General features: G+C 36.7%; 471 protein-coding genes, 1 other RNA gene, 6 pseudogenes, 3 riboswitches and 3 other annotated features (2 of these 484 cut by a window edge). Of the genes and pseudogenes, 251 read left to right on the top strand and 227 right to left on the bottom strand.

Features of this window, described 5'->3' with window-relative positions:
- Both lysA and MKX96_RS11775 read left to right on the top strand, forming a co-directional pair.
- Positions 1–494, top strand: partial view of a diaminopimelate decarboxylase gene (gene lysA, locus MKX96_RS11780; protein ID WP_340883730.1) — the end only. Its footprint begins 829 nt before the window's first position; the window shows 494 of its 1323 coding nt (coding positions 830–1323); its start codon lies beyond the left edge, outside the window; the stop codon is at positions 492–494.
- Positions 495–658: 164 nt separating this feature from the next.
- Positions 659–1018, top strand: a complete 360-nt coding sequence (locus MKX96_RS11775; RefSeq protein ID WP_169361312.1) for a GNAT family N-acetyltransferase — start codon at positions 659–661, stop codon at positions 1016–1018.
- Positions 1019–1020: 2 nt separating this feature from the next.
- Here the strand turns inward: MKX96_RS11775 and MKX96_RS11770 are convergent, their stop codons facing one another.
- The gene (locus MKX96_RS11770; protein ID WP_169361311.1) at positions 1021–1524 is read right to left on the bottom strand and encodes a DUF309 domain-containing protein; all 504 of its coding nucleotides are present in this window, start codon (positions 1522–1524) and stop codon (positions 1021–1023) included.
- 54 nt (positions 1525–1578) lie between these two features.
- Between MKX96_RS11770 and MKX96_RS11765 the strand changes: the two genes are divergently transcribed.
- The 13 genes and pseudogenes from MKX96_RS11765 to MKX96_RS11705 all read left to right on the top strand — a co-directional run bounded on the left by MKX96_RS11765 (position 1579) and on the right by MKX96_RS11705 (position 14290).
- On the top strand, positions 1579–2349 hold the full coding sequence (locus MKX96_RS11765; protein WP_169361310.1) for a segregation/condensation protein A: 771 nt from the start codon (positions 1579–1581) through the stop codon (positions 2347–2349).
- On the top strand, positions 2330–2908 hold the full coding sequence (gene scpB / locus MKX96_RS11760; protein WP_169361309.1) for an SMC-Scp complex subunit ScpB: 579 nt from the start codon (positions 2330–2332) through the stop codon (positions 2906–2908). The genes MKX96_RS11765 and scpB overlap by 20 nt, the downstream gene beginning before the upstream one ends.
- A 53-nt stretch (positions 2909–2961) precedes the next feature.
- Positions 2962–3924, top strand: a complete 963-nt coding sequence (locus tag MKX96_RS11755) for a D-alanyl-D-alanine carboxypeptidase family protein (RefSeq protein ID WP_340883727.1) — start codon at positions 2962–2964, stop codon at positions 3922–3924.
- 99 nt (positions 3925–4023) lie between these two features.
- Positions 4024–4758, top strand: a complete 735-nt coding sequence (locus tag MKX96_RS11750; protein WP_169361307.1) for a pseudouridine synthase — start codon at positions 4024–4026, stop codon at positions 4756–4758.
- 98 nt (positions 4759–4856) lie between these two features.
- The gene (gene resA, locus MKX96_RS11745; protein WP_169361306.1) at positions 4857–5393 is read left to right on the top strand and encodes a thiol-disulfide oxidoreductase ResA; all 537 of its coding nucleotides are present in this window, start codon (positions 4857–4859) and stop codon (positions 5391–5393) included.
- A 13-nt stretch (positions 5394–5406) separates the two neighbouring features.
- Complete coding sequence (locus MKX96_RS11740; RefSeq protein ID WP_340883726.1) at positions 5407–7068, top strand: cytochrome c biogenesis protein ResB; 1662 nt, start codon at positions 5407–5409, stop codon at positions 7066–7068.
- A 1-nt stretch (position 7069) separates the two neighbouring features.
- On the top strand, positions 7070–8254 hold the full coding sequence (gene ccsB / locus MKX96_RS11735) for a c-type cytochrome biogenesis protein CcsB (RefSeq protein WP_169361304.1): 1185 nt from the start codon (positions 7070–7072) through the stop codon (positions 8252–8254).
- 115 nt (positions 8255–8369) lie between these two features.
- The gene (locus MKX96_RS11730) at positions 8370–9086 is read left to right on the top strand and encodes a response regulator transcription factor (protein ID WP_169361303.1); all 717 of its coding nucleotides are present in this window, start codon (positions 8370–8372) and stop codon (positions 9084–9086) included.
- Positions 9079–10857: an ATP-binding protein gene (locus MKX96_RS11725; RefSeq protein ID WP_340883723.1), complete on the top strand. Its 1779-nt coding sequence runs from the start codon at positions 9079–9081 to the stop codon at positions 10855–10857. The genes MKX96_RS11730 and MKX96_RS11725 overlap by 8 nt, the downstream gene beginning before the upstream one ends.
- A 49-nt stretch (positions 10858–10906) precedes the next feature.
- Positions 10907–11449 (top strand): annotated as a pseudogene (sigX, locus tag MKX96_RS11720) (RNA polymerase sigma factor SigX); the annotation flags it as partial.
- On the top strand, positions 11442–12698 hold the full coding sequence (locus MKX96_RS11715; protein WP_340883722.1) for a hypothetical protein: 1257 nt from the start codon (positions 11442–11444) through the stop codon (positions 12696–12698). The pseudogene sigX and the gene MKX96_RS11715, both read left to right, overlap by 8 nt.
- Before the next feature lie 350 nt (positions 12699–13048).
- On the top strand, positions 13049–13282 hold the full coding sequence (locus MKX96_RS11710) for a hypothetical protein (RefSeq protein ID WP_340883720.1): 234 nt from the start codon (positions 13049–13051) through the stop codon (positions 13280–13282).
- A gap of 123 nt (positions 13283–13405) precedes the next feature.
- A riboswitch (FMN riboswitch) is annotated at positions 13406–13540 on the top strand.
- Positions 13541–13696: 156 nt separating this feature from the next.
- The gene (locus MKX96_RS11705; protein ID WP_251555945.1) at positions 13697–14290 is read left to right on the top strand and encodes an ECF transporter S component; all 594 of its coding nucleotides are present in this window, start codon (positions 13697–13699) and stop codon (positions 14288–14290) included.
- Positions 14291–14384: 94 nt separating this feature from the next.
- Here the strand turns inward: MKX96_RS11705 and MKX96_RS11700 are convergent, their stop codons facing one another.
- Positions 14385–14633, bottom strand: coding sequence for a ferredoxin (locus MKX96_RS11700; protein WP_169359599.1), 249 nt, complete (start codon positions 14631–14633; stop codon positions 14385–14387).
- A gap of 171 nt (positions 14634–14804) precedes the next feature.
- Here MKX96_RS11700 and MKX96_RS11695 point away from each other — a divergent pair, with 171 nt between their 5' ends.
- From MKX96_RS11695 to MKX96_RS11670, 6 genes are all read left to right on the top strand, one after another.
- Positions 14805–15773 carry a helix-turn-helix domain-containing protein gene (locus MKX96_RS11695; RefSeq protein WP_298471213.1) on the top strand — a complete coding sequence of 323 codons (969 nt, stop codon included), beginning with the start codon at positions 14805–14807 and terminating at the stop codon, positions 15771–15773.
- Positions 15774–15775: 2 nt separating this feature from the next.
- Complete coding sequence (locus MKX96_RS11690; RefSeq protein WP_340883717.1) at positions 15776–17182, top strand: RecQ family ATP-dependent DNA helicase; 1407 nt, start codon at positions 15776–15778, stop codon at positions 17180–17182.
- 74 nt (positions 17183–17256) lie between these two features.
- Positions 17257–17883, top strand: a complete 627-nt coding sequence (locus MKX96_RS11685) for a LysM peptidoglycan-binding domain-containing protein (protein ID WP_298471209.1) — start codon at positions 17257–17259, stop codon at positions 17881–17883.
- Between the two features lie 73 nt (positions 17884–17956).
- Positions 17957–18589 (top strand): CBS domain-containing protein, encoded by a 633-nt coding sequence (locus tag MKX96_RS11680; RefSeq protein ID WP_169359595.1) that lies wholly within the window; start codon positions 17957–17959, stop codon positions 18587–18589.
- Positions 18590–18789: 200 nt separating this feature from the next.
- Complete coding sequence (locus MKX96_RS11675; RefSeq protein WP_298471207.1) at positions 18790–19557, top strand: metallophosphoesterase; 768 nt, start codon at positions 18790–18792, stop codon at positions 19555–19557.
- Between the two features lie 28 nt (positions 19558–19585).
- On the top strand, positions 19586–20560 hold the full coding sequence (locus MKX96_RS11670; RefSeq protein WP_251555930.1) for a YpdA family putative bacillithiol disulfide reductase: 975 nt from the start codon (positions 19586–19588) through the stop codon (positions 20558–20560).
- Positions 20561–20763: 203 nt separating this feature from the next.
- Here MKX96_RS11670 and MKX96_RS11665 read toward each other — a convergent pair whose 3' ends face one another.
- Positions 20764–21735: an asparaginase gene (locus MKX96_RS11665; protein ID WP_251555927.1), complete on the bottom strand. Its 972-nt coding sequence runs from the start codon at positions 21733–21735 to the stop codon at positions 20764–20766.
- Positions 21736–21814: 79 nt separating this feature from the next.
- On the opposite strand from MKX96_RS11665, the gene prsW reads away from it, so the two are divergent.
- From prsW to ndk, 19 genes are all read left to right on the top strand, one after another.
- Entirely contained in the window at positions 21815–22510 is a 696-nt protein-coding gene (prsW, locus tag MKX96_RS11660; protein ID WP_340883716.1) for a glutamic-type intramembrane protease PrsW, read from the top strand.
- A gap of 535 nt (positions 22511–23045) precedes the next feature.
- Complete coding sequence (sleB, locus tag MKX96_RS11655) at positions 23046–23780, top strand: spore cortex-lytic enzyme (RefSeq protein WP_240949706.1); 735 nt, start codon at positions 23046–23048, stop codon at positions 23778–23780.
- 9 nt (positions 23781–23789) lie between these two features.
- Positions 23790–25073 (top strand): PepSY1/2 domain-containing protein, encoded by a 1284-nt coding sequence (locus MKX96_RS11650; RefSeq protein WP_169359589.1) that lies wholly within the window; start codon positions 23790–23792, stop codon positions 25071–25073.
- 71 nt (positions 25074–25144) lie between these two features.
- Positions 25145–25792 carry a flagellar brake protein gene (locus MKX96_RS11645; protein WP_340883714.1) on the top strand — a complete coding sequence of 216 codons (648 nt, stop codon included), beginning with the start codon at positions 25145–25147 and terminating at the stop codon, positions 25790–25792.
- A gap of 74 nt (positions 25793–25866) precedes the next feature.
- Positions 25867–26541, top strand: coding sequence for a (d)CMP kinase (gene cmk / locus MKX96_RS11640; protein WP_205964054.1), 675 nt, complete (start codon positions 25867–25869; stop codon positions 26539–26541).
- Positions 26542–27129: a lysophospholipid acyltransferase family protein gene (locus MKX96_RS11635; RefSeq protein ID WP_169359587.1), complete on the top strand. Its 588-nt coding sequence runs from the start codon at positions 26542–26544 to the stop codon at positions 27127–27129.
- 276 nt (positions 27130–27405) lie between these two features.
- A complete protein-coding gene (rpsA, locus tag MKX96_RS11630) occupies positions 27406–28548 on the top strand; it encodes a 30S ribosomal protein S1 (RefSeq protein WP_169359586.1) in 1143 nt (380 codons plus the stop codon).
- Positions 28549–28668: 120 nt separating this feature from the next.
- Complete coding sequence (gene der / locus MKX96_RS11625) at positions 28669–29979, top strand: ribosome biogenesis GTPase Der (RefSeq protein ID WP_169359585.1); 1311 nt, start codon at positions 28669–28671, stop codon at positions 29977–29979.
- Between the two features lie 20 nt (positions 29980–29999).
- On the top strand, positions 30000–31019 hold the full coding sequence (locus MKX96_RS11620) for an NAD(P)H-dependent glycerol-3-phosphate dehydrogenase (protein ID WP_340883713.1): 1020 nt from the start codon (positions 30000–30002) through the stop codon (positions 31017–31019).
- Positions 31020–31119: 100 nt separating this feature from the next.
- On the top strand, positions 31120–31308 hold the full coding sequence (locus tag MKX96_RS11615; RefSeq protein WP_169359605.1) for a DUF2768 family protein: 189 nt from the start codon (positions 31120–31122) through the stop codon (positions 31306–31308).
- Positions 31309–31321: 13 nt separating this feature from the next.
- Entirely contained in the window at positions 31322–32029 is a 708-nt protein-coding gene (locus MKX96_RS11610) for a hypothetical protein (RefSeq protein WP_169359583.1), read from the top strand.
- An 80-nt stretch (positions 32030–32109) separates the two neighbouring features.
- Positions 32110–33588, top strand: a complete 1479-nt coding sequence (spoIVA, locus tag MKX96_RS11605) for a stage IV sporulation protein A (RefSeq protein WP_169359582.1) — start codon at positions 32110–32112, stop codon at positions 33586–33588.
- Positions 33589–33762: 174 nt separating this feature from the next.
- Positions 33763–34035, top strand: a complete 273-nt coding sequence (locus MKX96_RS11600; protein WP_169359581.1) for an HU family DNA-binding protein — start codon at positions 33763–33765, stop codon at positions 34033–34035.
- Between the two features lie 173 nt (positions 34036–34208).
- The gene (gene folE / locus MKX96_RS11595; RefSeq protein ID WP_169359580.1) at positions 34209–34778 is read left to right on the top strand and encodes a GTP cyclohydrolase I FolE; all 570 of its coding nucleotides are present in this window, start codon (positions 34209–34211) and stop codon (positions 34776–34778) included.
- 67 nt (positions 34779–34845) lie between these two features.
- Entirely contained in the window at positions 34846–35067 is a 222-nt protein-coding gene (gene mtrB, locus MKX96_RS11590) for a trp RNA-binding attenuation protein MtrB (RefSeq protein ID WP_169359579.1), read from the top strand.
- A gap of 88 nt (positions 35068–35155) precedes the next feature.
- The gene (locus tag MKX96_RS11585) at positions 35156–35905 is read left to right on the top strand and encodes a heptaprenyl diphosphate synthase component 1 (RefSeq protein WP_169359578.1); all 750 of its coding nucleotides are present in this window, start codon (positions 35156–35158) and stop codon (positions 35903–35905) included.
- Between the two features lie 15 nt (positions 35906–35920).
- Positions 35921–36625 (top strand): demethylmenaquinone methyltransferase, encoded by a 705-nt coding sequence (locus MKX96_RS11580; RefSeq protein ID WP_169359577.1) that lies wholly within the window; start codon positions 35921–35923, stop codon positions 36623–36625.
- Between the two features lie 29 nt (positions 36626–36654).
- Positions 36655–37620, top strand: coding sequence for a heptaprenyl diphosphate synthase component II (gene hepT, locus MKX96_RS11575; protein WP_285841705.1), 966 nt, complete (start codon positions 36655–36657; stop codon positions 37618–37620).
- 80 nt (positions 37621–37700) lie between these two features.
- Entirely contained in the window at positions 37701–38147 is a 447-nt protein-coding gene (gene ndk, locus MKX96_RS11570) for a nucleoside-diphosphate kinase (RefSeq protein WP_169359576.1), read from the top strand.
- Between the two features lie 256 nt (positions 38148–38403).
- On the opposite strand, the gene MKX96_RS11565 is transcribed toward ndk, so the two are convergent.
- A complete protein-coding gene (locus tag MKX96_RS11565; RefSeq protein ID WP_340883712.1) occupies positions 38404–38706 on the bottom strand; it encodes a hypothetical protein in 303 nt (100 codons plus the stop codon).
- Positions 38707–39114: 408 nt separating this feature from the next.
- On the opposite strand from MKX96_RS11565, the gene MKX96_RS11560 reads away from it, so the two are divergent.
- From MKX96_RS11560 to MKX96_RS11490, 15 genes are all read left to right on the top strand, one after another.
- Positions 39115–39885, top strand: coding sequence for a CheR family methyltransferase (locus MKX96_RS11560; protein WP_251555924.1), 771 nt, complete (start codon positions 39115–39117; stop codon positions 39883–39885).
- 147 nt (positions 39886–40032) lie between these two features.
- On the top strand, positions 40033–41214 hold the full coding sequence (gene aroC, locus MKX96_RS11555; protein ID WP_169359573.1) for a chorismate synthase: 1182 nt from the start codon (positions 40033–40035) through the stop codon (positions 41212–41214).
- 3 nt (positions 41215–41217) lie between these two features.
- A complete protein-coding gene (aroB, locus tag MKX96_RS11550; protein WP_251555922.1) occupies positions 41218–42306 on the top strand; it encodes a 3-dehydroquinate synthase in 1089 nt (362 codons plus the stop codon).
- Positions 42307–42675: a chorismate mutase gene (gene aroH, locus MKX96_RS11545; protein WP_169359571.1), complete on the top strand. Its 369-nt coding sequence runs from the start codon at positions 42307–42309 to the stop codon at positions 42673–42675.
- A gap of 19 nt (positions 42676–42694) precedes the next feature.
- Complete coding sequence (gene hisC, locus MKX96_RS11540) at positions 42695–43795, top strand: histidinol-phosphate transaminase (RefSeq protein ID WP_169359570.1); 1101 nt, start codon at positions 42695–42697, stop codon at positions 43793–43795.
- On the top strand, positions 43796–44893 hold the full coding sequence (locus MKX96_RS11535) for a prephenate dehydrogenase (protein WP_169359569.1): 1098 nt from the start codon (positions 43796–43798) through the stop codon (positions 44891–44893).
- A 13-nt stretch (positions 44894–44906) separates the two neighbouring features.
- Positions 44907–46196, top strand: a complete 1290-nt coding sequence (gene aroA / locus MKX96_RS11530; protein ID WP_251555921.1) for a 3-phosphoshikimate 1-carboxyvinyltransferase — start codon at positions 44907–44909, stop codon at positions 46194–46196.
- A 98-nt stretch (positions 46197–46294) separates the two neighbouring features.
- On the top strand, positions 46295–47539 hold the full coding sequence (locus MKX96_RS11525; RefSeq protein ID WP_251555917.1) for a tetratricopeptide repeat protein: 1245 nt from the start codon (positions 46295–46297) through the stop codon (positions 47537–47539).
- Positions 47540–47559: 20 nt separating this feature from the next.
- Positions 47560–48111 (top strand): ReoY family proteolytic degradation factor, encoded by a 552-nt coding sequence (locus MKX96_RS11520; RefSeq protein ID WP_169359567.1) that lies wholly within the window; start codon positions 47560–47562, stop codon positions 48109–48111.
- 10 nt (positions 48112–48121) lie between these two features.
- Positions 48122–48568, top strand: a complete 447-nt coding sequence (locus MKX96_RS11515; protein WP_169359566.1) for a DUF2487 family protein — start codon at positions 48122–48124, stop codon at positions 48566–48568.
- A 157-nt stretch (positions 48569–48725) separates the two neighbouring features.
- Complete coding sequence (locus MKX96_RS11510) at positions 48726–49229, top strand: QcrA and Rieske domain-containing protein (RefSeq protein ID WP_169359565.1); 504 nt, start codon at positions 48726–48728, stop codon at positions 49227–49229.
- 20 nt (positions 49230–49249) lie between these two features.
- Positions 49250–49924 carry a menaquinol-cytochrome c reductase cytochrome b subunit gene (gene qcrB, locus MKX96_RS11505; RefSeq protein WP_144536871.1) on the top strand — a complete coding sequence of 225 codons (675 nt, stop codon included), beginning with the start codon at positions 49250–49252 and terminating at the stop codon, positions 49922–49924.
- 41 nt (positions 49925–49965) lie between these two features.
- Positions 49966–50745, top strand: a complete 780-nt coding sequence (locus MKX96_RS11500) for a menaquinol-cytochrome c reductase cytochrome b/c subunit (RefSeq protein WP_251555914.1) — start codon at positions 49966–49968, stop codon at positions 50743–50745.
- Positions 50746–50877: 132 nt separating this feature from the next.
- Entirely contained in the window at positions 50878–51465 is a 588-nt protein-coding gene (locus MKX96_RS11495) for a DUF1405 domain-containing protein (RefSeq protein ID WP_251555911.1), read from the top strand.
- A 62-nt stretch (positions 51466–51527) separates the two neighbouring features.
- Positions 51528–52202 (top strand): zinc metallopeptidase, encoded by a 675-nt coding sequence (locus tag MKX96_RS11490; protein WP_251556021.1) that lies wholly within the window; start codon positions 51528–51530, stop codon positions 52200–52202.
- Positions 52203–52984: 782 nt separating this feature from the next.
- Here the strand turns inward: MKX96_RS11490 and MKX96_RS11485 are convergent.
- Positions 52985–53854, bottom strand: coding sequence for a YitT family protein (locus tag MKX96_RS11485; RefSeq protein WP_340883710.1), 870 nt, complete (start codon positions 53852–53854; stop codon positions 52985–52987).
- Positions 53855–53956: 102 nt separating this feature from the next.
- Here MKX96_RS11485 and MKX96_RS11480 point away from each other — a divergent pair, with 102 nt between their 5' ends.
- The 17 genes and pseudogenes from MKX96_RS11480 to MKX96_RS11400 all read left to right on the top strand — a co-directional run.
- On the top strand, positions 53957–54289 hold the full coding sequence (locus MKX96_RS11480) for a nucleotide pyrophosphohydrolase (protein WP_251555909.1): 333 nt from the start codon (positions 53957–53959) through the stop codon (positions 54287–54289).
- Positions 54290–54291: 2 nt separating this feature from the next.
- Entirely contained in the window at positions 54292–55068 is a 777-nt protein-coding gene (gene dapB, locus MKX96_RS11475) for a 4-hydroxy-tetrahydrodipicolinate reductase (protein WP_298469467.1), read from the top strand.
- A gap of 12 nt (positions 55069–55080) precedes the next feature.
- The gene (mgsA, locus tag MKX96_RS11470) at positions 55081–55488 is read left to right on the top strand and encodes a methylglyoxal synthase (protein WP_169359559.1); all 408 of its coding nucleotides are present in this window, start codon (positions 55081–55083) and stop codon (positions 55486–55488) included.
- Between the two features lie 18 nt (positions 55489–55506).
- The gene (gene bshA, locus MKX96_RS11465; RefSeq protein WP_340883708.1) at positions 55507–56637 is read left to right on the top strand and encodes an N-acetyl-alpha-D-glucosaminyl L-malate synthase BshA; all 1131 of its coding nucleotides are present in this window, start codon (positions 55507–55509) and stop codon (positions 56635–56637) included.
- Positions 56638–57819 (top strand): CCA tRNA nucleotidyltransferase, encoded by a 1182-nt coding sequence (locus MKX96_RS11460; RefSeq protein WP_340883707.1) that lies wholly within the window; start codon positions 56638–56640, stop codon positions 57817–57819. It begins immediately after the preceding gene.
- Positions 57803–58789, top strand: a complete 987-nt coding sequence (locus tag MKX96_RS11455; RefSeq protein ID WP_340883706.1) for a biotin--[acetyl-CoA-carboxylase] ligase — start codon at positions 57803–57805, stop codon at positions 58787–58789. Before MKX96_RS11460 ends, MKX96_RS11455 begins: the two co-directional genes overlap by 17 nt.
- A gap of 263 nt (positions 58790–59052) precedes the next feature.
- Positions 59053–59913: a 3-methyl-2-oxobutanoate hydroxymethyltransferase gene (panB, locus tag MKX96_RS11450; protein ID WP_340883705.1), complete on the top strand. Its 861-nt coding sequence runs from the start codon at positions 59053–59055 to the stop codon at positions 59911–59913.
- Positions 59891–60739, top strand: coding sequence for a pantoate--beta-alanine ligase (gene panC, locus MKX96_RS11445; RefSeq protein WP_340883703.1), 849 nt, complete (start codon positions 59891–59893; stop codon positions 60737–60739). Before panB ends, panC begins: the two co-directional genes overlap by 23 nt.
- Positions 60740–60741: 2 nt before the next feature.
- Positions 60742–61125 (top strand): aspartate 1-decarboxylase, encoded by a 384-nt coding sequence (gene panD / locus MKX96_RS11440; RefSeq protein WP_169359553.1) that lies wholly within the window; start codon positions 60742–60744, stop codon positions 61123–61125.
- A gap of 323 nt (positions 61126–61448) precedes the next feature.
- Positions 61449–64202 carry an ATP-dependent DNA helicase DinG gene (gene dinG, locus MKX96_RS11435; protein WP_340883700.1) on the top strand — a complete coding sequence of 918 codons (2754 nt, stop codon included), beginning with the start codon at positions 61449–61451 and terminating at the stop codon, positions 64200–64202.
- A gap of 28 nt (positions 64203–64230) precedes the next feature.
- The gene (locus MKX96_RS11430; protein WP_144536843.1) at positions 64231–64401 is read left to right on the top strand and encodes a YpmA family protein; all 171 of its coding nucleotides are present in this window, start codon (positions 64231–64233) and stop codon (positions 64399–64401) included.
- A 2-nt stretch (positions 64402–64403) separates the two neighbouring features.
- Positions 64404–64892 carry a cell wall elongation regulator TseB-like domain-containing protein gene (locus MKX96_RS11425; RefSeq protein WP_251555882.1) on the top strand — a complete coding sequence of 163 codons (489 nt, stop codon included), beginning with the start codon at positions 64404–64406 and terminating at the stop codon, positions 64890–64892.
- 28 nt (positions 64893–64920) lie between these two features.
- On the top strand, positions 64921–66216 hold the full coding sequence (gene asnS, locus MKX96_RS11420) for an asparagine--tRNA ligase (RefSeq protein WP_169359550.1): 1296 nt from the start codon (positions 64921–64923) through the stop codon (positions 66214–66216).
- Positions 66217–66289: 73 nt separating this feature from the next.
- The gene (locus MKX96_RS11415) at positions 66290–67000 is read left to right on the top strand and encodes a DnaD domain-containing protein (protein WP_251555881.1); all 711 of its coding nucleotides are present in this window, start codon (positions 66290–66292) and stop codon (positions 66998–67000) included.
- Between the two features lie 10 nt (positions 67001–67010).
- Complete coding sequence (nth, locus tag MKX96_RS11410; protein ID WP_169359601.1) at positions 67011–67667, top strand: endonuclease III; 657 nt, start codon at positions 67011–67013, stop codon at positions 67665–67667.
- Positions 67654–67962, top strand: a complete 309-nt coding sequence (locus tag MKX96_RS11405) for a YpoC family protein (RefSeq protein WP_251555877.1) — start codon at positions 67654–67656, stop codon at positions 67960–67962. Before nth ends, MKX96_RS11405 begins: the two co-directional genes overlap by 14 nt.
- A gap of 417 nt (positions 67963–68379) precedes the next feature.
- Positions 68380–68582 (top strand): annotated as a pseudogene (locus tag MKX96_RS11400) (IS5/IS1182 family transposase); the annotation flags it as partial.
- A 281-nt stretch (positions 68583–68863) separates the two neighbouring features.
- Here MKX96_RS11400 and MKX96_RS11395 read toward each other — a convergent pair.
- Both MKX96_RS11395 and recU read right to left on the bottom strand, forming a co-directional pair.
- Entirely contained in the window at positions 68864–71506 is a 2643-nt protein-coding gene (locus MKX96_RS11395) for a PBP1A family penicillin-binding protein (protein ID WP_298469485.1), read from the bottom strand.
- A gap of 21 nt (positions 71507–71527) precedes the next feature.
- Positions 71528–72127: a Holliday junction resolvase RecU gene (gene recU, locus MKX96_RS11390; RefSeq protein ID WP_251555874.1), complete on the bottom strand. Its 600-nt coding sequence runs from the start codon at positions 72125–72127 to the stop codon at positions 71528–71530.
- A gap of 584 nt (positions 72128–72711) precedes the next feature.
- On the opposite strand from recU, the gene MKX96_RS11385 reads away from it, so the two are divergent.
- From MKX96_RS11385 to MKX96_RS11335, 11 genes are all read left to right on the top strand, one after another.
- The gene (locus tag MKX96_RS11385; protein ID WP_169359545.1) at positions 72712–72867 is read left to right on the top strand and encodes a hypothetical protein; all 156 of its coding nucleotides are present in this window, start codon (positions 72712–72714) and stop codon (positions 72865–72867) included.
- 75 nt (positions 72868–72942) lie between these two features.
- The gene (locus MKX96_RS11380) at positions 72943–73302 is read left to right on the top strand and encodes a YppE family protein (RefSeq protein WP_298469388.1); all 360 of its coding nucleotides are present in this window, start codon (positions 72943–72945) and stop codon (positions 73300–73302) included.
- 1 nt (position 73303) lies between these two features.
- On the top strand, positions 73304–75583 hold the full coding sequence (locus MKX96_RS11375) for a DEAD/DEAH box helicase (protein ID WP_298469391.1): 2280 nt from the start codon (positions 73304–73306) through the stop codon (positions 75581–75583).
- Positions 75573–76847, top strand: a complete 1275-nt coding sequence (locus tag MKX96_RS11370; protein WP_298469394.1) for a ribonuclease H-like domain-containing protein — start codon at positions 75573–75575, stop codon at positions 76845–76847. Before MKX96_RS11375 ends, MKX96_RS11370 begins: the two co-directional genes overlap by 11 nt.
- 79 nt (positions 76848–76926) lie before the next feature.
- Positions 76927–77223: a cell division regulator GpsB gene (gene gpsB, locus MKX96_RS11365; RefSeq protein ID WP_340883691.1), complete on the top strand. Its 297-nt coding sequence runs from the start codon at positions 76927–76929 to the stop codon at positions 77221–77223.
- A 65-nt stretch (positions 77224–77288) separates the two neighbouring features.
- Positions 77289–77672: RNase P RNA component class B (gene rnpB, locus MKX96_RS11360), an RNA gene on the top strand.
- A gap of 218 nt (positions 77673–77890) precedes the next feature.
- The gene (locus MKX96_RS11355) at positions 77891–79615 is read left to right on the top strand and encodes a putative bifunctional diguanylate cyclase/phosphodiesterase (protein ID WP_340883689.1); all 1725 of its coding nucleotides are present in this window, start codon (positions 77891–77893) and stop codon (positions 79613–79615) included.
- Positions 79615–80742 (top strand): THUMP domain-containing class I SAM-dependent RNA methyltransferase, encoded by a 1128-nt coding sequence (locus tag MKX96_RS11350; RefSeq protein ID WP_169359540.1) that lies wholly within the window; start codon positions 79615–79617, stop codon positions 80740–80742. Before MKX96_RS11355 ends, MKX96_RS11350 begins: the two co-directional genes overlap by 1 nt.
- 57 nt (positions 80743–80799) lie before the next feature.
- Positions 80800–82701, top strand: coding sequence for an ATP-dependent DNA helicase (locus MKX96_RS11345; protein ID WP_298469402.1), 1902 nt, complete (start codon positions 80800–80802; stop codon positions 82699–82701).
- A gap of 182 nt (positions 82702–82883) precedes the next feature.
- Positions 82884–84761, top strand: coding sequence for a DUF7852 domain-containing protein (locus MKX96_RS11340; RefSeq protein WP_340883688.1), 1878 nt, complete (start codon positions 82884–82886; stop codon positions 84759–84761).
- Positions 84762–85169: 408 nt separating this feature from the next.
- Entirely contained in the window at positions 85170–85910 is a 741-nt protein-coding gene (locus MKX96_RS11335; RefSeq protein ID WP_340883687.1) for a CsxC family protein, read from the top strand.
- A 264-nt stretch (positions 85911–86174) separates the two neighbouring features.
- Here MKX96_RS11335 and MKX96_RS11330 read toward each other — a convergent pair whose 3' ends face one another.
- The 5 genes from MKX96_RS11330 to MKX96_RS11310 form a co-directional block, all read right to left on the bottom strand.
- On the bottom strand, positions 86175–87842 hold the full coding sequence (locus tag MKX96_RS11330) for a b(o/a)3-type cytochrome-c oxidase subunit 1 (RefSeq protein WP_169359536.1): 1668 nt from the start codon (positions 87840–87842) through the stop codon (positions 86175–86177).
- A gap of 1 nt (position 87843) precedes the next feature.
- Positions 87844–88320, bottom strand: a complete 477-nt coding sequence (locus MKX96_RS11325) for a cytochrome B5 (RefSeq protein ID WP_298469411.1) — start codon at positions 88318–88320, stop codon at positions 87844–87846.
- Positions 88321–88340: 20 nt separating this feature from the next.
- Positions 88341–88463, bottom strand: a complete 123-nt coding sequence (locus MKX96_RS11320) for a cytochrome c oxidase subunit 2A (protein WP_298469414.1) — start codon at positions 88461–88463, stop codon at positions 88341–88343.
- A 683-nt stretch (positions 88464–89146) separates the two neighbouring features.
- Positions 89147–90424 carry an IS110 family transposase gene (locus MKX96_RS11315; protein WP_340883163.1) on the bottom strand — a complete coding sequence of 426 codons (1278 nt, stop codon included), beginning with the start codon at positions 90422–90424 and terminating at the stop codon, positions 89147–89149.
- Between the two features lie 681 nt (positions 90425–91105).
- On the bottom strand, positions 91106–91561 hold the full coding sequence (locus MKX96_RS11310) for a chemotaxis protein CheX (RefSeq protein WP_340883686.1): 456 nt from the start codon (positions 91559–91561) through the stop codon (positions 91106–91108).
- A gap of 334 nt (positions 91562–91895) precedes the next feature.
- Between MKX96_RS11310 and MKX96_RS11305 the strand changes: the two genes are divergently transcribed.
- Positions 91896–95504, top strand: coding sequence for a dynamin family protein (locus tag MKX96_RS11305; protein ID WP_340883685.1), 3609 nt, complete (start codon positions 91896–91898; stop codon positions 95502–95504).
- Positions 95504–96319, top strand: a complete 816-nt coding sequence (locus MKX96_RS11300) for a sulfurtransferase (RefSeq protein WP_340883684.1) — start codon at positions 95504–95506, stop codon at positions 96317–96319. Before MKX96_RS11305 ends, MKX96_RS11300 begins: the two co-directional genes overlap by 1 nt.
- A 234-nt stretch (positions 96320–96553) precedes the next feature.
- Here the strand turns inward: MKX96_RS11300 and MKX96_RS11295 are convergent, their stop codons facing one another.
- A complete protein-coding gene (locus tag MKX96_RS11295; RefSeq protein WP_298471798.1) occupies positions 96554–96895 on the bottom strand; it encodes a hypothetical protein in 342 nt (113 codons plus the stop codon).
- Between the two features lie 246 nt (positions 96896–97141).
- On the opposite strand from MKX96_RS11295, the gene rlmN reads away from it, so the two are divergent.
- A complete protein-coding gene (gene rlmN, locus MKX96_RS11290) occupies positions 97142–98212 on the top strand; it encodes a 23S rRNA (adenine(2503)-C(2))-methyltransferase RlmN (protein ID WP_169359529.1) in 1071 nt (356 codons plus the stop codon).
- 22 nt (positions 98213–98234) lie between these two features.
- Here the strand turns inward: rlmN and ytzI are convergent, their stop codons facing one another.
- The 3 genes from ytzI to ilvA all read right to left on the bottom strand — a co-directional run bounded on the left by ytzI (position 98235) and on the right by ilvA (position 101459).
- Positions 98235–98387, bottom strand: coding sequence for a YtzI protein (gene ytzI / locus MKX96_RS11285; protein ID WP_169359528.1), 153 nt, complete (start codon positions 98385–98387; stop codon positions 98235–98237).
- Positions 98388–98542: 155 nt separating this feature from the next.
- Entirely contained in the window at positions 98543–100033 is a 1491-nt protein-coding gene (locus MKX96_RS11280; protein ID WP_298471794.1) for a catalase, read from the bottom strand.
- A gap of 163 nt (positions 100034–100196) precedes the next feature.
- Entirely contained in the window at positions 100197–101459 is a 1263-nt protein-coding gene (gene ilvA / locus MKX96_RS11275; protein ID WP_340883683.1) for a threonine ammonia-lyase IlvA, read from the bottom strand.
- A 199-nt stretch (positions 101460–101658) separates the two neighbouring features.
- On the opposite strand from ilvA, the gene MKX96_RS11270 reads away from it, so the two are divergent.
- From MKX96_RS11270 to MKX96_RS11255, 4 genes are all read left to right on the top strand, one after another.
- Positions 101659–102423 carry a DeoR/GlpR family DNA-binding transcription regulator gene (locus tag MKX96_RS11270; protein ID WP_340883681.1) on the top strand — a complete coding sequence of 255 codons (765 nt, stop codon included), beginning with the start codon at positions 101659–101661 and terminating at the stop codon, positions 102421–102423.
- Complete coding sequence (locus tag MKX96_RS11265; protein WP_340883680.1) at positions 102420–103727, top strand: four-carbon acid sugar kinase family protein; 1308 nt, start codon at positions 102420–102422, stop codon at positions 103725–103727. Before MKX96_RS11270 ends, MKX96_RS11265 begins: the two co-directional genes overlap by 4 nt.
- Complete coding sequence (gene pdxA / locus MKX96_RS11260; protein WP_340883679.1) at positions 103724–104734, top strand: 4-hydroxythreonine-4-phosphate dehydrogenase PdxA; 1011 nt, start codon at positions 103724–103726, stop codon at positions 104732–104734. The genes MKX96_RS11265 and pdxA overlap by 4 nt, the downstream gene beginning before the upstream one ends.
- Positions 104735–104803: 69 nt before the next feature.
- The gene (locus MKX96_RS11255) at positions 104804–106180 is read left to right on the top strand and encodes a GntP family permease (protein WP_340883677.1); all 1377 of its coding nucleotides are present in this window, start codon (positions 104804–104806) and stop codon (positions 106178–106180) included.
- A 454-nt stretch (positions 106181–106634) separates the two neighbouring features.
- Here MKX96_RS11255 and lepB read toward each other — a convergent pair whose 3' ends face one another.
- Together lepB and MKX96_RS11245 are read right to left on the bottom strand one after the other, a co-directional pair.
- On the bottom strand, positions 106635–107201 hold the full coding sequence (lepB, locus tag MKX96_RS11250; protein WP_340883675.1) for a signal peptidase I: 567 nt from the start codon (positions 107199–107201) through the stop codon (positions 106635–106637).
- A 76-nt stretch (positions 107202–107277) separates the two neighbouring features.
- Entirely contained in the window at positions 107278–108180 is a 903-nt protein-coding gene (locus MKX96_RS11245; RefSeq protein ID WP_340883674.1) for a LysR family transcriptional regulator, read from the bottom strand.
- A 120-nt stretch (positions 108181–108300) separates the two neighbouring features.
- Here MKX96_RS11245 and gltB point away from each other — a divergent pair, with 120 nt between their 5' ends.
- From gltB to hisF, 5 genes are all read left to right on the top strand, one after another.
- A complete protein-coding gene (gene gltB / locus MKX96_RS11240) occupies positions 108301–112830 on the top strand; it encodes a glutamate synthase large subunit (RefSeq protein WP_340883673.1) in 4530 nt (1509 codons plus the stop codon).
- A gap of 70 nt (positions 112831–112900) precedes the next feature.
- Positions 112901–114382, top strand: a complete 1482-nt coding sequence (gltD, locus tag MKX96_RS11235) for a glutamate synthase small subunit (RefSeq protein ID WP_340883672.1) — start codon at positions 112901–112903, stop codon at positions 114380–114382.
- A gap of 142 nt (positions 114383–114524) precedes the next feature.
- Positions 114525–115466, top strand: coding sequence for a phosphotransferase enzyme family protein (locus MKX96_RS11230; RefSeq protein ID WP_340883671.1), 942 nt, complete (start codon positions 114525–114527; stop codon positions 115464–115466).
- Positions 115467–115841: 375 nt separating this feature from the next.
- Positions 115842–116462, top strand: coding sequence for an imidazole glycerol phosphate synthase subunit HisH (hisH, locus tag MKX96_RS11225; protein WP_340883670.1), 621 nt, complete (start codon positions 115842–115844; stop codon positions 116460–116462).
- Positions 116455–117228: an imidazole glycerol phosphate synthase subunit HisF gene (gene hisF, locus MKX96_RS11220; protein WP_340883668.1), complete on the top strand. Its 774-nt coding sequence runs from the start codon at positions 116455–116457 to the stop codon at positions 117226–117228. The genes hisH and hisF overlap by 8 nt, the downstream gene beginning before the upstream one ends.
- Before the next feature lie 271 nt (positions 117229–117499).
- Here hisF and MKX96_RS11215 read toward each other — a convergent pair whose 3' ends face one another.
- The 4 genes from MKX96_RS11215 to MKX96_RS11200 all read right to left on the bottom strand — a co-directional run bounded on the left by MKX96_RS11215 (position 117500) and on the right by MKX96_RS11200 (position 120230).
- The gene (locus MKX96_RS11215; protein WP_298471760.1) at positions 117500–118162 is read right to left on the bottom strand and encodes an HAD family hydrolase; all 663 of its coding nucleotides are present in this window, start codon (positions 118160–118162) and stop codon (positions 117500–117502) included.
- Positions 118163–118292: 130 nt separating this feature from the next.
- Complete coding sequence (locus tag MKX96_RS11210) at positions 118293–118886, bottom strand: spore coat protein (protein ID WP_205964174.1); 594 nt, start codon at positions 118884–118886, stop codon at positions 118293–118295.
- Between the two features lie 208 nt (positions 118887–119094).
- Entirely contained in the window at positions 119095–119679 is a 585-nt protein-coding gene (locus MKX96_RS11205; RefSeq protein WP_298471757.1) for a branched-chain amino acid aminotransferase, read from the bottom strand.
- Positions 119676–120230, bottom strand: coding sequence for an SLOG family protein (locus MKX96_RS11200; protein WP_169361495.1), 555 nt, complete (start codon positions 120228–120230; stop codon positions 119676–119678). The genes MKX96_RS11205 and MKX96_RS11200 overlap by 4 nt, the downstream gene beginning before the upstream one ends.
- A 92-nt stretch (positions 120231–120322) precedes the next feature.
- On the opposite strand from MKX96_RS11200, the gene MKX96_RS11195 reads away from it, so the two are divergent.
- Both MKX96_RS11195 and MKX96_RS11190 read left to right on the top strand, forming a co-directional pair.
- Positions 120323–120550 (top strand): YuzF family protein, encoded by a 228-nt coding sequence (locus MKX96_RS11195; protein ID WP_169361494.1) that lies wholly within the window; start codon positions 120323–120325, stop codon positions 120548–120550.
- A gap of 12 nt (positions 120551–120562) precedes the next feature.
- Positions 120563–121456: a manganese catalase family protein gene (locus MKX96_RS11190; protein ID WP_169361493.1), complete on the top strand. Its 894-nt coding sequence runs from the start codon at positions 120563–120565 to the stop codon at positions 121454–121456.
- A gap of 256 nt (positions 121457–121712) precedes the next feature.
- Here the strand turns inward: MKX96_RS11190 and MKX96_RS11185 are convergent, their stop codons facing one another.
- The 6 genes from MKX96_RS11185 to MKX96_RS11160 form a co-directional block, all read right to left on the bottom strand.
- Positions 121713–122855, bottom strand: a complete 1143-nt coding sequence (locus MKX96_RS11185; protein WP_298471749.1) for an alpha-hydroxy-acid oxidizing protein — start codon at positions 122853–122855, stop codon at positions 121713–121715.
- Between the two features lie 60 nt (positions 122856–122915).
- The gene (locus tag MKX96_RS11180) at positions 122916–123587 is read right to left on the bottom strand and encodes a methionine ABC transporter permease (RefSeq protein WP_169361491.1); all 672 of its coding nucleotides are present in this window, start codon (positions 123585–123587) and stop codon (positions 122916–122918) included.
- Positions 123584–124603, bottom strand: a complete 1020-nt coding sequence (locus tag MKX96_RS11175; protein WP_298471744.1) for a methionine ABC transporter ATP-binding protein — start codon at positions 124601–124603, stop codon at positions 123584–123586. Before MKX96_RS11175 ends, MKX96_RS11180 begins: the two co-directional genes overlap by 4 nt.
- A 307-nt stretch (positions 124604–124910) precedes the next feature.
- Positions 124911–125720 (bottom strand): MetQ/NlpA family ABC transporter substrate-binding protein, encoded by an 810-nt coding sequence (locus MKX96_RS11170; RefSeq protein ID WP_298471742.1) that lies wholly within the window; start codon positions 125718–125720, stop codon positions 124911–124913.
- 93 nt (positions 125721–125813) lie between these two features.
- A riboswitch (SAM riboswitch) is annotated at positions 125814–125927 on the bottom strand.
- Between the two features lie 325 nt (positions 125928–126252).
- On the bottom strand, positions 126253–126906 hold the full coding sequence (locus MKX96_RS11165; RefSeq protein ID WP_298471739.1) for a hypothetical protein: 654 nt from the start codon (positions 126904–126906) through the stop codon (positions 126253–126255).
- 268 nt (positions 126907–127174) lie between these two features.
- Positions 127175–128338, bottom strand: a complete 1164-nt coding sequence (locus tag MKX96_RS11160; protein WP_298471736.1) for a pyridoxal phosphate-dependent aminotransferase — start codon at positions 128336–128338, stop codon at positions 127175–127177.
- A gap of 85 nt (positions 128339–128423) precedes the next feature.
- On the opposite strand from MKX96_RS11160, the gene MKX96_RS11155 reads away from it, so the two are divergent.
- The 5 genes from MKX96_RS11155 (at position 128424) to MKX96_RS11135 (ending at position 131860) form a co-directional block, all read left to right on the top strand.
- A complete protein-coding gene (locus MKX96_RS11155; protein ID WP_340883666.1) occupies positions 128424–129203 on the top strand; it encodes a carbon-nitrogen family hydrolase in 780 nt (259 codons plus the stop codon).
- A 79-nt stretch (positions 129204–129282) separates the two neighbouring features.
- The gene (locus MKX96_RS11150; RefSeq protein ID WP_340883665.1) at positions 129283–129759 is read left to right on the top strand and encodes a PaaI family thioesterase; all 477 of its coding nucleotides are present in this window, start codon (positions 129283–129285) and stop codon (positions 129757–129759) included.
- 212 nt (positions 129760–129971) lie between these two features.
- The gene (locus tag MKX96_RS11145) at positions 129972–130181 is read left to right on the top strand and encodes a hypothetical protein (RefSeq protein ID WP_340883664.1); all 210 of its coding nucleotides are present in this window, start codon (positions 129972–129974) and stop codon (positions 130179–130181) included.
- A 257-nt stretch (positions 130182–130438) separates the two neighbouring features.
- Positions 130439–131107 (top strand): hypothetical protein, encoded by a 669-nt coding sequence (locus tag MKX96_RS11140; RefSeq protein WP_340883663.1) that lies wholly within the window; start codon positions 130439–130441, stop codon positions 131105–131107.
- A gap of 192 nt (positions 131108–131299) precedes the next feature.
- On the top strand, positions 131300–131860 hold the full coding sequence (locus tag MKX96_RS11135) for a sugar O-acetyltransferase (RefSeq protein WP_340883662.1): 561 nt from the start codon (positions 131300–131302) through the stop codon (positions 131858–131860).
- 105 nt (positions 131861–131965) lie between these two features.
- On the opposite strand, the gene MKX96_RS11130 is transcribed toward MKX96_RS11135, so the two are convergent.
- Complete coding sequence (locus tag MKX96_RS11130; RefSeq protein WP_251556171.1) at positions 131966–133243, bottom strand: MFS transporter; 1278 nt, start codon at positions 133241–133243, stop codon at positions 131966–131968.
- Between the two features lie 134 nt (positions 133244–133377).
- Complete coding sequence (locus tag MKX96_RS11125; protein ID WP_169360150.1) at positions 133378–133653, bottom strand: hypothetical protein; 276 nt, start codon at positions 133651–133653, stop codon at positions 133378–133380.
- Positions 133654–133898: 245 nt separating this feature from the next.
- Here MKX96_RS11125 and MKX96_RS11120 point away from each other — a divergent pair, with 245 nt between their 5' ends.
- Positions 133899–134363, top strand: a complete 465-nt coding sequence (locus MKX96_RS11120) for a hypothetical protein (RefSeq protein ID WP_298471724.1) — start codon at positions 133899–133901, stop codon at positions 134361–134363.
- A gap of 110 nt (positions 134364–134473) precedes the next feature.
- On the opposite strand, the gene pepF is transcribed toward MKX96_RS11120, so the two are convergent.
- Positions 134474–136285: an oligoendopeptidase F gene (pepF, locus tag MKX96_RS11115; protein WP_340883659.1), complete on the bottom strand. Its 1812-nt coding sequence runs from the start codon at positions 136283–136285 to the stop codon at positions 134474–134476.
- Positions 136286–136769: 484 nt separating this feature from the next.
- Here pepF and MKX96_RS11110 point away from each other — a divergent pair, with 484 nt between their 5' ends.
- From MKX96_RS11110 to MKX96_RS11085, 6 genes are all read left to right on the top strand, one after another.
- Positions 136770–137942, top strand: coding sequence for an ABC transporter substrate-binding protein (locus tag MKX96_RS11110; RefSeq protein WP_445678191.1), 1173 nt, complete (start codon positions 136770–136772; stop codon positions 137940–137942).
- A 102-nt stretch (positions 137943–138044) separates the two neighbouring features.
- Positions 138045–138917, top strand: coding sequence for a branched-chain amino acid ABC transporter permease (locus MKX96_RS11105; protein WP_169360146.1), 873 nt, complete (start codon positions 138045–138047; stop codon positions 138915–138917).
- A 10-nt stretch (positions 138918–138927) separates the two neighbouring features.
- A complete protein-coding gene (locus MKX96_RS11100; RefSeq protein ID WP_251556175.1) occupies positions 138928–139881 on the top strand; it encodes a branched-chain amino acid ABC transporter permease in 954 nt (317 codons plus the stop codon).
- Positions 139871–140659 carry an ABC transporter ATP-binding protein gene (locus MKX96_RS11095; RefSeq protein WP_169360144.1) on the top strand — a complete coding sequence of 263 codons (789 nt, stop codon included), beginning with the start codon at positions 139871–139873 and terminating at the stop codon, positions 140657–140659. The genes MKX96_RS11100 and MKX96_RS11095 overlap by 11 nt, the downstream gene beginning before the upstream one ends.
- On the top strand, positions 140652–141356 hold the full coding sequence (locus MKX96_RS11090) for an ABC transporter ATP-binding protein (protein WP_340886000.1): 705 nt from the start codon (positions 140652–140654) through the stop codon (positions 141354–141356). The genes MKX96_RS11095 and MKX96_RS11090 overlap by 8 nt, the downstream gene beginning before the upstream one ends.
- 237 nt (positions 141357–141593) lie before the next feature.
- The gene (locus MKX96_RS11085) at positions 141594–143132 is read left to right on the top strand and encodes a sensor domain-containing diguanylate cyclase (RefSeq protein WP_340883655.1); all 1539 of its coding nucleotides are present in this window, start codon (positions 141594–141596) and stop codon (positions 143130–143132) included.
- Positions 143133–143174: 42 nt separating this feature from the next.
- Here the strand turns inward: MKX96_RS11085 and MKX96_RS11080 are convergent, their stop codons facing one another.
- On the bottom strand, positions 143175–143552 hold the full coding sequence (locus MKX96_RS11080; protein WP_340883653.1) for a hypothetical protein: 378 nt from the start codon (positions 143550–143552) through the stop codon (positions 143175–143177).
- An 82-nt stretch (positions 143553–143634) separates the two neighbouring features.
- On the opposite strand from MKX96_RS11080, the gene MKX96_RS11075 reads away from it, so the two are divergent.
- The 3 genes from MKX96_RS11075 (at position 143635) to aac(6') (ending at position 144983) form a co-directional block, all read left to right on the top strand.
- Entirely contained in the window at positions 143635–144075 is a 441-nt protein-coding gene (locus MKX96_RS11075; RefSeq protein WP_340883651.1) for an OsmC family protein, read from the top strand.
- A 203-nt stretch (positions 144076–144278) separates the two neighbouring features.
- Complete coding sequence (locus tag MKX96_RS11070) at positions 144279–144521, top strand: hypothetical protein (RefSeq protein WP_169360140.1); 243 nt, start codon at positions 144279–144281, stop codon at positions 144519–144521.
- A gap of 6 nt (positions 144522–144527) precedes the next feature.
- Positions 144528–144983: an aminoglycoside 6'-N-acetyltransferase gene (gene aac(6') / locus MKX96_RS11065; protein ID WP_340883650.1), complete on the top strand. Its 456-nt coding sequence runs from the start codon at positions 144528–144530 to the stop codon at positions 144981–144983.
- A 92-nt stretch (positions 144984–145075) separates the two neighbouring features.
- Here the strand turns inward: aac(6') and trhA are convergent, their stop codons facing one another.
- Entirely contained in the window at positions 145076–145726 is a 651-nt protein-coding gene (gene trhA / locus MKX96_RS11060; protein ID WP_340883649.1) for a PAQR family membrane homeostasis protein TrhA, read from the bottom strand.
- A 140-nt stretch (positions 145727–145866) separates the two neighbouring features.
- Here trhA and MKX96_RS11055 point away from each other — a divergent pair, with 140 nt between their 5' ends.
- From MKX96_RS11055 to MKX96_RS11030, 6 genes are all read left to right on the top strand, one after another.
- Positions 145867–146433 (top strand): DUF1836 domain-containing protein, encoded by a 567-nt coding sequence (locus MKX96_RS11055; RefSeq protein ID WP_298471705.1) that lies wholly within the window; start codon positions 145867–145869, stop codon positions 146431–146433.
- On the top strand, positions 146433–147950 hold the full coding sequence (locus tag MKX96_RS11050; RefSeq protein WP_340883648.1) for an amidohydrolase: 1518 nt from the start codon (positions 146433–146435) through the stop codon (positions 147948–147950). Before MKX96_RS11055 ends, MKX96_RS11050 begins: the two co-directional genes overlap by 1 nt.
- A gap of 53 nt (positions 147951–148003) precedes the next feature.
- Positions 148004–148312 (top strand): DUF4870 domain-containing protein, encoded by a 309-nt coding sequence (locus tag MKX96_RS11045; RefSeq protein ID WP_340883647.1) that lies wholly within the window; start codon positions 148004–148006, stop codon positions 148310–148312.
- Between the two features lie 27 nt (positions 148313–148339).
- The gene (gene coaW, locus MKX96_RS11040; protein ID WP_169360135.1) at positions 148340–149161 is read left to right on the top strand and encodes a type II pantothenate kinase; all 822 of its coding nucleotides are present in this window, start codon (positions 148340–148342) and stop codon (positions 149159–149161) included.
- Positions 149162–149325: 164 nt separating this feature from the next.
- Entirely contained in the window at positions 149326–149526 is a 201-nt protein-coding gene (locus tag MKX96_RS11035; protein WP_053589685.1) for a cold-shock protein, read from the top strand.
- Positions 149527–149628: 102 nt separating this feature from the next.
- Positions 149629–150144 carry an SRPBCC family protein gene (locus MKX96_RS11030; protein WP_340883646.1) on the top strand — a complete coding sequence of 172 codons (516 nt, stop codon included), beginning with the start codon at positions 149629–149631 and terminating at the stop codon, positions 150142–150144.
- 73 nt (positions 150145–150217) lie between these two features.
- On the opposite strand, the gene MKX96_RS11025 is transcribed toward MKX96_RS11030, so the two are convergent.
- Positions 150218–150610, bottom strand: a complete 393-nt coding sequence (locus tag MKX96_RS11025) for a reverse transcriptase-like protein (protein WP_340883644.1) — start codon at positions 150608–150610, stop codon at positions 150218–150220.
- A 90-nt stretch (positions 150611–150700) separates the two neighbouring features.
- Here MKX96_RS11025 and MKX96_RS11020 point away from each other — a divergent pair, with 90 nt between their 5' ends.
- Positions 150701–150883 carry a zinc-finger domain-containing protein gene (locus tag MKX96_RS11020; protein WP_340883643.1) on the top strand — a complete coding sequence of 61 codons (183 nt, stop codon included), beginning with the start codon at positions 150701–150703 and terminating at the stop codon, positions 150881–150883.
- A 37-nt stretch (positions 150884–150920) separates the two neighbouring features.
- Here the strand turns inward: MKX96_RS11020 and MKX96_RS11015 are convergent, their stop codons facing one another.
- Positions 150921–151124: a cold-shock protein gene (locus MKX96_RS11015; protein ID WP_169360131.1), complete on the bottom strand. Its 204-nt coding sequence runs from the start codon at positions 151122–151124 to the stop codon at positions 150921–150923.
- Between the two features lie 804 nt (positions 151125–151928).
- Between MKX96_RS11015 and MKX96_RS11010 the strand changes: the two genes are divergently transcribed.
- From MKX96_RS11010 to MKX96_RS10995, 4 genes are all read left to right on the top strand, one after another.
- Entirely contained in the window at positions 151929–152561 is a 633-nt protein-coding gene (locus MKX96_RS11010) for an HD domain-containing protein (RefSeq protein ID WP_340883642.1), read from the top strand.
- A complete protein-coding gene (locus MKX96_RS11005) occupies positions 152558–154438 on the top strand; it encodes an ABC-F family ATP-binding cassette domain-containing protein (protein ID WP_340883640.1) in 1881 nt (626 codons plus the stop codon). Before MKX96_RS11010 ends, MKX96_RS11005 begins: the two co-directional genes overlap by 4 nt.
- A 25-nt stretch (positions 154439–154463) precedes the next feature.
- Positions 154464–155576 carry a conserved virulence factor C family protein gene (locus tag MKX96_RS11000; RefSeq protein WP_340883639.1) on the top strand — a complete coding sequence of 371 codons (1113 nt, stop codon included), beginning with the start codon at positions 154464–154466 and terminating at the stop codon, positions 155574–155576.
- A gap of 249 nt (positions 155577–155825) precedes the next feature.
- The gene (locus MKX96_RS10995; RefSeq protein ID WP_169360126.1) at positions 155826–156110 is read left to right on the top strand and encodes a hypothetical protein; all 285 of its coding nucleotides are present in this window, start codon (positions 155826–155828) and stop codon (positions 156108–156110) included.
- Positions 156111–156174: 64 nt separating this feature from the next.
- Here the strand turns inward: MKX96_RS10995 and MKX96_RS10990 are convergent, their stop codons facing one another.
- Entirely contained in the window at positions 156175–157626 is a 1452-nt protein-coding gene (locus tag MKX96_RS10990; RefSeq protein ID WP_340883637.1) for a UDP-N-acetylmuramoyl-L-alanyl-D-glutamate--2,6-diaminopimelate ligase, read from the bottom strand.
- A 524-nt stretch (positions 157627–158150) separates the two neighbouring features.
- Here MKX96_RS10990 and MKX96_RS10985 point away from each other — a divergent pair.
- From MKX96_RS10985 to msrB, 11 genes are all read left to right on the top strand, one after another.
- Complete coding sequence (locus tag MKX96_RS10985; protein WP_340883636.1) at positions 158151–158582, top strand: BrxA/BrxB family bacilliredoxin; 432 nt, start codon at positions 158151–158153, stop codon at positions 158580–158582.
- A complete protein-coding gene (locus MKX96_RS10980) occupies positions 158583–159362 on the top strand; it encodes a class I SAM-dependent methyltransferase (RefSeq protein WP_340883635.1) in 780 nt (259 codons plus the stop codon). It begins immediately after the preceding gene.
- 300 nt (positions 159363–159662) lie between these two features.
- Positions 159663–160238, top strand: coding sequence for a YpjP family protein (locus tag MKX96_RS10975; protein ID WP_340883633.1), 576 nt, complete (start codon positions 159663–159665; stop codon positions 160236–160238).
- A 39-nt stretch (positions 160239–160277) separates the two neighbouring features.
- On the top strand, positions 160278–161222 hold the full coding sequence (locus MKX96_RS10970) for a thymidylate synthase (protein ID WP_340883632.1): 945 nt from the start codon (positions 160278–160280) through the stop codon (positions 161220–161222).
- A gap of 14 nt (positions 161223–161236) precedes the next feature.
- Positions 161237–161728 (top strand): dihydrofolate reductase, encoded by a 492-nt coding sequence (locus MKX96_RS10965; protein ID WP_298467783.1) that lies wholly within the window; start codon positions 161237–161239, stop codon positions 161726–161728.
- Complete coding sequence (locus MKX96_RS10960) at positions 161721–162464, top strand: lysophospholipid acyltransferase family protein (protein ID WP_340883631.1); 744 nt, start codon at positions 161721–161723, stop codon at positions 162462–162464. The genes MKX96_RS10965 and MKX96_RS10960 overlap by 8 nt, the downstream gene beginning before the upstream one ends.
- Positions 162465–162519: 55 nt before the next feature.
- Complete coding sequence (locus MKX96_RS10955; RefSeq protein WP_298467788.1) at positions 162520–163359, top strand: DegV family protein; 840 nt, start codon at positions 162520–162522, stop codon at positions 163357–163359.
- Between the two features lie 91 nt (positions 163360–163450).
- Positions 163451–164263 carry a GDSL-type esterase/lipase family protein gene (locus MKX96_RS10950; protein ID WP_298467791.1) on the top strand — a complete coding sequence of 271 codons (813 nt, stop codon included), beginning with the start codon at positions 163451–163453 and terminating at the stop codon, positions 164261–164263.
- Between the two features lie 13 nt (positions 164264–164276).
- Positions 164277–164852 (top strand): YpmS family protein, encoded by a 576-nt coding sequence (locus MKX96_RS10945; protein ID WP_169360117.1) that lies wholly within the window; start codon positions 164277–164279, stop codon positions 164850–164852.
- 10 nt (positions 164853–164862) lie between these two features.
- On the top strand, positions 164863–165393 hold the full coding sequence (gene msrA / locus MKX96_RS10940) for a peptide-methionine (S)-S-oxide reductase MsrA (RefSeq protein WP_298467794.1): 531 nt from the start codon (positions 164863–164865) through the stop codon (positions 165391–165393).
- The gene (gene msrB / locus MKX96_RS10935; protein WP_169360115.1) at positions 165383–165793 is read left to right on the top strand and encodes a peptide-methionine (R)-S-oxide reductase MsrB; all 411 of its coding nucleotides are present in this window, start codon (positions 165383–165385) and stop codon (positions 165791–165793) included. The genes msrA (MKX96_RS10940) and msrB overlap by 11 nt, the downstream gene beginning before the upstream one ends.
- Before the next feature lie 253 nt (positions 165794–166046).
- On the opposite strand, the gene MKX96_RS10930 is transcribed toward msrB, so the two are convergent.
- Entirely contained in the window at positions 166047–167900 is a 1854-nt protein-coding gene (locus tag MKX96_RS10930) for a methyl-accepting chemotaxis protein (protein ID WP_340883630.1), read from the bottom strand.
- Between the two features lie 110 nt (positions 167901–168010).
- Between MKX96_RS10930 and MKX96_RS10925 the strand changes: the two genes are divergently transcribed.
- The 6 genes from MKX96_RS10925 to MKX96_RS10900 all read left to right on the top strand — a co-directional run bounded on the left by MKX96_RS10925 (position 168011) and on the right by MKX96_RS10900 (position 172985).
- On the top strand, positions 168011–168232 hold the full coding sequence (locus tag MKX96_RS10925; protein WP_298467800.1) for a YozE family protein: 222 nt from the start codon (positions 168011–168013) through the stop codon (positions 168230–168232).
- Between the two features lie 72 nt (positions 168233–168304).
- Complete coding sequence (gene deoD / locus MKX96_RS10920; protein ID WP_169360112.1) at positions 168305–169006, top strand: purine-nucleoside phosphorylase; 702 nt, start codon at positions 168305–168307, stop codon at positions 169004–169006.
- An 82-nt stretch (positions 169007–169088) separates the two neighbouring features.
- Positions 169089–170606 (top strand): S41 family peptidase, encoded by a 1518-nt coding sequence (locus MKX96_RS10915; protein WP_298467803.1) that lies wholly within the window; start codon positions 169089–169091, stop codon positions 170604–170606.
- A 130-nt stretch (positions 170607–170736) separates the two neighbouring features.
- Complete coding sequence (locus tag MKX96_RS10910; protein WP_298467867.1) at positions 170737–171642, top strand: CobW family GTP-binding protein; 906 nt, start codon at positions 170737–170739, stop codon at positions 171640–171642.
- A complete protein-coding gene (locus MKX96_RS10905; protein WP_298467806.1) occupies positions 171635–171889 on the top strand; it encodes a hypothetical protein in 255 nt (84 codons plus the stop codon). Before MKX96_RS10910 ends, MKX96_RS10905 begins: the two co-directional genes overlap by 8 nt.
- 160 nt (positions 171890–172049) lie before the next feature.
- On the top strand, positions 172050–172985 hold the full coding sequence (locus MKX96_RS10900; RefSeq protein ID WP_298467808.1) for a CAP domain-containing protein: 936 nt from the start codon (positions 172050–172052) through the stop codon (positions 172983–172985).
- A gap of 290 nt (positions 172986–173275) precedes the next feature.
- Here the strand turns inward: MKX96_RS10900 and MKX96_RS10895 are convergent, their stop codons facing one another.
- Positions 173276–174628 (bottom strand): MATE family efflux transporter, encoded by a 1353-nt coding sequence (locus MKX96_RS10895; RefSeq protein WP_169360109.1) that lies wholly within the window; start codon positions 174626–174628, stop codon positions 173276–173278.
- Positions 174629–174668: 40 nt separating this feature from the next.
- On the opposite strand from MKX96_RS10895, the gene MKX96_RS10890 reads away from it, so the two are divergent.
- The gene (locus MKX96_RS10890) at positions 174669–175745 is read left to right on the top strand and encodes an undecaprenyldiphospho-muramoylpentapeptide beta-N-acetylglucosaminyltransferase (protein WP_251553193.1); all 1077 of its coding nucleotides are present in this window, start codon (positions 174669–174671) and stop codon (positions 175743–175745) included.
- Positions 175746–175783: 38 nt separating this feature from the next.
- Here MKX96_RS10890 and MKX96_RS10885 read toward each other — a convergent pair whose 3' ends face one another.
- Positions 175784–176329, bottom strand: a complete 546-nt coding sequence (locus MKX96_RS10885; protein ID WP_298467814.1) for a GNAT family N-acetyltransferase — start codon at positions 176327–176329, stop codon at positions 175784–175786.
- A 1061-nt stretch (positions 176330–177390) separates the two neighbouring features.
- Between MKX96_RS10885 and MKX96_RS10880 the strand changes: the two genes are divergently transcribed.
- From MKX96_RS10880 to MKX96_RS10850, 7 genes are all read left to right on the top strand, one after another.
- Positions 177391–178068 (top strand): winged helix-turn-helix domain-containing protein, encoded by a 678-nt coding sequence (locus MKX96_RS10880; RefSeq protein WP_169360106.1) that lies wholly within the window; start codon positions 177391–177393, stop codon positions 178066–178068.
- The gene (locus MKX96_RS10875; protein WP_340883626.1) at positions 178065–179435 is read left to right on the top strand and encodes a HAMP domain-containing sensor histidine kinase; all 1371 of its coding nucleotides are present in this window, start codon (positions 178065–178067) and stop codon (positions 179433–179435) included. Before MKX96_RS10880 ends, MKX96_RS10875 begins: the two co-directional genes overlap by 4 nt.
- 276 nt (positions 179436–179711) lie before the next feature.
- Positions 179712–182513 (top strand): 2-oxoglutarate dehydrogenase E1 component, encoded by a 2802-nt coding sequence (locus tag MKX96_RS10870; protein ID WP_169360104.1) that lies wholly within the window; start codon positions 179712–179714, stop codon positions 182511–182513.
- Between the two features lie 26 nt (positions 182514–182539).
- Positions 182540–183781 carry a 2-oxoglutarate dehydrogenase complex dihydrolipoyllysine-residue succinyltransferase gene (gene odhB / locus MKX96_RS10865; RefSeq protein ID WP_169360103.1) on the top strand — a complete coding sequence of 414 codons (1242 nt, stop codon included), beginning with the start codon at positions 182540–182542 and terminating at the stop codon, positions 183779–183781.
- A 460-nt stretch (positions 183782–184241) separates the two neighbouring features.
- On the top strand, positions 184242–184439 hold the full coding sequence (locus MKX96_RS10860; protein ID WP_169360102.1) for a DUF6501 family protein: 198 nt from the start codon (positions 184242–184244) through the stop codon (positions 184437–184439).
- Positions 184440–184487: 48 nt separating this feature from the next.
- On the top strand, positions 184488–185351 hold the full coding sequence (locus MKX96_RS10855) for an AAA family ATPase (protein WP_445678190.1): 864 nt from the start codon (positions 184488–184490) through the stop codon (positions 185349–185351).
- 9 nt (positions 185352–185360) lie between these two features.
- Positions 185361–187241 (top strand): vWA domain-containing protein, encoded by a 1881-nt coding sequence (locus MKX96_RS10850; RefSeq protein ID WP_340883625.1) that lies wholly within the window; start codon positions 185361–185363, stop codon positions 187239–187241.
- A 485-nt stretch (positions 187242–187726) separates the two neighbouring features.
- On the opposite strand, the gene MKX96_RS10845 is transcribed toward MKX96_RS10850, so the two are convergent.
- Together MKX96_RS10845 and MKX96_RS10840 are read right to left on the bottom strand one after the other, a co-directional pair.
- Entirely contained in the window at positions 187727–188923 is a 1197-nt protein-coding gene (locus MKX96_RS10845) for a toxic anion resistance protein (protein WP_169360100.1), read from the bottom strand.
- On the bottom strand, positions 188901–189572 hold the full coding sequence (locus MKX96_RS10840; protein ID WP_251553186.1) for a 5-bromo-4-chloroindolyl phosphate hydrolysis family protein: 672 nt from the start codon (positions 189570–189572) through the stop codon (positions 188901–188903). Before MKX96_RS10840 ends, MKX96_RS10845 begins: the two co-directional genes overlap by 23 nt.
- A 245-nt stretch (positions 189573–189817) precedes the next feature.
- Here MKX96_RS10840 and MKX96_RS10835 point away from each other — a divergent pair, with 245 nt between their 5' ends.
- The 4 genes from MKX96_RS10835 to MKX96_RS10820 all read left to right on the top strand — a co-directional run bounded on the left by MKX96_RS10835 (position 189818) and on the right by MKX96_RS10820 (position 192141).
- Positions 189818–190093, top strand: coding sequence for a DUF1033 family protein (locus MKX96_RS10835; RefSeq protein WP_340883622.1), 276 nt, complete (start codon positions 189818–189820; stop codon positions 190091–190093).
- A 193-nt stretch (positions 190094–190286) separates the two neighbouring features.
- The gene (locus MKX96_RS10830; RefSeq protein ID WP_169360097.1) at positions 190287–190487 is read left to right on the top strand and encodes a cold-shock protein; all 201 of its coding nucleotides are present in this window, start codon (positions 190287–190289) and stop codon (positions 190485–190487) included.
- 151 nt (positions 190488–190638) lie between these two features.
- Complete coding sequence (locus tag MKX96_RS10825) at positions 190639–191478, top strand: STAS domain-containing protein (protein WP_285841636.1); 840 nt, start codon at positions 190639–190641, stop codon at positions 191476–191478.
- 174 nt (positions 191479–191652) lie between these two features.
- Positions 191653–192141 carry a YkvA family protein gene (locus tag MKX96_RS10820; RefSeq protein WP_169361409.1) on the top strand — a complete coding sequence of 163 codons (489 nt, stop codon included), beginning with the start codon at positions 191653–191655 and terminating at the stop codon, positions 192139–192141.
- A gap of 95 nt (positions 192142–192236) precedes the next feature.
- On the opposite strand, the gene MKX96_RS10815 is transcribed toward MKX96_RS10820, so the two are convergent.
- Both MKX96_RS10815 and msrA (MKX96_RS10810) read right to left on the bottom strand, forming a co-directional pair.
- Positions 192237–193838: an ABC-F family ATP-binding cassette domain-containing protein gene (locus tag MKX96_RS10815; RefSeq protein ID WP_169361410.1), complete on the bottom strand. Its 1602-nt coding sequence runs from the start codon at positions 193836–193838 to the stop codon at positions 192237–192239.
- Positions 193839–194364: 526 nt separating this feature from the next.
- Positions 194365–194886, bottom strand: a complete 522-nt coding sequence (gene msrA, locus MKX96_RS10810) for a peptide-methionine (S)-S-oxide reductase MsrA (protein ID WP_251553184.1) — start codon at positions 194884–194886, stop codon at positions 194365–194367.
- A 175-nt stretch (positions 194887–195061) separates the two neighbouring features.
- Here msrA (MKX96_RS10810) and MKX96_RS10805 point away from each other — a divergent pair, with 175 nt between their 5' ends.
- From MKX96_RS10805 to MKX96_RS10770, 9 genes are all read left to right on the top strand, one after another.
- Positions 195062–196012 (top strand): LCP family protein, encoded by a 951-nt coding sequence (locus MKX96_RS10805; RefSeq protein WP_340883621.1) that lies wholly within the window; start codon positions 195062–195064, stop codon positions 196010–196012.
- 67 nt (positions 196013–196079) lie between these two features.
- Positions 196080–197276 (top strand): AI-2E family transporter, encoded by a 1197-nt coding sequence (locus tag MKX96_RS10800; protein WP_340883620.1) that lies wholly within the window; start codon positions 196080–196082, stop codon positions 197274–197276.
- Positions 197277–197281: 5 nt separating this feature from the next.
- Complete coding sequence (locus MKX96_RS10795; RefSeq protein ID WP_169361414.1) at positions 197282–197677, top strand: sporulation protein; 396 nt, start codon at positions 197282–197284, stop codon at positions 197675–197677.
- Between the two features lie 125 nt (positions 197678–197802).
- Positions 197803–198030: a hypothetical protein gene (locus tag MKX96_RS10790; protein WP_169361415.1), complete on the top strand. Its 228-nt coding sequence runs from the start codon at positions 197803–197805 to the stop codon at positions 198028–198030.
- Positions 198031–198084: 54 nt separating this feature from the next.
- Positions 198085–198237: an RAxF-45 family protein gene (locus tag MKX96_RS19590; protein WP_445678189.1), complete on the top strand. Its 153-nt coding sequence runs from the start codon at positions 198085–198087 to the stop codon at positions 198235–198237.
- 108 nt (positions 198238–198345) lie between these two features.
- The gene (abc-f, locus tag MKX96_RS10785; protein ID WP_445678188.1) at positions 198346–200214 is read left to right on the top strand and encodes a ribosomal protection-like ABC-F family protein; all 1869 of its coding nucleotides are present in this window, start codon (positions 198346–198348) and stop codon (positions 200212–200214) included.
- Between the two features lie 84 nt (positions 200215–200298).
- Positions 200299–200402, top strand: a riboswitch (SAM riboswitch).
- Between the two features lie 145 nt (positions 200403–200547).
- Positions 200548–201456, top strand: coding sequence for a homoserine O-acetyltransferase MetA (metA, locus tag MKX96_RS10780; RefSeq protein WP_340883619.1), 909 nt, complete (start codon positions 200548–200550; stop codon positions 201454–201456).
- Positions 201457–201909: 453 nt separating this feature from the next.
- Positions 201910–202725: an adenosylmethionine decarboxylase gene (gene speD, locus MKX96_RS10775; RefSeq protein ID WP_169361418.1), complete on the top strand. Its 816-nt coding sequence runs from the start codon at positions 201910–201912 to the stop codon at positions 202723–202725.
- Positions 202726–202936: 211 nt separating this feature from the next.
- On the top strand, positions 202937–203653 hold the full coding sequence (locus tag MKX96_RS10770; protein ID WP_298467855.1) for a DUF5694 domain-containing protein: 717 nt from the start codon (positions 202937–202939) through the stop codon (positions 203651–203653).
- A 690-nt stretch (positions 203654–204343) separates the two neighbouring features.
- Here MKX96_RS10770 and MKX96_RS10765 read toward each other — a convergent pair.
- Together MKX96_RS10765 and MKX96_RS10760 are read right to left on the bottom strand one after the other, a co-directional pair.
- A complete protein-coding gene (locus MKX96_RS10765) occupies positions 204344–205501 on the bottom strand; it encodes an acyl-CoA dehydrogenase family protein (protein WP_340883617.1) in 1158 nt (385 codons plus the stop codon).
- A gap of 66 nt (positions 205502–205567) precedes the next feature.
- Positions 205568–206500 (bottom strand): aldo/keto reductase, encoded by a 933-nt coding sequence (locus tag MKX96_RS10760; RefSeq protein ID WP_340883616.1) that lies wholly within the window; start codon positions 206498–206500, stop codon positions 205568–205570.
- A gap of 713 nt (positions 206501–207213) precedes the next feature.
- Between MKX96_RS10760 and MKX96_RS10755 the strand changes: the two genes are divergently transcribed.
- On the top strand, positions 207214–207786 hold the full coding sequence (locus MKX96_RS10755) for a histidine phosphatase family protein (RefSeq protein ID WP_340883615.1): 573 nt from the start codon (positions 207214–207216) through the stop codon (positions 207784–207786).
- Positions 207776–208204 (top strand): metallothiol transferase FosB, encoded by a 429-nt coding sequence (gene fosB / locus MKX96_RS10750; protein ID WP_340883614.1) that lies wholly within the window; start codon positions 207776–207778, stop codon positions 208202–208204. Before MKX96_RS10755 ends, fosB begins: the two co-directional genes overlap by 11 nt.
- A 79-nt stretch (positions 208205–208283) precedes the next feature.
- On the opposite strand, the gene MKX96_RS10745 is transcribed toward fosB, so the two are convergent.
- The 3 genes from MKX96_RS10745 to MKX96_RS10735 are packed head-to-tail and all read right to left on the bottom strand — an operon-like array spanning position 208284 to position 209152.
- Positions 208284–208469, bottom strand: coding sequence for a hypothetical protein (locus tag MKX96_RS10745; RefSeq protein ID WP_169361334.1), 186 nt, complete (start codon positions 208467–208469; stop codon positions 208284–208286).
- A gap of 1 nt (position 208470) precedes the next feature.
- A complete protein-coding gene (locus tag MKX96_RS10740; protein ID WP_169361335.1) occupies positions 208471–208644 on the bottom strand; it encodes a YvrJ family protein in 174 nt (57 codons plus the stop codon).
- On the bottom strand, positions 208637–209152 hold the full coding sequence (locus MKX96_RS10735) for a sigma-70 family RNA polymerase sigma factor (RefSeq protein WP_340883613.1): 516 nt from the start codon (positions 209150–209152) through the stop codon (positions 208637–208639). The genes MKX96_RS10740 and MKX96_RS10735 overlap by 8 nt, the downstream gene beginning before the upstream one ends.
- 424 nt (positions 209153–209576) lie before the next feature.
- On the opposite strand from MKX96_RS10735, the gene MKX96_RS10730 reads away from it, so the two are divergent.
- The 5 genes from MKX96_RS10730 to ileS all read left to right on the top strand — a co-directional run bounded on the left by MKX96_RS10730 (position 209577) and on the right by ileS (position 217945).
- Positions 209577–210887, top strand: coding sequence for a helix-turn-helix transcriptional regulator (locus MKX96_RS10730; protein WP_340883611.1), 1311 nt, complete (start codon positions 209577–209579; stop codon positions 210885–210887).
- Between the two features lie 378 nt (positions 210888–211265).
- Positions 211266–212582, top strand: a complete 1317-nt coding sequence (locus tag MKX96_RS10725; RefSeq protein WP_340883609.1) for a hemolysin family protein — start codon at positions 211266–211268, stop codon at positions 212580–212582.
- Between the two features lie 45 nt (positions 212583–212627).
- Positions 212628–213692, top strand: a complete 1065-nt coding sequence (locus MKX96_RS10720; protein ID WP_340883608.1) for a hemolysin family protein — start codon at positions 212628–212630, stop codon at positions 213690–213692.
- A 212-nt stretch (positions 213693–213904) separates the two neighbouring features.
- On the top strand, positions 213905–214453 hold the full coding sequence (locus tag MKX96_RS10715) for a GNAT family N-acetyltransferase (RefSeq protein WP_445678187.1): 549 nt from the start codon (positions 213905–213907) through the stop codon (positions 214451–214453).
- Positions 214454–214583: 130 nt separating this feature from the next.
- Positions 214584–214824 (top strand) — a binding site (T-box leader).
- 52 nt (positions 214825–214876) lie between these two features.
- The gene (ileS, locus tag MKX96_RS10710; RefSeq protein ID WP_340883607.1) at positions 214877–217945 is read left to right on the top strand and encodes an isoleucine--tRNA ligase; all 3069 of its coding nucleotides are present in this window, start codon (positions 214877–214879) and stop codon (positions 217943–217945) included.
- A gap of 51 nt (positions 217946–217996) precedes the next feature.
- On the opposite strand, the gene MKX96_RS10705 is transcribed toward ileS, so the two are convergent.
- Positions 217997–218461 (bottom strand): hypothetical protein, encoded by a 465-nt coding sequence (locus tag MKX96_RS10705; RefSeq protein ID WP_340883605.1) that lies wholly within the window; start codon positions 218459–218461, stop codon positions 217997–217999.
- A gap of 102 nt (positions 218462–218563) precedes the next feature.
- On the opposite strand from MKX96_RS10705, the gene MKX96_RS10700 reads away from it, so the two are divergent.
- Entirely contained in the window at positions 218564–219364 is an 801-nt protein-coding gene (locus MKX96_RS10700; RefSeq protein ID WP_340883604.1) for a class I SAM-dependent methyltransferase, read from the top strand.
- Between the two features lie 38 nt (positions 219365–219402).
- Here the strand turns inward: MKX96_RS10700 and MKX96_RS10695 are convergent, their stop codons facing one another.
- Positions 219403–220809, bottom strand: coding sequence for an HD domain-containing protein (locus tag MKX96_RS10695; RefSeq protein WP_340883603.1), 1407 nt, complete (start codon positions 220807–220809; stop codon positions 219403–219405).
- A gap of 474 nt (positions 220810–221283) precedes the next feature.
- Here MKX96_RS10695 and MKX96_RS10690 point away from each other — a divergent pair, with 474 nt between their 5' ends.
- The 5 genes from MKX96_RS10690 to MKX96_RS10670 all read left to right on the top strand — a co-directional run bounded on the left by MKX96_RS10690 (position 221284) and on the right by MKX96_RS10670 (position 226481).
- Complete coding sequence (locus MKX96_RS10690; RefSeq protein ID WP_169359217.1) at positions 221284–221445, top strand: hypothetical protein; 162 nt, start codon at positions 221284–221286, stop codon at positions 221443–221445.
- 687 nt (positions 221446–222132) lie between these two features.
- On the top strand, positions 222133–222972 hold the full coding sequence (locus MKX96_RS10685; protein ID WP_298469961.1) for an ABC transporter permease subunit: 840 nt from the start codon (positions 222133–222135) through the stop codon (positions 222970–222972).
- Positions 222969–224009 (top strand): ABC transporter permease, encoded by a 1041-nt coding sequence (locus MKX96_RS10680; RefSeq protein WP_340883601.1) that lies wholly within the window; start codon positions 222969–222971, stop codon positions 224007–224009. The genes MKX96_RS10685 and MKX96_RS10680 overlap by 4 nt, the downstream gene beginning before the upstream one ends.
- Before the next feature lie 313 nt (positions 224010–224322).
- Positions 224323–224715, top strand: a complete 393-nt coding sequence (locus tag MKX96_RS10675; RefSeq protein ID WP_340883599.1) for a hypothetical protein — start codon at positions 224323–224325, stop codon at positions 224713–224715.
- A gap of 512 nt (positions 224716–225227) precedes the next feature.
- Positions 225228–226481 carry a Y-family DNA polymerase gene (locus MKX96_RS10670; protein WP_340883597.1) on the top strand — a complete coding sequence of 418 codons (1254 nt, stop codon included), beginning with the start codon at positions 225228–225230 and terminating at the stop codon, positions 226479–226481.
- Between the two features lie 60 nt (positions 226482–226541).
- Here MKX96_RS10670 and MKX96_RS10665 read toward each other — a convergent pair whose 3' ends face one another.
- Both MKX96_RS10665 and MKX96_RS10660 read right to left on the bottom strand, forming a co-directional pair.
- Positions 226542–227045, bottom strand: coding sequence for a cytoplasmic protein (locus MKX96_RS10665; RefSeq protein WP_340883596.1), 504 nt, complete (start codon positions 227043–227045; stop codon positions 226542–226544).
- Positions 227046–227354: 309 nt separating this feature from the next.
- A complete protein-coding gene (locus tag MKX96_RS10660; RefSeq protein WP_340883595.1) occupies positions 227355–227789 on the bottom strand; it encodes a GNAT family N-acetyltransferase in 435 nt (144 codons plus the stop codon).
- Positions 227790–227895: 106 nt separating this feature from the next.
- Here MKX96_RS10660 and MKX96_RS10655 point away from each other — a divergent pair, with 106 nt between their 5' ends.
- From MKX96_RS10655 to MKX96_RS10640, 4 genes are all read left to right on the top strand, one after another.
- The gene (locus MKX96_RS10655) at positions 227896–228225 is read left to right on the top strand and encodes an MFS transporter (protein ID WP_340883594.1); all 330 of its coding nucleotides are present in this window, start codon (positions 227896–227898) and stop codon (positions 228223–228225) included.
- 54 nt (positions 228226–228279) lie between these two features.
- Positions 228280–228711, top strand: a complete 432-nt coding sequence (locus tag MKX96_RS10650) for a GNAT family N-acetyltransferase (protein ID WP_340883593.1) — start codon at positions 228280–228282, stop codon at positions 228709–228711.
- A 79-nt stretch (positions 228712–228790) separates the two neighbouring features.
- Positions 228791–229189, top strand: a complete 399-nt coding sequence (locus tag MKX96_RS10645) for a VOC family protein (protein WP_340883592.1) — start codon at positions 228791–228793, stop codon at positions 229187–229189.
- Between the two features lie 31 nt (positions 229190–229220).
- Complete coding sequence (locus tag MKX96_RS10640; RefSeq protein ID WP_340883590.1) at positions 229221–229736, top strand: GNAT family N-acetyltransferase; 516 nt, start codon at positions 229221–229223, stop codon at positions 229734–229736.
- Positions 229737–229915: 179 nt separating this feature from the next.
- Here the strand turns inward: MKX96_RS10640 and MKX96_RS10635 are convergent, their stop codons facing one another.
- Positions 229916–230662: an SDR family NAD(P)-dependent oxidoreductase gene (locus MKX96_RS10635; protein WP_340883589.1), complete on the bottom strand. Its 747-nt coding sequence runs from the start codon at positions 230660–230662 to the stop codon at positions 229916–229918.
- 184 nt (positions 230663–230846) lie between these two features.
- Between MKX96_RS10635 and MKX96_RS10630 the strand changes: the two genes are divergently transcribed.
- The 5 genes from MKX96_RS10630 (at position 230847) to MKX96_RS10610 (ending at position 236095) form a co-directional block, all read left to right on the top strand.
- Positions 230847–232601, top strand: coding sequence for an ABC transporter transmembrane domain-containing protein (locus tag MKX96_RS10630; RefSeq protein WP_340883588.1), 1755 nt, complete (start codon positions 230847–230849; stop codon positions 232599–232601).
- Complete coding sequence (locus tag MKX96_RS10625; RefSeq protein WP_340883587.1) at positions 232601–234385, top strand: ABC transporter ATP-binding protein; 1785 nt, start codon at positions 232601–232603, stop codon at positions 234383–234385. Before MKX96_RS10630 ends, MKX96_RS10625 begins: the two co-directional genes overlap by 1 nt.
- A gap of 91 nt (positions 234386–234476) precedes the next feature.
- Positions 234477–235187, top strand: a complete 711-nt coding sequence (locus MKX96_RS10620; RefSeq protein WP_340883586.1) for a cytochrome c biogenesis CcdA family protein — start codon at positions 234477–234479, stop codon at positions 235185–235187.
- A gap of 16 nt (positions 235188–235203) precedes the next feature.
- Positions 235204–235569 (top strand): response regulator, encoded by a 366-nt coding sequence (locus MKX96_RS10615; protein ID WP_340883585.1) that lies wholly within the window; start codon positions 235204–235206, stop codon positions 235567–235569.
- Between the two features lie 40 nt (positions 235570–235609).
- Positions 235610–236095 (top strand): CcdC family protein, encoded by a 486-nt coding sequence (locus MKX96_RS10610; RefSeq protein WP_340883584.1) that lies wholly within the window; start codon positions 235610–235612, stop codon positions 236093–236095.
- A 15-nt stretch (positions 236096–236110) separates the two neighbouring features.
- Here the strand turns inward: MKX96_RS10610 and MKX96_RS10605 are convergent, their stop codons facing one another.
- Positions 236111–236554 (bottom strand): DUF2621 domain-containing protein, encoded by a 444-nt coding sequence (locus MKX96_RS10605; protein WP_169359200.1) that lies wholly within the window; start codon positions 236552–236554, stop codon positions 236111–236113.
- Positions 236555–236688: 134 nt separating this feature from the next.
- Here MKX96_RS10605 and MKX96_RS10600 point away from each other — a divergent pair, with 134 nt between their 5' ends.
- From MKX96_RS10600 to MKX96_RS10585, 4 genes are all read left to right on the top strand, one after another.
- The gene (locus MKX96_RS10600; RefSeq protein ID WP_340883581.1) at positions 236689–236904 is read left to right on the top strand and encodes a DUF1659 domain-containing protein; all 216 of its coding nucleotides are present in this window, start codon (positions 236689–236691) and stop codon (positions 236902–236904) included.
- Between the two features lie 18 nt (positions 236905–236922).
- Positions 236923–237135: a DUF2922 domain-containing protein gene (locus MKX96_RS10595; RefSeq protein ID WP_340883579.1), complete on the top strand. Its 213-nt coding sequence runs from the start codon at positions 236923–236925 to the stop codon at positions 237133–237135.
- A 167-nt stretch (positions 237136–237302) separates the two neighbouring features.
- Positions 237303–237431 (top strand): YvrJ family protein, encoded by a 129-nt coding sequence (locus MKX96_RS10590; protein ID WP_169359197.1) that lies wholly within the window; start codon positions 237303–237305, stop codon positions 237429–237431.
- Between the two features lie 93 nt (positions 237432–237524).
- The gene (locus MKX96_RS10585) at positions 237525–238112 is read left to right on the top strand and encodes an SCO family protein (RefSeq protein ID WP_340883576.1); all 588 of its coding nucleotides are present in this window, start codon (positions 237525–237527) and stop codon (positions 238110–238112) included.
- Between the two features lie 227 nt (positions 238113–238339).
- Here the strand turns inward: MKX96_RS10585 and MKX96_RS10580 are convergent, their stop codons facing one another.
- Positions 238340–238588, bottom strand: a complete 249-nt coding sequence (locus MKX96_RS10580; protein ID WP_340883575.1) for a GlsB/YeaQ/YmgE family stress response membrane protein — start codon at positions 238586–238588, stop codon at positions 238340–238342.
- A 533-nt stretch (positions 238589–239121) separates the two neighbouring features.
- Here MKX96_RS10580 and MKX96_RS10575 point away from each other — a divergent pair.
- The gene (locus MKX96_RS10575) at positions 239122–239625 is read left to right on the top strand and encodes a DinB family protein (protein WP_340883574.1); all 504 of its coding nucleotides are present in this window, start codon (positions 239122–239124) and stop codon (positions 239623–239625) included.
- Positions 239626–239741: 116 nt separating this feature from the next.
- On the top strand, positions 239742–242450 hold the full coding sequence (acnA, locus tag MKX96_RS10570) for an aconitate hydratase AcnA (RefSeq protein WP_340883573.1): 2709 nt from the start codon (positions 239742–239744) through the stop codon (positions 242448–242450).
- 33 nt (positions 242451–242483) lie between these two features.
- Here acnA and MKX96_RS10565 read toward each other — a convergent pair whose 3' ends face one another.
- A complete protein-coding gene (locus tag MKX96_RS10565; RefSeq protein ID WP_340883572.1) occupies positions 242484–242681 on the bottom strand; it encodes a hypothetical protein in 198 nt (65 codons plus the stop codon).
- A 306-nt stretch (positions 242682–242987) separates the two neighbouring features.
- Here MKX96_RS10565 and MKX96_RS10560 point away from each other — a divergent pair, with 306 nt between their 5' ends.
- The 3 genes from MKX96_RS10560 to MKX96_RS10550 are packed head-to-tail and all read left to right on the top strand — an operon-like array spanning position 242988 to position 244451.
- The gene (locus MKX96_RS10560; protein ID WP_340883571.1) at positions 242988–243284 is read left to right on the top strand and encodes a serine hydrolase domain-containing protein; all 297 of its coding nucleotides are present in this window, start codon (positions 242988–242990) and stop codon (positions 243282–243284) included.
- Positions 243285–243289: 5 nt separating this feature from the next.
- A complete protein-coding gene (locus MKX96_RS10555; RefSeq protein ID WP_340885986.1) occupies positions 243290–244027 on the top strand; it encodes a serine hydrolase domain-containing protein in 738 nt (245 codons plus the stop codon).
- A 13-nt stretch (positions 244028–244040) separates the two neighbouring features.
- Positions 244041–244451, top strand: coding sequence for a GNAT family N-acetyltransferase (locus MKX96_RS10550; protein ID WP_340883570.1), 411 nt, complete (start codon positions 244041–244043; stop codon positions 244449–244451).
- A gap of 630 nt (positions 244452–245081) precedes the next feature.
- Here MKX96_RS10550 and MKX96_RS10545 read toward each other — a convergent pair.
- Together MKX96_RS10545 and MKX96_RS10540 are read right to left on the bottom strand one after the other, a co-directional pair.
- Positions 245082–245897, bottom strand: a complete 816-nt coding sequence (locus MKX96_RS10545; protein WP_340883569.1) for a VanW family protein — start codon at positions 245895–245897, stop codon at positions 245082–245084.
- Positions 245898–245962: 65 nt separating this feature from the next.
- Positions 245963–246505, bottom strand: coding sequence for a GNAT family N-acetyltransferase (locus tag MKX96_RS10540; protein ID WP_340883568.1), 543 nt, complete (start codon positions 246503–246505; stop codon positions 245963–245965).
- Between the two features lie 116 nt (positions 246506–246621).
- Between MKX96_RS10540 and MKX96_RS10535 the strand changes: the two genes are divergently transcribed.
- The 13 genes from MKX96_RS10535 to MKX96_RS10475 all read left to right on the top strand — a co-directional run bounded on the left by MKX96_RS10535 (position 246622) and on the right by MKX96_RS10475 (position 260456).
- A complete protein-coding gene (locus tag MKX96_RS10535) occupies positions 246622–249837 on the top strand; it encodes a BTAD domain-containing putative transcriptional regulator (RefSeq protein ID WP_340883566.1) in 3216 nt (1071 codons plus the stop codon).
- Between the two features lie 72 nt (positions 249838–249909).
- Entirely contained in the window at positions 249910–250629 is a 720-nt protein-coding gene (locus tag MKX96_RS10530) for a hypothetical protein (protein WP_340883564.1), read from the top strand.
- A 130-nt stretch (positions 250630–250759) separates the two neighbouring features.
- Positions 250760–252040 (top strand): substrate-binding domain-containing protein, encoded by a 1281-nt coding sequence (locus MKX96_RS10525; RefSeq protein ID WP_445678186.1) that lies wholly within the window; start codon positions 250760–250762, stop codon positions 252038–252040.
- 113 nt (positions 252041–252153) lie between these two features.
- Entirely contained in the window at positions 252154–252921 is a 768-nt protein-coding gene (locus MKX96_RS10520) for an ABC transporter ATP-binding protein (RefSeq protein WP_340883560.1), read from the top strand.
- Positions 252905–253612, top strand: coding sequence for an ABC transporter ATP-binding protein (locus MKX96_RS10515; RefSeq protein ID WP_340883559.1), 708 nt, complete (start codon positions 252905–252907; stop codon positions 253610–253612). The genes MKX96_RS10520 and MKX96_RS10515 overlap by 17 nt, the downstream gene beginning before the upstream one ends.
- Positions 253613–253625: 13 nt before the next feature.
- Positions 253626–254486, top strand: a complete 861-nt coding sequence (locus MKX96_RS10510) for a branched-chain amino acid ABC transporter permease (RefSeq protein ID WP_340883558.1) — start codon at positions 253626–253628, stop codon at positions 254484–254486.
- 7 nt (positions 254487–254493) lie between these two features.
- Positions 254494–255507: a branched-chain amino acid ABC transporter permease gene (locus tag MKX96_RS10505; RefSeq protein WP_340883557.1), complete on the top strand. Its 1014-nt coding sequence runs from the start codon at positions 254494–254496 to the stop codon at positions 255505–255507.
- Entirely contained in the window at positions 255504–256526 is a 1023-nt protein-coding gene (locus MKX96_RS10500; protein WP_340883555.1) for a 3-oxoacyl-ACP synthase, read from the top strand. The genes MKX96_RS10505 and MKX96_RS10500 overlap by 4 nt, the downstream gene beginning before the upstream one ends.
- A 2-nt stretch (positions 256527–256528) precedes the next feature.
- Entirely contained in the window at positions 256529–257422 is an 894-nt protein-coding gene (gene phaZ / locus MKX96_RS10495; RefSeq protein ID WP_340885983.1) for an intracellular short-chain-length polyhydroxyalkanoate depolymerase, read from the top strand.
- A 2-nt stretch (positions 257423–257424) separates the two neighbouring features.
- Complete coding sequence (gene fabG / locus MKX96_RS10490) at positions 257425–258165, top strand: 3-oxoacyl-ACP reductase FabG (RefSeq protein ID WP_340883553.1); 741 nt, start codon at positions 257425–257427, stop codon at positions 258163–258165.
- Between the two features lie 18 nt (positions 258166–258183).
- Positions 258184–259668: a class I adenylate-forming enzyme family protein gene (locus MKX96_RS10485; RefSeq protein WP_340883552.1), complete on the top strand. Its 1485-nt coding sequence runs from the start codon at positions 258184–258186 to the stop codon at positions 259666–259668.
- A 57-nt stretch (positions 259669–259725) separates the two neighbouring features.
- Entirely contained in the window at positions 259726–260148 is a 423-nt protein-coding gene (locus tag MKX96_RS10480) for an acyl-CoA thioesterase (RefSeq protein ID WP_340883551.1), read from the top strand.
- Between the two features lie 2 nt (positions 260149–260150).
- Positions 260151–260456 (top strand): hypothetical protein, encoded by a 306-nt coding sequence (locus tag MKX96_RS10475; protein WP_340883549.1) that lies wholly within the window; start codon positions 260151–260153, stop codon positions 260454–260456.
- A 74-nt stretch (positions 260457–260530) separates the two neighbouring features.
- Here the strand turns inward: MKX96_RS10475 and MKX96_RS10470 are convergent, their stop codons facing one another.
- The 3 genes from MKX96_RS10470 to plsY form a co-directional block, all read right to left on the bottom strand.
- Positions 260531–260881 (bottom strand): YciI family protein, encoded by a 351-nt coding sequence (locus MKX96_RS10470; protein ID WP_340883548.1) that lies wholly within the window; start codon positions 260879–260881, stop codon positions 260531–260533.
- A gap of 775 nt (positions 260882–261656) precedes the next feature.
- Positions 261657–261953, bottom strand: a complete 297-nt coding sequence (locus tag MKX96_RS10465; protein ID WP_340883546.1) for a HesB/YadR/YfhF family protein — start codon at positions 261951–261953, stop codon at positions 261657–261659.
- Between the two features lie 122 nt (positions 261954–262075).
- Complete coding sequence (gene plsY / locus MKX96_RS10460; protein ID WP_340883544.1) at positions 262076–262681, bottom strand: glycerol-3-phosphate 1-O-acyltransferase PlsY; 606 nt, start codon at positions 262679–262681, stop codon at positions 262076–262078.
- A gap of 441 nt (positions 262682–263122) precedes the next feature.
- Here plsY and parE point away from each other — a divergent pair, with 441 nt between their 5' ends.
- The 3 genes from parE to MKX96_RS10445 are packed head-to-tail and all read left to right on the top strand — an operon-like array spanning position 263123 to position 268741.
- Entirely contained in the window at positions 263123–265093 is a 1971-nt protein-coding gene (gene parE, locus MKX96_RS10455; protein ID WP_340883542.1) for a DNA topoisomerase IV subunit B, read from the top strand.
- Positions 265090–267522 (top strand): DNA topoisomerase IV subunit A, encoded by a 2433-nt coding sequence (parC, locus tag MKX96_RS10450; protein ID WP_340883540.1) that lies wholly within the window; start codon positions 265090–265092, stop codon positions 267520–267522. The genes parE and parC overlap by 4 nt, the downstream gene beginning before the upstream one ends.
- 16 nt (positions 267523–267538) lie before the next feature.
- Entirely contained in the window at positions 267539–268741 is a 1203-nt protein-coding gene (locus MKX96_RS10445) for an MFS transporter (RefSeq protein WP_340883538.1), read from the top strand.
- Here the strand turns inward: MKX96_RS10445 and MKX96_RS10440 are convergent.
- Complete coding sequence (locus MKX96_RS10440) at positions 268723–268947, bottom strand: hypothetical protein (protein ID WP_251553138.1); 225 nt, start codon at positions 268945–268947, stop codon at positions 268723–268725. The genes MKX96_RS10445 and MKX96_RS10440 overlap by 19 nt on opposite strands.
- 168 nt (positions 268948–269115) lie before the next feature.
- Here MKX96_RS10440 and MKX96_RS10435 point away from each other — a divergent pair, with 168 nt between their 5' ends.
- The 5 genes from MKX96_RS10435 (at position 269116) to MKX96_RS10415 (ending at position 272258) form a co-directional block, all read left to right on the top strand.
- A complete protein-coding gene (locus tag MKX96_RS10435; protein ID WP_340883537.1) occupies positions 269116–269652 on the top strand; it encodes a copper resistance CopC family protein in 537 nt (178 codons plus the stop codon).
- Positions 269649–270755 carry a copper resistance D family protein gene (locus tag MKX96_RS10430; protein WP_340883536.1) on the top strand — a complete coding sequence of 369 codons (1107 nt, stop codon included), beginning with the start codon at positions 269649–269651 and terminating at the stop codon, positions 270753–270755. Before MKX96_RS10435 ends, MKX96_RS10430 begins: the two co-directional genes overlap by 4 nt.
- 125 nt (positions 270756–270880) lie before the next feature.
- The gene (locus MKX96_RS10425) at positions 270881–271387 is read left to right on the top strand and encodes a GNAT family N-acetyltransferase (RefSeq protein ID WP_340883534.1); all 507 of its coding nucleotides are present in this window, start codon (positions 270881–270883) and stop codon (positions 271385–271387) included.
- Between the two features lie 73 nt (positions 271388–271460).
- The gene (locus tag MKX96_RS10420; protein ID WP_340883533.1) at positions 271461–271607 is read left to right on the top strand and encodes a putative holin-like toxin; all 147 of its coding nucleotides are present in this window, start codon (positions 271461–271463) and stop codon (positions 271605–271607) included.
- Positions 271608–271790: 183 nt separating this feature from the next.
- Positions 271791–272258 carry a GNAT family N-acetyltransferase gene (locus MKX96_RS10415; RefSeq protein ID WP_340883531.1) on the top strand — a complete coding sequence of 156 codons (468 nt, stop codon included), beginning with the start codon at positions 271791–271793 and terminating at the stop codon, positions 272256–272258.
- 13 nt (positions 272259–272271) lie between these two features.
- Here the strand turns inward: MKX96_RS10415 and MKX96_RS10410 are convergent, their stop codons facing one another.
- Positions 272272–272679, bottom strand: a complete 408-nt coding sequence (locus tag MKX96_RS10410; protein WP_340883529.1) for a ribosomal maturation YjgA family protein — start codon at positions 272677–272679, stop codon at positions 272272–272274.
- A 158-nt stretch (positions 272680–272837) separates the two neighbouring features.
- Between MKX96_RS10410 and MKX96_RS10405 the strand changes: the two genes are divergently transcribed.
- The 3 genes from MKX96_RS10405 to MKX96_RS10395 all read left to right on the top strand — a co-directional run bounded on the left by MKX96_RS10405 (position 272838) and on the right by MKX96_RS10395 (position 277645).
- Positions 272838–273329: an RDD family protein gene (locus MKX96_RS10405; protein ID WP_340883527.1), complete on the top strand. Its 492-nt coding sequence runs from the start codon at positions 272838–272840 to the stop codon at positions 273327–273329.
- Between the two features lie 523 nt (positions 273330–273852).
- Complete coding sequence (locus tag MKX96_RS10400; RefSeq protein WP_340883525.1) at positions 273853–275304, top strand: carbon starvation CstA family protein; 1452 nt, start codon at positions 273853–273855, stop codon at positions 275302–275304.
- A gap of 319 nt (positions 275305–275623) precedes the next feature.
- The gene (locus MKX96_RS10395; protein ID WP_340883524.1) at positions 275624–277645 is read left to right on the top strand and encodes a HelD family protein; all 2022 of its coding nucleotides are present in this window, start codon (positions 275624–275626) and stop codon (positions 277643–277645) included.
- On the opposite strand, the gene MKX96_RS10390 is transcribed toward MKX96_RS10395, so the two are convergent.
- Positions 277637–278359, bottom strand: a complete 723-nt coding sequence (locus tag MKX96_RS10390) for a MerR family transcriptional regulator (protein ID WP_340883523.1) — start codon at positions 278357–278359, stop codon at positions 277637–277639. The two genes, MKX96_RS10395 and MKX96_RS10390, sit on opposite strands and share 9 nt — an antisense overlap.
- A gap of 301 nt (positions 278360–278660) precedes the next feature.
- Between MKX96_RS10390 and MKX96_RS10385 the strand changes: the two are divergent.
- Positions 278661–279147: pseudogene (locus MKX96_RS10385) on the top strand (tetratricopeptide repeat protein).
- A 1402-nt stretch (positions 279148–280549) separates the two neighbouring features.
- Positions 280550–281029: a hypothetical protein gene (locus MKX96_RS10380; protein WP_340883521.1), complete on the top strand. Its 480-nt coding sequence runs from the start codon at positions 280550–280552 to the stop codon at positions 281027–281029.
- A gap of 442 nt (positions 281030–281471) precedes the next feature.
- Here the strand turns inward: MKX96_RS10380 and MKX96_RS10375 are convergent, their stop codons facing one another.
- The 6 genes from MKX96_RS10375 to MKX96_RS10350 form a co-directional block, all read right to left on the bottom strand.
- Positions 281472–282344: a DMT family transporter gene (locus tag MKX96_RS10375; protein ID WP_340883519.1), complete on the bottom strand. Its 873-nt coding sequence runs from the start codon at positions 282342–282344 to the stop codon at positions 281472–281474.
- A 200-nt stretch (positions 282345–282544) separates the two neighbouring features.
- A complete protein-coding gene (locus MKX96_RS10370; protein WP_340883517.1) occupies positions 282545–283120 on the bottom strand; it encodes a lipoprotein BA_5634 family protein in 576 nt (191 codons plus the stop codon).
- Positions 283121–283312: 192 nt separating this feature from the next.
- The gene (locus MKX96_RS10365; RefSeq protein ID WP_340883515.1) at positions 283313–284545 is read right to left on the bottom strand and encodes a transglycosylase SLT domain-containing protein; all 1233 of its coding nucleotides are present in this window, start codon (positions 284543–284545) and stop codon (positions 283313–283315) included.
- Positions 284546–284674: 129 nt separating this feature from the next.
- The gene (locus tag MKX96_RS10360; protein ID WP_340883513.1) at positions 284675–285187 is read right to left on the bottom strand and encodes a hypothetical protein; all 513 of its coding nucleotides are present in this window, start codon (positions 285185–285187) and stop codon (positions 284675–284677) included.
- Positions 285180–286925 (bottom strand): sensor histidine kinase, encoded by a 1746-nt coding sequence (locus MKX96_RS10355; RefSeq protein WP_340883511.1) that lies wholly within the window; start codon positions 286923–286925, stop codon positions 285180–285182. Before MKX96_RS10355 ends, MKX96_RS10360 begins: the two co-directional genes overlap by 8 nt.
- Complete coding sequence (locus tag MKX96_RS10350) at positions 286922–287602, bottom strand: response regulator transcription factor (protein ID WP_340883510.1); 681 nt, start codon at positions 287600–287602, stop codon at positions 286922–286924. The genes MKX96_RS10355 and MKX96_RS10350 overlap by 4 nt, the downstream gene beginning before the upstream one ends.
- A gap of 259 nt (positions 287603–287861) precedes the next feature.
- Between MKX96_RS10350 and MKX96_RS10345 the strand changes: the two genes are divergently transcribed.
- From MKX96_RS10345 to MKX96_RS10335, 3 genes are all read left to right on the top strand, one after another.
- Complete coding sequence (locus MKX96_RS10345) at positions 287862–288371, top strand: DUF6944 family repetitive protein (protein ID WP_340883508.1); 510 nt, start codon at positions 287862–287864, stop codon at positions 288369–288371.
- Positions 288372–288495: 124 nt separating this feature from the next.
- Positions 288496–289362, top strand: coding sequence for an SDR family oxidoreductase (locus MKX96_RS10340; RefSeq protein ID WP_340883506.1), 867 nt, complete (start codon positions 288496–288498; stop codon positions 289360–289362).
- Positions 289363–289679: 317 nt separating this feature from the next.
- Positions 289680–291137, top strand: a complete 1458-nt coding sequence (locus MKX96_RS10335) for a serine hydrolase domain-containing protein (RefSeq protein ID WP_340883505.1) — start codon at positions 289680–289682, stop codon at positions 291135–291137.
- Positions 291138–291236: 99 nt separating this feature from the next.
- Here MKX96_RS10335 and MKX96_RS10330 read toward each other — a convergent pair whose 3' ends face one another.
- From MKX96_RS10330 to MKX96_RS10315, 4 genes are all read right to left on the bottom strand, one after another.
- Positions 291237–291929, bottom strand: a complete 693-nt coding sequence (locus MKX96_RS10330; protein WP_340883504.1) for an AIM24 family protein — start codon at positions 291927–291929, stop codon at positions 291237–291239.
- Positions 291930–292103: 174 nt separating this feature from the next.
- Positions 292104–292283 carry a hypothetical protein gene (locus MKX96_RS10325; RefSeq protein WP_340883502.1) on the bottom strand — a complete coding sequence of 60 codons (180 nt, stop codon included), beginning with the start codon at positions 292281–292283 and terminating at the stop codon, positions 292104–292106.
- A 134-nt stretch (positions 292284–292417) separates the two neighbouring features.
- Entirely contained in the window at positions 292418–293503 is a 1086-nt protein-coding gene (locus MKX96_RS10320) for a DUF2812 domain-containing protein (protein WP_340883501.1), read from the bottom strand.
- A complete protein-coding gene (locus MKX96_RS10315) occupies positions 293490–293792 on the bottom strand; it encodes a PadR family transcriptional regulator (protein WP_340885980.1) in 303 nt (100 codons plus the stop codon). Before MKX96_RS10315 ends, MKX96_RS10320 begins: the two co-directional genes overlap by 14 nt.
- A 217-nt stretch (positions 293793–294009) precedes the next feature.
- Here MKX96_RS10315 and MKX96_RS10310 point away from each other — a divergent pair, with 217 nt between their 5' ends.
- Positions 294010–295680, top strand: coding sequence for a ribonuclease J (locus tag MKX96_RS10310; protein WP_340883499.1), 1671 nt, complete (start codon positions 294010–294012; stop codon positions 295678–295680).
- A gap of 57 nt (positions 295681–295737) precedes the next feature.
- Here MKX96_RS10310 and MKX96_RS10305 read toward each other — a convergent pair whose 3' ends face one another.
- The 8 genes from MKX96_RS10305 to MKX96_RS10270 form a co-directional block, all read right to left on the bottom strand.
- Entirely contained in the window at positions 295738–296553 is an 816-nt protein-coding gene (locus MKX96_RS10305) for a ZIP family metal transporter (protein ID WP_340883498.1), read from the bottom strand.
- Between the two features lie 142 nt (positions 296554–296695).
- Complete coding sequence (locus MKX96_RS10300) at positions 296696–297238, bottom strand: GNAT family N-acetyltransferase (protein WP_340883497.1); 543 nt, start codon at positions 297236–297238, stop codon at positions 296696–296698.
- 130 nt (positions 297239–297368) lie between these two features.
- Positions 297369–298421 carry a LacI family DNA-binding transcriptional regulator gene (locus MKX96_RS10295; protein ID WP_298467474.1) on the bottom strand — a complete coding sequence of 351 codons (1053 nt, stop codon included), beginning with the start codon at positions 298419–298421 and terminating at the stop codon, positions 297369–297371.
- 99 nt (positions 298422–298520) lie between these two features.
- Complete coding sequence (locus MKX96_RS10290; protein ID WP_340883495.1) at positions 298521–300185, bottom strand: glycoside hydrolase family 13 protein; 1665 nt, start codon at positions 300183–300185, stop codon at positions 298521–298523.
- 82 nt (positions 300186–300267) lie between these two features.
- Positions 300268–301806: an alpha-amylase family glycosyl hydrolase gene (locus MKX96_RS10285; protein ID WP_340883494.1), complete on the bottom strand. Its 1539-nt coding sequence runs from the start codon at positions 301804–301806 to the stop codon at positions 300268–300270.
- A 28-nt stretch (positions 301807–301834) separates the two neighbouring features.
- Positions 301835–302677, bottom strand: coding sequence for a sugar ABC transporter permease (locus tag MKX96_RS10280; protein ID WP_169359139.1), 843 nt, complete (start codon positions 302675–302677; stop codon positions 301835–301837).
- A 1-nt stretch (position 302678) separates the two neighbouring features.
- Positions 302679–303959: a carbohydrate ABC transporter permease gene (locus MKX96_RS10275; RefSeq protein ID WP_340883493.1), complete on the bottom strand. Its 1281-nt coding sequence runs from the start codon at positions 303957–303959 to the stop codon at positions 302679–302681.
- Between the two features lie 114 nt (positions 303960–304073).
- Complete coding sequence (locus tag MKX96_RS10270; protein ID WP_340883492.1) at positions 304074–305363, bottom strand: extracellular solute-binding protein; 1290 nt, start codon at positions 305361–305363, stop codon at positions 304074–304076.
- A 314-nt stretch (positions 305364–305677) separates the two neighbouring features.
- Here MKX96_RS10270 and MKX96_RS10265 point away from each other — a divergent pair, with 314 nt between their 5' ends.
- From MKX96_RS10265 to MKX96_RS10255, 3 genes are all read left to right on the top strand, one after another.
- A complete protein-coding gene (locus MKX96_RS10265) occupies positions 305678–307426 on the top strand; it encodes a glycoside hydrolase family 13 protein (RefSeq protein ID WP_340883491.1) in 1749 nt (582 codons plus the stop codon).
- A gap of 293 nt (positions 307427–307719) precedes the next feature.
- Positions 307720–308610, top strand: coding sequence for a hypothetical protein (locus tag MKX96_RS10260; protein WP_340883490.1), 891 nt, complete (start codon positions 307720–307722; stop codon positions 308608–308610).
- 27 nt (positions 308611–308637) lie between these two features.
- The gene (locus MKX96_RS10255) at positions 308638–308838 is read left to right on the top strand and encodes a hypothetical protein (RefSeq protein WP_169359134.1); all 201 of its coding nucleotides are present in this window, start codon (positions 308638–308640) and stop codon (positions 308836–308838) included.
- Between the two features lie 11 nt (positions 308839–308849).
- On the opposite strand, the gene MKX96_RS10250 is transcribed toward MKX96_RS10255, so the two are convergent.
- From MKX96_RS10250 to MKX96_RS10215, 8 genes are all read right to left on the bottom strand, one after another.
- Positions 308850–309038, bottom strand: coding sequence for a hypothetical protein (locus MKX96_RS10250; RefSeq protein ID WP_169359133.1), 189 nt, complete (start codon positions 309036–309038; stop codon positions 308850–308852).
- Between the two features lie 682 nt (positions 309039–309720).
- The gene (locus MKX96_RS10245) at positions 309721–310677 is read right to left on the bottom strand and encodes a tyrosine recombinase XerC (RefSeq protein ID WP_340883488.1); all 957 of its coding nucleotides are present in this window, start codon (positions 310675–310677) and stop codon (positions 309721–309723) included.
- 207 nt (positions 310678–310884) lie between these two features.
- Entirely contained in the window at positions 310885–311472 is a 588-nt protein-coding gene (locus tag MKX96_RS10240) for a hypothetical protein (RefSeq protein ID WP_340883487.1), read from the bottom strand.
- A gap of 339 nt (positions 311473–311811) precedes the next feature.
- Complete coding sequence (locus MKX96_RS10235; RefSeq protein WP_340883485.1) at positions 311812–312396, bottom strand: hypothetical protein; 585 nt, start codon at positions 312394–312396, stop codon at positions 311812–311814.
- Between the two features lie 44 nt (positions 312397–312440).
- On the bottom strand, positions 312441–312830 hold the full coding sequence (locus MKX96_RS10230) for a GNAT family N-acetyltransferase (protein WP_340883484.1): 390 nt from the start codon (positions 312828–312830) through the stop codon (positions 312441–312443).
- A 76-nt stretch (positions 312831–312906) separates the two neighbouring features.
- Complete coding sequence (locus MKX96_RS10225; RefSeq protein ID WP_340883482.1) at positions 312907–313344, bottom strand: hypothetical protein; 438 nt, start codon at positions 313342–313344, stop codon at positions 312907–312909.
- 53 nt (positions 313345–313397) lie between these two features.
- A complete protein-coding gene (locus MKX96_RS10220; RefSeq protein WP_340883480.1) occupies positions 313398–313796 on the bottom strand; it encodes a hypothetical protein in 399 nt (132 codons plus the stop codon).
- 163 nt (positions 313797–313959) lie between these two features.
- A complete protein-coding gene (locus tag MKX96_RS10215; RefSeq protein ID WP_340883478.1) occupies positions 313960–314859 on the bottom strand; it encodes an aminoglycoside phosphotransferase family protein in 900 nt (299 codons plus the stop codon).
- Between the two features lie 167 nt (positions 314860–315026).
- Here MKX96_RS10215 and MKX96_RS10210 point away from each other — a divergent pair, with 167 nt between their 5' ends.
- The gene (locus MKX96_RS10210) at positions 315027–315506 is read left to right on the top strand and encodes a GNAT family N-acetyltransferase (protein ID WP_340883477.1); all 480 of its coding nucleotides are present in this window, start codon (positions 315027–315029) and stop codon (positions 315504–315506) included.
- Between the two features lie 338 nt (positions 315507–315844).
- On the opposite strand, the gene MKX96_RS10205 is transcribed toward MKX96_RS10210, so the two are convergent.
- From MKX96_RS10205 to MKX96_RS10180, 6 genes are all read right to left on the bottom strand, one after another.
- Positions 315845–316630, bottom strand: a complete 786-nt coding sequence (locus tag MKX96_RS10205; protein ID WP_340883474.1) for a DUF4097 family beta strand repeat-containing protein — start codon at positions 316628–316630, stop codon at positions 315845–315847.
- Between the two features lie 57 nt (positions 316631–316687).
- On the bottom strand, positions 316688–317107 hold the full coding sequence (locus tag MKX96_RS10200) for a DUF5391 family protein (protein ID WP_340883472.1): 420 nt from the start codon (positions 317105–317107) through the stop codon (positions 316688–316690).
- Positions 317108–317208: 101 nt separating this feature from the next.
- The gene (locus MKX96_RS10195) at positions 317209–317802 is read right to left on the bottom strand and encodes a lysophospholipid acyltransferase family protein (protein ID WP_340883471.1); all 594 of its coding nucleotides are present in this window, start codon (positions 317800–317802) and stop codon (positions 317209–317211) included.
- Positions 317803–317970: 168 nt separating this feature from the next.
- Positions 317971–318858: an aminoglycoside phosphotransferase family protein gene (locus MKX96_RS10190; RefSeq protein WP_340883470.1), complete on the bottom strand. Its 888-nt coding sequence runs from the start codon at positions 318856–318858 to the stop codon at positions 317971–317973.
- 105 nt (positions 318859–318963) lie between these two features.
- A complete protein-coding gene (locus tag MKX96_RS10185) occupies positions 318964–319461 on the bottom strand; it encodes a hypothetical protein (protein WP_340883468.1) in 498 nt (165 codons plus the stop codon).
- Positions 319462–319530: 69 nt separating this feature from the next.
- Positions 319531–320400: a GNAT family N-acetyltransferase gene (locus MKX96_RS10180; RefSeq protein WP_340883466.1), complete on the bottom strand. Its 870-nt coding sequence runs from the start codon at positions 320398–320400 to the stop codon at positions 319531–319533.
- A gap of 248 nt (positions 320401–320648) precedes the next feature.
- Here MKX96_RS10180 and MKX96_RS10175 point away from each other — a divergent pair, with 248 nt between their 5' ends.
- The gene (locus tag MKX96_RS10175; RefSeq protein ID WP_340883465.1) at positions 320649–320966 is read left to right on the top strand and encodes a hypothetical protein; all 318 of its coding nucleotides are present in this window, start codon (positions 320649–320651) and stop codon (positions 320964–320966) included.
- 981 nt (positions 320967–321947) lie between these two features.
- Here MKX96_RS10175 and trpA read toward each other — a convergent pair.
- The 8 genes from trpA to MKX96_RS10135 form a co-directional block, all read right to left on the bottom strand.
- Positions 321948–322736 (bottom strand): tryptophan synthase subunit alpha, encoded by a 789-nt coding sequence (trpA, locus tag MKX96_RS10170; RefSeq protein ID WP_340883464.1) that lies wholly within the window; start codon positions 322734–322736, stop codon positions 321948–321950.
- Positions 322729–323922: a tryptophan synthase subunit beta gene (trpB, locus tag MKX96_RS10165; protein WP_445678185.1), complete on the bottom strand. Its 1194-nt coding sequence runs from the start codon at positions 323920–323922 to the stop codon at positions 322729–322731. The genes trpA and trpB overlap by 8 nt, the downstream gene beginning before the upstream one ends.
- Positions 323923–323924: 2 nt before the next feature.
- The gene (locus MKX96_RS10160) at positions 323925–324539 is read right to left on the bottom strand and encodes a phosphoribosylanthranilate isomerase (protein ID WP_340883461.1); all 615 of its coding nucleotides are present in this window, start codon (positions 324537–324539) and stop codon (positions 323925–323927) included.
- A complete protein-coding gene (gene trpC, locus MKX96_RS10155) occupies positions 324536–325327 on the bottom strand; it encodes an indole-3-glycerol phosphate synthase TrpC (protein WP_340883460.1) in 792 nt (263 codons plus the stop codon). Before trpC ends, MKX96_RS10160 begins: the two co-directional genes overlap by 4 nt.
- Positions 325324–326352 carry an anthranilate phosphoribosyltransferase gene (gene trpD / locus MKX96_RS10150; RefSeq protein ID WP_340883459.1) on the bottom strand — a complete coding sequence of 343 codons (1029 nt, stop codon included), beginning with the start codon at positions 326350–326352 and terminating at the stop codon, positions 325324–325326. Before trpD ends, trpC begins: the two co-directional genes overlap by 4 nt.
- 68 nt (positions 326353–326420) lie before the next feature.
- Positions 326421–326637, bottom strand: a binding site (T-box leader).
- Between the two features lie 130 nt (positions 326638–326767).
- Positions 326768–328789: a right-handed parallel beta-helix repeat-containing protein gene (locus MKX96_RS10145; protein WP_340883458.1), complete on the bottom strand. Its 2022-nt coding sequence runs from the start codon at positions 328787–328789 to the stop codon at positions 326768–326770.
- A 380-nt stretch (positions 328790–329169) separates the two neighbouring features.
- Positions 329170–329925, bottom strand: coding sequence for a class I SAM-dependent methyltransferase (locus tag MKX96_RS10140; RefSeq protein WP_340883457.1), 756 nt, complete (start codon positions 329923–329925; stop codon positions 329170–329172).
- Between the two features lie 66 nt (positions 329926–329991).
- Positions 329992–330828: an alpha/beta fold hydrolase gene (locus MKX96_RS10135; RefSeq protein ID WP_340883456.1), complete on the bottom strand. Its 837-nt coding sequence runs from the start codon at positions 330826–330828 to the stop codon at positions 329992–329994.
- Between the two features lie 632 nt (positions 330829–331460).
- Between MKX96_RS10135 and MKX96_RS10130 the strand changes: the two genes are divergently transcribed.
- Together MKX96_RS10130 and MKX96_RS10125 are read left to right on the top strand one after the other, a co-directional pair.
- On the top strand, positions 331461–331616 hold the full coding sequence (locus tag MKX96_RS10130; protein WP_340883455.1) for a hypothetical protein: 156 nt from the start codon (positions 331461–331463) through the stop codon (positions 331614–331616).
- A 110-nt stretch (positions 331617–331726) separates the two neighbouring features.
- A complete protein-coding gene (locus MKX96_RS10125) occupies positions 331727–331942 on the top strand; it encodes a hypothetical protein (RefSeq protein WP_169358300.1) in 216 nt (71 codons plus the stop codon).
- Positions 331943–332179: 237 nt separating this feature from the next.
- Here the strand turns inward: MKX96_RS10125 and MKX96_RS10120 are convergent, their stop codons facing one another.
- The 15 genes from MKX96_RS10120 to MKX96_RS10050 all read right to left on the bottom strand — a co-directional run bounded on the left by MKX96_RS10120 (position 332180) and on the right by MKX96_RS10050 (position 346465).
- Entirely contained in the window at positions 332180–333376 is a 1197-nt protein-coding gene (locus tag MKX96_RS10120) for an MFS transporter (RefSeq protein ID WP_340883454.1), read from the bottom strand.
- A 23-nt stretch (positions 333377–333399) separates the two neighbouring features.
- Positions 333400–333981, bottom strand: coding sequence for a TetR family transcriptional regulator (locus MKX96_RS10115; protein ID WP_169358298.1), 582 nt, complete (start codon positions 333979–333981; stop codon positions 333400–333402).
- A gap of 115 nt (positions 333982–334096) precedes the next feature.
- The gene (locus tag MKX96_RS10110; RefSeq protein ID WP_240949564.1) at positions 334097–335140 is read right to left on the bottom strand and encodes an LCP family protein; all 1044 of its coding nucleotides are present in this window, start codon (positions 335138–335140) and stop codon (positions 334097–334099) included.
- 116 nt (positions 335141–335256) lie between these two features.
- On the bottom strand, positions 335257–335700 hold the full coding sequence (locus tag MKX96_RS10105) for an NUDIX domain-containing protein (RefSeq protein ID WP_169358297.1): 444 nt from the start codon (positions 335698–335700) through the stop codon (positions 335257–335259).
- Positions 335687–336235 (bottom strand): histidine phosphatase family protein, encoded by a 549-nt coding sequence (locus tag MKX96_RS10100; RefSeq protein ID WP_169358296.1) that lies wholly within the window; start codon positions 336233–336235, stop codon positions 335687–335689. The genes MKX96_RS10105 and MKX96_RS10100 overlap by 14 nt, the downstream gene beginning before the upstream one ends.
- Before the next feature lie 21 nt (positions 336236–336256).
- Entirely contained in the window at positions 336257–336874 is a 618-nt protein-coding gene (locus MKX96_RS10095) for an NUDIX hydrolase N-terminal domain-containing protein (protein ID WP_169358295.1), read from the bottom strand.
- Between the two features lie 514 nt (positions 336875–337388).
- Complete coding sequence (locus tag MKX96_RS10090; RefSeq protein WP_205963950.1) at positions 337389–337925, bottom strand: PadR family transcriptional regulator; 537 nt, start codon at positions 337923–337925, stop codon at positions 337389–337391.
- A 67-nt stretch (positions 337926–337992) separates the two neighbouring features.
- Positions 337993–338733 (bottom strand): ABC transporter permease, encoded by a 741-nt coding sequence (locus MKX96_RS10085; protein ID WP_169358294.1) that lies wholly within the window; start codon positions 338731–338733, stop codon positions 337993–337995.
- Entirely contained in the window at positions 338727–339437 is a 711-nt protein-coding gene (locus MKX96_RS10080; RefSeq protein WP_169358293.1) for an ABC transporter ATP-binding protein, read from the bottom strand. The genes MKX96_RS10085 and MKX96_RS10080 overlap by 7 nt, the downstream gene beginning before the upstream one ends.
- A gap of 138 nt (positions 339438–339575) precedes the next feature.
- Positions 339576–340649, bottom strand: coding sequence for a metallophosphoesterase (locus MKX96_RS10075; protein WP_340883449.1), 1074 nt, complete (start codon positions 340647–340649; stop codon positions 339576–339578).
- 41 nt (positions 340650–340690) lie between these two features.
- Complete coding sequence (locus MKX96_RS10070) at positions 340691–341230, bottom strand: GNAT family N-acetyltransferase (RefSeq protein ID WP_169358291.1); 540 nt, start codon at positions 341228–341230, stop codon at positions 340691–340693.
- An 84-nt stretch (positions 341231–341314) separates the two neighbouring features.
- Positions 341315–341734 carry a universal stress protein gene (locus MKX96_RS10065; RefSeq protein ID WP_340883448.1) on the bottom strand — a complete coding sequence of 140 codons (420 nt, stop codon included), beginning with the start codon at positions 341732–341734 and terminating at the stop codon, positions 341315–341317.
- A 14-nt stretch (positions 341735–341748) separates the two neighbouring features.
- Positions 341749–343182 carry a SulP family inorganic anion transporter gene (locus tag MKX96_RS10060; protein ID WP_340885978.1) on the bottom strand — a complete coding sequence of 478 codons (1434 nt, stop codon included), beginning with the start codon at positions 343180–343182 and terminating at the stop codon, positions 341749–341751.
- Positions 343183–343886: 704 nt separating this feature from the next.
- Positions 343887–345260: an argininosuccinate lyase gene (argH, locus tag MKX96_RS10055; protein WP_340883447.1), complete on the bottom strand. Its 1374-nt coding sequence runs from the start codon at positions 345258–345260 to the stop codon at positions 343887–343889.
- Positions 345257–346465 carry an argininosuccinate synthase gene (locus MKX96_RS10050; RefSeq protein WP_340883446.1) on the bottom strand — a complete coding sequence of 403 codons (1209 nt, stop codon included), beginning with the start codon at positions 346463–346465 and terminating at the stop codon, positions 345257–345259. Before MKX96_RS10050 ends, argH begins: the two co-directional genes overlap by 4 nt.
- 203 nt (positions 346466–346668) lie before the next feature.
- On the opposite strand from MKX96_RS10050, the gene MKX96_RS10045 reads away from it, so the two are divergent.
- Positions 346669–347694, top strand: coding sequence for an NADH:flavin oxidoreductase/NADH oxidase (locus MKX96_RS10045; RefSeq protein ID WP_340883445.1), 1026 nt, complete (start codon positions 346669–346671; stop codon positions 347692–347694).
- Between the two features lie 89 nt (positions 347695–347783).
- Here MKX96_RS10045 and MKX96_RS10040 read toward each other — a convergent pair whose 3' ends face one another.
- The 4 genes from MKX96_RS10040 to MKX96_RS10025 all read right to left on the bottom strand — a co-directional run bounded on the left by MKX96_RS10040 (position 347784) and on the right by MKX96_RS10025 (position 351125).
- On the bottom strand, positions 347784–348239 hold the full coding sequence (locus MKX96_RS10040; protein ID WP_340883444.1) for an OsmC family protein: 456 nt from the start codon (positions 348237–348239) through the stop codon (positions 347784–347786).
- An 81-nt stretch (positions 348240–348320) separates the two neighbouring features.
- Positions 348321–348785 carry an SRPBCC family protein gene (locus MKX96_RS10035; RefSeq protein WP_340883442.1) on the bottom strand — a complete coding sequence of 155 codons (465 nt, stop codon included), beginning with the start codon at positions 348783–348785 and terminating at the stop codon, positions 348321–348323.
- Positions 348786–348808: 23 nt separating this feature from the next.
- Positions 348809–349279 (bottom strand): GNAT family N-acetyltransferase, encoded by a 471-nt coding sequence (locus MKX96_RS10030; protein WP_340883441.1) that lies wholly within the window; start codon positions 349277–349279, stop codon positions 348809–348811.
- A gap of 469 nt (positions 349280–349748) precedes the next feature.
- Positions 349749–351125 carry an IS4 family transposase gene (locus tag MKX96_RS10025; protein WP_169360310.1) on the bottom strand — a complete coding sequence of 459 codons (1377 nt, stop codon included), beginning with the start codon at positions 351123–351125 and terminating at the stop codon, positions 349749–349751.
- Positions 351126–351519: 394 nt separating this feature from the next.
- Here MKX96_RS10025 and MKX96_RS10020 point away from each other — a divergent pair, with 394 nt between their 5' ends.
- Positions 351520–351981: a MerR family transcriptional regulator gene (locus tag MKX96_RS10020; protein ID WP_205963948.1), complete on the top strand. Its 462-nt coding sequence runs from the start codon at positions 351520–351522 to the stop codon at positions 351979–351981.
- A gap of 34 nt (positions 351982–352015) precedes the next feature.
- Positions 352016–353317, top strand: a complete 1302-nt coding sequence (locus tag MKX96_RS10015; RefSeq protein ID WP_169358283.1) for a hemolysin family protein — start codon at positions 352016–352018, stop codon at positions 353315–353317.
- Between the two features lie 97 nt (positions 353318–353414).
- Here MKX96_RS10015 and MKX96_RS10010 read toward each other — a convergent pair whose 3' ends face one another.
- Entirely contained in the window at positions 353415–354677 is a 1263-nt protein-coding gene (locus MKX96_RS10010) for a neutral/alkaline non-lysosomal ceramidase N-terminal domain-containing protein (RefSeq protein ID WP_340883440.1), read from the bottom strand.
- 239 nt (positions 354678–354916) lie between these two features.
- Here MKX96_RS10010 and MKX96_RS10005 point away from each other — a divergent pair, with 239 nt between their 5' ends.
- Entirely contained in the window at positions 354917–355729 is an 813-nt protein-coding gene (locus tag MKX96_RS10005; RefSeq protein WP_169358282.1) for an STAS domain-containing protein, read from the top strand.
- Positions 355730–355839: 110 nt separating this feature from the next.
- A complete protein-coding gene (locus MKX96_RS10000; protein WP_298467623.1) occupies positions 355840–356040 on the top strand; it encodes a YqaE/Pmp3 family membrane protein in 201 nt (66 codons plus the stop codon).
- A gap of 111 nt (positions 356041–356151) precedes the next feature.
- On the opposite strand, the gene MKX96_RS09995 is transcribed toward MKX96_RS10000, so the two are convergent.
- The 14 genes and pseudogenes from MKX96_RS09995 to MKX96_RS09930 all read right to left on the bottom strand — a co-directional run bounded on the left by MKX96_RS09995 (position 356152) and on the right by MKX96_RS09930 (position 365874).
- Positions 356152–358122: a S9 family peptidase gene (locus MKX96_RS09995; protein WP_340883439.1), complete on the bottom strand. Its 1971-nt coding sequence runs from the start codon at positions 358120–358122 to the stop codon at positions 356152–356154.
- A 70-nt stretch (positions 358123–358192) separates the two neighbouring features.
- On the bottom strand, positions 358193–358606 hold the full coding sequence (locus MKX96_RS09990; protein WP_340883438.1) for a GNAT family N-acetyltransferase: 414 nt from the start codon (positions 358604–358606) through the stop codon (positions 358193–358195).
- 169 nt (positions 358607–358775) lie between these two features.
- Positions 358776–358958: a hypothetical protein gene (locus MKX96_RS09985; protein WP_298467631.1), complete on the bottom strand. Its 183-nt coding sequence runs from the start codon at positions 358956–358958 to the stop codon at positions 358776–358778.
- A 29-nt stretch (positions 358959–358987) separates the two neighbouring features.
- On the bottom strand, positions 358988–359692 hold the full coding sequence (locus tag MKX96_RS09980; RefSeq protein WP_340883437.1) for a class I SAM-dependent methyltransferase: 705 nt from the start codon (positions 359690–359692) through the stop codon (positions 358988–358990).
- A 1-nt stretch (position 359693) separates the two neighbouring features.
- Complete coding sequence (locus tag MKX96_RS09975) at positions 359694–360248, bottom strand: DUF4825 domain-containing protein (protein ID WP_340883436.1); 555 nt, start codon at positions 360246–360248, stop codon at positions 359694–359696.
- The gene (locus tag MKX96_RS09970; RefSeq protein WP_340883435.1) at positions 360238–360924 is read right to left on the bottom strand and encodes a hypothetical protein; all 687 of its coding nucleotides are present in this window, start codon (positions 360922–360924) and stop codon (positions 360238–360240) included. Before MKX96_RS09970 ends, MKX96_RS09975 begins: the two co-directional genes overlap by 11 nt.
- The gene (locus tag MKX96_RS09965) at positions 360911–361264 is read right to left on the bottom strand and encodes a PadR family transcriptional regulator (RefSeq protein ID WP_340883434.1); all 354 of its coding nucleotides are present in this window, start codon (positions 361262–361264) and stop codon (positions 360911–360913) included. The genes MKX96_RS09970 and MKX96_RS09965 overlap by 14 nt, the downstream gene beginning before the upstream one ends.
- 283 nt (positions 361265–361547) lie before the next feature.
- Positions 361548–362614: pseudogene (locus MKX96_RS09960) on the bottom strand (PBSX family phage terminase large subunit); the annotation flags it as partial.
- Entirely contained in the window at positions 362611–363165 is a 555-nt protein-coding gene (locus MKX96_RS09955) for a terminase small subunit (protein WP_340885975.1), read from the bottom strand. The gene MKX96_RS09955 and the pseudogene MKX96_RS09960, both read right to left, overlap by 4 nt.
- Positions 363166–363284: 119 nt before the next feature.
- Positions 363285–363458 (bottom strand): annotated as a pseudogene (locus MKX96_RS09950) (phage terminase small subunit-related protein); the annotation flags it as partial.
- A gap of 9 nt (positions 363459–363467) precedes the next feature.
- Entirely contained in the window at positions 363468–363932 is a 465-nt protein-coding gene (locus MKX96_RS09945) for a hypothetical protein (protein WP_340883433.1), read from the bottom strand.
- A gap of 237 nt (positions 363933–364169) precedes the next feature.
- Complete coding sequence (locus tag MKX96_RS09940) at positions 364170–364544, bottom strand: hypothetical protein (RefSeq protein WP_340883432.1); 375 nt, start codon at positions 364542–364544, stop codon at positions 364170–364172.
- Between the two features lie 148 nt (positions 364545–364692).
- Positions 364693–365310 carry a hypothetical protein gene (locus MKX96_RS09935; protein ID WP_340883431.1) on the bottom strand — a complete coding sequence of 206 codons (618 nt, stop codon included), beginning with the start codon at positions 365308–365310 and terminating at the stop codon, positions 364693–364695.
- A gap of 306 nt (positions 365311–365616) precedes the next feature.
- Positions 365617–365874, bottom strand: a complete 258-nt coding sequence (locus tag MKX96_RS09930; protein WP_340883430.1) for a hypothetical protein — start codon at positions 365872–365874, stop codon at positions 365617–365619.
- Positions 365875–366135: 261 nt separating this feature from the next.
- Here MKX96_RS09930 and MKX96_RS09925 point away from each other — a divergent pair, with 261 nt between their 5' ends.
- On the top strand, positions 366136–366264 hold the full coding sequence (locus tag MKX96_RS09925; RefSeq protein WP_340883429.1) for a hypothetical protein: 129 nt from the start codon (positions 366136–366138) through the stop codon (positions 366262–366264).
- A gap of 77 nt (positions 366265–366341) precedes the next feature.
- Here MKX96_RS09925 and MKX96_RS09920 read toward each other — a convergent pair whose 3' ends face one another.
- From MKX96_RS09920 to MKX96_RS09825, 20 genes are all read right to left on the bottom strand, one after another.
- Entirely contained in the window at positions 366342–366983 is a 642-nt protein-coding gene (locus MKX96_RS09920) for an SDR family oxidoreductase (protein WP_340883427.1), read from the bottom strand.
- Positions 366984–367050: 67 nt separating this feature from the next.
- Entirely contained in the window at positions 367051–368670 is a 1620-nt protein-coding gene (locus MKX96_RS09915; RefSeq protein ID WP_340883426.1) for a catalase, read from the bottom strand.
- 141 nt (positions 368671–368811) lie between these two features.
- Entirely contained in the window at positions 368812–369222 is a 411-nt protein-coding gene (locus tag MKX96_RS09910) for a VOC family protein (RefSeq protein WP_340883425.1), read from the bottom strand.
- Positions 369223–369528: 306 nt separating this feature from the next.
- Positions 369529–370512, bottom strand: coding sequence for a 3,4-dihydroxyphenylacetate 2,3-dioxygenase (hpaD, locus tag MKX96_RS09905; RefSeq protein ID WP_340883424.1), 984 nt, complete (start codon positions 370510–370512; stop codon positions 369529–369531).
- Between the two features lie 17 nt (positions 370513–370529).
- Positions 370530–372041: a 5-carboxymethyl-2-hydroxymuconate semialdehyde dehydrogenase gene (hpaE, locus tag MKX96_RS09900; protein WP_340883423.1), complete on the bottom strand. Its 1512-nt coding sequence runs from the start codon at positions 372039–372041 to the stop codon at positions 370530–370532.
- Between the two features lie 18 nt (positions 372042–372059).
- Complete coding sequence (hpaI, locus tag MKX96_RS09895) at positions 372060–372986, bottom strand: 2,4-dihydroxyhept-2-ene-1,7-dioic acid aldolase (RefSeq protein ID WP_340885972.1); 927 nt, start codon at positions 372984–372986, stop codon at positions 372060–372062.
- 40 nt (positions 372987–373026) lie between these two features.
- On the bottom strand, positions 373027–373488 hold the full coding sequence (locus MKX96_RS09890; RefSeq protein ID WP_340885968.1) for a flavin reductase family protein: 462 nt from the start codon (positions 373486–373488) through the stop codon (positions 373027–373029).
- 48 nt (positions 373489–373536) lie between these two features.
- Positions 373537–375021, bottom strand: coding sequence for a 4-hydroxyphenylacetate 3-monooxygenase, oxygenase component (gene hpaB / locus MKX96_RS09885; protein WP_251553054.1), 1485 nt, complete (start codon positions 375019–375021; stop codon positions 373537–373539).
- 84 nt (positions 375022–375105) lie between these two features.
- Positions 375106–375486 (bottom strand): 5-carboxymethyl-2-hydroxymuconate Delta-isomerase, encoded by a 381-nt coding sequence (locus tag MKX96_RS09880; RefSeq protein WP_340883422.1) that lies wholly within the window; start codon positions 375484–375486, stop codon positions 375106–375108.
- 18 nt (positions 375487–375504) lie between these two features.
- A complete protein-coding gene (locus MKX96_RS09875; protein WP_340885967.1) occupies positions 375505–376263 on the bottom strand; it encodes a fumarylacetoacetate hydrolase family protein in 759 nt (252 codons plus the stop codon).
- Positions 376260–377042 (bottom strand): fumarylacetoacetate hydrolase family protein, encoded by a 783-nt coding sequence (locus MKX96_RS09870; protein WP_340883420.1) that lies wholly within the window; start codon positions 377040–377042, stop codon positions 376260–376262. The genes MKX96_RS09875 and MKX96_RS09870 overlap by 4 nt, the downstream gene beginning before the upstream one ends.
- Positions 377043–377054: 12 nt before the next feature.
- Positions 377055–377852 carry an ABC transporter ATP-binding protein gene (locus MKX96_RS09865; RefSeq protein WP_340883419.1) on the bottom strand — a complete coding sequence of 266 codons (798 nt, stop codon included), beginning with the start codon at positions 377850–377852 and terminating at the stop codon, positions 377055–377057.
- Positions 377830–378879 carry an ABC transporter permease gene (locus tag MKX96_RS09860; protein WP_340883418.1) on the bottom strand — a complete coding sequence of 350 codons (1050 nt, stop codon included), beginning with the start codon at positions 378877–378879 and terminating at the stop codon, positions 377830–377832. The genes MKX96_RS09865 and MKX96_RS09860 overlap by 23 nt, the downstream gene beginning before the upstream one ends.
- 17 nt (positions 378880–378896) lie before the next feature.
- Positions 378897–379871, bottom strand: a complete 975-nt coding sequence (locus tag MKX96_RS09855) for an ABC transporter substrate-binding protein (protein WP_340883417.1) — start codon at positions 379869–379871, stop codon at positions 378897–378899.
- A gap of 67 nt (positions 379872–379938) precedes the next feature.
- A complete protein-coding gene (locus MKX96_RS09850) occupies positions 379939–381375 on the bottom strand; it encodes a dihydrolipoyl dehydrogenase family protein (protein ID WP_340883416.1) in 1437 nt (478 codons plus the stop codon).
- A complete protein-coding gene (locus MKX96_RS09845) occupies positions 381376–382578 on the bottom strand; it encodes a dihydrolipoamide acetyltransferase family protein (protein WP_340883415.1) in 1203 nt (400 codons plus the stop codon). It abuts the gene before it with no gap.
- 12 nt (positions 382579–382590) lie between these two features.
- Positions 382591–383607 carry an alpha-ketoacid dehydrogenase subunit beta gene (locus tag MKX96_RS09840; RefSeq protein ID WP_251553046.1) on the bottom strand — a complete coding sequence of 339 codons (1017 nt, stop codon included), beginning with the start codon at positions 383605–383607 and terminating at the stop codon, positions 382591–382593.
- 3 nt (positions 383608–383610) lie between these two features.
- Positions 383611–384666 carry a pyruvate dehydrogenase (acetyl-transferring) E1 component subunit alpha gene (pdhA, locus tag MKX96_RS09835; protein WP_340883413.1) on the bottom strand — a complete coding sequence of 352 codons (1056 nt, stop codon included), beginning with the start codon at positions 384664–384666 and terminating at the stop codon, positions 383611–383613.
- 20 nt (positions 384667–384686) lie between these two features.
- Entirely contained in the window at positions 384687–385826 is a 1140-nt protein-coding gene (locus MKX96_RS09830; protein ID WP_340883412.1) for a Leu/Phe/Val dehydrogenase, read from the bottom strand.
- 38 nt (positions 385827–385864) lie between these two features.
- The gene (locus tag MKX96_RS09825) at positions 385865–386260 is read right to left on the bottom strand and encodes a thioesterase family protein (RefSeq protein ID WP_340883411.1); all 396 of its coding nucleotides are present in this window, start codon (positions 386258–386260) and stop codon (positions 385865–385867) included.
- Between the two features lie 379 nt (positions 386261–386639).
- Here MKX96_RS09825 and MKX96_RS09820 point away from each other — a divergent pair, with 379 nt between their 5' ends.
- The gene (locus tag MKX96_RS09820; RefSeq protein ID WP_240949557.1) at positions 386640–387272 is read left to right on the top strand and encodes a GntR family transcriptional regulator; all 633 of its coding nucleotides are present in this window, start codon (positions 386640–386642) and stop codon (positions 387270–387272) included.
- A gap of 28 nt (positions 387273–387300) precedes the next feature.
- Here the strand turns inward: MKX96_RS09820 and MKX96_RS09815 are convergent, their stop codons facing one another.
- The gene (locus tag MKX96_RS09815; protein ID WP_340883410.1) at positions 387301–388269 is read right to left on the bottom strand and encodes an NAD(P)H-dependent flavin oxidoreductase; all 969 of its coding nucleotides are present in this window, start codon (positions 388267–388269) and stop codon (positions 387301–387303) included.
- 81 nt (positions 388270–388350) lie between these two features.
- Here MKX96_RS09815 and MKX96_RS09810 point away from each other — a divergent pair, with 81 nt between their 5' ends.
- The gene (locus MKX96_RS09810) at positions 388351–388875 is read left to right on the top strand and encodes a gamma carbonic anhydrase family protein (RefSeq protein ID WP_340883408.1); all 525 of its coding nucleotides are present in this window, start codon (positions 388351–388353) and stop codon (positions 388873–388875) included.
- 396 nt (positions 388876–389271) lie between these two features.
- On the opposite strand, the gene MKX96_RS09805 is transcribed toward MKX96_RS09810, so the two are convergent.
- The 3 genes from MKX96_RS09805 to MKX96_RS09795 form a co-directional block, all read right to left on the bottom strand.
- Positions 389272–389463, bottom strand: coding sequence for a hypothetical protein (locus MKX96_RS09805; RefSeq protein WP_340883406.1), 192 nt, complete (start codon positions 389461–389463; stop codon positions 389272–389274).
- 88 nt (positions 389464–389551) lie between these two features.
- Positions 389552–390433: a phenylacetic acid degradation operon negative regulatory protein PaaX gene (gene paaX / locus MKX96_RS09800; protein ID WP_340883405.1), complete on the bottom strand. Its 882-nt coding sequence runs from the start codon at positions 390431–390433 to the stop codon at positions 389552–389554.
- Between the two features lie 205 nt (positions 390434–390638).
- Complete coding sequence (locus MKX96_RS09795; RefSeq protein WP_340883404.1) at positions 390639–390947, bottom strand: TetR-like C-terminal domain-containing protein; 309 nt, start codon at positions 390945–390947, stop codon at positions 390639–390641.
- Here MKX96_RS09795 and MKX96_RS09790 point away from each other — a divergent pair.
- A pseudogene (locus MKX96_RS09790) lies at positions 390935–392098 on the top strand (DHA2 family efflux MFS transporter permease subunit); the annotation flags it as partial. The gene MKX96_RS09795 and the pseudogene MKX96_RS09790 sit on opposite strands and share 13 nt — an antisense overlap.
- A 331-nt stretch (positions 392099–392429) precedes the next feature.
- On the opposite strand, the gene MKX96_RS09785 reads toward MKX96_RS09790, so the two are convergent.
- From MKX96_RS09785 to paaA, 10 genes are all read right to left on the bottom strand, one after another.
- Positions 392430–393632 carry an acetyl-CoA C-acyltransferase gene (locus MKX96_RS09785; RefSeq protein ID WP_340883403.1) on the bottom strand — a complete coding sequence of 401 codons (1203 nt, stop codon included), beginning with the start codon at positions 393630–393632 and terminating at the stop codon, positions 392430–392432.
- A gap of 2 nt (positions 393633–393634) precedes the next feature.
- Complete coding sequence (locus MKX96_RS09780) at positions 393635–394495, bottom strand: 3-hydroxyacyl-CoA dehydrogenase (protein ID WP_340883402.1); 861 nt, start codon at positions 394493–394495, stop codon at positions 393635–393637.
- A gap of 73 nt (positions 394496–394568) precedes the next feature.
- Entirely contained in the window at positions 394569–396086 is a 1518-nt protein-coding gene (locus tag MKX96_RS09775) for an aldehyde dehydrogenase family protein (protein ID WP_340883401.1), read from the bottom strand.
- 12 nt (positions 396087–396098) lie between these two features.
- Positions 396099–396872: an enoyl-CoA hydratase-related protein gene (locus MKX96_RS09770; protein ID WP_340883399.1), complete on the bottom strand. Its 774-nt coding sequence runs from the start codon at positions 396870–396872 to the stop codon at positions 396099–396101.
- A 15-nt stretch (positions 396873–396887) separates the two neighbouring features.
- Complete coding sequence (locus MKX96_RS09765) at positions 396888–397661, bottom strand: enoyl-CoA hydratase/isomerase family protein (protein ID WP_340883398.1); 774 nt, start codon at positions 397659–397661, stop codon at positions 396888–396890.
- Positions 397661–397963, bottom strand: coding sequence for an EthD family reductase (locus tag MKX96_RS09760; RefSeq protein ID WP_340883397.1), 303 nt, complete (start codon positions 397961–397963; stop codon positions 397661–397663). The genes MKX96_RS09765 and MKX96_RS09760 overlap by 1 nt, the downstream gene beginning before the upstream one ends.
- A gap of 13 nt (positions 397964–397976) precedes the next feature.
- Positions 397977–398477: a 1,2-phenylacetyl-CoA epoxidase subunit PaaD gene (gene paaD, locus MKX96_RS09755; RefSeq protein WP_340883396.1), complete on the bottom strand. Its 501-nt coding sequence runs from the start codon at positions 398475–398477 to the stop codon at positions 397977–397979.
- A 24-nt stretch (positions 398478–398501) separates the two neighbouring features.
- Positions 398502–399305, bottom strand: coding sequence for a 1,2-phenylacetyl-CoA epoxidase subunit PaaC (paaC, locus tag MKX96_RS09750; RefSeq protein WP_340883395.1), 804 nt, complete (start codon positions 399303–399305; stop codon positions 398502–398504).
- Complete coding sequence (paaB, locus tag MKX96_RS09745; RefSeq protein ID WP_169358240.1) at positions 399302–399646, bottom strand: 1,2-phenylacetyl-CoA epoxidase subunit PaaB; 345 nt, start codon at positions 399644–399646, stop codon at positions 399302–399304. Before paaB ends, paaC begins: the two co-directional genes overlap by 4 nt.
- Before the next feature lie 16 nt (positions 399647–399662).
- On the bottom strand, positions 399663–400580 hold the full coding sequence (gene paaA, locus MKX96_RS09740; RefSeq protein WP_340885964.1) for a 1,2-phenylacetyl-CoA epoxidase subunit PaaA: 918 nt from the start codon (positions 400578–400580) through the stop codon (positions 399663–399665).
- Positions 400581–401063: 483 nt separating this feature from the next.
- Here paaA and MKX96_RS09735 point away from each other — a divergent pair, with 483 nt between their 5' ends.
- The 3 genes from MKX96_RS09735 to MKX96_RS09725 are packed head-to-tail and all read left to right on the top strand — an operon-like array spanning position 401064 to position 402996.
- Positions 401064–401603, top strand: coding sequence for a bifunctional transcriptional activator/DNA repair enzyme AdaA (locus MKX96_RS09735; RefSeq protein ID WP_340885961.1), 540 nt, complete (start codon positions 401064–401066; stop codon positions 401601–401603).
- Positions 401600–402505 (top strand): DNA-3-methyladenine glycosylase family protein, encoded by a 906-nt coding sequence (locus MKX96_RS09730; RefSeq protein WP_340883393.1) that lies wholly within the window; start codon positions 401600–401602, stop codon positions 402503–402505. Before MKX96_RS09735 ends, MKX96_RS09730 begins: the two co-directional genes overlap by 4 nt.
- Positions 402505–402996 carry a methylated-DNA--[protein]-cysteine S-methyltransferase gene (locus tag MKX96_RS09725; protein WP_340883391.1) on the top strand — a complete coding sequence of 164 codons (492 nt, stop codon included), beginning with the start codon at positions 402505–402507 and terminating at the stop codon, positions 402994–402996. Before MKX96_RS09730 ends, MKX96_RS09725 begins: the two co-directional genes overlap by 1 nt.
- A gap of 437 nt (positions 402997–403433) precedes the next feature.
- On the opposite strand, the gene MKX96_RS09720 is transcribed toward MKX96_RS09725, so the two are convergent.
- The 3 genes from MKX96_RS09720 to MKX96_RS09710 form a co-directional block, all read right to left on the bottom strand.
- Positions 403434–403928, bottom strand: a complete 495-nt coding sequence (locus tag MKX96_RS09720; RefSeq protein ID WP_340883390.1) for a hypothetical protein — start codon at positions 403926–403928, stop codon at positions 403434–403436.
- A 167-nt stretch (positions 403929–404095) separates the two neighbouring features.
- Complete coding sequence (locus MKX96_RS09715) at positions 404096–404686, bottom strand: SMI1/KNR4 family protein (protein ID WP_340883388.1); 591 nt, start codon at positions 404684–404686, stop codon at positions 404096–404098.
- A 121-nt stretch (positions 404687–404807) separates the two neighbouring features.
- Positions 404808–405215 carry a DUF4830 domain-containing protein gene (locus tag MKX96_RS09710; protein ID WP_340883386.1) on the bottom strand — a complete coding sequence of 136 codons (408 nt, stop codon included), beginning with the start codon at positions 405213–405215 and terminating at the stop codon, positions 404808–404810.
- Between the two features lie 247 nt (positions 405216–405462).
- On the opposite strand from MKX96_RS09710, the gene MKX96_RS09705 reads away from it, so the two are divergent.
- A complete protein-coding gene (locus tag MKX96_RS09705; RefSeq protein WP_340883383.1) occupies positions 405463–405822 on the top strand; it encodes a VOC family protein in 360 nt (119 codons plus the stop codon).
- A gap of 100 nt (positions 405823–405922) precedes the next feature.
- Here the strand turns inward: MKX96_RS09705 and MKX96_RS09700 are convergent, their stop codons facing one another.
- Genes MKX96_RS09700 through MKX96_RS09675 form a run of 6 tightly spaced genes read right to left on the bottom strand, consistent with a single transcriptional unit; the run spans position 405923 to position 409737 of the window.
- The gene (locus MKX96_RS09700) at positions 405923–406960 is read right to left on the bottom strand and encodes a collagenase (RefSeq protein WP_340883381.1); all 1038 of its coding nucleotides are present in this window, start codon (positions 406958–406960) and stop codon (positions 405923–405925) included.
- Positions 406961–406969: 9 nt separating this feature from the next.
- Complete coding sequence (locus tag MKX96_RS09695) at positions 406970–407995, bottom strand: aldo/keto reductase (protein ID WP_340883380.1); 1026 nt, start codon at positions 407993–407995, stop codon at positions 406970–406972.
- Positions 407992–408285: an NUDIX hydrolase gene (locus tag MKX96_RS09690; RefSeq protein ID WP_340885959.1), complete on the bottom strand. Its 294-nt coding sequence runs from the start codon at positions 408283–408285 to the stop codon at positions 407992–407994. The genes MKX96_RS09695 and MKX96_RS09690 overlap by 4 nt, the downstream gene beginning before the upstream one ends.
- Positions 408278–408547: a hypothetical protein gene (locus tag MKX96_RS09685; RefSeq protein WP_340883379.1), complete on the bottom strand. Its 270-nt coding sequence runs from the start codon at positions 408545–408547 to the stop codon at positions 408278–408280. The genes MKX96_RS09690 and MKX96_RS09685 overlap by 8 nt, the downstream gene beginning before the upstream one ends.
- A 56-nt stretch (positions 408548–408603) precedes the next feature.
- Entirely contained in the window at positions 408604–408945 is a 342-nt protein-coding gene (locus tag MKX96_RS09680) for a zinc ribbon domain-containing protein (protein ID WP_340883378.1), read from the bottom strand.
- Positions 408946–408963: 18 nt separating this feature from the next.
- The gene (locus MKX96_RS09675) at positions 408964–409737 is read right to left on the bottom strand and encodes a phosphotransferase family protein (RefSeq protein ID WP_340883377.1); all 774 of its coding nucleotides are present in this window, start codon (positions 409735–409737) and stop codon (positions 408964–408966) included.
- A gap of 182 nt (positions 409738–409919) precedes the next feature.
- On the opposite strand from MKX96_RS09675, the gene MKX96_RS09670 reads away from it, so the two are divergent.
- Positions 409920–410702, top strand: coding sequence for a hypothetical protein (locus tag MKX96_RS09670; protein WP_340883376.1), 783 nt, complete (start codon positions 409920–409922; stop codon positions 410700–410702).
- A gap of 223 nt (positions 410703–410925) precedes the next feature.
- Positions 410926–411717, top strand: coding sequence for a M15 family metallopeptidase (locus MKX96_RS09665; protein WP_340883375.1), 792 nt, complete (start codon positions 410926–410928; stop codon positions 411715–411717).
- Positions 411718–411822: 105 nt separating this feature from the next.
- On the opposite strand, the gene MKX96_RS09660 is transcribed toward MKX96_RS09665, so the two are convergent.
- From MKX96_RS09660 to MKX96_RS09540, 25 genes are all read right to left on the bottom strand, one after another.
- A complete protein-coding gene (locus MKX96_RS09660; protein WP_340883373.1) occupies positions 411823–412275 on the bottom strand; it encodes a hypothetical protein in 453 nt (150 codons plus the stop codon).
- Between the two features lie 166 nt (positions 412276–412441).
- On the bottom strand, positions 412442–413011 hold the full coding sequence (locus MKX96_RS09655) for a 5' nucleotidase, NT5C type (RefSeq protein WP_340883372.1): 570 nt from the start codon (positions 413009–413011) through the stop codon (positions 412442–412444).
- A gap of 95 nt (positions 413012–413106) precedes the next feature.
- Positions 413107–414204, bottom strand: coding sequence for a bifunctional diaminohydroxyphosphoribosylaminopyrimidine deaminase/5-amino-6-(5-phosphoribosylamino)uracil reductase RibD (gene ribD, locus MKX96_RS09650; RefSeq protein ID WP_340883370.1), 1098 nt, complete (start codon positions 414202–414204; stop codon positions 413107–413109).
- A 10-nt stretch (positions 414205–414214) separates the two neighbouring features.
- Complete coding sequence (locus MKX96_RS09645) at positions 414215–414961, bottom strand: GTP cyclohydrolase II (RefSeq protein ID WP_340883368.1); 747 nt, start codon at positions 414959–414961, stop codon at positions 414215–414217.
- Positions 414962–415500: 539 nt separating this feature from the next.
- Entirely contained in the window at positions 415501–415782 is a 282-nt protein-coding gene (locus MKX96_RS09640) for a hypothetical protein (protein ID WP_340883366.1), read from the bottom strand.
- A gap of 325 nt (positions 415783–416107) precedes the next feature.
- On the bottom strand, positions 416108–416329 hold the full coding sequence (locus MKX96_RS09635; protein ID WP_340883364.1) for a hypothetical protein: 222 nt from the start codon (positions 416327–416329) through the stop codon (positions 416108–416110).
- 319 nt (positions 416330–416648) lie between these two features.
- On the bottom strand, positions 416649–416987 hold the full coding sequence (locus tag MKX96_RS09630; RefSeq protein ID WP_340883363.1) for a hypothetical protein: 339 nt from the start codon (positions 416985–416987) through the stop codon (positions 416649–416651).
- Positions 416988–417201: 214 nt separating this feature from the next.
- Positions 417202–417561: a hypothetical protein gene (locus MKX96_RS09625; RefSeq protein WP_340883362.1), complete on the bottom strand. Its 360-nt coding sequence runs from the start codon at positions 417559–417561 to the stop codon at positions 417202–417204.
- Between the two features lie 338 nt (positions 417562–417899).
- On the bottom strand, positions 417900–418364 hold the full coding sequence (locus tag MKX96_RS09620; RefSeq protein ID WP_340883361.1) for a hypothetical protein: 465 nt from the start codon (positions 418362–418364) through the stop codon (positions 417900–417902).
- Positions 418365–418662: 298 nt separating this feature from the next.
- On the bottom strand, positions 418663–419385 hold the full coding sequence (locus MKX96_RS09615; protein ID WP_340883360.1) for an HAD-IIB family hydrolase: 723 nt from the start codon (positions 419383–419385) through the stop codon (positions 418663–418665).
- The gene (locus MKX96_RS09610; protein WP_340883359.1) at positions 419348–420571 is read right to left on the bottom strand and encodes a glycosyltransferase; all 1224 of its coding nucleotides are present in this window, start codon (positions 420569–420571) and stop codon (positions 419348–419350) included. Before MKX96_RS09610 ends, MKX96_RS09615 begins: the two co-directional genes overlap by 38 nt.
- A 172-nt stretch (positions 420572–420743) precedes the next feature.
- Complete coding sequence (locus MKX96_RS09605) at positions 420744–421208, bottom strand: hypothetical protein (protein WP_340883358.1); 465 nt, start codon at positions 421206–421208, stop codon at positions 420744–420746.
- Positions 421209–421380: 172 nt separating this feature from the next.
- Positions 421381–422190: a YitT family protein gene (locus MKX96_RS09600; protein WP_340883357.1), complete on the bottom strand. Its 810-nt coding sequence runs from the start codon at positions 422188–422190 to the stop codon at positions 421381–421383.
- 291 nt (positions 422191–422481) lie between these two features.
- On the bottom strand, positions 422482–423261 hold the full coding sequence (locus MKX96_RS09595) for a sulfite exporter TauE/SafE family protein (protein WP_340883355.1): 780 nt from the start codon (positions 423259–423261) through the stop codon (positions 422482–422484).
- A gap of 65 nt (positions 423262–423326) precedes the next feature.
- Entirely contained in the window at positions 423327–423554 is a 228-nt protein-coding gene (locus tag MKX96_RS09590) for a sulfurtransferase TusA family protein (RefSeq protein ID WP_169358216.1), read from the bottom strand.
- Positions 423555–423644: 90 nt separating this feature from the next.
- Positions 423645–424772, bottom strand: a complete 1128-nt coding sequence (locus MKX96_RS09585; RefSeq protein WP_340883354.1) for an MBL fold metallo-hydrolase — start codon at positions 424770–424772, stop codon at positions 423645–423647.
- Positions 424773–424845: 73 nt separating this feature from the next.
- Positions 424846–425241: a DsrE/DsrF/DrsH-like family protein gene (locus MKX96_RS09580; protein ID WP_340883353.1), complete on the bottom strand. Its 396-nt coding sequence runs from the start codon at positions 425239–425241 to the stop codon at positions 424846–424848.
- Between the two features lies 1 nt (position 425242).
- Complete coding sequence (locus MKX96_RS09575) at positions 425243–425803, bottom strand: sulfurtransferase TusA family protein (protein ID WP_340883352.1); 561 nt, start codon at positions 425801–425803, stop codon at positions 425243–425245.
- Between the two features lie 54 nt (positions 425804–425857).
- Positions 425858–426154 (bottom strand): rhodanese-like domain-containing protein, encoded by a 297-nt coding sequence (locus tag MKX96_RS09570; protein WP_340883351.1) that lies wholly within the window; start codon positions 426152–426154, stop codon positions 425858–425860.
- 12 nt (positions 426155–426166) lie between these two features.
- On the bottom strand, positions 426167–426508 hold the full coding sequence (locus MKX96_RS09565; RefSeq protein ID WP_340883350.1) for a rhodanese-like domain-containing protein: 342 nt from the start codon (positions 426506–426508) through the stop codon (positions 426167–426169).
- A gap of 10 nt (positions 426509–426518) precedes the next feature.
- Positions 426519–426995: a DsrE/DsrF/DrsH-like family protein gene (locus MKX96_RS09560; RefSeq protein ID WP_445678184.1), complete on the bottom strand. Its 477-nt coding sequence runs from the start codon at positions 426993–426995 to the stop codon at positions 426519–426521.
- A gap of 50 nt (positions 426996–427045) precedes the next feature.
- Positions 427046–427306, bottom strand: a complete 261-nt coding sequence (locus tag MKX96_RS09555) for a metal-sensitive transcriptional regulator (RefSeq protein ID WP_340883348.1) — start codon at positions 427304–427306, stop codon at positions 427046–427048.
- A 168-nt stretch (positions 427307–427474) separates the two neighbouring features.
- The gene (locus tag MKX96_RS09550; protein WP_340883347.1) at positions 427475–428506 is read right to left on the bottom strand and encodes a TlpA family protein disulfide reductase; all 1032 of its coding nucleotides are present in this window, start codon (positions 428504–428506) and stop codon (positions 427475–427477) included.
- A 360-nt stretch (positions 428507–428866) separates the two neighbouring features.
- The gene (locus tag MKX96_RS09545) at positions 428867–430558 is read right to left on the bottom strand and encodes an FAD-dependent oxidoreductase (RefSeq protein ID WP_340883346.1); all 1692 of its coding nucleotides are present in this window, start codon (positions 430556–430558) and stop codon (positions 428867–428869) included.
- A gap of 1184 nt (positions 430559–431742) precedes the next feature.
- Positions 431743–432147 (bottom strand): VOC family protein, encoded by a 405-nt coding sequence (locus MKX96_RS09540; RefSeq protein ID WP_340883345.1) that lies wholly within the window; start codon positions 432145–432147, stop codon positions 431743–431745.
- Positions 432148–432258: 111 nt separating this feature from the next.
- Between MKX96_RS09540 and MKX96_RS09535 the strand changes: the two genes are divergently transcribed.
- Both MKX96_RS09535 and MKX96_RS09530 read left to right on the top strand, forming a co-directional pair.
- Complete coding sequence (locus MKX96_RS09535) at positions 432259–432954, top strand: Type 1 glutamine amidotransferase-like domain-containing protein (protein ID WP_340883344.1); 696 nt, start codon at positions 432259–432261, stop codon at positions 432952–432954.
- A 232-nt stretch (positions 432955–433186) separates the two neighbouring features.
- A complete protein-coding gene (locus MKX96_RS09530) occupies positions 433187–433351 on the top strand; it encodes an aspartyl-phosphate phosphatase Spo0E family protein (protein ID WP_251552987.1) in 165 nt (54 codons plus the stop codon).
- Between the two features lie 44 nt (positions 433352–433395).
- Here the strand turns inward: MKX96_RS09530 and MKX96_RS09525 are convergent, their stop codons facing one another.
- Both MKX96_RS09525 and MKX96_RS09520 read right to left on the bottom strand, forming a co-directional pair.
- A complete protein-coding gene (locus MKX96_RS09525) occupies positions 433396–434148 on the bottom strand; it encodes an SDR family NAD(P)-dependent oxidoreductase (RefSeq protein WP_340883343.1) in 753 nt (250 codons plus the stop codon).
- On the bottom strand, positions 434135–435079 hold the full coding sequence (locus MKX96_RS09520; protein WP_340883342.1) for an MBL fold metallo-hydrolase: 945 nt from the start codon (positions 435077–435079) through the stop codon (positions 434135–434137). The genes MKX96_RS09525 and MKX96_RS09520 overlap by 14 nt, the downstream gene beginning before the upstream one ends.
- 120 nt (positions 435080–435199) lie before the next feature.
- Positions 435200–435409, top strand: a binding site (T-box leader).
- 269 nt (positions 435410–435678) lie between these two features.
- On the opposite strand from MKX96_RS09520, the gene proC reads away from it, so the two are divergent.
- Entirely contained in the window at positions 435679–436491 is an 813-nt protein-coding gene (proC, locus tag MKX96_RS09515) for a pyrroline-5-carboxylate reductase (protein WP_340883341.1), read from the top strand.
- A 425-nt stretch (positions 436492–436916) separates the two neighbouring features.
- Here proC and rnz read toward each other — a convergent pair whose 3' ends face one another.
- From rnz to mce, 7 genes are all read right to left on the bottom strand, one after another.
- Complete coding sequence (gene rnz, locus MKX96_RS09510) at positions 436917–437861, bottom strand: ribonuclease Z (RefSeq protein ID WP_340883340.1); 945 nt, start codon at positions 437859–437861, stop codon at positions 436917–436919.
- Between the two features lie 192 nt (positions 437862–438053).
- A complete protein-coding gene (locus MKX96_RS09505; RefSeq protein WP_340883338.1) occupies positions 438054–438914 on the bottom strand; it encodes a YitT family protein in 861 nt (286 codons plus the stop codon).
- A gap of 37 nt (positions 438915–438951) precedes the next feature.
- A complete protein-coding gene (locus MKX96_RS09500) occupies positions 438952–440193 on the bottom strand; it encodes a DNA polymerase IV (protein WP_340883337.1) in 1242 nt (413 codons plus the stop codon).
- Positions 440194–440309: 116 nt separating this feature from the next.
- A complete protein-coding gene (locus MKX96_RS09495) occupies positions 440310–440798 on the bottom strand; it encodes a chemotaxis protein CheW (protein ID WP_340883336.1) in 489 nt (162 codons plus the stop codon).
- Between the two features lie 21 nt (positions 440799–440819).
- The gene (locus MKX96_RS09490; RefSeq protein WP_298468522.1) at positions 440820–441932 is read right to left on the bottom strand and encodes a M20/M25/M40 family metallo-hydrolase; all 1113 of its coding nucleotides are present in this window, start codon (positions 441930–441932) and stop codon (positions 440820–440822) included.
- Between the two features lie 16 nt (positions 441933–441948).
- Complete coding sequence (locus MKX96_RS09485; RefSeq protein WP_169358198.1) at positions 441949–443496, bottom strand: acyl-CoA carboxylase subunit beta; 1548 nt, start codon at positions 443494–443496, stop codon at positions 441949–441951.
- Positions 443497–443499: 3 nt separating this feature from the next.
- On the bottom strand, positions 443500–443910 hold the full coding sequence (gene mce, locus MKX96_RS09480) for a methylmalonyl-CoA epimerase (protein ID WP_169358197.1): 411 nt from the start codon (positions 443908–443910) through the stop codon (positions 443500–443502).
- A gap of 130 nt (positions 443911–444040) precedes the next feature.
- Here mce and prli42 point away from each other — a divergent pair, with 130 nt between their 5' ends.
- Positions 444041–444136 (top strand): stressosome-associated protein Prli42, encoded by a 96-nt coding sequence (prli42, locus tag MKX96_RS09475; RefSeq protein ID WP_151109618.1) that lies wholly within the window; start codon positions 444041–444043, stop codon positions 444134–444136.
- Positions 444137–444196: 60 nt separating this feature from the next.
- On the opposite strand, the gene MKX96_RS09470 is transcribed toward prli42, so the two are convergent.
- From MKX96_RS09470 to MKX96_RS09455, 4 genes are read right to left on the bottom strand one after another with little or no spacing between them, the layout of a single operon-like run.
- A complete protein-coding gene (locus MKX96_RS09470; RefSeq protein WP_340883334.1) occupies positions 444197–444637 on the bottom strand; it encodes a BrxA/BrxB family bacilliredoxin in 441 nt (146 codons plus the stop codon).
- A gap of 41 nt (positions 444638–444678) precedes the next feature.
- On the bottom strand, positions 444679–445770 hold the full coding sequence (gene meaB / locus MKX96_RS09465; RefSeq protein ID WP_340883333.1) for a methylmalonyl Co-A mutase-associated GTPase MeaB: 1092 nt from the start codon (positions 445768–445770) through the stop codon (positions 444679–444681).
- The gene (gene scpA, locus MKX96_RS09460; RefSeq protein WP_340883332.1) at positions 445770–447929 is read right to left on the bottom strand and encodes a methylmalonyl-CoA mutase; all 2160 of its coding nucleotides are present in this window, start codon (positions 447927–447929) and stop codon (positions 445770–445772) included. Before scpA ends, meaB begins: the two co-directional genes overlap by 1 nt.
- A complete protein-coding gene (locus tag MKX96_RS09455; protein ID WP_340883331.1) occupies positions 447916–449562 on the bottom strand; it encodes a methylmalonyl-CoA mutase family protein in 1647 nt (548 codons plus the stop codon). The genes scpA and MKX96_RS09455 overlap by 14 nt, the downstream gene beginning before the upstream one ends.
- Positions 449563–450285: 723 nt before the next feature.
- Here MKX96_RS09455 and MKX96_RS09450 point away from each other — a divergent pair.
- On the top strand, positions 450286–450912 hold the full coding sequence (locus tag MKX96_RS09450; RefSeq protein WP_340883330.1) for a zinc transporter family protein: 627 nt from the start codon (positions 450286–450288) through the stop codon (positions 450910–450912).
- Between the two features lie 73 nt (positions 450913–450985).
- Positions 450986–451711, top strand: coding sequence for a hypothetical protein (locus tag MKX96_RS09445; protein WP_340883329.1), 726 nt, complete (start codon positions 450986–450988; stop codon positions 451709–451711).
- A gap of 185 nt (positions 451712–451896) precedes the next feature.
- On the opposite strand, the gene MKX96_RS09440 is transcribed toward MKX96_RS09445, so the two are convergent.
- From MKX96_RS09440 to MKX96_RS09410, 7 genes are all read right to left on the bottom strand, one after another.
- Complete coding sequence (locus tag MKX96_RS09440; protein ID WP_340883328.1) at positions 451897–452319, bottom strand: hypothetical protein; 423 nt, start codon at positions 452317–452319, stop codon at positions 451897–451899.
- Positions 452320–452448: 129 nt separating this feature from the next.
- Positions 452449–452862: a hypothetical protein gene (locus MKX96_RS09435; protein WP_340883327.1), complete on the bottom strand. Its 414-nt coding sequence runs from the start codon at positions 452860–452862 to the stop codon at positions 452449–452451.
- A gap of 378 nt (positions 452863–453240) precedes the next feature.
- The gene (locus MKX96_RS09430; protein WP_340883326.1) at positions 453241–454068 is read right to left on the bottom strand and encodes a carbohydrate ABC transporter permease; all 828 of its coding nucleotides are present in this window, start codon (positions 454066–454068) and stop codon (positions 453241–453243) included.
- Between the two features lie 12 nt (positions 454069–454080).
- Complete coding sequence (locus MKX96_RS09425) at positions 454081–455022, bottom strand: carbohydrate ABC transporter permease (protein WP_340883325.1); 942 nt, start codon at positions 455020–455022, stop codon at positions 454081–454083.
- 22 nt (positions 455023–455044) lie between these two features.
- Complete coding sequence (locus tag MKX96_RS09420) at positions 455045–456358, bottom strand: ABC transporter substrate-binding protein (RefSeq protein ID WP_340883324.1); 1314 nt, start codon at positions 456356–456358, stop codon at positions 455045–455047.
- Positions 456342–457391, bottom strand: a complete 1050-nt coding sequence (locus MKX96_RS09415) for a serine hydrolase domain-containing protein (RefSeq protein WP_340883323.1) — start codon at positions 457389–457391, stop codon at positions 456342–456344. The genes MKX96_RS09420 and MKX96_RS09415 overlap by 17 nt, the downstream gene beginning before the upstream one ends.
- Positions 457392–457787: 396 nt before the next feature.
- Positions 457788–459017, bottom strand: a complete 1230-nt coding sequence (locus tag MKX96_RS09410) for an MDR family MFS transporter (RefSeq protein WP_340883322.1) — start codon at positions 459015–459017, stop codon at positions 457788–457790.
- Between the two features lie 97 nt (positions 459018–459114).
- Here MKX96_RS09410 and MKX96_RS09405 point away from each other — a divergent pair, with 97 nt between their 5' ends.
- Complete coding sequence (locus MKX96_RS09405) at positions 459115–460749, top strand: ABC transporter substrate-binding protein (protein ID WP_340883321.1); 1635 nt, start codon at positions 459115–459117, stop codon at positions 460747–460749.
- Between the two features lie 66 nt (positions 460750–460815).
- On the opposite strand, the gene MKX96_RS09400 is transcribed toward MKX96_RS09405, so the two are convergent.
- A protein-coding gene (locus tag MKX96_RS09400) for an ABC1 kinase family protein (protein WP_340883320.1) crosses the window boundary here: on the bottom strand, positions 460816–461373 show its 3' portion. 1440 nt of this gene lie beyond the right edge of the window; the window shows 558 of its 1998 coding nt (coding positions 1441–1998); its start codon lies off the right edge, out of view; the stop codon is at positions 460816–460818.

Raw genomic sequence — 461373 nt, 5'->3', positions numbered from 1 at the left:
TAGCAAATGCTAACTTAGAGATGCCAGAAATTTGGATTGAGCCAGGTCGTTCACTAGTTGGTGATTCGGGAACCTCCCTTTATACCATTGGCTCTGAAAAAGAAGTACCGGAAATTCGGAACTATTTAGCAGTCGATGGGGGCATGTCGGATAATATTCGCCCAGCATTATATGGAGCAGAGTATGATGCGGCGATTGCCAACAAAATGGGAACACCTAAAAAGGTTGACTATACAATTGCTGGTAAATGCTGTGAGTCTGGGGATAAGCTTATTGAGCATATTTCATTACCGAAAGCTGAACCAGGTGATATTTTAGCAGTGTTCTGTACAGGAGCATATGGTTATTCAATGGCAAGTAATTACAATCGTATGGCAAAACCAGCTGTAGTATTCGTTGAGAATGGTCAGCACCAATTGGCTGTAAAACGAGAAACATTGGAAGACCTTATTCGCCTCGACCTTCCTTATCAAATAGAGAAAGGAAGAGACTAATTTGAAAAAGATAAATGTTATATTGTTTCTAATTTTATTTTTAACCGGAATAATTTGGGGAGTAGCATATTGGCTATTTATTGCCCCAAATGGTAATGTATAATTGGACAATTATCATAAAAAGTAGTAAAGTTCTTTAAAGAAATTAAAAGAGGGTCTTAAACATGTTATTTCGTTATAAAAAAGCTTATGAAAAAATTTCTATGGGTCTCTTATCTTTTATGCCCAATGAAAAAGATGTCAAAAAACTATTGGAAACGATTCATGAATACGAATCTAATCCAGATTGGCACTTATTCGTTTGGAAAAAGATGGAGGATGTCGTCGGCATTATTGGAGTTCGAATGGTGGAAACAGATGCAATCATCCAACATATTTCTGTTAATCCTTCTCACCGAGGAGAGGGGATTGGCAAGAATATGATTCTAGCCCTATCTAATGTTTTACAAACGACTAATATTAGGTCAACGGAAGAGATTAAAGCTTTCTTTGTAAAATGTCATAAAGAAAAAGAAGAGAACTGACCCTATAGGTCATCTCTTCTTTTTTTCTTTTTTTCTCGTTCTTCAAGTATTTCAGAGCGGTCTCTAAGCATATGTTTATGAATAAGAAAATGTTGATCTATATCTTTTGATAAGGTTACCTCCTTGGTGAGGGTAAGCAGTGAATCATTTTGGATGCCAATTTGAAATGCTGTAAAAGGCTTATGAAGCTGAATAGATTGATAGGCTTGGGTGGCATCTTTTAGTAACTGTTCTGTATTTAAAGTTTCGAAGAAGGGAGATTGTATTGTTTCTTTCATACGTTTAATACTGCTTTTCATGGTCTTAGAAGCGCCTTGAAAGTTACCACGTCGCCAGTGGTACATAGAAGTGGAAAGTAGAATGAGTGCGGCTAAAGGATGTACCTTTTGTCGTGGGGAAACTTCCTTCCAATAGTCTTCTAATAGTTCGTGGCATTCAAAATAATCTTTAGTCTCGTTAAATTCTGTTATAAAATGAACAAATTTAGAATCGAATGTAGGGTGCATTCCAATCACCTTTCCTCTATAATTATGTTTAAAATCAATATTAGGTGGAGTTTTATGTCTTACGAAGTAAAAACAGAAGCATTCGAAGGTCCACTCGATTTATTATTACATTTAATAAATCGTTTGGAAATAGATATATACGATATCAAAATGGCTGAGATCACCACACAGTACATGGAACATATCCATGCAATGCGAGTTCTCGAGTTAAATGAAGCAAGTGAATACTTAGTGATGGCTGCTACGTTGCTGTCTATTAAAAGTAAAATGCTTCTTCCAATTCATCAGGACGATGATATGGAGGATGATTTTGATATTAATTTAGACGACCCGAGAGATGAGCTAGTATTAAAATTAATAGAGTATAAGAAATATAAGGAAGCCGCGAGTAATCTGCAGGAGTTAGAAGAAACTCGTAATCTATTTTATACGAGACCGCCGGCAGACTTAAGTGGTTACCAAAGTAATCAGCAGTTAGCTTTGTTTGAGCTCGATGTAAATGTTTACGATATGCTTGGAGCCTTTCAAAAAATGTTGAGAAGAAAGCAGCTTAATGCTCCTCTACATACTAAAGTGAGCAAGCAAGAGATCTCCATTAGGGAGTCTATGACTAACGTGATTACTACTTTAAAAAAGCATAATGGAAGACTATCATTTTATGAGCTCTTTCCAACAAGAGACAAAAACACTATTGTTACGACCTTTTTAGCGTTATTGGAGCTAATGAAGCGTCAGGCGGTTTTGGTTGAGCAAAAGAGTAATTTTGAAGATTTGTTTGTTCAATTAGGAAAGGAAATTGAAATATATGAAGAAATTAAAGAGTAAAATAGAAAGTCTACTATTTGTAAGTGGGGAGGACGGTTTAACTAAAAAGCAACTGTCATTCTTAACAGATACTGAAGAAAACCAAATAGCCGAGGCTTTAGATTTGTTGATGATGGAGTATGAGGATACAGAGGACAGAGGCATCCAGCTAAAGCAGCTCGCTGGAACATACCAACTCGTTACAAAGGAAGAAAATATAGATTGTATTCAAAAGCTAGTGGAAAATCCAACTGCCCAGTCTCTTTCTCAGGCATCGCTTGAGGTTTTGGCTATTATTGCATATAAGCAGCCAATTACTCGAGTAGAAATAGAGGATATCCGTGGTGTGAAATCAGAACGGCCAATACATACATTAGCTGCAAAAGGACTAGTTCAAGAAGTTGGACGTGCAGAAGGGACAGGTAGGGCTATCTTGTATGGAACTACACAGGAATTCCTTCAATACTTTGGATTAAAGGATATCAGTGCACTACCTCCATTACCTGAAGAAGTAGAGGTAGAAGACATGGAAGACACAGATTTATTTATGACCAAGTTCCAAGAAGCATTTGAAGGATAGAAATAAATGAAAAAGGAGTATTTTCCATTTATAAAAAAGCGCTTATACTAATTTTGTTTTTCCTGTTTGTTAATATTGGAAGTGCACAAGCCGTATCTTCATCTTATGCTGTGATTGATGCTAAGACAGGGAGATTGTTGCTAGGAAATAATGCAGAGGTAGAGCTTCCTATTGCTAGTCTTACAAAGGTATGGACAGCATTGACGGTGTTGGACAATGCAACTCTTGATGAAGAAATTACGATTTCTTCGGTAGCTGCGGCTCAAGAAGGATCCTCTCTCTATTTGCAGCCAGGAGAGGTTTGGACTGTTAATTCCTTGCTGCATGGACTAATGCTTCAATCAGGCAATGATGCAGCTTATGCATTAGCAGAGCATACTGGAGGTTCCTTAGAAGGTTTTGTGAAACTGATGAACGAAAAGTTTCAATTAGCTGGTTTAGAAAACTCTCATTTTACGAATCCTTCGGGTCTTCATAATGATGAACACTATGCTTCGGCTCAAGACATGGCTAATATGTTCCGACTTGCTTTGCAAAATGAAGATTTTATGAAAATCGCATCTGCTAAGAACTTTGTTCCAAAGGAACGTTCTATCAAATGGAGAAATAAGCATAAACTTATGCATTTCAACGAATATACAGTTGCCGGTAAAACAGGTTATACGAAAAGAGCTGGAAGAACGCTTGTAACATACTTGAAAGACAAGGATAAAGAAATAATTGTTGTAACATTGAATCATTCAAATGATTGGAACACTCATGTTTCTCTTGCAGAGCAAATATTCCAAAACTATTCAATGGTTCACGTAGTTGAAAAAGGGAAATACGAGCTTTTTCAAAAAGATGTTATAGAGGTTAAAAAGGACTACTATTTACTTTTGAACAAGGAAGAAGAAGAGAAGCTAAATAATGTACTCATTATCCCGAGAAACAACAAGGAAAAGAAGCCTTTTCTCTGGAAGGTAATGATTGATAAAGATGTTGCGCTAGAATTTAACGTCAAGAAAGTCAAATAATTTGGAGAAGACAGTTTTTCTAAAAGACTGTCTTCTTTTATTTTCTGCAAAAGTGTGACATAATTCACTCATGTATGAAGAATGGACGAGGTGGATTACTTGGAAAGATTACAAAAAGTTTTAGCACACGCAGGTGTTGCTTCACGTAGAAAAGCAGAAGAGTTAATTTTAGAAGGAAAAGTAAAGGTCAATGGGAAAGTAATTAAGGAATTAGGTACTAAGGTCTCTGATTCAGATACAGTTGAAGTAGAAGGTGTCAAATTAGAGAAAGAACAAAAGAAATATTTCTTACTTTACAAGCCAAGAGGTGTTATCTCAGCCGTTAGCGATGACAAAGGTAGAAAGACTGTTACCGATTTACTCCCTCATGTAACGGAAAGATTATACCCAGTAGGTAGATTAGATTATGAAACTTCAGGTTTATTGCTCTTAACAAATGATGGAGATTTTTCTTATGCACTTACACATCCAAAGTTCAAGGTGGACAAGACTTATGTCGCGCGACTTAAAGGTATACCTTTACGCGAGCAACTAAGACCGCTTGAGAGAGGTGTCGTTTTAGAGGATGGTAAGACAGCTCCTGCAAAAGTTAAGCTTCTATCTTCTGAAAAGAAAGCAAATAAATCAATTGTTGAAATTACGATCCATGAGGGCAAAAACCGTCAAGTACGTCGTATGTTTGATGCAATTGGCTTCCCTGTGCAAAAATTAAAAAGAGAACGATTTGGTTTCTTAACTCTACACGGGTTGAACGCAGGAGAGTGGAGAGAATTAACAACTCATGAGATTAAACAGCTTAGAGTACTGGCAGAAACAGGTAAAATAGGTAAATAGCAATGAAAAGTTCACAAAGCCTTCATATGTCCTTCTCAAATTGGACATTATATTTGGTATAATATTGTCGGCAATGCATGGAATGGAGGAAATAAAAGGTGGCTCAATCCAAACAAAAACGTTTTTACATAAGAGCAGTTATTTTGGTAGTACTTACACTAGCAATTGTTTTTACAATTTTCTCTAACGTGACGAAAGAAAAAAATGCAGTTCTCAAAGTCGGCGATAAAGCACCGAATTTCCAAGTAGTGGATATGAATGGAGAACAGCATAAACTGTCTGACTATGAAGGGCAGGGAATCTTCTTAAATTTCTGGGGAACTTGGTGTAAACCATGTGCTAAAGAAATGCCAGCTATGGACAACCAATTTAACATTTACAAAGAACAAGGTGTTCAAACCTTAGCCATTAATGTGGGAGAATCAGATTTGAAGGTAAACCGTTTTGCTAACCAATATGGTTTAACATTCCCAATTGCGATCGATCGTAATAAAAGCTTGTTGGATTCCTATAATATTGATCCACTACCAACGACCTTTTTGATTAGCCCGGAAGGTAAGATCGAAAAGATTATTAAAGGTGAGATGACCGAGCAAGATATTGCTGATTACATGGAACAAATCAAACCTTCCTAAAGGAGTCTTTTAGATGGACAAGATAGTTTGTAAATGTGGGCACGTCAACCCTGCAGGTACAGAGCTTTGTGAAAGCTGTGGACGACCGTTAAGTCAACATTCGAAAGATCAAAAGCTTGTTGATATGAGGTATGAAGGGTCTGCAAGACGTTCTCAAACCTATAACAAAACAATCATTGATAAAATTTGGAACTTCTTTTCTAGTGTGAAAGTAGGGATGTGGATAATAGTTGCTATCTTAGTCGCAGCTGCTATAGGAACAATTTTGCCACAGGTTTTCTACGTTCCTGCCACAAGAGAAGAAGATATTGCTGCGTACTATGAACGAGTTTATGGGTGGTTCGGCACACTCTACTATGAATTAGGTCTTTCTGATCTTTATAGCTCATGGTGGTTCCAAACATTAGTTGGAATGCTAGGGATATCTCTAGTCATTGCAAGTTTAGACCGAGTAATTCCACTTTATAAATCTCTCAAAAGGCAAAAAACAAAAAGACACATTAGCTTCTTAAAACGTCAACGTGTTTATGGTGAGGGAGAAGTTGAATCTCCTGTAGAATCGCTTGAGAAAGCGGAAGAAAAGCTAAAAGCATTAAAGTATAATGTGAAAAGAGAAGGAAATGCAATTCTGGCAGAAAAAGGCCGATTTTCTAGGTGGGGCCCGTATGTTAACCATTTAGGTCTAATTCTTTTCTTAATGGGTGTTATGATGCGTGCTATTCCAGGCTTCTATGTCGACGAAACAATGTGGATTAGAGAAGGAGAGACGCTCTATATCCCACAAACAGATGGATATTTCTTAGAAAGTAAGCAATTCATATATGAGACTTATACAAAAGAAGAATCTGAGGAAGTTTTTGGAGCTGCTTTAGATAGGGTTGGTTCAATCGCGAAAAACTATCAAACAGATATTGCTTTGTATAAAGGTCCTGACGATGCAATTGCTGGACATCCGGAAGATTTAAAGCTAGTAAAGGAAGAATCCATTCAAGTTAATGAACCTTTGAAGTTTGATAATTTTTCTGTGTTCCAAATGGATTTCCGTCTTAATGAATTAAAGTCTATGACCTTCCATTTAGAGGATAAGGAAACTGGTACTAACCATGGTCAGTTTACGGTTGAATTATCAAATCCTCAAAGTGTGTATGAGTTAAATGATGGATACAAAGTAGAAATTGTGGATTATTACGCTAATTTCTCTGGATTTGTAGACGGAGAACCACAATCAGAGACGCCAGAACCAAAAAATCCAGCATTTTTAATGAAAATGTATAGCCCGGAATTTCCTAAGGGAGAATCTAGCTTTGTCATGATTCAAAATACATTAGAGCCTTTAGGTGAGACAGCTCATAAAGTTAAATTTGAAAGTGTAGAAACTAGAGATATGTCAGGTCTTACAATCCGAAAAGATTTAACACTTCCTATTCTTATGCTTGGTGGATTGATTTTCATGATTGGTGTTGCACAAGGGTCATACTGGAATCATCGCCGAATTTGGCTTCAGTATCTAGAGGATGGAAAAATGGTTGTTGCGGCTCATACAAACAAAAACTGGATGAGTGTGAAAAAGGATATCGATGAAGTATCAAAGGTAACCAGCATTCCACCATATGAGGACCAACAAGATCTAGATACAAAACTAGAAAAAGAGGAAATACAGGAAGGGGAAAAATAAGATGACAATGGTTTCTGTAAGTGAGACTTTATTGTTTGTTGCGTTTGTTGCTTATTTGGTTGCTACGTTCCTATTTGGTGGAGCAGTCAAATCTTCTGCCGCTTCAGCTAGAAAATCATATAAACGTTGGGGTACTTTAGCAATCAGCGTGACAGTTATTGGTTTTGTAGCAAACTTAGGGTATTTTATTACTCGTTGGATTGCAGCAGGACATGCACCAGTAAGTAACTTATTTGAGTTTACAACTGCGTTTGGAATGCTCGTAGTAGGAGCATTTATATTAATTTACTTTATATACAAAACCCCTGCTCTTGGGTTGTTTGCACTTCCAATAGCAGTACTAATTATTGCTTATGCAAGTATGTTCCCAAAAGATATCACTCCTTTAATACCAGCGTTAAAAAGTCACTGGTTAACGATCCATGTTATTACGGCTGCTCTTGGAGAAGCTATTTTAGCAATTAGTGCAGTAGCAGGTTTGATCTTTTTATTGAAGAATATTGACCTAACAAAGCCATCTAAACAACGTTTTTGGATGGAAGCTACTATGTACGTTTTAGTACTAGTTTTAGGATTTGTTGTATCAACAGTTACCTTCTCTGTTGCAGATTATTCAGCAGAATATTCCTATATCGATAAGGAAGGTAATCCGCACGATATCGAGTATAACAAGCCTGCTTTATTTGGGATGAATGAATCCGAAGCAATTACTGATGGAGCGATGGAGCCATTGGTGGAAGTTCCTCCATTAGTTAACGGTAAAAAGTTGACTACAGTTGTATGGTCTCTTCTATTTGGTACAGTGCTATACGGACTGTTACGTTTAATATTACGCAAACGTATTTCTTTAGTTCTTCAGCCATTAACTAAAAAAGCGAATTCGCAGCTTATGGACGAAATTGGTTACCGTGCAGTATTAATCGGTTTCCCGGTATTTACATTAGGAGCACTAATCTTTGCAATGATCTGGGCACATGAAGCTTGGTCTCGTTTCTGGGGTTGGGATCCAAAAGAGGTTTGGGCACTTATTACTTGGTTATTCTATGCTGTTTTCTTACATTTAAGATTAACAAAAGGTTGGCAAGGCGAAAAATCTGCTTGGTTAGCTTTAATAGGATTTATTATCATTATGTTCAACCTAATTGCAGTAAACTTAATTATTGCTGGGCTTCACTCTTACGCGTAAGTCAAAAGTAGTGCTAAAAAGCTCTTCATTCAACAGAATGGAGAGCTTTTCTTTTCTTTTATGATAAGTAATTGTACAATATAAGATAGATGTTGATAGAAGGGTATGATATGTAATGTCAGAAATGATAAAACTTTTAGTAGTAGATGACGAAGAACGTATCCGTCGATTATTAAAAATGTATTTAGAAAGAGAAGGTTATGTAGTAGAAGAAGCAGAAAATGGACAAATTGCTCTTCAGCTCGCTTTAGAAAATGAATATAATTGTATACTATTAGATATTATGATGCCTGAAAAAGACGGAATCGAAGTGATTACAGAGCTTCGTGAACATAAAGATACGCCAGTTATTCTTCTTACGGCTAAAGGGGAAGAGGCAAACCGAGTAGAGGGATTTGAACTTGGAGCAGATGATTATATCGTAAAACCATTTAGTCCTAGAGAAGTGGTACTTCGTGTAAAAGCACTTTTAAAAAGATCTACTGCTTTTTCTCCTTCCCAATCTGTGTCGATATCCAAGGATGTAGTTGTTTTTCCACATCTAACAATTGACCACGATGCACATCGAGTGACTGCTGACGGGGAAGAGGTTAGTCTTACACCTAAAGAATATGAATTGCTATATTTCCTTGCTAAGGCTCCAGATAAGGTATTTGACCGAGAACAGCTTTTGAAGGAAGTTTGGCATTATGACTTCTTTGGAGATTTACGTACAGTTGATACGCATGTGAAGAGATTACGTGAAAAGCTAAATAGAGTATCCGAAAAAGCTGCAAAAATGATTGTTACTGTATGGGGAGTTGGCTACAAGTTCGAGGTAGGAAATGAATAGGATTTGGAATAGTGTTGTCGGGAAGCTATGGGGAACCATATTGCTTCTCGTCTTATTTGTGTTGTTTATAATTACTGTCCTTATGTTAGAGTTTTTAGAAGATTTCCATACAGAGCAAGCAGAAGAAACCTTGAGGCAGGAAGCCGCAACCATCGGAAAAATCGTAGAACAGCATGATAATGTAGAAGAATCCATTTCTATCATTAGTGATATATTAGGAACAGAAACAAATGCATTAATTGTAGACGATGCGCAATCTGTGTTCCTTTCCATTCATGATGGCTTAAACAAAGAGGTAATTAAAGATAAGATTTTAGACGATGACCAGCTTTCCCAAATTTATACTACTGATAAGACGATTATAAGAAAGATGCTAATGCCTTCCATGAGTGAAGATAACTTAATGGAAAATTATCTTATTCTAGCCTTTCCATTAGAGTCTGAAATACAAACACACGGCGCTGTTTTTATTTATCAAAGCTTAGAGGTAGTAAGTAAAACTTCAAACAACACGACAAGAATTGTGTTCTTATCTGGTTTTATTGCGTTACTGCTTACTACTCTTTTTACGTTTTTCCTTTCTTCAAGAATTACTTCTCCTTTACGTTCTATGCGTGAGGCTGCATTAGAGCTAGCTAAAGGGAACTTTGAAACGAAGGTACCCTATACACAGCGAGATGAGATAGGAGAGCTAGGATCTGCATTTAATCGGATGGGGAAACAGTTAAAGCACCATGTAGAGGTAATCAATCAAGAAAAAGAACAACTGGCTAGCATTTTAACGTCTATGACAGATGCTGTTATTACTATCAATAAGGATTTCCATGTACAAGTCAGCAATCCACAAGCAGAACAACTTCTTACAAAATGGCAAGCTGAAAACAACCAATTGGATGATTCTGAGCTACCAAATGAGCTGCGTCATCTTTTAGAACATGTATTAGAGATAGAAGAAGAGTTGGATGAGGAACTAGAAATTCGAGGAGAGTATTTCTCTGTCTCCATTAGTCTTCTATACAGCAACGAATATGTTCGTGGAGCTGTGGTGGTGCTGCGTAATATGACTGAGCAACATCGTTTAGACAAAATGCGTTCTGACTTTATAGCAAATGTGTCCCATGAGCTGAGAACACCGATTTCAATGCTTCAAGGCTACAGTGAAGCCATTATTGATGAAATTGTAACTACTGAAGAAGATAAAAATGAAATGATACGAGTCATTTATGATGAATCGAAACGAATGGGAAGATTAGTAACAGAATTACTAGATTTAGCAAGATTAGAATCAGGGTATTTGAGTATATATAAGGAAAACGTAGAGATAGTTCCAACTATTGAAAGAATAACACAGAAATTTGATCAAGCTGCTAAAGAGAGTAACGTTCGTTTGAACTTTGAACAGCACATTCCATCAGGTCAACCGTTAGAGATAGAAATAGACGAAGATCGAATGGAGCAAGTGTTAACGAATCTTATCGACAATGCTTTAAGACACACACCAGAAGCAGGTTCTGTGACTGTTCATTTAAGTACTTTAGAAAACCAAATTATTATTAAGGTATCAGACACCGGAGTAGGAATTCCAGAAGAGGATCTTCCTTATATTTTTGAACGTTTTTATAAAGCCGATAAAGCTAGAACTAGAGGGAAGGCTGGAACAGGTCTGGGTCTTGCTATTGCCAAAAATATTGTAGAGAGACATGATGGTTACCTCTCTGCAGAGAGTACGGTTGGGGTAGGTACAACATTTATTGTTCGATTACCCTTTTAGTTAATGTAACAAAACGGGAGATGAAACGACTAATTGAAAGAACGGGGGGAGCCATATGAATGACTCCGTTTTCCACCGCTTGTATGATAGCTATCATCAAGACGTTTTTCAGTTTCTGATCTATTTAGTGAAAAATAGACAGACTGCGGAAGACTTGGTCCAAGAAGTGTACGTTCGTGTTCTAAGAGCCTATAGTAAATTTGAAGGTAAAAGCTCTGAAAAAACATGGTTATTTTCGATTGCTAAAAATGTGGCTATCGATCATTTTCGAAAGCATACAGTTAGAAAGAAAAAGATGTTTGATGCATTTGACTGGGAATCTACGCAGCTTGCATCTAAGGATATGTTACCAGAGGATTTCGCTGTTTTAAATGATGAGATGAAGGCCCTCCTCTTGGCATTAGACACTTGCACAGGTGACCAGAAAATGGTGGTTATTATGCGATACTTCCAAGAGCTTTCTATCTCAGAAACTGCACAAATACTATCTTGGACCGAGGGAAAAGTGAAAACAACCCAGCATCGAGCGATTAAAGCGCTTCGAGAAAAATTATCTAGTCAAAAGAAGGAGGGTAATGTTCAACATGAGTAATAACGAAAAACAGAATGATGATTTAGAAAAGCTCTTAAGCAACATGCCCATCTTTACAGATAATCGCTCGAAGGATGAAGTGTATAATCGCGTTCATTCAGAAATGAAGTCTGCCCACATAGATGTTATCAAGCGTAACAACAAACCGTTTTCAAGATGGATGCCACTTGTAGTTTCTATTGCTGCTGTTTTATTGTTGACGCTCCTGGTCTCTTCTTACTTGGAGACGAGTAATGAAGAATCTGCTTCACAGCATAAAGCTGATGAACAAGCTGATACAATGAGAACGATGGATGTTAATCCAGCCTCTGAGTCGAAAATGGAGAAAGACATGAAAACGACGGAAGAAGCGGAAATAGAGAATAAGGATGAATCATTCAATTCTCTAGCTGTTGAAAGTGAATCATTACCTATTCAACCATTTAATAGTGCAAGGACGGTATATGAGGATGATCTAAACGATGGCGTTGCATTTCATTTTTCATTAACAAAAGAGGCCTATGCATACCCAATTACAATCATTATTTCTAAAGGGAAAATCAATGAAGATTTTCCTGACGGATGGCCAAATAGTCTTCAGTTATATGAGCAGTATGCAAGTGCTATCGATGAAGTTGCTTTAGGCTTTAACGATTATCTGCCTTTTCAAGGTCATTTTGTTTCTGTAGGAGATACACTACAACATTATTTACCTAAAGGTCATGGATATGACGAAGCTTCTGCTACTACAGCTGTTTATGATAATACAATCAGTTATATATTCAACGATTATACCTATTTGGAGCGATTAAATGAAGATGGAACACCTATTAATTGGGATCAGGTAGGCGTTATGGGTAAAGAGAACTTGGTAAACGGAAATAAAAAACAAGTATATTACAAGCAAACCATGAGCAACGGACTGACATTCCTTGTTCCTAAGGGTGTATCCACTGAAGCCCCTTTTACAGAAATGCAAAAATCAGTAAATGATTATTTTACAACTGTAGTGCCTAAAGGTGTTAATTACGAAGTAACAGAAGAAGGCAACACTGTGGTCATAACCTTTGAAGAAACTTTAGATTTGGCAACACTGGAATTCGATGATTCTATTCTAATGATTGAAGCATTTACGTTAACTGCCGCAAGCTTCGATAAAACCATTCGCTTGGAAAATGTCGAGCAGAAGCGATGGGACCGTTTTGATTTGACAACATCTTTAGCAATTCCTATGGGACCTAATGGATATGTCTTGAATAAGAATAAATAATATAGTTGAGTCGACCTGCTATTTAGTAGGTCGATTTTTATGTTATGTGAGAGGAAGGGGATTTTAAGTGGTTGGGTGCCAGGGGGAAGGGTTACCTTTAGGTAGCGTTTTACTAGAGGTTAGGACGTTTTGGATGGTATTAGGTGACACTTTTTGAATCTTAGGTGCGTGAGCGTCATTTAGGTGACGGGTGGTTGATTTTATGTAGCACAACTGGATGGTTTAGGTGCGTTTGGGAGTGTTTTAGGTGACACTTTTTGAATCTTAGGTGCGTAAGCGTCATTTAGGTGACGGGTGTTGATTTTATGTAGCACAACTGGATAGTTTAGGTGCGTTTGGGAGTGTTTTAGGTGACGCTTTTTGATAATAATGTGCGTAGACGCTCTTTAGGAGACACTTCATTGATTTTATGTAGCACAATTTTAGAAGAGTCAAAGAGAAATGCCTTTTATCACCGTTCGCAGGTATTTATCACCGCTCGTGAGGCATTTATCACCGTTCCCGGAAAAAATATCACCGGTAGCATGAATTCCGACGCACAAATACCTCTTATATATCCAGGTGATCCTTCCCAAGTTCAATAACTGGTTCCCACTTTCCATGGCATCAATAATTTGCTTAAAGTAAAACAGTTGTATTGCATATATTAATATAGTTTGATAAAATGATTGTAATTCAAGATATTCTTGAATGACAACAAAATATTGATTCATCTTCGGGGCAGGGTGAAATTCCCGATCGGCGGTAGTAGAAGATTTTTTTCTTGAGCCCGCGAGCCGTTAATGGCAGGATTTGGTTAGATTCCAAAGCCGACAGTATAGTCTGGATGGGAGAAGGTGAAGGTGCAGCTGTTTTTCGTATGCTCTTATACGGATACGCTTATTTAAGTGTACCTTTTTCTCCTTTAAGCTAACGTAATGCTTAAGGGATTTTTTGAGTATGGATAACAAGCTGAACCTTTCTTCTTGTGGAGTGAATCGCAAAAGGAGAGAGGATTTATGGCAAAAAGTAAGACGCGAATGCTTATTGCAATCGCTATGCTGAGTAGTATTTCTTTCGTATTAATGCTGCTTGCATTTCCGTTACCAGTTTTACCAGCTTATTTGAAAATTGACTTTAGTGATATTCCAGCTTTAATTGCTGCAATCACTATGGGACCAGTTGCAGGGGTACTTGTAGCCCTAATGAAAAACGTGTTGGATTGGTTATTCTCAGGAAGTCCTACAGGCGTTCCAGTTGGTCATATGGCTAACTTTGCAACGAGTATCTTGTTTATAACACCTGTTTATATTATTTATCGTAAAGTATCATCTTCTAAAGGGATTGCTTACGGTTTAGGTGTTGGGACTATTTGTATGGCACTTGGTATGAGCTTGTTAAACTATTATGTTTTCTTACCAATGTATTCGTACTTCTTAAATTTCCCTGCTGAAACAGGAACAGCTTTATTTAATTCAATTATTTTAGGTATTTTACCGTTTAACCTTATAAAAGGTATTCTAGTGACTATCGTCATGATCGTTTTATTTAAACGAATGAAGCCATTGCTAGATAAGGTTAGTAAATCGTTTAAAGTACCAAAGACTATTTAATAAATTTTAGATTACTTAAGCTTGCTTGTAATCTTGTCTATAAAAACAAAAAGGCCAAGAATATGAGTTACTCATATTCTTGGCCTTTACTATACTATTCGAATTTAAGTGCGTCGCCTTCAAATGATTCTTCTGAAACTTTAATGGAATCTGTAGGACAGCCTTCAAATGCGTCTTCCATATCCTCCATCAATTCCTCTGGAACTTCTGTTGTCCCCGTGTTATCATCTAAAATAACAAAGGCGATACCTTCATCGTCATAGTCATATATATCTGGAGCAGCTGCTCCACAAGCTCCACATGCGATACATGTATCTTTATCTACTATAGTGTATTTTGCCATTAGTATATTCTCTCCTTTAATTCTACTTATACGAATTAGCTATCTTATTCATTCTAAAGCTGTTTTCATTACTTTTCAACAAAAATACTTTTAAACTGTGAGGTATTTAACTTGTATTTTAGCCAACTATTACTAAATATCATACAAAGTTTTAATGGAGAGCGGTCAGCAATGGCTTCTTTTTATTTATTAAAAGGAAAAAAATCAGGTCAAACGATACAAGATGTGACATATTTTAGTTTGCATCAATATTTCTCTATTTACCCGAAACTCACAAAGGAAGAGTATGAAGAGGAGCTATCTAAGCTCTATGAATACAGCTGGATTGAGCAGCATGACACTCTGCTAAGGGTCAGTGACAAAGGGGAAGCTCAGCTAAAGGGTTATAAAAATCCGCTGTTTAATGGATGGCTATTAAGAGGAAATGAAAAAGTTTTTTGGGGAAGATTAGAATTAGTCATGCAAACACTATCCCACTTTAAGAACAATGAATCAAGATTTATACCAAACCAAAAGGATTATTTTGTTCACCAATTCGTCAAAAACTATTTAAGAGAAAGAGATTATAAATCTGACAAGTTTCAGCAAAGCTTTAAAAGCCAACTTGAACATCTGTTATTGCATCCAAGTGTCGGGGAAATTCATCGGACGTTGCTCATCTATAGACTGAGTGGATATCAAATAAGTGGATTGACGTGGGATCAGCTGGCTATGGCATACGATTCCTCAGTTACAGATATGAAGCTTCAATTTGTAGAAGCGCTACACATTATTTTAACTAACTTAAATGAAGTAGACCATCCTGATTTAACCCAATTAGCACAAGATATTTTTGTACATAATCCTTTGACCCAATCTGCCTTAAAAACAGAACAGCTTTTAACACAAGGCTATTCTTTACAAGAAATCGCCTCTATCAGATCTCTTAAGGTAAATACGATAGAAGATCATTTAATAGAAATCGCTTCTACTAATAAAACTATGTCTCTTACACCTTTTATTTCAGAAGAAGATATACATCGAGTGTTGATGATCTCTACTAAAAATAAAACGAAAAAATTGAAAATAATCCGAGATAGTTTACCAGAACTAAGTTATTTTCAAATTAGATTAGCTTTAGCTCTTGAAAGGAGTGTATGAAAATGGATCAGCTTCAGCACATACTTCAGACTCGATTCGGTTATGCAGAATTTCGAGAAGGGCAAAGAGAAATTATTGAACGAGTATTGTCGGGAGAGGACGTTGTAGCTATTTTGCCAACGGGAATGGGGAAATCATTATTATTCCAATTGCCCGCCTATTTAATGGATGGAGCAGTTCTAGTCATTTCTCCATTGCTCTCCTTAATGCAGGACCAGGTGGAGCAGCTTAAAATGCTAGGTGAAAAACGAGTGGTGGCGATCAACTCCTTTTTATCCTTTGAACAAAGAGAAGAAGCATTATCTCGACTGAGAACATATAAATTTATATTTACATCACCAGAAATGTTGCAAAACGAGTATTTTCAACAAAGGCTTTCTAGTATTTCAATTGCGTTCATAGTAGCAGATGAAGCGCATTGTATTTCTCAATGGGGCTTTGACTTTAGACCAGATTATCTAAGAATTTCTAAATCACTTCAGGCATTCCGACATGTGAACGTGCTGGCTTTAACTGCTACTGCTACCAATGAAGTGATAAAGGACATTGAACATACATTATTGATGAAAGAGCCATTTGAGTATATCCATTCCTTAGATCGGCCTTATATTGCCTATGAATCCTATCAGGTAGAAAACCAAAAAGAAAAGCTGACCTGGATTATAAATAGAGTCACTAACACAACTGGTCCTGGGATTATCTATAGCCAGTCTAGAAAGAAAACACAATTTTATGCCCAGGAGCTTCAAAAAAAGGGAGTAAAGGTTGCTTATTATCACTCGAAAATGGATCAAGAGGATCGTATTCTTATCCAGCAGCAATTCCAGCAAGGACATCTAGATTGGATTTGCGCTACAAATGCATTTGGTATGGGAATACATAAGGATAACATTAGGCAAATTATTCATGATCATATACCAACCTCTATCGCTAACTATATGCAAGAGGTAGGGAGGGCTGCGAGGGACGGGAAACAGTCGATTGCGACGATTCTTTATATGCAATCTGATGTAGAACAAGCCTATTTTGTAGCCATGCAAGAATTTCCAGAGGAACAGGATATTGAAGTTGCTTATCGGAAAAGTGATCAGGTAGTTTTATCAGAAACGACACAAAGAATACTAGATTACTGGAAAAAGGAGCTATCCCAACAAGAAACCATTAATCTTTTTCAACGGATTCGACAAAAAAAGTGGAGAGAAATACAAGATTTGTACACCCTTTTACAGAATGAGGTTTGTATAAGGGAACAATTATTAGCTCATTTTGGTCAAAGGTTAACAAGGAAGCCCAAAAATTGTTGTTCAAAATGTACTCTAAATCTTCAGGAAATATTTCGGCTACACGAAAAAACCACTGTTAATACTACTAAACTTGACTGGAAAAGTAGATTAAATAGTCTCTTATAGCTCTTAACGACATTTACATTTTCAACAAAATTCGTCATAATAGTAGTATAAGTGGAAGAATGGAGTTTGAAAAAATGAGTAAAGATGATTATCAAAAAAAAATAGAAGAGCATAGACAATCCATTGGGGTAGAAAATGAATCATCCGAATTGAGAAGAAGCAGAAGAAATGCTACTGGTAAGAAGAAAAAGAAAAAAAACCTTCTTTTACCAACCTTATTTGCAATTTTTATATTATTGCCAGCAAGTTTTTTAATCTACGTCCAGTTTATCTATGTGCCTGATAAAGAAGAGACAACAACCGAAGAGGCTAGAATTGAAGTGGAAACAAAACCAATCTCTAATTCAAATGAGACAGATGAGAAAGATGAAGAGGTTACCGAGCAACCAGTTCAAACAGAAAAAATAGAAGAAACAAAGCCAGAAGAGTCCACTGAGGTTGCTCAATCTACTCCTGCAGTAGCACCTGCACCTGTAGAAAAGGAAGAACCGAAAGCACCAGTGCAGGCAGAACCTAAGAAGGAAGAAAAAGTTGAAAAGCCTAAAACCGAGGCTAAAACGCATATTGTTAAAGGAAACGAGACTTTATACCGAATAGCAATGAACTACTATAAAAATCCAGAAGCAGTTGAAAAAATTAAAGCTGCAAATGGTCTAGCTTCGAATGAAATTTATGAAGGACAAAAATTAATCCTGCCATAATGTAGAGATAGCAGGATAAATAACCTTTTTATAGAATATATAAGTATAGACCTATAGAGAAAGAGGTGTTTGCATGTTTGTAAAAAGTGTTATGATCCCGAAGGAAAAATGCTTAACGATTAGTGGAGAATCTTCCGTATTGGATGCTTTAAATGAACTGGAAGCTAAGGATATTGATGCCCTACCAATTATTGAGTCTGGAAAATACTTAGGGATGTTCAATAAGTATCTGTTATATAAGGCGTATTTTTACAGTGATACAGATAAAGAAACGTTTTTAAAACAGACAAAAGTGTCAGATGTAGTGACTAGGGAAGATACCTTTGTCAAAACAAGTGATGTATTCGAGCAAGCGTTTATGAAATTATATGATTTTCCAATTCTTGCAGTAGTAGAGGATGAGAAATTTTTAGGTCTTGTCACTCGATACGATACGATACATCAATTTAAGAGTGCCTTTGGAATGAATACGAAGGGAACAAGAATTGCCTTTACTTCGGTGGAATCAGAAGGAAGAATTTTGAAAGTGTCTGATATTCTTCACAAGTATCACACTTCAGTAATATCCTTAGTTACTTTTGATGAAACTGACAAGCTTGTGCGTCGAATCGTTCTTAAGATTGATAACGAACAGAAATTAGATCGTATTATCCATGACCTAGAAAAATCAGGCTTCCGGGTGTTACATATAGACAAGGATGAGTAATATAGATCGGTTCAAAGGCAGGGGTCATTCCCTGTCTTTTTGCTTGGAAGAGGGTAAAGTGAATAGTTTGGCTTTGCCTTGAACCTCGTGGTCAAACAGGAATATAGTAGCTTAAGGGCTATTCTAAACTTTTGATATGATTTACGGGTAAGGTATAGAAGCTTTTGCTTTTCTTATTTGGTTTAGGGGGAATATAATAAGTGTTATCGATAGGAATCACCATTGTTATTGCAGGTATCATTCTCTTCCTTTACATGCTTTTTCTAGCAATTCAAACGAATGTAAAAGAACATCAGCTCCTTGTGAAAGAAATGCCAAAAGGGACACAACTGAATATATTTTTTATTTCTGATATACATCGCAGAAAAATAGATGATACATTAATCCATTCCATCATAGGAAAGGTAGATTTAGTAATCATAGGAGGGGACCTGACAGAAAAGGGTGTACCTTTGATGAGGACAAAGCTCAATTTACAACAATTAAAAAAGCTTGGTCCTGTTTTTTATGTATTTGGAAATAATGATCGTGAAGTAGGCGAATCTAACTTATTGTCTATATTTCAAGAGCTAGACATTCAAATGTTAAATAACACTTCTGTCACGATCTCCGAAGGAAAGATGCCTATTCGCTTAGTAGGGATAAATGATGGGTTTGTAGGGAAAGTAATTATTGCAGATGCATTTAATCTGGTGGAAGAAAAGGATATTACCATATTTGTTAGTCATGCACCGGCATTTTTCCATTCCGCTCTTAAGGTAAGTAAGCCTCGGCTAATGCTAGCTGGGCATTTACACGGCGGACAAATTCGTATAGGACCTATTGGTATATACGAGAAAGGTTCCTACCGATTAAAAGAAAATCGCGCAGAATTAATAAGTAATGGATTTGGTACTACCGGAGTGCCACTGCGCTTAGGAGCTAAATCTGAGTGTCATATCATAACCCTTCATAACATGGAGAGATAGACATATAGTAAGAAAGGAAGTTTTATACGTGGAACAAGTTTTAGATGTAGTGGTAATTGGAGGCGGTCCTTGTGGGCTATCAGCAGCAATTTCTACTCAAGAAATGGGATTAGAAACGCTCGTTATTGAGAAAGGAAATGTGGTGAATGCTATCTTCAACTATCCTACTCATCAAACTTTTTTTAGTACGAGTGAAAAGCTCTCCATTGGAGATGTACCTTTTATCGTAGAAGAAAGAAAACCAAAAAGAAACCAGGCTTTGGTTTATTATCGTGAGGTAGTGAAACGTAAAGATATTCAAGTTAACAAATATGAGCAAGTGGAACGTGTTGAAAGGTCTACCGATTATTTTCAAGTAACTACCTCTAAGGGTTCTTACAAAGCTAAGAGCGTCATTGTAGCTACAGGTTATTACGACCATCCTAATTACATGGGAATACCCGGAGAGGATCTCCCGAAGGTATTTCACTACTTTAAAGAAGGACATCCATACTTCTCCCAAGATGTTTTAGTAATTGGAGGTAAAAACTCAGCAATCGATGCTGCTCTTGAGCTAAATAAAGCAGGAGCAAATGTTACAGTGGTATATCGCAGGGGACAATACTCTTCAAGCATTAAGCCATGGGTTTTACCAGAGTTCGAGGGATGTGTAAGAAATAACGAAATCCAAATGCACTTTAATACTGAGGTCTTATCTATTGAAGAAAACAAAGTAACATTAAAAGGAACAGAGGGCGAGTTTGACATTGAAAATGATTTTGTTTTTGCTATGACGGGCTATCATCCTGACCATTCTTTTTTAGAAAAAATGGGAGTAGCCATTGATAACGAAAGTGGAAGACCATCGCATAATCCAGAAACCATGGAAACAAATGTGGAGGGTATTTTTATTGCGGGAGTAATAGCAGCAGGAAATAATGCTAACGAAATTTTTATAGAAAACGGTCGCTTCCATGGTGAGCTGATAGCTAAAGAAATTAAAAGAAAAGAAGAAAGCGTATAGACTTTTCTTCTTTTCAAATGAAAGTGAATTAATTTCTTTACTATAGCTTACCAATTTACAGGACTATTTTTTTTAATACCTCAAGAGAAAAATCTCTCGAGGTATTTGTTTTTTTGAGAGCTTTTATTAGCTCTGTTCACGGGGGTACATAGCTCCAGCGCTTATTAAGCTTGTACCTATTGAATTATCACAGACTTTTTATCTTACCTAGTAAATATACTAAGGAGGGCTTGTTTTGGATCTGGATGATTTAAGGCGATTAGTAAAGCTAGTCTAGCTTTTTGACCGTTTAAACCTTGAGCAAAAATGACTCCTATCTCCTTTAAACCTTTCCCGCCACCCATATAACCGTAAACGTCTTGGGCAATTCCATTAAAGCACCTCGATACAAGAACAATAGGGATGTCCTTACTCAATAAATCCTGAATTGCTGGTACTAGGCTAGGTGGTACATTGCCTTGGCCCAATCCTTCTAAAACTATCCCATCATATCCAACATTTACTGCTGCTTCTAGGAGATCTGCTTCCATCCCTGCATAGACTTTAAACAAAGCAACCTTCTTGTTAATCTGTTGAATTGGAAAAACAGGCTGATGATTAGGTGTGTGATGAAAATATACAATAGACTTAGAGATAAATCCGATAGGACCATATTGCGGACTTTGAAATGTGCTAACGTTGCTGGCATGTGTTTTCGTAACATTTACCGCAGTATGTATTTCATCATTTAATACAACTAAAACACCTTTTCCAACTGCATCATCAGATGAAGCGACTTGGATAGCTGACACTAAATTATATAAGCCATCTGATCCTATTTCATTAGCAGATCTCATTGCCCCAGTAAGCACGATAGGAATGGCTGGTCCAATCGTTAAATCTAAAAAATATGCAGTTTCCTCTAAAGTATCTGTACCGTGAGTGATTACCACTCCATCAATTTCACCTTTAACGATATATTGATCAATTAATTCTTTTATACGGAACATCTCAAAGGGAGTTATATGTGGGGAAGGAAGATTGAATATTTCCAGCTCAATAATATGTGCTAGGCTATTTAATTTCTCTGCTTCTACCAGTAATGGATTGCTATCTGAAGGTACTACTGCACCAGTTTCTGCATTTACCTGCATTGAAATAGTTCCGCCGGTATGGATAAGTAAGATATTTTTCATTGATATAACCTCCAGAAATTTAACAAAATGAGAAGAAATTAATGTATAATATAAATAGTAAAATGGAAGGAGTAAGATCATGTTCGTACTACTTTCCTGTGCGATTGCACCGGCTCTTGCGCTTTTAAGTTATTTCTATCTTCGTAGAGAAATTGCCGAAGAACCTTCAAGGCTTTTGTTACATACATTTATTTATGGTGCTATATTAACATTCCCAATTATGTTTATCCAGCACGTATTAAACGAGGAGCATTTGTTTACTTCTCTTTTTTTTCGGAATGTCCTCGTGACAAGTACATTAGAGGAATTTTTTAAATGGCTAATAATAATAGTGGCCTTATATAAGCATGTTGAGTTTGATGACCCATATGATGGAATTCTCTATGGTGCGAGTGTTTCTTTAGGATTTGCAACCGTAGAAAATATCTTATATCTTTTGAACTACGGAATGGGAGAGGCTTTTTTAAGAGCTTTGTTACCTGTTTCGAGTCATGCATTATTTGGTGTAGTTATGGGATATTATATAGGTAGAGCTAAGTTTACCTCTATAAAAAAAATAAGGCTTGAACTTTTCTTTGCTTTAATCGCCCCACTCTTTCTACACATTATCTATAATAGCATACTGACTTTCACAGGGTTAGAGATATTGCTGATGGTCCCGTTTATGTTATTCTTATGGGTTTTTGGCTTGTCGAAAGTAAAGCAAGCTCATATTTTATCTCGGAGAACTAGATTTGAAAAACACGAATATTTTATTAGGGAAGATCCTACCTAACTTTAAGAAGATAGAAGTCATGACTAAATAAATAGGTCATGACTTTTTTGTATGGTAATTTACTTTGGATATGTTAAAGGGTTGGGTTGATTTATAATGCAAAGAAATTTTTAAATCAGAGAGTAGAATTGATTTCCGCCCCAGCCGGACGCTTTCCGCGGGGTGAACGATAAGCCATCACCCATCGCTTACGCGCGTGGTTGTGATGTCTTATCTGTCTCCCTCATCCCTGCTTATGTCGCCGTCTGGAGCTACAATCAATAAATGGGAACAGCTTTAGCATCTATAAATCGAAACAATATACTCGCATAAACAAAATGTTCCTTTTTTAATGTTTACATTCACTATTAAAAAGAATTGTTAGTCAAAATCAACCAATAACTTTAACAAAGTTTTTACTTTTTAATTTCTGTTTTCATGAAAGTTATCATGTATAAATCACTCCTGTTTAACCAAGCTAGTTAAAAAGGAGAGATGACTTATGAAACAGCTAAAATATGTTCTTATTGGCGTAATCTTTTTTACAGCTAGCTATATGTTCTTAACTCAAGAGCAAACTACTCAAGCGTTCTCCGAGCAAACTGTTCAGCGTGGAGCATTTGGAGACGATGTAATTGAATTACAAGCCAGATTACAATACATAGGCTATTACACCGGGGAAATTGACGGTAAATTTGGTTATGGCACGTATTGGGCTCTTCGAAACTTCCAAGAAGCATTTGGTTTGCCAGTGGATGGTCTTTTAGGACAAGGAACTAAGGACAAGCTAGTGAAGGCTACAAAGTTTGACAAAGAATATGTACATGATCAAATCAATAAGGGTAATCGTTTCTCAGTACATGGAAATACAAACCAGAACCAACAAGCGAATAATAAAAAACCTGAAAGTACAAATATGCAGCTACCACCGAAGTATAGTGAAAAAGATTTAAAGCTGATTGCTAACGCAGTTTATGGAGAATCACGAGGGGAGCCGTATGAAGGGCAAGTAGCCGTTGCAGCGGTAATCCTTAATCGAGTAGAACACCCGGACTTTCCAAATACTATTAGTGAAGTGATCTTCCAACCTTTAGCATTCACTGCAGTAGCTGATGGACAAATTTGGCTAGAGCCGAACGAGCGAGCTAAAGAAGCAGTACTAGACGCATTAAATGGATGGGATCCTTCAGAAAACGCAATTTACTATTTCAATCCTGAAACTGCTACTAGTAAGTGGATCTGGTCAAGACCACATATCAAAAAAATTGGACAGCATATTTTTTGCTCATAAGGAGACTATATGAAAAAATTTGGATGGGTAATCGCTATAGCTGCTCTTGCCGTATTTGTTGTTTATCATTTTTCAGTACAAGAACAAAACACCAACCTTAAGAATGCTTTAGCAAGTCAATATTCGAATGAATTAAATTCTGCCTCCGAAAAACTGACTGAATTAAGTGATTCCATTGATGAAACATTGATATTTAAAGATAAAGAGTCATTAGATCGTCCGCTGGAGGATGTATGGAGACTGTCTTCAGATATTCGAGCATCTATTTCAGGGCTACCTATAGATCAGGAAACTTCCTCAAGCTGGTTGAACTATTTAACGAGAATAGGTAATGGAGCTACTCAAGTTAGAACAGGAAAAGTACCAATCGAAGAGTGGCAAGGAAATATGGTAAGTGCACGTGAAAATTTAAGGAGCTTAGCCGACCAATGGGCATTCACAAATAGAAACGATGGAAACAAAGATTACATTGTTAGTTCCTTTGTACAAAATAAAGTTAATAAAGAAAACGAAAAGAATTGGAAATCCCTTGGAGCATCTGTAAAAGCGTATACGGAAAGCGATTTTCCAATGACAGCAAGTGAAACCGATCAACAGAAGAAAAAAGACTTACAACATATTTCGGATAAACCAGTAAGCGTAGAGGATGTAAAAGCAAAGTTTGCAAAGATTTTTCCAGAACTAGCGGATGCCAAAATTTATGTTACAGAAAGTGGAAAGGATGCTCCATATCCCTTCTACCATATTGAATTTCATAAAGACATTCGTATTGGTTACGCTGATTTTACAAAAAAGGGAGGCCATTTATTATCCTTTCTAATGGAAAGACCTTTTGATAAAAATACTATTGATACGGAAAGCATGAAGAAAAATGCTTTGGATTATATGAAAAAGTTAGGGTATACAGATACGGAGCTTATAGAATTCCGTGAAAACCACATTGGGTGGCATTTAGCGTTTGCTCGGAAGGACGCAGAAAATGATGCAATCGTTTATGCAGATGGATTACAATTAAAAATTGCAAAAGACAATGGAGAATTACTAGGCTTAAATGCAATGGAGTACATTCAAGAGGAAAAAATAGCTAAACAAAAAGTAATTCCTTTAGATTATAAAACCATATTCGCTGATAATTTAAAAATAGAAGAAGCAAAAATGGCTTACGTTGAGAATGATCAATTACAGCAGCGTCTAGCATATGAGTTACTAACTCGAAGCGAAGACATTGGAACATATAGAGTGTATATTGATACAGAATCACATGAGATTCTGCATTCAGAAAAATTACCTTAAAATAATATATAGAATTCTCCCTCTTTAAATGTCATAATAAAATTAATATGACATTTAAGAGGGTAAAAATTATGCAAATTAAACTAGGAACAAATTTAATAGTTGAGCCAACTTTCACAGAGAAGGCTGAGAAATATCGTTGTAAAGTAGTAGATATGGATGATCATTTTATATATGTAGATTATCCTATAGATACTATTACCAACAAAACCGTTGTCATGATGGAAGGTACTCAGTTACGTGCCACGTTTATAGAAGAAACGAAATCTGTCTTTGCTTTTCCAACAGAAGTGTTAGGAAGAAAGTTAGGACAAATTCCAATGATAAGACTGTCTTATCCTGACACGGAAGACTTTATGAAAATACAGCGTCGTAATTTTGTAAGAGTTGTATCACCAATTGATATTGCTATTCAATTTGGAGATGAAAAATATCAATCGGTAACTGATGACATAAGTGCGGGTGGGGTAGCCATCATTCTAAATGAGGAAGTGAAATTTAGTGGTGGAGATGAGGTATCTTTAATTATTCCATTATCTTTTAATAATGGAGAAATGAGATATGTATTTACTACTGCTTTAGTCATACGCATCTGGGAGAGAGAATCGTTAAAAATTGCGTCTTTACAATTTACGAATACAGATGATTTGGACAGGCAACAAATCGTTCGTTTTTGCTTTGAAAGACAGTTGCTTATGCGAAAAAAAGGACTAAGTTAAAAGTCTGTATTTACAGGCTTTTTTTTTTCGTATTATTCTGTGATAAAATATAGGCAAATAGAGTGGAGGATAAAATGATGAAACAAATTCAAATAGCGATTGACGGTCCAGCAGCGGCGGGTAAAAGTACGATAGCGAAGCAGACGGCTGAATTATTAGGTTATACATATGTGGATACAGGAGCAATGTACCGAGCAATTACGTATAAAGCACTTCAACTTAACATAAATTTGCAAGATGGAAGCAAACTAACTGAGCTTCTAAAAGATACCTCTATTGAGCTTAAGCCATCTTCTAAAGGACAACTTGTGTTTTTAGATAACGTGGAAGTAACGGACCAAATACGTTCAAAAGAAGTCACTTCGAACGTATCAGTTGTAGCAGCACATGCTGATTTAAGAGAAGAAATGGTGAAAAGACAGATTGAGATGGGTAAATCTGGCGGAGTGGTAATGGATGGACGAGATATTGGAACACACGTCCTTACAAATGCTGAACTTAAAATATTTATGTCTGCAAGTGTTGAAGAAAGAGCAAACAGAAGATTTCTAGAAAACGAAAAAAGAGGAATTCATACAAGCTTAGAAGAATTAATTCATGATATAGCATTAAGAGATAAATTGGATAGCGAGAGAGAAGCATCTCCTCTCATCAAAGCAAAAGACGCTATTTTCATTGATACCACATCTCTTACGATTCATGAAGTTTCTAATAAGATTATGCAGTTGGCAAAAGAAAGGATGGTTTAATTGGAACTGTATTCCTTTGCGAAAACAATTGTTTTTGCAGCGTTAAAACCAATATATAGATTTGAAGTAATAGGGGCTGAAAATTTCCCAAAAGAGGGAGGGATTTTACTATGCTCAAACCATATAGAAAATTTAGATCCTCCTGTCGTTGGGATTAACGCACCACGACCTGTTAACTTCATGGCAAAGGAAGAGCTTTTTAGAATACCTGTATTAAAAAGTTTACTACCGGGCGTAAGAGCATTCCCAGTAAAAAGAGGAATGAGCGACCGTGATGCGCTTCGAAAAGCGTTAAAGCTTTTAAAAGAAGGAGAGGTTGTAGGTCTTTTTCCAGAAGGAACAAGAAGTAAGGATGGAAAGCTAGGAAAAGGTTTTAGTGGTGCTGGTTTTTTTGCCCTTAGAGGAAATGCAAACGTAGTGCCATGTGCAATTATTGGGCCATATAAACCTTTTAGACGTTTAAAAATAGTTTTTGGAGAAGTTATAGATATGGAGCCGTACAGAGAAAGAAGAGCTTCTGCAGATGAAGTTACAGAAGTTATTATGGAACACATCGGTAAAATACTAGACCAATATAAAACTAAATGATTTTAAATACTTTAATCTGTTCTTAACACATCTTTAATGGCTACAGTGTGGCGGACTCTCAATCATCCTACGGAGAGAGAAAATCAACTATTTTTATAAACTAGCATATATGTCACTAGCTTTTAATATTCTCTTGTTTTTATCCAGTTTTTTAGTTTGATAGCGAAGCAAAATGATTAAGTGGATGGGAATTTCTATTTCAAAAGTGCTTCTTTTTGTATTTCTGAGAAAGTTCGCATAAAATAGAGAAGAGACGTTGTGAAGGAGGAATATCATATGTCAGAAGAAATGAACTTAAACACGCAAGAGTTTAAAGAAGGAGATCTGGTTAAAGCGACGGTTGCACAAGTAGATGAGAAATCAATAATTGTATCAATTGAAGGTGCACCTTTCGATGGTATAGTTCCAATTAGCGAGCTTTCTAGCCTGCATATTGAAAAAGCATCCGACTCCGTTTCCATCGGCGATGAACTTGAACTCATGATTACTAAGGTAGAAGAATCTAACTACGTTCTTTCCAAACGAAAAGTCGATGCTGAAAAAGCATGGGAAACGTTAGAAAAACAGTTTCAATCTGGGGAAGTTATTGAAACAGAAGTTAAAGAGGTTGTTAAAGGCGGACTAGTTGTAGATTTGGGTGTCCGTGGATTCATACCTGCTTCTTTAATAGAAGATTATTTTGTAGAATCATTTGAAGATTATAAAGGGCGAGTTTTGACTTTTAAAATCGTTGAATTAGAAAAAGACAAAAACCGATTAATTCTTTCTCATAAAGCAGTAGTTGAGGATGAAAAATCAGTAAATAAAAACAAAACGTTAGATAACATTAAACCTGGGGACATTGTTCCAGGTACAGTCCAAAGACTAGCTTCTTTTGGTGCTTTTGTAGATATTGGAGGCGTGGATGGACTTGTTCATATTTCTCAAGTATCCCACGAGCACTTAGATAACATATCTGATGTGTTAAAAGAGGGACAAGAAGTTAAGGTAAAAGTATTGTCTATAGATCGAGATGCAGAAAGAATTTCTTTATCTATTAAAGATACGTTACCTGGACCATGGTCTGATCTGGAAGACAAGGCTACAAAAGGATCTGTTCTAACTGGGAAAGTTAGACGACTAGTATCTTACGGTGCCTTTGTTGAAGTTTTCCCTGGGGTTGAAGGCTTAGTTCACATATCTCAAATTGCTCATCAGCATATCGGGACTCCTCAGGAAGTACTGAAAGAAGGTCAAGAGGTAGAGGTAAAAGTTTTAGATGTAAACAGTAAAGAAAAACGTTTATCTCTAAGTATTAAAGAGCTAGTGAAGAACGAAGATGAGTTCAATTTAGCTGATTATCAAATGCCTGAAGAATCCAAAGGTTTTTCTATTAGCGATGTTCTAGGCGATCGTTTAAAAGACTTTACTAACAAATAATAATAGCTAATTTCGTCATAATCTTAACTTATTCAAGCAGGTGACTTCAATAAAGTCGCCTGCTTTTATTGTTTTGTTGTATAATACAGTTTAGACGAAGTTTGGAAGGATGTAATATTAATGACAAAACCAGTAGTAGCAATTGTTGGTAGACCTAATGTAGGTAAATCGACTATATTTAATCGAATTGTAGGAGAACGTGTATCCATTGTGGAAGATATCCCAGGTGTAACGCGTGATCGTATATATAGCTCAGCAGATTGGCTTACACATGAATTCAACATCATTGATACAGGTGGAATTGAATTGAGCGACGAGCCATTTCTAGAGCAAATCAAACAACAGGCTGAAATCGCTATGGATGAGGCAGATGTAATCATCTTCCTAACAAATGGTCGTGAGGGTGTGACAGCAGCAGATGAATACGTTGCTAAAATACTTTATAAAACAAAGAAGCCGGTTGTATTGGCGGTCAATAAAATTGATAATCCAGATATGCGCGAAATGATTTTCGACTTTTATGCCCTAGGATTAGGCGAACCATACCCTATTTCAGGTTCACATGGTCTAGGTCTAGGAGATTTGCTCGATGAAGTCGCTAAAAACTTCCCAGATATGGATGAACAGGAATACGGTGAAGAGGTTATTAAGTTTTCTCTTATCGGACGTCCAAATGTAGGGAAATCATCTTTAATCAATGCATTCTTAGGGCACGAGCGAGTCATCGTAAGTGAAATTGCGGGAACTACAAGAGATGCTATCGATACAGAGTACTCATTCGATGATCAAGATTATGTAATGATTGATACTGCTGGTATGCGTAAAAAGGGTAAAGTGTATGAGACAACTGAAAAGTATTCTGTACTTCGTGCATTAAAGGCAATTGAACGCTCAGACGTTGTTTTAGTTGTTCTAAATGCAGAAGAAGGCATTCAAGAGCAGGATAAGAAAATCGCTGGTTACGCTCATGAAGGCGGTAAAGCAGTTATTATTGTGATGAATAAATGGGATGCCATTGAAAAAAATGATAAGACGATGAGTGAAATGACTAAAAAGATTCGTGAGCATTTCCAATTTTTAGATTATGCACCAATCGTATTTGTATCAGCAAAAACAAAACAACGTGTAAATTCTTTATTCCCAGTTATCAATCAAGTAAGTGAAAACCATGCAATGCGCGTTACATCTTCCGTTCTAAACGAGGTAGTAGAAGATGCAGTAGCAAGAAACCCTGCTCCAACAGATAAAGGGAAAAGATTGCGTATTTACTATGCTACTCAAGTGGCCATTAAACCGCCTACTTTTGTTGTATTTGTTAATGAACCGGAATTAATGCACTTCTCTTATGAGAGATTTTTAGAAAATCGCATTCGTGAATCATTCGATTTTGAAGGCACGCCTATAAGAATTATTACTCGTGCTAGAACATAATTAGCAAAGGGGGCTTAAAGATGACAAATGTAACCGTTCTTGGAGCAGGTAGTTGGGGAACAGCTTTAGCGATGGTTCTTGCGCATAATTCTCATGATTGCCTTCTCTGGTCACACAGAGAAACTCAAACCGAGGAAATAAACCAGAATCATACCAATAAAAAATACTTGCCGGATACGATACTGCCTGAAAATCTTAAAGCTACAAGCGATTTAACTCAAGCAATAGAGCATGCATCTATTATTGTTTTAGCAGTACCTACAAAGGCAATTAGAGAAGTTTGTCAGGATATTGTAAAGCTGATGGAAAACAAAAAGCTTTTAGTGCATGTTTCGAAAGGAATCGAACCTGATTCCTTAAAGCGAATATCAGAGATGATTGCTGAGGAAGTTCCTGAATCTATGGTAGAGGGTATTATAGTATTATCTGGCCCTAGCCACGCCGAGGAAGTAGTTTTACAGCATCCAACTACGATTACGGTGGCTAGTGATAATATGATGGCTGCAGAAAAAGTACAAGATCTATTTATGAATAATTACTTCCGTGTCTATACTAATGATGATGTCATTGGAGTAGAAATAGGGGCTGCCTTAAAAAATGTCATCGCATTGGCCGCTGGTATTGTAGATGGGCTTGGTTATGGTGATAATGCTAAAGCTGCACTTATAACTAGAGGTTTAGCTGAAATCTCAAGACTTGGTATAAGTCTAGGTGCCAAGCCGTACACTTTCTCTGGTCTGACAGGAATGGGTGATTTAATAGCAACGTGTACAAGTGTACATTCCCGTAACTGGAGAGCCGGTAACCTACTCGGTAAAGGCTCTAGCTTAGATGAGGTGCTAGAAGAAGTAGGTATGATAGTGGAAGGCGTTAGGACGACAAAAGCAGCGTTTCAGCTTGCACAGAAGCAATCTATTGATATGCCTATTACCGCTGCATTACATTCTGTTCTGTTTGAGCAGGTACATCCAAAACAAGCAGTTGATTCCCTAATGCATCGTACAAAGAAGAATGAACTGGAAGATTATAAGACGTTTTAAAAATTGTCATAAAAAAGAGTTGTATAAAAAAGCAACTCTTTTTTCATGTGATATACTATTTTCATGAAAGGTGGGGGAACAGTTGCTATTAGTCTCTTCAATGGACAAAATGTGGATATCCTTTGGTTCTATGGGATGCATGTTTATGGCCATGTTACTTATGTTTTTTGTAAAAACAAAAATCCAAAACAGATTCATAAAGTTTATATTTGGTCTGGTTGCATACATATTGCTTTTCATTGGTTTTATCACAATGGTTTATATCATTTTCAATCCAACAAAAGCCTAGTAAGGAGATTCGAATGAAAAAACTATTACTAACTGCTATTTCTATAACAACACTCGTCTTAGGTGGTTGTGGTTTTAAAGGCGGCTATGAGCCAGAAAACCTATTACCTTATGAAGATCAGCTTAATTCCGTACAGACTGCAGTTGAAAGCTTCCAAGAAGCCTCAGGTGGCTTGCTGCCTATCAAAACACGTGAGCAAGAAACAGATCAATATATAAAATATCCGATAGATTTTAAGAAAATTGTTCCGAACTATCTTGGGAAAGCTCCTGCTAACTCGTATGAAACAGGTGGGATTTATCAATATGTCTTAATGGACGTAGAGGAAAACCCAACTGTAAAGTTGGTAGACTTACGAATTGCAGATACTTTGCGAGATATTAACTATCGCAAAGGGATAAACGGCTATGGTCCTATCGCTGAGACGATTGTAGAAGGTGTTTATAAGCTAGATTTTAAAAAGATGGGTTATAAAGACGAAATTACCGTTCAAAGCCCTTATTCAGACACTCTGCTTCCTCTAGTAGCGACGGGCGATGGAAAAGTATATGTGGACTATTCTATTGAGCTTTATCGTTTGCTTCAAGAGACAGAGGTTGACGTCAAGCCAGGTGATGATATTCGTTTTTTAATAACGGATAACTTTGCGATCGTCCCTGCGTATTCATTGCCTTATACGGTTGATGAAAATAACGAACCTATTTTTATGATAAACAAATAACTTATAAGAAACGTTTCATGCTCTATGCATGAAACGTTTTTTTCGTGCATATATTAAATTGCGAAGAAAGGAGAATACCGATGTCTAGCAAACTGTATGAACAAATAGCAGAAAGAACAAATGGTGATGTGTACCTTGGTGTAGTAGGTCCAGTTAGGGTAGGTAAATCTACGTTTGTAAAAAGAGTAATGGAGCTAGTTGTATTACCGAATATTGTTGACGAATCAGAAAGATTAAGAGCACAAGACGAACTTCCACAAAGCTCTCCTGGAAACGTCATTATGACAGCAGAACCTAAATTTGTTCCTGCTCATGGTACGAATGTATACTTGGGTGACGAGCAGCTTCGATTACAAATTAGATTAGTAGATTGCGTAGGGTACATGATTGATGGCATTAAAACCCATTCTGGAGAAGAAGGGCAGAAGCTGGTCCATACTCCTTGGCATACGGAAGCAATTCCGTTTGAGGAAGCTGCAAGAATTGGAACTGATAAGGTTATTCGGGATCATTCTACTATTGGCATTGTGATTACAACGGATGGTTCTGTCAATAATATTCCTAGGGTAGCAGCAGAAAAAGCAGAAGATGAAATTATAGGTCAGTTAAAGGAAATTGGAAAGCCATTTGTTATTGTCGTTAACAGCAAAACGCCAGGTCATTTAGAAACTCTTCATTTGTGCGAAGAACTTCAAAAAACTCATGAAGTACCTGTAATTCCGGTTGCTGTGGATAGAATGACAGCAGAGGAAATTCAGTACATACTACAACAGGCGCTATATGAATTTCCGATAACGGACATTGAATTGATGAAGCCTGATTGGACAGATGTACTTGAGCCAGATCATTTTGTTAACAATCAAATTACTACTTCCTTACAAGAATGGCTGCAAATTGTCTCCAAAATGAGAGACGTGAAGGAGCTTGCAGAAAAATTTAAGGAAGTCCCATTTATCAAGTCTGCAGAGGTTATAGAGGCAGATCCTGGTAGAGGGTCTGCTTGTATTCAAATAGATTTAAAACCTGAAGTATTTCAAGAGGTTTGTGATGAATGGCTTGATGAGCCAATTACTTCTAAAAAAGACTGGTTATTGTTTGTTAAGGAAGCGTCTACAGCTAAAAAGACATATCATCGGTTTGCGGATGCGCTAGAAGCAGCAAATACGACAGGATATGGTGTGTCACTTCCATCCATTCAGGATTTCCAACCTACTGCACCAGAAATTATTAAACAAAATAATTTCTTTGGAGTCAGCTTAAAAGCTAAGGCTTCTTCGCTTCATATCATTCGAGTGGATATGGAAGCAGAATTTGCTCCGCTTTTAGGGTCAGAATTCCACAGTCAGCAGCTTTTAAAAGACTTAAAGCATGGATTCTTACATGATAGAGATGCACTTTGGTCAACGCAGGTTTTTGGAACGTCTCTGTTAGAGGTTATGAAGGAAAGTATACGGTATAAAACGGAAAGTGTAAGTCAGGTTGCTAAGAAAAGAATGCGCCAAACAATTGAAAGAATGGTAAATGAGGGAGACCGTGGAATGGTTACCTTTATTCTATAAAATACGGATTTGGACTTTTTGTGCCTATGCAAAAAGTCCTTTTCTTTGTTTTTTTTACGTTCTTTTTAAGGAAAGTTGCCTAAACACGGATAAATAGTGTTGCGAAGGCATTTCTGTTGTGATACTCTTTTTACAGGATTGATGCTTATCTTCCTTTGAGAGGAGGTGAATAGTATGAATAAAACAGAATTAGTGAACTCTGTTGCAGAGGCTGCAGAATTATCGAAAAAAGACGCAACTAAAGCAGTTGAGGCTGTATTTGAATCAATTCAAACTGCTCTTGCAGATGGTGAAAAAGTTCAATTGATCGGTTTTGGTAACTTTGAGGTTCGTGAACGTGCTGCACGTAAAGGACGTAATCCACAAACAGGTAAAGAAATCGATATCGCTGCTAGCAAGGTGCCTGCTTTCAAACCAGGTAAAGCACTTAAAGATGCTGTAAAATAATGGTGTCGTAGTACATAGAACGGTTACTGTGAAGCTTGCTTCATAGTAGCCGTTCTTTTCAATTTATTATATAATAAAAATTTGTTGCCTGAAGTGAAATTAATTTCCTATATTCATTTCATATGCTAAGATACATACGACATATTATGCAGTTTTTTCTGGGGGGTCAGCAGATGACGAAGGTCGATCTGAAAAAAATAGAAAATGCAGTAACAATGATTTTAGAAGCGGTAGGAGAAGATCCTAATCGAGAAGGGTTATTGGATACTCCAAAAAGAGTTTCTAAAATGTATGCTGAGATGTTTGAAGGACTACACCAAGATCCAAAAGAACATTTCAAGACAGTTTTTCATGAAGAGCATGAGGAATTAGTTTTAGTAAAAGATATACCTTTTTTCTCCATGTGCGAACATCACCTTGTTCCTTTTTACGGTAAGGCACATGTTGCATACATACCTAGAGATGGCGTTGTAACCGGCCTAAGTAAACTCGCTAGAGCCGTGGAAGTTACAGCAAGAAAGCCACAGCTTCAAGAAAGAATCACTTCCACGATTGCTAATGATATTATGGAAATGATTAACCCTCATGGAGTCTATGTCGTGATAGAGGCAGAGCATATGTGCATGACCATGCGCGGGATTAAAAAGCCTGGTGCCAAGACCGTTACTTCTGTAGCAAGAGGTATCTATGAAACAGACGATATAAAGCGCTCAGAGGTTTTATCATTTATCCAAATGAAATAACTCCTTTTGAGGTTCGATGAGAATATGGTATGATGAATTTAGATTATGAACAAAGGAGACTATTGTAATGTCTAGTTCAGATTTTATCGTTATAAAGGCAGAGGAAGACGGAGTACAAGTGATCGGTTTAACCCGAGGTACGGATACAAAATTCCATCATTCTGAAAAGCTTGATACAGGTGAAGTGATGATTGCTCAATTTACAGAGCATACATCTGCTATGAAGATAAGAGGCAAAGCTTCCATTCATACAGACAACGGTATTATTAAAAGTGAATCTAAGAAATAAATAATTTAAAAGGCCAATAATCGCGAGTTAAATTATATATGTCGTGACAGACTAATGCTAACTGCGATTGGGAAATGGAGTAAAGTGTATGAATGAATCTTTGATAAAACATCATTTAGAAAAATACAAAAGAGATATTCTCATGCAAATACAACATAATACTCTGTTAAAATATGCAGGAATGCCTGTTATCGACGAAGAACGTTTGTTCTTTACGCTTTTACCCATGCTAAATGGAGAACAGTGGGATGACTCAAATAATCAAGCGACCATTGCTGTCTCATTGATTTTTGCAGCTCTTGCAGCTCACGATTTAGTCAAGGAGCAAAATGCGACCACCAAAGAGCAACAATTACAAGTATTGGCGGGAGATTATTACAGTGGAAAATATTATCAGCTGCTGGCGAAGGGAAAGCAGCTAGAGCTGATTCAAATTTTTTCTGCTGGAGTCTCATCTATCACAGAGCACAAAACAAAATTTTATGACCACCTAGCTTATCCTTTCGAAGACCTTATTCAGTCTATACAGCTGATAGAAAGTAAGCCAATCGAGCAATTCATGGAATACTTTTCGTATCATGAATATATCTTTATCATGAAGGAAGCATTACTCCTTATAGCCTTAAGAAGAGAGTTACATGCCTTTGAAAACAGGGAAGAAACATTCTATATCCGAAATTCCTTCCTGTTGCAGACAAAGATCGATTTGCTTCGTGAGGAAATAGAAACGGTAGAAAATAATTTGGTGCGGGAAGTGCGATACTCCACTATATTAAAAGAAAACGTAAAGCATGCTATTTTAGAGCGAGTAACCGAACAAGCTATAAAGAGCAGTTGAGAGAAGGTTTAACAGATGGGAAAAACAAAAGAACAACATGTCCACGAGGTTTTTGAGAAGATTTCCACGAACTATGATTCTATGAATTCTGTCATAAGCTTTCAGCAACATAAAAGCTGGCGGGGCGACACGATGAAAGCTATGCAGGTCAAAGAAGGAAGCAGTGCATTAGACGTTTGTTGTGGCACGGCTGACTGGACGATCGCTTTAGCAAAGGCTGCTGGTCCTACTGGTACAGTTAAAGGATTAGACTTCAGTCAAAATATGTTAAATGTAGGAAAAGAAAAAGTGAAAGATATACCACAAATTGAATTGATTCATGGTAATGCAATGGAGCTGCCTTTTGAGGATAATACATTCGACTATGTAACAATTGGATTTGGCTTGCGAAATGTTCCCGACTATAAACAAGTGCTACAGGAGATGAACCGAGTAGCTAAACCGGGTGGCATGATTGTTTGTTTAGAAACCTCTCAGCCAGATTCCAAGCTCTTTAATGCAGGATTCCGCTTTTACTTTAGATACATTATGCCAGTTTTCGGAAAGCTTTTTGCTAAGAGTTATAAAGAATATTCTTGGTTACAAGAGTCCGCAAAAGAATTTCCAAATAGAGCTGAGCTAACTCAGTTATTTGAAACAGTAGGAATGGTTAACGTGAGTAGTAAACCATACAGTGGTGGTGCAGCTGCCCGACATATTGGCTATAAGAAAGATTTTTAAGTAGGGGAAGGTTTGTTTCTGTGGATAAGATGAGATTAAAAATGCTTTATTCCGATCTAAAATCGGATTTAGAAGTCATTGAAAATGAATTAGCAGCAGCTGTGAATTCTTCCTCCCACTTATTGAATGAGGCCTCGCTTCATTTGTTGCTCGCAGGGGGAAAAAGAATCCGCCCTGTATTTGTACTGCTTTCAGCTAAATTTGGCGACTATTCTATAGAGTCTATTAAGCAGGTTGCTGTTTCTGTCGAGTTGATACACATGGCTTCCTTGGTCCATGATGACGTGATTGACGATGCTGAAACTAGAAGAGGCCGAGAAACTGTTAAGTCTCAATGGAACAATCGAGTAGCTATGTATACAGGTGACTTTCTTTTCGCTAAGGCTATTGAATACATAACAGCAGTAAAAAATACATATGCTCATGAGGTTCTCTCTAATACGATGGTCGAGCTTTGTATTGGGGAGATAATACAAATTGAGGACAAGGGATTTGTTGATCAGACGGTCCGGGACTATTTAAGAAGAATTAAAAGAAAGACAGCAATCCTCATCTCAGCCAGCTGTGAACTGGGTGCAATTTCTTCAGGTGCCGATGAAAAGACTATTAAGCATCTTAAGAGATTTGGTTACTATGTAGGAATGTCTTTCCAGATTATCGATGATATCCTCGATTTCACTTCCACTGAGGAGGAGTTAGGTAAACCAGCTGGAGGAGACTTACTTCAAGGTAATATTACTTTACCAGTGATATACTCAAAAAATGATCCAGCTATCTATCCGTTATTGAAAAGGGTTTTCGATGGTGATATCGAAGAGAAAGATATGGAATTGCTGCTTAAAGAGATTCGACAATCGGAAGGTATTAAACGAGCAAAACAAGTAAGTAATATGTATTTGCAAAAGGCTTTACATGAGGTGAAACAGCTTCCGTCAAATTCTGCAAAGAAATCCTTGCAAAATGTCGCATTATTTATGAGTAAACGTAACTTTTAATTGAAATTAACTGGCTGTAATGATAGTATTTTTAACGGTGGAGAAATAAAATCCATTTTATATTTGAAGGAGTGTTCATAATGGAAAAAACATTTTTAATGGTAAAACCTGACGGCGTACAACGTAACCTAATCGGTGAAATCGTTAGTCGTTTCGAGAAAAAAGGATTCCAATTAGTTGGAGCAAAATTAATGCAAATTCCTACTGAATTAGCAGAACAACATTATGGTGAGCACAAAGAGCGTCCGTTCTTCGGAGAACTTGTAGAATTCATCACTTCTGGACCAGTTTTTGCAATGGTTTGGGAAGGGGAAAATGTTATCTCTACAGCTCGTTTAATGATGGGTGCTACTAACCCTAAAGAGTCTGCTCCAGGAACAATTCGTGGAGATTTCGCAGTAACTGTTGGTAAAAACATTATCCACGGTTCGGATTCATCTGAAAGCGCTGAACGTGAAATTGGCTTATTCTTCAAACAAGAAGAATTAGTTTCTTACGCTAAAGATGCTAACAACTGGATTAACTAATTAAAAAAACAAAGCTATTCTCTGCTAAGGAGATGGCTTAGACTGTAGATAAACTTAATTTAAGTTTATCTACAGTCTTTTTTTTAGGCTAAATTAACTCATTGGAGAATGATAGGGGTAGATTTAACAATTTACAAAAAAGGAGCTAGAAAATGCAACTTCTAGCTCCTTGTAGTTTTATTTAAAATCCCCTCTCTTTTAAATAACGGACAGCTTTAATTCAAATAATTAAATACTTCATTAAAGTAAAGACCTCTTATTTGTTAAGGAAGCTTAGTACAGGAGGGAAGAGTAACAGAATAATGGCAGTTAAAATCAGTATGATATAAATCAATTTCGGTAGTTTTTCTCCATCTTTTCCTCTATTCCTGCTATTAAATAGTAACTTACCTCTAGTAAACACCAGAAGTAGAATAAGAATAGAGACATAAGGTGTCCAACCATACTTTTCAATATCAATGTTCATCTCTTCATAGATACCACCCCAAAAAATTACCCAATTCAAACTAATGAAAAGGAGTATTACAAAAATTAGGGTTGAATTTAAAAGGCTTTTCATTGAATTCTCCTAACTAATATCTATTTTTTCATTTTTATCCTTTATTTCAAAAAGCTGATTCATTATTTTAAGTTTAGCATTTCACAACAAAAAACACTCCAAGAAAATTCACTCCTCTTATGAAAGAACTCGATTTTCCAGAGAGGTTTTTATGTTTTATAGCGTATGGATAGACATTTTTTAATATTTGTTCTCTGATAAAGCGTTTACTTCCTGCAGCAGGTTGTCTGTGCCTATAGTCCTCATGCGGTTATTCCTTAGGTGACTCACGCTTTGCTTTGGATTATTTGTAATACATATATAAAGTATATGCGTAAATGTTCACATTTCTCTGTTTTTTTGCTGTATTCGAAATGACTATATTGCGATATACTTTATAGATAGGCTGGTGGAAGGGAACGATATTATTTGCAAGATTACATAAAGTTTGTAGAGTCTATTAAAAAGAAAACTGGCATCGATTTAGCTCTGTATAAAGAAGCTCAAATGAAACGACGCCTGACATCTTTATATGAAAAGAAGGGATATAAAAATTTTGTTTCTTTCTTTGAGGCGATTGACACGGACCGAGATCTTCTAAATGAATTCCTCGACCGAATGACAATCAATGTGTCTGAGTTTTATCGAAATAGCAAGAGGTGGGAAGTATTACAACAAAAAATTTTTCCAAAGCTACTAGCTGATAACAAGAGGCTTAAAATATGGAGTGCAGCATGTTCTACAGGTGAAGAACCATATACTACAGCAATGGTATTGTCTAATCATCTACCGATTAGCCAAATTTCTATTCTAGCAACGGATATTGACGAAAATGCTATTCAAAGAGCAAAGGTAGGAATCTATCCGGAACGATCGTTAGCAGAGGTTCCCTTAGATATGAAAAATAAATATTTTGAGAAGCAAGCGCCTTTTTATAAAATTGACGACACCATTAAAAGAACTGTTTCTTTTAAAAAGCATAATCTTTTATTGGATACATACGAGAGAAATCTCGATTTAATCATTTGCCGTAACGTAATGATTTATTTTACAGAAGAAGCTAAGGATCAGATTTATCAAAACTTTAGCAAGTCGCTACGTCCTGGCGGAATCCTTTTTGTTGGAAGCACAGAACAAATTTTTAATCCTACCAAGTACGATTTTGTAACAGAGGATACGTTTTTCTACCGGAAAATGTAGAACGAATTTGATTGGTAAGTGATTTTAATTTGTCGATTTTTAATGAGGAACTGTCCGCTAAAAAACGGACAGTTTTTCTTCTATACTCTAAGTAAATATGATATAGTTGAAAACAAATACTTTAGCGAGTTGAAGGGGGAAAGCGTTATGCGTTATTTAACAGCAGGTGAATCACATGGTCCACAGCTTACTGCAATCATTGAAGGGTTACCAGCACAATTAGATATCACAAGTGAAAAGATAAATAAAGAACTAAAAAGACGTCAAGGTGGACATGGTCGAGGAAGACGCATGCAAATAGAAAAAGACACAGTAGCAATTACAGCGGGAGTGCGACATGGTAAATCATTAGGATCTCCAGTTTGTCTAGTAGTAAATAATGATGATTGGAAACATTGGACTCATATTATGGGAATAGAGCCACTAGATGAGGACATGAATCCAGATGAAATAAAAAGAAAGATAACACGACCTCGTCCAGGACATGCCGATCTCGTTGGAGGTATGAAATATGGACATCGTGACCTACGAAACGTATTGGAGCGATCCTCTGCGAGGGAAACTACGGTCCGAGTGGCTGTGGGAGCTGTTGCAAAGCAACTATTAAACGAACTAGGCATTTCTATCGTTGCTCATGTAACGAAAATAGGTGGCATTGAAGCTAACCTGAATTTAGCTGAAGGTATGACAATAGATGATATACGTGAAAAAGTGGAGAACGACCCTGTCTACTGTTTAGATTCTGAAGCGTCATTGAAAATGGTAGAAGCTATTGACCAAGCTAAAAAAGCTGGTGACACGATAGGCGGAGTGGTAGAGGTCATCATTACGGGAATGCCTGCCGGTGTGGGAAGCTACGTTCACTATGACCGTAAGCTAGACGGAAAGCTTGCAATGGCAATGCTTAGCATCAATGCATTTAAGGGTGTTGAGGTTGGCTTAGGGTTTGAAATGGCTAACTTATTTGGCAGCCAAGTGCATGACCAAATTTCTTGGAATGAAGAAGATGGTTACATTCGAGATACGAATAGGCTCGGTGGTATCGAAGGTGGTATGTCTACTGGTATGCCGATTGTAATTAGAGGGGTTATGAAGCCTATCCCAACCTTATATAAACCTTTACAAAGTGTAGATATTGATACCAAAGAACCTTTTAAAGCTAGTATTGAACGTTCCGATAGCTGTGCAGTACCCGCAGCATCTGTTGTGGCAGAAAATGTTATTGCATGGGAGATAGCTTCTGCAATATTAGATACGTTTAAAGCAGATCAAATGGAAGTACTGAAATCAGATATTCAGAAACATAGAGCGTATACAAAGGGGTTTTAAGCCATGATTATCCCAGTAAAAACGAATGCATCTAATTATGAGGTTCATTTAGGTGAGAACATTTTGGAGGATTTCTCTAAAAGAAACAAAAAGACACTCGAAAATTATGATCAGTTAATCATGATTAGTGATGAAAATGTATGGAATCTGCATGAAAGTTATGTAAGAAAAAACTTTACTGCGCCATTTAACCTGTTCCTTGTTCCATCTGGTGAGTCATGTAAAACATTTGAATCCTATTTTAATGTACAATCCTTTCTATTACAGAACGGTGCATCCCGAAATTCAGCTATATTTGCCTTAGGGGGAGGGGCTGTAGGCGATTTGACCGGATTTGTTGCGGCTACGTTTATGAGGGGAATAGACTTTTATCAAATACCAACTACTATTTTAGCTCATGATAGCTCGGTTGGTGGTAAAACCGCTATTAATCACCCTCTAGGAAAGAACATGATAGGGGCTTTCTATCAGCCACAGGAAGTTATTTATGATGTTCATTTTTTGAAATCTCTACCTCTTTCAGAAGTTAAATCGGGAATGGCTGAAGTGATTAAGCATTCCCTCATTAGCGACAGTGAGTGGGTTGAAGAATTTTTCCAAATCACTTCATTAAGCAATTTGGAAAAAGACCAATTATTACAGTGGATAAATAAAGGCATCCGTGTGAAAGCAAAAATTGTGGAAATGGATGAAAAAGAAAGCAACTTTCGCAAATATTTAAATTTTGGACATACATATGGTCACGCAGTTGAAGCTGCAATTGGGTATGGAAAGATCTCTCATGGAGAAGCTGTCATGATTGGCATGATTCCTGCTCTATTGCTTAGTGAGAAGTATGGGCAACTCCCTAAAGGCTTTGCTAAAAGGTTTTATTCATTAGCTAATAGGTTGGAATATAATTTTGAGCAGATTTTAGATTGTCCGTTTGAGCAATTGGCAGCCTACATGCAAAAAGATAAAAAAACTATAAATAAGCAATTGCATTTTGCATTGCTTGAAACTATAGGCAAGCCATTTATACAGGTAGTACCGGTAGATGCAGTAAGACTGTGTGATGAAGAATTACGACAATGGATTAGGGAGGGGAAATAAGTGATAAGAGGCATTAGAGGAGCAACAACAGTCAATGCAGATTCTAATGAAGAGGTTCTTCAGGAAACGTCCCGTCTTGCTTTAGAAATGGCGAAGGCAAACGATATTGAACCAGAGTCGATTGCTTCTGTCATTATAAGTACTACATCGGATATTACATCTGCATTTCCAGCAAGAGCAGTTCGAGAAATAAGTGGGTGGGCATACGTCCCTGTTATGTGTACGCACGAAATGAATGTTCCAGGTGCGCTTGAGAAATGTATACGGCTAATGATACACGTTAACACCGTTAAATCACAAAAGGAAATACAGCACATATATTTAAACAAGGCAGTTCAATTGAGACCAGATTTATTAAAAAGATCATAATAGAATTGGGGTAAATAGGATGAAATTTAAAAAACAAATTGCTGGATTGCAAGCATACCAACCTGGAAAAACAATGGATGAAGTGAAGAAGGCATTTAATCTAGAAACAGTTACAAAGCTAGCCTCTAATGAAAATCCATATGGTGCTTCACCAAAAGTAAAGGAATTTCTCACAAATGCTTCTATAGATTTTGCTTTATACCCAGATGGATATGCTTCTAGACTTCGTACAGCAGTTGCTAATCATTTGAATGTTTCGGAGAAGCAGTTGTTATTTGGTAATGGCTCAGATGAGAATATTTTAATTGTTTCTAGAGCTATGCTTGAGCCTGGCTTAAATACTATTATGGCAGATTTAACTTTTGGTCAATACAAACACAATGCTATAGTTGAAGGCGCTGAAACTAGAACTGTTCCATTGACTGTGGATGGAGAACATGATTTAGAGCAGATGCTAGCAGCTATCGATGAAAATACAGCTATTGTATGGATTTGTAATCCGAATAATCCTACAGGGACATTAACTCCAAGTGATAAAATTAAGGCATTTGTGGAGCAAGCCCCAAGAGACGTGTTAATCGTCTTAGATGAGGCATACACCGAATATATTACGGACCCCAACTATGAAGATTCTATTTCGTTAATAGAAAATCATCCGAATGTCTTAGTAATGCGTACTTTCTCTAAAGCGTATGGGCTAGCTAGCTTCCGCGTTGGTTATGCTGTTGGATCCGAGGAAGTAATTAGCCAGTTAGAGCCGACAAGAGAGCCATTCAACAATACAGTTATATCACAGGAAGCAGCCATTCTTGGATTGAGCGATCAGCAATTTATTGCAGAATGTAAGAAGAAAAACAACGATGGAAAGTCTCAGTTTGAAGCATATTGTAATGAGCGTAATCTTCATTTTTATCCATCTCAAACAAACTTCATCATGATGGAAGTCAAAGCAGACAGCGACGAAGTTTTTCAAGGGCTCATGCAACGTGGATATATCGTTCGCAGTGGTAATGCTTTAGGTAAACCAGGATACCTGCGTATTACAATTGGGACGAAGGAACAAAACGAGGGGCTACTTCAAAAACTTGATGAAGTGTTGACTGAGTTAGGAGTAGTTTAAATGAATAAGAACATCCTGATAATAGGGCTTGGTCTTATTGGGGGCTCTCTTGCACTTGGGTTAAAGAGGAGAGACGATTTAACAATTGTAGGCTATGATTCTAATGCCAAATCTCTTGAAACCGCGAAAAAGCTAGGGGTTATAGATGAGATTGCTTCTAATATGGAGGAAGCTGCGAAGCATGCGGATATCATTATATTCGCTACTCCAGTAAGCATCACGATAGAGCTTATGAAACTCCTTCCAGACTGGGAACTAAAAAACAATGTGATTATAACCGACACAGGCAGCACCAAAAATGAAATAATGAATGCCGCTCTAAACTTGAAGCACCATGGAATCACTTTTATCGGAGGACACCCGATGGCTGGCTCCCACAAGAGTGGAGTAGGAGCGGCACGGGCCTACTTGTTTGAGAACGCTTATTATTTGTTAACTCCCTTTGTTGATGAACCAATAGAGAACGTTAATAGATTAAAAGAGTTATTACTAGTAACGAAGGCGAAGATAATCGAGATAAGTGCACATGAGCACGATCATATGACTGCTACTGTAAGTCACTTTCCTCATTTAATTGCAGCCTCTTTAGTTCATCAATTATCGGCAGAGAATAAGAGCTATCCTTTTACGAGACAGCTCGCAGCTGGAGGATTTCGCGATATCACAAGAATTGCCTCTTCCAATCCCGTCATGTGGCGAGATATAACGATGCAAAATCGTGAAGAAATCAGTAAGCAGCTTCAGCAATGGACCGAGGAAATGCTTCGTTTAAAGCATCTAATAGATGGGGCCGATGAAACAGAAATTGAAGCTTATTTTGCTCAGGCTAAACAAGTCCGAGACGAACTCCCAGTAGCGCAAGGTGCTTTATATACAGTGTATGACCTGTATGTGGATATCCCTGACTATGCGGGGGTTATCGCCGAAGTTATTGGTTATTTAGCGAAAGAGCATATAAGCATTACAAACTTGCGCATTGTCGAAACTAGAGAAGATGTGTTTGGTATTTTGGTTATTAGTTTTCAAACAATGGAGGACCGAGCACAGGCAGTTCGATGTATTGCTGCACATACATCATTTGAGACTTATATTGCGTAGGGAGGAATTAACTATGACAGTTAAACTTTTAAACTTTGGTAAGCCTTCCTTACAAGGAAGCATTAAAATACCAGGAGATAAATCAGTCTCCCACCGTTCGATTATGTTTGGGGCTATTGCGGAAGGAACAACAACGGTAGAGGGGTTTCTACAAAGTGACGATTGCCTAAGTACGATTGATTGTTTCGGCAAGCTTGGTGTAGATATTAAGGTAGACGGTGAGCATGTGCAAATCGATAGCCAGGGGATTTCTACTTGGAAGGAACCTGATGAAATTTTATATACAGGGAATTCAGGTACAACGACTCGTCTAATGCTTGGGATTCTAGCAGGCTCTAGTATTTCTTCTGTGTTAATAGGCGACGAGTCTATTCAAAAACGACCAATGAAGCGAGTCACAGAGCCGCTCAAGCAAATGGGGGCCAAGCTAATAGGTCGAGCGAATGGACAATACACCCCTATTGCCGTAGAGGGGACAACCCTAAAAGCGATTCATTATAAAATGCCTGTAGCCAGTGCTCAAGTGAAATCTGCTATATTGCTAGCTGCTCTAAATTCAGAAGGAGAGACTGTTGTAGAAGAGCTAGAAACCACTCGAGATCATACAGAAAAGATGCTCAAGCATTTCGGAGCAGAAATTTCAGTAAAAGACAATGTAATTAGCCTTCAGGGTGGACAAAAGCTAACAGGAGCACACGTTGTAGTCCCTGGTGATATTTCTTCTGCAGCATTTTTCTTAGTTGCTGGGGCTATCGCTTTAGATAGTAAGCTTGTGCTAACTAATGTTGGGTTGAACGAAACCCGTACAGGAATTATAGATGTGCTAAAAGCAATGGGTGCCACATTAACTATTGAGACACAAAATAATGCAAGTCACGAGCCAATCGGTACGTTGACGATAGAAACTTCTAATTTAGTAGGAACTGAAATTGGCGGAGATCTCATTCCAAGGTTAATAGATGAGATACCAGTAATAGCACTTCTTGCCACACAAGCTAAAGGTAAAACAATTATTAAAAACGCGGAGGAGTTAAAGGTAAAAGAAACTAATCGTATTGATGCCGTGGTCAATGAACTGAGAAAGCTTGGAGCGAATATTAATCCAACAGAAGATGGAATGGTCATTGAGGGGCCAACTCCATTGCATGGTGGCGAACTTTCTACATACGGAGATCATCGTATTGGAATGATGGCAGCTATTGCTGCGTTAGTAACCGATGGTATAGTTTCAATTGATAATCAGGAATGTATAGCCGTTTCCTATCCAAATTTCTTTGAACACTTAGAAAATGTCATAAAATAAATAAATTTCCCATACTCTCCTGATCAAGGAGAGTCTTTTTCTTGTTCAACCTTCAAAGTTCTTGTACGATTAAATAGTAGAGAAGGAATGGTGATGTTATGGAAAAAATGATTCCCTTTATCCGAGTTATGGAGGATGGAGATATAGAAAAGCTTGATGGCATGGTAGATGCTTTCTTACTAGAGGAAAATCCTGACGAGCAGTATGGATTAGCAGACTTATTAACAGAATATGGTTTTATACAAGAGGCAATAAAAACGTTAGAGCATTTAAACTTTTTATTTCCAGAGGAAGACCAACTGAAAATAGACCTCGCACAATTATTTTTAGAATTGAATAAAGAGGACGATGCTTTGGAAATGCTAAGTAATATAGAGAAGAACAGCGAGTCCTATCCACAGGCCTTACTTACATTAGCTGATTATTATCAAATGATTGGTTTATATGAGGTTGCCGAACATAAAATAGAAGAAGCAATCGCTCTATTACCGGGAGAGCCACTTTTGCAATATGCAAAAGGAGAACTTTTATTTGAAACTGGACGGTATTTAGAGGCTGCGAGACTTATGGAAGATCTTTTAGCTTCTAAAAGTGAGCTGCAAGGAGTGGATCTTTCATTAAAAATAGCTGAAATCTATAGTGCTGGAGCAGCGTATGAAGAGGCTATCCCTTATTATACAGAGGCCCTTCAAAAGGAAGCTGCACCAGAGGTTCTTTTTCAGGCAGGATATGCATTTTTCCAAGTTAGACAGTATGAAACGGCTGCAAAACATTTAAATCATCTTTTAGAAATAGACCCAGATTTCTTCTCTGGCTATATGCTTTTAGCGGAAACATACGCTATGCTTGAAAAGAATGAGGAAGCACTGAGTGCTATTACAGATGGAATCGCTAGAGATGAATTTGAAAAAGAATATTATTTATTTGCAGGTAAAATTTCTCTAAAATTGGGTAGAGTGAAAGAAGCAGAAGGTTTTCTTCAGGAAGCAATCGCATTAGACCCTGAGTACATGGATGCTATTTACATACTTTCTTCCTTGTTCTCCCAGGAGGAAATGGATGAGGAGTTAATTGACCTCTATGAAACCTTAAAGCAAGAGCAATTTGAGATGTCTTCTATGTATCCCCTTTTAGCCTCAGCATATGAGCGGTTAGAAATGTATGAAAAAGCATACGAATTTTATAAGCTTGCATATACTGAACATAAAGAGGATGCAGCATTTTTGGAAAAGTACTTATACTTCCTTTTAGAAGATGGTAAACGTGAAGAAGCAAGAGAAATTATTTTGATATTACAAGAGCTTCAGCCAGAAAACAGTGAATGGTTTGACATGATGGAATAATGATAGGAAGGAGAGGTTATGTGACTGCTTCTGTTTCAGTTGGTGAGAAAAAAGAATTTGTCCGTTGGTTTCTGAAAAAGTATCAAATGAAGAGAAGAGAATGTGTGTGGATTTTAAATTACTTAATAAGCCACGAAACAATGTTGAACAATGTACACTTTGTGGAGGAAGCCCATTATTGTCCAAGAGCTATGATTATGTCTGTTACTACATCCTCCGGAATACCTTTTAGATTTTATAAAGGTAGTATCATGACAGCAGATGCTGAAAAATCTTTTCACGATCTTCGCTTAAACCCAGATGAAGAGATGTATATACAATTGAACTTTCAAACACTGCCCCCAAGTCCCGAGTATTTAGCAGTATTAGAAGAAAACCCGTATATGCCCAAATATCTGCATATTAGTGAAAAAGATAAGCTAATTGCAGAGGATATTTTAACCGAAAGCTTGCAATCTTTTCAGGCCGAACAACTAAAAAAACAGATTGATCAAGCAATTGATGATAATAATAAAGAAAAGTTTCTCGAACTTTCCGCACTATGGAAAAATCTACCGTATAGAGAAAAATAGGAGAGATAACATGCATTGGAACGGAAAAGATAGCACAGTTTTTCAAGCACAAAAAGAATATATTGACACAGCGATAGTCCCACTTATATTAATAGATGGTTCAGAGCATGGATTTCCATTTGCTGCCTCAGCTGCAGATTTTACTTTGTCGCTAGCAAATACAATTGAAAATCAGTTCAAAGGAAGGATCGTTTTATTTCCTTCCTTCTCTTATACAGGATCTCAGGACAAGCTATCATTATTGGAGGCTTGGAATGAAGAATTTAAAAAAGCTGGATTTAAACATATCTTTTACGTTACTTCTGACAGAGAGTGGAGTACAATGGGAGAGGAACAAAATGTCCTGTGGTTCCCATCAATACCACTTGATTCCATGGATCAAAAAATGAAATTATCCGTATTGGAGGATCAATTAAGACAATTAATCCCTCGTTTTGCGAATAAGTGGGCGAATTAGTGACAATATGTTTCATTATTTGTTCACAAAGTTCATAATTCGTAGCAGGAATTATTGACCTTCCTTTTTTATTGATATATCATTGAAATGTCCTAGTATTATTAATTCAAGCAAGTATGTCCATTGGACTGACCTTTAAGTTAGAGGGGGGAAAAGGATGAGTAACAATAAAGTATCAAGACGCCAATTTTTAAGTTATACATTAACAGGTGTTGGCGGATTCATGGCAGCAGGTATGCTTATGCCAATGGTACGTTTTGCAGTTGATCCTGTATTGCAAAAATCAGAAGGTGGAGATTATGTACTGACTGAGAAGAAGATTGCAGACCTTACTGAGGTTCCTGAACGAGTAGACTTTACTTTCGAGCAGGTAGATGCCTGGTACAAGTCTGATGTAACTAGCGCTGCATGGGTTTACAAAGAAGGAGATAGCATTATTGCATTGTCTCCAGTATGTAAACACTTAGGATGCACAGTTAACTGGGAAGGTGACCCAGCACACAAAAATCAATTTTTCTGTCCATGTCACGCAGGCCGTTACGAGAAAAACGGACAGAATGTTGCAAAAACACCACCTCTAGGTCCGTTGGATCAATTTGAAGTACGTGAAAATAACGGTTTCTTAGAAATTGGAAAAGCTATAACTAACACATTAGTTTAATGTAAGGGGGTACGACATCAGTGCTTAATAAAATCTATGATTGGGTGGATGAACGTCTTGATATTACACCTATATGGCGTGATATTGCAGACCATGAAGTACCAGAACACGTAAACCCTGCACATCATTTCTCAGCATTTGTTTATTGTTTCGGGGGATTAACGTTCTTCATTACAGTTATTCAAATTCTATCTGGTATGTTCTTAACAATGTATTATGTACCGGATATCGAGAATGCATGGGAATCAGTTTACTACCTTCAAAATGAAGTAGCATTCGGTGAAATCGTGCGTGGAATGCATCACTGGGGAGCATCTCTTGTAATTGTTATGATGTTCTTACATACTTTACGTGTATTCTTTACTGGTTCTTACAAAAAACCTCGTGAACTAAACTGGATGGTCGGAGTATTAATCTTCGCTGTTATGTTAGGTTTAGGATTTACAGGTTACCTACTTCCTTGGGACATGAAAGCATTGTTCGCTACAAAAGTAGGTATTGAAATTGCCGCATCTGTACCGGTTATCGGTGGCATGATCAAAACATTATTAGCTGGTGATGAGACAATCATCGGTGCACAAACATTAACAAGATTCTTCGCGATTCATGTATTCTTCTTGCCGGCTGCTCTTTTTGCTTTACTTGCAGCTCACTTTATCATGATTCGTCGTCAAGGTATTTCTGGACCACTATAATGGGTAAGTGGAACAGATAATTCTTAAAAGGAGGGGACAATATGCATCGCGGAAAAGGTTTGAAATTTGTTGGAGATTCTCGTGTAACGGATCCTTCTAGCCGTAAAAAGAAAACTCCTAAAGACTATTCTGAGTATCCAGGTAAAACAGAAGCTTTCTGGCCTGACTTCTTGCTAAAAGAATGGTTAGTCGGAGCAGTATTTTTAGTCGGTTATTTAGTATTGACAGTTGCACATCCATCGCCGTTAGAGCGACCAGCTGATCCAACGGACACAGCTTATATTCCTTTACCTGACTGGTATTTCCTATTTTTATATCAATTATTAAAATACGAATTTGCTTCTGGACCATACAACATCATTGGAGCAATCGTTATGCCAGGTCTTGCTTTCGGAGCACTTTTACTAGTACCATTCTTAGATACAAGCAAGGAAAGAAGCCCATGGAAACGTCCATTACCAACTGGTTTCATGCTTTTAGCTATCGCTTCAATTATTTTCTTAACTTGGGAATCTGTAGCTAACCACGACTGGGAAGCTGCTAAAGCACAAGGTGAAATTAGAGAAGAAGTGGCTGTAGAAATTGATGAAACTGCTCCTGGATTTGAAATATATCAGGGCTCATCATGTATAGGTTGTCACGGTAATGCTTTTGAAGGCGGTATAGGTAAACCACTTATTGGTTTAGAATATACAGCTGAAGAAATCGTTGAAATTGCTCATGAAGGGATTGGAACTATGCCAGGTGGCACATTCCAAGGAACGGAAGAGGAATTACAACAGCTTGCTGAGTTTATCACAACTTTACAACCAGCAGAATAATCCAAAAAAAGAGAGTCAGGTAACTGACTCTCTTTTTTTAGCAATTATTCCTTTAATGAAATTTTACAAATTCTTCACAAAAAATTATAGTTATTCTAGTTATAATAAAATAGGGGAGTATGGGAAATATATATGATGACGCATATAAAATTGTTGCTCTACAATAAATCATTCATGTGGTTGTTATTTTACGTAAACCTAATCGGAACAATTTATGGATATTATTGGTATAATGGCCAATTATCTGTTACTGAAACAAAATTTCTAATATTTGTACCGGATAGTCCAACGGCGAGTCTATTTTTTACACTTGCTCTTTTAGGTTGGCTAATGAATAAAAACTGGAAACTAATAGAAGCTTTAGCGCTTATTACACTTGTGAAATACGGACTATGGGCTGTTGTTATGAATTTATGGACGTTAGTAGAAACTGGAGATATAGGCTGGATGGGCTGGATGCTAGTAGGCTCACATTTTGCTATGGCACTTCAAGCTATTCTATATATTCCTTTTTACCGATTTAAATTTGTCCATATTGTGATCGCAGCCATTTGGACGCTCCACAATGATGTGATAGACTATGTATTTGGTCAAATGCCTACGTATAGAAGCCTAAGTGAGTACGCTAGTAATATAGGCTATTTTACCTTCTGGTTATCGATTGCGTGTATTCTCTTATCGTATGTCGTATATCAGAAAAGGACAAATCGTATCAGTTGATTGCAAGGTAAATAGCATATAAAATATTAATTAGATATCGAGAGGGGGAATTTCTGTTGGGAATGTATATCGTTTATTTTGCGATAATTTTATTGTTGCCACTATACGCACAAATGAAAGTAAAAAGTACCTATAAGAAATATTCCAAAGTCCGCTCCACTTCAGGAATGACTGGTGCAGAAGTAGCTAGACGAATATTAGATGAGAATGGTTTATATGAAGTTAAGGTAGTGGAAAGTAGCGGGTTTTTGAGTGATCATTATAACCCAATGACGAAAATAGTAGCTTTATCTAGCCATAACTACCATGAGGCTTCTGTAGCTGGAGCTGCAATAGCTGCCCATGAAGTTGGTCATGCGATTCAACATAAAGAGGCATACTCTTTCTTAACATTACGACACAAGTTAGTACCAGTAGCTAATATTTCTTCCAATGCCTCATGGGTATTTATCATGATTGGTATCTTTGCTACTTCTACTAATATGCTGTTATTAGGTATCATTCTTCTTGCTATGGGGGTTGTATTCCAAATCGTTACACTTCCTGTAGAGTTTAATGCTTCTAGTCGTGCTATGAACCAAATGGTTTCATTAGGAGTAATTAGAAACGAAGAAGAGCGTCACGCTAAAAAAGTATTAAGTGCAGCAGCATTAACATACGTTGCAGCAGCAGCAGTTGCCGTATTAGAATTATTACGTTTAGTATTAATCTATACAGGAATGTCAAGAAGCGAATAAACAAGAAAAGCGCAAGCGCCTGTCTCTGCCCCGACAGGCAAATGGAGAATAGCGAGGAGGCAGTTCCTCAGCCACCGGAGCTATTATCCATTTGACCCCGAGGGGTAAGGCGCTGAAGCTAGACATCAAGAAAAGCGCAAGCGCCTATGTCTGCCCCGACAGGCAAATGGAGAAAAGCGAGGAGGCAGTTCCTCAGCCACCGGAGCTTTTTACCATTTGACCCCGAGGGGCAAGGCGATAAACTCAATTTATCCATAGCTTCAGAATTTTATAAAACAAAGGAGACTATCTTAGCTTGTTGAGATAGTCTCTTTTAATGAATAGCTTTGTTAAAGTTATTGGTTGATTTTGACTAACAATTCCTTTTTATAGTGACTGTAAACATAAACAATTGAACTTTCAAATGGCTATTAAGAACATAAATAGATGATGAAAATGGGGTTGGTGACAGTTTTTTAGCTTTGTTTATGCGAGTAAATTTATTAGTTCTTTATCAATGCTAAAGCTGTTCCCATTTATTGATTGGAGCGAAGACGGCGACTCCAGTGGGATGAGTGAGACAGATAAGTCATCACAACCGCGCGCGTTAGCGACGGGTGATGGCTTATCGCTCACCCCACGGAAAGCGTCCGGCTGGGGCGGAAATCAATTCTACTCTCTGATCTAAGATTTCTTTGGATTATAAATCAACCCTACCCTTTAACATAGCCTAATGAATAACAACAATTCTTAACAAAAGAGCATGCTTACACTGTAGAAGTGTGAGCATGCTCTTTCATAATTTAAAGCAACGGTTTTTTTTGTTCATCTAACGTAAAGCCTTCGCCCATGACATCGTTCATTTCTGTTACCGAAACAAAGGCATGCGGATCAACAGAAGCTATAATCGTTTTTAAACGGATAATTTCATTTTTAGAAATGACACAATACAATACTTCACGATCTTTTTTCGTATAATGTCCGTATCCTTTTAAGACGGTAACCCCACGATCCATTTCATTTGTAATCCTATTTGCAATAGCGTCCTGATGGTCAGAAATTATAAATGCTCCACGAGCAGCATATGCACCTTCTTGAACAAAGTCAATTACACGTGCGCCTACAAATACTGCTACAAGCGTATACATCATAGAACGAATATCTAAGAAGGTTAACCAAGAAACCATGATAACCACGGCATCAAACATAAACATGGTTTTACCCATACTCCAACCAAGATACTTTTGAGCTAGTCTAGCAATAATGTCAACGCCACCAGTCGTTCCGCCAGCTCGGAAGATAATACCTAAACCAACACCGATAAACACACCAGCAAAAAGAGAGGCTAAAAATAAATCATCATTAATTCCTAGCTGAATTTCGTAGATTTGGGAAATTTTCAGGAATACGGAAACAGAAAAGGTTCCGATTAATGTATAATAGAACACTCTCCTACCTAAAAGCTTCCAACCCAAAATAAACATAGGTATATTTAATACTAAATTCATTACAGATACATCTAAATGAAAGACAAAGTACAAAATTAATGTTATTCCTGAAAAGCCGCCTTCCCCTAGTTCGTTTTGCATATTAAAGTGTACAAAGCCGAAACTAAATATTGCAGAACCTAAAATAATCATTAATATATTCTTTAATTTTAAACCAATCCCCATTGTACCACCTCATTTTATAGTCCATACTAAATCTATATTATTTTTTTGCTTTTGACAACACCCTTATATTTTTATTACGATGAATGAAGGAGAGTGAGATTAATGAAAGAAACAAAATCATTAAATATGCTTCAACAAGAAGTTGATACATACATAAACCAATTTAAAGAAGGTTATTTTCCTCCTATGGAGCTTCTAGCAAGATTAACAGAGGAGCTAGGTGAGCTTTCGAGAGAGGTACAACATAAGTATGGTACTAAGAAAAAGAAGCATACGGAAGTACAAAAAGAATTAGCTGATGAAATGGGAGACTTCTTCTTTGTGTTAATCTGTCTGGCTAACTCTGAGGGCATAGATTTAGAAGATGCCTTACAAAAAGTTTTACATAAATATAACACTCGAGATAAAGATCGCTGGACTAAAAAGGAGGACTAACTATGGTGATTAAAGTAGCTATAGCAGGACCAAGAGGGAAAATGGGAAGAGAAGCAGTTAGTACTGTTATTAAAAATGCAGAATTTTTATTGGTTGGACTACTAGATTCTAAAAAACATGAAGAAACTCTAGGAGATAATATACCTATCTTTACATCCCTAACTGAATTAATTGAAGAAACTGCTCCAGATGTTTTAGTGGATTTGACAGTTCCGTCTGCTGTATATGACCATACAATAACAGCATTAGAATATGGTGTAAGACCTGTAGTTGGAACGACTGGATTTTCTGATGCACAACTAGATAGTATTAGGAATTTAGTGGAAGAAAAACAAATTGGCTGTATCATTGCACCTAACTTTTCTATTGGTGCAGTATTAATGATGAAATTTGCTCAAACTGCTGCAAAGTATTTACCGGACGTAGAAATTATTGAAATGCATCATGACGAAAAAATAGATGCACCTTCGGGCACTGCTATTAAAACTGCTCAAATGATACAAAACACTAGAACAGAGGCAACGCAAGGACATCCACAGGAGGAAGAAATCCTTCCTGGAGCAAGAGGGGCGAATTTTGAAGGTATGAGAATTCATAGTGTTCGACTGCCAGGCTTAATCGCTCACCAACAGGTGTTATTAGGTGGAGACGGTCAACTATTAACATTGAGACATGACTCATTCAATAGAGGCTCTTTTATGTCTGGTGTGGTATTGTCTATTAAAGAAGTAATGTGTCAAAATAAATTAATATATGGATTAGAAGAGATTATTTTATAGGAGGAAAACGTGATGAGAATCGCATTGGTGGCTCACGATAAGAAAAAAGAGGATTTAATACAATTTGTAACAGCATATAAGCCTATTCTTGAAGAGCATGAGTTATTTGCTACTGGTACAACAGGTACACGGATTATAAATGAGGTCGGTCTCTCTGTTTTTAGGTATAAATCAGGTCCACTAGGCGGAGACCAACAAATTGGTTCTGCTATCGCTAATAATGAAATGGATATGGTTATTTTCTTTCGTGATCCCCTTACAGCGCAGCCTCACGAGCCGGATGTTACTGCTTTAATCCGCCTTTGTGACGTTTATCAAATCCCATTGGCAACTAATATGGGTACTGCTGAAATTCTCCTTAAAGGAATCGAAGAGGGGTTTCTAGACTGGCGTCTTTTAGAAGAACGTCGGGGTAGATAAAGAAAAGAGGACATATACATGCGTAAACTAAAAATAGGTATCACTTGCTATCCTACTGTTGGTGGTTCCGGAGTTATAGCTACTGAGCTAGGAAAAATGCTTGCTGAAAAAGGGCATGAGATCCATTTCATCACATCTAGTGTTCCCTTTCGTTTAAACAAAATTTATCCAACTATTACGTTCCACCAGGTGGAGGTAAATAGTTACTCTGTATTCCAGTATGCCCCTTATGATATTGCTTTGGCTAATAAAATGGCTGAAGTAATTCAAGATGAGGGCTTAGATGTTCTCCATGTCCACTATGCAATACCACATGCGGTTTGCGCAATCCTTGCTAAGGATATGGCTAATTCTGATATTGGAATTGTTACAACTTTGCATGGGACAGACATTACAGTTCTAGGTTATGATTCATCGTTGACGGGAGCCATTCAGTATGGAATTGAAAAGTCGGATGTCGTTACAGCCGTCTCTACATCGTTAGTGAAACAAACTAGAGAGCTAATTACGACCAAAAAAGATATTGAGACGATATATAATTTTGTGGATGAAAGAGAGTATCACAAAAAGGATGCAAACAACCTAAAAGAATTATTAGGCATTAAAGAGAATGAAAAGGTTGTCATCCATGTATCCAATTTTAGGAAAGTCAAGCACGTTCCGGATGTTGTAAAAAGCTTCGAATTAATGCATAAAGAAGTCCCAGCAAAACTCCTATTAGTAGGGGATGGTCCAGAAAAGCATCCAGTGATGGAATATGTGAAGGGTAAGCCAATTGAGAAAGACGTTCTTTTTCTTGGAAAACAAGAAAATGTTTCAGAGCTATATTCTATTTCTGATCTGATGCTACTGTTATCTGAAAAAGAGTCATTTGGTTTAGTATTACTGGAGGCAATGGCTTGTGAGGTTCCATGTATTGGAACTGCCGTCGGTGGTATACCTGAAGTAATAATACCTGGTGAAAATGGATATTTGGTACCTCTTGGAGATATAGACAGTGTTGCCGAATATGGTCTGAAAATATTGAAGGATCCTCATTTACATAACCAGTTAAAGGAAAGGGCAGTCCAAATCGTAAAGGAACGTTTTAGCTCCTCGCAAATAGTAGAGCAATATGAAAAGATGTATGAAAGAGTGGCGAAAAAATAAATGAAAAATCGATGGCCAGATGCTTATAAAGTAATCTCCGTACTTGAAAATGCTGGCTTCGAAGCATACGTGGTTGGTGGAGCAGTAAGAGACTTCGTGAGAGGTGTGCAAGCTAACGATGTAGACATAACAACTAATGCTTTACCACAACAAGTAAAAGAATTATTTGAACATACCATTGATGTGGGAATTGAACATGGAACTGTTCTTGTTGTTTTATCAGAACCAATTGAAGTTACAACCTTTCGATCGGAGACTACGTATAGTGACCATAGAAGACCGGATGAAGTTAAATTTGTTCATACGCTTAAGGAAGACTTAAAGAGACGTGATTTCACGATTAACTCGATGGCTTTAACTAAAGAAGATAAGTTAATCGACTTCTTCGGAGGAAGTTCCGATTTAGAAAAAGGTACGATCAAGGCAGTAGGGAATCCAAAGGAACGGTTTTCCGAGGATGCCCTTAGGATGCTACGAGCTATACGTTTTTCAGCACAATTAAATTTCACCTTAGATAGCTCGACACAAGCTGCCATCAAAGAGCTTCATCCTTTAATCAGTCATATCTCTATAGAGAGAGTAAAAGTAGAGCTAGAGAAAATTTGGGTTAGTAATTACCCCTCCAAAGGAATGGATTTGTTTGTTTCGACTGGAATATCTCAACATTTCGTAGGGAATTGGGTAGATTCAATCTCTAAATGGGGAGATTTTAATAGCTTTGGGATGAAAGCAAATGGATGGGCATTTTTCATATTAATGAATAAAGATTCTAACCATACTGAGCTACTTTCTGCCTTTAAATGCTCCAATTTAGAAAAAAAACACGTCAAGGAAGTGCTCCGTGCTGTGGAATCTTTGAATAATGGGAGCTGGGATTCTGTGGAGCTGTTTCAGTTTTCGGATGAAGTATTGATTGCAGCAGCGAGCTATGGAAGGGTCCTATTTAATATCGAGCATTCATATACCCCAGAGATCTTGAGAGAAGAAAAAAAGAAGTTAGCTATTTCGTCTAAGCGAGATGTAGTAGTTAGTGGCAATGATTTAATGGAATGGAAGCAGGAAAAAAGAGGCCCTTGGATTAAAGAAGCTTTAGATAAGTTAACAATAATGATTTTGAACGAAGAACTAAAAAACGACAGAGCACAGATAAAGGAATGGTTTTTTCGTGAGTATATCAATTAAAGAAAGAATTATTTCGAGACTCCAGGCTGCAAAGGGAGACCCAATTTCTGGTCAAGCACTCGCAGAAGAACTAGAGATTTCTAGAACGATGGTATGGAAGTATCTTAAAGGACTTGGAGAAGAAGGCTACGAAATTGAAGCTATAAAGAAAAAAGGCTATATTCTTAAACAGATGCCGGATACTTTAGCTAGTGAACGTATTTCACTTCATCTCGAAACAAAAGAACTAGGTAAAAATATTATATATTATCCGGTTTGTGATTCTACTCAGACGATTGCTACAAACAAAGCGAGAGAGGGTGTCGCTCATGGAACGTTAGTAGTATCAGAGGAGCAGACTGCTGGTCGTGGTAGACTAGACCGTTCTTGGGAATCTTCAGCTGGAAAGGGGATCTGGATGAGTCTCATACTCCGACCTAATATTAGTCCTCAATTTGCTGCACAGTTTACGCTAGTAGCTGCTGTAGCAATCGCCAGAGCAATAGAAGATACTACAACCTGTGTGCCAAGCATTAAATGGCCTAATGATCTGCTCATTAATGGGAAGAAAGTGACTGGCATCCTTACCGAGCTTCAGTCAGATATGGACCGTGTACAAGCTATTATTATTGGAATGGGTATCAATGTAAATCAGACATCAGAATCCTTTGAAGGACCTTTGGAATCTATTGCCACTTCTTTAAAGTTGGAAACTGGAGAACATGTAGACAGAGCTCTCCTAGCTGCCAAAGTTCTATTTTATCTAGAAAAATATAGTGATATGTACATCACTCTAGGTTTTGAACCTATTAAACTCATTTGGGAGAGCTATAACTGTACTATTGGCAATAGGATTAGAGCTACTACTCTTAGGGATACAATTGAGGGACAGGCTATTGGCATTACTAATGATGGAGCTTTGCAGCTTCAATTAGATAATGGAGAAATAAAAGGTATTTATTCGGCTGATATTGATTTACTCAAAATTTAATTTGGACGTTTTCGTCTAATTCTGTTATTCTGTATGCGAAGGGTAGTATCTTTTTAGAACTACACCGGTAAGTTACTTTTTTAAATTAAATAGTCTGCCTTGATCTATGAATGACAGGGACGGAGAAAACCGATGAATTTAAATTTTCTGCCCTTCTGTCCAAGTTAGGATTGAAGGGCTTTATATTTGGTTTTCTCTTCTATTTTACCAAAGGTAAGCTTATGTGCTAGACCGAGGTAATAATTTTATAAGGAGGGAAATGGATGAAAACAACGAGTGATTTTTTGAAAATGAAAAGTAATGAAGAAAAGATTTCTATGATCACAGCTTATGACTTCCCAACAGCCAAATTTGCTGAAGAAGCTAATGTCGATATGATTTTGGTAGGGGATTCAGTTGGGATGGTAGTGCTAGGGTACGATTCTACCGTAACAGTTACGATGAATGATATGATTCATCATGGTAAAGCTGCTAGAAGAGGAGCACCGAATACATTTTTAGTTGTGGATATGCCATTTGGAACATATCACGGAAATATCGATCAGTCGCTCTCTAACGCAGTTCGTTTAATGCAGGAGACGGGTGCACAGGCTGTAAAGCTAGAGGGAGCAGGAGCAATTATACCTGTAATTGAAAAGCTGACATTTGCTGGTATACCGGTAGTCGCTCATTTAGGATTGTTACCTCAATCTGCAGGAGTTCTGGGTGGATATAAAGTGCAAGGGAAAACTGCGGAAGCTGCGCAAAAACTAATTGAAGATGCCAAAAAATGTGAGCAGGCGGGAGCTTGTGCTGTCGTGTTGGAGTGTATCCCTTATCAGCTAACAGAGCAAATATCGAGTGCTCTCATGGTACCAACGATAGGAATAGGAGCTGGTTCGACTGCGGACGGCCAAGTATTAGTATTCCATGACTTGGTTAAGTATGGATCTCATCATATACCGAAGTTCGTAAAAGAATATGCGAATGTGGGGGAACCTATTTTAAGCGGTATTAAGAAGTATGTAGAAGAAGTTAAAAATGGTGCATTCCCTGCTACAGAGCATTCTTTCACCATGAAGGATGATCAACTAAACCAACTATACGGAGGTAATCCTAGCCATGCAAACAGTACAAAAGATTGATGAACTTAAAGCAATTATTGCAAAACATAAACAACACTCTATTGGTTTTGTACCAACGATGGGGTATCTACACGAAGGCCACCAAGCACTACTTACTAGAGCTCGAGCAGAAAACGAGTTCGTAGTTGCTAGTATCTTTGTAAATCCAGCACAGTTTGGACCAAATGAAGATTTAGATAGATATCCAAGAGATATTGAACGAGATACAAAGATTGCTGTAGAATCTGGAGTAGATTTACTATTTGTTCCAACGCCTGATGAAATGTATCCTTTTGAAAGTGGGATTACGATACATGCCGGTGATATTTCTACCAAGCTATGTGGTTCCACACGTCCAGGTCACTTCGATGGTGTACTAAAAGTAGTATCTAAGCTATTTCATTTAGTTCAACCTACAAAGGCATATTTTGGACAAAAGGACGCTCAGCAGCTTGCGATTATTAAGCTGTTTGTTGAAGCATACAATTTCCCGCTAGAAATAGTTGCTGTTCCAACTATACGTGAAGAAGATGGATTGGCTAAAAGTTCGCGAAATGTATTTCTTAGCGCGCAAGAACGTGAAGTTGCCCCTCATATTTACAAGGCGCTTACGCTGGCAAAAGAGAACGTGCATCGCACGGGGGATGTACAAAAGGCTATTGCTGAAGCTAAACAATATATAATTGAAAACACATCTGGTAAAATAGATTACCTGGAGGCTTTGGCTTATCCAACACTACAACCTGTAAACGAGTACACAGAAGAAGTCTTATTTGCAGCTGCCGTATTTTTTGAAAAAGCAAGATTAATTGATAATATAATAGTTAATATGAAGGAAGTGCAGTAATAATGTTAAGAATGATGTTAAACAGTAAAATTCACCGAGCAGTAGTCACTGAGGCGGATTTAAACTATGTAGGCAGTATTACAATTGACCAAAATATCCTGGATGCAGTAGGAATGCTGCCAAATGAAAAGGTTCATATTGTCAATAACAATAATGGGGCACGCTTTGAAACATATATTATCGCAGGAGAACGTGGAAGCGGTGTAATTTGTGTAAATGGAGCTGCAGCACGCCTTGTTCAACGTGGAGATATAGTAATTATCTTGTCTTATGCATACGTAATGAATGAAGAAGCAAAAAACCATCGTCCAACAGTAGGAATTATGAACTCAGATAATACGATTAACCAAATTATCAACTACGAGCCAGAAGCAACAGTCATGTAATAATTGCACATGGAGGTGGCTGGAGAAAAAAGCCCCTGGATTTCAAAAGTCCCCGGAAATTTTACCAATCGTAAAATTTCCGGGGCTTTGTTTTTTATTGCTATTGCAACTTTCTCTCTAACAAGCTAGATCTGCACATTTTTTCGTCTAAATAGGATTTGAATTGTTTATTTGAGAATGAAAGAAGTAGGGATAATAATTTTAATTTTTTTTAAGTCCTACATATATTTCGTTTCTAATAAAGTAATGTGGTACAATTTTTAAAAAGCAGTGCTCGAGCGCTTGTTAGAATGCTTTTAATTTTAATGATGGTGAGATGAAGTGTGTTGGAAAATCATAAATATGCAGTTGTCGATATTGAAACAACAGGCCATTCATCTGCCAATGGTGACCGAATTATTCAGCTTGCAATTGTTTTTATAGAAAATAATAAAATAACGGGCTCCTTTAATACGTTTGTAAATCCGCAAAAACAAATTCCTCTATTTATTCAGGATCTAACTAACATCAAGGAAGAAGATGTCAAGGATGCTCCTAGATTTGAAGAGATTGCCCCAAAAGTGTTGGAAATGTTGCAAGATCATATTTTTGTTGCTCATAATACGAACTTTGACTTAACGTTTCTTCAGCAGGAGCTAAAACGTGTAGGATTACCTAAATTAGTTTGTAAATCGATTGATACAGTGGAATTTGCAAAGCTGATGTTTCCTAATATTTATAGTTATAAACTTCAGGATATAGCAAATGAGCTACATATAGAGCTTGAATCTGCCCACCGAGCAGATGACGATGCGAAGGCTACAGCTTATTTACTGCTGAAATGTTTTGATCAGCTACAAACGCTGCCAATGAAAACAATAGAACTTTTACATAAGAGATCCTTTCAATTAAAATCCAATCTAGCTCTTATATTTTTTGAAGTGCTGACGATGAAAAGAAAAATGTATGACTCAAAGGATTATTTAGAATATCGAGGGATCCCTTTACAATATGAAAGAGATGAGCCTCTTCCAACGCAAAGTGAGCTAGTTTACCCAAGCTCTTTCGACGAAAAGAAGCAGTTATTCCAACAAGGAAGTTTAAAGCTGGAGGAAAGAACTGGCCAATTTGAGCTTATGGATAGAATTCACCTAGCGCTGTCCGAATCTAGAGAAATAGTATGTGAGGCCGAGACTGGGATAGGTAAAACATTAGGGTATTTAATCCCTGCTGCTATTTATGGAATAGAGCAAGGAAAGCCAATTATTATTAGTACCTACACTACTAATCTTATTGATCAACTAATAAATGAGGAAATACCGAAGCTTCATGACATTTTGAATATAAATCTTCGAGTAGCTAAACTAAAAGGGATTAACCACTATATTGACCTTTATCGTTTTTGGGAGCATCTTCAGCAAGATGACGAGTCATATGATGAAACCTTCACTATCATGCAGATTTTAGTTTGGCTTACTATGACAGAGGAGGGTGATCTTTCTGAGCTTAATGTCTCTGGAGGTGGTTTACTCTTTGTTGATAAAATAAGAAGAACCTCTGAGAAGATGATAAACGACGTAAAAGGAATTGACTTTTATGAGAGAGCACTTCTTCGGAGTAAGGATTGCGATATACTTGTGACGAATCATTCTATGATCATAGCAGACAAGGATAGAGAAGTTAAACTTTTAGAGAATGGCTGTGCAACTATCATTGATGAAGCACATCAAATGATCCATGCTAGTATTTCTCGAAAAGAACGTATTTTTTCCTATACTAATTGGAAGTATATTTTAGGCCAATTTGGAACGTTAGATACCGATCATCTACTTTACAAACTGTCGCTTATAAACGTCTCTTTATCCGTACGACTCCGCATAGAGAAGCTTTTTGTAAATGTTGTAGAGTCGTTTGATCTCGCTATGTCTCACATCATTTCTTCTATACAAAGCTTCCCTCATAAATCTAAAAGTACGAAACGTACGAATACGATGGAAGAGTTAGAACTAGATAAATCATATTTTATCAAAGTAGCTAAAAATCTGCAGACGTTTATATATTCCACAAAGCCATATGTTGGCTCGTCCAAGAAAAACCTATTGGACCCTCAATTAATAGTTATCGTAAATGAGTGGGAATATTGGCTACGGGAGCTAGAGATTAAAGTAAGTGAGTGGGATGAAATATTTCTTCAGGATGGTGAAGAAGAAGCAAAATGGCTCGAACTAGATAATAGGAGTGTGCCAGGGAGCCTTACTATCATCAAAAGACCATTAGATTATCAAGAGGATATAAAAGAAGCAATGGCTCCGTTAAGAGATAGTGGAGGTATTATTTGGACGTCGGGGACTTTGACCGTACCATCTAACAAATACTTTATCACTTCACAGCTAGGGCTTAGTTCGAGTGTGCCGATTCATCAATTTAAAGTAGAATCTAATTTTTATAATGGGGCAGAGCTCCTAATTATTGAAGATATGCCGGATATTCAGCAAGTTTCACAATCTGACTATATTGAGTCAGTGGCAGAAGCAATTGTTCAGACAGTGCTAGTAACTGGCGGAAGATGCTTTGTATTATTCACCTCACAAGATATGCTTCGAAAAACGGTTGAGTTAATACAAGAGACTAACCTGCTCGAAGATTATATGCTGTTTGCCCAAGGGATTACAACTGGCAGTAGAATGCGTCTATTAAAATCCTTTCAACGCTTCTCGAAATCTGTACTTTTCGGCACCAATAGCTTTTGGGAGGGCGTAGATGTGCCAGGGGAGGCACTGTCTGTCGTGATCATGGTGCGTTTACCTTTTTCATCACCAGATGACCCATTATTTAAAAAACGTGCAGAATTAATGAGCAGAAACGGGCTTAACCCATTTTCATCCTACTCTTTACCAGAAGCAGTTCTAAGATTTAGACAAGGATTTGGTCGTTTAATTCGTTCCTCCGCTGATAAGGGAGTATTTATCGTATTAGATAGAAGAATTGAGACTAAGTCGTATGGGGCTGATTTTTTACAGGCGATTCCTAACATACCTGTAAAGAAAGTATCACTAGAAAATATAGTCTTAGAGCTAGAAAATTGGTATACTAATTAAGGATGAGTATTAGAAAGCGGGTAGAAATATGGAAAACAAAATCGAAGTCATCTCCACCGTCACCGTACAATACCAATCAGATCTATACAAAATAGTAGATGCATTGAACCGTTCTTTGAAGGAAAAGGATTTAATGTTTGGATTGGCATTAGATAAAGAAGACCAAGAAAAAGCAGTCTTTACCATTTACAGGACCTAAATATGGCACTTAAAAGATGGCTATTATTTATCGTTATTTTTACAATTAGCCTAACCGCAATCCTTAGCATTCTTATATATACTCAGGCTCGGGAGCCATTTAAGGAAGCCTTAACGTCTGCAGAATCTTATACACTAAAGAATAACTTATTGGAGACAATTGATGAATCCTATGTGTATAATAGTACCGACTCTTATCAGACGATTATAGGTAACACAAAAGATGGCGCCAAAAAAGCATTTTTTATCCCTCTGAAGGCAAATGAAGAGCCTATCATGGAGGTAAGCTTTGAAGAGGGTATATCAAAAGAAGAAGCCATCTCCATCGTTTTGGATGGAGAGCAAGAAAGTAAGGTGCTCCACGCTAAGTTAGGTGTGGAAGAGGTTGGCCCTGTATGGGAGATTACCTTTGTCAATTCAAAGGATAATCTAAACTACGTTTATCTATTATTTGATAACGGCGACTGGTGGAAGAGAATATCCAATTTGTAAAATTTATTTATGACTAATGGAGGACAACATGAAAAAAATTATGATTAAAGATATGGCCAACCATGTCGGAGAAACAATAAAACTTGGGGCTTGGCTTGCGAACAAGCGCTCAAGCGGAAAAATTGCCTTTTTACAGCTACGTGATGGCTCCGGCTTTGTACAAGGAGTAGTAGTAAAGGAAGTTGTTGGAGAAGAAATTTTCCAAACAGCAAAAGGGTTAACTCAAGAAACTTCTATGTATATCACTGGAGAAGTAACTAAAGATGAACGCTCATCTTTTGGATATGAGCTACAAGTAAAAGAAATCGAAGTAATTCACGCTGCGGTTGATTATCCTATTACACCAAAAGAGCATGGAACTGAATTTCTTATGGACAACCGTCATTTATGGCTGCGTTCTAGAAAACAACACGCAATTATGAAAATTCGTAATGAAATAATTCGTGCTACATATGAATTCTTTAATGAAAATGGATTTGTAAAAATGGATCCACCAATTTTAACTGGATCTTCTCCTGAAGGAACTTCAGAGCTTTTCCATACAAAGTATTTTGATGAGGATGCATATTTATCTCAATCTGGACAACTATACATGGAAGCTGCAGCAATGGCATTAGGAAAAGTATTCTCCTTTGGACCAACATTCCGTGCAGAAAAATCTAAAACACGACGTCACTTAATTGAATTTTGGATGATCGAGCCAGAGATGGCGTTTGTAGAATTCGATGAGAATCTAGAAGTACAAGAGCAATACGTGGCATATATTGTCCAATCTGTTCTTAAAAACTGTCAATTAGAATTAGAACGTTTAGGACGCGACACTTCTAAATTAGAAAAAATTCAAGCACCATTCCCACGTATCACGTATGATGATGCAATTAAGTTTTTACACGAGAAAGGCTTTGATGATATTGAATGGGGAGATGATTTCGGATCACCGCATGAAACAGCTATCGCAGAAAGCTATGATATGCCAGTATTCATCACGCATTATCCTATAGGCATTAAACCATTCTACATGCAGCCTCATCCAGACAGAGACGATGTTGTATTATGTGCGGACTTAATCGCTCCTGAAGGATATGGTGAGATTATCGGTGGATCAGAACGTATTCATGATTATGATTTACTAAAACAACGTCTTGCAGAGCATAAATTAGATGAATCGGCTTATGCATGGTATTTAGAGCTACGTAAACAAGGGTCTGTTCCTCACTCAGGGTTTGGGCTTGGATTAGAACGTACAGTAGCTTGGTTAAGTGGAGCAGAACACGTACGTGAATCTATCCCATTCCCAAGACTATTAAACCGTTTATATCCATAATAAGAATCAGAAAGAAAGAACATTTACGTTAATAAACTTTTACAGCGTATTATATAAGAAAGGGAGTGCGAGTATGCAAAAGCGAAATCGGCTCCGAATCTGGACAGAGCAGGGAAATGTAACCATTTCCCAGCTTTTTTTTAGCCATTACAAGGCCATTAATGTCAAGGACGAGGAAGCTATTCTGCTATTACATCTTATCGCTTTTGGAGAAGCGGGTAACCACTTTCCAACCCCTCAAAACTTAGTGGAACGTACACATTTTAACGAACATAAAGTAGTGACGATTTTACAACGTCTTGTCCAAAAGGGATTAATCCAAATTGAACAGCATATGGACGAAAATGGAGTTCATTATGAATACTATGATTTTAATCATTTATGGGAGCTTTTGGTCGATTGCGTAGAGCAACAAAACCTTAATAAAGAAGACGAAGAAGTGAAGGGCGAAGAAGGCGAAATTTACAAATTATTTGAAGCTGAATTCGGTAGATTGTTATCTCCAATGGAATATGAAACAATTGGAATGTGGTTTGACCAGGACAAGCATTCTGCCTCTTTAATAAGGCTAGCTTTGAAAGAGGCTGTCTTATCTCAAAAGCTAAGCCTGCGCTATATAGACCGCATATTATTCGAGTGGAAAAAGAAAAATATAAAAACAGTAGAAGCTGCAGAAAATCAGTCGGCTCAGTTTAGACAGCATATACCAATGCAAAGACCAAAGGAGCAATCCTTAGATGCGGCGAAAGTTCCTTTTTACAATTGGTTAGAAGAAAGAGAGTAGGTGGAGAACGTTGCTTACAAAGGCCCAATGGCATTTTTGTTTAGAGGAAATGGAAAGGATGTTTCCGGATGCTCATTGTGAGTTAGTCCACGATAATCCTTTTGAATTATTAGTAGCTACACTTTTATCAGCGCAATGCACGGATGTGCTTGTAAATAAAGTAACTAAAAATTTGTTCCAAAAATATAAAAAGCCCGAAGACTATTTAGCAGTTTCAATCGAAGAGCTACAAAACGACATACGTTCAATCGGCCTATATCGTAATAAGGCAAAAAATATTCAAGCGCTTAGTAAGCAACTAATAGAGCTTTATAATGGAGAAGTACCGGAAGACAGAGATCTACTTACTACTTTTCCAGGAGTAGGGCGCAAAACTGCTAACGTAGTTGTTTCAGTTGCTTTTGACATTCCTGCCATTGCCGTCGATACTCATGTCGAAAGAGTATCGAAGCGATTAGGACTATGTCGATGGAAGGACTCTGTCCTACAGGTCGAGGAAACGTTAATGAAAAAGACTCCGATTGAATCCTGGTCCAAGGCACATCACCAGCTTATATTTTTTGGCCGCTACCATTGCAAGGCACAAAATCCCAATTGCCCACAATGTCCGTTACTGCCTGTGTGCAGAGAGGGTAAAAAAAGGATGAGTAAAGTTGTCCAAGCTTAAAAAAGAAGACTTTGTCGGACTTTTTGCAAAGTGGTCAAAGATGCGAGATGAGATACAAGCTCATTATAAAAAAAGAAATAACGGGTCTATTGATTTAATGGAAAAAGGAATTGATCTGTTAAACGAGTTAATTGACCTTGCAGATGGCACTTGTCCATTAAACTATCAGGAACGTTTTACTTTTATAAAACAGAACTATAAAACTTTTGCGGCGTTTCGACAGCTGGATGAATTATTTAAAGAAACGGAAAAGAAGCTTGCTCTTCGCTTTATTATGGAATCAAGAAAACCTTAATTATTCAACAATGCCCCATATGTACTGCCTACTAAAAGTTAGATACTAAACTAACTTAGAGAGGGAGTCCATATGGGGCATTTTTAGATTAGGGCAGTTTAAATATAAAAAAATATGGCTATGTTAAAGGCGAGTGCACTGAAAAAGTACTTTTAAACTCTTAGAGGTAGAGTATGAATAAAGGCTCCTATTTCCTGAGACCGTGTCTTTCCGTTCCGAGCGGATGCTTTCCTGGGGGCGGCCCGGCAAGCCTTCTCCCTCGCTGCGCTCAGTCCGGGTGCTCGCCGTGGCCGCTAATCCCCTAGGAGTCACCGCTCTGCACTCCAATCCACTATAGAATTTATTAAAAATGTACTCAGGCAAAAAAATTCTTTTATTGCTATACTAAAGAAAAGTAAATGCAGGGGTGCGCACAATGATAAATATAATTTTGAGGTGGAAAAATGTAAAATATGCCCTTTCAGAGTTGGGTGTTACAAAGAAGGATAAAGAGTGGATACGGCTACGATACAGCGATTAGCACGAGTCTTTTTGGCATGGAAATACAAGGAGCCACAACCATATTTGCGGTCAACCTGAAGCGAATCCTAAAGTTACTTAACGAAGGAGAGCAAGAATAAGGCAATGAAAAAGGATGTTTTCTGTTCAATTTGAACAAAAAGTACCCTTTTTTAATTTTCAAAACAAATTTATTATAAAAACGTAAGTATTTCAGTGCCCTCTTTAAAGGGTAGGGTTGGTATTTCGTGAAACGAGTTCGTTTGTGAGATGTTACACTTAAACTAAAGTAAGCAATAAAAAATCACTTTATAAATTCAAGAAACAATTAAAAAACGAGGAAAGGGTTATAATCCCATTTCCTCGTTCTTTTTTTAATCATTTTAAGTAATAATCGGATAGTTTAAGGTGTAGATCCGGTTTCTGTGCCGTCTTCAGGGGTTTCCTCAGGATTTTCTCCATCGGTGCCTCCATCTTCTTGACCACCATCATTATTACCACCATTACCGTTGTTGTTACCATTGCCATTATTACCACTATTACCGTCATTACCGTTTCCATTATTACCATTGTTACCGTTATTACCATTACCATTACCGTTGTTACCATTGTTACCATTGTTACCAGGTTGGTTTTCATTCTCGCCCTCGGTATCTTCTGGTTTTTCTTCCTCCGAGTCAGGAGACTCGAGATCTTCTTCTTCGATACCTTCGAGTACTAGCTCTACACTAGCTGATTCACTTCGAACATCCTCAGCTATTGCTGTAACGGTAAATAAATATTTACTACCAGGGATTAGAGCTTGAACAATTAACCCTGTTTTATCTGTTGTTTGTAAAATTTCGCTTGGACCGTTGTCAATAGAGACCGCTACCTCAAACTGAACGTTAACATCTTCTTCGCCTTCAGGTCCTTCGAAGTCCCAATCTAATGTTGCTGATGATGTTATTTCATCATATTGCACAGATAGGTTAGAAGGGGCATTTAGTTCTAGCTGGTCATATTCCTCAGATACTTGTTTAGGCTCTGTCCCTTTAACAAATAACTCTGTTAGCTTCATATTTTCAGGTGTATACTCACTAGCTAATTTTAATGGATTAGAACCTCTTTCAACTGTTACTTCTACGACTGAATTAGGCTTTTTAAATCTTTCTGTTTTCTGTCCTTCTGAAATACTTCCCATAATTTCTTTAAAGATTCGTTGTGGAAGACTTCGTTCTTCGGCAGTTGTAATAGCAGAGTTGTCATCATAACCTGACCAAACAGTTACTGAATAGTTAGTTGTGTACCCTGCAAACCATACATCTGGAACACCTTTTTTATCTCCGCTGAAATTGGACGTACCAGATTTTCCTGCTACATCTAATCCGCTGATTGCTGCAGCCTTACCAGTTCCTTTTGTTAAAACATCACGTAAAACGTCTGTAATAATGTAAGCTGTTGAATCCTTCATAACTGTCTTGGATTCAGGCTTGTAATTTTTCTCTGTTTTGCCATCTCTGTATACAATTTTGTTAATAGCATATGGTTCTGTATGATTCCCGTTATTACCAAACGCAGCGTATGCTCCTGCTAGTTGAATAGGGGACATAAATTTTGAAATACCACCAATTGCATAGGCTTCATTTACTGTGCCGATATCTACTCCAAATCGACTAATAAATTCTCTTGCGTTCTTAGTACCTACTTCTTTTAATGTTTTGACTGCTGTAGTATTGCGAGATTTATATAATGCTTCACGCATAGTCATAGCACCTAGATATTTATTATCGGCATTACGTATTACTTGATCAGTACCTGTATACTTAATATCTTCATCTACGATGGTTTGAGCAGGTGACCAGTCTAAAAATTCTACAGCTGGACCATAGTCTATTAAAGGCTTAATAGTCGAACCAGGTGAGCGTTCTTTCATATCATGCGCATGATTATATCCTCGATCTACTCCGTAATTTCTTCCTCCACCAGCAGCGACAACTGCTCCAGTCTTAGTATCAATTACTGCAACACCAGCTTGTATATCTTCAGTAGGGAAGATGTCTGAGTTTAAGGTTTCTTCTACTTTCTCTTGAGCTTTCGGTTGAAGTGTAGTATGGATAGTTATACCTTCGGAAATAGCATCTGCATCTCCATTTTCTTCAAGTTCTTCTAATACTATATCGATAAATGCATCGTATTTAGAATCTTGGTTCGCTACTCTTTGATCTTCGGGTAGAAGGGAGTCAGCAACTGGAATAGCTTGGGCTGCTTTCATTTCCTCATCTGTTATTTTGCCATGAAGATTCATTAAGTAAAGAACTGTATTTCTTCTCTTTTCAGCAAGTTCTGGATTTTTAAAAGGGTTATAGTTATTAGGACTTTGAGGCATTCCCGCTAATACAGCCATTTCATGTAATTCAAGATCCTTTAGTTCTTTCCCATAAAAATATTTAGAAGCAGTACCAAAGCCATAAATACGTCCTGACATTAAAATTTTGTTGAAATACATTTCAAAAATTTCTTCTTTTTTATATTCACGCTCTAATTGTAGAGCTAAATGGGCTTCTTGAGCTTTACGTTTTATTGTTTTTTCATTTGTAAAGAAAGAGTTTTTGACAACCTGTTGAGTAATTGTACTTGCACCCTGTGCACCAAATCCATCCTTCAGGTTGGCTAAAACGGCTTTACCTAAACGTAAGACATCTACTCCCATGTGATCGTAGAAACGAACATCCTCTGTTGCCAAAATGGCATCTTCCATTTGTTGAGGAATTTCCTCATAGGATATATATTCTCGGCTTTCACTTCCGACGGTTGCAAACTCTTCACCGTTTGCGTCTAATAGTTTAGGACTGATCGGGTCTTTTAGTAATTCCTCATCTAAATCTGGTGCTGTGCTTGCATAATATGCATAAACGGACCCACCAGTTATTAATCCTACTAATCCAATTGCTAAAATTGCTATCATGATACGTTTTAGCCATGTTTTTGCAGGTTTTGTTTGTTTTTTCTTTTGTTCAAGTTGTTGTTTTCTTCTTTGTCCACGAGTAGATTTTTGCTCACTCATAAACGTCTCCTCACTTTCCCTTTATACATACAAGTCATTAACTATCTTTAAATAATTGACCCTTGGTGCATATTTTGGAGTTATTTCAATCCCATATTCCTCAAATTCCCCGAGAGTGATTGATTTTCTTCCTCCAGATCGCATTCTATCCCAAAAAAATTTTAAATGCTCGTAAGACAAATAAAAATATCGATCCGTTGTTGAAAAACGAACCAATAGAAAGCTAATACCGAGTTGCTGAACAACTCTTCCCATATGTTCTACTTGATGAAGATGAACGTTTTTTAAAGGAAATGAAGTCTTATTTTCCGTTTCTTTTGCTTCAAAGTCAATATATTTCCCTTTGTATACCCCGTTAAAGTCAGTAGTGGATGGTGTCCTGTAATAAGCTTCTTTTATAACCGCCGAGCTTCTACTTGGGTAATCTACCTTAACGACCTGAATAGGTATTGGTTTTTTATAGATGACAGCAATGTCATGAGCTAGATAGTACTCATTGGCATCATTTATCTCATCTTCTAACGTCTTACCCCTATTACTGAAAGAATAATCCTTTTGCTTTGGGGTTTTTGTTTTCTTGGTAGGTGTATATACCTTCCCATTAGGGTATTGGATAGCCAAGACAATCACCTCTTTTATGATATTAGTTTATCACAAGTTAGTTAGACGAACGAGTAATCAATTTAGTTTCATTTGGCTATGTTAAGGGTTGGGTTGATTTATGATGCAAAGAAATCTTAAATCAGAGAGTAGAATTGATTTTTCGCCCCAGCCGGACGCTTTCCTCGGGGTGAGCGATAAGCCATCACCCATCGCTTACGCGCGTGGTTGTGATGGCTTATCTGTCTCACTCATCCCGTAGGAGTCGCCGTCTGGTGCTCCAATCAATGAATGGAAACAGCTTTAATGTATCGATAGTGCTAAAAATTTACTCGCATAAGCAGCAAAGTTGAAAAACTGTCACCAACACCAATTTCGTCATCTATTTATGATTTTTATTTGAATGTCCTTTTTATAATGTTTACACTCATTAAGTCACTATAACAAAGAATTGTTAGTCAAAATCAACCAATAAATTTAACAAAGCTTTTCATCTTAACCACTGTCGATGTGCCGCTAGTTTTGTCTTATGTATAGAACCTTTGTCGAGTAGGAAGGGATTTATCAAGAAGGAAGGAACTAAACAGTAAAAGGAGAGTGTTAACATGAATAAAATTGAACGTCTTATTGATCAACTAGAGCTTTTGGAATATCTATTGGAGAACCGTTTAAACGAAGAACAGGATCAATTTGAAGAAGATTTTAGTAAATCATCTTTTCGCTTGCTAGGAAAGATGGAAAAATTAGAAAGTAATCTGTAAGGAATGTATGTTCGTTCGAAGCTGGTAATATGCTATGCTTTTTGATAAACTATTACTAGAATGAGAGGGATTACTTTGTCATTAACAAACGTAAATAAACAGCTGCTAATTGAATGTGATAGTTGTATAGAAAGGTTTCACCGTTTTCGTGAAGAAGACCGTGAACCGGATTTTTTTGAAGAAGTAAAGCCATATGCGTATGATATAGATGAATTACTGAATGAATGGGAGCAACTAGTACGTCCTTGGATCCAATTAAAGCGACCAAAATATGTACATCCGAGTCAAATTGATTCGTTACTTGAATCAATGAGACAATTTGTCGTACAGTCCTTTTATAAAGCCACTAGTAAAAAACGTTTTTTAAAGTCTGTACATTCTTCTAAATATACTTTAGAAACCATTCTTCAAGCGTTACAGGAGGTCGGGGAGTAACATGCTAAAAAACAAAAGTATAGCTGAGCTATTAGATGATTGGAGAATTGATAATAATCGATTTCCACAAATAGAGCATATCCATACTGTGGAGGAGAAAGAAGCCGTATATGCTCCTTTTCCACATCAAATGCATCCATCCATCACAAATGCTTTAAAAAAGCGAGGGGTGGAACAACTCTATATTCATCAAAGACAAGCCTTCGATGCTGCTTCCTTAGGGAAATCGTTTACTGCAATTACCCCCACCGCCTCTGGAAAATCTCTTTGTTATCATCTTCCCGTATTGCAATCTATTATGGAAGATCCCACCTCTCGAGCAATTTACTTATTTCCGACTAAAGCGTTAGCACAGGATCAGAAAAGTGATTTAAATGAATTGATTCGGGAAAGCGGGGAGGAGATTTTAAGTTATACCTATGATGGTGATACCGAGCCGGGAATACGCCAAAAGATTAGGAAATCAGGACATATAGTGCTGACCAATCCAGATATGCTGCACTCAGGTATTTTGCCGCACCATACAAAATGGGTTTCACTATTTGAAAACCTTAAATATATTATTATAGATGAAATTCATACATATAAAGGTGTATTTGGAAGCCATGTTGCACATGTCATTCGTAGATTAAAAAGAATCTGTGAATTTTATGGTAGTAGCCCTCAGTTTATTTGTACATCTGCCACGATTAAAAATCCTAAGGAGCTTGCTGAGAACTTAACAAACGAATCACATTTACTTATAAATGAGAACGGTGCACCTGCTGGAAAAAAACATTTTGTTTTTTATAATCCTCCGATTGTACATCCCGTTTTTAATGTGAGACGAAGTGCAGTATTAGAAGTGAGAGACCTTGCACAAGAGTTATATGTCAATGGAATTCAAACGATTGTTTTTGCTAAAAGCAGAGTAAGAGTAGAAATGCTAGTGACTTATTTGCAGGCTCTAGTAAGTAAAAAAATAAATGACCAATCTATTCGTGGTTATCGAGGCGGTTATTTACCTTCTGAACGACGAGATATTGAAAAAGGACTCCGGGATGGAGTAATTCGTACTGTAGTAAGCACAAATGCATTAGAACTAGGTGTAGATATTGGCCAGCTCCAAGCATGCATTATGACTGGATACCCTGGCAATATAGCTAGTGCATGGCAGCAGGCAGGACGAGCTGGGCGTAGGCAGGATGAAGCGCTCATAATTTATGTGGCGCAATCTACTGCCCTAGATCAATACGTAGTAAAGCATCCAGACTATTTTCTTGGACAATCACCGGAAGAGGTTCGAATTCATCCTGATAACATGATTATTTTGATGGATCATCTTAAATGTGCCGCTTTTGAGCTTCCTTTTACGACTAGCGACAATTATGGTGAATTTTCAATTCAGGAATTGCTAGAGTTCTTAGAAAGTGAAGGGGTTCTATTAAAAACAGCAGATAAATGGCATTGGATGTCCGAAAGCTTTCCTGCTAGTAATGTTAGTCTTCGTTCTGCCTCCCAAGACAATGTCATTATAATTGATCAGTCAGTACCTACTAAAACTCGAGTCATAGGAGAGATGGATCTTTATAGTGCGATGACCCTGCTTCACGAGGAAGCTATATACCTTCATCAAGGAACACAGTTTCAAGTAGAGAAATTAGATTGGGAAGAGAAAAAGGCATTTGTTAAAGAAGTGGACGTGGATTATTTTACAGATGCTAATATTGCAATCGAGCTAAAGGTGCTAAGTGAGGATAAGGAAAAAGAAGCTGATATTGGAACACTACGTTTTGGAGACATTATTGTTCTTGCTCAGCCGACCATCTTCAAAAAGATTAAGTTTGATACGCACGATAATATTGGATCAGGTAAAATACATTTACCGCCTTTAGAGCTTCACACTACATCCACTTGGTTTAGCTTTGATAAGCCAAATGACTGGTCGGAAACCTTGCTTTCAGATGCGATGACGGGTGTAGCATATGCTTTGCATTCATTTATACCATTATTTATTCATTGTGATTCTAAGGACATTCATGTAGTCCCACAAGTAAAATCAGTAAACGTGGAGAAGCCTACTTTCTTTATGTACGATAGCTATCCTGGCGGTATTGGTTTATCCGAGAGAATGTTTGACCTATGGAATGACTTAGTTCCAAAAGTTACAGAGCAAGTTGCGAGCTGCCCTTGTACTGGTGGGTGTCCAGCATGTATTGGAGCACAAGATGCTGAAAATAACTTAAAGAAAGAAGTTATAAAATTACTGCATATGCTACAGGTGGATCGTTATGTCATATGAGAAAAAACTATTAGAGATGAAGGGACTTCTGAAGAAGAATGTTCCCGAGAAACAGCCCAAAAAGGAAGTGCCAGAAATTGCACTTCCTTTTTATACAGAACAATGGAAACAAGCTGGTTTAAAGCTTATAAAAAACGAGAAGGGTTTTTTCTTTTTAAAAGAAACATTTTATCGTAAGAAGCATATACATGGAACTATTGGTTTGGATAAGCTGGAGGAGGCAATTTCCTTTATGCAAGAGAGATACCCAAATCATCCACTTACGGTTTCACCAGGTAATCCTTTTTGCTTCTATGATACAGAAACAACTGGGTTAAAAGGGACAGGTGTGCTCATTTTTTTAAATGGTATATTAAAAAAAGCGCCCGGGGGATACTTGCTTTCTCAATATGTGTTAGTAGAGCCTGGGCAGGAAGCAGCGTTTCTGTTAGCTACTGAATTTTGGAAAGATACACAAACTATTATTACTTATAATGGTAAGAGTTTCGATATTCCACAGTTAAATACTCGCTGGACGATGAATCGCAATAATCTTCCGCCATTAAAAGATCATGAGCAAATTGATTTAATGCATTCCTCCAAAAGAATATGGAAAGGTGATTTAGAGAGATTTAAACTAAAGCAAATAGAAGAGAGCAAACTGGGCTTTACAAGAAAAAATGATCTTCCAGGACACTTGGCACCCATTATTTATTTTGATGCAGTAAAACAAGGTGATCCTACTAATCTTATGAGAATTTTAAAGCATAACGAATGGGATATCTTATCACTTGCAACTCTCTATACTTTATCGATAGATCTTTTAAAAAAAGAAGAATCACTAGAAACTGCTAACACTTACACGAATATCGGTAAATGGTTTAAAGACCTAAAATCAAAAGATGCGAGCAATAAATGGTTTGAATTCGTCGTAGACCAATTTTCAGAAAGTGAAACAAGCGTCGCATACTTTTATATTGGGTTACATTTAAAAAGACAAAATCTAATAGAAGAAAGTGTAGAAGCATTCGAAATAGCTTTAAAGGAAATCGACGGGAAATATCGTCTAAAGGTTTTGGTGGAACTTGCAAAGCTTTATGAACATCAGAAGAAAGACTATCAAAAAGCATTAGAAAAAACGCAGGAATGCTTAGATTATTGGAGTAAGACTAGGATGGATTCTCCTAAAGGTTTTGAAGGTGAGCTTCTTAAGCGGGAAATAAGAATAAAAAGAAAAATAGATATTTCCCGGGAAAGCGCACAACCTAACAAAAAACGCACATAATCACGCGAAATTACTCCATTATTCGACACCATTATGCTATAATACGAGTAGCTAATTGTAGACGGAAGGAAGATGCTACATGGAATTTAAACTTAAAGCTTCTGATATATTAGAAAAAGAATTTAAAACGGGTCTTAGAGGCTATAACCAAGAAGAAGTAGATATGTTTTTAGACGATATTATTCAAGACTACGAAGCGTTTGAAAAGAAAATCATTCAACTGCAGCAAGAAAACAAGCAACTTAGAGAAGAGCTAGAGGAAGCACCACGTAAATCTGCTCCCGTACAACCAGCAGCAGGTGCAACTAATTTTGATATTCTAAAAAGATTATCTCATTTAGAAAAACATGTATTTGGAGCTAAATTGTACGAATAATATTATATCAAAAAAGAAAATTTGTGTTTTCATGTCAAATCATATACAATGTAATTACCACTTATTTATTCGGGCAATCGCTGCAATGCTTAGACATTGTAGAGGAAAGTCCATGCTCACACAATTCTGCGATGAATGTAGTGTTCGTGCTTAGTGAAAAAATAAACTAAGGCAGCCTTTTGGCTGACGGCGGGATGAAGGCCTAAGTCTTCGGATATGGCTAACAATCTCTGAAAGTGCCACAGTGACGAAGCTGGATAGGAAACTATACAGGTGGAACGAGGTAAACCCCACGAGTGAGAAACCCAAATTATGGTAGGGGCATTTTCTTGAAGGAATTGAACGGATAGAAAAACAGATATTAATCTGTAGATAGATGATTGCCGTCCACATACGTACGAGGTAGTTCACCGTTTGAGTACCGTGGAAACAAAACATGGCTTATTGAGTTTATGAGTGGCTATAATTAATAATACGAAAAGCTCTCCAATCACGGAGAGCTTTTCTTTTCTTGACTACATATTTTATCATGAGAGAGTAAAACCTCACCCTATACTATTATTTATCTCAGGTTGCTTGATTGATGTCTTAAAGGCAGGTTATTAATGCTTTAATAGAATTGTATTTTATCATCGAGTTAGTACTGAGGGGAAGCAGGTCCTAGAAAGTGAAAAAAGAGCAACATCCCGAAAGCTTTTCTTTGTACCCAAAAGAGCTAGTAGAGAAAGTATTTAATTCCACTACTGAGGGTATTATGATTACGGATGAACATTTAAAAATTACTTTAGTGAATGCTGCCTTTCAAGCGGTTACTGGATATAGCTTGGAGGAGGTTAGAGATAAAACTCCTAGCATATTAAAATCCGGAAAGCAGGACAAATCATTTTACGACTCCATGTGGAAAGAGTTAGACAAAAAAGGAATTTGGCAAGGTGAAATTTGGAACAGAAGGAAGAATAGTGAAGTATACCCTGAGCACTTAAAAATTACTAGAATTCAAAACGAACTAGGCGAAACTACACATTATTTTGGAGTGTTTTCTGATATTTCCATAAAAAAAAGTGCAGAAAAAGAAATAAAGACATTGACTTCAACGGATTATCTCACAGGTTTACCTAACAGGTTCTCTTTTAATGAATTGTTTTTACAGTTAATTGAAAACTCGACTCCAAATAGCTTCAGTGCACTTTTGTTTATCGATTTAGATCGTTTCAAGCAAGTGAATGCATCACTTGGAAATGAAATAGGAGATAGAATTCTAGTTGAATTTACGAAACGTGTCAGGCATATAACACCAAAGGATAGTATCTTGGCAAGGTATGGTGGAGACGAGTTCTTACTTGCACTTTCACATATTAAATCACATATAGATGCTGGCCAAATTGCTATTGAAATTATTAAAATGCTAAGCAAGCCATTTATAATAGATGATTTGGAAATTTATTTAACCGCTAGTATAGGAATCAGCTTTTTTCCTCAAGACGGACAAGAAATAGATGAACTTATTCACAAGGCAGATAAGGCAATGTACTTTGCTAAGCATAATGGCCGTAATCAATATGCATTTTACTTTGAAGAGTTGAAGAGAGATTCGAAAAGGCTGCTGTTATTGGAGGCTGAACTGAGAAAGGCGATACAAGCAAATGATTTCTCCGTCCATTACCAGCCTAAAGTTTCCTTGGAAACAAAAACCATTATTGGAGTAGAGGCTTTAGTAAGGTGGGAAAATGATCAGGTAGGTACTGTATCTCCAGCAGAGTTTATCCCACTTGCTGAAGAAACTGGCCTAATCATCCCATTAAGTGAGTTAATTATTAAAAAAGTATGTTTAGATATCCTTGAATGGAGAACACTTGATATTAGTAATATTTCAGTATCCATTAATATTGCATCTATACATTTTCAACAAGATAATTTTATTGAAAGAATAAACAACTTGGTAATGCAATATAATTGTAGTCCACAGCAGCTTGAATTAGAATTAACTGAGCGCACTATTATGAAGGATTCTAATAATATTATATCTAAGCTTATAAAGCTTAAAAGTAATGGATTTAAAATTTCTATTGATGATTTTGGGACAGGATACTCGTCCTTGAGTTATTTAAACCAATTTCCTATAAACTATTTAAAAATTGATAGAAGCTTTATTCAGCACATAACCACCTTAAAGGATAAACAAGCAATAGTGGAATCTATTATTTTAATGTCACATCGTTTGAATATTAAGGTTGTAGCTGAAGGTGTAGAAACGAAGGAACAAGTAGAAATTCTAAGGGAAATGAATTGCGATATTATCCAAGGATACTATTATAGCAAGCCAGTTCCAAGTAAAGGGCTAATGGATTTCTTAGAGTTATGGGAGATCCATAAGCAAGAAGGGAAGGTATAATGACAACATTTAAATTAGTAGCTACTGCTGCAATGGGGCTAGAGGCAATCGTTGCAGAAGAAGTAAAAGCACTAGGATATGAAACAACAACTGAAAACGGAAAGGTATATTTTGAAGGAGATGAAAGAGCAATTGCAAGAGCTAATACATGGCTACGAGTTGCAGACCGTGTAAAGATTGTAGCTGCTCAGTTTCCTGCCAGAACCTTTGATCAACTGTTTGAGAATACTAAAGCGATTCAATGGGAGAAGTTCCTCCCTGTAGATGCTGCTTTTCCTGTACAAGGCAAATCAGTCAAATCAACATTATTTAGTGTTCCTGATTGTCAGGCTATTGTTAAAAAAGCGATTGTAGAAAGATTAAAGCTAGCCTATAAACGAATTGGGTTTTTAGATGAGTCCGGGGCTACATACAAGATAGAAATTAGTATATTGAAGGATGTAGCGACTATTACCATTGATACTAGCGGAGCTGGACTGCATAAGCGCGGTTACCGACATGGTCAAGGGGAAGCACCTTTAAAAGAAACCTTAGCAGCAGCTTTAGTAAAAATCTCTAAATGGAGTCCCAATAGACCTTTTGTTGATCCTTTTTGTGGTTCCGGTACAATTCCAATTGAGGCAGCCATGATTGGGCAAAATATTGCTCCAGGATTTAACCGTGATTTTCATAGTGAGGCTTGGGCTTGGATGCCTCAAAAAATTTGGGATGATGTAAGAAATGAAGCTGAAGATTTAGCCGACTATGACCAACCTTTAGAAATAATTGGTTCAGATATTGATCATAAAATGATTCAAATTGCAGAGCAGAACTCTTTTGAATCAGGCTTTGCTGATTTAATCAGCTTTAAACAAATGCAGGCAAGCGACTTCTCTACGGACCTAATGGATGGCGTGATGATTGGTAATCCACCTTACGGAGAGCGTATAGGCGAAATTGAAGAAATTGAGAAAGCTATTAGTGACCTAGGACATATGATGGAAAAATATCCTTCTTGGTCAGTTTATATGTTATCTTCCATGGAGAATTTTGAAAATCTGTATGGTCGTAGAGCAACGAAGAAACGTAAATTGTTCAATGGGTTTATAAGAACAGATTACTATCAGTTTTGGGGTAAACGTTCATAACAGTAGGGGAGACTAAGCTCTCCCTTGCTGTTATATTATATTTAAGGGAGTTAGAAAATGAAGCAAGCTTTACCATTTAAATTATCTAAGGACCGTTCTTTCTTTGAATCATTAGGAGACTGGATGGGAGACGTTTTATACGATGAATTACCCGAAAAAGGATTTGAATGTCGTGATGAGCAAATTTTCATGGCTTATCAAATTGAAAAAGCTTTAAAAGAGAAAAATGTCTTGTTTGCAGAGGCTGGAGTAGGTACAGGAAAGACGATAGCTTATCTACTACCTGCTATTTCTTATGCGAGATATACTGGAAAACCAGCACTTATCGCCTGCGCTGATGAAACACTAATAGAGCAGCTAGTAAAAGAGGCTGGCGATATTTTTAAGTTACAAAATTATTTAGATATAAAAATAGATGTGAGATTAGCTAAATCACGCAATCAGTATTTGTGTCTTAAAAGACTAGAAGAGGCTCAAAAAAATGGAGAGAATGACTTCTTCATAGAAGAAATTGAAGATGGTGTTCCTGATTTTGTTTATGGTTCTGCTTCTCTACAAAGCATATTTCCTTTTGGTGAAAGAAGCCAGTTTCCTGGAGTTTCGGATGTAGATTGGCAAAAAGTTAACTTCCATCCTACTCAACAATGTACAGTTTGTGATTTACGCAATCGATGTGGGCAAACTATTCACCGTCAACATTACCGGGAATCATCTGATTTAATCATCTGCTCGCATGACTTTTTAATGGAGCATCTTTGGACAAAAGACTCTCGCATTCGTGAAGGGCAGCTACCTTTTTTACCTGAAGTCTCTATGATTGTACTGGATGAAGGACATCTGTTAGAATTTGCAGCTCAAAAAGCACTTACATATGAAGTGCAGAGTGAAACACTGATCCGTTTACTAGAACGGGTGATGGTTGACGGGGTCCGAGAAAAAACGTTAAATCTTATGGAAATACTTCAAAATACACATGAGAAAATTTTTAGTGTATTAAGAGTGGGAAGTGTTACTGAGGAAACCGAACGTATGAAAATTGATAAGTCACCTCAACTAATGCAGCTATGTAAGCAGGCGATTAAAATTACAGACGACTTGCTTGAGGAATTTGTATTTGAATCGGAACTGTTTACGATTCCAGAATATGAGCTAAGAATGGTAGAAGAATTTTTAGAGCAGTATTCATTCTCGCTAAGGCTGTTTACAGAAAAAGGTGATGGCGTTGAATGGCTAGAAATAATCGATGGCTATGAAACACTTATTATTATGCCAAGGCTAGTAACGGATATTTTAAATGAAAAGCTATTTAGTACTAAACTGCCTGTCATTTTTTCTTCTGCAACTTTATCCATAGAAAAAGATTTTACTTATTTGGCAGATTCTTTAGGAATTGAGAAGTATCAATCATTTTCTGTACCATCACCATTCGACTATGATGAGGTTATGAAAGTTACAGCTCATCATGTTAGTCAAGTAGAAAAAGTTCAAGAAACAGATAAGATATTGGATTCTACTAGTCAAACCCTCATTTTGTTTAAGTCTAAAGCTGCGATGGATCATTTTAGAGCATCGACTCAAGCCAAGGACATTGCTTTTGAAGGGGACCGTGAGCTTTCGACTATTGTAAAGGAATTTCAAAATGGAGAATTCTCTACGCTTTGTTCTTATCATTTATGGGAAGGCTTAGACTTACCTAAAGAAGCTTTAACTCGAGTAATTATCTATGATCTGCCATTCCCACCTGTAGATCCTTTATTCGATGCAAAACGTTCGTTTTCTAACGATCCCTTTGAAGAAGTAGAATTACCGTTTATGCTGCTTCGACTTCAACAGGGAATAGGACGTCTTATCCGTACGTCTGATGATCACGGTGAAATACACCTTCTTCTAAATGAGTCTGAAGCGTTAATAGAAGATCGCTTTGCACGTATCTTACCTACAACCATTTCAAATGAATAGTACTAAATTTTAACCTTTTACTTTAGAGTATCGCCATGAAATTACTCGAATTCCTTCTTATTATAAGGAATTTGTGAAATCATATGACGATCTTTGAAGTAAAAGGTTTTTTTTTGAACGAATTCCTTCTAACTGAATAATATAAATAATACAGGGCAAACGTCTCAAGTAATAAGAGAAAGGTGGGGTTAATCATACCAAATATAGAGGATGAAGTTGTCTTTACGAAAGAAGAGGCTGTTACATTTAATATTGCTAGTGACTTTCACTACAATAATTCAGCGGGAAAATTGACTGTTCCATGGTTTGATTATGGTGCGTTCGTTGAAATAAATAACAATCAGAAGAAATGTATATGCTTTTCAGTTTTACAACCAGTAGAATCGGCTGAAGTGGAAAGTGATGACCAAGTATCAGCAGATGATAGCATAACTGACATAGAAGAAATATATGCGTCTGATATTAAAAAAGTAAAACGACGTACTTTTAAAAGAAAACGGCGCAGACGATTTATAGACACAGTACCATCTGAAGATAATATTATGATAAATGGCCCTCAAGAAAATACAAAGGAAAATAGTTTATTCAATTTTTTAAGGGAAGAAAAAAATTCACTTAAGCCATACTATCTGCTATCAAATCATAAAAATAAAAGTAAACAGCCAAATCAACTAAAATATATTAGGGCTTATTTGCCAACACCGAGCCGTAAAATAAATCATGTATTAGAGTATGAAAATGCAGATTATAATCATGAATTAGAAGTGATGGCTTACATTGAGTCAGAAGAAGAACCAACAGAATGGAATACCACAGAACAAACACCGCTCCAGGATTCTTCCTTCTTTATTGAGCCGCAAGCAATTGAGATCCCTTCCCTACAAGAAGATTCAAAAGAAGAGGAATCTATAGAAGAAACAAACATTCCTACAATACCTTCCTACGACAGTAAAGAGGAAATATTAGTTTTAGGAAATGATGTAGATTATTCTTCCATAGAAATTGCTCATGAAATAGATCCATTAGATTCCATAACTAAAGAATTAGAATTTACTAATGAAGATAGTATAAGATTTATGGATGAAAGTCTTCGAGACACGTATTTGTCTGTAATGATTAGTAGTCTGAAAAAAATTCTTGCTAGTAAAGAAGCGGTTGAAAGTGAAGACCTCAACACGTTACCAGATAACACTCTCCAAGATTATCAAGAGGAAGACATATCTACTATAGAAAAAGAATCTCTTTTAGAGGAAGAGGAGATATTACTCACTAACTTAGTTGCAGAAGAAGATTCTCAAGAATCAGAGGAAGTAATTTATAAGGTAAAGGGACCCACCTCTAATATAAAAACAAAAACGATATATATTCCGTTTTCTACCTACGTAGATATTGAAGATTTTATGAACCCTGCACTTTATGGTAGTGCAAAGCAAGAAGGGTATAATTTTTTACCTACAAACAACGATCATTTCCCTCTTTTAGATACAGTATTTTTTGATAGTATGTACTTTTTTCAAGAAGATCTCTATTGCCATCTGTTAGGTTATAAAGTGCATGAAATTCTCTTTTCTGCTCATAACAATGACTCACAAAAACTATCTGTAGCAGAAAATAACCTATATAAGTCCCAAGTTAAAGTTAGACATAATTCAGGACAAAAGGAAAATAAGCTCCCGTTAGCGGTGCATATTAAAGTACCTGTAATTATAGGGGAGTATGATGTTGAAATAAGCTTAAAAAGAGCCTTGGATTTGGAAGAAAGAGTAGTTAATATTAAAGAATTATCAAAGGATATTCAATTGGCTTCTTGTAAATTCATACCTTCCTCTTTCGAGCAATCCAACGAAGAAGGTGTTCAACAGGCAACGAGAGGAAAGCTGTTAATAGAAGGGACTATTATACAAAGAATTGAATATACGGTGTTGTCGGAAAGCGAGGAAAAGCTAAGGAAAAAAGATTTACCGTCTGAATCGCCTAAAGTGCAACAAAATGCTGTAATTGAATTAGTTTTGCAGCTTTTACAAGTTCAGAAAGTGTATTATCCATTCACAAAAAAATAAACTCCACTTGTACTGTAATTTTGTTAGTGCAAGTACCTTTTTTAATGTAGCCATCTCTAACGAATGAGTTCGTTGGTGATGGCTTATTTAATTGCTGATTATTAATTCCTTTAAGCTGTAGGCGACGAGTCCAGTGGGATTACTGCTATATACGGTTCCTAGCCCCATCAAGAGAATGGCGATTATGAATTTGATAGAGCTAGTAAAATTTAAATTATTGGTTGTGAATAGTATGAGGAAATCTCTAAGCTATATTACACAGAAGAGTTATTTAAACAGTTAAATAGATAAATAATATCGACATAATTTACGTTTCTGTGTCTATTGCTTATACATCCATCGGTGATTTTACATAACTTAAAACAGAAATGAATTAATTTCGCAAAAAATGAATGGAGGAAATTTTAAATGAATGAAGAGAACGGTTTAAACAATGGCGATTTGTCCAATGTTTACCCATGTCCGGTAGATAATGCAAGGTCTCTACCACAATTACAGGATGAACCTGTTGATCCTTGCGTAGTACCCGATAATTTTTACCCGATTATTAAGGTGCCAGCTGTATTGGCGGAAACTACAATTCAAATAGTAGTAGAAGCAGATATATTATTAGATCCACCTGCAAGCGAAATCAAAAGAGTACACAAGGATGTATTCTTGACACAATGTAAGCTTGTACCGGTAAGGTTTGATCCGATGGATTCTTGCGATGGCTCTCGCAGAGTTACTAGAGCTAAATTATTTGTTGAAGGATTTATTAGAAAGGACATCGAATACGCAACTGATGATTGTAACGGTGTAATTTACGATCGTATTGCTTCCGTACCTTTCACAGGCTTTGCTGACCTAAATGGGTCTGATTTTATTCTATACCCTATCATTACTAAATCTTCTGAAAGTCAATCCCGTTTCATTAATCCGAAAAACAGTGAAATGCCTCGTTTAGATAAGTATTTCTTTGAAAACAGTACTTTCTATAATGAGCAGCCTTATTGTGAATTGGTGAGAGCTGAGTTTTTCGAGCTTGACTACTCTCCGTGTTTAGTGGATATGCGCGATACTTTTGATACGCTTACAGAGAAAATGGTAGTAGACCTAACTTTAAAAGTACTACAAATTAGACAAGTAAGAGTACGGTCAGAGGGGTAAAAATTTAAATAATAGACAAAGCCCTATTTGGGTGGGCGTGTGCTTAAATATGTATAATGATATATACATTTTTAAAAGGGAGTGCTCTAAAAGTCAGAAATTTGGCTTTTACGGGTAGTCCCTCTAACGCCTTGTCCATACATAGAAACTGCTAAAGTTTGTAAACGACGAGACGATCAACAAGTGCAAGATTATAAAAACAAAAAGAGAGACTGTTTATATGAACAGTCTCTCTTCCTTCGTATATACTTAAAAGAATTATAGTTACCAGAATTTATAACCTTTTGAACCTGGAGGAGCATTTTGAATCATATCAAACACCGGAACCGTATAAGCAAATAAAATTAAGAAAATACAAATCGTTAACCATATTTTCCAGTTTTCGAGTGCCATCGGTGTTTTTTCTGCATTTTCGGATACTTCTCCAATTGGAAATTCTGTATCACCTTTAGGAGCAAACCATACTAATTGAGCTACTATATATAAGACTAAGATGATACCGATGAATAAAATTGTACCGCCAACTGCTTGTGCGATTTGGTAGGGAACCCACTCGGCTGCCTGGGCAGATTCACCATAGGTTGAGAAATCTGATCGGCGGGGGGCTCCCAATAATCCAGCAATATGCATTGCTCCAGACATAATGGACATACCTACTGCCCAAACAATACCTTGTATAATAGCTAGCTTATTCATTTGTTTAGTCAACACTCTACCAGTAAGGTGGGGGATTAACCAATAGGCTGCTCCAAAGAATGTTAAAACGACAGTTGTTGCTAAAGTAAGATGGAAATGACCTGTAACCCAGATAGTATTATGTACTACTTGGTTCATTTGGTTAGATGCATTGATAATACCACCAGCCCCAGCAGGGATGAAGGCAGCCATTCCGATAAATGGTACTAGGAATCGCGCATCCTTCCAAGGTAGCTTTTTAAACCAGCCAAATACGCCTTTTCCTCCAAGCTGTCTTCCACGAATCTCAAATGAAGCAAACATAGAGAAAGCAGTCAGAAGGGAAGGTATAACTACCATCATTGTTAAAACAACTTGCAAGTACTTCCAAAATGAATCAATACCTGGCTCTGTCAATTGATGATGGAATCCAACTGGGATAGAGAAGATTAAGAAAAGCATAAAGGATAATCTTGCTAGTGCGTCCGAATAAATTTTACCTCCAATAATTTTCGGGATGATCACATACCAAACCATATACGCTGGTAATAACCAGAAGTATACTAATGGGTGACCGAAATACCAGAAAAGTGTACGAGAGAGTAAAACATCGATTTTATCTACCCAGCCTAAAGACCAGGGGATTAATTGGAATACTACCTCAACTGCTACACCAAGTGAACAAATAATCCACATAGTTAAATTTACAATAACCATAAAAGTTAATAATGGGCTAGGTTGCTTTGGATTTGCTTTACGCCATTCCATATATTTCATGATCAAGCCAGCTCCGCCAATCCATGAGCCTACTACAACTAATGCCATCCCAACATAGAAAATCCAATGCGCTTGAAGTGGTGCATAAAAAGTATACAACACAGATGCTTCGTTTAATAAAACCATTACTGCAGCAGCAGTAGTGCCGGTTGTCATTGTCCAAAAACCAATCCAACCTAGTGTTCTCTGTTTATCTGTTAATGTGCCGGAAGTACGGCTAACAGCAGCAATTTGAAAACCAAATATAAAGTAAGTAGTTAAAATAAGTCCTAATAAAACACCATGAACAGTTAATAATTGATAGTAACCTATACCCCAAGGAAGGGTGAATTGCCCAGAACGTACAAGGGTTTGTAAGAGTCCGCAAAGTCCTCCTATTAATAGTGCAATAAAAGCTACATGAATATGAGCCATTGCAAGCTTGCCATCACGACGGTCAACTTTCACAAAGCTTTGGGCTTTTTCTGTTATTGTTGCCATGTTACTCAACCACCTTTAACTTCGATGTCATAGACGTGTGTCCTACACCGCAATATTCGTTACATAAAACTAAATACTCTCCAGCTTTATCTACAGTTGTTACATATTCTGAAACGTAACCTGGTTCAAGCATCATATTAATATTTGTATCTACTATCTGAAAGCCATGTATAACGTCTTTCGTTGTTGCTATAAATTTAACCGTAGAACCTAGTGGAACTTCAAATTCTTGTGGGTTATAAAAGAATGCGGATGCAACTACTACTATCTCATAATCCCATTCTTTACCTTCTACTTTGTGAACTCCTGGGTTATTGAATGGAGCAATCTCGTCTACTCGCTCAGGATCAATATATACTTTTGCACTTGGTGGATGTGAACCATAGTGGAAGGCGCTAAAACCAACTATTATTAAAAATAAAACTAGTGAACTAACTCCAAATGTTATCCACCATTTTTCATACTTGTGAATATGCATAACCTTTAACCTCCATTAGTTTAAAATCTGTCAATAAATAAATAGAATGCAAAAAACCAAGTGACTAATATAAATAAACCGACAACGCTAACTGAAATGAGCGTCCCTTTTAGTTCTGGTTCTTTATTTTGTTTTTTGGACATTTGTCTTACACCTCCAAAACTTTCCTTCTTTTTCTATAGGTACATCATAAATTTAAAAAAACAAAGTTGATGTGATATTTATCACACATACAAAGGTTATATGTGAAGATACTGTGAAATAATTTGAAAGTAACAGAAAAACAAATAGGGAATGTGATAAAAGTTATGATTTACGTTATTTTTTATCGGGGTAATTGAAGTGTATAGAAGGATCAACGTACTTTTATGTTGGCTTTGTTAAAGAGTAGGGTTGATTTTATGATGCAAAGTAAATTCCATTTATTGATTGGAGCGCCAGACGGCGACTCCCTCTTAAAATGTAGTCGTACCAATGGTTTCATTACGTATTTTAAAGTGAAAAAAATTTTTTTAACTCGTCTAACTGATCTTTTGCACCCTTATTAAACCACTTATTAAAAATATTGGAAACGAAGGCTGTGCTCCGCTAAAAATCTTGGTTAAAAATTCCATAAATATACTATTCTTGGATGCACTCTGTTTCTCTGCAGAACTTATGATGACGTACCCTCCCATATCTCTTTGCGTCGCACGCATACATTCCTTCGTTCGGTCTAGTCATAAGGCAGAGGCCGGCTATGCTCCAGCAGGGACTTGAAGTCGAATGTCGCGGTTGTGCCAGCTCTCTATGTCATCCAACTAAGTTAAACAACTAATGAAATGGTTCACGCTGCCGTTTGAAGAACAGTCAGGTCTTGTATCATGCGTTCTGACTGAAACATCTGTTTCTTCGTACAGAGGCCATGTGCGATTTTTAATAGTTTGCCACATAAGACCACCATGGCTTCTTTCTTTCTTAAAGGGTTTACTGGGCGTTCAATATAATAATGATACAGTGCCTTAAAGGCAGGATTGTAACGAATCATAGGCAAGATGGCTCGGAAGAGGGCTGCACGCAATTTTCTGCGTCCTCGTTTAGAAATCTTCTTTTGTCCCTTTTGTTCACCCGAGGAGTTCTCCCGTAATGTCAGTCCCGCTAGTTTGATAATTTGGCGTGGACTATGAAAGTTAGTGAACGGCCCTACCTCTGATAACAGCTCGACGGCTGTATTGGGGCCGACCCCCTCGATAGATACCAAAAAGAGATAATCGGGCATATTCTGAGCGATTTCTTGTAACCGTTCTGCCAGTAATTCATACTGTTGTTGAACGAGTCTATATTGCATAACCAAGGTATGAATCTCAAATCGAGCCATCTCCAGGCCTTCGGTCAACCCGATCGAGATTTCAGCGGCTTCCTTGAGTTTAACTATTTTGGGAGAAGAGACACACTTTAACCCAGCAACCTCTTTGTAGAAAGGGAGTAGCTCCGCCACTTCTTTTTCTCGAAGGTCCTCTGGTAATGGTGTTTTCTCCAGCACTGCCAGGGCGGTTTTCCCGATGTCTTTAAAGACATGTTGGAATTCTGGGAAGAACCGATCTGTCCATCGAATGATTCGATTGGTAATGATGCCAAGCTCTTTCTGAAGCGAGGCGCGATGGGATGCACCATTGCGCAGTTCCGCTTCGATGCCTTCTAAAATGCGTGGGAAGCTGAACCGCCCATCGCGGATTAGCTTGGCGATGACCATCGCATCCTTCACATCGTTCTTTGTCTGTAGATTGTCATCCAATTCTTTGGATTTCTTCACGTGACTAGGATTCACAAGCACATAGCGGATGCCATGCGCTGTTAAATGGGCCGCTAGGTTCATCCAGTAGTGTCCCGTTGGTTCGAACCCAACAAGGATTTCTGATTTCTCGTGTTTGTTTTTTAATGCGAGTAGCTGTTCATAGAAGGTCGTAAATCCTTCTGCCGACTGTCTGATAGGGAATGACTTATGCAATACTCGTCCACGGTCGTCTACAGCACATGCGTAATGTTTGCGCTTGGCGATATCGATCCCAATGACCAACGTCTTTTCACTCACTTGATTAATTTTATGATTCGTACTATTATTCATAAGAGGCCCTCCTATATATGTTTTGAGTATTCAATTGGTTGTTGTTACTCTAGCATCATATAAGAGGGTTCTTTTTTTTTCAAGAGCCTGTAAAGTAATCATACAGGAATGCTCCAGCGGGATGAGTGAGACAGATAAGACATCACAACCACGCGCGCAAGCGATGGGTGATGGCTTATCGCTCACCCCGCGGAAAGCGTCCGGCTGGTGCGAAAAATCAATTCTACTCTCTGAATTAAAACAGCTTTAGCATCGATAAAGCATTAAAAAAATTTACTCGCATAAACAAAGCTAAAAACTGTCAACAACCCCAATTTCATTATCTATTTATGTTTTTAATAGCCATTTGAAAGTTCCTTTGTTTATGTTTACAGGCACTATAAAAAAGAATTGCTAGTCAAAATCAACCAATAACTTTAACAAAGCTTTTATGTTTTAGAAAATTTGATAATGAGGGAAACACATATATCATGGGCCTATGGGCCATGACAGCGATTTCTAGGGAATAATTATTGGAAAGACTACAGTCTCTACTCGCTTTAGCGAGAACAACTGCTATGATGCAATGAAAAAAGCCCTAAAAATTTTACGATTTGTAAAATTTTAGGACTTTTAACTTATAAGGAGGATTTTGCCCCAGCCTCTTTGTTTATAAAAATATAAAAATTATGTATAGCACTATTAATCCTCATCAATCGTTAAGATGATAGCCATGGGACCTATGTCAGTCACTTCTACGGGTAGAAAGAAAGCCTGTTGGAAACCATATAACTTACTTTGTCCTACAATTACAGTAGGAGGGGTTATATCTATTTCTAATCCTTGTTGTGCAACAACCGTACATAAATTACCTGCAATCATGTTTCCTAGTTCGCCTGTAAAAGATTCAAGCATTTCTCCCTCTAAAGGCATACCAAACATAGAGGCACCAACAGAAGAAAAATAATGAGAGGATGCATCTATTATAATTCTTGCTTTCATATCGCCTACAATACCGATCAGTACAGCCATTTCCACTACCTCATATGGTTGAGACAAGAGAGTAGGTGGTTTGTAACTAAGGTTTAAAGGGATGACTGCTTTTATAGATTGAATCGTCCCATTCAATATAGTTTGTATGTTTCTAGAAAGAGTCATCTTTTTCCTCCAAGTAGTAAAGTTGAATCAATTTTAGCATAATATCTAGTCAAAAAGAATATATTTTATAGTCATTTGTGAATTGTTATGTTATTATTTAAATGAGAATGAATATCAAGTTCAGTTGAGAGGGAGATAGTCATGTTATATATTTTAATTGGCTCAACAGTTGTTATTTATAGCGTAGTCACAAAACATATATTAAGTTCAATAACACCTCAATCAAAATAATAATAATTTCTGTGATGACTTTATGACAATAAAGTCATCTTTTTTTATATTTTCTGATATGATATACATATTGTTTATTAGATAAAAAGGGGAAAAATTTCAAATGGATCAATTAGAGGAACTACAGAATATTAAACAAAAAAATGCTTTACTTGCAGCTATCTTTAAGCAAAACAAGGATAATGAAAGATATGCCAAGTCAAAGCTATTTGCAGATAAATTAGAAAAACAAACATTTACCATTGCTTTTGCTGGTCACTTCTCAGCAGGTAAATCTAGTATGATTAATGCGCTCGTAAATGAACAACTGCTACCGACTAGTCCCATTCCTACGTCGGCTAATATTGTAACTGTAAATAAAGCAGATGAAAATTATGCGATTGTCCACTTTGTTGATCAGTCTCCTGTTAAATTCTCAGGAGAATATGATATACAGCATGTAAAAAAATATTCAAAGGATGGTAGTAAGGTTTCTCAAATAGAAATTGGTCATAAAACATCTGGGCTTCCGAAAGGTATTACCGTTATGGATACGCCCGGTGTTGATTCTACAGATGACGCTCACCGAGTGTCTACGGAGTCGGCTCTCCATCTTGCAGACATCGTTTTTTATGTGATGGACTATAACCATGTACAATCTGAATTGAACTTTCAATTTACGAAACAATTGCTGCATTACAACGAAAACATATACTTAATCGTTAACCAGATTGATAAGCACCGAGAAGAAGAGTTGTCTTTTACTGCTTATAAAGATTCTGTGTCATCAGCTTTTACCGCTTGGAATGTTGTACCAAAAGATATTTACTATACCTCTTTAAAAAACAAAGAGATGCTACATAATGACTTTGAGCAAGTAAAACAAATTGTAAATGATTCCATCCTTCATAAAGAAGAACTTTTTTTGCTATCAGCTACAGCTACATTAGATAAACTAAAAGATGAGCATCTGGCATTTTTAGAAGAGGAAAAAAAAGGTCTACAGCATGAGCTAAGTTATTTATTAACTGAGGAAGATTGGATTAATGTCGAAGAAATCTTAGATCAGTTTGAAGTCTCAGAAAAACAAAAAAAGCTTCAAGAAAGCGACGCTTGGAAAAAGGTATTTGAATCTAATAGAAAAGAAATCTTAAGCAATGCCTCGATAATGACGTATGAAATTCGGGAGAAGCTAAAGAGTTATGCGGAAAGCAGGCAGGATAACTTCAAAGTTGGCTTCTTCTCGAGTAAGAAAAAGACGGAACAAGAAAGAAATAATAGGTTAAAAGAGACAATTGAGCTACTAGAGACAATTGTTTCCACTCATATTACGGCACATATTAAAAACTTAATGAAGCGGATGCTAAAAGATGTTGGTTTATTAAATGACAGTAAGACAAGTGAAATAAATAATATGTCATTTTCTTTGCCAGCCGAAATCATCGTAGATACGATGCATAATGGGGCTAGTACAACAGGTGATGCGATATTAAATTACGCAAATCGTGTAAACGATGCAGTTAGCCGATACTTTGTAAAAGAAACGGAAGCTTGGAAAGAAGAGAATATTCAATACATTGAAGAGCATTCTTCTACTGAAGACGAGCAGTTTAATAAGAAAACTGATACTTTAAGAGAAAAACAAGAAGCTATTTTAAAAGTGTCGGAAATAGAGAAAAGGGTAGAGGATCTTAACAAGTTATTAATAGCTCCTACTCTTCAAATTCGAAAAGATAGTATCAATCTTTTAAGTGAGTGGAACGAGGAACGTCAATTGTTCGAACGATCTATTGTGGAATATGTAGAGACAACTGAAGAGGAAGTAGAGGCAGTTAATGCTGTCGCTGCTGAAGAGGAGAAATCTGAGGAAGCTCCTATATTAGCATTTGATGAAATGATTCACCGTGCTAATAAAATTGGAGAGATCTTAAAAGAGCTACCTGACTTTCAGGAAGCTGCTTCCGTTATTAAGAAGAAAGCAATGCGGGTAGAAAACCAGCAATTCACCATTGCGCTTTTTGGAGCTTTTAGTGCCGGAAAATCAAGTTTTTCCAATGCGCTGATGGGAGCTAATGTGTTGCCTGTATCACCAAACCCTACTACGGCAACCATAAATAAAATACATCCCGTAACTGAAAATCATTTGCATAATACGGCTGATGTTAGCTTGAAAACGAAAGAGCAGCTTTTGGAGGATGTTAAGTTTGCCTTTGAACAATTAGGTATAACTATTATTTCTTTAGAAGAAGCCTTCGAAAAAGCTCCAGCTGCAGTAAAAGAGACCTCTACTGAGGAAGTTCATAAATCCTTTATTAACGCATTTTATATCGGATACCCGGCTGTAAAGGACAAGCTGGGAGAAGTTTTAAATGTAGATGAAAAGGAATTTTCTCTTTTTGTCGCGCAGGAATCTAAAAGCTGCTTCGTAGATTTTATTGATTTCTATTTTGATTGTGAGTTAACAAGATTAGGAGTAACTTTAGTTGATACTCCGGGAGCAGACTCCATAAATGCTAGACACACAGGTGTCGCTTTCGACTATATCAGAAATGCAGATGCAGTATTATTTGTGACGTACTTTAACCATGCTTTTGCTAAAGCAGATAGAGAATTCTTAATCCAGCTTGGCCGTGTGAAGGACTCTTTTGAGCTAGACAAGATGTTCTTTGTAGTGAATGCAATTGACCTTGCAAGCAATGAGGAAGAGGCAGATTTAGTAAAGCAATATGTCAAGGACGAGCTACAGCGTTTTGGTATTCGTTTCCCTCGAGTGTTTGGTGTCTCTAGTCTTCAAGCTTTGCAAGAAAAAGAAAATAAGATGCAGCTGCATAAAGGTATGGAGCAGTTTGAAAAATCATTCCATCAATTCTTAGAGCAGGATCTTAAGCAAATTGCTGTCATTGCTTTAGAAGAGGAATCGAATCGCCAGAAAAATAAATTGTTATCTCTCATCCAACAAACCGAGGCTAATCTAGCTCGAAAAGAAGAAAGACTGACGGAGCTTACTAATCAAGAAGAAAAAATAAGAGAACGATACACACAGTACAACGCTATATCCTTAACAAAGGATACGACGCAAGAATTAGAGTCACTACTTTTTTATGTTTTACAACGTGTGTATTATCGCTTTAATGAATTTTTCAAGGAAGCTTATAATCCTTCCCTGTTTTCTAATCACAGCGCTTCCGTTGCTTTAGACATCGCTCTAAAAGATATTCTTCAAATGATTCGTTTTGATTTGGAGCAGGAGTTACGTGTAACCAACTTCCGAGTTCTTCAATTTATCCAGAGACAAATAACCCAGCTGGATAAGGAAGAAATGAGAATCTTAAAGGATTGGAATGGAAGCTTAACTTTTAGCCCTCATGAAAGTGAGGACTATGAATTATTAGAGTTTGTAGGTCCTTTCCAAGACAAAGATAAATATAGTCACGTAAAATCATACTTTAAAAATGCTAAGTCCTTCTTCGAGAAAAATGAAAAAGAAAAGTTAAGGGATACTCTATCTGAGGAAACAAAAGTAGAAGCAACAGCCTATATCGAACAAGAGAAACAAAGACTGGTTGAATGGCTCATCCATTATGCTGAGCAAGAAATAGAGCGAGCTCGTATAAAATGGCTGAACGAATCATTACAACAGCTTGCTGCTGAGCGAAAACTGTTGGAGCAAGAAGAGACGTTGAAGCGCTGGAAAGATATTTATCAAAAAATTCAGGGTGGAGGTAATGCTTAGTGACTAAGGTTTTTATCGATCTAACTGATATTGATGCTAATACTACAAGGTTTATCGATACACGCTTTAACCTAGCTGATTCTAAGGCTGGATTTGATTTGTTTCAAGATGGGCATGTAGAAGGTGCGGTTTACTGGGACTTAGAAAAAGATCTTTCTAATATGGAGGATGTTCATGGTAGACATCCAATGATTTCGAAAGAGAAAATGACAGAACTCATACAGAGCGCAGGACTATCATTGGATGACCAAATAGTTATATACGATCAAGGAGCAGTACCTTTTTCTTTAAGAGCATATTTTTTACTAGAGTGGGCAGGCTTTAAGAATGTTAAAGTTTTACGTCAGGGTTTTGAAGAAATAAAGCAAGCACTTCCCATTACTAAGAAAATAACCTATTACGACAATACGAAAGTAGTTCCTAGTTGGAATGATAATATATTGTTAAATATGGACGATGTCCGTGAGGTTGTAAAAGGGAACAAGGAAGGTCAGTTAATTGATGCACGTGCAGCTGCTCGATTCAGAGGCGAGATAGAGCCAATTGATCCGGTAGCTGGTCATATCCCCACAGCAATTAATTATGACTGGGAACAATTAAAGCAGGGTAGTACTTTTTTAGACAAAGACTCATTAACTGCAAAGTTAAGTGATCTAACGAACAAAAAGAAGCCAGTTATCGCGTACTGCGGAAGTGGGGTAACTGCAGCTCCATTATATGCAAGCTTAAAAGAGGCTGGATATGAAGATGTTAAATTATATGTTGGTAGCTATAGTGACTGGATTCGCGAGAACGAAATAGAAACATCTACATAACTAATATAAAAATAAACATGAGGCTAGGCTGCCAATTATAAACCTTAAAAATTTTACTACCTGGTAAGGTTTCGAGGATTCTATTCTAATCACCTGGAGTTGTTTTCCGATACAGCGGACGCTTTCTGGGGGGTCTGCAAACAACTAAAATGAAGAAATGTCTTAAAAAACCGTGAAATCAAGTTGCCGATTTCACGGTTTTTTTATTGCATTTTTAACTTTAACTACTCATATTTAACGTACAAAAAGATACTTCTTATTAATATAGGTGCTTTCTTCAGTAGCAATTACTTCAGCATATGGAATACCAAATAGAGTATAAGCAGTAAGCACGGAATATTCAGCTTGACCCGTATTTTCATCTATGATCGTATCATTGACCTCATACGAGACAACCATGAGATTATCAATCGAGTGTTGAAAAGTATTAATTGTAGTCCCTATAAAAGTATCATTCATCTGCGTATTGGTAATCCCTGTAGGTAGAAATGCTGCAAAAAAAGTAATGAATACAATTACTTTTAAAAATGCTTTGCCGGGATGAAAAAATGCTCTTTTTCTTTTCATGAACTTCATAATCGATATCTCCAATCTTTTATACACGTTCTATTAGCTTATTCATCATAATTCCTTTCAATGAATGTTATTTTCGTCAGTAAAAGGAAATAGGACTAATATCTTTAATTTCCAGTGTATTTAAGTTAGTATTGGAAAGACTAAATGATATCTTTTTAAATATTTTTCCTTTATAATTAATTGTCGTGCAAGAGAATTTGGTGTATAATAGGCGAATTGTATGTGTAAGAAAAGAGGGGCTAAATAATGAAAAAATCAATTTATGGTCTAACTAGAGACCAATTAATAGAATGGTTAATGGAACATGGTCAAAAAAAATTCCGTGCGGAACAAGTATGGGATTGGTTATATATTAAACGAGTACAAAGCTTTGCGGAAATGAAAAATGTAAACAAAGACTGTTTGGATCTTTTAGAAGAAAATTTCGTTATCCAAACGCTAAAAGAAAGTGTAAAACAGGAGTCGGCAGATGGAACGATTAAATTCCTTTTTGAAATGCAAGATGGGAATTTAATTGAAACAGTATTAATGCGTTTTAAATACGGTCTGTCCGTATGTGTAACAACTCAAGTTGGCTGTAATATCGGCTGTAGCTTTTGTGCAAGTGGTCTTTTAAAGAAGAGTCGTGACTTAGATGCTGGAGAGATAGTTGGACAAATTATGAAGGTTCAAGAGCATTTAGATCAGCTTCAAAAAGACGAGCGTGTAAGTCATATCGTAGTAATGGGTATTGGCGAGCCATTTGACAACTACAAAAACCTTATGAACTTCTTAAGAACAGTTAATGATCAAAAAGGACTTGCAATTGGTGCACGTCATATCACTGTTTCTACAAGTGGGCTAGCTAAGAAAATTATTGACTTTGCTAATGAAAATATTCAAGTAAATCTTGCTGTTTCTTTACATGCTCCAAATGACGAGCTTCGTTCTCAAATCATGGTTATCAATAAAGCCTTCCCAATTGAGAAAGTAATGGCTGCTGTTGACTATTATTTAGAAAAAACAAACCGTCGTATTACATTTGAGTATATCCTACTTAAAGACGTTAATGATCATGTGGAAGAAGCGCAGCAGTTGGCTAAGCTATTGGAAAATAAGCGACATCTTTCATATGTTAACTTAATTCCTTATAATCCGGTAGATGAGCATGGACAGTACCAACGTAGTACTGAAAAATCCATTAGTGCTTTCTTCCAAACATTGAAGAATAAAGGAATAAACTGTGGAGTACGTATGGAGCAGGGTACTGATATTGATGCAGCCTGTGGTCAATTACGTAGTAAACAAATTAAAAAAGAAAAAGCTGGAACAAAATAATTTATTAAAAAACGCATCTGCCTCATTCAGGCGGATGCGTTTTTTGTTTCTTATCCATTTTGTCAGGATGTTCATCAATCGTATGCTTATAAGCATAGCCCTTGTTAATAGTGAAAATCGTTAAAGCTAGAACTATGACGAATATAATAATACTTATTATTATGACAGTACCCATAAAAAGATATCCTCCTAATTCACGCATTATAGTTACATCATAGCACAAATGGCTTTAGTCAATCTGAGTCTACAAAGTGGCAACTTATATAGGAAAAGCGAGATATGGAAGCTCATAAAAAGGCTATCCCCTTCAAGAGGATAGCCTTACTAAATTTATACAGTTGCAGTTACGTTCATAACTTCTTCAATTCTTTCCCATGGAAGTTCCATTGCCGCAGCAACGCCTTGACCATAAGCAGGGTCTGCTTTGTAGCAGTGAATGATGTGACGGATTTTAATGAAATCTTCTACGCCATTCATATTACGAGCAGTATTTTCAAATAGGACTTGTTGTTGCTCAGGGTTCATAAGATTGAACAATTTACCTGGTTGCTCAAAGTAGTTGTCGTCATCTTCACGGAAATCCCATTGAGTTGCTGCCCCATCAAGAGATAAAGCAGGTTCTTTATATTGAGGTTGATCTTTCCATTGACCATAGCTGTTTGGCTCGTAAGTCATGGTGCTTCCTTTATTGCCATCTACACGCATAGCACCATCGCGGTGGTAAGAGTGGAATGGGCATTTAGGTTGGTTAACTGGAATTTGATGATGGTTAACACCTAAACGGTAACGTGCTGCATCTCCATAAGAGAATAGGCGACCTTGTAGCATTCTATCTGGAGAGAAGCTGATACCAGGTACTACGTTAGCTGGTGTAAATGCAGCTTGCTCTACTTCTGCAAAATAGTTATCTGGGTTGCGGTTTAATTCGAATTCTCCAACTGGAATTAGTGGGAAATCTTTTTTATACCAAACTTTTGTTAAATCAAATGGATTATAAGGCATATTGTTAGCTTGTTCTTCCGTCATCACTTGGATATACATTTTCCATTTAGGGAAGTTACCTGCGTCAATTGCTTCCATTAGATCACGTTGGTGACTTTCACGGTCTACTCCTACGATTTCAACTGCTTCTTGGTCAGTAAGGTTTTCAATTCCTTGTACTGATTTCATGTGGAATTTAACCCAAACACGTTGACCTTCCGCATTGATCATTGAGAATGTATGGCTTCCAAACCCGTCCATCGTACGGTAGGATTTTGGTAATCCACGCTCACTCATTACGATAGTAATTTGGTGAAGTGCTTCTGGAAGAGAAGTCCAGAAATCCCAGTTGCTATTAGCGCTACGCATATTTGTGCGTGGGTCACGCTTAATGGCATGGTTTAAATCTGGGAATTTTAATGGATCACGGAAGAAGAATACTGGTGTGTTGTTCCCAACTAAATCCCAGTTACCTTGTTCTGTATAGAAACGCATTGCAAATCCACGAATATCACGCTCAGCATCCGCTGCACCGCGTTCTCCAGCAACAGTTGAGAAACGTACGAACATTTCTGTTTCTTTTCCGATTTCAGAGAAAAGACTAGCGCATGTATATTGAGTAATGTCATGAGTTACAGTAAATTTACCGTAAGCACCTGAGCCTTTCGCATGCATACGACGCTCTGGAATGACTTCTCTATCAAAGTGTGCTAGTTTCTCTAATAACCAAACGTCTTGAAGTAGAAGAGGACCTCTTCTACCAGCAGATTGTGAGTTTTGGTTATCTACTACTGGTGCGCCAGCTGCAGTTGTCATCTTGTTATTTTGATTTTCAGACATTCTTTTTCCCCCTAGATTAGAATCTTTATAATACAAGAATTATTATATCAAAGGGAAAGTGATAATGCTAGAATTAGATTATAATTATTTTTATCTGCACATAGTTTGTGAACAATTTTTGGCGCCTTTAAACTAATATAAATGTAGATATAAAGCTATTCTTCTATATTAATAACTCAAAAAGCGTGCTATCTTTATTCACTTCCTTAAAAGAAAATCCATTTTCATTCATTCTCATTAAGAGTCCTGAATAATCATTACTAGTTTTCAATTCAATACCTACTAATGCCGGTCCGCTTTCTTTATTGTTTTTTTTCGTATATTCAAAGGTTGTAATGTCATCATTCGGACCGAGTACTTTATCTAGGAATTGTCGTAAAGCTCCAGCTCTTTGTGGGAAGCTCACGATAAAGTAGTAGAGTAGACCTTCATGAATCAATGACTTTTCTTTAATCTCTTGCATTCTTCCAATATCATTGTTACCACCACTAATAATACAAACTACAGATTTTCCTTTAATTTGTTCCTTATAAGAGTCAAGCGCTGCTACTGATAATGCTCCAGCAGGCTCTGCGATAATAGCGTGTTTATTGTACAGGTCTAAAATGGTGGTGCATACCTTTCCTTCTGGAACAAGTGTAATATCATCCACGTATTTGGCTACCACTTGATGCGTTAGCTTTCCGACGCACTTAACCGCTGCCCCATCTACAAATTTATCTATCGTTTCAAGTACGATTGGCCCGCTGTTTGCTATTGCTGCCTTCATACTTGCTGCTCCAGCAGGCTCTACACCAATAATTTGTGTGCTAGGAGATAGATTCTTTATATAGGAAGAAACACCAGACACTAAACCTCCTCCACCAATGCTACTAAAAACATAATCTAGCTTTTCATCAATATCATTCATAATCTCAACTGCGACTGTACCTTGACCTGCAATGATATCTAAATCGTCAAAAGGGTGGATAAACAGTCGATCATTCTCATTTGCGTAGGCAACGGCACTGCTAGCTGAATCATCAAAAGTATCACCAGCTAGAATAATTTCGACAAACTCACGTCCAAACATTCTTACCTGTTCAATTTTTTGACTCGGAGTAGTCAATGGCATAAAAATTTTTGCATATATTCCTAAATGGGCACAAGCATAAGCAACACCCTGAGCATGATTTCCTGCACTTGCACAAACAACTCCATTTTCACGAGCCTTTTCTTCAACCGATTTAATTTTATAGTAAGCTCCTCTCAGTTTAAATGAGCGAACATGTTGAAGATCTTCACGTTTAAAATAGATATTAGCCTCGTATTTCTCCGACAGATAGTCGTTTTTTTGTAAAGGTGTATGTAACACAACCTCTTTTAAAAATTGATGCGCTCTTAACACATCTTCAATTTGAAGTAATTTTGTCTCCGCAAGTTGCATTAGATGACCCTCCTAATTTTAATTATTCGTATATTTTAACACACTACAGCAATAAACCCCTAATATATTTTTGATAATTCAAAACAATGTAACATTTGTAGGTTATTGTTAATTATAAACACATTTTGTTGACAATTTTGTTAACTTAGAACATAATATGTTCATAGTTAACATAAAGTTGTGTTGAGGAGATTGAATTATGCTTCCAATTAACAGAAAAAAGAAAATAATTGATGAGCTTTCTATAAAGGGGAAGGTTGAAATATTAGAGCTTGTAGACCTTTTAGAGGTTTCTGCAATGACTATTAGAAGAGATTTAGATGAACTAGAAAAGCAAAAGAAATTAATTAGAACTCACGGAGGGGCGGCACTACCACAAGCGATCATTGGAGAGCAATCCTATGAACAAAAGCTCTCAGAAGCTCATCTACAGAAGAAGGAAATCGCACAAATAGCAGTAGGCTTAGTAAAGGATGGTATGAGAATTCTATTGGATTCTGGTACTACGACATTAGAGATTGCCAGATTATTAAAATCCCGTTCAAATATAACAGTAGTAACAAATGATATTAAAATTGCAGCAGAATTAACCGACTCGAAATTAGAAGTAATTTTACTGGGTGGTAAGGTACAGAATGGGGTTGGGGCAATATTAGGGTCATTTGCAGAACAAATGCTTAAAAACATTCACGTTGACATACTGTTCCTAGGTGCACATGCTGTGCATTCCAATCTCGGTATTACATCTGCGACATTTGAGAAAGCATCTATTAAAAAAGAAATGATAAACGTCAGTGAGGCTGTCTATCTAACTGTAGATGCACAGAAATTTGGGAAAAAAGCATTTGCTAAAATAGCGGATGTGGACTCGGTTACCGGCATCATAACAGATAGCACTATTTCCAAAGAAGTAGAAGATATCTATAAGGAAAAATCTTCTTTTATAAAGGGAGTGACAAAGTGAAAATAGGTATCATTGCAGATGATTTAACAGGAGCAAATGCCACTGGAGTCCGGTTAGCTAAAAACGGATTTATGAGTGCTACAGTCGTTTTCGGAGGAGAAGTGCCTAAAAATAGTGATTTTACTTCTATAAGTATAGATACAGATAGCAGGTACTGTTCTCCGTCTAATGCGGAAGAGCGAGTTCTGAAAGCATATGAACAGCTGACCAATTGGGGAGCAAGCGTTATTGGCAAACGAATTGATAGTACGGTTAGGGGTAACTTGGGAGTAGAGACAGATGCACTGTTAAATGCCATTGGCGGTAACTCTATAGCCATTGTAGTAGCTTCTTATCCAGATTCCGGAAGGGTAGTGTCTGGTGGTTATCTTTTAGTGGATGGGGTGCCAGTGGAGGCAACAGATGTCGCTAAAGACCCTATGAATCCAATTAGTATCTCACATGTTCCAACTATAATGGAAAATCAAAGTAAGTTAAAAGTTTCACATGTAGGGCTCGGTACAGTTTTAAAAGGTAAAGAGTCCATTCAATTACAGATCGTTAAACAAATTGAAGCGATGAATCGGATTATAGTGGTGGATGCAGTGACAAATGAAGAAATAGATAACATTGCAGAGGCGATGGCTTCCATAGATGGGATACATTTTATCCCTGTTGATCCAGGTCCACTTTCTGCCTCTTACGGGAGAATGAAAGCCCATCAACATGTTCAAACAAATAAATTTATCGTGACTGTTGGCAGTATTACACCCTTAACTGGGAGACAGCTAAATTATCTGATAGATAAAAAGAATGCGGAACCTGTATATGTGCATGCGAGTGCTTTAGCATCGATGACGAATTCCTGGGAGGAAGAAATTGCTCGAGCTACTGAAGAAGCTTTGTCTAAATTAGAAGATCAAGAAGTATTGATAATTACTACTTACACGCCTGGAACCGAAAAGCTCAACCTTTCAGAAATTGCTTTAAAAGAAGGGGTTACTGAAGAAAAACTGGCAAAGCGTTTAACAGAGGGACTGGCTAGAGTGACAAACAATGTGGTTCAGCAGACAAATCACCAAATAGACGGTACTTTTTCAAGTGGAGGGGATGTAACTGCGGCCATTTGTGCGGTAAGTAATGCAACTGCAATAGGCTTACAGGATGAAGTTATTCCTTTAGCTGCTTATGGTCATTTTATAGGTGGAACCTTTGATGGGATACCTGTCATTACTAAAGGTGGAATGGTAGGAGACAAATATTCAATTTATAAATGCGTAAGATTTTTAACGAATAAAAAAGAAGAAGGAAGTGTTCTAGTATGACAACAAGAGAAATTATTGCGATACCAATGGGTGATGCAGCGGGAATCGGCCCAGAAATTACAGTTAAGTCACTAGCTAAAGAAGAAATTTACTCTATGTGTAAACCACTTGTGATAGGGGACGCTAAAATTATTCGCAAAGCGATCGAAGTAACAGGTGTAGATTTAGAGATTAATATAGTTACTACTCCAACGGACGGTTCTTATGAGTATGGAGTAATAGATATCATAGATTTGAATAATATTAATATAGAGCAATTTAAACCGGGTGAAGTTTCTGCTCAAAATGGTCAAGCAGCATTTGAATTCATTAAAAAGTCAGTGGAGCTAGCAATGACTGGAGAAGTAAAGGCACTGGCAACCACTCCAATTAACAAGGAATCATTAAAAGCTGCAAATGTTCCTTACATTGGACACACGGAAATGCTTGAAGATCTTGGTGGTGCTCCAGATCCTTTAACTATGTTCCAAGTCAATGGGATGCGTATTTTCTTCTTGACTCGTCACTTGTCTGTTGCAGATGCTATTAAACAGATGACTAAAGAGCGTGTTCGAGATTATTTAAATAGATGTGACCAAGCTTTGAAGCGTTTAGGTGTCGAGAGTCGTAAGTTAGCTGTTGCAGGGCTAAATCCTCATGCAGGCGAGGGAGGCTTGTTCGGGATGGAGGAAGTGAATGAGATTAAACCAGGTGTTGAGCTTGCTAAAGCAGATGGAATCGATGCGTATGGCCCAGTGCCAGCTGACTCCGTATTCTTCCAAGCACTTAATGGTAAATATGATGCAGTTCTTTCTTTGTACCACGATCAAGGTCATATTGCAGCTAAGATGACTGATTTTCATCGTACTATTTCCATTACGAATGGGCTTCCATTTTTACGTACTTCCGTAGATCATGGCACAGCTTTTGATATAGCTTGGAATAACATCGCATCTGAGGTAAGTATGTACGAATGCATCAAGCTAGCTGCCGAGTATGCGCCTAAGTTTACACGCGAGTCTTTGTAGATTTTGTAGAAAGGAAAGGGGGAAACCCCTTTTCTATTTAATTATACATAATTGAAAGGGGTTTCAGAGATGGTTTTAGAAATGCAAATGTTATTGGGGTTAGTTATCGGTGTTACTGTTTTAATTTTACTTGTGTTAAAAACAAAGATTCATGCTTTTTTAGCTTTACTTATTGCTGCTTCTATTACAGGACTTATCGGCGGGATGGAGCCATTAAAAGTAGTTAACTCTATTACAAGTGGTTTTGGTAACACACTAGCTTCTATAGGGATTGTAGTAGGGCTAGGGGTTATGATGGGTAGAATTTTAGAAGTAACTGGAGCAGCTGAAAAGCTTGCTTATACGTTAATTAGAGTAGTTGGAAAGAAGAAGGAAGAATGGGCAATGGCGATTGCTGGTTATTTTGTATCAATTCCAATTTTCGTTGATTCGGCATTTGTCATTTTAAATCCTTTAGTAAAGTCATTATCACGTAAAACTGGTAAATCCGTAGTGACACTGGGTGTTGCTTTAGCGATTGGTTTAGCTGCAACTCACCATGCAGTTCCACCGACACCAGGTCCATTAGGAGTAGCAGGTATTTTTGGAGTAGATATAGGGGAAATGATCCTTTGGGGATTAATATTTGCAATTCCAATTATTATAATAGGTGTTTTTTATGCAAAATGGGTTGGTAAAAGAATCTACCAAGTTCCAGAAGAAGATGGAGAAGGATTTGTGCGTAAGGATTCTTCCGAGATGGTGTATAAAGATTTTTTAGCTGCTTCTGCTGACCGAGAAAAAGAACTACCATCTTTCTTTATTTCATTTTTACCAATATTATTGCCAATCATATTAATATTCTTGAATACTACGCTAACCGCTTTAGAAATAACAGGAGGGGTTTGGGAATATGTGTTGTTCCTTGGACAACCGATTATCGCATTAGCCCTTGGATTAGTTGTAGCGATTTATGGGTTAGCTAATCAGATGAAAAAAGACGAAGCGTTAGAAAGAATGGAAGAGGGTATGACAACTGCTGGTATTATCCTGCTAGTTACAGGTGCTGGGGGCGCTCTAGGTACAGTGTTGCGTGACAGTGGTACTGGAGATTATTTAGCTGAAATCATAGCTGGTTTACCATTGCCTGCAATACTTGTGCCATTCTTTATCGCTTCTATTGTACGATTAATACAAGGAAGCGGGACCGTTGCAATGATAACAGCCGCTTCTATTTCTGCTCCGATCCTAGCTAATCTTGACGTTAACTTAGTTTTGGCGGCTCAAGCTGCAGCACTAGGAGCGATGTTGTTTTCATATTTCAACGATTCTTTATTCTGGGTTGTTAATCGTATGTTAGGTATAACCAAACTAAAAGAACAAATTTTAGTTTGGTCTGTACCAACAACTATAGCGTGGGGAACTTCTTTGATTATGCTAATTATTGCAAATGCAATAGTAGGTTAATAGAGTAAAAGAGTACTCCCCCATTCACAAAAACCTTTATATTACAAGTATTACAGGTGCCTGGCACTTGTAATACTTGTAAATGATAGTGAAATAATAATGATATTATTCAACAATAGTTTAGGCTCGATTCTAATATAATTTAGCATGTACCCCATGAGTAATAAGCTTTAAGGTTATATAATTACTAAATACTATTTGCAAAGTTTTATCTTAAACATCAGACAAAAATAAAGCCCTGAAATTTTACAACAGTAAAATTTCAGGGCTTTTCATTTTCGGGAGTGATTATTTCCAACTATATTTAATAGGAAATAAAATGTCTTAATCCAACTAGCTGCCTAGATCAAAATTCACTAAAATAGAATCTTAAAAAGTGTCTATAAGGGAACTAGCCCTATGCTAACAAAATTAAAAATAAATGAACTACTAGTTTATTCTCACGCCGCCTATACTACTTAATAAAACCGAAGTTATTTAAAGGATAATACGTCATGTTCACGGTACCTAGTACTATATCCATAGATATGAACCCAACACTAGGCTCTCGGCTGTCATTACTAAAGCGCCTATTGTCTCCAAGTACAAATAACGAACCCTCTGGTACTACTACTTCACCCAAGTAGTCTTCAAGGGTAAAGTCCTGGGTTAGCGTGCCATGATCAATTAATTCTTTTTTCAATTCATCTAAATAAGGCTCATCGTATTTTTTTCCATTTATTAAAAGCTCATCATCTTTATAGGTAATATGGTCGCCAGGTAAACCTATAACTCGCTTGATGTAATTAGTGTCCTTATTAACCTTAAAAACAATAACATCAAATCGCTCATAGTCATTAAATTTAGGGCCGATTTTATTGACCATAACCTTATCTCCATTTTCAAAGGTAGGAAGCATAGAAGCACCTTCCACTTCTATAGGTATAAATAAAAAGAAGCGTATCCCAAAGGCAAGCAAAACAGCAATTCCAATTGCTCCGATCCATTCTCGCAATTCGTTTTTTCCATTCTTTTTTTTCAAATTTCCTACCTCACATTTCTACATTCTCTTCTATTTATTTTACCACAATATAGCAATAAGGAACTATTAAATGGTCTCACTGATATTGGTTCAATAGCTTGAAGAACTGTATGGTAAAGTCGTGGAATACCTTTTCTGATGGTGACAAATCCCTAGTCACTGGACTAATCATACCTACTGTCCTTTGGAGTGGTGGAGATATTAGTGGAACCTTAGTTGTAAATCTAGGGATAGAGTCATAGAAAGTACTGTCTGGTAGTATCGTGATTCCTACACCGGCAGCAACTAGACCTTTTATGGCAACCATATCTTCTCCAACAGATGAACTTTTAGGTGTAAACCCTACGGAATGACAAGCATCATAAACAAGTTTATGCAATATATATCCTTTTGGAAATAAAACAAAGTCTTCTTCTCTCATATCAATTAAGGGGATCTTTTCTCTTTTTGCAAAGCGATGATTCGTAGGTACTAGTACAGAAAAGTTTTCCGAAAACAAAATGGTGGTATTAATAGTATTATCCTTTGGAGGAAGTGGACCTAAAAAAGCGATATTAATATCTCGTTTTTTGACTGCCTCGATTAAATGATTATAAGAACCTTGTCTCAACTGGAATGCTACGTTAGGATGCTCCTTTTTAAAGGCAGAAATAACTGTGGGGAGTAAATGACCAGCCAAACTAGTTGGGAAACCGATTTTAATAGTTCCTTTTTCTGGATCTAGATACTCATCAATTTGTTTTTTGGCAAAATCGATTGCTTGTAGGGCAGACATGCAATGCTCTAAAAAAATCTTACCTATTGGCGTTAATTTTACATTTCGCCCAATACGTTCGAATAATTCCACACCCAGTTCACTTTCTAGATTAGCGATTTGTCTACTAACTGCAGACTGTGCTACGTGTAAATGAATAGCTGCATCCGAAATATGTTCTCTTTCTGCGACTTCTTTAAAGTATCTTAATTGCCTGATTTCCATAGTTTTCTCCTAACCTATCTCAAAAGTAGATTGTTTATATCCAAATTATATATTGTTTATATTATTTTGAAAACATACAATGTTCCTAACACACTTTTTTGGAAAATGGAGGTCGATTGCATGACATTTCACCAATTACCTGGAGCGCAGGGCATGTATAATCCTGAATTAGAGCATGACGCCTGTGGGATAGGTTTATATGCTAATATAAAAGGCTTACCGACACACGATATAGTAAAAAAAGGCTTAGAAATGTTATGTCGGTTAGACCATCGTGCAGGAAAAGGCAGTGATGGCCAAACTGGAGATGGAGCAGGGCTCATGGTGCAAATACCTGATGTTTTTTTTCGGGTTGTTTGCAGCCAATGGGACCTTCCAGAAAAAGGACAATATGGAGTAGGAATGTTGTTTTTTACTCAGGATGATGAGGAAAGACAGGCGATAGAACTAAAAATAAATGAAACGATTATTGCTGAAGGTCAAGAGCTCATTGGTTGGAGGACAGTTCCTACTGATAAGAGTAAGTTAAGTGAATCCGCTAGTGAAACTGCACCTGTAGTGCGACAAGTATTCATCAAGGCTAAAGACTTTCAAGACTCGCTAGCGTTCGAGCGCAAGCTGTATGTCATTAGAAAACTAGTAGAGCATTGGGCACAGCAGGAAGCGAAAAAATTCTACTGTCCAAGTCTTTCTAGTCAGACAATCGTTTTTAAAGGAATGTTAACTCCTAAAGAAGTAGACGAGTTTTATGTAGATTTACAAGATGAACTGTTCACTTCGGCATTTTCTTTAGTACACTCTCGTTACAGCACAAACACATTCCCAAGCTGGGAGCGTGCTCATCCAAATCGCTACATCGTTCATAACGGGGAAATAAATACGCTACGAGGTAATGTCAACTGGATGAAGGCCCGTGAGCAACAATTCGTTTCGGATGCCTTTGGTGATGATTTAGAAAAACTACTTCCTGTGATTGACCCTAGTGGAAGTGATTCATCTATGCTCGACAATGCATTTGAATTTTTTGTTTTAGCTGGCAGGTCTCCGGCGCATACGGCAATGATGCTTATCCCAGAGCCGTGGACAGAGAATCCTCACATTTCACAAGAGAAAAAAGCATTTTATGCTTACCACAGCTCTTTAATGGAGCCATGGGATGGTCCAACAGCTATTTCATTTACGAATGGAAAGCAAATTGGGGCTATTTTAGACCGCAATGGTTTAAGGCCGGCGCGTTATTATGTCACAAAAGATGACTATATTATTTTTTCTTCTGAGGTTGGAGTAGTTGATATTGAAGAAGAAAATATTCTTTATAAGGAACGTTTAAGCCCAGGAAGAATGCTGTTAATTGATTTGGAGCAACAAAGAATTATTTCAGACGAGGAAATAAAATCTGAAATGGCAAGAGCACAACCATATCAGCAGTGGTTAAATGATCATCAATACAAGGTAATAGCTGAGGAAGATATACAGGAAAATGTAGAGGACCTATTGTTCCGTCAAAAGGCATTTGGTTATACGTATGAGGATATACACAAATACATTCTGCCAATTGCGATAGAAGGAAAAGACCCTATTGGTTCAATGGGGAACGATACTCCGTTAGCTGTTCTATCCGATAGACCGCAATCTCTTTTCAATTATTTTAAACAGTTATTTGCACAAGTAACTAATCCACCAATCGATTCTATCCGGGAACATATTGTTACCTCTACGATGACGTTGCTTGGTGCAGAAGGTGACTTACTTAACCCTGGAGAGCTCAATGCTCGTCGAATCTATTTGGAAACACCTGTTTTAACGAATGGACAGCTTCAATCCATAAAGGATTTGAAGGATGAAAGTTTCCGAAGCGGCACTATATATATTAATATGTTTGAAGATTTGGAAAAAGATTTAGAGAGGATCTCTAAAGAAGCAGATGAGCTAATAGATAAGAACGTATCGCTTATCATTTTGTCAGATAGATCATTAAATGTGTCTCAACCGACTATACCTGTTCTGTTGGCAGCCAGTAACCTGCATCAGCACTTGCTCTGTACAGGAAACCGTACGAAGGTGAGTATAATCGTTGAATCCGGGGAAGCAAGAGAGGTCCATCAGTTTGCTGCTCTCATCGGATATGGGGTGGACGCGATTAATCCTTATCTTGCATATGCAACTATAGCGGAGGCAATCCATGATGGCCATTTAGAAAGCACCTATGACGCTGCAGTTGCTAAGTATAGCAAAGGTGTAGCAGAAGGCGTCGTTAAGGTAATGTCTAAAATGGGAATATCCACGGTACAAAGCTATCGAGGTGCGCAAATATTTGAAGCGATAGGTATTGGCCATGACGTCATTGAAAACTATTTCACAGGCACAATTTCTCAGCTTGGTGGTATCGGCCTGGAAACGATTCGCGAAGAAGCGATTCGAAGACATCTATTAGCAGTAGAATCTACTGTCGATGCTTTAGATTCAGGCAGTGATTTCCAATGGAGAAGTACAGGAGAGCACCATGCCTTTAATCCGAAAACAATTCATACCCTTCAGTGGGCAACGCGACGAGGAGACTATGGACTTTATCGTCAGTATGCAGAAATGGCAAATGAAGAGAGAATCGGCTTTTTAAGAAATCTTCTTACTTTTAAAAAGGGGTCGAAAAAGATTCCACTAGATGAAGTAGAATCAGTGGACTCCATTGTAAAGAGATTTAAGACAGGTGCGATGTCATTTGGTTCATTAAGCCAAGAAGCTCATGAAACGTTAGCGATCGCGATGAATCGTCTTGGAGGGAAAAGTAACAGTGGAGAGGGCGGAGAAAATCCGAATCGATATGTGTTAGATACCAATGGAGATAATCGTCGTAGCTCTATTAAACAAATTGCTTCCGGCCGTTTTGGAGTAAACAGCCACTACTTGGTTGAAGCCGATGAGCTTCAAATTAAAATGGCTCAAGGAGCAAAGCCGGGTGAAGGCGGTCAGCTTCCAGGAAATAAAGTATACCCATGGGTAGCAGATGTCAGAGGCTCGACGACAGGGGTAGGTTTAATATCTCCACCTCCACATCATGATATCTATTCAATCGAGGATATGGCCCAACTGATTCATGACTTAAAAAATGCAAATCGCTCAGCTAGGATTAGTGTGAAGCTAGTTGCAAAATCTGGCGTAGGAACGATTGCAGCTGGTGTGGCTAAAGGTGCAGCAGATGTAATTGTAGTTAGTGGGTACGATGGTGGAACGGGAGCGTCTCCGAAAACAAGTATTAAGCATACAGGGTTACCTTGGGAGTTAGGCCTTGCGGAAGCTCATCAAACATTAATGCTAAATGGGTTGCGAAACAAAGTAGTCCTTGAAACAGATGGCAAACTCATGACTGGTAAGGATGTCGTTATGGCTGCCTTGTTAGGAGCAGAAGAATTTGGTTTTGCAACAGCTCCCCTAATTGTACTTGGATGTGTGATGATGCGTGCTTGCCATATGGATACTTGTCCGGTTGGAATAGCAACACAAAATCCAGAGCTAAGAGATAAGTTTAGTGGGTCTGCGGACTATGTTGTAAACTTCATGAAGTTTGTAGCAGAGGAAGTAAGAGAGTATATGGCTTTACTTGGTATTCGAACTGTAGATGAATTGGTTGGTAGAACGGATCTATTAGAAGTTAGCGAGCGAGCGAAGGCTCATTGGAAAGCGCAGCAATTAGATCTATCTGTATTGCTTTATCAAGTGAGTGGGGACCGTACTTGCAAACAAGCTCAAGACCATCAGCTTGAAAAGTCATTTGATATCAGAGAGTTACTGCCACAAGTAGAAAAAGCTATCATTCATAAAACGAAGGTAGATTTAAACTACACCATTGCTAATACTGATCGGGTTGTAGGTACTATTATAGGGAGTGAAATCTCTAAGAAATACGGAGCAAGCGGCTTACCAGATGACTCGATTACTCTACGCTTTAAAGGTGCGGCAGGTCAAAGCTTTGGAGCATATATCCCACAAGGAATGACAATGTTTGTGAACGGGGATGTAAATGACTATTTTGGTAAAGGAATTTCAGGCGGGAAGCTTGTAGTTACTTCTCCGTTATCGGGAACAGCAGAACAAAATGTTATAGCTGGTAACGTTGCATTATACGGAGCAACTAATGGTTCCGTATTCATTAACGGTCGTGCTGGAGAACGTTTTGCAGTGAGAAATAGTGGAGCCGATGTTATCGTTGAAGGAATCGGAGATCATGGCTGTGAATACATGACAGGTGGTAGAGCAGTTATTCTAGGTGATGTAGGCAAAAATTTTGGAGCGGGTATGTCTGGTGGTATTGCCTACGTGCTAGTGGATGATATAGAAGGATTCAAGTTTAAATGTAATATGGAAATGATTGGTTTTGAGAAACTTCAGTCTAAAGAAGAGATTCATAGTGTAAGGCAGCTAATCATGGATCATTATTATTATACAAGAAGCACAAAGGCTATGAATATCTTGGACAAATGGGAAGATACAGTTCACAAATTCGTAAAGGTTGTACCTAACGACTATAAAAAGATGCTAGAAAGAATTGCAACATTTAAAAATGAAGGACTGACTACAGACGAGGCAGCGATGAAGGCATTCTTATCAACATCTACAAAAAAAGTAGAAAAGAAACCTACGCTTCTGAAGTAATAAGAGTCTATAAAACATTTGCTGCTGTGGAGAAAAATAAGAGCCATTTAAGGAAAGGAGGAGTTTCAATATGGGTAAACCAACTGGGTTTATAGAATATAAACGAGAAAAAGCCAAGGAAGTAGCTCCTCTTAAGCGTATAAAAAACTGGGAGGAATATGCATCCAAACTTTCGGATGAATCTCTTCGTAAACAAGGTGCAAGATGCATGGATTGTGGAACTCCATTTTGCCATATGGGTATTGAAATCAGAGGTGCGACAGCTGGGTGCCCAATTAATAACCTAATCCCAGAGTGGAACGATTTAGTTTATCGTGGGAAGTGGCAGGAAGCTTTAGAAAGATTATTAATGACCAATAACTTTCCAGAGTTCACTGGTCGAGTATGTCCAGCACCGTGCGAAGGCTCTTGTACGCTAGCTATTACGGATCCTGCAGTTTCCATTAAGAATATAGAAAGAACGATTATTGACAAAGGCTTTGAAAATGGATGGATCACACCAAGGATCCCGTCGGTTCGTACTGGAAAGAAAATTGCTATTATTGGATCTGGTCCTGCTGGGTTGGCGAGTGCAGACAATTTAAATCAGGCAGGTCACTCGGTTACTATTTACGAGCGTGCTGACCGTGCAGGTGGGCTTCTCATGTATGGCATTCCAAATATGAAGCTTGAAAAAGAAATAGTAGAGAGAAGAGTTCACCTGCTTCAGCAGGAGGGCATCGACTTCGTTTTAAACACTGAGGTAGGTAAGGATGTTACAGCGGAGGAGCTAAAACTTCAATACGATGCGATCATCTTATGTATTGGTGCACAAAAACAGCGTACACTTCATATGGAAGGCAGTGACGCAGAGGGCGTACATCTTGCTATGGACTATCTAACCTCTACAACTAAAAGTTTGTTAGATTCCAATTTTGCAGACGGACAGTTTATTAATACGAAGGGGAAGGACGTCATTGTAATTGGTGGTGGCGACACTGGAGCAGACTGTGTGGCAACAGCTATACGCCAAAATTGTAGAAGTGTCGTACAATTCGGTAAGCATCCACAGCTACCGGCAGTTCGAGCGGCAGATAACCAATGGCCTACAGACCCAAATATTTATAAATTGGAATATGCATACGAGGAAGCCAATGCAAAATACGGCAAGGATCCACGGGAGTATTTAATTCAAACAAAAAAGATGATCAAAGATAAAAATGGCAAGCTGAAAGAGCTTCATACCGTTCAAATGGAAAAAATATTAGGGGAAGATGGTTTCTACTTTTTTAAAGAAGTTCCAGGTTCCGAGAAAGTATGGCCAGCACAATTTGTTTTTGTAGCTATAGGCTTTGAAGGGCCAGAAACTCCTTTGGCTGATCAGTTTGGTGTAAAGGTGTTAAACAAACGTATTGTTGCCTCGGCTAAAGATTATACAACGAATGTGGAAGGTGTATTTGCAGCAGGAGACGCTAGGAAGGGTCAAAGCTTGATTGTCTGGGCTATTAAAGAAGGGCAAGAGGTTGCTAAAAGAGTAAATGATTTCGTTATGAATAAATCGTTTGTTAAATAATCGTGGTGCGGGAGACTTATAAGGGGTCTCTCGTTTTTTTACTCTAGTAGTTTAAAGCGTAGGAATAACTTACCATAATTTTGATTGTAAAATGGTACACTTCATTATATACGTAGCAATAGTAGGATTGGCGGGGTAAAGGATGGAAGAACAAAAAATTATTGAGTTGTGCGGTAAATATGGGATTATACCGAATAACATTGAAATCTTAAGAAAGGAACGTGTTTTAGCAAAGGTTAATTCAGATCAAAAATATTTCTTGAAAGGAGAAATTGCAGATAAAGCACATTGGGAAAATTGCTGTCATTATTCAAGGTTATTATTAGAAAGTGGATTGAATGTTACGCAATATCTAAAATCTTTAGATGCCACTTATATAGTAGAATTTGAGGATAAGGTATTCTCATTAGAAATTAATCTAGCTGGTAAACCAGTAGAAGTCTTAACTGATAGAGAAATTACTGAGATTGGTCGTTTATTAGGTATTCAACACGCTTTGTCCATTAAAATACCAACGCCATTTAATACTGCTACTTCGTGGAGTTTATTTGGGGGTAACCTAACTGATGAGATAGGAAATTATGATGAAAACGAATTAAGTTTTTTGGATTTTAAGAAACATTATGAGGATCAACCTCTGTTTTCAAATATTGAATCGTTATATCAGGAATACCGCAAAAGTATTTATGAAATATGGGGTCTTTTACCACAAGGTGCTGTTCAAGGAGATTTCTGCTACTACAATATGCTTCTAGAGGAAGATGGAAGTCTAGCTATTTATGATTTTAATTTAGCTGGTAATGAAGTTTATTTAAATGAATGTATTGCAGTTGGGGTGTATCACGCATGGCATGCTCCCTATGAAGGGAAATTAAAGGAAGAGGAACGATTTCAACTATTCATTGATTCGTATACAAGGGAACGGCCTTTTAATGTTATCGAACAAGCTACTTTTTTACAATTAAAAGCGATCATTCGTGCATTTCGTTATGACCGAATAGAAGAGGGGATTTCGTTAAAAGTAGAGAATGAACAAAATCTATTTTTACAAAACACCTTATTCATACTTGAAAATGCTAGATAAATATACCATATTTTATAATTAACTAATGGATGCTTTACTTCAAAAATCGCCTCAAAACCCCTACTTTTATTTTAAAGCAGGGACTTTTTTGTATTGCATGATGTTAGTTTAAAGCACTACTCTATCTTTAATAAGCAATTGTTAACTTTGGATGAAGACTTGTTTCTTCTGGAATTACACTTTGGATTAATAAAACATCACTTTTGAGTGCATTAGGTACAAAATAATCGGTCCCCAATGAAGAAACATCCCTCTCACAATTGTAAAACACTACATATTTTCACTATGCTATCATATTAGCAGACTAAAGTTTTTCTTTTATTTTCTGTCAACTGATGGCATAATAAAAGTAAGAGATTGAAGAGGGGGAACAGCATGATTGGCATAATAGATTATGGAGCAGGGAATTTACATAGTGTGGTTAAGGCAATTACTCGCCTTGGTTATCAGATTAAGCTTATCACCAAACCTAGCGAGCACGATGATGAAATAGAAAAGCTAATCCTACCTGGTGTGGGAAATGCCAAGGTGGCCATGGATGTTTTAAATGAGACAGGCTTAAGTGACTATTTGAGGGCAGAAGTTGATAAGGGGACACCTCTTTTAGGTATTTGCTTAGGAATGCAGCTTCTTTTAGAGACTAGTGAGGAAGGTAATGTTCCGTGCTTAGGGTTTCTACCAGGAACAGTCCCTTTGTTTGGTGAAGAGGCGGAAAAAGTTCCACATATGGGTTGGAATCAAGTGCAGGATGTGCAAAATCATTTCTTGTTTCAAGATATTCCAGATAACACGGACTTCTATTTTGTTCATTCCTATTACGCACAGCCTAGCATAGAGGATCACATAATCGGTGTGACAAATTATGGACCTGACTTTGCATGTGCGATAGGAAATTCCCAGGTGATGGGTGTACAATTCCATCCAGAAAAAAGTGGTAAATACGGCATTCAATTGCTAGACAATTACTGCAAGCAAGGAGTTGACGAGCATGCTTAGAAAACGAATTGTACCTGCAATAGACGTTTTAGGTGATAAAGCAGTAAAATATGTACAATTCAGAAATCCTACGATTATTGGTGATCCAGCAGAGCTAGGAAAGAAGTATTCAGAGGATGGTGCGGATGAGTTGATCTATCTGGATACAACAGCTTCGTTAAAAAACCAAGACTTAAAGATAGATTGGATTCGTCGAGCCGCAGAACAAGTATACATACCTTTTTCGGTAATTGGCGGTGTCCGAACGATAGATGACTTTAAAAGGTTGCTTCGCGCTGGAGCAGATAAGGTAGGGGTTAACTCCGCTGCTGTACAGCGACCAGAGCTTTTAAGAGAAGCGGCAGATATATTCGGTAAGCAATGTGTGGTGCTAGGATTGGATGCAATGCCAATTTATAATGTGAACAATGAAATTATCAGATGGGAAGTATATACACATTCCGGACACGAGAAAACGGGAATGGACGTAGTAGAGTGGGCACAGCAAGCAACTGAACTTGGAGCGGGAGAAATTATTTGTACAAGTATTCATAAGGACGGTATGAAAAATGGCTATGATGTGGGGCTTATTAAGCTGCTATCTGAAAAAGTGAATGTGCCAATTATTGCTTCTGGTGGAGCTGGTACTTTAGACCATATAGAAGAAGTGTTTACAGATGGGAAAGCAGATGCTGCTTTAGTAGCCTCGATGATCCACTATGGAGATTATACTATTTCGGAGATTAAAGACTATTTATATAAGAAGGATATTAATGTGAGGATGTAGTTTTTGGATGACTTGTTAAGGATTAATTCTTAGCAGGTCTTTTTTTGATAGAAATATATGTTAGTTTTTATTATATATTTGACAAACGGTCGGTTCTGTCCAATTATCGGTCGGTTTCTGAGCAAAATCGGTCGGTTCTGCCAAATAATCGGTCGGTTATTGAGCAAAATCGGTCGGTCACATAAAAAAAGCTATCCAATCATCATTGATTAGATAGCTTTAAGGCTGTGTTGCATCAATTTGTGAGAATCTGTCTAACATAAAAGTTTCTCTATCTAAGTATTTCCCATCCTCGTTCTTGAGCAACAGCTCGAAGTTTTTCCTCAGGCTTTACAGCTACAGGATTGCCGACTAATTCAAGGACAGGTAGATCTGAATAGCTATCTCCGTATGCATAGCTGTTTTCCCAATCTATTTCTTGTCCTTCTAGTCTTTCTAGTAGCTTTTTCGTCTTCATCACGCCATTTACATGCTCTAGTGGAGACTTTGTATACACATAGTTATCTTTATATATGATTTCCGTTCCGATGATATCGGTAAATGTAATTCCTTCTGTGACACGTTCTAAAAATTGGGTGTAAGCACCTGAGACTAGATAAATATGTACATTTTCTTGCTGGTGAGCATTCAATTTTTCTAAAACCTTTTTATTGAAGCTTTGCTGCATTTGCTCTTTTAATTCGTCAAAGTATTGATACATCTCATCTTGTGTTCTTCCTTCAAAAGCCTCTAGATATAATTGCATGGACCGTTTTCTCATACTAGTAGTTGGATAAAGCTTAAGTTTATTGGCAATATAAGGCGGGACGATGGATCTATAAAAACGTTTATATTGCGGATGATAGGTCGGGTGCACCTTTAAGTGATTCATTAGCAGCTTGAAAGTCTCTTCCTCATATAACGTTCCATCAAAATCAAAAATAGCAACTTGCATATCTATCTTCACCTTTTCATTAATATGGCTTTATTTTATTATACTGGAAAAGGGTGAGGAAAGACAAAATACTATTAAGAAATAAACGCTTTCTGTCCTTAAGGGGAACAGAAAGCGCCTATTTAGGTTACTATTGCATTTTGTACATTGGACCTTGAGCAGTACCGTACGCGTTTAAGATTTGCTCCATAGTTTGTTCTTCGAAGCGAGGTACTTGATAATACCCATGCTTGTTTTGATAAATGGAAAGCTCGTAAGCCATCTCAATACAGTTAGGGATTGAATCCTGAAGGACTCTTCGCACAACTGGGTTAGTAGCTTCTAGCGCTGCAGGAACCTTACCAGCAGCTCCAGCTTTAGCAGAGCTTAACAAATAACCGGAGATCATTTCGTCATTTATCTCTGAAGCACTTTGGATAGGTTTTTTAGGTTGTGATGACGGTTTTAGACCATAAGTAAAATCATTTTGCGTGGCCATCTTATAAGATGCAGTGCGATGAGAAGGGTCTTTCCCAGTTTTAAAGCATTCCACCAGCATATTATACTCGTCTAAAGCAAAAGCATACTGACGGTCTAGAATGCTTAATAATTCCTGATCCTTCACGTGTGGACGTAAAATGGTGCTCAAGTTTAATGCACCGATTGCTGCAGACAATACCTCATGTACATCCATTAATTCGTGCGCACCATGATTAAAATGAGGTACAACCGTTTGCCCATTCATCGTTTCACTGTGATTTTGACTGTATGTGTTATCCAATCTATTCTCCTCCTCCATTAAGATGTATTGAAACATCTAAATTAGTGTGAACAGAACAAACAAAAATATGTATGCACGCTAAGTTAAAAGAAAGTGTTACAGGTGCCAGGCACCTGTAACACTTTTGAAATAAAATAACCGTGATTTTTAAGGATCACGATTATGCATGCATTTAGTTTTCGGTCGAAGCTACTAATGAGAACAGGAAACGATATAAAAACTGGTATGTTTCTTCTATTGTATAATTTGTGTCAAAATCGTCAATATAATTTAAAGGTAGATTGACTTCCCACAAGCCATCTCCAGCAGAGAACATGACACTGTAATTCATTGCTTTTCCATCAAAATGTTCATTCAAATATGCTTTTACTGCATCTCCATATTTTTTTTGAAGGGATAGTCCGAACATAGCTGTATATACTTCAAATACTTCATCGTACTCAAAGGCGATAGCGTCTACACTTAATGTTTCGAAATGAGGAGTCTCTAAGTACATAAACTCGTTCATTTTTTCTTTAAAATGAGTAATAGGAGTTTTTAAAAAGGCGTTAGATTCTTTTGAGATTAATTCCTCTGTTTCTTTAACGAATCTTTCAATGATGGCATTTTCAAATAGTTTGTCGCTTTCTATTACGGATATACTGGCAGTTTCCGATAAAAGTTCATTAGTTAGAGCATAGTCATGCTCTTCTTTTGTCAGTGAGATATGTTCTCCTGCAATTTCCGTGATTTTTTGAGTTAGTTTCTTTTTTATCATATATAATCGTTCCTTTCTTCATCTGCAATTACTTGTAAGTCGTATGCGTCAATACTAATTATAGGGTAGTTATTATTTTCTGCATAACTTTGAGCAAGTTTTTTTATAAATTTTGGTGAACCTTCATTTTCGTCATCATAAATGATTAACATGGCATCCGTATTTCTAATGAGAAATTTATTTTTTTCGATAAATTGCCACGGCGCTTCATAAGGCTTTTTTGTCACGCTCGTATGAAAATCAGCAAGTGCAATAAGCCTATGATAGTTTTCCTGCTTTTGCTCATTCCAATTTTTCTCTTGTTCCAGGAATGGTGTAATAATAGAATATTTTAACTGGGGAAATTCCTTTTTTAGCTCCACTACTAGCTCTGCTGCCCATGTCTCCACACCTAGCTGTCCACTAAGAATAACCCATTCCAGTCCTTCATCTAGGAGAGCACGCATTTGATTCTCAATCGCTTTTTTTATAATAGGAATTCCAGGATGGCTATCATTAAATATCCCTAATTCATGGGCTTTATACCCAGTTACCAAAAGTCTTTTAATCATTTTCTCTTCCTTTTCTTAAGTTATTGAGTAATGTGACCATATACTACATTTTCTCATAAACTAATATGAATGCAAAGAAGGGATGATGGAAGTTGAATGAAAGAAGTAGCGTGGAGTTTGTAAGTCCATTTGATGGTTATGTATTCCAAGCAGCAGAAAGTTTAATAGGCACTAATATTGCAGTGCAAACGACTAAAAATATCCTTCAAGGAAAATTGACAGCAGTCGCTCCAGATCATCTTGTCGTAAATGTAGGTGGAGTTCCTTTTTATGTACGTATACAAGCTATCGTTTGGATTTCTCCGAACATATCTAAATGAAAGGATGGTTGATTGTTTAATAGAGTAGATAAATTGTTGATTGAATTGCCCAATTTAGAATATGGAGATGCAAATGCGGCTTCCGCTGTGCAGGAGCTCTTAGGTGGAAAATTTGGTGAAATGTCGACACTTAACAACTATATGTATCAATCCTTTAACTTTCGTGGCAAAACTAAGCTAAAACCATTCTATGATTTGGTAGCCAGTATAACAGCGGAGGAATTTGGTCATGTGGAGCTCGTCTCCAATACGATAAATCTATTATATAAAGGAACTAGCTTCAGTGGAGAACCAGATGTGGCACCACTACAAGATGCCAAAAATATGCGAAACACTTATGCTTTTATAGCCAATGCTCAAACCTCCTTAGCCGGAGATTCAATGGGGAATCCTTGGAGAGGAGATTATGTATTTTCGAGTGGTAACCTAGTATTAGATCTTTTGCATAATTTCTTTTTGGAATGTGGTGCAAGAACCCATAAAATGAGAGTATATGAAATGACTGATCACCCAACTGCTAGGGAAATGATCGGATATTTATTAGTTCGCGGAGGGACGCATATTATCGCTTATGCAAAAGCCCTTGAAATAGCTACAGGTGTAGATGTAACTAAAATGTTGCCAATCCCTAACCTTGATAATCGTGCGTTTGATCAGGCACGAAAATACGAGGATTTAGGATATGGGAATGTACTTTTTACATGGAACAACGTAGGCGATTATAAAGACATTGATAAAATCTGGAAGGGTAAGAATCCTACAAGTGGGGACCAATTAATTGTGAAGGAAGGTAGTCCTAAAGGCTATAAAATTCCTGAATTAGAATCTCTCCCGGAAGAATTCGCTCCTGGTATCGGTCCAGAGGAATTCCAAGCCATTGCCAAACGATTAATGTCTAAAATGTAAACTGACATACAGTTAGGGAATAAGGATGCTTCAGAAAAACAAATGGCTAAAGGGTGTCATACATTGTATCGGCATTCTACCTTGAGCATACCGGTATGTCGAACAAAACTGGAACAAACATTATATAAAAATAAATAAATACTAATTTTTTCCTAAATGTGTTTGTACCATGTACCGATCATTTGATAGACACAAAAACCCCCATTTTCATAGAACGGGGGTTTTCATTATTTGTTTGATTGTTCATCTAATCTCGTTATTCTTTCGTAACCATCATGTGCTGGAGCTCTTTCATATTACGAACACCAGCCAAGGAGATAGAAACCTTTGTCTCTTGCAGGAGATTCTCTAGGACTCTTTCTACACCTAGTTGTCCTCCAGCAGCTAGCCCCCAAACGAAGGGGCGACCGATACATACAGCAGAGGCACCAAGAGCTAGAGCCTTTACAGCATCAGAGCCTCGTCTAATACCACTGTCAAATAAAACAGGAATTCTTCCATCAATAGCTTCTACAATACCAGGAAGTGCATCAATACTGGCAATAACGCCATCCAGTTGCCGTCCACCGTGGTTAGAGACAATGATGCCGTCTATTCCTTGTTCAACTGCTAGCTTGGCATCCTCTGGATGGAGGAGCCCTTTAATCAAAATTGGGAGGGAAACGTGGTTCCTTAGCTCAGCAATATCATTCCAGTTCAAGGTAGGATGATATATATTCTCCAAAATACTATCAACGATAACCTCCTGAGAATGCTCTGGTAAAGCAGCCATAAAAACAGGGTCTGAAGCATAATTACCTTGGCCAAAGCCGCGCTTTAAAGGAGAGAACTGGTTGCGAATATCTTCTTCTCGCCAACCGAGCATAACTGTGTCTACTGTCAGGACAATTGCTTCATAGCCGGCAGCTTCTGCACGTTTAGCCATACTAAACGCTATCTCTTTGTTAGATGACCAGTAGAGCTGGAACCATTTTGAGCTTCCGGGAGTTGCGGCAGCAATCTCTTCAATAGAAAAACTTGACACAGTACTTTGTATGTAAGGAAACTCATAATTAGCTGCAGCCTTTGCCACAGCAATTTCTCCATCTTCATGTGCAATTTTATTTACTCCAACTGGAGCGATGAAGAGGGGGTGAGGATAGGTTTTACCAAGTATTGTTACTTCGGTATTTAGGGTAGATACATCATTTAAAAATCGTGGAACGATTGAGTACTTCGAAAAACTATTTATATTTTTTCGATAGGTTTCTTCTCCACCAGCAGATGATCGAATATAACCAAAGGGACCAGCCTCTAATGTTTCTTTTGCAGCCTTCTCTAATTCGTTAAAGTCAATTGGATACTGTTCATTATTATCTATATTGCCTAATAGTAGGTCATTGTTTTTAGCGTTACTCAACGTATTCACCTCTCATGGAGTACTAGTTTAAAACTTTCTTTATACGAATGGATTTAATAATTAGTCCTTTTTTAATCTTGCAGCTAATCGGTTGCCGAGAGACTGAATGCCTTGAACTAAAATAATTAAGATCACAACTATGACATACATAACGTCCGTTTCATAACGTAAATGTCCATAACGATAAGCTAAATCTCCTAAACCACCAGCACCGACCATGCCAGCCATAGCAGTTGCTCCTATTAATCCAACCGTTGCAATTGTTAATCCTAATATGATAGATGGTCGTGCCTCTCGCAGCAGCACATGCCATATAATGAACCGTGTTTTAATCCCCATGGCTGTATAAGCTTCAATTACTCCATTTTGAACTTCCAAAAGGGCGGACTCCATCAGACGGGCGATGTAGGGCGCAGTATAAATAACTAGCGGAACGATAACACCTTTCACACCGATGGTCGTACCTACAAGGAATTTCGTAAATGGTAGGATAAAAAATAATAGAATGATAAATGGTATAGAACGAATAACATTTATGAGAAGGTTACTTAACTGGTATACGATTGCATTTTGTAATGCTTGCCCAGGTCTCGTTAAAACAATTAGTATACCTAAGGGAATACCGATTAGGATGGAGATTAATAAAGAAATCCCTACCATTTGGAAAGTTTCTATGGTGGCTTTTCCGATTAATGGGAGCCATTGATTGGTAAATTGTTCAATTCCACTCATGAGTGCACCTCCAAGTTTTCTGTTTCAACACCGCGTTCGTTTAGAAATTGGATTGCAGACTGAACTTGGTCCGGGTCTCCGACTAAATGGATGACAATATTACCCACAATCCCATTTTTCAACTCGATGATATTGGCGGTTAATATATTAGGCTGGACTTCAAATCTTTGGCTAACCTCTGCTAATAAGGGCTTACCAGTGCTCTCTCCAACGAAAGTTAAACGTGTAACAGCACCTGTTACATGGAGCTGAGAAATTAGAGACGGGGATAGATTTCGTTGACTGATTGTGCTTAAAAACTTCTTTGTAGTTGGATGCTTTGGCTTTGTAAAAAGGTTAATCGCAGTGTTTGCTTCTACAACTTCTCCTTTTTCCATTACATACACATGATCACATATTTTTTGAATGACATTCATCTCATGAGTGATTAGTAGAATAGTGATACCCAGCTCTTTATTTATTTTTAATAGCAAATCCAAAATGGAATCAGTAGTTTCAGGATCCAATGCACTTGTTGCTTCATCGCTTAATAGTACTTCGGGTTCCTGTGCAAGGGCTCTAGCTATTGCGACGCGTTGTTTTTGCCCTCCTGAAAGCTGGTTTGGATAGCTTTTATACTTATCAGATAAACCAACTATTTCTAAGTACTTTTCTACTCTACTTTTTACTTCTGTTTTATCATAGCCGAGTAGCTTTAATGGAATGGCAATATTATCATAAACAGTTGCTGTTTTTAGAAGGTTAAATCCTTGAAAGATCATTCCTATTTTATTTCGTACCATACGTAGCTTCGCTGGGGGGAGGGGGGTAATGTTATTGCCGTTTATGTATACTTTTCCGGATGTTGGTTTCTCTAAGAGATTAACACAGCGAATGAGCGTGCTTTTCCCTGCACCGCTATAGCCTATAACCCCATGAATTTCACCTTTTTTTACGTGTATGCTTACATTATTTACAGCCTTTACCGTACTACTTTTACTGTTGAATTCTTTGGTAATATTTTCTAAAACTATCATGAATGATCTTCCTTTCTAAAGAAACGCCGGCAGAGCTATACGCCTACGTTTTTCTTGATGTCTAGCTTCGGCGCCTTGCCCCTCGGGGTCAAATGGGAAAATACTCCGGTGGCTGTGGATCTGCCTCCTCGCATTTTCCCATTTGCCTGTCGGGGCAGGGATAGGCGCCTGTGCTTTTCTTGATGTCTAGCTTCGGCGCCTTGCCCCTCGGGGTCAAATGGGAAAATACTCCGGTGGCTGTGGACCTGCCTCCTCGCATTTTCCCATTTGCCTGTCGATTAGAGATAGGCGCCTACGCTTTTCTAATTTACCAACCTGCTAGTGCGGAGCCTTGGAATTCTTCTTCAATAAATTCTCTAACTTCGTCGGAATGGTATGCTTTAATGAATTTTTGGATGGCAGGATCATTTTCGTTTTCCTTACGAACAACAATATGGTTAACGTATGGGGAATCAGCTGACTCTAACAAAATTGATTCTTCTCCAGGGTTAATACCAGCTTCTAAAGCATAATTGGAATTGATTGCTGCAGCATCGACCTCACTAAGCTGTTTTACTATTTGCGCTGCCTCTAATTCAACGAATTCAAGGTTTTTAGGGTTTTCTTCAATGTCATGAATAGAAGCATTTCCTTTTTTACCTTCTTTCACTTTGATAAAACCATTTACTTCTAATATGTCTAAAGCTCGTGCACCTTGTGTTGGATCATTCGGTAGTCCAAAGGTAGCTCCATCTGGCAGTTCATCGAAGGATGTATACTTTTCAGAATAAACGCCCATTGGAAGTAAAATAGTCTCAGCGACTGGTACTAGCTCTGTATCATTATTTTCGTTAAATGAGTCAAGAAAAGGTAGAGTTTGATAACTGTTTGCGTCCAAGCTTCCTTCATCAAGGGCAGTGTTTGGAAGTATGAAATCTGAAAAAGCCTTAATCTCAATTTCTAGTCCATCACGTGCTGCAATTTCAGCAACAACCTCAGTAACTTGTTCATGTGGACCTGACGTAACGCCAACAACTAATTTATTTTCATCTAATGGTCCTGATGTAGCATCATCACCACAAGCCGAGAGCAACCCTGTTAATAAAACTCCTGATAACACTAAGCTAAATTTTTTCATTGTAATTCCTCCTGAATATGTATTAATAAAAACGAATAAATATAAAAGCCTCTCTTTCAAAAGAAAGAGAGGCACACAAATATGTATTGTCCTCTCTTATCTTCCAAAACAAAATGTTTTGCAGGATTTAGCACCTTTCTATACTTTTTTAGTATAGATGGTTGCCGAGCTTCAACGGGCCAGTCCCTCAGCTACTCTTGATAAGAGATAATAATCTATTAAGTTTTTCGTTTTTACTATAGAAAGAATTTACTACACTGCTCTATTGAAGTCAATAGATATTTTTATATTTTTATAATTGTTTAGAAAAATTCAAATAGAATATTATATAAATAATTATACAAAAGTGATTTATGTGGAAATACTAAGATGGGAGCATTTAAAAGGTTTACATTTAGCTTTACGCTTTATTTTCATGGTTATGTTAAAGGTAAGGGGTGATTTAAAATTCATATAAAAAGTGAGCTGGAAATGTATCTCCAAGCTCACTTTTTATGTGCATTTTTTTACTAAAGCCCCTTCGGTGACTATTTTAATTCAGTAATGCAAGTTTTGCTCTAGATGGAGTTTCATACTTTACAGTAACTCCATTTAACATGGTATTGTTTTGTACAATATAATACCCACCACCTAGACCATACATGGGAACATATCCATCAAGTGGTTGTTTAGCTGAATACACTCGGAATTCTTCGTTAGGCATTAATTGTCGGATAGGTTCAAGACCAGGTTCGCCACCATCAACACTATTAATTACTTTAAATAAAGTAGTTTCCTTAAGGATTGTAACCTTTCCGATTTGACCTGCTTTAAGTTCCGTTTTTCCCCACATAACTTTTGTAGAAGAATCTACTAATAATGCAAGTTTTGCTTTAGAAGGCGTTTCATACTTTAAAGCACTGTACATATTGACAAACAATCCGTCCCCTAGACCGTATTCTCCTCCGTATATATCTGTACGGAATGTATAGACACGATACTCTCCACCTGCTGGTAACACTTTTCCTCTAGAGCCATCCGCCTTATATGTTGCCACATCTGCGTAAAGTGTTACTTTACCAATCTGACCTTTTTTTAATTCCGTTTTCCCCCACATAACTTGTGTTGATGAAGCTTCTGATGTGATAGTGAAGGAAAATATCGCTACTAAAGTAAATACAATCGCTATAAAAATATTTTTTTTCATTTTTTACCTCCTACAATAATTAACCAATTGTAACATAAATTACATTCATATTTTGAAATAAATTAATATATAGGCTTTGAGTTCATTAAACTAGCCTCGAGCGTTAGTTTAAATACATTCTTTCACAAACTTTTTAATACCATTTTACATAAGTCTACCTTTGCCTTTAACATAGCCATTTTCATTTTAAATAACTTTTGCAAGAAGTTTTAAGTAAACTTTCAAAATAAAATACTGGTTATTTTAAAAACAGAAACTGATTTACTTGTTAAAAAAGCTGTAGCTTTTCTATTCTTTCTACAGCTTCGACGAGTCGATCCTCATCAACTAATAACCCCACCCGTACATAACCTTCTCCATGCTTACCGAAGCCGTTTCCAGCAGCGACTGCAACATCAGCTTTTTCTAAAAGAAGGTCTGCAAATTCCTCGCTAGTATAGCCATTTGGAACTGGAAGCCAAGCGAAGAAAGAGCCTTCTGGAGCTTTTACGTTCCAACCAATTTTTCTACATGCCTCTATGAAAATGTTTCTTCTTTTTTCATAAAGTGCTACTAATTCGTCTACACATTCTTGAGAGCCATTTAATGCTTCGGCTGCTGCAGACTGAACCGCAGGAAAGAGACTGACAAAGAGATGGTCTTGTATAATATTGATAGCTTCAATGATTTTAGAATTACCGACTGCAAAACCTACACGCCATCCAGCCATATTGTAGGTTTTAGAGAGTGTATACATTTCAATACCGATTTCCTTTGCGCCTTTTGCTTCTAAAAAGCTAACTGGTTTCTTTCCATCAAACCCAATACCTCCATACGCAAAGTCATGTACAACGGCTATACCATTTTCCTTCGCTAAATCTACCGTTTCTTGAAAAAATTCTGAAGTGGCAGAAGCTCCAGTTGGGTTATTAGGATAATTCAAATACATCAGTTTCGCAGCTTCTTTTTGTTCTGTAGAAAGCTGCTCGTAATCTGGAAGAAAACCATTTTCCTCTAATAGTGGCATTGTTTCAAATTGTACATTGGCTAGCCCAATACCTGATAAGTAATCTGGATAACCAGGGTCTGGAAGAAGCATTAACTCGTTATCATTCATCAAAGCTAAAGGTAGTTCAACCAAACCAATTTTAGTTCCAAATAAAATAGCGACTTCTGTATTAGGATCCAAATTTACGTTGTATTCGCGTGCATAAAAATCTACTGCTGCTTGCTTCAACTCATTTATTCCTCTGAATGGAGAATATTTGTGAGATTGAGGGTTTTTAGCAGCACTTGATAATGCTTTTACAATATGATCCGGTGTAGGCTGGTCGGGATTACCTTGTCCAAGATTTATTACATCTCTTCCTTCTGCCACAGCCTTTGCAACTTTTTGTACTAATGTTGCAAAAAACTGGGGAGGAAGATTTTTTAAACGATCAGAAAATTCCATGGGCAATACCTCTTTTTCTAAATAGTTGCATATATTAGTCAAATCTTATAACCTTTTTAGTATTATGTCTAGAGGTGGTGTCGGTATGAAAATTGCTTGTGTTCAGTTAGATATAGCATTTGGTAATCCTAAAGAAAATTTTGAAAACGTTGAAAAGAAGATTAGAGAGGCTGCAAAGCAAGAAGCTAAACTAATCATTTTACCGGAAATGTGGAACACGGGATATGATTTGACTAGATTAGAAGAAATAGCTGATAAAGAGGGGAATGACACAAAGAGATTATTAACCAAGCTAGCGAAGGAATTACATATTCACATTATCGGTGGCTCTGTCTCTACAAAAAAGGATTCCCATTTTTATAATACGATGTATATTGTAAATGATTCTGGAGATATCATAACAGAGTATGATAAGGCCCACTTATTTAAGCTAATGGATGAACATTTGTATTTAAAAGCAGGAAACAAGAAAAACTTATTCGAAATCGAGAATATAACGATGGCAGGTGTCATATGCTATGATCTTCGCTTTCCTGAATGGTTTCGGGCTCACTCTTTACTAGGAGCCAAGGTAATATTTGTTCCTGCACAGTGGCCAGCAGCCCGGATTGATCATTGGAAAATTCTTCTGCAGGCAAGAGCAATCGAAAATCAATGCTATATAGTGGCAGTAAATCGAGTAGGAAAAGACTCGAACAATGAATTTAATGGTAACTCGATGGTGATTGCCCCTTGGGGAGAAATAGTATGGTTAGGTAATGAGGAGGAAACTACCGGTCTAGTAGATATTGATTTAAATCTTGTAGAAGAAGTAAGAGGTAGAATTCCGGTTTTTCAAGATAGGAGAGAATCATTATATAAATAATAATATTTATTTGAAAACTCTTAATTTAAGTTGACTGATAGTTTGCTTTTTTGTATGGTTTGTTAAAGGGGGAGAAATAATGACAGAACACAAAATTGCTATACAGGATGAATATCCGGATGATTTTGCTTGGTGTTATGGATGTGGTCGTTTAAATGAAGAGGGGTATCATTTAAAGACATATTGGAATGGAGATCAAACAGAAACAATTTATCAACCTAGAGAAGAGCATACTGCAATTCCTGGCTTTGTGTATGGTGGATTAATAGGGGCTTTGGTAGATTGTCACGGGACCGGCTCAGCATCACTTGCTCTTCACCGAAAAAATGGATTTGAGCCTGGCAGTGGTGAGGCACCTCCACGATTTGTGACGGGTTCACTGCATGTGGATTTTCTGAAACCAACACCACAAAAAGTTGAACTCAAGGCTATCGGTACGGTGGAAGAAATACATCCAAAAAAGTGGAAGGTGACTTCTGAGGTGTTTGCTGGAGACGTCCTTTGTGCTAAAGGGGAAGTAATCGCTGTTGTCATGCCTGCAACGTTTGCAAAATAATAAATATAACAGTTAACACAGGATATTTTTTTCCTGTGTTTTTAATTTTGAGCAAAGGAAAATAGTGACTTTCTGCAAAGGTCGGTTACCCATGTTGTAACTGGATATTTATGTTAAAATATTAAGGGTTTATCAATGTAGAGACTTTAAATGACACGATCTAGGTCATTGAGGTAGAGTTGAATGATTTGTAATCTTTAAGGAGGGACAAAATGATAAAATCTGCAAAGGGTCAATTAATACTTTCCACAATAACTGCCACTCTCTTTATTATTGCTTCCTTTTCTTTTATACAATTTAATGATGGTAATCGTTTTTTCTTTGGACCGGTTGTGTTCTACATTTTAATGTTATTAAATGTATTTCATGCGGGATTATTAACGCAAAAATATATTCAATTCAAAAATGACGACACTGATTAAGCCTCAGATAAAATAAGATAAAATAAAAATATAATCGTTAATAGATAGAAACACAATGATGAGCTAGAGTTGAATTTTTCAGCTTTTATTGCATTTCAGTTCCTTGAAATAGCCTTATGATCCTGTTTTCTAGCTTTTCTTTTACATATGATAAACTTTTAGTAATGGAACATAGGATGTTTGTTAAAAACAACTATTAAAATTTAAGATTATAACCCCTCTTTTATGGGAAAGAAGTAATAAAGGAGGGGAAACTAATGGATACTATTTTATACTTATTTTTTACAGCGGCATATATAGGGCTTTTTATTTGGGGATTAATAGGAATAAAGAAAAAAGATGTTTTCAAGTGGACAAGCTTTGTGTATCTTATTATTTTGGCACTTATCTATGATAATGGAATAATTGGTATAGGGAGATGGATCGGTGAAGGCGATTTACTGGAAACCTTGAATCTCTTACGATTTTGGACGCATGCATTTTTAACTCCATTACTTGTCTTATTTGCGGTTGGTACATTGAAGGAAAGTGGAATAGCATGGGCTCAGAAAAAATGGCTTACGATATCAGCTATTATTTATACATTGATTTTAATAGGTATTGAAATATGGTTGGAAGCGTCTCAGCTTACATTAAAGGCTGAGGAGGAATATGGGGTTCTTAGATATGTCTCTACAGAAGAAGCTTCAGGGCCACCAATTATGATTCTTCTAGTAACACTTGTATTAATCGTGACTAGTGCTATTCTTTGGAAGAAAACAAAATGGCCCGTCTTTTTTATAGGTGCAATCATTATGACAATTGGTAGTGCGGTTCCTATCAATGTAGAGAGCGGTGCGGTCACGAATGCATTTGAATTGTTCTTATTATTTACGCTTATTTGGACAAAGAGAAGGCTCATAAAAGATAAGCTCCAATCTAAATAAATTCAAATAAATATTTAAAGAATTTAAGACGACCCAATAAATTACTGGGTTGTCTTTTTGAATTTAACTAAACTAATGGCAAGAGAAGTCTAACGATCAATATAAAAAAAATAAGTTGGAACTACCTTAAATGTGTTAGGCTTTGGTCAAGAGATATAATGCCAGTTAAGTATAAAGATGAGGAGGATAAAAATGAAATCTGAAAAAGAAAAAATGCTGTCCGGTGAATTGTATAATCCAGCAGATACCGAATTAGTTAGAGACAGGGAAGAGGCAAGGAGAAAGGTAAGAGTTTATAATGAGACTATTGAAAGTGAAGGGGAAAAACGCCGTGAACTACTAATGGACTTATTAGGTTCTACAGGGAAATTAGTTTATATGGAGCCAACGATTAGATTTGATTATGGCTATAATACGCATGTTGGTGACAACTTTTTTGCGAATTTTGATTGTATCATATTGGATGTTTGTGAAGTTCGCGTTGGGGATAATTGCATGCTTGGACCAAGTGTGCAAATTTATACAGCCACACATCCTCTGCATCCAGGAGAACGTAATTCCGGCAGAGAGTATGGAAAACCTGTCACGATTGGAAATAATGTTTGGATAGGGGGACATGCAGTTATCAATCCAGGCGTCCATATTGGAGATAATGCTGTTATTGCAGCTGGAGCTGTCGTAGTAAAAGATGTGCCCGCGAATGTGGTGGTAGGGGGTAATCCAGCAAAAGTAATTAAAGAAATTGAAATATAATGAGCTTATTAGGAGCAACGGGAGCATCAAAGTATAGAGATTTTAAATTTCATACAGAAAGTGAAAAGTGAAATTGCGCGTGGCAATTTCACTTTTTGCAAACTATTAGACAGCATCAACTGGTACAGGCTTTGGTGCTTCTTCTGGTTCTGGTACTTGTGTCAAAACTATTATTCCAATAATAAATAAGATGATTAAGCTAAATACACCGTAAGAGGAATTCCCTGTAACTTGTGTAGTAAATCCAATTAATAAAGGTCCCATTATGGAAGCAAATTTACCGAAAATATTATAGAACCCAAAAAACTCGTTAGAATTTTCTTTTGGTATTAGCTTGCCGAAATACGATCTACTTAATGCTTGGATCCCACCTTGAGAGGTTGCTACTAGCATAGCTAAAATCCAAAAATCAGTGATAGTTTCTAAGAAAAATGCATACGTACATACAATTGTATAGACGATAATCCCTACATATAACATTTTCTTTTCAGAAAATCTAACCGCCAGCCTACCATATAGAATTGCAAATGGAGCTGCGACTACCTGGGTAACAAATAGAACAATGATTAAATCAGTAGATTTTAAGCCTAGGTCCGTACCGTAGGCAGTAGACATTGAAATAATGGTTCCTACACCGTCAATGTAAAAGAAATATGCTATTAAAAATAGAAACAATGCCCGGTACTGACGAATCTCCTTAACCGTTTTTCCAAGTCGTTTAAAACTTTGTGTAATTGGATTTTTTTCTCGCTCGATATAATGAATCTGTTTTACATTTTTAAACATCGGAATAGCGAATATAATCCACCAAGCTGCGGTGATAAGGAAAGCAATGCGGCTTGCTGTGATATCTGAAATAGGAATGATATTATTGCTGGCCAAAAGAATGATGACTATACTGATTAAAAATGGGATAGCACTACCGATATATCCTAGACCGTAACCTCTAGAAGATACTCGAGACATTCGCTCGTTAGTGGTGACGTCAACAATGAAGCCATCATAGAAAACATTGGCTCCAGTTGCACCCAGAGCAGCAAAAGTATAGCAAATTAAAAATAGATACCATTTGTCATAGGGGATAAAGGCAAGCAATGCAGTTGCTGTTACTCCTAAAAAGAAAAAGAAATAGAAAAATTTCTTTTTAAAGCCTTTGTAATCGGCGATGGTACCAAGGATTGGTCCGATCATTGCTAATATAAACGTAAAAATCGCAATCGTATAACTAAGGTAAACCGTTGAATCAGCTGTATCAATGCCAGCAGCAGTAGCTGACCCTTTATAAAAAATAGGAAAAATTGCAGTAGTAATTATGATGGAATATGCGGAGCTACCCCAGTCGTAAAGAGCCCAACTATTTTCTTCCTTTGTAAACTTTTTCATCATTTTCCCCCTTCCCGTCTGATAATATTGTACATGATTTGTAACAAAGTTTGTAAAAATTTCTGAAATTTTACAACTCTTTTTTGTTCCATAATGGTGGGAAGAGAGAGGATTCCCCGCGAATAGGAATAGCTTTATTTCATTTTAATTGAAATTTCGGAAACAACATAGGCTAGATGGTCATTGCCAAACAACTGTAGTACTTGAATTACGGTTTGAGTGTCTACATCTACAGCATTTATTTCTGTTTCTTCTACTGCTTTTGCTAAAGCTTCATTCGTTGCTTGTTCCGGATAGGCAGTTTGATAAAGTGCAAAAGGGTCTACTTCATGGTTAATACACCATTGTGCAAATAATTGAATCATCATATTCTCATCTTGTTCGTATTGCTCAATCACTTTGTTTTTCATATTTACTCCTTGTTAAGTCATATTTTATGGCTTATTTGATTATATCTTTAAAAAAGTGGTTAGACAGGATTGGTTATTTAATTAGTATAATTATAGCAAAGTTCGTTAAATATAGAAGTAGTTTAAAAGCGGAAGGAGGGTGTATCAACGGTTTGTTGGAATACTACTATAAAACAAGTTGCTAATAGTTGACTATAAATTTATATATCTTGATATAAAAATAATAGATTAAGGGGGATTTATTAATGGCAATATTAAAAGACTATACAGAACAACCAACTTGTGAAGTTGAACTAAATATAGAATCAGTAAATGATATGAGCGTAAAATTCAACATTTGTTTCCGTTCTGGTCACAGTTTCCCTGCCGTACATTCAAAATCAATACGCTGTTTAAAAGAAGATTTCCTGGAAATGTTAAGTGATTTAAAACGACTAAATAACACATATTTAAGTATGCTAGAACATAAAGATCCAGGGTTGTGTATTTATCATATTCCTCAGTTTGGTACTTATTACTATCCTAACTATGGATTATTGGTGCCTGAGAAGGAAAGGGATTTACGCTATAGATTAATTTTTGTTTTAGATGCAGGTGAGCTGAATCATCGAATGGCAACAGAATGTGGACCCGCCTTATGTTTAATAGTTAGGATGGAACAAATTAATGAATTTGCTAACAGTTTAATTGCTCAAGTAAATACTGTTTAATAACTGATACACACTAATTAAATAATAAGCCCCAGAAATTTTACGAGTGGTAAAATTTCTGGGGCATTTTAAATTTTTTTGCAGTATCGTTTAGCTTGTTCGTTCTTAACTTACTTGCTGTCAATTTCCTCTGTTAAGCTTTCAAGTTCATCAACAAGTGAACCAATATATGCAATTGTATCTCGGAGTGGTTCATCAGTTGTAATGTCCACACCAGCCATTTTAGCTAATTCTACTGGCGATTTAGTTCCACCAGCCTTTAATACTTCTAACCATTCGTCTACTGCCGGCTGTCCTTCGTTTAGTATACGTTTAGCAACCTGCGTGGAGATGGTTAAACCTGCACTATATGTGTATGGATATAATCCCATATAGTAATGTGGCTGTCTCATCCAAGTAAGCTCTGCTCCATCTGTTATTTCCACAGAATCTCCCCAGAATTCTTCTAAAACCTCTCGCTTGTATGCATTTAAAATTTCAGCATTTACATTTTGCCCTTGATCTACACGCTCATAAACTTTACGTTGATAAGCTGCTTCTAGTAAATGAGTAACAAAGTTATGATAATAGGTTCTAGCAACAATGGAAGATATTACCCAACGTTTAAATTTAGGGTCATCCGAACTTTTCAAAAGATGATTGGCAACTAACATTTCATTCATTGTGGAAGGCGCCTCGATAAAATATAAAGATGGACGAGAATTAAATAGATTTTGTTCTTGGTGTGCAAAATAGAAATGACCCGCATGACCAAGCTCGTGAGCGAGAACAAATACTTCATTCATTCGACTCGACCAGGATATTAAAATGTATGGGTGACTACCATATGGACTAGAACAGAAAGCGCCCGTGGATTTTCCTTCATTTTGTGCAAAGTCTACCCAGCGTTCCTTATAAGAGCGATCAACCATTTCTAAATACTTATCACCCATTACTGATAATGATTCATTAATATACTTCTTGGACTCTTCTATTGTAATAGTCGGCTCATAGTTTGGATCTAGGGCAATCTTTAAATCAGCGAAGGTCATCTTATCTAAGCCATGTACCTTTTGAAGTAATTTTGCATATTTCCTCATATGTGGTGCTAATTCTTTTGTGATTAGATCTATTTGACGGTTATATAAAGATCGATCGACTTCTTGGTCGAACAATAAATATTCGAATACCGAATCGTATCCTCGCAGGTCAGCCGTTGTTTTTTCTTGTTGAAGCGCAATGTCATACGTTTTTGCAGTGGTATGCTGATATTCCTTCAATTTAGATGAAAAAGCTTCAAATGCTGCTCTTCGAAGAACTGTATCTGTTTCAGCTTCCCAATCATTTTCAAAGGAAACGTAGCTTAATGGATATGGTTTTCCGTTTACCTCAAAGTCAGGAAAAGAAATATCCAATAATTTAGTTGTTTCATATAAATTATAAGGTGCATCAAATGTTGGAGAGTAGGCAGCTAATACCTTTTCCACTTCTGGGTGAAGCGTATATTTCTTTCTTTCTAGTAACTTCACTAAATAGTTTTCGTAAGAAGAATCCAGTTTTGCTGCTTCCTCAAGTAACTCTGTGGGCATTTCTAATAGTTCGCTGTCAACAAAAGATGTTTGGCTAGCAACCTTGCCAGCTAATGAACTAAATTGACCGGCTCTCATTTGTGCTTCCGTATTTGACTGGTCTTCCGTAATCGCTAATCTTGCATAGCTACCTAACAAACTAAATTTCATATAAAGAGACTGGTATTCCTCCAAAGCATCAATGATGACATTAGCGCTATCTAATTTCCCTTTATACTTTTCAACGAATACAGGGACATTTTTCTCTATTTCTGCGTAAGCATCTTTATATTCCTTTTCCGAAGCAAATAAATCCTTTAAGTTCCAAGTTTCTTCTATTTTAACCTCTGATCTTTTTGGTAAACTTTGTACCATTCCCATCTCTCCTTAATATTACGGATATCGAACTATAAATAATTATAACGGAACTTAATAGAAAAGTAATTATTTTTCTTATATTCAGATTTATTTAATGAAACGGCTTTTATGTAGAGCTAAGACAATGAGCATATATACTACTTTTTTTATTAATTGTTCGTGCTTAACTTTTAAAAAGGGGTTATAAAATTGACACCTTTAAATGATATCAAAGTTAAACTGATCAGATTTTTGAAGCTAGTATTTCATGATTTTCAATAATAGAAGTATGAAAATGATGCCATTTTTTTATTTAATATATTGATATACTAAAGATTAAAAAGATTCGAATTAGTCAAATTTTTATAGACTGATTCCTATCTTTGTTTTACAATGTAATTGTATTACGAAAGGATAATTTTGGATGAAGTTAACTATAAGAAAGAGATATTAGTTCGCTTTTCAATTTCAAAATTTTCAAACAACAAAGGGGATGCATTGTATGAAAAAATCAAAGTTTGCTTCATTATTCCTAGCCTCGACCCTTCTCATTGGAGTTTTGGCAGGTTGCAATAGTGAAGGCGGTTCAGGGGATGGCGGAGAGACGATTAAAATTGGTATTAATCTTGAGCTATCTGGTGGAGTTGCTTCCTACGGACAATCAGAAGATAAAGCAATTGATCTGGCTGTAGAGGAAATTAATGATGATGGTGGTATTGACGGGAAGAAAATCGAACTTGTAAAAGTAGATAATAAATCGGATGCTGGTGAAGCCACCAGTGGAGCAATTAAGCTTATTACAAAAGATAAAGTAGTCGCTATCATTGGAGCTGCAACTAGTGGTAACACTGTAGCTCAAGTAGAAGTTGCTGGAAAAAATAAAGTACCACTTATCTCTCCATCAGGCACGAGTACTACAGTAACCGTTACGGATAAGGGTAAACTAAATGAGTTTGCTTTCCGCACAGCGTTTATTGACCCATTTCAAGGAACAGTAGCAGCAAATTTTGCCGCTAATGAGCTAAAGGTTAAAAACGTAGCGATTTACGCAGATAACAGTAGTGATTATGCGAAAGGCTTAGCAGCTTCCTTTAAGAAGGATTTTGAAGCTGCAGGCGGAAAAATTGTTGCACAGGAATCTTATGTTGCTAAAGATACAGATTTCCGTTCTACATTAACAAGTCTTAAATCTAAAAATCCAGATTTCATCTTTATCCCTGGTTATTACGAGGAAGTTGGTCTTATCGTTAAGCAAGCTCGTGAAATGGGGATTACAGTACCATTGATGGGAGCAGATGGATGGGATTCACCGGATATTGTTGATTTAGCAGGGGCAGATGCATTAAATAACACATATATTATCACTGCTTATTCTTCAGAGGATCCAGATGGTAAAGCTAAAGCCTTCTCAGATAAGTTTAATGAAAAATACGGGGAAGCCCCTAACTCCTTCCACGCTTTAGGCTATGACACTGTTTATCTATTAAAAGATGCAATTGAGAGAGCAGATTCAACAGATGGAACAAAAATTAAAGAGGCATTAGAAGCAACAGATAATCTAGATCTTGTAACGGGACTTTACTCGATGGATGAAAATCACCACCCAGTAAAATCAGCAACCATTATAGAGTTTGTAGATGGAGAGCAAGTGTTTAATACAAAGGTTAATCCATAAATATTGTTACTAATAACGGAGGGATTCATTCCCTCCTTTTCTGTGACTCTATGAAAAAAGGGGTTAGGCTTGTGCTGCCCTAAATATAAGGAGTGTAACTACATGGAATGGGTTCAACAGTTGATTAATGGTATTTCACTAGGAAGTATATATGCCTTAATCGCCCTTGGATATACAATGGTTTATGGAATTATTAAGTTAATAAACTTTGCTCATGGCGATGTATTTATGGTAGGTTCTTTCATTGGTTTCTATTCAATTACCGTATTTGGTTTAGGTTTTTTTCCCGCACTTATTATTTCAATGACTGTCTGTGCATTATTTGGTGTTCTAATAGAGCGCATTGCCTATAAACGACTAAGAAATGCTACACGTATAGCGGCTTTAATTACTGCCATAGGGGTTTCTTTACTCATTGAATATGGAGTGATTTATATAAGAGGTGCTCAATCTGAGGCATACCCAGATTTCTTTAAGAAAAACTTTGAACTATTTGGTGTGCAAATAGGTATGCAGTCCATCTTAATATTGTCTGTTTCCGTTGCATTAATGATTATTCTGCAATTTATCGTACATAAAACGAAAACAGGAAAGGCAATGAGAGCTGTTTCTCATGACACAGAGGCGGCAAAATTAATGGGTATTAACGTAGACAACACAATTTCCGCAACTTTTGCAATTGGTTCAGCCCTAGCGGGTGCTGCTGGTGTTATTTTTGGAGTTTACTATACAAAGATTGACCCATTAATGGGAGTTATTCCAGGGGTAAAGGCCTTTATAGCAGCAGTATTAGGGGGAATTGGAATTATACCTGGAGCAATGGTAGGAGGTCTACTTTTAGGTGTTATTGAATCTGCTGTAAGTGCAATAGGCTTCTCTTTGTGGAGAGATGCAGCAGCATTTGTCATTCTAATATTAATACTTATCTTTAGACCATCAGGTATTTTTGGCAAAAATGCACGAGAGAAAGTGTAGGTGTATACGTATGAAGAAAACCTCTAAACAATTTTGGCTATTTGTTGTATTGGGGATAGCCATCTATGCCGTGATACAGCTTCTTATTATGAACGGGATTATTGATCAATTTTATAGTAATACAATTATTGTTATATCTATTAATATTATATTAGCCGTAAGCTTACACCTTATAATTGGGATTACCGGACAATTTTCTATAGGGCATGCAGGCTTCTTAGCAATTGGGGCATATATTTCAGCTATTGTGACAATGAGGCTTGAATTACCATTTTTCTTAGCCATAATAATAGGTGGAATTGTTGCTGCTTTAGCTGGGTTGATCGTTGGCATTCCTAGTCTTCGCTTAAAGGGAGACTACTTAGCGATAGCAACGCTTGGCTTCGCTGAAATTATTCGTATTGTTTTCTTGAATATCGACTATGTTGGTGGAGCTTCCGGTATGCAGGTTGACCATATGACCACATGGACTACAGCATTCATCTGCTTAGCAATTACTATCTTGGTGATTGTCAATTTCACAAATTCAAGACATGGTATTGCCTCCATTTCAGTTAGGGAAAATGAAATTGCTGCAGATGCCATGGGAATAAATACGACTTATTATAAGGTAGCAGCATTTGCAATCGGTTCCTTTTTTGCTGGAGTAGCAGGCGCTCTTTACTCACATAATTTTTATATCATTCAACCAAGTCAATTTGGTTTCTTGAAATCGTTCGACATTTTAATCTTTGTTGTTCTAGGAGGATTAGGGAGCTTATCTGGAGCCGTTTTATCAGCTATCCTATTAACCGTCGTCTCAACGTATCTACAAGGATATCCAGAAACTCGAATGATCATATACAGTCTCGTACTAATCATTGTTATGTTGTATAGACCAAAAGGATTGATGGGGACGATGGAGATTACAGATTACTTTAAAATGTGGAGAACACCAAAAGGGGGCAGTCAATATGGAAAATAGGCCTTTACTAGAGGTGATAAATGCCGGAATTCAATTTGGGGGCTTGAAGGCTGTCCAAAATTTAAATATGGTTTTAAATGAGGGAGAGCTTGTAGGTTTAATAGGGCCAAACGGAGCAGGCAAAACAACGAGCTTTAACCTATTGACTGGGGTCTATGCACCTACCACTGGAGATATTATGTTTAACGGGGAAAGAATTAATGGATTAGCCCCCTTTAAAGTGACTAGGAAAGGGATCAGCAGAACCTTTCAAAATATTCGTCTGTTTAATGAATTGACTGTCTTAGAAAATGTGAAGGTCGCTTATCATTCTTTAGCTAAGCATACGATGCTTAGCTCCATTCTGCGACTACCTTCTCATTTTAAAGGTGAGCAAGAGATGGAAGAGAAATCTATCGAATTTTTGAAGATATTTAAATTAGATAGATATAAGGATGAGCTTGCTAAAAACCTTCCTTATGGTCAACAGAGACGGTTGGAGGTTGCAAGAGCTTTAGCAGCAGGGCCTAAGCTACTTTTATTAGATGAGCCAGCAGCTGGAATGAATCCTAAAGAAACAAAAGAACTGATGGATCTAATAGGATTTATTCGTGAAAAGTTTAATTTAACCATTCTGCTGATTGAGCACGATATGAATCTTGTAATGGGTGTTTGCGAAAGAATTTATGTATTAGACCATGGACAGCTTTTAGCAGAAGGTACTCCTCAAGAAATACGAAATCATCCAAAGGTCATTGAGGCTTATTTGGGAGAGGAGGTTCCTAATGTCCATGCTTAAAGTAGAAAATATAGATGTCTATTATGGGAATATCCAAGCTTTACATAATATATCGTTAGAAGTGAATGAAGGAGAAATTGTTACGTTAATCGGAGCGAACGGGGCTGGAAAAAGCACGCTCCTTAAAACTCTATCTGGATTGTTAAAGCCTAAGAAAGGGAAAATCGAGTTTTTAGGTAAATCTATAACAGGGAAAGCAGCTCAAACGATAGTGAAGGCTGGTATATCTCATGTGCCAGAGGGTCGAAGAGTTTTTGCTAATCTTACTGTAGAGGAAAATCTCGAGCTAGGAGCATTTCTTCGTAAGGATAAGGCAGGCATTAATTCAGATTTAACAAAGGTTTATGAAACTTTTCCAAGATTGTTAGAAAGAAGAAAGCAGCTATCCGGAACACTCTCCGGGGGAGAACAGCAAATGCTTGCCATTGGGCGTGCCATTATGGCAAAGCCTAAACTAGTGTTACTAGACGAACCGTCGATGGGATTGGCTCCGCTTATGGTTCAAACTATTTTTAAAGTCATAGAAGAAATAAATAATGACGGCACCACCGTATTATTAGTTGAACAAAATGCCCATATGGCACTTTCCATAGCTAATAGAGGATACGTTATTGAAACAGGTAAGGTAGTATTATCTGGACCTGCAAGGGAGCTACAATCGAGTGAAGAAGTTAAGCTTGCTTATTTAGGTGGTTAATAAAAGATGCTAGGAGAAAAAGTGAGCTTGGTAACTATCAAGCTCATTTTCCTTTTTATAAGGTATAAGGGATGTCAAATCTTTAACATCACACAACTTTTCGCCTATTTGAAAAAAGAATTTTTCTTCTCTTTTTCTCCATATCAATCAAAATATCTATTATCTATAGTTATTCATATATAAATAATGCTACAATGAGAAAATGTAGTAATTATATTGTATAAATTTGGAGGAAACATGATAAGAACGTTACGTTTTTGGATTTTAACTTTAATTTCATTTTCAATCATTGGCATACTGACAAGCTCACTCTTTTCAAGCTATTTAGTGACAAAAGATAGCTTGATTGATAACTCGTTGGAGCAAAATCGAGTATATTCTAAAAAGCTGGCGGAAATGTCAGAGGAGCTTTTTTCTTCTATGCAACTTAACCTTGAAGGGAGAAAAGCTGATATTATCAAGCTATTGGATAATCCGACAGAATTAACAATAGTATTGAACCAGCTGATAGTAACAAGTAAAAACTTTAACTCTGTCTCAGTTATTGATAAGAACGGTCTCGCGATAGCTACTTCTCCTAATGTAGGAATTGCTGGTACTGTTATTCAATCCGAAGGTGTTAAAGAAGCATTAGATAAGAAAGAGAATATTATTACAAAACCATATATGGCTGCGACAGGTAGATTACTAGTTCTTGTATCCACCCCGCTTTTTAATGAACAAAATGAGTACCTAGGAATGCTGAACGGAACCATCTATTTAGAAGAGGATAATTTTATACGAAACATTTTAGCAGAGCATTATTCTAAAGATGGATCGTATGTTTATGTCGTGGACCATTCAGGAACGCTTATTTATCACCCTGATGAAGAGAGAATCGGAGAAGTAGTAAAAAGTAATGAGATAGTAGAGAGCTTAATCAGAGGTGACAGTGGCGCAAGTATTACTGAAAATACGAAGGGTGACCTGTACGTGGCTGGATATACTTTAATAGAAGCAAGCAGATGGGGAGTAGTATCGCAAACCCCTTATGCTTCAAGTATAGAGCCTCTTGCTGGAATCATATTGAAGATATTTTTATATGCACTTCCTTTTATAGTTTTATTTCTTGTAGTAGCTTTTGTCCTTTCAACTAAACTAGCTTCTCCATTACAAAAACTTGCAATGTACACAATGGATCCTCAATTTAATAGAAATGAGCTAGAAATTCCGACATGGTATTTTGAGGCTAAGCAGTTAACGGAAACTGTTGAAAACTATCGAAAACAGCAAGAAGAAACTGTAGAGAATTTTAAAACTCAATCCTTAACTGACCCTTTAACTGGGTTAAAAAATAGAAGGTTTGCAGAATATCTTTATAGTCATTTAATCGAGAGTAAAAATAACTTCTCGATGATTATGGTGGATATCGATTTCTTTAAAAAAGTAAATGATGAGTTTGGACATAATGCAGGGGATGAGGTTCTGCAATTCATAGCTTACCGAATGAATGGGGTCGCTCGTGAAGAAGATTATATCATTCGATTAGGTGGCGAGGAATTTGCAATTGTTATGCCGAATACTCTACTAGAGGAAGCATATCTTATTGCAGAGATACTGAGAAAAGATATTGAATCTACTTTACCTCCAACCAATAAGGCTATTACAATATCTTCTGGAGTGGGGGAATACAAGCATAAGGCTGAAGCGATTTCTTCATTTATGGACCGTATTGATCAGGCTCTATATAAAGCAAAATCTAATGGGCGTAATCAAACGATTAAATCCAAGTATTAGAAATAACGTAAAAAGGTTTTAGCAAGTAGCTAAAACCTTTTGTCATTGTACATTGTTCATCTTTTTAATGAGATAAAATACAGCCTCTATAATTATTCCTATTACTAACCCAAAAGCACTAAACATAAACAGTGACAGGATTCCTATTATATCACCGTTTCCTTCAGGATTTATAATGAAGGAGCGGAAAAGGTCAATGAAACCTATCGCCAATCCAAACGTAAATAAATAAAATGCTTTGTAGAGCTTGTATAATAGCATAGCCCCAGCTGTGACTCCTGCTACAATGGAAAAGGCTGCAAAAGCAATAAAGTTCATAATAACTAATTCTTGTCCTAATACATACCTAACACCTAGAATTAGTAAAAAAAGTGAAGCTACAATGATGAAACCAGCAATTTTCCCATAATTTTTTAACAAATTAAACGCCTACCTTCTCTTTTTATAATATAGGAAAGTGGCACAATTTCCAATACATCCATAAGAAAGGTTTGATCAAATTATGACGGAACATCTTTTTCATTTAAAAGCGAATTGGCCTGGAGGCAGAAATGACGTGGGAGATATTCACTCAGGGAATTTACAAACTAATATCTCCATTCCAAAAGAAATGGACGGACCTGGAATTGGAACTAACCCTGATGAAATGCTTTTAGGTGCTGCAGCGACTTGTTATATTATTACACTGGCTGCAATGATGGAGAGAAGTAAAGTAAATACAGAAAACTTAGAGATGAACTCAACTGCTATAGTAGATGTTACAAATGGTATTTTTACGTATAAAAAAATTATTCATCGTCCGATAATTGTAATAACAGATGAAAAAGACAGACTAGTATCAGAAAAGCTCGCTATTAAAGCAGAACAAAGCTGTATGATAAGTAAAGCATTGCGAGGAAATGTGGATATTGAAGTAGAATATTCTATAAATATAACGGATTAATCGATTTCATAAAATAGTGAAGAACGATATAACTAAATGATTATTTTGATTTTCATACCTTTAAGTTAAATTGCTAAATAGAAGAAGTTATAATAACCGATATTTTTCAATATTGATCTTTAATTGATTGTTCATGTTTTTACTTTATAAAAGGAATTACATCTTTAATTAAAACTACATTTTGATTAATAGGGGTGAATACAGTGGAATGGATAATAATACCAGCTTTAATTTTTTCTGTACCTGTCATAAGAGCGATAACAGATCACTTAGAAGAAAAAGCACGTATAAAAGCTAGCTCTGTTAAAGATGCGTTAGAACTAGAAAGACTAAAACAAGAAAATTTTATCATTGAAACCGAAAAGATGAAAATAGAATTGGAACAAATGAGATTACAATCTCCCTCTCCAAGCTTAGACTTTTCCGTTACTAAAAAGGAGGTTTAGCATTGTATGGAAGGTATAATGATGATTAAACGAGCTGAAATAGAAGATTCAATGGATGTAGTCAGATTAGCTTCTCTTCTATGGCCAGGACACAACATAGAAAAGTTTAAAATAGAAACAGGCCAGCTGATAAAAAACGAGAATGCGATTGTTTATCTAGCATATGGACCTTTAGGAGAGCCAATAGGATTTGCACAGTGTCAAATTCGAACAGACTATGTTGAAGGAACTAGTACAACGCCAGTAGGCTATTTGGAAGGACTATTTGTGAAAGAAACGTTCAGGAGATCAGGCATCGCCAAGCAGCTAGTTAAACATTGCGAAGACTGGTCTATTTTAAAAGGCTGTAGGGAGTTTGCTAGTGACTGTGAGCTAGACAATGAGGAGAGTTATAACGTCCACCTGAAGCTAGGCTTTAAAGAAGTAAATCGTGTCGTTGCTTTTGCTAAAAAGCTGACTTAAACATGAGGAAATTATGAAAGGCACTTTCTGTTCAATTTGAACGGGAAGTGCCTTTCTCATCTGCTATATTTTGTTTATACAACGTAGAAGGTTTATATCACAAATTCATATACACATATAAAATGAAATATGGTTCCGAGCAATATGAAAATATGGAAAATTTCGTGGAAGCCTAATTTTTTTATAAATGGTAGATTAGGCTTTATACCATATATGATTCCGCCTATCGTATAGAAAATGCCTCCTCCAACTAAATATAAAAGTCCGTGGGTTCCAAGACTATCAGCTAATGAAGGAGCAAGAAAGATAATAATCCATCCCATTCCTATATAAAGGGCTGTGGAAATCCATCTTGGGCAATCAAACCAGACCATCTTAAATAATATTCCTGAAAAAGCTAGGATTCCAATTAAACCAAATAATAGATACCCTGTTGATCCCTTTAAAGTAATCAGGCAAAAAGGAGCATATGTGCCAGCGATGAGTAAATAAATCATTGAATGGTCTAAACGGCGTAAAAACTGAATAACACGACCTTTCGACTTGACCGCATGATACGTGGCAGAAGCTGTGTAAAGCAATATCATACTAACGCCAAATATAGAGAGAGCTGTTAATGTTAGGCTCGTTGCGTTTAAGGTAACTCCTTTCATAAGCATGAGGAATAACCCGGTTATTCCTAAAATAGCTCCAAATAAATGAGATAAGGAGTTAAAAGGTTCTCTAATATAATTTTCTAGCATAAAATGAATGCCTCCACTTCAATATGTAGTTTTAATAACTACATATAATGATATATTGATATGTATTGGTAGTCAAGGTTTACCTTTATTGAGTTTTAAGTTACTATGTTTTTAAGTATTACTAGGAGGTTCATTTATTTATGAATGATTTAAATAGGTTAATTGACCGTTTAGCTTTAGACACTGCCATTAAAGAAGAGGATATACCGGAAATAGACTTATACATGGACCAGGTTATACAGCTTTTTGATGCTAAATACGGGACGACCATTCGAAGTGATGAAGACAAGGTATTAACTAAAACGATGATTAACAATTATGCAAAGGGCAAGCTATTCGTTCCGATAAAAAATAAGAAGTACTCTAAACAACATATTATGTTGATTAATCTTATTTACCATTTAAAAGGATCACTTTCCATCAGTGATGTGAAAGAAACTTTATCTCCCTTAAAGGAGAAAATGGCTTCAGATGAATTTACATTAAATAATTTTTATCAATACTTTATTTCCCTTCAGCAAAATAATAAACAAGTCTTTTTAAAAGAAATTCAAGATTTAGATAAACTAACTAAAGAATTAGAGGCCGAGGAGGAATTACAAAAACTACTGTTAATCTCTTCTCTAGCTAATATGAGTAATTTTTATAGAAGAGCTGCGGAGTTGCTGGTTGATGAGCTTGCTCCTAAAGAAAAGGAGAAAAAATAATGAAAACTCTTTGGACAGACGGAAGTATTTATACAATGGATTCGGAAAATTCTATGACGGAAGCAGTTTTAACAGAAGGTGGAAAAATTATCCGAACAGGTGAAAAAGAAAAATTACTTCCCATGGCCGACATAGTTATTTCCCTTAAGGGGTCTGCAATGTACCCGGGATTGGTAGATAGTCATATTCATTTAATCGGTCACGGGGAAAAGCTTTCCTATCTCGACCTTTCTGGCTTTACATCCATAGAAGACATAGTGACAGAGGTAAGAAAAAAAGTCGTTCCTGGTCAGTGGTATATAACAGAGGGCTGGAACGATAACAATTTAATAGAGAGTCGCCCTATTACTCGAACTGATCTAGACGGTGTTATACAAGAAAGCCCAATCGTATTAAAAAGAATTTGTAGACATGTCCTTGTAGCGAATTCCAAAGCAATGGAAATTGCGGGGATAACCGAAGAAACTACTAGTCCAGTTGGTGGAATGATAGGAAGAGACGATAATGGTAGATTAAACGGGCTATTCTACGATGAGGCACAGAATCTAATCACTTCTCACATCCCACCAGTTACCTCAGATTACTTAGCTGACGTTATACGATTAAGTATCCAAGATTTACTCTCAAAGGGACTTACAGGCGTGCATACGGAGGATATGTCCTATTACGGGCAATATAATGTGCCATTAAAAGCGTACCACGATGCTGTAGAAGAAAATTTTAAAGTTCACCTGTTAAGACATCATTTAGTTTTTGAACAAATGCAGAGAGAGGTACCTACTGAATTCATAGAATTTGGTGCGATGAAAATTTTTGTAGACGGTTCATTGGGAGGAAGAACGGCTCTATTGTCTACTGACTATTTTGATGCCACTGGAACACAAGGGGTAGCTGTTCATCCTGAAGAAAAACTTGAGCAATTAGTGAAAATAGCTCGAGATTACCAAGAAAACATAGCAGTGCATGTAATTGGAGATAAGGCTACAGAGCTTATATTGGATGTAATCGAAAAATATCCGCCACCTCATCCGAAAAAGGATCGGCTCATTCACGTAAATGTTTTACGGAAAGATTTAATAGAAAGAATGCGCAAGCTTCCTTTAGTATTAGATATCCAGCCAATATTTGTTCCTTCCGATTTTCCTTGGGTAAGAGAACGACTAGGAAGCGAAAGAATGGAGTGGGCATATGCCTGGAAAACTCTTATAGCTGCTGGATTAGAATGCTCAGGCGGTTCAGATTCGCCGATTGAAAATGCGGATCCATTTTTGGCCATGGATGCTGCAGTAAACAATGTGTGGAATCCTGCTCAGTCATTGTCCTTGTATGAAGCACTTTGTCTTTATACAATAGGTAGTGCTAAGGCAATAGGTAAGGGGCTTTCTCGAGGAAAAATTGAATCAGGCTATGATGCTGATTTTACAATTGTTAATGAGCCGCTTACCGTAAGTAATCTAGCGAAGGTGTCTGTGTGTAAAACAGTAGTAGCAGGAAATATTGTGTATGAAAGAAAATGAAACTAATTATCTGTATATCCGTATAATAAGTTAAAGAAAAAGGAGGTTATATCATGGAAAATACAGGGCTAAAAGTATTATTACATGCAAGCACTTGGTTTGCACCGTTTTTAGTACCATTTGTGTTGTATTTAGTAGTAGATAATCATGAAATTAGAAATTTATCTATTCAAGCAGTACTTTTTCAATTAGTAATGTCAGTCCTACTGTTTATATCATTTTTACTGATATTTATTATAATAGGTATTCCATTAGTAATAATTTTTGCTATAATGGCTTTTGTTGTCCCGATTATAGGTATAATTAAAGCAATCAATGGCGAAACATTTAATTATCCTATTGTGGGATCATGGATTAAATAAGGGCTGTAATGTAAAAGGGGAAAAAGTATGACTACTAGAATTGGTATTGATGCAGGTGGAACTTTAACGAAAGTCGCTTACTGGAACGATGAAAATATAATGTCCTTTAAAAGTTTTCTATCCTCAGATTTTCAAAGTGTTAAAGAGTGGGTGGAAAGTAAGCATTCGTCAAGTTCTATCTGCCTTACTGGTGGTCGAGCAGAACAACTAAAAAAGATCCTTTTGTCAAAAGAGGATCTTCCTTATGTAGTTGAGTTTGATGCAACGATGAATGGTGTGATGCATCAAATGAAACAGGAAATCATTAATAGTAGCTCGGCAATCATTGCAAATATTGGTACAGGTACTTCAATACATATTATGCATGATAACTCGCATGCTCGAATTGGTGGAACTGGAGTAGGTGGGGGAACACTTTTAGGATTGGGAACGGCATTAACAGGTTTAACAGATTATAAGGAAATGATTCAGTTATCTTTAAATGGAAATAGATCGACAATAGATGTTTTAGTAAGTGATATTTATAAAGATAACAAATTACCAATAACTGGATCGCTTACTGCTAGTAATTTTGGTGGTGTTTCTTTAAAAAACGAAGAAACAAGAACAAAAGCAGATCTGATTGCAGGTATCCAGGGTATAATTGGTGAAGTTGTGGCAACATTATGTATACAAGCTGCAGATGCTCATGGTGTCGAGGACATAATTTATATAGGTTCTACACTAGAAGATAATATATTGCTTCAGGAAATTATTGAATCCTATACGATACTAAAAAAGAAAAATCCAATATTTTTAGAAAAACATGGGTATAGTGGAGCGATTGGTGCATTATTGGAAAACAATTAAAAAAGATTTTGGATAATTGTTGCATTATTAGGATAGGCGTGTTATATTTAAAGAGGATTATTTTTGTTCGGTTAGTTAGTAGGTGGCAACACTTTTACTTAACAGTGTTGAGCAAGGATAGTAACACAATGTATGCACAATTTGCATACGAGGAGGATACACACATGGAACAAGGTAAAGTAAAATGGTTTAACTCAGAAAAAGGATTCGGATTTATCGAACGCGAAGGCGGAGACGATGTATTCGTACATTTCTCAGCTATCCAAAGCGAAGGTTTCAAATCTCTTGACGAAGGTCAAGAAGTAACTTTTGAAATCGAGCAAGGCCAACGTGGTCTTCAAGCTACTAACGTAGTTAAAGCTTAATTTTAAACCTAAACTTTAACAGGCTCTCATTTCGAGGGTCTGTTTTTTTGTGTTATCATATATAGAAAGGTTCACATATTGATATGCAAGGGAGTAGTTTGGATGAAAAAGTGGAAGAAGGATATAATTATTAATGTGCCTATTGAATTTGCATGGCCTTATTTCTATGGGGACTTAGAGAAAAAGAAAGCAATTTTCCCTAAAATTATAGATGAAGAGGTTTTAAAGGAAACACATGAAGTGGAAGGTACAATAATCCGACAAGCATATAAAAACGGATCGATAGACGAATCTTATGACCTTACTATAAAAAAGTTCATCAACGAACCAAATCATAAGCTCGTACAAGAAGCCTTTATTTTAAACAACATGTTCCGTATGAAGGTGGATTACGAATTAAATTCAGTGGATGAAAACCAAACAAGGTTTACTTATCGATCTGTTAACAGACCAAGAAACCCCTTGTTGAGTCTATTTCAACTCTTCGGCAAAGATGATGTTATTATACGATTCATGAATCGCACAAAAACTAATATTGAGGAAGCGTATAACTCAAACGGAGTAGAACAAGACGTAATCGTAACACCAGGAGAGATTGAAACTGCACCTGAAAAGTAAAAAGAAATGCTTTCATAGTAAAGCCCAAAAAAAAACACCTCCACTCAAATATATTTGTTGGAGGTGTAGCTTGTTATGGTAAATTCTTTCGTACTGCTTCTCGTGCTAATGCATGTGCAGCTTTATTTTGATCATCAGAGATCCACTTTATAAAAAACATATCGAAGGTATCTGTTATAGCTAGTATTTTTTCTAATATGGCTGCAAACTCAGGGTTCTTAGCGTAGCGTTTTTCAACTGCTGCGAATACTATTTGTGAATCAGTCCTAATAGACACGATGGTAGGGGATAATTTCGATACTTCTTCCAAACCACGTTGTAAGGCGATAAATTCAGTAACGTGATTTGTTTGGTCTCCTATAAACTCACTAATTTTAATCTGGTGACCTTCTCCTTTGATAAAAATCCCAATACCACTAGGTCCTGGATTGCCAGTAGTGGAGCCATCAATATATAATTCAATCATTATTAATCATCCTTTAAGGTAATGTAAGGTAATTTTTCGAATAAATATAATTGTACTGTTGAATATGTCATACGGCAAGGAGTAGAAAAAATGAAGCATACACAAATTATAAATGAAATTGATCAGCTAATAGAAAATTATTGTAAAGGCTGTTTAGTGAAAAGTGAACTAAGAAAAGAAAAAGGCAAGACTAAAGCTCATCAGTTTTGTATTAAAGGCTGCACGGTTGGGGAAGAGATAAAAGAGGCAGGCAACAAATTATTTGGAAAATAAAAAAAGTCCCACGACCAGTTGCCGCGGGAAGAACTGTTTACTTCGATTTTATAACGTTTGCAGCCTGAGGTCCACGGTTTCCTTCAATGATCTCAAATGTTACTTCTTGACCTTCATCAAGTGATTTGAAACCTTCTCCTTGAATACCAGTAAAATGGACAAAAACATCTTCCCCATCATTGTACTCGATGAACCCATAACCCTTTTCGTTGTTAAACCATTTTACTTTCCCCTGTTGCATAACTGTTCCTCCCTTAATCCACAAAAAATTCTGTAAATGGATAAAATAAACTATACATGAAATAGATGCTACCGTCAATAAAATGTCGAATTATAGCTAAAATCTTATCAATTTTATGAGGTGAAAAAAGCTATAATTTAAAATATAATCCAACAAACTTAAGTATACCCAAATTAATGAAGAAATTCTCAATTTAAAATATGTAATGTGATTAGGTCTTTGGATAGGTAAATTAAATTATTATAATAAATTTTAGCTTTGTTAAAGTTATTGGTTGATTATGACTAACAATTCTTTTTTATAGTGACTGTAAACATAAACAAAAGAACTTTCAAATTGCTATTAAGAATAAATATAGATGATGAAATTGGGGTTGGTGACAGTTTTTCAGCTATGTTTATGTGAGTAAATTTGTTAGTGCTTTATCGATGTTAAAGCGGTTCCCATTTAATGATTGGAGCGCCAGATGGCGACTCATACGGGATGAGTGAGATAGATAAGACATCATAACCACGCGCGTAAGGATTGGTGATGGCTTATCGATCACCCCGAGGAAAGCGATCGGCTGGGGCGGAAATCAATTCTACTCTCTGATCTATGATTTCTTTGCGTCATAAATTCACCTCACCCTTTATAAATTTTAATCAATAAGAAAAGGCTAGCTAAAGAGAAAATATGATATCCACTTACAACAAGAGGGTACCTTCGAATGACTTTCAAAGGAAAAGACTGCACTATAGCGGTCTTTTTTTCTTTTTTTCGTTATAATGAATAGGATGACTCGTTTGAAGGAGGTATTTTAATATGAATGCTATTATCCTGTGTGAAAAGCTAGTTAAAGACATATACAACAAATTTGACGCCAGTCATGATTTTTTGCATATAGAAAGAGTGCGTAAAAATGCGCTGACCATTGCTTCTACGGAGATAAATATCGATTTAGAGATAATTGAATTAGCAGTTCTACTACACGATGTAAGCGATCCGAAATATTCGAACGAAGGGAAATTTATGGAGGATTACATCATTGAGCAACTTGAACTTACTGATGTATCAAAAGATAAAGTAAAAAAAATCATTCAATCTGTTTCCTTTAATGGAGGAAATGAGACAACCGCGGATACGATCGAGGCAAAGATTGTTAGAGACGCAGATCGGCTAGATGCTATTGGAGCCGTTGGAATAGCAAGAACGTTTGCATATGGTGGAGCAAAGGGTAGAAAATTATACGATGTATCTGAAACGCCGAGAGACAATATGTCCATCGAGGAATACCGTTCTAAACAAACAGCTTCCGTCACTCATTTCTATGAGAAGCTGTTGAAGCTGGCAGACGGAATGCAAACTAGAAAAGGCAAAGAGCTTGCTGCAGAAAGGCATGCCTTCATGGAATTATTTCTAGAAAACTTAAGAAAAGAAACAGGGGAATCTATATGAGTCATTTAATCATTTCTAATCTTACAAAAACAGTAGGTGAGAAAACGCTATTCGAAGATATTTCATTTACAATTAATAATCAAAATCGTGCAGGGTTAATCGGTATCAATGGTACAGGGAAATCGACCTTTTTATCGATTATTGCAGGACAGCTTGAGGCAGACTCTATTGATCGGGACCATCCGAACAAGTTTCGAATTGCCTACTTAGAACAGCAACCGGTATTTGAAAAAGAAGAAACGGTCCTTCAAACTGTATTTAGTGGAGATTCACCTATTCTGAAGATCAACAGAGAATATGAAGAAGCATTGCTCGCTTTAATGGCTAATTCCGATTCAACTGAATTACAAAATAGATTGATGGACTTACAGCAGAAAATGGATGAGCTACAAGCATGGGATGTAAATGCTTTAGCAAAAACAGCTTTAACTAAACTAGGGATTACGCAGTTTGAAGATTCAATTTTACATTTATCAGGTGGCCAACAAAAAAGAGTCGCGCTTGCAAAAGTGTTAATAGAGCCGGCTGATTTATTGCTATTAGATGAGCCTACTAACCATTTAGACAAAGAGTCAACAGATTGGCTGCAGGACATGCTGCAAAAAGTAGAAGGGGCCATTATCTTTGTTACACATGACCGTTACTTTTTAGACACAGTAGCCACTCATATTTATGAGCTTGCTGATAAAACGTTGTATACTCACACAGGTAATTATGCAGATTATCTGGAATCTAAAGCGATTCGTGAAGAGATGAACGCTGCATCTCAGCAAAAGCTACAAAATTTATATCGTAATGAGCTAAAATGGATTCGCAGAGGTGCAAAGGCTAGATCTACCAAGCAAAAGGCAAGAAAAGATCGTTTTGAAGAAATCGATTCACAACTGGACCGCGATAATTCTGCTTTAAATCTAGAGCTTGAAATGGCTACTACTAGGTTAGGGAAGCAGGTGTTAGAGGGTAAAAATATTTCTAAACGTTTTGATGCAAAAGTCATTGTAGATGATTTTTCGTTTATCCTACAGGCAGGAGATCGAGTTGGCATAGTGGGGCCAAATGGGGTTGGAAAGAGTACTTTACTGAAAATGCTAGCAGGCGAGATTCAGATGGACTCTGGAGAAGTAGTTGTTGGATCGACTGTAAAACAGATGCACTTCTCACAACAGCTTCCAAAACTAAATGAACAAATGAGAATGATTGAATATGTACGCGAATCCTCCAATCTAATAGAAGTAGGATCTGGAGAAAAATTCTCGGCTGCTCAAATGCTTGAACGGTTTTTATTTCCATTAAATACACATGGCACGCAAATAGGCAAGCTCTCCGGTGGGGAGAAAAAACGTTTAGTTCTATTAAAAATGTTAATGGAGCAGCCAAATGTTCTATTTTTAGATGAGCCAACAAATGACCTGGATATTCAGACCTTATCTGTTTTAGAGGACTTTATGGAATCTTTCCCTGGTGTAATTATTACTATTTCTCATGATCGTTTCTTCCTGGACCGTATTGCTAAAAAGCTTTGGATTCTAAACGGAGATGGCTTAGTTAGAGAATGGTTAGGAATTTATTCGGATTATTTGGAAGACCTTAAGGATACATCAAAAAAAGTAGTGGAAGTTAGGAAAGATAATGCACCCGTAAAAAGTACGAAGGAAAAGAAAAAGCTAACTTATAAAGAACAACGAGAATGGGATACAATCAGTGAGGATATTGAAAAAACAGAGAGGTTGATTGAAGAATTGGAGCAAAAGCTGTTAACTACAGGCTCTGATTTTACATCGTTACAGCAACTGACCGAACAATTAGATCAAGCAAACGAAGTATATGAGAAGCTAATAGAAAGATGGTCTTATTTAGAAGAGATCGTTTCGTCCTGATTTTATAATATTGGAGGTATAAGATATGAAAATATTGACGATAGAACCAACGCCAAGTCCGAATACGATGAAGGTAGTCGTTGACCAGGAGCTTCCTTTTGGGAAGAGTTATAACTATAAAAAGGATCATATAGAAGACGCACCAAGAGAAATACAACGTATATTTGATATCGAAGGAGTAAAAGGGGTATACCACGTTGCGGACTTTTTAGCGATTGAACGAATTGCAAAGTTTAGTTGGGAATCCATCTTAGCATCTATTGAAAATGTATTTGGCGGTGAAAATGAAGCGGAAACTGAAGAAAAGCCTTTAGATCATTATGGTGAAGTATATGTCCATGTACAATCATTCAAGGGAATCCCGCTTCAGGTGAAAGTATTTGATAGTGAATCAGAGTCAAGATTTGGTTTATCTGCCCGCTTTACCAAGGCTTTGGATGAAGCGATGGAGGGTGATAAAGAAAATTATATTATGCTTCGTAAATGGGTTGACTATGGTGTGCGATATGGTGATCAAAAGGAAATTGGTGAGCAGCTAGTAAAAGAATTAGAGGCAAGCTTTCCCCAAAGTAAGCTGGAGCAACTAATTGCAGACAAAGACAAAGCCGAGGATGATAGAAAGCCTATAAGAGTTCCGTTCACTTTGGAGGAATTTGAAATAAGTGAATGGGAGAAGAGGTTCCAATTACTTGATAACCTTATTAACCCACAGGTTGAAGATATCCCAGTTCTAGCAAAAGCAATACAGGATGAACAGGTTTCAATAAGAAGGCTTGCTACTGTATATCTTGGTCTTATTGAAGATGAAAAAGTCATTCCGTACTTAGAAATGGCACTGAAAGATAAGAGTGCATCGGTTCGACGTACTGCAGGAGATGCAATGAGTGATTTAGGATTTGTACAATTTTCAAAAGCAATGGAAGAGGCGCTGTTTGATAAAAACAAATTAGTTCGTTGGCGAGCAGCTATGTATTTCTATGAGGTGGGAGATATGGATGCATTACCAGCCTTAAAGAAAGCGATGGATGACAAGGAATATGAAGTTAAGCTTCAAATCCGTATGGCGATTGCCCGTATTGCAGAAGGGGAAGAAGCAAAGGGCTCCGTTTGGAAGCAAATGAGCGAGGCAAGAAAATGAGTAAAAGTGAAGAGTCTGGCGGATATCGCCAGCTCTTCTTTTTTAGTTAAATAGATTGAAAATTGTAATAACTGTCGTTTTAAATGTTTAACAGACTAAAATGTGGGGAATTTTATTGTATATAGCAGTTTTTTCTCGAACAAAATCGATTCATTAAAAAAGTAATATTAATTTGTAATGTTGTTGTGTAAATTCAGGAAAATAGGTGAATAATATAAGTAGAACATAAAGTCGAAACGAGGGATCAAAATGAGTAAAGACCAAGTGAAGAAAAAAGAATACAAATATCGGGAAAATACCCAAATCACATACTATTTTACAACCATTTTTCTGATCGCCGGTACTCTTTTAACCTTGTATCTGCTGACTTTTAAAGTAGAAAATATCAGCATATTCATTATTGTATTGTCTATTTTGGCTGGTGGCTTACCGGTAGGTTTTATCGGAGCGTTTATCGATTATAAAATGTCAGTATCAAAGGTAAAATATCGCACCAATTCATCTGTAAAAGAAAGCAGACCTGAGCATAATTAATGCAAGGTCTGTTTTCTTTTTATATAGACATTATTCAGAAATCACAGTTCAATAATAGAACTTTCTATAACAGGCTTTCTATTTCAGGTTTTGCTGAATGCTTGGTACTTAAAAGATAATTTAATGTGTCAATATCAGATTTAGTCGAGAGGGAATAGCTTTGTTTATATGCTTCATTACCTTTTCCAGTAATTACTATCCAATCTCCTGGTCCCGCTATTTCCCAAGCGTATTTAATAGCCTCTGTTCGATCAGGGTATATCACACACTTTTCATGTGCCCCTAAATTCTCAAGCTCGTTTATCATTTGTTCCGCAGGTACCCCATTGAGATCATCAAATGTTAGAATGCATCGGTCTGCATATTTTAATGACATTTCAATCATCCTTGCCCTTTTTTGTACATCTCGATTACCCCTAAAGCCAAAAACATGATAAATCATCCGTGCGTTCTGTGACTTTACGGTGTCTAAAATATAGTGAAACGCATTGGCGGTGTGCGCGTAATCTACGACAGCGGTCGCACTATTCGCAAGAGGAAATAACTGATAACGTCCTGGAATACCTTTGAAATTATTTAACGTTAGCTCAACACGTTTGGGATCTAACCCGAAATGAACGCTTGTAGCAAAGGCTGCAGCTGCATTATTAATATTGTGCTCGCCTTGCATTTGTGTTGTAAGAGAAAAAACCTTGCCAGTCTGTTGTTCGATAATTTTATCTATATCTATTGTATAAGTAGGAGAGCTTCCATTAATTTTAATAACTTCTCTTCCAAGTGAATTTACATATGTATTAAGCCTCTCACTCCAGTCATTACTAGAGAGAAGAATTGCTTTTCCATTGCTTTTTAAGTATGTAAACAACGATTGTTTAGCTAAATAGTATGATTCCATATCTTTATGGTAATCGAGGTGCTCGTGTTCTATATTTGTAAAAATACAATAATCAAATTCAAGTCCTTCTACGCGTTGTTGCACTAGACCATGGGAAGAAACTTCCATAATAATTACTTGGTCCTTGCTCTTTGCAGCAAGTTCATGGAAAGTCAGAGGATCTAATGTCGTATGAGTAGAAGAATATTCTTCGTTGTTAATAATAATAGAAATACTCCCGAATACAGCACAGGAGATTCCTTGGCTCTCAAGTATATGCTTCAACATATAAGAAGTAGTAGTTTTACCGTTTGTTCCAGTAATTCCAATTATTGTTTTGTTATTCGTTGGATTTTTGTAAAATGTTCTAGCAAGAAAGGCTAATGCTTTTCTCGCATCTTTTACTTGAAAGTATGGAACCTCATTTAAGAATAGTTCCTGTTCACCGACCACGGCAATAGCCCCGTTCGTAAGAGCATCCTCAATATACGTATGTCCATCTGAATGAGTCCCTGAAATAGCGACGAACAAATAACCTTCTTTAATGTTTTTAGAATTAAAAGCAATCCCGTTTACTTGAATATTCTGTGTCTTTAGAGTTGGAATAATCTCGACTGAAGATAATAGTTCATTTAGTTTCATAATTTATTTCGCCCCTCATCTAGTTGGTTTGAATTACGAGGTAGCAGATCCATCGTAAGGTTCTAAAATGTATACAAAATCATTAGACTTATTTTGAACGGATACGAGTAAGTTTATGCTAATACTTAGTCATCCATATAGATGAGCAAATGTTGAAAAATGTCAAAAAAAGTCGATATACATTCATTTTAATAGTAACATAGTTAATTTTCTTTCACTAAATAAAAGTATTTCAGTATTCTAAAATAATTCTATTTTCCCTATTTAAAGAGAAACAAGATTATTTAATGCTATGTAGCAGCTATTTAGATTCGTACGAATGAACTGGCTCTTATTATTTTCTTTGCTCTATTTCGAAAACCTGAGAAAATAAATGGATTTAAGGGAAATATAGCACAAGACTATCAAGAGGTTAATGTACTATAAGTAAAAATGAGTGAAAAAAAACTTAAACAAAAGTAGAATAGAAAATAGAATACCTTTTAAGAATGGGTAATTGAACATACGTGAAAGTGGGCGAAGAGATGAACGCATATGATGAATATATGAAGCAAGTAGTTAAACCAATGAGAAGTGAGCTGACGAATGCTGGTTTTAAAGAGCTGACTACACCTGATCAAGTGCATGAGCATATGAAAGAAGAAGGTGTGTCATTAATAGTGATTAACTCGGTATGTGGTTGTGCAGCGGGGCTCGCAAGACCTGCTGTTACTGAAGCGATTGGCGAATTACCAAAGAAACCAAATCATCTTGTTACTGTTTTTGCAGGACAAGATCAAGAGGCGACTGCTACTATGAGAGATTATTTTAGTGAAGTCCCACCAAGTTCACCTTCCATTGCTATATGGAAGGATGGAGAATTAGCTTATTTTATCCCTAGAGAGCAAATTGAAAGTAACTCTATGGAAACAATCAAAGACCACCTGACAGGTGTTCTCACTGACATAATTGCTTAAATGAAAACAGTTATAACGACTGCTGGAAGAACGAATCCCGAATATACTCGGGTAGCAAAAGATATAGCTGCTGATTTATGTATAAACTTCATAGACCGAAAGAAAAAGTCAGTGGAAAAAATACAAAACGAGCAGTTAGCGGATGTTTTAGTAGTTGGTAAGGAAAGGCTGGAGTTTTTTGCATATGGTTCCACCACTCCTTTTTTCTTTCACCCAAATTCTGCAGCCTTTCGTTTAAAAAGGCTGTTAAAAGCGGAAAAAGACCCTTTTCTTGAAGCAACAGGCTTAAAGTTGGGGGATAGGTTTTTAGATACTACAGCTGGTTTATGTTCTGATAGCTTAATTGCTGCTTATACAGTAGGAAATCCAGGAAAAGTAGTTGCACTAGAGAAGGAAAAGATGGTTGCATATATTATTAATCGAGGATTAAAAAGCTATGAAACGGAATTTAGTGAATTAGAAAATTCCATGCGAAGAATTCAAGTGATTCATAAAGATGCAGTAGACTATTTAAAAACGGTAAAGGATAACTCATTTGACGTTGTGTATATGGATCCAATGTTTGAAGAGGAAATTGCCGAGTCTAATAATTTTCAAGCCCTTAGAGAAATAGGGGCTATTGGAACTCTGTATACAGAGTGGGTCGAGCAAGCGAAGCGAGTTGCCAAAAAACGAGTTGTTTTAAAGGCGCATTTCCGCTCTCCTATGTTTGAGGATTTTGGTTTTACCCGACTGACAAGACTAAGTTCTAAGTTCCATTACGGAATAATTGAAGTATAAAACAAAGAGGGAAGTGACTATACAAGTCGCTTCCCTCTTTGTTTTAGAATAATGAACTATTTACTTTTAAATCAGTGCGTGAAGTTTAAAGAAGTTAAATAACCTAATAAAAATAAAAATCCGATTCCAATGATAATATCTGTGCTCATAAGAATTTCCTCCTTAGTTTAAAAAACTACTGATTGTTTACCCTTTTTATTGTACAATGAATACTAGGAAGATGAAACCTTTTGTTCTCGATTTCGTATATGTTTATAATATTGCTTTTACTAAATTGTACATAATTGAAGGTGATTAAACATGAAAAAATGGTTCCAAAAATCGATTATTATTACTGTGGCATTTCTAACATTTGGACTGATTTCACCTAACCATGTTATTTGGGAGCAACTGTTAGAGAGCAAAGTGCCGATGAAGTCGGTCTCTGCAGAGAAGCATACGGTAGAGTATGACCAGGTTAGTCTTAAAGAATCCATTGATTACAGTGAAAAGATTACTCTGGCCGCTAAAGAACAAGCTTACATTAAGTTTGGTGCGAGAATTGGCCCTGTTATTCAAAATGAGTTTGATGAAGTTATTTTCCCTAGAATTCAAGAGGCAATTAATACAACATTGGTTTCTGTTGATGACCAAAAAGCAGCTAATCTAGCAATAACAGAACAGCCTTCTGGAGAATATTACGAAAAAATATTCCATATTTTTGATGAAACTACAAAAAAAGATTTGATGCGTTTTCATGTAAGAACAGATAAAAAACCGCTAGATGGTTACTACTTTAATTTTCATTATCACCTAGCAGAGGATAAATATTCAAAGCATTATGCTTTAGGTGAAATTTATTGGTCTAAGAACACCCCACCTAAATGGCTCTCCTAGATGAGAGCTTTTTTGCTATAAAAGGAAAGGAGCAAGCAAATGCAACAATACTTAGATTTATGTAAGCACATTATGGAACATGGGATTGAAAAAGGTGATCGAACAGGAACGGGAACAAAAAGTGTTTTTGGTTATCAAATGCGTTTTGACCTTTCAAAAGGATTTCCTCTTATGACTACTAAAAAAACTGCTTTTCGCTTGATAGTAAGTGAATTATTGTGGTTTTTAAAGGGAGATACCAACGTTAAAACCTTGATTAAGGCCAATAACCATATTTGGGATGAATGGGCATTTGAAAAGTGGGTAAATAGTGATACATATAATGGTCCAGATATGACAAACTTTGGTGTACGAGCTTCGAAGGATCCTGAATTTAAGGCTTTGGTGGATCAACAAATGAAGGTTTTCTGTGACAACATTCTATCTGATGAGTCTTTCGCAGAAGAATTTGGAGACCTTGGTCCTGTCTATGGTAGACAATGGCGCTCATGGCCTGGCAAAAACGGTGAAACGATTGATCAGCTTGCGAATTTGATCGATGGATTACAAAAGAACCCTGATTCCAGACGACATATCATTACTGCTTGGAATCCATCTGAGGTCGATGATATGGCATTACCGCCCTGTCACACTTTTATGCAATTCTATGTAGCGAACGGAAAATTGTCTTGTCAACTCTATCAGCGAAGTGCTGATGTTTTTTTAGGAGTGCCTTTTAATATAGCTTCCTATGCTTTACTTGTTCATTTAATAGCAAAAGAATGTAAGTTAGAAGTTGGAGATTTCGTACATACTTTAGGTGATGCTCATATTTATTTGAATCACTTTGAACAGGTTGAAACACAATTATCGCGAACACCGCGTGCTTTACCGACATTAGTCTTAAATGAAGAAAAAGCTTCCATCTTTGATTTTGAAATCGAAGACATTTCTATAGAAGGCTATGATCCGCATCCCAAAATCAAAGCACCAATTGCTGTATAAAGGAGAGAATAATGATGATATCACTAATCGTAGCACATGATCCAAACCGAGTAATTGGCTATAACAAAGACTTGCCTTGGCATATACCTGGTGATTTAGCATATTTCAAAGAAAAAACAATGAGTAAGGCAATGGTTATGGGACGGAATACATATGAATCGATTGGGAAAGTATTACCAGGTAGAAAAAGTATAATTGTTACTAGAAACTCCTCTTATAAAGTCGAGGGAGCAGAGGTAGTAAACAATTTAGTGGATGCAATCGAATTGGCGAAGAGTCACCACGACGAGGTTATGGTAATTGGAGGAGAGCAGATTTTTAGAGCAATCCTACCAAAGGCGGACAGACTATATATCACCTTCATTCAACAAACATTCAAAGGCGATACTTACTTCCCACCATACAGCTCCGATGAATGGGTGCTTACTGAAAAGTCTGAAGAAATGAAGACATCTGACGGAATAACTTACGTATATTTGGTTTACGATAGAAAGGTTAGTGAGTAAGTTGTTTTCTTCTTTAAGAACTTTTGGGTTTTTGTTTGGCTATTTACCAATAAGCATTCCAAAACTAAACAAAATTAAGTCTAAAAAAGGGTTACTATCAGTAGAGCAATATGACTTGCTTGTCCACGAAGTACCACAAAAATGGGCCAGTGGTGTTCTTAAAAGAACAAAAAGCGAATTCACTGTAGAAGGATTGGAAAACCTCCCAGAGGGCCCGGTTTTATTCGTAAGCAATCATGAAGGAAACTTTGATATTCCTACTCTTTTAACACACATACCAAAACCTTTTGGCTTTATTTCTAAAATAGAGATAAAAAAGGTCCCACTAGTAGCTAAATGGATGGAAGAAATGAATTGTGTGTTTTTAGACCGGACAAACCGAAAAAGTAGTTATCGATCAATTCAGGATACAGTATCACATTTACAAAACGGTCATTCTATTTTAATGTTTCCGGAGGGAACTAGAAGTAAGGGACAGGGGATAGGAGCCTTCAAATCGGGATTTGTCCGTATTGCTAAAGACGCAGATGTTCCTATTGTTCCTATCGCGATTCATGGAACCTCTAATATTATGGAGAAAAATAATAATAAAATTAGTCCAGCACATGTTCAAATTAGTATCCTTCCTTCATATAGTAAAGAAACGATTCAAGTAAGTAATTCAGAACAAATAAAAGAAGACTTACATATAATTATTGCAAATAAAATTAATGAGCTTCAAAGCAGGCATAAATAGTTTACAGATTAACATCTTTCTTCTTATAATATACTTAGGAAGGAAGGGATATACAGTGCCAAAGGTTCATATAGTTACAGACTCTACAGCTGATTTAACTAAAGAGATAATTGAAAAGTATAATATACATGTAGTACCTTTGACGATTCAGATTGATGGGGAGTCATATATTGATGGGGTTAATATTCAACCAGAGGAATTTTTAGAAAAGATGAGTACTTCTAAAGAACTTCCTAAGTCCTCCCAGCCTGCAGTAGGGGTGTTCAAAGAGCTATACGATAGACTTGGTAAGAATGGAGATCAAGTTATCTCAATACATATGACCGGTGGTATGAGTGGTACTGTCAAATCTGCTCAAACAGCTGCTGACCTGACAGATTCTGATGTGACTGTTATTGACTCCAAGTTTATCTCCTTTGCTTTATATTTCCAGGTGGAAGAAGCTGCTAAAATGGCTGTTAATGGAGCTACAAAAGATGCAATTGTTGAGAAGGTATTAGACATATGCACTAAAACAGATCTATATGTAGTAGTAGATACTTTGGATAATTTAGTGAAAGGTGGACGTATTGGAAAGGGAAAAGCAATGATTGGATCTTTACTTTCTATTAAACCCATTGCGAGCCTTGCGAATGGAGTTTATACTCCTGTGGCAAAAGCTAGAAGTCATAAGCAAGTAGTCAACTATTTGTTTAAACAGTTTATGGAAGACACTAAAGGTAAAGTTGTAAAAGCGGTAGGTATTTCTCATGCTAATGGATTGTCTATGGCTACACCCTTAATGGAATTAATAAAAGACTCGGGTTTCAAAGATATTCAAGTGTCCTTTACTTCCCCGGTGATTAGTACGCATACTGGTCCAGGTGCCATTGGATTTATGTATATGACAGAATAATGCCAAAGCAGGGAAGATCAAATTTTCCCTGCTTTTATTTATAGTTTTACATCATCTTGTATATAAATGGAGTTAAATAAAGGGGTTAGATATGAAATATAAATTTTTAATTATTCTTGTTTGTATTTCTTTATTAGCTAGCTGTGCGCCAGAAAAAATAGAAGAAGTTAGCTTTCCGATAAAGGAAACGGTCTTATTTGAAGAATATATTATTCCGCCTGAATTTTTCCCGAGAACATTAGAACTTGTAGGTCTTGGAGATTCTCTTACTCAAGGGGTAGGAGATGAACTAAAGAAGAATGGGTACGTTGGAAGATTAAAAAATCAAATCTTAGAATACAAGGGAATAGAAGATGTCGTGTTAACCAATACTGCTAAAAGAGGAAGACGAAGTGACCAACTTCTAAAGTTGTTAAAAGATGGAGAAATCGATCATCAACTTCGTAAAGCAGACTTAATCACTATTACCATTGGTGGAAATGATGTCATGAAGGTATTTAGAAAAGATCTCTTTAACCTTCAGATTGAGGCATTTCAAAAGGAATTACAGCGTTTTGAGCGAAATTATGATGAAATCTTAGAGCAAATTCGAGAGGTTAATAGTAGTGCTCCAATAATAATGATTGGAATTTATAACCCTATTACCATAGTTACAGATGAAACGAGCGAAGTAGATCAAATCATAACAGATTGGAACGACACTATAGAATCGCTATCCTATAGTAATACAAATGCTTGTTATGCACCTATTGATACTTTGTTTGATTCTAATGCAAACTTAGTCTATCATACCGACTTTTTTCATCCGAACAGCAAGGGGTATGAGCTGATAGTAGATAACGTAGTAAATTCTTTAGAAAATTGTGGTTTGATAGATGAGCAAAGTAGGGAATTGTTCTTTTGAGGAGCTGGTTTAGATGAATAAGTGGATGATTGCCTTTTTTTTATTATTATTAATCATTGCAGGGAGTATAGGAACCCTTTTGTACTGGATTACATCTCCAACGGAAAATGTTGACGTTGAAAGTATTACTACACCTGACCCTTCCGGACATGTATTAACTGTAAATGTCTCTAAGGAAGATTTTCAGGGAATAGCAAATACTTTTATAGCTACAGCGATGGATGATAAGCCTATTCCCCTTCAATTGAGTGTAGAGGAGCAAATTATTTTAAGCTCTGAGTTAACCATTTTCTCATTAACTCTTCCTGTAAAGATGTATTTCGAACCTTTTGTCGAAGAGAATGGGAATATTCGTTTGGAGCAATCGTCGGTTGAAGTCGGACAGCTTCAATTACCACCCGATACTGTGTTAAAGTTATTACGAGATTCAATAGACCTCCCTCGCTGGATGGTAGTGAAGCCTGATGAAGAAGAAGTTTTAATTCAGTTGGCTAGTATTCCTATGGCGTCTGGTGTGAATGTTCGAGCGAAGGAATTGAATCTTCAAGAAGACAAAATTGTTTTAGAAATTATAGTTCCATCGAAATGAGGGATATAAAATGGAAAAAGCAACATTTGCAGGTGGCTGTTTTTGGTGTATGGTAAAACCGTTTGATTCTTATGACGGCATTGAAAAAGTTGTTTCCGGTTATACGGGTGGTAATTTACCTAACCCTACTTATGAACAAGTGTGTTCAAATGCTACCGGACACTTTGAGGCAGTTCAAATTACGTATGATCCGGAAAAATTTTCTTACGATCAACTACTGGATATATTTTGGCTAAACATCGATCCAACAGATGAAGAAGGGCAATTTTTCGACAAGGGATCTTCCTATCAAACGGCTATTTTTTATCATAATGAAGAGCAACAAGAAAAAGCAGAACAATCAAAGGATGCTTTAAATGCTTCTGGACGATTTCCGAAAAAAATAGCTACCAAAATTTTGCCTGCATCTGAGTTTTATGAGGCAGAAGAATATCATCAAGACTATTATAAAAAGAATCCAAGTCATTATAATAGATACTTTGTTGGTTCTGGTAGAGCAAACTTCGTTGAAAACAATAGGAGGTTACAAAATGAAGGATAAATTAACTGAAATGCAGTATTATGTGACTCAGCAAAATGGAACAGAACCACCCTTTCAAGGAGAATATGATAAGCATTTTGATGAAGGAATTTATGTAGATGTTGTTTCAGGCAAACCATTATTCCATTCAAAGGACAAATATGATGCTGGTTGTGGCTGGCCAAGCTTTACTAGACCAATCGAGAGCCACGAGGTAACTGAGCATTTTGATGATTCTCATGGTATGAGAAGAGTAGAAGTGAGAAGTAAAACAGCAAACTCTCATCTTGGTCACGTATTCCCTGATGGTCCAAAAGAAGAAACAGGCTTACGCTACTGTATTAATTCAGCTGCTATGCGTTTTGTTCCCAAGGACAAGCTAGAGGAAGAAGGCTATGGAGAATACTTAAAACTATTCTAATGTAAAAAAGCATGGATTTCATATCCATGCTTTTTCTATGTAATTGGTAAAGGTAGAGGGTGTAATGAGGAAGGGGACCTTGCGGAGATATGCATAAGCATTGGGTTAATGGATCCAAACCTTGCAGAGATGGTCCTTGCACAAGAGTAGAGCCTTCACAAAGTGATTTATCACAAATTTTTTTGGTTTTTACATAAGAAAAGCTAGCACTATATTTTTCAGTGCTAGCTAAAACGGTTATATGCCTTACAAATTATAACTTGAACTCGTTTACTACTTTTCTAAGCTCGTCCGCTTGGTGTGATAATTCTACAGCGGAAGCATTGATTTCTTGCATGGCAGCACTACCTTGTTCAGCGGCGGCAGCAGAGTTTTCAGTATTTGACGCAGTGTTTTCTGCAATATGAGTCACTTCTATAAAGGAAGCAGCTACTTCCTGGCTAAATTCCAGTGTTTTTTCTATCTGATTGACCATTTTATTAATAATACTAATCGTTTCGTCTGTTTGTTTCATAATTTGTTCAAGGGAAGTGCTTGTTTCATTCGCTACTTCAACGCCTTTTATAACATTTTCGACCCCTTCGTGATTTTGTTTAACAATAGAGGTTACCTCCGTTTGAATGGAGGTTACAATTCCTGTTACCTCTTTTGCTGCTTTTTGAGATTGCTCTGCAAGCTTCCTTACTTCATCTGCTACTACTGCAAAACCTCTTCCATGTTCTCCGGCACGTGCAGCCTCAATTGCCGCATTTAGAGCCAGTAGGTTAGTTTGCTCTGCAATTGCAGTGATGGTTTTAATAATAGAAGTTATCTCATACGATTTAGTTCCTAAAGATTGAACAGTCTGAGAGGTATTAGCCATCGTTTCTTCAATATTTAACATAACATTTGAAGAATGTTGAACAGACAATGCTCCTTGTTTGGCAGCGGCAGTCATGTGATCAGTCGCTACTTTTACAGCTTGTGCATCCTCATTCAAATATCTTGTTGCTTCTTCTAGTGAATTCATTTTTTGAATAGCTAAGGTCATGCTTTTCATAGTCTGCTCACTACCAGATGCTATCTCATTTGTAGAATCCGCTATTGACTGAATTGTAATAGCAGTGTCGTCAGAAGAGGCCATCAATTCCTGACCGCTAGCTGATACATTTTCGGTTAAATGGCTTACACGTCTAACTAAATCAGCAATAGAAGCGATTAAAACATTTGTATTGGAAGCAATTTCAGCAAATTCGTCTTTCGTTCTTACTTTTACTCTTCTCGTTAAATCACCGCCAGCTTGAGCGATTTCTAAAATCGAACGGTTAATAGAGTAAGTGCTTCTTTTAATAGAATTAAATAGTACAATTCCAAATACTAATGTTAATAATACAGAGAAAATCGTTAAGCCTATAAATATGTTCAAAGCGTTTTGATTTTCGCTCTTTAAGAGTGCAATTTGCTTAGCGTTCTTTTTAGCTAACACTTCGTTCATCGCTTCGATTTGGACATCTACATGGCTCATGGCTGCGCGTCCACTTCCTGCATTTACAAGCTTTTGAGCAGCCTCAAATCCTTTTTGGTCTCTTAGGCTTAATGCACGTTCAGAATATTGAAGGTATGTATTAAAATGCTCGTTAATCGCCGTTACTTTTTTGAGCTCATCAGGACGATTTTTAAAAATAGTCTGCAATTCTTTAAAGCGAGTAACGATTGCATCTTTATAACTTCTATAACTTGACATATAATTTGATTTACCTGTGATGATATAGCTTTGTTCTGCATTTGAAAGTTTAGCAATATCCGCAGATATTTGATTGACCATTAACTGCTCTTTTATGTCCACGTTTATAAAGTTTTCTAGTTCCTTCTGAGATGATTGCATGTTGGCCGAAGTAAGGACAAGCATGGAAAATAGAATTATAATAAGGACGGAAAAAATGATGAGTACTCTGCCACGTATGGAATTTAACAAATTGGTATTTTGAAAGCTTTTGTTTGCATTCCTTTTAAAAAGGGAAAATGAACGACTACTAAGGGATTTGCGCTGTTTCTTTGGTTTAGGTACTTTGGGCGTACTAGGTATTTTGTTTTTTTTCGATTTAAATCCATATTTCAATTGAGCCATTCCTTTCTAATGTTTTATCATCATAATTTTTAGTTTAATTGTTTTAGACTGAATTATCTACAAAATTTTAAATTAATATACTACTTCAGGACTAAAGGAGGAAAAATAATATGAATCAATCGTTTTATTTATTTGCATTAAAATTCCGGGGAGGTCAAAAGACCGATGCCAAAGCTCTATTTGCGGAACAAATGTTTTTACAGCATGATTTTCCAAAAGCAGAAACATCTTTTCAGCCACTTTCCGAGTATATTGAGGAGCTCGCGCATCCAGAGATGCCGGCAATAGTTTTTGATGAAATATGGGAGTTATACGAAGACAATAACCTCTAGGCTTCTACATTGCATTTTATAGTAAAAAAAGGTATCATAAACACGATAAGTTTTAGAAATGAGGTTATATTAATGAGTATTCATATTAATGCAAAAAAAGGTGAAATAGCTGACACGATTTTACTACCAGGAGATCCACTTCGTGCAAAATATATTGCTGAAACTTTCTTAGAGGATGTTGTGCAATATAATGAAGTACGTAATATGTTTGGTTACACAGGTACATATAAAGGGAAAAGAGTTTCTGTACAAGGAACAGGAATGGGAGTACCATCCATTTCTATATATACAACTGAATTAATGGCTGAATATGATGTACAAAAATTAATCCGTGTTGGAACTTGTGGAGCTATCCAAAAAGACGTAAAAGTACGTGACGTTATTCTTGCTCAATCAGCATCTTCTGACTCTTCTATGAATAAAGTACTTTTAGATGATATTAGCTTTGCTCCTACTGCTGATTTCAATTTATTATACAATGCATATAATGCAGGTAAAGAAGCAGGACTAAACCTACGCGTAGGTAATGTATTTACAGCTGATTTATTCTATAATGAAAATGCTCAAAATGAAAAATGGGCAAGCTACGGTGTACTTGCAGTTGAAATGGAAGCTGCTGCATTATATACACTAGCTGCTAAATACGGAAGACAAGCTCTAGCCGTATTGACTGTTAGTGATCACATTATTACTGGAGAAGTTACTTCTTCAGAAGAAAGACAAACAACATTTAATGACATGATCGTAGTGGCATTAGAAGCAGCATTAAAATAAGGATGTAATTTTAAAAAAAACAGACTGTCATTTTTGGCAGTCTATTTTTTGAAAAACGAATTGTGTGAAAAGGGTGAAGATTTTGGACGAACAAGAGCAACGAACAAACGAAGAACAGGAACAATCATCGCCTGAATCTTCCAAATATGTAAAGATTAAACCTTTGATGCTTTGGTTAATGATTTTTGGTCTCATGATAATCACGGCTGGCGTTACATCACTTCTATTTATGTTTGGAAAAGAGGATGAAGCTAGTGAAATAAAAGGGCAAGAATCACAGGTACAATATGTAGGTGAACGAAAAGAATTCACTAAGTTATATATGGCTTATGACAAATTAAAAAAAGATTACTATAAGGATATTGATGAGGATACAGTGATTAATGGTGCCATCAATGGCATGGTCGATGCACTGGAAGATCCTTATTCTGAATACATGGATACAGAAGAGGCATCTATGTTTGAAGACAGTGTTCATTCGAGCTTCCAAGGAATTGGAGCGGAAATACAGGAGCAAGATGGTATCATTACGGTTATTTCTCCTATTAAAAATTCTCCAGCCGAAAAGTCTGGGTTGTTACCTAATGATAAGGTTTTAAAAGTAGATGGGAAAGATATTAAAGGCTACAGTGTTTCGGAAGCTGTTTTATTAATTCGCGGTAAAAAAGGCACTGAAGTTACATTAACGATTCAACGTGGTGAAGGCGCATTAATTGAAACGACAATAGTTCGAGATGATATCCCTATAGAAACAGTTTATCCTGAGATGTTAAGTGACAAAGTAGGGCATATTATGATTTCTAGCTTTTCTGACGATACGTATGATGAGTTAGTTACTGCGATCGATGATCTGAAAAAAGAAGGCATGGAGTCATTAGTTCTGGATGTAAGACAAAATCCAGGTGGCCTGCTAGATTCGGCAGTTGATATTTCAAACCTTTTTGTTGAAGAAGGCAAGAATATTGTACAAATTGAAACAAAAGATGATAAAAACAAACTTGTAAAAGAGGCGATTGTTGCATCACCTGGTCTCCGAGTGGATCTTCCTGTTACAGTGTTGATCGACGAAGGGAGTGCATCTGCATCTGAGATACTTGCAGGAGCATTAAGCGAATCAGCAAATATGCCTATTGTTGGTGTAAATTCGTTTGGTAAAGGAACTGTGCAGTCTCTTAACAATTTACCTGATGGCTCTAATATTAAAATAACAACAGCAAAATGGTTAACACCGAAAGGTAACTGGATACATGATAAAGGTATTGCACCAGATTACGAAGTACAATATCCTTCTTATGCGATGTTATCTCCTTTAAATACTTCTGAAGTTTTAAAGACAGGTATGACATCAGATGCTATTAAAAATGCTAAGGAAATGTTAAAAGCAGTTGGATACGATCCAGGTACTATTAATACTAGCTTTGACGAGACTATGGTTTCTGCGGTGAAAAAATTCCAAGCTGACAACAAACTGGATGCTACAGGTGAGCTTACCGGTGATTCTGCTAATACATTGATGAATAAGCTTCGTGAAAAATTACTAAACGAAGATCCTCAATTATTAAAGGCAGAAGAGATAGCAAAGGATTTAATTAAAAAATAAGTAATAGCATAATCTATTTCTTAAAAGAGCTGACCTGCAATGGTCAGCTCTTTATTCAAGAGAAGAAGTTTTGACGTTGCCGAGTTGACGATGAATTTCTTTAGGAAATACATAGGAAGAGGTGTGGATGTTGAAAGATGTATATTTATTGAGTGGATTTTTAGGAAGCGGGAAAACATCCTTGTTAACCAATTTAATCTCACAATTCAAAAATGAAGGTATTAAACCAGCAGTAATTATGAATGAGTTAGGTAAATTGGCTTTTGATAGTAGAGCAGTAGAGGAAGACATCCCTCTTAAAGAAATGCTAGAAGGATGCATATGCTGTACAGGATCTGAGAAGATGGAAGCACAGCTTCAAATGTTGTTGGCTGGGGAAGATTTTGATGTGTTATTAATAGAGACTACTGGAGCTGCACACCCTGTTGAAGCATTAGATGCAGTATTCTCACCGATATTTGCAAATCAGTTAAATATAAAAGGTATTATTACTGTTGCCGACTGCAAAAGATGGTTAGAACGCGACAAGCTGTCACCCAGAACACGGATGCTCTTCCTTGAGCAAATCAAACATGCACATTTAATTGTTGCCAATAAAGTAGATTTACTAACTGATGACGAGATTGCGACTGCCTCTATGGAACTCCAAGGTATTAATGGGGATGCACCGATCATTCAAGCCTCAAACAGTAAAATTTCTATAAAAGCACTTGCTAACTTGGAAGCTACCTTTCATGAAAAAGAAGTTAAAGAAGCGGCAATAGGCAAGCAACTTTCCTTGTCTTCAAGGCTTCATACCTTTAACGGACCAATAGATCAAGAAGCCTTCGAGGATTGGGTTAGAGGTCTTCCTGACTCCGTCTATCGGATGAAGGGTTATGTTCCACTTAAGGGACACAAATATCCTTATTTATTTCAATATGCTTATGGAATGATCCAATGGCTCCCTGAATACATGAAAATGGAGCCCCAACTTGTAATTATCGGAGAGCAAATAAATAAGCTTGAGATTATAGGGGATTCGGTTAATGATTGATGCTTTTAAATTGCTATATAAAAATCGCACCACGAATGATATTACCGAAGAAGAAGTACGTAATGTCATTAAATCGGAGCTCCTAGACGAATATACTCACCCGAGGGTAAGGCAGAGCATTGAAAAAAAACGTGAAATGATCACAGAACGAGTTAAAAATAGCAAACTATCTATTTCACAGCAAGAAGATATACTTTTGGTAATTCACGAAGAATATATGAAATTGTCAAGAGCTTTAGAAAACTAATATTTTTATGTATTGGTTTATCCTACCATACCAAAGGAACGGAATCCTTTCTCCCGTCCATCTTTTAATACTCGAATGGACGAGATGGAAGATATTATATAATTTTTTCTTTTGATTTTGTGTATAAAATGAGAGAGCACAAAAGAAGGAGGAAATGAAAATGAACAAAAAGATTTTAGCAGGTATGCTAGCAGGAGGATTATTACTTACTGCTACAACAGCAACAGCATCAGCAGAAACAGCTGGTAATTCAAAAACTACTTCTGAGGCAAAAACATCCATCGAATGGAAGTCTCTAAAGATTAACTCTCAAAAATTGTCTTTAAGTGAGACAGAAATAAACAAAATGCTTCAAAAGTTTAATATAAATAAAGAGTTAATCGTTGCTAACCTAGCAAATACTATTAAAACAGAGGCTGCAAAGAAAAATGACGTGGCACAAAATACCCAAAAGGTACAAAAAGAAACAAAAGAGGTTACTAAACCCAACAATCAAATAAAAGAAAAACCAGTCGTTGAAAAAACACAAACTGCAGCAAAAGTAGAAGTAACTAAACCAAATGCTGCTAAAAAAGAAGCTACAACTGCGAAGGCTCCAGTAAAAAAAGAATCAACAGTGCCAGCGGCTCAACCAAAAAAAGAGGTAGCTACAACTTCTCCAACTACTCAGCAAGCTACTAAAAAAACGGAAACAAACAGTAATTCCAATCAAGCTCAAGTATCTTCTGTTATCCAACAGGTGGTAGATCTAACTAATGCCGAGCGTGCAAAGGAAGGCTTAGCACCTCTACAAATCGACTCTGCATTGACTAAGTCAGCACAGCTTAAATCTCAGGACATGAAGGATAATAATTATTTTTCACATACAAGTCCTACATATGGCTCACCTTTTGATCAAATGAAATCTTTAGGGATTAGCTACAAGTCAGCTGCAGAAAATATTGCAATGGGACAACGATCAGCTCAAGAAGTGGTACAAGGCTGGATGAATTCAGCTGGTCACAGAGCGAATATCATGAACGGTAGCTATACACATATTGGAGTAGGATTATCTGATAGTGGTTATTACTGGACACAACAATTTATTAGCAAATAATTAAAAGAGGCTAAGACAGCTCTTCTCAAAACAAAAGCCTCGAAATATTTTACCCTGGTAAAATATTTCGAGGCTTTCATTTTATCTATAGTTGATAACCGTTCCGGTAATTGCTTTCCATGGGCACTAACGAGAAATTACCAGATTGACATAGTTTTTAATATTGAAGAAAAAAGTGAAATCGGAAAAATGGATTTCACTTTTTCTTGTAGTTAGATTTGGATTACATCAATATCTAAAATATAACTGTTTAGCTATCCATAAAGTTTATGATTATTGTCAAATATCATTTAATAAAGCTTAGCAAACTTGCGCTGTAAGTATACTAAACGTGTTCCCAGGGTAAGTGCACCGACCGTTAAGCCGGCAATTAAGCCTATCCAGTAGCCAAATGGGCCGTATGCTGTGTAAGTACCTAGTATATAGCCAATAGGTAAACCTATTATCCAATAAGATATAATCGCCATGATAAACGTAATTGTAACATCCTTATAGCCCCTTAATGCTCCTTGAACTGGTGCTTGAATGGCATCAGATAATTGGAAGAGGGCAGCAAAAAAGAAAAATTGAACGGTTAAGTTAATGACCTCTACATCGTTTGTGTAAATGGCTGCTATAGGTTCTCGCCAAACAAGTAAAATAGTAGCTGACACAAAGCTAAAGGACACAGCTGTCCCGACTCCTAGCCAACTGTAGGATTTTGCATCCTGATAGCGTTTAGCCCCTACTTCTTGACCTACTAAAATAGTAGCTCCCATTGCAATACTTAAGGGAATCATATATAACAACGAAGTAAAATTCATAGCTATTTGGTGAGCTGAAATTACTGCTGTGGAAAATACACTCATCATAATCGTGACTGCAGAAAAAATAGTAGTCTCTGCAAAAATAGATAGTCCTATTGGTAAACCGATCACTGTTAATGTTTTTAACTTGGCCAACGACGGTTTCGTCCATTCTTGGAATATTTGTAGATCAGCAAACGGTTTATTGTATTTTATGATGAAAATAGTAATAATTAAAATGAGCCAATAAGTTATTGCTGAGGCTAATCCAGCCCCAACACCACCTAAAGCTGGCAATCCAAATTTACCGTAAATCAGCACATAATTTAGTGCGATATTAATTGGTGCAGACAGTAACGTGATGAACATGGAGATGCGGGTCTTGCCTAATGCATCTATAAACGATCGTAGGACACTGTATAGGAATAAAGGAAGTAGTCCGATGCACATCATCCATAAATATTTTTCCGCTATTATGCGTACACTAGTTTCAAGAGGAATTGCTTGAAGGATAGGGTCCAGAAACAAAATAATTCCTATAAAAACTAAAATAGCTAATAGAATAGCAATATATAAACCTTGTTGAACAAAGGTTCTCACATCTTCTTGCTTTTTTGCACCGATTAATTGTGCTACAATTGGCGTAATGCCTAGTAGAATACCAGTCAACCCGGTATATACTGGCACCCATAATGAAGAACCTATAGAAACGCCTGCTAGATGATTGATATTGTATTTACTTGTCATCAAGATATCAAAGAAAGTCATTAAATAGAGTGCGACCTGAGTGATTAAAATTGGTAGTACCATTTGAATCATTATCTTGGTTTTTTCTTGTAAGTTTTTTGTTTCTACCATATGGGCATACATCCTTTAGATAAATAGTTAGGAGATTATCATGAACAATAACAAAATAGTACTGACAGGCGGGGGAACAGCTGGTCATGTATCTTTAAATGAAGCCATTATCCCAGAATTATTAAGAAACGGATATGAAGTCCATTATATTGGTTCTGCTGATGGAATTGAAAAATCAATTATTGAAAAAAGCTTTCCCACTTTACCTTATCACACTATTTCTAATGGTAAGTTAAGAAGGTACTTCTCTATTAAAAATTTCTCAGATCCATTTAAAGTCCTATACGGAACAATGCAAGCCATGAGAACCTTAAGAAAAATAAAGCCTTCGCTTGTATTTTCCAAAGGAGGATTTGTTTCTGTGCCAGTTGTAGTGGCGGCAAAGCTTTCTAATATTCCAGTCGTAATACATGAGTCCGACATCACACCTGGTTTAGCAAACAAAATTGCAACACCATTTGCAGAACATATATTTACGGTTTTTGAAGAGACATTAAAGTATATTCCAAGGGATAAGTCTTCCGCTATAGGAGCAATCATTCGCCCTGATCTGTTTCAAGGAGATGAAAAAATTGCAAGAGAGCTGACAGGCTTTAGTCCTTTTAAAGAAACAATTATCGTTATGGGCGGAAGCCAGGGCTCTAAAAGTATTAATGCTGCGATTAAAGATAATATAGACACTTTAACCAAGCGATTTCAGATTATTCATCTTTGTGGTAAAGGAAACCTAGACCCTTCATTGATAGATAAACCAAATTATAAAGCCTTTGAATACGTAACGGATGAATTACCCCATTTGTTGAAAATCACAAACTATGTAATAAGCCGAGCTGGCTCTAACTCCATTTTTGAATTTTTAGAGTTAAAAAAACCTATGTTATTAATACCTTTGTCCAAGAACGCCAGCAGGGGAGACCAAGTATTAAATGCAAACTTCTTTGAAAAATTAGGCTATGCTATTGTCCTTGAAGAAGAGGGTCTCACCGCTGAGACATTTATGAATTCTCTTTCAGCTTTAGCATTAAACAAAGAAAAAATAATTGATGCACAGTGTCTGGCGAGTTCTTCCAAAACACCTGAGCAATTTACGGAACTACTACTAACATATAAAAACTAATGAAACTCCCGTCATAAAGTTGACGGGAGTTTCTTCTGTTACATAGCTTGTTCTTCTTCCGAATTCTGCTGAAGTGTTTTCATTAGGAAGAGGTCCTTAGGTATATAATATAAATCGAAATGGTTATTACCCTTATTAATCTCTTCGTATATTACTTGGTGGGAATCATTTGCTTTTAAAGCATAGCCAAGCTTTTCAGTTGCACGGATGCTCTTAATATTATTTTTTCTAATACGTAAAAATACTGTTTGTATATTCTGCTCAAAGAACAATTCCTCTAAAAATTGTTCCTTCGCTTTCTTATTATAACCTTGACCTTGGAATTGTGTGCCGATCCAAGTTCCTAAAAATCCAGCACCGTGTTCAATATCAAATAGATTTATGGTTCCTATTGGTTGTCCATAGTCACTGATGATTGTTCGAGAAATAGTCGTTCCAGCTAATTCTTCCTCAATCATTTGTTTGGTTAAAAACCAGTATTCGTCTGCGGTATTAGCTTTATGACGAACGAATGGCATAATAGTTGGATCTGACATAAGCTCAAATAGAGCGGTACACTCATGTAAGTCTCTTTTTTTCAACACAAAAAAACGCCTCCTCCAGAACTGAAAATGAGCAGAGTCATTCTAGTTCCCCTGAAATTTTTCATTTGAATTGCATAAAAAATTTCGGGGTAGGAATCGAACCTACTAGAACCAGCTCAAGAACCGGTGGCGCACCATTTGCCTTCCCTCGGCAAAGAAATACTTTGCCTTATAAAATTATTTGCATAGAATAATATACTTTAAGTTTTTCATTTTGCATAGAGTTAAATTATACATTTTTTAAAAAAAATATTGTTAATACTTGTATGTTTCACAATTAATACATATGATTAATTTACATAAACAAAAGATACATAGAAAATGATTTACTAGTACAGCTATTATAAATGAATATATCAAATCTTCCTATATTTTTCTATTTATTTGTTTGGATTTTCTACAGGAAGTTTTAATTCATGTAATTGTACTTTATCGTTTTAAACGAATGCTTTTCTATACAAATAGTATAAAAGTTAATAGAGGGTAGACCTATCGTTCACTCTCAAAAAGCTTCTCTGCTAAGTACGCGGATACACTTTATTTTATTATAAGGCTATGTTAAAGCGTGGGGTTGATTTATAATGCAAAGAAATCTTAGATCAGAGAGTAGAATTGATTGTTCGCACCAGCCGGACGCTTTCCTCGGGGTGAGCGATAAGCCATCACCCATCGCTTACGCGCGTGGTTGTGATGTCTTATCTGTCTCACTCATCCCGTAGGAGTCGCCGTCTGGCGCTCCAATCAATAAATGGGAACAGCTATAGCATCGATAAAACGCTAATAAATTTACAAGCATAAACAAAGCTGAAAAACTATACCCAATCTAAATCTAATAATCTATTTATGACCTTAATAGTCATTTGAATGTCCCTTTTAGAATGTTTACAGTCACTATAAAAAGAATTGTTAGTCAAAATAGACCAATAACTTTAACAAAGCTTATTATAATAATTATGACCTAAATTCTCTTTTCAGAATTTGAAATCGATGAGAAAAAACAATTCATATAATTTTACTGCCGTTCATATAGAGTGAACGGTATTTTTAAAGGAAGTGTGAAAGTGAAACATCATATTTTATTAATAGAAGATGAAATTAATATAGCGAAGTTTGTGGAACTTGAGCTGAAACATGAAAATTTTGAGGTAACCGTATCTTTTGATGGAAGAGAGGGATATGAATTAGCTTTAGAAAACCATTACGATTTGTTATTAGTAGATGTTATGCTACCTAATTTAAACGGTTTAGAAATATGTCGCAGGTTTAGAAAAGTTAAAGATATTCCTATTATTTTAATAACTGCGAGAGATGCAGTTATAGACCGTGTTTCAGGATTAGAGGCTGGAGCAGATGACTATGTGGTCAAGCCATTCGCTATAGAAGAGCTTTTGGCTAGAATTCGTGCTGTATTAAGAAGGGTGGGGCATACCACATTAAATCAGGAATCTGTTTTATCGATACGTGGCTTACAGGTCGATCAAAAAGCATATAGGGTTACGTATTTTGGGCAGGAGATTATTTTAACGAAAACAGAGTATGACCTTCTTGTATGTTTTATGCAAAACCTTAACATCGTATTAACTCGGGATCAGATTTTAGAAATTGTATGGGGTTATGAATCAGAAGTAGAGACAAATGTAGTGGATGTTTATATTAGGCATCTTAGAAAGAAATTGCCGAAGGAAATTGCAGCTTTAATAGAAACAGTTAGAGGAGTGGGATACGTGATTCGTTCATGAAGAACTGGACTTTACAAAAAAAATGGACATATGCTTCTGCTCTGTCTATTTTTTTAAGTTTTTTAATGATGAGTGCCATTTTATATTTTTCACTATACAACTGGATGCTTATGTCTGAAAAGAGAGTGGCCCATAACACATTAAACGAAGTTGTAAGCTTCTTTGAGTCACAGGGTCCTGTGATTAGCGTTCAAGACATTCAAAGAAATCGCACACTTATTAACCAGCTTGTTAACCAAGAGCAGTCTATAAGGGTTTTAAATGCAGATGGAATCGAGCTTCTCCGCATTAATGATGCGAGCCCATTTTCAGCATTCGAACCCACTTCAATAAAAGAATTCGAAAAAGACAAAATAGAAGGACAGACTATTTTTCATAAATCTGCTGAAATTGACTTCGGATTATTTAAGGGATATATAGAAATTTCCCACAGCCTTTCTAATTTTGAAGAACTAATGCGCTATATATTGTTGGCTATAACGTTATTTTCTCTCATAGCGCTATTACTATCTGCATTTATAGGGTATTCGTTGTCTGCATTCATGTTACGTCCAATTAAGGAATTACGTGATGAAATGCAGGAGGCAAAACGGACAAGGTTTTCTAAGGAAGTTAATTTTGAACGTTTGTCAAAAGATGAAATCGGTGAGCTGATGAAAATCTATAAGGAATTAATGGACGAGGTAAATGAAACAATCACCAGACAAGACGAGTTTATTCATAATGTATCCCATGAACTTCGAACACCTATTCAAGTTGTGGAAGGACATCTGGCTCTGCTGAATAGATGGGGCAAGGAACAACGAGATGTTCTGGACGAATCCCTGGACATTTCCTTAGCAGAAGTTCAAAAAATGAAAGTTTTAATAGAAGAAATGTTAAAGCTTGCAAAAAATGAACAAACATTTGAGAATACAAATACCCGTCTATTAAATGTAGTCAAGGAATTGGAACAACAACTGGAGGTACTATCTCCAACTTCATCAATTGTTTACCGTGGAAATGAAAATATATCAGTTAATATCCCCTCAACGACATTGGAGCAAATTCTTAGAAACCTTATGGAAAATGCAATAAAATATAATGAAAACGATCCGAAAATAATTATAGAAGCTTGGGAAGACACTTCCAAAGTAGTAATTACTGTTTCAGATAATGGGATTGGTATTAAAAAAGAATCCCTTTCTAAAATCTTCGATCGTTTCTATACAGCAGACGAGGCACGTTCAAAGAATAAAGGAGGCTCAGGATTGGGCCTTAGCATTGTGCAACGACTAGTTGTTGCATATAAAGGTAGTATTAACGTAGAAAGTAATCAAAACGGAACAAAATTTTCCATATATTTCCCTAAATTTACAAGTGAATAATCATTCATTTCAAATGTATAAAAAAATTTAGAAAAGATTAATTTAATTTACCAAAAAGGATTGTATTTTTTAGTGAGAGTAGTAAGATGGATATGGAAAAATTGTTCTTATACTTGGATTCTTGAATTCTTTAAGTCTCATGAAAAGAGTGGTAAACTATTAATGTGAAGATTTAAAGAATAAAAATGTACATCTTTCATTTTCAGGCTTTTGCACTTATTTTTATGCAAATTCATTAATGCCTATTGTGGCACAATATGTTGGAGGTTTTTTTAAATGTCGAACAATCAAACACCTTGGTCCATTTTCTCAGGACCCAATCTTGGTTATGTGATGGAGCAGTATGATTTATACCTTCAATCACCAGAAGAAGTGGATCAAGAACTAGTTAGCTTATTTGAAGAGTATGGGGCACCAGTTCTGGATACAACTACAAATGGTACAGGAGCTGCTTTACCAACTGTGGAATCCAACAACTTCGATAAAGTGATTCGTGCAATCGAGTTGGCTGATGCTATACGAGCTCACGGGCACTTATCTGCAGATATCTATCCTTTAAATGACAGAGAGAAAAATGATTCTCGAATCAATTTTAAGACTTACGGTCTAACTCCTGCTGATTTAAAAGAAGTTCCTGTAGCTTTTTTATTAGCTGATGCACCAAACACAGTTACCAACGGTTTAGAGGCAATTGAGTACTTAAAATCTGTTTATACGAATAAAATAGCTTTTGAGATTTCTCATATTGTGAATGTAGAAGAGAGAAAATGGTTACAGGGCAAGATTGAAAAAGGTGTTGTATTAGAAAACTTATCTGCTGATACAAAAAAGGAATTATTGAAACGTTTAACTCAAATTGAAGGTTTTGAGAAATTTATTCACCGTACGTTTGTGGGAGCAAAACGCTTCTCTATTGAAGGTTTAGATTCTTTAGTGGTTTTAATAGACGAGCTTGTTAGACAATCTAATATCACTAAAACAAAACAAGTAAACATTGGTATGGCCCACCGTGGACGTTTAAATGTACTAACACACGTTTTAAACAAGCCTTATGAAATGATGTTCGCAGAGTTTGCACACGTACCTTCTGAAGCTTTTCAACCAAAAGACGGCTCTTTAGAGCTTTCTGAGGGATGGTATGGTGATGTAAAATACCATAAAGGTGCTGCTTACCATTCTCCATCTGGATTAACGATTAAATTAGCATATAACCCTTCTCACTTAGAAGTAGTAAGTCCTGTAGTAACAGGGCAAACTCGTGCTGCTCAAGAAACAACGGATCAAGCAGGTTTGCCAGTTCAAGATAAAAATGCTGCTTATGCAATTTTAGTTCATGGAGATGCGGCTTTCCCTGGTCAAGGTATTGTCACAGAAGTGTTAAACTATAGTAGAGTAAGAGGCTTCCAAACTGGAGGTTCAATCCATATCATCGCAAATAATATGATCGGATTTACAACGGAGCATTACGATTCACGTTCTACTTTCTATTCTTCTGACCCAGCTAAAGGATACGAAGTTCCTGTTATTCATGTAAATGCAGATGATCCAGAGGCTGTTATCGGCGTAGCAAAACTTGCTCACGAATACCGTAACAAATTTGGTAAGGACATTGTTATTGACTTACTTGGTTATCGTAGATATGGCCACAATGAAATGGATGAGCCACTAGTGACTAATCCACAAATGTATCATATTATTCATAAACACCCGACTGTACGTAATATTTACGGACAAAAGTTAGTAAATGAAAACGTTATCCAAGAAGCCGAAGTGAAAAAACTGGATGAAACTATCTTCAGTGGAATGCAAGAAGCATACGATCGCGTGAAAGAGCTTCCACAGACAACTGCACATGAGATAATTATTCCTGATGCTGTATTACAGGGAATGCCTGAGCTACCTACTGGAGTTGAGGAAGGCAGACTGAAGAAAATCAATGAAGAATTATTAAGCTGGCCATCTGATTTCAAAGCGTTCAAAAAATTAGAGAAAATTTTAAAACGTAGAGAAGAGCCATTTAAAGGGAAAGGTAAAATCGACTGGGGTCATGCAGAAACACTTGCCCTAGCAACGATTATTCAGGAAGGGAACTCTGTTCGCTTAACTGGCCAAGATGCACAACGTGGTACATTCTCACATAGACACTTAGTGTTACATGATGAAAATACAGGTGCAGAACTTACACCAATTCACTATATTAGTGATGCAAAAGCTTCCTTTACCGTTCACAACAGTCCATTAACAGAAACAGCAGTGTTGGGCTATGAGTTCGGTTATAACTTGGAAGATGCTAATTCATTAACTATTTGGGAAGCCCAATACGGGGACTTCGCAAATATGGCGCAAGTTATGTTTGACAATTTTATCAGTTCGGCTCGATCTAAATGGGGATTGAAATCTGGACTTGTGATGCTATTACCGCATGGTTCAGAAGGTCAAGGCTCAGAGCACTCAAGTGCACGTCTAGAGCGTTATTTACAGCTTGCTGCAGAAAACAACTGGACAGTTGCGAATCTATCAAGTGCAGCAAACTATTTCCATATCCTTAGAAGACAAGCTAAAATGCTAAAAGAAGACGCAATTCGACCATTAATAATCGTTTCTCCTAAATCATTACTTCGTCATCCTTTAGTGGGTGCAGAGGTAGCAGATTTGACTGAAGGTAAGTTTGAGACTATTATTGAACAGCCTGGCTTAGGTCAACAACCTGACAAGGTTGAAAAAGTAGTCTTTGCAAGTGGTAAACTAGCAATTGACTTAGCAGACAAAGTGAAGAATGGAGAAGGATATGACTTCATGCATATCGTTCGCGTAGAGCAGCTATATCCATTCCCAGAAGAGAAAATTCAAACGATTGTAGATCGTTATCCAAATCTTAAACAAATTGTTTGGGCTCAAGAAGAAACAGAAAATATGGGCTCATGGAATTTTGCACTTCCATATTTACTGGATATTGCAAAAGGAAAAGATATTAAGTACGTAGGGCGAGTACATCGCTCAAGTCCTGCTGAAGGTGATATCGATACTTATAAAGTAGAGCAAGCAAGAATTATTGAAGAAGCATTGAAAAGCTTGTAAGAAAAGCAATAGAGGAGGAAAATCAAGTGGCAGAAATTATAGTTCCCGAATTAGCAGAATCAATTACAGAAGGTACCATTGCACAATGGTTAAAACAACCAGGTGATACAGTGGAAAAAGGCGAGTTTATCGTTGAGTTAGAAACAGATAAAGTAAATGTAGAGGTAATTTCAGAAGAAGCTGGAGTTGTTAGCGAATTACTATTTGCTGAAGGCGATACTGTACAAGTAGGCGAAGTAATTGCTATCGTAGGTGCAGGTTCAGGCGCACCAGCAGCTAAAGCTGAAACTAAGGAAGAACCGAAAGAAGAAAAAGCACCTGCAGTAAGTGGCAATAAAGCTGAAGAGGTAGCTAAAGCTAATGAAGACGCTTCTAAAGAACAAGACCGCACAATTGCTAGCCCAGCTGCTCGTAAGTTAGCTCGTGAAAAAGGTATTAATTTAAGCGAGATTTCTCCAGTAGATCCAATGGGACGCGTTCGAGTTCAAGATGTATCTGCTCACGGTTCTAAACCTGCAGCACCTAAAGCTGAAGCTTCAAAATCTGCAGCTCCAGTAAAAGAAGATGATGGACGCACAACTCGCGAGAAAATGTCACGTCGTCGTCAAACTATCGCTTCTCGTCTGTTAGAAGTTAGACAAAGCACAGCAATGTTAACAACATTTAATGAAATTGATATGACGAATGTAATGGCATTACGTTCTCGTAAAAAAGATAAATTCTTTGATGATAACGATGTACGTTTAGGATTCATGTCATTCTTTACTAAAGCTGTCGTTGCAGCATTGAAAAAATATCCTTACGTAAATTCTCAAATTGATGGAGATTATATTGTAAAAAATAATTTCTATGATATTGGTATCGCTGTATCTACAGAAGGCGGACTTGTAGTGCCAATCGTACGTGATGCAGACCGTAAAAACTTTGCAGAAATCGAAGGAGATATTGCTGGTCTTGCTAAAAAAGCTCGCGATAACAAGTTAGCTCTTTCAGACATGGCTGGTGGTTCTTTCACTATCACAAACGGTGGAGTATTCGGTTCACTATTATCAACACCAATTTTAAATGGTACACAGGTTGGTATTCTTGGAATGCACACAATCCAAAAACGTCCAATCGCTGTTGGAAATGAAGTTGAAATCCGTCCAATGATGTATGTGGCTCTTTCTTATGATCACCGTGTTATCGATGGAAAAGATTCAGTTGGATTCTTAAAAACAGTAAAAGAACTTCTTGAAAGCCCAGAAGACTTAATGTTAAATTCTTAATATATTTTTGAGGCTGGGTCAAAACCAACCTTAAAATCAAAAGCACCGAACGTTCTACGTTTACGTAGATTCGTCGGTGCTTTTTTTGTGTGCTTTAGGATTGTTTCCTATAGGGAGCAATTTAAGGTGAATCGCACATAAAGGGGGAGGAAGTGTTACCTAAAAGGGAGCGAATGTCACTTAAAGCGTAAAAGTACACCGAACCGTAGACCATGGACACCTAACCAAGTGGGAGCGCACCTAAATGGTGAAGAAGTGTCACCTAAAAGAGAGCGAATGCCACCTAAAGAGTAAATGTGCACCTAAACGTAGTCCATGGACACCTAAACCAAGTGCGAAACGCACCTATAGGAAGTAGAACTGTCACCTAAACCAGAGCAAGTGACACCTAAATACAGCAGTAACATGATTGAATTTTCATGAATTCAATCGTATACTATAGATAAAGGAAGTGGTTGAAATGATACATACTAATTGGGCTTTAAAGCCAACTACTAAGACAGTAACATGTATTCATACAGACGCTAAAAAATTCTTAGTTAGCAATGTATTGACTGTTGGAAAGACATACGAAGTAAAAAATGAAACAGAAGAATTTTTATTCGTCATTGATAATACCGGTAAGGTCGGCGGATACTACAAGGAATATTTTCAATAAAAAACTGATGAGCCTTCATCAGTTTTTTTTGTTAAGGAGGACAATAGCGTGATTGAGTTAATAAAAAATGAAAAAGAGCTAAGAACTAGCCGATTACACAGTGAGAAAGATATAGATCTGATTGGCACGGGAGGATATGTTTCGCCTATCGACCATTTATATGAAGATGTCCTAATAGCGGTTTCCTTAAAAAAACCTGTTTTATTAAAGGGGCCAACGGGAGCAGGAAAGACTAAGCTAGCTGAAACAGTGTCCCATTTTTTTTCACAGCCAATACAAAGTATCAACTGTTCTGTAGACCTAGATGCGGAAGCATTGCTTGGTTTTAAAACGATTGTCATTAAGGAAGGGACTAATGTGATTGAATTTGTAGATGGTCCTGTAGTTGAGGCGATGAAAAAGGGACATATTCTTTATATAGATGAAATAAACATGGCTAAGCCTGAAACCTTGCCAATTTTACATAGTGTATTAGATTACCGTCGTATGTTGACTAATCCATATACGGGTGAGGTTATTAAGGCACATCCTGATTTTTCTGTTATCGCAGCAATAAATGAAGGATATATTGGAACTACTCCTATGAATGAAGCTTTAAAAAATCGTTTTGTTTCTTTTTCTATTCCCTATATTACCGGAGAATTACTTGAAAAACTGTTTAACAATTTATTCCCAAATGCTCCTAAAGATCTTCATACTCTAATGCTTAACCTAGCAGAGGATTTAATGGCACAAGTGCAGCAAGGTCTTTTAGCAGAGGATGCTGCATCTATTCGGAGTCTCCAATATGCAATGGATTTAGCACAATATATGGATCCTTTAAGAGCAATTGAATATGCAATTGCTGAAAAGCTAGATGATGAGCAAGAGAAGAGACTCGTTTTAGAGCTTGCTTCCTCTTGGGTTAAGTGAGGCGGTATAATGTCTTCAGTAAATCGCTTTATACAATTTAACAACGAAACGATTGATGCTAGACAACTAATGCATTACGAGACAATTGCTCGTGCAATGACCAAAGACCTGGGAATTACTATTAATGAACGAAAGCTAATAGAATTCCAGCCGGAGGAGCAAACAATATCCATTAGTGTGTTTTGGAGACATCGAAGTGAAGAGGTGATGCATAAAGGGAGACTTTCAGACATCTATCTCTTAACCGAAGGGTTCTGGAAATGCTTTAGCATAGGCGCTTGGCTAGACTACTTAAAAGATAGAGATGACACTCTGTCTAAATTAATGGATCAACTAGTGTTTTGTCTTGAGGAATTTCGCCTTATGGAAAATATACAAAAAAGACGTATTGGTACAAGGAAAATCTTTATTGCAAGAGTGGAAACATATCTTGCCTTTCATAAGCAACAGTTAATTGTTAATCTTCAAAAAGGGTTTTTAGCAGATGCTTATATTAGTTACCTTTATATTAGTTTATATGAAGGTACAATTAATGCAAAAGGTCCTGAGTCGTTTGTTCAAACAAACAGCATGATTCAAAGAGTATACGATCACAGATCTACAAATGACTCTATTAATTTAGCGTATCAGCTTGTAAATTTTTTAAGGGAATATATTTCGACTGATTCAATTTTACAATTTTATGCGATTCTCTCTCCTAATACTTTAATGAATAAAGACTTTCATTATCATCAAGGCACGAAGGATTTTATTAAAGGTGAGGATGAAAGGAAAGACACAATCGAAGAAGTATTTAGATCCTGGCATAGAGAAAATGAACAGGAAAGCGGAGTCCATCTACAGTATGAGCTGGAACACGGAACAGATGGGAAAGCTGAACAAAATGTCAACGCTGAAGAAGGCCGAGAGGGTCATGACATTACGGAAACGGGTAGGGGACAATCGGCTGGGAATACGAAGGAAAATCTTTCGTCAGATCAAGTAGAGGATAAAATGGGAAGTACCAAGAAGGCAGGCAAGAGCTTTGGATACGAACATTTAAATGTGATATACGAAGAAAAGAGAATTGAAAGCATGCTCCATCCGCATACGAAATTAGAACTGCAGACAATCCGGCAGGAGCAAGCTCCCTTTGTTAAGGCCTTTGTCCATGAAATGAAAAAACGTATGGAACAAAAAAAGGTAGATAAGCGGACCAATTTATCAAAAGGTCGACTTTCTACTCGAATGACGTCTATATGGACAGAGGAAAGACCTAAGCCGTTCTACAAAAAAGATGCTCCAAGTACAAGACTCAACGCCGTATTTGGTTTACTGGTAGATGGGTCTGCATCTATGCAGGATAAAATGCCAGAGACCCAAAAGGCTGTTTTATTATTCCACGATGTACTAAGAGAATTAAACATTGCTCATGAAATCGTACTTCATTATGAAGATGCCTATGAGGCAACTGAAACTAGCCAGCCTAATACATTTGAATGGATTCATCGATTAGAAGATGGACAAAAGGATAGTGGCCAAAATATTTTGGCCATGGAAGCGCATGAGGATAACCGAGATGGATTTGCAATCCGTTGGATAGGCAAACGTTTAGAAACTAGACCAGAGACACATAAATTTCTACTTGTCTTCTCAGACGGAGAGCCCTCAGCTTTTGGCTATGCACAAAATGGTATTATGGATACTGCTGAGGCAGTATTGGAAGTCGAGCGAAAGCAGATTTCGATACTTCATTTATTTCTTAATGAAGAAGAGCCAACAGACGAACAAATTAACCTGTTCCAGCTCATCTTCGGTAAGAAAACAGCGACAGCTTCCTCTATGGAGAGGTTCTCAGATGAAACGTTGCGCTTACTGCGTAAAATGCTTCAGCATGTCGTAAAAAGCTAAGAAGAATAGTCAAACATTGTTTTATAAAGAGGCTACGTTAAAGGTTATGGTTGATTTATAATGCAAATAAATCTTAGATCAGAGAGTAGTATTGACTTTTCGCACCAGCCGGACGCTTTCCTCAGGGGAGCGGTAAGCCATCACCCATCGCTTACGCGTAGTTGTGATGTGTCTTATCTGTCTCACCCATCTCGTAGGAGTCGCCGTCTGGGCTCCAATCAATAAATGGGAACAGATTTAGCATCGATAAAGCGCTAATAAATTTACTCGGATAAACTAAGTTAAAAAAACTGTCACCAACCCCATTTTCACAATCTATTTATGTTCTTAATAGCCATTTAAAAGTTCCTTTGTTTAAAGAAGTAGGGAACACCAAATCATTTTAAAAATATAAACATTATCCTTTAACATAGCCAAATAATAAGACTGGAGTCAAACTCAAGATTCTGAGTTAGACTCCAGTCTTTATTTTATTGATATGCAATTTATGGTTGAACGGATCTGTTTTTAGATTGGTCAGCAATAAGAAGGAGACGTTGTTTTAGTTCTTCTTCCATTCGACCAATTTCAATTTCAGCAGCTTTTCGCTTAACTCTTCCATCTGCTTGAATACGCATTGTTTCCTCGATTGTTTGCAGAAGGTTTTCCTGTGTTTTCTTCAATGTATCGATTTCAACGATACCTCGCTCATTTTCTTTAGCTGTTTCAATACTATTCACTTTAAGCATTTCCGAGTTTTTCAATAGTAGGTCGTTAGTTGTTTTTGTAACTTGTCTTTGAGCTGCTACTGCTTTTTGTTGACGATTTAACGTTAAGGCAATCGCAATTTGGTTTTTCCATAATGGAATGGATGTCATGATAGAAGATTGTATTTTTTCAGCTAACGTTTGGTTTGTTTGTTGAATCATACGTATTTGTGGCGCACTTTGGATGGTAATCTGACGTGAAAGCTGTAGGTCATAAACTCGTTTTTCAAGTCGATCTACAAATTGGGCCATATCATTAACTTCCTGGTAAGCCATTTGGTCGTTTGACATTTCAGCTTTTCTTTTTAGTTCTGGTATCGTAACGTTGAGTATTTCATCTTTTTTTAGTTCAGCAGCTGCAATATAAACGTTTAATGCTTGAAAATATGTTTTGTTTTGATCATATAGCTTATCTAACATTTGAACATCCTCTACTAGACCACGTTTTGAATGCTCCAATTGAATGCCGATACGGTCGATTTGTGTACTAAGCTTTTGATATTTTGTCATCATTTCTTGAACAGATCTGTTTACACGATTAAAAAGCTTTTTAATACCACTTTTCTTTTCGTTTGAAAGCTCTTCAGGATTTAGCTCTGATAGTTTTTTCATTAAGTCGCCTAATATATCTCCAACTGGTCCGATATCTTTCTTTTGCACATGGTCCAGCATTTGATGTGAAAAGCGGGTAAGCTCTGTTTGAGCATTGGCTCCATATGTTAAGATCGCTTCATAATTACCAGCAGGTATTTGATCTGCTAGCTGCTTAGCTTTTTGTTTCTCTTCTTCCGATAAGCGATCAATTAATTTAGTTGGTAGCGCCTCATTTGCTTGTTTAGTTAATGTTTGAGGCTTTGTTTCATTTAGAGAAAATGGATTATTAAGTAGTTCGTCCATTAAAAGATCGTCTGTTTTATTCGAGATATTTTCGCTCATTTGTTGTCTCTCCTTTTAGATATAAAGGTTTTTCGTTTTTAGATACGGATAGTTTAGCAAAATCAAGTTCCATTCTTAAATGCTCCATATCACTAGCAAGAACATTTTTTAAGTCATCTTCCATGACAGAGTTAATGGATTCTAGTGTTTCACGAGTATCCTGCAAAGCAATTTTCATCTCTTTGTTCTTTGATGGCTGAGAAACTAAGAATGTATACTTAGATGTTAGCTCTACTGCCGAATCTAAATGAGCGTAGAAGAAGTTTTCAGCTTGGTAAAATTTCTTTGGGTTTGCTTTAACTAAGGCAATAATTCGTTTTGCTAATCTATTTAATTCGAAAAGCTGTTTAAAAGAGCTCACTGATCGTACTTTTAAATAATGGTTATTAAGTGTACGAACTTTTGCTGTTGCTTCCTTAATCTGCTTTCGAATATGAAAATACTCTGATGAAGTTAAATCATATTTCTTCATAATAGATCTCTGTTGAATTTTTTTGATAGCAAAATTAGAAGTTAGGTAGGTAACTACTGCTAACGCTGAGCTTACAAAAAAACCTAATTCAACTGGGAAGAAGAAAATTAGCCATGATGTAATCATGACAGGAACATTAATAATATGACGAATGACGGTTTGTATTACTTGTGTCATAGTCAAGACCTCCTTATATATACACTACATTATACGAACGAGAGAAAAGAAGGTTTCATATATGTCGAAATTAATGGGAGCATATTACCGTTTAATTTCTCTTTTATTTACTTTGATGTTATTTATAACTTAACGTAAATAGCAAATTTTTTCAATTTATTCAGTTTCAAAAGTCAAAAGAGTAGACATTTTCTTTGTGAGCAGTAAAATATGTATTAATAAAAAGTATTAGAGGCGATTACAATATGTATGAGGTTATTTATATGAAAGCAGACTATGAGCCGTGGTGGGCTTTTGAGGGCTGGGAAGAGTTTATAATGGAAAAAGCGGAATTTGATCAAGAGGACCAAGCTCGCTTATTTTTAGAAAAAAAACTAACCGAATTAAGAAGGAAGTTCCCAAAAGAAGAGATGAGAAACGATAAGTATTGGGCATTTTGGTCAGTAAAGGAACAATGTTATTGTGAGTCGTGTGAAGATGACTTACAAATTTTCCATGGAATCATATTTAATATCAAGTAAACGATTTAGAATAATGTAATTATTTGTTGACTAAATTTATCCAACTGCTATAATTTATAGTAACAATAAAGTATAAACCGGTTGAGCAATTCACATATCCCATGTAGTGATCGATGATGTGATGTCGGTACTTCATGGAATATGTGAATTTTTTAGTTTACATATTGTTAATTTTATTTTTGGAGGTAATAACATGAAACAAGGTACTGTAAAATGGTTTAATGCAGAAAAAGGATTTGGATTCATCGAAATTGAAGGAGAAAATGATGTATTCGTACACTTCTCTGCTATTCAAGGTGATGGCTTCAAATCACTTGAAGAAGGCCAAAGTGTAGAATTTGAAGTTGTAGAAGGAAATCGCGGGCCACAAGCTGCAAATGTAACAAAACTATAAGTAGGAAGCCCATCATTATGATGGGCTATTTTTTTTCCTAAAAATATATTAAACTCTAAAGAAAACACTATCTACATAGTGTTTAATATTCAAAGGATTTGGGTATAAGAATCGAGTGTTTAATTTTATTTAAATTATAGGGGGATGTCACTTGGAAAAACTATTATTAGACGGAGGAATTAAAGAATATTTCGAAGGTAACAAGGGGAAAGTCGAAGATAATCTTTTATCAGAGGCAGTAAATGTTAAAGATAAGATTAATGATATTTTAAGAGTTGGTGATATTGACCTTATCAACAATGCACATCATCTTATTAAAAACATTATCGAGGGTAATGATGAGGAGTTAGATCTATTTGCTAAACAAGAAGGAATTGCGTGGGCAACTCATTCTTTAACGCTTTCTTTTAAATTAGAATGGGTGCAAGCTATCCGTCGAACCATGTGGAGGTTTATAAAGGAATTGAATGATTCCGATCAAATGATGGACCTAGAGGACTTCTTTAAAATTGAAAAGCAGCTAAATAATAGAATTGACAACTTCTTAAACGAATTTTTTATTAATTATTCAACTTATAAAGATGCTTTGATATCCTCTCAGAAAAAAGTAGTTGAAACTTTATCTGTACCAATAATACCGATCACACCTTCCATTTGTATTTTACCTTTAATTGGATCAGTAGATACATATAGAACTTCAATTCTAGAAGAAAAAGTATTAACTGAAATTAGTAAACTCAGAATCCAAACTTTAATAATAGATTTATCAGGTATAGCAGAAATGGAGACAGAAGTAATAGAACATCTGTTAAAGACAATTTATGGTACATCAATGATGGGATGCCAAACAGTAATTACTGGTTTAAGACCTGAGGTTGTTCGACAAATGATTCGATTAGGCATGCTATTTGATAAAGATACAAGAACTTATGGCACATTACAGCAGGCTTTAAATGAATACTTGAAACTAGATAAAATGTATTTACAATAATAGCTATATTTATAAATAGATTTCACCAGTTTACTACTATGATTTTTTTTATAGTAAAGGGCTAATTATAAAACTAACTCTTTGAAGTGCTCATTAATATACTCGAATGAGTGCTATTTAAGTTTCTTTTTCCAAAATTTTTGGTATAGTGAGAACAAGAAAGGGGAGCTTTGTATGAATTTAGAGTTAAAAAAGGAATTACCTTCCTATGAGGAGCAACAAGACTTTTACACAAAACTACGTGCTAAAATAACGAAATATGTAGATTCCAAATCAAACAAGTTAGGTAAGTTTACTCCATACCTTCTTTTTGCTCCAGATTTTTTCCATTTACTTATAAAATCTATGCTAGATGATCGCATTGACGCAAAAAGTAAAACACTTATTGGTAGCGGTATCCTATACTTTATTACTCCAATTGATATATTACCCGAGGGCTTAATAGGACCAGGTGGATACATGGATGATATTATTGTTGCAGCATTTATTGTCAATATGCTTTTAAATAAGTTTTCCCCTGAAATCGTAGAAGAGCATTGGGCTGGAGAACATAAGCTGTTAGATACAATGAAAAAGGTATCGGAAACAAGTGATAGCTTGCTTGGGAAATTACCAGCACGTTCATTGCTAGGACGTTTTATAAAAACATCTAAGAAGGTGTAAGACTATACGTCTAACACCCTTTTTTATACGAAAAAAGTACCATGGGATATAAAAAAAAGGGTATCGTAAATATTTACGAATACCCTTTTTACGTATTATAATTTTTGAGATTCTTTCCATTCTAAGAATTCATCGTATGTCAGCTGTTTATCTAGAATAGAGCCGTCCTTGCGGATTTCGATTACACGATTTGCAATCGTTTGGATGAACTGATGGTCATGAGAAGTGAATATCATAGCGCCTTTGAACGCAATTAATCCATTATTCAATGCTTGGATGGATTCCAAGTCTAAATGGTTAGTAGGCTCATCTAGCAATAAAACATTACTTTCGGAAAGCATCATTTTAGAAAGCATACAACGAACTTTTTCTCCACCAGAAAGGACAGAAGGTTTCTTCTTCACTTCTTCCCCAGAGAAAAGCATACGTCCTAGGAAACCACGAAGGAATGTTTCACTTTCATCATCAGGTGAATATTGGCGTAACCAATCAACTAGTGAAGTTTCTGTACCGTTAAAGTATTTTGCATTGTCTAATGGGAAGTACGCACGAGATGTAGTTACACCCCAACGAATAGAGCCTTCTTGTGGCTCTTCCTCTTCTGCAAGCATACGAAGTAAAGCAGATTTAGCAAGCTCATCACCTAACAAGATAATTTTATCGTCTTTGTTCATAGTGAAGTTCATACCTGAGAATAGTTTTTCGTTCTCTAGCGAATAACCTAAATCTTGAACCTGTAATACGTCATTACCAATTTCACGCTTCATAGAGAAGTTCACATATGGATATTTACGAGAAGAAGGTCTAATATCATCTAGTTCAATCTTATCTAACATTTTTTTACGAGATGTTGCTTGCTTTGATTTAGATGCATTCGCACTAAAGCGAGCAATGAAGGCTTGTAGTTCTTTAATTTTTTCTTCTTTTTTACTATTTTGATCCTGAGCCATTTTAGTAGCAAGCTGGCTTGATTCATACCAGAAGTCATAGTTTCCTACATAAACTTGGATTTTGCTGAAATCTAGGTCTGCAATGTGTGTACATACTTTGTTTAAAAAGTGACGGTCATGCGAAACTACGATTACAGTATTTTCAAAGTTGATCAGGAAATCTTCTAGCCATTGAATTGCTTTGATATCTAAATGGTTGGTAGGCTCATCTAGTAAAAGTACATCTGGTTTGCCAAATAAAGCTTGAGCTAAAAGTACTTTTACTTTTTCTGACCCAGTTAATTCAGACAGTTTCTTTTGGTGCATGCTATCAGGAATACCTAGTCCTTGTAAAAGGATGGCTGCCTCTGATTCAGCTTCCCAACCGTTAAGGTCTGCAAATTCTCCTTCTAACTCAGCGGCACGCATACCATCTTCGTCAGAAAAGTCTTCCTTCATGTAAATTGCATTTTTTTCGTTCATTACTTCATATAAACGTTTATGACCCATGATCACTGTTTCAAGCACATTGTATTCTTCATACTCAAAGTGATTTTGCTTCAAAATCGCTAAGCGCTCATCTGGATTCATAATCACATTACCTTCTTGTGGCTCAATTTCCCCCGACAAGATTTTGATAAATGTAGATTTACCAGCTCCGTTTGCACCGATTAACCCATAACAGTTACCAGGTGTAAACTTTATATTTACATCTTCGAATAATTTACGATCACCAAATCGAAGACTTACATTACTTACTGCAATCATGCTATACCTCCTAAAATTCACAATGCTCTTATTATAGCACGGTGTTCAAACAAAAGCTATCAAACGTTGATTTGTTGGGCTTATATTAACCCTAATGGTGGGATATTTTAAAGGAAATTCCTAAAAATGTTGAAACCATCCAGCGTGTATTTAATGGAGAGAGATTATGGTAGATATTGATGGTTTTAAGATAGAAGTATGGCGTGGTGGATACAGTAATACTTTTAGTTACATCTATTATCTTTATTAATGATCACTTTATTCGGATGTTCTTCACTTGAAATTGAGCTGGTAGCATTCAATAGTCTTTCAGAATCTGAACAAGTTTTAATACCAACTTCACCCATGGGTTCTGTGATTTGATAAAGAAACCGTAGTTGGAAAAGGTTTTAATAATCATGAAGATAAAATAGTTGATGGCCAATCATTGGAAAGCAATGAACATGCCTACGAGTGTATGAACGACAGCAGTCCATACACCCATAGTTGTAGCATCTTACCTTGAAAATCTGACGTTAAGTTTAAATTATTTCTCCCAATGTTCTTCGATAAACTCCACGCGTCCTGATTGAGCAAGATCTTCTTTATAATGATCAGGACTTTTTTTATAGAAGTCTTGGTGATAGTCCTCTGCTTCGTAAAACGTTTCAGCATCTCGAATTACCGTAACAATCGGTTTGGAAAATTTACCGCTAGCCGCTAGCTGCTCTTTAGACTTTTCTGCGAGCATGCGTTGTTCTTCATTATATACGAATATTGCTGTCGTATAGCTTTCGCCTCGATCCTGGAATTGACCACCAGCATCCGTTGGATCTATTTGTTGCCAATATATTTCTAGTAGTTTCTCATAATCGAAGATAGAGGAGTCATACTGGATTTCTACCACCTCTAAATGACCTGAGTTACCTTTTTTCACTTGTTCATATGTGGGATTTTCGATATGACCACCCATATATCCTGATGTTACCTTATGTATGCCTTCCCAAGTATCAAACGGTTTTACCATGCACCAAAAACAGCCTCCTGCGAACGTAGCTCTTTCTATCATTTTTATATCCCTCCTATTATAGTAAAATGATTTTACCATTACTTTTCAAGTTGTACAAAATTCTGAAACCAACGCACTGTAAATACGTTATTATAAGAGTATGATATAAATATGGGAAACTAAATACGTGCACCATCAAAACAGCATCTATGAAGAGCTCAAGGGGAGATTTAATATGACTGAAGAAAGAAATACAGAAAGACGATATAAACCGAAAAAAAAACTACGGAAAGGAAGAGTATTCCTTACTGTTCTGTTACTAGCTGGGTTAACAATTGGTATTTACTCATTTTTACAATATCGGGAAGGCTATAATTTAGCTAATGAAACAAAAGTAAAACAGGATATTGACTTTGAAGGGGATGCTTGGTCAAAAGGTGAACGAGAAAATATTCTAGTCCTTGGAGCAGATTCCGGAGCGGGAGGGAAAGAGAGATCCCGAACAGATACAATGATGGTCATTTCTTGGGATAAAGAAAAAAATGACGTTAAAGTCATTTCATTTATGCGAGATATTTATGCGGATATACCTAACTACAAGTCTTATAAGCTTAATACAGCCTATTATTTAGACGGAGTGCCATTATTGCAGGCAACTCTTCAGAATATGTTTGATATACCTATCCATCATTATGCATTAATAGATTTTAGAAGCTTTGAATCATTGGTAGATATTCTCGCTCCTGAAGGAATTACAATGGATGTAGAGAAGGATATGTCTGAAAAAATTGGAGTTTCACTTACAAAAGGTGAACAACAGCTCAATGGACAGGAAATACTTGGTTATGCACGATTCCGAGCCGACGGAGAAGGTGATTTTGGAAGGGTTGCCCGTCAACAAAAAGTAATGGAAGCATTAAAGGACGAGGTAATCTCCATACAAAATGTTTCTAATGTACCCAAATTTATAGGTGCAGCTGAAGGATATATTCAAACAGACTATTCACGTAAGGATAAAGTTATTCGAGTCATGGATGCTATAGTTAGTGGAAAACTAGAAATGGATAAAATGACTGTCCCTGTACCAGGAAGCTATTACGATAAGAACTATAGTCACGCAGGAGATGTTTTAGTGATTGACGAGGATCAGAATAGAAAGGCCATAGAAGATTTTTTAGGGGAATAGGACTTTTAAATTTGCGATAAAATTTATTCATTCGTAAAATTAAGTTAGGAAAGGATGTTATGTAAAATTGGAACCTGAAAAACCTTCTTTTTTCTCAACTAGATACATAAAATTTTTAGGTGGTCGTAATACTATATTTACGCTTATACTGCTTTTAATGATTGGCTTAATTATCATGATTTATGATGAAATTTCCTTCATATTTGTCCCATTAACCGTTTTTCTAGGGAATGTCATCCTACCAATCATATTAGCAGTCATCATCTATTATTTACTTAGACCAATATTGCGTATGCTAGAAAAAATTAAAGTTAAACGAGTGATTGGTATACTACTCATCTTCTTAGCTTTAGTTGGTATTATTACCTTATTAGTTTTCTTAGTGTTTCCATTTTTAAAAGCTCAATTTTTTAAATTGGCAGAAGAGCTTCCAGGTTATTTTATAGAAGTCTTAACCCGCTTAGATTCATTCTTGAGAACGAACTCTCTTATAAGCACGTACTATTTGCAAATAGAAACAGATGTTGCTAATCTTCTGTATGATTTACCGAAGGAGCTAGGTGCATTTTTCCAGGAAACCTTTACAGGAATTGCAACAGGAATTTCCTCTGTTATCGGTATATTAACTAGCTTTATACTGGCAATCGTTACTGTTCCTTTTATCTTATTCTATCTTTTAAAGGATGGGGAAAAGCTTCCTGCTTATGTACTAAAAATTTTTCCACCCCGCATGAGAGATGACATAAAGTCGGTTTTTTCTAGCATCGATAAGCAGATCAGCTCGTATATTCAGGGTCAAATTCTTGTCTCTATGTGTATAGGTATTATGATCTTTATTGGTTTCACCATCATTGGGATGGATTATGCATTATTGTTGGGTGTTATAGCAATGGTTACGAGCGTTGTTCCATACTTAGGTCCAGTTATAGCGATAACTCCGGCTGCAATTATTGCCTTAGTTACCTCTCCTTTCATGCTTATCAAACTTGCAGTAGTCTGGACAATTGTTCAGTTAATTGAAGGGAAGTTTATATCGCCACAAATTATGGGCAAATCATTGCATGTGCATCCGATTACAATAATTTTTGTATTGATTACTTCTGGTGCGATGTTCGGAGTTCCTGGAGTAATTTTGGGGATACCTGGCTATGCTATTTTAAAAGTTATCGTTTCCCATTTTTACACAATGTTTAAAAAGAGGTACAATAAATTTGAACCAATTGTTGAAAAACACTATGAGTACACAAATAACAAGGTGGAATGAGAATAATGGCCAAAAAATTCAACTCCAGTATTGAAGTGAAATCCATAAAGATTGATACTGTGGTGGATCATCCTTATATTGAACATGGGATCAATCTTTCAGGTACGATTTATATTGATGGAGTTCATGACTATGAGCAAATCGAGAATATTAAGTTAGAAGTCTTTAAAGTGATTAATGGAGAAGCTCCCAAAGTTGTTTCCAAGCATTCTATAGAACTGGTAGGCACAGTAGCTTCAAAGGATATGCAAATGATTCCTTTTGAAATCATGCCAGATGAAAGATGGCTTCCAGATGGTGCAGAGGAAATGACAACGCTTATATTGAGAACGACTGTATTGTTTGAAAATGGCTCTGAATATAACGATGAAGATGAGATACATTTCGACATTGAAGAATAATTAGCAAAAAGACCAGCATTTTTAATGCTGGTTTTTTTGTGGATAAAATGATTGGATTGGTCCATTCTATGTGAAAAGGAATTGCAGCTTGTCATTTTTAGTTGCAGTATCAAAAGGAGTATGACATGAAAAAAATTATAGCTATATTGATTTTTACTTTGTTGCCCTTGAGTGCCTGCGGTGAAGACCGCACATCCAATGAACTTCCACCGCCTGAAATCATTGATAATAATAGGCAAAATTATGGGCCTGAGTCAGGAAATGCAGAAGTAAATAAAGAAAACGATGCAGGAATGCCAAATACGAATGAGTTAAATGATCCTGGCTTAGAGGGATTAGAAGGTTACGAATAAATAAAAATTCACATTGTACTAAATAATGGAATATGTTAAAATAATCTTACATTAATGGACGGAGGTGAAGGAAGAATGAAAAACACTGTGAATGCACATGGATTTATATTGGAGTTTTTATCCACATCATGTGCGATTACTCATGGATTTGCTACTAACGGGACCAGTCTGTCCTTTTTTAGACAATTACATGAAATTCACAGCTGATAAGCCATTCTTTCTGAACCACATTAGAAGACTGCTCGCTTATTCGAGCAGTCTTTTTGTATGCAGAAAAATGCTTCCAGCAATAATTTGGAGAGGAAGCGAAACATAATGATATGCAAAATACAGGAAATAAGTAAAATGCTTGGTGGTAATCTTATATTTGAGGATCTGTCTTTAGATATTAAAATGGGGGACAAATTAGGAATAGTTGGACGAAATGGGAGTGGGAAAACAACGCTATTTAAGCTAATAGCGGGTATTGAAAAACCTGATCATGGAATTATCACTTTTAAAAAGGGAGCGAAAATAGGTTATTTAGCCCAAATTCCTACTTTTTCAGAAAGCGTTAAAGGAAAAGACCTGTTATACGATGCTTTCGAGGATACTATGCTACTACAGAAAAAGATGAGTATACTTGAAAAAGAACTAGCAGAGGTAAATGCTGAGGTAATGGAAAAACTTCTAAAGCAGTATGGAGACATACAAGAAAAATTCACGTTACAGGGCGGATATACGATTGATTCCGAAATTGATAAAGTAGTTGAAGGGCTACAACTAGGTGGTTTTGTAGAACAGCCATTTTCAAGTTTAAGTGGTGGAGAGCAAACGAAAATAATGCTTGGACAGCTACTATTAACCAAGCCAGACCTTTTACTGTTGGATGAGCCGACTAATCATTTGGATTTGTTTGCAATAGAGTGGTTAGAGGAGTATTTAGTTAGTTATACAGGTACAGTTGTTATTATTTCACATGACCGATATTTTTTAGATAAGGTAGTTACAAAAGTTGCAGATCTTGAGGATGGTATGCTTACGAAATATCATGGTAATTATTCTTCTTTTTTAATCGAAAAGGAAGAAAAACTTACTCGTGAATTTCAACAGTATGAGGAGCAACAAAAAAAGATAAAGAAAATGAGAGAAGCAATAAAGAGGTTAAGGATTTGGGCTAACCAAGCAGTTCCTCCAAATGCGAGTTTACACCGTCAGGCGAGGAATATGGAACGGGCATTAGAGCGGATGGAAAAGGTTCGTAAACCTCTAATAGATCCTAAGAAAATGAGTCTATCTTTTGACGCGGCACCCCGAAGCGGAAAAGAAGTTGTCATAATGGAAGAGGCTTTCAAAAGCTTTGGTGAAAAAATGTTATTAAACAGTGCAGAGCTTCATGTATATTGGAAGGACCGTCTTGCAATCGTTGGTAGGAATGGAACGGGTAAAACTACCATTTTGAATATTCTTAGAGGAGTAGAGTTAATAGATTCGGGTGAAGCTCGATTTGGTAGTAATGTGCGCCATGGATATCTTTCTCAACATTTCGAAATAACAGATCCAAAAGCTCGCTTAATAGATATTTTTAGAGCAGAAGTAAATGTGGCAGAAGGAGAGGCTCGACACATTTTAGCGAAGTTTATGTTCTATGGGGCGGATGTTTTTAAAAGAATTGCTGATTTAAGCGGAGGAGAAAGAATGCGACTCCGTCTTGCTCAGCTAATGCATCAAGACATAAATTGTCTCATATTAGATGAGCCAACGAATCATCTTGATATTGATTCACGAGAAGTATTAGAGGAAGCGCTAGATGATTTTACAGGGACTATTATTGCTGTATCTCACGATAGATATTTTCTAAATAAACTATTTCCAAGGACTGCTTGGCTAGAGCATGGCGAGCTTACCACATTTGAAGGCCCTTACGAATGGGCAAGGGAAAAATGGAATGAGTTTTGCTCGAAAGAAAATACTAGGAAAGAAATAATCAATCAGCCATTAAAAGAAGCAATACCTGCCAAACAACAAAAGGAAATTCCTTTGGAAAAGCGAATAAGTGAGCTCGAAAATGTTATAGGTGAGCTAACTAAACAAATTAGCATAGAGAATGATTGGGAAAATTATGAGGCATTAAGCTTGGAAAAACTTCGGGTAGAGGAGCAATTGGAGCAATTATTGGAGAAATGGCTAGATTTAGCAGAATGACCCGAATACTTTTCAAAATGGGTTGATATAAGTAATAGAGCGTGCTAATATAACTTATTAACGAATAATTTAAATAATTTAATATTCTTATCAAGAGAAGTGGAGGGATTAGGCCCTGTGATACTTCGGCAACCTCTGTTGTACAGAAAGGTGCTAATTCCTAACAAGACGATCTTGGAAGATAAGAGCTAGTTAGCAAATTCCTGCCTCTCTTTTCTTACATGGAAAGAGAGGTATTTATTTTAATAATTGCCTTGCTCCTGTTCGATTTCCTACTTAGTTTGAGGCGAAATCACAGGTGCTCTTGCACATTTCATTGGGAGGGGAAAGTCATTGCCTATCAATATTCCGAAACAATTACCTGCAGCTAAGCTGTTAAAAGAAGAGAAAATTTTTCTCATGGATCAAGAGCGTGCTTACAAGCAGGACATCCGTCCACTTAACATTATTATTTTTAATCTAATGCCTGAGAAGGAAAAAACGGAGCTTCAGCTATTAAGGCTTCTGGGGAATACCCCAATACAAGTGAATATAACCTTTATGAATACAGCGACGCATGAATCCAAGAATGCCAGCAAAACCCATTTGGATACTTTCTACACGACATTTGATCAAATAAGAGAAAAAAAGTTTGATGGGATGATTATCACTGGTGCTCCAGTAGAACAGTTGCTATTTGAGGAGGTCGATTACTGGAATGAAATGAAGGAAATAATGGAATGGTCTAAATCAAATGTTACCTCCACCTTACATATTTGTTGGGGCGCGCAGGCTGCACTGTATTATCATTTTGGTATAGATAAATTCACACTTTCTCGTAAATGCTCGGGAGTGTATCGGCATATATTAACTGACCAAGTGGAGAATTTAATAAGAGGATTTAATGAAGAGTTTAATGCTCCCGTATCTCGTTACACTTCTGTATCTGAAGAAGAAATAGAAAAGCATGAGCGACTAACTATTTTATCCACTTCGGAGGAAGCAGGTGTGTTTCTTGTAAAATCGAACGACAATAAAATGGTGATGGTCACTGGTCATTTAGAGTATGATGCGCACACATTAGCAGAGGAATATCATAGAGACATAACTAAAGGAATAGATATTGAGATGCCCAAATACTATTTCCCAAATAATAATCCCTCTAATAAGCCATTAAATACATGGAGGGCACATACACATTTATTATTTTCTAATTGGTTGAATTACTATGTTTATCAGGCTACTCCTTATAACTGGGAGTAAATAGAAAAATTATATATGAGTCAATTTCATAAAAAGCATTTTAAAGATTAAAAGTGAACATTATATATATTGATTGCAGCGGAGGGCGGCGACGTAAGCAGGGATGAGTGAGACAGATAAAAACGTTACAACCACGTGCGAAAGCGATGGGTGATGGCTTATCACTCACGCCACGGAAAGCGTCCGCGATATGAGCGAAAGTCAATTCTACTTTATTATTAAAAATCATATAAATTTTATTGTTCTCTTTTAATTGTTCGTGTTTTTCTATAAAAACAGGAATCTTGAAATTGACACATATAAACTCCTGTTTTAATATTCAGGAGTTTTTTATTGATTTTAGTTTTATTTATTCAAATATTAGGGAAGACAAAATTGAAGAGACATTGTATTTTGTTGATACACATATCTATAAAAGTATGATTTTCAATTATTGGAAGTGGGGTTATGTCTATGAGTTTGACACCAAAACAAAGAATCGAGTTACATGGTTTTAATAATCTGACGAAAACACTAAGCTTTAATATGTATGATATTTGTTATACAAGGACGAAGGAAGAAAGGGAAAAATATATTGAATACATTGATGAGCAATATAACGCTGAGCGTCTAACCAATATATTAACAAAAGTGTCCGAAATTATAGAAGCGAATATTTTAAACATAGCGCAACAGGACTACGAGCCCCAGGGTGCAAGTGTGACCATTTTAGTGTCAGAAGGACCCGTGGATCAAACACCGATAGAATCATTTAAGCAATCCCCTGGGCCTATACCAGAGGTCGTTCTTGGTCATCTAGACAAAAGTCATATTACCGTTCATACGTATCCTGAATATCATCCAGATGAAGGGATTAGTACGTTTCGAGCAGACATAGACATTTCGACTTGCGGAGAAATATCGCCCTTAAAAGCTCTAAACTATCTAATACATTCCTTCGAAACCGATGTAATGGTCATGGATTACCGAGTGAGGGGATTCACGAGAGACGTGAAGGGTCATAAATTATTCATTGACCACGATATTAATTCCATTCAAAATTATATTCCGAATGCCTTGCAGGAATATTACCATATGATTGATGTGAATGTTTATCAGGAAAATATTTTTCATACCAAATGTAAGCTGAAACAATTTGATTTGAATAACTACCTCTTTGGTTACAAGGAAGACGAGCTATCCAATGAAGAGAAAATCTCTATCACCAAAAAGCTTAAAACAGAAATGGATGAAATTTTTTACGCCAAAAACATGACACGAACCGAATAATATTAAGCTCTAAGTATCATGTTAAATCGTTCAAAATGAAGATAAAATCATCTAGAATAGCAGAGCAATTCGCATAGAATTTGCTCTGTTTTTTATTTTTCGTCTTCTTACCTTTATTCCTTTATATGGGAAAATAATAGAAAATTATGTTAACTCGGCGAGGTGTTAATGAAATTAATTTTAACCTATTGGGAGAGGATGATAATTAAAAATGACCAAAATCATGGTATTAGGGACATTTCATATGGGAAATACTTCTGATTTATACAGTGTAGACACGGATAACTTACGATCTACTAAAAGGCAAGAGGAGATAAGAAAAGTTGTAGATGCTATAAAAGAATTCCATCCTAACAAAATTGCATTAGAAGTTGAAAAAGAAAAAAATCACTTATTAAACGAAGAGTATCATCAATATTTAAATAATGAACTAGAGCTAGCAATAGATGAAATACATCAGTTTGGTTTTCGAGCGGCAGCGGAGTTAAAACACGAAGAGGTATATGCGATAGATTGGATAGAGAACGTTGGAAATCGATCAATCGGAGAAGTTCTGAATTGGGTAGAAAAAGAACAAACAGAGGTTTTTCAATTAATAGATACTTATCGTTCTAAGCTCATACTCCCACTAGGTGAAAAAAGGATAGATGAGCTAATTAGAAGCCTAAACGAAGAGAAATACATAAAAAAGCAACATGAAATGTATATGCATATTGCTCGTATAGGTCGGGGGAGCGACTATGTGGGGATTGATTGGATGAGATGGTGGTACCAACGGAATCTTATTTTGTTTGCAAACCTCGCTGAAATCTCCTCTTCGAATGATCGGGTACTTTTGATAATAGGAGCAGCTCATGTCCATTTGGTAGCTCAATTTTTAAAAGAAAGTGGACTATTTGAAATTGTTTCGGTTAGTGAGTTTCTTTAGATTTGTATTAATGTTTTATCGTTTACCCCCCATGGAAAAATTCCGGTAAGATTGTAAGCCAATTCTACTTCAGTATTAAAAAGCTATTGTTCTTGGTTTTCTACAAAAACGGTAATTATAAACATGAATTAAATATGATTGGTAAGGAGAAAATCTGTTGGTTAACTTAATAGAAAGTGTAAACGAGGTAACGATCCTATTGCTGTGGCTATGTGGATATGCATATATTCGTCTGCTTAAAAAGACGAAGAGGGACAGAAAACTTAACAGGTTTGAAGTAATGATGTATATCATTACATACCTTGTAACTTTTTTATACGCAGCCTCTTACCTCCTTTTAACCCTTGGGACGTAACAAGAAAAGCGCAATCGCCTATGTCTGCCCCGACAGGCAAATGGAGAAAAGCGAGGAGGAAGTTCCTCAGCCACCGGAGCTTTTAACCATTTGACCCCGAGGGGCAAGGCGCTGGAGCTAGCCAATCAAGAAAAGCACAATCGCCTGTCTCTGCCCCGACAGGCAAATGGAGAAAAGCGAGGAGGCAGCTCTTCAGCAACCGGAGCTTTTAACCATTTGACCCCGAGGGGCAAGACGATGGAGCTAGCCATCAATTTATCCACAGGTTTCGAAGTTTATAAATTCTTAAACAAAATTAAAACGAAGCGAATGGACTGCTTTCCATTCGCTTCGTTTTAATTTTCGTCTTTTTTAGCTGCATCAATAGCAGCACTTGCTAATTTTGACTTTATCATATCTTCCATCGGAGGGTTGTATAATCCTGCTCTTACATTTAGGTAGTAGCGATGCATCGGATTAGATTGAGATAGGGCTCTAGAGCCAACTATTTTCATAGCCAAATCGACTATTTTAATAGCTCCATTCGTAACGGCTATTTTAGTAATATCCAGTGACTCTTGAAGGGTCGTCTTATCTTCTGCTTGCTCATATCGTTCCACCGTACCATAGAGCATATGTCTTGCAATGGATAACTCTAGTTCCATTTCGCCTATGATATGCTTAATATTTGGAGTCTCCGCGATTGGCTTTCCTAAAGAGGTGGGGATATAAGAAGCTGCAAAGTCAACTGCGTATTTCCTTGCTGCAGCAGCGATCCCTAAGTAGCAGGCTGGAATATGAAGCATCCATCCCTTTGCTTCTGTCTTGGTAGCAGGTAAGGCTTTCAGGATATGATTTCCGGAAACTCTAACATTTTCTAAAATGAGGGTATGACTTGCAGTTCCTCTCATGGAAAGCATATCCCATGTTTCAAGAATAGAAACACCAGGACTATCCTTAGGTACTACTATCATTTCAACAATGCCGATTTCGTTTGTGCATGTAACTATAATATAATCGAGTACAGGGGAAGCAGATGTAAAAGTTTTCTCACCATTAATAACTAAATCCTTGCCATCCCGTATAACTGTTGTACGGGGAAGAGCACCTCGTGTAGGGCTGCCGGCATTATTTTCAGTGGCTGCACTATTAATGATTGCACCATTTGCTATTTCCTTTAGAAGCCAGTCAGCAGCATCCTGCTCCCAATGGTTGTTTTCTGCATATTCCAAAACGATCCCATTATGCCATCCAATGGATAGTCCTGTAGCACCACTTCCCTCAGAAATAGCTTCCTGTGCTAGTATGTATTCATACAATCCTAAGCCTTGCCCTCCGTACTCCTTTGGTAAAGTTAAAGTAGGATAATCTATATTCTTTAAATCTTGGAAATCGGCAAAAGGGAAGGAGCCGAGTTGATCGAGCTCCGGCTCTCTATGTCTAAAAACTGGTTTTAAATCGTTTATCTTAGCAATTAGCTCAAATTGTTCTTCTGTTTTAATAAATTGGTCCATAGCTTGACATCCTCTCTCTATATATTGCTATGCAAGTCTAGGCGCTTAAATTGATAAAAAGATAAATCAGTGGAAGATACTAGAGATTTTGTTTATTTCATCTTTAGAAAGCTCAATTTCTAGAGTCTTAATATTCTCTAGTACTTGCTCTGGCCTTTTAGCACCAGGAATTACAACGTCAATTGATTCCTGTTTTAAATACCAAGCTAACACGAGATTAGAAACCGCTACATGCTTATTGTTGGCAATTGCCTTCAATTCATCCACTTTATTTAAATTCTGAATGAATGCATCTCCCTGGAACAATGGGTTCTTTGCTCGTCCATCTTCAAATGTACTATTAGGAGAAAATTTTCCTGTCAATAAGCCAGAAGCTAATGGGAAATAAGGTATAAAGGAGATATTATTTTCTAGAGAGTAAGGGATTAAGTCATCTTCTGCATCTCGTTTAAAAAGATTATAGCCAGATTGGATGACTTCAATATAACCATCTTTGTTTCCTTCTCTTAACTGATCCATTGAAAAGTTGGATACCCCTATAGAACGGATTTTTCCTTCCTCTTTTAATCTATGAAGTTCTCCAACAGCCTCATATTTCGGTGTTTGTTCATCTGGAAAGTGTATATAAAATAAATCAATATAGTCTGTTTGTAGGCGTCTTAAGCTGTTTTCGACCGTCTCTCTTAGAAATTTTGGTGAATTGTCTACTTCCATTTTGTCATTCATGTACTTTTGTCCACCTTTTGTAGCAAGAACAACATTAGATCTTTGTCCTGTCTCTTTAAGTACCTCACCAATTAGAATTTCTGATTTTTCCGGCCCGTACATATAAGCGGTGTCTATAAAGTTAATGTCATTTTGAAGGGCTGCACGAACAATTTCTTTACCAGTTTCGTCCTTTAAATTAGGGAATATATTGTGTCCTCCAACAGCATTAGTGCCTAGACCTATGGGATTTACAAATAACCCAGTACTACCAATCTCCACTTTATTAGACATAAAAAACCAACTCCTTTTCTATGGATAATTACTCATTCATCATATCAATAAATAAAATAGTGACCTAATGAAAGAACTTCCAATGTTATTATACTTTTAAATATATTTCCTATGCAGAGGAAAAGTAAACTATTATGTCGAAATATGAATTAATGGGAAACCAGAAAAGAAATATAAATAATTAATAGGTTAGATTCATACATAGAAGTTTTTTAAATAAATAGAAAGTCATTAATGCTCGCCAATTGTAGGTAACAAGTCTATAAAATAAAATTCACAAAGAGGAGGGAATGAATGAAATCTAATATAAGCTATTCAAATAAGCGTTCAAGAGTCTGGATATGGCTAGTGATTATCCCTATTGTGATTACTTTTCTTTCAATGAAATTTCTTCCACCTGCACTTCTCTTTTTGCCGAACTTATTACTAGCATTGTTTTTCCTCCTCTATTTTATGAGGCTCGTCGGGAAGATTAGGAGTGAGAAAGCTAAATAACGTTTCTTTAAGTTATTTCAGCCAATGGAATAACAGCTTATATGTAACATGATCTATTTAATGTTTATATTGATTGCAGCAACTAAAGGTGATGAGTGAGAAAGATAAATCATCCAACACGTTCGTAGTCTGGGTTGATGGTTCTCGCCAATCCCGCGTAAAAGGACCGACTGAGAGCGAAAATCATTATTTATAACTTGAGGAGGAAGGGGTCTCTAATGACTAACATCTATTTTGTAAGACACGCGCATTCAACCTATTCAACAGACGAGGTAGGTCGACCATTATCTCTTAGAGGTTTAAATGATGCAAATCTTGTTGCGAATTTGTTAATGCACCATGATATTGACCATGTTATATCTAGTCCTTATAAAAGGGCTATACAAACTGTAGAAAAAGTGGCACAGCAATTTAATTTGACGATCGAGTTAGTAGAAGGCTTTAGAGAAAGAACATTATCAGAACATCCGGTTTCGAATTTTGATGAAGCAATAGCAAAGGTTTGGGAAGAACCAGCTTTTTCATGGGAGGGAGGGGAATCAAATCTAGTTGCACAGGAGAGAGGTGTAACGTCCTTATTGCAGGTATTAGATGAATGGCAGGATAAAAACGTGGTGATTGGAACTCATGGTAATATAATGGTTTTAATCATGAATTATTTTGATGTCAAATATAATTTAGCTTTCTGGGATCAGCTCCAGATGCCTGATATTTATCAGTTGTCATTTGAAGGTAGAAAATTGAGGGATGTTAAAAGAATATCAGAAGAAGAGGTACTACATGGATATTAAGGGCATTAACCATTTATTATTTTCTGTTTCTAATCTTCAAAGGTCCATACAGTTTTATAAAGAGGTGTTAAATGCAAAACTATTAGTAGTTGGAAATAGCACCGCTTATTTTGACGTAAATGGAATATGGTTAGCTTTAAATGAAGAGCCACATATACCTAGAAATGATATAAAATATTCCTATACGCATATTGCATTTACCGTAGACGAAAAGGACTTCCAAGATATTTTTAAAAGGCTACAAACATTAAACGTGACAATCCTTCCTTCGCGAAAGAGAGAGGAAAGAGATAAGCAGTCCATTTATTTTACAGATCCAGATGGGCATAAATTCGAGTATCATACCGGTACATTAGAGGATCGTTTGAAGTATTATAAAGAGGACAAGCAACATATGCGGTTTTATGAAGAAGCTTAAAATCCTTTAACACCCATACTTGCAAGGAAGGGTGTTAAAGGTCAATGAGTAAAAGTTGTGGAAAGTTAAAAATATAATCTCATCTCCTATTCATCTCAAAGAATCCCGGCACCTCTTGCGTAACCTTGTTATTGATAATTTTTAGTATCTTTTCTATTAAGTCCTGCTCCAGGTCTTCTCTGTATTCAAAGCTTGTTTGATATAAAACACTTTCCATTTTAGGCTCTAGCTGTTTAAGAAGCTTCAAAATTTCAGCTTCGTCCATTTTATTTCCCCCCTTTTTTCTTTTCTAGGTTATGAACGACAGTATTGGATAGATTGTGCAGTGAATTTTCTAGTGCCTCCAGCTTATTTTCAAAACGGTGAAGTAAATAAATGGAGACTACAATTGGAAAGCCGAAGTTGCCAAGTAACTGAACAATATTGCTAGCTTCAATCATACGTAAGCTCCTTTCGAATGTTTTCGATTATATTTCGTCTTGATTTTGAAACCGCTTGTTGTGAAATGCCAAAATAATGTGCAATTTCCCGGTCGGTCATTTGTTTTACAAAGACGAGTGATAATATTTTCTTCTGTCGTTCTGAAAGCTTTCTTATACTAAAAAATAATTTATCAGACGAGATGTGGTCTGATATGTCATCTGAGAATCCAATAAAGTCTGTAAAAAATCTTTCATTATAAATGACTGATATTTTTTCATCACCGTCTAGTGATAAAATATTCCTCCTTCTGTGAAGACGCTCCTTTTGATCAAATCGTTTACTTTCAAAATGTAATACCTTAAGCACATAGGTTAAGATACGGATATTTTGGTAAAATCTTTTAAACTCTCTATCTAATTTGTTTTTAATCTCTTGGCTATTGGTGTATTGATATTCTTCAAGCATCTTTTGATTGTCAGGGTAGCTGAGAAACTCTTCTATAATCTTTTTATTACCAGTAACCATTTTTAACATTCCCCCCTTGAAAATAGAATGTAATACTTGGCTGGCGCTAAGGAAAAAGGGACTTTAGCAACGAGTGACTTGTTGTTCTCATATAAAGGGATTTTTTTATTATTTTTTACAACTCCCTTGAAATGTTTTTGAAATAAAAGTAAAATATATAATTGTATATCCTAAATATTACTAATATTTGGATAATAAATATACTAATATTTGTTGTGAAATAAAAAGAAAAAAGTATTATTATTTAATGCACTATAATAAGAATTTCTTTTTTTAAGTGAATTATTGTACAAAATATTGATTTTCGCTATGTTTTTCGTATTTTTTTATAGGGATGTAGAAAATAGTCGAAAAAATAAAAAAAGGAATTCAGCGATGGAAAGAGAATTATAACCTATACTACATTGCAAGGAGGTGACTTCCGATGGGTGGTAGTATTGGTCTCATAATTAAGCAGGAAAGGTTAAATCGGAATATTAAACAAACGGTTTTGGCAAAAGGGATTTGTTCTACTTCCTATTTAAGCAAGATAGAAAGTAACTCAACGATACCTAGCGAAGATGTAGCACAGCCATTGTTAAAACGATTGAACTTGATGCTAGAAGAAATGCCACTGGAAGAAGAAAACAAAGTTATTGAAGACTTATATGCATTATATAAAAGTGCGATTTTAAGTAGAGATCAAGAAATGGTCAGGGAATCCCTGCAGCAATATACATCGCGGAAGATTAATTTTACCAATTTAAAAAATTTTTACAGTTACAATTTATATATGTTTCGATTGATGTTGATTGTTAACGAGGAAGTCCTTCAAATCTATCCAATTTATCAAGTCCTAATAAAAATGGAAGCAGATTTTGATGACAAACAAAGGTTTCTTCTAAATTTAAACCTTGGAATATATAACTATTTAATCGCAGAATATTGTACTGCACTAGAAAAGCTTGAAGATGCTCTAAAACTCGTAAACTATAGCTCCTTTGAAGAATGGGAACTAGCCGATTTTCATAATGTTATAAGCTTAAGCTACTTTAAATGTAACGAGTACTTTAATGCCATTAACCATTCTAGTAAATCACTTAAATATTACAAGGATAATCTACTCTTTGAACGAGCGATTGATAGCTATATAGTTACAGGTATGGCCTATAAAAATATGAAAAATTATCAAGAAGCAGAGAAAAACTATAACTTAGCAAAAAAGCTGGCTATGGATTATAAGCTAACTCAATATAAAGGAATGCTCTATCAAAATTTAGGATCTCTCCAGGCTATCCAAGAAAATCATGAAAAGGCAATTGAGTACTATACACTTAGTCTATCGTATAAGGAAGGTCCTCAGCAGGTGGAAGGTTATATGATAACCACACTTTCCATTGTCAAAGAATATTCCAAGCAAAACGACCATCAAAGGGTCCTCAGCTGGTGTGAAGCGGGTTTCAGTAAAATGGACGAGGCTAGCATTCAGCAAAGAAGCAATATTAAATCTTACATACACCATCTTCACATATACCAGGCTCTTCATAACAATTCGGATGAATTTGAAGCTATTGTTAAAAAAGGTATTAATTATTTTGAAAAAGTCCATGACGATCGACATGTTCAAAAGTACTCTATTCTTTTAGCGGACTACTACTATAGGAATAGCAGATTTAAAGCAGCGAACCTTTATTATCAAAAGGCGAATGAAATATTGTTTAGAAAAAAATCTATTACAAAATGGGAGGATTTATAAAATGAAAAAATTACTCATTCTAAGCTTAGTAACTTTAACGGTCTTATTTAGTTTTGGAACTTCTACATTTGCTGAAGAAGAAGCACCTCGACCAACATCGTCTGGAAATACAAACTAGTAAAAGTCTAGTCATGGACTTTGGATAAATATTTAACTTATATCACCCACCTGTGCAATTACAGGTGGGTGTCTATGTTATTTGTAAGGAAACTTGAAGAACTTCAGGTAGAAGGTTGAGAAAGATGAAAAAAATTTGTTTTTTTGAAACCATAACGTGATGGTTTTCGTTATAATATACTAGATAAGATTTTTTAAGAGTCATATAACAAGAGAGTATTAAAAATAACGGAGGTGAATCCCTCGAAATGAGGGAACATATTGGACTCGAGTATATTAAATATCATTTTATTAATCATCTTTTTAGGTTTGACAGCATTTTTCGTAGCAGCTGAATTTGCAGTAGTCAAAATCCGCAAATCCAGAATTGATCAGTTAATCGAAGAAGGTAATAAGAAAGCTGAGATTTCAAAGAAAGTTGTAAGTGACCTTGATTATTACTTATCAGCGTGTCAGTTAGGTATTACAATCACAGCTATTGGGTTAGGTGCTTTTACAAAGCCTTACGTTAAGCATTTAATGTATCCTATTTTTGAATGGCTCAATACCCCTGAAACCGTAATGAATATTTTATCTTATGGTATTTCACTTGCGATTGTAAGTTACCTACATGTCGTTATTGGGGAAATGGCTCCCAAAACATTAGCGATTCAATTTTCGGAGAAAGTCACATTAATGTTGGCACCAAGTCTATATTATTTCGGTAAAGTAATGTATCCGTTTATTAGAGCATTAAATGGTACTTCACGATTTCTGTTACGTGCTGTAGGGGTAAAAGCAGCTAGCGAAGATCAAGCCTATTCGGAAGAAGAGCTTAAAATAATCATGTCTCAAAGTTTCCAAGGTGGGGAAATTGATAAGCAGGAATTGGAATATATGGAGAATGTATTCGCCTTCGATGAGCGTGTTGTCAAAGACATTATGGTTCCTCGCCCAGAGTTCGTTGCTATTGATAGGGATATGAATACTACAGAAATAGTATCGATTTTAGATGAGCATAATTACACTCGTTATCCAGTCGTTGAGGAAAACGATAAAGATAAAATTATTGGCTTTGTAAATGCAAATAAGTTACTTAGTCGCATAGTAACGAATCGTCCTGCTGATTTGAGTGATTTTGTTCGCACGATTCCATTTGTGTTTGAGCAAACACCGATTCAAAATGCATTATTAAAAATGCAGGAGGAGCGTGTACATATTGCGGTAGCTGTCGATGAATATGGTGGTACCGCTGGTATTTTAACGTTGGAAGATATACTAGAAGAGCTCGTAGGAGAAATTCGTGATGAATTTGATGCGGATGAAGTGGATGAAATTCGTAAGACGGGCGAAAACGAGTATACAATTAACAACCGAACATTATTAGAAGAATTAGAGGATCGCTTTGGTATAGATTTCGAGGATAGTGAAGATATCGATACAATTGGTGGTTGGGCACTAAATGAAGGTTTTAAAAACACATCGGAAGTTAACGAAGGAATGGAAATACAGCACGGTGATCATCTATGGATTATTGGTGAAGTAGAAAACTATCATATTAAAGAAGTGATCTTCAAACAAAATTATTTTAAACAATAATTACTATTATTAATGGAGGTGAACCCCTTTCCATAAGGGAGTTAATTGGACGGTATAATTATTTTAAACTTAGCGTTAATCACATTATTTATTTTATTGACAGCGTTTTTCGTAGGGGCAGAATTCGCGATTTTAAAAGTGCGTATGTCACGAATTGATCAGCTTATCTCGGAGGGAAATAAAAAAGCAGTCGTCGCCAAGAAAGTTACACAAGATTTAGATTACTATTTATCAGCCTGTCAGCTAGGAATAACAGTGACAGCTCTGATTTTGGGAGCACTTGGAGAACCAACCGTTGAAAAAATGTTAGCACCAGTATTTGAATATTTAAATTTAGGTGAAGCTCTTTCAACCGCACTTTCCTATGCCATAGCGTTATCGGTTGTCACATTTTTACACGTAGTCCTTGGTGAATTAATGCCTAAAACATTAGCAATTCAATATGCTGATAAAATGACACTTCTTTTAGCACCACCTCTTTATTGGTTCGGGAAAGTTTCTAAGCCGTTTATCTCAGCTTTAAATGGTTCTGCTCGTTCGTTATTAAAAATATTTGGTGTAAAGCCTGCGGGACATGACGAAGTGTATTCTGAAGAAGAGTTGAAAATGATTGTTACACAAAGCTTTGCAGGTGGAGAAATCAACCAAACCGAACTTGCTTATTTGGAAAATATATTTGCATTTGATACTCGTCAGCTAAAGGACATTATGATTCCCCGGTCAGAGGTGATTATGTTAGAGAAACAGCAAACGCTTGAGCAAATGGTGGCGGTCATTGAAGAGTTCGAATATACACGCTATCCAGTCATGGACGTTTTAAAAAAGAAGAATGACGTAATTGGATTTATTAACACGAAGGAAATGTTAACGGATATCGCTGCTGGACGTTCTAATGACGTGACATTCTTCATCCATGAAATTCCAAGATTTAAAAATTCAACAGTTATTAAAGAGGTATTCTTAAAAATGCAACAAACGCGTAAGCACATGGCCATTGTAACAGATGGTAAAGGAGTTATTGTGGGTCTAGTTACAATGGAGGATATATTATCAGAAATTGTCGGTGAGATCCAAGATGAAGATGATGGAGATTTCGTATATGCAACATAACTTGGTGTTTTTTTTACAATACATTTGAACAGTAACCCGAATAGTGGACATGTAACAAGTGGGCCTATTCGGGTTTTTATATTTTTACTTGAATAGGTTTTGGGCTTAACGGAGAAAAGATTATTTGAATTTTAGAGAATAGATTAAATACAACCATCACGTTTTAGTTTGGATTATTTTGGTATTAAAATATTACGCGGAGGGGGATAGCGATGAAAGTATTATATTTGGAGACTGATCGCTTGATACTTAGAACATTTAATGAGGAAGATTATGAGAGCTGGTCAAATGGATTCAATCATCGATTACCTTCTCAATATAAATACGACGAAGGATACAAAATAATGAAGAAGGCGTCTAAGGAATGGTTCTCTGAATGGATTAAAGGTTTTAATAAGGCTCAAGAGAACGACGAAATGTACATATTGGGTATTTTTAGAAAAGAGGATGGAGTTAATATCGGAAAGATAGAACTAATCACAATTCTTAGGATGGATTATCAATGGGCGATGATGGGATATTCTATTCATAACCAATATTGGAAAAAGGGGTATGGAGTCGAAAGTGTGAGAGAAGCTAAAAATTATTTTTTTGACTCTTTAAATTTCCAACGAATTGAACTTCATATTAATGTTGATAATAGGCCGTCCGAAAATCTTGCTAAAAGAGCCGGCTTCAAATACGAGTGTACACGAGAGAAATTTTCAATGGAAGAGGAAGAATGGGTAGACTTTCTAATTTATTATGCGCTTAGAGAATAAGCATGTACCTTTGATAAGTAACATTTGAAACGAACTAAAAGAACGAATATTTATATTTTTCGCTAAGTAATAAATAATCCTATTGACATTAGTTTTACATACATGATAAATTTATCCACAATAAAACCATACAAATTCGTTGATGAGAAAAAGTAAAAGATAAATCTATTCCAAAGAGAGCCGACGCTATGCTGAAAGTCGGTGTTTAGGTTATTTTTGAAAATCCTCTCTGAGAAGTCGCACTGAACTAAGTAAGTGTGATCGGGTGTCTACCGTTAAAAGGAACGCGTATGCTTGTACGTGGCTAAGTGCTATTGAGGTGAAGATTTCAATGGAATTAGGGTGGTATCACGGTTAAACCCGTCCCTTTACTGGGGCGGGTTTTTTGTATGTTTTATTAAATTGAACGAGGAGTGATATCAGATGGTTAACAAGGACGTAAAGAAGACGGTTATACAACGCGAGCAGCAGATACGAAAAATGTGGGAGGAGCATAATGTATTTCAGGCATCTATTGAGCAACGAGATGGAAATCCTACATTTGTGTTTTATGAAGGTCCTCCTACAGCGAACGGCATGCCACATGTAGGGCATGCCCTCGGTAGAACAATCAAGGATCTGGTCGCTAGATATAAAACAATGAAGGGTTATCAGGTCATTAGAAAAGCAGGCTGGGATACCCACGGGCTACCAGTTGAACTTGGCGTAGAAAAACAGCTTGGTATTTCTGGTAAGAAGGATATTGAAGACTATGGAGTCGAAGCATTTATCAAGAAATGTAAGGAAAGCGTATTTGTTTACGAAAAGGAATGGCGTGACTTCACAGAAAAGCTGGGATACTGGGTCGATATGGATAGCCCCTATATGACGATGAGTAATAGCTACATTGAAAGTGTATGGAATATCCTTGGTACTATACATGATCAAGGTCTGCTGCAAAAAGGTCATAGAGTTTCCCCATATTGTCCTAGTTGTCAAACGACCTTAAGTTCACACGAGGTATCCCAAGGGTATAAAACGGTTAAAGACTTATCCGCAATAGTTAAGTTTAAACTTACACATAAAGAGAATGAGTATTTTCTTGGATGGACTACTACTCCTTGGACACTGCCGGCAAATGTAGCCTTGGCGGTTAATCCTTCGCTTGAATATGTTCGAGCAAAGAAAGGGCAGGAGGTATATATCCTCGCGAAAGATTTAGTTAAAAAAGTATTGAAAGCTGGATATGAGATTCTTTCCACCTTAAAGGGGGCAGAATTAGAGGGTCTTTCCTATACCCCACTTTTTGATCTTGTACATGTAAAAAAGGGATATAAAGTAGTTACCGCAAATTATGTTTCAAGTGATAGCGGAACTGGTATTGTCCATATCGCACCAGCGTATGGGGAAGAAGATTACAAAGTGATGAAGGAAAATAGCTTGCCTTTTACTCATGTAGTAGATGAAAGAGGGAGGTTTACAATAGCCGTCGAGGGGTTGGAAGGACGTTTTGTTAAAGAATGTGATTTAGAGATTATACGATTACTCTCCCATAAAGGGCTACTGTTTTACAAGGAGAAATACGAGCATAGCTATCCCTTTTGCTGGCGCTGTGATTCCCCATTGCTCTATTACGCAATGGAAAGCTGGTTTATACAAACTACAGCCTTAAAAGAACAATTTTTAGCTAATAATGAATCCGTATCTTGGCATCCAGAGCACCTCAAACATGGTAGGTTCGGCAACTTTTTAGAGCAAATGGTCGATTGGAATATCAGTCGTAATCGTTATTGGGGCACCCCACTTAATGTGTGGGAATGCAGCAATTGTAAGCTTGAGATCGCCCCTAAAAGTATAGAAGAATTGAGCAAGTATTCGCTACATCCTCTAGGAAGTATTGAGCTCCATAAGCCATACGTAGATGATGTTCGCCTCTGTTGTCCGTCGTGTGCTGGAGCTATGATGAGAACTCCTGAGGTAATCGATGTATGGTTTGACAGCGGTTCTATGCCATTTGCCCAATATCATTCTCCATTTGAGAATGACAAGCTATTCTCTAAACAGTTTCCAGCAGATTTGATAGTAGAGGGGATTGATCAAACAAGAGGATGGTTTTACAGTCTTTTGGCTGTTTCTACACTGTTCACAGGCAAGTCACCATACAAGCGTGTTCTTTCCACTGGGCATATTTTAGATGAGAACGGCCAAAAGATGTCTAAAAGCAAAGGGAATGCGTTGGATCCTGTTGAGCTGATCCAATACTATGGGGCAGATTCACTGAGATGGGCTTTACTCGTTGACAGTGCCCCCTGGAATGCAAAAAGATTTTCCGAACGAATTGTTCAAGAGGCGAAATCTAAGCTGGTTGATACACTAGACAATGTTTATCATTTTTATAGACTCTATACTTCTTTAGACAAATATGTCGTAACGGGAGATAAAGCACTTCAGCAAACAACATTAGATAAGTGGATTCTATCCTGCCTTCATAGTACCATTCGCAACGTTAACATTAAATTAGATGAGTTTAACTTTACGAGTGCAGCAAGAGATATTGCACGTTTAGTGGAACAAATAAGCAACTGGTACATTAGAAGATCGAGGGAACGTTTTTGGTCAAGTGGTCTCAATAACGATAAAGTAGCAGCATATGAAACGCTTTACGAGGTATTGACTAAAGTAAGCCAATTACTTGCGCCATTTACACCTTTTATCGTTGAAGAGATATACGTGGCACTTACCGGAAAAAGTGTCCATCTTACGGATTACCCACAGTCTGATGAATCCCTAATCGATCAATTACTCGAGCAGGAGATGGGTGAGGTATTACAGGTTGTGGAACTAGGAAGAAGCATTCGCAACAGTCTTGCTATAAAGGTAAAGCAGCCACTAGCACAATTGTTTGTGATGAGCAGCAAACCACTAAATTGGAATGCATATGAAAGTATTATAATGGAAGAGCTAAATATCAAGGAGATTCATCTGCTTAACAGCAGAGAGGAATATTTTACTTCAACTGTGAGATTAGATTTTAAAAAATCAGCTGCTAAGTTTGGCAAACAATCAAATAGTATTAATATGAGGCTAAATAACTTAACATCTAGTCAGGTAAGCGAGCTTATTCAAAATAGAAGCATAAAGTTAGAAGAAAATCTTGTTTTACTAGAAGACGTTTTAATAGAGAAAAAAGTAAAGGATGGCTTTGCTTATGGAACTAGTAATGACATGACTGTTTTGATAAATGTGACATTAACAGAAGCCTTGATACATGAGGGGTGGATGCGTGAGTTAATCAGAGCGATCCAATCCTATCGGAAGCAGTTGCTTTTACCTGTAGAAAAAAGAGTAAATATCAGCCTTCACACAACTCCCGAGATGCTTGCAGTCATAAACAATTTTTATCCATTGTTAGAGCAAAGTGTATTAATAAATCAGCTTATCGTTAAACAACAAAGAGTATCAGGTATAAATGTGACAATTGGTGGTCATGAGATTGAAATAGCACTCGAATAAATACTAAAAAAAGGGACATTCTTTCGCGAATGGTCCCTTTTCATGTCTCTATTAATGCCAAGTATTACTCTCCACTAAACGAGCGAATAAAACATAAAACTCTCTTTCTGGATATTTCTGTTTCATTTTATCAATATGTTTAACAGCATACTCTTCTGCCTCTTTATAAGTAAGGTGGGTCATCGTGCCGCCTGAATTGGTACACATAGGTGGAGTTGCTTCGTTAATTTGTACAAAGGTGAATGTGATATAAATCCTTTCAGGAAGGTATTGGGCTCTTTTTAATTCGTCATCTGCTGTTCGATCGTTTTCTGAAAAATAGAATGTATCATGCTTATTCAGCAATCCAACTCTCTTTAACACCCACAGATCCGTGTAACCCATAGAAACTTCTTCTCGAAGGTTTGTATAGATTTCCTCTAGGCTATCACCTATTTTAGGGAAGGCATCTCCTCGGTTAGTTAAGTAAACAAAGTAGCTGATATTTTGAGTTTCATCCAGTAGCTTCTTGATCATTTTGCTCCTCCTTTTATTTTTAAATTATGATAAAGTAAGTATATTACATTAATTCATACTATTGTTTATTTTCGCCTAAACTTTAGTGAAAGGGTAGAGAAAATGGAAAAATTATTATCTTATATGAAAACTGTAGGAGATTCTTCTATTCAACTTATACAGCTTCAACATCGCCTAGGGCTAGTACAGGCATTTAATATTGAAAAGGGCATGAGAGTGCTAGAAATCGGGTGTGGTCAAGGTGATACCACAGTTGCATTGGCAGATGCAGTAGGTGAAACAGGATTTGTAATGGCAATTGATATTGCTGGCAGAGATTACGGTAAACCCATAACCTTAGGAGAAGCAACTGACTTTATAAAATCCTCCCCAATAGGTACCCGATTATCTTTTGATTTAGAAGCAGACTTCCTCATGATGAATATAGAAGAGACATACGATGTAGCTATTCTCTCTCACTGTCTTTGGTATTTTCAAGATCCTGCTATATTGCTTTCTTATCTTAAACGATTAAAGAAGGTAGCTAAGCGCATATGTATCGCCGAGTGGGACCTAGAATGGACTAAGCCAGAGCAGCTTGCCCATTTTTACTCAGCGAGCATATTAGCAATATATGCAGAACAGTTTGAAGACGATGGTAATATCCAAAATATTTTTCACAAGCAACAACTTAAAGAGATGCTGAAAGAAACAGGATGGAACCTGGTGGAAGCAAAAAATGTGGATGCATCGTTCCTACAAGATGGCAAATGGGAAGTAGACTATGCGATATCAGTGAGAGAGAAATTTAATCGTTCTCCCATTAAACTACAAACGCTAATTCAGAGTTATTATGCCTTACTAGAGAAAGCTACTAATAAGGATGTTCAATCATTAAACAGTATAGTATTAATCGCAAACTAGCCTAACACACTATAAGATTGCTAGACTCTTATGGAAAGTTAGGCAGGGTTTGTTTCATCATTCACGATATCGGTTATTTCTTTAACAGCCTTTGAAGTTTTCACAAAATGAAGCCACTTTGCATTAGCAGTTATTTTATTTTTCACATGGAGCTCTACTATATCTTTATCCTTTAAAATTGTTTGAAGTGAGCTTATCTTTCCATTGACTTTAGCGAAGGCAAGTTTATTTGCCAAAGTCGGATTAAGTGCATATGCAAAGTCAATGATATTGGAGTTAACTGGTAACTTAATAATATCCATTTTTGGTGTGTATATTTCTATTTCTTTATAAAATAGCTCTAGAGAGACTAACTCACAAAATGCAATTGGGTTATTCGTAATGGATTTAGCAAAAGGAATCGAGTTCCCTAAAAGAGAGGTACTTAGTGTTGTAGAATCAATAGACTTTAAGCAAGCGAATATCCCATTCTGGTAGAAGTATTGTGTTTGCCTATCCTGTAAAACAATTGTCATTGGAATCCCAGCTACCCTAACCTTTGTTTTGAGCTGTTTGATAAAGGGGTGTTTTTCAATGGCAATTTGGTCTACAAAATGATCTGGCATTGTTTCAAATGTGGAATGCACGAGACCAAGAGCTGTATAGCAGTTGAAGGTAGAATCAATGGTAATGTGAACAGTAAACATATCAGAAAGGTAAAATCCTTCACTTAACAAGTTGTACCCTTGAAATAAGGGGATATTAATCCATCTATATTTGGTAATTATGTGTGTAGTATCCTCTTTCATTAGTTTAGTAATAAATTCCTCATATGATTCCTCATAGACTTTTGTATAGTTATTTATCTTCTCACGAAATTGCTTATACCGTTCCGGATGCAAATAGCTGAAGGCTAGCTCTTCCAACTCCCTTTGGAGTGTAAATAACCCTATTCTTTCTGCCAATGGTGAAAAATATAGAAGTGTTTCGTTTGAATAGGGAATTTTCTTTTCCGTTCTTTTGATAGCCAGGGTTCTCATATTATGCAAACGATCTGCGAGTTTAATAGCTGCTATTCGTATATCTTGAATAGCATAGGAGAGGAGCTTCTCCATATTAATGGCACTATACTCCTCTTTTTCAAACGTACCTTTTTCAAACTTCGTTAACCCATCCACGATAAAGGCGACATCTTTTCCAAATAAAAGCTCTATTTCCTTGAGATCAACTGTTGTATCTTCCACTACATCATGAAGTAAGGAGCAGACTAAAGTCGTTATGTCAGCCTTGTATTCGGATAGAATCAGGCACACCTCGAAAGGGTGGATAATGTAAGGCTCACCAGTTGCTCGTGTTTGGCCAACATGCGCCTTTTCGGCAAAATCCATGGCACTTCTTAGTTGAACTAATTCTCTTTCCTCTAAATAGTTACAGCTATGTATAAGCTGCTCTTTTACTTCCTTCATTTGAAATCACCTCCATTTATTAATATATGTATTAAGTCCTCCTTGAGCAAAGCAATTTAGACTAATTAAGTGGTATTTATATTTATTCTACCGAAATCTCAGAATTCCTTTTTAAATGATAGAACAATCCTAAATATTTGGAGTCTACCCGTATGAGCGCCAATAAATGAATGGAGAGTGTCCCATAAAGAGTGAAAACTCGCCCATAAAATATGAAATAGTGCCCCATAAAGATTAAGAAGTGTCCCATAAACGAGGAAAGCGCCCGTAAATGGTTGGAGAGTGTCCCATAAACATTGAAAACTCGCCCGTAAAATATGAAATAATGTCCCATAAAGATTAAGAAGTGTCCCATAAATTGAGTGTAATTCACTCGAGGTTACAAGATTTTAAATTATCTATTCGATGTTCCTAATTTTTGATTAAAAGTTTCTTTTTAGATAAATTTAAAGTAATGCTTGAGGAGGGTTTAATATGAAATGTGGTGCAAAATGCTTTTTAGTGGAGATGGAAGTGAATGGAGTAGTAGAGGTTATACCGGTGAACGCCCGATCACCAATTGAGGCAAGAAAAACTATTCGTTTAGAATATGGGAAAGAAACTAAGGTTCTCACAGTTACTCCCGAAAAAAGTTAGCCAATAATTTATAGATTATTTTTCTAATCGTTATATGAAATGACGCAAAAAAATGAGCTGGACCACGTAGTCCAAGCTCATTTTTTGTGTTTTATCAAGACACACAGTTAATCAACTTAATCGACCTTTTTAGTAAAAGCCCAGATAAGACTAATTATTACTGAGCTGATTATAGTTGCCAATAATAAGGAAAATAAACTTACAAATAAAAATGAACCATAATCCTCTAATTCCTTAAACGGATTATCTGTAATGAAAGAATCACTTATCAGAAATACTAATAAAGTTGGGATAAAAATATAGGGAAATAATTTCTTGAAATAGCTGTTGAAATCTAGATATTTAGAGTTTTTTGTTTTGCTTATCATATAAAATCCCCCATAGATAAACTACACCGTTGAGTGTCGCTTCAGAATTGAGTAATGCCTCTTATATTCATTACTTTACATATATTAACTTATTCGACATAGTCCGATAAAAACCTTCCTCTTACCATAACCTTCAAAGTTAACCATTTACCCATTACAGAGATTTTTTAGAATCATAGTTTAAGTGAAGCATTTAACAATTAAAACTAAAAACTACCTTTTTCCTCTAAATATATTGAGTCTCCTGAAAATTCTCTTTTATTCGTTAATTATTGTGATATGATAATTTCATCGTAAATTTTAGTCACGGGGGATTATTATGAAAGTTTTTTGGAGATGGATGTTTCAGCTAGGTGTTGCGTTTATTGGTATTGTACTGATTAGTGGATTACCGTTGTTAATTACAGGCTTCCAGCAAGGGGAGTTTTGGTGGAAAGAATATAGAGACCACCTATTTGGATTGTTTCCTTTAAGTAAACTATTAGAAAAATATGCGGGTTTGCATATTGGAGAATACATCCAGTATTCTCTCGAGACTTTATTTTTGGCACTTATAGTGGCTGTTCTGTTAGCTCTATTTTTTACTGTGATCACTATGTTATGTAAAGAACGAGTTAGACAGCGGATTAAAACTGTTTTTTTCTTTTTGGAATCAATTCCGGATATATTGATTATAATGCTCATTCAGCTTCTAGTGATCATCATTCATAGGCATACAGGAGTATTTGTGAAGATAGCCGTTACAGGTGGGGAGAAAATTTATTTGCTTCCAGTAGTATGTTTGATGATTCTTCCTATGGTTCAGCTTTACCGATTAAGTATGCTTACTTTTGAGGCAGAGGAACGGAAAATGTATACAGAGCTTGCAAGATCGCTTGGATTCGGCAAATTGATTATTTTACTCATACATATGTTTAGAAACGCGATTATTAGTATCTTTTTTCAATCGAAAAAAACGATGTGGTTTATGCTTTCCAACTTATTTATCCTAGAACGTATGTTTAATATGCCAGGTATTATGTTTTATTTGAGTGCTAATATAACTGGAGAGTTATTTTTTATAACGGTGTGTAGCTTCTTTTTCCCAGTGTTCCTCCTGTATAGCTTTGGTGAATGGTATTTTCTACGTCATGTGAACAAGGGGAGAGCAATAGGATGAAGCAAAAATCAATTTGGAGACAGCCTTATTTTGTGTTTGGATTTATTATATTAGCCTTCTTTTTATTAGGTAGTTTTATATTTGAATGGATTTTTGGACCAGATCCGAAGCAAACCTACTTTTTAATGGAGAATGGCAGAGTTATAGAAGCTGCGCCGTTATCTCCTAGCTGGATGCACCCACTTGGGACGGACCAGTATGGCTATGACATGTTTGCTAAAATCATGCTTGGTGCAAAATATACCATCATTTCGGCAATGGGTGTTGCAGCTGTTCGAATGCTCATCGCAGTACCGCTAGGGTTTGCAATCGGTACTTATTGGCAGAAGAGACGTACGCTTATTAACAGTGCTATTGATCCTCTACATTATATTCCTATGACGATATTCTCTTATCTAATGCTTTACCCTGTGTTATGGGAGCCGATGGAGGGATTTTCTACAACAGTATGGGAGCGAATTATTATTCAAGTAGTATTAATGGCAATCATTACGGTACCGATAGTAGCTTCACTTATAGGTAATGAGGCTAACCTTCTCTATCAGGAGGAATATGTTTTAGCTTCTAAAACACTGGGTGCTGGACGACCGAGAATTATTACTCGTCATCTATTTCCAATGATGAGAGAGAAATTATTTGTTTTATATGGCCAACAGGTAGTAGAAACATTAGTGGTGTTCACTCACCTAGGATTGTTGCAATTATATATTGGAGGTACGGCAGTTAGCTATGACCCTATGTTTGGAGACCCTCCAAAATCGATTGCCTATGAATGGGCTGGACTTTTTGGATCATCTTTCCGATATTTACAAGGTGTGCCTTGGCTCCCACTAGGTCCTGCAATATGCTTTGCCTTAGTTATTTTAGCCATTTCCGCCATGATAGAAGGTTATACTCGGGCTGTGAATGGACAAGTCAGAATTCCAAAGAGAAAGAAAGTGGCGTTTGTATCTGAGGACGTCGTGGAATGGAATAAGCAACAGCTACAGGATAAAATGCAACTTTTACATGAGGGGAAAGAAAAGCAGAAAGTTTAGGAAAACCTATTAACCTCCTCTCATGTAAGCCAGAGGTCACTAAGTAGAATGAATGACAGCTAGGCTCATAATAAAGACAAGTCTATGTTGTAACTAACGAGTTTACTTCAGAGGCGCAAACATAGTAAAACGCACTTGAATTCAAAATGTAATTCACAGTGCGTTTTTACTGTTTTAATTTTGGGGGATTAGTAGGTGAATTACACACTTAGGATAATGGATATTTATGTTAAAATGATATTACGGATCTGGAAAGATTGTAAAAGGGTGTCCTTGCGCTAACCGGGCAGGTTAATAAAATGGAGGGGAATTTTTGAAAAGAAACAAAGTACTAATTTTCATTATATCTGTGATTTTTTTATTGTGCTTAGTGTGGATTTTATTTCCTAATAAAAGTGCAGAAGTAAAAAGGTTCACCTATGAGATAGAGGAAAACAATGATGACCTTATTTTTGAAGTTAACTTTCAATTCATTAATTATACAGGTGATTTTAGTTATGCAACTATTGTTTTAGACAGTTTTTTTTATCAGCGACTTAAGAATCCCGAATCTGTTGAACCCATTTTTTTAAACGGTTTAGTATCTGGTTCTACAACAATAATTATTAACAAAGAGGATTTAACTCCAGACTTTATTGAATCGTTAAAATCAAAGGAAAGAAATCCTTTTCGTGCTATAAGTATCGGGGAAGAAATTATTTTGTAATAAATCGACTAACGGGGCGTTCGTTAAAATAGATAGAAAAGATCTGTGACATAACTAGTCAATAAATTAAAAGATGTGAGATCAGCAACTTGATTTCACGTCTTTACTTTTTTAAAGATAACTGATTTCTAATTAAAAATTATTTCTCTGTTCTCATTGTTTGGAGCAAAGCGACGTGAGGAGATTAAAATCGTGCACCGCAGAAAGCGCCCGCCGGAGCGGAAAACAGCTATATTGTATTTTGAAGAAACTTTTGTTGCAACCTTTTTTATCTGCGAAATATACTGTGATTTATTTTGTGAAATACTGTGTTTTTAAGACGGTGATTTTACGTTTGCACCTCACAAGTAAACCTGTAATTGTAACGAGTTTTTAAATTTAAAATGGCCATCCGAGCAAATGTCAGCCAGTCCGATACAACTCCTCCAATGGTCTACATTACCATTGAATAAGAACGTACGTTTGTATTATACTAAGAGGAACAAATGTTTCTTTTGGGAGGAGAAGCTTTTATGTATGAGGGCTTAGAAGATCGAAGCATTATTTGTATAGACATCCGAAGCTTTTTTGCAAGCTGTGCTGCGGCAGAGGCGGGGCTTGATGTGATGAATACGCCTATTGCGGTTATTGGAAACTTGGAGCAGAAGGGAAGTATTGTGCTTGCTGCTTCACCTCCGATGAAAAAAAGGTTTGGTGTTAAAACGGGGTCCAGATTATTTGAAATACCAGACGATCCTTCCATCCATCTACTAGAGCCGAAAATGGAGTTTTTTGTTCGGGTTTCAATGGAGATAACACGTTATTTAAATCAGTTTGTCCCAAGTGAATCTATTCATGTGTACAGCGTGGATGAATGCTTTGCTGATTTAGGGGGAACCGAAAAGCTTTGGGGACCAATTGAGCGTACAGTCAAACGTATTCAGGATGGCCTGCATTATCAGTTTCAGCTTCCATGTGCAGTGGGGTTGGGGCCGAATATGCTTGTGGCAAAGCTGGCACTTGATTTGGAGGCAAAAAAAACTGGCTTTGCCAAATGGACGTATAAAGACATCCCTAAAAAGCTGTGGCCTGTTTCCCCGTTAAGTGAAATGTGGGGGATAGGATCACGATTGGAAAAAACGTTAAATAATATGGGGATTTTCAATGTAGGGCAGCTCGCAAACACTTCCTTGGATCTACTGGAGGAAAAATTTGGGGTGATGGGAAATCAGCTGTACCACCATGCCTGGGGGATAGATCTCTCGGAACTGGGAGCACCCATTGTAGATGGTCAGATAAGCTATGGAAAGGGTCAAGTATTGTTTCGCGACTATCGAACGAAAAAAGAAGTAATGGCAGTCATACTGGAAATGTGTGAGGACGTGGCCAGAAGAACAAGAGAAGCTAATATGGTTGGACGCACTATTCATCTATCGGTCGGTTATAGTAAGGAAGTTTTTGGTGGTGGATTCAATCGTTCACGCTCTATAGATGAACCAACGAATGCGACCATGAAAATCTATAAAATGTGCGAGCAAATTTTTGATGACTTTTACGACCGCAGCCCGGTAAGGAAACTATCCATTTCGATCACCAATCTAGAGCCAGAGAACTCGATGCAGCTAAGCCTTTTTGAGGAAGGGAAGTGGAAGGAACGAAAGCTTGGGAAAACGATGGATTATCTTCGAAACAAGTATGGTTCAACCGCTGTTTTACGTGCAGTTTCCTATACGGAAGCTGGCACTGCTGTTAAGCGGGCGGGCCTACTTGGAGGACATAAGAAATAAAAAAGGGAGGACTTGGACGTTGGTCACAAGCCTCCTTTTTTACATACTAGAACCATTATTTTAGTCTAGCTTAATCATAATAGTGTCATGAGGCATTACTTTCATACTTGGCTTAATGCATTGGTCATTTACCAAAATAGAACCGCTTTTTATTTTATCAACGACAACAGTCCTACTCCAATCAGGTATTTGTTGAGAAAGAAGAGAGTCAATACGATACACCCCTTCTATAGACTTAATCATTATATGAACTTCCGATACTCGATTTTCTAGATAAAGATGAACGGGTATTTCTGTCAAAATGCTTTTTTGATATACAGGCTCTCGTCCATAAACCCTCTCATGTTTACGAAAAGCTTTATAAATGTCTAGCTTTTTATTCCAAGTGTGGTTTTTTTCGCATTTGTAAATAGCAAATCGGTATATATGCTTCCCATTAGAATTATGTCTTCGTATATTAGTGTCGGTAAACGTAGAGTTTTTCCCACACATTTTGCAATGCTTTATCTCTGAACGAACTGTTTGCTTCTTTAGAATTTCCCAATCATGACGTATAACGGTCATTTCCTTCACCTCATATAAGATAAAGGAACAATTGCATCCGTTTGGACATTGGTAGAATCGTTATTAATTTGTACAACAAAAAAGAGACCCCAAAAGGATCCCTAAAAGCATACGAAACTACTGGTTTGCTCTTGTTCCTTTGTAATGGTAGATGGGCAGACTAATCCCTTGGTTAAAATAATCAGGAAAAGTGCTATCCAATTTAGTTGATCCATTACAAAGTAAATGTTGGCATAAGAGTTTGTATCCTTTCTCCAAACAGATTTAATCGTATTGTAGCATAAATTTTTTATTTTTAGAATAGTTAAATTAATTTAAGTGTTTGGTCATTAAAAGGTGGGGAATACCATCCTCCATGAAAGCATCGGAGGCTGTGTGATAACCAAGTTTCACGTAGAAGCCCTCGGCGTGCGTTTGACCGTGAAGCTTAACCTTAGAAAGACTCATATCCTTCGCTATTTCCTCTAGGGAATGGATAATGACTTTTCCTAATCCGAGTTTACGGAATGGCTCTAAAATGCAGATGCGTTCTAGCTTTCCTACTCCATCGACCGCTCGAATACGACCCGTACCTACTGCTTTATGATCGATGGACACTAAAATATGCTGGCACTGCCCATCCAACTGATCAAATTGATCAAATTCATCCTCTAAAGGAACACCCTGCTCTTCAACAAACACACTTTTTCTTATATTAAAAGCATTTTTTAAAGCTTCTTCCGTTGTAATTTTCTCGACAGTCATTTGCTTCATTCCTTTACATAATAATATAAATCTATTATTTCATAAATTATGTTATTTCGAGAAGAAAAGCAATGGAAAACTATTGGGAGAAGGAGGTATTTAGCTAATGCAAAAAGAATATAAAGCTATGGAGGTGAACGTTTTGTATTTTATTGTTGCAATTATTATATTAATAACCTTTATAGTAACAACCTTCCTGTCCTTGCTCGTGTCAAAAAAGTGGGGGCGCCGTCATGCGATGCTAACGAGTTTTGGAGTAAATGCATGCTTATTAGGAATAGTGGCAGCTATATTGTATGAGATGGACGCAAAAGAATTTTTGAAGAATACAAATAGTTTTAACGTTATGCTGTTGGCGGTGCCTGTTCTTTCATGGATCAATTGCTTTGTTATTATGCAAAAAAGCAAAACTTACACATCTAATAGGATGCAGTGAACTACCTTTCATCAGTACGTTTTAGAGTAATAACCGTGTAGGGATGGTGTTTAATTGGATGAAATTGTAGGAAACCAAATAGACGTACATATTTTTAAGTTACTAGAGCATGCCACATCAACCGAAAGAGTAAGAGAAGAATATAATCTGTATCAACAAATAGAAACAAGAACGCTTTATGGCTGGCAAACCAATGACGTCTATGTTGCATGTATAGGAATAGAAATGATAGAGAGACATCATGCAGAAATAAAGCATATAGCAGTTACCCCGAATAGTCGAAAACAAAAACTAGGAAGCAGAATGATAGATTATGTCGTGCAGGAGTTAGGGCTTCATCGATTAACCGCGGAAACAGACTGCGAATCGGTAGGTTTTTATCGGCGTTACGGGTTTACTGTTTCGAGCCTTGGCGAAAAATATCCTGGGGTGGAACGGTTCTTGTGTGGGTGGGAAGTAAAGACCCTGTCTACCAAACCAAAATAGGTGTGTCCAACTATAAACTTATGAAGAAGGATGCAAACACGAGGGTCCATACAATCAAGTTAAATACGGAGGAATGCTAATGTTTTTTGAAATGACAGTCCAAATAAGAGTATCCGATTTCACAAAAGGTCATCAATGGTATAAAACATTATTAAAAAGAGAGGGAGATCTTATTCCTCATGATGGGTTTGTAGAATGGGAAATAATTTCAGGCTGTTGGCTTCAGGTTTCGGAAGGCACTTCAGCAAAGGGGAGTGGTCCGTTGCGTTTAGCTGTGAAGGATTTGGTTGCAGAACGTGACCGAGTGATGAAGGAACTTAATATAGAATACTTCGAAATTCACTCGAGGGAAGAAGTTGGGGCTAAATGGGCCACTTTTATGGATCCATGGGAAAACCAAATTGGCTTTTTTGAATACATTGATAAACAGGAAGAAAAAGAGCGAATACAGTTGTTGAATAAGAATCAAAGCAATTAATAGCTCGTCTTCAGGGAGAGGGAGTTTTTAAATGAATATTAGTATTGAAAGGCTAAAGATGGAGGACATAGAAGAGCTATATCTTTTTGAATCCAAAAACAGGACTTATTTTGAACAGACAGTACCTTCAAGGGGAGAAGGTTACTATCACCACGAAATATTTATGAGGAAGAATATTGCTTTGTTAGAGGAACAAGCAAGGGAAGAATCCTATTTTTTTCTCATCAAGGAAGGGAAATCTATAATAGGGCGTATTAATTTAATAGATATTGATAAACAACAAAAAAAGGCCAATTTGGGCTACAGAATTGGAGCAGAGCACTCAGGGAAAGGGATTGCTAGTCTAGCAGTAGCATTGTTGCTACAAACCATTTCATGGGAAGAAATTAATCAAGTGAATGCTAAAACCACAGCTAATAACATCGCTTCACAAAAGGTTTTAGAGAAAAATGGATTTCAAAAGGTTCAAGCTAAGGAAAATGGCTTCTACATAGATGGAGAAAATTTAGAGTTCGTTCATTATACGTTAATAGGTGGACATTTTTGATTCCCTATCAGCCCTAAGCAATCCATACATAATAACTTTTACAGAACAATAGCTTTACGCACCTACAATTAATAGTAAAGTCAGTACCTATTGTCATCCTCAAATAACATAAACGATAAAAATCCTTTCACTCTCTTATGTAAAAGAATGAAAGGATTTTATTAGTTTAGAAGAGGGACTCATGCCTCATAGATCATCTTTTTTGTCATGCCACCATCGATTGTTACATTTGTGCCTGTTACAAAGTTGTTAGAAGGATCCGTCAAATATAGACAGGCCTTAGCGATATCACTTGGTTTTCCTACACGACCCGAGAAATGCTGAGCATGGTCTACCTCCCGGAGGTCGTTATAGTCTCCAGTTTCAATCCATCCAGGAGATATACAATTGACTATAATATTGTCCTTAGCCAATGAGCTTGCTAAGGAATGGGTCAGCGAAATAATGCCGCCTTTAGTAGCAGCATAGGACTCGGAGTTGGACTCGGACATAAAAGCTCTTGTAGAAGCCATCGATACGATGGACCCACCGTATTCATTATTTCTCATAATTTTGGCTGCTTCACGACTACAAAGGAAAACGCTTCGTAAATTTGTATGAATGACGTCATCCCACTCATCCAATGATAAGTCGTAAGGCGAGCTCGGTTGAAATTTCCCTGCATTGTTAATCAGTATGTCAATCGTTCCGAATTCTTTAGAAGTTTGTTCCATTAAATTTATAACGTCTTTTTCCACTCGGACATCCGTTTTTATAAAAAGACAAGAGTACCCCTGCTGTAAAAGAGATTCCTCCGTTTGTCTACCAAGCGATTCATTGTTATCAGCTAAAATCACGTGAGCACCATTCTCTGCGTATACTTGCGCAACTCCTCTGCCAATACCCTGAGCTGCGCCAGTAATGATTACTACCTTGTCATCGAACATTTTAATGCCGCCTTCCACTGTGTTTTTATTAAATGTATCATAATTATAATTTCTTGTACGAACCCAAATGATATTATTTAATAAAATATTTCAGATTCCGAATTATTTTGTTTTTCCATCTTTCGTAATGTTCAAACATTTGCTAAACTAGTAAAGTCTTAATTTGTAATATGGGGGAAATATAGTGAAAGTATTCTTGGAGTTGGGCTGGTATTTTAAACAAAGGAAAAAGCAATATTTATTTGGCGTTTTAATGCTTCTATTTGTTGCATTTTTGCAGCTTTTTCCACCAAAAATTATTGGGTTAGTAGTAGACGAGATTCATGCGGGGACACTTACTAACGAGTTTCTATTTAAATGGCTTACTATTTTAGCTTTAGCAGCAATAGGGATGTATGTTCTACGTTATTACTGGCGTATTATGATTTTTGGTTCTTCTATTTATCTCGCTAGGTTATTGAGAGAAAAACTATTTAATCATTTCACCAAAATGGCTCCTTCCTTTTACCAGAAAAAACGGGTTGGAGATCTTATGGCACATGCGACAAACGATTTGTCTGCAGTGCAACAGACGGCTGGGTCAGGTGTTTTAACCTTGGTGGATTCCTTGGCAACGGGGGGCTTTGTTATAGCTGCAATGGCAATTACGATTAACTGGAAGCTTACAATCATTGCCTTACTGCCATTACCGTTGATGGCCATTTCTACTAGTTATTATGGAAAACTGCTCCACCAACGTTTCCGTTTTGCACAGGAGGCTTTTTCTAGTTTAAATGATAAAGCTCAAGAAAGTATTTCCGGGGTAAAAGTCATTAAAACATTCGGACAAGAAAAAGAAGATACAGACGATTTTGTTAATCTATCAAAAGAAGTTGTCGCTAAAAATATGCATGTAGCCAAGGTAGATTCTTTATTTGACCCAACGATTTCTTTAGTCGTGGGAATGTGTTTCTTCTTGTCTATTGTGTTTGGAACACGTTTTATATTAGCTGATGAGATGAGCATTGGAGACCTATTTGCTTTTACTTCCTATTTAGGATTACTAGTTTGGCCGATGCTAGCATTTGGCTATCTATTTAATATTGTAGAGCGTGGAAGAGCTTCCTATGATCGGATAAGAAATATATTAGAGGAAGAAATTGAAATCGATGACCATGTAGGAGCATTGGACGTTAAGCCTAAAGGTGATATTCAATTTAATATTGAAGATTTCAAATTTACTGGTGACGATCGTGTTGCTTTGCACAATATCCAATTTACCCTAAAGCAAGGTGAAACATTAGGAATTGTAGGGAAGACCGGCTCAGGGAAAACAGCGATTTTAAAATTGTTAATGAGAGAGTTTGAGGGGTATCGCGGTAATATTATGTATGGCGACCATTCCATAGTTGCCTATAAGAAGAGAGCTTTGAGAGAGGCGATTGGTTATGTTCCTCAAGATCACTTCCTATTCTCTACGACAGTTGCTGGAAATATAGCGTTCGCAAATGCAGATGCAACGATGGATGAAATCTATGAAGCAGCAAGATTGGCCAATATCCACGAAGATATCCTTCAATTTACGGACGGCTATAACACGATAGTAGGAGAGCGGGGAGTATCGTTATCAGGTGGACAGAAGCAGCGTATTTCTATTGCACGTGCCTTGATGATGAAGCCAGAATTACTAATACTTGATGATTCTCTTTCAGCTGTTGATGCGAGAACAGAGGAAGCAATATTAGAATCATTGAAGAAAAGCCGTACAGATGAAACGACTATTATTACTTCCCATCGTTTAAGTGCCATTGCACATGCACATCAAATTATTGTGATGAATGAAGGTACTATTAAGGAAAAAGGGACGCATGAAGAGCTAATGGAACTAAAAGGGATGTATTATGAAATGTATCAGTTACAGCAATTAGAGAATCTTGTGGAAAAAGGGAGGGATGTCTGATGAATGAAAAACAGCCAACACTGACTGGGAAAGACCAATGGCTAGTTCTTAAAAGACTGCTAACCTACTTAAAACCACATAAAAAAATGATTGCTTTTGCATTGTTTTTATTAATATTAACGGTTACTGGAGATATCCTTGGACCATATCTAATAAAAACGTTTATGGATAATTATTTAACACCCAGAGAATTTCCTACTGGACCACTCGTTGGTCTGGCATTGGGATATATATTTATCCAAATTGGAAATGTTCTCGTAAGTTACTTCCAATTGTTAAAGTTCCAAGAGATTGCATTAAAAATCATTCAACAGATGCGTATTGATGTCTTTTCGAAAGTTCATCGCCTAGGGATGCGTTATTTTGATAAAACTCCTGCAGGTAGCATCGTATCTAGGGTTACCAATGATACCGAGGCCATCAAGGATATGTTTGTTAGTGTATTAGTAGGCTTTGTACAAAGTGGGTTTCTAGTTATTGGAGTCTATATTGCTATGTTCTTACTGAACGTAAAGCTTGCTTTAATTACTACCATTTTATTGCCTATTTTGTTTGTAATCATCATTACCTACCGTCGATACAGTTCGGTAGTATACCAGGACTTGAGGGAACGACTAAGTCAGTTGAATGCAAAGCTGGCAGAGTCTTTACAAGGGATGACTATGATTCAAGCATTTAGACAGGAAGATCGTTTGCAGGATGAGTTCAATGAAATCAATGAATCACATTGGAAGGCTGGAAGAAGAAATATAAAGCTAGACAGCCTGTTACTACGACCAGCAATCGATATGGTATATGCTTTAGCAATTATTATTCTCCTCAGCTATTTTGGAGTCACTTCTATGGATAATATCGTGGAGGTTGGGGTGATCTATGCTTTTGTTACTTATATAGATAGATTTTTTGAGCCAATTAACCAGGTGATGCAAAGGTTATCGATTTTTCAATTAGCGATTGTAGCTGCATCTAGGGTATTTAAACTGTTAGACGAGAGTGATTTGGCTCCTACACAGAAAAATGTGGAAACAGCTACGATTGATAAAGGGAAAATAGAGTTTCAAAATGTTACTTTTTCCTATGATGGAAAAACGAATGTCTTAAAGAATATCTCATTTACTGCTGAGCCTGGCCAAACGGTAGCATTAGTAGGGCATACTGGAAGCGGGAAAAGCTCAATTATAAATCTACTTATGCGTTTCTATGAATTTGAACATGGAGATATAAAAATTGACGGGCACTCTGTAAAAGATTTTCAGACTGCTGAAATTCGAAACAAGATGGGGTTAGTGCTACAAGATCCATTCCTTTTTTATGGGGATATTGAGAGCAACATAAGACTTCATGGTCACAATTTGACTGACGAAGAAGTGAGAGAAGCAGCTGAATTTGTGCAAGCCGATAAGTTTATTGAAAAGTTACCAAATGGATATAAGCAGAAGGTGTCGGAAAGAGGTTCTACGTTCTCGAGTGGTCAAAGACAGCTAATAGCGTTTGCAAGAACTATCGCAACGAATCCTAAAATCCTTGTTTTAGATGAAGCAACTGCAAATATCGATACTGAGACTGAGGTTGCCATCCAAAGTAGCTTAGAAAAAATGCGTAAAGGAAGAACGACTATTGCAATTGCGCATCGTCTAAGTACTATTCAAGATGCAGAATTGATCCTCGTTCTTCACCATGGGGAAATAGTAGAAAGAGGTACGCATCAGCAATTATTGAATGAGAAAGGCCTATATCACAAAATGTACCTGCTTCAAAATGGGGTAGTCGAGGATATAGCATAAAAAAATTCAAAAAGCTGTCACAAGCTTTAATAGGGTAAAAGTAAAGGAAATTTGATACGATAGGAACAGTAATTTGGAAAGGAAGACTGCCGTGAGTACAGATCTTAACTTACTACTGGCGTTCGGTGCTGGGTTTTTAAGCTTTATATCCCCTTGCACTTTACCGTTGTATCCTGCATTTTTATCTTATATAACTGGTATGTCACTAGAAGAAATTAAAACAGATAAAAAGCTAATGCAAAAAAGAGGTATGCTTCATACATTATTTTTCTTGCTTGGTTTCTCTGCTATATTTATCGCATTAGGGTTTGCCACATCGTTAATTGGTACATTTTTTATCCAGTATGATGACTTAATCCGTCAAGTTGGTGCAATTTTTATCATTGTATTTGGATTAATAGTCGTTGGAGTTTTTAAACCGGAATTTTTAATGAAAGAAAAAAAATTACAGTTTAAAAACAGACCATCTGGATACTTAGGGACTTTTTTAATAGGTATGGCTTTTGCAGCAGGCTGGCAGCCTTGTACCGGTCCGATTCTAGCGTCTGTATTATTACTAGCTGGATCTAATCCTGGTTCAGGCGTCTGGTATATGCTTGCATATGTTCTAGGCTTTGCAATCCCATTCTTTGTTCTGTCCTTCTTTATCACTAGATTGAACTGGATTCGTAAAAATAGTAATCTGATTGTTAAAGTCGGTGGCTATATTATGATTGCATTAGGTATTCTATTGTTTTTCGACGGATTAACTTATATAATTCGTATATTAAGCCCGATTTTTGGAGACTTTACTGGATTTTAAATAAGGAGGCAATGATATGCCGACAGTTTTAGTAGTGGATGATGCAGTGTTTATGCGTACAACCATTAAACGAATGCTAGATGATCATCCATTTGAGATAGTGGGCGAAGCCTCTAATGGACTCGAGGCTATCGAACAATATAGAAAGTTAAAACCCGATGTAGTCACAATGGATGTTACTATGCCAACTATGACAGGAATCGAAGCAGTAAAGCATATTATTGCTGAATTTCCAGAAGCCAGGATAGTAATGATCACTGCACTTGGGCAGCAAAAGCTTATTGTCGATGCGTTGGAGTACGGTGCAAAGGATTTCATCACCAAACCGTTTGATCCAGATCAACTCGTGAACGTGTTACGTAATGTAACCGACATATATTAAATCTATTAAATGAAGAAACTAAAAGATATGGGGAATACCAATGTTAGAAAATATTCCGGCCAATGTTATGATCATTGTCTCAACAGTCATTGCGCTCGGTATGGGAATTCTAGTCACAACCTTACGGGCAAAATCTGCAAAAAAACCAGCAAGTGCTAAAAAAATTTTATTACCCCCTTTGTTTATGTCAACCGGGGCAATAATGTTTGTATTTCCTTTCTTCCGAGTAACGTTAGCGCAAATAGGTGAAGCTTTGTTAATAGGAATGTTATTTTCTATCGTTCTAATATGGACGTCTAAGTTTGAACATAAGGATGGAGAAATCTATCTGAAACAGTCAAAAGCATTCATCTTCATATTAATCGGGCTTTTAATCATTCGTTTAGTTGGTAAAATTGCTCTTAGCTCTTCCATTGATGTGGGAGCATTAAGTGGAATGTTTTGGATTTTAGCATTTGGGATGATTGTCCCTTGGAGAATTGCAATGTTCATACAGTTTAAGAAAATGCAAAAACAGCCAATATAAAAACGAGCATCCTTTTTAAGGGGTGCTCGTTTTTTTTCGATCCTCTGACAAAGCAAAATACTTTTCAAATGGTGAAACATCTACTTCCATTTCCTTGAGTTTCTTACGTAAAAACTTATGATCTCTTTTAGGAGTGGCGATGATATATCCACGTATCAACAGTTCCTGTGTGATAGCCTTGGCATTTTCTTTTAAAGCAATTTCTCCAATTTTCCCAGCTATTTTTTGTTTTGCAACAGGTCTGAATAAATCAGGTACTGGAGTAACTAGCTCGTTTAACAAAGCTTTCTGTTCATCGTTCCATAGGTGTATAGTTTTATCTACATAATATTCTTCCCAGTCGAGATCAGATTTACCATCTCTTTTAGGCATCGATTTGAGGAACTTTCGGAACATGAAAAATCCGCCTATTCCCATCAAAGACACTAAGACAACAACCCAAAAAAGTATAAACCACATAAACCATCCTTCTAACAATCTCTTCACCTCATTCTTCTATCTATTAGTATAAGGTGTTTGAAATAATTTTTCATCATGAATGTATCCTTTCGAGTAAAAACTTTCTATATAGAGAGTGAAGGGAGGTGATTCAGATGGCTAATTTAGAACACAAGCATTCCGTATTAAGAATTACTTTTGAAGCTGGTATGGGTGAAAACGGTAAGTTAAAAACAAAGTCAAAAACGTATCGAAATGTAAAGGCTAGTGCTACTGCAGACCAATTAGAAGCTGCGGTAATAATTCTCTCAGGTTTTTCCGCAAGTCCATTTATCATAGCTGAGAAAGTACAAACATCTAATTTAAACTAAAAATAGGGAGGGTAAAACATGGCTAAAACATTACAACTTCAATTTGAAACAGCTAATGGGAAGGAATTGACCCTATCAGTAGACGAGCCTCGTGAAAATCTGACACGTGAGGAAATAGAAGCTGGGATGCAATCACTCATTAACAGCAACACTTTTCATGTAGATAGCTTTAGTTTGAGCGGTATTAAAGGTGCTAAAGTTGTTGAACGTAATGTCAATTCAATAATCTAACATGGGTAAGGGGGGTATTAAGAGAAAACAGCTCTTAATACCTTTTCAAATTTGAAGCGGAGAGTGGAAAAAAGCAGAGAGAATGTTTGGAGAGTGGCTTGGATCTTCTAGTAAATAGTGTTATAGTCGCTTGTACTTTTGGAGAAGATGAAAAGGAGGTTATCCCTATGGACCAGTGGCTTTCGGTTATTCAAGATGTAGGCTTCCCTATTTTTGTGTCATTCTATTTAATGCACAGAGTAGAGAGCAAGCTTGAAGAAATTAAAAATGCACTGTTATCCTTGAGCAACGTATAGACACAAAACTGTTGAAATCTAAAAGACAGAGTAGTTGAACGTAATATCCACATTGGTTAAGATTAGGCTAGGATGTTATAAAGGAGTCATGCAATGAAAAAATTATTGGGTATTATAATGATAAGCTTATTGGTACTAGCCGGTTGTGGAAGCAGTGACTTTAAAGCCCAAACAAACTGGGAAATAGAAGAATTTGAATTTGACAATCAACGAGGCGAAGAAACTTCTTTAGAGGATTTAAAGGGAACGGTTTGGTTGGCTACTTTTATCTTTACAAATTGTGAAACAATTTGTCCGCCAATGACATTTAATCTTGCAGAAATACAAGGAATGTTAAAGGAGAAGGGTATAGAGGATTATAAGATTGTGGGATTCAGTGTAGACCCTGAGGTTGATACTCCGGAAAAATTACAAGAATATTTGGACATGTTTGATGTGCCTGATCAAAGTAACTGGGAGCTTTTAACTGGATATTCTCAAGAATATATCTCCCAATTTGCGGAACAATCGTTTAAAGCGCTTGTTCGAAATAATCCAAACGATGACCAAGTAATTCATGGATCTCGTTTTTATTTGATCGATCAAAACGGTATTGCAGTGAAAAATTATACCGGATTCGAAGATGTACCTAAAGAAGAAATTGTAATTGATATGGAAACATTGATTGAAGAAGGTAAATAAATTCATATTTAAAACCTATTAAAGATTCCTTGGAGTTTTTAATAGGTTTTTTTATGAACTAATTAGAGCGACCTTTCAGCTCAAGTTCAAAACAAACTATTTTAAGGATCCTTAGGCTTTTAAATTCAACAAAAAAGAGGCTGCCTCCAATTTTTGATATTAATCAAAATTTGGGGCAGTCTCTTTTTCAAAAATAACCTTTTAAATCCGTGTTAACTTCATTAAAATTATTTACGCATACTTTTCAAGATTAAACTTAAAATAGCAACTAGGATAATAGCACCGATTAAAGCTGGAATAATTGCCATGTCCCAAATTACTGGTCCCATATCAGGGAAAATCATTCCACCGATCCAAGCACCAATGATACCAGCTACAATGTTTCCTATAATTCCACCAGGGATATCCTTACCAAGAATTAGTCCTGCTAGCCAACCGATGATCCCACCGATGATTAAGTATAAAATTAGTCCCATTTTCTTTCATCTCCTCAAATATTTATTAATTCGATTACACTCTTTGTATAGCCAACATGAGATGACGTTAAACCTCTTGCTTTTAAATTTAAATATTCCGTCTTTATTTTCCCGTAAAATTCATGACAACTGATTTACTTCTGAGACTAATAACTTACTTAGAAACACACAAGCTAAAATAACATAATCATATTTCTCTATATACTTTCTAAGAGTATAATGTAACTGAATTACTAGGATAATCGGTTACTGACTTCTATAGAAGGTCCCAACTATGGAACAAAAAAACGATTAACACGCCATTATAAGAAAAACTAAATGATTGTGTTTCCATGGTGATTGCCTTATCGCATACCAATACCTAGAGTATCCGATCAAACGAAAGGGAAACAATTAATTCATCTATTGAAAAGTACATAGATACCAGTAGTAAACTAAGCGAAGTATAAAGAGTGAAAAGAAATTAGATTGCAAGGTTGTATAGTGGGTATAAGAATAGATATAAACAAAACATAGTGTAGTGGAGGTAAATAATGTTTCTTGAAAAAAACAATACAATACGTGCAGAGCTTTTTAGACTTGTAGATTCATTAAATGAGGAGGAGTTCAATCGAAAACCGGATAATAACTCTTGGTCACCAAAAGAGATTATGGAACACTTAGTCAAAATGGAGAATACGATTGTAAAAGGGATTAAGTCGGAGTTAGCTGATCCTAATAGTCCGCATGCGAAAAAAAAGCCGATTCAGGTTTCGACCCTTCGTTTGATCAAAGTTAAGGCGCCAAAGTATACCGTGCCGAAGCCCGATTACGAGACAAAAGAGGTGATGAAAAGTCAATTACATGCAGCTAGAATGGAATTATTAAAAGTATATGCTAATAATGATTATCAAGTTTTTCAAGATAAGTCACTAAAGCATCCCTTATTTGGCAGGGTACCGCTTGTGCAGTGGTTTCCATTCGTTGGTTTACATGAAAAAAGACATTTAAAGCAATTAGAGAAAACAATTAAAAAGATAAAAGGTCATAAGAATTAATTATTACTTATAATAATTTTAATGTAATTTACTTATCGCTAGAGTTAAGTTATGATTAATGGTGGAGAAAAGTTACTTGAATAGAGTCTTTTCAATAGATATTAGGAGGAATACAAATGGCAAAAGATAGCTTACACAATAGCCGTACTTCTTTCACGCTAAATGGAAAAGAATATACTTATTATCGTTTAGCTGCTTTAGAAGAAGCAGGAATTGCAAACGTATCACGTCTACCATACTCAATTAAAGTATTACTAGAGTCTGTGTTACGTCAACATGATGGATATGTAATTAAAGATGAGCACGTTGAACAATTAGCAAAATGGGGTAAAGATGCGGATCCAGAAGCAGAGGTTCCATTTAAGCCTTCTCGTGTTGTCCTACAAGATTTCACAGGAGTACCAGTAGTAGTTGATTTAGCAGCATTACGTTCTGCGATGAACGAAATGGGCGGAAATCCAGATAAAATCAACCCTGCTATTCCAGTTGACCTTGTTATCGACCACTCCGTACAAGTAGATAAATACGGTACGGCATCAGCTTTACAAGCAAATATGGATCTTGAGTTTGAACGTAATGCAGAACGCTACAATTTCTTGAAATGGGCACAAACTTCATACGATAATTTCCGTGCTGTACCTCCAGCAACTGGTATCGTTCACCAAGTTAACCTAGAGTACTTAGCACCAATCGTTCATGTGAACGAAAGTGCTGACGGAACACTAGAAACATTCCCAGATTCAGTAGTAGGTACTGATTCACATACAACTATGATTAATGGTCTTGGTGTACTTGGATGGGGTGTAGGAGGTATCGAAGCTGAAGCAGGAATGCTTGGTCAACCTTCTTATTTCCCAATCCCAGAAGTTATCGGAGTAAAATTAGTAGGAGATCTTCCAAACGGAACTACTGCAACTGACTTAGCGCTTAAAGTTACTCAAGTACTTCGTCAACGCGGTGTTGTTGGTAAATTTGTTGAGTTCTTTGGTCCTGGTGTATCTAAATTACCACTTGCTGACCGTGCAACAATCGCTAACATGGCTCCAGAATATGGTGCAACATGTGGATACTTCGCAATTGATGAAGAATCTCTTGAATACTTACGTCTAACTGGCCGTGAAGAAGAGCATATCGAAGTAGTTGAAGCTTACCTAAAAGCAAACGACATGTTCTTTGATCCAGCTTTAGAGCCTGTTTATACAGATGTAATTGAAATTGACCTTGGAGAAATTCAAGCCAACCTTTCAGGACCAAAACGTCCACAAGATTTAATTCCTCTTACTGATATGAAATCTCGTTACCGTGAAAGCGTAGTAGCTCCTCAAGGTACACAAGGCTTCGGATTACCAGAGAAAGAATTTGATAAATCTGCAACTGTTAAATTTGAAGACAGAGATGTTGTTATGCCAACTGGTGCTGTAGCTATTGCTGCAATCACTTCTTGTACAAACACATCTAACCCATATGTAATGCTTGCAGCTGGTTTAGTTGCGAAAAAAGCAGTAGAAAAAGGATTGAAAGTTCCTGCTTACGTAAAAACTTCATTAGCACCAGGTTCTAAGGTTGTTACTGGTTATTTACAAGATTCAGGACTAGACAAATTCCTTGATGAAATCGGATTTAACACAGTTGGATACGGTTGTACAACATGTATCGGTAACTCTGGTCCATTATTGCCAGAAATCGAGAAAGCAATTATTGACGAAGATCTTTTCGTAACTTCAGTTCTTTCTGGTAACCGTAACTTTGAAGGCCGTGTACATCCATTAGTAAAAGCTAACTACTTAGCTTCACCACCATTAGTTGTTGCGTATGCTCTTGCTGGTACTGTTGACATCGATTTACAAAAAGATTCATTTGGTAAAGACCAAGATGGCAACGAAGTATTCTTTGCTGATATTTGGCCATCTACAGAAGAAGTTAACCAAGTGCTTTCTAAAGTAGTTACTCGTGAGCTATTCCAAAAAGAATATGCACGCGTATTTGATGAAAACGAAGCATGGAATGCAATTGAAACTTCAACTGAATCATTGTATTCATTTGATGACAAATCAACTTACATTCAAAACCCACCATTCTTCCAAGGATTATCTAAGGAGCCAGGTTCAATTGAAACGCTTGCTGGACTTCGCGTAGTTGCGAAATTCGGTGACTCTATTACAACTGACCATATCTCTCCAGCAGGTGCTATCGGTAAAGATACACCAGCAGGTAAATACTTGCGTGAAAATGGCGTAGAAATTCGTGATTTCAACTCATACGGTTCACGTCGTGGTAACCATGAAGTAATGATGCGTGGTACATTCGCTAATATCCGTATCCGTAACCAAATTGCTCCTGGTACAGAAGGTGGATACACTACTTACTGGCCAACGGGCGAAATCATGTCTATCTATGATGCTGCTATGAAGTACCAAGAAGAAGGTACTGGTTTAGTAGTAATCGGTGGAAAAGATTACGGGATGGGATCATCTCGTGACTGGGCAGCAAAAGGAACAAATCTTTTAGGTATTAAAGCTGTTATTACAGAAAGCTTTGAGCGTATTCACCGTTCAAATCTTGTAATGATGGGTGTTCTACCACTTAACTTCTTGCCAGGAGAAAATGCTGAAACATTAGGATTAACTGGTAAAGAGGAAATCAGCATTAACATTGCTGAGGGAGTTAAACCTCGTGATATTCTGAAAGTAACTGCTAAAGCTGAAGATGGTTCTGTAAAAGAATTCAACGTGCTTGCTCGTTTCGATTCAGAGGTTGAGGTAGATTACTACCGTCATGGTGGTATCCTTCAAATGGTATTACGTAACAAAATGCTAGAAGCTTAATAAATAGATGAAAGAACCTAAATCTTAAATGATTTAGGTTCTTTTTTTGTTGTTTAGGAAATTATAAAATTCTGAACCTGTGGATAAATTGATGTCTAGCTCCATCGCCTTGCCCCTCGGGGTCAAATGGATAAAAGCTCCGGTGGCTGAGAAACTGCCTCCTCGCATTTTCTCCATTTGCCTGTCGGGGCAGTGACAGGCGAATCCGCTTTTGTTGATGTCTAGCTTCATCGCCTTGACCCCTCGGGGTCAAATGGATAAAAGCTCCCGTGGCTGAGAAACTGCCTCCTCGCATTTTCTCCATTTGCCTGTCGGGGCAGTGACAGGCGAATCCGCTTTTGTTGATGTCTAGCTCCATCGCCTTGCCCCTCGGGGTCAAATGGATAAAAGCTCCGGTGGCTGAGTAACTGCCTCCTCGCTTTTCTCCATTTGCCTGTCGGGGCAGACATAGGTGCCTACGTTTTCTTGTATGAATTAACAAAATATTCTTTATAAGAACGTATATTCGTGTTAGTATCTAAATAATGGGGGGATTTTATGAAAATAGAGGATTTTGAGCTGGCAGAGCGAATGAAATTTTATAAGGTACCTGGTATAAGCATTACATTTATTGTTCAAGGGCAAATAAGTGAGGGTGTCAATGAAGGCTCCTTAGAAAAGGGATGTGAGAAAAAAATTAAAGAAGATACACTTTTTAACGCTTGTTCGATAAGCAAGTTTTTAACTGGAATGCTAGTCATGAAGCTCACCGAATTAGGGAAAATTAACCTAGATGAAGATATAAATAAGAAACTTGTAAGTTGGATTTACCCGAAAATAAATTTACAAAACTAAAATCGGTGACACTACGGAACTTACTAAGCCATCAGTCGGGTATTAAAGATCCTGTTAATAGTTTTGCAGAGCTAAATTCAAATTATAGAGCCCCATCAATGATCAAACTTTTGGAAGGAGAAAGTCATTACAATGCTTACCCTATAAATGTTACATATGAACCTGGAAGTGAATTTCATTATTCAGATGCAGGATATTGTATCATTCAGCAAATTATAGAAGACGTTCTAAAAAAGCCATTTCCTCAAGTAATGGATAAATTCATTTTTCGACCATTAAATATGGAAAATAGTAAATATGTTATTAGTTCGTCTAGTATATGTAAGGAAACCTTTTCATGTGGTCACAGCAAGCACGGAGACGTAGTAGAGGATAAATATACGATCTATCCATACTCAGCTGCTTCAGGATTATGGTCTACATCTAAAGATATTGCCAAGCTAGTCCAAGAGCTAATGAATGCACTAAAAGGAGAAAGCATAACAGGCATTTCTTCAACGGTTGCTAAGGAATTGATTACTTCCCAAGGAGGAAAAGAATGGTCTGGACTTAGTGTGTTTCTTGATAAAGTAGGGAATGAGCTAGAAATTACATCACTTGGGTGGGGTGTAGGCTATCAAAGTATGATGGTGGCGTTTCCATATTTAAACAAAGGTGCTGTGATCATGACAAACGCGGATCTCGGTGTTCATCAGCTAGATGGTATCATCGGTGAAATATATCAAGCATGGATTAATTCTTAAGGGAGGGCAATGAATGAGGATAATAATGGCTTCACCAACTGAAATACATAAAGTAAATTCCTTTTTTATAGAGCATTTAAATCCTATTAGCAGCGAGCTATACTCCGCTGAGTTTTTGTGTCCTCTTGGCATACAAGCAGCCATTAGAAGAAATCAAATGGTTGTAGCAGTAGTAGATGGTGAAATAGTTGGAGCGATGCGGTTTTATCCAAAGAAAACAAATAATACTATCTCGCTTTATCAATTCGCTATAAGCAAAGAGCATCGTGGTAAAGGGATTTTAAAAAAAATGTTACTTTTTATAAAGGCTGCACCTATTCTTGCTCTCTGCCCAGTTGCTTCTGAATTTAACAATTACTTTTTAAAAACGGATTGGCAGCTACAGAAAAAAAGAGGCGAGTATAACGAATGGATATTTCAATAAGAGCAGCTCTACAACATTTTTGGTTGGTTAACTCCCAACTATGAATGAACATTTCGTTTATATAGGTTTGTAGAGGTAGGTGGTAACTAGCGAGGGAGTTAAGTAGATAACAGATCATAACACACCCAAAAGCTTCCACCTAGAGCAAAAATATACGAAACTATATGGTACAAATCTTATCTTTTATATTGTCGATTTCATTAAACAACTGTGTCTAAGATTTAGTTATTCTTAGCTTTGTTAAAGTTATTGGTTGGTTTTGACTAATAATTCTTTTTTATAGTGACTGTAAACATAAACAATTGAACTTTCAAATGGCTATTAAGAACATAAATAGATGCTGAAATTGGAGTTGGTGACAGTTTTTTAGCTTTGTTTATGCGAGTAAATTTATTATCGATTTATCGATGCTAAAGCTGTTCCCATTTATTGATAGGAGCGCCAGACGACGACTCCTACGGGATGAGGGAGACAGATAAGACAGCACAACCACGCACGTAAGCGATGGGTGATGGCTTATCGCTCACCCCGAGGAAAGCGTCCGGCTGGTGCGAAAAATCAATGCTACTCTCTGATCTAAGATTTCTTTGGATCATAAATCAACCCTACCCTTTAACATAGCCTTATTCTTTAACAATTCTCTACATGAGCCAAATCTGGTATAGGATACTTCACTTCCGAAAAGTTATGGATTAGCAACTCTTCTTTTATCATTTGTCCTGTTCTTTTATCGATAATCTTTCTCCAAATCTCGTTTTGACGAAAATTTTTCCCGTTTTGTTTTAAAAATTGATGATTTCTTTCATCAATATGATATGAATATGGCATTTCTTCTTTGGAGAAAATGGCACCCTTCAAGTGTTTATCAGTTACCCAAACCTTTATTTGAAATGAGTTAGGTGTCGGATTATAAAATCGTAAATCAACGTAATTGTAAAAAACACTGGCTCCACTACCAAAAGGAAGCGTACGTCCCGAGTCAGGAAAAGGATCAAAGCTATGATGATGTCTTTCGGTAACAACAAGAGGTGTGTGTAGCACCATCCAATATAAGAGGTTTGCAAGCTGACATATCCCACCGCCAATTCCCTTCTTCACCTCTCCTCTGGAGAGCTGCATACCTTCAATATAGCCTTTTGCTTTTGTAGTTTTTCCAACAAGTTTCCAAAAGGAAACACTCTCACCAGGTTTGATGATGATTCCATCTATTTTACTAGCAGCAATCTTCAAGTTTGTTATTTTATTTTCTTGCAATTGAGGGTCGCTTTCACCTAATGTCCTTCTCAACAATGATTGGTGTTTTTTGCAAGTGTATGGAAATGTGGTTGACAGTAACTTGCTGGTAGCTAACTTTTGCCCATTTTTTAAATTGATTAGTGACCTGACTAATCTTTTCTGTTGAATACGTAAGTGATAGAAAATTGGATGGATTTCAGATAGTCTCAATTTTATTTTCCTCCCTGCTTTTTACGTGAAGTTTTTTCATGAAAAAGCTAATACAAGTTATTTACTTATTTCCTCCATTCAGGCTTGGTAATAGAAAAAATAAAAGCGTCATGTGATTCGGTATCTTGATATAGATAACCTTTTAAGACACCTTCTTTTTCAAAGCCTATTTTTAATAGTAAGGAGAATGATGCCTCATTTTGAGGGAAGGTTACAGCCCCTATACGAAAAAGTTTTAATTCTTTAAAGCAATAATCAATCACTGCTTCTACAGCTTCAGTCACAATTCCTTTTCTCCAATGAGCGGGCAATAGATCATAGCCGATTTCAGTTCTTTTGCTATTTAAGGATAGGTTATTTAACCCTACTGTACCTATCAATTCTCCTGTTTCTTGCCAAACGATTCCCCAACGCATGGATCTTTTTTGCTCAAACCCATTCGCAAAGGATTTTACCATTGTTGCTGCTTGGTCGATGCTAGTTAATGGGGACATTCCGTAATATTGAATGACTTCTTCATTGGAAAAAATGGAGTAAATGCTAGGCACGTGCTCTTCATTTATTTCTATTAAATTTAATCTCTCTGTCATTAATACTGGAAAACTCATTTTATAACCCCTTTTCTAAAATTCATATAATTTAGCATAACTGTAATTATCTATCTATTCAATTAAATTTTATGTTAGGATATGTTTAAATAAACGGTTTCTTTAGGGGGGATTCGATGGAACAACCAACAATATTAGTATCCAAGCTTACACCACCGATTCCTTCTTCTAATTACATGAGAAGGTCCTCTCTAATTAAAAAGTTAAAAAGTAAAGCAGATAAAAAGGTTTGTCTTTTACATAGTGGTGCAGGATTTGGAAAAAGCTCTGCGCTTGCTCAATATTTCTACGACACCAAGGAAGCGTTTTCATGGTATTCAATATCCGAGGAGGACGATAATATTCTTCCTTTTCTACGTTATCTAGTGCATAGCATACGAAGAGTGGTTCCAACGTTCGGAAGTAGTCTACTAGAAGACAATATTCATTTCATATACCCAAAGGAGACAGAATTGACTAGGTGGTATTCTCTATTTTGTAATGAACTAGCCATAATTAATACACCTTTTACCATTGTCTTAGATGATTATCATTTAGTTGACCATGTATTTCATATAAATTATGTAATCGAAAAAATAATAGAATTTCTTCCTCCCTCTATTAATCTCGTTATAGCTTCTCGGATTCGACCGAAGTGGACTGTGTTGCTCAAGCTTAAGTTAAATGGTCAACTAGTTGAGCTAAAAGAACAGGATTTTATGTTTAGCGAGGAAGAAATTCAAGTGTTCTTTGAAGATTATCATGAAAAGTCGATTACTAACATTGAAGCTGAAAATGTATTAAAGCTAACGGAGGGATGGGCGATTGCCATCCAATTGATTGCTGTTCAATTAGTAGAATCTGAGAAAACGATAGCAAATCTTACTAATTTTGCGCTTAATGATTTGTTTTCCTATCTTTCTGAAGAAGTATTTTCTAATATGTCACCAAAAGATCAACTTTCTTTATTGAATTTCAGTATATTTCCTGTTTTTTCTGCTGAAGAAATAGATGAATTCTTTGGAAAGGAAGAATTTGCTCAGTTTGAGATGTTAACCTCTAGTCATTCTTTTATCCAAAAGTTAAGTGATTCCAATACTTATAGGTTTCACGCTTTGTTTCAACAATTTCTAGAAGATAAGTGGCTCCATACGAATTCTATAGGTTTTTATGAAACACATAAAGAAGTAGCTAATTTTTTTAAAGAGAAAAATAACATCGTCCAAGCTATATATCACGCCGTAAAATCTAAAAACGAGCAATTTTTAGCTGAAATGATTATTCCGAACGCCAACTCAATGATTTTGGCTGGTCAATTCGATTGGCTGCTGGAGTTGATGAAGGATCATTTATCTCCTTCTACTAGAGAACATTTTTATGAACTCTATTATTTTGAGGGGGAATGTCATCGATATCGAGCGTTTTATGAAAAAGCGAGGAAATCATATGAAAAGTGCTTAGCAATGGCTCAGGCAAAGCAGAATATTCTTTTCATGAGCAGAGCTAATGCAGGGATTGCCCATATTTATCTAGATACGATTCAACCAGCATTAGCAAAATCATTTTTAGAGGAAGCTATTAAATGGGCAAATGATAGTAAAGAAATATCAAATGACGAGCAGAATTCTCTAAAAAGACTCCATGCGGAGAATCTAGTTAATTTAGGCAGGTCGAAAGATGCCAGCGAGTGGGTAACAAGGGAAAAATTAGATCCATTTATTTTAAGAAATGGTAACTTGGATGCCCGAATTTATTTAAGAACTGGAATGTTAAATGATGCTGTACGAGTTCTAGAGATGAGACTAGAGGATGAACTAGCAATACCGGATTCTCATCGTGAAACCGCCTTACTGCTCTCCTTCATTTACTCATTGACAGGGGACACAGAAAAAGCGAAAAAAGCAGCAAACAAAGGAATTGAAACTGGCATTAAGGAAAAATCAGGCTTTGTTGAAGCGGTGGGATGGATTAGAAAAGGTCATGCGGAAATATTACATAATCCATTTGACCTCCATACTCCTGAAGCACTTTATTTAAAAGCTGTTCAACGTATGGAAGATTTGAATGTTTCGAGAGCTAAAGCTGAGCCTTACTTGGGACTTTCCATTTTAAAGTCCAGGCAAGGAAAATTTCAGGAAGCTATTAGTTATGGTGAAATGGGATTACGTGAAACAATCAGAAGTAATGATTATTGGTTATCTGCATATATAATGCTTGGTCTGTCCATTGTTTATTATGAAAATGAAGATTTAGATAAGGCAGAAGCAAGGTGTCAGGAGGCATCAGCATTATTTTATGAAAACGGAGATATATACGGAGAAATGACCAGTAATTATTGGCTTTCTCGTATTTATGCTGACCTTCATATGAGTGAGTTATTTATAAGTTCCATGGTTACATTCGCAAAAATATGTGTTGAAAATAACTTTCTTTTCTTTTTACTGAAAGAAACAGTATTTGGTCCAGTCGACTTACAGATAAATTTTCCCCTTATAAAAAAAGGCTTACTTCTAACAGAAAATAAAGATACTTTTTTACAAACGCTGAGAGAAAAATTAGTTATACGAGAGGAGATTGCCTATCCTGGATATTCTTTAAGACTTCAACTTTTAGGCTCCTTTACTTTATATATGGGAATTCATGAAGTAGAGGAAAGAAAGTGGCAAAGGGAAAAATCGAAGGAACTTCTTACTTATTTATATTTGAATAAAAGTCGTTTTGTACCTAAAGAAGAATTAATAAGAAGCTTATGGAAAGAAAACGCCGATGAAAAATCATCTGATCGAGATTTTAAGGTTATTTTAAACGCATTGCTCAAAGTTATCGAACCAAGTAGAGAAGCTAGGGGAGAATCATATTTTATAATCCGAAAGCAATCAATGTATAGACTAAACCCAGAGGCAGTGGTGAGAAGTGATTTAGAAACTTTTAATGATTACGCTACACTTGGTATGCTTGAAAAAGATGCTTCCTTAGCATTAGAGCATCTATTGAAGGCAGTGAGACTTTATAATGGCAGTCTTCTAGAAGGAAAGACAGCGATTGAGTGGATTTCCCATGAACGGGAGAAAACAGAACAACAGTATATATTGGTATTAGAAAGATTAGCGCAAACGAGTACACGTTTGAAGGACTTTGAGAAGACAATTTACTGGTCACAGAAGCTTATCCACTTAGATCATACGTGGGAAGAGGCCTATCGTTTACTCATGTTTGCTTATTATCAGCTACAAAATAGAACACAGGCCGTTAAATGGTATGAACGCTGTGTAGCAACTTTGCACGAGGAGCTTCACGTAGAACCTATGCAAACGACTATTCAAATGTATGAGATGATTATCAATTATGGATAAATTTTTAAGGGTATAAATATTTTAAGCTTCACTAACTTTACTAAATTCATCTAATTTATAGGAGGGGAATTCTTGAAATTAAGTAAAGTAATACTTTTTATTTTTTTAAGTATGTCTTTATCCGCTTGTAATACAGCTCCAATTACTGTGGTTACAAATTCTGTTTCATCATTTGGTTGTCCAGACGCGGAAATCGAATGGATTGATATGGTTATGATTAATGACATCAAGTATATGCATCATTTTCCTGAGCCGTCTGATGAAGAATTGACCTTATCAATCGAAACAGGTAACAAACTCGGTGAGGTTACCTATAAGATGGCAGGTAGTGCATGTAGTAATCATAAGATGATAAACGGAGATGCGACCTACGCGGAGAAAGGGTCATCAATTTACGAGATAAAGGGAATTCCAGCATCTTTAGCGGTGCAAGTAAATGACAAGGTATTTGTAGTAGAAACCAATAAAAAAGCAAAAACAGCTGGAGAACTTTACCCGTTAGAAGGGTTGGTCAGCAAAATATATATTGAAAGTACAGAGGATGGAAGAAGAATACACGAGTTCGGTCCGGAGTCGGTTCAACAGTTTATTGATACATGGAACACGTTAACACTAGAAGATGTTGAATCTATAGAAAGGGATGGTTCTAGAGTCTTTTTGCAAATTGAGTTACACAATGACATTCATTTTAGACAAGTCTACTGGCGCGAATCGAATAGCTTTAGCAATGGTGCAATAGGCACGACAAAAATAAAAGAAATTATCGACCATGAATTATCTGCTATCGAATAAAACTTAAAAAAGGCTTCGAAAATTTACGTACAGTAAAATCTTCGAAGCTTTTTTTCATTTTACATGCTTGGCCTAGCCAAGAACTTTGTAACTTATATGTAACTCCGATTTTGTACAGTTAAAACGAAGCATGAGAACGCTTACAAAAATAATCGGGAGGTTAAAAACATTGAAAAAATGGGTTCTATTTTTAACGCTATTATTGGTTTTATTTTTTAGTGCAGCTTGTAGTGATGATTCTGTCGAGTCTAGTGAAGAATCAGGTGAAACTACTCCTGTTTCAGGCGAGGTGCAGGAAGGAGAGACTATTAAAATTGGTGTACTTGCTTCGTTGACTGGAGCACTTGAATCGTACGGGAAGCAAACTAGAAACGGTTTTGAACTTGGTTTAGAGTATGCGACCGGCGGGACAATGGAGATAGCTGGCAAGAAAATTGAGGTTGTTTACGAGGATACAGAGACTAAACCTGAGGTTGCTGTTCAAAAAGCCACGAAGCTTTTGGAAGAGGATGAAGTAGACTTCTTAGTTGGTTCCTCTAGTTCTGGGGATACGTTAGCTGTACTGCCACTTGCAGAGGAATATGAAAAGATTATGATCGTAGAACCTGCTGTAGCTGATAGTATCACGGGTTCTGAATTTAATCCATATATATTCCGTACGGCTCGTAATTCTTCTCAGGATGCAGTGGCAGGAGCAGCTGCGATTGCTAAAGAAGGAGTGAAGATAGCGACCTTCGCACCAGATTATTCCTTCGGCTGGGATGGAGTCACAGCGTTTAAAGCAGCAGCTGAAAAGCTGGGGGCAGAAATTGTATTAGAGGAATACGCTGACCCTGCTGCAACAGATTTCACATCTAACCTACAAAAGGTAATTCAAGCGAAACCAGATTATCTTTTCGTCGTTTGGGCTGGTGCTAACTCACCTTGGAACCAAATTGCTGACTTAAAATTGCAGGATAAAGGAATAAAAATCTCTACTGGTGCACCAGATATCCCTGCTCTATCTATTATGGAGCCGTTAATTGGTATGGAGGGATTCTCGGTTTATTATCACACATTACCAGACAATGAAATTAATGATTGGTTAGTTGAGGAGCATAAAAAACGTTTCAATGGAGATGTCCCAGATCTTTTCACTCCTGGTGGTATGTCAGCAGCCATTGCCATTGTAGAAGCATTAAAAAAATCTGAGGGTAATACAGATGCCAATGAGCTCATTAAGTTGATGGAAGGTATGTCTTTTGAAACTGCAAAAGGAAAAATGACGTTCCGTGCTGAAGATCATCAGGCACTTCAATCTTTATATTCTATTAAGCTAGAAAAACAGGATGGCATCCCATACCCCGTACCAGTTCTGATTCGAGAATTGTCACCAGAAGAAACGGAGCCACCAATTATAAACAAGAAGTAACGATATTAAAGAATTGAAGAAACTGACTGCCTAACATGGATTAGGAATAAAACTAACCTTGTTATAGATCTTTTCTAAAGCAAGGTTAGTGTTTAAGAGAGGAGTCAATTCGAATGGAACCTATATTAAGAACGGAAAACCTGACGATTAAATTTGGAGGTCAAATTGCAGTAGACCATGTGAATTTTGTTATGCCCGAAAAACATTTCAAATCCATTATTGGTCCAAATGGAGCTGGAAAGACAACTTTTTTTAATTTAATTAGTGGTGAATTGAAGCCAACAGAAGGAGATGTATTTTATAAAGGTCAATCTTTGGCTAAGTATTCTTCTATCGAGAGGACGCGACAAGGCTTAGGTAGATCCTTTCAAATAACTAATGTATTCCCAAATCTTACGGTCATGGAAAATGTTAGGCTTGCGGTGCAATCGAAACAAAAAGTCCGTTATCAGATGCTTCGTCATTTTAGTAGCTACCATAAATTTCAGGAAGAGGCAGAACAGCTGCTGGAGATGGTTTTATTGTCTAAAAAAGCATATGCCTTTGCAAATGAGCTTTCTCATGGGGAAAAAAGAAAATTAGAAATTGCCATGCTTCTTGCTTTAGATACAGAGGTGCTGCTGTTGGATGAGCCGACCGCCGGTATGTCTTTAGAGGAGGTTCCAGCTATATTAGATGTGATTAAGCAGATTAAACAAAAGGGAGACAAAACCATTTTGTTGATTGAACATAAGATGGATATGATTTTGGATCTCTCCGACTCTATTATGGTTTTGTTCAATGGAAGGCTGCTTGCTGATGGTAGCCCCAATGAAATCATGAACAATGAAACCGTTCAAAATGCATATTTGGGAGGTTTATACGATGAACACCTTGCTTAAATTAGAAAATGTACACACTTATATTGGTCAATACCACATTTTGCAAGGAGTCTCTTTTGAAGCGAGGGAAGGAGAAGTGAGTGTGCTGCTAGGTCGAAATGGAGCAGGGAAAACGACCACTTTAAAAACGATTATGGGCCTTACACCTGCCTCCAAAGGAATCATAAAATACGATGACTCTTCAATTGCCTCGCACGCTACTCATCAGATTGCCTCAAGTGGTATCGGGTATGTACCCGAGGATCAAGGTATTTTCGGAGCGTTAACGGTTGAGGAAAATTTAAAGGTGGCAATGCGAAAGGGAGATGATGCAGCAAAAGAAAGGCAGGAATATGTACTAGAGCTATTCCCGGATCTTAAAAAGTATTGGAAGAAGGATGGAGGGCATTTATCAGGAGGACAAAAACAAATGCTTTCAATGGCTAGGGCATTCGTTAATGAAAGTAAACTTCTATTAATAGACGAACCTTCAAAAGGTCTTGCACCGGTCGTTATTGAAAAGGTGATGGAAGCAATAATAGAGATGAAGAAACAGACTACTATTATCCTGGTAGAACAAAATTTTATGATGGCAAGTAAAGTCGGGGATACATATACACTAATCGATGATGGAGAAACTGTTCAATCGGGACAAATGAGTGAGCTAATCCAAGATGAAGAATTGAAGAGAAAATACCTCGGTATCGGGTAAAGGAGGAAGCTATATGGAGTTGATCATCAATTTATTAATAAACGGATTGGCAACTGGCATGTTGATATTTTTATTGGCAGCTGGATTAACCTTAATATTTGGGTTAATGGATGTCTTAAACTTTGCACATGGAGGCTTATTTGCCTGGGGTGCTTTTTCTGGAGTATGGTTTTACAGTTTGACCGATAGCTTTACCTTAGCTCTGATAGGAGCTATTTTAACGGGAGCTTTATTGGGATTTATAACCGAAAAGCTAATTATCACACCTGTTTACGGAAACCACGTACAGCAAATATTAATTACTCTAGGTTTCATGATTGTTCTTTCTGAAATGCTGAAGGTCGTTTTCGGACCAAACCAAATTCCAGCAAAAGTACCTCCTCTGTTAGCTGGAAGCTGGGAGGTTGGGGATGTCATCATTATTAAATATCGTTTATTTATAATCACCATTGGATTCATCGTGTTTGGTATTTTCCAATTCATTTTAAAACGAACAAAAATCGGTCTAACTGTACGCGCTGGTGTTATGAACAAGGAAATGGTGCAGGCGTTAGGTATAAATATAAAAAAGGTTTTTTTATATGTTTTTATGACAGGTGCAGCACTTGCAGCATTAGGTGGTGCTTTGATGGCACCCTATTCAGGTGTGGTATACGCTGAAATGGGCATGGAGTATGCAATATTAGCCTTCATTGTAGTAGTCATTGGAGGGATGGGTAGCTTTCCAGGATCATTAATGGCAGCTATTTTAGTAGGTTTGTCAGGGAGCTTCATGGCGTATTATGTTCCAGCTCTATCTCTTGCGGTAAATATGCTGCTTATGGCAGTCGTATTAATCTTCCGTCCACAAGGTTTGTTTACAGCGAAAGGATGATACAAGGATGAAGTTAAAATCTACATTTCAAGTTAAACATGGCGTATTGTTGTTAATTATCGCTGCATTTACCATATTTCCATTTGTCTCAGATTCTCGAACATGGACTATTCTGCTGACTCAAATATTCATCTTTTCCATATTAGCGATGAGCTATGATATTTTGCTCGGTTATACAGGAATTGTATCCTTTGGTCATGCTATGTTCTTCGGTATGGGAGCATATTCCACGGCTATTATGTTAAATCACTTTGAGTCAACAGTCGGAATGTTTATACTTTCCATTGCTGTAGGTATGGTTATTGCAGGGGTTATTAGCTTTTTAGTTGGATTGTTAACGCTACGTCTAAAAAGCCATTTCTTTGCCATGCTTACAATGGCGGTATCGGGACTATTTCTTGTCCTTGCAGAAAAGTGGAGAACTCTTACCTATGGAAATGATGGCTTTACATTTAGAGCTCCTGAAATTTTTAGAGATCGCATGGTTTTCTATCTGTTGGTATTAGGGTGCCTAGTCCTAGTTTATCTATTCCTAAGAAGATTTGTAAATTCTCCTCTAGGTAAAGTGTTGATTGGAGTTAGAGAAAACGAGCAAAGAACAAAGTCACTTGGATACAACACGCTCTATTATAAGGTAATTGCTTCAGTAGTTGCCGGGGTAATTGCCAGTCTAGCGGGATCGTTATATGCGATATCGTTACGCTTTGTCAACACCAGTGTACTGACGATGGATATCACACTTGATGCATTATTAATGACAATTATAGGCGGTGTAGGCACACTTATTGGTCCTATTATAGGAGCAGGAGTTATTGAATTAGCACAGCATTATCTTTCTGGGCTAGCTAAGGAACATCCGATTTTTGAAAGATGGATAATATTCTTCGGTATTGTTTATATTCTCGCCGTTATTTTCTTCCCTAGAGGCATAGTTGGAACCATTCAATATGCTTTTTGGAAACGGAAAAACAAAAAAAGTAATGTGGAAGTGACTACTAAAAGGAGGGAGTTAGCAAAATGACGATAGGGATTGTCAGTACTGGAATATATATTCCAACAGATATAATGACTGCTGAAGAAATCGCATTCCGTTCCAAACTCCCTATTGAAGTAGTCAAAAACAAAATGGGTATTTCAAAAAAGCCAATTCCAGGTAAAGATGATCATACAGTTGCAATGGGAATATGGGCAGCGGAGAAAGCATTGCAAAAAGGAAATGTGGATCCCAAATCTATCGATCTAATCATCTATATCGGGGAAGAGCACAAGGAATATCCTCTTTGGACAGCTGCCATAAAGATTCAAGAAGAGCTTGGCGCCTTTCACGCGTGGGGTTTTGATGTGGCGCTACGTTGTGGAACAACTATTATGGCAATGAAAGTAGCAAAGAGCATGATGCTCGCTGATCCCTCTATCCAAACAGTTTTGCTTGCGGGAGGTTACAGGAACAGTGACTTTATTGACTATACAAATGACCGGACGCGCTTCATGTTCAACCTAGGCGCAGGTGGAGCAGCAATGATTTTAAAAAGAGATTACGAGAAAAATACTGTTTTAGAGACGGATATTATCACGGACGGCTCTTTTTCAGAGGATGTATTGGTGCCTGTTGGAGGAACTAAGCAACCTTTATCACCTGAGCATTTGGAGAATGGTTTGTATCGATTAGATGTAATGGATCCCGAGGGCATGAAGGCAAGACTAGAACAAAAATCGATGGACAATTTTTTAAAGGTTGTTAGGAATGCGCTTTTGAAAAGCGGATACAGTGACAAGGATATCGATTATCTTGCCATCCTTCACATGAAAAGGTCTGCACATGATTATGTCCTAGGTGAGCTAGGTTTGAATACCGAACAATCTATTTATTTAAGTGATTATGGGCACGTCGGACAAATGGATCAAATTATATCATTGGAATTGGCTGAAAAATCAGGGAAAATAAAAAGTGGAGATATTGTTGTTCTAGTAAGTGCTGGCATTGGCTACGCGTGGGGAGCAATAGTTATTAAATGGGGAATTGAAGGGAGAAATATATGAACATGACATTGCAAAAAGTAACATTGGCAAATGGGGAGTCAATTACTTATAGGGAAAGAGCAGGAGGTAAACGGATCCTCGTACTTGTTCATGGCAATATGACGTCATCAAAGCATTGGGATCTACTAATGGATGCTTTGGATGATTCATTTACTGTAATCGCTTTGGATATGAGAGGTTTTGGAGGCTCTACTTATCATACACGAGTAAATGGGATAAAGGATTTTTCAAATGATCTAAAAAATTTTGTCGACCACCTTTCCATTAAAAAGTTTGACTTGATCGGCTGGTCTACTGGGGGCGCAGTATGTATGCAGTTTGTTGCTGATTTTCCTGGGTATTGTGAAAAGCTGGTTCTATTGGCGTCAGCATCCACGAGAGGATATCCATTCTTCGGTACGAATGCAGATGGCACCCCTAACTATAATGAAAGGCTACAAACAATTGAGCAAATCGAGGAAGACCCATCAAAAACGAAGGCGATGCAAGGATTGTATGATACAAAAAACAAAGAGGGCTTAAGGGCTGTATGGAATGCTGCAATCTATACACAAAGTAAACCGAATGAGCAATTATATGAAGAATATCTAGACGATATGCTGACACAACGAAATTTAGCTGATGTGTATCACAGCTTAAATATATTTAATATTGGTAAAGAGCATAATGGAGCCGCAAAAGGAACAAACCAGGCAAAGGATATAACCATACCAGTTCTTGTTCTTCGTGGAGATCGAGATTATGTAGTATCAGAGCAAATGACACAAGAAATCGTTGCAGATTTGGGTGACAATGCTACATATATCCCTTTAGTTAACTGCGGCCATTCTCCCTTAATTGATGATTTGGAGCAATTGTTAAGTGCTGTCGAACCATTTTTAAAGGGGGAAAAATAATTATGAGACTTCAAGATAAAGTAGCAATTATTACTGGAGCCGCTAACGGTATTGGGTCCGCGGCTGTTCAACGGTTTGTTGAAGAAGGAGCAAAAGTAGTTTTGGCTGATTTCGATTATCAGGCAGGCAAATCTCTAGAAAATGAATTAAGAGAACAAGGATATTCCGCATTCTTTGTCCAGGTGGATGTGGCAGATCGAAAAAGTGTTGATGCAATGGTGGAACAAACGATTGAACGGTTTGGAGAGATTCATATTTTGATAAATAATGCAGGGATCACTCGTGATGCCATGCTAACTAAAATGACGGAAGAAGATTTCAGTCGAGTGTTAGATGTCAATCTAACAGGTGTATTCAATTGCACGCAGGCAGTTGTTCCACACATGGTAGCAAATCGATTTGGGAAAATAATTAATACTTCCTCCGTTAGTGGAGTTTATGGAAACGTAGGTCAGACCAATTACGCTGCTTCAAAGGCTGCGGTCGTAGGAATGACGAAGACATGGGCAAAAGAACTAGGAAGAAAAGGCATCAATGTGAATGCAGTAGCACCTGGGTTCACTTTAACGAAAATGGTAGCGAAAATGCCTGAGAAAATTATTGAACAGATGCAGTCTGTTGTGGCTCTCCAACGACTAGCAGAACCACGCGATATTGCAAATGCATATTTATTTTTAGCCTCCGACGAATCTAATTATGTTCACGGGCATGTACTACAAGTAGATGGCGGTATCATGATGTAAGGAAAGGGCGTTGCCAAAATGTTATCTGAACAAGCATGGATTTATAAAAGGGCTATCCTCTCTCCAACTAAGAAGGCTTTAATAGATAGTAGTAGCGGCAAGGAATGGACCTATGAAACATTATGGGAACAAGCAAGAGGATGGGCCAACTATTTTGAGCAACAAGGATACAAAGTTGGGGAGAGAATCGTGGTTCTTTCTCATAATAGAATAGAACTATTTGCATTATTGTTTGCCTGTGGTTTGAAAGGACTTATCTATGTGCCGTTAAATTTCCGGTTAAGCACCAAAGAATTACAATATATACTAGATAATTGTTCGCCAGTGGCCGTCATTTACGATGACGAGCATAGATACTTAAGTACATTTTTCCCTACCTTTAAAACAATTATTTTGTCGAGTATAACACTCACCAATAATAGTGACTTTCATCTGAACACGGATTGGAAACCGGATGATCCTTGGCTCATTATTTATACAGGCGGGACAACTGGAAGTCCTAAGGGAGCAGTACTATCCTTTGACAATGTCAATTGGAATGCGATCAATACAATCATCAGCTGGGGATTAAACGAAGAGGACTGTACACTAAACTATATGCCTATGTTTCATACTGGAGGACTAAACGCATTATGCATACCTATTTTAATGGCGGGGGGTACCGTGGTCACAGGTAACAAGTTTCAAGCAGAGGAAGCTTTAAAATACTTGGACTCCTACAAGACTACTCTGTCTTTGTTTGTGCCGACGATGTATCAAGCGATGTTAGAAACAGAGTATATCAATAAGTCGCTTTTCCCTACAGTTAAGTGTTTTTTATCCGGTGGAGCGCCTTGTCCTCACACGATCTATAATAAGTTTGAAGAGATTGGAATTTTGTTTAAAGAAGGCTACGGTTTGACGGAGGCAGGACCAAACAACTTTTTCGTCCATCCAGAGAAAGCTATGCTTAAAAAGGGGACGGTAGGCAAGTGTATGCAATTCAATGAAGTAAAAGTAATAAACGAAAATGGGGAATCTTGTCAACCAAATGAAGTAGGAGAGCTATACGTTTCAGGGAGACACGTTTTTAAGCACTACTGGAATAATGATGGGGAAACGGAAAATACATTTGAGGGCAAATGGTTAAAAACTGGAGACCTTGCAATCTTTGACGAGGATGGAGATTTCTTCATAGTGGGACGTAAAAAGGAGATGATTATTTCAGGAGGAGAGAATATTTATCCTTTAGAGATAGAGCAACGCCTTACGGAGCATCCTAATGTAAAGGAAGCAGCTGTACTCGGATTAGAGGACGTAAAATGGGGAGAGTGTGTGACTGCTTTTATTTCTTGTGCTAACTCATCTGTGTCAGAGCAGGAGCTGATCGATTATTGTAAAGTAACGCTAGGAAGCTATAAGGTTCCTAAGAAGATTTATTTTCTAGAAGAACTGCCGAGGACAGATGTAGGTAAAATTAATAAGAAACTATTAAAAGAGATAGCTTTAAAAGCTGCGGAGTAACACTTTCCAGCTTTTTTTGCTATCTTTTTGTATAATAGAGGTTGAGGTGACTAAGAGATGTTTATAAGTGAAAAAGAAATTGAAGTACGATACGCAGAGACCGATCAAATGGGAGTAGTATATCATGGTAACTATTTAGTTTGGTTAGAGATGGGACGAACTCAGCTTATACAAGATTTGGGTTTCTCTTATGCAGGTTTAGAAAAGGATGGATACTTATCACCAGTAACCAATGTAAATATTAATTATAAAACACCGGTAAAGTACGGAGATAAAGTCAAAGTACGAACATGGATTGAAAAGCATGGAAGACTAAGAACAACCTATGGTTATGAAATTGTACATACAGATGGCACGCTGTCTTCTACAGCAACAACGGAGCATGTAGTCGTTCGAAAAGAAGATTTTAGACCAGTATCACTTGCGAAGATAGATGCAGCTTGGGATAATAAATATAAAGAAATCGTGAAGGAATCTTAACTGTGGCTTTTGGTATTAATAGAGATGAGCTAAAAAATTGGAAACAGTCAGTGGAAAACAAGGAAATCGCTTTTCTTACTCACTATTGGTTGGATGAACGCTTTCCTGGATGTAACACAGTTACCAAGGTTGGCTGCTGTGATATTACTAAGCTAATTAAGTGGGGTAAACAGTATAACTTAAAGGAAGAATGGATCGACTACAAGGAAGGTTATCCTCATTTTGATCTTTTTGGTAAATACGAATATGAGATTATGGAAAAAGAAAATTTATTGGAGCAGTTAAAAAGATTTCGTCCATTAAAATAAAAGTGAGCTTGGAGTCATATCCAAGCTCATTTATTGTTTTTAAGTATAAATGAGCTCATAGAAGATGGTGTTCGTTAAAAGACTTGACGTAATTCAATCTGGCCTTCCCCATATCCTTGAGGGTCAGGCATCTTCATCGCCCACTCAACCGCTTCTTCTTTTGACTCCACTTCAATTAGTATAAACCCTGCAATCAAATCTTGTGACTCCGTAAATGGACCTTCCGAAACCACAGGCTTTTCCCCAGGTATAGGGAATGTGAGTCGAATCCCATTGGAAGTAGGATGTAGTCCTTTAGCCATAACACGTACGCCTGACTTCACTAAATCCTCATTAAATTTTGTCATGGCTTCCATGAGCTCTGGGCTCGGGAGATTTCCGGCTTCTGAATTCCTTGAGGCTTTTACGATTAACATAAATAGCATGATAAATTCCTCCCTCTTTTTAGAAAAGTCATATTCCAAACAAATAAATATTAGTGAAAACTATAATCCCTCAAATTGTACTATAATTCTAATTTTACCACAATAAGGATTATTGTGATTTTTTATTAAATTAGCCAGGACAGTCAGTAAAAAAAATGCCTTAAATACTTACATTGGAATGTCTAATATCAGCACTTTTTTTCAATGGCTACGCTAAAGGTGAAGGTTATAAAAATACACATAAAAATGAGCTAGGATATTTTCTCCTGGCTCATTTTACTTTGATATTGATTTTTGCTAACACAACCCCTTATTTGATTAAGTACCTTTATCATAATACTGTCTATATAATACATCATCCATATGATAAAATTTACCAGAAGAGGAGGCTGCATTATGATTTCATTTTCATACAAAGCAATGGGTTTTGTTTTCTTATTATCATTAGGATTTATTTATTCATGTTTGCGGATTGGACAAATGACGGGAGAAGTATCCGAAGCAGTAACCACGCATATACTTTTCAAATTATTTTTTTCCGTTTTTTTTATAATAAGTTTAATTATATTTATTTATGGGTGGAAGAAGGATAAGTAAATATGTGTCCTAAAGTATTCAACGTAATAATGCTCAATTCTACTTAAACTAACCTATGAAGTTAGTTTAAGGGTAACACTATAAACAAAACCATCTCACGAAATATCAAACCAAGCCATTTAAATAGCCTTTTCATTAAAAAAGGCAGTAACGCTTTTGAAAACGTTACTCCCTTTGGCTATCTAGCTTTTTTATAGGAATATTCAAGCTCATTTGATTGGTCATTAAATGAAACATAAAGGTCATGTCCAGTGAAATACCATTCATCTCTCTCTTCTATAAAGAACATGATCTCTTCATGTAAGAGAGTTACAGATGGTTCGAATGGAGTATCCTTTGTCACACCTAGTGAGAAAGCCTCTTGTATTGGACTTGAGCCTCCATATCGAGCATAGAAACGAATTTTGTCTCCTTTTTCTGCTTCCATTTCCTCGCGGAACCATTTTAAAGCATCTCCAGAGATATTGATTTTCATGCGAACCACCAAGCTTTCTTTAAATTTTACGATGTTTTTCATGGGTTTAGTCTAAAGCTTTTTAATAGGTTCCGCAAAGAATTTGTTTAACTCTTTAGCAACAGGATGCTTCGATTAAATAGTTAAATCCACTTGACCTTTGGCTCAGTTCCATTTTTAATGCGCTCTATATTCGAACGATGACGATAGAAAATAAAGATTGCAAGTAAAAATACGATTACGATTAGTGGCCAATCTTCTTTGACCGTAAAATAGTAAACAATAGAGTAGATGAGTGCAATGATGGCTAAACACATAGAGGATAGAGATACCATTTTTGTTATTTTTAATATAATAAAAAATCCTACAACTAAGATTACAAATATCGGCCAGTTATAGCCTAATAGGATCCCACCTGATGTAGCCACTGCTTTTCCGCCTTTAAACCCAGCGAACACAGGATAAATATGTCCAATGACAGCAACTACCCCTAAAATAAGAGGATGCACGTTTGTTGAAGCAAAAAATGGAAGCAAACCTAACAAAGTGGCTGATGTCCCTTTAAGAATGTCCATAATTGTTACGGCCAACCCAGCCTTTTTACCGAGCGTTCGGAAAGTGTTAGTTCCACCTAGATTGCCACTACCATGCTCACGTATATCAATGTTGTAAAATAGCTTTCCAACCCATAGACCAGATGGGATTGACCCAATTAAATAAGCAAGCAAAAGTAAAATGAGTATTGTCATAGTGTGCTCCTTCTATATCTATCTATTAATAATATAATAACTTTCTTATTTTACCATGTAGATGAGTTGTTATTCAATGACAAGTAATGCAGTTCTAAAGGATAGTTCAAGCGTAATCTATGCCAGTTTATCCTGTAAAGTAAGCACAAAACGGATTATTAAAAATTTTTAAATGGGTTCCTACTGAAAAAATCCAAGTTTTTACGATATACTTAATATACAACTGTTTTTTTAACAACTGGATTAAAACATTGTTTAAAAGTAAAGAAGGAATTAACTAGGTGAATAGAGAATGCAAGAAAAGGGTAGATTGCATTCTAATTGAACTTTCACTACAATTGAAGTCTGGCCTGTCCTTCAGCGCTATTGACATAATGACAATCTGTTTGTAGGCTTAAATAGAAAGAAGAACAAACGTTTTGTTTTTTTGGAGGGAACGAATTGAGTAAAAACAATAATTTAACAAGCTATGGCGATGATGATATTCAGGTGCTTGAGGGCTTGGAGGCCGTAAGAAAAAGACCGGGAATGTATATTGGATCAACAGATTCTAGAGGTCTTCACCATTTGGTCTATGAAATAGTAGATAATGCGGTGGATGAAAGCCTTGCTGGATTCGGTGAACATATTATAGTTACAATCCATTCAGACCAAAGTATAACGGTAAGAGATTTTGGACGAGGTATGCCTACTGGTATGCATAAGACAGGCGTTCCTACTGCGGAAGTGATTTTTACTGTACTACACGCAGGTGGTAAATTTGGACAAGGCGGCTATAAAACAAGTGGAGGTCTACATGGTGTAGGTGCCTCTGTAGTAAATGCTCTCTCCTCATATGTAGATGTAGTCATTCATAGAGATGGGAAAAAATTTGCACAACGCTTTGAAAATGGTGGAAAAGTAGTCGAATCACTAAACCAAATAGGGACTACAAAAGAAACAGGAACATCCGTACATTTCTTACCAGATAGCAAAATCTTCTCCACTACTAAATTTAACTATGAAACACTTTGCGAAAGACTTAGAGAATCAGCTTTCCTTTTAAAAGGATTAAAAATCGAATTATTTGATGAACGTACCGAAGCCCATGATGTGTTCTATTATGAAACAGGCATAGAAGCTTTCGTCGCCTATTTAAATGAAGAGAAAGATGTACTACATCCTGTTTTTTATATGGAAGGTAGTCATGAAGAAATTGAAGTAGAGTTTTCTTTCCAATTTAATGATGGTTATTCGGAAACCATCTTATCCTTTGTAAATAATGTTAGAACAAGAGATGGCGGGACACATGAAACAGGTGCTAAATCAGCGTTAACACGTGTATTCAATGATTATGCCCGAAAAACGGGATTATTAAAGGAAAAAGATAAAAACTTAGATGGCTCGGACATTCGTGAAGGAATCTCCGCTATCGTATCTCTTAGAATTCCCGAGAATCTATTGCAATTTGAGGGGCAAACGAAAGGGAAATTGGGTACTAGTGAAGCAAGAAGTGCGGTAGATTCTGTTGTGTCTGAAAAGCTACAATACATCCTCGAAGAAAACTCCGAGTTATCCGCTTCTTTAATCCGAAAAGGGATTCGTGCTCAGCATGCTCGAGAAGCAGCAAGAAAAGCGCGTGAAGATGCTCGTAATGGAAAAAAACGAAAACCATCCGAGTTATTATCAGGTAAACTTACTCCTGCTCAATCTAGAAATGCGAAGAAAAATGAGCTATATCTAGTAGAGGGTGACTCTGCTGGTGGTTCTGCTAAGCAAGGTAGAGATCGAACGTTCCAAGCAATCCTACCGCTTAGAGGAAAAGTTATTAATACAGAGAAGGCTAAGCTAACCGACATCATGAAAAATATCGAAATTGCTACGATTATCCATGCAATTGGTGGTGGGGTTGGAGCAGATTTCAAGATAGAAGATATTGCATACGACAAAATCGTCATTATGACAGATGCCGATACCGATGGAGCACATATACAAGTACTATTGCTTACGTTCTTCTATCGATATATGAAGCCATTGATTGAAAACGGCAACATCTATATTGCCATGCCTCCTTTATACAAGGTATATAGAGGAATGGGGAAAAAAGAAGTCTCCGAATATGCATGGACTGAAAAAGAGCTCAATGCAGCTATGCAGAGAATCGGAAAAGGTGTTATGCTTCAACGTTATAAAGGTCTTGGAGAGATGAATGCCGATCAATTATGGGATACAACTATGAACCCTGAGACTCGAACTTTAATACGTGTGACGATTGAAGATGGGGCACGTGCCGAGAGACATATAACAACATTAATGGGGGATAAAGTAGAACCTCGAAGAAAATGGATAGAAGCAAATGTTAACTTCAGTTTAGATGATGATTCAAACATCTTAGAAAATGAAAGAATTCACACGGAGGATGAATTAGTATGACACAAACCGAAAGATATCAAAATTTACCGTTAGAAGAAGTAATAGGTGATCGGTTTGGACGTTATAGTAAATACATCATTCAAGACCGCGCTTTACCTGATGCTCGCGATGGACTAAAGCCAGTTCAACGTCGTATTTTATTTGCAATGCTTCAAGAAGGAAATACAAATGACAAAGCCTTCCGTAAATCCGCTAAAACGGTTGGAGTTGTAATTGGTAACTATCACCCTCATGGTGACTCCTCTGTATATGAGGCAATGGTTCGTATGAGTCAGGATTGGAAACTACGTCATATGCTAGTCGAAATGCATGGGAATAACGGTTCAGTTGACGGGGACCCACCCGCTGCTATGCGTTATACTGAAGCAAGGCTTTCCGCCATATCACATGAGCTATTAAGAGATATTAACAAAAATACGGTGGATTATATTCCTAACTTCGATGATTCGGATATGGAGCCTATGGTTCTTCCTGCTCGTTTTCCTAATTTACTAGTAAACGGTGCCACTGGAATTTCCGCAGGATATGCGACAGATATACCCCCGCATGCTCTACATGAGGCACTTGATGCAGTTTTAATGCGCATGGAGAATCCAGCATGTACAGTGGATGAACTTATGACAGTTATAAAAGGTCCTGATTTTCCAACAGGTGGAATTATACAAGGTATCGAGGGTATTAAGAAAGCTTATGAAACGGGAAAAGGTAAGATCGTTGTACGCTCAAAAGCTGAGATTGAAGCGATTAAAGGTGGCAAAGAACAAATTGTCATTACAGAAATTCCGTATGAAATCAATAAAGCTAATTTAGTCAAAAAAATCGATGAGCAGCGATTAGACAAACGATTAGACGGAATCGCAGATGTTCGAGATGAATCAGACAGAACCGGTTTGCGTATTGTTATAGAGATGAAAAAAGAAGTAGACGCTCATGGTATATTACAATACCTATTTAAAAACACAGATTTACAAATAACGTATAACTTTAATATGATTGCCATTCACAATCGTAGACCAACAATGATGACATTGCCTCTACTACTTGATGCATACATCAATCATCAAAAAGAGGTTGTTACTCGTAGAACAATTCATGATTTGAATAAAGCACAAGAGCGCCTCCATATCGTCTCAGGTCTGATGAAAGCCTTATCCATCTTAGATCAGGTTATTAAGACGATACGTGCCTCTAAAGACAAAAAAGATGCTAAAAACAATCTGATAAAAGCGTATGAATTCTCTGAAGCACAGGCTGAGGCTATCGTTTCCTTGCAGCTATATCGTTTAACTAATACAGATATAACGGAGCTACAAGAGGAAGAGAAAAAATTAAATCTGCTGATCACGAGTTTAGAAAACATACTTGCGAAGGAATCTGTTTTGATGAAAACCATCAAGAAAGAGCTACAGGTTGTACGCAAACAGTTTGCTGAACAACGTAAATCTGTAATCGAAAATGAGATAGAAGAGATTAAGGTTACACTAGATGTGTTAATACCATCTGAAGAGGTTATTGTAACTGTTACAAAGGATGGATACATTAAGCGAACAGGTATGAGATCCTTTAATGCATCTAGCGGACAGGACTTTGCTATAAAAGAGTCAGATTATCTTCTCTATCAAGAGTCTATCAATACGCAGCATCACCTGCTATTGTTTACTTCTAAAGGAAATTACATTTATCAGCCAGTGCATGAATTACCTGATATTCGATGGAAGGACCTTGGACAGCACATATCTAGCATTGTTCCTCTTGATACAAATGAGACTATTATTAATGTTATTGGGATTGAATCATTTGATTTAGACTTATGTGTTTTAACTGCCACAAAAGAAGGTCAGATCAAACGATCACTTCTTTCGGATTATGTAGTGCAACGCTATGCTAGACCTATAAAAACGATTAAACTCAAGTCGACGGATGAGGTTATATTAGCTCAGCTAGTAGCGCCATCAGATGAAATACTTATGACAACGCATTTAAGTTATTCTGTTCGCTTCTCTTTAGACGAAGTGCCAATTACAGGAGTAAAAACAAGTGGCGTTAAAGGGATTAATCTTAAAGATGATGATTATGTAGTGAGTGTAAACGTAGTTTCACAACAAAGCACTGAGGATATTATGCTGATAACTCAGCGTGGTTCCATCAAACGTATGCACCTTTCCGAAGTCGAGCCAGGAGCTCGAGCTAAAAGAGGACTTGTCACGCTCCGTGAATTAAAAACTAACCCGCATCGCGTATTTGCTGTTGTCCTAGCTAAAAAATCAGATGGATTAGTAGTAGAAACAGTAAAAGGACATCAGGAAATGATTGAAGTGAATAGCTTCCGTCCAACAGATCGTTATTCTAATGGATCCTTTGTAATAGATACGGAGAAGGATGGCCAACTTCTAAGAGCTTGGAAGAAGTCAATAGAACAAGAATCCTAAAAGAGGGAAAAAGGATATGTGGAGAAATAGAAACGTTTGGATTGTTCTACTAGGGGAATTAGTTGCTGGTTTAGGACTTTGGAGCGGTATAATAGGAAACCTGGAATTTATGCAGGAAAAGGTCCCCTCTGATTTCCATAAGTCCTTGCTGCTTGCTAGTGGTTTACTTGCAGGAATTCTTGTAGGTCCACTAGCAGGTAGAATAATCGATCAGTCCAATAAAAAAAAGGTATTAATCCTTTCTGGTATCGGTCGACTATTTAGTGTGTTATTTATGTTTGTTGCTATTGCTACAGGATCCATTTGGTGGATGCTATTATTTCTAATAAGTCTGCAGGTTTCTGCTTCCTTTTACTTTCCAGCTTTACAGGCGACTCTGCCGTTAATTGTTAAGGATGAGGATTTACTTCAGTTAAACGGTTGGCATATGAATGTTTCCACTATTGCTAGAGTAGCAGGTACGGCAATTGGAGGGCTTGCATTAGTTTACTGGCCTATTCAATCATTGTATATCATTTCGATGATAGCTTATGCAGGTATCCTTGTGTTTACTTTTATGCTCAAAATAGATGAGAGCACTAAGGAAAAAATGCTAGTAAGTAATGGACCTAGAAAAGATGGTTTTAAAGAGGTTTTTCCTATGCTTAAAGGGAATATGCCTGTCATGCTGACACTACTCCTAACCTTAATACCTGTATTATTTTTAGGCTCCTTTAACTTGATCGTCATTAATATTAGTGAGATTCAAGATTCATCTTCTATAAAGGGAGTTATTTATGCGGTCGAGGGTGTAGCCTTCATGATTGGTACCCTTGCTATTAAGTATATTGGGAAAAGATACAGCACTAAATCTATTCTCTTCACTTTCGTATTTGTCATTGGTCTTGCTGAGATCTCTATGTATTTTGTTGCAAACCCAATTTTAACACTAGTAAGCTTCGCTTTGTTTGGTTTCTCTATTGGCTGTTTTTATCCAACAGCATTAACCATTTTCCAAAAGCAAGTTCCGAAAGAGTATCATGGTCGATTCTTCTCTTTTCGAAATATGCTGGACCGAATTTCGTTCCAAATTGTTTTGTTATCGACAGGTGCCATGTTAGATTTAATTGGTCTTCCGTACATGATGGTCATATTCGGTGTATTTAGTATAGGTTTAACAACTATTTTTCTTTTGCAAATTCAGAAAAGAAAGCTATCGTTTCAAATACCAACTGCATGAACATAATAAAAAGCATTTCCATCGGGGTATAAACCTTGTTGGAAATGCTTTTTATGTTTGTTATGAAGGTGATGCAATTTTTCCTTTTTAGTTTTAGTCTTTCTAACATGAGTGCTGAATTCAATGTCATTTCTCATCGATGATACATCTTTTCCAGTTGTTCTTAGCTGATGAAGTCTTTTTTTCTTGGCATGTGATTTAGCCATATGAATCTCTCCCTTTATAATAGTTTACATCATCCATATTAGAGAAATTGATTGTAAAATTCAATCTTTATCGTAATTCTATAGATTGTGGTATAAGTAATAGAGAGCACTATACTCATTTATGTCTCTTTAACTAGAAAACGTACATTATACTTAGGAGGTCCTTTTATGAAGAAAATCATATTCTTAATCACCATCTGTATACTCCTTATGGGCGGAAAGGCTTTTGCTCATACAGGTTTAGAAAGCTCAAACCCTTCAGATGGAAGCACAATCACAGATCCAATAGAAGAAATAACACTAACTTTTTTAACAAAGATAGAACAAACGAGCTCTTTCAAGATATATGGAGCAAATAGCGAAGAGATTCCGGTAAAAGACATTGTAGTCGTTGACGATATAATGACTGGTACAGTAGATGGTATGGAAAATGGAGAGTATACATTAACATGGAATATAATAGGTGCTGATGGACATCCGATTCAAGGAGACTTATCATTTACCGTAAATCTTCCTGTTGTTGAAAATCCAGTGGAGGTAACTGAAGAAGCTAAGACTGATGTTGAAGAAACTGCTCCTCTTGTAGAGACAAACGAGGTGGAAAGTGACTCATCCTCCAACGGCTTCTTTACATGGATGATTATCGGTTTAGTAATCGTTTTAGCTGCTAGTTTCTGGTGGATAAATGGGCGAAATAAAAAATGATGATGCTTTTATCAACCATTAGCGAAGCCTTTTTATATGCCTGCTTTGCATTGTTAATGGGGAGCTTTATATTTTCACTCATGCCAGAAGATCTAAAGCCAACGATTGTAGTTTCTAAAAAGGCAAAGTTAATAGCAGTTGCTGGTATAGCAGTATTTTCCTTTATGCCAGTATTCAATATATTGATTTATTTGCTGGAGGAATACAGTTTTCTCTATGTATTAGAATCAGTATTATTGACGTTTGAAATAGGTAAGGCTTGGATCGTAACGATTGTGATCACCATTTTTCTAGTAGTCTTTATTTGTTTATTTGACGATAGAAATTCACCTGCCTATCCTATTTTGGGGATTGGATTACTGCTTGCGATGGTCGCAGCAATGAGCTGGACTACTCACTCACACTCTGTTTATGGTATACAAGGCTTTATCACGCATTTTATCCATTTTGGGACTGTGACTGTTTGGATAGGCGTATTAACGATGGTAGCTTGGTTTTCTATTAACAAAGAGAATTGGATAGCCTTTTTAAGCTGGTTCCATACAATGGCTGTTTTTTGCTTTGCGATTATCTTTGTGACTGGTCTAACGTTAATGTCATACTCGATGACTATCACTGAATATCCGAATTCATGGATGCAGCCCTATGGTCAAAGCCTTCTGATCAAACATTTATTTATCCTTCCCTTGATAGGTTATGCATTCATTAATGGATTTTTGATGAAAAGAAAGCTACGTGTAAAAGAAAATATGGATCCAAGACCTTGGACAAGATTAGAATCTGTTATCGTATTATTGATCTTTGCGGCAACAGGTGCTATGAGCCAGCAGGAGCCACCACACAACAATGTGTTGCTAAGTAAAGAAACACTTTTACAATCCTTCGGTATCTTACCGTCTAGTGAAGGCTCTTTAGTTCCTTTAACTGTGGAATTTGTGGCAAATTACAAAGGTATTTCCTTTGGTATTCTAGCAATGGCCTTTTTAGCTATTAGCATCTATTCCTTTATCAAAAGAATGCCGCCAATATTCTCATTTATTATGAGCATCTTATTAGTCCTATGTGCATTATTTGCCATCTCATTTAGCGTAATAGCGTATTAACTAAAAAAGCACTTCTTACAAGGGATCTCTCCTTTGAAGAAGTGTTATTTTATTATATTTATATATAAACTAATAATTACTTGTCGTATAATATGAGAAAACATTGAGAAATGAAGGGATTAGGCATGATTCATAAAGAGATAGCTATCAGAAAACTGATGGAGAACGATTGGGAAAAGGTGCGCGCGATTTTTATAGAGGGTATCCAAACCGGAAACGCTACCTTTCAAACGGAGGCTCCTACATGGGAGGAATGGGATGCTAACCATACAGCCAATTGCAGACATGTAGCGGTGTTGGAGGATCAAGTCGTAGGTTGGGTTGCCCTAAGCCCAATTTCAAGTCGAGAGGCCTTTTCTGGAGTTGCTGAAGTAAGCATTTATATATCTGGTTCAGCGACCGGTATGGGGATTGGCGGAAAGCTTTTAAAGCATCTGATTGAAGAAAGTGAAGAACAAGGATTTTGGACAATTCAATCCATGATCTTTCCAGAAAATGAAGGAAGTATTCACTTACATAAAAAATATGGATTTGAAACAGTCGGTACGCGAAAACAAATGGGTAAGCTGAACGGTGTCTGGAGAGACGTCGTATTATTAGAAAGAAGAAGCTCTACATTAGGAAAGGATTAAAGTTTATATATGGTAGAGTTATGAGATATAATAGATATCAAATAGATTAGTAATCTCATGGGTGGTTGGCACAATGATCCCTTATGTCACGGAAAAAGCGAGACAGGAGGGAGGTGCTGCCTTTTTGACTGTATTTGAATCCCTTGTAATTATGATTAGCTTTGGTTCGCTAATTATTGCTTTAATTACTTTGGCACTTTCAATGACACAAAAAAAGTAACCCACCTGTGAGTTAGCGCTCGGATGGGTTACTTTGCCTTAAGAGCCAATCCCCATTGAAGGGAACTAGTCTATTTTGCCGCTCGGATGCTACCAACATCTAAGCGGTTTTTTTATTTTATACATTTCTTAACACGAGTATACCAATATTTTATGCTAGTATCAATTTAAAGGGAGTGATGAAATGAATATTAAACTGGCTGAAAGAAATGATCTCGTTTCAATTGTAAATACCCTAGACAAAACGACGCTGAAGCTATTAAGGAAAGGAATTGAGCAATGGTCTTATCCATGGCCAACATCAATCGTAGAAGAGGAAATAAATCAAGGCTTAGTCTTTAAGATGGAGTTAGATAATGAGATAGTGGGAACTTTTATGATAAAGCCTATCCATCGACTAAATAGCCTATATATTAACCCAAACAGTCTATATGTAGGAAGAATTGCTATTATACCCGAATACCAAGGTAAAAACCATGGTATCTCCGTTATTAACTTTTGCCGTTCTTTTTCTAAGGAACACAAAAAAGATATGTATTTAGACTGTTGGGCCGGAAATAACAAGCTTAAGTCATTTTATAGTGGCTGTGGCCTAGATTATTTAGGAGATTTTCCTGAAGATGATTATCTTATAAGTATATTTCAATTTTAAGAAGTTTATTTAGTTAGGAGGTGGTTTGTTTAAGGAACTTGTTCCATAAAGCATCAAACAAATATGCTATACCTACACCTAATGTATATCTCCAAAGATCTTCGATTAAAAATCCTCTTCCAAATATTAAAGCCCCAAGTGTATTTCCTCGGATACTATTCATCCACTGACCTTGATATAACTGACTAAACTCAATTCCAAAACAAAAGATTAAACTGATGCATAAGGAAATAAGAGGCGGCTTAGTAACGAAAATGAATCTTGCCCCAAAATACACCATGGCTGCCCAAAGTGTGTCACCAGCATTATCGGCTACCATTTCTATAAGCAAGTAATCATATTTTCTAGAAGCTAGTCCTAACACTATCATGAGAAAAGTAAGTGCCAAATACGTGATGCGAAAATGAATAATTGGCTTCAAAGTATACACTCCTAAAAAATGTGTAATAAATATGGTAATTCCTATATTTTCTGACAAAATAATAGTTTATTTAAATTTACATAGTATAATTAATATTGTATTTGTCTGAATAAAGAGTTAAATAAAAGATTACTTGAAGAGAAGGAGAGTGAAAAACTATGGAAAGAATATTATTTAACCTAGCAAGTGCTCCCAGAAGAATTATAGCATTTTTAGTGGATAGCTTACTCTTTTTATTACTGGCTATTATCATTTCATTCATTGTCAAAGGTGATTTTGATAGAAGTTTTATAGACAGCAAATATTGGGACGCAATCTTTGCATTATATTTAACGATTCTCCCAGTCGTTTGGAGCGGCTATACCGCTAGCAAGAAAATGCTCAACATTAAAATAGTTCGTTTAGATGGAGAACTGGTAACCTTCCAAAATATGCTATTAAGAGAACTAGTCGGCAGGTACTTATTGGGGGTTGTAAGTTTTGGTATAACTACCGTCGTAAGCTTTTTTATGATCATATTTCGCAAAGACAAGCGAGGTATACACGATTTAATAGGTGGGACAATAGTAGTTCCAAGTAATAAGAAAAAAATGCATTATTCATCTGAAGAGGAATTATTAACGGGAGAGAGAGAAACTATACGTCTTTAGATTATTAATTTCTTATTCTCTTAGTATACATACAGAGAAATGGTGGGGAGCGGATGAGCGAGCGATTTGATTTGAGTCTTAAAAACAAGGAAGTTAGGATGTGGTTTTATATTATATTGCCGACAGCTGTCGCATGCAGTATAACCTTATTATTTATTAATCCTCATTACGCTTACATTCCACAAGTGATAATTTTTATTGCCTGGATTATCTATTACTTATGGAGATTTTTTCATAGACGTCATAGAGATCATTATTTCAATATGTAAAATGGATTGTTGTCTTTTCAGTAATTTGGTCAAATACATAACTAAGAAAGTGAACTACAAATCAAGTAGTTTAATCTTATTTTAGATTGTGAATGCTGACTTATTTAAAATTATAATAGGAATAACTACTTCAGAAGATAAATATAAATACAAGAAAACGGTTACATAATAACAGGGTTTTCAAATAATGTGACGACTGAGAAATATAGGTTATAAATTTAAAGTTAAAAAATAATTATAGAGGGGGAAAAACCATGATTACCTTTTTAATTGCAATTGTAATTCTTGTGATTGCTTATTTTACGTACGGGAAGTTTATTGAAAAAATATTTGGTCCAAAAGTAGACAGAATGACACCCGCCTATGCTAATCAAGACGGGGTAGATTATGTGCCTATGAGTAAGAATAGGAACGCTTTAATACAATTATTGAACATAGCCGGAACAGGACCAATTTTCGGGCCGATTATGGGAGCGTTATATGGACCTGTTGCTTTTATCTGGATTGTCGTGGGAGCTATTTTCGCTGGAGCAGTTCATGATTATTTAACAGGCATGATATCCATTCGGAACCGCGGAGCACATATTCCTGAACTTGCTGGTAAATTTCTAGGGAAGTTTTCCAAACACTTAGTAAACGTTTTTGCTCTATTATTACTGTTACTAGTTGGTACTGTGTTTGTCACTACACCAGCTTCCTTATTTAGCGCACTCATGGATAATAGAATAGCATTAGGTTATATCATTGCAGCTATCTTCATTTACTATTTCTTATCTACAGTATTACCAATAGATAAAATCATTGGTCGCCTTTACCCGTTCTTCGGTGCAATTTTATTAATCGGAACACTTGGAGTTGGCGGAGCATTAATGTTCTCTGATTATACAATTCCTGAATTGACTTTAACGAATATGCACCCAGCAGGGCTACCTATATTCCCAATCCTATTCTTAACGATTACTTGTGGAGCTTTATCTGGCTTTCACGCAACACAATCCCCGATTATATCTAGGACTACTCAAAATGAAAGTCAAGGACGATATATTTTTTACGGAATGATGATTACCGAAGCAGTTATCGCAATGATTTGGGCTGCTGCTGCAATGAGCATGTTCGATGGGCAAGGGTTACAAGGATTAATCAATGAGGGTACTGCTTCTTTAGTAGTTAAAGAGGTATCTATGACCTTACTAGGAGCAGTAGGTGGAACAATCGCTGTATTAGGTGTAATTGTACTACCGATCACATCAGGGGACACAGCATTCCGTGCAGCCCGTTCGATTATTGCTGATTATTTAAATATCAATCAAGCAAAATTAACTAAACGTCTTGCAATCGCGATACCATTGTTTGCAATTTCATTCCTATTAACGAAAATAGATTTTAATATTTTATGGAGATATTTCTCTTTTGCAAACCAAGGAACATCTGCACTAGCTTTATGGATTGCTACGATGTATCTAATGGTAAAAGGGAAGAATTACTATGTCAGCTTAATTCCTGCACTTTTTATTACCGACATGATAGCAGTCTATATACTAAATGACGCAAAGCTTGGATTTGGATTAGCTTACGGAACAGCACATATCGGTGCACTAATCTTTACAATCATTATTACTATACTCTTCTTTAAGAAGGCGAAGAAAAATAAAAAAGAAGGCTTACAAGTTGATTTAGAGGAAACAAAGGTAGTACCAGTTCCTTAAATAAACGAGATGGGTAGTTCGCTGCCCGTCTTTTTTTTATGGTTTAGGAAATTATAAAATTCTGAACCTGTGGATAAATTGATGTCTAGCTCCACCGCCTTGCCCCTCGGGGTCAAATGGGAAAATACTGCTCCTGCGCAAGCTCGTCGCAAACAAGAGCGTTTGCGGTGGCTGAGGAACTGCCTCCTCGCATTTTCCCATTTGCCTGTCGGGGCAGTGACAGGCGCTTGCGCTTTTCTTGTGGTCAAACCCTCCATTATTACACCAGCGAAAAAATAATTGTTAGAATTGGCTTTGGTGTTTAAAGGGAGGGCAAACAATGATGGATAAAAAAGAGATAACATATTTTGAAAAGATTGAAGCTGATCTTAAAAAAGCTTATCAACGTCTATTAGTAGATATAAATAATCAGGATCAAAACTATAAAGAATTACAAAAATATACGATTGAGTATAAAAGTGAGCTCGATAAATTTGAAGTGTATGATTATCAACAGACGTTAAATATGATCGATAAACAAGGGCTTGCTCAAGTATTAGAAAGAGAACAAATAAAAAAGCTGATCGAGTCACCTTATTTCGGTCGATTTGATTTTGTCTATAATGGAGAAGAACAGGACGATGCGGAAACCTTTTACATTGGGCGATTTGGTTTTAGAGATGAAGAAGGTACTTCGCTTATCTATGACTGGCGTGCACCCATTTGTAATATGTATTATGAATTTGAGCTAGGGAAAGCTTACTACGAAGCCATGGGAAGATGTTTTGAAGGAGAACTCATAGGCAAACGTCAAATCAAAATCGAAAACTCACAGATTAAATATGTCGTAGAAAGCTCATTGACGATTCAAGATGAGGTTCTACAACAAACACTCAATCAACATGCTAGCGACAAGATGAAAACAATCATCACTTCCATTCAAAAAGAACAAAACAAGATTGTGCGTAATGAATCAGCCTATAACGTCATTATACAAGGGGTTGCTGGGTCAGGGAAAACAGCAGTTGCATTACACCGTATAGCTTATTACCTTTATAAATATAGAGACACCTTACGTGCAGATCGAATATTCATACTGTCACCAAACAAAGTGTTTGGTGACTACATCTCGTCCGTATTGCCAGAGCTTGGGGAGCAGCCTATTCGTTCCTTTACTATTGACGATTTGACGGAAAGCTTATTGCCGCCGGCTGTCACGTTCACTTCCTATGAACAGGAAACGCGAGCAATTATAATGGACCCTTCTGGAGAGCTGGCTACACGTGCGAAAATAAAGTCTAATTATTCATTTGTGGAACAACTAGACACATACTTAAGCGACTTAGATACAAAGTTATTAAAGAAAGAATCCATATCGATTGCAGATACAGAATTTACAGCTGATTATTTAAAAGGACGTTTCTTTCAGTATCGAAAAGAACCGGTCGCTACTCGTTTAGAGCTGCTGGCAGATGATATTCTTCAGGTATTAAAAGCTAAACGAAACGGGGAAGGGACATACCCAAGTAAGAATGAGATTGTGAAGAGATTAAAAAAACGATTGTTATACACGACTCCATTAGATATCTATCGTCATTTCATAGAGGAACTAGGAGAAGATTTATTTAAGTACTCAAAAAAGACGTTTGAATTCAATGACGTATATCCGTATCTATACGTTCAGTTATATTTTAAAGGCATTAAAACCTTCGAGCTGGTACAGCATTTTGTGCTCGATGAAATGCAAGACTATACGCCAATTCAATATGCAGTTCTATCGAAAGTGTTTAACTGTAAGCGGACTATAATAGGTGACTTCAGCCAAGCATTACTGCCATATGAAACTATTTCAAAGGAATCCTTCGAAAACATATTCGCTAGTATAGAATATGTAGAATTGACGACAACTTATCGATCCTCATATGAAATAGCCATGTACGCAAAGAAATTTATGCGAACCGGTGATATTCATCCAATTGCTCGTCACGGGGAAGAGCCAGGAGAAATGATTTATGAAACTTTTGATGAGATGATAGCGATGATTCATCAAATGATTCAAAATGAATATAAAACGACAGCTATCATTTGCAAGACAGAAAACGATTTAAATAGGCTTATAAGCAGCTTAACAGTTCCATTTCATATTTTAGATGGACAAACAGAAAAATTTGAAGCTGGCCTTCTTGTCACTACGATCCAGTATGCAAAGGGCTTAGAATTTGATGCAGTTTTGGTGCCCTTTGTAGATGAGTTTAACTACCATACGTCTTATGACCAAGGCTTACTTTATATAGCCACTACAAGAGCAATGCACCAATTAACAATGTTCATCGATGCAAACAACAGATCTCCATTATTGTAGCTTTTCTAAAATCGCAATGATTAACTTCACGTTATTCATTGCTTTTTTTAGGTTTACTTCCAGTTCATCGGTTACATGATAAAATTCATCTTTAAATTTAGCTGAGCTCAATAGGGACTGAATATCCGTTACATGGTTTACCGATTCAATTTCTTCGAAAAGGTGAAGGATACTTGCGATAGAGAAGTGTGCGCTACGTAGTGTACGAATAATCAGTAGCTTTTGAATATCTGAGGCTGCGTACTGCCGGCGATTTTGTGCATTGCGAGGAACTCCAAATAAGCCGTTCCGCTCCCAGTTTCGAACCGTTTCCTCTGTTAATTGCAGTTGTTTGCAAGCCTCTTTATGTGTGAAAAAAGGTGAATTTGCTGTTTCCTCATGAAGCAATTTATCCACCGACTGAATAGCCTTCGTCATATAGTCGTATTCCGAATGTAAGAAGCTTAGATAGGCTTTGGCAGACAGCAAACTATTCTTAAATGCTTCTTGTCCACTAAGTAAAACAATTTCTGTAGCCATTTTACGTAAATTATTTTGGATAAATTCCTGCATAAAGGCAAGTCGTGCAATATACAGCTGTTGTAGATGAATATTACTATATACACGATATCCATTTTCTTTTCTTGGAACAGGGGAGATAAACTTCCACTCCTCGTATAGACGAACGGTATTTGGATGAATTTGCGCTTTTTTAGCAATCTCACTTGTTCTCATATAAGATCGCCCTTTCTATCTTTATGTATTATAAGTATGTACATCTACATTAAACGTATCATATTAATTTTAATACAGTATAGGTAAGATGCGTACATTTTTATAGATTTATTGATGAAGAACAGCACGATCTAAAAAGGCTTTTAACGGAGCACTTAACTAGTATCGTATAGGAGCAGATTCTCTAGATAGCTAGAGACTGAGCAAGCAGGAAGTACCCTATTGTCTGAAATTGCCAAGCTATTGTATTCTTTATATATAATAAGGTTAGTATTTTTTAAAAGCAGGAAGGTGAGTTACGATGGAAAAAATGATAGAACAAGCATTACATTTAAGAAAAGAGGGCCATTTATTAGAATCGAACAGTACTTTTCTTCAATTGGTCAAAGAATTTCCTCAAGATGCTTATATTAACTACCAATGTGCCTGGAGCTTTGACGCACTAGGAAAGGAGTCACAGGCCGTTCCGTTTTATGAGACAGCAATTAAGTCTAGGATTACCTGAAAAAGACCAGGAAGGGGCATTCATAGGCCTTGGAAGCACATATAGAACTCTTGGAGAGTATGATAAGTCCCAAAAAACCTTGGAGCAGGGGCTAAAACAATTTCCAACTAATAGAGCGATGCAAGTTTTTTTAGCGATGACTCTTTACAACTTAGAGTGCCATCAGCAAGCTATGGAACTTTTACTGAAAAATATAATGGAGACGTCGAATGATGAACGTATTCAAAGCTATAAAAAGGCGATTGAATTTTATTCAAACAAGTTAGATCAGACTTGGAAATGAACAAATATTACGATGAAGAAGGAATTGGGATTATTGAAGTACTTTATAAGTATGTTTTATCAAGTTATTAGATAAAAACGGAAAATCTGTTGGAAAACAGCAGGCGTTATTTATCCAAAATGACGAATTTTACGTGATGGAAACAAATGTTCTATTTATGTTGATTGGAAGTTTTGGATGAAGATGGCGCTAGAAAAAGCCCGTATTGGCTTATTTTTTACATCTATAATGCTTATAATTGGAAATATTTTTGCTGCTAAACCCCTTTAGAACAATAGGCGTCTACTGTCTACGAAGAGGGAGCATAGGCGAAATGAGTTTATTATAGTATTCTAATAGAAAAATTTTGCTTACTAATTACCAGTATAACTATCCGACTAGCTGACATGGATATTCGACAAAGGAACACATTAACTCGTCGTATACACATATGACATTTTCCATTTTAGAGGAATCTGTTGAAAACTTCAGAAGGCAAAATTTTTTCTGTGATACAAATATAAAGAGATAGAATATTTGTAGATCTGGATGGTGAAAAATTCTGAAGGAACATTGTAAGATAAATTGAACAATTAAAAGAGGGAATATTAACAAGGAATTATAATCGAAAGCAAGGCTAAGAATTGCAAACAAGCATTAAGTAGAAAATATATAAATTTAAATGTTAGCAATAAAATCTAATGTAATTTTATAAACAAGCGAATAAAAACACGTTTTTCTCAAATATCTCACTGTTTCAAGTATACTTATGTAATGAAACGCAACTCCGTATAATTTATATTATGTAAACTAAAATATTTTTAGTAATAGCAATAACCAATCACTTACCTTCCCGTATATGTACATGAACAAGAATCTACCGTCACTTCGGACAATAATGTCCAGACACTCCTTTTTCAAATATTAATTCAGTTTTTTATGTTAGAAATATTATTTTATCCCTTTTTAGTGGTGTTTATTTAAATGATTAAATATAGTTTTGCTGTTTAATTTGCGATCACTTCACTTAAAAAGTCATTCTAATCGCAGATCTTTCTTCTCCTCTACAAATAACTAATTGAGTAGTCATTAAAGCAATACTTACAGTACACAATTGAATTTACTTGCTAAATAGCTTATTAGAGCTACTGGAACTTCATCTGTTACCTTTGTTACTAATATAGTAAGATTATCTCTATAATTTGCAAACGTATCCTCTAGTCTCTCAGTTTTTAATCATTTCAACAGATTTTCATTCATAAAGAATTGTAAAAAGTTCCCATGATAATTCACCAAAGAAGGAAGTCAAATTCTTCTTTGTATATTTTTAATCCAAAAGCCAGTTTTCAATAAAATAAAATACTTTTTCCTTATAATGGTAATATACAATTTCAGGTGTTGACACAAAAGGAGGATGGAATATTTGAAAAAACTACTGACAGTAGCACTCGTTTCGATTATTTTAGCCGGTTGCTCGGACGAGAAAGACAATATTGGCGCAGGTACAGACTACAAGAAGGAAATCGAGGCACTACAAAAAGAGAACCAAGAGTTAAAGGACATCATGAGTGATTACAGCTCGTTCCTACAGGAAACCGACAGAACTTCGAGACGTTTCATGGATCTACTTGCAGCTGAGGATTTCGAGACGCTAAAAGCCGAGTTCCCCGTCGAGTTCGAAGTGATAAACAAAGCGATACACCTTAAAGAACCGGAGAACAACGCACCGTTCGAAGTCGAACTGGCCAAACAATCAAAACACATCGGTTTCTTTAACAAAGACGATGAAATGACCGAGATAGGCTATTACATGTACAACCCACAATACGACAGCAACAGTCTAGTCGTGTTCCATTACGGCAAGGACAATCAACTGGAGTACGTATACTTGGGTGCCAGATAGAATAAGAGAAGGAGTTCGGAAATCCGACACCCCTTCTTTTTTGGATTTATTATTCCGGCAATGTTTCGATATAGTTCTTGATTCGCTCAGCAACAGCCCTTCCTGCTGCCTGACGCTTAGCGAGGGTATCTAGCTTACTCACATCGGAATTGTTACTTAAAAAGCCGATTTCGCACAGAACACCTCATGCCTTCTGTTCAAACTATTTTATTTCGATTACGTATTCCCAGTTCAATTAATATACTAAAATATATAAAACGTTACTCTTTGAACGTGTTGAGTTGAAATGAGTGATGCAATTAAGCATTTCAACGACTTGATTACTTCCTTTATCAAAAAATTGTAGATCTTTTGGGTAAAAATCAGACTTATTGATAATTAGGGGTTTACACCATAGAAATAAAAAACTAGACTCCACATAAAATGCAAGCCCAGTTTTTTGTTAAGCGTTTATTATAGACTTTTTAAAGGATGGTTTCACTTCCGCGATAATAATAGCAGTAAAAATCAGGCAGCTTCCAAAAATCATTCTCCCTGTTAAAATTTCACCTAATAATAATACAGAGAAAAAGGTTCCAAATAAGGACTCTGTCGACAGAATTAACGCAGATTTTGTTGGATCTGCATACTGCATTCCAATATTTTGACATACATAAGCAATTAGCGTACAAAAAACAGCCAGATATATTATTGTTAAAACACCCTCCACACTTGCAGAAGTAGGAATTTCTCCAAGTATAAGAACACCAATCCAACTAAAAATCGAAGCTACAAAGAATTGGACGATTGTTAATGCTAGTGCATCTTCTTTTTTTACGAAGATATTCGTATAAAAAATATCAAATGCAAACGCGAATGCGCACAGTATCGATAACATATCCCCGAGATTAATGGTAAGTGAATCTTGTAGAGATAAAAATCCAATACCTACAATCGCAATGATGGCTGCCAAAATCTCAAAATAGTCGAATCGACGTTTATAAATGATGTAAGCAATAATAGGTACAATGATCACATTAATCGCTGTTAAAAAGGCATTTTTAGATGGAGTTGTAAACTCAAGCCCTAGTGTTTGTAATGAAAACGCAATAAATAAAATAGCTCCTAATATAGCGCCTTTCCAGAAAACACTTTTTGAAATAAGTTTTAGTTTTTTAGAGAAAATAATGGCTAATAGAACTGTTGCTAATGTGAAACGGAGCGCCATTAATTGCATTACACTCCAATGTTCTAAGCCTACTGACATTCCCACAAATCCGCTCCCCCACATAACAGCGGTAATAATCATTAATAATTCACCTTTATATTTACGCATGTTAAACCTTCTCTCTAATTCATAGCAAAAATATATCAATATAAGAATCATATTATTACTTTTTCACAATATCAACTAGAGTTTAAATAATTGTTTTAATTTTTGTAATAAACTATCTCTAAGTAATTACGATAAACGTTGATTCTAATAATTTTAGGAAATAAAATAGGACTGCCTAGTCATAGACAGTCCCTGCAGTATTAGTTTTCAATTCTTACTAGCTGTGTTTTTTCTACATCATATTTCAATCCATCAGCACTCGGATCTTTATCATATTCGAGAACAGCCATCGTTTTTTCCGTACCTTTTATGGAATCCCAATCTGCACTATTGACGATTAGGAACATATCTGTGTATGTTCTTCCTTCACCAATGATTAAATTACCTTCATATTTTACTTTTTCTATCGCATCCAGATTTTCCACCTTTTGCTTAGCAAAAATTAATCCTTCACCTTCTGAAACTTTCGAAAGAGATTTAATTACTTTTGATTTCCCTTTTTCTTGGTCAGTTATTTCTCGAATTAACTGTTTGCTTACAAGTACTTTTGCAGTTTCTTCCGTCATAGTCATTACTTTTTGTTGACCTTGCTCGATCATCTTAATAGTGAACTGTTCTTCTTCGATTATCTCTTTTTTATCTCGCTCTACAGAATCTATAATATCCTGTTGTTCTCCGTACAATATAACTCCATTAGCTTTTGCAAACATCCCACACCCTGATAATAGTGACGCAGCAACAATGGACGTAAGAAATACTATAAATAATTTTTTCATGTTTTTTAACCCCTTTTCTATTTTTAAAGCCTTCCTTGCTATTACTTTATTATAGGGGAGACATTTACAAAGAGCCTTCGCTTTAGATGACGTTCACATTACAATATTGCAACCTTGGATTTCCAATTAAACAAAAAAGAACCATTCTACTTTTCAAGCCGTAGAATGGTTCTTTTAATATAAACACGATTGTTATTGTCCCAGTAAAGCTAACTTGCTTTTAGATGGCGTTTCGTATTTTATATTGGAGGACTTCTGGATGTAGCTCCCCCCGCCTACGCCATATAATCCGCCATTGTTGCTCTTGTAATTATATACACGGTATTCTTCACCTTTTTTAAGCGTACGGACAGTTGTAATCGATCCACTGCTATCCATTTTGACTAAGTTTGTATCAGATAAGACAGTAACCTTACCTATTTGCCCTAGCTTAAGTTCTGTTTTACCCCACATGATCTTTTTAACAGGCTGAGTATTCGTATTTTTGTTAATGTAAGCAGAAGATATATAACCTACAAGTTTTTTGTCTGCTGTTCTAACTGGATACCATACGAATTGGTTTATGCTTGTTAGTGACTGGTCATATAAAAATTTCCCTTCAATAGTTAAGACAGTATTCTTGCCTATAGTAGTTGAAGCAGATGAAGTGCTGGGCTGTGATCTTAATTTTACATTGTCTATCGTGACACTAACCCTGTCTCCTTTTTGGAAATGATATGAGGAAGAATGCATCGGACTCGTTAATGTGTACTCCTTCTTCTTAAAAACTATGTTTTCAGTGCTGCTAGTATCATATTCAAAGTCCTCTGTACGGAAGTCTAGCTTACCTAATTTAGTATTGTTCAAGTAACTATCCTTTTCAATAAATGAAAAGACCTTCTCCTGATATGCCTCACTATTCTTTAAACCATTAGATTTATAAATAGGGCTGTTCGCTGGTTTTATACCGTTATAAGCCATCACTGGAAAATACCAGCTCTCGATAAATTCTGGTCCTGCTCCTTTTATTTTAGGTAAATCATTACGTTGATACATACTTTTAAGAATTTCCACACCAGCTTGAATATTGTAGGTGACATCGTATTTTAATCGTTCTTGATCATAGGCTGATTGATTAGTTATTTGCATAATACCTATCCCTTGATCTAATGAAACGACTGGCTGTCCATTTTCGTCAAATTGCTTCCATCCACCGTTTTCTTTGGAAGCCACAGCTTTCACAATCTCTGGAGGAATATTTGCATCTAAAGCTGCATTTGTAAGAAGACAGTTCATATGCTGATATGGCGGATTTTGGTTTTGCTTAATATCTCCGTACGAAGAACAATTAGCTTCCCATGTTGACTCAGCGGAAGCTGCATCATATGTCCAAACTAGTAATAGCAAACAAGTTAAGTAGCCCACAATCACTCTAGATAATTTCATTTATAAATACCCCATTCTTTGAATATTTTATATTTACTAGTATATTTTACCATAAAATATAAATGAGGTGTTTTAATTTTTAGACATGTCTTTCAACCGGAATAAAGAAAAAGCTATTCAACACAGATGTTAGTTTAAAGTAATAGTTTTCTCCCAAGTTAGCTCTTTGCCTTGGTCATCTTTGAAAATAAATATTACCTTCCCTTCTTCTCCTTTCATAGCATCAGAATAGAAGAATCCGGAATACTCTCCATTTCCACTAATATAGAATCCTTCTTCTCCGCTAGCTCCATGTTCAATGGCTTCTTGAACTGTATTAATCACTTGACTTTTATTTGAAATCCACTGCATTTCTGTTAAGGAGAATCCCTCTGGTACCTCCTTTATGACAAAGTCAAAGCTATTACCTTCAATTGGCTTAGCTGTTTGGTCAATAACGATTAAAATCTCGTCTTCCGTCACTTGTTTCGATTGATTGCTTTCAGTTTTAGTTTCATTTTCGTTATCCGACGTTCCTTTTGCTGCTGTTGATTCGTTTTGACTTTCTTCCGACTTGTCGGATGTATTAGAATTCACTTGTGTTCCACAACCGCTTGTAAAGAAAAGCACCATAACAGCTATAATGTAAATAGATTTATTCATCTTGTTCTCCCCTATCCTCATTTAATGTAAAAGAAAATGCTACTCCTTGATTTGTATTCATCCCTCGATATTCACTTTGATGAAGCTCGAGTATATGTTTCACAATGGCTAGCCCCAAACCAGTACCACCGGATTTGCGGTTTCGTGAGTTTTCAATACGGTAGAATTGTTCCCAAATATTGCTTAGCTCCTCCTCCGCGATGAATGAGCCAATGTTTTCTATCATTACTGTCACTTTACCTGCCTCTGTTCGAGCAATACTAACGGTTATTATAGTATCCTCGAAAGCATGCCTAATTGCATTGCTTAAAAGATTTAAGATAACCTGTTCCATCCTTCTGTAATCTGCTATAACTAATATTTGATCAGCTTCAAAGTCAAAACTGAGTAGTAATCGCTTGCTCTCCAACTGCTGCGAAAACGATTCAGCTACATTCTGAATGAGCTCGGTTAGTGAAAAGTTTTCCATCTGTAAGCGGATAGCCTTAGCTTCATATTTCGAAAGCTCTAGCATATCTAAGATTAAGGCATTCATCCGATCTGTTTCACTAACGATGAGAGATAGATAGCGTTCGCTTTTTTCTTTAGCTATATTATCCTGCAAACCCTCAGTGAAGCCTTTGATGATTCCAAGAGGTGTTTTCAGCTCATGAGAGAGGTTTGCAATTAATTGTTTGCGAAGTTTCTCAGCTTGCTGTTTCTCTTTTATTTCCTCTTGTAATTTCCCATTTGCAAGTGTTAAATCATTTAAAGCTGCTTGTAAATTATTCGATAAGGAATTCATATCTCGCGCAAGCCCACCAAATTCATCCTTGGAATGGATTTCTATTTGCTCAGAAAAGTCGAGTTTAGCTAGGCGCGTTGCAGAACGGCTTAACATTCTAATTGGTCTTGAAACAATCCTGGAGTAAATCATGGACAGGATAATAACGAGCCCTATAACAATTGGAGCTATTAAGATAAAATATTGTTTAAGCACCTCGACTGCCTCTCCAACAGGCTGTAAAGAAGCCATAACCATTAAATACCTGTCCTTATCCCCTAGTGAGGATGTTAAAACAATGTAATTTACTCCGCTCCATTTGTCCTGCCATTGTCTTTGTACGATAGATCCATCTTTCAAAAGTGATAATTCTCTAGAATTAGGTATCCAATCATTTAAGACTTCATCAATGAGGGTGTCTTGATAAAGAGGGTTGTATGACCTTTGTTCTGGTAGCAGAAAATCAGTTACCTTTCCCTGAACTCTTGACAGTCCCATTTGCACGTCCCTAAATTTAGGGGGGTTAATCTCAACTGGCTGTAAAATTGTATTTTTTTCATCTATGAAAATTCCATCTATAACTAATGTATTGCCAATCTCGAGTTCTTGTGGAATGGATCCCACCTCCATCCCCTCATTGGGAATTCGAATAGAGATCAATGTTTGGTCAACATTTAGCTCGATAAAATATGGTTCTATTGGCATGTGGTTAAAATGTTCATTTAGTATAGAAATTGTTGCATCATTTTGATTCATAAAGGAAGCGATTTGCTCATTTATTTGTTGTTCATTTAGTTCCTCTTTATTGATTTGATCTTTTAAATAAATCATATTCTCTTCTAATGTTTGTACCTTTGACGAATGGTAAAACTTTTCGAAAAAGAACACTTCAGCCAGCATAACCGAAGAAAAAACGATTAAAATAAGAGTAGTTGTTACAATAAACAGTTTAAAAACTACACTATTTCTTCTCATGATTCCACTTCAAATTTATAGCCAGATCGTATAACTGTATAAATATATTTCCCTTCTACTCCAAGCTTCGCTCTTAACTTTTTTATATGTGTATCTACGGTGCGTAAATCTCCCATATAGTCATACCCCCATACAGCGTTTAAAATATATTCTCGGTGCAATACCTTGCCATAATGCTTGATAAGAAAGATGAACAAATCATACTCTTTTGGTGAGAGAAGTATCTTTTCGTGAGCAATGGAAACAGTATGTGCAGATCGATTAATACGTATATTCCCGTAAATCTCCGTATCTCCATCCTGTACGACAATACCTTCCCTTCTTTTGATCAATGCATTCGCACGGGCTACCAATACCCTTGGACTTAGAGGCTTAGTAACATACTCATCTGCACCTAGCTCAAATCCCAAGATTTGATCATCGTCTTCTGATTTAGCGGTAATAATTATGATAGGTACCTCCGATTTTTCGCGAATGTACTTGCATACAGACCATCCGTCCATTTTAGGCAACATGATATCTAAAATAACTAAGTCAAAGTTTGTCTGATTGAAACATTCAAGCCCTGCTTTTCCATCATCTGCTTCATAAATTTCCCAATTTCCCCTTTTGAAATAGTCTGTTATAAATTCCCTCATTAACATGTCATCCTCAATCAACAATACCTTTAGTTTCATAGTTTAAGACACCCATTTCTCCCTCAATCTTAGTCATCACCCCTAAGGCTCACTATAAAGGCCTTATGTGTACATTGTGTGTATTTTATATTATTTTTGAAAAGAATTATATAATTGTAGTTAAAATCTTCCTATTTTCCTATATTTGTAGTTCTTTAGCACAAGGTCTGTTTAACATAATAATAACTGTCCAACTCCATCAAACATGCTGACATATACTAATAAAGGGTCGAATCAACTGTTATTGGAATGATTGAAAATGTGGACTGAATCACAAATAAGTGTTTGGATTGAAGCAATAGGAACTGTATTATCTGCTATAGGAAGCACTCCTTCACACGTTTTATCAGATGCGATGCTAAACGATCTAAATGTCATTGGTTTAGCATTACAGGCTATTGGAAGTAGTCTAATACCGCAAAATCAGGATTATTTATTCATTGTAGGAAGCCAGCTGGAGGCAATTGGAAACTTGGTATCCTTACAAGCAGAGTTCATTGAAAATGAAAACGTTAGCTCGGTGTTAGGTTCCCAAGGTGATTTGATTGAGGCAGTAGGAGGAGCATTAACGATTGATTTCACAGGAAACCAATCCATACAAAATGCTCTAAATAATTTAGGTGATGTTATTCAAGTCGTTGGAGCTGCCTATCAAGCTTTGTCAGTTAGATATCCACCTAATAGTTTAAAAAATCAGGAAATCAATACAGTGGGTAGCTGGATACAAGCTGTTGGAGCCGTACTTTCTGCTATATTTGTAGAAGCGTAGGTTAATAACAATTTTAATCCTTTGATGTATATATATAATCTACCTTCCCTTACATGTTTGGTGTTTTTTGCTATGGGTAATTAATCATTATAATGGAAAATTACAATTAGCTTTCAAGAAGGGAATGATTCTAGTGGAAAACCGAAAAAATGAAAAAATTCCAGCACAAGAACAGAACCGCCAGCCAGGAATAGAAGCGGAAATGAAGCCTAGTCCTGACTTTACTCAAAATCTTGCAGGTAAGTCACAAAGACTTGCCGGAAAAACAGCTTTAATCACCGGTGGGGATAGTGGTATCGGACGAGCAGTAGCAGTGGCTTATGCTAAAGAAGGTGCAGATATAGCAATCTCCTACTTAGATGAACATGAGGATGCTGAAGAAACCAAAAAATTTGTAGAGAACGAGGGCAAAAAATGTTTACTAATACCTGGAGATATTGGTGATGAGTCAGTTTGTCAAGAAATTATTAATAAGGTGATTGGCGAATTTGGAAAGCTGGATATACTAGTTAATAACGCAGGTGAACAGCACACACAAGAATCACTGAAAGATATAACGGCTGAACAAATGGAAAAAACTTTCCGTACAAACGTTTTTAGTATGTTCCATCTGACTAAAGCTGCACTTGATCATTTAAAAGCAGGAAGTACGATTATTAATACTACGTCTATTACTGCATTCCAAGGTGCACCTAATTTGATTGATTATTCCGCTACAAAGGGTGCCATCTTAACTTTTACTCGCTCCCTTGCAGGCTCGCTTGTAGAGCAAGGAATACGAGTAAATGCCGTTGCGCCTGGGCCAATATGGACACCGCTTATTCCTGCGTCTTTCGCAGCTGATGAGGTAGAAGGATTCGGGAGTCAAACACCTATGAAACGACCTGGCCATCCAAGTGAGCTAGCATCGGGCTATGTATATTTAGCGTCAGAAGATTCTTCTTATGTTACTGGACAAGTACTTCATATTAATGGGGGTACTCCTTTATAACATCATGCATATTATCATAAATTAGGTTCCTCTTTCTATAGACGAGGAACCTGTTTTTTTATTTAATATTTGGTGGTTTTTTATCATACTGTGAAAAAACTTATTGGTAATAAGTTAAAATGAATAGCAATTGTTACATTAATGCTTTTTCCTTGGCGTTATGATCAGCTATTATCACAGAAAGGAAAAAGGCTATATACGACTGTGGACTTAGAGCGTACTTAGCCTTAAGTCACTTAACCAATTAATACTTTCTTTGTATGATTATTTTGCTCTTACAATATTTAAAAATCATAAAAAGATTGGAGGAATAGTATTTGAAGTCAAGCAAATCAAGCATTATTTTTCTGTTAATAATCATAATAATAGCTATATTGCCTTTTCCCTATTCAGCAGGAGAACAGGCTACACAAACGCTTAAAAATGAAGATATTGATCAGTTTGTCAATAGCTATCTTGAACAAAATGGGCTACCTGGTGCATCTATTGTAGTTGTTAACGAAGGTAAATTAGTATATGAAAAAGGATATGGTCACGATTCTGAGGGGAATCCAATAACGAATAATTCTTTAATGAGAATTGGATCCGCCTCCAAACCTTTTACTGCATTTGCTATTTTACAACTTGTTGATGAAGGAAAAGTTCAACTAGATGACCCGGTAATTAAGTATTTGCCAGAGATTACACTCGACGATTCAAGATGGAAGGAAGTCACAATACGTCAGCTTTTGAGTCATACATCAGGTATCCCAAACCCGATAATTGTTCCACCTGCGAGTGATTTAGATGCGGGAGTAAATCGTTTACATGATTGGAAACTTCGTTCAAATCCAGGGGAGAAATACTTTTATAGTAACGCGAATTACTGGATCATAGCTCTTTTGGTGGAAAGAATAAGTGAAATTGAATTTTCTCAATATCTTAACCAAAAGGTATTCTCTCCACTAGGTATGAATGACTCAGTTGCGACTGTTACCACTGGAGATGTCGTAGAAGGATTACCTAAAGGATATGTAACAGCATACGGAAAGGCCTTGCCTTGGTCAGAGCTTGAAGCGATGAGTTTGGGAGCAGGAAGTATTATATCAACAGCATCAGACATGGGTAAATGGCTTTCTATGCTAACAAATGACGCGAGATCTGATAAAGGAGAGCAATTACTATCAAAAAAATTGTTAGAAGAATCTTATTCGCCACCACTTGAAAGTAAAAAATATGGACTTGGATGGGAATTAAGTTCACCGAATGTAAAACCTGCGCGCATTTCCCACAGTGGTGTGGAAACCACGTATCAAGCACAGCTAGATATTATACCAGATAGTGGTTATGCTGTAGCGGTGTTGCTGAATAGCTTTACACCAACAATGGAGCACGCTTATGAAATTAGTACGGGGATCATCCAGCTGACTGAGGGAAAAGAACCTGAATTAAAGGCTCCGGTATCTAAAATAATAGATTTATCACTTGGCATTATCACTTTGGTTTATTTGGGATTAGGACTTAGAGGAATCCTTCGGAGTAAAAGGTGGTCTGAGAAACGTAGAAAATATCCTGTTTGGAGATTTATCCTGCGATTATTTCCTCAAATGGTACCAGTATTATTAATCGGTTGGTTGTTTTTTATTGTTCCTGTCTTACAAAATAACAGTTCGACAACGATCAATGTAATTGGTTTATATCCAGCAGCGATGCTGTTAATGGCTTCTATTTTCATTATTGGGCTGGTTCATATTGTTATAAGAATCTATTATCGAATAACATTCAAAAAAGTTTAACGTTTAAAAATAAATTATAAAAACGCTCAGAGCTTCTCTGAGCGTTTTGTCATACCACTATATTTTTAAAAGTTAAATCATATTCGATTTAACGAATATTTAACTTTGCCCTTGGTAATATACCTCTTCATAAGATTGTACAATAACAAAACCGTCCCCTTCGAACTTCATTTGAATCGACTCTCCACTTCCCCTGCCGACGAAAGTTTTAAAAGAAATATCTGTTTGGAAATCTGGCTTAAGATTCCCTGACCAAGCCACGGTTGCATTTGGATCTGTAAAAACAGGCTTCCCAGGAGTCACTCGTAATGTGAGAGGCTCATAATGTGAGGTAATAGCTATTAAACCAGTTCCCTCGCATCTTACATTAAACAAGCCACCAGACATCATCCCAGCCACTTTTTTCATGATTTTGATATTATGTTTTATAGTAGGCTCAAAGGCCAGCAGATCATTCCCATTTACATAAATCGCTTCATTTTGAAGATGAAGAATAATAATCTTTTTTCCACTGTCGGCAAGATATAGCTTTCCCTGTCCATTTGCCTTCATAAGAGAGGCCCCTTCACCCGTTAAAGCTTTTTTGAACATTGCACCCATGCCATGCTCTAGTACACCCTCACGTTCAAATTTAATCTTCCCATGATAGGCAACCATAGCACCTGCCTTCGACCAGACACGTCCATCCAGATTAACCTCAAGTAGACGTTCCGTTTCTAATTCAAATACGCCTTCACCCTTGTCTTCCTGCTCCGTACTGCGTATAAATTCAGCTATCGAGTATCGATTCATCACAACCACCCCTTCTTCTTATCATATACGTTGAAGAGACAAACTATGTTTTAAATTTTTTATGAAGCCTATAAATCTAGCGTGATATCTATTATCTTAGTGTTGATCTCACGATGGACTGTACTATCAAGGTTTAATAGAATAGCGAGGCCAATACCTTCGTCTTGTATTATTCTAAAATGTTTGATTGTTATACCGAGCTACTTCTCTATCGGAGTTAGCTTGGGCAGCTACCTGATTCATTGTCTTCTTATGCTCAAGATTATATTTCCTACTACTTAAACGATCAACAAGATAGGCAGCTAGTATGATACTTAAAAAGAAACCCCAGAAAATCCACATCATCCAGTGCATGACATCACTCCTTCTGAAAAGACGTAACAACTCATATAATATACATACGCTAAAATATTCAGAAAGTTTCAATTACTTGGTATAAGAAAGTAAACTCATGAATAAAAAAAGAATCCATAAGGAAGGATTCTTTTTTATTGCTCTTTAAGTAAATTTAGCTCTTTTTTATATCCTAGGACGATTTTGAAAGATAATATTATCCAAAAAACCGTCATAACTGTTATTACATACTTTAATACAATATCAATTGAAGAAGAGGATCTATTGAAACCCCATTGTAAATACATGGACTGTGCAAGCACCAACAATAAAAATAAAGCGGTGGTCATATTCATTCTAAAAGCTTTTTTAATTTGCTGTCGTTTCTCTGTTGCATCGTAAGAGAATGCAGGTTTATGGTCTAGCTTGCTATAGGGCATCGACCAAATAGAGTAATTTAATAGGGACATATTAGATGTGTATCGAAGCCTCCATCCATTTTCTTTGTGATGGGTATAATAATCAGACTTCAGCTTTGGTTCAAATGTTACTTCATATGCCATTTTTTCGTGTTTAGAAGGAACAAAAGAAAAGACGGTAGCAAACACACTTTCAAGCTCATAACCCTTTTGATGCATCTCATCTAACCAGTTTTTAGTTTGAAGCGGTTGATACATCCAAGCCAAACGGATTTTCCTTATTTTTTTTCTGCTGTTTTTGACCTCTTCGTTTAGATTAAATGTATATTTTTCATATGCTCTATAGGAAATAAAGACAAAAATAGTAATACTTGCTAATAGTAATAATATAAGTAACGGAATAATAATAGATGCAAAGTTAGGATTATTATCATCAAATGATTTTAAAATCAAGAAATTCACGGGACTAGTGGATAAATAAAAGATGGATATGATCAAAAATAAGTATGCATGCAATCGAATCCTTTTAAACAAGCTATCGCTAGATGGATAAAATGGAACATGAGATGCTTCATTTTTGAGGATACTCCATTTACCCACCTTTAATGGATCTCGCCAGCCGGCTTTTTGTAAGCGATCGGGTAAATTGCCGGATTTGTATTGTATCGAATAGGTTACTTTGCTAGGTGTTGTTTTATTAAATGTAAATCTGCGTGTGAATCTGTTGAAATCTTTTAACATAAAACCTTTCAAAGCCATGCTTTCTAGCCATTTCTCGGTCGATTGTATACGGTAGCTCCAAAACCATCTAAATGTCTTCATCAAACTCCCCCTTATAAAGCAAAATATTATTTTGCACTTCCTGTAACCTCTCCATTTCCTTTCGCATAATTAGTTTACCTATTCCTGTAATTTCATAAATTGTTTTTCTTTTTTCATCTGAAAAGACAGTGATCATTTCATCTTTTTGCATTTTAGTGAGCGTTCCATAAATCGTGCCTGAACCAAGATGAAGCCTTCCATTTGTCAGCTCTTCTACTCTTTTGATAATACCGTATCCATGGCGTGGTTCTGTCAAAGAAAAAAGGATATAAAATGCGGTCTCCGTCATCGGTATGTATTTCTTTATTAGTTTCTCCAAGCTGCTCCACCCTCTTTATAATATGTCACAACATGACTATATCACAACGTGACATATTAGCCAATATGTTTTTAACTGATTATTTGTTTATTTTACAAAGTAAATATTACCTTTTCCGATATTTCTCTCATAAATAATAGTTTAAAGTTCATACTTAAAATAGTTTATTTAATCAGGAGGTATCTTTTTGACTATAAAAAATTCGACCGTATCTGCATTTGCACTTGGTGGTATAAATGAAATCGGTAAGAATATGTATGTGATTGAATCATACGATGATATTGTAATTATTGACTGTGGCGGTAAATTTCCAGATGAAAGTCTTCCAGGTGTTGATTTAATTATTCCTGATATTACATATCTGCAGGAAAATGAAAGCAAAATACGTGGTTTAATAGTCACCCATGGGCATGAGGACCATATCGGTGGAATTCCTTACTTTTTAAAACAGCTGAATGTACCAGTCTATGCCACAAACCTTACCCTTGGTTTGATAGAGATTAAGTTAAAAGAGCATGGGATTCTCCGGGATAGTAAGCTATTCCTGATAGACGAGGATAGTGTTTTAAGGCTTGGCACCATACGGACGACCTTCTTCCGAACGAGCCATAGTATACCAGACTGTCTAGGAATTACTTTTCAGACTCCTGTAGGCACGATCGTTCATACTGGCGACTTTAAGTTTGACTGGACACCAGTAGACAAACAAGCTGCAGACATTCATCGAATGGCGGCGATTGGTCAAGAAGGTGTGCTATTGCTTCTTTCTGAAAGTACGAATGCAGAGAGACCAGGATCCTCTCCTTCCGAAAAGCTTATAGAAGAACATTTAGATGAAACCTTTAGGAAGGCAACGCGAAAAATTTTCATTACTACTTTCGCCTCTAATGTGCATCGGGTACAGCAAATAGTAGATGCATGTATTAGAAATAATAGAAAGATCCTCTTACTCGGTAGAAGTATGGTGAATGTCGTTAGAGTTGCAACTCAGCGTGGTTATTTGAGAATACCAGAAGGAATGCTACTAGAAGAAAGTGAAGTTCCGACAATGTCTCCCGAGGAAGTGACGATTCTTTGTACAGGTGGACAGGGTGAGCCTATGGCTGCTCTTTCGAGATTGGCTAGCTCTAGGTTTCGTAAACTCGAGGTACATCCTGAGGATACCGTAATTTTTTCATCTAGCCCCATCCCTGGCAATGAAACGAATGTCACAAGGGTAGTAGATAATCTGTTAAGGTTAGGAGCTAACGTGATCTATGGCTCGGGAAGCAAGACAGGTATGCATGTTTCTGGACACGCTTATCAGGAAGAGCTGAAGCTCATGCTAACATTGATGAAGCCAAAGTACTTTGTCCCAATCCATGGAGAATATCGCATGCTCCATATACATCGAGAGCTAGCACAGTCTGTCGGTGTAAAACGGTCTAATATATTTCTTCTAAATAACGGCGATGTTGTGGATATTATCGATAATAATGAGGTCATACAGACGCGCTCCGTAGAGGCAGGGGACGTTTTTGTAGATGGTTCAGGCATTGGGGATGTCGGGGAAATCATTCTTCGTGATCGCCGAGTACTTGCCGGTGATGGAATGGTTGTTATCGTCATTAGTCTTAAAAAAGGATTGAAGAAAGTCCTAAATGGGCCTGATACACTAACTCGTGGCTTTGTATATGGGCCAGATTCTGAAGAGCTAATCAATTTAATCAATCAAAATGTTCGCACGACAGTAGAAAAATGGGATAACAATAAAAATCAGCGTACACTCAAAAAGAACATCAAGAATTCCGTAGAAAACCTCATATATACTCGTACGAAGAAAAAGCCAATGATTCTTCCGATCATTATTGAAATTTAAAAATCAGTGCATCCTCTGTACAAGTAGGATGCGCTGATTTTTTGCTAGCTCATAAATCTATCCAAATGCAACATCCAGAATCATCATAATTGTGAAACCAATCATTAGGCATACCGTTGCTAAATCACCGTTTCCATACTCCTGGGAGCCGGGAATTACCTCCTCCACCACAACAAAAATCATAGCTCCTGCTGCGAACGCAAGTGCAAAAGGTAAAATAGGTGACATAAAGGATACAGCAAGGACACCGACTACTGCAGCTATCGGTTCCACCATTCCGGAGAATTGCCCATAAAAGAAGCTCTTTCTACGAGACATGCCATCTCTTCTCAAGGGCAATGATACTGCTGCACCCTCTGGTAGATTCTGAATACCAATGCCTATTGCTAATGCTAAGGCTGCAGTTAAAGAAGATGTATCTAGTCCTGCTGCTACTGCTCCAAAAGCAACGCCTACAGCAAGACCCTCTGGGATATTATGAAGGGTGATCGCAAACACAAGCAACGTACTTCTTCTTTTGCCTTTAGGCTTTATCCCTTCTGTTTGGTTCGAGTTAGAGGAAGGATGCATATGTGGAATTATTTTATCGGCGAGCCATAAGAAGAATCCACCTAGTAAAAATCCGGTGGCTGCTGGAAACCAGGCTGGGAATGCCCCTTCCTTTGACATTTCAATGGCAGGAGCAAGAAGCGACCAAAAGCTTGCCGCTATCATGATTCCTCCAGCCGAGCCAAGCATGCCATCCATCAACTTTTGATTTACTGTTTTTGTAGTGAAAACAAGAGCTGCACCTAATGCTGTCATGCCCCAAGTAAATATAGTTGCTAACAATGCCTGCAATACCGGACTGAGCGTAGATATGTAAGCAATCATAAGACCTGTCCCTTCTTCATGTTCTTCTACTATCGTATGATTTACTAAACATTTTTATCTATAAACGAGTCCAGTGTTTGTTACTAAATATTTGAATATAAAAATGCCTGGCAGGTATTAAACTGCTCGGCGCTTGTTCAATCTATTTCTTCCAGTCACTTGCTAGCATACCGTAGACCTCATGATCCACATAATGATCGTATAGCCATTCCGATTGACGAATAGTTCCTTCATGTGTAAAACCAAGCCTTTCAGGAATTGCTCTGCTTTTCTTGTTCTCTACCGCAGCCCGGATTTCTACTCGATTCAATCCTAATTCGATTAAAGCATAATCCACAAACGCTTTGACTGACTTAGTCATTAGGCCATTGCCCACAAAGTCATCACCTAACCAATACCCGATGCTTGTAGATTTGTTGCTCCAGTCTATTTTATGGAAACCAATAACACCTGCAAGATGGCCTTCATACCATATACCAGCTTGGATTCCATTATTTTCACTGAACTGCTTCATCGTCGATTGGATGAAGTTCTCCGTATCAGCAACCGTTTTTGTATAATCAATAAACGGTAGCCATTCTCTTAAGGAATTCTTAGACCCAACAGTTAAAGAGAACAATTGTTCGGAGTCTCGTAAATCTAGCATTTTTAGTGTAATTTTGTCATCAATTGCATATGTAAACATAATATATCCCTCCTTATAAAGAGTATAAAATATTTTTAGAATAATAGAAATAGTTTTTAGTTTACATAATAAAATTATAATAAAAAAATGGTTACCCAATATCTCATGGATAACCATCATTTAGTTTAACTTAAACTGTACTATCTTTTATAATTGCTTTTTGTGAGATTGCACAAGAGTTACGAACCACAAGCTGATGTGGAATGATAATGCGCTTCACAGGTTCGTTCTCATTCTCCAATATTTGAATTAAGCTTCTGGCTGCCTGATAACCTAACTCCACAATATTGATATTAATGGATGTCAACGGTGGTCGAGACATTTCTGCAAACAACGCATTGTTGAAGCTTATGATTGAGACCTGGTTTGGAATGTCGATTGCCATTTCTGTAAGCGTGTTAACTACACCTAGTGCCATTAAATCATCCGTTACGATTAAAGCAGTTGGAGAAACACTTGCTGAGAATAGTTTGTTGACTGCTTGCTGGCCACCTTCTCTCAAGAAGTATTCAGAATGAATGATGTAGTCCTCTAGTAATGGCAGATCTTCCTCGCTCAAAGCATTCTTATAACCTTGGAGTCGGTCCAATGTAACAGTTAGGCTTGGACTACCTCCAATGAAACCAATATGCTTATGTCCAAGTCCTATAAGATACTCAGTCGCCTCTTTGGCTGCTAGAAAGTTGTCATTGTCTACATGAGTTATTTTTTCTACATGCTCAAAAGGCTTACCGATCATCACAAACGGGAAATGGCGTGTTCTTAAATAACTTAAAATCTCATCATTCACACGAGAGTAAAGAAGTATAATTCCATCCACTCTGCCGCCTTGGACCATCTGTACTACTCCATCAAATAGTTCTTCTTCTGTCGTTCCAGTAGTCATTTGGAGGGCATAATGTTTTTCATGCACACCATCACTTAGTCCGTGCATAACCTCTGCAAAGAAAGGATTTTGAAAGAAAGCACCTGAAGAAGGCGGTAATACCAGGCCAATTACTTTCGTGGATTGATTTGCTAGACTTCGAGCAATAAAATTAGGATGATAACCTAGCTGCTCCATTGCCTCTCTTACACGCTTCTTAGTTTTGTCACTAATGCGGGGATTATTGGCAATTACCCGAGAGACCGTCGAGGGAGCTACATCTGCTAATTTTGCTACATCTTTAATCGTAACTGCCAAAGGAATTCACCACTCTTTTTCTGTTTTCTTCAATATTCTTTAGAATATCATTATATAGATAAGGAAAGTTATTAACTAGTCTATATAGAGTTAAACCTATTATTTAGACAGATATACTCTTGTCTCATAGGGCTTTAAAGTAGCCATTCCGGTTAATGTATCAGGTGCCCCCTCAAAATTACTTAGCACGAGGCGATAATCCTTCTGCTCCACCTCATGAAGATCCAGTTCTACTGTCTTGTTACGGAAATTGCATAGAATAACCGCTAATACATTGTCTAAGTATCTTGTATAGACATATACATCTGGATCAGTTTCTAAAAGAAGATCATATGCCCCATAAACAAACACTTCATGTTCCTTACGAAGCTTAATCATGCTTTTAAAAAAGTGGTAAATAGAATGTTCGTCCTTTAATTGAGCCTCTACATTAATGGAGGAGTAGTTCGGATTAACTTTCATCCAAGGCGTTCCAGTAGTAAACCCAGCATTATCTGTGCTATTCCACTGCATTGGAGTTCGTGAATTATCTCTTCCACTAGTCCAAATAGTTTCCATCACTTCAAGATGTGGACGACCCTTTGCTATTTCTATCTCATAGAAGTTACGCATACCAATATCATCGTAATCATCGATGGAAGGTAGTTGAACATTTGTCATACCAATTTCTTGCCCCTGATAGATGAATGGCGTACCTTGCATAAGGAAATAGCATGCCCCAAGCATCTTAGCACTTTCATTCCAATATTCCTGGTCATTTCCCCAGCTAGATACACTTCTTGTTTGATCATGATTTTCTAAAAATAGCGCATTCCAGCCTCTTTCATGGAGTCCCTTTTGCCATTTTGTTAGCGTCTTTTTTAAACCAATGACGTCTACAGACTTATTGGCATCCTTGTTCCAAAGCCCTAAATGTTCAAATTGGAAAATCATACTAAACTTTCCGTTTAACTCACCAACCCAATCATCTGCCTCTTCAACACCTACGCCATTAGCTTCACCGACCGTCATGATGTCATATTTAGAGAACGTTTCTTCCTTTAGCTCACTTAGGAATGTTTGGATACCTGGTTGGTTAGTATGCATATCAAAAGAGGAAACAAACTGCTGTCCATCCGGATTTGGCATGTCTGGAAAGCCTTCTCGTTTTTTAATATGACTGATAGCATCTACACGGAAACCATCAATCCCCTTATCCAGCCACCAATTAACCATCTTATATAATTCCGATCTTACATCTTCGTTTTCCCAATTTAAATCTGGTTGTTTGATCGCAAAAAGGTGCATGTAATATTGTTCGGTTGCCGTATCATATTCCCATGCACTCCCGGAAAAAATGCTTTCCCAATTGTTTGGTGGCTCTGTCCCTTTGCCATCACGCCAAATATACCAGTCTCTCTTTGGGTTATCTTTAGAGGACCGAGACTCTACAAACCATGGATGCTCATCACTCGTATGGTTGATGACAAGGTCCAAAATAAGCTTCATACCTCGTGCATGTGTTTCTGTTAGTAATTCATCAAAATCCTTCATATCTCCAAATTGCTCTGAAATCCCTTGATAATCGCTAATATCGTAGCCATTATCCGCATTTGGGGATTTAAAAAATGGAGATACCCAAATAACATCTATTCCTAAATCTTTTAAGTAATCAAGCTTTGTTATTATTCCACGCAGATCTCCGATGCCATCGCCATTGCTATCCATAAAGCTTCTAGGATAAACCTGATAGCTGACCGCTTCTTTCCACCAATTTCTATTCATATAAAAAATACTCCCTTCGTTATGAGTTGTGTACATCTATCCCATAACTTTTAGACTTTCTTTTTAAAGCTTCTTTCAGTCCTTACAATCTAGACCGTTTGTTCACTTCTTTAATTCCTAGTATAAGAATAATGATGAATGACACAATTACTGCAGATGAAAGAACTATAAATAACCAGTTAGGTCCTGGCTTCTCAGTTAGCTCGAAGATTTCTGCTTGACCACTCTCTAATTTAATCGAGTATTCATTCCCATTCGACTTAACGATAGTGTCAGAGAGCTGGCTAACTAACCGTTTCCCATTTTCAAGTTTATCCTTAAGCACAATGGTCTGATCACTCGACGTGTTATTTATGGCAACAACGATCTTCTCTCCATCTGATTTTCTAGCATAAACTGCGGTGCCTTCTTCTTCATGCAATAGTTCCATCTCACCATTAGTTAAAGATGGATGCTCTTTTCTTATTGCTCCAAGCTTTGATATGTAGTCAACTACATTGTTTTCTGTATTAAAATCCAGCATACGACGATTATCCGGGTCATTACCACCATCCATCGCCATCTCCGTACCATAATAAATGATAGGCACACCAGGAGCGGTATATAGAAAGGTGAGACTTTGCTTAAGTTGAGTCAAAGGATTTTCTTTTTGAGTGATCACCAGATGACTAAATCTTGTCATATCGTGGTTATCGACAAACTGTCCAAGCAAGTGGGACCGATCAAAAACCTTCTCGTTTCTTTCAGCGTTTGAGAACAGCCAGCCAAGTGATTGATTTGATCTCTCGAAAGCAGTGCGCAGACTACCATTTTGGGAAAAGTCAAAAAAACCATCTATACCTGTTTCCTCATAGCTGGCAACGACATTTGGATTGTCATGCCACACTTCCCCTATCAAATATAAGTCTTCCTTTTCAGCCTTTACAGCAGAAGCGAATTCTTTCCAGTAATCCTTCGATACATGTTTGACTGTATCTAAACGGAAACCATCTATATCTGTTTCTTCTATCCACCATTTCGCTGCATCTATTAAATAGGCAGCTACCTCTGGATTGCTTTGGTCTAAGTCTGGTAAATCATATAGCCAGCCATTTTCTACTTCCTGCTGGTCATTCCAATTAGTTATGGGTTGTTGGGGATGAAACCAGTCTTCCTTAGAAGGGTCACTTAGCCATTCATGATTTGGCCCCACATGATTGACAACAAAATCTAAGATAATTTTTATATCTCTTTTATGTGCTTCATCTACAAGGGTCTTAAATTCATCCATTGTTCCGAAATATTCATTTGTTTTATAGTAATCCTTTGTCCAATAGCCATGGTACCCTTTTGGCATATTTTCAAAGATAGGGGTCAGCCATATAGCAGTGAAACCCATTTCTTCTATATAACCTAGCTTATCCGTAATTCCTTTAAAATCGCCACCATGATAAGCATAAGGGTCATCAGGGTTAGCATCCTTATCATTGGACGGATCACCATTATTAAAACGATCGACCATGATCATATATATAATCTCATCCTGCAGCGTACGCTCTCCACTGGCAAAGACTGAAAGTGGCTGGACGCTAACTAAAAGTATAAGAATGAAAAGTAAATGTCTACCCCTTTTTATAGTCATACACCCCCGATAGTTTCTTTGAACATTATTATCCCTTTGTTCCCCCAGCAGTTAGTCCGGAAACAAAATACTTTTGGAACGCTAAGAACAAAATAGTTATCGGAATTGCGATTAATACGGAGCCCGCAGCAAAAGTGGTGAACTCATTCCCAAATTGCTTAGATACTAGCTCATACAGCCCCACGCCCATCGTAAATTTTTCCTCTGAGCGAAGCATTACGCGAGCCAATATAAAGTCTCCGAAAGGTGCGATAAAAGAAAACAAAGCAACTACTGAAATAATTGGCTTTGCTAACGGCATAATGATCTGCCAAAAAATTCGAAGGTGTCCAGCACCGTCCATCCTTGCAGATTCATCAAGCTCTTTTGGAATAGTATCGAGATACCCCTTCATTAGCCACGTATTCATCGGTATTTGGCCGCCTGTATAGATTAAAATTAACCCTAAATGAGTGTCTAATAGACCAGTTCTTTGTGCTAAAACAAAGATTGCAATTAGCGCTGCAAAGTTAGGAATCATTTGTAGTACTAAAAACGTTAGTAGGCCATTTTTGCGTCCGACAAAGCGATAACGTGAGAAGGCATATGCAGTTAGTGATACACTGATGACCGATAAAGCCATCGTGATCAAGCTAATCTTCATTGAGTTGATATACCATAAAACATAATTAGAGTTTTCCATATCAAACAACTCTAGGTAATGCTTAAAAGTCGGGTTTTCGGGAAACATAGTAGACCCGGAAAGACTCTGACCTGGATTTAGTGATGACCCAATTACCCAAAGAAGCGGATAGATAACGACTAGAGCAGCTACTAAGAGAATAAAGTACGAAAGCGTCAGTCTAATAATTTTCTCTGTTTTCGTATTCATATCACATCATATCCTCCTCTTTGAATGAATTTGTACGTTTGAACTGCCATAAAGCTACGGCCACCACAACTAATGATAAAAGCATCGTAATTGCTGCAGCTTTACCATATTGAGCAGAAGTCATCGTTAGCTTGTAAATCCAAGAGATTAAAATATCTGTTCCTCCGGCATTTTGCCCAGGTAATGCAGGACCACCACCGTTGAATAAGAAAATAACATTGAAGTTGTTAAAGTTGAACGTATATTGCGTGATTATGATAGGAGCAGTTGCGTATAGTACCATCGGCAAAGTAATACTACGGAACTTTTGCCAAATAGACGCTCCATCTACGTTAGCTGCCTCATATAGTTCATCAGGAATCGATTGAAGAACACCCGTAGTCATTGCAAAAACAAACGGGAATCCAAGCCAGGATTGTATTCCTATTAATGCAATACGGGTCCACATTTCAGAAGTCATCCACGGGACAGGGTCTATACCAAGAAAGCTTAATATTCCATCGTTAATAACCCCGAAAGATTCATTGAACATACCAGAAAATATTAAGATAGATATAAATGCTGGAACTGCCCAAGGAAGTATTAAAATTGTACGGAAGACTGCTTTACCTTTTAAATCTTTTTGATTAATGACAACTGCAAGGAATATACCAACCGCGACCTGGAGTGTTGTTGCTCCAAAAGTCCAAACAATCGTCCATCCTAGCACACTGAAGAATGTAGAGCGCCATAATTCTAATTTAAAAATGTCTATATAGTTTTGTATACCAACCCAGTCCACTAGCTTTGCAGGTGGTGTATGGTACAGGTCATAGTTTGTAAATGAAAGAAGGATAACGAAAAAGATTGGGAAAATAACTACAAAGATTAACAGTAAAAATCCAGGGGAAATCATTAAATATGGAAAACCATTATCTAATAAGTTATGGTACTGCTCTCTTACGCTATTTAACTCGAAGCCTTCATCTCTTTTTTTTCCATTGTTATACGCATCATAAATATTAAAAGCATATATACCTAAACCGATTGCTGCTACGAGTAAAGCAATAACTCCATCAACTAAAAGGAACACGGAATGATCTAAACCAGGAATTTCACCAAGCGTAATTAGTCCCCAAAAGCCCCAGTTAAGGGTTTGATAAAAACTACCGAAAAAAGCTACTGTTAAAACTAAGAAAATGATTCCTTTAACATACTGTTTATTATAAAGCTGGCCCATACCTGGAATAATCGATAATAGCCCAGCAGTTTTTCTATGTTTGTTTGTGACATTATTGTCCATCGCTAAAGCGGCCTCCCTCTTTCCTTTGAAAGGAGAATTTCTTTTCAAAATTATATTATATATAAGCAAAGCCATGTTCCCATGATAGGAAACATGCCTTTGCAATTTAAATCATCAGTTAGGGTGATTTGTTTCAATATTTGTTTTGATGTTTTTAACTGCATCGTCCATTGCTGCTTGTGGTTGAGCTTTTCCTGTTGCTATAGTTTGTAGTGCTGATGCTGCAGGACCCCATACCTCTGCCATTTCTGGAATGTTCGGCATTGGTACTGCATATTGAGATTGAAGTGCTACTGCTTTTGCCCCTTCGTTGTCTGCAATAATCGGATCGTCGATTAATGTTTTAACTGGAGGTATTTCTTGTGTTGTTTCAAAGCGAATTTTTGCATTTTCTTCATTTGTTAACCACTCTACTAATTTTGTAGACCAATATTTGTGTTCAGTGAATGCAGTTACATGCCATCCTTTAACTCCCATGAACGTTTTCATAGGTTCACCGTTAGGAAGCTTAGGCATTGCAGAAATACCGATGTCAATTCCAGCATCCTTCATGCTTTGGAAAGACCAAGGACCATTCATAACGGAAGCAATTTTTCCTTCGTTAAATAGTCCATCTCTTGTAGAACCACCGCTTTCCCCAATAATCCCTTTAGGGAAAAGACCTTCTGAATACCATTTTTGGATATAAGAAGCTCCTTCAACTGCTCCCTCGTTATTTAAACCAATATCGTCTCTATCTAGAGCTCCATCATTTTCTTTAAAAACGTATCCGCCCATTCCAGCAATTACACCATGTGCAAAATAGAAGTCATCCCAAGTTGCGATAAATCCAAATTGCTTGCCGTCTGTAAAGCCTTTTGAAAACTCATAAACGTCATCCATCGTTTCTGGTGCTTCTGTCATTAGAGCTTTGTTATAAATAAATACAGGTGTTTCCGTTGCTTTTGGAAGACCATAAAGTTTTCCATCATATTTTTGTGCGTTCACAGAAGATTCACTGAATGTAGATAGTACTTCGTCACTTACTTCAATTTCTTGAAGAAGACCTTCTGTAACTACTTGACCAATTTGGTCATGCGGCAAAGTAACAACGTCGGCACCAGTTCCTGATGGACCATCCATACGAAGCTGGTCGCGCATTTTATCTGCCATACCTAATTCTTTAAATTCTACTTTAATTCCATATTCCTTTTCAAAAGACTCAATTGCAGGTTTTAAGGCTACAGATTTATCTGTATCTTCCCATACAACAAGTTTTTCAGGCTTAGCTGGTTCATCCGTATTGCCACTTTCCTTATCACCTGTATTAGATGATCCTGTGCTTGTTTCTCGATCTGGTCCACATGCTGCTAACAAAGCCATCAATAAAACTAGAATCGATAAGAATGATAGTGTTTTTTTCATTTCTTTTAACCCTCCCAATTGTTTATCTCTATTTCTTAAAGTTGTACAACCGTTTGCACAAATAAATAAATGAAAACGCTCACATAAAATTAAATTATGAACATGCTAAGCTACTTATTCTTGTTATTTCTAGTATATTAAGAAAAATAGAATCATAATGTTTCAATAAAATGTTATGAAAGCGATTGCACAACTTATGGTTTTATTATACATTTAAAGTAAGTTTGCACAATACTTTTTTTAATATTTTTAAAAAATATTTTATTTAATAATTTTGAAGTGTAAAGTACTCACTTCTAAAAAGGAGAAATCAAATGGAAAAGTCCGCTGTATTTCATAGACCAGTAGATAACTTAGCTTATTTACTCGATAACAAAACGTTACACATACGATTAAAAACGAAAGCAAATGACCTTCAAGAGGTTTTACTAATTCATGGAGACCCATACATATGGTCAGATGGTGAATGGAAGTATGAAATGGAAAGGATGTACTTAGCTGGCACAGACGGAGTACATGATTATTGGGAGATTAAGATTTTCTCAGAAACAAATAGAATTCGATATGGATTTAAGTTAATTTCTAGTGACGAAGAAGTAATTTATACTGAAAAAGGGTTTTATGCTAATCCCCCTAAAGATTCAGATTACTATTTTTGTTTTCCTTATTTGCACAATACAGACCTTTTTGACGCTCCAGCCTGGGTAAAGGACACAATTTGGTATCAAATTTTCCCGGAGCGCTTTGCTAACGGTGATCCTTCTATAGATCCTCCAACGGCTAAGGCCTGGGGCAGCGAGCCACCCGCTATAAACAATTTCTTTGGTGGGGATTTCGCTGGCGTCATTCAGCATTTAGACTATTTGAGTGATTTAGGTGTAAACGGTATTTACTTCACTCCTGTGTTCAAGGCAAGCTCCAACCATAAATATGATACAATTGATTATTTGGAAATAGACCCACAGTTTGGAGACAAAGAATCGTTGAAGCGACTTGTAAAAGAGTGTCATGAGCGTGGCATTAAAGTGATGTTAGACGCTGTTTTTAATCATAGTGGCTATTACTTCCCACCATTCCAAGATGTTTTAGTTAATGGGGAAAGTTCACGTTATAAGGATTGGTTCCATATTCATAGTTATCCTGTCCGGGGTGGTGAAAGACCGAACTATGAGGCATTTGGTTTTGTCGAGTCTATGCCGAAGCTAAATACTGCCAATCCGGAAGTGAAAAAATATTTAATGGATGTAGGTGCATATTGGATAGAGGAATATGACATCGATGGCTGGAGATTAGATGTGGCAAATGAAGTGGACCATAAATTCTGGCGTGAGTTTAGGGAAACTGTTAAAGCAATTAAGCCTGAAGTATATATTTTAGGTGAAATTTGGCATGACTCTATGCCGTGGCTTCGTGGAGATCAGTTCGATGCAGTAATGAACTATCCGTTCAAAACAAACCTATTTAATCTTTTAGTAAATGAAAGCATTAATTCTACACAATTTGTAGAAAATATAACAAGGGTTTACTATAACTATCCTAAAAATGTTTTTGACTATACATTTAATTTAGTTGGTAGCCATGACACTGCTAGATTATTAACAGAATGCGACGATAATATAGGTAAAGTAAAGCAAATATTTACCCTTCTACTAACTTTCATGGGCACGCCATGTATTTACTACGGAGATGAGATTGGCTTAACTGGTGGTCAGGACCCGGGGTGTAGAAAATGTATGGATTGGGATGAGTCGACACATAATCTTGATTTAAAAAACCATATTAAAGAACTTATTAGTATCCGTAAGCAAGAAAGGCTGCTTGCCAACGAAGGCTCAGTTAGGTTTATCCTTCCTACCACTGATAACGGGATTTTTGGTTATGAAAAGTTCAATGAAAAGTATTCTATTGTTGTGTTATTTAACCCAGAACAATACGAGCAGTCATTGGAGTTGGACATAGCTAGTGAGCAGGTGTTGATGTATAGTGATCCAATGTCTGTCGAGGGTAGTACGGTTACTCTTGGAGGAAATGGTTACGTCATTATTAAATCAAAGCTAACGTGAATTAAGTATATTATGAGGATTTTCCATTAACTATTAATGCACAGCAAAAAGGTCGGATTCCATTCGTTTTGGAATTCGACCTTTTCATTCTGTTAAAATCCTATTTTCATTGGATTATTGAAACAATGTTTTTCAGCATTCCTTCTATTATTCTAGCGTTACTATCATTTTTTGGAGCAACCTTACGTACGATAAAGAGGATTTGGTCATAATTTGGGCTCTGTCACATACAATCAATTGATAGACAAATATACAAAACATGATTTATATATGTATGGAGGTGTAGTCCTTAGATGAGATTCCCAATCCAAGAAAGACGCACTCTATTCCAATGGATAAATATGATAATCCCTTACATTTATACTATTGGGATATTAATCATTGTAGCATGGATGGCCACCTCCTCTCTGCTTATTGGAATTTCTACATGGCAAGAGAACCCCAAGGCATTTTTCCTTCAAAATGTTCAGATTAAAGAAATAGAAGCTGAACAAGTGGTCCAAGAGACTGCTTTTTCGATTATTATAAAACCCTTTGTGCAATCTAATTTTCATCAGGTCATATTTAGAGGCATCTTTTTGCTTTTTATATGGTTTCTGCTTTTTCTGTTGATTCCAGTTGCCTTTAAGAGATTGAAAAGGTTTAAGTTTATGAATTTAGAATTTGAAGTGGACAATATTGAGCAGGCGGCTATTGAAACTGTGGAAATTAGTGGAACAAAGGCAAAGCTCATGGCATATTTTACAGGAGACGATGCCTCAGGTAGGACATTAGAATTTTTGTTCAGATCAGCAATCGATTTCAAAGAGGTCTTGGAGTACTTTTTAGAGGAAACACAAATCGGATACAAAAATTATCCAATCCATGGAGCGTTCTCTTTTCAGGTCTATACAAGAGATACCCCAGAAAAGCTGACCGATTTAATAGAGGAATCGAAGGAAACCGGCGAGGCTGTCGTGTTTAATAAGACAGATGAGTTAAATATATGGAAGAAAAATTATTTAGTTTATCATTTCACGTATGATGACCTAGAATTTATAACCGTGATTGAAAGCTTCACCTATTCATTTGATATTATTGACAAATATCTCTTTGAGCTGCTTCATAAAACTATTGCAAAAAATATTGAAAACATCGAGTACATGGTAGCTTTAACTAACTCGGAACAAATGGAAAACCAATAAATATTTATTTCTTAAGGAGTGTTGAGTATGCTAAGTGAAAAGGTTCCTATTTGCACGGAAGATGTGAGGAGTCGGGCAGCAAAAAAGCTAAGTGGATTCAATGCATCCAAAAAAAGCAACAAACATGTTAAGACGGTAGCAATTACGGGAGACCTAGTTAAACCAATCCATGTAAAAAAGACAGAGCCATTAGTGAAGAGAATTACTTATTTTCAAAACAACAGTTAGTACCCACTATTTTAAAGTGGGTACTTTCTATTTTTTTCTTTGAAATGCTTCGAGTGCTTTTCAGCCATTTCCTGCATAATTGGCGATGGTCCAACCAAGTCTGCTGGATGCTTTACGGGTAATTGGTTTAGCTTTATATCACTAACGTTTTTGAACTTCTCGCCCTTTAGTAAACGATTATATATGTCTCGTATTTTCACTTTTTCCCCTCATTTTTTCAATATTCCTGTTGTAGTATATTCGTTCATGGCAAAATGACTTATGCTATCTCTAAAATAAGCGGAAATATTAGTTTACATAATATTATTATTTCAATCTAAAATAATTTGCTCTGTTTCTTCATTTTGTATAGCCACAGATTAAGGACATTAAAAAGATGATTTCTGTACAATACGGAAATCATCTTCTCTCTATAACCATTATAAAAACACGAACAATAAAAAGATTATAATAATATTTGTATGTATTTATGGAAGAAGTAAGTTTTATTTATGCTGAGGAAAGAGGGTTTTTGGGGATGATATTGAAGTGGCCTCTATAACAATTTAGCAGGATTTTAGTATCTTATCAGTTTCAATCCTCCCTACCTCAGTCCTATTTTTCACTACAATAACTATTAATAATCGTTCGTGTTTCATTGGTGTTCTGTTATTTATAAATTAACTCAATTATATGGAAAAAATGTTTCTCGGTACTTTTATTACAGAGCGGTCAGATGGATTGTTCTATATATTAATTCTCAGATTATAATTACTTACCCGTTTTCCGAACTATACTCTACACCAGATTAATGTATCCCCATCAAACTTATTTAAGTTAAAGATCGAGTCGACCACTTCAATTTGTGAATCAATTAGGTTTACATAATAATATTATGTAAACCTAATTGATTTGATTGAATGGATTGCTCTCTAAAACTTGTTGTATTTCTTTGTCTTCCACATGCGTATAGATTTGAGTCGTGGAAACGCTCGTATGACCTAAAATATGCTGTAGACTTCTTATGTCTGCTCCATGCTTGTACATAATAGTTGCAGCTGAATGCCGTAGCTTATGTGGAGTTATTTTATCATTTTTAAGTCCAGAGTTTACGTTGATCTGCTTCACTATTTTAGCAACGGTTTGTCTTGTTAGACGTGTTCCTTTTTGAGATAAAAATAAAGCATTATTGTCTTTTGCCCTTTGTATAGTTGGTCTTTCCTTCTCAAAATACATTTGAATAGAATTTATACAGGCGTTATTTAAGTATACCGTACGTTCCTTGTTACCTTTACCGACGATTCGAAGGGTTCGATCATGTATCGAATTAAGATCTAAGCTACATAACTCAGAGACACGAAGTCCTAAATTCAAAAACAGCATAATCATGCAGTAGTTTCTATAGTAATGATTGTTCCGCTTTATACCTGCTATAAATTGTTCTGCCTCTACCTGATTCATGTAAATAGGAGACTTTTTCCCGATTTTAGGGCTTTCCAACTCATCTGCAGGATTATCCTCCAATAATTTTCGTTTCCCCTTTAAATATTTGAAAAAAGATTTCAGTGTTGCAACCTTTCTCGCTCTAGTTGCTGCACTATTATTTCTCTGTACCTCACAAAATTCAATAAACATATAAAGATCTTCTAATGTGACTTCTCTTATTCGATCTATTTTAATATCTTTTATATTTACTTCTTCTATTTTGTTTGCTGGAATGTCCTCGTCCATAGATTTTATAAAACGTAAGAACAGACTGATATCATATTCGTACTCTTTTCTAGTTCGAGGAGATTTCCCTTTAATAGTTGTCAAATATACTAAAAAATCCTTTAATAATCTCGGAATTTCTTGTTGCATTTCGCTCACCTCATAACATCCATTTTATCACAAAATAAGGTTCCCAAATATGAATTTGGGAACCTTTTTAAAATTTATAGTTTTACATTACTTTAATTGGAAAAGTTGCTATCTATTAGGGCGCTTGAGATTAGCTCTGAGAGCGTTTTAAATTATTATTTCCGTATAGTAACCCCTAACTGTTCTCTTATTGGAAATTCAGAAAAACTAAGTTGAAAGTTGTAGATATTCCTTTATAGACTCAAAATCCTTTGAAATATATTGCGCGTTTTGTATAGTTTGGTTATACCAAGTAACTATTTGCTCCTTATCTTTCTGCAAGATCTCTTCTCCTTCTGATTCTTTTTGAACTACGAAATTAACTAAAGCTACTCTATCTCTGTAATACAAAATATGTTGCATGAAACGATCTTTTACTTCTGGATTAAATAACTCCCCCATTTGTATAATTCCATTATTTATATGCTCTTCGGCATAAATTGCTGATGCAGTCACTGCAAGTTCTTCCTTAAACGAGTTACTTTTTATCATTTCATTTTTATATTCCTCACATAATTCTTCTGCTATATGGGCGATTTCTAACAAGCTATTCTTGTTAGGCTCATCTAAACTTTTTTTACTATTAAAAACTTCTGCTATTTCTAGTACTTTTTTTAATTGTTGAGTAATGATATCTATTTTTTCAACATTAAAAGCACCATTATTCAGAATACCTTTTGTTTTTTTAAAAACATATAGTCTTTGAAGATAACCATTTAATAATACTAAACCGTTATATTGTGTAGCGGCATTCATTGGTACACCCCTTTTCTATATTTATTTAGACGCTTCCCTTTATAAGAACCTTGTAAACGAGTATATTCCAAAAAGTGGATTTCAGAATCTATTTACTAATTTTTACGCTAAATAAATAGAGTATTATGACATTTATATGCTTTCTAAGGAGTTGATGTGCTCCGGCACAAGATCCATTTGTGGAACCCTTTCTCATTCATCCTTAGCTGATAAGAAATTTCTATTTATGAATAGAAGTTAATTAAAAAATGAGCTAGAAAGTTTTCTCCTGGCTCATTTTACTTTGATATTGTTTTTTACTAAAGTACCTTAGTGCAAGAAGAACTTTTGGTAAATCCACTACTCAAGTTTAAAATTCAAAATACTTCTTCCCTCAACCATTTCTCCATCTTTCCATATGAATTCGAAAGCATATTGATTTCCAATCATTTCTTCATCAACTGTAATTGTTAACGGTGCATTTTCAGGAGACTTTTGTTTTCTACTCAGTTCTTTTGAGTCATCTTCATCGCTATTATTAACGTGTATTAAATGAATTTCTGTTGGTTGTGGTTTTAACGAACTCCAATCAATTTGAAGTCGATTACCAACTTCAACGTCTCCGCTATGGATATTAGGGTAATTGAAATGAATGAATTCATCACAATTATTCCAACATACTTCTCCATACGAGGAATCAAACAGATATTGCACGTTTCCCTCAGCAGACAAAAGGGTAATTTCAGGGGTGACAAGAGCCTTAAAAGCTGGAAGGGAATTTTCTTTATTTTCAACAGTATTTTTTTCAGTCTGTATTTTTTTAGTACTCTCTTGAGATACTTGCCTAGGCTCTTCCTTCTTTTGAGACTCCTGGTTATCATTGTTACACGCGATTAAAACTACTGATAATAACAGAAATATTAAAAGTAATAGTGTTTTTTTCATTTCGCACCCCTTCTTGAAGTAAAGCTACCTATTAGTTGAAGATACTATTCAGTAATTTTGAATAGAAATATAGTGTCTCCATCTTCATTTTTGTTTTCTATATAATTACCATTTGAATATTTACAGATTACTTTTTTCCAAAATATTTGAGCATCATTGTTTTCTTTTATGACAGATAATTCCCACGTTTCTTTATATTTTTCAAATAAATTTATAGCAGCTATTCTCCCTACACCCATTTTTCTATACTTTTTCATAACAAAGAATTCAGCTATCGAAATATAAACATCATTGTTGCTACCATTCGTAATCTTTCTTATTAAAGCAAATCCAGCATATTTACTATTAACTTTAATAAAGAATGGATATCTATTTGGTTCATTCCAATAATTATCTAAATACTTATAGTCATATAAACCAATCTCATTTCTCAATAGTGATACTCATAAGCAATGAAAACCCTCCTTAAAAAAGAATTTCTTCTTCGACTAAACTGCTTTAGTTCAATCACTAAATACCAGAACGTAGATTAAATTTTGCGATCAATTCAATAATGGGGGATGTAAATGTTTCCGGAATCATCGGTGAAGGCAATTCCCCTACACGATTTGTCAAACCAAAGGAGGCTTCCTCAACATTAATCCAGTCTAATTCTGGGACATCTTGAATCTCACCGATAAAATGATAATCTGCTATATAATAATATGTTCCATTGTCATTTTCACAAGCTCTCCATACTTCTGCTTCTTTTCTTGGGTCGATGCCAAACTGTTTAAAAAACAGTTTAATTGCTGGAGATGTGTGAGTGATTACCTTTGTATAATAAATGCATTCAGGGCATCCACAATGCTCTTTATCAGAAATTAGTGGAAGTTTTTCATACAAAGCTTTTGTTTTCTGAACGTCTACGTTAACTATCTGTCCATTTATGTTGAATTGTTCCACCATTCTCACTCCCCCTCTTTCTTGAAGTAGCGCCCGTTAGTTGAATAAAACAAGACTTAGTAATCTTCATAACAACTTACCTGTAAAGCAATACCTAGTTCACCAATTAATTTTATTGCTTCTGGTTCAAATGCAAGATTGCATTGTTCTTCAAACCAAACACCAATAACTAAATCGATATTATCTGCACCACATTCACGTAAAATATCAATATGTTTTGATAAGGTTAAAGCAATCCAATAAAGACCAAAATCTTCTTTACCTTTGAATTCCTTTGGAGGACATAGTTCACCATTGCCGTAATCCGATGGTTTACCTTTGTTTCCTCCCCTCTTTGTAATATCACCAACTTCTATTTTATTTTCTAATCTAATCCCACTTTGTTTTTCAACCACTTTAGGAGAAAATTTCTCACCATAAAAATGACATCGAATATCCATTTCCTTTATCATCATCAAAACCCACTTTTCATTTGTACTAATACAACCTATTTCTTCAATATGAACAGAAAATCCTTGTTCAACTAACCTGCTGAGTTAGTTTAAGTGTAACATTTAACAAACAAAACCACTTCCCTAAAAATGAACCCGAGCTTTTAACATAACCAAGCTAAATAACTTACTCAACTAGGAAGCTACGAAAATGTTGAGTGCTTATGTAAGATATCTCCCAGTTCGGATCCTTATCTTCGATTGCCCAGCAAGCACTCAAAGTTCCCATTATAAAACTAGCTTTAATTAGTTTTTGTTTATCTAAATGTAATAAAGCAGAAATTTTATTTATTCTGTTGTGTATTACTTGTTTCACATCCTGATTTTTCGGAAGATGATTGACCATAAAGGAAGTAAAGTCAAAATATAGATGACCTATCACTCCTTTTGGATCTATAGCTGTCCAACCATGTGAGTCGGAAAATAGGATGTTTTCATGATGCAAATCTCCATGCAAAAGAAATATCTTATCTTTGTTGTTTATAAAGTCGCTAACAAAAGATTTGGCTTCTAATACAAATTCCTTCAAAGGATACTTGTCTGCATACTCACTCCTCAAAAAACGGTCAAAACCTGAGAACCATGTAATGATTTCTGTCATTGAGTATGTTGGATTTACTGTTCTTGGTAGTTTGCTCCATACCTCAACATATGTCTCGATTGCCTCTTCCTCCGGCAAATCAGAAAGCATATTGCCTGGGGATAGTTTTTCGAGTAACATAATCCCATCCTTGTAATCAAATCGAAGTAATTTTACACATCCTGTTCCGTTATATGTAATAAGCGTGTTAATTTCATTAGAAAAATCCCAGTTAGGAACTCCTATTTTGAGAATTGCTTGTGTTCCATCTTGCTGAGTTACGTTTATTACATAGTTATAAGACAAGTTGTCTACTGGTTCCTCTATCGACAACTCCCATTTTTCTTTATATTCTTCTATTACTAGATGTAATCGATTGAGCCATTGCTTTCCTTCTTCTTGGAAAGCTCCTGTTATTTTATCTACAAATGCTGCTGGATACTTCATTTTGCCTTCATCCTTTATTGTTATTTGACCTATACTTGAAAAACTAGTTTTCTCTATTATATTCCTTGTTTATTTTATAAAGTAAGAAAATTTGAATTTTAGAGTTGCAAAAACATAGCACTCTAGTAAAATAAATTAAAATATATAGTATAAGTAGGAGACATAGAATGGAAATATTAATAGAATGTGCAACTTTAGATGATTTTAATTCGATTAATTTATTAGTTAAAGAAGGGCATGACGAACATTCCCTTGCCTTACCAAATATTTTTAGACAGGTCGACCAAGTAATGCCGCACGAATACTTCCATTCGTTGTTAACAAATCCATCCAGTGAAATATTAATAGCGAGGCTTGCTAATGAGGTAGTTGGGTTTGCGGTATTAGAGGTTAAAGATGTTCCTCTGTTCGACTCATTAACCCCAAGAAAATTTGCATATATCAATGACTTTGGAGTGGCAAGCAAGCATAACAGAAAGGGTATTGGCAAAAAAATATTCCATGCATGCCTGGATTGGGCAAAAAGCCATGAAGCCACTACATTGGAACTGAACGTGTGGGAATTCAATAATGGAGCCATTTCCTTTTACGAAAGTCTTGGAATGCAAACAGTAAGCAGGAAGATGGCAGTTCGTATAGATGAATAATCATTGATTGAAGTAGTCTATTATCAAGGTGAAAATTGAGGAAGTTTTAAAGCTAAAGCTCAACTATCAATACGTTGGATATAATCAAATATTATGACCCTTTCTGGTAAGTACATACAACTATTGATTTGCAAGAAATTATTTGATGTGAAGCGCTTCTTGCTTGTACTTTGCAAGGTTGTTACCCATCTCTGCAAGATTCTCTTTCGTCTCCGCAAGATTTATTTACGTCTGTGCAAGGTTTTTATACTCTAGTAGGTTTGATCAAAACCTTACCCATTAAAAAAGAATGAACTATAAAAGTCCATTCTCACTCGTATTATATCTTCTATAAAAATTTATTTAACAGATATACTGCCTAAATCCGTATCCAGCTCAATTTGATACTTGCCTTTGCCATATGTGATGGTTTTATCAGAGGATCCGTAAATATTAATACCACCGAAATCATTGCTTGCTGTAATGGTTGCGTTTGCAGGCTCCTGATCAGAGTTCACTTCAATGCTACCATTATCCGTGCTTAGGCTAATATGCTGATCTAGTGTTTTTGTATCCAACGTGATGGATCCATTGTCTGAATCTGCCTCGATTTTTCCTTCGACATTTTTCATGAAAACTTTACCGTTATTCGTTTCGGCATAGACATCTTTGCCAATAATGTCTTCTAATTCTACTGAGCCATTATCAGATTCAAATATAAGTTGATTTGCCTTAATCTCCTTCCCTTCCACACTGCCATTCGATGTAGACACTATTATTTCTTCATATTCTTTTTCAGGTAAAAAAATGATTAGCTTATTACTACTCGTGTTTATTTCAAATCGAAAATTATTCCACCATTTTTGCTTTAGCTCTACTAATAGAGTATTGTCCTTCACTTTTACCGAAAGATTTTTTCTGTTTTGTTTGGATGAATATTCAACTGACGCATCCGAACTAGACGTAGGTAATACACTAATAGATGCATTATCAGAAGTGACTTCCACATGATCAAACTGCTCAGTTATGGTTGTTACCTTAGCAGCAACTACTTGATAAAATCCTCTTACATTAAAGGCAATATTAATAACAACTCCAACCAATAAAATGGTTATACAAACGTAGACTATCCTTTTTAAATTCATATACTTTCCCTCCATCCCTTCTATGTCAAAGGGGCTGTATTTTGAAACAAATATCAATTAAGCGTAATCGCTCTGCGTTATTGGCTTTGGAATAAAAGCAAGGTACATCCAAAAACTGTTTACGATCAGTAATAAAATACTAATTCCTATTGCTATAAATAGCTGTATTCCTATCGAATAGATCGCACCAATAATCACAAATGCAATGATTAAAAAGAATATGCTAATTGCACCTAATGCACATGCAACAGCCATAATATATTTCATAAAAGAAATACCGACGGAATATAAAAGTAAGGGCACTAGATAGCAAACTAACAAGAATGCTAAACCTAGCCACATGCCCGTTGTTCCAAACTTATTTGAGTTTTCACCAATATCAGCCATTGGAGATAAAGAAGTCACAACTAAGAGGCTACTAAATAAAATTGCGGAAAAAATTGTACAAATAATTAACTTCTTTTTATTGTTTTTCACGAACTCACCACCTTTTTATACCTTTCCTAAATTATAGTAAATGTAGGAATGACCTAAAATAGACCTAAGGCTTTTGTTTACTAAGTCTTAGGTCTGATTATTTATGGATGTTTAGTTTTTTGAAATTTTTCTGACAATAATCGTGTCTGGTCATTTAACAGCTCCGTATATAAGGCAAATTCATCTTTATTTTTTACTTGTATAAAAATGGGTTCCCCAAATATGATGGTAGCTTTTTTCATTTGCTTTAATTCCTTTAAAGTACGAGGTCCCTCATAATAAGCTGGAATAATTGGAGTTTTAGATAGGTTTGCAATTGTCACTGCCCCTCTTTTTAATGGAGCTCCTTCAGAATTACGTGTTCCACTTGGGAAGATTCCTACTACTTCCTTGCTTTTTAATAACTTAACTGGAATTTTAATAGTACTCGGAGAAGGATTGTCACGATCCACTGGAAATGCATTGATTTTACGTAATAGAAAACCAATTACTCGATTGTGAAAAAGCTCTTTTTTTGCCATAAAATGAATTGGTCTTGGAACTGCAATTCCTAATATAACTATTTCCAGCCACCCTCTATGAGTGCATGTGACAATATAGCCCTCTTCTTTTGGCAAACGATCCTGGTGCAATACCTCTACTTTACCAAAAGATCTTACAATAATTTTAGCAATACCTAATACAAACTTATACATATTAACCACCTTGTCATCTACAATTAGTACCTAGTGCCAATTGTAGATGAGTAAATGAAAAAATACTAGACATTTTTATATTTAATAGAAGAATAGTTGCTTATTATATGGTCAGGCACTAGCAAAATTCCCATTCGATATTTAAATGACAGGAGCAGTCTTATTTAGTTATTGATCGGTATACCATTTAGGCATTAAAAGCTCGAAATTATTAAATTGGTCTAATGTAAAACGAGTAAATGTTTGAAACTTTTCTTTTTGTTTAATAGCAACTTGGTGACCCCATACTTCTGCAGAAAGAAGATGTACTGCAGCATAAAAGCGGTGTAATTCCCAAAAGCTATGCGGTATTTCTTCTTGGTAATGATATCCATCTATAACTCCCTTTGAGTAAAATTTACTAACCTGTACATTAAAGTATTCAAGTTTATAAAATTCATTGATCGGGTCTGCATATCTTATTTTTTGCATATCGATTAAACCACTAAATTTTTCGTCATCTATTAAAATATTACCAGTGTGAAAGTCATAATGCTGAATACAGCTTGGTCTTCCTTTTAACAGGTGAATTTGACTGTCTATAAAAGGAAGTATGCAGTTATAATCAGGATTTGCCTCTACTATAGGTAGAAATTGAGGTGTCAATTTTATAATACGCTTTGTCCATACTTCCTCCCAACAAGGAGTATTAGGTGGAGCTGTGATACTATGCATTTTACGGAGTGTTTCTCCAACCTGTATACCTACTTGATATTGAACCTTTTTTGATAGAGTAGGAAGTTTCATTTCTCCATTTTCGCCTTTTATGTAATCTAAAATTACGTAACTTCTATCCTCTAAAACCCCAACCTCATAGACACATGGGATATGGTGGTCTAATTTATGTACTTTATTTGTGAGCTCGGCTTGATTTTTTAATTGTTGAAGATCTGTATTACTGGATAAACGAAGTAAATATTTTTGATCTACACACCATTTCTCGTCCTCTGAGTAACCTTCCTCTATTAGTTGGAAAGACGAGTAGTTTTGGAGGAAATGTATTTTGTGAAACTCCATAATTAGCACCCTTCCTAAAATTAGTTTAAATAGCAAAGGCACTAACCAAAGCTAGTGCCCCTACAAAGATTTATTTCTTTCATATTGAATATATATGTAAGTTACCTATTCAATAAACTCAAGTATTTCCGGTGGAACTGTCATAAAAATTAGGATTTCTGCATTTTCATATGGCCTATTTGCTAAATAATCCTCGATACTGATCATGCTTTCCCAGTATTGTTTTACTAAGGTTTCCTTAGAAGGGAGCCCCTTAGTAAAATAACCTCCCCCTGTTTCTTCTTTCATATAATCGTCCTCTATGTAAGCAAACAAATCACTAGAGATTTCTCTATTAAAAATGAGGATTTTGTTAGTGAAAATAGGAAACTTGAAATAAGGCTTGGAAGGTTCCGTAAATTCTGCTCCTATTGCTTGACCAAAATCAATCCATGTCGGTGCACGTAGTGGTCTATATTTTTCTGTTACTTTAGAAAACAAGCGTCCTCCGTTTGTATAGGAACCTGTTTTTGTAGAAATATTTAAACCATGTTTCAATGCTTGCTCTGGATTGATGTATTCATTACTATCTTGCTGGTATCCTACATAATGGTATAATTCCATTTGTTATTCCCCTTTAATATATGTTCATAATTAGGAAGTTAAATTTATTTACTTTATTAAGTCCCAAGATCACTTCCTATAGGCGACTAGCTCACTTTTTAAATCAAAACCACATGACTTATAAAGACCTAACGCTTCGTCGTTACCAGAACTAACGCTTAAAGTAATTTCCGTAATACTTTCGTAGGAAAATAAGTATTGTAAGGAAGCTTGCAGAAGCTGGGTCCCTACTCCTTGTTTCTGATATTCAGTAGAAACTGCTATATACTCTATTGTCCCATCGTTAAAACTAGGCCCTGCCTCTACATAAACATAACCTTTTATTTTTTTATTTCCGTCTCCTACCACCATTAGTCTATTATGTTTGTCCAACCTACTTAAAATTTCTGAACTATTATAGTAGGTCTCTGGAAACGTAACAGTGTGAAGGGCTTCAAATGATTCTTTAAAAGAATGGTCGTATTCAACCACTTCTGTACTTTTTGAACAAAAGTTCTCTTTTTTTACTGTTAGGATCAAATGCTGACCGGTTTCCACTCCGCCAGTTTCACGAATATATTCTCTTGTACGAAAGTTTTCCTTACCGACAAAGAATTCGAAGGTTTTAATTTCAAAAGGCAGCTTTGAAACCAAGTGTTTCCACATGGCATCTGCTATTTCCTTATATTGCTCTGACTCTAAAACAAATGGTCCCCATACCTCAATGGTTCTCTCTTCCTCATCTATGTCAAAGCCGAGAGCTCCTTTAATTGTCTCTTGCTCAGAGGCTACAGCAAAGGAGTGCTCTAAATCCAAATCAGAAAACTCATGAAGTATTGTATATTTTATTTCCTCCGCGTCTTGTCCACAATAGCCGATATGATACTTTGCTTGATTGTTGAGTGTTTCAAGAAATGCAGAAAGCTTTGTTAAATTTGTTGCCTTGTTAATTTCAACCATGTAATTGCCTCTATTCTCGTTATAATATAAATATTCTAATGAAATATGGTTACGACCTTCACCTATTATTAGCCTAATACAGTAATTCTATAAATAAGATAGAAATCCTCTTAAATTATAGGACGCTAGTAAAAATTACTAGTAGAATTTTTGAATAAAACATTTAGCTTAAGGTTCGTGATTAGAGAAGCATAACTAATTATGTTAAAATTAGAATAATAAGAAAATTATAAGGAGGGAGATAAAGTATGAACTACATTTTGGACATGGCGCGTATTTTACTACCTATTATAATAGTAGGTGGAATTGCAGTGTTTGTTATTCTTAGAATGAAATATAAGTATGAAAACGGCACACTTGGAAAAAAGAAAACAAAAAGTAGTCAAAATTTGCTGGATAGTTTGATACCACTTGGAATGATGATTGGATTAGTATTTGCCATCGTTTTAAACATGTTTACCACAGTTTCGCTTCTATCAGCTATTACATGGGGACCGGGATTGGGCTTATTAGCTGGGTATTTAGCTTATGAACAGTACAGTAAAAGTGACAGCTATTCCTATTAAATCGTGATATGTTCACTAAAATAAAAGTTACCTCAAAATAAAGCATGGTTGTTTTCCGTTCCCGCTGCTTTCCGAGGGCACGACTTCAATCTTCTCGTCGCTTCGTTAGCTTATTCCCCAGGAGTCGCCCCTCCGCTCCAAACAACGATAATAGAGGGTTATTTACTAAAAAATAAGTTGCTTTTTTAAAAGAGGCTGGGACAAAAGTTCCCTTAAAATAAAGCATTGTTGTTTTCCGTTCCAGCGGACGCTTTCCGGGGGCACGGCTTCAATCTCCTCGTCGCTTTGCTCCTGCGGGGCTTTCAGCTCGCGCTGTTCCCCCAGGAGTCGCCGCCTCCTCTCCAAACAAACATAAAAGAGAACTTTTTATTAAAAAAACATTGTTAAAGCTATTAGTTGATTTTGATTAAAAATTTCTTTTTTATAGTGACTGTAAACATTACAAAAGTGACAATTCAAAGAACTATTAAAAGCATAAATAGATTATGAAATGTGGTGTGAGTCTATTTCCAAGCTTTGTTTATGCGAGTAATTTTATAGATCTTTATCGCTGTATAAAAGCCGTTTCCATTATTGATTGGAGTGCCAGACGGCGACTCCGGCGGGATGAGTGAGACAGATAAGTCATCACAACCACGCGCGTAAGCGATGGGTGATGGCTTATCGCTCACCCCGCGGAAAGCTTCCGGCTGGTGCGGAAATCAATTCTACTTTCTAATTTAAAGATTTATTTGCTTCATAAATCAACCCTATCTTTTTATATAGCCTAAAAAAATAAGTTACCTTAAAAAAAATAAAGAAGTGAAATCACGTTGTTATTTCACTTCTTTTAATTTATTTACCAGTTATGTCCCAACCTCTTTTAATTTTTGGATTAGTTATCTAGTTATGATCCAGTTCTTACATATATTTTGGATTAAGCTTAGACTAGCAATCCAATATAATACAGATCGCATTGCGTAATATCATTAACTTTGTTTTTTAAGAGATTACTTTATTTTTGGAAGCATTTATTAAGCTACTAATTAGCTCTAAATCTTGTTCTCTAAATGCCTCTACAATTGCACTTCCCACGATTACCCCATCAGCCATGCCATTCATTTTTTCTACTTGCTCTGGAGTAGATATCCCAAACCCAACCATCACAGGTAGATTACTCAGCTCTTTAATGGTATGTAGGTACTCATCTAAGTCCTTATTCATTCCTTCCCGTGCACCTGTTATACCATTAACGGTGATCGCATATATAAATCCTTCTCCCGCACGCACTATTTTGGCTATTCGCTCTTTAGGGCTGGTCAGCGAAATTAGCGGTACTATTGCTAAATCTGTTTCTTTTAAGGCCTCTCTTAAGACCTCACTTTCCTCATAAGGTAAATCAGGTACTATTATCCCTGCAATGCCTAGACGCTCACAATCCTCTGCAAAATTCCTTAGTCCGTAACTTAATAAGGGATTGAAATACGTCATCAGCACCAATGGAACATCAACCTCTTCATAAAACTCTTCTAGCTTAGCTAGAATGTTCGACAAAGTGGCTCCGTTTTGGAGAGCTCTTTCTCCTGCTTGCTGAATGGTAGGTCCATCCGCCACCGGATCTGAAAATGGTATGCCTAATTCAATAGCAGTGGCACCCGCCGCTTGGAGAAATAGAATTCTATCCTTCAGCTGATCAAGACCGCCATCTCCTGCCATAATATAAGGGATGAAAGCTTTATGTCCATTACGTAAGCAATTAACTATTGCCTGTTCCAGATTCTTTTTAGTCATGATTCATCCCTCCCAATGCATCTCTGACAGTATGAACGTCTTTGTCACCGCGACCAGAAAGACAAATGACGATTGTTTGTTCAGGACTCATTTCCTTTGCAAGCTTAGCTGCATAGTAGATGGCATGTGCACTCTCTAGAGCTGGAATGATTCCTTCTGTCTTCGCAAGTAATTTTAATCCATCTAATGCCTCTAAATCTGTCACGGAAAGATAGTTGACCCTGCCAATGTCATGTAAATAACTATGCTCTGGACCGACCGCAGGATAATCTAAACCTGCGGATATTGAATGAGCCTCCTGTATAAATCCATTATCATCCTGCAGAATGTACATATAGGCTCCATGCAATACACCTTCCTTAGCCCCAGCTATTGCAGCAGCGTGTTTTCCAGTTTCAATTCCCTCTCCTGCTGCCTCCACTCCGTATAAATTTACATCTATATCGTCTATAAAAGGATGAAACATTCCAATCGCATTACTTCCTCCCCCGACACAGGCGACGATGGCTTCAGGTAGTTTGCCTTCCTTTTCTAATATTTGTTTTCTAGTTTCTACACCAATTACTCGTTGAAAGTCACGTACTATTCTAGGAAATGGATGTGGTCCAAGAGCAGAACCTAATATATAGTGAGTGTCTTCCACATGTGCGACCCAGTATCTGAGAGCTTCATTCACAGCATCTTTTAAGGTTCCAGATCCTTGATCGACTGATACTACCTTTGCACCTAGCAGCTCCATGCGAAAAACATTTAGCTGCTGTCTACGAACATCTTCTTTACCCATAAAGACGATACACTCTAGATTAAATAATGCACAAACGGTAGCGGTCGCAACTCCATGCTGACCTGCTCCAGTTTCTGCTACAATTTTCTTCTTGCCCATCCGAACGGCCAGGAGCGCTTGCCCGATCGTATTGTTTATCTTGTGGGCACCTGTATGGTTTAAATCCTCGCGCTTCAATAAAATCCTTGCTCCGCCTACTTCCTTTGTGAGACGTTCTGCAAAGTAGAGAGGTGTCTCTCTTCCTACATAATCTTTCAGGTAATAATTTACCTCCTCTATAAAGGTTGAATCCTGAATTGCCAAATCGTATGCCTTTTCTAATTCTATTAGTGCCGTCATTAATGTTTCCGGCACATATTGGCCACCGAAGCGACCATACCTTCCAGCTTTTGTTTGTACCATGCTCATCTCTCCTCATCTTTGACCGTTCGTATGAATTCACGTATCAATTGCTCATCTTTTCTATTACTTATCTCTACTCCACTCGAAACATCTACCATATAGGGCTTTACTCGATCAATTGCTTCTCTAACATTCGATTTATTTAACCCACCAGCAAGAATAATCCGGTTGGTAGAGATGCTATGACCCCTTAATAATTGCCAATCAAACGTCATTCCGCTGCCTCCTTTAAAATCTGTACCAGGGGCATCAAATAACAAGTAATCTGTATCAAACCTTTTCGCTGTCTCCATGTCACTTTTATCTCGGATTGATATCGCTTTAATACATGCAGTTTTAATATCGTTAAAAAAGTCTGGCTCCTCTTCGCCATGTAGCTGTATAACATCTAAAGGAACCTCTAAAATAGCTCGCTCCAGTTCTTCCTGATCCGGATTGACAAAGACTCCTATTTTTAAAACATCTGCTGGAACTATTTTCGCTAGGTCATGCGCCTGGGCTACTGTAATTCTCCTTTTGCTAGGTGCAAAGACAAAGCCTATGGCATCGGCGCCGGCTTCTACTGCTGCAAGGACGTGACTTTTCTCCATCAACCCACATATCTTCACCTTAGTCATAGGACAACCACTTCCCGTTCAACTTGTAAGCTACGGATAGACTGCTGCACCTCACCGCTTCTCATTAAGGCTTCCCCTACTAGTACTGCACTAGCACCATAGCCCGCAACTCTTTTGGCATCCTCTGTAGTCCATATACCGCTTTCACTAATTAACACCCGTCTCTCTTGAAATGGAAAACGCTTTGCCAATTCAGCGGTATTAGTTAAATGAACTTCAAATGAATGTAAGTCTCTGTTATTCACTCCAATAAGTTTTGCATCTAATTGAAGTGCTACATCAAGCTCTTGGGCGTTATGAACTTCCACTAGCACCTCTAGACCATTTGACACTGCATATGCATATAAATCTTTTAACTTTTCCTTTGAAAGTGCTGCGACAATGAGAAGAATGACAGATGCACCAGCACTTTTAGCAAAATCAATTTGTATTTCGTGTATGATAAAGTCCTTGCACAAAATCGGTATGTCTACTGTATCTGCTACAGTCATTAAATCTTCAAAACTACCTTGAAAGAAAGGAGTATCGGTTAAAACGGATATGCAGGCAGCCCCAGAATTTTGGTAGAGAAAAGCTTGGTGAGCAGGGTCAACCATGCCTTGAATTAAACCCTTGGAAGGGGATGCTCGTTTAATCTCTGCAATGACTTGGAGCTGCTTGTTCTTATATAAAAGCTCAAAAAGAGAAGATCTTTTAATATCTTTTTTAGATATCGGTAGCTTTTTTTGCATCAACTGATTAACAAAGCTCTCTTTTTCTTTAAGAATTTTTTCGAGAATCGTAGTCATAGTATTACCTCCTGCGCTGCAGAGGAGCTATAGGCGATAACCGCCTCCAATTTATCAAAAGCTTTGCCAGAGAGAATGCTGTCTTTAGCTAGTTTTACACCCTCAGGTATATTATTAACAACTCCATTGGCAAAAAGACCGATACCTGCGTTAAATATAACGCTATCAAAATAAGCATCTTGCTTACCGTTAAGCAAGTTCCGCATTATAATGGCATTTTCCTGAGCAGTTCCTCCTTGTACAGCTGAGGCTGGATATGTGGTTAGGCCGACATCCTCAGGAGAAAGGGTGAAAGGGATCAAGTCCCCCTTTTCTACTAACACGAAAGAATTACTCCCTGCTAGGGAAGCCTCATCCATACCTCCTGTCCCGCAAACTACAATTGCTCGTTCTCTTCCAAGCATATGTAGTACCTTCCCATATTCCATCGTAAAGTCTGGCCGGTTAATGCCGGTGTATTGACTGATGAGTGGAACTGGGTTTGTAAGTGGACCAACCAGATTAAAGATAGTTGGTTTACCTATTTGCTGCCTTACTAGTCCGATTCTTCTTAGTTTCGGATGTACGTTTGGTGCATATAAAAATGTAATGCCTTCATTTTTTAATATATTTAAAGAATCTTGTATATCAATCATAGATTCTATTCCCAGTGCCTCTAATACATCTGTACTTCCAGATGCACTGGAGATTTTTCGATTCCCGTGCTTAGCTACCTTTACACCCGCACCTGCCATAACAAACGCTGAAGCCGTACTAATATTAAAGCTATTAGATCCGTCACCTCCAGTTCCGCAATTATCCATATAATTTCCGGAAGGTATATCTAGCTTGACTGCTAAAGATTTAATTACCGTAGCAAGAGCTGCTACTTCGTTTGCCGTTTCTCCTTTTTTAGATAAAGCAATCAAAAATTCCTGTATCAAGTTTAAATCTGTGCTTTCCTCAAAAATAATTCTGGAAGCTTCCTTCATTTCCTCGAATGATAAATGCTCTTTCTTATTAACCTTTTCAATATACTCTCTCATCTAATCTCTCCTCGTCTCATCTCAGCTAAATAAAAAAATCCTCTCCATAGGAATATAAAAATTCCCATGAAGAGGACGATGTTAACCGCGTTGCCACCTCTAGTTGGAGTATATATACTCCCCCTTTGTTCCTTATAACGTAGGAAATACGTCTACCTCTAAAACAAAAATGTTATCAAGGTAGCTCTGATAAGTCCATTCACATCAGTTGCAAATCAGTTCACACCTACCACTGACTCTCTTGATTGCATCACTGATGCTACTTCTCTTATTTAAACAATTTCTCAGCTATACTCATCTCGACTCGTCTGTTCTATTGGCGACATTGCTCTCAATGCCTTCTGCCTTTACCCGAACATAAAAGTTATTGTCTATGTTAATAGGAATACTTTAAATTGTCAAACTATTTTTGCGCCTAAATAATAATTTCAATTTCAAGACCACCATGTGTCAAACTTGCAAAAGGTATATGATTCGACTCTTTGTCGGGCTTTATGCCAATAATGATACTTTTTTGAGATATTTGATGGCTGTAAATATAATTGATGAATTGCTCGGAAGCAGTTAGCCCCTTTTCTCCTGTTTGGGAAACCTTCACCATTGGCTGAATCCCAGGAGAGGTATTTCGAAGCTTAACCTCTAGTCCCTTTTCATTGCTTTCTATGATTGAAATATAAGATTGTCCGCTTTTAAATTGCACGGCACCATTCCCGTTATTTGCATTGATATTAAAGACAATTGAATGACCCTGAAGAGGCTGAAATGCAGCATTTCCTCCAAACAATGTGTTGTGTGCTACCACCCCTGTTGTTTCTGCATCCAAAGGTATTCCTTCTGGGCCCATTTTGACCGTATTTCCAACTGCTCCTACGTCCTTACAGTTCCATAATCTTAAACCGTAAAGAGTCAATGGATTCTGTGTTTTAATCGTGTTACCTAGAACAGAGCCTTCCTCCAAATTTCGAACTAAAATCCCCCCAGCTATTTGTGGATGATTTACATCGATCACGTTATTAGAAATATTACCAGCAAAGTTTGGCTGTGTAGCAATCGAATATCCAACATACATTACATATGGCTCAAAAGTGGTGTTAGCTACGTCTAATTCTTGTGGTGTTCCATGAACGATATTTCCCTCGATAATCAGTCGATCAAATGCCCCAGCAAAAATCACACCTTCTGTACCAAAACAATTCTTTATATGATTATTTGAGATTATCGTATTCATTTCTTGGTTTTCTCTTGATTCTCTTTGTACACCTCCAACATATATCGCTCCAAGTGGATTTTTAGCATATCCGCAATCTTCAATTTTATTATTTGCAACAATGCAGTCTTTCGTAAACTGATCGACATTTGTCCATTTATAGAACACACCACCGACCATGGAGTCCGAGATTAAATTATCAGTTGCGATTAAGCCACCTGCAGCATGTCCATCGATCGCTTTACGTTTATTTCCCCTTAAGGTGCATCCGGTCACTAAAAGGTCGTTTGCCTTAGGAAACATAGTCCCAAGAGCATTTATTCCATAACCCGGGTCGACATACGTATGCAGCTTAGAGGCATTCGGATGCCCTGCTCGATCGCTTATACAATTGATCACTCGTGGTCTCTCCACAGCAGAAAAAACAAAATTACTTGAGTAATTGTCATGGGCATTACATTCTAGGAAAGTAATGTCTTTATTATCCTCGTATTGTAAATCAGTTGGTAAATAGTCTCCCAGATGACCAACTGCAAAACCTGAAAAGTTAAATCCACTGCTCTCACACGACTTAAAAAGAACGTTTTTGCAGCCACGATGCACTAATACTCCGCTGCCGACATTCCCGATGAACCCACCACCAAATATTCCAAAAGGTTTTCCATCATTTCTTGCGCGCTCGCTTGTATCAAAGCTATTATTTTTACGATAGTTCCAAAAACCAGACGTGGGATACCCTCCAGCTTTCGTTCCTTTTTCCCCATATCCTGTTACTGGATCTATGCCTGGGAATTCCCCATACCCTTCAAATGTGATCCCCTCGATTACACAGTCCTCACATTGCTGAAGCTCTAAAATTCCTTGGGCATGTGTCCTTGTAAACAACACTGCACCGTAGCCAACTAAATGCACTCTTTTTTTCCCTCTAAGGAGCAGGCATGGCTGGTCATTATTGGGAAAATCCTTTAGTTTGTTGTTTTTTTCTAGCCAATAACGCCCTGGTGGGAGAATTAACGTGTCTCCATCTCTAGCGTGATCAAAAGCAAGCTGGATTAATTCTTGAATCATTGTCCGTCCGGTTGTGTCGGCCTTAATCGTTTTAGCTGTACCACCATCCATTTCATCTAACATTTCAAAATTACGTGTTATTCCTTGAACGAAATCCTTTGAAAGTTTGTCTTCAATGTTAGTTGGAATATAATATTTTTTCTTGGGTGTATAATTAGTCATTTTTATATCTCCCCTTTTAAATTATTTTTTACAGGCTAATTCCTTAACAATGTTCTTTTCCTCCCCCCCTTATGTTCTTATAAAACGATTAACCCCCTACACACGGGATTAGTATTTTACTAATTCGATGTGTAGGGGGTTATTTCCTTTACTATGTATGGCAGAAACGACATTTCAGTAAAAAAGGCTAGTCCAAAATATGCTAATTTACCTACAATTAATTGTTGAAGTAGGATTATTTTTTTATATGTAAAGTAGAATTGATTTACGCTCATATCTCGGACGCTTTCCGTGGCTGATGGCTTTTTTGTTTCAAGCAATGTTAAAGTTAGGTTTTTAGCATATAAACTATCATGACATTCCATGCACAATTTTCGAATTCATTCGTTTTTCACCACTAATATAAAGCGATGTTGTAGACTTTCTATATATCCTTGACTTTCCTTCATTTTCTCTAATTCTATTAATCGCTCCAGACAGGAGTCGACTGTAAATCCTGGAAATTCCCAATCTATAATTTTTGCATAGTACACAATTGCTCCGACATCCCTAAATTTCAACGAAGGATATGATTCGTTTTTATATAGAAGAGAAAATCCTTCAGCTATAAACTTTTGGGCTTCGTTCTCGAGAAAAAAATTAGGATATAGAGACTTGAAGTTAGGGATTAAATTGTTAGAAAGCCACTCATTATCCCTTCCCCCTACCTGCTGGGTTATAAAGATGCCTTCTTTTTTAAGAACTCTTCGAACTTCCTTCAAATTATAGGATTCATGGCGATTAATAATAACATCAAAGGTTTGGTCCTCAAAAGGTAATAGATTGTCATCAAACACCTGCTTAACACGTATCCCTAATGGCTCCAAAGTCTCCTTGCATAAATTTATATTGGGTTCCCACCCTTCTGTAATGGATGTATTTTCATAGGGATGACCTAAGGTGAGCAGGAACTCACCTCCACCTGTTCCCATATCTAGAAGAGAATGCTCATTAGATAAGTATTGATCTATAATTTTTCGATAATCCCATGGTGTCGCTTGCTCTTCCCAACGGTTTTTTAAATGAGAAAAATCCCATCCTTTAAAGCTTTTCGCTTCTTCCATTAGCCACTCTTCTTTTAGTCTTATTATATTCATCTAGACCATACTCCTAAATTTATTTGCTAATAAAAATGTCTTATGATATTTCAAGTGGAGAGCTATCTAATCAAGTGTTTGGATCACGAATTTATGAAATTTTTCTGCTTCCTCAGAATATGGAAAGTGATTACTTTCGTTAAAAGAAACAAACGTTGAATTAGGCAATAATTGAGCTATCTCTTCTCCATACTTGTATGGACATTGTGTATCAAATCTACCAGCATAAATGTACGCAGGTATAGAGACACTTTTCAATTCTTCTCGAATATCATATGTAGCACATTCTACTTTTCTAAAATAATCAAGCCTTGGTCCCACTGTCTTTCCACTGTTAGGTGTCTTTAAGGCTTCCTTTAAGTTCTCCTCTTTATGATAAGACATCAAAGTCCATTCATAGCTTATGTTTTGGCGAATTTCGATTGGAGTTTGTACATCGTTTAGTAAATCCATTATTTCTATTATTCTTTTAAAATTAGCGTTTTGTTGATTATAAATACTTTCTTCATCCTGACTATAAGCAACACTAGCAGAAGCTCCACCTGCTACTATTTTGTCTAATGACTTCTGAGCTAATGTAGCATATTTTAAAGCAAGCATGCCCCCTGTGGAATGTCCACCAAATGCCCATGTATCTATATTCAAGGCTATCCGTATTGCCTCTAAATCTAATACCGATTCGTCCATGCTGTATTCTGATATTTCTTTAGCCGGAACTGAATTTCCAGCACCTCTAAGATTTATCAAATACACATGGTAATGCTCAGTAAATGGATTAGCAAAATGATTTCCTCTACGATCGAATGCACTATAAAGGTGAGTAATAGCCATAGGTGGTCCAGATCCTTTCTCAAATAATTCAAATGTACCTCTAGTCGTCTCAATAAAACCTTGCGTCCACATACAATGCCCCCTATTTTCGATACTGCTAATATCCTACTTTTGTAAATCATACATTTCAGCCTTCTACCAAAGCTATAAGAATAGCCATAAAAAGAAATATCAAAATGACTACGATGCAAAATTAATTCAAGGTAGACACCCTTATGGAAGATCCTATATTAGTATTCCATATCAGAATAGTTAACTCCTTTAAATTGAAATAACTACTCCTAATATTTTGTAAAAACATGAACAATAACAGAGAGAATAATATTTCTTTGAAATGTAAAGTAGAATTAATAGGCTATGTTATGACAAGTGGACTAATTTTCGATTGAACGCTTAACCATATATGTTGATTATGCGGCGACGCTGGTTAGTTTAATAACAATAAACGAAACTTTAACTGAAAATTAACGACTTATTGGGAAAAGGAGGAAAAGCGTATTAGAATAAAATACTTTTTCTTTTCATTAATAGCTATTGCTATCTTATCGGGTTGCACTAACGATTCATCAGCTATTAGTAACAATTCATCGGAGAAAGAAACTACTGAAGAGCCTGAAATTAGCGAACCTACTCCACTGCAATGGATAAATTATGGTGGTGAGAAGTATGTTTTTAAAAGGATTATTCCTAAAGATGAAGTGGATATGAGTCAAATTGTCCCAACAAACACATTAACAGCATTAGGAGATGGTGCTGAATCTGGGAATGAAATTTTTCTTTATAAGAAAGACGGTAGTTTATTCATAATAGATAACACAGGACCTACTAACCAATGGGTTAATTTCACTAAAAATAATTAAAAGGAGCTACGTTTCTTGTTGAAATAACGGTGTGCTTTACTTCGAGAAGGAAATATTTATTTGGAATCTATTCATGTTGACTTTCGTATATAATCCGAGGGGGAATTTCTTTGAAAAATACAAAGTTAAGAATCGCATGGATTATACCTAATGTATTTTGTTACTTAATGCTATTTGGATTATCCATTTGGACAGTGGCAAACGGCGAAGGCTTACTAGAAATCAATAGACTTTCGATTTACGTTATAATTATGCTTTTACTTTTCTTAGCATCAGTGTTCGGAAGTTACCAAAATCGGACATGGATAAAAGAAGGTAAAATATAAAAAGGTCTTATCAAGCTAGAGGGTTCGTTAATCAAAATAATATTAAAGTAAAATGAGCCTAGAAAAAATATCCTAGTTCATTTTTTATGTGTATTTAAAATCAACCTTTACCTGTAACCTAGTCAATTGATATTAGCACAGGTTCCGGTCTCTTCCCGTTCTATGAAATACATCCCTGCAAAAAAGAAGTATTGCTAAACGTTTCCGTTGCAATACTTCTTAATAGTTTTAATTTATTTATAAACTAGTTTCCCATTGCTTATCCTTCCAATAAACAGTGATCACAAGCCCCACCAACATAACAAGTCCAGCAAACAGGTAAGGATAATGAATATTCACATCGAAAAGAATACCTCCGAGAGCTGGTCCGACAATATTACCTAGACTCGTATAGGTGGAATTCATCCCCGCAACAAATCCTTGCTCTTTTCCTCCCGCTCTTGATAAAAATGTCGTTAAAGCAGGACGCAGTAAATCAAATGCTAGAAAAATAAAACTTGTGACTAATAGTACCATGAGGAAGCTTGTAACCATTGTAGAAACAAACGCTAATAAGACCCCAACTATTAAACAGATTTGTATTAACTTTTTTTCTCCTAGCCAATCGACAAGCTTGCCAAACATAAATATTTGCACGACTACACCGAATATCGAGCTGATAGTTATAATGAGAGCAATGTCCTTTGGAGTGAAGCCAAATTTATGATCAGAAAATAAACTGAACACAGTTTCGTAGGCAGACAATCCGAATGCTAACACAAATATAATAATGAAGGCTATGAAGTACATTGGTTTAAATGATTTCTTCAAATCGCCTATAAAATTGGTTTGCTTACTATTAGCGGATATTTCTGCAAGCTCTTCTTTAGAGAGTGGTTCCTTTAGGATAAATAAAGAGGTGATACAAGCAATAAATGCTATACCTGCTGCAAAGTAAAAAGGTACTCTTATGCCAAATTCAGCTAAAAACCCTCCGATTCCTGGTCCAATGATAAAACCAGTACTAATAGCTGCTGAAATATAGCCCATCGCCTTTGGACGTTCCTTTATCGTAGTTATATCTGCTATATAAGCAGTTACACCAGGCATGATAAAGGCTGCACTAACCCCACCCAATGCTCTTGATAAGTAAAGCACCCAGACATTTGTTCCAGCTCCAAAAATAAGCTCGGAAATAGCAAATAATAATAGTCCTAGAGTAATCATTTTCTTACGGCCGATTTGATCAACCCATCGACCTGCAAAGGGGGAGGTTATCAATTGGGCAACTGCAAATACCGCAACTAGATACCCCATTGTACTTCCTGTAAGATTCATGATATTCATAAATGATGGCATAACAGGAATCACTAAGCCTACTCCTAAAAAAGCAATAAATATATTGCTAAGAAGTATAATAACTACGGATTTTTGTTCTTTTAATGGTTTGTTCATCCTACGCACTTCTTTCTTTAACTTTAATGATTAGATATACCACGACAAAATACCTTCCAGGAGGCATCTAGTCTCTCTGATAAACGCTTCTCATCGTTGTTATAGACAAGTTCAAGCATCATCGAATCTATCATGCTTAAAAAAGCATATGTCAAAATCAATGCTGACTCACCGTCAACTAGCTTTGCATCTATCCATTGTTGAAATTTTTCTTCTAATACAGCTTGTACTTGTTTCTCTATATCAAGTACATCTTCTTCGATATCTTTAGCTAAGTGCGCTGGAGGAAAAAATGACATCCTTAGCCAAAATTTTAAATGCTCGTCTTTTTGAAAAAGATTAATAACCATTTTTAAGAAGCCATATAAATCCTTTAAAGGATCTTCAGCATCAAGAGGACGAAAATAATGAAGCTTTGTGTTCAGCTCGATTTGCTTGGCATCTCTTAAGACTTGAAGAAAAAGGTCATCTTTTCCTTTAAAGTGTGCATATATGGACTGTTTTTTCATACCCACTTCTTTAGCAATTTGAGATAATGAGGCTCCTTCATATCCATGAATCGTAAAATACTTGAGAGCAGCTTCTTTTAATTCTATATGTTTCACACCTATCGCTCCTTTTAACGAACGTTCGTCAGTTATAATATCAAATGTTCACTTAGGAAGCAAACAATTTATCTCAAAATAAAAAACGTGTCCGGAGATGGTACCCGGACACGTTTTATTTACCTATTGATAAATCCTTTACTTCTTCTACATCTGCTTTATATGTAGTACTAACTAGATTGGATTTTAGCTGCTCCCCGACTTTACTAAGTGAGTCTTCTTCTGGAACAAAATACCAAAGGTCCAGTCCTGCTTCTTTACTGTAGATCATTTTACCACTGCCATCTAACTGTAGATGCTCAATAGGACTGTTTTTAAATTTTTGATACATTTTGGCTAGTTTTAAATAATCTGAAGACGGGATATTCGTTTTGACATTATCCCCTACATCCTCTATTAAATCATCAATTTTAGTAATCATGCCCACATTGGTCATCTTGTTTAATAATGATTCGATAACTTGCTGTTGCCGTTCATTACGGCCCTTATCTCCCTCAGGATCTTTTTTTCGCATTCGTACATACGCCAGTGCCTCGTCACCTTCTAAAAACATAGGACCTTCCGTAAAAGTTTTCCACTCAAAGTTAGCGAGTTGAATTTTAAATGTAAAAGGTACATTTACCTCAACGCCTCCTATGGTATCGACTATATCTTGGAAGCCCTGAAAGTCAGTGGAGACATAATAATCGATAGGTATACCTAGCATGGTCTCTATTGCTTCTGATACCCAATCAATTCCCCCGTTTGCATAAGCATGGTTAATCTTATCTTCCCTGTCTAATCCTTCGATATGAACTAACGTATCTCTAGGGATGCTAACCATAGAAATTTTGTTTGTAGACGGATTAACAGTTGCTACAATTAGCATATCTGAACGACCATATTTTTCCGTCTTTCCTCGCTCAACGCCTGTTAAAAGAATAGTAAAAGGTGAGTCATCCGCCTTTGCTACTAGCTCATTCTTAATCGAAGTGTCTTTAAGGTCTTTTTCCAATGGCACAAACATTTTATTGTTTGCATGCTTGGCTTCCCAGGATAAATTAATCGCGAAGAAAATTATAGCCGAAGTCAATGCCATTAAACTAATTAATACTATATTTTTAATCTTTCTCTTTTTTGAAGAAGATTTCTTCTTCAACCTGCTTTGAGAATTTCCCATCCGTTCTTTTCTCCCTTGAACAACAATATATGTATTTGCTTTATTATAAAATCGCTCACTTTTTCTAAATTATACCATTTTGGATTAAAATTACAAGTTGAGGTAACTTCTATATTTTAACCTACTTTAATTTGTTCTGTTAGTGTTCTTAACTGTTCTGCTTGAGTAATATTCCGTTTAAGGTAATCTGGAAACTCTTCCCCATTTAAGATTTCTTCCGTGGTCATCCATATTACTTCATCTAATTCTTCTTTGCATTTCACGTATGGTTCCCCAAAGAAGTGGTCACAAACGAAGACAATATCTACAACAGGTTTTCCTGTATCTGATATAAAGGTCGAGCTATTCACATATTGAAGATTTGTTACTTCAATGCCTACCTCTTCATCAATCTCTCGAATTAGCGTTCTTTCGAAAATATCACTTGAATTCCCTTCTTGATCTACCTGACCACCAACAAGAGCCAGGCCTCCCGCACCATGCTCCTCCTGCTCACTTCGTTTCACTAGAAGCCACTTTCCTTCTTTATATATAGCACCCTCCACATTAACGATGAACATGTAACTCCTCCTTAAAGGTATAGACTTTGAACTCTCCATTATTTGAGGAATAGCGTAAGATATTTTTATCTTTCGGTATACCTTCAAAATAAGCACCTATACAACCTGTCGTACAACGGTGCCCAGAGATGAGTATATTTCCTTGAAACTTGTTGTATGTCTTTTCTAGGTGAAACATGAAATCAAATACTCGTGTAACATATATAGTGATATCTTCCACACCCTTATAAATAGTTGGATCAGGTATCGCACCTGCCAGCTTCACTTCTTCTTTTTTTACTCTGTCTGCCCCACCCAAATCAAAAACATCTAGCCTGGAATCTATGGTAGCTGTTCTACCCGTTACAATTTCTGCAGTTTGTATTGCTCTTTCCTGAGGGGAAGAAAAAACTAAGTGAAAAGGAACTTCTTTTAAAAGTTTTCTTACGTATTCAGCTTGCTGTTTTCCTTTTTCATTTAACGGGAGGCCGTTTCTACCTTGTAAGCGACCTTCCTTGTTTAAATCTGTTTCTCCGTGTCGTACTACATATATCATCGGCTCATGTACCTCCATACGTTAATCGAAGATCGTTTCTTTATCTGGATTAATGAGAAATTCAAACATAGTCTTAATCTGAGATTCTGTATTTCTGTTAGTAGATAGTGTAGGTAAGTTAGTTGGAGAAAAGAATTGAACATGATTTGTCTCCACTCCGCTAGCAGGTGCCCCTCCAGTAATTTCACAACGAATAAAAATTTTATAGTAATGGTAAGCCTCAGGTGGATGGGGATGCTTGTCCTTATCCATTAATGCAAGCAATTTTACTGGCCTTACTTCATAACCAGATTCCTCTTTTATTTCCTTTACGATATTTTCCGCTGCTGATAATCCGATATCACAAAAACCACCCGGTAATGACCATTTGTTGTCCAGGCTTTCACGAACCATTAAAATTTGATTGTCCTTAAAAACTACCCCACGCACGTCTACTTTTGGGGTTTGATATCCCTTATCTGTAGCAAATAAATCACTTACCTTTTGAAATTCTAAACCCGTTTGCTCCGTCAAAATTTCAACACTTATGGCTCTTAACTCTTCATATCGCTCGATATCGTATATATCCTTTGAAAAAGCCAATCCAGATTGTGATAATGCTTGTATTCGTTTGGCCCACTCCAACCATTTTTGGCTCACTATTAAACACTCCTATTTCCTATTAATTCATACTTTTTTAGAGTTAAACTCATTGTAGAATTTTTAAGTTTTTAATACACATTTTTAAAATTAAATCTGAATGATGATAGGTTAGTCTTCTTTTTATGTGGAAAATCTACGAGTTTATGAGACATATCTAGATTCTTAGGGACTTTTTCTAAGTTTATGGATTACTAGTCCTCTTTAATAGCAAAACGCTCATTGATTGTAGAGACAGGCGGCGACTCCTAGGGGAACAGCACGTGAGAGACTACAGGCTCGAGCCGTGCCCAAATAAAGCGCCTGCGTGAGAGCGGAAAACTGTGATTTATCATTCTACTTCATAACCTTCTTTTCCCTTTTCTACAACAGGCGGAGCATGTTATACCGTAATTCTGTTGTAAACAAAATAATCAAAAAACTTATAATTAATATATCATCTAACTAGTTATAAATATATATAAATTAAAAAAACTACCAACAATCTGAGGGATTGTAGTAGTTTTTCATGTAATTATTTATTTTCCAGTTCAAAGATGTTAATTAATTTCTTCAGCAATTGTATTTGTAAATCGTATTGACTATACATATTTTCAAAAATGAGCTCTGTAACTTCATCAATTTTCATATGTTCTTTTTTTATTTGGATACCTTTCTTTTGCATCTCTAATTCTTTTTCCAGTATTGTTGTTTGTTTATAAAATGCTTCTAACACATCTTCTCTTGGAAGGTTTTGTATAAAGCTTAATGCAGTATATAGATTGCTTGGCAGGTTTACTGATAGTTCTTCTAATGTATCTTTCAATAATTTCTGAAATTCTCTTACGCCATTCTCGGTTATCTTATATATTGCTTTACTTCTATTCCCAGTCTGTTCAATTGCCTCAACCTCAACTAGCTGTTCCTTCTCCATTTTCTTAAGAGCGTGATAAATAGAGCCAGCTAATATACCTGCCCAACGATCTGCTTCACTAATTTGAAGAGTTTGTTGAATTTCATAACCACTCATTGGCTTCGTTTTTAATAGTCCTAATACCATCAATCTTGTCATAATAATGTTTCTCCCCAATTTAAAATAAACAACATTGAGTATTATTATAGCACAAGACAATAAATGTTTAGTTTGAAAAAACCTTATACTCTGTTTTAAGTTTTTCCTCCCACTTGAAAGTAGCTGTTGCTAGTAGTACGCTGATCAACATGTAAAGCAATAATATTAACATAGCAGATCCCATTTGGAGTATTGCTTCCTCCATCCCTGCATTTAATCCTTTTACATAGTGATTAAATGGTGATAACTTACTTAGAAATTGAATCCATCCTGGTGCATTGCTTAAGGAATAAAACGCTTCACTAAACAATATAAATGGAATTTGGAACAAATTTGAAATCATATTAATGTGCCCCTCATTATTAGCCAGGTTAGCGATTAGAAAGCCGATGCTAGTAAAACAGAGTGTTGCAACTGTAACTAAAAGTATAGTTCCTACTATTAGTGAAAAACTTAATGATATCTGAAATAACAAGACTCCGAAAGTCCAGACAGCCATATTCAACCCTACACCCAAAGCTGTTCTGGCAAGCACCATAGAAATGATAAAGTGTGCAATTGGTAAGGGAGATATTTTGAGCATTTTATAAACACCTTTATTCCTTTGATAGAGGACTTGAAAAGCAACTCCTTGCATCCCCCAAAATATAGTTCCAATTGCAGTCACACCTGTTAATATACGTTCATCCATATTATCCATGTAAATGCTCAAACCAATCATCACTACTAGTGGAAATAGAAGAGAATAAAATACGGTAATCTTATCACGTAGAGAGCTAATAATCATAGAGCGAAAGATAGTTAACATTCAACTCCCTCCTTAGACACCAATTTTATATAAAGGCTCTCTAAATTTGTTACTTCATGTTCAGCTATCAGTATTTTGGGCTCACCCTCACAAATAATTTTCCCTTTATTAATAAATATAATTCTATCTGCTATGTGGCCTACCTCTTCCATGTCATGAGAGGTAAATACAACTGTTCTTCCTTCATTATTCACTTGGCGAATCAAGGCTTGTATTTCCTTTCTAGAAATTGGATCTAATGCTGCTGTTGGTTCATCTAAAAAAACTAACTTAGGTTGATGAATTAGAGTAATGGCAATTGCTAGACGTTTTTGCTGTCCACCGGAGAGCTTGGAGGCTTCAGTATTAGCACTCTCCGTTAATCTACATTTTAAAAGTATATCGTTCAGTTCATACTTGTTTACATTCCTTTTGTAAAAGGCTCCAAATAGCTTTAAGTTTTCTGAGACAGAGAGCCCTGGGAAAAAGGAGCTTGCTTGTAGTTGAACTCCTATATTTTCTTTAAAATCCTCCAAGAAATATTGTATGGTCCCTCCATCTCTTTCCTTTAATCCTATTAGTAACTCTAAGCAAGTAGACTTTCCTGCCCCATTCGGGCCGATAACACCTAATATTTCGTTATCTTTAATTTCCAGATTAATACCCTTAACAATGTGTCGATTACCATATTTCTTTTCTAAATTTGTAGCTTGTAAATACAGCATTACATCACTCCTTCTCCCTTTATACTCAACATTGACTATTCAACGTTAATTAAAATTTATAGTAGCGCTAGATAATTGTCAATACAAAAATAAAAAGGTACGGAATTTTCACCATACCTTTGAAAAACATTAAAATATTCAACGTTCAATCCATCCTATTTCCCCATTTTCATTTTTAACAAGGAGATATCCTTCACATGTGTCATCAACTACCCAAACCTTTTCTCCTCGCTTTACCGAAAGGAAGGTAGTGCTTACATCTGTTTTACATAGGATGGAATCATTTTTTTCTATAATATATTCATTTTTAATCCATTGTTCTGTTCCTAGGATGACATTTTTACATCGTGTAAAAAATGCCCCCCTTTTCATTATTTTTAATTCATAATTAGGATAAGTGACTGTACCAGTTCTGTTTAAGCCAGCCTTATGATCATGTTCTATTATTATGTAATGATTAAGACTGTCCACAAATGTATAGGAATATGTTCCGTCCTGAATGATTAAAGCATTCAACTGACCGTCTTGTTTTAGTTGGTTCCCACCATCAATGGCTATTATATTCTTCTCTAAATCTACCAAAGGGTTATGGGAGCTTACAGCGGTTGCTCCGTAGTTAATCACTGGCCAATGACCAACAATTACTGGCTTACCTGCCTGATGTGATTTATCTAGAAAAGAGGAGGTATATAAAGCAGTTTTTTCGTCTGTTTGCTTCCAATCTGTTTTAGGATCAATTCCTGCATGAATGATGATAAAATCATCGGTTTCATAAGCGACCGGTAGAGCTTCTAGCCAATCAATTATGTCTTGAAAATGTGCTTTATAATACGTTGACAAGTGTTTTACGCTATTAAATTCCTCAACACGCTTGTTATTCTGTGCAAGCATCTCATTTAAAATAGATTTTCGACTTTTCATGTAAGGAATTATTCCTTCACTTTCTTGAAAAACGTACCGATGAACAACGTCACAATTACCTTTGACAATAAAAACGTTGCTTGAGCTCTTTTGAAGCGAGCGGACAAATTCCACAACCTCTAAGCTGTTATCTCCTTTTTCGCATAAGTCCCCATTAATAAATAGATAATCATCCAGCTGGTAATTCACTCTGTCTAATAACTTTTTAAATAGCTGTAAGTTTGCATGGATATCCGAGATCACTATTACTCTTTTGCCAGGCTCTAAACTAATTTTTTTTATATCTATCATTTTCGTTGTCTCCTATAAAACGCTAATTACATAATACCCTCTTAATCCTCTTGATTTATAATCGCTAGAATGAGATGGTCCTGCCATTTACCGTTTATTTGTACATTTTCTTTAGCAATCCCTTCTTTATGAAAGCCTGCTTTTTCCAACACTTTTATTGAAGGTGTATTGTGAGGCATAACTCCAGCCTCAATTCTATGTAATTTTAATGTTTCAAAGCCATAAGCAACAGCCATCTTAACTGCTTCCGTCATGTAGCCCTTCCCATTTTGCTGGTCGTCTAAGGTGTAACCAATCATACAACTTTGAGCTGGACCTCGAGAGATATGTGATAGGGCAACATTGCCAATTAATTCATCTGTTTTGGATAAAAAGATGCCGAACGCATACAATGTATCATTTGTTGCACCTGTTATCCCATTTTCAATGCGTTCCTTTATTTTTTCATATGTGTAAAAATCTGGCTCTCTTAAAACTGAATAGTGCTTGAAAAATTCCTTGTTTCTTATTTCTAAGTCCAGTGCCGCTTCTGTATCTTTCATTTGAAGAAGACGAATATATATTCTTTCTTGAGTGCCCATCAGTAACCTCCTCTATTTTATTAAATTATATGAAAATTCCACCAAAAATAAAAGCCCTGTTATAAACAGGACTTTAACATGAATTTACTTAACTACTAAAGCTGGGCATTGAACTCGTTTTATTACCTTATGACTGACGCTTCCTAAAACCATTTCTTGTAGGGAATTTAAACCCCTGCTGCCTATAACTAAAAGGTCCACATGGTTGTCATTAGCAAATTTCACAATCTCAGGACCGGGGTTTCCATGCAGTATATTGACTTTATAGCAAATTTCCGATTCCTTTAAAAGCAGCTCTACATTTTGCATTTTCTTTCGACGTTCTAATTCTAAAACCTCTGTAGAGCTAGCATGCAGTACCTCTGTCTTTGCCTTTTCAAAATCTGCCACATAAACTATTTCCACCAAACATTGCTTATTTAAAGAAGCAATTTTGATTGTCTCCTTTGCTGCGCGAACGGCATTTTCGGAGCCATCTGCTGCTAAAACAATATGGTTATACATGGTAGTGATTCCCCCTAATGTGTTGATAGACCATCAATTTGAGCAATCATCTTTTTACTATAAGAATCTAAGCCGATTACTTCTACTTGAAGTCCTCGCTCATTTAGTAAATTCTTTACTTTACATAATGCTCCTACCCCCGAATCATCCCAGATTCTACTATTAGTAAAATCAATTTGTATCTTATCTGATAGTGTAGTTGACTTTTTAAAGTAATCTACAAAACCATCAGTAGAAGCAAAGAATAGCTGCCCTTCTACAATATACCGCTGATCCTGTTCAAGTATTTTCAGCGTAGACATTTTAACTACGAAGAAAACAGCACTTAAAATGACACCTGATATCACACCTTTGGAAAGATCATGTGTATAGACAACTATAATAACAGTTGTTAACATGACGACTGCATCTGTTCTTGGTGCCTTTACTAAATACTTAAAAGAATTCCAGTCGAACGTACCGATACATACCATAATCATAATACCAACCAACACTGGCATTGGTATTTTAACGACTAGGTCACCTAAAACAATAATTAAGAATATAAGAAACAAACCGGCTACTAGGGTAGAAAGTCGCCCTCTTCCCCCCGATTTAACATTAATCACAGATTGACCAATCATGGCACAACCTGCCATTCCTCCAAAGAAGCCATTTACAAAGTTAGCAATACCTTGTCCTCTGGCTTCCTTATTTTTATCACTTTCGGTTGCGGTCATATCATCTAGTATTTGTGACGTAAGCAACGATTCTACTAGTCCTACTATTGCAAGCGCAATGGAATAAGGAAAGATGATTTGTAATGTTTCCATATTAAATGGAACATCCGGAAGCAAGAATGAAGGTAAGGTTTGAGATATATTTCCTAAATCACCAATTGTATTTAAATCTAATCCACCGTATATAGCCACGACTGTCAAAGTGACAATGGCAATTAGAGGTGCTGGTATTACTTTTATAAATCGTGGCAATGTATACACCAGGATAAGCGTAATCCCTACAAAAATATATGTCATCGTTGAAATGCCAATGAAATGTGGGACCTGAGCCATAAATATCAAAATTGCCAACGAATTAACAAAACCGATCATGACCGCATTAGGAATATACTTCATCAACTTGGCAATCTTGAATATCCCGAATAGAATTTGAATAATACCTGTTAAAATAGTAGCGGCCAATAAGTAGTCTAATCCGTGTTCTTTAACTAGTGGTACCATTACAAGTGCCATTGCTCCAGTTGCTGCGGAAATCATACCAGGTCGCCCACCAACAAATGCGATGATTACAGCAATACAGAACGAAGCATATAGTCCAACCATCGGGTCGACTCCTGCTATGATTGAAAAAGCGATGGCTTCTGGAATAAGGGCTAGGGCTACTACTATTCCCGACAAAATGTCGCCCCGTATATTTCCAAACCATTGTTGTTTTAAACTTTCCATGATAATCTCCTTCAAAAAAATTCTTCGATTATCATATCACCTTCTTTCCCATAAGGGAACCTTTGCTCTTAAAGACGCTAGTTACTTGCTGAAGAGTACAAGCATATTGTAGTTAAAGCTATAAGACCTATCCAAAATATTTATATCTAGATATAGATATAAAAGAATGAAAGAGCAACATACGAATATGAGTGTAATTTTGTTGTTTTATATATTAATATTTTAGGCTATGTTAAAGAGTAGGGTTGATTTATGAGGCAAAGAAATCTATAAATCAGAAAGTAGAATTGATTTCCGCACCAGCCGGACGCTTTCCTCGGGGTGAGCGATAAGCCATCACCCATCGCTTACGCGCATGGTTGTGATGTCTTATCTGTCTCACTCATCCCGTAGGAGTCGCCGTCTGGGGCTCCAATCAATAAATAGAAACATCTTTAATGCATTATATAAATTGCTTATAAATTTACTCGCATAAACAAAGCCGAAAAACTGTACCCAATCCCAATTTCATCATCTATTTATAATCTTAATAATCATTTGAATGTGTATTTATATTTATCTAAACTAAATAATATAGAATCTTATCTCTCTTTACTTCACTTGAGTTAATGTCATAGCCCTTAACAATCAATCAATATACTACCTTCCTAATCGGTAAAAAGCAAAACCCGTGTTAAAGGATTTATTCCTTTAATACGGGCTATAAATTAGCTTAATTTACTTTTAGCTTCTTCTATTTGAATTTTAACTTGATCGAAACCTGTGCCGCCTAATGAATTTCTTCTTCTGACTGCAGCTAATGGGGACAAAACATCATAAATGTCTGCTTCAATCAAGCTACTAGCTTCCTGTAAATCACTTAACGGAAGATCTAATAGGAAATAACCTCGCTGTATACAAAGGAAAACTAGCTTACCTGTTACTTCATGTGCTTCACGGAAAGGAAGTCCCTTTGCAGCTAAGTAATCTGCTAGCTCTGTAGCATTAGAGAAGTCTTTGTGTACTGTTTCATGCAGACGCTCTGTATGCACTGACATTGTACGAACCATTCCCTCAAAGATTTTGAGGGAACCAACAATTGTCTCTACCGTGTCAAACATGCCTTCCTTATCCTCTTGCATATCCTTATTATATGCTAGTGGCAGACCTTTTAATGTTGTTAAAAGTCCCATTAGGTTCCCGTAGACACGACCTGTTTTACCACGTATTAACTCCGCCATATCGGGATTTTTCTTTTGCGGCATGATGCTTGATCCCGTAGAAAAGGAATCATCCAATTCAATAAAATTAAACTCAGAGCTAGACCATAAAATGATTTCCTCTGCAAAGCGAGATAAGTGAGTCATTAGCAGTGACGAATTACTCAAAAACTCGACGATAAAGTCACGATCACTTACAGCGTCCATACTATTAGCATATACATCGCTAAATCCAAGATACTCTGCTGATAGCTTACGATCTATCGGAAATGTAGTTCCTGCAAGAGCCCCTGCGCCAAGAGGGGAAATATCAATTCGTTTGATAGAATCTTTAAAACGTTCTTTGTCTCTCTCAAGCATCCAAAAATAAGCCATTAAATGGTGGGCGAAGGAAATAGGTTGCGCACGTTGTAGATGAGTATACCCAGGCGCCAAAGTTTCAATGTGCTTCTCCGCTTGATTGATAATCGTTTCTTGAAAAATTCCAATCAATTCGATGATTTCGTTTACTCTATTTTTTAAATACAAATGCATATCTGTTGCCACTTGGTCATTACGGCTTCTCCCAGTGTGTAGCTTTCCTCCGACTGGTCCAATTAAATCTATTAACATCTTTTCGAGATTCAAATGTATATCCTCGTGGTCAACCGTAAATTCTAGCTTTTGCTCAGCAGCTAGCTGTTTAAGCTGTAGTAAGCCACCAAGTATTTCTTTTACATCTTCATGGGGTAAAATCTTGCAATCGAAAAGCATTTTTACGTGTGCCATACTACCCTCTATGTCTTCTATTACTAGCTGTTTATCAAATCCTATAGAAGCTCCAAATTCATCTACCCATTGTTCCGCTGATGTTTGGAATCTTCCACCCCAAAGCTTACTCATACCTGCACCTTCTTTTCTCCTTTGTTTACCATTGCATGCACTTTTGTTGGAAGGCCCCAAAGCTCGATAAATCCAACAGCTGATGAATGGTTAAATTCGTCTTCTGCAGTATATGTTGCAAGTTTCTCATTATACAAGGAGTTAGGAGATTTACGTCCTTCTACAATTGCATGACCCTTGAATAGTTTTACACGTACCGTACCATTAACATATTGTTGTGTTTCTTTTAAAAACGCCACTAAAGCTGTTTTTAATGGAGAAAACCAAAGACCCTCATAAATAAGTTCTGTCAGTTTCTTTTCCATTACTGGTTTAAAGTGAGCTAACTCTTTCACTAATGTAATGTCTTCAAGCTCCTTATGAGCAAGAAGCAGTGTGTGAGCCCCAGGAATTTCATAGACTTCACGAGATTTAATACCAACTAGACGGTTTTCTACGTGATCGATACGACCAACCCCATGCTTTCCAGCTACATCGTTTAACTTAAGAATAAGCTCATGCAATGGATATTTAACTCCGTCTATAGCTACGGGAACTCCTTGTAAAAATTCAATTTCAATTATGTCTGCAACGTCTGGTGCATTTTCCAAAGAAACTGTTAAATCATATGCATCCTCTGGTGGCGCTGCCCATGGATCCTCTAAAATGCCACATTCATTCGCACGTCCCCAAAGGTTTTGATCTATAGAAAATGGACTGTCTAAGTTAATTGGAATCGGAATATTTTTCTCTTTTGCGTAAGCAATTTCTTCCTCACGGCTCCAGCTCCACTCTCGAACAGGTGCAATTACTTCTAAATCTGGGTTTAAAGCGTTAATGGATACCTCGAAACGAACTTGGTCATTTCCTTTACCTGTACAACCGTGTGCAACAGCAGTAGCCCCTGTTTTTTCTGCAATTTCAACTAGTTTCTTAGAAATAAGCGGTCTTGATAGCGCAGATACTAACGGATATTTATTTTCATACCATGTATGAGCTTGCAATGAAATTAGTGCATATTCATTTGCAAATTCTTCTCGTGCATCGATCATATAGCTTTCAACAGCTCCAACTTCCAAGGCTTTGTTTTTCACAAATTCCAAGTCTTTGCCTTCTCCTACATCTAAACAAACAGCTACTACATCATAGCCCTCATCCTTAAGCCAAGTAATTGCTACTGATGTATCTAATCCACCTGAGTATGCTAAAACAACTTTTTTGTTCATTATATATTCCTCCAATGTATTTATATACGGGTTATTTGTATTAATATACATAATGTAACACTCACAATGCATAAATACAACTATAAATTTATTAATTATACAAATATATTAATTTTTCATAAAAACTATTACCTTGTTAACGCGCATTATTTGAATCAATAGACAAAACAAGCGATAATATGAAAAAGGAGTGATTCAAAGAAATGTCCAAATTATTTACACCTTATAGCGTAAAAGGGTTAAGCTTGAAAAATAGAATAGTAATGGCTCCTATGTGCCAATACTCTGTCGAGGCAAAGGATGGAACTCCGAATGACTGGCACTTCGTCCACTATGTATCTCGAGCAGTTGGTGGAACCGGCTTAATCATTGTAGAAATGACAGATGTAGAGCCTGATGGAAGAATTACGGATTATGATCTAGGCTTATGGTCAGATGAGCAGATTCCTGCATATGCAAGGATAGTTAAGGAAGTACATAAACACGATGCGAAAATCGGTATTCAAATTGCTCATGCTGGAAGAAAAGCAACAGACGCAGAACAACCAGTAAGTTCTTCCAACATACCTGTTGAATCTGATGGTACATGGAAAGAACCAAGACCTTTAACAATTGATGAGATAAAAGAAATGGTTAATAAATATAAAGAAGCCGCTCGCCGTGCAGTTGAGGCCGGGTTCGATACAATAGAATTACACGGAGCCCATGGTTATTTAATACACCAGTTCCACTCTCCTTCTATTAATACCCGAACAGATGAATACGGAAAAGATTATGCTAAATTTGGGGTAGAAGTTATACAAGCAGTGAAAAGCGTGATACCTGAAGATATGCCTCTCTTATTCCGTATATCAGCCATTGAATATATTGATGGTGGCTATGGCTTAGAGCACTCACTGGAAATAGCAAAACAATACAAGGAAGCAGGAGTAGACGTTTTCCATGTTTCTAGTGGTGGTGAAGCAACTCCTGGGAAAGTGAAGCCGGCAAATACACCTGGCTATCAGGTTCCTTTTGCAAGAGCTTATAAACAAGCTTTAGATTTACCGGTAATTGCTGTAGGAATATTAGAAGAGCCAGTTTTAGCTGAAAAAACGTTGGCAGAAGAGGATATAGAGTTGATCGCCATCGGTCGAGGTATGTTAAAAGATCCTTATTGGGTATTACATACAGAAGAAGTGTTAGATGGCAAGGCAAATGTTCCTAAGGCATATAAAAGAGGATTCTAAAACCTTAAAAACAGCGCCAAAATAGAAACCCCAAATAAAAAACTATGGAAATTTTACGCACTGTAAAATCTCCATAGTTTTTTTTTGCATTACACCTTGTCTGTTTGTTGAATATCTATGCCTTGAGATACAACCTTAACGCCATTAATTAAAGAGTCTAGTGCGGGACAATGGTCCTCAACGTATGTAATGAATTCCTCAATTTTCTGAGGCGATTCATTAGATTTAATATTAACTTTATATCTTACCTCTATAAAACCTGGGCGAATATCTGAAATTCCAAGGAAACCATCCGTATCAATATCCCCTTCTAAGTCAACAGACAAATGATCGTATTGAATGCCAAATTTCTTTGCTGACATTTGCGCAACAATTGTTTGGCAGGCTCCTAGCGATGAAAGTAATAATTCTAAAGGATTCATACCTTCGTCTGTACCACCTAATCGTTCCGGTTCGTCGATGATAACTTGATGTCCGCGTGTTCCAACCTCCACTTGAAGCTTATCCACTAAATTTGCAGTTGAACTCATAGTAGTAATTGCCAATTATATCCTCTCCATTTCTAATGATATTATATTACAAAACTATTAAAATAGAACATTAAACAACAAAATTAAAATTCCGTTTTAGCTTTTACTTTCTATGCCCTCCGCTATCCTTTTTAATTCCACAGAGCGGTGTTTAATGAAATTTGTCATGTACTTTTCGAGAAATAATAGATCTGCCAACCTCCCCAGTATTCCCAAAGGGGAACGATAGACAAACTCATCCCTTACCAATGTACCATTTTCTTGTCTGCTAAATTGATGCGTGTGTGTAAATGAATGGAAGGCTCCTCTTACCATAATGTCTCTAAAAGTATGAGGCTTGTCCATCTCAATAATTTTTGCAGTTAACCTTTGTCGAACACCGAAGTGTGTAGCTTCCCAAGTTACACTATCTCCTTTTTCTAATAACCCTTTTACTTTGCCTCCAACAGCCTTTTCCTTTGTTTTTCCAGTCGTTTGAGTGTGTATTGCTACATCCCGTGATAAATCAAAGCAAAGATCTATTGGAGCATCTATTAAAATCTCATATATAATAGTTGGCATTATTTTTCCCTTTCTTAAATAGGTTACCTCTTATTTGAAGGCGTAAATGTCATTGCTTCATTACAGCTGATATAACCTTTACGTTTATAAAACTCAATACTATCATCACTTGGCCAAACGATAACAAACTCGTACTCATTCGACTCCACCCATTTATTAACTACTGTAAGAAGATTAGAGCCAATCCCTTTGTTTCGTTCCGCAGGAATAGTGTAAACATTGGTCATATATACAAATGGATGAGTAATTCTACCTGGACGAGGAACCTTATGGATAAGCTCCATATAAATATGAGATACTACCTGTTCATTTATTTCTGCAATCCATATAACCCATGAATTACTTTCGATTGCTTGTTCCAAAAATTGTCTACATTCCATTTTAAATTCCTCTAAATCATGATCAACCGCTTTTTCATTATGCTCTATTGTAAAATCCCATCGCATTTGAATTAACTGAGCTATATCTTTTTTCTGCGCCAGCCTGATATTCATAGCATCCTCCGTTTATGCATAATGCATTTTCCAGAAAACTACCTTTAATAAGTTACATGTAGTTTCTCCTACTCTACAATTATAACAAGAACAGTTGCTTCATTGATTCGATTTATTAGGTAAACTTAGGTCTTGGAAGAAAAACTTATTATTTAATAAGGCTATGTTAAAGAGTAGGGTTGATTTATGATGCAAAGAAATCTATAAATCAGAAAGTAGAATTGATTTCCGCACCGTCCGGACGCTTTCCTCGGGGTGAACGATAAGCCATCACCCCGAGGAAAGCGCGTGGTTGTGATGTCTTATCTGTCTCCCTCATCCCATAGCATAGCTATCAAGTTAAGAAAAATTTACGTCATTCACTCTCATATGAACTGGTATTTTTGAAAATTAGACCATATGAAATTAACACTTTTTGGTTTAACCAAAAAATGTAAGTTTAATTTCTTTCTATACAGGGCATAGAATACTAACTGTAATTTGCACCGAGTATAATCAATGGATCCTTTTCAGGTGGCCCTTTTGTTTTCAATGCATGTTTACAAAGAGCACCATGAAACCTTTTCAGTACCCCATTGGTAAGCTTGGTGTATTTTTTTATGCTTTCAAACATCAAGCGAATAAAGCGTAGTGCAACTGAGATGCCCTTTTGAATGCTTATCTCTATTCTAGATTTCTCTAGCAAGAATAAACGTGCCTGATAAGTTGTTGTAGTTGTGATTAGAAACAATAATAAATGAGCGAAAAAATGACATAGGACACGTTCTTCCTTTATCTGTTTATAAAAAGTGGTCGGGAAATTAGATTTCCATCCTTTAAACAATAACTCGATCTGCCAGCGCAATCGGTAAAGGTCCATCACTTTCTCAGCTGGGATAGTATCCGGGAGGTTTGTCATAATAATCGTCGCCCCATCTAGCGCTCTTACGTGCTCCTTTGTCTGGTAACGTGAATGTTTACGTTTATACTGATCACTTTTATCTTGTTCCTCTGTATGGCGATACAAAATTAAACGGGTAGGGAATTTATAGTCATACCCCACATAAACTTCCTCCCATTCCCTTACGGAGCCACGCTCCATTTGTTCCAGGTGCTCTGCCAAAGATTCCTTCTGATAAAAAGAGGATTTGACGACCCTGCCATCGGCATGGTAACGAGGGTTGGGATTCCCTGTATAGATAGAACAATCTGGTCGAACTCTAGAGACGAAATAGCCCCCGGACTCATCAATTTTTTGGAAGGTGGGTAGATGGAAATAACCCAAGTCTTGTAGAAATAAATCGCCAGGTGAGACCGTCTCTAATCGATTCTTCCCATATAGAGAATCGTTTTCCTTTCCGTTCATCCAGTCAGCCAATATGAACTGTCCTGTCAGGAATTCATACTCCAGTTGGCATTTTAATTCGGCTCGATAGACGCCAGGAAAAGTCTCCTTCAAATCCGAAGGAAGGGAATGGATGGTCGCGTCTATTATACGGATCCTCTCACAAAATTTTCGTAGTTCGTCACTGATCGGCAACTGATAATTTAACTCCACTTGTATAAAATGTTCCAAACACTTTTTTAGAAATACGATTAATTCTTTATTTAAACGTTGGTTTATTGCCTCTGGAGTCATAGAAATATGACAGGTTTCTTCTAATGACAGGCTGAGCTCGCGTAGCGAACTGCCGGCCAGGTTTCCGCAATGATAAAGAAGGATGTGGAGAAATGAATACGCATCAAGCTTTCGTTTTCGTTTGATCCATCCTGATTCTTTGGCCCAACAATCCAACTTATCTGGGGAAAATAGTTTATACAATTGTTCCATTAAGAGTTTCCATTCGTCTAAATCTGTTTTTTTCATGTGAAGCACCTCCTGTTGGTTAGTTTTCTATACCAACCTCGAGGGTTTTTATAAACTTCTTAACTTGATAGCTATGTCATCCCATAGGAGTCGCCGTCTGGCGCTCCAATCAATAAATGGGAACGGCTTTCATGCATCGATAGGTACTTATAAATTTAATCGCATAAACAAAGCCGAAAAACTGTACCCAATCCCAATTTCATAATCTATTTATAATCTTAATAGTCATTTGAATGTCCCTTTTATAATGTTTACAGTCAATATAAAAAAGAATTGTTAGTCAAAATCAACCAGTAACTTTACCAAAGCTTTTAATAATAACTTTGCATGCAAATTGGAATAAAGAGATTGCTTTAATCCTCAACTCCTCACCACTTGTAATCCTTAATGTTCCTTGCATTTACCTCAAATTCATACTATACTAAACCCTAACGTTACGGTTAGGAGTGATACTATTGGGACAGAGAAACTAAGAATTGGCGAGTTAGCTGAAAAAAGTGGCATTACTAAGCGTACCATCGATTATTATACTACTCTAGGGCTATTAGATGCTGAACGTTCTAGTTCCAACTATCGTTACTACCCTTATGAGGCTATTGAAAGACTAAGAGTTATAGAAGAGAAAAAGTTAAAAGGTATGTCACTTGAAGAAATAAAAAGAGAGCTTGCCAAAGATAGCATAGAAGAGATTGATATCCAGGAAATACGATTACAGATGCAATATTTAGAAAAAGAAGTTTCTCACTTATTGGAACAAATAAATGAGAAGGAAGATAACACAAAGCATTCCATCAAACAGAAAGTTTCATCAGAAAGTGTTGCTCTTATGCAATCCTTATTATTATTAATCACTTAGGAGGTGAAGTCTTACTTTCGAGTAAGACAACTTATTGACCGCATTGAATTTAACTATTTTTGTCATATTAATCGCTTTAACCGCATTCTTCGTAGCTACGGAGTTTGCTATCGTAAAGGTACGTCATTCCAGAATAGATCAGTTAGTAGCAGAAGGTCGTAAAGGTTCTAAGGCTGCAAAACAAGTTACATCGCGCTTAGATGAATACCTGTCTGCCTGTCAGCTTGGTATTACTGTAACTGCTTTAGGAATAGGGATGGTTGGTGAATCGACATTCGAATTTATCCTACATCCATTGTTTGAAACAATTGGAATTAGTACGGACAACATTCATTACTTTACGATTGGTGCTGCATTTTTAATCGCTACTTTTTTACATGTCGTGGTCGGAGAGTTGGCTCCAAAAACAATAGCTATCCAAAAAGCAGAAGCAGTAACCCTTGTTTTTGCTAAACCGATAATGATTTTCTACAAAATCCTATATCCATTCATTTGGTTCCTAAATGGCTCTGCTCGCTTGCTCGTTGGGCTTTTTGGTATGAGACCAGCATCAGAACATGAACTATCTCACACAGAAGAAGAGCTTCGATTATTACTTGCGGAGAGTTATAAGAGCGGGGAAATTAACCAAAATGAATTGAAGTATGTAAATAATGTATTTGAATTCGATGACCGCATTGCTCGTGAAATCATGGTACCTCGTACTCAAATTATTGGTTTTGAAAGAAAAGCTACCTTTAATGAGGTATTAACTACGATTTCTGAGGAACGTTATACACGCTACCCTGTTTATGAAGAAGATAGAGATAATATCATTGGATTTATTAATATTAAAGATTTCTTAACTCTAGGTATTAATAATCGTATAACATTGGAAAACTTCAATATAGAGGATTTTGTTAATCCTGTGATTAATACTATAGAAACTACTCCGATTAACAGTCTGTTATTGAAAATGCAAAAAGAGCGTATTCATATGGCTATATTGTTAGATGAATATGGTGGTACGTCTGGGCTTGTAACCGTTGAAGATATCTTGGAGGAAATTGTAGGAGAAATCCGAGATGAATTTGATGACGACGAAATAGCAGATGTTCGGAAAGTCAAAGAAGACCACTATATCATTCACACAAATGTGTTACTTGATGATGTCGCGAAATTGTTGAAAATAGATCTTTATAATCCTGATGTAGATACAATTGGTGGATGGTATTACACTCAGGACATAGAGTTACACATGGATGAACAAATTGAGTATGGTGGTTATATATTCTCCATCAATGAAAAACAAGACAATCATATCCAATTTATCGAAGTACAAAAATTTAATGCTTAATTTAATATATAAAACCCATTTTGATATTTCAAAATGGGTTTTATATATATTCGCTCAATCATTGTTACATGACTTACTTAGCATATTTTCTTAATGATTAATTTATTAATAGATTTAATGCCTTCTCAACTATAAGTTCAGCACTATTCTCTTCAGGTGGCATCCATAAGCCAGTAACAGGTCCATATATAATGGGATTCACCTCAACTTCGTAACCCCCTGCTAAATAGGAATCTTTAGTCGGTAAGTAGCCTAAGTAGCCATTCATATAGCCACCAAAGAAAGCTAATTCATTTCCTAACCTTTCTTTAAATGTTATAGCTGTTTCTGAGAATGGCTCTAAAGGAATACCGGTAAACGAACCCTCATTGAGTTGAAAGGATTGTATTTCGATATCTATCCAAATAGCTTTTTCTTTATTCTTGTATTTTTCTAATAGAACATTCAACCACTTTGATGTGTTTACTCCCCATTTAGATTCCGCCAGCATTGCCATTTTGTGCAATTCAACAGGTAATGGAACATTCTTTAACTTCATAGGAAAAGTGATGGATGTGGTCTTTAGGTTAGTAATGGCTGTGAAGTTAAGTGCTGGGAGCATGGTCAGTACATGCCCACCAAGAACATAGGCCATCTGATTTAATGCTTGACTTCCCCCTCGGTAAAGCGGATTGATATCACCTGCTGCTCCTTGGACAACAATTACTTTGCAATTTAATACTTTTTCTAGCAATACTCTTGTTGTTCCAGGAAAATCCGCAGACAATCTATAACTGTCTGATTTAAGTACATTGGGATGTGCAGTACAAAAAACTATTACTCCAGATAAGTTAGACGAGTCTTTATCTCTAATAACTAATATACCAATTCTCTTATCAATAACTCCGTGTAAATTAATTCCCATTGTTACCTTGTCATCCGAAGCTGGTTCTCTTCGATTAACACCTAAATTCCCTTCGTTTACATTCCAAGCAATCTCTGAGTGCCTGACTTTTTGATTTGCTTTAACAGCTGTCTTAGTTACAAGAGATACTAGCATATTTTTATACTTTATGACTTTCAAATTGTCACTAACTGTTGCAGGCCCTGAGTGAGTATGTGTAAAAACAATTGTAATACGATCAATTTCTATATTTAATTGCGCAGAGATTTGCTCTCTTATTATTAAAGTATCCTCTATTAACATACCTATATTATCTATACTTATAAAAATGGACTTTTCTTCATTTACTTCAAAAACAAATGCTGTAGTATAGATCCGTTCTGTAATATCCTTTATACCTACTGGTCTATGATAACCTATAAAATCAGTTCCTAAAGGAGGTGTGATATCTATCCTATGAATGCCCACCTTGCTCATTTAGAATCACTCCAGACTTATTAAAAATTCTTTTGAAACATTAGTTATTCGACTCTTTAGCATCTTTTCAATTTTCTAATGTAATACTATGTTCTATCATATTAACGTTTTTACCTGCTTAAAATCATAATTTTAATCTCTCTTGGTTATAGAATATTCTACTTTAACAAGAGAAAGCTTGACTTAAAAGAAATGAATTTTTATGATGAGATAGAAGGCAAAAAAAAGGGAGAAGAAATATGAGCCCACTTATTAGTATTTCAGATTATATCTTTAATAATAAAGAATTGTTGGCTAGTAATATCGTTGATGAGGTAATCAATTCTCTAGATATGGATATACCTCGTTGGGAACAGGAACAAGCTAAAAATATGTATATTGAGTTTGTTACCTTTATTGGAGAGTATATTTTAAGTGGTGAGGAGAAAATCCCTGAATCCTTATTAATATGGAGTAAAAAGAATGCAGCAATGGTTTCTCTTGATGGTAATCTATCTACCCTAGTAGTCAGATATCTCCCTACTCGCAATGTAATTACTGACATACTGACTAATTTAGCAATCACATTCGATCTTAATTTGAAAGAGCTAAGTAAATTGATTAAACAGGTTAACAGAATGTTAGATATGAGCCTTAACGAAACGGTTGCCAATTATGAGTATCTAGCAAGCGAATACCAAAAGATGTCCCAAATGGAATTAGCAAAGGTCGGAGCACCAATAGTTCCTGTTAAAGAAGGAATTATAGTTTTGCCATTGGTAGGACACATTGATACATATCGGATAGACTATATGATAGAAAATTTAACTCCTAAAATTGCAAGTGCTGGTGTATTTTACGTTATAATTGACTTTTCAGGGGTATATAAAATCGATAAAGGAAACGTTCAATATATAAACGAATTGGTTCAAATGATTCGTATAATGGGAATTAGTGTTATGGCAACAGGGATTTGCCCTGATTTAGCTAAAATGACCATTAATGAAGGAATAGATGTGGCTGCAGATGTCATTTACCCTAATTTAAAGATTGCATTAGAAAGCATTAATTAATATTATTACTTCAGGAAAAGTACCCATTATATACCACTATGTTTTAGTTTGCTAATCCTACAAGTTGTTCTGTATGATTGTGTACAAATCCTTGTAAGGAGCTAGTAATTATGATGTATCTTTTAGCTATTGTGTTACCACCAGTAGCAGTTTTATTCTCCGGGAAGCCATTTCAAGCTTTTCTTAATTTACTACTATGTTTTTTAGGTTACGTACCTGGAATTATTCATGCTATTCTTGTAGTACATGACCATAAAGCAAATAAACGAATGCTTAAACAAACAGAGCTAATAAAAAGGAATAATAAATAATCGAATATTTGCAGGGAATAAAATTCCCCCTCTAAAAAGCTCCAAAAATTTTGCGCAAAGCAAAATTTCTGGAGCTTTATTTTGAATTAGTCACTTATAGCTTTATGGGATTCATTTATTATTACTCCTAAAGTCCTTCATACTTTCTCCAAGCATATAATGTGAAAACCACATTAAATTCTGCTTCATAATAGCCACATTCATTCCCGGTTGATTCGGACTATACGCCATCCCTTTAAATATAACTAATTCTGTATCAACTTCCATATCCTTTAATCCCTGATATAGCTCATATGCATTTGGAATGGGTACCCTTGCATCCATTTCGCCGTGTTGGATTAAAGTGGGGGTAGAGGCGGATTTAATATAATGCATTGGTGACGTTTTTGTATATATCTCTGGATCATTCCATGGATTATTTCCTAAACACATCCGAATAAAGTATGGTATATCTGTATTAACATAATGGGTTCTCCAATTAGTAATACCACCTCCAACGGAAGCAGCTTTAAATCTATTACTAAATGTAGAACAAAATGCGGATAAATATCCTCCATTGCTCCATCCCATAACTCCTACCCTTTCATTATCCGCAATCCCTAAATCAACCAGTTTATCTACTCCTGATATAATATCATCATAGTTAGCAATTCCAAGTTTTCTGTAGTTTGCTTTTAAGAATTCATTACCATAACCAGAACTTCCCTTGTAGTTAGGTTCTAAAACTATAAAGCCTTTTTCAATAAACTTCTCTATAGGATACTTCTCATTAAAGCAGTCCGAAAATATGGGGAATGATGCCCAAGCAGGACCACCATGGATTACCACTAATAAAGGATATTTTTTATTCGGGTCCAAATCTACTGGTGTTGATAAAACCCCTTCTATAACAACCCCATCCTTACTTTTCCATGAGGTCACTTCCCTGTTACTTTTAAGTTTTCCTTTAAAAAAGCTGTTTTCATTCGTAATCTTTTTATCGTTTAAATAGATTTCAAAGGTTTCATTTATTTTAGCCTTAGTATAGGATATATGATTTCCATCTTTCGTTATGTAAGCATTCATTATAAAACTATCTACTTTTTCACTTAGCATTTCCAGCGCGCCATACTCAGTTAACAATCCAATAAGGTAGTTAGTTTTATCCTGCCATTTCATTAAAATCCCTTTAGTTGTCCAACGTATAGGAACAACCGTACTATCAAAATCAGTTAACGGATGAATTACCTTCCCACTATTCATATCATAAATTTCTAATGTGCTGTCTTCTATATGAGTTTCATAGTAATCTTTCTCCTTAATACTTGCTTGGTAACAAATTTTTTTGCCATCTGGTGAAAAGCAAACACAGCCGCCCAATAACCTATCTATATTCAGCTTTTGAAGCTCTACAGCTTGAATATCTAATATGTATAAGTCACTCTTCATATAATCACCCATATCAGGGCTAGGTGTAGCCAAAATTACCGCATTTTTTCCGTCTAATGAAATATCAAATTCTTGAACATGAAAATCTTTCCCATTGGTAAGTTGAACTACTTTATGTTGTTTTTCTGGATTGTTATTTTGTACCTCTTTATCTAGATTTATATAATATAAACAATTTTTTTGGTATTCCTTACCTATATGAAGATAATCTCCATATAATTCTTTTCGTTTATTTAGTACCTCAGATTCTTTTGACTGTGCAAGATAATATATACCCTTGCCAGTTGGCTCCCATTTGAATTTACTGACTCCTTCTTTTTCATCAGTAATTTGAACTGAGCTATTTCCTTCTTTCAATTTAACAAAGATTTGATTCTTTTTATCAGCCAGTTCACCAACTGGACTAAGGTATGCAATATCTTTAGAATTTGGAGACCAAAACGGATATGTACTTTCTATATCTCTAGTTGTTAATGGATTACAGTCCTCTTTATCTTTTTCATATATCCATATATGATTTTTGTATTTATTGTCTTTCCAGTTGGCTGTCTTCTTGACAAACGCTACTTTTTTACCATCATCACTAATATTGATATCCGATAAAGTTGGTAACGAAATAATCTCTTCTATACTTAGATATTTCATTTCAATCATTTTGTTTCCCCCCTCGTAAAGGTATTCATTCTATAAAAGCCATATTTCCCCCTGTTCCTTGTCCTTTCCGTTATCGCTTTAATCTCATTAATGTACTACCATTAACATCGGTAGAAAATCCAAATTGCTCATAGTAGGAAACTAATCTTTCAGGACAATAAAGCTCAACTCGCTCTACATCCTGAATGACTGAGTGATTTAACAGACTGTTCATTAGAGTTAACCCATGTCCTTGCTTCCGACCGTTTTCTTTTACAATTACATCAAAAATAAACGCCCTGTATACTCCATCTGAAATTGCTCTTGCGAAACCCACTAGCTCGCCTGAGTCCTGATCAACTAAGCATATTGTTACATGACTCAAATCAATCATTGTTTTTATATCAGCTAAGCTACGCTCTTTTGTCCACCATTCATTTTGAAATAATTGATACAAGTCTGTTAAATGCTTTTCAGTGAAATGATGAATTACTTTTATATTCATTTGAACTCCTCCAAGTAAGTAAATAAAAAATTTATTATAATGGTAATATTTTAGGGTGGAGTGTAATCATTTTAGTAAGATAAAAGGACTTAGCTTACTCAAAAAAACTAAGTCCTTTTATAAATCCTACGGTTGTTTAGATATTCAACAAAAACCCCAGTTACCTATCCTAGAACGGCAGGCTTTGAAAAAGGGAAATGGTTAAACCTAATGCCAATACGGTTCCTACAGACAGTAAGCTAATCATTTTCCACCAATTTATCTCTTTTGAGGGTTTTACAGCCTCTTGGGAAACTACAATCCAGATCACTACAGAAACTATTGATATTATGGCAATAAACTCTTTAGACATATTTAATCCCCCCCTTAACCTTATGTTCCTCAGTTTCTAGCATTAATTATCAAAAAGTGTGGTGTTGTCATCAGCTTGTGATAACCTTTGGAATCTATCTTCTTAAATTCTTCCGTAGGCTGTGGCTCAATAAGACGCTCTAATTTAAAGAATTTTAACGTTTCATTAAGGATGGCTTGCATAGGTCTCCTATAAAAAGGCACTTCAATTATTTTCCCATCACGCTTCCACTGATCTATTATAAATTCATGTGAAAAATAATCTCCTTCCTCTGTTTTTTTCACATCCATAGATGGGTGGTGTACGGAAAATATGAATTGACCGCCTGGCTTTAAGATTCGTTGAAACTCTTTTAACGTCAATTCCCAGTCATTGATATAATGAAGGACTAATGAGCTGATAATGAGATCAAAACTGTTGTCCTCAAAGGGCAGTTCTTCCTCAAGGCTTAAGCAAAGTACATTTGCTTTGTCCTTTACTCTTCTTTTCGTTGCCTCTACCATTTTAGGACTGATATCGATTGCTGTAACCGTTGCCCCTTCACGTATAAGCTGGGAGGTATACCATCCTGCAGCACAACCCGCATCCAAAACGCTTAGATTATTTAAATTAGAAGGCATTTGTTTGACCATTTCTGGTCTCTCATACTCCGTGTTATATATACTTCTTTGATCGACGTTAAATTCATAATCATTGGCGAGCTCGTTATACGCCTGAATGACACGATCCTTCATGTTAGCCCTCCTTGCTGACTTGTAAATACTGGTCTAACCAATCCTCTATCTCTTCTGTTTTTAATCGCTGTTGCACTTCTTTTTCAAATAATAGAGGATCTAAAAGCTCATCTAAATTCCCTAAAACACTCTCTACATTGCTTCTGTTAACGAGAAAAGTTTCATTTGGAAGTCTTAACTCTATTTGTTCCAAATTCTTAATAAGTACAAATGCAGCTGTAGTATTATAAATGACCGATTGTTGTATTTGACGTGGAGAAACGTCACTTAAATCTTTATAATTCACGATTAACAAAAAACGATCAGGGTCCTGTTCAAAGCCATTCAAATAATTTTGTAAAGGAAGTGATTGAAACAAATGAGCATTATTTGAGTTGTTTCCCATATATAGATTTTCATATACTAGCACCTTGCTAAAATCATGCGTCTCTGGATCAAGCTGCCGTAGCATTTCTTCCGCTTGTAAATTTTCTTTTTCTGGTAGGTAAAAAAGGTTCATCCATCCAAAAAGTATAAGCCCAGTAATGAATAATCCAATTATTAACTTATTCTTCATAGTTCGCTCCATTACCTCCTCTGATAACTATGTTTTTAAATCTGTTAATTAATAGAGGTACAATAACGGAGAAAAATGGAGCCAAATAGGCTGCTATAGTCTGACCGAATTGATAAGGACCTTCAATAGAGATATTACGGCCAAACCATAGATCACTACCAAAATGGATGGCAGTAATCATTCCCCACTGCGCTACCATAAACAATGCCCAAATAATCCAAATCCATTTTTGCCATCTATTCATAAAAGCTAGTTGGATTGTTCTTTCATTCGTTAAAGAACCTGCTATGATTTTTAACAAGATATAAAATACGCCAATTATTAATATAATCGTAAATAAAAGCCAACTCGTAGCCCTTAAGGAACTAAACATATTGAAAGGGATAGAGATAATCCATGCAATCAACAAGTAAATAAGCGACCATTGAGTCAGCTCCACCAAAACCTTACTTAATTGAACTGTTTGCACCCCTTCTATTACTCCGTCCAGTTTAGTCATTTTCTCTGTACTAATTCTAAAAGCTTGTTTAACAGTTAAGCCCTTGTTCGTAACTAAGTCTTCAATCTCCGCCTCTAAATTTCCAATTACTTCTTCTTTCAATTCTAATGTTTCATCATTTTTGGGATATCCACTAAACATCTTATTAACATACTTTCGGACGTCATTCATATTCACCACTTCCTCCTACCAGTAATTTATCTATGAGCATTTTCGCTCGATTCCATGCTCTTACATTTTCTTCGTAGGCAGATAAGCCTTCTTTTGTAATCGTATAATATTTTCGTCGACCACCTTGGGACTGATCACCCCAGTATGCCTGGATAAATCCAGTCTTTTCTAAACGTTTCAGACTGCTATATAAACTTGGCTCTTTTAATATATACTCTCCATTGCTACCGACTGAGATAGCCTTCATAATTTCATATCCATAATTATCTCCTGCCTTTAAAACCTTTAAAATAATTGTATCGATATGACCCCTTATTAAATCGGCACTTACTTCATTTTCTGACAAGCTTATCACCTCTTATTACAATGTATACCAAATTACTATGTCTGTAAAAGTACTATGTCATGAATAAATTGAAAGATTTCTTCCTACAAAATGAATAGAAATCCACAAATAATTTATAAAACTCATGAAAGTATCCGCGCATTGCTTGTCCCTGCTGTTCTCTTATGGTTATTCTCTTTAAAATAACCTCTATTTATTGTTTTTTAAATCTTCTTGTTACAACAACTCATTAAATCGGTAGAGTAGCAACCTTGTTCCTGATCCCTTTACACATCTTTCTTTACTTTTTTACACTCCAACCGTATCTCTTTAGGACAATAAAAAAAGAACTTGCTAAGGGATCCACGATTATCTATCTCGTGAGACCATCTGCCAATTCCTTAAGGTCGTTTGCATATTCATCATCTGTTTTTTGTACATTCTTTTTCCTAGCATCATGATGGTACTCTTTTACTTTGTACCAGGTACCTTCACACAATCCCCACATACCAAATGCCATAGGGTTTTGTGTCCCGTAGTCACTAGATACATAGTATTTAGTTTATCTTCGCTCTTCTGTTTTTACTTTATTTTTCTTTTCATCAAACATACTGAAGATAATGCCTTCAGCACCCATAAGCCAAGTATAAAACGCTGAAAGAACAAACCAGTGTACACCCGTTTCTAACGCTCTTTGGTTTTCCACCTAACGATAAGTTATCATCCATCGTAAAGTGAAGCTGCAGCATATTCTTTTCTTTTCGTCGGTCAATCTATTGTTATTTAAACCAATAATATGGTCCAGCAGGGTTACAATTAAATCAGAACTAAGACCCTTCCGCTGAACAACGGGAAGTTGCTTGTGATAAGAATGATTCCGCATAAGAGCTACCTCATTAAAAAACATACCTGCAAGCGTGATACCTTGAATAAGGTCTTGGGAACATTCGTCTTTCCCACCGAAAACGTAAAAGTAATTCGTCACCCCTTTATATTCAATGGTTAGGAAGTGTCAGCACGATGATCCTTAACTTTATATCCTCTAGAACTAAGCATCCCTTTCAATGGAGTGATTACATTACGTCTAAAGTAGCCTATTGTCTTACCAGCCATCCCAAAGTTTTCATCTTGGAAAGACTCCATTGCCCACATCACGTTAGAAAGCGACATAACCACTGTTTTGCCAGATCGGACAGAGCCATCACAGATGATACCGTCTTTATCTTTATGAGGAGATCCAGGTCTCCACCAAGTTAATACTTGTTTTTGTTTTTTAGAGAAGGTTTGGAAATTGAAAGGTGCTGGTATCTTCTTGAAGTTACTTTTCTCTGTAAAAAAAGAAAGGTACCTAGTCTTCGTCGGCGTCGTCATCTTTCCACAACTTCAAAGTCGTAGCAAGCATTTAGAGCCTTGTTGAACCCATCCTCATATCGTTCTGGTTCATTACCACCAAACGCTTTATGATGAGCGATTTTTAGTTTTTCTTCTTCCACTTCACGTTGTAACTTATCAGGGAATAAATCGAAGTATAAGGACAGTTTATCTTTAGCTTTCATTTTATCTGCTACTTTAATAGACACGCCATCTTTGCCTTGCTTAACCTCGGTGATTATTGTGCCATCAACCATAGAGGATTCATTGAGGTCTACATTATTGATCTCTTTCATCACTTGATTGCCATCTTCATCTAAAACAGGACCCATCATACTTATTACAGGTAGTTCTCTTTTACCGAAGGTGGTGTAAACTGTAATGTCTGCAAAGGCTATTTTAATGTATTTCTCTAAGACGTCCATTGCATCAACAAATATGCCCTGTCTCATTTCACCCTTTATCCTTCGTATCTCTTCAACTACCTTAGAATCCCTTAATAATACGCTCCCCTGAACATGTGCACTGTCTTTTACATAACCAACTTTAATAGCTGCCTGTGTAGCGTTGAATGATTTGACTTAATAAATGCAGAAGAGACTTTGTTTTTCAGTCATCCTCAAATCGTCTATTAATTCATCTAAGGTAGGAATAGGAGGCTCTTTGTTTACCTTCTTTTCTTTTGGAGTACTCCGTTTGATTCAGCGTTCCAGTTATCTTTGGATTTCCAACCACCAATGGTCTTCTCAGATACATCTAACTGTTCAGCAATAGCTCTATTTGTTATTTCACCTTTATGTTGTTTCCATATTTGGCTTTTTATGACGTAGAAAAAGCACCTCACTAGGAAATGCTAATACTTATCGTATTGTTTAATTATACTCACTAAAATTTCAATATCTTTTGCTAAGGGATTAGTAATTGCGCGAGTAGCATCTAAATCATTAAAGTTGTCGATTCTCGAATTCGCTAGTTCAAAAAGGTTTTGATCTATTCCGTTTAAACAACTAAATATTTTTTTTAAATCTTCGTCTACTATCTTCTGGTTTATTAACAATAACTCATACATTTGATTTATTTTTAATTCAAGAAGAGACTTTTTAATTCTAAAAGAATCCTCATGTTGTTCATTCTTTTGCCTAGGAATTAAATGAAGCATCCTATATTCAAACATCAATTTATCATAGTCATTACTTAACCCATCAGCTAGAATTAAAAGTCTTAGCATTATGTTTTTGTATTTTTTACTGTCTCTAATGCTATTGAACCAAGAGATTCCTAGAGCAAATACAGAAATAATAACTGGAATTACGTGCAATTATTTCACCTCCATATGACATCATTCGCCAAAGGGGTATAATATTCCTTTTATTAACACAAAAAAGACCCCCACTGTATTGTGAGAGCCTTATATAAATAGCTTAAGTTAGTATAATTACTACACCAGCACAAGCGTGCACGTGGTCTCTTTGTTTCAATTATAATTTTATTACGGTATTTTTCAAGCCGATTGTAATGTCGTTGTCACATTGATCATAACACATCCTCCCCCAGTCTAAGAATTTTCTTCAAGTGGGGTTAAAATGACGGATCCATTATGATTAGGAATATTGGGGCCCTGAATATCATATGGAGCATCGTCTGTTACATATGATTTGTCATTAATGATATCAGCTTCCGATTCTTTATATTCTTCAATAAGCATTTTCTCAAACTGTTCAGGGGTAATATCTTTTACATTGTTGTAAAAACGTTCCTTATTTTTGGTTTCAATGTAAAATGGAACACCTAAATCTTCACTTAAATTATCCATTACTTTTTGATAAGGTAACAATAATAAATCCATGTCGGCATTTTTGTTAGCAGAAGATGCAGTATAGAATCCTGTCAAAATAAGGAACGCGATTCCTAAACCGAGTATTTTTTTCATAATTAATTACCTCCTCCATTTAAAAATGGTTGAAACGCTGAATATGTTAAAATTATACCAAGCCAATATATGTTTATTGTAACCCAATTTAATGAATTTTTAAAAATTTAAACAGACATACAGTAATAAGTATGTCTGTTATAGATAATTAATTCGCATAAAATGTATTAGATGCTGTTAAAGATAGTGCAAGGGCTACACCGTTTGCGTCTTCTGGATGACCTCTCAGAGTTACAGTGCAACTTTTTTCATCGCTACTTAGTCTTGCTGATTTAGAATCGACCTCCCAATGAAATCCTGTAAAACCAGACGGCCATGTAGTGCCGTAAGAATAGATGCTATTGTATTTAAACGTCCCCGATCCCCCAGTAAAACTAAAAACATTAGAACTAAGATACATCGAAGAATTATAACTCAGCGAAGCATACTGGGTTATGTCTTCACTAACATAATATGGTTTAATTATTGTTTCTTGTGAAATTTCATTTCCAGGTCCCATATCCATGTTTAAAGATTCAGTAAATTCTTTATATTGCTTTCTCAATAATTCTTCAAACGCGCTTGGAGTAATATCTTTAACATTATTATAGTAGAATTCTCGCTTTTCCTCTTTCACATGAAATGTAGAACCTAATTCCTTATTAAGTTTGTCCATAATCTCTTGATATGGATAAATATAATTGTCATCAGATGCATAGCTCGTCACTGAGCCAAACAAAATGTTAAGAAAAACCAATGCAAAAAATAGAGTAAAAGTTTTTTTCATATTGTTCCTCCATCTATTTTTATTTATCCACCAAAAAACTATTTATTGGGAATATTAATTTAATTTTACATAGAATTACAATTAACTGTCAATAAAGTTTTATAAAATTAATGGGTTAGGTACGTTTACATTTCCTACAGTGACAACCCCTGTTTTAGCTGTAACTCGTTGTGTAACTCCATCGTCTTGTGTTTGCACTGAATTTTCTTCATTGATGGAACTAACCACTTTAAGAACTTGTTCTTTATCTTGGTTTCCAACAAAGCAAGCCTACAGCATGATTTGGAACTTCTCACGGTCTACAAATTATTCAAATGTAATGCTTGACAATAATGCCCCAGCTCTAACATACGTACGACGATCGTTAACATCATTTAATGCATCAAACACATTAACCTCCGTTGGAGACTTCACATGATTCATCAACTTGCGATTATGGTCGAAGTTTAATTTTACATAATCCACTAGTCCAGATAAGCTACGAACATTAATTGCACTATCCGGTTGTTCAACAGTTAATTGATTTAGGTCACGAGTTGAATATGTTTTGTCACCTGTTTCCACTAACTTTGGAAGCTTTAATCTAATAAGTACTGTACGATTTCTTTAACATGTTTTCCTCAGATTTAATCTTTTCAGTAAAGAGTTCTACTTTTCTTCGGATAAATTCTTCAATAAGTATCTTTGGTGCTTCAGTTATTGAAGCTCTTCCATCAGTTCTTTTTTTAATCTTTGTATTCATTTTAAAAATAAATGTTTATGATTAAACAAATATAGGTATAATAGAATAGATACTTTTTCCCAAAAATAAAGGAGTCGTTTTTAATGAACCTCATTTATATAGAACTAGTTAGATTAGTAGATGATTATTATAGATGTGACAATGACGCATTTAAAAAAGAAATCCTCTATGATATACAGTTATTAACTAAAGCCGTATGCCTTACAGAGTAATACAATGAAATATAATATATAAAATGCATAAAAAAAGACTCCACTTTATGGAGTCCATTTAGACTATTGGAAACTTTTTACAGATTCTTTAAAGCTTCTTTTATTGGTAGTGTCCCATTTACAACATTAAAGCTTTTTTGGTAGGTGTTTGCTTCTTCTAAAGATGCCACTAAAACATCTGCTACATCCTCACGAGTAATAGTACTCGGCTCCGCATCCACTCCTACTGTCACTTTTCCTAATGCATTTTCATTTATCAATCCACCAGGTTTAACGATAGTATAGTTCAGTTTACTTTGCTCAAGCATTCGGTCTGCATAATGCTTTGCAACATAGTATGGTCTCATTTCAGCGTTCCAATTTTCACGCTTGTCAGCATCAAATGCACTAACCAAAATATATCGCTCAACCCCAGCAGCTTCAGCCGCTTCCATTGTTTTTACTGCCCCGTCTAAGTCAATAAGTAATGTCTTATCAGGACCTGTATGTCCTCCTGAGCCTGCTGCGAAAATGATTGCATCAGCTCCAGTAAATGCTTCGGTTAATAAGTCTACCTTACCCTCGAGATCAAGTAATACTGCTTCTATCCCTTTTTCTTTAAAATCATTTACCTGTCCCTGTTTTCTCACAACTGCAGTAACTGTATGCTCACTGTTTTGTAATTTTTCCACGACCTGTTTACCAATCTGACCATTCGCTCCTACTACTATTACTTTCATTTATATACACTCCTTTTGATAATTGAAATAAAGAACCCCTTCATTTAAGTGAAGGGGTTTGAAATTATTAGTAAGGTTTAGATTCTCGACCAACATCTTCTGCTTTATCCGCAGCAGCATTGGCACCCGGAGAGCTCTCTTGTTTTTGTTGTTTTTTTAAGTCTTCCATTTCTTTCATCTTCATCTCGATACCTTCTTTTACACGACGACCATAATCTTCGTCTGCCTGTGTAAAGTGGTAGACCATAGCCTCTTGGATTCGAGGATCACAAATAGAAAGTGCGGTAGACAGGTTGTTTATCAATTCATCGCGCTCCCAATCTTCAAAGCTACGATAAGTCTCGCCTGCTTGTCCATAGTTATTTTCACGATCTATCGGTGCACTTGTAGCTTTTGCATTATATTGTGGCTCGTGCTTAATTCGTTCCGTTTTTTCTGCTTCCTGCAATCCACCAATCATCGATGGCTCATAATTGATATGTGGATTTCCACCTGCTTCATCTGGTCTATGCACATCCATTTGACCACGATGTTGATTTGTTCTTACAGGAACCTTAGGGGCATTAACAGGTAGCTTTAAATAGTTAGCTCCTACTCGATAACGTTGAGTATCTGAATAAGAGAATGTACGTCCTTGAAGCATTTTATCATCTGAGAAATCCAACCCGTCTACTAGTACACCAGTACCAAAGGCAGCTTGTTCAATTTCTGCATGATAATCTACTGGATTTCGATTTAATACCATTTTACCTACTGGTAGGAACGGGAATTGTTCCGGTGGCCATAGCTTTGTATCGTCTAATGGGTCAAAATCTAATTCAGGATGCTCATCATCGCTCATAATTTGAACAAATAACTCCCACTCTGGATATTCTCCTCGCTCAATGGATTCGTATAAGTCCTGTGTGGCATGAGCAACATTTTTTGCTTGAATTGCATCTGCTTCATCTTGAGTTAGGTTACGAATACCTTGTTTTGGTTCCCAATGATACTTTACAAGTACTGCTTCGCCTTTATCATTTACCCACTTGTACGTGTTTACACCAGATCCCTGCATATGGCGATATGTAGCCGGAATTCCCCATGGAGAGAATAGGAAAGTGATCATATGTGTCGCTTCAGGTGATTTAGAAACGAAGTCAAACATACGCTCAGGGTTGGGTATATTCGAAGCAGGATCTGCCTTAAATGCATGAATCATATCCGGAAATTTCATCGCATCACGAATAAAGAATATTTTCAAGTTGTTTCCAACTAAATCCCAGTTGCCATCTTCTGTATACATTTTAACTGCAAAACCTCGTGGGTCGCGGGCAGTCTCTGGAGAATCCTTAGAACCTGCAACTGTTGAAAAGCGCACCATCAAAGGTGTTTGTTTTCCAGCACCCGAAAATACTTTTGCACGAGTATACTTTTCTACGGGCTCGTCCCCTACTTTTCCGTAGGTTTCAAAATAGCCAAAAGCACCAGCTCCACGAGCATGAACTACTCGTTCAGGAACTTCTTCTCGGTCAAAGTGTGAAATTTTTTCAATAAAATGATAGTTCTCAAGAGTTGCTGGACCGCGATTTCCTACAGTTCGCATATTTTGGTTATCCGTTACTGGATGACCTTGTCTAGTTGTAAGAGTCTCTTTTCCTTGGTTACTTTCGGTTGAACCATTTCTCATTTCTTTTTCTTCTGCCATATATGAAGCCCTCCTTCAAAATAGTGCATTCCTTATTTGTAATTCCCTGATATATGACCTTAAAACCTAATTATCACTTCTTTTATTGAAAAATAATCCAGTTAATCAAAATAAAAAAGAGACTACGTAGCCTCTTTTTTATCAGATCCTATTATTTTTAAAAGAAGGACTTAATTCGCTCCATACATCAAATTTATTTTCATCAAGATCCTGAAATACAAAATTTCTACCAGCATGTCCTCTATCTTCTATTTCTCCTACCCGCAATCCTTTTTCTTTGAATTCTTTGTGTAATAATAGAAGATTATCAACACCATCTACTTCAAATGTTAAGACAAATTGCTCTAGCCCATGAAAATCTTTAAAGTTCAGACTTTCTTCTTTTTTACTTTTAATCAAAAAGACACTTTGATTGGCTAGGTCCAAAATTGCTTTATCCTCGTCCTTATAATTCTCAACAGCGCCGAGTTGCTCCTGGTACCAAACACTTGCTAGAGAAACATTTGAAACTGGGATATAAATTGTTCCAACTCTTATTAGTTTATCATTCATAGCCTTTCCCCCTCCTTACTCAAATAAAATGTGAAATCAATAGTGCACCCGTTTGCGTGACCAGATAGTCTTTTGAAAACAACTCTTGTGGGTTAGCATCTATAACGCAAATAGCGGGAGCTAAAGACCTTGAACTAATCGCAGCGATTGAAGCTTCCCAGGATAGGGTCCGTTTGCAGCAAAATTCAACATTTCTAGCATTATTTTTATTTTAATAGAAAACAGACTGTAGGCAAACACCAACATTCATGGTGTCTGTCTACAGTCTAAAAATTACATACGCACTAATCTCAGATGGATCCATAATTACACTAAAATTTTGGGCTTTCGTTGTTCAAGCTTTGGTTCTTCGCTATTTATTTCTTCTCCGGTCTCAATATCAATAAATGTACTAGTTTCATTGAACCATTGGTCTGGTGCCTGATGTCCCCAGAATGTTTGACGTAGAGGATCATTTAAATCCCAACGCTTTGGCTTCATATCTGGATCGCAAGTCAAATAGTCTCCGGTATATAACTCTATACGATGACCATCTGGATCTCTTAAATATAGAAAGAATGCGTTAGATAATCCATGTCGACCTGGTCCGCGCTCGATACAATCTGCATAGCCCATACTAGCCAACACATCGCAGCAGTCGAGCACGCTCAGCCGGTCAGATAAAGTGTACGCAAAATGATGGAGCTTAGGCCCTGGTCCACTCATGAACGCTTGATCATGAACTGTAGGCTTTCGGAATAACCAGGCAGCCCATAAGTCACCTTCTTCCGTTTCTGTGTATTCGGAACAAGAAAATCCTAAACTGTTTACATAAAAATCATAGGCTTTTTGCACATTTGGTACAGCACAATTGACGTGGTCTATTCGCTGAATTTTTGCTCCGCGATATAGGTCGTATTTTTGAAGCATCCGATCCACGGTAGGCATTTCTGCAAAAAATTCTAGCGGAATACCAGAAATGTCGTGAACTCTAAGCGTTCTACCGATAGCATACTGATTTCCTTTAGGAATCCACTTCGTTTTAAGTCCTATAGCAATAAATAACTTTTCAATGTGCTCTAAATCTTCTTCCTTCATTACCTTGTAACTTAGCACTTCCACAACTGATTTCTCGGCTTTTTTTAGTAATAGACTGTGATGACAATGTTCTTCTAATCCTCTTAGATAGACATGCCTATCATCTCTCTCAGTTTCTATCATCCCCAATCCATCTACATAGAATTTACGAGATAGCTCTAAATCCTTAACATGTAGCACTGTGCGAGCGATACGTATAATGGAAAAATCCAATAGCCTTCTCCTCCTTTCTATTGTTTTCCGAATTGCTGGATATGATGATCCTCAATTGATACGTGAATAATTTTATGCTCCGTGTAAAAATCAAAGCTGTAATGCCCACCTTCTCTGCCTATGCCAGAATACTTCGTCCCTCCAAAAGGGGTTCTAAGATCTCGAACGTTTTGAGCATTTACCCATAGCATTCCTGCTTCCACTTTATGTGCTACGCGATGTCCACGTTTAATATCGTTCGTCCAGACATAACCTGCCAAGCCATAATCAGTATCATTCGCAAGCTTAATGACTTCCTCTTCATCTTGGAACGACATAGCAATTAGAACAGGACCGAATATTTCTTCTTTAGCAACACGCATTTGGTTATGAGCATTTAAAATTAATGTTGGGGGCACAAAATTTCCTTTGGAAAATTCAGCTGGAAGATGTCCTGAGATTACCTCAGTACCTTCATCACGTGCTATGTCTATATAGCCACGTACCTTGTTATAGTGACCTCGATCAATAAGAGGGCCAACCTCCGTAAGGTCATTTAAAGGGTCTCCCACTTTTATATTAGCAACTCTCGTCTTTAACGCATCTATAAACCTGTCTTTAATGCTTTCTTGGACGAATAATCGAGAATTAGCAGTACAGCGTTCCCCATTAAAGGAAAAAATACCCCATACACAGGCGTCTAGTGCTCGCTCGAAATCGGCATCCTCAAAAACAATTATTGGAGATTTGCCGCCTAGCTCCATGGAACAGCTCTTCAAGGTGTCTGCACTATTTTTTATAATAGTAGATCCAGTTGTAGTCTCCCCAGTAAATGAAATGAGCTGTACATCAGGGTGCTTAACTAAAGCATCACCAGCTACTTCTCCCTTACCGTGAACCACATTAAAGACTCCTTTTGGTAGATCTGCCTTATGAATAACCTCTGCTAATAGATTTGCCGATAGAGGAGAAAGCTCTGCTGGCTTTAGGACTACTGTATTTCCTGTAGCAAGTGCTGGAGCAATCTTCCATGTCTCAAGCATGAAAGGTGCATTCCATGGAGTTATTAATCCGGCTACGCCTACAGGGGCATGAATCGTATAATTGACAAATTCGTCATCCACCTGATAGACATCCCCTACCAGACGACTCTCAACCATTCTTGCATAAAAGCGAAAGTTTTCAGAGGCACGGTTTACCATTTTTCTTGTTTGGCTTATTGGCAAACCGGTATCTAAAGCCTCTAAATATGCGATTCGTTCTACTTCCTCGTCAATAAGGTCTGCAATACGATAAATATAAGACAACCTTTTGCTTAACTTCATCGTTTTCCATGGACCATTGTCAAAAGCATCACGAGCTGCTGCAACAGCTTTATCTATGTCTTCCTTTTGGCCTTCCGAGACTGTATTGATTTGCTCGTTCGTAAAAGGATTCATGTTGTTGAAAGTTGCACCACTAGCTGCAGACGTAAACTCACCATTTATATAGAGGGAAATGCTTTGTTGGGTTTCATGCTTGAGTGAAATTAACTCATGAGAAGACACCATGTTCATCACCTTCTTTCATTAAAATTGTGGGGCAGTTTCTTTCGGCAGAATATCTAAGCTTATTAGAGTCTGTCGCACTTCATCCTTTACTGCTTGTGATGGTGGACCTAATGGAAGTCGCAGTTTAGGGTTTATCTTCCCCATCATCCCTAGGGCCACCTTTGCCGGAGCAGGATTCGTATCTCTAAATAACGCATCATTCAAAGGCATTAGTTCAAAATGTAGATCCTGAGCCCTCTCCACATCTCCAGCTGTCCAAGCATTGTAAAGCTCCGCTACTTTAGCAGGTTCTACATTAGCCGTCGCGCTAATAAAGCCTGCACCGCCAATAGCAAGCATTGGGTAACATAGAAGCTCTATTCCTGAATAAAGTAGAAAATCTCTTCCACAATTAAGGAGTACACGATTAACATGCTCAAAATCTTTATTTGCCTCCTTTACTCCAACTATGTTTGGACAAGCTTCAACTAGTCTCTTCATCGTACCGACTTCCATATTTACTGCAGATCTACCTGGAATGTTATAGATGATAATTGGGATCTTCACAGAGTCTGCAACTACTTTAAAGTGTGTATATAACGCTTCCTGATTTGGCTTATTATAGTAGGGAACAATTACCATAGCAGCATCAGCGCCTAGTTCCTCTGCATACTTAGTAAGCTCCATCGTTTCATCGTGGTTGGTTGACCCTGTACCTGGTGCAAAAAATACTCGACCAGCAATTGTTTCACTGGCTAGCTTCATTACTCTTTTACGCTCCTTAATGGCTAACGAGCTTGGTTCCCCACTTGTACCCGTCACAGATATACCGTGACTCCCACTTTCTATTTGCCAATGGATAAGGTTCTTAAAGGATTCCTCATCTATTTCTCCATTTTCTGTAAAGGGAGTAACTACAGGACAAATAGAACCTCTTAGCTTCTTTTTTTCTTCTTCATATGCCAATTTATTCGACTCCTTCCAATCCATTATTTTCTTCCTCCAGCTATTTGATTAACTCTTGATATTTACCTCCAAAAAACAAGAGAGGCTCACTTGGTTCGTGCTTTACCCCTGTTACTTTTCCAATGAAAATAGTATGATCGCCAGCGTCTATGTGGTTAAACAATTCACAAGTGATAACTGCAAGTGAGCTCTTTAAAATAGGGTGCTCCTGATAGTAATCAAATGCTACTTCCAGGTTCGAATTCAACTGCCCGGCAAACTGCTTCGAAAGCTCCAGTTGGTTAGCAGCCAAAATATTTATAGCAAATCGTTTAGATAAATTTATATAAGAATGCATTTTAGCTTTATCTCCGATACTTATAGCCACTAGCTTAGGTTCAAGAGAAACTGACATAAATGCATTCGCTGTCATGCCATAAACTTCTTCCTCTACTTTTGTAGTAATGACCGTAACTCCAGTTGCAAAGCTGCCCATTATCGTTCGGAATAACTGATTATCTATTTCATTTTTAAGCTGTTGCATGGATACACTCCTTTATGAAAATCTTTACTATGAAAGTATGCCTGCTTCCTTTTTCGCTCTATTTAAAAAGCTAGTCACCATATCCTTATACGGTTGCTTATTGAAGCTATCATAATAAGCATTGGACATACGAACCGGATCTCCAAAGAAATAATATTCATATAGAGCTTGTCGATTTCCAAATGCACTGATGGATATATCCCAGCCTAAACGGAACAGCTGCACACGTTCTTCCCCATTTATGTTTGCACCCTGAGTATAGCGATGCACTAAAGAACCTACATCATCATTGCTAAAGTCTGCTTCAGTTGGCAATGCCATTAATCCAGAGGCACCTAAAATTTTGATAATTTCATTCATACGCTGGTACATTTTAGGAAACCAGTTTCTTGCTGCATTTAATGGCTCGAAGTCTGGGGTCATATTGCCGTATTGGTCTATCTTTGCATTATGCTCTGCTCGGTATAAGTGAGAGCGCATCACCTCTAGAATCACCATGATTTCACTGGCCTTTTCCTTTACATGCATGAACTTATCGATACCAATGGCCTCCATCATGCTAATAACTACACCTAGGATAAATTCAGTTTTCACAACGTTTTTAGAGATTACTTGATGCGTCATATGGATAACGGCATTCGTTTCTGCATACGTACGATTACAAATATCGGTGCTTTCACAAACAAAGACTCTCTCCCAAGGCACTAATACATCCTCGAACGATATAATCGCATCACTTTCATCAAATCTGGCACCTAGTGGATGGTCCCATTTACTCTTTCCATAATCAAAAGATTCGCGGGAGAGAAATTTTAAGCCTGGTGTGTTGTTGGGAATAGCAAATGCAAAGGCAAATGGATCGTCCACTGTACCTGGAGTTCGATTTATAGTAGATGGAAATACGACTAATTCATCCGTTATTCCCCCTAGGGTAGCTAGTAGGCGACATCCGTTTATGATAATTCCATCTGTCGTCTTTTTAGTAATACGGGCAGATAAGAAAGGGTCCTTTTGTTCCGATTGTGTTAGCATGGATCGGTTCACCTGCGGATGAATAAGTGTATGCGTAAGACTGATGTCGTTCTCTCTCGCATATTCATAATAATCTTCTGCATTTTTAGCAAATTGCTTACTCCCGCCTCCCTCCTGTGCAAAGAACTTACTTGCTGTTCCAAACGCCATAATGCTTGTGTTTAAATAGTCAGGTGAACGACCCATCATTCCACCCGAAAAAGCTGCCCATTCACTATGCATTTCTCTTCTTTTAAACAAATCTTCCTTTGTTTTCGGTGCGATAAAGGAAAGCCCCACCTTATCTCCGGTAGTTGGTGATTTGTATAACATTTTTTCTGGCTTTTCATGCTGGAGATCATATAAACCCGCTACACTTTCTATCACGTTTTTAAAAGCTGGATGGGTAGTCACATCCTCTACTTTTTCTCCGTGAATCCACACCTCTGTTTGACGATCCTTCACACCTTGGATGTATTCCTTCCCTGTTCGAGCACCCATATTTACAACCTCCTAAATCCGAATTTTCTGAACAAATTAAACAAGAATATATGAAATAATATATGATTTAAAGCATGATAATATTTAAAAACGAGAATGAATATTGTTCTGCTTGTACGTTCCTGAATCACTAAATTCAACCAATTCCATAGACAGTGCTAAGTATCTTTTATTCATCGTTTCATCGAAGTGAGCTTTAATAACCTCGAATATAGCGTCACATACTTCTGCCTTGATTTCTTCAGACCTACCTGCAGCAATCTTTAATGTGGCATGTACAAAGGCATCATCCTCTAACCCATCAGCTACTCGATAATCTGTTAGCTCTATTGCTCTCGATCGAATTCCTCCAATTGGGAATGTATCGTTTCTAGCTATAAGTATTTGATGAACATCTTTTAATAGCTGCTCCACTTTAATGTCTTCCTTTAAGTTGTCTGTGTACTCTACAATAAAATGAGGCAAATCAATTCCCCTTCCGTATTAACTCTTAATGAATTTTTCATCGCCTATAATAGTATTTGCTAGACGACCAACTCCTTCAATTTCAGTCACAATATGATCGCCCACTTTAGTGTCCACCGAGCCTTTAGGTGTCCCGGTTATAATGACATCATTTTCACTTAAGGTCATAAAGCTACTGATATATTCAATAAGTGTTGGAATATCAAATATCATATCTTTCGTATTACCCTTTTGAACGAGCTTGTCATTAACATACGTATATAATGGAAGATTCATTGGATCTGGAATATACTCCTTATCCACTAACCATGGTCCAAGCGGAGTACAGCCATCCCTATTTTTCACACGAAGATTTGGTCGGTAATAGTTCTCGAGGTAATCTCTAAAAGCATAGTCATTTGCTATACTATAGCCTTTAACATAATCGTAAGCGTCTTCTTTTTTTACATGTTTGCCTTTTTTACCGATTACAACAGCAAGCTCACATTCGTAATGCATGTAAGTTATATCAGATGGTCGTCTGGTAAACCCTTTATGACCTACAAATGTATTAGGTCCCTTTAAAAAGATAAGAGGTTCAGAAGGGGCATCAAAAGCTAATTCTGCAGCATGATCGGCATAGTTAAGACCTAAAGCAAAGGTAGTTCGCGGGTTAAGGGGTGTTAACCATGTAACCTCATCCTGTTTCACAATCCTACCATCCTCAAGCTGAAGCCTAGTGTCATATTCACTTGCATTATGAATAGCTCCACCATATGCAACTCTAGCTCTTTTTATAAGAAACACCCCTCTTCCTCTTCCATAATATAGTTTTCTAACGTCCCTATTTCGCTTATATCAATTCTGACCTGATCTCCTACGTGTACTTTAGGAGAAGCTATAGGAATTCCGACCAGTAGGAGGTCCCCAACGTCTAACGTCATAAACTCCGTTATTTCTTCTAGCAATCTAGCAATTGGGCGCACTAGAGTAGACGTGTTTTTTTCTAACTGGAGTTCATTGTTAATATAGACCTTTATCGTAAAGGAATTTGGGTCTATAATATTTTTGGCATCTATGATCCAAGGTCCAATGGCACAAAAACCATCCCTTGCCTTGTATGGCACCGCTGGTCGGAAAATACTATCGTGTGGAATACTGACATCATTTACAATTGTGTAACCAGCAATATAAGAAAATGCTTCCTCCTCTTTTATAGCAATCGCCTTCCTACCGATAACTACTCCTAACGATGCTCCAACTTCTAGTGTAGAGACCCCCTTTGGCATAGGAATAGGAGCACCATGAAAATTGATTGTATTTGCCGGTTTTATATACAAGATAGGCGCGTTAGGAGGAGCAGCATAAGGTTTTTGATGAAGCTGCTCTTCTATGGCTGTAAGATCTTCTTTATAGTTAAGTATAGTTCCGTACACTGTCCCACAAACGGGTGAAGCAACAGGGTAATCCTTTAGCCCATTTCTTTGTCCATTTAAGTAAAACGAGTTAGTTAGAGGATCCACCTCAACTGTTTTTAACTCGTTTAGATGACGAAGCTTTATGCTTGCCGAACTCATCTGCATACCTCCTTAGACCGATAACAATGCTTTATCGCTTGTTAACTTCTCTCCCCGGATTCGTTGGAATTCATCCATAAGCTTATTGATTGTTAAAGTTCTTTTCTCCTCGGCATCTATTTGTAAAATGATTTGACCTTTATCCATCATTATTAATCGATTGCCTAAATCTAAAGCCTGCTGCATATTATGCGTGATCATCAACGTCGTCAACTTATCCTTTTCCACCAGTTCCTTTGTAAGACTCGTAATGAGTTCTGCTCTGGAAGGGTCGAGTGCTGCTGTATGCTCATCTAAAAGTAAAATGGCCGGCTTTGTAAAGGTTGCCATTAATAAGGAAAGTGCCTGCCTTTCTCCACCAGACAGCAAACCTACTTTTGCATTTAGTCGATTTTCTAAGTTGAGATGTAACGTTTCCAGAGAGGTCCGGAAAAAATCACGCCTTTTCTTATCGACACCAATTTTGAAACTTCTTTTTTTATTTCTTGAATAGGCCATCGCAAGGTTTTCCTCTATAGTCATCGTTGGAGCGGTTCCAGCCATCGGGTCCTGAAAAACTCTACCAATCATTTGAGAGCGTTTATATTCAGGCATTTTAGTAACATCCTTTTTTTCAATCTCTATTGTTCCGAAATCTGGAGATAGAGCACCTGATATCATGTTAAGCATAGTTGATTTACCTGCTCCGTTACTGCCAATAACTGTCATAAAGTCACCCGGACGGAGCTCAAGGTTTATTTGGTCTAATGCTACCTTTTCATCTGGTGTTGCTTCATTAAAAAGCTTATTAATCTGATTGAGCTTTAACAATAGCTGTCCCCTCCTTCATCAATAAGGATTGGTTTTCTCGAAGTCTTTCAGAATGTCGCTTTGCCTTTCTATTTTTTTCCCTTTTCTTTTCTAAAAACTGTGGTAGCACTAGTGCTCCTATAACAATTACCGCGGTGATAAGCTTCATATCACCTGTATCCAAAAAGTTTAAACGGAGAGCCAGTGCAAGCACGATACGATAAATTATCGCTCCAGCTATTACTGCTAATGTTGTACGGACAATCGTTTTTGTTCCAAAAATAGCTTCACCAATAATCACAGAAGCAAGACCAATCACGATCATCCCAATCCCAAGGCCAATGTCAGCAAATTTAGCATACTGAGCTATTAAGGCACCTGAGAAAGCAACAAGGGCATTAGAAAAACCAAGACCTATAATGATTAAAGTATCTGTATTGGCTGATAGACTGCGGATCATTTTCTTATTGTCACCAGTTGCTCTGATCGCTAAGCCTATCTCGGTCTTTAAAAACCAATCTACTATGATTTTGATAAGGATTACTACAATAGCCATCAGAAACATAGTTCCCCATGTAGATGGAACTCTTTCTACTCCAAGCATTTGCAAAAAGCTATTGAGTGCGGAATCTATACCAAGCCCACTCCAAAATGATTGGAACTGAACAAAAAGAGTTTCAGCATTCAACAGGGGAATATTAGGACGACCTATAGAGTTTTCAGAGGTGAGCCCCATAATTCTTAAATTAATCGAGTACAGTGCAATCATCATTAATATCCCAGATAGAAGGGGATTTATCTTTCCCTTTGTATGCAGTAACCCAGTCATACAGCCTGCTATAAAGCCAGCTAATATAGCCATACTTGTTGCCAATACGGGATGATACCCAAGTATAATCATCGTAGCAGCAGTCCCTGCCCCTGTTACAAAGCTACCGTCAACCGTCAGATCTGGAAAATCTAGCACTCGGAATGAGATATACACTCCAAGTGCCATAATTGCATAAATGATTCCTTGTTCCATTGAGCCGAATACTGCTGAAAACATAAAGAATCACCTCCTCGTTATTCGCTCATTTCAGCTTTCCACTCGTCTTTAATATCCACACCAATTGTATCTGCAGTTTTCTGGTTCATTATTAATTTCAGCTTTTGAGGTACCTGTACTGGGATATCAGCAGGCTTACTTTCCCCTTTTAATATTTTGACTGCCATCTGACCAGCCTCGTAACCAATATCGTAGTATTCAAATCCATATGCCCCTAAGCCACCACGCTTAACCGAATCAAATTCTCCTACCATCACAGGAATTTTGTTTTCATTTGCTACTGAGATTACCGATTCCAGTGCAGAAACAACCGTGTTATCTGTGATGATATACATAGAATCGACTTTTCCTATAAGTGATTCCGTTGCTTGTTTTACATCAGCAGTTGTAGCTACTGATGCTTCTACAACCGTCATATCCATGTCTTTCAGTAACTCCTTAACGGAGTCAACTTGAGAGCGTGAATTCTGTTCGCCTGAGTTAAATACCATCCCGACTTTCGTTGCACCAAGCTCTTCTTTTAAAAATTTCATTGTATTAGCAATAGCATCCGGATGGGAATCAATAGTACCCGTGACATTACCGCCTGGCTTTTCCATCGATTCAACTAGCTCTGCACCAACTGCATCCGTAACAGATGTAAATACAATCGGTATGTCCTGTGTTGCACTAAGTGCAGCTTGAGCACTTCCTGTTGAGTTTGCAAAGATTAAATCGACGTTGGAGCTAACTAGGTTTGTAGCTATAGTTGTGTTATTATTACCGTCTCCTTGCGCATTTTGAAAATTGTATTCCGCCTCTATTCCTCCATCCTCTAAAGCCTTTTTAAAGCCGTCATAAGCTGCATTTAAGGATGGGTGCTCCGCAATTTGAGTAACTCCAATATTATAGGTTTTGGACGAAGAAGCTTTCTCACCCTCATCTCCACAAGCAGCAAGTAACAAGGATGCACTAGCTAATACAGTTAAAAAAACCTTCCATTTTTTCTTCACGTTATTTCCCCCTCCGACTCTTTTAGTTATTTAACAAGCTTCTGGTAAAATAGTTTATAGCCGTAGTTTAACCAATTACCACTTCCTTCTTTACTGGAGCTAGATGAATCGCTTGTCCAAGCAATCCTTCAACCGATTCGAGTAGTGCCTCATTTATGCCTGGGTGCACGTAATTTGGAAATTTAATATCCTCCTCCTTCGCAGCCATCTCTAATAGTTGTAAAAAGGAGCCTGACAATTCGATAGCGCCATCGCCAATCATATGAATTCCTTGAATTACTTCAGTCGTAGAATCAGAGATTACCTTTATAAATCCATCTCTTTTCCCAGTAATTGTGGAATAACCATTACCGCCAAGTGGAAATCTACTTGCACGTACAGAAAGTCCTAGGTTATTTGCCTGTTGTTCCGTTAAACCGACAGATACTACCGGTGGAATTGTATGAGCACAAGTGGGGGCGATTGTTATGTCCACCTCTGGTCTTTCTCCCGCAATGAAAGATACTGCCGCTTTTCCTTGCTTGATAGCCTTCCAAGCAAGCAGGGGACCACCTGTTACATCTCCAACTGCATATATGTTGGGGATTGAAGTTTCTAAACGATTGTTTACTTGGATAAATCCATTTACACCTAGATCCATGCCCAGACGCTTCAACCCAAGCTCTTCTACGTTTGAGACCCTTAGCTCAGGAACCACTAAACAAGAAGCCTCAATTGTTATTTCTTTATGCTGATTGGTTAACACCGTAACAGAGAAACCGTTTAAATCCTCATGAGTCCCAATAATTTCTTTTTTCTCTACTACTTTTATTTTTCTCTTTTTAAATATTCTTAATAACTCCTTATTGACCGATTCATCAAAAGGTAGCCCAGTATCGGATTCTATTAATAAGGTTACTTGTGTGCCAAGTGCTGCCAAGCTTGAGGCCGCTTCTAGGGCAATATAATCTTGACCATCAATGATTACATCTTCAGGCAGCTTGCTTAGTTGAAACAGTTCAAACGGATATAGCACATGAGGACTCTTAGAAGTTATATAGCTAGGAAGTATATTTTTACTGCCTGTAGCGATAATTACTTGGTCAAACTCATACATATCGAATTGGTGACCATTTTCCACACCAATTTTATGCTTTGCTATAAACGTAGCTTTCCCTTGAACGATTTCTACCTTATTCGCCTGGCAAAGTCTTTCTACACCTGACCTCAGCTGTCCGATTACATCCTTTTGATATTCAAGTAATCTCTGGATATCTATATCTCTTCCAGCCGCATCAATACCAATCTTAACTAGCTGATCCAACTCGGAACGTTTCGAGCTTGCAAAAGTATAAACCTTTGAAGGTATACAACCTTCGTTCAAGCACACTCCTCCCAATTTTTTTTGCTCAATTATAGTAACAGAAAGGCCAAGCTGAGCACCTCGTATAGCTGCGCTGTATCCTCCTGGTCCACCCCCAATAATGATTAGATTTCGTTTATGGCTTATTTCTCCTACAACCATCTAAATCATCTCCAAAATTAGTTTATGTGGATGTTCGATCAAACTTGAAAAACGATTCGTGAATGCAATTGCAGTTGCACCGTCTGCTACGCGGTGATCAAATGACATGGATAGATTCATGATGTGTCCAATAACAATCTCATCCTGCGCATTAACGATTGGCTGTTTTTTGGTTTTATGGAATGCGATCAGTGCCGTCTCTGGATAATTGATAATAGGAGTGGCGGCTATGCTGCCTAAAGGTCCTACATTACTAACTGTAAATGTGCTGTTTTGCATTTCTGATGATTGAAGCTTTCCTGCTATGGCCTTTTGTGTTAATTCTTTTATTTCTTGATTTATTTGTATGAGAGACTTTTTATCGGTATCGTGGAGTACAGGGACAATCAGTCCGTTTTCTGTGTTGGTGGCTATGCCTATGTGATAGCTTTTCTTGAGGAGTATCCGACTATTTTCTTCGTCAAGCTCGGCATTGAATATCGGAAAATCCTTTAAGGAAATGACAAGTGCTTTCAAGAGAAAGGCTGGAATACTTATGGAATGACCAGTGGCTTTCATCTGTGCCTTCATTTCTAATAGATTAGTCATATTCACTTCGTCAAAATGGGTTACATGTGGAATGGTAAAAAGTGATTTCTTCATATTTTCAGCAATCTTTTTTCTAATTCCTTTATAGGGTATTTCATCTGGTTGCGTTGGAGTAACAATCTTCTCAGGTATAATCTTCTTCTCTGTTTTATGATCTATAAACCTCATAACGTCCTCTTCTGTAATTCTTCCTGAAGGATCTGAAGGTGTCACATCCTCTAAATTGATGTTATGTTCCCTAGCTATTTTTCTTGTGTAAGGTGTAGCTAGTATTCTCTTATAAGTGAACTCTAAGGATTTATCTTCTTTTAAGGGCTGGTTACAGCTAGTCTCTACTGATATATCCTTTGACGACTGCTCGGTTGAGGAACCCCCTCCGCCCTCACTTTCTAAGGAAAGAAGACTGGTACCTACTTTAACCATTTCTCCTGCAGCAATTCGAATCTCTTTGACAATACCAGTACAAGGAGAGGTAAGTTCTGCAACCATTTTATCTGTTTGGACTTCAACTAAAGGCTGGTCCGTTTGCACCCTATCACCCACTTTAACTAAATAGTGGATAACCTCTCCTTCAGTCATTCCTTCTCCTATATCATGTAATTTCACATCAATCATTCAAAACCCTCCTTAAAAATGAATTACTTTATCAATCCCCTCCATCACTCTAGCGGGAGTAGGTAGATAATGCTCTTCTAAAGTAAAGAATGGAACAGGAACATCAAAACCTGTAATTCGCTCAACAGGTGCTCGCAAATATAAGAATGAGGTATCGTTAATAATAGATACGATGTCATTACCTAACCCACCTGTAGGATGAGCTTCATGAATGATTACTGCTCTAGTTGTTTTTTGCACAGATTTGGCGATTGTTTCCCTATCTAATGGATAAAGCGTACGTAAATCTATTATTTCGCAATGTATTCCTTTTTTTCCTGCAAGCTCTGCAGCTTTTTGAGCGATTGAAACCATTGCTCCCCAAGCAATGAGGGTTACATCTGCCCCTTCTTGGACAACCTTCGCCTTTCCAATTTCCACTTTATATTTATTTATTGGAACATCCTCTCTCACCGATCGATAGTTCTTCATAGGCTCTAAAACAAGAACTGGGTCAGGATCTTCCATTGCAGCTATTAACAATCCTTTTGCATCATATGGACTGGAAGGACAGACTACCTTAATACCAGGCATATGAGTAAATAGGATTTCGGTGCTGTCCGAATGTATTTCCGGTGCACGTATCCCTGCTCCATAAGGTGCACGAATAACCATTGGCACTGTAAAACGAGACATAGACCTCATCCGAATTCTCGAAGCATGTGTCATGATTTGCTCATATGCTGGATAAATAAATCCTAAAAACTGAATTTCAGCTATTGGTCTAAATCCATTTACAGCTAATCCAATAGAAGTACCTATTATTCCTGATTCAGAAAGAGGAGTGTCGATTACTCGATCAGCACCGAACCTTTCTTGGAGTCCCTCAGTAGCTCGAAAAACCCCACCATTTTTACCCACGTCTTCACCAAGCACAAGTGTAGATTCGTCCTCCTCTAGTAGAACACGCATCCCATCGTTTATCGCCTGGATTAATGTCATTTGCTTTGTTGTCTCTTGTGAAGCACTTGATTGTTTTAACTGGGTCATTGATCATTGCCTCCCTAAATATGCAAGATACGCATCTTTTTGTTCGGTTAGCTGAGCAGGCATTTCAGCAAATACATGGTTGAAAACATCCTCTACGTTAGGAGGTGGGAAATTTTCCATTTCTTCTACAGCTGCATCTATTTCATTACTAATCTCCTCAGTAGTAGCTTGCAACCATTCTTCATTCCAGTAACCGTAGTTTTTCATAAATAACTCTAGTCTTAAAAGGGGATCCACAATATGGTCTCCCATGGTAGCAGCTCTATATTTGGATGGGTCATCTGCAGTCGTATGGGCACCTTTTCTCCATGTGACAGCCTCTATTAAGGTAGGTCCATCCCCTGCTCTTGCTTTCTCTACTGCTTTAAGCGTTTCAAAATATACAGCAAGGCTATCATTTCCATCTACTCTAACACCAGTCATTCCATAAGCCACTGCTTTTTGCGCAATGGTTTCTGAATTCATCTGCTTTTCCGTAGGAACAGAAATTGCAAAGCCATTGTTTTGATTGAAAAAGATAGCAGGTACTTTAAAGACGCTAGCAAAGTTTAATCCTTCATGAAAGTCTCCCTCAGAAGTAGCTCCATCACCAAAATAAGCTATCGCTATATTTTTTGTGCCTTTTCTTTTTTCTGCCCACGCTGCTCCTGCAGCATGGGGAAGCTGAGTTGCGATTGGCACAGCGGGAGGGAATATGTTTCTATTCTTCGGGGAAAAACATCCCTCAATTCTTCCATTCCAGTATAAAAAGGTTCTCGCCATGCTCTTACCAAATGTTAAAGTAGCTCCATGATCACGATAGGTCGGAAAAACCCAGTCATCTTCTGTTAATGCAAGCGCACTACCAACCTGAGATGCTTCTTGCCCCTCGAATGGTGCATAGGTTCCTAATCTACCTTGTCTTTGTAGGTTGATAGCCTTCCGGTCGAACGTTCGAATGCGTAGCATGTGAAAGTAAAGTTCCTTGACTAAGCTTTCCTCAATTTGTTCTTTGAATTGTTCATCTAGTAGTGTCCCTTCATCATCCATTATTCTTTTTAAAGGATAATTATGCTTCACTTAGCTTCCCTCCAAACGACTTATTTGCGAATACTCCACTTTGGCTTTAATGGTGCTGAATAAAAGTTATTGCGAGCTTTTCTGTTCTTAATACGCTTTTCACACATCGTATTTGCTGCTTCTTCCGTTGTATTTCCGGTAAGGGAAGCCTCCTTATATACCTCTAATAAGGTATGATATATCTGCTTCGTTTTAGCTAGAACTCGCTCATGGTTAAAGCCATATAGTTCATCAGCCACTTGAATCAGACCGCCTGCATTGACGATATAGTCTGGTGCATATAGTATTCCTTTTTCTCTGAGCATTCTTCCATGTCGATCTGCTAGTAATTGATTGTTGGCAGAACCTACTATTGCCTTTACTCTCAACTTAGGAATCGTCATATCATTTATAATTCCTCCATGTGCACAAGGAATAAAAACGTCAGCATCAGTAGAGTAAATTTCATCATTCGATACAATCTTTACGTTTCCCTTTAAATTTGCTGAAATCTGCTGAATGGAATGAAGGCTTTCGTCATTTATATCAGCCACAAAAAGGTTCGCGCCAGCTTCTAGTAAACTAGTGGCAACTTTATAGCCTACTTTTCCCAGTCCTTGAATTGCATAGCTTTTCGTTCCGAGTTCTTCATCTACAAATAGTGTTCGATTTGTAGCTTTTAATCCATTTATAACTCCTGCTGCTGTTGGGATCGATGAATCCCCTCCACCACCATAAGCCTCAGGTAGTCCATTAATGAAATTAGTTTCCTTCATCGCATGTATGAAATCTTCCATCGTCGTGCCCATGTCTGTACCTGTGTAAAAACGGCCGCCAAGTGAATTGACAAATTGACCAAATGCTCTGAATAGCTCCGGTGATTTATCCTTTTTAGGATCACCAATAATGACTGCTTTTCCTCCCCCAAAGTCCACATCTGCTGCTGCACACTTATACGTCATACCTTTTGAAAGCCTTAGAACATCCTCGAGCGCATCTTCCACACTATTATAAGGTTGCATTCGACATCCACCGAGAGCTGGACCGAGGGTCGTATTATGGATAGCGATAATCGCTCGTAGGCCAGTAGTGGGATCATTACAAAATACAACCTGCTCATGAGAAGCCATTCGATCGAAAAGCTCAAATTCTTTTGTCATTGATAATCTTTCAGCTAGCATTAGATCAGTTCCTCCTTAGGCAATTTCAGTGTATATTCTTACGCTGTAGCCTCGTTCCATTTTGTTTTTATTGTAGCCTTTGGCAAAATAACCTGAGTTACCTCACCCAGACCGATAACTCCAGCTTGACTCTCAGCTACCACTTTTGTTATTACTTTATTGTCTCGAAGCTCTGTAACAGTAGCAGTTAAAGTAACCAGACTTCCATAAGGAGCGGGTGAAACATGCTTGATCTTAACTGAAGCTCCCATTCCCTCTTGTTCAGCGCTTAAAAAAGGTAAAATTATTTTCCTAGAGACCCATTCCATATGATATGTCATACTCACCGTCGAATAGACAGGGTGTACTACTTCTCCTTCAAATGCAGCAAACATCATTTCTGTAACTGTGATTTGAATGGTCTCTTTACTCCCAATCTCTAAGCCTTCTAACATATAACTCACCTACTTTAATCATTTAGTTTTTAAAGAACACACATTACACTATTGGAAGCGCTTACAAGCAAATGAAATGAATAACTCCTTTCTTTTATTGAGCACGCAGGAGAAGTTTCGTTAAATATTTACAAATATCATATATCATTTTATATATTATTACAATATTTTATCAGAATTTATTTTATTATCAGAATATATTTTTGATATTATGTTCTACTCTCCTAATAGGAATCATATAAATCTCCCTATTTTCTATATATAGTTCGTATCTTGACAAAATAACTGTATTAATTGTTTCAGTAATTTTTAAATAATCTATCTATTTATTGATTTCATATATTAAATGATATACAATTCGATTATTATGAAAACTAATATGAATAAACGCCAATATGCTTACAAAGTTATTCGTACAAGAATAGTAGATGGTACTTACGCACCTGGTCAACGAATCATTATCAATCAAATTGCAAAGGAGGTCGGCTCTAGTCATATTCCGGTCAGGGAAGCAATTCATCAGCTCGAATCAGAAAAGCTTCTTGAATTTAAACCTAATATCGGAGCAATCGTCAAAGGAATTGACAATCAACTATATAAGGAATCATTAGAAGTACTCGCTTTACTTGAGGGCTATGCTACGGCCATTAGCGCCACAAGCATTACAGCTGATGGTATTACAAAGTTAAAAGAAATTAACAGAGAAATGAAAATTATGCTTGATAACTATGAATTAGATAAACTAGGAGCACTTAATAGAGAATTCCATTTTCATATTTACTCATTTTGTCCAAACGAATTACTAATAAAAAATATTGAAGAAACATGGGGTCGACTAGATATAGTGAGACAGGCTGGTTTTACGTTTTATCCTAAGAGAACCCCCCAATCCATTGAAGAGCATGAGACCCTTATACAATTACTAGAGGATAAGGCGAGCAGTTCTTCAATCGAGCAATATGCTAGAAATCACAAACTAAAAACGCTTGATGCCTTTAAAATGAGAAGTTAAATTCGCTGACCAGAGGTGGTCTTCGTTTTTAGCTTTCTTTTTTTAATTGTCTAATTTCTATTAAATCATTTTGAAGTTTTTGTTCTGCTTCGATCATCATTCTATTGAACAAATCTTCTACTGAAGGCAGATCATCCAACAAACCAGCTATTTGGCCACTGTTTAAAAAACCACTTTCTAGGTCTCCCTCTATTGCTCCTTTTTTATGGTGCTCCTCCGTCGTACTTTTTAAATAATCATCGATAGTCAGCCCCTGTTTTTCTCGGTCCATCAACCGACTCGCATAAGGAGTATTTAACACTCTCCGAATTCTACCAACACTTCGCCCAAGCAATAGTGTATCTAAATCACTAGCTTGAATTACTCTTTTTTTATACATTTCATGAAAGGGCGCATCTTTCGTCGCCACTAGCCTTGTTCCTAGCTGCACCCCACTAGCACCTAGGGATAGTGCGGCCGCCAATCCTTTCCCATCACCAATTCCTCCTGCTGCAATAACAGGTATCCTCACATGTTTTACTAGCTGAGGAATTAACGTGAAAGTGGTCAATTCAAGACTAGAATTAATACCTGCTGCTTCAAAACCTTCACCAACTATCATATCTGCCCCTGCTTGTTCTGATTTTAGCGCCTGTTTTACAGAAGCGACAACAGTCATCACTTTAATCCCGTTTGCTTGTAATATAGGAATATAAGGTGCTGGGTTTCCAGCCGATAAAGATACAATCGGTACTTCGTGTTTTATAACAAGTTCTATCAGTTCTTCTACAAATGGTGAAACATTAATGGCAATATTAATAGCAAATCTTTTTTCGGTTATCTCTTTTGTTTCTAGTATGATTTGTTCCACTTCTTTTGGTGTCATCGTACCGCAACCAATTGTACCTAAACCACCAGCTTCAGACACTGCAGCTGTAAGCTGAGCGTTACTTATGTTTCCCATCCCTCCCTGAATGATTGGATAGGAAATACCTAACAACTTACAAACGTATATCATTTTTTATCCACCCCTATAAAAATATGTTATATTATAATTAGTAGAATGACAATTGCTAATATTTAAAAAGGAGGAAATTATTTGATTATTTCATTCAAAGGAAAGTCACCAAGTATAAGTGATAACGCAATGGTTGCACCAGGAGCGAAGATTATTGGCGATGTACGAGTGGGTGAGGAATCCACTATATGGTTTAACTCTGTTTTACGTGGTGATGAGGCACCAATAACGATTGGTAATAGATGTAGCATACAGGACAATTCAACGATTCACTTGTATGAAGATGCTCCAGTTATTATAGAAGATGAAGTGACTGTAGGACATAATGTCATTCTACATGGCTGCAGGATTGGTAAACGGTCCATTATTGGAATGGGATCTACTATTTTAGACCATTCCGAGATTGGTGAGGAATGTATCGTAGGGGCTAACACCCTAGTGCCCTCAGGTAAAAAATTTCCTCCTCGTTCATTAATCGTCGGCTCTCCTGGAAAGGTTGTGAGGGAGCTTAACGATAAGGATCTTGAGCTTATACAACTATCAATTGATACTTATGTACAAAAAGGGTATGATTACCGAGAAATTTTTGAAGACACTTTGTCGTAAAGCTTAACTTTCTAAGCAAAAGCAGTAAGTATTACTAATATTATTAATACTAATTCAAAAAGAAGCTGGGATGAAACTGGTCAATAAATTAAAAAAGGTGAAATCGGCAACTTGATTTCACCTTTTTACTTTTATAGCTAGCTGATATCTTGTAAGAAATTTCTCCACTATATTTGTTTGGAGAGGAGGCAGCGACTCCTGGGGGAACAGCGCGAGCTGAAAGCCCCACAGGAGCAAAGCGACGAGGAGATTGAAGCCGTGCCCCCGGAAAGCGCCTGCCGTATCGGAAAACAACTGCATGTATTTGAATAGAAGTCCTAAAACTTTGCCAGGTCGTAGGATTTGAGAGGTTTTTATTGGAAAGAGAGTTTTGTCCCAGCCCCCTTTTCGTTTATATTATATCCCATCAAAAAGATTTCCTATCGCTCTACCAATACCTCGAAGTATCCAAAAAACAAAACGAATTGGCAGTATAATAATATCAGCTAAAGTGAAAAAAAAATCAAAATAACTCCACTTTGATACTTGGATATTATTCTTTTTTCTTTTAATACTTAGCTCTTTTTTACGCTTCCTCCACTCCATCATCTAAGTAAACCTCCATTTTGTATTCATATACTTACGAATAACTGTTAAAGAAGTTTCTACTATTTAATTATTAGGAATAGCACTACTCCTAGAGTTCTTTTAATAGAGGGTGGTAATTAACATCATATTCTTCATCTCTTCTTTTCAAATCATTATCCTCTTGGAAAACACCCTCAAAAAATTCACTAGCTAATGGTGCAAGTAATTTATAATATTGCTCGAACAAAAGAGCAGCATGATTTCCGTTCCAGATCTCTGGCAATAGCTCCTTCGGAAGACCAGGATCAATAAAAAGAAACTTTCGGTATTCATGGACTAACCTTGTTCGTTCTACAAAACAGTCTGCAGAGGACATTTTATTATCATTTATCATACTTTGATGCACAATATACTGATGACTATAAGCTGTTATAAATTCTTTATACTTTGCTTCTATATCAACAAGTGGCCAGCTTTTTTCAACTAAAGCTTGGTTCTCTTTTGGACCTTTATAGTCAGATACAAAAAAGTCTACATACTCGTGTATTTCATATTTATCTATTAATAATTTTACTTCTTTTTCTAGATTATTCGGAGAGATCCAGCATCCACTAGAAAAACTTCCAAAACCACTCCAAAGCAGCTCTTTTCGAAGCTCATCTCTTATTTGTCTTTTTTCCTCGGGAATTGTGTACATTAACATACGCCATTTCCCATCCCATTCGTTAGGCATAAGCTTAAATATTCGATTTGCCGCTTCTTCCATTCTTACTTTGCCTCGATTAGTTAGAAAATAATAGCTTTTATTACCTTGTTTTTCAGACTCCAACCATCCTTGTTTCATCATTCTAGAAACTGCTACGCGTACGGATTGCTCATTATGTCCGAATTCCTTGAGTAGGCGAATCAGACTTCCAATCCATATTTTATTGCCGTAGTGCCTTATATAGTCACCATAAACAGTGAAAATCATTGACTGTGTATTAGACATGTTATTAATCACTCATTTCTATTTTACCTAATTAATAATATATCACTTTTTCAGAATTTTTTCTTTAATTTGTTATAAGAGTATACTAATTATTTCCCTGAAAATAATTTAATTTTCTGAATTTGTTTTCAATCTTGGAGAAACCAGTAAGAGCTGTACCAACACGTTAAAAATAAATGACATTATATTAACACAGAAAAACAATTTATCTTCTAAAAAGTAATGCGATTTGATTGACGATATATTCTGAGCTATGCTCCGTACCTTCTTCCAACCACCATTCAATCACCCCAAACATTGCAGAAGCAAGTATATCCAGTGAGACACGTTCTGGCCCATTTAATACTTGTCTTGTTGTTCTCCGCGCTTTGATAAATGACTTTATTTCTTTATGCATTTTTCGCTTAAAACGGTCTTCTTTAAATAAAACAGAGAACAAGATGCGATGGTTATAGAAATAGTCTAAATATGATAATAACTGAGTTCGTTCATTAGAGCTTTCTAATTTGCGCACTTGCTCCGAACTTTAGTATTCTACTAACTGGTCGAATGATTCAAGCAGCTGGAGCTGGAATTATCATGCCGTTAATGATGAGTATTGTTATGTTCATATATCCACCTGAAAAACGCGGAAGTGCAATGGGCTTAATCGGTTTTGCTATTATCTTCGCTCCAGCCATTGCTCCTACATTGGCTGTATTTATACTTGAATATTTTTCATGGCGCTGGCTATTTATTGGTTTATTGCCTTTTGTCGTATTCATTATCGTACTTGCACTTAAATACTTGATCAATATATCTGATCAGGAAACCGCTAAGCTAGATTGGCTAAGTGTTATATTATCTACACTTGGATTTGGATTTTTACTTTACGGTTTTAGTAGCGCAGGCAGTCAGGGCTGGACTAATCCAATTATTATAAGCTCTACCGTTGCTGGAATAGTCATTACTTACATTTTCTGCATGCGTCAATTACGATCAGAGGATCCGTTGCTCAATTTAAATGTCTTTACAAATAAGACATTCACTATGATATCCATAATTAATGTGCTTGTTACGATGATTATGTATGCAGATATGATTTTACTGCCCATTTACTTGCAGGACGGTAGAGGCTTTACAGCTCTTGATGCTGGGTTATTATTACCAGGAGCGTTAGTCAACGCTTTCATGTCACCAGTTACAGGAAAACTATACGATAAGTATGGTGCCAAACCATTGTTTATAACTGGATTGTTATTCATTATTCCAACCATGTGGGTCGTGACAGATTTAAATGATTCGACGTCCTTTACATTTTTGATGATTCGAACGATTTTCTTGCGTATTGGGCTAAGCTTCATCACGATGCCGCTAAATACAGCTGGGCTAAATGCCTTACCTAAATTGCTTATAACACATGGTACTGCAGTTAACAATACGGTTCGTCAGCTTGCTGGCTCGATTGGAACAGCAGTTGTTGTTACTATTTTCACGGTTCAGTCATTAAAGCATACCGAAAATATCTCGAAGTAAATCCCTACAGCTGGTATCGATCAGCTTAAAGCGTTAGCATCCATTTACGGTTCAAGCGACGCCTATATTTTCATGACTATACTATCCATACTGGCGTTACTTATCACCGTATTTTATCCTAACAGACAAAAGAGCGTTCCAACTAAATAATCTGGTAGTTTAATGTACTCAAAAGAGGTTGGGACATAAGTCTCTTCAAAATACAATATAGTTGTTTTCCGATACGGGGGCGCTTTCCGGTGGCACGGCTTCAATCTCCTCGTCGCTTTGCTCCTGCGGGGCTTTCAGCTCGCGCTGTTCCACCAGGAGTCGCCCCCTCCTCTCCAAACAATAAGAATAGAGAAATTTTTCATTAGATACCAGTTATATTAAAAAGGTGAAGACGTGAAATCAAGTTTGCTGATTTCACGTCTTTTAATTAATTGACTAATTATGTCCCAGCCTCTATTTGACTTTCAATCTATCCTTTTACTTATAATAATTACTGTATATTTTCAAATACTGCAGCTATACCTTGACCTACGCCTACACACATAGTGGCAAGACCGAATCTCACTTCTCTTCTCCTCATCTCATATAGAAGTGTAGTCACTATCCTTGCTCCGCTAGCACCTAACGGATGTCCGAGAGCGATTGCACCACCATTCACATTTACAATTGTTGGGTCGAGTTCTAATTCACGAATGCAAGCCAACGACTGTGAAGCAAATGCCTCATTTAATTCGACTAAGCCAATTTCTTCTTTTAAAACTCCTGCACGCTTTAGTACTTTGTTAGTTGCAAATACAGGTCCTATTCCCATTACACCAGGCTCTACACCAGCAGTAGCGGATGCAATATACCTTGCTATAGGCTTCAAACCTAATTCCTTTGCTTTGTCTGCGCTCATTAGAAGCAAGCCTGCTGCTCCATCATTAACACCAGATGCATTTCCTGCCGTTACACTACCTCCTTTAAAAATAGGAGGAAGTTTGTTCAGCTTTTCCAAACTTGTTTCTGGCCTCGGATGCTCATCAGTATCAATGATCACTTCCTGACCCTTTTGATTTGTATACTTCACTGGTATTATTTCATTCAAGAAGCGATTTTCAGCCATTGCTTTTTTAGCCCTTTGCTGACTTTCAAAGGAATAGAGGTCCTGATCTTCTCTAGTTATTTTATATTTCTCGGCAACGTTCTCAGCTGTTTTAGGCATCGAATCGGTACCATACATTTCTTCTAACAATGGATTTATAAATCTCCATCCAATTGTCGTATCTATAAGCTCCATATTCCCTCGGGGAAATTCTTTCATAGGCTTTGCCATTACATAAGGGGCGCGAGTCATGCTCTCTGTTCCACCAGCTATGTATATATCACCCTCGCCAACTGCTATTGCCCGAGCAGCATAAACGATAGCATCTAAGCCAGAACCACAAAGCCTGTTTATTGTCGTGCCTCCAACCTCTATTGGAAGACCAGAAAGTAATGCGGACATTCTTGCCACATTACGATTATCCTCCCCTGCTTGGTTTGCATTACCTAGGACAACCTCTTCTATTTGGTCCACTGGAACACGTTCGTTTCTTTCTAGAAGTCCCTTAATAACCATGGCAGCCAAATCGTCTGGTCTAATACTTTTTAAAGACCCATTATATCTCCCGATAGGAGTACGAACAGCATCGACTATTACAACCTCTCTCATCTTCACTCCTCCTCACCGGTATAGCTGTAAACTCCCTTGCCTGTCTTCCTTCCAAGACGACCAGCCTTGACGTATTGTTCAAGGAGGGGGGCAGGCCGATATTTTTCACCAAGCTTTTCATGTAAATATTTTAAATTGTTCAGTCTAGTATCTAAACCAACGAGATCTCCTAGCTCAAACGGACCCATCGGATAATTCAAGCCGAGCTTAATCGCCTTATCAATTTCCTCTGGCGTACCGATTCCTTCCTGAAGCATATAGAACGCTTCGTTACCAACCAAAGCACTGATTCGACTAGTTATGAAGCCTGGAAATTCTTTAACTACTACCGTTTCCTTTCCCATTTGCTCAGCAACCTGTTTAATAGCAGCAACTGTTTCATCACTCGTCTCAAGCCCTCTTACAATCTCTACTAATGGCATTTTATGTACCGGATTAAAAAAGTGCATGGCAATTGTTTTATCCGGACGATTAGAAAAGGAAGCAACTTCCGTAGGACTCATGGTAGATGTATTAGTAGCAAAGTAACACTTAGCGGGAGCATGCAGTACTAATGCTTCAAAGACGGATTTCTTAATCGCTAGTTGCTCAGGCACAGCTTCTATAACTAAGTCAGCCGTTTCCAGAGCCAAAGAAAGATCTTTTTCATACCTCAGCTTGTTTAAAGACTTTTCCGCCATATCAGAAGTTATCTTTTGTCGTTTAATACCTTTTTCAAATAAGCTCTCAATTTCTTTTTTAGCCTGTTCTAAGGCAGTAGGTTTTGTGTCCACCACCGTTACGGCAAAACCAGAAACTGCAGCTACGTAAGCGATACCTCGCCCCATTACCCCGGAACCCACAACAACTATGCAGTTAATCAATATAAGCACCTCCATATTTTTTATTACTATACTAAAAAAGGACAGGAACCACTCTAGCTCCTGTCCAGTTATTTTATAGTCCTAAAGGGTTCAAAGGACGGCTACCATAATATGATAAAATACTCTTCGTTTCTGAGTATAAATCTAATGTTTCAATACAAAGCTCTCGGCCAAAGCCTGACTGCTTATAGCCACCAAACGGAGTGCCTGGAAATGCAGAAAACGGACAATTTACCATTACAATTCCTGCTTTTATTTGATTAGCTACTCTTGTTGCCCTTGCTCCGTCTTTAGACCAAACCGCAGAGCCAAGACCAAAAGTAGTATCATTAGCTAGCTTAATAGCTTCTTTTTCATCTTTAAACTTCATTACCACCACAACCGGTCCAAAAATTTCTTCCTTAACTATGTTCATGTCGTGATTCACATTAGTAATGATAGTCGGCTCAAACCAGAATCCTTTTTCATATCCTTTAGGAGAGCATTTATGACCTCCAGCTAGAATCTCTGCTCCGTCCTTAATTGCCGACTGAACATATCCATTTATAGTGTCCAGCTGGGTTTGATCTATAATTGCCCCAACATGCGTCCCTTTATCAAAAGGGTTTCCTAGCTGTAGTCTTTTTGTCTTTTCTACAAATTTACTCATAAATTCATCATAGATTTCCTCTTGGACATACAATCGAGAGCGAGCCTCACACGATTGACCTGAGTTATAGAAAATACCAAACAAGGAGCCATCTACTGCTGCATCTATATCTGCATCAGCAAAGACTAGACTAGGCGACTTACCACCAAGCTCAAGTGTTACTCGCTTCAAGCTTTCAGATGCCTTCCCCATAATGTCCTTACCAATAGGCGTGGACCCTGTAAAAGCAACCTTATCGACTTGTGGATGCTCGACTAAATAATTACCTATATCCGACCCTGAACCTGGAATGACGTTAACAACTCCGGCTGGCACGCCTGCCTCTAGGCAAATTTCCCCTAGTGCAATGGCAGTGAGAGGAGTTAAAGAAGCTGGTTTTACAATAACCGAACAGCCAACTGCAATTGCAGGAGCAACCTTCCAGGCAGCCATCATCAGTGGGTAGTTCCACGGTATAATTTGTGCACATACGCCAACGGGTTCTTTTTCGGTATAGTTGTGAAACTGACCGGGTACGTTATTAACCGTCCCTCTATGACCAACAATTGCCCCTGCGTAAAATTCAAAATCCTCTATTGCCTGTGTTACTTGGCCCTGAGCGGCGTGTAGTGATTTTCCCGTATCTAAAATTTCTAGCTCTACTAGTTCATTAAAGCGAGATCGCATGATGGCAGCAATTTTATTTAAAACTTGCGCCCTTCGACCAACGGGATACATTTTCCACTTTCCATGATCAAATGAATGACGTGCAGCAGCTATTGCCTTTTCTGCATCCTCTTTTGAAGCCTTTGCAACTTCTGCCACTAACTCACCCGTTGCCGGATTGTAGGTTTTTATCGTTTCGCCACTCGACCCTTTCATTTTTTCTCCATCTATGATTAAATGATAAAATTCTCTTTTAATAGTTTCTTTTTCCGTTTTGTCGTCTTTAACAGTTGTCAAAGTACCCACTCCTTATTTTCCTGTGAAAACAGGTTTTCTTTTTTGTAAGAAGGCTTCAACACCTTCATGGTGATCAGTTGTTAGACCGGCAATACGCTGCGTTTGTGCCTCTAATTCTAAGTAATCTTCTAGCCTCATATCTGAAAGCGCTTTCAAATTTTGTTTTATAAGAGCGATTGCTTTTGTTGGTAGAGATGCAAGATGCTCTGCAAAATTAGTTACTTCGGTTTCCCAGCTTTCCATAGGTATTATCTTGTTTGCTAAACCTAGGTCCATTGCTTTATGTGCCGTAACTTTCTCTCCTAATATAGATAGCTCTAACGTTTTCCCATACCCTATTAGTTTAGTTAAGTAATACAGGTTCCCACAATCGGGTACGAGTCCCACATGTATAAATGCGTTGATAAGACTAGCCTTTTCTGATATCACTCGAAAATCACATGCTAACGCTAGACTAAAACCTGCTCCTGCCGCTACTCCATTAACAGCAGCTACTACTGGCTTTTCACATTGCCGGATCTGGAGAAGCATTGGATAATAGGACTCTCTGAGTAGATTACCATGATTCATCTGATCATCTACTTCAGCTAAATCCTGTCCTGAACAGAACGCTCTTCCTTCTCCAGTTAACACGATGCATCGTACTTCCTCGTTAGATGATGCCGATTTAAAGATAGTCTTAAGTTCTCGATTCATTTCTGAGGTAAAAGCATTTAGCTTGTCTGGTCTGTTAAGGGTAATCCATGCTACTCCATTTTTCACTTCAAACTTAATCGTCTCATACATACTCTCAACACCTCGCTATTTCCCTTGATAGTTCGGTTTTCTTTTTTCTATAAATGCATTCATTCCCTCTTTTTGATCCTCGGTACCAAATAGCAAATAGAAGTTTTTTCTTTCATATTGCATACCTTCATGGAGGGAATAATCTACCGCCTTGTTAACAGAGTCCTTTATGAGACGGAGAGAAATAGGCGGTTGTTTAGCAAGCTTCTGGGCCAGTCTCATTGTTTCTTCCATAAGTAGCTCGCTCGCTACTATTTTGTTGATAATACCATGGTCGAGAGCCGTGTCTGCTAGGATTCTTTCCCCGGTCCAAAGCCATTCTAGCGCTTTTGTTTTACCGACTAGCTTCGTCAATCTCTGGGTTCCACCAGCGCCCGGCATTACACCAAGTCCTACCTCTGGGAATGAAAACTCCGTTCCTGTGGCTGCTATCAAGAGATCACAAGCAAGTGCAAGTTCAAAGCCTCCACCAAAGACAAATCCTTTGACTGCTCCAATAATTGGCTTTTTAACAGTAGCTATACGATCCCATTCAGAAAATTGATTTAGTAACTCAAGACTGATTGGATCGTCCTCCATCATTTCCTCAATATCAGCACCAGCCGAGAATGCCCTTCCTCTTCCTGTTATGACAATAACCCGAACTTCTTTTTCACGTTCAAATGCTAGTAGTGCATCCATTATTTCACTAACCATTTTTCTATTTAGTGAATTGAGCCGATCAGGACGATTTAATTCGATTAACCCTATATGATCATTAATGCTTGTTTCAATGAAGTCGAAGGACATTATGCATCCTCGCCTATCATTAGCGTAACTAATTCTCCTGCAAATCCCATTAAATCCTTTCCAGAAGCCCTTCCTTCCGCTGATTTTAGTCCAGCTTTCAAGGAATCCATGTCATCATAGATCATTTCGCACATTAAATAATATTCCGACTCTCCTCCCATTGGAGAACCCGTAAACTTAGTTACCTTCATTTCTCGTAGACCCGGGATTTTTTGTGTAATGGGAGCGTGTACGTTAAAGTAGTGTTCATCAAAATCCTTTTTGTTTTCTGGGTGCTTATACATTGCGACTAATTTAGCCATTCATAATCCTCCTTTACATAATAGTAGAAATTGGTTTCATTGCTTCAAATACGTTTTTACAGCTTTTACAGTACAAAATGCTTCTACAAGCCGTTGGACCAAAAAGGTTCTCTAAGGTAGTGTAGGTTGACCCACAATAAGCACAGTCCACCTGCCACACATCTTCTCCTTCCTTAAATATAGGAGGAGGCGCTATGCCAAACTTCCTTAAATTTACATGCCCTCGTTTTGTTATCCTTTCCGAAGTCCAGGGAGGATGAAAAATAAAATCTACCTCCACTCCCAGTACACCTGGTATTCGCTCGATTGCAGCCCTAGTATTGCCTTTAATTATTTCCAACGCAGGACAGCCTAAAAAGGTAGGTAATAAATGGATATGAACTTTCCCACCATCTATCTTAATCTCCTCCACCATACCAAGATCCATAATACTAACCGAGTCTATCTCCGGATCCATTACTTTATAAAGGGCACTGATCACTAAATCCTTTAAAACTATTAAACTTTGGGTCACTCTTGTCACCTCTTTTCTTGAGCCTTACCAGGAAGCCGCCGGATCCATCCTATATACCTCTGAAAGAGTTTCAATCGCCTCATCTAAGTCCTTCAAATGCACTCCATTGCGACCATTTTTATTGGGAACAGTGGATATACTTGGCTTAGCAAGCTGAAGAAATTCAAAAGTCGGAGCTACGCTTTGGAGCCATCTTTCCATTAATAAGTTCTCTGGTTCTATTAACTGATGCTTTTCTATAATCTCCTTGTCTGCTCCACAGGAGAAAAAATCAGCAAAGTCATCACTCACTAGCATTATTGCATCTGTCATTTTCTGTTTAGCTAAGTCGGTTGAATTCAACAATTGCTTAAACCATGTTTCCCAATGCAAACGGTGGTAGTAAATTTCCATCTTTACCTTTTTAGCAATTTCAGCCAAAGGAATATATGAACTAGAGCACAAGGAATCGACTTTAACCTTTTTCGCAGTAATATAAAAATAGCTTCTTACTACTTGTAAAGCCCAGTCATATTGTGGAATCTCCATGTAAGAGCCTTTTCCATTGGCTCTTTCCGTCAGTATGCTATTCTTTCTTTTACTGGACTCTCTCAGATGAGCAAGATCATCAGCATTCCCCAACCCCAATTCTTCAAGTAGGTTGTAATACATGACGGCATGCCCCATACTATCCTGGCTAATGGATGAGGAAGCGACGTCCTCTTCTATATGAGGAGCGAGGCCTAGCCACTCTGATCCACGATACGCATACATAAAATCGTCATCTGCTAACTGAAAAAGCAAGCTGGCTATAGCTTCCTTATGTTCCTTGCTCATACCAACAGTCATTTCCGATCCCCTCCCCAAGATAATATTTCTTTTTCATCTAATATTTGCTGCTCATAGTGTCGCCATTTTTTCTTTAGGTACCCGTAGCCCTTTGTCGTTCGATAATCCTTGTTGTCTAATCTTGCTAACGTTTCCTTCTCCTCCAGGTCAAGCTTACGGATATGCTTGCGATTGACGATCCATATGTCAGCTACCGGCTCTCGTCTCATAAAGTTTTCTTGAGCCATTATAAAAGCCATATCTTCATTCGGAGCGAGTAAACTAAACTGATGTAAAAAAGCTGAGCTTGGGGTTCGTTTGCTAAATATTTCATATTCTTGATAAAAATTTTCTTCTTTCATATTAGCTGCTCCTTCCTTAGCTTACTGTCGCACTAAGCGCATCACGGACCCATGCATTGTTTTCATATGAGATTCTTCTTAAATTTAGGCGCGTCTCTGATCTAGGACCACCGTTTTTAATAATTTTCTTAAATTCATTCCAATCAGGCTGCTGGTATATCCACGTATTAGTTTCTTTATCGAATGTTAAGGTTGGATCAGGAACAGTCAGCCCCAAGGATAAAATTCTAGGGATGTATTTATCAAAAAAGATTTGTCTAAATTCTTCATTTGTTTTCGTTCTTATTTTGTATTTAATCGTTAAATCCTGTTTAGAGGAGCCTGTAGTTTCCTTAGATGCGGGGCCAAAGAACATAAGGAGCGGCTCCCACCAACGGTTAAGAGCTTCTTGAATCATCTCTTTTTGTTTGCTTGTACCTTCAGCGAGAGCCATGATAATCGACTCCCCATGCTGAGCGTGAAACACCTCTTCGGCACAAATTCGCTGCAACGCTCTCGAGTACGGACCATACGAGGCACCCAGCATATTTGTCTGGGTGATTATAGCCGCTCCGTCTACTAGCCAGCCGATAATCCCTGCATCTGCCCAAGTTTTTGTCCCCATATGAAAGACATTGTGGAACTTAAGATCTCCTTTAAAGAGATCCTGCATCAAATCAGCCCTATTTTTCCCATAAGGCTTTAGCAAATCCTCTGTCACCCTAAGTAACAGCTGACCATGACCCATTTCATCTTGCACTTTCGCCATAATCCCTAACTTTCTAGATAGAGAAGGAGCACGTGGCACCCATTCCTTCTCTGGCAGAGCCCCCATAATTTCACTCATCCCATGCATAGAGATCAATTTGATTAATGTGACGCGATATTCCTCAGGCATCCAATCATCGGCTTCAATCTTGTCTCCCATTTCAATTCTTTCCATAAAACGATCCATTTGCTGCTGCTCATCTTGTGAAGTTAGAACTACGCTCACTTACCTTCCTCCTTTATTTAAGCTATGCTTTTCTAAAATAACTCATAACACCATTAAAACGACTTAAAATAAAAGTTATATAACATGCTTTAGTTCCCAAATAAACGAATGCTCTAGAACTCTATCATTATTAATAAAAAGTTACTATAGTAGTCTCTATGATTAATCAGTAATTTATATAACAAATATTAAACGTAAAACTTAAATTTAGTGATACTTTTATTACAGATTAATAGTATCCTTGAAATTAGTCAACTAAAAATTCAGAAAATAACAATAAATAATGGACCATAATAGCAAGAATTAAGACGATTCCTTCTCCTATATTTGTTAAAGTAGACATAAGGCAATTACAAACGGAAAAAGTTATATGATATGATGAATAAAATTTACTGAAAAAGGGAGTGAAAATTCGTGGCTAAAGTAAACCTTTCTTTTGACGAAATGTGGCAAAGGATTATATCTTGCGATAGTAATTATGATGGATGCTTTTATACAGCCGTAAAAACTACTAAAATTTATTGTAGGCCCTCCTGTAAATCCAGAAAACCCAAAAAGGAGAACGTACAGTTTTATGAAACTAAATCTGAGGCAGAGAATGCTGGTTTTCGAGCCTGTAAAAGATGCAAGCCTGATATAGAACTTGCGCCTCAAGAGGATTTAGTGAGCGAAGTAATTTCTTTTCTGACCTGCAATTACAAGGAGGTAATAACGCTGGAGAGCCTCTCTTTACATATTGGAGTAAGTCCATTCCATCTGGAGCGAGTCTTTAAACATGTAACGTCCGAGAGTCCACGTACGTTTTTAGAAAAAGTTCGCATAGAAAAAGCAATCCATTTATTGAAGAATACAGATAATACAAACCTAGAAATATCATTGAAAACAGGCTTTAAAAGTACATCAACTTTCTATAAGGCTTTTAAAAGCTCCTTACATACCTCTCCTAGTGAATATCGAAAACAATGGAGGAGTTCGGAAATATGAATGAGATCCTAAAACCAAATACACTAAATATACCTACTCCTTCTGACTTTTGCTTCCAGGAATGTCTAGCTCATTTAATGAGATCTGAACAGGAAACAGTACATCAAGTAATAGACCATTCTATTTATAAGGCTATTAAAATAGATGGCGATGAGCCCATTTTGTTTATAATTGACTGGAAACCTGATGCACTACATGTACGATTTCCACTTACTACACCTTCTGCTAAGCAGAAAGAGCAAACTGCTTCATTTATAATTGAATGGTTTGATCTAACTACGGATTTGAATGGGTTTTATGAGCTCGCTAAACATGATCCTATTTTAAGCCCGATCGTTCAAAACCACTATGGCTTACGTATCATGGGAATCCCTAATCTTTTTGAAGCATTAACCTGGGCCATTATCGGTCAACAAATAAATTTGACATTTGCCTATACTTTAAAAAAGCGGTTAGTTGAAAAATACGGAGACTTTGTAGAATATGAAGGTAAAAAATTCTACACATTTCCTTCCTTTGAAATGATTGCTTCTTTAACAACAGATGATTTACGAGCCTTACAGTTTAGTACTAGAAAAGCAGAGTATATCATTGGTATTGCTCAGCTGATGCAAGGTGGAAAGTTAGACAAGGACATATTATTTAAACTAGAGACATTTGAACAAAAGCATTTGTATTTAACGACTATAAGAGGTATTGGACCTTGGACTGCAGACTATGTGTTGATGAAAAGCCTACAAGAGTCCTCTGCTTTCCCTATTTCAGACGTTGGATTGCATAATGCCCTAAAAAAACAATTAAACCTTGACCGTAAACCTACGATGGACGAACTAAAAGAACTAGCCGAAAGATGGAAAGGCTGGCAGGCATACGCTACATTTTATCTATGGAGGTCCTTATAATGTATCAAGTAGACTATCAATCACCGATTGGAGTATTAGAAATCTCAAGTACGAGCGAGGCTATTGATGCTATTCGCTTTACTGAAAGAAAAGAAGTAGAACACGGGCTAGAGGCCGATCATCCTCCTATACTTCATACTTGTATCGAGCAATTAAATGAGTATTTTTATGGAGACCGTACGGAATTTACCTTTCTCTATAACTATGAGGGCACTGAATTTCAGCAATCGGTTTGGCAAGCACTTACACAAGTTCCTTATGCGACAACTGCTACCTATAAGCATATAGCCGAAACGATTGGGAAAAATCGTGCGGTTAGAGCTGTAGGAAGTGCTAATAACAAAAACAGATTACCTATTGTTATACCCTGTCATCGGATCATAAGCGTTGGAGGAAAGTTGACTGGTTACGCTGGGGGTCTGTGGAGGAAAGAATGGCTTTTACAGCATGAACAATCTAAATTAAAAAAGTTCAACACAACCACTTTATAAATATAGAAGAAGGAGCCCTAGATAAATATCCGGGGCTCCTTCTAAGAGTTGATTTTCGTTGTATAGCTTATGTGTAAATGTAAAAGATGGCTATGTTAAAGGGTAGAGTTGATTTATGATGCAAAGAAATCTTAAATCAGAGAGTAGAATTGATTTCCTCCCCAGCCGGCCGCTTTCCTCGGGGTGAGCGATAAGCCATCACCATCGCTTACGCGCGTGGTTGTGATGTCTTAATAATAAATGGGAACAGCTTTAGCATCGATAAAGCGCTAATAAATTTACTCGCATAAACAAAGCTAAAAACTGTCACCAAACCCAATTTCATCATCTATTTATGTTCTTAATAGCCATTTGAAAATTCATTTGTTTATGTTTACAGTCACTATAAAAAAATTGTTAGTCAAAATCAACCAATAACTTTAACAAAGCTTAAAAGATTATGGCGATTTCTTAATTCGTTTTAAGACATATATAATTACCAGTAATAAACCTAAGGAGAGCAGACTGATATATATGGTATTTATATTTGTGGTACTTTTGGGAGTTAACTGTTCTTCATCCTTGCTAGCAGTTGAGTCATTTGAAACTAGTTCAATTGGTTTTTCACCTTTTCCTAATTCAGATAAATCCTTATCTGCTAAAGACAACGGAGTAGTTTTGGAACAGTAATTCACTTGAATTTCTCCATTTGATTCATTTGCATATACTAAATACTCTTGATTCAATTCAAATTCGTAGCCACAACTTTCCGTATTTCTTACAGTATAAACTGTAATTGGTGATTGATTCGGCCCTTTCCAATATTCATTAACTTCAAAATGTACACTGATAGGATCAGTTGAAGATTGTATTGACTTATTTTTGTTCTCATCTATTATTTCAACAACTTTTCCAGAAAAAACTGTGGAACTAAAATCTAATTCTTCTTTCACGGTGTTTGGCCCATCACATGAACAAGCGTAACCTGTAACAGAGAAAAAATTAAAAAAAGGTAAAAAAAGTAGTATCAACAACAAAACAATGTACTTAACTTTATTGTTAATTATAGAATTGATGTTCAGGTCACCTCCCCTTTAACACTGTACAAGCTTAGAATATATTACTGTTCTTCGTTATTAAGAAAAATAAAGTCACCGTCAATAATATCCTGCAAATACTCGTCAAAGCTGTCTGCAATCACTTTGTATTCATCTGGATCGTGCAAAAATCGAACTATTTGACCGCTTACACCATCAGCTGAAGGGTTAAAGTCGATATAGAGTCTTGATGTCCCACCGTTGTTCATACAGTCTGCAAAATGAATATATTTACCAGGTAGCAGTCCCTCTTGATTTATCTTAGGGTCAACAGCCTCCTCGTCAACTTGATATTCTAAAAGATAGGAGACGTCTTCTTCTTCCTTTGAACTATCGAGCATCTGTTGTGTAGATAGCAAATAATATGGATATTCGCCATCAGCAACATCAGCGCCTAAAATACAAACCGCAATTTCATTTTCTTTATACACCCGCCAATATGTACCGTCTATATTTTCCAGTAAACAGATTAATGATTCTGGACATTCTGGATATTTTATCCTAAGGGTATTAATATCCTCTTTTGATGCTCCACATGCTGTATTTAATTCGTCGAGTTCCTCTTTTGATAAAGCTTTTCTTAACCTGATTAAAAATTCGTTAACCAAATTCATTATTTCGTCCTCCTAAAATAAAAAATAAGAAGTATTTGTTTGTCTGTATGTCTATTATAAAACTCATTTAAATTTACACAGATTAGTATAAGAAAATTCTTTTTCAAACTGGTCTTTTCTTTTAATGCTTAATCCTTTGCTTCTTAATGAGACGTTCTTTTTCGTCCAAATTAAATATACCTGGCTCCCAGCTCGAATTAACACCATGACCACCAATAATTTCTCCATCTGCTTCGAATACTACAGCTTCTAAATGTTTTCCTTCAACATCTTCTTCATTTAGCTCATAGGTATGCCGTATAACTTCTTTTCCTAAATACTCCCTCAAAAATGTAATTCCACTCGCTTCATAGTTACTAAGCATTTCATCGGGAATATCTAATATATAAGTTTCAACTTCAATTGACTCTTTTATCTCCCAAGCTTTTTCTGATAAATATATTTCGTGACGTTCATTAAGACTTTCCTGACCACAAGCCGGAACGAATAATATTCCTACAATCATCATAAAGAGCATTTTGATTTTCATTACAACACCTCATTTTATAATTGATGCATGAATGATAGCGTTTTACACCTTACCGAACCTATCTCATCAGAATCGTTATATTCCGGAATATACACTTAATAAGTACTCCTTTTCCGAATGATGTTGAACTATTAAAATATTATTTCTAACTTATATTATTCGACTAAGAAATTTTATATCCTCTAAAAAGGACAATCAATAAGTAATGTAGAATATGTATAAAAATACTATTTGAAAGAGGGTTAATTTGAAAAATCAAATTTGTGTTATAAGCATTTATGTGCCAAATTTAAAGAAAGCAATTGATTTTTATACTAATACTTTAGGTTTTGAATTACATAAGCAGTATGGCCCTAAGCTTGCATCACTCGTTAACGGAAACTTACCACTTGTTTTGGAGGAAAATGATAGTGCAATCAATAACCAAAATGCTTCAGGAGTTGCATTGGGATTGCAAACGGAAGATATTTATGAAAAGGTTAAATTCTTAAAAGAAAAAGAAGTACATTTTATAATAGATGAGCCAACTGATTGTCCTCCAGGAAAATTCATTAGTTTTCGAGACCCTTTTGGAAATATTTTAGAATACCTGCAATTTGAAGATTAATAATCTAATGAAAATAAAAATTGAGTTAAGGCGTGCATTAAAAAAGAGCTAGAATAAGTTATCTAGCTCTTTTTTAATTTGATCAGAAAAGAGAAATTATTTAATAAGTTGCTAGAAGCGTTTTCTGAAATTCCGCTATGCTTTGTCCAGTAGTTTTCTCTAAGGTGTTATAAAAATCATTTAATGACTCAGATAATAACAATTCCGTAATAATTTCTGAACCATATAAATTATCCAGCTTTCTTAGTGTAAAGTAGCCTTGTAGATATACTTTATAATGCTCTAATGTAGCGGGTATAGTTTTATTTGTGTCTAGTAATCGATAATCCACCGCTTCCCCTAGAAGGTCCGGGTTGATCACTCTATCCTGATAGCCTACATATTCACTTAACCCCTCTATAAACCAAAAAGGCAGATGCTCCATTTTACTACTCAATCCATTGACCTTGGCAAATTGGTGAATACGATAATGGGTATATTCATGTAATAAGATACGTTCCCATCTTTTTTCATCATCCATTTTCATCAGATGAATAGACTGATTTCTACGTTTGTAATAACCTACTGCTCCAGGGGACACTTCCTTAATTGCAGCTGAATCATTATATATTTCGATTGTTAAGGGGTCCTGTAGCTCTGGCCCAAAAATCCGATCTAGGTTTGCTTTTTCCTTGGCTAACATAGAAGAATACTCTGCCACTGAAGTATAATTATCTTCAGAAAAAAAATAAGATATACTATCAATCTGCTTGGACTCTACATTTTTTTGGATTGAGTCTCCTGTAAATAAAGAGAATAATTTTCTGCTTTTAGTCTCTTCTGCTTTTGTTCCAGTGGATAGAGGCGCTATCTCTTTATAAGGTTCTTCACTGAAATTAGACCATGCGCTACCTCCTATGTAGAAGGAGCATAATAAGGTGGCTGTTAATATAAAGCTCACTGAAGGACGAACAATAGACATCGAAAAATCTCGCTTCGTTTCCAAGTAATACATAAAAAAGATAAATAGTAAGCAGCTAATTAAAATGCTCCACACTAGATGACTCCAGTTATAATGAACAATAATTGTTTGTATGGTATACGCTCCGATGACGAAAGGAAACAACAGAAACAAAGCTCGCTTGATGATCGTTCTCAATTTATCCTCCTATTGAATGTTTGTACGTTTGCTCGTTGCTATGTTGTGCTTGGCATGGTCGATTTGCTTCATGCCAACCATTGTTGATAATATGCCTTTCGTATTCATTAGGAATCGCAAGCTATCATCTGTTTTTTGTATTTCTTTTCCTAGGTTAAAGGGTGCACTGGTCGTTACGTGCATATTTAACTGTCTTGCTGCCTCGAGTACTGTCATGTCAATTCCAGCAACTGATTGGTTTTTCTTTTTGATTGCTTCAAGAAAAATTCTATTTACGGGTATTTGCACAAATCTAAAGTGATGGTCTTTACCTCCAACATTTTTGGCTATACTTTCTGCTATTTCTAAAGAGATATAGCCTTTCTCATCCTGATCACTGATAAGTCCAAGCCATGTAGCCATTCCATAAAAGCGGATATTTTGCTTCTCTACCTGTTCCTCAAAAAAGTAAAATAAATCCTCTAGCTGTTTGTAGAATACATCTTTTCCAAGAACCTTCATAGAAAGCTCTGGAACATGTAAATAATATATATCAATCGTATCCAAATGAAGGTGCTTTCTGCTTTGCTCTATAGCAAACCGGAAGTAATTAGGGGTGAGTACGTGCTTTTGATGTTCAACAGTTTGTATATCTGTCTCTTTAATAATTGTATTTTGTAAAAGCACCGACTCTAAATAATCCTTGGGAACAAGTCCGGCATCTTTATCTCCCGGAAGTAGCCCACCTTTAGTGGAAAGGACAAATTCTGATCTTTTCAATTTTGTGTTTTCTGTTAACTCTAAAAGAACCTTGCCGATGTCTCTTTCTGATTTCATACCACGATAATTTAAGGCGGTATCAATAAAGTTTAGTCCGTTCAATAGACTAAAGCGAACCGTTTCTTGATATAAGGCAGAATGTGCCTCCGTCATCTCTCCTAAATGTGTTCCAATTGCAATTGGAGAGCAATAAAACCACGGTGTTTCTCTATTATTGGATTGGTGATGACGCAGGTAACCAAAGGTATCCTCTCGAGTCGCAAAGCCTTTTATCATTTGATTGCATTCTCCTTTAAAAAATCTAAAGCCATATAATAAGCATTGGCGGTGAAAAGCTGTTGAATTTCACCATTCTTTATTAAAGAGTGCATTTCCTTAAAATCAAAAATATGCACATCAACAAATTCCGTAGGATCCAGGTGTTGATCACTAATTTGAAATGCATCTAAAATCAAATAGGTGTATACCTTATTCGTTTGAGTAGCTGGGTTTACGTAAAATTGACCCAATAAAACTGGCTCGCGTTCGGTTGTATATCCGGTCTCCTCTTTAACTTCTCTAAGAATTGCCTCCTGGTAGCTTTCTTGTCCCTCTGGCTTTCCAGCTGGGATTTCTAAAAAAAAAATTTCGACCTGCGTAGCGGTATTGGCTTACTAAAATAATTTGCTGTTCCTTTGTAAGCACAATGGCATTGACCCAGTCCGCATATTCATTTACATAGTAGTCATCAATTACCTGTCCATCTGGCAGTGCACAAATGTCTTTTCTTAAATTTCCAAATGGGGATTTAAAAATATACGAGGAACTTAACGTTTTCCAAGCGATCAATCGTTTCACTCCTTTATCTTGAAGTTCAGTAGGTAAGCCATAATTATGACTAAAACTTATATTTGTAGTGAGGTACCACAATCGGAGCAAAAATTGGATGATCGACGAACTGGATGGCCACAGTTTGAGCAATAGGCTTCCGCTTTTAACTGTCCCTCCTCCCATCCTTGGCTGGCTGCAGCCATTTGTTCACGTATTACCTCGTTATTTAGTTCTTTTATTTTTTTATAATTACCTACTCCAGTTAAAACAAATCCGAAAAAGATAAGGGGAGCACCCACAAAGAATAACCAAAAATACTGTGGTTCCTCAAAAAAATCCAGCGTAAAAAATTCAAAAAAAGCAAACCCTATGCAACACACGCCAACTATCATCAAAAATGGACCTATTAGCTTCACTTCAAGGTCACCTCATTTTCAAAAAAATTCATAAAGACCTCCATCAAAATATTTAAATTCTTCTATTGAAATAGGTGTAGAATCATAACCCTCATAGAAAGCTTCCACTAATAATGGATTTGATTGTATGGATCTAGTTGCAAGAGCTAGGTCATACCTAGGGTCTCCATGTGCTACTCCAGCAAGATCAATAAAAGCATATACCATACCATCCTTCACAAGTACATTATCAATCGTACAATCCCCATGTATAAGTGTTTGAGGTATTGGCTTAGGCTGGTTGAATTTTAAATAAGTAAGTAGCTCTTCATTGCCATCCACTTTGTAATGCATGACGTTATAAGCGGCTGTATGTAATTGTTTTTCAAGCCAATTATTTTTAGTTAGCAATGCACCTGGTGATCTAGTAGTGTGTAATAATTTTAGGAGAGTTCCAAAGCTGAGAAAAAGGGATCTCTTTTCCTCGATTGAATTTGCTTCGTGTAAGGCTTCTCTTAAAGGTACTCCTTCTAACTTACTCATTAGAAGTGAATTCTCTTCTGGTTGCTCTTTGTAATGCATGAATAATGGAATCGGAAGTTCTGTCTCTTTATTTAGAAGTTCCATTACCTCTGCTTCTTTTTTTAGCCATTCTCGATAAGGTAGCTCAGTTGCTACTTTCCATACAAAATTTCCTTTTTTAGTTTGTAGAAAGGTGGTAAATGATGTTCCACCTTGACGCTTTGGGAAAGACTGTGAAAGTATCTCTCCAGTTATTTTAATATCCAAACTATCAATTATTTGTTTATTCAAAATAAAACACCTCTAGGTCATATTATACAATAGCTTAATAATAAATAACTATGTCTTTTTCATTATTTTGTAAAAATTAAAACTATTTTCGTTATTTCAATTGACGTATATCCCAGCAATCCCTATATGTTAACTACTTGCATATTCTAATAATATGGTTAGCTCACCAAGGAGGAATATAAATGGGATTATTCATCAACGATAGTCAGCATCCGGGGGTTTTTAAAAACAAGGGCGAATTAAAAGCTAGCAACCAAGTCGATTTTCGTAGTAACTACCTATCCGATTTCATGCTTAACCAAGAAACAACTAACCAGTCTTTTTTAGATAATATTATTCGATTAAATAATTCGCAACAACAATATGGAGAACAACAAATAACCCATTGGAATGAAGTTAATAAAAGACTAGAGTACTTAAAGGAATTAAATACGCAACATGAACTGGTTGAAAAACAGATACAGTCTGGGTTACAAAAATTAGAGCAACAAAACGAGAAGCTGAACCATTTAATAACAGAAGAACAGCTTGGAAAACAACGTTTAATGGAGCATATTGAGCATCTAGATGAAACACAACACAATATAAAAATTCGATTGGACAGATCAGAAGAAACTTCCGAAGTGATTGTTCAAAAGATAGACGATCTTTCATTAAAAAATGTAGAAGTACTTTCTAGTATGGAGCAGGTGTCAGCTTTTCAACATGAAGCAATGTCCAAAATGGACGAACAGCACCAGTTCCATCATACGATTACCCAACAGATTAGCGGTTTGGAAGAAGCTCAAAAGGATTTAACAAGTCGAGTAGATCTCCAAGAAGGCTTGTTGGAGAAAATAATGAGGCAGATCGATCATGTTCGATTTTCATTATATGAAAGAACAAATTTCATAGAGGAAAAAATGGAGAAGTTGTATCAGGCTTCTATAACTAGCTTTCAAAAAATAAAAAAAGGGTCTAATTAATTTAAATTGCTTTGGGAGTAAATTGCAAAGATATTCATGTACAATATGGATACTTTCAATTTACTTTCTAGCAGCCTGAATAGATTATTAGTTACGTTTTTATCTAAAGTGAAGAGGTGATGTTTATGAAAACGATTACCTTAAGAAAATATTAAGAATTATCCTACCATAATCTTAAAGTCTACTTGCTATGCTAGAAATATCTAGTAAGGGAGTGAGACAGTTGAAAAAATTCTTCTTATTATGCTGCCTTTCAATATTTGGGTATTTTATCTTTACTAACTATACCAATGAAGACAGACAAATCTTTACAATTGAAGAAGAACAGATTTATGAAGGGAATCTTATATTAATTAATAACGAGGTAAAACTTCAACAAGAACCAACCGAAATCGAAGCGATACCTAATAACTTTGCAAATAACGTAGAAATTCAATCAGAAATTACTGTACATAAGGATTTACTGACCCCTATGCAGGATATGTTCGAGACAGCCGAAAAAGATGAAATTATGCATTTCAAGCTTAATAGTGGTTTCCGCACTGGCCTTGTCCAACAACAACTTTATGAAGAATTAGGTTCACAGTATGCCCTACCAAATGGCTATAGTGAGCATCAGTCCGGCCTATCTATTGATATTGGTTCTACCGAAGGAATGATGGAATTTACACTGGAAGCTGAATGGTTAGCACAACATGCATCAGAGTTTGGCTTTATTTTACGTTACCCGGAAAACAAAGTTGACGTAACTGGAATCGCTTTTGAACCTTGGCATTTCCGCTACGTTGGAAAACCACATAGTCTTATTATGACAAAGGAAGATATGGTTTTAGAAGAATACCTCGCATTTTTAAAGGAAAAAGGCGAATATGAAACAATGATTGAAGGTAAGCACTATCAAATAAGATATGTAAAACCGGAAAAATTTAAAAGTAGGAAGTCATTTAAAACAAATAACTATGAAATATCGGGGGATAATTTGGACGGTATCATTATAACTAAAGTAATTGATTGAACTTATACTCCAACTCTAGAGTACATAGAATGACAAAAATATATTCTAAACCTATATCTTCTTTTACTCTAACATAACCGGAAAACATGTGGTAGAATCCAAAGACTACAGTTTCCTTTCCAACAAATTGCTAATTTTTTTAGTCATTTCTTTATCAAAAGTATAAATTGTATGGGTATCATCAGCTTTCATTAAAGAGCTGTTTTGCCTGTTCTCTCCTACCCATAAATAATAACTTTGTTTTTTATCGTCTTTAAACATAATATCCATATAATAATCTGGATTAGCCATATTAACAATTCCATCTTGTTTTATAGAACTTGAAATCATATCTTTAAACTCTTTTATACTGGCTTCATCTTTAAAAATAATAGTGTCTTCCAAAGTCGAGCTTGATAGGATAACTTCTATTACTTCTCCCTCACCCTCACCTTCTACTTGTACATTTAACGATTGCTGAGGGTTATCGTAATTTGTTTCTTTGCTTTCAATTGATTGACATCCTATTAGTAAAATAGATAAACATGTTAACGGGATAATGAATTGTATTTTTTTCAAAATGTCACTTCCTTCGGATTTTAACCATTTTATAGTTAGACGACCTTTTCCTTGCTTTGTTTCAAATTTAAAAATTATTCCATAAAAAAATACCCCGTACGTATTAGTTAACGACTAATATACACAGGGTTTTCGAATCGTAATATAAATTATAAATTATGTCTGGTTATACGGTTTCCTCTAGAATTTTTTTCAAGTCCAACCATTCTTTCAGTCTTGGCATATCCATTAACTGATTATACGATTGATCCTTTATGAATACTTTTGTTTTTACATTTTGGAGCGTTTCTAGAACAGCTGGCTTATCATCGAAATAATAATCTAACTCTAATGCCTTGATTGTGGCTATTTTTTCCTCATCCTGCATTCCGCAGTAAAAGTTTTCATCTGTTATTGGAAAGCCTTGTGCTTTCATCCATTCACGAGTTTGAGAGCAATATTTTTTCGGGCGAGAGGTGATATAGTAAATCTCATGTCCATCATTTTCTAGAGAATTTAAAGTTTCCAAAGCTCCCTCAAAGGATGGGCATTCGGTAAAATATATTTCCTCCATACAATCTCTCCACATGGTGTTTCCAGCTTCTTTTTCCAAACCAAACGCTTCATGAATCTCTACAGTTTTTAAAGCATGAAATACGTCAAGATTCACATTTTGGTTAAGTTTTTTATTGTACAAGTGAAAAGCATGCTCTCTCAAATTAATTAGTGTATCGTCAATATCAAAACCGAATTTCATTTTTATTCTCCTACTCTTCTACCGTTTATCACGGTGTATAACTGTCATTTTATTTAATTTTCTTATACTAAATCGTAGTATGGTTATGTAGCTCATTATTTTTTAGGGTAGGCAATTATACGAAGATCCTCTCCAAACTTTTGGAATTCGTCAAAATACAATTGCTTGGCAGCATCCATTGATTCTGGATTTTCACCAGTAAAAGGCGTAATGGATTCTTTACCCCCCAGTACTTTTGGAGCTATATAAATATAGTATTTATCTATTAAACCAGCATTCAGAAAGGCAGAGTTTATCGCCCCTCCACCTTCAACTAGTATATCGGTTAACCCTTGTTGATATAATTCGCTAAGTACCTCTTCTAAATCCAATCCCTTATTTCTCTTGGAAACAAATAATACCTTTGCTCCCCTTGATTCATATTCTTTAACACGATTTAAATCTACTTCTTTACTTGTAACAATAATGGTTTTGGCTTCCTCTGTTTGAAGGACCTGTGCTTCTAAAGGAGTCCGTAGGCTGCTATCCAAGATAATTCTTGTAGGATTTTTTCCATCAAGCTCAGTAAGTCTTGTAGTTAAGGCTGGATTATCTGCTATTACTGTACCTACCCCTACTAAAATACCGTCTATTTCATTTCTTAGCGTATGCACATCTTTACGTGATACTTCTCCAGTAATCCATTTAGAATGTCCATTATAGGTTGCGAGTTTACCATCTAGTGTCATGGCAAACTTTGAAATAACAAATGGACGTTTGGTAAGCATATTGTGTATAAAACGCTCGTTTAACTTTTGCGCTTCTTTTTCTAATATCCCGACATCAACCTGAATGCCAGCGTCACGAAGAAGTTGAATGCCTCTCCCTGCAACCTCAGGATTAGGGTCCCTAGTAGCTACAACGACTCTGCTTACCTTTGATTCCTTCACTAAATTTGCACAAGGTGGTGTTTTGCCGTAATGTGAGCAAGGTTCTAAAGTTACATAAAGAGTGGAACCCTCGGCATGCTGTTGCGCCATATTAAATGCATGCACTTCTGCATGAGGCTCGCCTGCCTTCCGATGTAGTCCCGTACCAACAATTACTCCATTTTTCACAATTACTGCACCCACTACTGGGTTAGGATTCGTGTTGCCTTTCGCACTAGCTGCCAAGTCTAATGCAAGCTTCATATATTCCTCGTCGGTTTTCATTGTATACACCTCACACTTTTAGACTTGGGTTCTCTTCTACAATATGGCCGGATTTTTTCACTTTCGTATTCAAATAAAATTCATTTGTTTCGTTCAGTCCACCCCATAAAGGAACGTGATCCTTCGCAAGAAGACCATGGTTCTTTAACGCAGCCAGCTTCCTAGGGTTATTAGTTATTAAAGTGACCTGCTTGCTTCTCAATACTTCTAACACACGAATTGCATCTTCATATGAGCGACTATCGTCTTCAAAGCCTAGTGCATGATTGGCTTCAACTGTATCATAGCCTTCCTCCTGTAAAAGATAAGCCAGTGATTTAGAAAATAGACCAATCCCTCTGCCTTCATGATCAGCTAAATAAAAAATGGCTCCACAGCCATGATTTACTACCATTTTCATCGATTCATGAAGCTGGAAACCACAATCACAGCGTTGACTACCAAAAATGTCTCCTGTATGACAAATACTATGCATACGAATAAGTGCATCTTCCTCATTTGCGAAGTCACCATAAACAAGAACAGAAGATTGTTGGCCAAAAGCTAAATTTGATTGTGGTAATGATGTTAAAATATCCTCTTTTGATAAATTTTTATCAATTTTAACCCAGGTATACCATTGAAAGGTTGTTTGGAAATCGCCTTGCTTAATAGGCAAGTTAACTGGCCCAACTAAACAAAGATCAAGTTCCTCAACCGTTTCTATTATTTTTATTTTATCCTGTAACAATGTCAGCGTTTCTTTATTTATATTCATTTTCATTCACCTATCATTCATATTCATCATTTTTGTCTATTATATTCTAACTATTTTTAATCACTTACATAACGTAACCTAGTATATAATTACAACCTCGCCGTGTCAACTTTTCTTCCCTTTTCTATTAGGGAATGGTGCGTACAAACATAAACATCTTACCATAACTTTTCACCTAAGATAACATAATCTTTCTTGACTCGATCTGACAAAAAGAAATAAAAATAGTAAGCTTTTATAACCGTTCTACTCCATTTTAATGTTCATAAAAACTAGAGGCGTACAAATTAGTCATTAAATCAAAAAACGTGTAATGAGCAACTTGATTTCCTGTAAAACCTCACTCTATGCTTGACTATGGAGCAGGCGACTCTCGGGAAAGCAGCACTAGCTAGTTCAACTGTTGTAGTCCTATTATTGTATTAGTAAAGGTTAATTTAAAAAACACATAAAAAATGAGCTAGGATATTTTTATCTTTGCTCATTTACTTTATTATTATTTTTATGTTTTTGTAATAATTTGTTAAATTACCTGTTAGTTACGTAATATTTTTAAACCAAGTCATCATTCTAACAACTTGAAAAGGTTCAAACCAAGTAACTAAAAATAGTAAAATGATAAAAGTAGCAATTAATATATATTTCATGCTTCCTTTTTCTCTTTTAGAGATCGCAATAAAACTAAATACAATCCCTATTAATATTAAAACAACTCCAGTAATTACAATAGGTTCCACGTAGCCATCTATTAACCAGTTTAATATAAAGAATAGAATTCCAATAAACATTAGGACTATTGAGCATATACTGAATCGTTTCATATATAACACCCCTATTAGTTTAACTTCTAAGTATGACTTTAAAATTTCGTAAAAGTTCCAATTCGTGTTCAGCTAACCTTTTGCTTTAGATCAATAAAAAAAGGCATTACTCCTACTTAAAGTAATGCGCCCATAAGGTGAACAAGATCATTCAATTAAACCAAGTTCATATTGAATATGTTTCAAAACATATTTTTGATTAATATCATATCCTGTTGCCCGTTTTCCATACCAACTAACGCCCACTTATAATCTCTCTTAACTGCTTGTTGTAGTTCAATAAGAAAAAGGGCATTACCTCTATTGTCGTAATGCACCTGTTAGCTTAAGAAGAATTTTTTACTTTATCATTCTGTTGCTTACGGTAAAAAAAACGCCATAAATAAAAGACAGTCCAAGCTATTACTGATACTAACCAAGGAATATACTGATATTTTTGTTCACCATAAAATATCAAGATGCTTCCTATAATAAATGTTGGTACCATCAAATAGAACCACATTCTTACTTCCTTATTTTTAAAACTTAATTCAAATCGTTCACTCATATACTCCCCCCTTTTTTATAACTTTCTTCATCCATCTTTTCCTCTAATACGTTCGAAACGAATTGAGGTTCCTTTATTTCACAATTTCTTAATCTCTATTCAACAAATTCGTCTTTGGTTCAAAATGAAAAAAGAGTTGTCTTATCAACCTCAGTAGCCCCCATAGACTTGAAGTAAAGCACTACATTACATTGAAGAAGCTTTAGTTATTTCAAATATACTTTTGAAGAGAACCCTTCGCCTGTTAACCTTGATAGTATCTCAATATTTTTCGGATCAGAATTCGACTAATACCACAGGCAGTACAAATGGGAGAGATTTAACCTAATGGACCATATAGATTTATAAATTCTCCAGTGTATGCATCCATCACAATAGTTGATTCTTGAACATTGTATTTAATTGTTACTTCCCAATTCATATTATTCATTATTTCATTCCAAAACCCAGGCTTTGGAGTGAGGTACACACTAATATTCTTAGGTGGAATTTCCTCTAAACCATTGAAGGATATTGAGTTTTTCCACTCTTCTGGTGGATTTAGCAAATATTTTTCTGCATTATTTATTGCTTCACCTGTTGTAATTATAGGTGACTGATAAAAATATAAAAAAAACATTATTGTAATAACTACTAAACTTTTTAGTATTGTTTTCAAAATGAGTACCTCCAAATCAGAATTCGCGCTTTATATTCTGTGTTACTTTAGTTCATTAAGAAAATAAGGTTCCCTCAGCAATACATAATCTTTTGCTAAAGGAACTCTGGGATCAACTTGTTATTTTGTACATAAAAATAGATCATCGAAACGATGACCAGATTGTGCTAGGACCCGTTCGTTTAGTAAGTATTGAGACGCTTATTAAACTAGTTTAAAACAGATAGATATAAGCAATTAGTACGGAAATCCCTATTAATATCATAGCAATACACTTAATGGTATTGCCCTCACCTTTTATTAGACCTACTCCCCAAATTACAAACCAACCAAATAGCGCTAAAGCAATCCCTAAATCCCGTAAGACTTTTATGTCTGATGCTGCAACAGAGCCTGTAAGATATACGAGGAAACCAATAAAACTGGGTATAATCCCTAAAATAGATAAAGGATTTCCCAACTCTTTTATAACCTTTATCTGTTTCTCATTCTCCATTTTTCTGAAGGAATACCAACAACCCATACTAGGTATTGTCCATATAAGCACAATATATATCACTTGAATTAAACTCAATCAATCACCTCTCCTGTCCCACGAATTGCCTTTTACAACTGTGAGATGGTTGACCACGTGTTAAATAATACCCTTTAAAACTAACCTACTCCTTTACTTTAATACGGTTGAAGTAATTAGAAGTTCCAATATAAATAAAATGTGACCATTTAGATTTTGTAAAAATGCTCCTGGTATGTTGAACTATAAAGTAACCATGATAGCTTGTGTCAATACACCTCTTTGTTCTTCCATAAACTATTTACTATTACCACCAATTATTATTTCCCCCTCTATAAGATAGTCTTGCTAACTAAATCACAGCGGAAGTTGAAGAGTATAACGTAAAAAAATTTCATTTACTCTTTTTGATTTTCATCAACAGAATGGATATTCAAAGTCTCACTTGCTTGTGTTGTATAATCACTTCCTAAAGCCTGAATTGTAATATGGTCGTGGAATATTCTATCACCAAATTCCCATTCAATAGACCATCCATCATTACCATCAATGTCGTAACCAATAAGAGTTCTTTCCCCCCACGTCTCCGTACCTGTTGGGGCTATCCAAAACAATATGGTTTCAACATTTTCTGCTTCCATAGAAATAGTGATTTTCTTAATACCTTCAGGAACAATATGCCATCCATGTTCCACTTCTAAATCCGTATTAACCTTTTGGATTTTGGCTTTATCATCTCTATTTTCCGAATAAACGGATGAATTATCTACATTTTCTTTTGAGCGATCCTTTCCTACAACATTACATGCAGTGAGTATCAGTATTACCATTAAGAAGACCATACCAATTTTATTCATTCTCATACGCATCTCCCTTTTTAACAATAATATTGCGTTTTTGGTAAATTTTCCAATAATAATTTAAACATACTTTCATCTTCTTTACCTAAACTGCACCATAATTTTAAGAGCAACATTTCACAAACAAACCAATGCACGAAAAATCAACCCTAGCCATATACATAGCCAAAATTAATAAGAAGTATTAAGCGTATCAAAACAGATGAAATGCTCATCTTTAGCGTAAACAAAAAAGACTATAGACAACTTCAAATTTGTCTATAGTCTGAACGGATTTACGTATGAAATTTTAAATAATGATTTAATTATCATAAAAATGTAACCAAGCCTCATGAATTCCGCCTGCACAATTTTTAGTTGCTCTAAATAATTGAGGGTGGTCTTGAATAGCTCTTAGCTCTGGTTGCGCATTTGCTACTATAACAGATGGATATCCAAGACTTATCATTTCTTCGTCATTCCCTGAATCGCCTGCAATCAATATCGATGCTTGCTCATCTACATATTTTTCAATCACGTATGTCAAAGCAGATCCTTTTCCACTGTTCTCAGGGAGTATATCAATATCCCTTCCTGAGCTGAAGATAAATTTATGTGGTATATTAGCTTCTAGTAATTCTTGCTTGAGCTTTTTAACACTGCCTTTATCTTCTTGCACAGTATAAGAAATCCTAGATTCGTCTGGAAGCTTTTGTGGAACAATAGTTGGGTAATTAGAAGCGATTCTCTTAATAGCCTCTGGATTCCAATTTTTCTTCATTAAAAGATCCCATTCTTCATCTGGTTTAAGGTCATTGCCTATATATATGCCTGTTCCCACATCCGAGATTAAAATACTCGGCATTGGAATGTTAGCCTCTTTAATAAGATCTAAGGCTGACTCCCGATGCCTTCCTGTGACATAAACTAAAGTAACTTTCTTTTGTAGACCTTCAAAATAGGTAAGTAAGTCTTTTAAGTGTTTTTCATCACCAACAAGCGTTCCATCAAGATCGGTTGCTAGCATTTGCGTAATCATTTGCATATAACAATTCCTCATAAGTATGATCTATTTCTTTTGCAATGGAAGACCAATTAAAGATACGTTTTGCACGTTCTCCAGCTTCTCTGCCTAGTCTTTTTGCTAAAAGATTGTCTTTTAATATAGTTTTCATAGCTGAAGCCAGCTGAGACGGATCTTTGGGCTTTACCTGTAAGCCTGTTTTTCCATGAGACACTACATCTTTGAGTCCTCCGACTCCAGAAGCAATAACAGGTGTCCCACATGCTTGGGCTTCAGCTGCCACCATCCCAAAGGATTCATAGTATGACGGTACGATAACTGAAGTGGCTTTAGAAAAAAGATTACTTAATCCTTGTTGAGATTGAGGTCCTATGAATTCAATGTATTCCTCTATACCTTTAACTTGCTCCCTTAAATGGGGGTTGATAGGTAATCCTGAGTTGATGTCTATTTCTTCCTTATCACCACCAGCTAGCACCAATTTAGCATTAAGTTCTGGATTTTCCTTTTTTAATTTCTTAAAGGCATCTAATAGTGTGCCGATTCCTTTTGTCTTTTCCAGACGACCAGCATATACTAGCAACGGTTTAGTTACTGATTTTTTCTTGACCTGTGATTGGAATTCTTTTGCAACTCCAATAGATACTACTTCTATATTTGTATGTGGTCCTGCAAAGTCTTGAATTATTTGCTTTTCAACTTCGGTAGTGGCGATTACCTTATTCGCAGATGTTAAAATTTTCTTTTCTGCGTCTAATCGTATCGGGTTTGCAGTTCCAGTAGCTTGTTTTTTTGCGATACCTAATGAATGAGAAGTGTGAACGAGGGGAATACCAAACTCTTCTTTTAAAGCAAGCCCAAGTAAACCGGACATCCAATAATGAGAGTGAACAACATTATATTTTGGTATAGATAAATTGTTTTTAATTTCATCATAAAATTGTGGTAATAAATCATATATCTTATCTTTTGCCACATATCCTTTATGCCCTGCAGCAAATCTAATGACCCTTGACATATTTCCTAATTTCTCAACCTGTGGGGCATTGGGGTTACTCCAATGAGTAATTACATCTACAGCTATACCTCTTCTTCCAAGGGCAAGGGCAAGTTCTTTTACATAGTTGTTTTGACCTCCAGCTTGTTTACCACCTAGAGTTTCAAGTGGGTCCCCATGCTCGGAGATAAATAATATTCTTTTCCACATAACTAGCATCTCCCCTTATTTCTTAATAGTTCCTATAATGTAAATACCCCATTTTCAGACAATTAAACTTTAAATTATATTTATAAAGTAACTAAGTGATAAGTCCTTTTTTATTATAAGAAACAAAAAAGTACATAAAAAAAGAGCTTGGAAATAAATCTCCAGCTCTATGTTAATCTAATGCTTTTATTGCAAATTTCAATTTTGAATTGTTTCCATCACTTTCATCTGTATAAAACACTAAAATATTATTGCTTGTGTATGTTTTGTGGGTTTCCAGTTCCATTGTGGCAGTTTTTTTTTCAAAATCAGCCATCCCCTTTTGCCGTGCATCAACAGTTGAAAATACATAAATAGATAGTGTCTTACCATCTAGAAAATATGCTTTTGGTGACACCCCATTTAATGATTGGATAAAAGCATTTTCACGTGGTAAGTCTGCTTCTACTAATTCTAATCCTTGCTCTTTTATAGCTGTTTCTATCTTTTCAAAAGTAATATTGAAAGCAGTTCCTGTCGTTTCGAAAATTTTATCGGAGTTGTTTATATCTAAAGATGTTTTTTCATCAGTACCTTGTGGACTACATGCTCCGAGGACAAAAATGATAAATAAAAAAGATAATATATTTTTTGTCATATAATTACCTCCTACCCAATAAGACGAAATGGCTCACTATTTGTATCACCTTAAATAATATAATATTTAATCGGTTGAAAAGCAGGTGTCAGCAAACCACTTTAATATAAATCGAACCAAGCCTTTCACATAACCAATAAAAAAAGCCCAGAGTTTTCTGGACTTTACAAAATCAATTTTTATTAAATGCTCCCATGACTTCAATCGTTTCAGTAATATTTACAAACGCATTACTGTCTACTTCCTTAATCATTTTCTTTACTTCCCCTAGTTCATATCTCGTAATGACGGTAAAAAGCACTTTTCTTGGTTGTTTAGTATATGCTCCCTCTCCGTCCAAAACAGTGATCCCTCGGACTAAGCTTTTAAGCATCTTATCTTGAACTTCCTCACCTTTTTCAGTGATGATCATAAGAGTTACTTTTACATGTTTGGTATGAATGACATCTACTACTTTTCCGAATACGTATAGAACTAGTAATGTATACATCGTTTGCTCCCAGCCTATGAAGTAACCAGAAGCTAATACAATGACACTGTTCATGACTAGCATTAAAGTACCTAAGGAGAAATCCTTCTTTTTGGTAATAACAAGCCCAATAATATCTATTCCACCAGTAGAGCCATTGAATTTAATAATCATTCCGGTAGCCGCACCACCAATTACTGCTCCAAAAACTGAGGACAATAAAATATCTTCTGTAATCTGATAAACCGGAATATATTGCATTGCTAAACTCGTAAGGAAAACAGAATACATACTATATGCTACAAATTTTTTCCCAATACTTATGAATCCTAAAACAAAAACTGGAATATTTAGGATGAAAATTATCCAACCAATATTCCATCCGGTTAGAATACCTATTATCATCCCAATACCAGAAAACCCACCAAGAATAACTTCATGAGGCACTAAGAATAAGTTCAGTGCAACAGCCATTAATAACGAACCCAAAGTAATAACAATAAAATTTTTCATGTCTTGCTCCTTAAATTTAATCGAACTTAACTATACATCATTTTATTAAAAAAACGTATGTTTAATAAAAAAAAGTTTATTGAGTCAATTTAAAATTTCATGGGTTGTTTCATTAATAACCATCTTTTCATAAAATTATTACTGTATTTGATGTAAGTCTGGATTATCTAGGAAGTAATTATGATATAGATTTATAATAAAGATTCATAGAAATCTTAGCCAAAGTGTAACATCAGTCGAAAACAAAAACCTTGATTCACGAGATACATCTTTAATTCTTTTCTTCGTGTGTTACTGCAAAATATCAATCCAAATTTTAATTGCTGTTGCCCCAATCATAATAGCTAGCAGCCATTGTAAAATTTTCACGTTCATTTTTTGACCAATTTTTGCTCCTAGAGGGGCTGCGATGATACTTGCGATAATCATTATGAACGCAGGCCAGTACTCAATTTGACCAGTCATGATTTTACCTACACTACCACCAATAGAAGAAATAAAGGTGATTGCTAAACTGGTCGCAATTGTAACACGTGTTGGTATTTTTAAAACGGTAAGCATTATTGGTACTAGTAAAAATCCACCCGCTGCTCCGACGATCCCAGATCCAACTCCAACAATGAGCGCTAGGCTACTTGCAAGAACTTTATTGAACGAAATTTTAGCGTTTTCCTCTATAGTCTTACGTGGAATAAACATCATAACTGCTGCAATTATAGCGAGTGTTCCGTACACAATATTAACAGCGTCTTCAGATAAAAATCCTGAACCGTAACTACCAATAAAGCTTCCGAGTAAAATTGCTCCACCCATGTAAATGATCAGTTCCTTATGGAGCAGCCCACTTTTTCGATATGCCCAAACACCTGCAATAGAAGCGAAGAATACTTGAATAGCACTAATTCCTGATACTTCATGCGCAGAAAATGCTACCAGTCCAAATAGTGGTGGAACGTATAATAGCAAGGGGTATTTAATGATGGAGCCCCCAACTCCTAACATGCCCGAAACAAATGACCCTATAAAGCCAAGGGCAAAAATAACAACTATAAATGTAATGGAAAGATCCATAATGTCTGTCCCTTCTTTCTGTAAAAAAAGCGAGTAGAAGCATATTCTACTCGCTATTTATACTGTTAAGCTTTTTGAATGTAAAAGAATAGCACGCCGTCTTCCTCTTTTTGTTCAACAATTGTATGCCCGCCAGCTGCTGCCCACGCTGTAAAGTCATTTAACGCACCTTTATCCGTAACAAGTACTTCTAGTATTTCTCCCGAATTAATCGTATCAATTGTTTTTTTCGTACGAACGATTGGCATTGGACATGCTAATCCTTTTGCATCTAATGTTTTTGTAATGTTCATGTTATATTCCTCTTCTCGAATTATTTTTTGTCAGTATAAACTTATCTCCAAGAGACAAGCTTATGAATCATATTTCCTTTGTTATGAAAATTAACGTACTGCACAACGGTTTGGTCCGATTTCCATTTCCGTTTGCTCTTCATTACTTGGTGTAATTTTGCCCATGTTCACATGGCGAATTTCCTGATAGGCATTTGGTTGAGGAGGCAAGTTGTCTGTTACCATTGAACGGAATACTTCCTCGTCTTCTACATTTAAGCCATGATTTTCTGCAAACAGATCTCCTAAACGTTTTGCTACAGTACCATTTTCGTTTAGCTCTTCAATAATCATAAAGTGTGCTGGTAATACGATTAGATCTTCAGCTAGTGAACGATAGCGAGAGTATAATGTTTCGCGTAAATCTGCTACCCAATCCTCTGCCAGGCCGGCTAAATCAGGACGCCCAATCGAATCGATGAATAAAATATCTCCTGTTAATAAGTACTTATCATCAATCACAAATGAAGTAGAACCAATTGTATGACCTGGTGAGTAAAGTGCACCTACTTCAATTTTTGATGAACCGAGCTGGACTGCTAACCCGTCTGTCAAAGGTGTATAGTCAAATACAACTTCTTCTGCATCCTTCGGTGGTAAATAATAGGTTGCTCCTGTTTCAGCAGCGATATGACGTCCACCTGAAATATGGTCGGCGTGTAAGTGAGTATCAAATACATGCTTGATTTCTACACCTTTTTCCTGTGCAAACTTTGTAAATATTTCTGTGAAACGGACTGCATCTATAAGTGCTGCCTCACCTTCAGAAATTGCCATGTAGGATAAGCAGCCTTTTCCTAAACGTACGAATTGATATAACTCGCCACCATTTGCAAGGTCTCCTACTTTAATTGGCTCTAAATACATAGACCAGGATTTCATTCCACCACTCAAATATCCAACTTCTAGGCCTGCATCTGATAACATTTCTGCTATCATTATGGATGAGCCTTCCTTCGCACAAACTACTAAGATGTCTTTGTCTTTCGGAATTTGTGGTAATAACTCTTCCACGCCATCTAATAGATCAAAATACGGAATATTTAAATACTCAAATTTATGACCTTCGATCTTCCAATCCTCAAATGCATCTGCATTTCGGACGTCTAATATAAATAATTCTTTGTTATCAATTACTTTGCGAGCTACATCAGCAGCTGTCCATATATTTACTGTCATAAACAAGTACCCCCATAGGTATAATTTTATTTAAATTTTTTAGGTCGGAAGGGAATTCCCTCCCATTACCTAATTAAAATGTTAATGTTGGTGCTGCGTCTTTTGCGAATTCTAAGAACGTAACTGCTCCACCGACTTCAATATCATCTACAAAATCATTTTTTGTTAAGCCCATAACATCCATTGTCATTTGGCAAGCAATAAATTTCACACCTAGCTCTTGAGCCATCTCCACCAATTGTGGAATTGCTGGTACTTGTGCCTTAGTGAAGCCTTCCGCAAAATGCTCTTTGCCTGCTGGCATTTCAAGTGCGTGCATACCTTGCTTATGGATAAGGTTCAAGCCTTCAAAAGTAAAGAAAATTGCTACTTCCTTATCAGAAGCTGCCGCTGCTGTTGCGATATTAAATACTTTATATGCATCAAATAAACCGCCGTTAGATGCAATTATTGCTACTTTGTTTGACATATTATTCAACCTCTTTCTGTAATTCGCCTTCATACCCTGACATACCAGGTAAGACATTATATATATTTTTAAATCCTGCTTTTGACAATTGCTGTGCTGCCATATCCGAGCGAGTACCAGTACGGCAAATGACATAAATAGTTTGCTCTTGATCTAATTCAGTTAAACGATTTTCTAACTCACCCATTGGGATCGATTTCGCACCGGGGATATGGCCGAATCCATACTCTGCTGCTTCGCGCACATCTAAGATTAAGCCATCACCAGCGATTGCTTCTTCATTTGAAACCGTTTGTTCAAATGACTTTTCTTGTTGATCGCTAATTTCTGGATTGCATTTTCGAATATAATGATAAAACACACCATTTTCTTCATGAGAACCGATGTATTGGTGCCCTACTGTTTTTGACCAAGCTGCTAAATCCGCGACAGAGCCTTTATCTGTTGCTTGGATTTCTAAAACTTGACCTTCTTCTACTTCATTCATTGCTTTTTTAGTTTTTACTATTGGCATTGGACAAGCCAAGCCCTTTGCATCTAATTGCACATCTGATTTAAACATTTGTTACCTCCACCTATACCAGTTAGGGTATAAATTATTTTTAAAAATATATATTTATTTAACTTCGCCATTCCATTCCAGCATTCCGCCAGACATATTTGTCACATCAAAACCTTGCGATTCTAAAAACGTTGTTGCTTGGCCACTGCGCCCACCTGAACGGCAAACCATAATATACGGTTTAGTTTTATCTAACTCGTGTAAACGAAATTCTAACAAGTTCAGTGGAATATGGATAATGCCAGGGATATGACCTGACTCAACTTCTGCAACTTCACGCACGTCAATTAAATTTAAGTCTTCCCCTGCTTGTAGCTTTTGTTGTACTTGCTCTGGTAAAATTGTTTTCATTTTAATATCCTCCTAATATGCACTCATGCCACCACGGACATTCGTTACTTTAGTAAATCCCAATTTCTTTAATTGCTTACACGCTTGACTTGATCGCATACCACTTTGACAGATTACAATGATTTCCTTGTCTTTTGGTAACTTCGAAAAATCAGAACCAAGTGGTATATTTTTAAATTGGGGTATATTTCGTGATTTGAATTCACCTTTTGTTCTTACATCGACAAATACTTTATCCTTATCGTTAATAATTTGTTTTAACTGTCCCGTAGATATATTTTGAATACCTTTTGTCGGTTTAAAGCGCCATATTATAAACACTGCTACGACTGCTATGATAAGTATTGTTTCCATATGTCACCTCTTATATGAATAAGTTTACATTGCCATTTTCTGCATCTGCTAAATAAGCTGCAACACCTGCATACTGAATACCATCTAAAAGCTCTTCTTTTTGAAGGCCAAGTAAATCCATTGTCATCGTACAAGTTACTATTTTAATATCTTGCTCTTGAGCCATCTCCACAAGCTGTGTTAGCGTTAATGCATTGTGCTTATTCATCACATGCTTAATCATTTTTGGTCCCATTCCTAGCATTTGCATTTTAGATAAACCGAGCTTTTCTGCACCTCGAGGCATCATCTTTGCAAACATTTTTTCTAGAAATCCTTTTTTCACAGCAACTGATTCTTGCTTGCGTAACGCATTAATTCCCCAGAACGTGTGAAAAATAGTTACTTCGTGGTCATAAGCTGCTGCACCATTCGCAATAATATAGGCAGCCATTGCCTTATCATAATCTCCACTAAATAAAACGATTGTTGTTCTTTTCTTTTCCATAAATATCTCCTTACCCGTATAGGTATTTTTTATTTTAAAAATAAAAAGTCTTATCGACTTTTTACTAATAGATCAACTGCTTGCTTTACCATTGCATTTTTATCAAGAGTTTCTACACTTTCTTTAGATAAACACTCAACTAAATTATCTGTGACAATAACACCAATTGTACGATCTACAGCAGAACGAACAGCACTTAGTTGTGTAATCACATCTTTACAATCTTTTTCTTCTTCCATCATACGTAGTATACCTCTAAGCTGGCCTTCTACTTTTTTCATCCTTGCTGTAACCTTCGCATCATATTGCATCATCTCACCTCATTTAATTCATATTTGTTCTAAACACATATTACTACCCCATAGGGTATATGTCAATACAAAAGATTAAAAGCTTTGCACCTCATTTGCGAGAGAACAAGAATATGAAGGTCATAATAGGATGTGAGGTGGCCACTTCCTATAATTTGATGAGATAAATCATTTATACTTGTTCGTTAAATTTCGTAAAACCTCTTCACTTACCGGTCCTATAATCCGTTCTAGTTCTTGCCCTTCCTTATTTAGAACTACCGTAGTGGGTATAGAAACAATATTATAGGACCTACCAAACCGATCCTTTTCATCTAACAAAATAGGATACGTCACTTCATGTGTTGTCATAAACTCTGCTAATTCCTTCGGACCATTATCACGGTCAGTCAAATTGATCCCAATCAATTCCACTTGATCTGGTAAATCTTCAGCAAAATTTTGTAAATGCGGCATCTCTGCCTGACATGGTGGACACCAAGTCGCAAAGAAATTCACCACTGTGAGCTTCTGGTCTTTCTCAGATAAAATATATCTATCATTTGAGGTAGTATTTAAATCGATTGCAACTCTATCAGATGTAGAAACTGTCGCACGTAAATCAGTCACTGTCATTGCCATTAAGCTTAGTACACCAACTAAAGCAATTTGCTGATAGCTTTTCTTTTTTAAAATTAAAGACACAATACTCAATAAATGTGCTATGACTAGTGCATCCATCCATCCACTTACCCATAAAAGAATTGGCCACTGAACAATTAATATCCACTGTTTCTCTTTCATTTCGAGTAAGACTAATACTGCTAACCATATACTTGCAATGACCCATTGCTCCATTAAGATATAGCTTACGAATTGGTGGGCTGCTACAAAGCGGGTCCAATATTGCCATAGCACCTCCCATTCAATTCCTGCTCGATGCTTTACAAGTACAATCATCATCATTAAGAAGGCTAATATATTTCCTTTTAAACCTCCATCAAAGTAGAGAATTGACATAGGTGCTCGGACGAAGCTTTCCCATGCAAATAGGATATAACTAAACTTCCAGATTAAAACGTAAAACCAAAAAAGACGACTAATTATTTTGTCAGTATTTTCATCTTTATTTCTGTTTCTAAAATCGCTGTAGAAAATAGCGATAAAAAACGCAATCCAGGTAATGGGGATTGAAAATTGCCCCAAGGTTATATAAGTCATAAACATCTCCCTTGCATATAAAGGTAGTTCAATCCCAAATGGTGAAATCATTATTTAAAAGGCATGGTAAAGGTTCGGGTTGATTTAGGATGCTCTCTAAATCGGATAGTAGTATTGATTTCCGCGCCAGCCGGACGCTTTCCGTGGGGTGAGCGTTAAGCCATCACCCGTCGCTTACGCGCGCGGTTGTGATGACTTAACTGTCTCACTCATCCCACAGGAGTCGCCGTCTGGCGCTCCAATCAATAAATGGAGTAGGGCTGTAGCTATAATCTATTTATGTACTAACTAGCCATTTAAAATGTACAGTCAGTATAAAAACGCAATGTCTATCCAAGTCAACCAATAACTTTAACAAAGCTATTTAAAATTATATTTCGTCACGATTGGTTCACGATTTTTCTGCTGATCATTAAAATATTCGTATAAGCTTATTCCTAAAAATGAGCCCGAAACATTAAAAACTTCATCATAACCGCTATGCACTAATGCCATGACAGCATTATAACTGCGCTGTGCTGAACGACAATGAACATATACAGGGATATCCTTTGGAATCTCATGCATGCGCTCACGTAACTGACTTAAAGGAATATTCTTTGCACCCTTCACTGCTCCAATTGCAAATTCATTGGGCTCTCGCACATCTACAATAAATGCTCCCGATTCAACTAATGAACGTACGTCACTTACACGTACTTGTTTAAAACGTCCTGCCATCATATTCGTTGCCACCAGTGCCGCTAAATTCACAACATCTTTAGCAGTAGAAAACATTGGAGAATAGGAAAGCTCTAAGTCTTTTAAATCTTCAATTGTTCCATTCATTGTAATTAGGGTTGCTATTACATCGATACGCTTATCTGCATTACCTTTTCCGATAGCTTGTGCACCAACAATACGTCCTGTAGGAACTTCATAAATCAATTTAAAATGTAATGGGTTGCTCGATGGCATCAGCCCAACTTTATCTGGAGCAATTACGTACACTGCATCCACTGGTATGCCAATTTCTTTCGCAGTACGTTCATTTAATCCTGTAGCGGCAGCTGCATAATCAAACACTTGAATACTTGAAGAACCAATTACACCCTTATTTGCATTATGAATACCATATATATGATCTGCAGCTGCACGTGCTTGACGCTGTGCTGGCCCAGCTAATGCTAAACGTGTTGGTTTATTCATTAAACGGTGATATACTTCGATTGCATCTCCAACCGCATATATATTTGTATCATTTGTTTGGTAATTTTGATTTACTTTAATGGCGCCTGTCTCACCAATCTCCAGTCCTGCCTCAACCGCAAGGGAAGTTTCTGGACGAACACCAATTGCCAATACTACGATATCCGCTTCTATTACTTTGCCAGAGCTTAAAGTAATAGAGGACATATTAATCTCAGCTAAGCCATCGTCTACCACCAACTGAATACCTTGATCCATCATTTCCTTATGCAATATTTGTACCATATCTTCATCAAATGGAGTGAGAATCTGAGGTGCATGTTCGATCAATGCAACATCACGCCCAGCTAAGCGAAGGTTTTCAGCCACTTCTACACCTATAAATCCACCACCAATAATCGCAATATTTTTTGCGTCTTTTTTGACAATCGCATCTTGTAATTTTTCAATATCGACTACATTTCGCACAGTAAATACATGTGGTAAATCTGTTCCAGGTAGCTTTGGTATAATAGGGCTTGCTCCTGGCGATAAGATTAACTTATCATAAGATTCATTAGAGAGTTCACCTGTTTCCGCATTTTTAATCGTTACCGTTCTTTCATCACGGTTAATCGAAACGACCTCATTGTTAACACGTGCGTCAATATTATATTTCGATTCAAAGGAATCTGGTGTCATCATTAATAGACGTTTGCTATCTTCTACGATCCCGCTTAAATGAAATGGTAATGAACAATTTGAAAAAGATACATGAGGACCTTTTTCAAACATAACTATATGTGCTTGCTCATCTAAGCGTCGAATTCTGGCAGCTGCCGAAGCTCCACCAGCCACACCACCAATAACCACTATTTTCTTCATCCATATTACCTCCATATGATTGTTTATATCACTAGCTACCGTTTCAAGAACCTTTTAATTTGAAAAACACGATGGTTCTATTCTGCTCATGTCATCACGCATTGCTTACGTAAGACTGTTATAATAACTTCTGCTACTGCAATGCATACATGAAAATTTTCTTGAAAAGATTAATTATCAGGTTAAATTCCACTTACTTTCATCACTTACATTATACCCCTACAGGTATAATGTCAACAAAAAACTATTCTTTTAATAGAGTTTATTGCTCATAGATGACCGTACAGCATTACTAAACCAAAATAACTTATATGTATAATAAATTCCCCAAGTCCAGTAGTCGTCATACGCTGTTCACATTGCTTAAATACTATGATAATATTTTATTATCTAAAAATTCTAATTACACAACTGGCATTCTTAAATAAAAATACATTTGTCTCAAAGAAGTGCGGTGTTAGTAGGAGCGTCCTGCTGTATATAATATTGAAGAGGCTGGGACAAAAGTTCCCTTAAAATAAAGCATTGTTGTTTTCCGTTCCAGCGGACGCTTTCCGGGGGCACGGCTTCAATCTCCTCGTCGCTTTGCTCCTGCGGGGCTTTCAGCTCGCGCTGTTCCCCCAGGAGTCGCCGCCTCCTCTCCAAACAAACATAAAAGAGAACTTTTTATTAAAAAAACATTGTTAAAGCTATTAGTTGATTTTGATTAAAAATTTCTTTTTTATAGTGACTGTAAACATTATAAAAGTGACAATTCAAAGAACTATTAAAAGCATAAATAGATTATGAAATGTGGTGAGAGTCTATTTCCAAGCTTTGTTTATGCGAGTAATTTTATAGATCTTTATCGCTGTATAAAAGCCGTTTGCATTATTGATTGGAGTGCCAGACGGCGACTCCGGCGGGATGAGTGAGACAGATAAGACATCACAACCACGCGCGTAAGCGATGGGTGATGGCTTATCGCTCACCCCGCGGAAAGCGTCCGGCTGGTGCGGAAATCAATTCTACTTTCTAATTTAAAGATTTATTTGCTTCATAAATCAACCCTATCTTTTTATATAGCCTAAAAAAATAAGTTACCTTAAAAAAAATAAAGAAGTGAAATCACGTTGTTATTTCACTTCTTTTAATTTATTTACCAGTTATGTCCCAGCCTCTTCATTTGCAATCTATTTAATATGTCAGATTCCTGAATCGTTCATGAGCACCACTCTCCACCCGTCTGGATCTTCAAATGTAACCCCATTCTTCTCCCAATATGGATTTTCTGATGAGACAGTAGGGTATCCCATATCAATTAATTGATTAACTAGAGTGTCTAGAATGAGTTTTTGAGGAATATAAAAAACAAGTAAATTATCCTTAGAAGGACTAGGACATGGTGACCCGTCCTTATGAGCAGTAAATTCTAAGTGGTACAACTTGTTTGGCAAACCAATCATCACCCCATCGTAGCCGTCATGATCCTTGAAGCTTCCAATTTTCTTTAATCCTAAGCCTTTGTGGTAAAACTCAATAACCTGACTTAACTTATCAGTAGGTCTTGCAATTCTTGTTTGAGCTATGCTATTTTGCCAATGATTCATCGCATTGTCCCCTTTTCGATGAATTGTATCATGTAATATATACCCCTTACTTCCACCATTCGAATGAACTTATGTAGAACATTAACTATTAACTATAGAAGGAGTGTTAAAATGAGACAAATTATTGCAATGGGTGGCGGTGGTTTCTCCATGGAGCCAGACAATCCACTGTTAGATCAATACATATTAGGACAAGCAAAGAAGCAATCACCTAAAGTTTGCTTTATACCAACTGCGAGTGGGGATCAAGACAACTACACAAACAGGTTTTACGAATCGTTTAATAATCTAGAGTGCGCGACCTCTCACCTTTCGTTATTCGAGCCCAACTTTAGTGACTTGGAAGAGTTTATTTTGGAGCAAGATGTTCTGTATGTCGGTGGAGGAAATACTCGAAATATGCTAGTGCTTTGGAAGGAATGGGGACTAGATAACATTATTTTAAAGGCTTATAAAAAAGGTATTATTTTAGCAGGTCTTAGTGCAGGTTCTATTTGCTGGTTTGAGGAAGGACTGACCGATCCATTAAATGGTCCGTTATATAAGCTTGACTGTCTTGGAATTTTAAAAGGAAGTAATTGTCCCCACTACGATGGAGAAAGTAAAAGAAGACCAGCTTATAAAGAAATGATTGCTGAAAACAAAATGAAACCTGGTTATGCAGTAGAAGATGGAGTTGCTTTACATTTCGTGGATGAGCAATTACATATATCCGTTAGCTCTCATATAGATCGTAAAGCGTATTTTGTCAATAGCATGGATTATGCAGTTGAAGAACTTGAAATAAGTACTAAGTACCTAGGTTAATAATATCCATATACTTGGATATTAAAATACTAGTCAAATTTTCTTTGATAGAGTACAAGGAAGCAACATTTCTACTACATAGATGCATAAATACAATAAAAAAATAAAAAATATTTTAATTTCCTCCACAGTTTGACAAATTTTTCATTAATGATACTTTACAATAAAAAAAGTTCATCATTATACCAAGAAACCATTACAGTAAAAATCTGTTAAACGGAGGAAATTATCAGTGGAAACCAAGTGGCATGAAACATCATTATTGATCTTAATAACTAGTAAAAGAAATGATATGTACAAAAAAGCAAAAAGTCTCGGGTTTACTCATCCTGTTGTAGTAGCATGTAGCCAAGAGCTCGATCAACTATTGAATGTTTATCAAGGAAAAGTATCTTGATCATACAAAAAACCAATCAACTATAGCATTGATTGGTTTTTTCGTTATTTTTTATTGAAAAAGCTTTTACCTAGTAATTCAACAGTTTTAGGAAAAACAGCATATAACTTACTAGTGAAACTCATATAAAAAGGTAAATCTACCTCTCTAACAGGCTTATCAATGACTTTCTTAATAGCATCTACAACATTTTGAGGAGAAAGCAAATGTTTGCTCATTTTCTCACGGTAGCCCCCTGTTTGGTCTGCTAAATCTAAAAATGGAGTATCTATCGGACCAGGATTAATAGTGCTCACATGAATACCATATTCCTTTAACTCCATTCGGGCTGCATTTGCAAACCCAATGATTGCATGCTTAGTTGCTGCATACGCAGAAGCCTTAGGTGTGGCAACCTTACCTGCCTGTGATGCTACAATAATAAAATGTCCTGAATTTCTCTCTTTCATCAGCTTTGCAAAATAGTTGGTGAGCATAATAGGTGCTTTTACATTCACACTCAGCATTTGATCTATCTGTTCTTCCTTTAAATCTGTTAGATAAGCAAAGGTACCCACTCCTGCGTTTAATATGACAACATCTGGGGTTTCCACCTTCTCAAAGAGATTTCCATAAGCCGTTTCTGTCGTTAAATCAGCAACAAGGACATGGACTCCTTGCTTTTCCAGCTGATCTAGGGCATTAGTATTTCTCCCTGTTGCATACACCTCATGACCATCCTTTTGCAGTTGTAGCGCCAGCATAAATCCTATACCACTTGTGGCACCAGTAATGAGAATCCTCTTACGCTTGTTCATATAAAAGAATTCCTTCGTCTGTCCGCTTTTCTTGAATGAGACCGTTGTCCATTAAATAATCTATTTGTCCGATTGTTTCAGATAACGTCAAACCAAGCTCTTTTTCGTAGACCTTTGGAAACAACCTCTGAGTTAGTTCAAAAATAGTCTTTTCCCCATCCTTCATCATTTCAAGAACATTTAATGCTCTCTCCCGTTGTCTTACTAAACGAGAGGATATTAAATCAGCGACTCCAAATACCTCATTTCCATGGCCACTGTATACTTTTTGAACGCCCAATGCTTGCACTCTTTTTAACGCTTCATTATACTGAAGCATCGATTTTGGACGAGGTGCGGATTTGTCCAACGGTGGCTCTATTAATGGATTAGAAGAAATTTTTTCAAGGATTAAATCCCCACCAATTAACACCCCATTTTGTTCGTCCCATAAGGAAATATGACTCTGCGCATGACCCAAAGTTTCTAAAACCTGCATATTTGGATGACCTGGTATTGTATCTCCTTCCTTCAACATCGCATCTAATGAACGATTACCGATGAAATTTAATGGTCTCCTCATCTTTTCAATCCATTTTAAGTATTGTTCAGGAACACCTTCCTCGACCAAACAGTTATAGTAAAATTCATCATGATAAGATAAAAATTCTTGATCTTTTCTTAGCCATACTTGGTTATATTTGTGTCCTAGAATCTGCGCTTTTTCAAACGCCTCGATCCAACCCGAATGATCAGGATGATGATGACTAAGGATGACTTGTTCTATATCATTAAGATCATAACCTGCTTCGTTTATACCACTTTTTAAAGCTACTAGTGCTTGTTCCGTTTTTGGCCCTGCATCTACTAGAGTAAGTACATCCCCTTTTATAAGGTATGCATTAACATCCCCTACAGCAAAAGGCGTCGGAATAATTATCTTATGTATCATCTTTTTGTTTCTCCTTTACATGAATGACTATTCATTTATTTTACAGGTTAATAAGTTAGGAGTCACTAAATTAGATTGACTTTTTGTAAAATGACCTCTATAATTTCATTAATTCAGATAATTCTTGCTATGAAGAAGACTAGTACATATATGATGGAGTAAAGAGAGTGAAATGCCTGCTGAAAATTTCATCTCCCTCTCATATAAGGAACCTGCTTCGGAGCTACTATGTAAACATAGTCGTGACCTTCGCGATAAGAAGGAAAAAGATGTGCTATTTTATAGCAAACTTAGGTGGTACCGCGGAAATCAAACGTTTTCGTCCTTATTTAATATAGGGACGGGAGCGTTTTTTTATATTCAAATCTAGGGGTGAGTGGATGGAAGGCTTTCAAAAAATGATAAATGTACTAGTCAAGGAATTCCATATTCAAAGCAATAAAAAGGATGCTTTTTTTAGCCTATTACTCCCCATTTGATATAACTCGTTGTTGATAATTGGAAGGGTATTTAGAAGATAATTTATTGTTATCTAACGTTTGGTTATTATTACTAAAGGAAAGTTGTAGATATGAACTAACTTGAAGGAGGATAAACGTATGACTAATATAGTTTTTGTAGGGGCTGGCTCCATGGCTGAAGCTATTATCCACGGCTTATTGGAGGAAAATAAAGTTTCTCCAGATTCCATTTGTGTCATGAATAAATCAGATCAGAAACACCTTCAGTATTTACAATCTAAGTATCAAATCAATATTATGTGTTCAAAAAAGCTTGCTCTGCAAAAAGCAGACATTGTATTTCTTGCTATGAAACCAAAAGATGCCGTAGAAGCTTGCAAAGATATCTCGTTATATATAAATAAGACGGCTACAATTGTATCTGTCATTGCGGGTGTTTCCATCCAAACAATAGAATTGTACCTTGGAGAGCGACCAATTGCACGTGTTATGCCAAACACCTCTGCCTCTGTTGGTTTGAGTGCTTCTGCCCTTTGCTGTAATGACAAAATAAATGATCTATCTAAAAAGGTAATAATAAACTTATTAGAATCAATAGGAACTGTTATGTTAATAGAAGAGGAAGATATGCATGTCGTAACCGCTCTGTCTGGTAGCGGACCAGCGTATCTATACTATTTTGCTGAACAATTTGAAGCAGCGGCTGTTTTGCACGGGCTAAGTAAGGAAGATGCCCGTCAATTATTCTTTCAAACGATGAAGGGGGCAGCGCATATGCTGATGAACGGCAATTTAGAGCCTTCTGAGCTTAGAAGAAAGGTTACGAGTCCAGGAGGTACAACAGAGGCAGGCATTGAGCAGCTCATGTCACACAAGGTCGACGAGGCTATTTTTGCATGCATAGATGCAGCCCAGCAAAAATCAAGAATTCTTGGGAAGCAATTTGAATAGGGAAACGAAAACATGGTGATCAGAAACCATCCATAGACTTACTGTCAGAAAAAAAGCTGGGGCAAATCTCTAAATATAAAAAGCCTCGAAAATTCTGCTACTAGGTAAAGTTTTCGGGGCTTCTACTCCTATGATATGCAGTTGTTTTCCGCTACAGCGGACGCTTTCCAGGGACACGGCTTCCATCTCCCGCTGTTCCTCCAGGAGTAGCCGCCTCCTCTCTAAACAATAAAAATGAGAGATGTCTTACAAAAAACCATCGGGCTTTAAAAACAAATAAAAACGTGAAATCAAGAATTTAGGGGGTGAAGAAGATCTATGATAGGAACTCTTAGCCACCCAAGCGGGTCGACCTCCCTTCTTCTACTACGGAAAAATAGTAGTACAAACCATGGTTTTGGTGTGTACTACTAATGTTAGTATGTTTAGTTTTCCAGTTTTTCTAATTGACCGTTTATATAATTGAACTCGTTAAAATCATCTGCAATATAAATAGGGAAATTATATGAAGAAACTTGATTTAGCAAAGTTCTCAAATCCTCTGCCATAAAACGAGCACTAATATGGTTGACTATTAAATGCTTAGCTCCAGCACTTTCACAGACATTTGCTGCATCAATAATTGTCGAATGCCCATATTCTCTGGCAAGCTCCTCCGTCCCAATGTCGAAGGTACCCTCATGTATTAATATATCTGAGTCCTTTGCTAAAACAATAGAATTTTCGCAGTGTCTCGTGTCACCTAAAACGGTAACCTTAAACCCATTTTTGGGTTGTCCTGTTACATCAGAGCTCTTGACTGTTTTACCATCTGGTAATACAACATCCTCACCGGATTTTAATAAACGTAATAATGGACCTCTTGGAACCCCTAGAGCATCTGCCTTCTCGATTAGTAACTCAGGAGGAAGTTGCTTTTGGGTTACACGAAAACCATAACAAGGAATAACATGCTCAAGCAATCTGGCTTCTACAATAAACTGTTCATCCTCAAAGATTATTCCCTCTTCTATCTCTACTATTTGAAGAGGATATTTTAATCGAGTTTGGGACGTAGATAAAGTAACCTCTAACCAATCTTTTACACCCTTTGGACCGTATATCGTTAGCTGCTCGTCTCCAGCTAGAAAAGATCTAGAGCCTAAAAGCCCTGGCAAACCATAAATGTGATCTCCATGCAAATGCGTGATAAATATTTTTTCTAGTTTTCTCGGTTTAATAGTTGTTCGGAGGATTTGATGCTGGGTTGCTTCCCCACAATCAAACATCCAATAAGTCCCTCGTTCCTCCAGTAGCTTTAAAATCATCGAGCTTGTATTACGTTGCTTAGAGGGCATACCTGCTCCGGTACCTAAAAACAAAATTTGCATATATATCCAACTTCCTTATTTTATATAATCTTCGTTATATATCATTTTAACATTATGAGCGCTTGGGACAATAGTATGTTCATTATTAGCACTTATACAAACATGCTATTGTTTCCTGAAATATATATCATAACTTATAGATAGCTACAAAAAAACGTTAAACGAGTTTTAAACTCATTTAACGGTCTATGATTAGTGAATGTCACGCTTTTTGAAACTGCCGCCGCGAACCTCTGCTACATCTGTAATTACTACAAATGCACTTGGGTCCTTTTCTTTAATAATTGTAATTAGTTTGTTTTCTTCCATTCGAGTAATGACACACGTAACAATGTCAATTGTTTCATTGGTAAATCCGCCTCTTCCATTCGAATAGGTTACCCCTCGACCAAGTCTATCCTGAATGGCTGCTCCAATTTCCTCTGAATGTTTACTAACAATCCTAGCAGATTTGGATTTTTCAAGACCTACTTGAATAACATCAATTACTATTTTAGCAATATAATAAGTGGTAGCTGAATACAGTGCACTCTCAAGACCATATATGAACCCTGCACCAACAAAGATAAATGCATTAATAAATAATATTATATCCCCCACTGAAAATGGTACTTTACGTGAGACTAGAACTGCCAGTACCTCTGCTCCATCAAGTGCACCACCGTTACGAAGAACGATACCAATACCTACACCAAGCATTACACCACCTGATAATACAACAAGTAACGGGTCTTCCGCACTTAAAATCGGATTAATATGATGTAACAAAACAGTTGAGACTGATAATGCAGCGATACCAATGATACTAAATAAAGCAAACGTCTTACCAACCTGTTTATAGCCTAAATAAATAAAAGGAATGTTTAATACAAATAGTAGGATTCCTAAAGGGATCTCAAATAAATAATTCCCCATGATACTGACACCTGTCACTCCGCCGTCAATTACAGAGTTTGGAATCAATACTGCTTCTAGTGCGTAGGCCGCAATTACCGCCCCTACAATAATCATAATAATTCTGCCTATCGTTTCTGGTGTTTTTGTTTTCTTCATCTACTCGTAAAACCCCTGTTCTTAATAAATTGATTTTTTATCTTTCGTGGTCATCTAAAAAGTCTTTACTAAAACTTGTTTTAGATTCAAAAGATGGTTTTTTATCCAACTTGATACCTCTTTTAATAATCCCTGCTCCAAATTTAGTTTGAAGCTGCTCCACAAGCTTTAATATTGGTTCCTCTTTTGCATGTTCTTCATAGTTAAAAATAGATAATTGCTCTACTGATTCTCCCTTATCAAATACATTGTTAACTGTGACGCCAAGCAATCGAATAGGCTCGCTATCCCAAGCTGATTCAAATAATTGATAGGCTAGCTGAAATATTTCATCCTCTTTAAAGATGCGATTAGTTACAGTCTTACTTCTCGTTTTATTTTTCCAACTAGCATCCCGAATATGTATTGTGATAGAACGTCCAGCGAGGTTTTTAGATTCTAACCGTGACGCGACTTTCCCAGATAGTCTTCTGAGCACTTTTTGAAGCTCATCCATATTTGTTTCATCATATGGTAATGTAGTAGAATTACCTACGCTTTTTGTTTCAAAAATAGATTCTGGATTCACTTCACGATCATCTATGCCATGAGAACGATTATATAACCTCACACCAGCTTTACCTAGCTTTGATTTTAAAATTTCAGGATTGGCACTAGCTATATTGCCAATGGTTATAATACCTAATGATTCTAGTTTTTTAGAGGTACTTTCTCCAACGCCATGCATTTCGATTACTGGTAAGTGCCAAAGCTGTTGCGCGACCTCTCGTTTTCTAAGCACAGTAATACCCATCGGCTTTTTCATATTGGAGGCTGTCTTAGCTAAAAATTTATTAGGGGCAATTCCAATAGAGCAAGGTAAATCTAACTCTCGCAATATTCTTTGTTGAATGGATTTTGCAAATGCTACTGCATCATCTTGCATATCAACATCAGTTAAATCTATATAGCCTTCATCAATAGAGACAGGCTCTACCATTGGAGTATAAGACCGTAATATATCAAACATTGCTTTTGAGGCGGCTCTATAACTTTCAAAATTAGGAGGCAATAAAATTAGTTCTGGGCATTTTCTTTTAGCCTCCCATACTGACATGGTTGTATAAATGCCCCTTGCCCTTGCCTCGTAGGAGCATGTTACTAATATTCCTCTACGTTCCTTCGGATTTCCAGCGACTGCGATTGGCTTACCTTTTAAAGAAGGGTTATGTGCTTGTTCTACAGATGCATAAAAGCTATTCATGTCTAAGTGAAAAATGATTCTGTTTCGTTTAGTCAAGTCTATTCACCTCTTCTACATCTTTAACTCCTTCAAAATAAAAAGGGAAAAAGGTAGCCATTTAATAGCTACCTTCCACTGTCCAATCGAAAAACAGAACTTACCCATGTCTAATATTATATACTACTTACTTCAAGGTTTCCTTTATTGTCTTCTAAATAAGATTGTATATCTTGTATGCCTTCTAATGATCGAACTAAAATAGAAGGGTCTATAATTGTAATCATTCTATCTTCAAGATTAGCAATATTCGTGAAGTATTTTGTCTTAGAATAATTCATAATACCCAGCTGTTTTAAAGACTCAGAAGGGATATCTAAAATCTCCTTCGCCTCTTTCACAAGAATACCAACTGACATTTCTTCCGTATGCATCGTAACAACACGGGCATTAGCATTCATAAGACCACTCTGATTATATAGAATCTGTTCAAAATCAATTATAGGCACAAGCTCTCCTCTAATTTTCATCAATCCTATCAGATAAGTCGGTAAATGAGGGATAGGATTAACTTTATCTAGCTTTTCGATAGAAACTACATGATCAATAGATACTGCATATTCTTCATTTCCGGATTGAAACACAACTACCTTTTGAGAAGACATGGATTAAAACCTCCTGGTGCATTATTCTGCGGCAACCTTTACGATTTCTACAAGTAAATCTGCTAGTTTTTCAAGTTCCTCCACTGGCATTCTTTCGTTTGTGGTATGGATTTCCTCATAACCGACTGAAAGAATTACTGTTGGTACACCAAATCCAGCTATTACATTGGCATCGCTACCACCACCGCTTGTTTTTATATCGGCTTTTCTTCCTATATTTTCAACCGCACGCTTTGCAACCTGTACGACTTGATGATTTTCTTCAAAACGGAAGCCAGGATACATTAATTTAGTTTCCGTAGTAGCTTTTCCACCGAATTGCTCTGCTTTTTCTGCAAATGTATTTACCATATGCTCAACCTGTGCATCTAGCTTTTCTTTATCGATAGAACGAGCCTCTGATAAAATATGAACAGTGTCGCAAACAATATTTGTTGCCTGACCACCCTCGAAGCGACCTATATTAGCAGTTGTTTCATAATCGATTCTACCTAATTTCATAGCTGCGATTCCTTTGGCAGCTAATGTAATAGCTGAAACACCTTTTTCAGGAGCAACACCGGCATGTGCAGTTTTTCCAGTAATGGTAGTCCAAAGCTTTGCTTGATAAGGTGCAGCGGTAACAATACCGCCTACTTCTCCATCACTGTCTATTGCATAACCGTAGGTAGCAGTTAGCAAGGAAGGGTCCATTTCCTTAGCTCCAACTAGGCCACTTTCTTCTCCAGCAGTTATGACAACTTGTATATCTCCATGCTCGATGGACTGCTCTTTTAAACGACGTATTGCTTCGAATAATGCTGCAATCCCTGCTTTATCATCAGCACCTAATATAGTTGTGCCATCTGAGTAAATATAGCCATCTTCTTTAATAACTGGTTGGATTCCCTTACCTGGCACAACCGTATCCATATGAGTAGTAAAGTAGATGCTATCTGCCGAAGACTTATTCCCCTTCAAAGTAGCGATTAAATTACCAGCTCCATGTCCAGTTCTCTGTGCTGAATCATCTTCCAGAACTGAAAAACCAAGCTGCTCGAGCTTATTCTTTAAAATTGGTGCAATTACTTGCTCATGCTTTGTTTCAGAATCTATCTTCACTAACTCAAAAAATTCTTCTATTAAACGATTCATCTTGTAAAAGACTCCTTTATAATGGGATATTCCCGTGCTTTTTCTTAGGTCTAGTTTCTTTTTTGTTACGCATCATCTCTAGCCCTTGGATTAACTTGATGCGAGTCTCTCTCGGATCAATAACATCATCGACCATCCCCATGGAAGCTGCTACATATGGATTTGCAAATTTTTCACGATACTCTTCAATCTTTTCAGCACGAACCTGTTCAGGATTATCGCTAGAGGCAATTTCTCTCGCAAAAATAATATTAGCTGCCCCCTGTGGTCCCATAACCGCAATTTCTGCATTTGGCCAAGCAAAAACTAGATCTGCTCCGATAGACTTAGAGTTAAGCGCCACATATGCTCCGCCATATGCTTTACGTAAAATAACAGTCATTTTTGGAACTGTCGCTTCCGAATAAGCGAATAAAATCTTTGCACCGTGTCGTATAATACCACCATGCTCTTGTTTTATACCTGGGAAGAAGCCAGTTACATCTTCAAACGTGATTAATGGAATATTGAAGGAATCACAGAAGCGAATGAACCTAGCCGCCTTATCAGACGAGTCGATATCTAGTCCACCAGCCATAACTTTCGGTTGGTTACAGATTAATCCTACAACCTCTCCTTTAATACGAGCTAAGCCTACTACTATATTCTTTGCAAACTCTTTATGAACCTCCATAAATGAATCCTTGTCAACGACCTGATCAATTACCTTACGAATATCATATGGACGAATTGCTTCAAAAGGTACGATGTCTGCTAAATCTGGGCGGTCATCGTCTTCTTCTAATGGCTCTAGAACTGGTGGTTTTTCCTCAAAGCTTTGTGGAAGGTAGCTCAACAGCTGTCTTACACTTTGTAACACTTCTTCTTCTGTTTTACCGCGGAAGTGTGCATTACCACTAATAGTATTATGTACTTTGGAACCTCCAAGATCTTCTGAAGATATCTTCTCACCTGTAACTGTTTCAATTACCTTAGGGCCTGTAATAAACATTTGGCTTGTTTCATCTGTCATAAACACAAAGTCTGTAATAGCTGGGGAGTAAACCGCTCCACCCGCACAAGGTCCGAGAATAACAGATATTTGTGGAATAACACCGGAGTATATAGCATTACGGTAGAAAATTTGTCCATATCCATCTAAAGAAACAACGCCTTCTTGAATACGTGCACCGCCTGAATCATTTAGACCTATGAACGGAGCACCGTTTTTAGCAGCCAAGTCCATCACGTTAGAAATTTTAAGTGCGTGCATCTCTCCTAGTGCCCCGCCGAAAACAGTAAAGTCTTGTGAAAATAGATATATAGCTCGTCCATTTACTTTTCCGTATCCTGTAACAACACCGTCCCCTGGCCCCTCTTGCTTGTCCATGCCAAAGTCAACCGTACGATGTTTTATAAATGGATTCAACTCAACAAAAGAACCTTCATCTACTAGCAGTTCGATTCTTTCTCTAGCAGTCAGCTTCCCTTTTTCATGCTGTTTTTCTATTCTTTCGTCTCCTCCACCTAATTCCACTTTACGTTTACGGTCATATAGATCATTAATTTTTTCGTAGATATCCATTAGTTATTTCGCTCCCCTTGATTTATCGCATAGTTCATATAAAACTCCACCAGAAGATTTAGGGTGAATGAAAGCAACCTCAGCTCCTCCTGCCCCAATTTTAGGAGTCTCTTGTATTAAACGAACTCCCTTTTCCTTTAACTCATCTAGTCGCTCCTGAATATTTTTCACTCCGAAGGCGACATGATGAATTCCTTCACCCTTTTTTTCGATGAAGGCGTGAATTGTACTAGTCTCATCAATTGGTTCCAGTAACTCTAGTTTGACATTTCCGCTGTCGATAAAAGCTACTCTTACTTTTTCGGATTCTACTTCCTCAATATGTATAAGTTTCAAGCCTAAAATTTCAGTATAGTATGGTAAAGAGTTTTCTAAGCTTTTTACAGCAATTCCGATATGGTCTACCTTTTCCATTGTTTGCACATCCTCTATTGTTTGACTATTCACTATACTATTGTACATATATTACAAAAAAAAATCTCTACCTCTTGTGCATTTTTTCAATTTTGATAAAATAGGAGTACAAGCAAAAGGAGAGAATTTAATGCGCAATCAAACATTTCGTAAGATTATTGTATATCTCATGATATTTGTCATGGTAATGTCCACATTATTGTTCGGTCTAAGCTTCGTATTATAAGAAATAAATGAATGTAAAAACAGCGGGTAGCAATTTATGCTTCCGCTGTTTTTTTGTAGATTATACTTCCTCGCAATACTCTTCGAATAAACCTTGAAGGTGTGTAATGACAGAGGTTGGGGCATGCCCTTCAATTTCATGACGACCTATTTCTGCTACTGCTTGGCCATCTTTTAACATTACAAATGACGGGGATGAAGGTAAATGATCATCTCCGAACATATTACGGGCTTGTTGTGTAGCTAATTTGTCTTGACCAGCAAATACAGTGACTAAATGATCAGGACGTTTGTCATAATGTACAGCATTTGCAGCTGCAGGACGAGCGATGCCGCCAGCACATCCACAAACAGAGTTGATCATTACTAGAGTTGTACCTTTTCTAGCGAAAGCAGCTTCTACTTCTTCAGGAGTAGTTAATTGTTCATAGCCACTGTTTTCCATTTCACTACGCGCTTGTATAATCATATCGTTCATTAATAAGTTAAAATCCATATTCATTTGACAGCTCTCCTTTTTCAATTCAAACTAAGTTTATCAGATTATTTATATGAATTCGAGGAAAATAACTCCTGAATAGCATCAGAAACAGTGATTTTTTCTTCTCTTACTTGTTGTTCTAACTGTTTCATCGTCTGCTTTCTTTCAATTGAGGCAAAAAAGTCATCATACAATCGATCTACAATCATTGATTTAAACCAATCAATCGTTTGTTCTTTTCTTCTCTTTTGCCAAAAATGCTGGTAATTCATTTTTTCTTCGAAGCTCTTAATTGTCTCCCACACCTTGTCTAGACCTCGGTCATGTAAGGAGGATACCGCAAGCGCTGGGGTTGTCCAATTGGGAGCAGAGGGAGCTAGAAAATGTAATATTTGTTTATATTCAGCTACCGTTTTTTTGGCTAAGGCTTCATTAGCGCCATCTGCCTTGTTGACGACGATTGCATCTGCTAGCTCCATAATTCCTTTTTTCATTCCTTGTAATTCATCACCTGCACCCGTCAAGGCAAGAAGTAAGAAAAAGTCTACCATTCCCCTAACGATAGTCTCACTTTGACCGACTCCTACTGTTTCTACTAATATGACGTCATATCCAGCAGCCTCACATAGCAGCATGGTCTCCCTAGACTTTTTATGCACGCCTCCCAGTGTACCTGCAGAAGGTGAAGGACGTATAAAAGCGTTTGGATGCTTTGCCAGCTCTTCCATCCTAGTCTTGTCCCCTAATATGCTTCCGCCGGTAAGGGATGAACTTGGATCAATTGCCAGCACGGCTACCTTATGCCCAGAATTACATAGCATTTTTCCAAAGGCCTCAATGAACGTACTTTTTCCTACTCCAGGCACCCCAGTTATGCCTATGCGAATACTATTACCAGTGTGAGGTAACAATTGTTTCAAAAGTTGTTGACCTATCGTTTGTTGCTCAGAGGTAGTGCTTTCAATAAAAGTAATCGCTTTGGCCAAATGAAGTCGAGAGCCCTGTTTAATCTCATAACTATACGATTCAGTATCTATAGAAAGAGTAGTCTTCTTTGTAAATTTTTTAACCGAAGACCTTCCCATACCGTCGTGCTGAGATGTTACACCGCTCTTGACATGTAAAGAAGAGGTTACCTTTTCCTCATCTGCCATTAGCCTTCCACTTCCTCGTAGCCAAGTCGCTTATAAATTTCCTCGATAACTTTTTGAGCTGCGACCGGAATAACAGTACCAGGACCAAATATAGCAGAAGCTCCATTTTCGCGTAAGAAAGCATAATCCTGTGCTGGGATAACACCACCAACAACGATTAAAATATCCTCACGACCAAGTTTCGCAAGTTCTTCTTTCAAAGCTGGTACTAGGGTCATATGCCCAGCTGCAAGCGAGCTAACTCCAATTACATGGACATCATTTTCAACTGCCTGCTGAGCTGTTTCTGCAGGAGTTTGGAATAGTGGACTAATATCAACATCAAAACCTAAGTCAGCAAATGCAGTAGCAATTACTTTAGCACCACGGTCATGTCCATCCTGCCCCATTTTTGCGATTAAAATTCGAGGACGTCTACCCTCATTTTCTTTAAAATCCTCTGCCATTTGCTTAACAGAATCTATTTCTTCTGCGTCACTAAAATTAGCACTATATACTCCACTCACTGAGCGAATCACCGCCTTATGTCTACCTGCCACAACCTCTATTGCATCTGATATTTCCCCTATAGTCGCTCTTTGGCGAGCGGCATTTACTGCTGCAGCTAGAAGGTTTTCATTACCCGTTTTAGCAGCCTCAGTTAATGCTGATAAGGCTTCTTGAACAGCTTTTTCATCTCTATTAGCCTTAACACGTTCCAAGCGTTCCATTTGTTTTTGACGAACTACTGTATTGTCAATATTTAAGATGTCGATGGCATCCTCTTGCTCAAGACGGTATTTGTTCACCCCAATGATAATCTCTTTTGAAGAATCTATTTGGGCTTGTTTTTTGGCAGCGGCTTCCTCTATTTTCATCTTTGGTAACCCAGTTTCAATCGCTTTTGCCATTCCGCCTAATTCTTCAATTTCTTCTATTAAAGTCCATGCCTTCTCCATCAATTCATTTGTTAACGTTTCTACATAATAAGAACCGCCCCATGGATCAATTACCTTTGTCATGTTTGTTTCTTCCTGTAAGAAAAGCTGTGTATTTCTTGCAATTCTAGCGGAAAAGTCTGTTGGAAGTGCAATCGCTTCATCTAAAGCATTTGTATGCAGGGATTGAGTGTGTCCCATTGCTGCTGCATTTGCCTCTACAAGAGTACGAGTCACGTTGTTAAAAGGATCTTGCTCTGTTAAGCTCCATCCAGAAGTTTGCGAGTGAGTACGTAGAGCTAGAGATTTAGGGTTTTTAGGGTCAAAGCTCTTCATCATCTGAGCCCAAATTCTTCGTGCTGCTCTCATTTTTGCTACTTCCATGAAATAGTTCATACCAATTGCCCAGAAGAACGACAGTCGAGGAGCAAATGAGTCTATTTCAATTCCTGCGTTTATGCCTGTACGTACGTATTCTAATCCATCAGCAAGTGTATAGGCTAACTCGATATCAGCTGTTGCTCCTGCCTCCTGCATATGGTAACCAGAAATAGAAATGGAATTAAACTTTGGCATGTGCTGCGCTGTATATGCAAAAATGTCAGCAATTATTTTCATAGACATTTCCGGTGTATAAATATACGTGTTACGTACCATATATTCTTTTAAAATATCATTTTGGATCGTTCCTGCAAGCTGTTCCGGTGTAACACCTTGCTCTTCTGCTGTAACAATGTAAAATGCCATAATAGGTAATACTGCGCCGTTCATGGTCATGGAAACAGACATTTGATCTAACGGTATACCATCAAAAAGGATTTTCATGTCCTCCACTGAGTCAATTGCAACACCAGCTTTGCCGACATCGCCTGTTACTCGCTCATGATCAGAATCATATCCTCTATGTGTAGCCAAATCGAAAGCTACAGACAGACCTTTTTGACCCATTGCTAGATTTCTTCTATAAAATGCATTACTTTCTTCTGCTGTAGAAAAACCTGCATATTGTCGAACGGTCCAAGGCTTCGACACATACATTGTTGGATAAGGTCCACGTGTATTGGGAGCTATTCCTGGCAGATCATTTATATGGTTTACATTTTTTAGATCTTCCGTCATGTATTGTGACTTTAATTCGATTCCTTCATTAGACATAAAGGAACCATGTTGACTGTCTACTTTATTTCCAGCCTTTTTTAATACTTCTTCTATAGAAACAGCTTCATAATTAGGCGTTGTCATGTGAACCCTCCTTCTGAGCTAGTGCCAGTAATTCTTTTCCTTTTATAAGAAGAGACTGTCCTGCATAAATAGAACCAGAGAGCCCTGCTTCTAACCAATCCTCATACTCCTCGAACTTCCCTGCTACATCTAATGGCACGGAAAGCTTTTCATTCAAAAGAGCAGGTACTAGTCCAGCTGTTTGGTCATCATTACCTACAAAAACAGCATATTGAATATTGTCATTCTCGATCCACTGCTGTAAATCAAATGGCTTTAAATTGGCTTCTGCAAGGACGGGAGTAATTCCAATCGCATTCAAAAAGCCATTAATATAGTCCATTCTAGGCTTATACTCTTTTAAAACACCATAAGGAAGAATGGCAGCCTTAAGTGGAAACTGTTTAAAAGCTTTTCGTAGGTCTTCAAAAGGTTCTGCTAAACGTTTGTAGTCCGTATGTTTAACCGGATTTTCTATTACATCGTCGGGGTTAGCATAGTTATTCGTACCGATTAGAGATTTTTTTCGAGATGACACTGCCTTTAACTGTAGCTCCCATTTCTCTTGAGCTCGTTGAAGCAGCATACTTTCTCTCGATTCTGGGGAACTATCCTTCATAAGCTCAATAAAATATGTCCAAGCCTTCTCAACAAGCTGTTTAGTCAATGACTCAATATAAAAAGAGCCTCCAGCTGCATCGATTACACGTTGAATATGTGTTTCTTCCTTTAATACAAGTTGCATATTGCGAGCAATACGGTTAGAAGTTGCCGTTGTGCCAGTTAAATAATTATATGGATATGCACTTACAAAATCTGCACCACCCAATACACAAGACAATGTACTGTTCCCAGCACGCAATAAGTTTACTGTTTCATCAAGTGCTGAGAAAGACCGGAGAGATGTTTCTGCATAAACTGGTATAGCCTTCACATTTTCTTTACCAAATGCTTCTCCAAACGCCTTCCAAAGTATTCTAAAAGCTCTCAGCTTTGCTATTTCCATAAAGAAATTAGTGTCTACTGAAAATTGTACAAATGCATTTCCTTCTACTTTCTCGATACCATTAAGATGCACAAATGTATCCGCTTGCACTAATACGCTAGCTAATTCACTAATTGCATCCCCACCAGCCTTATGTAACTTGGAGCCATCTAAATGTAATGTACGAGCTCCTTTAAAATCTTCTTCTGCTCCGATTATAGAACCATTTACATGATTAAAGTGTTTTAAGAAACTTGGATCATTTTTTACATCAAGTAAAACCTCATGTTGTTGGAAAAGCTCCTTCAACTCCTCAAGCTGTAAATCACTCCACTTATGGTCAATCTCTACTTTATAATTAATGACATTATTTCCTTTGGAAAGGCTTTCATTCAGATCAGATAGGATTTCCTCTGATGTTAATCCTACTGATTGCTGTGCAACCTTCCAGCTTGCTGATTCTTTACTTTCTCTTACTGTTTTAGTTTGTTCGACGGGGATATTTTTCAAATCCGCTAATGTGTAAAGCGGTTTCAACATAATTTCTTCTAATGTCTTAGTTTCTAAAGATTCTAACGATTTACCTTTTAATGATTTTACTGCAGCCTGCTCCCATTCCGTAAAGCTTGCTTCATTAAATTTGGTTTGCTTCATGTCGTTTATAGTCATATGAACGCTTTCGCTTCCCCCTTATATAATTATTGTTATATATCTATTCTACATGAGTACTTCAAGGTAATAAAGTGATTTAATGACTTATCAGTATATTAAGGATAATTTCCTAAACAGTCCGATTCTCTTCTGTGCATAAGCGTTCGAACATATAATTTGAAAATAAAACAATAATTGAATACATTTCTCTATTCCTATAATTATTTAAAAAAGCTTTGTTAAAGTTATTGGTTGATTTTAATTTTGATTAACAATTCTTTTTTATAGTGACTGTAAACATAAACAAAGGAACTTTCAAATGGCTAGTAAGAACATAAAAAGATGATGAAATTGGGGTTGGTGACAGTTTTTTAGCTTTGATTATGCGAGTAAACTTATTAGCGCTTTATCGATAAAGGAAAGCCATTCCCATTTATTGATTGGAGCACAAGACGGCGACTCCTACGGGATGAGTGAGACAGATAAGACATCACAACCACGCGCGTAAGCGTGGGTGATGACTTATCGCTCACCCCGAGGAAAGCGTCCGACTGGTGCGAAAAATCAATTCTACTCTCTGATTTAAGATTTCTTTATATCATAAATCAACCCTATCCTTTAACATAGCCTTTAAAAAAAGACTGATTATTAAATATCTGTCTATGTAAAAAGGTATATCACATTTTTAATTATGAATTTAACTCAAATTAATGTAAAACTTTAAATCGAAAGAGGTCAACAATGACAGTAATCTTTTTAGGCTTTATTTTATTTCTTAGCCTTTCGATAGGATGTATAGCTGCTTATATGGTTTATGGGATACTTCACCAAAAATATGAAAAAATATTCGGGTTGTTATGTGGATTATTATTAATCGGTTTATTGGTATTTGAAATTGTTCCAGAAGCTCTCGAGTCCTTTGAAAAACTAGGGTTATTTTTAGGATTCATTTGCGGTTATTACTTGTTTAGCTTATTAATTCCACATCGACACGCTGCAAAAGATGAAACGAGTACCATAAGTCCTCTGATTATTGGACTATTTTTACATACGATTCCCTTAAGTCTGACCATTGGCTCGTTACTTCATAATGATTGGTTCCCTTTATCTATCACTGCTTCTACAGTCCTGCATCATATTCCAGAAGGGTTTGCTCTTACAACAGTTTTTCTGCTTTATAAAAAGAAAATCATAGGCTTAATGATTTGTTTTCTTTCTCTCTCCATTTGTTTTATTTCTTTCATTTGGATTGGGGAACACCTGATTGTCTCAACTAGAATTCAAGGGGTTTTTATGGGGGTCTCTATATACCTTATTGGCACAATCAGCTTAAAAGAATTTATTGATCCTTTTTTTAGAGGTAAATGAAAATCGTAATAAATTAAAAATATATGTGACTTTCGTTAAGTAACCACCGTCTAATAGTAAAGGAGTTGTTGTTATGACTAAATTCTCAGTGTTGACCATCGTAACTGTACTTGTATTAGTAGGGTGTAGTCCAGTTAAAACAAATGATAATAGCGAAAAAAATATATATGAAGTCTCAGATAGTACCAGCACACTTAGTGAATTAGCCTCTGCAATTGCACCCGGCACAGAACAGAATGTAGAAGGCCCTCCTCAGTATGAAGTAAAAAACAAAGGGGAGCTATCTATTCAGGATGCAAAAAATGCTTATGAAATGTGCGCAAGAGCTCTGACCGACTATTATAAGGCGGTATGGAATGGTACGGATATTGAATTGAATGCTTTTATGAATAATGAAAACCTTGTACATTATACACAAAAGAAGATTCAATCCCAATTTGACTTGTATTTCACGATTAAGCTTACAGATGACTTTGTACAAAGTGTGGGTATTGCCACTCGTGATGTAGATTGGGAAGTGGAGTATACGAACGATGAGGATGGAGGCTTTCTCTATTTACACTTACCTGCAGAAATCAAACATAATCAAGGTAGCTTTGGGGAAGCCACTGAATTTCTAGTGCGTAATGAAAATGATCAGCTGGTCATTGTTGATTGGTATACAGGTGGTAAGGATACTTATGATTTTATGGTTCGAGGAGAAAACGAAACGATTGACAACCCAACTATTTGGAATGATAGTCAATGGGTAAAGGAGATAAATAGTAATCAGCTTAAATTCTCTAGCCCAACTCGATAGTTACATCCAGCTAACTTGAAATCCACAATTAAATCTAATGCTGGCTATTACTAATTAAATTTATGAACTGCTGTAAAAAATAGAAAAAATGAGTTTAGCGTTCATTTTACATCTCATCTAAATTGTTCCTATAGAAGTTAAAAAGAAGGACAAGTACTACTTTTTTGGCAACTTCCGATATTTATTTAATGTGGATCTTGCTCTTCGGGAATGGTGCTAAATACTAAGCTTTTATCATTTCTGACTGTCACATAATTTTCAAGCTGATGGACCCATCCGTCTTCTCCTTTTACACCTCTTCCAGCTAATATAAAACTATCTGGATTTATGCTCTTAACTGAGAATTCTAATCTATATACGTCTTCAGAAGCATCATTTGTATAGCTTAGCTCTAAATCATCTAAAGTAAATTCGGTTACCATGTCATCATTTTTCAAATTCTCCGTTGCTGTATCGGTAATTCGTTCTCTTAGCTCATCTTCTGCTGAACCTCCCCTTAAAAAGAAAAACCAAAAAGGAACAGCCATAACTAAAAGAAAACAAAGAATCAAAAAAGATAATTTAAGCATTAAGATTTTTTGATATGGCGTAGTTGAGATTAGCTTCAAGGCTAGCTCCCCTTTCATAAAAGTAATCGTAATTTACATAAATAACAATCGATGATCTTGGCAAGGCAACAACTCTAGTAGTCTGAATCTTAAACCCCAGAAGCCCACACTGTTTTTACTTTTCCTATTTTAATGCCCCTCCATAGGTGTAGCGCTGAATACTAGCGTCTCGTTATCCTTGACCGTTACATAATTCACTTTTTCATTGATCCACCCATTTTCGCCCTTAATCCCTCCTCCTGTCAGTATAAAATTTGTTGGATCTGTAGGTTTAATGGAGAAAGTTATTATATATACCTCTTCTGACTCTTTGTTTTTATGACTTAGCTTTATCGTGTCAATTGTGAACTCAGAAATAGTGGGGTCTTCCTTCAGCAGAGAACTTGCAGCAATATGGATACTTTCAGTTAAATCTCCCGAGACATTAGTGCTGTTGCCACTTTTAAGTAACCAAACGGTGCTAAGAACTATTGCAAAAATAAGTAGTAATAAAAATAACTTTTTCCCATTCTTAGAGGAAGGTGATTTAGAAATTAGTTTCACCTTTAACACTTCCTTATCTACAAAAATCATACACTTATCTTTATATATACGATTAACTTCTATAAAACATTCGCCATCTCCCTGACTGTTAGTACAAAGGGATATTTATTAGAATTTCGGAATGTCGATTGCGGTATGACTGATTTTTCTACGCATAGAAATGTATTAGTCTGCATATGAAGACGCGATATTTTCTATAATCATCAAAAAACCCCGAGAGATGTGCCTCACGAGGAAATTCAGTAATATGATGAAGCTCTTCTTATAGAGGAGAGGTTTCGCTATTTTTGGAATCAAGGAGAATCCTTTTACCAAAAGCTATCTTACTTCTACATCAATCTTTTTATCTCCTTGCCTGCCTTTTTAATCTGTGTCCAATCATTTAACCGCTCCTGCCGTTAGCCCTTCCATAAACTGCTTCGATGCAAGAAGAAAAAGAACCATCATAGGCAATGAAGCTAATGTTAGCCCTGCAAACAAAGAGCCCCAGTCAGCAGAATGCTCCCCAAAAAGGGAAAGCATACCAACCGGAATCGTCATTTTTGCCTTTTCAGTTATAAATATTAGCGGGAAGAAAAAGTCATTCCAAGCAGCTATAAAGTTGATAATGATAACTGTTCCTAAAGCAGGTCGCATAAGTGGAAGAAGTACATGCCAAAGGGTACGAAGGTTCCCAGCCCCATCCATCCTTGCCGCCTCCTCGAGTTCCATCGGTAACGTTTTAAAAAAGCCTGTTAAAATAAGCATTGTAATAGGGGCACCAGTAGCTATATTCATAAGTATTAAAGACCATAAAGAATTGATAAGGCCTAGATCACGCATTAAGATAAATAACGGAACTATCCCAAGCTTTATCGGAATCATCATTCCTAGCAAAAACAAAAAGAAAATCGCATTATTCCAACTAAAGTCAAATCGAGCAATATAAAATGCAGCCAAAGAACAAAATAACACGACTAGAACTACAGAAGTAACGCTCACCATGACACTATTATAAAAATATTGGTCAAATGGAATCTTATTTAATAACGTTCTGTACGTATCTAGACTAAAGCTTGTAGGTAATCCTAAGGGATTCTTGAATATCTCCGAACTAGATTTAAAAGAGGACATAAACATTAAAAAAATTGGATATAAGCTGACGGTAGCAACTCCGAACATAATAATATAATAAAACGGCCTGGTCCAAATTGTATTTTTCTCCATACTATTCACCTCTTACATTTGTACTTCTTTTTTATTCATAAACTTTAGGAAGATCATTGTACATATTAATATGAAGAAAAATAAAACGGTCGCAAGTGCGGAGCCAAGTCCAATTGCCGATGAACTAGAAGCAGTGGAGCTACCAAAGGCAAGTCGGTAAAAAAATACTGCCATTGTATCTGTTGAGTAATATGGTTCTCCCATCGAGCCCTGCATAGCATAAACGAGCTCAAATGCTTCGAAGGATTGAATAAAGGTCAAAACCGTCATAATCAAAATAGATGGAATCATTAATGGGATGTATATCTTTCGTAACATGGAGGTCCCCTTTGCTCCATCCAGTCTTGCAGCTTCGATGAGTTCGCCAGGGATACTTTGGAAACCAGCTAAAAATATTAGTACACCAAAGCCCAAGCCGAACCAACAGTTTACTAGAATAATAGAAATTAAAGCGGTTTCTGGCTCACCCAACCATGCTCTTTGTAGATTTTCTAAACCAAGCTTTCCTAAAATAAGATTGAGTGTACCAAAGTTAGGATTTAAGATTAGCTTCCACAAGAAACCAACTACAATAACTGATAATAACCGCGGTAAGAAAAAAGCTACTTTGAAAAATTCAGCACCTTTTACTTTTTTATAGACTATAAAAGCTAAAAGAAACGCAAGGCCATTCATGACAACCATTTGTACGCAAAAATAAAGGACATTATGGGAAAAAGCATTCCTAAACATGGACCCATAAGGCTCGGTAGTAAAGAGAGTGACAAAGTTATCCAAACCAACAAAGGAATCTCTTGTGAATCCTTTAAAGGAGAAGAAGCTATATGATAGTGCTGCTAGTATAGGATAGAGTACAAACATCCCATAAATGATTAATATAGGGATGGGGAAAAGGTGGATAGTCCACCCTTTCCCCTTCTTTGAACGTTTTACTGGAGCTGTTTGTTCTGACATAAATCACAGCCTCCTTACTTATTTATTGAAAGGGGGAAAACCAGGATTCTGCACTTTTTTGCACCTTATCCGCTACTTCCTCTGGTGTAACCTCGCCAAGGTACATTCCTTGTAATTCTGTTTCTAAAACAGTTTTTGTAGTAGGATCTCCACCTGTAAAATTAATAACCCAATAATACGGGGTTGAACTTGTTTCTACCGCTTTACTTAGCTCACTAAGAAGCTCATCTTCTGAACTGATACCAGGAATTGCACTAATCATATTAAATTCTTTCACAAAAAGTTCTCCAAATTCTTTTGTTGTTAAAAACTGAAGAAACACCTTAGCTGCTTCTTTGTTTTTAGAATTTGCATTTATCGCAAATGAACCATCAACCCACGAGGTTACTGTTTGATTTCCTTGCTTAGACGGCATTGCAAAATACCCATAATCCAAGTCTCCGTTTAAATCATTCACTACTGGAATTTCCCAGCTCCCAAGTGGGAACATCGCTGCCTGCTCCATTGCAAACATCGTGCGGATATCATCCATTCCTAGTCCCTCAGAGTTTTTTGGGAAGTATTTCTTTAAGTCATTCATTACTTGAATGGACTCTTTAAATGCCGAATCAGTAAAATCCGTTTCTCCTTTGATAAGCTTTTCTGCAAAGGTATTTCCATCAACAACCCCTGCTCCAACTATTCCATGGGTTAACGACAACAACCAACCTTCTTTAGTTCCCATTGCAATAGGCGTCACTCCGGCTTCTAATAGCTTCTCATTCACTTCTATAAACTCATCCCATGTAGTAGGAATTTCAATTCCTTGGTCTGCAAATATCTTTTTATTATAGAAGAATTGAGTGGAACTAATATTTAGGGGAACCCCGTATTGCTCTCCGTCAGCACCTCGAGATGCAGCTAGAAATTCATCTGAATACTGACCTAACCCTTCTAAATCACTAATCGGCTCTACAAATCCAGCATCCACTAGCTTTAATCCTGCACCATAAGGTCTTAAATGAAAAATGTCAGGTCCCTCTCCTGCTTGAAGTGCAGTATTTAACACTGTATTGTATTCTGTATTTTTAGTCGGGTTAAAATCTACTTGTATTTCCGGGTGTGTTTCGTTAAAAAGTGCGATTACTTTCTCATATTTCGAAACATCCTCTGTTCTCCAGCTTCCAATGGTTAAGTTTACTGTTTCCTTTTCTCCTGATGTGGCAACTTTGTCTCCATCTCTATCCGAGCCAGGTGAGGACGAACTATTTTCTTTATCATCTGAACAAGCCGCTATAATGAAGGTAACTAAAATAATCAAAAAAATAGATAGACCATTTTTAATCCAACTTTTCATAGTTATTACTCCCCTTTTTTATAAACATCTCGTAAACGCTTTCATGAATCCCCAGTCTAAACTCTTTCTTTGGTACATCCCTCCCATAATGTATAGCATTAGTTAACAGCACCACAAATAGTTTTTCTTTTGGGTCCATCCATATGGAAGTTCCAGTAAAGCCTGTATGCCCAAATGAGCCAATGGGCCAGTTAGTACTGATTGTAACTTCGGCATCTTTGCCATTCCATACTTCAAAGCCTAGGCCCCTGTGTTTAAAAAGTTTTTGATTACAGTCTTGTAACCATGCAGGATTAAATACAGTTTGTTCAGATGGATGTAACCAGTAATGCACGTATTGAACAAGGTCATCTAAACACGAGAATAATCCTGCACTACCTGATACCCCATTTAACATATATGCTTTTTCATCGTGTACTACCCCTTGAACATAGCTCCCGTTCATATATTCAGTTGATGCTATAAGACTTCTAACTTCTTCTTTTGGATTAAATGTCGTATTCTTCATCCCCATTGGTATGAGAACTTCCCTCTCTACAAATTTATCGAAAGACTCTACCGACACCTCCTCAATAATTTTCCCTAACAAAATCATCCCTAAATCGCTATAAACTACTGTTTTTCCTGGTTTGAAAATTGGATCGACACTAAGTATCTCTTCTAAAATATCTCGATTCTCTCCTCTTTTTACTGGCGGGGATAAATCTGCAGGTAGACCACTATTATGATAAAGAAGGTTTTCAATATTAATATTTGGATATCGGAAATGTGGAATATACTTCTGAACAGAATCCTCTAGAGATAACCGTTCTTTGTCTAGCAAAACTAGCGTGGCTGGCAACGTTGCAACTACTTTGGTTAAGGATGCGATATCAAAAACAGTTTCCATTGTGATTTCCTTTACTTCACCAGTATTCGTAACGAAAGATCCAAAGCTGTCCCTATATAGCACTACATCGCCTTGCTGAACATGAATAACGCCTCCCGGTATCTTCTTAGCTACTAAGTATTCATTTATAATATTCCTTAGCATAATTCCCTCCTCCATTAAATTTAATTTTCTGATAATTATTAATTACAGTATATAAAATAACATTATAAGAAACAATTGAATTTTTAAAATATTATTTTAAATGGGTAGAATTGCGGGACGTGTCAGCCAGATACAGAAAGCACCAGCATCCAAATTTTAAAAAGGGGCTTGGTTAATCACACCTAAGAAGTTCAAAAGCCCTGAAATTTTACTGTTTGTAAAATTTTCAAGGCTTTTTTACTACTTCTTAATCGTTATTCTCCGCTTCAGCGGACGCTTTCCTGAGGGCATGTCTATTCCACACACCCATAAGGGAGACTAATTATGTTCCAGCCTCTTCATTTACTCCAAGACTTTTAAACAAATATTTTCAAGAATAAACAGACGAAAAGTAGTTTATACAACTACGACTAGTTTCCTTACGAATAACCCTGCATATAATAAACCGATTCCAATCATAAGGATAACTCCAATATATACTGACATCATGGTCGGTATTAAAAATGCCCCGATAATAATCGTGGAGCGAGCGATTAAGTCTGCCCCGCTAAATGAAAAGTTGGAAAATGCGGAGTAAGATCCCCTTTTGTCTGCGGGTATCATATTTGCTTGCTCGGCATTTCTTACAGGGGAATATATTAACTCACCAACCGTAGCTATTAAATTAAAGCATATAAGTATATACCATGTATTGGCAGATGTTATCGTTATGTATCCAATACTATATAAGGCTAGACCTACTAGTAATACATGCTTATTGCTAAAACGATCCGTTATTTTATTGATGAAAAAAGTCAAACAAACTACTAAAAGCATGTTTTCTATATTAAGTAAACTTAGCATTCTAACTCCGGCAAGCTCGAAGTCTCCTATTTGGACCGACTCAAAAGTTTCCGCTAGCCTTACACCTATATAGCTGTTTAAAGAAAACTCGGCAGCAAAAATGAACATGGACCCAACGACTACTTGGACGAACGGTTTATCTTGAAAGGCAATTTTATAATTATGTATGAGATCAACAAAAACATTTTTGTGCTGCTTTTCTAAAAGCTTATTATGTCCATCCACCAACCAAATTTTATATGCGATCGGAAGGCATAAAGATGTAAAAGAGAGTAACGTAAACAATTCAATCTGATGGTTTAAATATAGCAATCCTCCTAATGCAGCCCCTATAGCCATAGACAAATTGGTAAGCCAGTAATCCAGCGCATATACTTCTTTTCGATTATCAGGAGAAGTAGAATCGATGATGATTGCATGCATAGCAGGCCTCCCTAAACTGCTTGTAATAATATATAGCGTATAAGCGGTTGCGAACATCCAAATGATATTAGATTTAGGTAGCAAGCTAATGGTCATGCAAACGAACATACACCCACTTAAGAGAGATGTAATTACTAATAAACCCTTTCTTGGTAAACGGTCCGAAATATAACCTCCAATTAGGCTGATTAAAAAACTTACACATACTGTACCTATTAAAAATAAACCAGCCCATACTTTGCTCATCTCTTGAGCAAAGAACAATGCCATAAAAGGCATAACAGCCGATGAAACTGCTCTATTAAAAAAAGATGTTATTAATCGAACTTTAATATTTTGTGGGTAGTTTTTCCATTTCATGTTGTACTCCTCCTCTGTATTTAGTATATTAAACTAGACTTTTTAATATAAAAATGGACAAATAGACTAAAGTTGTCCACTTATAGAGGTGTATGACATGGATCGTTCATTATTAACCCTTTGGAACACTGTTCCCTCTGGCAACATAAAGCAGGAAGAAATTGCAACTATAATAGGCTTCAGCACTAAGCAAACAAAACGATATTTACAAAGATGGTCTTCAGAGGGATGGATTAAATTTATTTCTGGTAAAGGAAGAGGGAATTCCTCACAGTTAACGTGGTTAAAAAATGTTGAGGCTTGTTTCGAGGAGCAAGTCATGCAGATTTTAGAACATGAAAGTGCAGAAATAAGCAGCAAATACTTAATGTTTGATTGGTCGACAGAATGTCGCCAAAGACTAATGAAAAAGTTCCGAAACAAAATTGGCTTTGAGCAACAAATAAACGATAAGCTTATTGTTCCAAGGAAAAATCCTTTTCTCACACTTCACCCACTAAAAGCAGCAGACGCAAATAGTGCTAATATTGTTGCTACGGTATACAATCGTCTAGTTTCTGTTGATGAAAGCGGAATAGTATCTCCAGAGCTTAGTCATAGCTGGGATATGACAGACTCGAAGCTTCGTCTTTACCTAAAAAAAGATATTGCTTTTCATGACGGTTCCATCCTCACTGCAGAGGATGTAGTATATTGCCTTCGGAAACTTAAAAATAATCAGCAATTTCGTTTGCTCTGCGAGCCAATTAAACAAATAGAGGCAATTACTCCTCTAATAGTTGATATTACATATCCGGCAGGTTGTAGCTACTGCTTGCAGCTTTTAGGTAGCATGAATGCCAGTATTTATAAGGAGCATTTAGACTTTGTTTATGGGACAGGCTGCTACTATGTGGAGGAAAATGGTCCATCCATTACTACATTAGTCGCATTTAAAGACTTTTACGGCGAAAGACCTCTTTTAGATACAATAGAGTTTATTCAAGTTCCAGAGGATTTCGAAAATGTATATCGCACGTCCTCCAATCAGCAAACCTATTTTCCCATCGAAAGTGACTCAGGCTTTGGAGTAGTTTTGATTAGTCCTCAATTAGATATAGACCAAAGACACTATCTTCATTACATTATTTCGAAATACCGGCACGAGATAAATACGGCGGATGACAGACTTTTACCTAATGAAGAAGGATGCTTAATTGGAATAAGTACACCATATGAATTACATAACATACCTCGACCGAAGTTCAAGAAACCTATTGTATTAAAACTAGTAAAATACACTAACAACTCTTCACACTGGTTAAAAGAAATACTTACTAAGAATGGCATTCCCGTTGATATTATCACAGTCTCCTTTAAAGACAATCTATTAAATAGGGAATTAAATCCTGAGGCTGACTTATATATACATGGAGAAATCTTTGAGATGAATCAAAATTATTCATTTTTTCATTTTCTTATGAATGGCTATTCCCCATTAGCTGCTGTATTAAAAGGACAAAAGAAATATCAAACCAAATTAAAAGAATATCCCATTACTCCATTTGATAAATGGACAGCTCTCAATAACGAAATGGATCGTATGCTCATAGAAGATTCATTGGTTTGTCCTTTATACTATTCGAAACGGCAAATCCCTTTTTCATCAGACTTAATGAACATTAAGATAAAGCACTTTGGTTATGTGGATTATTCTAAACTATGGGTAAAGCCTAATATTCCATTAGATTAAGGAATGATGGTTTTATACTTTTAAAAAAAAACTGAAGACAACTTTTAGTTTGTCTTCAGTCAATAATTAACGTCTTTTCATTAAACGAATCGCTTGTATTGATAGTCGCACTAATAACACTGCACACAGAAATAGCCCAACAAAGGCAGCAGCATTTAAATAGACTGCATAAACAGCATCAATGAATTGAGCAATAGCTAGTAGTGAAGAAGAGATAATTCCAAAAGTGATTCCAACTAGTAATAATATAAAACGAGAAAATAGATTGGTTACGAATTCAGCATTATTTTTGTCGGAAAAGATATCATGGTGTAATATTATTTTTCCACTTTCCACTTTTTGAACTAGCTTATCCACTCGTCTTGGAATTTTTCGTAAAGCTGGAATCATTAAAGCGAATTCTTCCTCTAGTCGCTCTTTTGTAGCACCTGGATCTCTGAAAGGTTTCTTAAAGAGAGAACTCAAGTAATGTGAAGAATATTCCTTTGCTTCTGTAAAAATATCAAAATTTGGTTGAACTAAATGTAAAGTGCCCTCTAGCGTAACAATAGAACGTAAAGCTATACCAACCGAAGGATAAAAAGATAGTCCAAAATCTCTAACGACTTTAAAGAAGGCTTGAAT

It is taken from the genome of Psychrobacillus sp. FSL W7-1493, from assembly GCF_038004905.1.
Taxonomy (GTDB): Bacteria; Bacillota; Bacilli; order Bacillales_A; family Planococcaceae; genus Psychrobacillus.
Note: the sequence above shows the minus strand (reverse complement) of the source record. Positions and strands in the feature narration are given on the sequence as shown.

Excerpts from the sequence above, each read along its gene's own strand:
- MKX96_RS11775 (WP_169361312.1), top strand. The coding sequence starts at position 659 with ATGTTATTTCGTTATAAAAAAGCTTATGAAAAAATTTCTATGGGTCTC.
- MKX96_RS11770 (WP_169361311.1), bottom strand. The coding sequence starts at position 1,524 with ATGCACCCTACATTCGATTCTAAATTTGTTCATTTTATAACAGAATTT.
- MKX96_RS11765 (WP_169361310.1), top strand. The coding sequence starts at position 1,579 with ATGTCTTACGAAGTAAAAACAGAAGCATTCGAAGGTCCACTCGATTTA.
- scpB (WP_169361309.1), top strand. The coding sequence starts at position 2,330 with ATGAAGAAATTAAAGAGTAAAATAGAAAGTCTACTATTTGTAAGTGGG.
- MKX96_RS11740 (WP_340883726.1), top strand. The coding sequence starts at position 5,407 with ATGGACAAGATAGTTTGTAAATGTGGGCACGTCAACCCTGCAGGTACA.
- ccsB (WP_169361304.1), top strand. The coding sequence starts at position 7,070 with ATGACAATGGTTTCTGTAAGTGAGACTTTATTGTTTGTTGCGTTTGTT.
- MKX96_RS11730 (WP_169361303.1), top strand. The coding sequence starts at position 8,370 with ATGTCAGAAATGATAAAACTTTTAGTAGTAGATGACGAAGAACGTATC.
- MKX96_RS11725 (WP_340883723.1), top strand. The coding sequence starts at position 9,079 with ATGAATAGGATTTGGAATAGTGTTGTCGGGAAGCTATGGGGAACCATA.
- MKX96_RS11715 (WP_340883722.1), top strand. The coding sequence starts at position 11,442 with ATGAGTAATAACGAAAAACAGAATGATGATTTAGAAAAGCTCTTAAGC.
- MKX96_RS11705 (WP_251555945.1), top strand. The coding sequence starts at position 13,697 with ATGGCAAAAAGTAAGACGCGAATGCTTATTGCAATCGCTATGCTGAGT.
- MKX96_RS11700 (WP_169359599.1), bottom strand. The coding sequence starts at position 14,633 with ATGGCAAAATACACTATAGTAGATAAAGATACATGTATCGCATGTGGA.
- MKX96_RS11695 (WP_298471213.1), top strand. The coding sequence starts at position 14,805 with ATGGCTTCTTTTTATTTATTAAAAGGAAAAAAATCAGGTCAAACGATA.
- MKX96_RS11690 (WP_340883717.1), top strand. The coding sequence starts at position 15,776 with ATGGATCAGCTTCAGCACATACTTCAGACTCGATTCGGTTATGCAGAA.
- MKX96_RS11685 (WP_298471209.1), top strand. The coding sequence starts at position 17,257 with ATGAGTAAAGATGATTATCAAAAAAAAATAGAAGAGCATAGACAATCC.
- MKX96_RS11680 (WP_169359595.1), top strand. The coding sequence starts at position 17,957 with ATGTTTGTAAAAAGTGTTATGATCCCGAAGGAAAAATGCTTAACGATT.
- MKX96_RS11665 (WP_251555927.1), bottom strand. The coding sequence starts at position 21,735 with ATGAAAAATATCTTACTTATCCATACCGGCGGAACTATTTCAATGCAG.
- prsW (WP_340883716.1), top strand. The coding sequence starts at position 21,815 with ATGTTCGTACTACTTTCCTGTGCGATTGCACCGGCTCTTGCGCTTTTA.
- sleB (WP_240949706.1), top strand. The coding sequence starts at position 23,046 with ATGTTCTTAACTCAAGAGCAAACTACTCAAGCGTTCTCCGAGCAAACT.
- MKX96_RS11650 (WP_169359589.1), top strand. The coding sequence starts at position 23,790 with ATGAAAAAATTTGGATGGGTAATCGCTATAGCTGCTCTTGCCGTATTT.
- MKX96_RS11645 (WP_340883714.1), top strand. The coding sequence starts at position 25,145 with ATGCAAATTAAACTAGGAACAAATTTAATAGTTGAGCCAACTTTCACA.
- cmk (WP_205964054.1), top strand. The coding sequence starts at position 25,867 with ATGATGAAACAAATTCAAATAGCGATTGACGGTCCAGCAGCGGCGGGT.
- rpsA (WP_169359586.1), top strand. The coding sequence starts at position 27,406 with ATGTCAGAAGAAATGAACTTAAACACGCAAGAGTTTAAAGAAGGAGAT.
- der (WP_169359585.1), top strand. The coding sequence starts at position 28,669 with ATGACAAAACCAGTAGTAGCAATTGTTGGTAGACCTAATGTAGGTAAA.
- MKX96_RS11620 (WP_340883713.1), top strand. The coding sequence starts at position 30,000 with ATGACAAATGTAACCGTTCTTGGAGCAGGTAGTTGGGGAACAGCTTTA.
- MKX96_RS11615 (WP_169359605.1), top strand. The coding sequence starts at position 31,120 with ATGGACAAAATGTGGATATCCTTTGGTTCTATGGGATGCATGTTTATG.
- MKX96_RS11610 (WP_169359583.1), top strand. The coding sequence starts at position 31,322 with ATGAAAAAACTATTACTAACTGCTATTTCTATAACAACACTCGTCTTA.
- spoIVA (WP_169359582.1), top strand. The coding sequence starts at position 32,110 with ATGTCTAGCAAACTGTATGAACAAATAGCAGAAAGAACAAATGGTGAT.
- MKX96_RS11600 (WP_169359581.1), top strand. The coding sequence starts at position 33,763 with ATGAATAAAACAGAATTAGTGAACTCTGTTGCAGAGGCTGCAGAATTA.
- folE (WP_169359580.1), top strand. The coding sequence starts at position 34,209 with ATGACGAAGGTCGATCTGAAAAAAATAGAAAATGCAGTAACAATGATT.
- mtrB (WP_169359579.1), top strand. The coding sequence starts at position 34,846 with ATGTCTAGTTCAGATTTTATCGTTATAAAGGCAGAGGAAGACGGAGTA.
- MKX96_RS11585 (WP_169359578.1), top strand. The coding sequence starts at position 35,156 with ATGAATGAATCTTTGATAAAACATCATTTAGAAAAATACAAAAGAGAT.
- MKX96_RS11580 (WP_169359577.1), top strand. The coding sequence starts at position 35,921 with ATGGGAAAAACAAAAGAACAACATGTCCACGAGGTTTTTGAGAAGATT.
- hepT (WP_285841705.1), top strand. The coding sequence starts at position 36,655 with ATGAGATTAAAAATGCTTTATTCCGATCTAAAATCGGATTTAGAAGTC.
- ndk (WP_169359576.1), top strand. The coding sequence starts at position 37,701 with ATGGAAAAAACATTTTTAATGGTAAAACCTGACGGCGTACAACGTAAC.
- MKX96_RS11565 (WP_340883712.1), bottom strand. The coding sequence starts at position 38,706 with ATGAAAAGCCTTTTAAATTCAACCCTAATTTTTGTAATACTCCTTTTC.
- aroC (WP_169359573.1), top strand. The coding sequence starts at position 40,033 with ATGCGTTATTTAACAGCAGGTGAATCACATGGTCCACAGCTTACTGCA.
- aroB (WP_251555922.1), top strand. The coding sequence starts at position 41,218 with ATGATTATCCCAGTAAAAACGAATGCATCTAATTATGAGGTTCATTTA.
- hisC (WP_169359570.1), top strand. The coding sequence starts at position 42,695 with ATGAAATTTAAAAAACAAATTGCTGGATTGCAAGCATACCAACCTGGA.
- MKX96_RS11535 (WP_169359569.1), top strand. The coding sequence starts at position 43,796 with ATGAATAAGAACATCCTGATAATAGGGCTTGGTCTTATTGGGGGCTCT.
- aroA (WP_251555921.1), top strand. The coding sequence starts at position 44,907 with ATGACAGTTAAACTTTTAAACTTTGGTAAGCCTTCCTTACAAGGAAGC.
- MKX96_RS11525 (WP_251555917.1), top strand. The coding sequence starts at position 46,295 with ATGGAAAAAATGATTCCCTTTATCCGAGTTATGGAGGATGGAGATATA.
- MKX96_RS11515 (WP_169359566.1), top strand. The coding sequence starts at position 48,122 with ATGCATTGGAACGGAAAAGATAGCACAGTTTTTCAAGCACAAAAAGAA.
- MKX96_RS11510 (WP_169359565.1), top strand. The coding sequence starts at position 48,726 with ATGAGTAACAATAAAGTATCAAGACGCCAATTTTTAAGTTATACATTA.
- MKX96_RS11500 (WP_251555914.1), top strand. The coding sequence starts at position 49,966 with ATGCATCGCGGAAAAGGTTTGAAATTTGTTGGAGATTCTCGTGTAACG.
- MKX96_RS11495 (WP_251555911.1), top strand. The coding sequence starts at position 50,878 with ATGATGACGCATATAAAATTGTTGCTCTACAATAAATCATTCATGTGG.
- MKX96_RS11490 (WP_251556021.1), top strand. The coding sequence starts at position 51,528 with ATGTATATCGTTTATTTTGCGATAATTTTATTGTTGCCACTATACGCA.
- MKX96_RS11485 (WP_340883710.1), bottom strand. The coding sequence starts at position 53,854 with ATGGGGATTGGTTTAAAATTAAAGAATATATTAATGATTATTTTAGGT.
- MKX96_RS11480 (WP_251555909.1), top strand. The coding sequence starts at position 53,957 with ATGAAAGAAACAAAATCATTAAATATGCTTCAACAAGAAGTTGATACA.
- dapB (WP_298469467.1), top strand. The coding sequence starts at position 54,292 with ATGGTGATTAAAGTAGCTATAGCAGGACCAAGAGGGAAAATGGGAAGA.
- mgsA (WP_169359559.1), top strand. The coding sequence starts at position 55,081 with ATGAGAATCGCATTGGTGGCTCACGATAAGAAAAAAGAGGATTTAATA.
- bshA (WP_340883708.1), top strand. The coding sequence starts at position 55,507 with ATGCGTAAACTAAAAATAGGTATCACTTGCTATCCTACTGTTGGTGGT.
- MKX96_RS11460 (WP_340883707.1), top strand. The coding sequence starts at position 56,638 with ATGAAAAATCGATGGCCAGATGCTTATAAAGTAATCTCCGTACTTGAA.
- panB (WP_340883705.1), top strand. The coding sequence starts at position 59,053 with ATGAAAACAACGAGTGATTTTTTGAAAATGAAAAGTAATGAAGAAAAG.
- panC (WP_340883703.1), top strand. The coding sequence starts at position 59,891 with ATGCAAACAGTACAAAAGATTGATGAACTTAAAGCAATTATTGCAAAA.
- panD (WP_169359553.1), top strand. The coding sequence starts at position 60,742 with ATGTTAAGAATGATGTTAAACAGTAAAATTCACCGAGCAGTAGTCACT.
- MKX96_RS11430 (WP_144536843.1), top strand. The coding sequence starts at position 64,231 with ATGGAAAACAAAATCGAAGTCATCTCCACCGTCACCGTACAATACCAA.
- MKX96_RS11425 (WP_251555882.1), top strand. The coding sequence starts at position 64,404 with ATGGCACTTAAAAGATGGCTATTATTTATCGTTATTTTTACAATTAGC.
- asnS (WP_169359550.1), top strand. The coding sequence starts at position 64,921 with ATGAAAAAAATTATGATTAAAGATATGGCCAACCATGTCGGAGAAACA.
- MKX96_RS11415 (WP_251555881.1), top strand. The coding sequence starts at position 66,290 with ATGCAAAAGCGAAATCGGCTCCGAATCTGGACAGAGCAGGGAAATGTA.
- MKX96_RS11395 (WP_298469485.1), bottom strand. The coding sequence starts at position 71,506 with ATGAGTGAGCAAAAATCTACTCGTGGACAAAGAAGAAAACAACAACTT.
- MKX96_RS11385 (WP_169359545.1), top strand. The coding sequence starts at position 72,712 with ATGAATAAAATTGAACGTCTTATTGATCAACTAGAGCTTTTGGAATAT.
- MKX96_RS11375 (WP_298469391.1), top strand. The coding sequence starts at position 73,304 with ATGCTAAAAAACAAAAGTATAGCTGAGCTATTAGATGATTGGAGAATT.
- MKX96_RS11370 (WP_298469394.1), top strand. The coding sequence starts at position 75,573 with ATGTCATATGAGAAAAAACTATTAGAGATGAAGGGACTTCTGAAGAAG.
- gpsB (WP_340883691.1), top strand. The coding sequence starts at position 76,927 with ATGGAATTTAAACTTAAAGCTTCTGATATATTAGAAAAAGAATTTAAA.
- MKX96_RS11350 (WP_169359540.1), top strand. The coding sequence starts at position 79,615 with ATGACAACATTTAAATTAGTAGCTACTGCTGCAATGGGGCTAGAGGCA.
- MKX96_RS11345 (WP_298469402.1), top strand. The coding sequence starts at position 80,800 with ATGAAGCAAGCTTTACCATTTAAATTATCTAAGGACCGTTCTTTCTTT.
- MKX96_RS11335 (WP_340883687.1), top strand. The coding sequence starts at position 85,170 with ATGAATGAAGAGAACGGTTTAAACAATGGCGATTTGTCCAATGTTTAC.
- MKX96_RS11330 (WP_169359536.1), bottom strand. The coding sequence starts at position 87,842 with ATGGCAACAATAACAGAAAAAGCCCAAAGCTTTGTGAAAGTTGACCGT.
- MKX96_RS11325 (WP_298469411.1), bottom strand. The coding sequence starts at position 88,320 with ATGCATATTCACAAGTATGAAAAATGGTGGATAACATTTGGAGTTAGT.
- MKX96_RS11320 (WP_298469414.1), bottom strand. The coding sequence starts at position 88,463 with ATGTCCAAAAAACAAAATAAAGAACCAGAACTAAAAGGGACGCTCATT.
- MKX96_RS11315 (WP_340883163.1), bottom strand. The coding sequence starts at position 90,424 with ATGAATAATAGTACGAATCATAAAATTAATCAAGTGAGTGAAAAGACG.
- MKX96_RS11310 (WP_340883686.1), bottom strand. The coding sequence starts at position 91,561 with ATGACTCTTTCTAGAAACATACAAACTATATTGAATGGGACGATTCAA.
- MKX96_RS11305 (WP_340883685.1), top strand. The coding sequence starts at position 91,896 with ATGGATCAATTAGAGGAACTACAGAATATTAAACAAAAAAATGCTTTA.
- MKX96_RS11295 (WP_298471798.1), bottom strand. The coding sequence starts at position 96,895 with ATGAAGTTCATGAAAAGAAAAAGAGCATTTTTTCATCCCGGCAAAGCA.
- rlmN (WP_169359529.1), top strand. The coding sequence starts at position 97,142 with ATGAAAAAATCAATTTATGGTCTAACTAGAGACCAATTAATAGAATGG.
- ytzI (WP_169359528.1), bottom strand. The coding sequence starts at position 98,387 with ATGGGTACTGTCATAATAATAAGTATTATTATATTCGTCATAGTTCTA.
- MKX96_RS11280 (WP_298471794.1), bottom strand. The coding sequence starts at position 100,033 with ATGTCTGAAAATCAAAATAACAAGATGACAACTGCAGCTGGCGCACCA.
- ilvA (WP_340883683.1), bottom strand. The coding sequence starts at position 101,459 with ATGCAACTTGCGGAGACAAAATTACTTCAAATTGAAGATGTGTTAAGA.
- MKX96_RS11270 (WP_340883681.1), top strand. The coding sequence starts at position 101,659 with ATGCTTCCAATTAACAGAAAAAAGAAAATAATTGATGAGCTTTCTATA.
- pdxA (WP_340883679.1), top strand. The coding sequence starts at position 103,724 with ATGACAACAAGAGAAATTATTGCGATACCAATGGGTGATGCAGCGGGA.
- MKX96_RS11255 (WP_340883677.1), top strand. The coding sequence starts at position 104,804 with ATGGTTTTAGAAATGCAAATGTTATTGGGGTTAGTTATCGGTGTTACT.
- MKX96_RS11245 (WP_340883674.1), bottom strand. The coding sequence starts at position 108,180 with ATGGAAATCAGGCAATTAAGATACTTTAAAGAAGTCGCAGAAAGAGAA.
- gltB (WP_340883673.1), top strand. The coding sequence starts at position 108,301 with ATGACATTTCACCAATTACCTGGAGCGCAGGGCATGTATAATCCTGAA.
- gltD (WP_340883672.1), top strand. The coding sequence starts at position 112,901 with ATGGGTAAACCAACTGGGTTTATAGAATATAAACGAGAAAAAGCCAAG.
- MKX96_RS11230 (WP_340883671.1), top strand. The coding sequence starts at position 114,525 with ATGGAAGAACAAAAAATTATTGAGTTGTGCGGTAAATATGGGATTATA.
- hisH (WP_340883670.1), top strand. The coding sequence starts at position 115,842 with ATGATTGGCATAATAGATTATGGAGCAGGGAATTTACATAGTGTGGTT.
- hisF (WP_340883668.1), top strand. The coding sequence starts at position 116,455 with ATGCTTAGAAAACGAATTGTACCTGCAATAGACGTTTTAGGTGATAAA.
- MKX96_RS11215 (WP_298471760.1), bottom strand. The coding sequence starts at position 118,162 with ATGCAAGTTGCTATTTTTGATTTTGATGGAACGTTATATGAGGAAGAG.
- MKX96_RS11210 (WP_205964174.1), bottom strand. The coding sequence starts at position 118,886 with ATGAATGGGCAAACGGTTGTACCTCATTTTAATCATGGTGCGCACGAA.
- MKX96_RS11205 (WP_298471757.1), bottom strand. The coding sequence starts at position 119,679 with ATGATAAAAAAGAAACTAACTCAAAAAATCACGGAAATTGCAGGAGAA.
- MKX96_RS11200 (WP_169361495.1), bottom strand. The coding sequence starts at position 120,230 with ATGATTAAAAGACTTTTGGTAACTGGGTATAAAGCCCATGAATTAGGG.
- MKX96_RS11180 (WP_169361491.1), bottom strand. The coding sequence starts at position 123,587 with ATGAGTGGAATTGAACAATTTACCAATCAATGGCTCCCATTAATCGGA.
- MKX96_RS11175 (WP_298471744.1), bottom strand. The coding sequence starts at position 124,603 with ATGATAGTTTTAGAAAATATTACCAAAGAATTCAACAGTAAAAGTAGT.
- MKX96_RS11170 (WP_298471742.1), bottom strand. The coding sequence starts at position 125,720 with ATGAAAAAATTTAGCTTAGTGTTATCAGGAGTTTTATTAACAGGGTTG.
- MKX96_RS11165 (WP_298471739.1), bottom strand. The coding sequence starts at position 126,906 with ATGAAAAAAAATATTTTTATAGCGATTGTATTTACTTTAGTAGCGATA.
- MKX96_RS11160 (WP_298471736.1), bottom strand. The coding sequence starts at position 128,338 with ATGGAATTTTCTGATCGTTTAAAAAATCTTCCTCCCCAGTTTTTTGCA.
- MKX96_RS11155 (WP_340883666.1), top strand. The coding sequence starts at position 128,424 with ATGAAAATTGCTTGTGTTCAGTTAGATATAGCATTTGGTAATCCTAAA.
- MKX96_RS11150 (WP_340883665.1), top strand. The coding sequence starts at position 129,283 with ATGACAGAACACAAAATTGCTATACAGGATGAATATCCGGATGATTTT.
- MKX96_RS11145 (WP_340883664.1), top strand. The coding sequence starts at position 129,972 with ATGATAAAATCTGCAAAGGGTCAATTAATACTTTCCACAATAACTGCC.
- MKX96_RS11140 (WP_340883663.1), top strand. The coding sequence starts at position 130,439 with ATGGATACTATTTTATACTTATTTTTTACAGCGGCATATATAGGGCTT.
- MKX96_RS11135 (WP_340883662.1), top strand. The coding sequence starts at position 131,300 with ATGAAATCTGAAAAAGAAAAAATGCTGTCCGGTGAATTGTATAATCCA.
- MKX96_RS11130 (WP_251556171.1), bottom strand. The coding sequence starts at position 133,243 with ATGAAAAAGTTTACAAAGGAAGAAAATAGTTGGGCTCTTTACGACTGG.
- MKX96_RS11125 (WP_169360150.1), bottom strand. The coding sequence starts at position 133,653 with ATGAAAAACAAAGTGATTGAGCAATACGAACAAGATGAGAATATGATG.
- MKX96_RS11120 (WP_298471724.1), top strand. The coding sequence starts at position 133,899 with ATGGCAATATTAAAAGACTATACAGAACAACCAACTTGTGAAGTTGAA.
- pepF (WP_340883659.1), bottom strand. The coding sequence starts at position 136,285 with ATGGTACAAAGTTTACCAAAAAGATCAGAGGTTAAAATAGAAGAAACT.
- MKX96_RS11110 (WP_445678191.1), top strand. The coding sequence starts at position 136,770 with ATGAAAAAATCAAAGTTTGCTTCATTATTCCTAGCCTCGACCCTTCTC.
- MKX96_RS11105 (WP_169360146.1), top strand. The coding sequence starts at position 138,045 with ATGGAATGGGTTCAACAGTTGATTAATGGTATTTCACTAGGAAGTATA.
- MKX96_RS11100 (WP_251556175.1), top strand. The coding sequence starts at position 138,928 with ATGAAGAAAACCTCTAAACAATTTTGGCTATTTGTTGTATTGGGGATA.
- MKX96_RS11095 (WP_169360144.1), top strand. The coding sequence starts at position 139,871 with ATGGAAAATAGGCCTTTACTAGAGGTGATAAATGCCGGAATTCAATTT.
- MKX96_RS11090 (WP_340886000.1), top strand. The coding sequence starts at position 140,652 with ATGCTTAAAGTAGAAAATATAGATGTCTATTATGGGAATATCCAAGCT.
- MKX96_RS11085 (WP_340883655.1), top strand. The coding sequence starts at position 141,594 with ATGATAAGAACGTTACGTTTTTGGATTTTAACTTTAATTTCATTTTCA.
- MKX96_RS11075 (WP_340883651.1), top strand. The coding sequence starts at position 143,635 with ATGACGGAACATCTTTTTCATTTAAAAGCGAATTGGCCTGGAGGCAGA.
- trhA (WP_340883649.1), bottom strand. The coding sequence starts at position 145,726 with ATGCTAGAAAATTATATTAGAGAACCTTTTAACTCCTTATCTCATTTA.
- MKX96_RS11055 (WP_298471705.1), top strand. The coding sequence starts at position 145,867 with ATGAATGATTTAAATAGGTTAATTGACCGTTTAGCTTTAGACACTGCC.
- MKX96_RS11050 (WP_340883648.1), top strand. The coding sequence starts at position 146,433 with ATGAAAACTCTTTGGACAGACGGAAGTATTTATACAATGGATTCGGAA.
- MKX96_RS11045 (WP_340883647.1), top strand. The coding sequence starts at position 148,004 with ATGGAAAATACAGGGCTAAAAGTATTATTACATGCAAGCACTTGGTTT.
- coaW (WP_169360135.1), top strand. The coding sequence starts at position 148,340 with ATGACTACTAGAATTGGTATTGATGCAGGTGGAACTTTAACGAAAGTC.
- MKX96_RS11035 (WP_053589685.1), top strand. The coding sequence starts at position 149,326 with ATGGAACAAGGTAAAGTAAAATGGTTTAACTCAGAAAAAGGATTCGGA.
- MKX96_RS11030 (WP_340883646.1), top strand. The coding sequence starts at position 149,629 with ATGAAAAAGTGGAAGAAGGATATAATTATTAATGTGCCTATTGAATTT.
- MKX96_RS11025 (WP_340883644.1), bottom strand. The coding sequence starts at position 150,610 with ATGATTGAATTATATATTGATGGCTCCACTACTGGCAATCCAGGACCT.
- MKX96_RS11020 (WP_340883643.1), top strand. The coding sequence starts at position 150,701 with ATGAAGCATACACAAATTATAAATGAAATTGATCAGCTAATAGAAAAT.
- MKX96_RS11015 (WP_169360131.1), bottom strand. The coding sequence starts at position 151,124 with ATGCAACAGGGGAAAGTAAAATGGTTTAACAACGAAAAGGGTTATGGG.
- MKX96_RS11010 (WP_340883642.1), top strand. The coding sequence starts at position 151,929 with ATGAATGCTATTATCCTGTGTGAAAAGCTAGTTAAAGACATATACAAC.
- MKX96_RS11005 (WP_340883640.1), top strand. The coding sequence starts at position 152,558 with ATGAGTCATTTAATCATTTCTAATCTTACAAAAACAGTAGGTGAGAAA.
- MKX96_RS11000 (WP_340883639.1), top strand. The coding sequence starts at position 154,464 with ATGAAAATATTGACGATAGAACCAACGCCAAGTCCGAATACGATGAAG.
- MKX96_RS10995 (WP_169360126.1), top strand. The coding sequence starts at position 155,826 with ATGAGTAAAGACCAAGTGAAGAAAAAAGAATACAAATATCGGGAAAAT.
- MKX96_RS10990 (WP_340883637.1), bottom strand. The coding sequence starts at position 157,626 with ATGAAACTAAATGAACTATTATCTTCAGTCGAGATTATTCCAACTCTA.
- MKX96_RS10985 (WP_340883636.1), top strand. The coding sequence starts at position 158,151 with ATGAACGCATATGATGAATATATGAAGCAAGTAGTTAAACCAATGAGA.
- MKX96_RS10980 (WP_340883635.1), top strand. The coding sequence starts at position 158,583 with ATGAAAACAGTTATAACGACTGCTGGAAGAACGAATCCCGAATATACT.
- MKX96_RS10975 (WP_340883633.1), top strand. The coding sequence starts at position 159,663 with ATGAAAAAATGGTTCCAAAAATCGATTATTATTACTGTGGCATTTCTA.
- MKX96_RS10970 (WP_340883632.1), top strand. The coding sequence starts at position 160,278 with ATGCAACAATACTTAGATTTATGTAAGCACATTATGGAACATGGGATT.
- MKX96_RS10965 (WP_298467783.1), top strand. The coding sequence starts at position 161,237 with ATGATATCACTAATCGTAGCACATGATCCAAACCGAGTAATTGGCTAT.
- MKX96_RS10950 (WP_298467791.1), top strand. The coding sequence starts at position 163,451 with ATGAAATATAAATTTTTAATTATTCTTGTTTGTATTTCTTTATTAGCT.
- MKX96_RS10945 (WP_169360117.1), top strand. The coding sequence starts at position 164,277 with ATGAATAAGTGGATGATTGCCTTTTTTTTATTATTATTAATCATTGCA.
- msrA (WP_298467794.1), top strand. The coding sequence starts at position 164,863 with ATGGAAAAAGCAACATTTGCAGGTGGCTGTTTTTGGTGTATGGTAAAA.
- msrB (WP_169360115.1), top strand. The coding sequence starts at position 165,383 with ATGAAGGATAAATTAACTGAAATGCAGTATTATGTGACTCAGCAAAAT.
- MKX96_RS10930 (WP_340883630.1), bottom strand. The coding sequence starts at position 167,900 with ATGGCTCAATTGAAATATGGATTTAAATCGAAAAAAAACAAAATACCT.
- MKX96_RS10925 (WP_298467800.1), top strand. The coding sequence starts at position 168,011 with ATGAATCAATCGTTTTATTTATTTGCATTAAAATTCCGGGGAGGTCAA.
- deoD (WP_169360112.1), top strand. The coding sequence starts at position 168,305 with ATGAGTATTCATATTAATGCAAAAAAAGGTGAAATAGCTGACACGATT.
- MKX96_RS10905 (WP_298467806.1), top strand. The coding sequence starts at position 171,635 with ATGATTGATGCTTTTAAATTGCTATATAAAAATCGCACCACGAATGAT.
- MKX96_RS10900 (WP_298467808.1), top strand. The coding sequence starts at position 172,050 with ATGAACAAAAAGATTTTAGCAGGTATGCTAGCAGGAGGATTATTACTT.
- MKX96_RS10895 (WP_169360109.1), bottom strand. The coding sequence starts at position 174,628 with ATGGTAGAAACAAAAAACTTACAAGAAAAAACCAAGATAATGATTCAA.
- MKX96_RS10890 (WP_251553193.1), top strand. The coding sequence starts at position 174,669 with ATGAACAATAACAAAATAGTACTGACAGGCGGGGGAACAGCTGGTCAT.
- MKX96_RS10875 (WP_340883626.1), top strand. The coding sequence starts at position 178,065 with ATGAAGAACTGGACTTTACAAAAAAAATGGACATATGCTTCTGCTCTG.
- MKX96_RS10870 (WP_169360104.1), top strand. The coding sequence starts at position 179,712 with ATGTCGAACAATCAAACACCTTGGTCCATTTTCTCAGGACCCAATCTT.
- MKX96_RS10860 (WP_169360102.1), top strand. The coding sequence starts at position 184,242 with ATGATACATACTAATTGGGCTTTAAAGCCAACTACTAAGACAGTAACA.
- MKX96_RS10850 (WP_340883625.1), top strand. The coding sequence starts at position 185,361 with ATGTCTTCAGTAAATCGCTTTATACAATTTAACAACGAAACGATTGAT.
- MKX96_RS10845 (WP_169360100.1), bottom strand. The coding sequence starts at position 188,923 with ATGAGCGAAAATATCTCGAATAAAACAGACGATCTTTTAATGGACGAA.
- MKX96_RS10840 (WP_251553186.1), bottom strand. The coding sequence starts at position 189,572 with ATGACACAAGTAATACAAACCGTCATTCGTCATATTATTAATGTTCCT.
- MKX96_RS10835 (WP_340883622.1), top strand. The coding sequence starts at position 189,818 with ATGTATGAGGTTATTTATATGAAAGCAGACTATGAGCCGTGGTGGGCT.
- MKX96_RS10830 (WP_169360097.1), top strand. The coding sequence starts at position 190,287 with ATGAAACAAGGTACTGTAAAATGGTTTAATGCAGAAAAAGGATTTGGA.
- MKX96_RS10820 (WP_169361409.1), top strand. The coding sequence starts at position 191,653 with ATGAATTTAGAGTTAAAAAAGGAATTACCTTCCTATGAGGAGCAACAA.
- MKX96_RS10815 (WP_169361410.1), bottom strand. The coding sequence starts at position 193,838 with ATGATTGCAGTAAGTAATGTAAGTCTTCGATTTGGTGATCGTAAATTA.
- msrA (WP_251553184.1), bottom strand. The coding sequence starts at position 194,886 with ATGATAGAAAGAGCTACGTTCGCAGGAGGCTGTTTTTGGTGCATGGTA.
- MKX96_RS10805 (WP_340883621.1), top strand. The coding sequence starts at position 195,062 with ATGACTGAAGAAAGAAATACAGAAAGACGATATAAACCGAAAAAAAAA.
- MKX96_RS10795 (WP_169361414.1), top strand. The coding sequence starts at position 197,282 with ATGGCCAAAAAATTCAACTCCAGTATTGAAGTGAAATCCATAAAGATT.
- MKX96_RS10790 (WP_169361415.1), top strand. The coding sequence starts at position 197,803 with ATGAAAAAAATTATAGCTATATTGATTTTTACTTTGTTGCCCTTGAGT.
- MKX96_RS19590 (WP_445678189.1), top strand. The coding sequence starts at position 198,085 with ATGGACGGAGGTGAAGGAAGAATGAAAAACACTGTGAATGCACATGGA.
- abc-f (WP_445678188.1), top strand. The coding sequence starts at position 198,346 with ATGATATGCAAAATACAGGAAATAAGTAAAATGCTTGGTGGTAATCTT.
- speD (WP_169361418.1), top strand. The coding sequence starts at position 201,910 with ATGAGTTTGACACCAAAACAAAGAATCGAGTTACATGGTTTTAATAAT.
- MKX96_RS10770 (WP_298467855.1), top strand. The coding sequence starts at position 202,937 with ATGACCAAAATCATGGTATTAGGGACATTTCATATGGGAAATACTTCT.
- MKX96_RS10765 (WP_340883617.1), bottom strand. The coding sequence starts at position 205,501 with ATGGACCAATTTATTAAAACAGAAGAACAATTTGAGCTAATTGCTAAG.
- MKX96_RS10760 (WP_340883616.1), bottom strand. The coding sequence starts at position 206,500 with ATGTCTAATAAAGTGGAGATTGGTAGTACTGGGTTATTTGTAAATCCC.
- MKX96_RS10755 (WP_340883615.1), top strand. The coding sequence starts at position 207,214 with ATGACTAACATCTATTTTGTAAGACACGCGCATTCAACCTATTCAACA.
- fosB (WP_340883614.1), top strand. The coding sequence starts at position 207,776 with ATGGATATTAAGGGCATTAACCATTTATTATTTTCTGTTTCTAATCTT.
- MKX96_RS10745 (WP_169361334.1), bottom strand. The coding sequence starts at position 208,469 with ATGGACGAAGCTGAAATTTTGAAGCTTCTTAAACAGCTAGAGCCTAAA.
- MKX96_RS10740 (WP_169361335.1), bottom strand. The coding sequence starts at position 208,644 with ATGATTGAAGCTAGCAATATTGTTCAGTTACTTGGCAACTTCGGCTTT.
- MKX96_RS10735 (WP_340883613.1), bottom strand. The coding sequence starts at position 209,152 with ATGGTTACTGGTAATAAAAAGATTATAGAAGAGTTTCTCAGCTACCCT.
- MKX96_RS10730 (WP_340883611.1), top strand. The coding sequence starts at position 209,577 with ATGGGTGGTAGTATTGGTCTCATAATTAAGCAGGAAAGGTTAAATCGG.
- MKX96_RS10715 (WP_445678187.1), top strand. The coding sequence starts at position 213,905 with ATGAAAGTATTATATTTGGAGACTGATCGCTTGATACTTAGAACATTT.
- ileS (WP_340883607.1), top strand. The coding sequence starts at position 214,877 with ATGGTTAACAAGGACGTAAAGAAGACGGTTATACAACGCGAGCAGCAG.
- MKX96_RS10705 (WP_340883605.1), bottom strand. The coding sequence starts at position 218,461 with ATGATCAAGAAGCTACTGGATGAAACTCAAAATATCAGCTACTTTGTT.
- MKX96_RS10700 (WP_340883604.1), top strand. The coding sequence starts at position 218,564 with ATGGAAAAATTATTATCTTATATGAAAACTGTAGGAGATTCTTCTATT.
- MKX96_RS10695 (WP_340883603.1), bottom strand. The coding sequence starts at position 220,809 with ATGAAGGAAGTAAAAGAGCAGCTTATACATAGCTGTAACTATTTAGAG.
- MKX96_RS10690 (WP_169359217.1), top strand. The coding sequence starts at position 221,284 with ATGAAATGTGGTGCAAAATGCTTTTTAGTGGAGATGGAAGTGAATGGA.
- MKX96_RS10685 (WP_298469961.1), top strand. The coding sequence starts at position 222,133 with ATGAAAGTTTTTTGGAGATGGATGTTTCAGCTAGGTGTTGCGTTTATT.
- MKX96_RS10680 (WP_340883601.1), top strand. The coding sequence starts at position 222,969 with ATGAAGCAAAAATCAATTTGGAGACAGCCTTATTTTGTGTTTGGATTT.
- MKX96_RS10670 (WP_340883597.1), top strand. The coding sequence starts at position 225,228 with ATGTATGAGGGCTTAGAAGATCGAAGCATTATTTGTATAGACATCCGA.
- MKX96_RS10665 (WP_340883596.1), bottom strand. The coding sequence starts at position 227,045 with ATGACCGTTATACGTCATGATTGGGAAATTCTAAAGAAGCAAACAGTT.
- MKX96_RS10660 (WP_340883595.1), bottom strand. The coding sequence starts at position 227,789 with ATGACTGTCGAGAAAATTACAACGGAAGAAGCTTTAAAAAATGCTTTT.
- MKX96_RS10655 (WP_340883594.1), top strand. The coding sequence starts at position 227,896 with ATGCAAAAAGAATATAAAGCTATGGAGGTGAACGTTTTGTATTTTATT.
- MKX96_RS10645 (WP_340883592.1), top strand. The coding sequence starts at position 228,791 with ATGTTTTTTGAAATGACAGTCCAAATAAGAGTATCCGATTTCACAAAA.
- MKX96_RS10640 (WP_340883590.1), top strand. The coding sequence starts at position 229,221 with ATGAATATTAGTATTGAAAGGCTAAAGATGGAGGACATAGAAGAGCTA.
- MKX96_RS10635 (WP_340883589.1), bottom strand. The coding sequence starts at position 230,662 with ATGTTCGATGACAAGGTAGTAATCATTACTGGCGCAGCTCAGGGTATT.
- MKX96_RS10625 (WP_340883587.1), top strand. The coding sequence starts at position 232,601 with ATGAATGAAAAACAGCCAACACTGACTGGGAAAGACCAATGGCTAGTT.
- MKX96_RS10615 (WP_340883585.1), top strand. The coding sequence starts at position 235,204 with ATGCCGACAGTTTTAGTAGTGGATGATGCAGTGTTTATGCGTACAACC.
- MKX96_RS10610 (WP_340883584.1), top strand. The coding sequence starts at position 235,610 with ATGTTAGAAAATATTCCGGCCAATGTTATGATCATTGTCTCAACAGTC.
- MKX96_RS10605 (WP_169359200.1), bottom strand. The coding sequence starts at position 236,554 with ATGTGGTTTATACTTTTTTGGGTTGTTGTCTTAGTGTCTTTGATGGGA.
- MKX96_RS10600 (WP_340883581.1), top strand. The coding sequence starts at position 236,689 with ATGGCTAATTTAGAACACAAGCATTCCGTATTAAGAATTACTTTTGAA.
- MKX96_RS10595 (WP_340883579.1), top strand. The coding sequence starts at position 236,923 with ATGGCTAAAACATTACAACTTCAATTTGAAACAGCTAATGGGAAGGAA.
- MKX96_RS10590 (WP_169359197.1), top strand. The coding sequence starts at position 237,303 with ATGGACCAGTGGCTTTCGGTTATTCAAGATGTAGGCTTCCCTATTTTT.
- MKX96_RS10585 (WP_340883576.1), top strand. The coding sequence starts at position 237,525 with ATGAAAAAATTATTGGGTATTATAATGATAAGCTTATTGGTACTAGCC.
- MKX96_RS10580 (WP_340883575.1), bottom strand. The coding sequence starts at position 238,588 with ATGGGACTAATTTTATACTTAATCATCGGTGGGATCATCGGTTGGCTA.
- MKX96_RS10575 (WP_340883574.1), top strand. The coding sequence starts at position 239,122 with ATGTTTCTTGAAAAAAACAATACAATACGTGCAGAGCTTTTTAGACTT.
- acnA (WP_340883573.1), top strand. The coding sequence starts at position 239,742 with ATGGCAAAAGATAGCTTACACAATAGCCGTACTTCTTTCACGCTAAAT.
- MKX96_RS10565 (WP_340883572.1), bottom strand. The coding sequence starts at position 242,681 with ATGAAGCTAGACATCAACAAAAGCGGATTCGCCTGTCACTGCCCCGAC.
- MKX96_RS10560 (WP_340883571.1), top strand. The coding sequence starts at position 242,988 with ATGAAAATAGAGGATTTTGAGCTGGCAGAGCGAATGAAATTTTATAAG.
- MKX96_RS10550 (WP_340883570.1), top strand. The coding sequence starts at position 244,041 with ATGAGGATAATAATGGCTTCACCAACTGAAATACATAAAGTAAATTCC.
- MKX96_RS10540 (WP_340883568.1), bottom strand. The coding sequence starts at position 246,505 with ATGAGTTTTCCAGTATTAATGACAGAGAGATTAAATTTAATAGAAATA.
- MKX96_RS10535 (WP_340883566.1), top strand. The coding sequence starts at position 246,622 with ATGGAACAACCAACAATATTAGTATCCAAGCTTACACCACCGATTCCT.
- MKX96_RS10525 (WP_445678186.1), top strand. The coding sequence starts at position 250,760 with ATGAGAACGCTTACAAAAATAATCGGGAGGTTAAAAACATTGAAAAAA.
- MKX96_RS10520 (WP_340883560.1), top strand. The coding sequence starts at position 252,154 with ATGGAACCTATATTAAGAACGGAAAACCTGACGATTAAATTTGGAGGT.
- MKX96_RS10515 (WP_340883559.1), top strand. The coding sequence starts at position 252,905 with ATGAACACCTTGCTTAAATTAGAAAATGTACACACTTATATTGGTCAA.
- MKX96_RS10510 (WP_340883558.1), top strand. The coding sequence starts at position 253,626 with ATGGAGTTGATCATCAATTTATTAATAAACGGATTGGCAACTGGCATG.
- MKX96_RS10505 (WP_340883557.1), top strand. The coding sequence starts at position 254,494 with ATGAAGTTAAAATCTACATTTCAAGTTAAACATGGCGTATTGTTGTTA.
- MKX96_RS10500 (WP_340883555.1), top strand. The coding sequence starts at position 255,504 with ATGACGATAGGGATTGTCAGTACTGGAATATATATTCCAACAGATATA.
- phaZ (WP_340885983.1), top strand. The coding sequence starts at position 256,529 with ATGACATTGCAAAAAGTAACATTGGCAAATGGGGAGTCAATTACTTAT.
- fabG (WP_340883553.1), top strand. The coding sequence starts at position 257,425 with ATGAGACTTCAAGATAAAGTAGCAATTATTACTGGAGCCGCTAACGGT.
- MKX96_RS10485 (WP_340883552.1), top strand. The coding sequence starts at position 258,184 with ATGTTATCTGAACAAGCATGGATTTATAAAAGGGCTATCCTCTCTCCA.
- MKX96_RS10480 (WP_340883551.1), top strand. The coding sequence starts at position 259,726 with ATGTTTATAAGTGAAAAAGAAATTGAAGTACGATACGCAGAGACCGAT.
- MKX96_RS10470 (WP_340883548.1), bottom strand. The coding sequence starts at position 260,881 with ATGCTATTTATGTTAATCGTAAAAGCCTCAAGGAATTCAGAAGCCGGA.
- MKX96_RS10465 (WP_340883546.1), bottom strand. The coding sequence starts at position 261,953 with ATGAAAATCAATATCTCTGGAGATGCTTTAAAATGGTTCCGCGAGGAA.
- plsY (WP_340883544.1), bottom strand. The coding sequence starts at position 262,681 with ATGACAATACTCATTTTACTTTTGCTTGCTTATTTAATTGGGTCAATC.
- parC (WP_340883540.1), top strand. The coding sequence starts at position 265,090 with ATGACACAAACCGAAAGATATCAAAATTTACCGTTAGAAGAAGTAATA.
- MKX96_RS10445 (WP_340883538.1), top strand. The coding sequence starts at position 267,539 with ATGTGGAGAAATAGAAACGTTTGGATTGTTCTACTAGGGGAATTAGTT.
- MKX96_RS10440 (WP_251553138.1), bottom strand. The coding sequence starts at position 268,947 with ATGGCTAAATCACATGCCAAGAAAAAAAGACTTCATCAGCTAAGAACA.
- MKX96_RS10435 (WP_340883537.1), top strand. The coding sequence starts at position 269,116 with ATGAAGAAAATCATATTCTTAATCACCATCTGTATACTCCTTATGGGC.
- MKX96_RS10430 (WP_340883536.1), top strand. The coding sequence starts at position 269,649 with ATGATGATGCTTTTATCAACCATTAGCGAAGCCTTTTTATATGCCTGC.
- MKX96_RS10425 (WP_340883534.1), top strand. The coding sequence starts at position 270,881 with ATGATTCATAAAGAGATAGCTATCAGAAAACTGATGGAGAACGATTGG.
- MKX96_RS10420 (WP_340883533.1), top strand. The coding sequence starts at position 271,461 with ATGATCCCTTATGTCACGGAAAAAGCGAGACAGGAGGGAGGTGCTGCC.
- MKX96_RS10415 (WP_340883531.1), top strand. The coding sequence starts at position 271,791 with ATGAATATTAAACTGGCTGAAAGAAATGATCTCGTTTCAATTGTAAAT.
- MKX96_RS10405 (WP_340883527.1), top strand. The coding sequence starts at position 272,838 with ATGGAAAGAATATTATTTAACCTAGCAAGTGCTCCCAGAAGAATTATA.
- MKX96_RS10400 (WP_340883525.1), top strand. The coding sequence starts at position 273,853 with ATGATTACCTTTTTAATTGCAATTGTAATTCTTGTGATTGCTTATTTT.
- MKX96_RS10395 (WP_340883524.1), top strand. The coding sequence starts at position 275,624 with ATGATGGATAAAAAAGAGATAACATATTTTGAAAAGATTGAAGCTGAT.
- MKX96_RS10390 (WP_340883523.1), bottom strand. The coding sequence starts at position 278,359 with ATGAGAACAAGTGAGATTGCTAAAAAAGCGCAAATTCATCCAAATACC.
- MKX96_RS10375 (WP_340883519.1), bottom strand. The coding sequence starts at position 282,344 with ATGCGTAAATATAAAGGTGAATTATTAATGATTATTACCGCTGTTATG.
- MKX96_RS10370 (WP_340883517.1), bottom strand. The coding sequence starts at position 283,120 with ATGAAAAAATTATTTATAGTATTTCTTACGTCCATTGTTGCTGCGTCA.
- MKX96_RS10365 (WP_340883515.1), bottom strand. The coding sequence starts at position 284,545 with ATGAAATTATCTAGAGTGATTGTGGGCTACTTAACTTGTTTGCTATTA.
- MKX96_RS10360 (WP_340883513.1), bottom strand. The coding sequence starts at position 285,187 with ATGAATAAATCTATTTACATTATAGCTGTTATGGTGCTTTTCTTTACA.
- MKX96_RS10355 (WP_340883511.1), bottom strand. The coding sequence starts at position 286,925 with ATGAGAAGAAATAGTGTAGTTTTTAAACTGTTTATTGTAACAACTACT.
- MKX96_RS10350 (WP_340883510.1), bottom strand. The coding sequence starts at position 287,602 with ATGAAACTAAAGGTATTGTTGATTGAGGATGACATGTTAATGAGGGAA.
- MKX96_RS10345 (WP_340883508.1), top strand. The coding sequence starts at position 287,862 with ATGTGGACTGAATCACAAATAAGTGTTTGGATTGAAGCAATAGGAACT.
- MKX96_RS10340 (WP_340883506.1), top strand. The coding sequence starts at position 288,496 with ATGATTCTAGTGGAAAACCGAAAAAATGAAAAAATTCCAGCACAAGAA.
- MKX96_RS10330 (WP_340883504.1), bottom strand. The coding sequence starts at position 291,929 with ATGAATCGATACTCGATAGCTGAATTTATACGCAGTACGGAGCAGGAA.
- MKX96_RS10325 (WP_340883502.1), bottom strand. The coding sequence starts at position 292,283 with ATGCACTGGATGATGTGGATTTTCTGGGGTTTCTTTTTAAGTATCATA.
- MKX96_RS10320 (WP_340883501.1), bottom strand. The coding sequence starts at position 293,503 with ATGAAGACATTTAGATGGTTTTGGAGCTACCGTATACAATCGACCGAG.
- MKX96_RS10315 (WP_340885980.1), bottom strand. The coding sequence starts at position 293,792 with ATGACGGAGACCGCATTTTATATCCTTTTTTCTTTGACAGAACCACGC.
- MKX96_RS10305 (WP_340883498.1), bottom strand. The coding sequence starts at position 296,553 with ATGATTGCTTACATATCTACGCTCAGTCCGGTATTGCAGGCATTGTTA.
- MKX96_RS10300 (WP_340883497.1), bottom strand. The coding sequence starts at position 297,238 with ATGTTTACATATGCAATTGATGACAAAATTACACTAAAAATGCTAGAT.
- MKX96_RS10290 (WP_340883495.1), bottom strand. The coding sequence starts at position 300,185 with ATGAATAGAAATTGGTGGAAAGAAGCGGTCAGCTATCAGGTTTATCCT.
- MKX96_RS10285 (WP_340883494.1), bottom strand. The coding sequence starts at position 301,806 with ATGACTATAAAAAGGGGTAGACATTTACTTTTCATTCTTATACTTTTA.
- MKX96_RS10280 (WP_169359139.1), bottom strand. The coding sequence starts at position 302,677 with ATGAATACGAAAACAGAGAAAATTATTAGACTGACGCTTTCGTACTTT.
- MKX96_RS10275 (WP_340883493.1), bottom strand. The coding sequence starts at position 303,959 with ATGGACAATAATGTCACAAACAAACATAGAAAAACTGCTGGGCTATTA.
- MKX96_RS10270 (WP_340883492.1), bottom strand. The coding sequence starts at position 305,363 with ATGAAAAAAACACTATCATTCTTATCGATTCTAGTTTTATTGATGGCT.
- MKX96_RS10265 (WP_340883491.1), top strand. The coding sequence starts at position 305,678 with ATGGAAAAGTCCGCTGTATTTCATAGACCAGTAGATAACTTAGCTTAT.
- MKX96_RS10260 (WP_340883490.1), top strand. The coding sequence starts at position 307,720 with ATGAGATTCCCAATCCAAGAAAGACGCACTCTATTCCAATGGATAAAT.
- MKX96_RS10255 (WP_169359134.1), top strand. The coding sequence starts at position 308,638 with ATGCTAAGTGAAAAGGTTCCTATTTGCACGGAAGATGTGAGGAGTCGG.
- MKX96_RS10245 (WP_340883488.1), bottom strand. The coding sequence starts at position 310,677 with ATGCAACAAGAAATTCCGAGATTATTAAAGGATTTTTTAGTATATTTG.
- MKX96_RS10240 (WP_340883487.1), bottom strand. The coding sequence starts at position 311,472 with ATGAATGCCGCTACACAATATAACGGTTTAGTATTATTAAATGGTTAT.
- MKX96_RS10235 (WP_340883485.1), bottom strand. The coding sequence starts at position 312,396 with ATGAAAAAAACACTATTACTTTTAATATTTCTGTTATTATCAGTAGTT.
- MKX96_RS10225 (WP_340883482.1), bottom strand. The coding sequence starts at position 313,344 with ATGGTGGAACAATTCAACATAAATGGACAGATAGTTAACGTAGACGTT.
- MKX96_RS10220 (WP_340883480.1), bottom strand. The coding sequence starts at position 313,796 with ATGATGATAAAGGAAATGGATATTCGATGTCATTTTTATGGTGAGAAA.
- MKX96_RS10215 (WP_340883478.1), bottom strand. The coding sequence starts at position 314,859 with ATGAAGTATCCAGCAGCATTTGTAGATAAAATAACAGGAGCTTTCCAA.
- MKX96_RS10210 (WP_340883477.1), top strand. The coding sequence starts at position 315,027 with ATGGAAATATTAATAGAATGTGCAACTTTAGATGATTTTAATTCGATT.
- MKX96_RS10205 (WP_340883474.1), bottom strand. The coding sequence starts at position 316,630 with ATGAATTTAAAAAGGATAGTCTACGTTTGTATAACCATTTTATTGGTT.
- MKX96_RS10195 (WP_340883471.1), bottom strand. The coding sequence starts at position 317,802 with ATGTATAAGTTTGTATTAGGTATTGCTAAAATTATTGTAAGATCTTTT.
- MKX96_RS10190 (WP_340883470.1), bottom strand. The coding sequence starts at position 318,858 with ATGGAGTTTCACAAAATACATTTCCTCCAAAACTACTCGTCTTTCCAA.
- MKX96_RS10185 (WP_340883468.1), bottom strand. The coding sequence starts at position 319,461 with ATGGAATTATACCATTATGTAGGATACCAGCAAGATAGTAATGAATAC.
- MKX96_RS10180 (WP_340883466.1), bottom strand. The coding sequence starts at position 320,400 with ATGGTTGAAATTAACAAGGCAACAAATTTAACAAAGCTTTCTGCATTT.
- MKX96_RS10175 (WP_340883465.1), top strand. The coding sequence starts at position 320,649 with ATGAACTACATTTTGGACATGGCGCGTATTTTACTACCTATTATAATA.
- trpA (WP_340883464.1), bottom strand. The coding sequence starts at position 322,736 with ATGACTAAAAAGAATCTGGAACAGGCAATAGTTAATTGCTTACGTAAT.
- trpB (WP_445678185.1), bottom strand. The coding sequence starts at position 323,922 with ATGGTACAAACAAAAGCTGGAAGGTATGGTCGCTTCGGTGGCCAATAT.
- MKX96_RS10160 (WP_340883461.1), bottom strand. The coding sequence starts at position 324,539 with ATGACTAAGGTGAAGATATGTGGGTTGATGGAGAAAAGTCACGTCCTT.
- trpC (WP_340883460.1), bottom strand. The coding sequence starts at position 325,327 with ATGACTACGATTCTCGAAAAAATTCTTAAAGAAAAAGAGAGCTTTGTT.
- trpD (WP_340883459.1), bottom strand. The coding sequence starts at position 326,352 with ATGAGAGAGTATATTGAAAAGGTTAATAAGAAAGAGCATTTATCATTC.
- MKX96_RS10145 (WP_340883458.1), bottom strand. The coding sequence starts at position 328,789 with ATGACTAATTATACACCCAAGAAAAAATATTATATTCCAACTAACATT.
- MKX96_RS10140 (WP_340883457.1), bottom strand. The coding sequence starts at position 329,925 with ATGAATATAATAAGACTAAAAGAAGAGTGGCTAATGGAAGAAGCGAAA.
- MKX96_RS10135 (WP_340883456.1), bottom strand. The coding sequence starts at position 330,828 with ATGTGGACGCAAGGTTTTATTGAGACGACTAGAGGTACATTTGAATTA.
- MKX96_RS10130 (WP_340883455.1), top strand. The coding sequence starts at position 331,461 with ATGAGTCAAATTGTCCCAACAAACACATTAACAGCATTAGGAGATGGT.
- MKX96_RS10120 (WP_340883454.1), bottom strand. The coding sequence starts at position 333,376 with ATGAACAAACCATTAAAAGAACAAAAATCCGTAGTTATTATACTTCTT.
- MKX96_RS10110 (WP_240949564.1), bottom strand. The coding sequence starts at position 335,140 with ATGGGAAATTCTCAAAGCAGGTTGAAGAAGAAATCTTCTTCAAAAAAG.
- MKX96_RS10105 (WP_169358297.1), bottom strand. The coding sequence starts at position 335,700 with ATGTTCATCGTTAATGTGGAGGGTGCTATATATAAAGAAGGAAAGTGG.
- MKX96_RS10100 (WP_169358296.1), bottom strand. The coding sequence starts at position 336,235 with ATGATATATGTAGTACGACACGGAGAAACAGATTTAAACAAGGAAGGT.
- MKX96_RS10090 (WP_205963950.1), bottom strand. The coding sequence starts at position 337,925 with ATGACAAGATTGATGGTATTAGGACTATTAAAAACGAAGCCAATGAGT.
- MKX96_RS10085 (WP_169358294.1), bottom strand. The coding sequence starts at position 338,733 with ATGTTAACTATCTTTCGCTCTATGATTATTAGCTCTCTACGTGATAAG.
- MKX96_RS10080 (WP_169358293.1), bottom strand. The coding sequence starts at position 339,437 with ATGCTGTATTTACAAGCTACAAATTTAGAAAAGAAATATGGTAATCGA.
- MKX96_RS10075 (WP_340883449.1), bottom strand. The coding sequence starts at position 340,649 with ATGATAGATATAAAAAAAATTAGTTTAGAGCCTGGCAAAAGAGTAATA.
- MKX96_RS10070 (WP_169358291.1), bottom strand. The coding sequence starts at position 341,230 with ATGGGCACTCAAGAAAGAATATATATTCGTCTTCTTCAAATGAAAGAT.
- MKX96_RS10065 (WP_340883448.1), bottom strand. The coding sequence starts at position 341,734 with ATGTATAACCATATTGTTTTAGCAGCAGATGGCTCCGAAAATGCCGTT.
- argH (WP_340883447.1), bottom strand. The coding sequence starts at position 345,260 with ATGAGTAAGCTTTGGGGTGGAAGATTCCAAACATCAGCGGAACAATGG.
- MKX96_RS10050 (WP_340883446.1), bottom strand. The coding sequence starts at position 346,465 with ATGAACAAAAAAGTTGTTTTAGCATACTCAGGTGGATTAGATACATCA.
- MKX96_RS10045 (WP_340883445.1), top strand. The coding sequence starts at position 346,669 with ATGTCCAAATTATTTACACCTTATAGCGTAAAAGGGTTAAGCTTGAAA.
- MKX96_RS10035 (WP_340883442.1), bottom strand. The coding sequence starts at position 348,785 with ATGCCAACTATTATATATGAGATTTTAATAGATGCTCCAATAGATCTT.
- MKX96_RS10030 (WP_340883441.1), bottom strand. The coding sequence starts at position 349,279 with ATGAATATCAGGCTGGCGCAGAAAAAAGATATAGCTCAGTTAATTCAA.
- MKX96_RS10025 (WP_169360310.1), bottom strand. The coding sequence starts at position 351,125 with ATGAAAAAAACAGATTTAGACGAATGGAAACTCTTAATGGAACAATTG.
- MKX96_RS10010 (WP_340883440.1), bottom strand. The coding sequence starts at position 354,677 with ATGAGCAAGGTGGGCATTCATAGGATAGATATCACACCTCCTTTAGGA.
- MKX96_RS10005 (WP_169358282.1), top strand. The coding sequence starts at position 354,917 with ATGAGCCCACTTATTAGTATTTCAGATTATATCTTTAATAATAAAGAA.
- MKX96_RS10000 (WP_298467623.1), top strand. The coding sequence starts at position 355,840 with ATGATGTATCTTTTAGCTATTGTGTTACCACCAGTAGCAGTTTTATTC.
- MKX96_RS09995 (WP_340883439.1), bottom strand. The coding sequence starts at position 358,122 with ATGATTGAAATGAAATATCTAAGTATAGAAGAGATTATTTCGTTACCA.
- MKX96_RS09990 (WP_340883438.1), bottom strand. The coding sequence starts at position 358,606 with ATGAATATAAAAGTAATTCATCATTTCACTGAAAAGCATTTAACAGAC.
- MKX96_RS09985 (WP_298467631.1), bottom strand. The coding sequence starts at position 358,958 with ATGTCTAAAGAGTTTATTGCCATAATATCAATAGTTTCTGTAGTGATC.
- MKX96_RS09980 (WP_340883437.1), bottom strand. The coding sequence starts at position 359,692 with ATGAAGGATCGTGTCATTCAGGCGTATAACGAGCTCGCCAATGATTAT.
- MKX96_RS09975 (WP_340883436.1), bottom strand. The coding sequence starts at position 360,248 with ATGAAGAATAAGTTAATAATTGGATTATTCATTACTGGGCTTATACTT.
- MKX96_RS09940 (WP_340883432.1), bottom strand. The coding sequence starts at position 364,544 with ATGAAAAAAATACTCGGTTTAGGAATCGCGTTCCTTATTTTGACAGGA.
- MKX96_RS09935 (WP_340883431.1), bottom strand. The coding sequence starts at position 365,310 with ATGAAAAAAACTTTTACTCTATTTTTTGCATTGGTTTTTCTTAACATT.
- MKX96_RS09925 (WP_340883429.1), top strand. The coding sequence starts at position 366,136 with ATGAACCTCATTTATATAGAACTAGTTAGATTAGTAGATGATTATTAT.
- MKX96_RS09920 (WP_340883427.1), bottom strand. The coding sequence starts at position 366,983 with ATGAAAGTAATAGTAGTAGGAGCGAATGGTCAGATTGGTAAACAGGTC.
- MKX96_RS09915 (WP_340883426.1), bottom strand. The coding sequence starts at position 368,670 with ATGGCAGAAGAAAAAGAAATGAGAAATGGTTCAACCGAAAGTAACCAA.
- MKX96_RS09910 (WP_340883425.1), bottom strand. The coding sequence starts at position 369,222 with ATGAATGATAAACTAATAAGAGTTGGAACAATTTATATCCCAGTTTCA.
- hpaE (WP_340883423.1), bottom strand. The coding sequence starts at position 372,041 with ATGGTGTCTTCTCATGAGTTAATTTCACTCAAGCATGAAACCCAACAA.
- hpaB (WP_251553054.1), bottom strand. The coding sequence starts at position 375,021 with ATGGGTGCTCGAACAGGGAAGGAATACATCCAAGGTGTGAAGGATCGT.
- MKX96_RS09870 (WP_340883420.1), bottom strand. The coding sequence starts at position 377,042 with ATGAGTTCGGCAAGCATAAAGCTTCGTCATCTAAACGAGTTAAAAACA.
- MKX96_RS09860 (WP_340883418.1), bottom strand. The coding sequence starts at position 378,879 with ATGTTTTCAGCAGTATTCGGCTCAATGGAACAAGGAATCATTTATGCA.
- MKX96_RS09850 (WP_340883416.1), bottom strand. The coding sequence starts at position 381,375 with ATGGTTGTAGGAGAAATAAGCCATAAACGAAATCTAATCATTATTGGG.
- MKX96_RS09845 (WP_340883415.1), bottom strand. The coding sequence starts at position 382,578 with ATGATTGATGTGAAATTACATGATATAGGAGAAGGAATGACTGAAGGA.
- MKX96_RS09840 (WP_251553046.1), bottom strand. The coding sequence starts at position 383,607 with ATGACCCAGTTAAAACAATCAAGTGCTTCACAAGAGACAACAAAGCAA.
- MKX96_RS09830 (WP_340883412.1), bottom strand. The coding sequence starts at position 385,826 with ATGCTAGCTGAAAGATTATCAATGACAAAAGAATTTGAGCTTTTCGAT.
- MKX96_RS09825 (WP_340883411.1), bottom strand. The coding sequence starts at position 386,260 with ATGTTAGAAGGCTTAGAGATTGGGAGTAAAGAGACCATTCAAATCACA.
- MKX96_RS09820 (WP_240949557.1), top strand. The coding sequence starts at position 386,640 with ATGAATAAACGCCAATATGCTTACAAAGTTATTCGTACAAGAATAGTA.
- MKX96_RS09815 (WP_340883410.1), bottom strand. The coding sequence starts at position 388,269 with ATGATATACGTTTGTAAGTTGTTAGGTATTTCCTATCCAATCATTCAG.
- MKX96_RS09805 (WP_340883406.1), bottom strand. The coding sequence starts at position 389,463 with ATGATGGAGTGGAGGAAGCGTAAAAAAGAGCTAAGTATTAAAAGAAAA.
- paaX (WP_340883405.1), bottom strand. The coding sequence starts at position 390,433 with ATGTCTAATACACAGTCAATGATTTTCACTGTTTATGGTGACTATATA.
- MKX96_RS09785 (WP_340883403.1), bottom strand. The coding sequence starts at position 393,632 with ATGAGAGAGGTTGTAATAGTCGATGCTGTTCGTACTCCTATCGGGAGA.
- MKX96_RS09770 (WP_340883399.1), bottom strand. The coding sequence starts at position 396,872 with ATGTATGAGACGATTAAGTTTGAAGTGAAAAATGGAGTAGCATGGATT.
- MKX96_RS09765 (WP_340883398.1), bottom strand. The coding sequence starts at position 397,661 with ATGTCCTTCGACTTCATTGAAACAAGCATTAATGATCATATAGGGTTA.
- MKX96_RS09760 (WP_340883397.1), bottom strand. The coding sequence starts at position 397,963 with ATGGCTAAATTAGTCGCAATGTATAAGCACCCAGAAAACAAAAAGGAT.
- paaC (WP_340883395.1), bottom strand. The coding sequence starts at position 399,305 with ATGACTGTTGGTATGAGCAAGGAACATAAGGAAGCTATAGCCAGCTTG.
- paaB (WP_169358240.1), bottom strand. The coding sequence starts at position 399,646 with ATGAAAGAAGAAAATTTTTATCAAGAATATGAAATATTTAGCAAACGA.
- paaA (WP_340885964.1), bottom strand. The coding sequence starts at position 400,580 with ATGGATCGTTTTATGGAAAGAATTGAAATGGGAGACAAGATTGAAGCC.
- MKX96_RS09735 (WP_340885961.1), top strand. The coding sequence starts at position 401,064 with ATGTGGCAAAGGATTATATCTTGCGATAGTAATTATGATGGATGCTTT.
- MKX96_RS09730 (WP_340883393.1), top strand. The coding sequence starts at position 401,600 with ATGAATGAGATCCTAAAACCAAATACACTAAATATACCTACTCCTTCT.
- MKX96_RS09725 (WP_340883391.1), top strand. The coding sequence starts at position 402,505 with ATGTATCAAGTAGACTATCAATCACCGATTGGAGTATTAGAAATCTCA.
- MKX96_RS09715 (WP_340883388.1), bottom strand. The coding sequence starts at position 404,686 with ATGAATTTGGTTAACGAATTTTTAATCAGGTTAAGAAAAGCTTTATCA.
- MKX96_RS09710 (WP_340883386.1), bottom strand. The coding sequence starts at position 405,215 with ATGAAAATCAAAATGCTCTTTATGATGATTGTAGGAATATTATTCGTT.
- MKX96_RS09695 (WP_340883380.1), bottom strand. The coding sequence starts at position 407,995 with ATGATAAAAGGCTTTGCGACTCGAGAGGATACCTTTGGTTACCTGCGT.
- MKX96_RS09670 (WP_340883376.1), top strand. The coding sequence starts at position 409,920 with ATGGGATTATTCATCAACGATAGTCAGCATCCGGGGGTTTTTAAAAAC.
- MKX96_RS09655 (WP_340883372.1), bottom strand. The coding sequence starts at position 413,011 with ATGAAATTCGGTTTTGATATTGACGATACACTAATTAATTTGAGAGAG.
- ribD (WP_340883370.1), bottom strand. The coding sequence starts at position 414,204 with ATGAAAACCGACGAGGAATATATGAAGCTTGCATTAGACTTGGCAGCT.
- MKX96_RS09645 (WP_340883368.1), bottom strand. The coding sequence starts at position 414,961 with ATGAATATAAATAAAGAAACGCTGACATTGTTACAGGATAAAATAAAA.
- MKX96_RS09640 (WP_340883366.1), bottom strand. The coding sequence starts at position 415,782 with ATGAAACGATTCAGTATATGCTCAATAGTCCTAATGTTTATTGGAATT.
- MKX96_RS09635 (WP_340883364.1), bottom strand. The coding sequence starts at position 416,329 with ATGAGTGAACGATTTGAATTAAGTTTTAAAAATAAGGAAGTAAGAATG.
- MKX96_RS09620 (WP_340883361.1), bottom strand. The coding sequence starts at position 418,364 with ATGAGAATGAATAAAATTGGTATGGTCTTCTTAATGGTAATACTGATA.
- MKX96_RS09615 (WP_340883360.1), bottom strand. The coding sequence starts at position 419,385 with ATGCAAATGATTACGCAAATGCTAGCAACCGATCTTGATGGAACGCTT.
- MKX96_RS09610 (WP_340883359.1), bottom strand. The coding sequence starts at position 420,571 with ATGTGGAAAAGAATATTATTTATCTCCGAGCATGGGGACCCACTTGAA.
- MKX96_RS09605 (WP_340883358.1), bottom strand. The coding sequence starts at position 421,208 with ATGACAAAAAATATATTATCTTTTTTATTTATCATTTTTGTCCTCGGA.
- MKX96_RS09600 (WP_340883357.1), bottom strand. The coding sequence starts at position 422,190 with ATGAAAAATTTTATTGTTATTACTTTGGGTTCGTTATTAATGGCTGTT.
- MKX96_RS09595 (WP_340883355.1), bottom strand. The coding sequence starts at position 423,261 with ATGGATCTTTCCATTACATTTATAGTTGTTATTTTTGCCCTTGGCTTT.
- MKX96_RS09590 (WP_169358216.1), bottom strand. The coding sequence starts at position 423,554 with ATGAACATTACAAAAACATTAGATGCAAAAGGATTAGCATGTCCAATG.
- MKX96_RS09585 (WP_340883354.1), bottom strand. The coding sequence starts at position 424,772 with ATGACAGTAAATATATGGACAGCTGCTGATGTAGCTCGCAAAGTAATT.
- MKX96_RS09580 (WP_340883353.1), bottom strand. The coding sequence starts at position 425,241 with ATGTCAAACAAAGTAGCAATAATTGCATCTAACGGCGGTTTATTTGAT.
- MKX96_RS09575 (WP_340883352.1), bottom strand. The coding sequence starts at position 425,803 with ATGTTTAAATCAGATGTGCAATTAGATGCAAAGGGCTTGGCTTGTCCA.
- MKX96_RS09570 (WP_340883351.1), bottom strand. The coding sequence starts at position 426,154 with ATGAAAACAATTTTACCAGAGCAAGTACAACAAAAGCTACAAGCAGGG.
- MKX96_RS09565 (WP_340883350.1), bottom strand. The coding sequence starts at position 426,508 with ATGGAAACAATACTTATCATAGCAGTCGTAGCAGTGTTTATAATATGG.
- MKX96_RS09560 (WP_445678184.1), bottom strand. The coding sequence starts at position 426,995 with ATGGAAAAGAAAAGAACAACAATCGTTTTATTTAGTGGAGATTATGAT.
- MKX96_RS09555 (WP_340883348.1), bottom strand. The coding sequence starts at position 427,306 with ATGCAATATGATGCGAAGGTTACAGCAAGGATGAAAAAAGTAGAAGGC.
- MKX96_RS09550 (WP_340883347.1), bottom strand. The coding sequence starts at position 428,506 with ATGACTTATATAACCTTGGGGCAATTTTCAATCCCCATTACCTGGATT.
- MKX96_RS09545 (WP_340883346.1), bottom strand. The coding sequence starts at position 430,558 with ATGAAGAAAATAGTGGTTATTGGTGGTGTGGCTGGTGGAGCTTCGGCA.
- MKX96_RS09540 (WP_340883345.1), bottom strand. The coding sequence starts at position 432,147 with ATGAATCATTGGCAAAATAGCATAGCTCAAACAAGAATTGCAAGACCT.
- MKX96_RS09535 (WP_340883344.1), top strand. The coding sequence starts at position 432,259 with ATGAGACAAATTATTGCAATGGGTGGCGGTGGTTTCTCCATGGAGCCA.
- MKX96_RS09525 (WP_340883343.1), bottom strand. The coding sequence starts at position 434,148 with ATGAACAAGCGTAAGAGGATTCTCATTACTGGTGCCACAAGTGGTATA.
- MKX96_RS09520 (WP_340883342.1), bottom strand. The coding sequence starts at position 435,079 with ATGATACATAAGATAATTATTCCGACGCCTTTTGCTGTAGGGGATGTT.
- proC (WP_340883341.1), top strand. The coding sequence starts at position 435,679 with ATGACTAATATAGTTTTTGTAGGGGCTGGCTCCATGGCTGAAGCTATT.
- rnz (WP_340883340.1), bottom strand. The coding sequence starts at position 437,861 with ATGCAAATTTTGTTTTTAGGTACCGGAGCAGGTATGCCCTCTAAGCAA.
- MKX96_RS09505 (WP_340883338.1), bottom strand. The coding sequence starts at position 438,914 with ATGAAGAAAACAAAAACACCAGAAACGATAGGCAGAATTATTATGATT.
- MKX96_RS09495 (WP_340883336.1), bottom strand. The coding sequence starts at position 440,798 with ATGTCTTCTCAAAAGGTAGTTGTGTTTCAATCCGGAAATGAAGAATAT.
- MKX96_RS09490 (WP_298468522.1), bottom strand. The coding sequence starts at position 441,932 with ATGAATCGTTTAATAGAAGAATTTTTTGAGTTAGTGAAGATAGATTCT.
- MKX96_RS09485 (WP_169358198.1), bottom strand. The coding sequence starts at position 443,496 with ATGGATATCTACGAAAAAATTAATGATCTATATGACCGTAAACGTAAA.
- mce (WP_169358197.1), bottom strand. The coding sequence starts at position 443,910 with ATGGAAAAGGTAGACCATATCGGAATTGCTGTAAAAAGCTTAGAAAAC.
- prli42 (WP_151109618.1), top strand. The coding sequence starts at position 444,041 with ATGCGCAATCAAACATTTCGTAAGATTATTGTATATCTCATGATATTT.
- MKX96_RS09470 (WP_340883334.1), bottom strand. The coding sequence starts at position 444,637 with ATGAATATGGATTTTAACTTATTAATGAACGATATGATTATACAAGCG.
- meaB (WP_340883333.1), bottom strand. The coding sequence starts at position 445,770 with ATGGCAGATGAGGAAAAGGTAACCTCTTCTTTACATGTCAAGAGCGGT.
- scpA (WP_340883332.1), bottom strand. The coding sequence starts at position 447,929 with ATGACAACGCCTAATTATGAAGCTGTTTCTATAGAAGAAGTATTAAAA.
- MKX96_RS09455 (WP_340883331.1), bottom strand. The coding sequence starts at position 449,562 with ATGACTATAAACGACATGAAGCAAACCAAATTTAATGAAGCAAGCTTT.
- MKX96_RS09450 (WP_340883330.1), top strand. The coding sequence starts at position 450,286 with ATGACAGTAATCTTTTTAGGCTTTATTTTATTTCTTAGCCTTTCGATA.
- MKX96_RS09445 (WP_340883329.1), top strand. The coding sequence starts at position 450,986 with ATGACTAAATTCTCAGTGTTGACCATCGTAACTGTACTTGTATTAGTA.
- MKX96_RS09430 (WP_340883326.1), bottom strand. The coding sequence starts at position 454,068 with ATGGAGAAAAATACAATTTGGACCAGGCCGTTTTATTATATTATTATG.
- MKX96_RS09425 (WP_340883325.1), bottom strand. The coding sequence starts at position 455,022 with ATGTCAGAACAAACAGCTCCAGTAAAACGTTCAAAGAAGGGGAAAGGG.
- MKX96_RS09420 (WP_340883324.1), bottom strand. The coding sequence starts at position 456,358 with ATGAAAAGTTGGATTAAAAATGGTCTATCTATTTTTTTGATTATTTTA.
- MKX96_RS09415 (WP_340883323.1), bottom strand. The coding sequence starts at position 457,391 with ATGCTAAGGAATATTATAAATGAATACTTAGTAGCTAAGAAGATACCG.
- MKX96_RS09410 (WP_340883322.1), bottom strand. The coding sequence starts at position 459,017 with ATGAAATGGAAAAACTACCCACAAAATATTAAAGTTCGATTAATAACA.
- MKX96_RS09405 (WP_340883321.1), top strand. The coding sequence starts at position 459,115 with ATGGATCGTTCATTATTAACCCTTTGGAACACTGTTCCCTCTGGCAAC.